Source organism: Pseudomonas putida, from assembly GCF_025905425.1.
Lineage (GTDB): Bacteria > Pseudomonadota > Gammaproteobacteria > Pseudomonadales > Pseudomonadaceae > Aquipseudomonas > Aquipseudomonas putida_AF.
This window is the reverse complement of record NZ_CP109603.1, coordinates 5,462,822-5,924,194: the sequence shown is the minus strand read 5'-3', so window position 1 is coordinate 5,924,194 and position 461,373 is coordinate 5,462,822. Positions and strand designations below refer to the sequence as shown.

At 62.8% G+C, this 461,373-nt stretch carries 399 protein-coding genes, 2 tRNA genes, 1 other RNA gene, 4 pseudogenes and 2 riboswitches (2 of these 408 only partly in view); of the genes and pseudogenes, 173 read left to right on the top strand and 233 right to left on the bottom strand.

Going from position 1 to position 461,373, the window contains the following annotated elements; translation table 11 throughout:
- Positions 1–831: the 3' portion of a DMT family transporter gene (locus OGV19_RS26645; RefSeq protein WP_264311389.1), read on the top strand. It extends 60 nt beyond the left edge of the window; only the last 831 of its 891 coding nucleotides appear in the window; its start codon lies beyond the left edge, outside the window; it ends in the stop codon at positions 829–831.
- Here OGV19_RS26645 and OGV19_RS26640 read toward each other — a convergent pair.
- Positions 812–1,702, bottom strand: coding sequence for an esterase/lipase family protein (locus OGV19_RS26640; protein WP_264311388.1), 891 nt, complete (start codon positions 1,700–1,702; stop codon positions 812–814). The genes OGV19_RS26645 and OGV19_RS26640 overlap by 20 nt on opposite strands.
- Positions 1,703–1,825: 123 nt before the next feature.
- Between OGV19_RS26640 and osmE the strand changes: the two genes are divergently transcribed.
- Together osmE and OGV19_RS26630 are read left to right on the top strand one after the other, a co-directional pair.
- On the top strand, positions 1,826–2,167 hold the full coding sequence (osmE, locus tag OGV19_RS26635; protein ID WP_264311387.1) for an osmotically-inducible lipoprotein OsmE: 342 nt from the start codon (positions 1,826–1,828) through the stop codon (positions 2,165–2,167).
- Between the two features lie 48 nt (positions 2,168–2,215).
- Positions 2,216–2,746, top strand: a complete 531-nt coding sequence (locus tag OGV19_RS26630; RefSeq protein ID WP_027592557.1) for a ferritin-like domain-containing protein — start codon at positions 2,216–2,218, stop codon at positions 2,744–2,746.
- Positions 2,747–2,882: 136 nt separating this feature from the next.
- Here OGV19_RS26630 and OGV19_RS26625 read toward each other — a convergent pair whose 3' ends face one another.
- Positions 2,883–4,949, bottom strand: a complete 2,067-nt coding sequence (locus OGV19_RS26625) for an AsmA family protein (RefSeq protein WP_264311386.1) — start codon at positions 4,947–4,949, stop codon at positions 2,883–2,885.
- A 339-nt stretch (positions 4,950–5,288) separates the two neighbouring features.
- On the opposite strand from OGV19_RS26625, the gene OGV19_RS26620 reads away from it, so the two are divergent.
- From OGV19_RS26620 to OGV19_RS26610, 3 genes are all read left to right on the top strand, one after another.
- Positions 5,289–5,696, top strand: a complete 408-nt coding sequence (locus OGV19_RS26620; protein WP_264311385.1) for a phage infection protein — start codon at positions 5,289–5,291, stop codon at positions 5,694–5,696.
- Between the two features lie 123 nt (positions 5,697–5,819).
- The gene (locus OGV19_RS26615) at positions 5,820–6,452 is read left to right on the top strand and encodes a TetR family transcriptional regulator (RefSeq protein ID WP_264311384.1); all 633 of its coding nucleotides are present in this window, start codon (positions 5,820–5,822) and stop codon (positions 6,450–6,452) included.
- A gap of 178 nt (positions 6,453–6,630) precedes the next feature.
- Positions 6,631–7,728, top strand: a complete 1,098-nt coding sequence (locus OGV19_RS26610) for an AGE family epimerase/isomerase (protein WP_264311383.1) — start codon at positions 6,631–6,633, stop codon at positions 7,726–7,728.
- 153 nt (positions 7,729–7,881) lie between these two features.
- Here OGV19_RS26610 and OGV19_RS26605 read toward each other — a convergent pair whose 3' ends face one another.
- The 6 genes from OGV19_RS26605 to OGV19_RS26580 all read right to left on the bottom strand — a co-directional run bounded on the left by OGV19_RS26605 (position 7,882) and on the right by OGV19_RS26580 (position 14,351).
- Complete coding sequence (locus OGV19_RS26605) at positions 7,882–8,649, bottom strand: SDR family oxidoreductase (protein ID WP_264311382.1); 768 nt, start codon at positions 8,647–8,649, stop codon at positions 7,882–7,884.
- 607 nt (positions 8,650–9,256) lie between these two features.
- The gene (locus OGV19_RS26600; protein ID WP_264311381.1) at positions 9,257–9,973 is read right to left on the bottom strand and encodes an ABC transporter ATP-binding protein; all 717 of its coding nucleotides are present in this window, start codon (positions 9,971–9,973) and stop codon (positions 9,257–9,259) included.
- Positions 9,970–10,845 carry an ABC transporter ATP-binding protein gene (locus OGV19_RS26595; RefSeq protein WP_264311380.1) on the bottom strand — a complete coding sequence of 292 codons (876 nt, stop codon included), beginning with the start codon at positions 10,843–10,845 and terminating at the stop codon, positions 9,970–9,972. Before OGV19_RS26595 ends, OGV19_RS26600 begins: the two co-directional genes overlap by 4 nt.
- Positions 10,842–12,143 (bottom strand): high-affinity branched-chain amino acid ABC transporter permease LivM, encoded by a 1,302-nt coding sequence (gene livM, locus OGV19_RS26590; protein WP_264311379.1) that lies wholly within the window; start codon positions 12,141–12,143, stop codon positions 10,842–10,844. Before livM ends, OGV19_RS26595 begins: the two co-directional genes overlap by 4 nt.
- A 2-nt stretch (positions 12,144–12,145) precedes the next feature.
- A complete protein-coding gene (locus OGV19_RS26585) occupies positions 12,146–13,060 on the bottom strand; it encodes an ABC transporter permease subunit (protein WP_264311378.1) in 915 nt (304 codons plus the stop codon).
- Positions 13,061–13,214: 154 nt separating this feature from the next.
- A complete protein-coding gene (locus OGV19_RS26580; protein ID WP_264311377.1) occupies positions 13,215–14,351 on the bottom strand; it encodes a branched-chain amino acid ABC transporter substrate-binding protein in 1,137 nt (378 codons plus the stop codon).
- A gap of 466 nt (positions 14,352–14,817) precedes the next feature.
- On the opposite strand from OGV19_RS26580, the gene pncB reads away from it, so the two are divergent.
- Positions 14,818–16,023 (top strand): nicotinate phosphoribosyltransferase, encoded by a 1,206-nt coding sequence (gene pncB, locus OGV19_RS26575; RefSeq protein WP_264311376.1) that lies wholly within the window; start codon positions 14,818–14,820, stop codon positions 16,021–16,023.
- A 3-nt stretch (positions 16,024–16,026) separates the two neighbouring features.
- Entirely contained in the window at positions 16,027–16,854 is an 828-nt protein-coding gene (nadE, locus tag OGV19_RS26570) for an NAD(+) synthase (RefSeq protein ID WP_264311375.1), read from the top strand.
- 122 nt (positions 16,855–16,976) lie between these two features.
- Here the strand turns inward: nadE and azu are convergent, their stop codons facing one another.
- The gene (gene azu, locus OGV19_RS26565) at positions 16,977–17,426 is read right to left on the bottom strand and encodes an azurin (protein ID WP_264314012.1); all 450 of its coding nucleotides are present in this window, start codon (positions 17,424–17,426) and stop codon (positions 16,977–16,979) included.
- A gap of 349 nt (positions 17,427–17,775) precedes the next feature.
- Here azu and OGV19_RS26560 point away from each other — a divergent pair, with 349 nt between their 5' ends.
- Positions 17,776–18,363 carry a cytokinin riboside 5'-monophosphate phosphoribohydrolase gene (locus tag OGV19_RS26560; RefSeq protein WP_264311374.1) on the top strand — a complete coding sequence of 196 codons (588 nt, stop codon included), beginning with the start codon at positions 17,776–17,778 and terminating at the stop codon, positions 18,361–18,363.
- A 120-nt stretch (positions 18,364–18,483) separates the two neighbouring features.
- Here the strand turns inward: OGV19_RS26560 and OGV19_RS26555 are convergent, their stop codons facing one another.
- From OGV19_RS26555 to rnr, 8 genes are all read right to left on the bottom strand, one after another.
- Entirely contained in the window at positions 18,484–20,784 is a 2,301-nt protein-coding gene (locus tag OGV19_RS26555; RefSeq protein WP_264311373.1) for a YgiQ family radical SAM protein, read from the bottom strand.
- A gap of 112 nt (positions 20,785–20,896) precedes the next feature.
- Positions 20,897–22,294: a replicative DNA helicase gene (gene dnaB / locus OGV19_RS26550; protein WP_264311372.1), complete on the bottom strand. Its 1,398-nt coding sequence runs from the start codon at positions 22,292–22,294 to the stop codon at positions 20,897–20,899.
- Positions 22,295–22,407: 113 nt separating this feature from the next.
- Positions 22,408–22,854 (bottom strand): 50S ribosomal protein L9, encoded by a 447-nt coding sequence (gene rplI / locus OGV19_RS26545; RefSeq protein WP_012316464.1) that lies wholly within the window; start codon positions 22,852–22,854, stop codon positions 22,408–22,410.
- Positions 22,855–22,874: 20 nt separating this feature from the next.
- On the bottom strand, positions 22,875–23,738 hold the full coding sequence (locus OGV19_RS26540; protein ID WP_264311371.1) for a hypothetical protein: 864 nt from the start codon (positions 23,736–23,738) through the stop codon (positions 22,875–22,877).
- A 33-nt stretch (positions 23,739–23,771) separates the two neighbouring features.
- Positions 23,772–24,002: a 30S ribosomal protein S18 gene (gene rpsR, locus OGV19_RS26535; protein WP_003249563.1), complete on the bottom strand. Its 231-nt coding sequence runs from the start codon at positions 24,000–24,002 to the stop codon at positions 23,772–23,774.
- Between the two features lie 28 nt (positions 24,003–24,030).
- Positions 24,031–24,456, bottom strand: a complete 426-nt coding sequence (gene rpsF / locus OGV19_RS26530) for a 30S ribosomal protein S6 (protein ID WP_033701800.1) — start codon at positions 24,454–24,456, stop codon at positions 24,031–24,033.
- 306 nt (positions 24,457–24,762) lie between these two features.
- A complete protein-coding gene (rlmB, locus tag OGV19_RS26525; protein ID WP_264311370.1) occupies positions 24,763–25,509 on the bottom strand; it encodes a 23S rRNA (guanosine(2251)-2'-O)-methyltransferase RlmB in 747 nt (248 codons plus the stop codon).
- Positions 25,506–28,082 carry a ribonuclease R gene (gene rnr / locus OGV19_RS26520; RefSeq protein WP_264311369.1) on the bottom strand — a complete coding sequence of 859 codons (2,577 nt, stop codon included), beginning with the start codon at positions 28,080–28,082 and terminating at the stop codon, positions 25,506–25,508. Before rnr ends, rlmB begins: the two co-directional genes overlap by 4 nt.
- A gap of 275 nt (positions 28,083–28,357) precedes the next feature.
- Between rnr and OGV19_RS26515 the strand changes: the two genes are divergently transcribed.
- From OGV19_RS26515 to OGV19_RS26500, 4 genes are all read left to right on the top strand, one after another.
- A tRNA-Leu gene (locus OGV19_RS26515) sits at positions 28,358–28,444 on the top strand.
- An 87-nt stretch (positions 28,445–28,531) separates the two neighbouring features.
- Positions 28,532–28,618 (top strand) — tRNA-Leu (locus OGV19_RS26510).
- Positions 28,619–28,815: 197 nt separating this feature from the next.
- Positions 28,816–29,829 carry an extracellular solute-binding protein gene (locus OGV19_RS26505; RefSeq protein ID WP_264311368.1) on the top strand — a complete coding sequence of 338 codons (1,014 nt, stop codon included), beginning with the start codon at positions 28,816–28,818 and terminating at the stop codon, positions 29,827–29,829.
- Positions 29,829–31,394 (top strand): ABC transporter permease, encoded by a 1,566-nt coding sequence (locus tag OGV19_RS26500; RefSeq protein ID WP_264311367.1) that lies wholly within the window; start codon positions 29,829–29,831, stop codon positions 31,392–31,394. Before OGV19_RS26505 ends, OGV19_RS26500 begins: the two co-directional genes overlap by 1 nt.
- Before the next feature lie 7 nt (positions 31,395–31,401).
- On the opposite strand, the gene OGV19_RS26495 is transcribed toward OGV19_RS26500, so the two are convergent.
- The 3 genes and pseudogenes from OGV19_RS26495 to OGV19_RS27940 all read right to left on the bottom strand — a co-directional run.
- Positions 31,402–31,926 (bottom strand): DUF2867 domain-containing protein, encoded by a 525-nt coding sequence (locus OGV19_RS26495; protein ID WP_264311366.1) that lies wholly within the window; start codon positions 31,924–31,926, stop codon positions 31,402–31,404.
- Positions 31,927–32,070: 144 nt separating this feature from the next.
- Positions 32,071–32,775, bottom strand: coding sequence for a methyl-accepting chemotaxis protein (locus OGV19_RS27945; protein WP_413470152.1), 705 nt, complete (start codon positions 32,773–32,775; stop codon positions 32,071–32,073).
- Positions 32,776–32,976: 201 nt separating this feature from the next.
- A pseudogene (locus tag OGV19_RS27940) lies at positions 32,977–33,189 on the bottom strand (methyl-accepting chemotaxis protein); the annotation flags it as partial.
- A 1,057-nt stretch (positions 33,190–34,246) separates the two neighbouring features.
- Between OGV19_RS27940 and OGV19_RS26485 the strand changes: the two are divergent.
- Positions 34,247–35,571 (top strand): IS3 family transposase gene (locus OGV19_RS26485; RefSeq protein WP_264311364.1). Its coding sequence is split into 2 segments (ribosomal slippage): positions 34,247–34,687 and positions 34,690–35,571, totalling 1,323 coding nucleotides; the frame shifts between segments, so codons are not numbered across the junction.
- 133 nt (positions 35,572–35,704) lie between these two features.
- Here the strand turns inward: OGV19_RS26485 and OGV19_RS26480 are convergent.
- The 11 genes from OGV19_RS26480 to OGV19_RS26430 form a co-directional block, all read right to left on the bottom strand.
- Complete coding sequence (locus OGV19_RS26480) at positions 35,705–36,997, bottom strand: adenylosuccinate synthase (protein WP_008095424.1); 1,293 nt, start codon at positions 36,995–36,997, stop codon at positions 35,705–35,707.
- A gap of 56 nt (positions 36,998–37,053) precedes the next feature.
- Positions 37,054–38,241 carry an ATP phosphoribosyltransferase regulatory subunit gene (locus OGV19_RS26475; protein WP_264311363.1) on the bottom strand — a complete coding sequence of 396 codons (1,188 nt, stop codon included), beginning with the start codon at positions 38,239–38,241 and terminating at the stop codon, positions 37,054–37,056.
- A 300-nt stretch (positions 38,242–38,541) separates the two neighbouring features.
- Entirely contained in the window at positions 38,542–39,411 is an 870-nt protein-coding gene (gene hflC / locus OGV19_RS26470; RefSeq protein ID WP_264311362.1) for a protease modulator HflC, read from the bottom strand.
- Complete coding sequence (hflK, locus tag OGV19_RS26465; RefSeq protein ID WP_264311361.1) at positions 39,411–40,592, bottom strand: FtsH protease activity modulator HflK; 1,182 nt, start codon at positions 40,590–40,592, stop codon at positions 39,411–39,413. Before hflK ends, hflC begins: the two co-directional genes overlap by 1 nt.
- Before the next feature lie 96 nt (positions 40,593–40,688).
- Entirely contained in the window at positions 40,689–41,990 is a 1,302-nt protein-coding gene (gene hflX, locus OGV19_RS26460; protein ID WP_264311360.1) for a ribosome rescue GTPase HflX, read from the bottom strand.
- Positions 41,991–42,002: 12 nt separating this feature from the next.
- The gene (hfq, locus tag OGV19_RS26455) at positions 42,003–42,263 is read right to left on the bottom strand and encodes an RNA chaperone Hfq (RefSeq protein ID WP_003258160.1); all 261 of its coding nucleotides are present in this window, start codon (positions 42,261–42,263) and stop codon (positions 42,003–42,005) included.
- A 94-nt stretch (positions 42,264–42,357) separates the two neighbouring features.
- Positions 42,358–43,329: a tRNA (adenosine(37)-N6)-dimethylallyltransferase MiaA gene (gene miaA / locus OGV19_RS26450; RefSeq protein WP_264311359.1), complete on the bottom strand. Its 972-nt coding sequence runs from the start codon at positions 43,327–43,329 to the stop codon at positions 42,358–42,360.
- Position 43,330: 1 nt separating this feature from the next.
- Entirely contained in the window at positions 43,331–45,229 is a 1,899-nt protein-coding gene (gene mutL / locus OGV19_RS26445) for a DNA mismatch repair endonuclease MutL (RefSeq protein ID WP_264311358.1), read from the bottom strand.
- Positions 45,226–46,659, bottom strand: a complete 1,434-nt coding sequence (locus OGV19_RS26440; protein ID WP_264311357.1) for an N-acetylmuramoyl-L-alanine amidase — start codon at positions 46,657–46,659, stop codon at positions 45,226–45,228. The genes mutL and OGV19_RS26440 overlap by 4 nt, the downstream gene beginning before the upstream one ends.
- A gap of 20 nt (positions 46,660–46,679) precedes the next feature.
- On the bottom strand, positions 46,680–47,144 hold the full coding sequence (gene tsaE, locus OGV19_RS26435; protein WP_099430583.1) for a tRNA (adenosine(37)-N6)-threonylcarbamoyltransferase complex ATPase subunit type 1 TsaE: 465 nt from the start codon (positions 47,142–47,144) through the stop codon (positions 46,680–46,682).
- On the bottom strand, positions 47,132–47,992 hold the full coding sequence (locus OGV19_RS26430; RefSeq protein ID WP_264311356.1) for an NAD(P)H-hydrate dehydratase: 861 nt from the start codon (positions 47,990–47,992) through the stop codon (positions 47,132–47,134). The genes tsaE and OGV19_RS26430 overlap by 13 nt, the downstream gene beginning before the upstream one ends.
- Positions 47,993–48,056: 64 nt before the next feature.
- Here OGV19_RS26430 and queG point away from each other — a divergent pair, with 64 nt between their 5' ends.
- Entirely contained in the window at positions 48,057–49,121 is a 1,065-nt protein-coding gene (gene queG / locus OGV19_RS26425; RefSeq protein ID WP_264311355.1) for a tRNA epoxyqueuosine(34) reductase QueG, read from the top strand.
- Positions 49,122–49,375: 254 nt separating this feature from the next.
- On the opposite strand, the gene OGV19_RS26420 is transcribed toward queG, so the two are convergent.
- Positions 49,376–49,987 carry a trimeric intracellular cation channel family protein gene (locus OGV19_RS26420; RefSeq protein WP_027592524.1) on the bottom strand — a complete coding sequence of 204 codons (612 nt, stop codon included), beginning with the start codon at positions 49,985–49,987 and terminating at the stop codon, positions 49,376–49,378.
- A 91-nt stretch (positions 49,988–50,078) separates the two neighbouring features.
- A complete protein-coding gene (orn, locus tag OGV19_RS26415) occupies positions 50,079–50,621 on the bottom strand; it encodes an oligoribonuclease (RefSeq protein ID WP_264311354.1) in 543 nt (180 codons plus the stop codon).
- A gap of 141 nt (positions 50,622–50,762) precedes the next feature.
- Between orn and rsgA the strand changes: the two genes are divergently transcribed.
- Positions 50,763–51,794 carry a small ribosomal subunit biogenesis GTPase RsgA gene (gene rsgA / locus OGV19_RS26410; protein WP_264311353.1) on the top strand — a complete coding sequence of 344 codons (1,032 nt, stop codon included), beginning with the start codon at positions 50,763–50,765 and terminating at the stop codon, positions 51,792–51,794.
- 122 nt (positions 51,795–51,916) lie between these two features.
- Positions 51,917–52,396: a molecular chaperone Tir gene (locus OGV19_RS26405; RefSeq protein WP_264311352.1), complete on the top strand. Its 480-nt coding sequence runs from the start codon at positions 51,917–51,919 to the stop codon at positions 52,394–52,396.
- Positions 52,397–52,427: 31 nt separating this feature from the next.
- On the opposite strand, the gene motB is transcribed toward OGV19_RS26405, so the two are convergent.
- Both motB and motA read right to left on the bottom strand, forming a co-directional pair.
- Positions 52,428–53,453, bottom strand: a complete 1,026-nt coding sequence (gene motB / locus OGV19_RS26400; RefSeq protein ID WP_264311351.1) for a flagellar motor protein MotB — start codon at positions 53,451–53,453, stop codon at positions 52,428–52,430.
- A gap of 3 nt (positions 53,454–53,456) precedes the next feature.
- The gene (gene motA, locus OGV19_RS26395; protein WP_264311350.1) at positions 53,457–54,308 is read right to left on the bottom strand and encodes a flagellar motor stator protein MotA; all 852 of its coding nucleotides are present in this window, start codon (positions 54,306–54,308) and stop codon (positions 53,457–53,459) included.
- A 130-nt stretch (positions 54,309–54,438) separates the two neighbouring features.
- Here motA and OGV19_RS26390 point away from each other — a divergent pair, with 130 nt between their 5' ends.
- Genes OGV19_RS26390 through asd form a run of 3 tightly spaced genes read left to right on the top strand, consistent with a single transcriptional unit; the run spans position 54,439 to position 57,701 of the window.
- Positions 54,439–55,974: an HDOD domain-containing protein gene (locus OGV19_RS26390; protein WP_264311349.1), complete on the top strand. Its 1,536-nt coding sequence runs from the start codon at positions 54,439–54,441 to the stop codon at positions 55,972–55,974.
- A 44-nt stretch (positions 55,975–56,018) separates the two neighbouring features.
- A complete protein-coding gene (locus OGV19_RS26385; RefSeq protein ID WP_264311348.1) occupies positions 56,019–56,828 on the top strand; it encodes a rhodanese-like domain-containing protein in 810 nt (269 codons plus the stop codon).
- Positions 56,829–56,837: 9 nt separating this feature from the next.
- Positions 56,838–57,701 carry an archaetidylserine decarboxylase gene (gene asd / locus OGV19_RS26380; RefSeq protein WP_264311347.1) on the top strand — a complete coding sequence of 288 codons (864 nt, stop codon included), beginning with the start codon at positions 56,838–56,840 and terminating at the stop codon, positions 57,699–57,701.
- A 46-nt stretch (positions 57,702–57,747) separates the two neighbouring features.
- On the opposite strand, the gene serB is transcribed toward asd, so the two are convergent.
- The gene (gene serB / locus OGV19_RS26375; protein ID WP_264311346.1) at positions 57,748–58,962 is read right to left on the bottom strand and encodes a phosphoserine phosphatase SerB; all 1,215 of its coding nucleotides are present in this window, start codon (positions 58,960–58,962) and stop codon (positions 57,748–57,750) included.
- 135 nt (positions 58,963–59,097) lie between these two features.
- Between serB and OGV19_RS26370 the strand changes: the two genes are divergently transcribed.
- On the top strand, positions 59,098–60,567 hold the full coding sequence (locus OGV19_RS26370) for an AhpA/YtjB family protein (protein ID WP_264311345.1): 1,470 nt from the start codon (positions 59,098–59,100) through the stop codon (positions 60,565–60,567).
- Between the two features lie 92 nt (positions 60,568–60,659).
- On the opposite strand, the gene OGV19_RS26365 is transcribed toward OGV19_RS26370, so the two are convergent.
- The 9 genes from OGV19_RS26365 to OGV19_RS26325 all read right to left on the bottom strand — a co-directional run bounded on the left by OGV19_RS26365 (position 60,660) and on the right by OGV19_RS26325 (position 70,071).
- The gene (locus OGV19_RS26365; RefSeq protein ID WP_027592513.1) at positions 60,660–61,370 is read right to left on the bottom strand and encodes a PqiC family protein; all 711 of its coding nucleotides are present in this window, start codon (positions 61,368–61,370) and stop codon (positions 60,660–60,662) included.
- 173 nt (positions 61,371–61,543) lie between these two features.
- On the bottom strand, positions 61,544–63,802 hold the full coding sequence (parC, locus tag OGV19_RS26360; protein ID WP_264311344.1) for a DNA topoisomerase IV subunit A: 2,259 nt from the start codon (positions 63,800–63,802) through the stop codon (positions 61,544–61,546).
- A gap of 10 nt (positions 63,803–63,812) precedes the next feature.
- Positions 63,813–64,331, bottom strand: a complete 519-nt coding sequence (locus OGV19_RS26355) for a retropepsin-like aspartic protease family protein (RefSeq protein WP_264311343.1) — start codon at positions 64,329–64,331, stop codon at positions 63,813–63,815.
- Entirely contained in the window at positions 64,328–65,314 is a 987-nt protein-coding gene (locus OGV19_RS26350; protein ID WP_264311342.1) for an esterase-like activity of phytase family protein, read from the bottom strand. Before OGV19_RS26350 ends, OGV19_RS26355 begins: the two co-directional genes overlap by 4 nt.
- On the bottom strand, positions 65,311–67,215 hold the full coding sequence (gene parE, locus OGV19_RS26345; RefSeq protein ID WP_264311341.1) for a DNA topoisomerase IV subunit B: 1,905 nt from the start codon (positions 67,213–67,215) through the stop codon (positions 65,311–65,313). Before parE ends, OGV19_RS26350 begins: the two co-directional genes overlap by 4 nt.
- A gap of 48 nt (positions 67,216–67,263) precedes the next feature.
- Entirely contained in the window at positions 67,264–67,872 is a 609-nt protein-coding gene (locus tag OGV19_RS26340; protein WP_264311340.1) for a YqiA/YcfP family alpha/beta fold hydrolase, read from the bottom strand.
- A 246-nt stretch (positions 67,873–68,118) separates the two neighbouring features.
- A complete protein-coding gene (cpdA, locus tag OGV19_RS26335; protein ID WP_264311339.1) occupies positions 68,119–68,925 on the bottom strand; it encodes a 3',5'-cyclic-AMP phosphodiesterase in 807 nt (268 codons plus the stop codon).
- Positions 68,926–69,010: 85 nt separating this feature from the next.
- Complete coding sequence (locus OGV19_RS26330) at positions 69,011–69,463, bottom strand: DUF1249 domain-containing protein (protein ID WP_264311338.1); 453 nt, start codon at positions 69,461–69,463, stop codon at positions 69,011–69,013.
- Positions 69,454–70,071: an NUDIX domain-containing protein gene (locus OGV19_RS26325; RefSeq protein ID WP_264311337.1), complete on the bottom strand. Its 618-nt coding sequence runs from the start codon at positions 70,069–70,071 to the stop codon at positions 69,454–69,456. Before OGV19_RS26325 ends, OGV19_RS26330 begins: the two co-directional genes overlap by 10 nt.
- 185 nt (positions 70,072–70,256) lie before the next feature.
- Between OGV19_RS26325 and OGV19_RS26320 the strand changes: the two genes are divergently transcribed.
- A complete protein-coding gene (locus tag OGV19_RS26320) occupies positions 70,257–71,003 on the top strand; it encodes an RsiV family protein (RefSeq protein WP_264311336.1) in 747 nt (248 codons plus the stop codon).
- Here OGV19_RS26320 and cytX read toward each other — a convergent pair.
- Positions 70,972–72,255 (bottom strand): putative hydroxymethylpyrimidine transporter CytX, encoded by a 1,284-nt coding sequence (gene cytX / locus OGV19_RS26315; protein WP_264311335.1) that lies wholly within the window; start codon positions 72,253–72,255, stop codon positions 70,972–70,974. The two genes, OGV19_RS26320 and cytX, sit on opposite strands and share 32 nt — an antisense overlap.
- 149 nt (positions 72,256–72,404) lie before the next feature.
- A complete protein-coding gene (gene thiC / locus OGV19_RS26310; protein WP_264311334.1) occupies positions 72,405–74,285 on the bottom strand; it encodes a phosphomethylpyrimidine synthase ThiC in 1,881 nt (626 codons plus the stop codon).
- Between the two features lie 160 nt (positions 74,286–74,445).
- A riboswitch (TPP riboswitch) is annotated at positions 74,446–74,552 on the bottom strand.
- A 161-nt stretch (positions 74,553–74,713) separates the two neighbouring features.
- Here thiC and OGV19_RS26305 point away from each other — a divergent pair.
- Positions 74,714–76,150, top strand: coding sequence for a TolC family outer membrane protein (locus OGV19_RS26305; protein WP_264311333.1), 1,437 nt, complete (start codon positions 74,714–74,716; stop codon positions 76,148–76,150).
- A 94-nt stretch (positions 76,151–76,244) separates the two neighbouring features.
- Here the strand turns inward: OGV19_RS26305 and waaA are convergent, their stop codons facing one another.
- Both waaA and OGV19_RS26295 read right to left on the bottom strand, forming a co-directional pair.
- The gene (gene waaA / locus OGV19_RS26300) at positions 76,245–77,516 is read right to left on the bottom strand and encodes a lipid IV(A) 3-deoxy-D-manno-octulosonic acid transferase (protein ID WP_264311332.1); all 1,272 of its coding nucleotides are present in this window, start codon (positions 77,514–77,516) and stop codon (positions 76,245–76,247) included.
- A gap of 11 nt (positions 77,517–77,527) precedes the next feature.
- On the bottom strand, positions 77,528–78,418 hold the full coding sequence (locus tag OGV19_RS26295; RefSeq protein ID WP_264311331.1) for a LysR family transcriptional regulator: 891 nt from the start codon (positions 78,416–78,418) through the stop codon (positions 77,528–77,530).
- Positions 78,419–78,503: 85 nt separating this feature from the next.
- On the opposite strand from OGV19_RS26295, the gene OGV19_RS26290 reads away from it, so the two are divergent.
- From OGV19_RS26290 to OGV19_RS26275, 4 genes are read left to right on the top strand one after another with little or no spacing between them, the layout of a single operon-like run.
- Positions 78,504–78,836, top strand: coding sequence for a DMT family transporter (locus OGV19_RS26290; protein WP_008095055.1), 333 nt, complete (start codon positions 78,504–78,506; stop codon positions 78,834–78,836).
- Positions 78,837–78,882: 46 nt separating this feature from the next.
- On the top strand, positions 78,883–80,058 hold the full coding sequence (locus OGV19_RS26285; protein ID WP_264311330.1) for an NAD(P)/FAD-dependent oxidoreductase: 1,176 nt from the start codon (positions 78,883–78,885) through the stop codon (positions 80,056–80,058).
- On the top strand, positions 80,055–80,867 hold the full coding sequence (locus OGV19_RS26280) for an aldo/keto reductase (protein ID WP_264311329.1): 813 nt from the start codon (positions 80,055–80,057) through the stop codon (positions 80,865–80,867). The genes OGV19_RS26285 and OGV19_RS26280 overlap by 4 nt, the downstream gene beginning before the upstream one ends.
- Positions 80,868–80,904: 37 nt before the next feature.
- Positions 80,905–81,873, top strand: a complete 969-nt coding sequence (locus OGV19_RS26275) for a metal ABC transporter ATPase (protein ID WP_264311328.1) — start codon at positions 80,905–80,907, stop codon at positions 81,871–81,873.
- Positions 81,874–81,904: 31 nt separating this feature from the next.
- Here the strand turns inward: OGV19_RS26275 and hldE are convergent, their stop codons facing one another.
- The 3 genes from hldE to OGV19_RS26260 all read right to left on the bottom strand — a co-directional run bounded on the left by hldE (position 81,905) and on the right by OGV19_RS26260 (position 86,456).
- The gene (hldE, locus tag OGV19_RS26270) at positions 81,905–83,326 is read right to left on the bottom strand and encodes a bifunctional D-glycero-beta-D-manno-heptose-7-phosphate kinase/D-glycero-beta-D-manno-heptose 1-phosphate adenylyltransferase HldE (protein ID WP_264311327.1); all 1,422 of its coding nucleotides are present in this window, start codon (positions 83,324–83,326) and stop codon (positions 81,905–81,907) included.
- A gap of 130 nt (positions 83,327–83,456) precedes the next feature.
- Entirely contained in the window at positions 83,457–85,265 is a 1,809-nt protein-coding gene (msbA, locus tag OGV19_RS26265; protein ID WP_264311326.1) for a lipid A export permease/ATP-binding protein MsbA, read from the bottom strand.
- Between the two features lie 15 nt (positions 85,266–85,280).
- The gene (locus tag OGV19_RS26260; RefSeq protein WP_264311325.1) at positions 85,281–86,456 is read right to left on the bottom strand and encodes an O-antigen ligase family protein; all 1,176 of its coding nucleotides are present in this window, start codon (positions 86,454–86,456) and stop codon (positions 85,281–85,283) included.
- 101 nt (positions 86,457–86,557) lie between these two features.
- On the opposite strand from OGV19_RS26260, the gene OGV19_RS26255 reads away from it, so the two are divergent.
- Positions 86,558–87,163 (top strand): toluene tolerance protein, encoded by a 606-nt coding sequence (locus OGV19_RS26255; RefSeq protein ID WP_264311324.1) that lies wholly within the window; start codon positions 86,558–86,560, stop codon positions 87,161–87,163.
- Between the two features lie 3 nt (positions 87,164–87,166).
- On the opposite strand, the gene OGV19_RS26250 is transcribed toward OGV19_RS26255, so the two are convergent.
- The 9 genes from OGV19_RS26250 to putP all read right to left on the bottom strand — a co-directional run bounded on the left by OGV19_RS26250 (position 87,167) and on the right by putP (position 98,027).
- Positions 87,167–88,258, bottom strand: a complete 1,092-nt coding sequence (locus tag OGV19_RS26250) for a glycosyltransferase (RefSeq protein WP_264311323.1) — start codon at positions 88,256–88,258, stop codon at positions 87,167–87,169.
- A 45-nt stretch (positions 88,259–88,303) separates the two neighbouring features.
- The gene (locus OGV19_RS26245) at positions 88,304–89,077 is read right to left on the bottom strand and encodes a glycosyltransferase family 2 protein (RefSeq protein WP_264311322.1); all 774 of its coding nucleotides are present in this window, start codon (positions 89,075–89,077) and stop codon (positions 88,304–88,306) included.
- 65 nt (positions 89,078–89,142) lie between these two features.
- On the bottom strand, positions 89,143–90,099 hold the full coding sequence (locus OGV19_RS26240; RefSeq protein WP_264311321.1) for a glycosyltransferase family protein: 957 nt from the start codon (positions 90,097–90,099) through the stop codon (positions 89,143–89,145).
- 48 nt (positions 90,100–90,147) lie between these two features.
- The gene (locus OGV19_RS26235; protein ID WP_264311320.1) at positions 90,148–91,551 is read right to left on the bottom strand and encodes a PIG-L deacetylase family protein; all 1,404 of its coding nucleotides are present in this window, start codon (positions 91,549–91,551) and stop codon (positions 90,148–90,150) included.
- Positions 91,548–92,444, bottom strand: a complete 897-nt coding sequence (locus OGV19_RS26230; RefSeq protein WP_264311319.1) for an antimicrobial resistance protein Mig-14 — start codon at positions 92,442–92,444, stop codon at positions 91,548–91,550. The genes OGV19_RS26235 and OGV19_RS26230 overlap by 4 nt, the downstream gene beginning before the upstream one ends.
- Positions 92,444–93,574, bottom strand: a complete 1,131-nt coding sequence (locus OGV19_RS26225; protein WP_264311318.1) for a glycosyltransferase — start codon at positions 93,572–93,574, stop codon at positions 92,444–92,446. Before OGV19_RS26225 ends, OGV19_RS26230 begins: the two co-directional genes overlap by 1 nt.
- Positions 93,558–95,315 (bottom strand): carbamoyltransferase family protein, encoded by a 1,758-nt coding sequence (locus OGV19_RS26220; RefSeq protein ID WP_264311317.1) that lies wholly within the window; start codon positions 95,313–95,315, stop codon positions 93,558–93,560. The genes OGV19_RS26225 and OGV19_RS26220 overlap by 17 nt, the downstream gene beginning before the upstream one ends.
- 211 nt (positions 95,316–95,526) lie before the next feature.
- Positions 95,527–96,363, bottom strand: coding sequence for a 23S rRNA (adenine(2030)-N(6))-methyltransferase RlmJ (locus OGV19_RS26215; protein WP_264311316.1), 837 nt, complete (start codon positions 96,361–96,363; stop codon positions 95,527–95,529).
- Between the two features lie 185 nt (positions 96,364–96,548).
- Positions 96,549–98,027 carry a sodium/proline symporter PutP gene (putP, locus tag OGV19_RS26210; RefSeq protein WP_264311315.1) on the bottom strand — a complete coding sequence of 493 codons (1,479 nt, stop codon included), beginning with the start codon at positions 98,025–98,027 and terminating at the stop codon, positions 96,549–96,551.
- Between the two features lie 356 nt (positions 98,028–98,383).
- Here putP and putA point away from each other — a divergent pair, with 356 nt between their 5' ends.
- A complete protein-coding gene (gene putA / locus OGV19_RS26205; protein ID WP_264311314.1) occupies positions 98,384–102,337 on the top strand; it encodes a trifunctional transcriptional regulator/proline dehydrogenase/L-glutamate gamma-semialdehyde dehydrogenase in 3,954 nt (1,317 codons plus the stop codon).
- A 584-nt stretch (positions 102,338–102,921) separates the two neighbouring features.
- On the top strand, positions 102,922–104,724 hold the full coding sequence (locus OGV19_RS26200) for an acyl-CoA dehydrogenase (RefSeq protein WP_264311313.1): 1,803 nt from the start codon (positions 102,922–102,924) through the stop codon (positions 104,722–104,724).
- Positions 104,725–104,789: 65 nt separating this feature from the next.
- Here OGV19_RS26200 and OGV19_RS26195 read toward each other — a convergent pair whose 3' ends face one another.
- From OGV19_RS26195 to OGV19_RS26185, 3 genes are read right to left on the bottom strand one after another with little or no spacing between them, the layout of a single operon-like run.
- Positions 104,790–105,722, bottom strand: a complete 933-nt coding sequence (locus tag OGV19_RS26195) for a DMT family transporter (protein ID WP_264311312.1) — start codon at positions 105,720–105,722, stop codon at positions 104,790–104,792.
- A 2-nt stretch (positions 105,723–105,724) separates the two neighbouring features.
- Complete coding sequence (locus tag OGV19_RS26190; RefSeq protein WP_264311311.1) at positions 105,725–106,687, bottom strand: 2OG-Fe(II) oxygenase family protein; 963 nt, start codon at positions 106,685–106,687, stop codon at positions 105,725–105,727.
- 24 nt (positions 106,688–106,711) lie between these two features.
- Positions 106,712–107,692, bottom strand: a complete 981-nt coding sequence (locus tag OGV19_RS26185; RefSeq protein WP_264311310.1) for a hypothetical protein — start codon at positions 107,690–107,692, stop codon at positions 106,712–106,714.
- A gap of 124 nt (positions 107,693–107,816) precedes the next feature.
- On the opposite strand from OGV19_RS26185, the gene OGV19_RS26180 reads away from it, so the two are divergent.
- The 7 genes from OGV19_RS26180 (at position 107,817) to yccS (ending at position 118,196) form a co-directional block, all read left to right on the top strand.
- Entirely contained in the window at positions 107,817–108,707 is an 891-nt protein-coding gene (locus tag OGV19_RS26180; protein WP_264311309.1) for a LysR family transcriptional regulator, read from the top strand.
- Between the two features lie 142 nt (positions 108,708–108,849).
- Positions 108,850–110,292, top strand: coding sequence for a TldD/PmbA family protein (locus OGV19_RS26175; protein WP_264311308.1), 1,443 nt, complete (start codon positions 108,850–108,852; stop codon positions 110,290–110,292).
- The gene (locus OGV19_RS26170; protein WP_264311307.1) at positions 110,292–111,623 is read left to right on the top strand and encodes a TldD/PmbA family protein; all 1,332 of its coding nucleotides are present in this window, start codon (positions 110,292–110,294) and stop codon (positions 111,621–111,623) included. Before OGV19_RS26175 ends, OGV19_RS26170 begins: the two co-directional genes overlap by 1 nt.
- Before the next feature lie 97 nt (positions 111,624–111,720).
- Positions 111,721–113,148, top strand: coding sequence for a multidrug transporter subunit MdtD (gene mdtD / locus OGV19_RS26165; RefSeq protein WP_264311306.1), 1,428 nt, complete (start codon positions 111,721–111,723; stop codon positions 113,146–113,148).
- 112 nt (positions 113,149–113,260) lie between these two features.
- On the top strand, positions 113,261–114,598 hold the full coding sequence (gene dbpA / locus OGV19_RS26160) for an ATP-dependent RNA helicase DbpA (RefSeq protein ID WP_264314011.1): 1,338 nt from the start codon (positions 113,261–113,263) through the stop codon (positions 114,596–114,598).
- Positions 114,599–114,748: 150 nt separating this feature from the next.
- Positions 114,749–115,930, top strand: a complete 1,182-nt coding sequence (locus tag OGV19_RS26155; RefSeq protein WP_264311305.1) for a BaiN/RdsA family NAD(P)/FAD-dependent oxidoreductase — start codon at positions 114,749–114,751, stop codon at positions 115,928–115,930.
- A gap of 82 nt (positions 115,931–116,012) precedes the next feature.
- On the top strand, positions 116,013–118,196 hold the full coding sequence (gene yccS, locus OGV19_RS26150; protein WP_264311304.1) for a YccS family putative transporter: 2,184 nt from the start codon (positions 116,013–116,015) through the stop codon (positions 118,194–118,196).
- A gap of 30 nt (positions 118,197–118,226) precedes the next feature.
- Here the strand turns inward: yccS and OGV19_RS26145 are convergent, their stop codons facing one another.
- On the bottom strand, positions 118,227–118,964 hold the full coding sequence (locus OGV19_RS26145; RefSeq protein ID WP_264311303.1) for a substrate-binding periplasmic protein: 738 nt from the start codon (positions 118,962–118,964) through the stop codon (positions 118,227–118,229).
- A 220-nt stretch (positions 118,965–119,184) separates the two neighbouring features.
- Between OGV19_RS26145 and OGV19_RS26140 the strand changes: the two genes are divergently transcribed.
- Positions 119,185–119,637 (top strand): GNAT family N-acetyltransferase, encoded by a 453-nt coding sequence (locus OGV19_RS26140; protein WP_264314010.1) that lies wholly within the window; start codon positions 119,185–119,187, stop codon positions 119,635–119,637.
- A gap of 133 nt (positions 119,638–119,770) precedes the next feature.
- On the opposite strand, the gene OGV19_RS26135 is transcribed toward OGV19_RS26140, so the two are convergent.
- The 9 genes from OGV19_RS26135 to tkt form a co-directional block, all read right to left on the bottom strand.
- Positions 119,771–120,067 carry a winged helix-turn-helix domain-containing protein gene (locus tag OGV19_RS26135; protein WP_264311302.1) on the bottom strand — a complete coding sequence of 99 codons (297 nt, stop codon included), beginning with the start codon at positions 120,065–120,067 and terminating at the stop codon, positions 119,771–119,773.
- Between the two features lie 12 nt (positions 120,068–120,079).
- Positions 120,080–120,580 (bottom strand): M48 metallopeptidase family protein, encoded by a 501-nt coding sequence (locus tag OGV19_RS26130; RefSeq protein ID WP_264311301.1) that lies wholly within the window; start codon positions 120,578–120,580, stop codon positions 120,080–120,082.
- A 38-nt stretch (positions 120,581–120,618) separates the two neighbouring features.
- Positions 120,619–122,745: a putative bifunctional diguanylate cyclase/phosphodiesterase gene (locus tag OGV19_RS26125; RefSeq protein WP_264311300.1), complete on the bottom strand. Its 2,127-nt coding sequence runs from the start codon at positions 122,743–122,745 to the stop codon at positions 120,619–120,621.
- Positions 122,746–122,958: 213 nt separating this feature from the next.
- On the bottom strand, positions 122,959–124,023 hold the full coding sequence (fba, locus tag OGV19_RS26120; protein WP_264311299.1) for a class II fructose-bisphosphate aldolase: 1,065 nt from the start codon (positions 124,021–124,023) through the stop codon (positions 122,959–122,961).
- Positions 124,024–124,123: 100 nt separating this feature from the next.
- On the bottom strand, positions 124,124–124,453 hold the full coding sequence (locus tag OGV19_RS26115) for an MliC family protein (protein WP_264311298.1): 330 nt from the start codon (positions 124,451–124,453) through the stop codon (positions 124,124–124,126).
- 74 nt (positions 124,454–124,527) lie between these two features.
- Positions 124,528–124,779 carry a hypothetical protein gene (locus OGV19_RS26110; protein ID WP_264311297.1) on the bottom strand — a complete coding sequence of 84 codons (252 nt, stop codon included), beginning with the start codon at positions 124,777–124,779 and terminating at the stop codon, positions 124,528–124,530.
- Positions 124,779–125,942, bottom strand: a complete 1,164-nt coding sequence (locus OGV19_RS26105) for a phosphoglycerate kinase (protein WP_264311296.1) — start codon at positions 125,940–125,942, stop codon at positions 124,779–124,781. The genes OGV19_RS26110 and OGV19_RS26105 overlap by 1 nt, the downstream gene beginning before the upstream one ends.
- 12 nt (positions 125,943–125,954) lie before the next feature.
- Positions 125,955–127,016 (bottom strand): erythrose-4-phosphate dehydrogenase, encoded by a 1,062-nt coding sequence (gene epd, locus OGV19_RS26100; protein WP_264311295.1) that lies wholly within the window; start codon positions 127,014–127,016, stop codon positions 125,955–125,957.
- A 151-nt stretch (positions 127,017–127,167) separates the two neighbouring features.
- The gene (gene tkt, locus OGV19_RS26095) at positions 127,168–129,165 is read right to left on the bottom strand and encodes a transketolase (RefSeq protein WP_264311294.1); all 1,998 of its coding nucleotides are present in this window, start codon (positions 129,163–129,165) and stop codon (positions 127,168–127,170) included.
- Positions 129,166–129,414: 249 nt separating this feature from the next.
- Between tkt and OGV19_RS26090 the strand changes: the two genes are divergently transcribed.
- The 4 genes from OGV19_RS26090 to OGV19_RS26075 all read left to right on the top strand — a co-directional run bounded on the left by OGV19_RS26090 (position 129,415) and on the right by OGV19_RS26075 (position 133,986).
- Positions 129,415–130,407 carry an ArsR/SmtB family transcription factor gene (locus OGV19_RS26090; protein WP_264311293.1) on the top strand — a complete coding sequence of 331 codons (993 nt, stop codon included), beginning with the start codon at positions 129,415–129,417 and terminating at the stop codon, positions 130,405–130,407.
- Between the two features lie 19 nt (positions 130,408–130,426).
- Positions 130,427–131,617 carry a methionine adenosyltransferase gene (gene metK / locus OGV19_RS26085; protein ID WP_264311292.1) on the top strand — a complete coding sequence of 397 codons (1,191 nt, stop codon included), beginning with the start codon at positions 130,427–130,429 and terminating at the stop codon, positions 131,615–131,617.
- A gap of 144 nt (positions 131,618–131,761) precedes the next feature.
- Positions 131,762–133,462, top strand: a complete 1,701-nt coding sequence (gene ligB / locus OGV19_RS26080) for an NAD-dependent DNA ligase LigB (protein WP_264311291.1) — start codon at positions 131,762–131,764, stop codon at positions 133,460–133,462.
- Between the two features lie 131 nt (positions 133,463–133,593).
- Positions 133,594–133,986: a DUF1090 domain-containing protein gene (locus OGV19_RS26075; protein WP_264311290.1), complete on the top strand. Its 393-nt coding sequence runs from the start codon at positions 133,594–133,596 to the stop codon at positions 133,984–133,986.
- A gap of 71 nt (positions 133,987–134,057) precedes the next feature.
- On the opposite strand, the gene OGV19_RS26070 is transcribed toward OGV19_RS26075, so the two are convergent.
- Complete coding sequence (locus OGV19_RS26070) at positions 134,058–134,504, bottom strand: c-type cytochrome (protein WP_264311289.1); 447 nt, start codon at positions 134,502–134,504, stop codon at positions 134,058–134,060.
- 118 nt (positions 134,505–134,622) lie between these two features.
- Here OGV19_RS26070 and OGV19_RS26065 point away from each other — a divergent pair, with 118 nt between their 5' ends.
- Positions 134,623–135,774 (top strand): murein transglycosylase A, encoded by a 1,152-nt coding sequence (locus OGV19_RS26065; protein WP_264311288.1) that lies wholly within the window; start codon positions 134,623–134,625, stop codon positions 135,772–135,774.
- A 110-nt stretch (positions 135,775–135,884) separates the two neighbouring features.
- On the opposite strand, the gene OGV19_RS26060 is transcribed toward OGV19_RS26065, so the two are convergent.
- Together OGV19_RS26060 and OGV19_RS26055 are read right to left on the bottom strand one after the other, a co-directional pair.
- Complete coding sequence (locus tag OGV19_RS26060) at positions 135,885–136,271, bottom strand: MAPEG family protein (RefSeq protein WP_264311287.1); 387 nt, start codon at positions 136,269–136,271, stop codon at positions 135,885–135,887.
- A 28-nt stretch (positions 136,272–136,299) separates the two neighbouring features.
- Positions 136,300–137,133, bottom strand: a complete 834-nt coding sequence (locus OGV19_RS26055) for an EamA family transporter (protein WP_264311286.1) — start codon at positions 137,131–137,133, stop codon at positions 136,300–136,302.
- A gap of 300 nt (positions 137,134–137,433) precedes the next feature.
- Between OGV19_RS26055 and OGV19_RS26050 the strand changes: the two genes are divergently transcribed.
- The gene (locus OGV19_RS26050) at positions 137,434–138,669 is read left to right on the top strand and encodes a cation:proton antiporter (RefSeq protein ID WP_264311285.1); all 1,236 of its coding nucleotides are present in this window, start codon (positions 137,434–137,436) and stop codon (positions 138,667–138,669) included.
- A gap of 33 nt (positions 138,670–138,702) precedes the next feature.
- Here the strand turns inward: OGV19_RS26050 and OGV19_RS26045 are convergent, their stop codons facing one another.
- Positions 138,703–139,104: an acyl-CoA thioesterase gene (locus OGV19_RS26045; RefSeq protein ID WP_012274534.1), complete on the bottom strand. Its 402-nt coding sequence runs from the start codon at positions 139,102–139,104 to the stop codon at positions 138,703–138,705.
- A gap of 179 nt (positions 139,105–139,283) precedes the next feature.
- Positions 139,284–139,380: riboswitch (S-adenosyl-L-homocysteine riboswitch) on the top strand.
- Between the two features lie 20 nt (positions 139,381–139,400).
- Here OGV19_RS26045 and ahcY point away from each other — a divergent pair.
- The 5 genes from ahcY (at position 139,401) to OGV19_RS26020 (ending at position 145,919) form a co-directional block, all read left to right on the top strand.
- Complete coding sequence (gene ahcY, locus OGV19_RS26040; protein ID WP_264311284.1) at positions 139,401–140,810, top strand: adenosylhomocysteinase; 1,410 nt, start codon at positions 139,401–139,403, stop codon at positions 140,808–140,810.
- A gap of 137 nt (positions 140,811–140,947) precedes the next feature.
- Positions 140,948–141,793, top strand: a complete 846-nt coding sequence (metF, locus tag OGV19_RS26035) for a methylenetetrahydrofolate reductase [NAD(P)H] (protein WP_264311283.1) — start codon at positions 140,948–140,950, stop codon at positions 141,791–141,793.
- A gap of 94 nt (positions 141,794–141,887) precedes the next feature.
- Positions 141,888–142,964 (top strand): hypothetical protein, encoded by a 1,077-nt coding sequence (locus OGV19_RS26030; RefSeq protein ID WP_264311282.1) that lies wholly within the window; start codon positions 141,888–141,890, stop codon positions 142,962–142,964.
- A 52-nt stretch (positions 142,965–143,016) separates the two neighbouring features.
- Positions 143,017–143,805 carry a substrate-binding periplasmic protein gene (locus OGV19_RS26025; RefSeq protein WP_264311281.1) on the top strand — a complete coding sequence of 263 codons (789 nt, stop codon included), beginning with the start codon at positions 143,017–143,019 and terminating at the stop codon, positions 143,803–143,805.
- Between the two features lie 218 nt (positions 143,806–144,023).
- On the top strand, positions 144,024–145,919 hold the full coding sequence (locus tag OGV19_RS26020) for an RNA helicase RhlE2 (RefSeq protein ID WP_264311280.1): 1,896 nt from the start codon (positions 144,024–144,026) through the stop codon (positions 145,917–145,919).
- 63 nt (positions 145,920–145,982) lie between these two features.
- Here OGV19_RS26020 and OGV19_RS26015 read toward each other — a convergent pair whose 3' ends face one another.
- The 3 genes from OGV19_RS26015 to OGV19_RS26005 all read right to left on the bottom strand — a co-directional run bounded on the left by OGV19_RS26015 (position 145,983) and on the right by OGV19_RS26005 (position 149,321).
- The gene (locus tag OGV19_RS26015; protein ID WP_264311279.1) at positions 145,983–146,561 is read right to left on the bottom strand and encodes a YceI family protein; all 579 of its coding nucleotides are present in this window, start codon (positions 146,559–146,561) and stop codon (positions 145,983–145,985) included.
- Between the two features lie 31 nt (positions 146,562–146,592).
- The gene (locus OGV19_RS26010; protein WP_264311278.1) at positions 146,593–147,144 is read right to left on the bottom strand and encodes a cytochrome b; all 552 of its coding nucleotides are present in this window, start codon (positions 147,142–147,144) and stop codon (positions 146,593–146,595) included.
- Positions 147,145–147,440: 296 nt separating this feature from the next.
- Complete coding sequence (locus OGV19_RS26005) at positions 147,441–149,321, bottom strand: flavin monoamine oxidase family protein (RefSeq protein WP_264311277.1); 1,881 nt, start codon at positions 149,319–149,321, stop codon at positions 147,441–147,443.
- A gap of 210 nt (positions 149,322–149,531) precedes the next feature.
- On the opposite strand from OGV19_RS26005, the gene OGV19_RS26000 reads away from it, so the two are divergent.
- From OGV19_RS26000 to OGV19_RS25990, 3 genes are all read left to right on the top strand, one after another.
- Entirely contained in the window at positions 149,532–150,023 is a 492-nt protein-coding gene (locus OGV19_RS26000; RefSeq protein WP_264311276.1) for a hypothetical protein, read from the top strand.
- A 79-nt stretch (positions 150,024–150,102) separates the two neighbouring features.
- Positions 150,103–151,509, top strand: a complete 1,407-nt coding sequence (locus tag OGV19_RS25995; RefSeq protein ID WP_264311275.1) for an adenosylmethionine--8-amino-7-oxononanoate transaminase — start codon at positions 150,103–150,105, stop codon at positions 151,507–151,509.
- A 158-nt stretch (positions 151,510–151,667) separates the two neighbouring features.
- Positions 151,668–152,390 carry a 16S rRNA (uracil(1498)-N(3))-methyltransferase gene (locus tag OGV19_RS25990; RefSeq protein ID WP_264311274.1) on the top strand — a complete coding sequence of 241 codons (723 nt, stop codon included), beginning with the start codon at positions 151,668–151,670 and terminating at the stop codon, positions 152,388–152,390.
- A 3-nt stretch (positions 152,391–152,393) separates the two neighbouring features.
- On the opposite strand, the gene trhA is transcribed toward OGV19_RS25990, so the two are convergent.
- The 7 genes from trhA to OGV19_RS25955 form a co-directional block, all read right to left on the bottom strand.
- Positions 152,394–153,011, bottom strand: a complete 618-nt coding sequence (gene trhA / locus OGV19_RS25985) for a PAQR family membrane homeostasis protein TrhA (RefSeq protein WP_264311273.1) — start codon at positions 153,009–153,011, stop codon at positions 152,394–152,396.
- A 159-nt stretch (positions 153,012–153,170) separates the two neighbouring features.
- Positions 153,171–153,644 carry a chemotaxis protein CheW gene (locus OGV19_RS25980; protein WP_264311272.1) on the bottom strand — a complete coding sequence of 158 codons (474 nt, stop codon included), beginning with the start codon at positions 153,642–153,644 and terminating at the stop codon, positions 153,171–153,173.
- Positions 153,637–158,580 carry a hybrid sensor histidine kinase/response regulator gene (locus OGV19_RS25975; RefSeq protein WP_264311271.1) on the bottom strand — a complete coding sequence of 1,648 codons (4,944 nt, stop codon included), beginning with the start codon at positions 158,578–158,580 and terminating at the stop codon, positions 153,637–153,639. The genes OGV19_RS25980 and OGV19_RS25975 overlap by 8 nt, the downstream gene beginning before the upstream one ends.
- Before the next feature lie 9 nt (positions 158,581–158,589).
- Entirely contained in the window at positions 158,590–160,614 is a 2,025-nt protein-coding gene (locus OGV19_RS25970) for a methyl-accepting chemotaxis protein (protein ID WP_264314009.1), read from the bottom strand.
- Between the two features lie 47 nt (positions 160,615–160,661).
- Positions 160,662–161,216, bottom strand: coding sequence for a chemotaxis protein CheW (locus tag OGV19_RS25965; protein WP_264311270.1), 555 nt, complete (start codon positions 161,214–161,216; stop codon positions 160,662–160,664).
- The gene (gene pilH / locus OGV19_RS25960; RefSeq protein ID WP_264311269.1) at positions 161,213–161,578 is read right to left on the bottom strand and encodes a twitching motility response regulator PilH; all 366 of its coding nucleotides are present in this window, start codon (positions 161,576–161,578) and stop codon (positions 161,213–161,215) included. Before pilH ends, OGV19_RS25965 begins: the two co-directional genes overlap by 4 nt.
- A gap of 46 nt (positions 161,579–161,624) precedes the next feature.
- Complete coding sequence (locus OGV19_RS25955) at positions 161,625–162,026, bottom strand: response regulator (protein ID WP_033701912.1); 402 nt, start codon at positions 162,024–162,026, stop codon at positions 161,625–161,627.
- 229 nt (positions 162,027–162,255) lie between these two features.
- On the opposite strand from OGV19_RS25955, the gene gshB reads away from it, so the two are divergent.
- The 14 genes from gshB (at position 162,256) to OGV19_RS25885 (ending at position 176,195) form a co-directional block, all read left to right on the top strand.
- On the top strand, positions 162,256–163,209 hold the full coding sequence (gene gshB, locus OGV19_RS25950; protein ID WP_264311268.1) for a glutathione synthase: 954 nt from the start codon (positions 162,256–162,258) through the stop codon (positions 163,207–163,209).
- 91 nt (positions 163,210–163,300) lie between these two features.
- Positions 163,301–164,206 (top strand): energy transducer TonB, encoded by a 906-nt coding sequence (locus tag OGV19_RS25945; protein WP_264311267.1) that lies wholly within the window; start codon positions 163,301–163,303, stop codon positions 164,204–164,206.
- Between the two features lie 170 nt (positions 164,207–164,376).
- Complete coding sequence (locus tag OGV19_RS25940; RefSeq protein WP_264311266.1) at positions 164,377–164,946, top strand: YqgE/AlgH family protein; 570 nt, start codon at positions 164,377–164,379, stop codon at positions 164,944–164,946.
- Positions 164,946–165,371: a Holliday junction resolvase RuvX gene (gene ruvX / locus OGV19_RS25935; protein ID WP_027592430.1), complete on the top strand. Its 426-nt coding sequence runs from the start codon at positions 164,946–164,948 to the stop codon at positions 165,369–165,371. The genes OGV19_RS25940 and ruvX overlap by 1 nt, the downstream gene beginning before the upstream one ends.
- Before the next feature lie 46 nt (positions 165,372–165,417).
- Positions 165,418–165,936, top strand: a complete 519-nt coding sequence (gene pyrR, locus OGV19_RS25930) for a bifunctional pyr operon transcriptional regulator/uracil phosphoribosyltransferase PyrR (protein ID WP_027592429.1) — start codon at positions 165,418–165,420, stop codon at positions 165,934–165,936.
- A gap of 12 nt (positions 165,937–165,948) precedes the next feature.
- Complete coding sequence (locus OGV19_RS25925; protein WP_264311265.1) at positions 165,949–166,953, top strand: aspartate carbamoyltransferase catalytic subunit; 1,005 nt, start codon at positions 165,949–165,951, stop codon at positions 166,951–166,953.
- Positions 166,950–168,221, top strand: a complete 1,272-nt coding sequence (locus tag OGV19_RS25920) for a dihydroorotase (RefSeq protein WP_264311264.1) — start codon at positions 166,950–166,952, stop codon at positions 168,219–168,221. Before OGV19_RS25925 ends, OGV19_RS25920 begins: the two co-directional genes overlap by 4 nt.
- Positions 168,222–168,455: 234 nt before the next feature.
- Positions 168,456–168,986 carry an ATP-dependent protease subunit HslV gene (hslV, locus tag OGV19_RS25915; RefSeq protein WP_003249309.1) on the top strand — a complete coding sequence of 177 codons (531 nt, stop codon included), beginning with the start codon at positions 168,456–168,458 and terminating at the stop codon, positions 168,984–168,986.
- A gap of 76 nt (positions 168,987–169,062) precedes the next feature.
- The gene (hslU, locus tag OGV19_RS25910) at positions 169,063–170,406 is read left to right on the top strand and encodes an ATP-dependent protease ATPase subunit HslU (RefSeq protein WP_264311263.1); all 1,344 of its coding nucleotides are present in this window, start codon (positions 169,063–169,065) and stop codon (positions 170,404–170,406) included.
- Positions 170,407–170,499: 93 nt separating this feature from the next.
- Positions 170,500–170,877, top strand: coding sequence for a gamma-butyrobetaine hydroxylase family protein (locus tag OGV19_RS25905; RefSeq protein ID WP_264311262.1), 378 nt, complete (start codon positions 170,500–170,502; stop codon positions 170,875–170,877).
- Between the two features lie 353 nt (positions 170,878–171,230).
- Entirely contained in the window at positions 171,231–172,910 is a 1,680-nt protein-coding gene (gene phaC, locus OGV19_RS25900) for a class II poly(R)-hydroxyalkanoic acid synthase (RefSeq protein WP_264311261.1), read from the top strand.
- A 63-nt stretch (positions 172,911–172,973) separates the two neighbouring features.
- The gene (gene phaZ / locus OGV19_RS25895; RefSeq protein WP_264311260.1) at positions 172,974–173,825 is read left to right on the top strand and encodes a poly(3-hydroxyalkanoate) depolymerase; all 852 of its coding nucleotides are present in this window, start codon (positions 172,974–172,976) and stop codon (positions 173,823–173,825) included.
- Between the two features lie 59 nt (positions 173,826–173,884).
- Positions 173,885–175,567 (top strand): class II poly(R)-hydroxyalkanoic acid synthase, encoded by a 1,683-nt coding sequence (gene phaC, locus OGV19_RS25890; RefSeq protein WP_264311259.1) that lies wholly within the window; start codon positions 173,885–173,887, stop codon positions 175,565–175,567.
- Between the two features lie 13 nt (positions 175,568–175,580).
- Positions 175,581–176,195 carry a TetR/AcrR family transcriptional regulator gene (locus OGV19_RS25885; protein WP_264311258.1) on the top strand — a complete coding sequence of 205 codons (615 nt, stop codon included), beginning with the start codon at positions 175,581–175,583 and terminating at the stop codon, positions 176,193–176,195.
- 242 nt (positions 176,196–176,437) lie between these two features.
- Here OGV19_RS25885 and OGV19_RS25880 read toward each other — a convergent pair whose 3' ends face one another.
- Complete coding sequence (locus tag OGV19_RS25880) at positions 176,438–177,199, bottom strand: phasin family protein (protein ID WP_264311257.1); 762 nt, start codon at positions 177,197–177,199, stop codon at positions 176,438–176,440.
- 10 nt (positions 177,200–177,209) lie between these two features.
- Positions 177,210–177,629 (bottom strand): phasin family protein, encoded by a 420-nt coding sequence (locus tag OGV19_RS25875; protein ID WP_027592419.1) that lies wholly within the window; start codon positions 177,627–177,629, stop codon positions 177,210–177,212.
- 177 nt (positions 177,630–177,806) lie between these two features.
- Between OGV19_RS25875 and OGV19_RS25870 the strand changes: the two genes are divergently transcribed.
- Positions 177,807–182,531, top strand: a complete 4,725-nt coding sequence (locus tag OGV19_RS25870; RefSeq protein ID WP_264311256.1) for a dermonecrotic toxin domain-containing protein — start codon at positions 177,807–177,809, stop codon at positions 182,529–182,531.
- A gap of 43 nt (positions 182,532–182,574) precedes the next feature.
- On the opposite strand, the gene OGV19_RS25865 is transcribed toward OGV19_RS25870, so the two are convergent.
- Positions 182,575–182,850: a polyhydroxyalkanoic acid system family protein gene (locus OGV19_RS25865; protein WP_264311255.1), complete on the bottom strand. Its 276-nt coding sequence runs from the start codon at positions 182,848–182,850 to the stop codon at positions 182,575–182,577.
- A gap of 124 nt (positions 182,851–182,974) precedes the next feature.
- Between OGV19_RS25865 and ubiE the strand changes: the two genes are divergently transcribed.
- The 13 genes and pseudogenes from ubiE (at position 182,975) to OGV19_RS27920 (ending at position 193,111) form a co-directional block, all read left to right on the top strand.
- Positions 182,975–183,745, top strand: a complete 771-nt coding sequence (ubiE, locus tag OGV19_RS25860) for a bifunctional demethylmenaquinone methyltransferase/2-methoxy-6-polyprenyl-1,4-benzoquinol methylase UbiE (RefSeq protein ID WP_264311254.1) — start codon at positions 182,975–182,977, stop codon at positions 183,743–183,745.
- A complete protein-coding gene (locus tag OGV19_RS25855; protein ID WP_264311253.1) occupies positions 183,745–184,368 on the top strand; it encodes a ubiquinone biosynthesis accessory factor UbiJ in 624 nt (207 codons plus the stop codon). The genes ubiE and OGV19_RS25855 overlap by 1 nt, the downstream gene beginning before the upstream one ends.
- Positions 184,365–185,984, top strand: coding sequence for a ubiquinone biosynthesis regulatory protein kinase UbiB (ubiB, locus tag OGV19_RS25850; protein ID WP_264311252.1), 1,620 nt, complete (start codon positions 184,365–184,367; stop codon positions 185,982–185,984). Before OGV19_RS25855 ends, ubiB begins: the two co-directional genes overlap by 4 nt.
- Before the next feature lie 72 nt (positions 185,985–186,056).
- The gene (gene hisI, locus OGV19_RS25845) at positions 186,057–186,449 is read left to right on the top strand and encodes a phosphoribosyl-AMP cyclohydrolase (RefSeq protein WP_264311251.1); all 393 of its coding nucleotides are present in this window, start codon (positions 186,057–186,059) and stop codon (positions 186,447–186,449) included.
- A 1-nt stretch (position 186,450) separates the two neighbouring features.
- Entirely contained in the window at positions 186,451–186,786 is a 336-nt protein-coding gene (locus OGV19_RS25840; protein ID WP_264311250.1) for a phosphoribosyl-ATP diphosphatase, read from the top strand.
- 25 nt (positions 186,787–186,811) lie between these two features.
- The gene (locus tag OGV19_RS25835) at positions 186,812–187,084 is read left to right on the top strand and encodes a twin-arginine translocase TatA/TatE family subunit (RefSeq protein ID WP_099430648.1); all 273 of its coding nucleotides are present in this window, start codon (positions 186,812–186,814) and stop codon (positions 187,082–187,084) included.
- Positions 187,085–187,087: 3 nt separating this feature from the next.
- Positions 187,088–187,465, top strand: coding sequence for a Sec-independent protein translocase protein TatB (gene tatB / locus OGV19_RS25830; RefSeq protein WP_264311249.1), 378 nt, complete (start codon positions 187,088–187,090; stop codon positions 187,463–187,465).
- The gene (gene tatC, locus OGV19_RS25825) at positions 187,462–188,250 is read left to right on the top strand and encodes a twin-arginine translocase subunit TatC (protein ID WP_033701938.1); all 789 of its coding nucleotides are present in this window, start codon (positions 187,462–187,464) and stop codon (positions 188,248–188,250) included. The genes tatB and tatC overlap by 4 nt, the downstream gene beginning before the upstream one ends.
- Positions 188,247–188,954: a 16S rRNA (uracil(1498)-N(3))-methyltransferase gene (locus tag OGV19_RS25820; protein ID WP_264311248.1), complete on the top strand. Its 708-nt coding sequence runs from the start codon at positions 188,247–188,249 to the stop codon at positions 188,952–188,954. Before tatC ends, OGV19_RS25820 begins: the two co-directional genes overlap by 4 nt.
- Before the next feature lie 48 nt (positions 188,955–189,002).
- A pseudogene (locus OGV19_RS27935) lies at positions 189,003–190,118 on the top strand (methyl-accepting chemotaxis protein); the annotation flags it as partial.
- The gene (locus OGV19_RS27930; RefSeq protein WP_413470151.1) at positions 190,101–190,973 is read left to right on the top strand and encodes a methyl-accepting chemotaxis protein; all 873 of its coding nucleotides are present in this window, start codon (positions 190,101–190,103) and stop codon (positions 190,971–190,973) included. The pseudogene OGV19_RS27935 and the gene OGV19_RS27930, both read left to right, overlap by 18 nt.
- Positions 190,974–191,167: 194 nt before the next feature.
- Positions 191,168–192,256, top strand: a pseudogene (locus OGV19_RS27925) (methyl-accepting chemotaxis protein); the annotation flags it as partial.
- A complete protein-coding gene (locus OGV19_RS27920) occupies positions 192,239–193,111 on the top strand; it encodes a methyl-accepting chemotaxis protein (RefSeq protein ID WP_413470150.1) in 873 nt (290 codons plus the stop codon). The pseudogene OGV19_RS27925 and the gene OGV19_RS27920, both read left to right, overlap by 18 nt.
- Positions 193,112–193,257: 146 nt before the next feature.
- On the opposite strand, the gene OGV19_RS25805 is transcribed toward OGV19_RS27920, so the two are convergent.
- The 7 genes from OGV19_RS25805 to pip form a co-directional block, all read right to left on the bottom strand.
- A complete protein-coding gene (locus OGV19_RS25805) occupies positions 193,258–193,992 on the bottom strand; it encodes an amino acid ABC transporter ATP-binding protein (RefSeq protein WP_027592407.1) in 735 nt (244 codons plus the stop codon).
- Positions 193,985–194,947 (bottom strand): amino acid ABC transporter permease, encoded by a 963-nt coding sequence (locus tag OGV19_RS25800; protein WP_264311245.1) that lies wholly within the window; start codon positions 194,945–194,947, stop codon positions 193,985–193,987. Before OGV19_RS25800 ends, OGV19_RS25805 begins: the two co-directional genes overlap by 8 nt.
- A 78-nt stretch (positions 194,948–195,025) precedes the next feature.
- Positions 195,026–195,823, bottom strand: a complete 798-nt coding sequence (locus OGV19_RS25795; RefSeq protein WP_264314008.1) for a transporter substrate-binding domain-containing protein — start codon at positions 195,821–195,823, stop codon at positions 195,026–195,028.
- Between the two features lie 256 nt (positions 195,824–196,079).
- Positions 196,080–198,653: a glucans biosynthesis glucosyltransferase MdoH gene (mdoH, locus tag OGV19_RS25790; protein WP_264311244.1), complete on the bottom strand. Its 2,574-nt coding sequence runs from the start codon at positions 198,651–198,653 to the stop codon at positions 196,080–196,082.
- Entirely contained in the window at positions 198,646–200,370 is a 1,725-nt protein-coding gene (locus tag OGV19_RS25785; protein WP_319026014.1) for a glucan biosynthesis protein G, read from the bottom strand. The genes mdoH and OGV19_RS25785 overlap by 8 nt, the downstream gene beginning before the upstream one ends.
- Before the next feature lie 263 nt (positions 200,371–200,633).
- Positions 200,634–201,071 carry a D-aminoacyl-tRNA deacylase gene (gene dtd / locus OGV19_RS25780; protein ID WP_264311243.1) on the bottom strand — a complete coding sequence of 146 codons (438 nt, stop codon included), beginning with the start codon at positions 201,069–201,071 and terminating at the stop codon, positions 200,634–200,636.
- Positions 201,068–202,039, bottom strand: coding sequence for a prolyl aminopeptidase (pip, locus tag OGV19_RS25775; protein WP_264311242.1), 972 nt, complete (start codon positions 202,037–202,039; stop codon positions 201,068–201,070). The genes dtd and pip overlap by 4 nt, the downstream gene beginning before the upstream one ends.
- A 195-nt stretch (positions 202,040–202,234) precedes the next feature.
- On the opposite strand from pip, the gene OGV19_RS25770 reads away from it, so the two are divergent.
- Positions 202,235–207,817 carry an NEL-type E3 ubiquitin ligase domain-containing protein gene (locus OGV19_RS25770; protein ID WP_264311241.1) on the top strand — a complete coding sequence of 1,861 codons (5,583 nt, stop codon included), beginning with the start codon at positions 202,235–202,237 and terminating at the stop codon, positions 207,815–207,817.
- An 89-nt stretch (positions 207,818–207,906) separates the two neighbouring features.
- Here OGV19_RS25770 and hutG read toward each other — a convergent pair whose 3' ends face one another.
- The 7 genes from hutG to hutC all read right to left on the bottom strand — a co-directional run bounded on the left by hutG (position 207,907) and on the right by hutC (position 216,222).
- Positions 207,907–208,710 carry an N-formylglutamate deformylase gene (hutG, locus tag OGV19_RS25765; protein ID WP_264311240.1) on the bottom strand — a complete coding sequence of 268 codons (804 nt, stop codon included), beginning with the start codon at positions 208,708–208,710 and terminating at the stop codon, positions 207,907–207,909.
- A 10-nt stretch (positions 208,711–208,720) separates the two neighbouring features.
- Complete coding sequence (hutI, locus tag OGV19_RS25760) at positions 208,721–209,926, bottom strand: imidazolonepropionase (RefSeq protein ID WP_264311239.1); 1,206 nt, start codon at positions 209,924–209,926, stop codon at positions 208,721–208,723.
- Between the two features lie 15 nt (positions 209,927–209,941).
- Positions 209,942–211,345 carry an L-histidine transporter HutT gene (locus OGV19_RS25755; RefSeq protein WP_264311238.1) on the bottom strand — a complete coding sequence of 468 codons (1,404 nt, stop codon included), beginning with the start codon at positions 211,343–211,345 and terminating at the stop codon, positions 209,942–209,944.
- Positions 211,346–211,511: 166 nt separating this feature from the next.
- Positions 211,512–213,044, bottom strand: a complete 1,533-nt coding sequence (gene hutH, locus OGV19_RS25750; protein ID WP_264311237.1) for a histidine ammonia-lyase — start codon at positions 213,042–213,044, stop codon at positions 211,512–211,514.
- 69 nt (positions 213,045–213,113) lie between these two features.
- Positions 213,114–214,787: a urocanate hydratase gene (hutU, locus tag OGV19_RS25745; RefSeq protein ID WP_264311236.1), complete on the bottom strand. Its 1,674-nt coding sequence runs from the start codon at positions 214,785–214,787 to the stop codon at positions 213,114–213,116.
- Positions 214,788–214,942: 155 nt separating this feature from the next.
- A complete protein-coding gene (locus OGV19_RS25740; RefSeq protein ID WP_264311235.1) occupies positions 214,943–215,515 on the bottom strand; it encodes a HutD/Ves family protein in 573 nt (190 codons plus the stop codon).
- Positions 215,512–216,222, bottom strand: coding sequence for a histidine utilization transcriptional repressor HutC (gene hutC, locus OGV19_RS25735; protein WP_264314006.1), 711 nt, complete (start codon positions 216,220–216,222; stop codon positions 215,512–215,514). Before hutC ends, OGV19_RS25740 begins: the two co-directional genes overlap by 4 nt.
- Before the next feature lie 143 nt (positions 216,223–216,365).
- Between hutC and OGV19_RS25730 the strand changes: the two genes are divergently transcribed.
- Positions 216,366–217,730 carry a formimidoylglutamate deiminase gene (locus tag OGV19_RS25730; RefSeq protein WP_264311234.1) on the top strand — a complete coding sequence of 455 codons (1,365 nt, stop codon included), beginning with the start codon at positions 216,366–216,368 and terminating at the stop codon, positions 217,728–217,730.
- 49 nt (positions 217,731–217,779) lie between these two features.
- Here the strand turns inward: OGV19_RS25730 and OGV19_RS25725 are convergent, their stop codons facing one another.
- From OGV19_RS25725 to OGV19_RS25705, 5 genes are all read right to left on the bottom strand, one after another.
- Complete coding sequence (locus tag OGV19_RS25725) at positions 217,780–218,352, bottom strand: lipocalin family protein (protein ID WP_264311233.1); 573 nt, start codon at positions 218,350–218,352, stop codon at positions 217,780–217,782.
- On the bottom strand, positions 218,349–218,603 hold the full coding sequence (gene bamE, locus OGV19_RS25720; protein ID WP_008094623.1) for an outer membrane protein assembly factor BamE domain-containing protein: 255 nt from the start codon (positions 218,601–218,603) through the stop codon (positions 218,349–218,351). The genes OGV19_RS25725 and bamE overlap by 4 nt, the downstream gene beginning before the upstream one ends.
- A 198-nt stretch (positions 218,604–218,801) precedes the next feature.
- Positions 218,802–219,398, bottom strand: a complete 597-nt coding sequence (locus OGV19_RS25715) for a DUF924 family protein (protein ID WP_264311232.1) — start codon at positions 219,396–219,398, stop codon at positions 218,802–218,804.
- Between the two features lie 3 nt (positions 219,399–219,401).
- Positions 219,402–220,412, bottom strand: coding sequence for a class 1 fructose-bisphosphatase (locus OGV19_RS25710; protein WP_264311231.1), 1,011 nt, complete (start codon positions 220,410–220,412; stop codon positions 219,402–219,404).
- Between the two features lie 169 nt (positions 220,413–220,581).
- Entirely contained in the window at positions 220,582–223,032 is a 2,451-nt protein-coding gene (locus tag OGV19_RS25705; RefSeq protein WP_264311230.1) for a glycogen/starch/alpha-glucan phosphorylase, read from the bottom strand.
- A gap of 185 nt (positions 223,033–223,217) precedes the next feature.
- On the opposite strand from OGV19_RS25705, the gene OGV19_RS25700 reads away from it, so the two are divergent.
- The gene (locus tag OGV19_RS25700) at positions 223,218–223,622 is read left to right on the top strand and encodes a YkgJ family cysteine cluster protein (protein ID WP_264311229.1); all 405 of its coding nucleotides are present in this window, start codon (positions 223,218–223,220) and stop codon (positions 223,620–223,622) included.
- A gap of 173 nt (positions 223,623–223,795) precedes the next feature.
- Here OGV19_RS25700 and OGV19_RS25695 read toward each other — a convergent pair whose 3' ends face one another.
- The 3 genes from OGV19_RS25695 to thiI form a co-directional block, all read right to left on the bottom strand.
- Positions 223,796–224,104 carry a YjaZ family protein gene (locus OGV19_RS25695; protein WP_264311228.1) on the bottom strand — a complete coding sequence of 103 codons (309 nt, stop codon included), beginning with the start codon at positions 224,102–224,104 and terminating at the stop codon, positions 223,796–223,798.
- Between the two features lie 457 nt (positions 224,105–224,561).
- Entirely contained in the window at positions 224,562–226,385 is a 1,824-nt protein-coding gene (typA, locus tag OGV19_RS25690; protein ID WP_264311227.1) for a translational GTPase TypA, read from the bottom strand.
- Positions 226,386–226,513: 128 nt separating this feature from the next.
- Positions 226,514–227,968 (bottom strand): tRNA uracil 4-sulfurtransferase ThiI, encoded by a 1,455-nt coding sequence (gene thiI, locus OGV19_RS25685; protein ID WP_264311226.1) that lies wholly within the window; start codon positions 227,966–227,968, stop codon positions 226,514–226,516.
- Positions 227,969–228,458: 490 nt separating this feature from the next.
- Between thiI and glnA the strand changes: the two genes are divergently transcribed.
- The 3 genes from glnA (at position 228,459) to ntrC (ending at position 232,727) form a co-directional block, all read left to right on the top strand.
- A complete protein-coding gene (gene glnA / locus OGV19_RS25680; RefSeq protein ID WP_264311225.1) occupies positions 228,459–229,865 on the top strand; it encodes a type I glutamate--ammonia ligase in 1,407 nt (468 codons plus the stop codon).
- Between the two features lie 343 nt (positions 229,866–230,208).
- The gene (glnL, locus tag OGV19_RS25675) at positions 230,209–231,294 is read left to right on the top strand and encodes a nitrogen regulation protein NR(II) (protein ID WP_264311224.1); all 1,086 of its coding nucleotides are present in this window, start codon (positions 230,209–230,211) and stop codon (positions 231,292–231,294) included.
- The gene (ntrC, locus tag OGV19_RS25670; protein WP_264311223.1) at positions 231,291–232,727 is read left to right on the top strand and encodes a nitrogen regulation protein NR(I); all 1,437 of its coding nucleotides are present in this window, start codon (positions 231,291–231,293) and stop codon (positions 232,725–232,727) included. Before glnL ends, ntrC begins: the two co-directional genes overlap by 4 nt.
- A gap of 296 nt (positions 232,728–233,023) precedes the next feature.
- Here ntrC and OGV19_RS25665 read toward each other — a convergent pair whose 3' ends face one another.
- Complete coding sequence (locus OGV19_RS25665; RefSeq protein WP_264311222.1) at positions 233,024–233,461, bottom strand: hypothetical protein; 438 nt, start codon at positions 233,459–233,461, stop codon at positions 233,024–233,026.
- Here OGV19_RS25665 and trmL point away from each other — a divergent pair.
- Positions 233,460–233,921 carry a tRNA (uridine(34)/cytosine(34)/5-carboxymethylaminomethyluridine(34)-2'-O)-methyltransferase TrmL gene (trmL, locus tag OGV19_RS25660; protein ID WP_012274606.1) on the top strand — a complete coding sequence of 154 codons (462 nt, stop codon included), beginning with the start codon at positions 233,460–233,462 and terminating at the stop codon, positions 233,919–233,921. The two genes, OGV19_RS25665 and trmL, sit on opposite strands and share 2 nt — an antisense overlap.
- Positions 233,922–234,092: 171 nt before the next feature.
- Here trmL and OGV19_RS25655 read toward each other — a convergent pair whose 3' ends face one another.
- The 4 genes from OGV19_RS25655 to OGV19_RS25640 form a co-directional block, all read right to left on the bottom strand.
- Positions 234,093–235,028 (bottom strand): IS110 family transposase, encoded by a 936-nt coding sequence (locus OGV19_RS25655; RefSeq protein ID WP_264309399.1) that lies wholly within the window; start codon positions 235,026–235,028, stop codon positions 234,093–234,095.
- A 291-nt stretch (positions 235,029–235,319) separates the two neighbouring features.
- Complete coding sequence (secB, locus tag OGV19_RS25650) at positions 235,320–235,805, bottom strand: protein-export chaperone SecB (protein WP_264311221.1); 486 nt, start codon at positions 235,803–235,805, stop codon at positions 235,320–235,322.
- Positions 235,806–235,844: 39 nt separating this feature from the next.
- Positions 235,845–236,099, bottom strand: coding sequence for a glutaredoxin 3 (grxC, locus tag OGV19_RS25645; RefSeq protein WP_264311220.1), 255 nt, complete (start codon positions 236,097–236,099; stop codon positions 235,845–235,847).
- 1 nt (position 236,100) lies between these two features.
- Positions 236,101–236,514 carry a rhodanese-like domain-containing protein gene (locus tag OGV19_RS25640; protein ID WP_264311219.1) on the bottom strand — a complete coding sequence of 138 codons (414 nt, stop codon included), beginning with the start codon at positions 236,512–236,514 and terminating at the stop codon, positions 236,101–236,103.
- Between the two features lie 206 nt (positions 236,515–236,720).
- Between OGV19_RS25640 and gpmI the strand changes: the two genes are divergently transcribed.
- The 4 genes from gpmI (at position 236,721) to OGV19_RS25620 (ending at position 241,975) form a co-directional block, all read left to right on the top strand.
- Positions 236,721–238,256 carry a 2,3-bisphosphoglycerate-independent phosphoglycerate mutase gene (gene gpmI, locus OGV19_RS25635; RefSeq protein WP_264311218.1) on the top strand — a complete coding sequence of 512 codons (1,536 nt, stop codon included), beginning with the start codon at positions 236,721–236,723 and terminating at the stop codon, positions 238,254–238,256.
- A 230-nt stretch (positions 238,257–238,486) separates the two neighbouring features.
- A complete protein-coding gene (locus tag OGV19_RS25630) occupies positions 238,487–239,791 on the top strand; it encodes a murein hydrolase activator EnvC family protein (RefSeq protein WP_264311217.1) in 1,305 nt (434 codons plus the stop codon).
- Between the two features lie 91 nt (positions 239,792–239,882).
- A complete protein-coding gene (locus OGV19_RS25625; protein WP_264311216.1) occupies positions 239,883–241,199 on the top strand; it encodes a S41 family peptidase in 1,317 nt (438 codons plus the stop codon).
- Positions 241,200–241,207: 8 nt separating this feature from the next.
- On the top strand, positions 241,208–241,975 hold the full coding sequence (locus OGV19_RS25620; RefSeq protein ID WP_264311215.1) for a divergent polysaccharide deacetylase family protein: 768 nt from the start codon (positions 241,208–241,210) through the stop codon (positions 241,973–241,975).
- 5 nt (positions 241,976–241,980) lie between these two features.
- Here OGV19_RS25620 and OGV19_RS25615 read toward each other — a convergent pair whose 3' ends face one another.
- On the bottom strand, positions 241,981–246,654 hold the full coding sequence (locus OGV19_RS25615; protein WP_264311214.1) for a DUF6543 domain-containing protein: 4,674 nt from the start codon (positions 246,652–246,654) through the stop codon (positions 241,981–241,983).
- 177 nt (positions 246,655–246,831) lie between these two features.
- Here OGV19_RS25615 and OGV19_RS25610 point away from each other — a divergent pair, with 177 nt between their 5' ends.
- Complete coding sequence (locus OGV19_RS25610) at positions 246,832–248,253, top strand: trypsin-like serine peptidase (protein WP_264311213.1); 1,422 nt, start codon at positions 246,832–246,834, stop codon at positions 248,251–248,253.
- 81 nt (positions 248,254–248,334) lie between these two features.
- Here OGV19_RS25610 and OGV19_RS25605 read toward each other — a convergent pair whose 3' ends face one another.
- On the bottom strand, positions 248,335–250,281 hold the full coding sequence (locus tag OGV19_RS25605) for a BCCT family transporter (RefSeq protein WP_264314005.1): 1,947 nt from the start codon (positions 250,279–250,281) through the stop codon (positions 248,335–248,337).
- 535 nt (positions 250,282–250,816) lie between these two features.
- On the opposite strand from OGV19_RS25605, the gene betI reads away from it, so the two are divergent.
- The 7 genes from betI (at position 250,817) to trxC (ending at position 262,224) form a co-directional block, all read left to right on the top strand.
- Positions 250,817–251,473, top strand: a complete 657-nt coding sequence (gene betI / locus OGV19_RS25600; protein WP_264311212.1) for a transcriptional regulator BetI — start codon at positions 250,817–250,819, stop codon at positions 251,471–251,473.
- Between the two features lie 38 nt (positions 251,474–251,511).
- Positions 251,512–252,984, top strand: a complete 1,473-nt coding sequence (betB, locus tag OGV19_RS25595; RefSeq protein ID WP_264311211.1) for a betaine-aldehyde dehydrogenase — start codon at positions 251,512–251,514, stop codon at positions 252,982–252,984.
- A gap of 76 nt (positions 252,985–253,060) precedes the next feature.
- Entirely contained in the window at positions 253,061–254,758 is a 1,698-nt protein-coding gene (betA, locus tag OGV19_RS25590; RefSeq protein WP_264311210.1) for a choline dehydrogenase, read from the top strand.
- A 266-nt stretch (positions 254,759–255,024) separates the two neighbouring features.
- The gene (locus OGV19_RS25585) at positions 255,025–256,767 is read left to right on the top strand and encodes a potassium/proton antiporter (protein WP_264311209.1); all 1,743 of its coding nucleotides are present in this window, start codon (positions 255,025–255,027) and stop codon (positions 256,765–256,767) included.
- A 37-nt stretch (positions 256,768–256,804) separates the two neighbouring features.
- Positions 256,805–260,122, top strand: coding sequence for a mechanosensitive channel MscK (mscK, locus tag OGV19_RS25580; protein WP_264311208.1), 3,318 nt, complete (start codon positions 256,805–256,807; stop codon positions 260,120–260,122).
- Between the two features lie 162 nt (positions 260,123–260,284).
- Positions 260,285–261,745 carry a protein adenylyltransferase SelO gene (gene selO, locus OGV19_RS25575; RefSeq protein WP_264311207.1) on the top strand — a complete coding sequence of 487 codons (1,461 nt, stop codon included), beginning with the start codon at positions 260,285–260,287 and terminating at the stop codon, positions 261,743–261,745.
- 44 nt (positions 261,746–261,789) lie between these two features.
- The gene (gene trxC / locus OGV19_RS25570; protein ID WP_264311206.1) at positions 261,790–262,224 is read left to right on the top strand and encodes a thioredoxin TrxC; all 435 of its coding nucleotides are present in this window, start codon (positions 261,790–261,792) and stop codon (positions 262,222–262,224) included.
- On the opposite strand, the gene OGV19_RS25565 is transcribed toward trxC, so the two are convergent.
- Positions 262,221–262,994, bottom strand: coding sequence for a ParA family protein (locus tag OGV19_RS25565; RefSeq protein WP_264311205.1), 774 nt, complete (start codon positions 262,992–262,994; stop codon positions 262,221–262,223). The genes trxC and OGV19_RS25565 overlap by 4 nt on opposite strands.
- Positions 262,995–263,088: 94 nt before the next feature.
- Complete coding sequence (locus tag OGV19_RS25560; RefSeq protein WP_264311204.1) at positions 263,089–263,988, bottom strand: LysR family transcriptional regulator; 900 nt, start codon at positions 263,986–263,988, stop codon at positions 263,089–263,091.
- A gap of 165 nt (positions 263,989–264,153) precedes the next feature.
- Here OGV19_RS25560 and OGV19_RS25555 point away from each other — a divergent pair, with 165 nt between their 5' ends.
- Positions 264,154–265,341 (top strand): MFS transporter, encoded by a 1,188-nt coding sequence (locus OGV19_RS25555; RefSeq protein ID WP_264314004.1) that lies wholly within the window; start codon positions 264,154–264,156, stop codon positions 265,339–265,341.
- 35 nt (positions 265,342–265,376) lie between these two features.
- Here OGV19_RS25555 and OGV19_RS25550 read toward each other — a convergent pair whose 3' ends face one another.
- From OGV19_RS25550 to pilM, 11 genes are all read right to left on the bottom strand, one after another.
- Positions 265,377–265,724 carry a YgiW/YdeI family stress tolerance OB fold protein gene (locus OGV19_RS25550; protein ID WP_264311203.1) on the bottom strand — a complete coding sequence of 116 codons (348 nt, stop codon included), beginning with the start codon at positions 265,722–265,724 and terminating at the stop codon, positions 265,377–265,379.
- Between the two features lie 114 nt (positions 265,725–265,838).
- Positions 265,839–266,903: a uroporphyrinogen decarboxylase gene (hemE, locus tag OGV19_RS25545; RefSeq protein ID WP_264311202.1), complete on the bottom strand. Its 1,065-nt coding sequence runs from the start codon at positions 266,901–266,903 to the stop codon at positions 265,839–265,841.
- A 235-nt stretch (positions 266,904–267,138) separates the two neighbouring features.
- A complete protein-coding gene (locus OGV19_RS25540) occupies positions 267,139–268,557 on the bottom strand; it encodes a glutamate synthase small subunit GltD family protein (protein ID WP_264311201.1) in 1,419 nt (472 codons plus the stop codon).
- A gap of 123 nt (positions 268,558–268,680) precedes the next feature.
- Positions 268,681–273,126 (bottom strand): glutamate synthase large subunit, encoded by a 4,446-nt coding sequence (gene gltB / locus OGV19_RS25535; protein ID WP_264311200.1) that lies wholly within the window; start codon positions 273,124–273,126, stop codon positions 268,681–268,683.
- Between the two features lie 373 nt (positions 273,127–273,499).
- The gene (locus OGV19_RS25530; protein WP_264311199.1) at positions 273,500–275,137 is read right to left on the bottom strand and encodes an SPOR domain-containing protein; all 1,638 of its coding nucleotides are present in this window, start codon (positions 275,135–275,137) and stop codon (positions 273,500–273,502) included.
- A gap of 15 nt (positions 275,138–275,152) precedes the next feature.
- Positions 275,153–276,250, bottom strand: coding sequence for a 3-dehydroquinate synthase (gene aroB / locus OGV19_RS25525; RefSeq protein ID WP_264311198.1), 1,098 nt, complete (start codon positions 276,248–276,250; stop codon positions 275,153–275,155).
- A 96-nt stretch (positions 276,251–276,346) separates the two neighbouring features.
- A complete protein-coding gene (aroK, locus tag OGV19_RS25520) occupies positions 276,347–276,865 on the bottom strand; it encodes a shikimate kinase AroK (RefSeq protein WP_028698445.1) in 519 nt (172 codons plus the stop codon).
- Between the two features lie 4 nt (positions 276,866–276,869).
- Positions 276,870–278,138 carry a type IV pilus secretin PilQ gene (locus tag OGV19_RS25515; RefSeq protein WP_264311197.1) on the bottom strand — a complete coding sequence of 423 codons (1,269 nt, stop codon included), beginning with the start codon at positions 278,136–278,138 and terminating at the stop codon, positions 276,870–276,872.
- Positions 278,062–279,060, bottom strand: a complete 999-nt coding sequence (locus tag OGV19_RS25510) for a pilus assembly protein PilP (RefSeq protein ID WP_264311196.1) — start codon at positions 279,058–279,060, stop codon at positions 278,062–278,064. Before OGV19_RS25510 ends, OGV19_RS25515 begins: the two co-directional genes overlap by 77 nt.
- Positions 279,061–279,074: 14 nt before the next feature.
- On the bottom strand, positions 279,075–279,611 hold the full coding sequence (locus OGV19_RS25505; RefSeq protein ID WP_264311195.1) for a PilN domain-containing protein: 537 nt from the start codon (positions 279,609–279,611) through the stop codon (positions 279,075–279,077).
- Positions 279,608–280,471: a type IV pilus biogenesis protein PilM gene (pilM, locus tag OGV19_RS25500; protein WP_264311194.1), complete on the bottom strand. Its 864-nt coding sequence runs from the start codon at positions 280,469–280,471 to the stop codon at positions 279,608–279,610. Before pilM ends, OGV19_RS25505 begins: the two co-directional genes overlap by 4 nt.
- A 181-nt stretch (positions 280,472–280,652) precedes the next feature.
- Here pilM and OGV19_RS25495 point away from each other — a divergent pair, with 181 nt between their 5' ends.
- Together OGV19_RS25495 and OGV19_RS25490 are read left to right on the top strand one after the other, a co-directional pair.
- On the top strand, positions 280,653–283,103 hold the full coding sequence (locus OGV19_RS25495; RefSeq protein WP_413470149.1) for a penicillin-binding protein 1A: 2,451 nt from the start codon (positions 280,653–280,655) through the stop codon (positions 283,101–283,103).
- A 206-nt stretch (positions 283,104–283,309) separates the two neighbouring features.
- Positions 283,310–284,529 (top strand): IS3 family transposase gene (locus OGV19_RS25490; protein WP_264311055.1). Its coding sequence is split into 2 segments (ribosomal slippage): positions 283,310–283,658 and positions 283,658–284,529, totalling 1,221 coding nucleotides; the frame shifts between segments, so codons are not numbered across the junction.
- Between the two features lie 63 nt (positions 284,530–284,592).
- On the opposite strand, the gene OGV19_RS25485 is transcribed toward OGV19_RS25490, so the two are convergent.
- The 3 genes from OGV19_RS25485 to rpmE all read right to left on the bottom strand — a co-directional run bounded on the left by OGV19_RS25485 (position 284,593) and on the right by rpmE (position 287,079).
- Entirely contained in the window at positions 284,593–285,861 is a 1,269-nt protein-coding gene (locus OGV19_RS25485; RefSeq protein ID WP_264311192.1) for a malic enzyme-like NAD(P)-binding protein, read from the bottom strand.
- 178 nt (positions 285,862–286,039) lie between these two features.
- Positions 286,040–286,861 carry a thermonuclease family protein gene (locus OGV19_RS25480; protein ID WP_264311191.1) on the bottom strand — a complete coding sequence of 274 codons (822 nt, stop codon included), beginning with the start codon at positions 286,859–286,861 and terminating at the stop codon, positions 286,040–286,042.
- 2 nt (positions 286,862–286,863) lie between these two features.
- Positions 286,864–287,079 carry a 50S ribosomal protein L31 gene (rpmE, locus tag OGV19_RS25475; protein WP_264311190.1) on the bottom strand — a complete coding sequence of 72 codons (216 nt, stop codon included), beginning with the start codon at positions 287,077–287,079 and terminating at the stop codon, positions 286,864–286,866.
- A 168-nt stretch (positions 287,080–287,247) separates the two neighbouring features.
- On the opposite strand from rpmE, the gene OGV19_RS25470 reads away from it, so the two are divergent.
- The 3 genes from OGV19_RS25470 to OGV19_RS25460 all read left to right on the top strand — a co-directional run bounded on the left by OGV19_RS25470 (position 287,248) and on the right by OGV19_RS25460 (position 292,026).
- On the top strand, positions 287,248–289,467 hold the full coding sequence (locus tag OGV19_RS25470) for a primosomal protein N' (RefSeq protein ID WP_264311189.1): 2,220 nt from the start codon (positions 287,248–287,250) through the stop codon (positions 289,465–289,467).
- A gap of 113 nt (positions 289,468–289,580) precedes the next feature.
- Positions 289,581–291,317, top strand: a complete 1,737-nt coding sequence (gene argS / locus OGV19_RS25465; protein ID WP_264311188.1) for an arginine--tRNA ligase — start codon at positions 289,581–289,583, stop codon at positions 291,315–291,317.
- 1 nt (position 291,318) lies between these two features.
- Entirely contained in the window at positions 291,319–292,026 is a 708-nt protein-coding gene (locus tag OGV19_RS25460) for an SPOR domain-containing protein (protein ID WP_264311187.1), read from the top strand.
- Between the two features lie 44 nt (positions 292,027–292,070).
- Here the strand turns inward: OGV19_RS25460 and OGV19_RS25455 are convergent, their stop codons facing one another.
- Positions 292,071–292,490, bottom strand: a complete 420-nt coding sequence (locus OGV19_RS25455) for an NINE protein (protein ID WP_264311186.1) — start codon at positions 292,488–292,490, stop codon at positions 292,071–292,073.
- A 167-nt stretch (positions 292,491–292,657) separates the two neighbouring features.
- On the opposite strand from OGV19_RS25455, the gene OGV19_RS25450 reads away from it, so the two are divergent.
- Positions 292,658–293,281, top strand: coding sequence for a C40 family peptidase (locus OGV19_RS25450; protein WP_264311185.1), 624 nt, complete (start codon positions 292,658–292,660; stop codon positions 293,279–293,281).
- 124 nt (positions 293,282–293,405) lie between these two features.
- Here the strand turns inward: OGV19_RS25450 and OGV19_RS25445 are convergent, their stop codons facing one another.
- On the bottom strand, positions 293,406–294,404 hold the full coding sequence (locus OGV19_RS25445) for a type IV pilus twitching motility protein PilT (RefSeq protein WP_264311184.1): 999 nt from the start codon (positions 294,402–294,404) through the stop codon (positions 293,406–293,408).
- A 64-nt stretch (positions 294,405–294,468) separates the two neighbouring features.
- Between OGV19_RS25445 and OGV19_RS25440 the strand changes: the two genes are divergently transcribed.
- The 9 genes from OGV19_RS25440 (at position 294,469) to OGV19_RS25400 (ending at position 301,040) form a co-directional block, all read left to right on the top strand.
- Positions 294,469–295,155, top strand: coding sequence for a YggS family pyridoxal phosphate-dependent enzyme (locus OGV19_RS25440; RefSeq protein ID WP_264311183.1), 687 nt, complete (start codon positions 294,469–294,471; stop codon positions 295,153–295,155).
- 38 nt (positions 295,156–295,193) lie between these two features.
- On the top strand, positions 295,194–296,012 hold the full coding sequence (proC, locus tag OGV19_RS25435; RefSeq protein ID WP_264311182.1) for a pyrroline-5-carboxylate reductase: 819 nt from the start codon (positions 295,194–295,196) through the stop codon (positions 296,010–296,012).
- 10 nt (positions 296,013–296,022) lie between these two features.
- Positions 296,023–296,613 (top strand): YggT family protein, encoded by a 591-nt coding sequence (locus tag OGV19_RS25430; RefSeq protein ID WP_264311181.1) that lies wholly within the window; start codon positions 296,023–296,025, stop codon positions 296,611–296,613.
- A 101-nt stretch (positions 296,614–296,714) separates the two neighbouring features.
- Complete coding sequence (gene metX, locus OGV19_RS25425; protein WP_264311180.1) at positions 296,715–297,854, top strand: homoserine O-succinyltransferase MetX; 1,140 nt, start codon at positions 296,715–296,717, stop codon at positions 297,852–297,854.
- Positions 297,855–297,861: 7 nt separating this feature from the next.
- The gene (gene metW, locus OGV19_RS25420) at positions 297,862–298,482 is read left to right on the top strand and encodes a methionine biosynthesis protein MetW (protein ID WP_008092977.1); all 621 of its coding nucleotides are present in this window, start codon (positions 297,862–297,864) and stop codon (positions 298,480–298,482) included.
- 22 nt (positions 298,483–298,504) lie between these two features.
- Entirely contained in the window at positions 298,505–298,939 is a 435-nt protein-coding gene (locus tag OGV19_RS25415; RefSeq protein ID WP_264311179.1) for a DUF4426 domain-containing protein, read from the top strand.
- Positions 298,936–299,532, top strand: a complete 597-nt coding sequence (rdgB, locus tag OGV19_RS25410; RefSeq protein ID WP_264311178.1) for an RdgB/HAM1 family non-canonical purine NTP pyrophosphatase — start codon at positions 298,936–298,938, stop codon at positions 299,530–299,532. The genes OGV19_RS25415 and rdgB overlap by 4 nt, the downstream gene beginning before the upstream one ends.
- Complete coding sequence (hemW, locus tag OGV19_RS25405; protein WP_264311177.1) at positions 299,529–300,704, top strand: radical SAM family heme chaperone HemW; 1,176 nt, start codon at positions 299,529–299,531, stop codon at positions 300,702–300,704. The genes rdgB and hemW overlap by 4 nt, the downstream gene beginning before the upstream one ends.
- A gap of 9 nt (positions 300,705–300,713) precedes the next feature.
- Positions 300,714–301,040, top strand: a complete 327-nt coding sequence (locus tag OGV19_RS25400) for a DUF3392 family protein (protein ID WP_027592335.1) — start codon at positions 300,714–300,716, stop codon at positions 301,038–301,040.
- A 334-nt stretch (positions 301,041–301,374) separates the two neighbouring features.
- Here OGV19_RS25400 and trmB read toward each other — a convergent pair whose 3' ends face one another.
- The 4 genes from trmB to OGV19_RS25380 all read right to left on the bottom strand — a co-directional run bounded on the left by trmB (position 301,375) and on the right by OGV19_RS25380 (position 303,630).
- On the bottom strand, positions 301,375–302,097 hold the full coding sequence (gene trmB / locus OGV19_RS25395; RefSeq protein WP_264311176.1) for a tRNA (guanosine(46)-N7)-methyltransferase TrmB: 723 nt from the start codon (positions 302,095–302,097) through the stop codon (positions 301,375–301,377).
- A 9-nt stretch (positions 302,098–302,106) separates the two neighbouring features.
- Complete coding sequence (locus OGV19_RS25390) at positions 302,107–302,901, bottom strand: thiazole synthase (RefSeq protein ID WP_264311175.1); 795 nt, start codon at positions 302,899–302,901, stop codon at positions 302,107–302,109.
- 54 nt (positions 302,902–302,955) lie between these two features.
- Positions 302,956–303,156, bottom strand: coding sequence for a sulfur carrier protein ThiS (gene thiS, locus OGV19_RS25385; RefSeq protein ID WP_033692437.1), 201 nt, complete (start codon positions 303,154–303,156; stop codon positions 302,956–302,958).
- A 102-nt stretch (positions 303,157–303,258) separates the two neighbouring features.
- On the bottom strand, positions 303,259–303,630 hold the full coding sequence (locus tag OGV19_RS25380; RefSeq protein ID WP_264311174.1) for a DUF423 domain-containing protein: 372 nt from the start codon (positions 303,628–303,630) through the stop codon (positions 303,259–303,261).
- Positions 303,631–303,694: 64 nt separating this feature from the next.
- Here OGV19_RS25380 and mtgA point away from each other — a divergent pair, with 64 nt between their 5' ends.
- Positions 303,695–304,405, top strand: coding sequence for a monofunctional biosynthetic peptidoglycan transglycosylase (mtgA, locus tag OGV19_RS25375; protein WP_264311173.1), 711 nt, complete (start codon positions 303,695–303,697; stop codon positions 304,403–304,405).
- Between the two features lie 168 nt (positions 304,406–304,573).
- On the opposite strand, the gene rpoH is transcribed toward mtgA, so the two are convergent.
- The 4 genes from rpoH to ftsY form a co-directional block, all read right to left on the bottom strand.
- The gene (gene rpoH, locus OGV19_RS25370; RefSeq protein ID WP_023378197.1) at positions 304,574–305,428 is read right to left on the bottom strand and encodes an RNA polymerase sigma factor RpoH; all 855 of its coding nucleotides are present in this window, start codon (positions 305,426–305,428) and stop codon (positions 304,574–304,576) included.
- A 113-nt stretch (positions 305,429–305,541) separates the two neighbouring features.
- Positions 305,542–306,564, bottom strand: coding sequence for a permease-like cell division protein FtsX (ftsX, locus tag OGV19_RS25365; RefSeq protein WP_264311172.1), 1,023 nt, complete (start codon positions 306,562–306,564; stop codon positions 305,542–305,544).
- On the bottom strand, positions 306,561–307,232 hold the full coding sequence (gene ftsE / locus OGV19_RS25360; protein ID WP_264311171.1) for a cell division ATP-binding protein FtsE: 672 nt from the start codon (positions 307,230–307,232) through the stop codon (positions 306,561–306,563). The genes ftsX and ftsE overlap by 4 nt, the downstream gene beginning before the upstream one ends.
- Positions 307,229–308,782: a signal recognition particle-docking protein FtsY gene (gene ftsY / locus OGV19_RS25355; RefSeq protein WP_264311170.1), complete on the bottom strand. Its 1,554-nt coding sequence runs from the start codon at positions 308,780–308,782 to the stop codon at positions 307,229–307,231. The genes ftsE and ftsY overlap by 4 nt, the downstream gene beginning before the upstream one ends.
- Before the next feature lie 231 nt (positions 308,783–309,013).
- Here ftsY and OGV19_RS25350 point away from each other — a divergent pair, with 231 nt between their 5' ends.
- The 6 genes from OGV19_RS25350 to OGV19_RS25325 all read left to right on the top strand — a co-directional run bounded on the left by OGV19_RS25350 (position 309,014) and on the right by OGV19_RS25325 (position 316,252).
- A complete protein-coding gene (locus tag OGV19_RS25350) occupies positions 309,014–310,369 on the top strand; it encodes a M16 family metallopeptidase (RefSeq protein ID WP_264311169.1) in 1,356 nt (451 codons plus the stop codon).
- On the top strand, positions 310,362–311,852 hold the full coding sequence (locus tag OGV19_RS25345) for a M16 family metallopeptidase (protein WP_264311168.1): 1,491 nt from the start codon (positions 310,362–310,364) through the stop codon (positions 311,850–311,852). The genes OGV19_RS25350 and OGV19_RS25345 overlap by 8 nt, the downstream gene beginning before the upstream one ends.
- Complete coding sequence (gene rsmD / locus OGV19_RS25340; RefSeq protein WP_264311167.1) at positions 311,852–312,454, top strand: 16S rRNA (guanine(966)-N(2))-methyltransferase RsmD; 603 nt, start codon at positions 311,852–311,854, stop codon at positions 312,452–312,454. The genes OGV19_RS25345 and rsmD overlap by 1 nt, the downstream gene beginning before the upstream one ends.
- 107 nt (positions 312,455–312,561) lie before the next feature.
- Positions 312,562–313,845: a M16 family metallopeptidase gene (locus OGV19_RS25335; RefSeq protein WP_264311166.1), complete on the top strand. Its 1,284-nt coding sequence runs from the start codon at positions 312,562–312,564 to the stop codon at positions 313,843–313,845.
- The gene (locus tag OGV19_RS25330; RefSeq protein WP_264311165.1) at positions 313,838–315,199 is read left to right on the top strand and encodes a M16 family metallopeptidase; all 1,362 of its coding nucleotides are present in this window, start codon (positions 313,838–313,840) and stop codon (positions 315,197–315,199) included. Before OGV19_RS25335 ends, OGV19_RS25330 begins: the two co-directional genes overlap by 8 nt.
- A gap of 60 nt (positions 315,200–315,259) precedes the next feature.
- Positions 315,260–316,252: a hydrolase gene (locus tag OGV19_RS25325; RefSeq protein WP_264311164.1), complete on the top strand. Its 993-nt coding sequence runs from the start codon at positions 315,260–315,262 to the stop codon at positions 316,250–316,252.
- A 12-nt stretch (positions 316,253–316,264) separates the two neighbouring features.
- Here OGV19_RS25325 and OGV19_RS25320 read toward each other — a convergent pair whose 3' ends face one another.
- Both OGV19_RS25320 and OGV19_RS25315 read right to left on the bottom strand, forming a co-directional pair.
- The gene (locus tag OGV19_RS25320) at positions 316,265–317,119 is read right to left on the bottom strand and encodes a sulfurtransferase (protein WP_264311163.1); all 855 of its coding nucleotides are present in this window, start codon (positions 317,117–317,119) and stop codon (positions 316,265–316,267) included.
- 35 nt (positions 317,120–317,154) lie between these two features.
- Complete coding sequence (locus tag OGV19_RS25315; protein WP_264311162.1) at positions 317,155–317,820, bottom strand: TetR/AcrR family transcriptional regulator; 666 nt, start codon at positions 317,818–317,820, stop codon at positions 317,155–317,157.
- A 150-nt stretch (positions 317,821–317,970) separates the two neighbouring features.
- Between OGV19_RS25315 and OGV19_RS25310 the strand changes: the two genes are divergently transcribed.
- The 5 genes from OGV19_RS25310 to OGV19_RS25290 all read left to right on the top strand — a co-directional run bounded on the left by OGV19_RS25310 (position 317,971) and on the right by OGV19_RS25290 (position 322,467).
- A complete protein-coding gene (locus OGV19_RS25310; RefSeq protein ID WP_264311161.1) occupies positions 317,971–319,401 on the top strand; it encodes a coniferyl aldehyde dehydrogenase in 1,431 nt (476 codons plus the stop codon).
- A gap of 10 nt (positions 319,402–319,411) precedes the next feature.
- Positions 319,412–319,897, top strand: a complete 486-nt coding sequence (locus OGV19_RS25305; RefSeq protein WP_264311160.1) for a twin-arginine translocation pathway signal protein — start codon at positions 319,412–319,414, stop codon at positions 319,895–319,897.
- Between the two features lie 20 nt (positions 319,898–319,917).
- Positions 319,918–321,516, top strand: coding sequence for a GMC family oxidoreductase (locus OGV19_RS25300; protein WP_264311159.1), 1,599 nt, complete (start codon positions 319,918–319,920; stop codon positions 321,514–321,516).
- A 111-nt stretch (positions 321,517–321,627) separates the two neighbouring features.
- Positions 321,628–322,107: a pantetheine-phosphate adenylyltransferase gene (gene coaD, locus OGV19_RS25295; protein ID WP_016489662.1), complete on the top strand. Its 480-nt coding sequence runs from the start codon at positions 321,628–321,630 to the stop codon at positions 322,105–322,107.
- A gap of 108 nt (positions 322,108–322,215) precedes the next feature.
- A complete protein-coding gene (locus OGV19_RS25290; RefSeq protein ID WP_016502084.1) occupies positions 322,216–322,467 on the top strand; it encodes a YfhL family 4Fe-4S dicluster ferredoxin in 252 nt (83 codons plus the stop codon).
- A gap of 137 nt (positions 322,468–322,604) precedes the next feature.
- Here the strand turns inward: OGV19_RS25290 and mutM are convergent, their stop codons facing one another.
- Positions 322,605–323,417: a bifunctional DNA-formamidopyrimidine glycosylase/DNA-(apurinic or apyrimidinic site) lyase gene (mutM, locus tag OGV19_RS25285; protein WP_264311158.1), complete on the bottom strand. Its 813-nt coding sequence runs from the start codon at positions 323,415–323,417 to the stop codon at positions 322,605–322,607.
- 3 nt (positions 323,418–323,420) lie between these two features.
- Positions 323,421–324,239 carry an HDOD domain-containing protein gene (locus OGV19_RS25280; protein ID WP_264314003.1) on the bottom strand — a complete coding sequence of 273 codons (819 nt, stop codon included), beginning with the start codon at positions 324,237–324,239 and terminating at the stop codon, positions 323,421–323,423.
- A 191-nt stretch (positions 324,240–324,430) separates the two neighbouring features.
- Here OGV19_RS25280 and OGV19_RS25275 point away from each other — a divergent pair, with 191 nt between their 5' ends.
- On the top strand, positions 324,431–325,627 hold the full coding sequence (locus tag OGV19_RS25275) for a class I SAM-dependent rRNA methyltransferase (RefSeq protein WP_264311157.1): 1,197 nt from the start codon (positions 324,431–324,433) through the stop codon (positions 325,625–325,627).
- 121 nt (positions 325,628–325,748) lie between these two features.
- On the opposite strand, the gene mgtE is transcribed toward OGV19_RS25275, so the two are convergent.
- On the bottom strand, positions 325,749–326,804 hold the full coding sequence (mgtE, locus tag OGV19_RS25270) for a magnesium transporter (RefSeq protein ID WP_264311156.1): 1,056 nt from the start codon (positions 326,802–326,804) through the stop codon (positions 325,749–325,751).
- A gap of 479 nt (positions 326,805–327,283) precedes the next feature.
- On the opposite strand from mgtE, the gene ilvD reads away from it, so the two are divergent.
- Positions 327,284–329,125, top strand: a complete 1,842-nt coding sequence (ilvD, locus tag OGV19_RS25265) for a dihydroxy-acid dehydratase (protein ID WP_264311155.1) — start codon at positions 327,284–327,286, stop codon at positions 329,123–329,125.
- A 68-nt stretch (positions 329,126–329,193) separates the two neighbouring features.
- Here the strand turns inward: ilvD and OGV19_RS25260 are convergent, their stop codons facing one another.
- Positions 329,194–330,048 (bottom strand): LysR family transcriptional regulator, encoded by an 855-nt coding sequence (locus OGV19_RS25260; protein ID WP_264311154.1) that lies wholly within the window; start codon positions 330,046–330,048, stop codon positions 329,194–329,196.
- Positions 330,049–330,187: 139 nt separating this feature from the next.
- Between OGV19_RS25260 and OGV19_RS25255 the strand changes: the two genes are divergently transcribed.
- Positions 330,188–330,856 (top strand): FMN-dependent NADH-azoreductase, encoded by a 669-nt coding sequence (locus OGV19_RS25255; protein ID WP_264311153.1) that lies wholly within the window; start codon positions 330,188–330,190, stop codon positions 330,854–330,856.
- A gap of 11 nt (positions 330,857–330,867) precedes the next feature.
- Here OGV19_RS25255 and OGV19_RS25250 read toward each other — a convergent pair whose 3' ends face one another.
- Positions 330,868–331,923 carry a phosphorylcholine phosphatase PcpP gene (locus tag OGV19_RS25250; RefSeq protein WP_264311152.1) on the bottom strand — a complete coding sequence of 352 codons (1,056 nt, stop codon included), beginning with the start codon at positions 331,921–331,923 and terminating at the stop codon, positions 330,868–330,870.
- A gap of 240 nt (positions 331,924–332,163) precedes the next feature.
- On the opposite strand from OGV19_RS25250, the gene OGV19_RS25245 reads away from it, so the two are divergent.
- Positions 332,164–333,555 (top strand): L-cystine transporter, encoded by a 1,392-nt coding sequence (locus tag OGV19_RS25245; protein ID WP_264311151.1) that lies wholly within the window; start codon positions 332,164–332,166, stop codon positions 333,553–333,555.
- A 141-nt stretch (positions 333,556–333,696) separates the two neighbouring features.
- On the opposite strand, the gene OGV19_RS25240 is transcribed toward OGV19_RS25245, so the two are convergent.
- On the bottom strand, positions 333,697–334,215 hold the full coding sequence (locus tag OGV19_RS25240) for a dihydrofolate reductase (RefSeq protein WP_264311150.1): 519 nt from the start codon (positions 334,213–334,215) through the stop codon (positions 333,697–333,699).
- 54 nt (positions 334,216–334,269) lie between these two features.
- Here OGV19_RS25240 and OGV19_RS25235 point away from each other — a divergent pair, with 54 nt between their 5' ends.
- Positions 334,270–335,661: a DUF2868 domain-containing protein gene (locus tag OGV19_RS25235; RefSeq protein ID WP_264311149.1), complete on the top strand. Its 1,392-nt coding sequence runs from the start codon at positions 334,270–334,272 to the stop codon at positions 335,659–335,661.
- Complete coding sequence (locus tag OGV19_RS25230) at positions 335,654–337,018, top strand: GTPase/DUF3482 domain-containing protein (RefSeq protein WP_264311148.1); 1,365 nt, start codon at positions 335,654–335,656, stop codon at positions 337,016–337,018. Before OGV19_RS25235 ends, OGV19_RS25230 begins: the two co-directional genes overlap by 8 nt.
- A 334-nt stretch (positions 337,019–337,352) precedes the next feature.
- Here the strand turns inward: OGV19_RS25230 and OGV19_RS25225 are convergent, their stop codons facing one another.
- The 5 genes from OGV19_RS25225 to OGV19_RS25205 all read right to left on the bottom strand — a co-directional run bounded on the left by OGV19_RS25225 (position 337,353) and on the right by OGV19_RS25205 (position 344,493).
- Positions 337,353–338,378, bottom strand: a complete 1,026-nt coding sequence (locus tag OGV19_RS25225; protein WP_264311147.1) for a putative 2-aminoethylphosphonate ABC transporter substrate-binding protein — start codon at positions 338,376–338,378, stop codon at positions 337,353–337,355.
- 18 nt (positions 338,379–338,396) lie between these two features.
- Positions 338,397–340,121, bottom strand: coding sequence for a putative 2-aminoethylphosphonate ABC transporter permease subunit (locus tag OGV19_RS25220; RefSeq protein ID WP_264311146.1), 1,725 nt, complete (start codon positions 340,119–340,121; stop codon positions 338,397–338,399).
- Position 340,122: 1 nt separating this feature from the next.
- Positions 340,123–341,181, bottom strand: coding sequence for a putative 2-aminoethylphosphonate ABC transporter ATP-binding protein (locus OGV19_RS25215; protein WP_264311145.1), 1,059 nt, complete (start codon positions 341,179–341,181; stop codon positions 340,123–340,125).
- Between the two features lie 219 nt (positions 341,182–341,400).
- A complete protein-coding gene (locus OGV19_RS25210) occupies positions 341,401–342,270 on the bottom strand; it encodes a LysR family transcriptional regulator (protein WP_264311144.1) in 870 nt (289 codons plus the stop codon).
- A gap of 9 nt (positions 342,271–342,279) precedes the next feature.
- The gene (locus tag OGV19_RS25205; protein WP_264311143.1) at positions 342,280–344,493 is read right to left on the bottom strand and encodes a heavy metal translocating P-type ATPase; all 2,214 of its coding nucleotides are present in this window, start codon (positions 344,491–344,493) and stop codon (positions 342,280–342,282) included.
- Between the two features lie 83 nt (positions 344,494–344,576).
- On the opposite strand from OGV19_RS25205, the gene cadR reads away from it, so the two are divergent.
- Positions 344,577–345,020, top strand: coding sequence for a cadmium resistance transcriptional regulator CadR (cadR, locus tag OGV19_RS25200; protein ID WP_264311142.1), 444 nt, complete (start codon positions 344,577–344,579; stop codon positions 345,018–345,020).
- Between the two features lie 108 nt (positions 345,021–345,128).
- On the opposite strand, the gene OGV19_RS25195 is transcribed toward cadR, so the two are convergent.
- Genes OGV19_RS25195 through OGV19_RS25185 form a run of 3 tightly spaced genes read right to left on the bottom strand, consistent with a single transcriptional unit; the run spans position 345,129 to position 347,771 of the window.
- The gene (locus tag OGV19_RS25195; protein ID WP_264311141.1) at positions 345,129–346,100 is read right to left on the bottom strand and encodes a thymidylate synthase; all 972 of its coding nucleotides are present in this window, start codon (positions 346,098–346,100) and stop codon (positions 345,129–345,131) included.
- Between the two features lie 49 nt (positions 346,101–346,149).
- Positions 346,150–346,959: a prolipoprotein diacylglyceryl transferase gene (gene lgt, locus OGV19_RS25190; protein ID WP_264311140.1), complete on the bottom strand. Its 810-nt coding sequence runs from the start codon at positions 346,957–346,959 to the stop codon at positions 346,150–346,152.
- Between the two features lie 29 nt (positions 346,960–346,988).
- Positions 346,989–347,771: a sulfite exporter TauE/SafE family protein gene (locus tag OGV19_RS25185; RefSeq protein ID WP_264311139.1), complete on the bottom strand. Its 783-nt coding sequence runs from the start codon at positions 347,769–347,771 to the stop codon at positions 346,989–346,991.
- Between the two features lie 130 nt (positions 347,772–347,901).
- Between OGV19_RS25185 and OGV19_RS25180 the strand changes: the two genes are divergently transcribed.
- Entirely contained in the window at positions 347,902–348,648 is a 747-nt protein-coding gene (locus tag OGV19_RS25180) for an NRDE family protein (RefSeq protein WP_264311138.1), read from the top strand.
- Positions 348,649–348,758: 110 nt separating this feature from the next.
- On the opposite strand, the gene ptsP is transcribed toward OGV19_RS25180, so the two are convergent.
- Positions 348,759–351,038: a phosphoenolpyruvate--protein phosphotransferase gene (ptsP, locus tag OGV19_RS25175; protein ID WP_264311137.1), complete on the bottom strand. Its 2,280-nt coding sequence runs from the start codon at positions 351,036–351,038 to the stop codon at positions 348,759–348,761.
- A 22-nt stretch (positions 351,039–351,060) separates the two neighbouring features.
- The gene (locus OGV19_RS25170; RefSeq protein ID WP_003249017.1) at positions 351,061–351,540 is read right to left on the bottom strand and encodes an RNA pyrophosphohydrolase; all 480 of its coding nucleotides are present in this window, start codon (positions 351,538–351,540) and stop codon (positions 351,061–351,063) included.
- A gap of 141 nt (positions 351,541–351,681) precedes the next feature.
- Here OGV19_RS25170 and OGV19_RS25165 point away from each other — a divergent pair, with 141 nt between their 5' ends.
- Entirely contained in the window at positions 351,682–352,338 is a 657-nt protein-coding gene (locus OGV19_RS25165; RefSeq protein WP_264311136.1) for a histidinol-phosphatase, read from the top strand.
- Positions 352,339–352,467: 129 nt separating this feature from the next.
- On the opposite strand, the gene OGV19_RS25160 is transcribed toward OGV19_RS25165, so the two are convergent.
- Positions 352,468–352,893: a DUF2269 family protein gene (locus OGV19_RS25160; RefSeq protein WP_264311135.1), complete on the bottom strand. Its 426-nt coding sequence runs from the start codon at positions 352,891–352,893 to the stop codon at positions 352,468–352,470.
- Between the two features lie 38 nt (positions 352,894–352,931).
- A complete protein-coding gene (ilvA, locus tag OGV19_RS25155) occupies positions 352,932–354,446 on the bottom strand; it encodes a threonine ammonia-lyase, biosynthetic (RefSeq protein ID WP_264311134.1) in 1,515 nt (504 codons plus the stop codon).
- Positions 354,447–354,579: 133 nt separating this feature from the next.
- Between ilvA and rpiA the strand changes: the two genes are divergently transcribed.
- Positions 354,580–355,254: a ribose-5-phosphate isomerase RpiA gene (rpiA, locus tag OGV19_RS25150; RefSeq protein ID WP_264311133.1), complete on the top strand. Its 675-nt coding sequence runs from the start codon at positions 354,580–354,582 to the stop codon at positions 355,252–355,254.
- A 105-nt stretch (positions 355,255–355,359) separates the two neighbouring features.
- Here the strand turns inward: rpiA and OGV19_RS25145 are convergent, their stop codons facing one another.
- The 4 genes from OGV19_RS25145 to OGV19_RS25130 form a co-directional block, all read right to left on the bottom strand.
- Positions 355,360–356,262: an SdiA-regulated domain-containing protein gene (locus tag OGV19_RS25145; RefSeq protein ID WP_264311132.1), complete on the bottom strand. Its 903-nt coding sequence runs from the start codon at positions 356,260–356,262 to the stop codon at positions 355,360–355,362.
- A gap of 91 nt (positions 356,263–356,353) precedes the next feature.
- On the bottom strand, positions 356,354–357,274 hold the full coding sequence (locus tag OGV19_RS25140) for an SdiA-regulated domain-containing protein (RefSeq protein ID WP_264311131.1): 921 nt from the start codon (positions 357,272–357,274) through the stop codon (positions 356,354–356,356).
- A 244-nt stretch (positions 357,275–357,518) separates the two neighbouring features.
- Positions 357,519–358,184, bottom strand: a complete 666-nt coding sequence (locus OGV19_RS25135) for a fumarylacetoacetate hydrolase family protein (RefSeq protein ID WP_264311130.1) — start codon at positions 358,182–358,184, stop codon at positions 357,519–357,521.
- A gap of 25 nt (positions 358,185–358,209) precedes the next feature.
- Positions 358,210–359,607, bottom strand: coding sequence for a D-2-hydroxyglutarate dehydrogenase (locus OGV19_RS25130; protein WP_264311129.1), 1,398 nt, complete (start codon positions 359,605–359,607; stop codon positions 358,210–358,212).
- Between the two features lie 171 nt (positions 359,608–359,778).
- On the opposite strand from OGV19_RS25130, the gene serA reads away from it, so the two are divergent.
- Positions 359,779–361,008 carry a phosphoglycerate dehydrogenase gene (serA, locus tag OGV19_RS25125; RefSeq protein WP_027592284.1) on the top strand — a complete coding sequence of 410 codons (1,230 nt, stop codon included), beginning with the start codon at positions 359,779–359,781 and terminating at the stop codon, positions 361,006–361,008.
- Between the two features lie 53 nt (positions 361,009–361,061).
- Here serA and OGV19_RS25120 read toward each other — a convergent pair whose 3' ends face one another.
- Positions 361,062–361,538 carry a DUF4399 domain-containing protein gene (locus OGV19_RS25120; RefSeq protein ID WP_264311128.1) on the bottom strand — a complete coding sequence of 159 codons (477 nt, stop codon included), beginning with the start codon at positions 361,536–361,538 and terminating at the stop codon, positions 361,062–361,064.
- Between the two features lie 198 nt (positions 361,539–361,736).
- Between OGV19_RS25120 and OGV19_RS25115 the strand changes: the two genes are divergently transcribed.
- Complete coding sequence (locus tag OGV19_RS25115) at positions 361,737–362,225, top strand: substrate-binding periplasmic protein (RefSeq protein WP_264311127.1); 489 nt, start codon at positions 361,737–361,739, stop codon at positions 362,223–362,225.
- A gap of 64 nt (positions 362,226–362,289) precedes the next feature.
- Here the strand turns inward: OGV19_RS25115 and OGV19_RS25110 are convergent, their stop codons facing one another.
- Entirely contained in the window at positions 362,290–362,793 is a 504-nt protein-coding gene (locus OGV19_RS25110; protein WP_264311126.1) for a 2-thiouracil desulfurase family protein, read from the bottom strand.
- Positions 362,780–363,412: a 2OG-Fe(II) oxygenase gene (locus OGV19_RS25105; RefSeq protein ID WP_264314002.1), complete on the bottom strand. Its 633-nt coding sequence runs from the start codon at positions 363,410–363,412 to the stop codon at positions 362,780–362,782. The genes OGV19_RS25110 and OGV19_RS25105 overlap by 14 nt, the downstream gene beginning before the upstream one ends.
- 113 nt (positions 363,413–363,525) lie before the next feature.
- Between OGV19_RS25105 and OGV19_RS25100 the strand changes: the two genes are divergently transcribed.
- The gene (locus OGV19_RS25100) at positions 363,526–364,278 is read left to right on the top strand and encodes a DUF2059 domain-containing protein (RefSeq protein ID WP_264311125.1); all 753 of its coding nucleotides are present in this window, start codon (positions 363,526–363,528) and stop codon (positions 364,276–364,278) included.
- On the opposite strand, the gene OGV19_RS25095 is transcribed toward OGV19_RS25100, so the two are convergent.
- Positions 364,279–365,205, bottom strand: coding sequence for a phospholipase BipL (locus tag OGV19_RS25095; RefSeq protein ID WP_264311124.1), 927 nt, complete (start codon positions 365,203–365,205; stop codon positions 364,279–364,281).
- A 235-nt stretch (positions 365,206–365,440) separates the two neighbouring features.
- Here OGV19_RS25095 and OGV19_RS25090 point away from each other — a divergent pair, with 235 nt between their 5' ends.
- Positions 365,441–366,010: a DUF6436 domain-containing protein gene (locus OGV19_RS25090; RefSeq protein WP_264311123.1), complete on the top strand. Its 570-nt coding sequence runs from the start codon at positions 365,441–365,443 to the stop codon at positions 366,008–366,010.
- Here the strand turns inward: OGV19_RS25090 and OGV19_RS25085 are convergent.
- Entirely contained in the window at positions 365,989–366,555 is a 567-nt protein-coding gene (locus tag OGV19_RS25085) for a sugar O-acetyltransferase (protein ID WP_264311122.1), read from the bottom strand. The genes OGV19_RS25090 and OGV19_RS25085 overlap by 22 nt on opposite strands.
- An 86-nt stretch (positions 366,556–366,641) precedes the next feature.
- On the opposite strand from OGV19_RS25085, the gene OGV19_RS25080 reads away from it, so the two are divergent.
- Positions 366,642–369,005, top strand: a complete 2,364-nt coding sequence (locus OGV19_RS25080; protein WP_264311121.1) for a penicillin acylase family protein — start codon at positions 366,642–366,644, stop codon at positions 369,003–369,005.
- Positions 369,006–369,131: 126 nt separating this feature from the next.
- Here the strand turns inward: OGV19_RS25080 and OGV19_RS25075 are convergent, their stop codons facing one another.
- The 18 genes from OGV19_RS25075 to OGV19_RS24990 form a co-directional block, all read right to left on the bottom strand.
- Positions 369,132–370,004 (bottom strand): transporter substrate-binding domain-containing protein, encoded by an 873-nt coding sequence (locus OGV19_RS25075; RefSeq protein WP_264311120.1) that lies wholly within the window; start codon positions 370,002–370,004, stop codon positions 369,132–369,134.
- On the bottom strand, positions 370,001–370,774 hold the full coding sequence (locus OGV19_RS25070) for an amino acid ABC transporter ATP-binding protein (RefSeq protein ID WP_264311119.1): 774 nt from the start codon (positions 370,772–370,774) through the stop codon (positions 370,001–370,003). Before OGV19_RS25070 ends, OGV19_RS25075 begins: the two co-directional genes overlap by 4 nt.
- Positions 370,771–371,430, bottom strand: coding sequence for an amino acid ABC transporter permease (locus OGV19_RS25065; protein WP_264311118.1), 660 nt, complete (start codon positions 371,428–371,430; stop codon positions 370,771–370,773). Before OGV19_RS25065 ends, OGV19_RS25070 begins: the two co-directional genes overlap by 4 nt.
- Complete coding sequence (locus OGV19_RS25060) at positions 371,411–372,076, bottom strand: amino acid ABC transporter permease (RefSeq protein ID WP_264314001.1); 666 nt, start codon at positions 372,074–372,076, stop codon at positions 371,411–371,413. The genes OGV19_RS25065 and OGV19_RS25060 overlap by 20 nt, the downstream gene beginning before the upstream one ends.
- Before the next feature lie 219 nt (positions 372,077–372,295).
- Positions 372,296–373,081 carry a MetQ/NlpA family ABC transporter substrate-binding protein gene (locus OGV19_RS25055; RefSeq protein ID WP_264311117.1) on the bottom strand — a complete coding sequence of 262 codons (786 nt, stop codon included), beginning with the start codon at positions 373,079–373,081 and terminating at the stop codon, positions 372,296–372,298.
- Between the two features lie 176 nt (positions 373,082–373,257).
- Positions 373,258–374,088: a sigma 54-interacting transcriptional regulator gene (locus OGV19_RS25050; protein ID WP_264311116.1), complete on the bottom strand. Its 831-nt coding sequence runs from the start codon at positions 374,086–374,088 to the stop codon at positions 373,258–373,260.
- Positions 374,089–374,152: 64 nt separating this feature from the next.
- Positions 374,153–374,734: an alpha/beta hydrolase gene (locus OGV19_RS25045; RefSeq protein ID WP_264311115.1), complete on the bottom strand. Its 582-nt coding sequence runs from the start codon at positions 374,732–374,734 to the stop codon at positions 374,153–374,155.
- A gap of 224 nt (positions 374,735–374,958) precedes the next feature.
- On the bottom strand, positions 374,959–375,360 hold the full coding sequence (locus OGV19_RS25040; RefSeq protein WP_027592267.1) for an ExbD/TolR family protein: 402 nt from the start codon (positions 375,358–375,360) through the stop codon (positions 374,959–374,961).
- A gap of 1 nt (position 375,361) precedes the next feature.
- Complete coding sequence (locus OGV19_RS25035; protein ID WP_099430730.1) at positions 375,362–376,084, bottom strand: MotA/TolQ/ExbB proton channel family protein; 723 nt, start codon at positions 376,082–376,084, stop codon at positions 375,362–375,364.
- Between the two features lie 40 nt (positions 376,085–376,124).
- Positions 376,125–376,925: an energy transducer TonB gene (locus OGV19_RS25030; RefSeq protein ID WP_264311114.1), complete on the bottom strand. Its 801-nt coding sequence runs from the start codon at positions 376,923–376,925 to the stop codon at positions 376,125–376,127.
- A gap of 345 nt (positions 376,926–377,270) precedes the next feature.
- A complete protein-coding gene (locus OGV19_RS25025; protein ID WP_264311113.1) occupies positions 377,271–378,260 on the bottom strand; it encodes a sulfate/molybdate ABC transporter ATP-binding protein in 990 nt (329 codons plus the stop codon).
- A 3-nt stretch (positions 378,261–378,263) separates the two neighbouring features.
- Positions 378,264–379,136 carry a sulfate ABC transporter permease subunit CysW gene (cysW, locus tag OGV19_RS25020; RefSeq protein ID WP_264311112.1) on the bottom strand — a complete coding sequence of 291 codons (873 nt, stop codon included), beginning with the start codon at positions 379,134–379,136 and terminating at the stop codon, positions 378,264–378,266.
- Positions 379,137–379,148: 12 nt separating this feature from the next.
- On the bottom strand, positions 379,149–379,967 hold the full coding sequence (gene cysT / locus OGV19_RS25015; RefSeq protein WP_186665492.1) for a sulfate ABC transporter permease subunit CysT: 819 nt from the start codon (positions 379,965–379,967) through the stop codon (positions 379,149–379,151).
- 186 nt (positions 379,968–380,153) lie between these two features.
- Complete coding sequence (locus OGV19_RS25010; protein WP_264311111.1) at positions 380,154–381,161, bottom strand: sulfate ABC transporter substrate-binding protein; 1,008 nt, start codon at positions 381,159–381,161, stop codon at positions 380,154–380,156.
- Positions 381,162–381,209: 48 nt separating this feature from the next.
- Positions 381,210–381,392: a sulfur starvation response protein OscA gene (gene oscA, locus OGV19_RS25005; RefSeq protein ID WP_264311110.1), complete on the bottom strand. Its 183-nt coding sequence runs from the start codon at positions 381,390–381,392 to the stop codon at positions 381,210–381,212.
- Between the two features lie 194 nt (positions 381,393–381,586).
- The gene (locus OGV19_RS25000; RefSeq protein ID WP_264311109.1) at positions 381,587–384,649 is read right to left on the bottom strand and encodes an efflux RND transporter permease subunit; all 3,063 of its coding nucleotides are present in this window, start codon (positions 384,647–384,649) and stop codon (positions 381,587–381,589) included.
- Complete coding sequence (locus tag OGV19_RS24995; RefSeq protein WP_264311108.1) at positions 384,646–385,713, bottom strand: efflux RND transporter periplasmic adaptor subunit; 1,068 nt, start codon at positions 385,711–385,713, stop codon at positions 384,646–384,648. Before OGV19_RS24995 ends, OGV19_RS25000 begins: the two co-directional genes overlap by 4 nt.
- Complete coding sequence (locus OGV19_RS24990) at positions 385,710–386,798, bottom strand: efflux RND transporter periplasmic adaptor subunit (RefSeq protein WP_264311107.1); 1,089 nt, start codon at positions 386,796–386,798, stop codon at positions 385,710–385,712. Before OGV19_RS24990 ends, OGV19_RS24995 begins: the two co-directional genes overlap by 4 nt.
- A 109-nt stretch (positions 386,799–386,907) precedes the next feature.
- Between OGV19_RS24990 and OGV19_RS24985 the strand changes: the two genes are divergently transcribed.
- Entirely contained in the window at positions 386,908–388,068 is a 1,161-nt protein-coding gene (locus OGV19_RS24985) for an AAA family ATPase (RefSeq protein ID WP_264311106.1), read from the top strand.
- 128 nt (positions 388,069–388,196) lie between these two features.
- On the opposite strand, the gene OGV19_RS24980 is transcribed toward OGV19_RS24985, so the two are convergent.
- From OGV19_RS24980 to OGV19_RS24950, 7 genes are all read right to left on the bottom strand, one after another.
- Positions 388,197–389,090, bottom strand: a complete 894-nt coding sequence (locus OGV19_RS24980) for an ABC transporter permease subunit (RefSeq protein WP_264311105.1) — start codon at positions 389,088–389,090, stop codon at positions 388,197–388,199.
- Positions 389,087–390,007 carry an ABC transporter permease subunit gene (locus OGV19_RS24975; RefSeq protein ID WP_264311104.1) on the bottom strand — a complete coding sequence of 307 codons (921 nt, stop codon included), beginning with the start codon at positions 390,005–390,007 and terminating at the stop codon, positions 389,087–389,089. Before OGV19_RS24975 ends, OGV19_RS24980 begins: the two co-directional genes overlap by 4 nt.
- Positions 390,004–391,146, bottom strand: coding sequence for a polyamine ABC transporter ATP-binding protein (gene potA, locus OGV19_RS24970; protein ID WP_264311103.1), 1,143 nt, complete (start codon positions 391,144–391,146; stop codon positions 390,004–390,006). Before potA ends, OGV19_RS24975 begins: the two co-directional genes overlap by 4 nt.
- A gap of 72 nt (positions 391,147–391,218) precedes the next feature.
- Positions 391,219–392,313, bottom strand: coding sequence for a polyamine ABC transporter substrate-binding protein (locus OGV19_RS24965; RefSeq protein WP_264311102.1), 1,095 nt, complete (start codon positions 392,311–392,313; stop codon positions 391,219–391,221).
- Between the two features lie 159 nt (positions 392,314–392,472).
- Complete coding sequence (locus tag OGV19_RS24960) at positions 392,473–393,570, bottom strand: polyamine ABC transporter substrate-binding protein (protein ID WP_264311101.1); 1,098 nt, start codon at positions 393,568–393,570, stop codon at positions 392,473–392,475.
- 170 nt (positions 393,571–393,740) lie between these two features.
- Positions 393,741–395,102, bottom strand: a complete 1,362-nt coding sequence (locus OGV19_RS24955) for an aspartate aminotransferase family protein (RefSeq protein ID WP_264311100.1) — start codon at positions 395,100–395,102, stop codon at positions 393,741–393,743.
- Between the two features lie 48 nt (positions 395,103–395,150).
- The gene (locus tag OGV19_RS24950) at positions 395,151–396,509 is read right to left on the bottom strand and encodes a glutamine synthetase family protein (RefSeq protein WP_264311099.1); all 1,359 of its coding nucleotides are present in this window, start codon (positions 396,507–396,509) and stop codon (positions 395,151–395,153) included.
- A 574-nt stretch (positions 396,510–397,083) separates the two neighbouring features.
- Here OGV19_RS24950 and OGV19_RS24945 point away from each other — a divergent pair.
- Entirely contained in the window at positions 397,084–398,460 is a 1,377-nt protein-coding gene (locus OGV19_RS24945) for a glutamine synthetase family protein (RefSeq protein WP_264311098.1), read from the top strand.
- A 151-nt stretch (positions 398,461–398,611) separates the two neighbouring features.
- Here the strand turns inward: OGV19_RS24945 and argA are convergent, their stop codons facing one another.
- A complete protein-coding gene (gene argA / locus OGV19_RS24940; protein WP_264311097.1) occupies positions 398,612–399,910 on the bottom strand; it encodes an amino-acid N-acetyltransferase in 1,299 nt (432 codons plus the stop codon).
- A 124-nt stretch (positions 399,911–400,034) separates the two neighbouring features.
- The gene (argE, locus tag OGV19_RS24935) at positions 400,035–401,177 is read right to left on the bottom strand and encodes an acetylornithine deacetylase (RefSeq protein WP_264311096.1); all 1,143 of its coding nucleotides are present in this window, start codon (positions 401,175–401,177) and stop codon (positions 400,035–400,037) included.
- A 114-nt stretch (positions 401,178–401,291) separates the two neighbouring features.
- Between argE and OGV19_RS24930 the strand changes: the two genes are divergently transcribed.
- The gene (locus tag OGV19_RS24930) at positions 401,292–402,668 is read left to right on the top strand and encodes a CYTH domain-containing protein (protein ID WP_264311095.1); all 1,377 of its coding nucleotides are present in this window, start codon (positions 401,292–401,294) and stop codon (positions 402,666–402,668) included.
- Between the two features lie 69 nt (positions 402,669–402,737).
- On the opposite strand, the gene OGV19_RS24925 is transcribed toward OGV19_RS24930, so the two are convergent.
- Positions 402,738–403,208: an Lrp/AsnC family transcriptional regulator gene (locus OGV19_RS24925; RefSeq protein ID WP_027592247.1), complete on the bottom strand. Its 471-nt coding sequence runs from the start codon at positions 403,206–403,208 to the stop codon at positions 402,738–402,740.
- A gap of 126 nt (positions 403,209–403,334) precedes the next feature.
- Between OGV19_RS24925 and OGV19_RS24920 the strand changes: the two genes are divergently transcribed.
- The 3 genes from OGV19_RS24920 (at position 403,335) to OGV19_RS24910 (ending at position 405,838) form a co-directional block, all read left to right on the top strand.
- On the top strand, positions 403,335–403,640 hold the full coding sequence (locus OGV19_RS24920; protein ID WP_264311094.1) for an ACT-like domain-containing protein: 306 nt from the start codon (positions 403,335–403,337) through the stop codon (positions 403,638–403,640).
- A gap of 108 nt (positions 403,641–403,748) precedes the next feature.
- Complete coding sequence (locus tag OGV19_RS24915; protein WP_264311093.1) at positions 403,749–405,434, top strand: GspE/PulE family protein; 1,686 nt, start codon at positions 403,749–403,751, stop codon at positions 405,432–405,434.
- Between the two features lie 89 nt (positions 405,435–405,523).
- The gene (locus OGV19_RS24910) at positions 405,524–405,838 is read left to right on the top strand and encodes a DUF2388 domain-containing protein (protein WP_264311092.1); all 315 of its coding nucleotides are present in this window, start codon (positions 405,524–405,526) and stop codon (positions 405,836–405,838) included.
- 29 nt (positions 405,839–405,867) lie between these two features.
- Here OGV19_RS24910 and gcvP read toward each other — a convergent pair whose 3' ends face one another.
- From gcvP to OGV19_RS24860, 10 genes are all read right to left on the bottom strand, one after another.
- Entirely contained in the window at positions 405,868–408,741 is a 2,874-nt protein-coding gene (gene gcvP, locus OGV19_RS24905; RefSeq protein ID WP_264311091.1) for an aminomethyl-transferring glycine dehydrogenase, read from the bottom strand.
- A gap of 131 nt (positions 408,742–408,872) precedes the next feature.
- Complete coding sequence (gene gcvH / locus OGV19_RS24900; protein ID WP_264311090.1) at positions 408,873–409,256, bottom strand: glycine cleavage system protein GcvH; 384 nt, start codon at positions 409,254–409,256, stop codon at positions 408,873–408,875.
- Between the two features lie 51 nt (positions 409,257–409,307).
- On the bottom strand, positions 409,308–410,390 hold the full coding sequence (gene gcvT, locus OGV19_RS24895; RefSeq protein ID WP_264311089.1) for a glycine cleavage system aminomethyltransferase GcvT: 1,083 nt from the start codon (positions 410,388–410,390) through the stop codon (positions 409,308–409,310).
- Between the two features lie 129 nt (positions 410,391–410,519).
- Positions 410,520–412,136 (bottom strand): ABC transporter permease, encoded by a 1,617-nt coding sequence (locus OGV19_RS24890; RefSeq protein WP_264311088.1) that lies wholly within the window; start codon positions 412,134–412,136, stop codon positions 410,520–410,522.
- A 152-nt stretch (positions 412,137–412,288) separates the two neighbouring features.
- Complete coding sequence (locus OGV19_RS24885) at positions 412,289–413,290, bottom strand: extracellular solute-binding protein (RefSeq protein WP_264311087.1); 1,002 nt, start codon at positions 413,288–413,290, stop codon at positions 412,289–412,291.
- 115 nt (positions 413,291–413,405) lie between these two features.
- Positions 413,406–414,623, bottom strand: a complete 1,218-nt coding sequence (locus tag OGV19_RS24880) for a 2-octaprenyl-3-methyl-6-methoxy-1,4-benzoquinol hydroxylase (protein WP_264314000.1) — start codon at positions 414,621–414,623, stop codon at positions 413,406–413,408.
- Positions 414,624–414,632: 9 nt separating this feature from the next.
- Positions 414,633–415,115: a DUF4442 domain-containing protein gene (locus tag OGV19_RS24875; RefSeq protein WP_264311086.1), complete on the bottom strand. Its 483-nt coding sequence runs from the start codon at positions 415,113–415,115 to the stop codon at positions 414,633–414,635.
- The gene (gene ubiH, locus OGV19_RS24870) at positions 415,112–416,311 is read right to left on the bottom strand and encodes a 2-octaprenyl-6-methoxyphenyl hydroxylase (RefSeq protein ID WP_264311085.1); all 1,200 of its coding nucleotides are present in this window, start codon (positions 416,309–416,311) and stop codon (positions 415,112–415,114) included. Before ubiH ends, OGV19_RS24875 begins: the two co-directional genes overlap by 4 nt.
- On the bottom strand, positions 416,308–417,642 hold the full coding sequence (gene pepP, locus OGV19_RS24865) for a Xaa-Pro aminopeptidase (protein WP_264311084.1): 1,335 nt from the start codon (positions 417,640–417,642) through the stop codon (positions 416,308–416,310). Before pepP ends, ubiH begins: the two co-directional genes overlap by 4 nt.
- A 21-nt stretch (positions 417,643–417,663) precedes the next feature.
- Positions 417,664–418,218: a YecA/YgfB family protein gene (locus OGV19_RS24860; RefSeq protein ID WP_099430753.1), complete on the bottom strand. Its 555-nt coding sequence runs from the start codon at positions 418,216–418,218 to the stop codon at positions 417,664–417,666.
- A gap of 181 nt (positions 418,219–418,399) precedes the next feature.
- Between OGV19_RS24860 and OGV19_RS24855 the strand changes: the two genes are divergently transcribed.
- The 4 genes from OGV19_RS24855 to OGV19_RS24840 all read left to right on the top strand — a co-directional run bounded on the left by OGV19_RS24855 (position 418,400) and on the right by OGV19_RS24840 (position 419,773).
- Positions 418,400–418,582, top strand: a complete 183-nt coding sequence (locus tag OGV19_RS24855) for a TIGR02449 family protein (protein WP_264313999.1) — start codon at positions 418,400–418,402, stop codon at positions 418,580–418,582.
- Positions 418,579–418,899 (top strand): cell division protein ZapA, encoded by a 321-nt coding sequence (locus OGV19_RS24850; RefSeq protein WP_264311083.1) that lies wholly within the window; start codon positions 418,579–418,581, stop codon positions 418,897–418,899. Before OGV19_RS24855 ends, OGV19_RS24850 begins: the two co-directional genes overlap by 4 nt.
- 17 nt (positions 418,900–418,916) lie before the next feature.
- Positions 418,917–419,096: non-coding RNA, 6S RNA (gene ssrS / locus OGV19_RS24845), on the top strand.
- A 68-nt stretch (positions 419,097–419,164) separates the two neighbouring features.
- Complete coding sequence (locus tag OGV19_RS24840) at positions 419,165–419,773, top strand: 5-formyltetrahydrofolate cyclo-ligase (RefSeq protein ID WP_264311082.1); 609 nt, start codon at positions 419,165–419,167, stop codon at positions 419,771–419,773.
- 19 nt (positions 419,774–419,792) lie between these two features.
- Here the strand turns inward: OGV19_RS24840 and OGV19_RS24835 are convergent, their stop codons facing one another.
- A complete protein-coding gene (locus OGV19_RS24835; protein ID WP_167334468.1) occupies positions 419,793–419,945 on the bottom strand; it encodes a hypothetical protein in 153 nt (50 codons plus the stop codon).
- Between the two features lie 178 nt (positions 419,946–420,123).
- Here OGV19_RS24835 and OGV19_RS24830 point away from each other — a divergent pair, with 178 nt between their 5' ends.
- The 4 genes from OGV19_RS24830 to OGV19_RS24815 all read left to right on the top strand — a co-directional run bounded on the left by OGV19_RS24830 (position 420,124) and on the right by OGV19_RS24815 (position 425,459).
- Positions 420,124–420,573 carry an EVE domain-containing protein gene (locus tag OGV19_RS24830; protein ID WP_264311081.1) on the top strand — a complete coding sequence of 150 codons (450 nt, stop codon included), beginning with the start codon at positions 420,124–420,126 and terminating at the stop codon, positions 420,571–420,573.
- Positions 420,574–420,668: 95 nt separating this feature from the next.
- Positions 420,669–421,628 carry an HlyD family secretion protein gene (locus tag OGV19_RS24825; RefSeq protein ID WP_264311080.1) on the top strand — a complete coding sequence of 320 codons (960 nt, stop codon included), beginning with the start codon at positions 420,669–420,671 and terminating at the stop codon, positions 421,626–421,628.
- A complete protein-coding gene (gene rbbA / locus OGV19_RS24820; RefSeq protein WP_264311079.1) occupies positions 421,625–424,345 on the top strand; it encodes a ribosome-associated ATPase/putative transporter RbbA in 2,721 nt (906 codons plus the stop codon). The genes OGV19_RS24825 and rbbA overlap by 4 nt, the downstream gene beginning before the upstream one ends.
- A gap of 1 nt (position 424,346) precedes the next feature.
- Entirely contained in the window at positions 424,347–425,459 is a 1,113-nt protein-coding gene (locus tag OGV19_RS24815; RefSeq protein ID WP_264311078.1) for an ABC transporter permease, read from the top strand.
- Here OGV19_RS24815 and OGV19_RS24810 read toward each other — a convergent pair whose 3' ends face one another.
- Positions 425,460–425,864, bottom strand: a complete 405-nt coding sequence (locus OGV19_RS24810) for a flagellar basal body-associated protein FliL (RefSeq protein WP_264311077.1) — start codon at positions 425,862–425,864, stop codon at positions 425,460–425,462.
- 157 nt (positions 425,865–426,021) lie between these two features.
- Between OGV19_RS24810 and OGV19_RS24805 the strand changes: the two genes are divergently transcribed.
- Positions 426,022–426,999 carry an NADPH:quinone oxidoreductase family protein gene (locus OGV19_RS24805; RefSeq protein ID WP_264311076.1) on the top strand — a complete coding sequence of 326 codons (978 nt, stop codon included), beginning with the start codon at positions 426,022–426,024 and terminating at the stop codon, positions 426,997–426,999.
- A gap of 141 nt (positions 427,000–427,140) precedes the next feature.
- Here the strand turns inward: OGV19_RS24805 and OGV19_RS24800 are convergent, their stop codons facing one another.
- From OGV19_RS24800 to trxA, 7 genes are all read right to left on the bottom strand, one after another.
- Entirely contained in the window at positions 427,141–427,791 is a 651-nt protein-coding gene (locus OGV19_RS24800) for a gamma-glutamylcyclotransferase (RefSeq protein ID WP_264311075.1), read from the bottom strand.
- A gap of 246 nt (positions 427,792–428,037) precedes the next feature.
- Positions 428,038–429,006 carry a CDP-6-deoxy-delta-3,4-glucoseen reductase gene (locus OGV19_RS24795; protein WP_264311074.1) on the bottom strand — a complete coding sequence of 323 codons (969 nt, stop codon included), beginning with the start codon at positions 429,004–429,006 and terminating at the stop codon, positions 428,038–428,040.
- Positions 429,006–430,472, bottom strand: a complete 1,467-nt coding sequence (gene ubiD / locus OGV19_RS24790) for a 4-hydroxy-3-polyprenylbenzoate decarboxylase (RefSeq protein WP_264311073.1) — start codon at positions 430,470–430,472, stop codon at positions 429,006–429,008. The genes OGV19_RS24795 and ubiD overlap by 1 nt, the downstream gene beginning before the upstream one ends.
- Before the next feature lie 82 nt (positions 430,473–430,554).
- Positions 430,555–430,887 carry an addiction module antidote protein gene (locus tag OGV19_RS24785; RefSeq protein WP_264311072.1) on the bottom strand — a complete coding sequence of 111 codons (333 nt, stop codon included), beginning with the start codon at positions 430,885–430,887 and terminating at the stop codon, positions 430,555–430,557.
- Positions 430,884–431,204, bottom strand: a complete 321-nt coding sequence (locus tag OGV19_RS24780) for a type II toxin-antitoxin system RelE/ParE family toxin (protein ID WP_264311071.1) — start codon at positions 431,202–431,204, stop codon at positions 430,884–430,886. The genes OGV19_RS24785 and OGV19_RS24780 overlap by 4 nt, the downstream gene beginning before the upstream one ends.
- Positions 431,205–431,417: 213 nt before the next feature.
- A complete protein-coding gene (rho, locus tag OGV19_RS24775; protein ID WP_003253661.1) occupies positions 431,418–432,677 on the bottom strand; it encodes a transcription termination factor Rho in 1,260 nt (419 codons plus the stop codon).
- Between the two features lie 228 nt (positions 432,678–432,905).
- Complete coding sequence (gene trxA, locus OGV19_RS24770; protein ID WP_012274768.1) at positions 432,906–433,232, bottom strand: thioredoxin TrxA; 327 nt, start codon at positions 433,230–433,232, stop codon at positions 432,906–432,908.
- 244 nt (positions 433,233–433,476) lie between these two features.
- On the opposite strand from trxA, the gene ppx reads away from it, so the two are divergent.
- Positions 433,477–434,979 carry an exopolyphosphatase gene (gene ppx, locus OGV19_RS24765; protein WP_264311070.1) on the top strand — a complete coding sequence of 501 codons (1,503 nt, stop codon included), beginning with the start codon at positions 433,477–433,479 and terminating at the stop codon, positions 434,977–434,979.
- Here ppx and ppk1 read toward each other — a convergent pair.
- On the bottom strand, positions 434,966–437,227 hold the full coding sequence (gene ppk1, locus OGV19_RS24760) for a polyphosphate kinase 1 (RefSeq protein WP_264311069.1): 2,262 nt from the start codon (positions 437,225–437,227) through the stop codon (positions 434,966–434,968). The two genes, ppx and ppk1, sit on opposite strands and share 14 nt — an antisense overlap.
- Positions 437,228–437,443: 216 nt before the next feature.
- On the opposite strand from ppk1, the gene OGV19_RS24755 reads away from it, so the two are divergent.
- Positions 437,444–438,088 carry a DedA family protein gene (locus OGV19_RS24755; RefSeq protein ID WP_264311068.1) on the top strand — a complete coding sequence of 215 codons (645 nt, stop codon included), beginning with the start codon at positions 437,444–437,446 and terminating at the stop codon, positions 438,086–438,088.
- A 501-nt stretch (positions 438,089–438,589) separates the two neighbouring features.
- Here OGV19_RS24755 and OGV19_RS24750 read toward each other — a convergent pair.
- Positions 438,590–439,216: pseudogene (locus tag OGV19_RS24750) on the bottom strand (sterol desaturase family protein); the annotation flags it as partial.
- 112 nt (positions 439,217–439,328) lie between these two features.
- Here OGV19_RS24750 and elbB point away from each other — a divergent pair.
- Entirely contained in the window at positions 439,329–439,997 is a 669-nt protein-coding gene (elbB, locus tag OGV19_RS24745; RefSeq protein ID WP_264311067.1) for an isoprenoid biosynthesis glyoxalase ElbB, read from the top strand.
- A gap of 65 nt (positions 439,998–440,062) precedes the next feature.
- Here the strand turns inward: elbB and OGV19_RS24740 are convergent, their stop codons facing one another.
- On the bottom strand, positions 440,063–440,518 hold the full coding sequence (locus OGV19_RS24740) for a YaiI/YqxD family protein (protein WP_264311066.1): 456 nt from the start codon (positions 440,516–440,518) through the stop codon (positions 440,063–440,065).
- A 196-nt stretch (positions 440,519–440,714) separates the two neighbouring features.
- Between OGV19_RS24740 and OGV19_RS24735 the strand changes: the two genes are divergently transcribed.
- Entirely contained in the window at positions 440,715–443,573 is a 2,859-nt protein-coding gene (locus tag OGV19_RS24735) for a class I adenylate cyclase (protein WP_264311065.1), read from the top strand.
- A gap of 123 nt (positions 443,574–443,696) precedes the next feature.
- On the opposite strand, the gene rnk is transcribed toward OGV19_RS24735, so the two are convergent.
- The 3 genes from rnk to cyaY form a co-directional block, all read right to left on the bottom strand.
- Positions 443,697–444,107 carry a nucleoside diphosphate kinase regulator gene (gene rnk / locus OGV19_RS24730; RefSeq protein ID WP_264311064.1) on the bottom strand — a complete coding sequence of 137 codons (411 nt, stop codon included), beginning with the start codon at positions 444,105–444,107 and terminating at the stop codon, positions 443,697–443,699.
- A 132-nt stretch (positions 444,108–444,239) separates the two neighbouring features.
- Positions 444,240–444,452: a DUF1289 domain-containing protein gene (locus tag OGV19_RS24725; RefSeq protein WP_264311063.1), complete on the bottom strand. Its 213-nt coding sequence runs from the start codon at positions 444,450–444,452 to the stop codon at positions 444,240–444,242.
- A 1-nt stretch (position 444,453) separates the two neighbouring features.
- A complete protein-coding gene (cyaY, locus tag OGV19_RS24720; RefSeq protein ID WP_264311062.1) occupies positions 444,454–444,786 on the bottom strand; it encodes an iron donor protein CyaY in 333 nt (110 codons plus the stop codon).
- Between the two features lie 191 nt (positions 444,787–444,977).
- Here cyaY and lptM point away from each other — a divergent pair, with 191 nt between their 5' ends.
- From lptM to OGV19_RS24690, 6 genes are read left to right on the top strand one after another with little or no spacing between them, the layout of a single operon-like run.
- Complete coding sequence (gene lptM, locus OGV19_RS24715; protein WP_264311061.1) at positions 444,978–445,193, top strand: LPS translocon maturation chaperone LptM; 216 nt, start codon at positions 444,978–444,980, stop codon at positions 445,191–445,193.
- Positions 445,194–445,202: 9 nt separating this feature from the next.
- Positions 445,203–446,450: a diaminopimelate decarboxylase gene (gene lysA / locus OGV19_RS24710; RefSeq protein WP_264311060.1), complete on the top strand. Its 1,248-nt coding sequence runs from the start codon at positions 445,203–445,205 to the stop codon at positions 446,448–446,450.
- Positions 446,451–446,454: 4 nt separating this feature from the next.
- Positions 446,455–447,285, top strand: coding sequence for a diaminopimelate epimerase (gene dapF, locus OGV19_RS24705; RefSeq protein ID WP_264311059.1), 831 nt, complete (start codon positions 446,455–446,457; stop codon positions 447,283–447,285).
- 13 nt (positions 447,286–447,298) lie between these two features.
- Positions 447,299–448,009 (top strand): DUF484 family protein, encoded by a 711-nt coding sequence (locus OGV19_RS24700; RefSeq protein WP_264311058.1) that lies wholly within the window; start codon positions 447,299–447,301, stop codon positions 448,007–448,009.
- Positions 448,009–448,908: a tyrosine recombinase XerC gene (gene xerC, locus OGV19_RS24695; RefSeq protein WP_264311057.1), complete on the top strand. Its 900-nt coding sequence runs from the start codon at positions 448,009–448,011 to the stop codon at positions 448,906–448,908. The genes OGV19_RS24700 and xerC overlap by 1 nt, the downstream gene beginning before the upstream one ends.
- Positions 448,905–449,600: an HAD family hydrolase gene (locus OGV19_RS24690; protein WP_264311056.1), complete on the top strand. Its 696-nt coding sequence runs from the start codon at positions 448,905–448,907 to the stop codon at positions 449,598–449,600. The genes xerC and OGV19_RS24690 overlap by 4 nt, the downstream gene beginning before the upstream one ends.
- A 163-nt stretch (positions 449,601–449,763) precedes the next feature.
- Here OGV19_RS24690 and OGV19_RS24685 read toward each other — a convergent pair.
- The 4 genes from OGV19_RS24685 to glnK all read right to left on the bottom strand — a co-directional run bounded on the left by OGV19_RS24685 (position 449,764) and on the right by glnK (position 453,564).
- Positions 449,764–450,983, bottom strand: a protein-coding gene (locus OGV19_RS24685; RefSeq protein ID WP_264311055.1) for an IS3 family transposase whose coding sequence is annotated in 2 segments (ribosomal slippage) — positions 449,764–450,635 and positions 450,635–450,983 — 1,221 coding nt in all. Because the reading frame shifts where the segments join, the coding sequence is not laid out codon by codon here.
- A gap of 105 nt (positions 450,984–451,088) precedes the next feature.
- A complete protein-coding gene (sutA, locus tag OGV19_RS24680) occupies positions 451,089–451,415 on the bottom strand; it encodes a dormancy-specific transcriptional regulator SutA (protein WP_264311054.1) in 327 nt (108 codons plus the stop codon).
- Between the two features lie 432 nt (positions 451,416–451,847).
- Positions 451,848–453,179, bottom strand: coding sequence for an ammonium transporter (locus OGV19_RS24675; RefSeq protein WP_264311053.1), 1,332 nt, complete (start codon positions 453,177–453,179; stop codon positions 451,848–451,850).
- Positions 453,180–453,225: 46 nt separating this feature from the next.
- A complete protein-coding gene (glnK, locus tag OGV19_RS24670; protein WP_002555808.1) occupies positions 453,226–453,564 on the bottom strand; it encodes a P-II family nitrogen regulator in 339 nt (112 codons plus the stop codon).
- A 378-nt stretch (positions 453,565–453,942) separates the two neighbouring features.
- Here glnK and OGV19_RS24665 point away from each other — a divergent pair, with 378 nt between their 5' ends.
- Positions 453,943–454,206, top strand: coding sequence for an accessory factor UbiK family protein (locus tag OGV19_RS24665; protein ID WP_264311052.1), 264 nt, complete (start codon positions 453,943–453,945; stop codon positions 454,204–454,206).
- 23 nt (positions 454,207–454,229) lie between these two features.
- Entirely contained in the window at positions 454,230–454,658 is a 429-nt protein-coding gene (locus OGV19_RS24660; protein WP_264311051.1) for a TOBE domain-containing protein, read from the top strand.
- Between the two features lie 25 nt (positions 454,659–454,683).
- On the opposite strand, the gene OGV19_RS24655 is transcribed toward OGV19_RS24660, so the two are convergent.
- Positions 454,684–456,696, bottom strand: a complete 2,013-nt coding sequence (locus tag OGV19_RS24655; protein WP_264311050.1) for a DUF4034 domain-containing protein — start codon at positions 456,694–456,696, stop codon at positions 454,684–454,686.
- Positions 456,697–457,069: 373 nt separating this feature from the next.
- Between OGV19_RS24655 and OGV19_RS24650 the strand changes: the two genes are divergently transcribed.
- The 4 genes from OGV19_RS24650 to OGV19_RS24635 form a co-directional block, all read left to right on the top strand.
- On the top strand, positions 457,070–457,534 hold the full coding sequence (locus OGV19_RS24650; protein ID WP_264311049.1) for a helix-turn-helix domain-containing protein: 465 nt from the start codon (positions 457,070–457,072) through the stop codon (positions 457,532–457,534).
- Positions 457,534–458,109 (top strand): VapC50 family PIN domain-containing toxin, encoded by a 576-nt coding sequence (locus OGV19_RS24645; RefSeq protein WP_264311048.1) that lies wholly within the window; start codon positions 457,534–457,536, stop codon positions 458,107–458,109. The genes OGV19_RS24650 and OGV19_RS24645 overlap by 1 nt, the downstream gene beginning before the upstream one ends.
- 151 nt (positions 458,110–458,260) lie before the next feature.
- A complete protein-coding gene (locus OGV19_RS24640; protein WP_264311047.1) occupies positions 458,261–459,748 on the top strand; it encodes a YifB family Mg chelatase-like AAA ATPase in 1,488 nt (495 codons plus the stop codon).
- 182 nt (positions 459,749–459,930) lie between these two features.
- Positions 459,931–461,373, top strand: the 5' portion of a protein-coding gene (locus OGV19_RS24635; protein WP_264311046.1) for a monovalent cation:proton antiporter-2 (CPA2) family protein. The gene runs 345 nt beyond the window's last position; the window shows 1,443 of its 1,788 coding nt (coding positions 1–1,443); the start codon lies at positions 459,931–459,933; the stop codon falls past the right edge of the window.

Sequence of the window (461,373 nt, the reverse complement as noted above, 5' to 3'; positions counted from 1 at the left end):
AAGCTGTCCGCCGGTGCCATCCACCCCGCCGAGATCGGCTTCTACCGCTGGCTGCTGGCTGGCCTGCTGTTCACCCCGTTTCTGCTGCCCGCCGTGTGGCGCAACCGCACCGCCATCCGCCCGCACCTGGGCAAGGTGTTCGTCCTCGGCGTGCTGGGCATGGCCCTGTACCAGAGCCTGGCGTACTTCGCCGCCAGCATCACCAGCGCCACCAACATGGGCATCATCCTCTCGCTGATGCCGTTGATGTCGCTGGCCCTGTCCATCGCCTGGCTCGGTCAGCGCCTGAGCTACGGTGCTTTGGCCGGCGCGGTGGTGTCGTTCTTCGGCGTGCTGGAAGTGGTCAGTGCGGGCCAACCAGGTGCCTTGCTGGAGCAGGGCCTGAACAGCGGCGACCTGCTGATGCTGGTGGCCACCCTGGCCTACGCGCTGTACAGCTTCCTGCTGAAGAAATGGCAGCTGCGCCTGCCGCCCTTGCAGTTGTTGTACTTGCAGGTGCTGGTGGCCATCGTTGTGTTGCTGCCGCTGTTCCTGCTGTCGCAGAAGACCGGGCTGAACGCTCGCAACATCGGCCTGGTGCTGTACGCTTGCGTGCTGGCCTCGATGATCGCACCGCTGGTATGGATGCAAGCCGTGCATCGCCTGGGGCCAAGCCGCACCACACTGTTCTTCAACCTGCTGCCACTGGCAACCGCCTTGATCGCCGCCGTGGTGCTGGAGGAACAACTGGCCAGCTACCACCTGGTCGGCGGCCTGCTGACCCTGGTCGGGGTGATTCTTGCCGAACGCTGGACCACACCCGTGCGCCGCCTTACAACCCCGCAGCCTTGAGCCGGGCCGCGTGCTCGGTGAACAGCCGCACCGGTTCCGCGCCCTTGCCCACCGCCCCCAGCGACTGGTTGACGATGTCCAGGTGGTCGAGCGGATAGTCATCACCGATCACCTGCCCCAGGTGTGAGCTGAAGCGCCCGACCATGCCATCACAATGGCCCTTTTCCTTGACGAAACTGCGGGCGAACAGGCGGCAAAAGCGGTTGCTGCCGTCAAAACGGTTGCGCCCCTGGTCGGTAAGGCCGGGCTGCAAGGTGCCCGACCAGGAGTAGTAGCGCACGCCATTGACCTCAGCCGGCCCTTCACCGCCCCAGGTGTCGGGCAGGCCCTGTGGATACGCCTGGTTGAACAGCGCCACCCCGGCGCTGGTCAGCGACTGGTGCGAGGCGTGCACATCGATGGGCAAGCGGTCACGCCGCCAACCGGTTTCCAGCCCTACCAGCAGCACTGCCAGGCCATGCAGCACGGCCTTGAGAATACGCCCCTGAGGTGAATCGCCAGGCGCCGTGCGCTCCAGGTGATCGGCCAGTTCAGAGCCATGATTGGGCCCGGCCACCGACGTCACCGAAGCCACCCGGTCGGGCCGTTTCGCGGCCGCATAGCGCGCATCCAGGGCGCCCTGGCTATGGCCGATGAGGTTGACCTTGGGCGCGCCGCTGCGCTGGCAGATGTCTTCGATGATCGCCAGCAACTGCTCGCCGCGTACTTCGCTGGAATGCAACGGCGACACCTGCACGGCATGTACCCGCGCGCCGCCCTTGCGCAAGGCCGGCACAATCCCGAACCAGTAGGGGTAGAGCAGCACCCGAACGAAACCGAGCATGCCCGGCACCAGCACCACAGGGTATCGCGTAGCCAGTTCCTGCCCCATTGCCCTGCCCCTCTCCGTGGACGACGGCCCACACTACAGCGGCTTCGATGACCATCGCAATCGAACTCCTGACGCGCCGCGCGGTTCCAAACCAGAACAAACCCCTGAGCAAGGAGCGGGACCATGTACAAGCAGACCCTGGCAATCCTTCTGGCCAGCGCAACCCTCGCCGCCTGCGGCAGCCGCCCGGAAAACCCGGTGGATTACGTCACTTACCGCGATGAGCCGCTGGTCAAGCAGGTCGAACACGGCATGACCATGCAGAAGGTCATTGCCATCGGTGGTAGCCCCTCCAACGTGATCGACCTGCCGCATGGGGGCACCTGCAACGACTACATCCTCAACCGCGACGGCCAGCAGCAGCCCTACTACGTGCGTTTCGACGCCACCGGGCATGTCGATGCGAAGGGCTTCAAGACCTGCAAGCAACGAGAAGAGGACAGCGACGCCGTCCACGGCGCGTGAGCCTTCGGTACACCTTGCCCCCCCGTCCTGATCCGTTTGGAGATAACCATGAGCAACGTTGAACTGACCGATGTGAAAACCCTGCGCGAACGTGCCCGCCAGCACGTCGAGCAAGGCGCGGTGACCGAGGGTTACCACGCCGACCGTACCGAAATCCTGCGCCTGCTGAACGAGTCGCTGGCTACCGAGCTGGTCTGCGTGCTGCGTTACAAGCGCCACTACTTCATGGCCAGCGGTATCAAGGCCAGCGTTGCGGCCGAGGAGTTTCTCGAACATGCCAACCAGGAAGCCGAGCATGCCGACAAGCTGGCCGAGCGGATCGTGCAGTTGGGTGGCGAGCCGGATTTCAACCCGGATAACCTGACCAAGAATTCCCATGCCCAGTACGTGGCGGGCAGTAATCTGAAAGAAATGGTGCTGGAAGACCTGGTCGCCGAACGCATCGCGATCGACAGCTACCGGGAGATCATTCAGTACATTGGGGATAGCGACCCGACCACGCGGCGTATCTTCGAAGACATCCTGGCGCAGGAAGAAGAGCATGCGGACGATATGTCCGATCTGCTGCAAGGGCTGTAATCGCTGGGGCTGCTTTGCAGCCCTTTCGCGGCACAAGGCCGCTCCCACAAGTGCTCCGCAAAGCCTGAACCTGTGGGAGCGGCCTTGCCGGGGCGCCGGACCGGCCGGAATGGGCCGCAAAGCGGCCCCCCTTCACCTATTTCTTGCCTTTGACCTCAGTCAGCGCCTTGCCCGCCTTCATCTGCTGCAACAACGGCGTGCACTGATTAGGCTCATCGCCACTGCTCGGCGCGATTAATGCCAGCAGCCCCGCCGCCGGCCCCGCGACCACCCCTAATGCCACCATCCCCGCACCACGCAAGGCCAACGGCAGCGCCTGCACACCCGCACTGGGCTTGGCGAATGGCCCCCGTACATACAGCGGCGAACGCAACGAGAACAGCCGCAGGCCTTTGGATTCCGGGGTGATCTTCAGATCAAGCTGCTCACTGGCAAAGTTGGCCGTGCCATTGATGTAGATAATCGCGTTCTCGGTATCGAAGATGAACAGGCGCGTTGTCGCCAGCCCATCCTTGATGCCGACATCGGCCGCCGCGCAGTTGATCTGCACATCCTCGTCGCCGAACAACTTGCCAATCACGTAGTTGCCCACGTTCAACCCGGCGATTTCCATCAGGCTGCGGCTGATCGCGCCATCATTGATCAGCATGCGCAGGTCGCCATTGGCCGTGCCCAGCAGCGCTGCGACCGAGTTACCGCGGCCGGTGATGTCAGCATCGCCGTTGAGTTCGCCAAAGCTGGTCTGCATCGGCGCAAAACTGGGGAACAACTGCTTGAGCTTGAAGCCCCGCGCAGTCAGCTGCGCGCGGCCCTGCAAGGGTACGCTGCGCCCGTCCAGGCGGATCCTGGAGGCCAGGTTGCCGCCAGCCACGCCAAAGCGCAGCGGTTCCAGGCGCAGCAGGCCATCTTCCAAAATCACGTGGGCAGACAGGTCATTGAACGGCAATTGTTCACTGTGGACGATGCGCTTACCGGCAAATTCGACGTCGGCATCCATGGCCCGCCAGCGTTCGGTACGGAACTCCTCCACCGGCAGCACCTTGCCTGCCGGCTGCTTGCTGGCCCCGCCGCGTGCCTTCTGTTCGGCGTTGGAATCGGCCCCGATCAGCGGCGCCAGGTCCTTGAACAACAGCTGGTTCGAGACCAGCTTACCGGACAGCTTGGGCCGTGGCTGGCTGGCGACGAAGGCCAGGTCACCGTGGATATCACTGTCGCCGATCTTGCCGTTGAAGCCTTGGTAATTGAAGGTCGCGCCCTGCGCGGCATGCAGGTTGGCATTGAGGTGGCCGTCGGTGGCATAGGCCGGTGTATCCGGCAAGGTCACGCCGGTCAGCGGGTAGAGGTTGCCCAGGCTTTTGCCGGACAGCCGCAGGCGCAGATCAAGCGCGCCGAGGTTGCGCGGGTCGGTCAGGGTACCGGCAAGCACCACATGGGTATCGGCGATGCGTACGTCGGCCTGCAAGGGGAAGGGTTGGCTGGCGTCCTGCAGTGCCAGCAGGCCACCGATCTTGCCAGTGCCGGACACCGGCTGGCCTTTGTAGCGGCCCTGCGCCTTGAGGCCGAAGGCATAGTCCTGGGCACCGCCGGTTTGCTCGGCATGTGCCTTGCCGACGATGTCGCTGAACGGGATCGGCTTGCCCAGCGGGTCGATCTGCACCTTCATGCTGGTCTTCAGGGTCTGGTCGTCGAGGCTGACATTGCCTTGATCAAAACCAATGGCGCCGATATCCAGCTGCCATTTCGAGGGCTCTGCGTGTTCGTCCTTGGGGCCGAAGTCGAAGGCCCAGTTGGCACGGCCATCGGCCAGGCGGGTAAGGCTGGCGGTCGGTTTGGTCAGGTTGATACGCGGGATGACGATCTGCTGGAACACCAGCGGCAGCGGCGCCAGGCGGAACTCGACACGTTCGAGGCCGACCATGGTCGGCGCCTTGAGCCACTCGGGGTTGCCCAGGGTCAGGTCTTCGGCGATGAAATGCGGCCAAGGCACCCACGCGCGCCAACCGCCTTCTTCAGGTTCGGTACGCCACTGCACTGCAAGGTTGCCATTGATTGCGAAAGGCCTGTGCAGGGCCTCGGAGACCTTCTCGTTGAGCAACGGCTTGACGCGGTTCCAGTCGAAGGTGGCGATTACCACCACCAGTATGGCCAGCAGGGTCAACAGGGTGGCAAGGGTCCAGACGAGGATTCTGGCGGGTCGCGTCATTGCGTGATTCTCCTGACGGCATGGCACGTAGCGGGTGCCGATGGCACTCATTAACTCGGACTGATGAAAACCCGCTGGGTTTTATCTGTGGCGCCATGATAGCGAAGTTTTTCCTGGCTTCTTGCTCAGCATTTGGTCAGGCCAGCGGCGTAGCGTTACTCGCCAAAGATAGAGGCAAACAGCCACTATTCACGTCGAGATAGCCGCTTTAGAGCCTCTGGCGACCTCTATCAATGCTGTCGATTGTTACCATTATCCTTATGAACTTTTCTCTGGCGTTACCGGGCGTAGCATTGGCTCCGTACCCACTTTCCAGCCCCCCAGAGGAGCACCGAAATCATGAAACGCCACCTGCTGACCCTGACCCTGTCCATCCTTGCTGCCAACGCCTTCGCCCTGCCAGCTGCCGATCAGCACCTCTCCGCCGAATCGCGCTCCAGCGCCGCTGAAATCGCCCAGCCGCTGAAAACCGTTGCCGAAGGTGGTTCTGATCGCCTCATCGAACAAAGTGGCCGCGTTGCCGAAGGTGGCTCGGACCGCCTGATCGAACAAAGTGGCCGCGTAGCTGAAGGTGGCTCGGACCGACTGATCGAACAAAGTGGCCGTGTTGCTGAAGGTGGCTCGGACCGCTTGATCGAACAAAGTGGCCGCGTAGCTGAAGGTGGCTCGGACCGCTTGATCGAACAAAGTGGCCGCGTAGCTGAAGGTGGCTCGGATCGCCTGGTTGAACTCAGCCGTGTGAGCTGATCGCCATGGCCGAAAAGAACAACCTGCAGCACAATGCCTGCTCACCTCCAAGCCCGGTCCATTGACCGGGCTTCGTTTTATTATCTAGAGTGCCCTGCCTCGACCGACACAGAATCCTGACCCATGCTGCCGCGTGCCGAACAGAAGCTACAGACCCGCCAGGCCCTGCTCGATGCCGCCTGCCAGCTCATGGAGAGTGGCCGTGGCTTCGGCAGCATCAGCCTGCGCGAAGTGGCGAAAACGGCGGGTATCGTGCCGACCGGTTTCTACCGGCATTTTTCCGACATGGACGCTCTCGGCCTGGCCCTGGTGGCCGAGGTCGATACCACCTTCCGCCAGACTATCCGCCTGGTGCGCCAGAACGAATTCGAGTTTGGCGGCATCACCGACGCCTCGGTGCGTATCTTCCTCGACGTGGTCGCCGCCCACCGGGCCCAGTTCCTGTTCCTGGCCCGTGAGCAATACGGCGGCTCGCAGGCGGTTCGCCAGGCGATTGCACGCCTGCGCCAAGACATCAGTGACGACCTGGCTACTGACCTCGCGCGCATGAAACGTTGGCAGCACCTGGACGGCGCGGCGCTGGCGGTGATGGCCGACCTTGTGGTGAAGACGGTGTTCGCCACCCTGCCCGAGCTGATCGACAACCCCGACGCGGGTTATCCACAGGCCCTGACCGCACAGGAAAAGATCACCCAGCAGTTGCGCTTCATCTTCGTCGGCGCACGGCATTGGCAAGGGCTGAGCAACCCGAGCTGATCTGTGGGCTGTAATCGCCTCTTCGCGGGCAAGCCCGCTCCCACACGAATGGCACCGTTTTCAAGAGCAGTTCAACGACCTGTAGGAGCGGGGCTTGCTCGCGAAGAGGCCCACGTAAACAACCCAAAACCCCAGTTCTGCTACCATGGCGCACTGCCCGATTGTGACGAGCGCTTTCATGTCCGACCCCCGCCCCACCCCGCCCGAACTGGCCCGCTTCAACCAGCACTTCGCCGAGCGTATCGTGCCGTTGTGGCAAGGCCCGGGCTGGAATGTCGAAATGGCCCTGCCCTTTGAGGCCCTGGATGCCCAGCACCGGCCATTGCCGGTTCAGCGCTACCGGGCGATGGCCTGTGCGCGCCAGCTGTACCTGTTCAGCAGCCGCATCGAGCAACCGGGCTCGGCAGAGCGGGCGGCGGCGTTGTTCCGCTCGCTGCAGCGGCATTTTCATGATGCCGAACACGGCGGCTGGTTCTACAGCATCGATGCCGAAGGCAAGCCGCTGGACCGCCGCAAAGACCTCTACACCCACGCGTTCATCGTGTTTGCCTGCGCGCATTACTGGGGCAAGGTCGGCGACAGCCTGGTGGCCTCCGCGCTGAACGCTGCCCTGGAAATCGTCAGTGAGCAGTTCGCCCGCGACGACGGCCTGTACGAGGCCAGCCTCGGTGAAGACTGGGCCGACCTGGGCAGCGGCCCACTGCAGAACCCGCAGATGCACCTGGCCGAAGCTTTCCTGCAGGTGCTTGCCGTGCGTGAAGATCACGGCGTGCAGCAGGCGTTGCTGCAACTGTGCGATGCCCTGCAGGCGCAGTTCATCGAACCGCAGCATGGCCTGATGCTGGAAAAACCACGCGGGGCTGTGGATAACTGGTTCGAACCCGGCCATCAATTCGAGTGGTTCTATCTGCTCGATACCTCGGCACTGCTACGCGAAACCCCACTGCACGCTTCGATTGCCCGCGCGTTCGATTATGCCGAACAGTGCGGAGTGAAGGATTCGGCCGTATTGGCGATGTTGGCAGTGGACGGCAAGGTGATCGATGCCACCCAGCGGATCTGGGCCCAGGCGGAGTACTTGCGGGCGCTGGTATTACGCGCGGGGAGTGAAGCGAAGCTGGCTGCGCAGTTGCGGGCGCTGGAGCAGCGGTTCCTGCATGATGGCGGCTGGTATGAGTGCCGGGACAGTGAGGGTGCCGTCAGCCGGCATGACATGCCTTCGACTACGCCTTATCACTTGGCGACTTGCCTGGAAGGCTTGCAGCGCTTGAGCTAACGCATTCGCGGGGCAAGCCCGCTCCCACAGGTATTTGTGCACGGCGCTTTACCTAATGAAATGGTCCTCCCAGTGAAAGCTTAGGCTTTCACTGGGAGGCTTGGGAGGACCATCGATGTGGGAGCGGGCTTGCCCCGCGAAGAGGCCTTCGGATTAACCTTTGACCGAACGGTCGATCGAGAACCCAGCCCAGTCCTGGCTCACCGGCATCAGCTCCAGGCTGTTGATGTTGATGTGCGCCGGCTGGTTGAGGATCCAGAAAATGGTCTCGGCAATATCCTGCGGCTGGATCGGCTCGGCACCGGCGTAGGTCGCGTCATACTTGGCCTGATCACCCCCAAAGCGCACCAGCGAAAACTCACTCTCGCACAGCCCCGGCTCGATGTTGCTGACACGCACGCCCGTGCCACGCAGGTCGCAACGCAGGCTCAGCGAGAACTGCCCGACAAACGCCTTGGTGCCGCCATACACGTTGCTGCCCGGGTACGGGTAATTGCCCGCCACCGAGCCGACGTTGAGGATCGACGCACCACGCCCGTGGGCGATCAACCGGGGCAGCAGCAGGCGCGTGGTGTACATCAGGCCCTTGATGTTGGTGTCGACCATGGTTTCCCAGTCGTCCAGGCTGCAGTTTTGCGCCGCATCGACGCCCAGCGCGAGGCCTGCATTGTTGACCAGGCCGCGTAGCGTGTCGAAACCAGGCGGCAGCGTGGCGATGGCATGCTCCATGGCCTTCCGGTCGCGCACATCCAGCACCAGCCCGTGTACTTCGGTCTTGGCCGACAGTTCGGCGCACAGGGCGTCCAGGCGTTCCTTGCGGCGGCCCGTGAGGATCAGCTTCCAGCCGGCCTCGGCGAAACGTCGGGCAGTGGCTTCACCGAAACCAGAAGTCGCGCCAGTGATGAATACGGTGGACGTCATGCTGTGTTCCTCGCTGTGGATTAATGTCGGCAGGGGGTTGCAGCATGCCTTCGTACCCCGCAGGCAGCAAGCTATTGAAGCAACTGATCAAATATTGATCACTTTGGTCAAAGCCCCGTTGTAGACGGCCTGGCGCCAGCTATGCGCACGTTATCCACAAGGCTTTCCCCACGGATTGGGGGCAACTCTTGTGCTTGGCGGAACCCTTTCAGCCATCAGCGGTCGGTGGATATCATCTGCAGTGATGGCGCAAAGCTTTCAATCATGCCGCTTGCAGCGGTCTGTCCAACGTTTTTACACAGATTTATCCACAGGCTTTCAGGCTACTTGCGCACAGCAGGGTGTGGGTAAAATCCGCTGGAAAATCATCCACAAGAGCAAAGCGATCAAAAAATGATCAATACCCTGCAGGGCTTGATAACAAAGGGCTCTAGCGAGGTGCACCCATGTTTTCCACAGGCGGCTCCACATTATCCGTGGGTAAAAGACGGCTGTGGAAACAATGGCTTGCGATGAGGTTGTAAGTCGGCTTGAGCACGATGTGCGACAAGTTGTCCACATCTGTGGTTAGAGTGATTGGGGCTGACTTGCAGCCCCGAATTACACCTCAGTGCCCGCCCAGATAAGCGCTGCGCACTTCTTCGTTCACCAACAACTCCTGCCCCGTCCCGGTCATGCGGATCTGCCCGTTGACCATCACATACGCACGGTCCGACAGCTTCAGCGCATGGTTGGCGTTCTGCTCCACCAGGAAAATGGTCATCCCGGTCTTGGCCAGTTCACGCAAGGTCGAGAAGATCTGCTTGACCACGATCGGCGCCAACCCCAGTGACGGCTCATCGAGCAGCAGCAACTTCGGTCGGCTCATCAGCGCACGGGCGATGGCGAGCATCTGCTGCTCACCGCCCGACATGGTCATCGCCCGCTGGGTACGCCGCTCCTTCAGCCGCGGGAACAGCTCGTACATGCGCTCCATGTCCTCCTTGGCATATTTGTCGCCAATCGGGATGGTGCCCATCATCAGGTTTTCCTCGACCGTCATGTCGGGGAACACCCGCCGCCCTTCCGGCGACTGGGCGATACCGTTGGAGGCGATGTAGTGCGAGGACTTGCGGGTGATGTCGGTACCGCGGTACACGATGTGCCCCGACGACGCGCGCGGTTGGCCGAAAATCGACATCAGCAGGGTCGACTTGCCGGCACCGTTGGCGCCGATCAGGCTCACCGTCTCGCCCTCGTTGATGTGCATCGACACCTTCTTCAGGGCCTGGATCGGCCCGTAGAACACATCCAGGTCTTTCAGTTCGAGAATGGGTGCACTCATACCAGTTCCTCTTCGTCTGCACCCAGGTAGGCGGCAATCACCGTCGGGTTGTTGCGGATTTCCTGTGGCGCGCCTTCGGCGATCACGTTGCCATGGTCGAGCACGACGATATGGTCGGAGATGCTCATGACCATGCCCATGTCGTGTTCGATCAGCACCACGGTGATGTCGTGCTCGTCACGCAGCACGCGGATCATGCCACTCAGGGCCTCGGTTTCCTGCGGGTTGAGGCCGGCGGCCGGTTCGTCCAGGCAGATGATCTTAGGCCGCGTGCACATGGCCCGGGCAATCTCCAGGCGACGCTGCTGGCCGTAAGACAACTCACCGGCCAGGCGGTTGGCGCAGTCGACCAGGTCGACCACCTCCAGCCAGTAGAACGCATGGTCCAGCGCATCGCTCTCGGCCTTGCGGTAGGCCTTGGTGTTGAGCACCCCGGCCAGCAGGTTGCGGTTGACCCACATGTGCTGGGCCACCAGCAGGTTCTCCACTACCGACATTTCCTTGAACAGGCGAATGTTCTGGAAGGTTCGGGCAAGCCCCGCGCGGTTGACCAGGTGGGTGCCGCCGAACATCTTGTAGTACAGGCGGTTGGCAAAGCGGGCAGGCGAAACAAAGTCCGCCGGCTGGAAGCGCTCGCCGAGCAACTGGATGACGTTGGTCTGGCTGCCGCGCACGTTCAGCTCAATACGCCCACCGCTGGCCTTGTAGAAACCGGTCAGGCAGTTGAACACCGTGGTCTTGCCAGCACCGTTGGGGCCGATCAGCGCGAAGATCTGGTTGCGCCGGACCTTGAGGCTCACGTCGCTCAGCGCCTTGATGCCGCCAAACTGCATCATCAGGTTGTCGACCGACAGAATGATATCGTCGCTCATGGCGCCACTCCTTTACGCGGGACCACACCGGTACGGCTGATGCGGATCAGCCCACGCGGTCGCCAGATCATCATCAACACCATCAATACGCCAAACAGCAACACCCGGTATTCGGAGAAGCTGCGCAGCAGCTCTGGCGCCACAGTCAGCACGAATGCCGCGATCACCACACCGACGGTCGAGCCCATGCCGCCCAGTACGACAATGGCGAGGATCAACGCCGACTCGAAGAAGGTGAATGAAGACGGGTTGACGAAGCCCTGGTAAGTGGCAAAGAACACACCGGCAAGGCCCGCAGTGGATGCCCCGAGGGTGAACGCCGAGAGCTTGACCAGCACGTGGTTCAGGCCCATCGAGCGGCAGGCGATTTCGTCTTCGCGCAGCGCTTCCCAGGCGCGGCCGACCGGCATGCGCGTCAACCGGTGCTTGATGTACAGCACTGCCAGCACCACCAGGAACAGCACGGCGTAGATGAACACGAACTTCAGGTTGGCGTTGTAATCGAAGCCGAAGAACTCGTGGATCGGCACCCCGCCGTCCTTGGCCCGACGGCCGAACTCCAAGCCGAAAAAGGTTGGCGACGGCGCCGGCATGCCGTTCGGCCCGCCGGTGAACGACAACCAGTTGTTCAATATCAGACGGATGATCTCGCCAAAGCCCAGGGTCACGATCGCCAAGTAGTCACCGTGCATGCGTAACACCGGGAAGCCGAGTATGCACCCCGCCAGCGCTGCGGCGATGGCCGCCAGTGGCAGCACGCTCCAGAAGCCCAGGCCCAGGTACTGGTAGCCCAGCGCCAGGCCGTAGGCACCGATGGCGTAGAACGCCACGTAACCCAGGTCGAGCAGCCCCGCCAGGCCGACCACGATGTTCAGGCCAAGGCCCAGCAATACGTAGATCAGGCCGAGGATGACCACGGTCAGCAGGTACTTGTTGGCAAAGATCGGGAACACGATGGCGATCACGATCAGCGCCGGGATGATGTAGCGCAGGCGCGACTTGTAGTTCGGTGCGTTGACATGCACGCCCGAGCCACCGCTGTCGAAGCCCTGGAGCATGCGGCGCCCGACGCCCGTCTGCAGGTACAAACTGAGCAGGAAGCGCCCGACCATCACGCCGCCGACCAGCCAGGCCACACGGCGGGGTTCGGCATTGAAGGTGTAGCCGTCGAGCACCACGCCGACGACAGGGCCAAAGACAATAAGCGCCAGCAGGCCGGCGACTAAGGTCTCCAGCAGGCTGCGTTTGAGGTCGAAACCGGTGGTTTCGGAAACAGGGGCAGTTTTGGCAGTGGACATGTTCACACCTTAGCCACGAGCGGGCGACCCAACAGGCCTTGGGGACGGAAGATGAGGATCATCACCAGCAGCGAGAAGCTGAACACGTCCTTGTAGTCGGAGTTGATCAGGCCAGAGAACAGCGACTCGGAGATGCCCAGGATGATGCCGCCGAGCATGGCCCCCGGTAGCGAGCCGATGCCGCCCAGTACGGCCGCCGTGAACGCCTTGATGCCGATGATGAAGCCGGCATAGAAGTCGAAGGTGCCGTAGTTCATGGTGATCAGCACGCCGGCCAGGGCGGCCATTACCGCACCGATGACGAACACGTAGGAAATCACCCGGTCGGTGTTGATGCCCAGGATCGAGGCCATCTTGCGGTCCTGCTGCGTGGCGCGGCACATGCGGCCGAGCTTGGTGTACTTGATCACGTAGGTGAGCAGGCCCATGCCGACGAACGCGGCAATCAGGATAAAGATCTTGGTGTAGGTCAGTTGCACGAAGCCTGTGCCCACCTCTACCCGCATGGCGCCTTCAAGCAGGGTCGGCACGCCTTGCTGGCGAGCGCCCTGGCTGATCTGTGCGTAGTTTTGCAGGATCAACGAAATGCCGATGGCACTGATCAGCGGTGCCAGCCGGGTGGAGTTGCGCAGGGGCTTGTAGGCGATGCGTTCGATGGTGAAGCCATAAACGCCCGTGACGACGACGGTGAACAACAGTGTGCCCAGCATCAGTAGCGGGAACGACTCGACGCCGAAATAGGCCAGCAATGCCAGGCTGATTGCCGCGAGGTACGCGGAAATCATATACACCTCGCCGTGCGCGAAGTTGATCATGCCGATAATGCCATAGACCATTGTGTAGCCGATGGCGATCAGGCCATAGACCGACCCGAGGGTCAGGCCGTTGACCAGCTGCTGCAGGAAAATACCATCCATAACGCAATCTCACCTGAGTGAGACTGCACAAGTGCCGACCACGGCAGGTCCCGGATGAAGCGGCCCTCGCAGCGCAGAACTGTGCAGATCTCCGAATAAAGACAGGTACCGCAGGGGCATTGGCCCGGGCGCGTGCCCGGGCTGGCTGCCGTTATTATTTTTGTTTATCCAGCTGGTGGTACTTGCCGTCCTTGTCCCACTGGTAGACCACGTAGTCGGACACGGTCAGGTCGCCCTTGCTGTCCCACTTTTTCTCGCCCATGACGGTCTTGACCGGGTTGGCCTTGAGCCACTTGGCGGCGTCCTCGCCTTTGTTCGACTTGGCGCCGTTGAATGCGGCGGCAAGTGCCTGCAGCGAGGCATAGGCGTACAGGGTGTAGCCTTCAGGCTCGGTACCGTTCTTGCGGAACTCTTCCACGACGGCCTTGCTGTCGGGCAACAGGCGTGGGTCGGCGCCGAAGGTCATGTAGACGCCATCGACGTACTGCGGGCCACCAGCCGTGGAGACCAGCTCATCGGTGACGATGCCGTCATCGGACATGAACTTGACGTCCTTCAGGCCTTGTTCGCGCAGTTGGCGTACCAGCGGGCCGGCTTCGGGGTGCAGGCCACCGAAATAGACCACATCGGCGCCGGTGGAACGGATCTTGGTGACCACAGCGCTGAAGTCTTTCTCGCCGCGGGTCAGGCCCTCGTACAGCACAGGCTTGACGCCGCGCTTCTCCAGCTGCGCCTTGGTGGCATCGGCCAGGCCTTGGCCGTAGGTGTCCTTGTCGTGCAGCACGGCAACCTTCTTGCCCTTGAGCACATCGACGATGTAGTCACCGGCAACGATGCCTTGCTGGTCGTCACGGCCGCACATGCGGAACATGCCGCTGAGCCCGCGCTCGGTCACCTGTGGGTTGGTCGAACCGGGGGTAATGGCGATGATGCCCGCTTCGTCATACACCTCGGACGCCGGGATGGTGTTGGAAGAACAGAAGTGCCCCACCACACCGACGACCTTGTCCTGATCGGCCAGGCGGTTGGCCACGGCCACGGCCTGCTTGGGTTCGCAGGCGTCATCGCCTTTTACCAGGACGATCTTCTCGCCGTTGACCCCGCCTTCGGCGTTAATCTTGTCGGCTGCCGCCTGGGCACCTTTCATGTACTGCTCGCCAAACGCTGCGTTGGCACCGGTCATCGGGCCTGCGACGCCGATCTTGATGTCGGCCTGAACATACGAAGAAACACCCAGTGCTGTAGCTACGGCCAGAGCCAGGAAACCTTTCTTGTAAAACGTCTGCGACATGAGGTGGTGCTCCTAGAGTTTTTTTTGGTTGGCACTACAACTTCTCAACCCTGTGCTCTGAGCAAGGGCCGTGCCATTGGTTTTGTATTCCGGGAAAACACACTGTGAAGGTAGCCGGCAGGCGACCGACGGCCTTTTCTTTATTGAGCGTGCAACCGTCTGCCCTGCGGCAGGCGCCACCACTCGTACAGACAAGGAGCAACCGTTAAGTGCCATCATTGCAACCCTGGCAAGTGTTTACGTGCAACCGCCCTGTAACAGCCGACGTCACCGAAGTGCACACCGCTGGTGCGCGACTGCTACAGGCAGCACCGTTTGAAGGCTAGCTGGTGCACGGAAAAAAACCTGTTTTGGCATTCTCGATGCCCAGCCTGGGAGCGGGCTTGCCCGCGAATGGGCCGCACAGAAACATGAAATTGCAAAAGACTGGCACAATGGCCGCCATTCGCCGCTTTGGAGCCCCCTGATGAGCGAAAGCGCATTCGCCGAGCGCATCGTGCACAACCTGCTCGACACCGACTTCTACAAACTCACCATGATGCAGGGCGTGCTGCACAACTACCCGGACGCCGACGTGGAATGGGAGTTCCGCTGCCGCAACGGCGAAGACCTGCGCCCGTACCTCGGCGAGATTCGCAACCAGCTCGAACTGCTCAGCGAGCTGACCCTGGATGAGGGCCAACTGGCCTTTCTAGAACGCATCAGCTTCCTCAAGCCCGACTTCCTGCGGTTTTTGCGCCTGTTCCGCTTCAACCTGCGCTACGTGCACATCGGTATCGAACACGATCAACTGTTTCTGCGCCTGCGTGGCCCTTGGCTGCACGTGATCCTCTTCGAAGTGCCCTTGCTGGCCATCATCAGCGAAGTGCGCAACCGTCACCTGCACCCGCACATGCGCCTGGCTGAAGCCCGTGACCAGCTGTACCGCAAGTTCGATTGGTTGCGCGCCCATGCCAGTGACGACGAGCTGGCCGACCTGCAGGTGGCCGACTTCGGTACCCGCCGGCGTTTTTCCAGCCGTGTGCAGGAAGAGGTGGTACGGGTACTGCGCGATGACTTCCCGGCCCGTTTCGTTGGCACCAGCAACGTCGACCTGGCATGGAAACTGGATATCAAGCCGCTGGGCACCATGGCCCACGAATGGATCATGGCCCACCAACAGCTCGGCCCGCGGTTGATCGACAGCCAGAGCGCCGCGCTGGACTGCTGGGTACGCGAGTACCGCGGCCTGCTGGGCATCGCCCTGACCGACTGCATCACCATGGACGCCTTCCTCAACGATTTCGACCTGTACTTCGCCAAGCTCTTCGACGGCCTGCGCCACGACTCGGGCGAGCCGGTGGCCTGGGCGGAAAAAGCCATCGTCCATTATCAGAAGCTGGGCATCGACCCGATGACCAAGACCCTGGTGTTTTCCGACGGCCTCAACCTGACCCGCTCGCTGGAAATCTTCCGCGCTCTGCGCGGTCGCATCAACGTCAGTTTCGGCATTGGTACCAACCTGACCTGCGACATACCGGGTGTGGCACCGATGAACATCGTGCTTAAAATGACCGACTGCAACGGCTCGCCGGTGGCGAAGATCTCGGACGAGGCGGCCAAGACCCAATGCCGCGACGAGAATTTCGTTGCCTACATGCGCCACGTTTTCAAAATCCCCAGCAAGGAGTAACCCATGCAAGCCGTTCAGCGAGAGATTGCCCAAGCGCTCAAAGTGCAGCCGCCGTTCGCCGATGCCGCCGCGCTCGACAACGAAGTGGCCCGGCGTGTGGCGTTCATCAAGGGCTGCCTGGCCAATGCCCGGCTCAAGACGCTGGTATTGGGCATCAGCGGCGGCGTCGACTCACTGACCGCTGCCCTGCTTGCCCAGCGCGCGATCAACGAGCTACGCGCTGAAACCGGCGATAAGGCCTACACCTTCATTGCCGTACGCTTGCCCTATCAGGTGCAGCATGACGAGCATGACGCCCAGGCGTGCCTTGAAGTGATCAAGGCCGATGAAGTGCACACTGTGGATATCGCCCCGGCAGTGAGGGCATTGGCAGCTGAAGTGGTGGAGTTGAAGAACGGCTCGCCGACGCTGGTGGATTTCGTTGTCGGCAACGTCAAGGCGCGTACCCGCATGGTCGCCCAATACACCATTGCCGGTGCCCGTGCGGGCCTTGTGATCGGCACTGATCATGCGGCCGAAGCGGTGATGGGTTTCTTTACCAAGTTTGGTGATGGCGCGTGCGACCTGGCACCGCTGAGCGGGCTGGTGAAGAACCAGGTACGGGCGATTGCGCGCCGCTTTGGTGCGCCGGAGTCGCTGGTGGAGAAAGTACCGACTGCGGACCTGGAAGACCTGGAGCCGGGCAAACCGGACGAGGCTTCGCATGGGGTGACCTACCAGCAGATCGATGCGTTCCTGCATGGGCTGCCGGTCGATCAGGTGGCGTTCGACATCATCGTCGCGACCTACCGCAAGACCCAACACAAGCGCGAACTGCCGTTCGCCCCCTAAAAGCTTCGCGGGGCAAGCCCGCTCCCACAGATACCCCGCTAGTCTGAGTTCAGTACGGAACCTGTGTGGGAGCCAGCTTGCCCCGCGAATGGAGGGCAAAGCCCTCCTATTGCCTCAAGTCATTACTTGACGACAACCTTGCCTTTCATCATCGAGATGTGGCCCGGGAAGGTGCAGAAGAAGCTGTAGTCGCCACCGGCTTCCAGCTTGGAGGTGTCGAACTTCACTTCGGTTTCTTTCTCAGGTGCACCGATCATCGCCGTGTGGGCAATGATGTTGGCGTTATCTTCTTTCAGATAGCCCTTCTCGATGCCCTGGCCCATGCCTTCGGTGGCAATACCCTGCATGTCGGCAGTCTTGCTGATCACCAGGTTATGGCCCATGACGTTCTTCGGCAGGTTGCCGGAGTGGGTCAATTTGACGGTGAACTCCTTGCAGCTCTTGTCGACGGTGAATTCCTTGGTGGTATAGGACATCTGGTCCGTCGATTCGACAGTCACCGAGCACTCGGCTGCGAAGACAGAGGCGCTGGCGAGGGTCAGCAGGGATACCGCTACAGCTTTCGCAAACATCATGAATCTCCTTGGCAGGGTTTTATCAATTGCGAGACTGCCTGAAACCGTTCAGCCCCTTGCTGATATGAGTCAAGGGGGTGTCAAGTGGCCAGCCAGTTGAATTGTTCAATGGATTGTATACAACCAATCTAAGGGCACATCATGCCCTTTTATTGGAGGATGGGACAACCTCTCATTTAGGAGCAATACCAAATGCGCATGTCCAGCTTCATCAACAGCCTGCTTGCCGCCTATGCCCAGGGTGCCACTGGCGCCGTCTGCGAATTCTCCCGCCCGGAATGAAAGCGGCCTTGGAACTGCCACGCATGCGCCGTACCCTGTCACCCTGAGTGACTGGAGATGAGCAATGCCTGTACGTTCTGTTTGTGTCTTCTGCGGCGCCAGCATCGGCGCCAACCCTGCCTACCGTGAAGCGGCCATCGCACTTGGCCAGGCCATCGCCCGGCGCGGCCTGACCCTGGTCTATGGTGGCGGCGCTGTCGGCTTGATGGGCGTGGTGGCCGATGCGGCCATGGCAGCCGGTGGTGAAGTGATCGGGATCATCCCGCAAAGCCTGCTGGACGCCGAGGTGGGCCACAAGGGCCTGACCCGCCTGGAAGTAGTCGATGGCATGCACGCGCGCAAAGCGCGCATGGCCGAACTCAGCGATGCGTTCATCGCGCTGCCGGGTGGGCTGGGTACGCTGGAGGAGTTGTTCGAGGTGTGGACCTGGGGGCAGCTGGGCTATCACGCCAAGCCGCTGGGGCTGCTCGATGTGAATGGCTTCTATGAAAAGCTGGGCGGGTTCCTCGACCACATAGTCGAAGAAGGTTTTGTGCGGCCAGCGCATCGGGCCATGTTGCTGCTGGGTCAACAACCGGATGCATTGCTGGACGGGATGAATGAATTTGTCGCGCCGGTGGCGCCGAAGTGGGTCGACAAGCGGCCTGATTGATTTCGAGATTTTGGGACCGCTTTGCGGTCCTTTCGCGACACAAGGCCGCTCCTACAGGGGAATACGCCCTCTGTAGGAGCGGCCTTGTGTCGCGAAAGGGCTGTAAAGCAGCCCCTGAAATCAACGCGGAATAACGGGCTGACGCGGCTTCTTACCCTTACCGCTACCCTTGGCCGCTTCCTTGCGCTCCTTGGCCGCCTGCTGGTTGCGGGCAAATGCTTCGGCCTTGGCCTTCTCACGCTTGTCCCACGGCTTGCTGCCATCGCTGCCACGCGGTGGCAGGCCAGTGTGCTGGGTCAGAATCTTCTGGTCCTTGCCCACCTTGTGGCTGCCGGCCGGGGTCGAGTTCTTGCGCCGGGCACTCTGGTAGGTGTCGGACTGCGGCTGGTGCAGCGGAATCAGCTGGTGCTTGCCCGGCCCGATCAAATCGGCACGGCCCATGCGCTCCAGCGCCTCACGCAGCATCGGCCAGCCTTTTGGGTCGTGATAGCGCAAAAACGCCTTGTGCAGACGACGCTGCTCGTCGCTCTTGACGATCTCGACCCCTTCGCTTTTGTACGTCACCTTGCGCAGCGGGTTCTTGCCCGAGTGGTACATGGCTGTGGCCGACGCCATTGGCGAGGGGTAGAACGCCTGCACCTGGTCGGCGCGGAAGCCGTTGCCCTTGAGCCACAGGGCCAGGTTCATCATGTCTTCGTCGGTGGTGCCCGGGTGCGCGGCGATGAAGTACGGGATCAGGTACTGCTCCTTGCCCGCTTCTTTCGAGAACTTCTCGAACATGCGCTTGAAGCGGTCGTAGGTACCGATGCCCGGCTTCATCATCTTGTCCAGCGGGCCACGCTCGGTGTGCTCCGGGGCAATCTTCAGGTAGCCGCCCACGTGGTGGGTGACCAGCTCCTTGACGTACTCCGGCGATTCCACCGCCAGGTCGTAGCGCAGGCCCGAGGCGATCAGGATCTTCTTCACACCCGGCAAGGCACGCGCCTTGCGGTACAGCTCGATCAGCGAGCTGTGGTCGGTGTTGAGGTTCTCGCAAATACCCGGGAACACGCACGACGGCTTGCGGCAGTGTTTCTCGATCTCGTGGCTTTTGCAGGCGATGCGGTACATGTTGGCGGTCGGGCCGCCAAGGTCGGAGACCACGCCGGTAAAGCCCGGCACCTTGTCACGCATCTCCTCGATCTCGTGCAGGATCGATTCGTGGGAACGGTTCTGGATGATCCGCCCTTCGTGCTCGGTGATCGAGCAGAAGGTGCAGCCACCGAAGCAGCCACGCATGATGTTCACCGAGAAGCGGATCATCTCGTAGGCCGGGATGCGCTCCTTGCCATAGGCCGGGTGCGGGATGCGCGCATAGGGCATGCCGAACACGTAGTCCATCTCTTCGGTGGTCATGGGGATGGGTGGCGGGTTGAACCACACATCCACTTCACCGTGCTTCTGCACCAGGGCGCGGGCGTTGCCTGGGTTGGTTTCCAGGTGCAGCACGCGGTTGGCGTGGGCGTACAGCACCGGGTCGTTGCGCACCTTCTCGAACGACGGCAGGCGGATCACCGACTTGTCCCGGGTCATGCCTGGGCTGTCGAGAATCTGCACCACCTTGGCTTCGTTCGGGTCTTCCACGTCACCTTTGGCCTGCTCGATGGCGCAGGCCTGGGTGTCCTGGGTGTTGACGTAGGGGTTGATGATCTTGTCGACCCGGCCTGGGCGGTCGATACGGGTGGAGTCGATCTCGAACCAGCCCTGAGGCGTATCACGGCGCACGAACGCGGTACCGCGCACGTCGGTGATGTGCTCGATGCTCTCACCCTGGGACAGGCGCTGGGCGACTTCGACAATGGCCCGCTCGGCGTTGCCGTACAGCAGGATGTCGGCGCTGGCGTCGATCAGGATCGAATGGCGGACCTTGTCCTGCCAGTAATCGTAATGGGCAATGCGGCGCAGCGAAGCCTCGATGCCACCGAGCACGATCGGCACGTGCTTGTAGGCTTCCTTGCAGCGCTGGCTGTACACCAGGCTGGCGCGGTCCGGGCGCTTGCCGGCCATGCCGCCAGGGGTGTAGGCATCGTCGGAACGGATCTTTTTGTCCGCGGTGTAGCGGTTGATCATCGAGTCCATGTTGCCGGCCGCGACGCCGAAGAACAGGTTCGGCTCGCCCAGCTTCATGAAGTCGTCTTTGGACTGCCAGTTAGGCTGGGCGATGATGCCCACCCGGAAGCCCTGGGCTTCCAGCAGACGGCCGATGATGGCCATGCCGAACGACGCGTGGTCGACGTAGGCATCCCCGGTCACGATGATGATGTCGCAGGAATCCCAGCCGAGCTGATCCATCTCCTCCCTGCTCATTGGCAGGAACGGTGCTGGCCCGAAGCATTCGGCCCAGTACTTGGGATAGTCGTAGAGTGGTTTGGCTGCTTGCATGTCAGTGACCGGTTCTGGTGTTCAGGGAAATCGCGGGCGCGGAATATAGCACAAATTTTGATCAAATCCGACGACAGAGGTCGGATTCATCTGCAATACGCAAACCCTGCGTTTATTCGTCGTCATCAAAGTTGTACATGCCCGGCGCGAGGTTCTCGAAGCGGGTGTACTTGCCGATGAAGGCCAGGCGGATGAAGCCGATAGGGCCGTTACGCTGTTTGCCGATGATGATTTCGGCAATGCCCTTGTGCTCGGTTTCCGGGTGATACACCTCGTCACGGTAAACGAACATGATCACGTCGGCGTCCTGCTCGATTGCACCGGATTCCCGCAAGTCGGAGTTCACCGGGCGTTTGTTCGGCCGCTGTTCCAGGGAGCGGTTGAGCTGCGACAGGGCGATGACTGGGCAGTTGAACTCTTTGGCCAGGGCCTTGAGCGAGCGGGAGATCTCGGAAATCTCGTTGGTCCGGTTGTCACCGGAAGAGCCCGGGATCTGCATCAGCTGCAGGTAGTCGACCATGATCATGCCGATCTCACCGTGTTCACGGGCCAGGCGACGGGTGCGTGCACGCATTTCCGATGGGCTGATGCCCGCGGTGTCGTCGATGAACAGCTTGCGGTCGTTGAGCAGGTTGACCGCCGAGGTCAGGCGCGGCCAGTCGTCGTCGTCCAACTGGCCGGAACGCACCTTGGTCTGGTCGATGCGGCCCAGGGACGAGAGCATACGCATGATCAGCGATTCACCTGGCATCTCGAGGGAGAACACCAACACCGCCTTGTCGCTGCGCAGCACGGCGTTTTCCACCAGGTTCATGGCGAAGGTGGTCTTACCCATCGACGGACGGCCGGCGACGATGATCAGGTCGGCCGCCTGCAGGCCACTGGTCTTGCCATCGAGGTCGGTGTAGCCGGTGGAAATACCGGTGATGTCGCTGTCGGAGTTGAACAGCGTGTCGATGCGGTCGATGGCCTTGGTCAACAGCTCGTTGACCCCCACCGGGCCGCCGGTCTTCGGCCGCGCCTCGGCGATCTGGAAGATCTGCCGCTCGGCGTCGTCGAGGATCTCTTCGGCATTGCGCCCTTGCGGGTTGAACGCGTTGTCGGCGATGTCGGTGCTGATGCTGATCAGCTGACGCAACGTGGCCCGCTCGCGAATGATCGCGGCATAAGCCTTGATGTTGGCCACCGACGGGGTGTTCTTGGCCAGCTCCGCCAGGTAGGCCAGGCCGCCGACTTGCGACGACACGCCCTCCTTGTCCAACTGCTCGTGCAACGTGACCACATCGAACGGATGGTTCAGGTCGACCAGCTTGTGGATGGCGCGGAAGATCAGGCGATGGTCATGCCGATAGAAATCGCCATCCGACACCTGATCCAGTACCCGCTCCCAGGCGTTGTTGTCCAGCATCAGGCCACCGAGCACAGCCTGTTCGGCCTCGATGGAATGCGGCGGCACCTTAAGGGATGCGGTTTGCAGGTCAAGCTGTTCGGAGGTGGTGATCTCGTTCATGGCCACGAATAAATTCTGGGGGACGAAAAAGACAAAGGGCACGGCCTGTAAAAGACAGGACCGTGCCCGATGTTAACCGGCTGGGCCGCGTGCGGCCAGCCAGTCAGCGCAGCTTAGGCAGCTACGACGACCACACGTACGGTGGCTTCAACGTCGCTGTGCAGGTGCACGGCTACGTCGTATTCGCCAACCTGACGGATGGTGCCGTTCGGCAGACGCACTTCAGCTTTGGCCACTTCAACGCCGGAGGCGGTCAGGGCGTCAGCGATGTCGTGGGTGCCGATCGAACCGAACAGCTTGCCTTCGTCGCCAGCGGTGGCAGTGATGGTCACTTCCAGCTCGGCCAGTTGGGCAGCGCGGCTTTCAGCCGACGATTTACGGTCTGCAGCTGCTTTTTCCAGCTCGGCGCGACGCTCTTCGAACGCAGCCAGGTTGGCGGCGTTGGCAACGGTGGCCTTGCCGAATGGCAGCAGGAAGTTACGGCCGTAACCAGCCTTAACTTTTACTTTGTCGCCCAGGTTGCCCAGGTTAGCGACTTTTTCCAGCAGGATCAGTTCCATTTGGTAAAACCTCTTAACTTTTAACCTTCACCGTTCGCGGAGTCATTCCCCTCAGGGGACTTGCGACCGCGAAAATCAATCAGGCTGTCGACAATGGCCAAAACCACGAGCAACGGATAAATCAGCTGCATGATCAGCGGCAGCGTCACGTACATGCCCACCAGCCAGAAACCGGCCAATCGGCCCTGTGCCACCAGCCCATGCATCAAGGCGATGCCGGCCAGGACGAGCACCAGGCTGGACGCGGAGGCCAGGACGATGAACTGTGGCCCGATGAACGGACCCAGCACCATCACTGCCACCAGAGCCAGCATGGTGACCCGCGGCAACTTCAGGGCGCGAAACTCGCGACCGAAGCCTCCAGGGTTGTACAACGCAGCCTGCCAATAACGCGCCAGCATCAAAGCCAGCACGCTGAACAGCTGCAGCATCACCGCCGTTGAAGCGACCAGCACAGGGCCGATCAGCTCACCGGGGATAACCGGCTTGCCTTCGATTTGCGGCAGCGCTTGTGCAAGCGCCTTGGCCAACACCTCGAAGGTTTCACGCAGTACCGTGTCCAGGATGAGGCTGTAAACCAGCCCCAACACAACACTGGACATCAACACCCGGCTCCAGGAATGCCCGGCACGCAACATGGCGGCCAGCCCCAGGGTCCCTAACAGCACCAACAAGGTGCTTGGGTCGCCAAAGGCCCAGATGGCCACCGCAGGCAAAAGCCCGAACGCGATGACCGTTGAAGCATCCTTGAACCCGCGCCGCAGAAGCACGAGGCTCCCGGCAGCGGCACTCAACCAGAACAACAGCGGTAACACGGCACTGATGACCACCACCAGGGTGGCCTGCACACGACCGCGCATGATGAAATCAGCTAACGCTCGCATGCTTATCCCTTACTGCTTGTCGACGACCCGGTCTCAGCGGCCGTGGCTGTCGGTGTAGGGCAGCAGGGCCAGGAAGCGGGCGCGCTTGATAGCGGTAGCCAGCTGACGCTGATAACGAGCTTTGGTACCGGTGATACGGCTTGGAACGATCTTGCCGGTTTCGGATACGTAAGCTTTCAGGGTGTTGAGATCTTTGAAGTCGATCTCTTTCACGTCTTCAGCAGTGAAGCGGCAGAATTTACGACGACGGAAGAAACGTGCCATGTAATAGGCTCCTCAAAAGGTCCGTGGATTACTCGTCAGCGTTATCGCTGGAGTCGCTGTCATTGCTGTCATCGCCTTCGGCGGAGTCAGAATGCTCAGGACGCTCACGACGCTCACGGCGCTCGCTGCGGTTCTCTTCTGCCTTGAGCATCTCGGACTGACCGGTTACGGCTTCGTCGCGACGGATGACCAGGTTACGGATCACGGCATCGTTGTAGCGGAAGTTGTCTTCCAGCTCGGCCAGGGCCTTGCCGGTGCACTCAACGTTCAGCATCACGTAGTGAGCCTTGTGAACATTGTTGATTGCGTAGGCCAGTTGACGACGGCCCCAGTCTTCCAGGCGGTGGATTTTGCCACCATCTTCTTCGATCAGCTTGGTGTAACGCTCAACCATGCCGCCGACTTGCTCGCTCTGGTCCGGGTGAACCAGAAAGATGATTTCGTAATGACGCATGAATGCTCCTTACGGGTTAGTAGTCTGCCAGAACGCTGGTCAGACAAGGAGTGAATGACACTGTATGTCTTGCCATGGAGGGGAGGCACATGAGCGCCTGCCAGCTCGGCAAGGGGCGCAATTGTAGAGAAGGCAAGACAGACAAGCAAGGTGATTGGCGATTATTTGAACAGCCGGAAACATATTTTGCCTGCACCAACCCTTCGCGGGGCAAGCCCGCTCCCACAGGCCTACTGCAACCTCAGCCATTGCAGTAATCCTGTGGGAGCGGGCTTGCCCCGCGAAGAGGCCAGCACAGACTGAATATCAGCGCTTGGCTTGACGCTGGCGCACTGCCTCAAACAGGCAAACGCCGGTCGCCACCGAAACGTTCAGGCTGCTGACGCTACCGCCCATCGGCAACTTGACCAGAAAATCGCAATGCTCACGGGTCAGGCGGCGCATACCTTTGCCTTCTGCCCCCATGATCATCACCAGAGGCCCGGTCAGGTCCTGCTGGTAGATCTCCTGCTCAGCCTCGCCAGCCGTGCCAACCACCCACAGCCCACGTTGCTGAAGCTTTTCAAGGGTACGCGCCAAATTGGTCACAGCCACCAGCGGGATCGTTTCCGCAGCGCCGCAGGCAACTTTGCGCACAACCGGCGTCAGGGTCGCCGACTTGTCCTTGGGCACCACCACCGCCGTGGCACCGGCAGCATCGGCGGTGCGCAGGCAGGCGCCGAGGTTGTGCGGGTCGGTGACGCCGTCCAGGACCAGGATCAGCGGCGGCGTTTCAGTGCGCTCGAGCAATTCCTCGAGCATCAACTCACCCCACACCTGGCTCGGGCTAACCTCGGCGACCACGCCCTGGTGCACGCCTTCGACCCAGGCATCCAGCTCACGGCGTTCAGCCTGGCCGACCGCTACGCGGTTTTCCGACGCCAGTTCCAGCAGCTTCTGCAGACGCGGCTCGCTGCGCCCTTCCGACAGCCAGATTTGCTTGACCCGCTTGGGGTGGTGCTGCAACAACGCCTGCACGGCGTGTACGCCGTAGATCTTTTCCAGCTGACTCATGACTTGCTCTTGCTCTTGCGGGGCGCACCGGACTTCGGCGGGCCTTTGCGATGTTTGGTCGGCTTGCCGGATGGCTTGCCACCTTTCTCCGACTTGCTGCCGGCACCGCTGCGAGCGTCGGTCATCAACGCCTTCTTCATCTCGCGGCTCTTGCGCACTTCAGCGTTACGCTGCACGGCATCTTTCGGGAAGTAGGCCTCGGACGCCTCGCTCTTGCGGCTGCGCGGCTTGGGCGTGGCTTTCGCTTCAGTGGCCGGTTGCTGCTGCTCGGGCTTGTCGCCCGCTGGCGCGGCGCCACGCTGCTTGCGACCGATCGGGCCACTGAGGGTCTTCTCGGAGACTTCGAAGTCGATCTTGCGCTCGTCCAGGTCGACGCGCATGACCTTGACTTCGATCGTGTCGCCCAGGCGGAAGCTGCGCCCGGTACGCTCGCCGGACAGGCGATGATGAACCGGGTCGAAGTGGTAGTAGTCGCCCGGCAGCGCACTGACGTGCACCAGGCCTTCCACGTAGATGTCCGTCAGCTCAACAAACAACCCGAAACCGGTCACTGCAGTGATCACGCCTGGGAAGGTCTCGCCCACGCGGTCCTTCATGTACTCGCATTTGAGCCAGTTGACCACATCGCGCGTCGCCTCATCGGCGCGACGCTCGGTCATCGAGCACTGCTCGCCAAGCTGCTCGAGGGTGTTCTCGTCGTACGGGTAGATACGCGCCTTGGGAATGCTCATGGCGCCGGCACGTTTGACGTGCGGGGTGTCCACCTTGGAGCGGATGATGCTGCGGATGGCGCGGTGCACCAGCAGATCCGGGTAACGGCGAATCGGCGAGGTGAAGTGGGTGTAAGCCTCGTAATTCAGGCCGAAGTGGCCGTTGTTGTCGGTGCTGTACACCGCCTGGCTCAGCGAACGCAGCATCACGGTCTGGATCAGGTGGAAGTCCGGGCGCTCGGCGATGCTTGCCAGCAAGGCCTGGTAGTCCTTCGGCGACGGGTCCTTGCCCTTGTGCAGCGACAAACCCAGTTCACCGAGGAAAGCGCGCAGTTTCTCCAGGCGCTCCGGCGGCGGGCCATCGTGAACACGGTACAGGGCCGGCACGCCGTGCTTCTGCAGGAACTCGGCGGTGGCCACGTTGGCCGCCAGCATGCATTCCTCGATCAGCTTGTGGGCATCGTTGCGCACGGTCGGGCGGATCTCGGCGATCTTGCGCTGATCACCGAAGATGATGCGGGTTTCCTGGGTCTCGAAGTCGATCGCGCCGCGGGCGTGACGCGCATCCAGCAGCACCTTGTAGAGCGCGTAGAGGCTCTTGAGGTCTGGCAGGACTTCCTTGTACTGCTCGCGCAGCGCCTTCCCTTCACGGGTGCGGGCATGCTCGAGCATGCTGCTGACCTTGTTGTAGGTCAGGCGGGCATGGGAGTGAATCACGCCTTCGTAGAACTGGTAGTCGACCATCTGGCCGGCCTTGTTGATGGTCATCTCGCAGACCATGGCCAGGCGATCAACGTGCGGGTTCAGCGAGCACAGGCCGTTGGACAGCTCTTCGGGGAGCATCGGCACCACGCGCTCGGGGAAGTACACCGAGTTACCACGTTGCTGGGCCTCGACGTCCAGGGCAGAGCCCAGGCGCACGTAGCTTGAAACGTCGGCAATCGCCACGTACAGGCGCCAACCGCCAGAGAACAAGCGCAGCTTGCCCAACGGCTCGCAATAGACTGCGTCGTCGAAGTCGCGGGCATCTTCGCCGTCGATGGTGACGAAAGGCAGGTGGCGCAGGTCGATGCGCTTTTCCTTGTCCTTCTCTTCCACTTCGGAGCGGAACTTGCGCGCTTCCTTGACCACGTCTTCAGGCCAGACGTGCGGAATGTCATAGCTGCGCAGGGCAACGTCGATTTCCATGCCCGGCGCCATGTAGTTGCCGATCACCTCGACCACATCACCTTGCGGCTGGAAACGCGGGGTTGGCCAGTGAGTGATCTTGATCTCGACGAACTGGCCGATCTTGGCGCCGCCATTGCGACCGGCGGTCACCAGCACTTCTTGCTGGATCTTCGGATTGTCCGGCGTCACATAGCCGATACCGCCTTCTTCGTAGTAGCGGCCAACCACGCTTTCGTGGGCGCGGGAGATGACTTCTACCAATACGCCTTCGCGGCGGCCACGGCGGTCGGTACCGGAGACACGCGCCAGGGCGCGGTCGCCATCGAACACCAGGCGCATCTGCGACGGACTGAGGAACAGGTCATCGCTCTTGTCATCGGGGATGAGGAAGCCAAAGCCATCGCGGTGGCCGGACACGCGACCACAGATAAGGTCCAGCTTGTCTACCGGGGCATAGGTGCCGCGCCGGGTATAGATAAGCTGGCCGTCGCGCTCCATGGCACGCAAGCGGCGGCGCAGGGCTTCAATCTGGTCTTCCTCGTACAGACCGAATTCTGCCGCCAGCTCCTCGCGGGCGGCCGGCTCGCCGCGATCGGCAAGGCGCTGGAGGATCAGCTCACGGCTGGGGATAGGGTTGTCGTATTTTTCCGCTTCGCGAGCGGCCTCGGGATCGAGGGATTGCCAATCGGCCATCAGAAGGGGTTCACCTTGGGGTATATAGATAGGAATTCTGGCATAGGCGTATTGAAACCGGAAATGACAGCCTTGGACAGCCCCCCAGCGATGGGTCGAGGAAGGCGTAATAGGGCTGAAGAATCAACAAGTTGAATTTTTTGAAATATTTTTCGATCAGGGGCTTTACAGCCCTCAGGACCGTCCGTATAGTGCGCACCACAACGACGGACAGACGACGTTGTAGTTGAGATGAAACGCGATGTAAAGCATCATGTGACCTCGACGAAATGTGTGCCCAGGTGGCGGAATTGGTAGACGCGCTGGTTTCAGGTATCAGTGACCGCAAGGTCGTGGAAGTTCGAGTCTTCTCCTGGGCACCAAGTATTATCAAGTAATAGATGACCAAGGATCTGTTACTACTGTATGAAGCGAACGATAGTCGCCTTCATCAGACGATGTAAAGCTTTGCCCAGGTGGCGGAATTGGTAGACGCGCTGGTTTCAGGTATCAGTGACCGCAAGGTCGTGGAAGTTCGAGTCTTCTCCTGGGCACCATATAAAAACCCACTAGCTTGCTAGTGGGTTTTTTCTTGCCTGCGTTTTTTATCCCTTCGCTACCGCCCTCCCCTCCGGCCAGAATTCAGCTGCTCGACGATCGTCTGCCCATGAATTTCTTGTCACACGGCCACTTGAGAAACGATTTCGTTTACCATTGTTTCCAAATATGTAGCCGTAAGCGAGGAAGTACCCGCATGACGATCCGTCCGCAACCGCTGATGCGCACCCTGGCCGCCGCTGTACTGAGCCTGGTGATCGGCGCTCCGGCCGCCATGGCAGACGCACCGGTCACACTGACCCTGTACAACGGGCAGCACAAGGAAATCGGCGATGCCATCGCCAAGGCCTACGAGGCCAAGACCGGCATTCACATCAATATCCGCAAGGGCAGCAGCAACCAGCTGGCCAGCCAGATCATCGAAGAAGGCGAGCGCTCGCCGGCCGACATCATCTACACCGAAGAGTCGCCGCCGCTGAACAACCTGGGCGAGCTAGGCCTGCTGGCGAAGATCGACGACGCCACCTTGAACATGCTGCCCAAGGAATACGTGGCTGCCAACGGCACCTGGATGGGCGTCACCGCCCGTACCCGCGTGGTGGTGTTCAACCCCAAGAAAATCGATGAGAAAGACCTGCCGCAATCGGTAATGGACTTCGCCGACCCTGAGTGGGACGGCCGCGTGGGTTTCGTGCCGACCAGCGGTGCCTTCCAGGAACAGGCCGTGGCCATTCTGAAGATGCACGGGCGTGAGGCTGCCGAAGAGTGGCTGACCGGCCTGAAAGCCTTCGGCAAGACCTACACCAACAACATGGTAGCGCTCAAAGCCGTGGAAAAAGGCGAAGTCGCCGCCGTGCTGGTGAACAACTACTACTGGTATGCCCTTGAGCGTGAGCGCGGCAAGCTGGACTCCAAGCTGTACTACCTGGCCGACGGCGATGCCGGTGGCCTGGTGACCATCTCCGGCGCCGCTGCGGTCAAGGCCAGCAAGCATCCCAAGGAAGCCCAGGCCCTGCTCAACTGGATGGCCAGCGAAGAAGGCCAGCGTGTGATCACCCAGACCACCGCCGAATACCCGCTGCACAAGGGCATGATGTCCGACCGTGGCCTGAAGCCGTTCGAAGAGCTGCGCCCGCCGAAGATCTCCCCGGCCGACCTCGGCAATGCCGAAGAAGCCTTGGAACTTGAACGTGAGGTCGGTCTGCTCTGATGACTGCCGCCCTGTCCGAGCCGACGCCGGTACGTTACGTACCGCGCCGCAAGCGCCCCTCGATCTGGGTGGTGCTGCCTGTGCTGTTCCTGGTGGCGATGAGCCTGCTGCCACTGGCGTATGTCGCCCTCAAAGCCTGGGAAGCAGGCTGGCGAGAGGCCCTGCACCTGCTCTGGCGCCCGTTCGTCTGGGGCCTGATGCGCAACACCCTGATGCTCATGTTCGGGGTGACACTGGTGTGCATGGTGGTCGGGCTGGCCCTGGCCTGGCTGCTCGAACGCAGCAACCTGGCGGGCCGCCGACTGTGGGGCGTGGTGCTGTGCTTGCCGTTTGCAGTGCCGTCATTCGTCAGCAGCTTCACCTGGGTATCGCTGAGCTCGGACTTCGAAGGCCTTGGCGGGGCCATCCTGGTCATGGCGCTGTCCAAGTACCCACTGGTGTTCCTGCCGGTGGCGGCCACCCTGCGCAACGTCGATACCTCGCTTGAAGAGTCGGCGCGCACGCTGGGATGCAGCCGCTGGGGCGTGTTCATCAAGGTAACCCTGCCGTTGCTGTGGCCATCGATGCTGGGCGGCGCGTTACTGATCGCCCTGCACATGCTGGTGGAATTTGGTGCACTGTCGATCCTCGGCCTGCAAACCTTCACCACGGCGATCTACCAGCAGTTCGAGCTGGAATTCAGCAACGCCAACGCAGCCATGCTATCGGCCGTGCTGCTGGCGCTGTGCCTGATCATGCTGTGGCTGGAACTGCGTGTGCGCGGCAAGGCCCGTCATGTGCGCATCGGCCAAGGCGTGGCACGCCGCGCGCAACCTGTGCGCCTGCACAGGTGGGCGCCATTGGCGCAGCTGTTCTGCGTGGCCCTGGCGGTGCTGGGCAGCGGTATTCCGCTGGCCATGCTCGGCTACTGGCTGAGTGTCGGCTCGTCGGCGGCCTTCCCGGTCGCAGACATCTCCAAAGCACTGCTCACCTCGCTGTCGGTATCACTGGGTGGCGCGGGCTTCTGCGTACTGCTGGCACTGCCGATCAGCTTCCTGGTGGTGCGCTACAAAGGCCGCCTGGCGATCTGGGCCGAACGCCTGCCCTACCTGCTGCATGCCCTGCCAGGCCTGGTGATCGCGCTGACGCTGGTGTTCTTCGCTTTGCACTACGTGCCGGCGATGTACCAGACCACCGCACTGTTGCTGCTGGCCTACGCGCTGCTGTTCCTGCCGCTGGCCCAGGCTCCGGTGCGCACCGCCTTGAACAAGGCCTCGCCAACGCTCGAAGAAGCCGCCCGCACCCTGGGTGCCAGCAGCTTCACGGCGTTCTGCCGGGTGACCCTGCCGATCATCTTCCCGGCGCTGGCGGCGGCCTTCGCCCTGGTATTTCTCGATGCCATGAAGGAGCTGACCGCTACCCTGCTACTCAGCCCGACCGGCATGACTACCCTGGCCACCGAGGTCTGGGCGCATACCGCCAACGTCGAATTCGCGGCTGCGGCGCCTTACGCGGCCCTGCTGATCGTGGTGTCGGGGTTACCGGTTTATCTGCTGACTACGCGGATGTACCTGAGCAAGCCTTGAAGCAGGCTCAGGCCGCCTTGCGGCCTGAGTTTCGCCGCTCGATATTGCGCAGCATGCGCCGGACGATCGGGCCATGGGCCAGGCCGACCGGCAGCATGTACAGGCGCCCGAACCGGTTGAAGCACTGCACCGAGGTTGTCACGCTCAGCCGCTGCTGGCCTGCCTCCGGCTCAACCAGATCGATGCACACCATGACCGCCAGGTGCGTATCACGAGAGGTCAGCACCAGTTGCTGCTGGCTGATCGCTTCGACGGTGAAAAAGTCCAGGAACTCGCCGACCGCTGGCACTTGGCTGGGGTTGCGCAAGGAGAAACCCTGGATCTCGGTAACGTTGAACCGGCGAGATATGGCATCGCGAAGACGAAAAGCGGTCGCCAGCCAGCCCGGAACGTCCGAGGTCATCGCGCAGTAGGCTTCGAGGGCGGACATCGGGGCGGTTACTGGCACTGAATGGCAGTGAAGAAAATCAAGCTGGGCCGGGCTGGCAAGTAATTGAGCATTCTCGGGGACCCGGGTTAGAGCCGGTGACATGAGCAACTCCCTTTGTCATTTGTCGCCAGCAGCTTAGCAAAGTCAAAGGCCCAGTTAGGAGCGGCCTTGCCGGGGCGCCGGACCGGTCGGAAAGGGCCGCATAGCGGCCCCAGCAATCTCAGCAGCCACGCAAGCCTGAGTTCGTTACGCCCTGAACTGCCCCAGGCTGGCCCGGAGCTGCGCCGCCAGGTCATCCAGCACCTTGCTGCTGGCCGTGGTCTGCATCACCACTTCAGCCGAGCGTTCGGCCTGGGCATGGATAGTCTCCACCCGCCCACGCACCGCTTGCGCACCGTACGCCTGCTGCTCAGCCGCGCGGGTAGCCAGCCCGATCGCCGCATGCACTTGCTCGACCGCCACCTGGACCGACTGCTGGCGGCGCTCGTTTTCGCGCAGCACCAACAACCCTTCGCCGGCCTTGAGCCCCGCCTGGCTGATGGTCGCCACGGCCTCTTTGGCACCTTTTTGCAGGGCGGCGATGTGCGCCTGGATATCCCCCGTCGAACTTTGCGTCTTGCTCGCCAGCGCGCGCACTTCATCGGCCACCACGGCAAAACCGCGCCCCGTCTCACCGGCACGGGCCGCCTCGATGGCCGCATTCAACGCCAGCAAGTTGGTCTGTTCGGCAATGCCGTGGATGACTGTCAGCACCACCTCGATCTGCTCACTTTGCTTGGCCAGCCGTTCGATCACATGGGAGCCGGTCTCCACCTGGCCTGCCAGGCTTTCGATCAAGCCGGCGAGCTGGGTCGAGGTACGGCTGTTCTCATCCGTCGCCTGACGGATATCCACCACCTGTTGCAGTGCAGACTGCATGGCATGGCTCTCGGCCTGGGCCTCATCGGCCATGCTCGACAGATCACGCAGGCTGGCCGCCACTTCATCGCGCTGCAACGCGGCAGCGGCATCGGCACCGGCACTGCGCCGGGCCATGGCGCCAATCTCGACACCGGTACGCTGCGCCACCTCCCCCGCCTCGCGGACGATGGGCTGCAGCTTGTCGACAAAGCGGTTGACCGCCGAGGCCATGTCACCGATCTCGTCGCGGCTGTCGAGGGCGACGCGCTTGGTCAGGTCTCCTTCACCGGCAGCCAGGTCGTTGAGGGCAGCGATCAACAGGCGCAGCTTGCTCAGCACCCTGCGGCCAAGCACCACGGCAACCACCAGCAACACACCCAGGCCCACCAGGACCAGGCCAAGGCCGATGCGCCAGCGCAGTTCGGCGGCGGCCTCGCGCACGGTCTGCGCGGTGTTGGCCTGCATGGCCGTGGCACTGCTCTGCGCCGTCTGCAGCCGTTCGCGCAGGGTCTTGCCACTGTCGGCGGCGGCACCGCCGAGGCTGTCGCCTACCAACTGCTCGCCACTGGCGATCAGGGCGGCGAAGCGCTGGTCGAGGGCCGCAAGCGCCTGATCGACACCGGCGGTCGAAACCCCCATCAATACCTTGCCGATTTCCGCGCCATTGGGGTTGATCGACGCTTCGACAAAATACACCGCCGGGTCGCGGCGAGCCGCATCGATCACCTTGTCCAGCGCCCGCTCGCCCTGCCCCTTGTCCATCAACGCCTGGTTGATCGGGTTTTGCCGGTTGAGGTAGCGGGTCAGGTGCTGGCCCTGGGCGTCGTCGTAAACCACGAACAGCACATTGGGATTGCGCTGGGCGCGGCGTGCGAAGTCGGAGAGCACCGGCACATCGTTGTCCCAGATAGCCCGCGGGGCGACCGAAGCCAGCAGCTCGGCCATGTCGTTGGCAGAATCTTTGAGGTTCTTTTCCAACGTTGTGCGCAGTTGTTGCTGCTCGTCTTGCAGGCGTGCGGACAAACCTGCGCTCAGACGCTGGCGGGTGCTGCTGGACAGGCTGTCGAGCCCGGAGCGCACATCCTGCCCGGCCTGCTCCAGCTCGCTGGCAAGTTTGCGGCTGTCATTGCCCAGCCGCTCGCCCAGGTCGGCCTCCAGAGCGGTGACCGTGCTTCGGGTCAGCGCAACGGCAACCAGCACCTGCACCAAAAGAGCGATACCAAGGGCAACAAACACAGGCCGCAAGAGGCGGCTTCGTAACAGTGAGAGGATGGCAGACACGGTGTAACCCTCGTGTTTTCTGGCGCCACTATTTTGATGGCCACTACAGAAACTTCTTACAGCAAGGGTTGTGCCGGGGGCAGCGGGGATATGTGCCAAGTTTTAGCAAGGTGATTGCCTACACGGGCCTCTTCGCAGGGCAAGCCCGCTCCCACAGTGATCTCCACGGACCTTGCAGCCACTGCAGAGATCCTGGACTGCCCCCAAGAAGTTGGACATCAATCCAACCCTTGGGGGATCTATGGGCAAGTACACCGAGCAGTTCAAGCTCACCGCGATTGCAGCCTACCTTGATGGCAGCAATGGCTTCCGAAAAGTGGCTCGCCACTTTGGCCTTGATTTCAGCCTGCTGCGACGGTGGGTTGCCAGTCATCAGGCCGGCTCCAGCGAAGAGTTCAAGCGCCAGGTGCTGAAGTACATGCATGAACACCGGCTCTCTTTGCGCCAAACTGCGGCACACTTTGATCTCGGACAGTCTTCTCAGATAGGCATTTGGCAGCGGCAGTACTACAGTGGTAGGCCCGCAGCGCCTACTGCCGCCAAACTAAGAAAGCCGAGACCCGTGCCAAAGAAGATTAAGCCAGCCAAGCCCACCGATACCGACGACGCGCAAAAGCCCCGAGAGCAGCTGATGGCTGAGCTCGAGTTTCTGCGTATGGAGAACGCTGTCCTAAAGGAGTTAAAGGCTATGCGGGAGGAGAAGGAGCGAATACAGACGAAAAAGTCCTGATCGTCTGCAAACTCAAGCACAGATTCCCTTTTCCTGACCTTTTGCGGTTGGTCAGATTGGCGCGCAGCACCTTCTACTACCAGGTCAAAAGCCAGCAGCAGCCGGACAAGCATGCTGCGCTCAAAGAGCAGATACAGCGTATCTATTACGAGCAGAAAAAGCGCTACGGCTATCGACGCGTGGCGCTCGCGATCAGAAATAGCGGGACCTTGGTCAACAAGAAGGTCGTTGAGCGACTGATGGCTGAACTCGGTCTGAAATCGGTCGTGCGCCCCAAGAAATACCGCTCCTACCGGGGCGTTGTCGGCAAACTGGCAGCGAACCTCTTGGAGCGCAACTTCGTCGCCCAACGGCCCAACCAAAAATGGGTGACCGACGTAACCGAGTTCAAGGTCGCCGAGCAGAAGCTCTATCTCTCACCCGTGATGGACCTGTACAACGCTGAGATCGTGGCTTACGAAACGGCCAGCCGGCCATGCTACAGCCTGGTTGGGAACATGCTGGACAAGGCGCTTGATGGCCTGGGCGAGAAGCCAAAACTGGTGATCCACTCAGACCAAGGGTGGCACTACCAACAGCCTCAATATCGCCACAAGCTCTACCAGCGCGGCGTAAAGCAGAGCATGTCGCGCAAAGGTAATTGCCTGGACAATGCAGCTATGGAAAGCTTCTTCGGCACACTCAAGTCTGAGTTTTTCCACCTGAAGCGATTTGAAACCGTCGAAGAACTGAAAGCAGGTCTGGATGAGTACATTCACTACTACAACCATGACCGCATCAAGCTAAGACTCAAAGGCCTGAGCCCTGTCGATTACAGGGCCCAGGCGGCTAGCTAAACTGTCCAACTTTCTGGGGGCAGTCCATCCTGTGGGAGCGGGCTTGCCCCGCGAAGAGGCCGGTGCAGGCCTACACATGAAAACGCCGCGATCCCTTTCGGGACCGCGGCGTCAGATCAGCCGTGAAAGCGGATCAGGCGAACGGATGACGCAGCACGATGGTCTCGTTGCGGTCCGGGCCGGTGGAGATGATGTCGATCGGCGCGCCGGTCAGCTCCTCGATGCGCTTGATGTAAGCGCGAGCAGCTTCTGGCAGCTCTTCCAGGGTCTTGGCACCCAGGGTCGACTCGCTCCAGCCTGGCATCTCTTCGTACACCGGCTCCAGGCCGATGTAGCTGTCGGCATCGGAAGGTGCGTCAATGACAGCACCGTTCTCGTTCTTGTAGCCAACGCAGATGTTGATGGTTTCCAGGCCGTCCAGTACGTCCAGCTTGGTCAGGCAGATGCCCGAGATGCTGTTGACGTCGATGGCGCGACGCAGGATGACGGCATCGAACCAGCCGCAACGACGGGCACGGCCGGTGGTCGAACCGAACTCATGGCCGCGCTTGGCCAGGGTGGCGCCAGTCTCGTCGAACAGTTCGGTCGGGAACGGACCGGAGCCGACGCGCGTGGTGTAGGCCTTGGTGATACCGAGGATGTAGTCCAGGTACATCGGGCCAACGCCGGAACCGGTGGAGATACCGCCAGCAGTGGTGTTGGAGCTGGTGACGTACGGGTAGGTACCGTGGTCGATGTCCAGCAACGAGCCCTGGGCACCTTCGAACATGATGTCCTTGCCGGCGCGACGCAGGTTGTGCAGTTCGGCGGTGACGTCGAGCATCATCGGCTTGAGCTGCTCGGCGTAGGCCATGCACTCGTCCAGGGTCTGCTGGAAGTCGATGGCCGGCTCTTTGTAATAGTTCACCAGCTGGAAGTTGTGGTAGTCCAGCAGCTCACCGAGCTTGGCGGCGAAACGCTCACGGTGGAACAGATCGCCAACGCGCAGGCCACGGCGTGCGACCTTGTCTTCGTACGCTGGGCCAATGCCACGGCCGGTGGTGCCGATTTTGGCTTCGCCACGGGCTTTTTCGCGGGCCTGGTCCAGGGCCACGTGGTACGACAGAATCAGCGGAGCAGCAGGGCTGATACGCAGGCGCTCGCGCACCGGTACACCCTTCTCTTCCAGCTTGGTGATTTCACGCATCAGGGCATCTGGAGCAACGACCACGCCGTTGCCGATCAGGCACTGAACGCCTTCACGCAGGATGCCGGACGGAATCAGGTGCAGAACGGTTTTTTCACCGTTGATCACCAGGGTGTGGCCCGCGTTGTGGCCACCCTGGTAGCGCACTACGGCGGCAGCATGTTCGGTCAGCAGATCGACGATCTTGCCTTTGCCCTCATCACCCCATTGGGTGCCCAGGACGACGACATTCTTACCCATTACATTGGTCCTCATTCACGCAAACTTGGTTGCCGGCCTACTGCCGACGCAGAAACTCAATGGGTCAGCGGCAGTACCTGCCAGCGCCCGTCTTGCTGAATCAATTGCCGATCACAATCCGCCTCGAGAGCAGCACTCAACGGCTGGCCAGGCAGAGCCTGAACCACACGCTGGCCCTCGTTGCGCAACTGGCAGACCTGCTGCCAGAGGGCCGCGTCGCCACTGTCGGGCATCCAGATGCCGCCAGTTGGCAATACGACCTCCGCTCGCCCCAGTGTGACCAGGGTCTTCAAATCCGTGGAGAATCCGGTGGCCGGGCGTGCCCGGCCAAAATCGGCGCCGATGTCGTCATAGCGCCCGCCCTGGGCGATCGATTGACCTTCGCCCGGCACGAACACGGCGAACACCACACCGGTGTGGTAGTTGTAACCGCGCAGCTCGCCCAGGTCGAAATACAGCGGCAGGTCCGGGTAGCGCGACGCCAGGCGATCGGCGATCGCCAGCAGGTCGTCCAGCGCCGCCAGTACGCTGGCCGGGGCACGGCCCAGGCGCACGCGGGCTTCGGCCAGCACTTCACGGCCACCGCACAGCTCGACCAGGGCGCGCAGCATGTTGCCCAAGTCCTTCGGCAAGTCGGCGGTCAGTGCCTGCACTTCATCGACCGACTTGCGCTGCAGGGCGTCGAACAGCTGTTGCTCGACCGCGCCCGACAGGCCAGCGGCACGCGCCAGGCCACGGTAGATGCCGACATGGCCGAGGTCCATGTGCACGTCCGCCACGTCGGTCAGTTGCAGCGTGGCGAGCATCAGGCTGATGACTTCGACATCGCTGGTGGGGCTGGCGTCGCCGTACAGCTCGGCACCCAGCTGAATCGGGCTGCGCGAGGTGGACAGGGCACGCGGCTGGGCATGCAGCACGCTGCCGGCATAGCACAGGCGGCTCGGGCCTTCACGGCGCAGGGTGTGGGCGTCGATGCGCGCCACCTGCGGGGTGAAGTCGGCGCGAAAGCCCATCAGGCGACCGGACTGCGGGTCGACCACCTTGAAGGTGCGCTGATCCAGGTCCTGGCCGGCGCCGGTCAACAGCGACTCCAGGTACTCGATATGCGGGGTGACGACCAGTTCGTAGCCCCAACTCTGGAACAGGTCCAACACCTGGCGACGCGCGATCTCGATACGCGCAGCCTCAGGTGGCAGTACTTCCTCGATGCCATCTGGCAGCAGCCAGCGGTCTACCGTTGCCATTACGCCATTTCCCCTCTGGTCCGGGCGGCCTGCCTGTGGCGAGCCGTCAGTAAAGCAGGTATCGCGCACAGCAGCGGGCAGCACTGATCCCAGCGCAGCCACCGTACCCAATACCCTCGAATTGCCTTGCGCACTGACCAAACCGTCAACTGGCGGCTTGCCAATCAACCTTGCAGACGCAAAAAAGCCGGGAAATTTCCCGGCTGCCTCATCATACACCCCTTTTCATTCAGGATGCACCCCGCCTGGTGTTTTAGCTGCCAGGCGGGGCGTTACCCCAACAAAAACGGGCTCAGAGCATCAAGGCTTGCTCTTGTCCAGGTAACGGAAGAACTCGTTCTTCGGGTCCAGGACAAGCACGTCGCTCTTGCTGGAGAAGCTCTCGCGATACGCCTGCAGGCTACGGTGGAACGCATAGAAATCAGCGTCCTGGCTGTAGGCCTTGGCGTAGATGGCAGCCGCCTGGGCGTCACCATCACCGCGGGTTTCTTCAGCTTCGCGATAGGCTTCGGCCAACAGTACACGACGCTGACGATCGGCATCCGCACGGATACCTTCGGCCAGTTCGTTACCCTTGGCGCGATGCTCGCGGGCTTCACGCTCACGCTCGGTGCTCATACGGTCGAACACGCTGCGGTTGACTTCCTTCGGCAGGTCGATGGCCTTGACGCGAACGTCGACAACCTCGATACCCAGCTCCTTGTTGGCCATGCGGTTCAGCGAAGCGGTGATGTCAGCCATCAGCGCGTCACGCTCACCGGATACCACCTCGTGCAAGGTACGTTTACCGAACTGGTCACGCAGGCCGCTTTCCAAACGACGCGACAGACGCTCGTCGGCGATCTGCTTGAGGCCGGAAGTGGCGGTGTAGAAGCGCTCGGCATCCTTGACGCGCCACTTGGCGTAGGCGTCGACCATGACCGCTTTCTTCTCCAGCGTGAGGAACCGCTGGGTCGGAGCATCAAGGGTCATCAGACGGGCGTCGAACTTGCGCACCTGGTTCACATAAGGAACCTTCACATGCAGGCCTGGCTGGACATCCGCCTGGACCACACGACCGAATTGCAGCAGCACGGCACGTTCGGTCTGCGCCACGATGTAGAAGCAGTTCCAGGCCACCACGGCCAGCACCACAGCGGCGATCAGGGCGATCAGCGATCTATTGCTCATCAGCGGCTCTCCCTAGTGCGCAGCGGCTGTTGTTGCTGTTGCAGGTCCTGCGCCGCACGCGCGGCCGCATCGTTGACCGACGCAGACACGCTGCTGGTCGGTGCGGACGTGTTGCGGCTGCCTTCGACCATCTTGTCCAGCGGCAGGTAGAGCAGGTTGTTCTGCCCGTCCTTGGTTGCCACCATGACCTTGCTCGAGTTGCTGTAAACCTCTTGCATGGTTTCCAGGTACAGACGCTGACGGGTGACGTCAGGTGCCTTGTGATACTCGGTAACCAGCTTGGTGAAGCGATCCGCCTCACCCTTGGCGCGGGCAATCACTTCGTCGCGGTAACCGTTGGCGTCCTCGATGATGCGCTGGGCCTGACCACGGGCTTCCGGCACCACGCCATTGGCGTAGGACTCGGCCTGGTTGCGGGCACGTTGCTCATCTTCACGGGCGCGGATCACGTCGTCGAAGGCTTCCTGCACTTCACGCGGGGCTGCCGCGCTCTGTACGTTGACCTGGGTGACGGTGATACCGGTACGGTAGTTGTCGAGGAAACGCTGCAGGCGCTCGCGGATATCCACGGCCATCTGCTCACGGCCTTCGGTCAGCACCTGGTCCATCGAGGTGGAACCCACCACGTGGCGCAGGGCGCTGTCGGTCGCATGCTGCAGGCTCACCTCGGGCTGGTCGACGTTGAGCACGAAGTCCTGCAGGTTGGTGATCTTGTACTGGACGGTCAGCGGCACCTCGACGATGTTCTCGTCTTCGGTCAGCATCTGCCCCTGCTTGGTGTAGGCACGCTCACGCGTGACGTTTTCCAGGTACTTGCGATCAATCGGCGGGAAGTAGATGTTCAGGCCGGGACCTACCGTCTCGTAGTACTTGCCGAAGCGCAGCACCACGGCCTGCTCCTGCTCGTCGACCACGTACACGGCACTGTACAGCCAGATTGCAGCCAGCACCGCCAGGCCAATGCCCAGCAGGCCGTAGCCGCCACCCTTGCCGACACTGCGGTCACCGCCGCCACGTTTCTTGCCGCTGCCGAACATGCCGTTCAGGCTGTCCTGCAGTTTGCGGAAGGCCTCGTCCAGATCCGGCGGACCTTTCTTGTCACCACCGCCGCCACCGCCACCACGGCGGCCGCCCCAGGGATCCTGATTGTTCGAGTTGCCACCCGGCTCGTTCCAAGCCATAGCGCTCTCCATCTGATAAAGCAAAGACGCGCCCACGGCGCGCCGTCCAATGCTACAGAATGCCTGTCACTGCTGCCCGGCGACCTCGACGAGCATTTATTGCAAAGTGTGTTGCTCGACAAACACTTGCGGCTCCATGCCTTCGCGACTGACCAGACGATTCAACTCGACCCTGGGCAGTCGCACGCTCAGCAGGCTGCGCCCTTCTTCATCATGCTCTTCACTCTGCACGGCACCCAAGGCAAAGAATTGCGCGCGCAAGCGGGCAAAACGCTGCTCCAGGCACAGGGTGCCGACAAACAGATCATCCCCCAGCAACTCGGCAATCGCCTGGCCAACCAGCTCCAGGCCACGTCCATCTCGTGCCGATACCCAGACCCGCTCCGGCTTGCCATCGGCATCGCGCTGGATCTGCGGCTCGACATCTTCAAGCAGGTCGAGTTTGTTATAGACCTCGAGGATCGGCAAGCCTTCGGCACCGATCTCGCCCAATACCGCCAGAACCTGTTCGATCTGCTCCATGCGGTCCGGCTCATGCGCATCGATCACATGCAGCAGCAGGTCGGAGTTGCTCGACTCTTCGAGCGTAGCCCGAAAAGCCTCGACCAGCTTGTGCGGCAGGTGGCGAATGAAACCGACGGTGTCGGCCAGCACGATCGGCCCAAGGTCGTCCAGTTCGAGCCGGCGCAGGGTCGGGTCGAGGGTGGCGAAGAGCTGGTCGGCGGCGTAGACATCGGATTGGGTCAGGGCGTTGAACAGGGTGGACTTGCCGGCGTTGGTGTAACCCACCAGCGAAACCGACGGGATATCGGCGCGGCGTCGGCCGCGACGGGCCTGCTCGCGCTGGCTGCGCACCTTCTCCAGGCGTGCCTTGATCTGACGCAGGCGCACCCGCAGCAGACGGCGGTCGGTTTCAAGCTGGGTTTCCCCCGGGCCGCGCAGGCCGATACCGCCTTTTTGCCGCTCAAGGTGGGTCCAGCCGCGTACCAGCCGCGTGCTCATGTGCTCGAGCTGGGCCAGTTCGACCTGCAGCTTGCCTTCATGGGTACGCGCCCGCTGGGCGAAAATATCGAGAATCAGGCCGGTGCGATCAAGCACGCGACACTCGAAGACACGTTCGAGGTTGCGTTCCTGGCTAGGCGTGAGGGTGTGATTGAATATCACCAGGTCTACCTCATCGGCGTTGACCAGGTCGCGCAGTTCTTCGACCTTGCCGCTGCCAATCAGGTATTTGGCCGTAGGCTGATGCCGTGACACGGTCACCAGCGAGACGATGTCCGCCCCGGCCGACAAAGCCAACTCCTGAAACTCCTGCGGGTCTTCGCGCGCCTCAGGGTTCTGACCTTCCAAGTGAACGAGCAGCGCCCGTTCACCACCACCGTGGCGCTCAAAGAACAATGCAGGCTCCTATCAGGCGTTGCCTGGCTCGCTATCACCGTGTTCGGAATCGGACGGGCTTGGCAGGCGAACCGGACGCGCAGGAACCACGGTCGAAATGGCGTGCTTGTACACCATCTGGCTGACGGTGTTCTTCAGCAGCACAACGAACTGGTCAAAGGATTCGATCGAGCCCTGCAGCTTGATCCCGTTAACCAGGTAGATGGAAACCGGAACCTTTTCTTTTCTCAAAGTGTTCAAGTAAGGGTCTTGTAGCGAATGCCCTTTTGACATATGCCGCACTCCTGTAAGGATAAATAATAGAAAATCAAGAAAATCGATAAATTAGGCCGCCCCTTCGCAAGAATAGACGGCAATTAGCAGGGACTCAGCTCAATATGGAGACGCTTCCCAGGTATTTCAAGGTGCGGGACAGATTGTCGCAGGCCAGGCTATCGAGCCAGTGCACGTCGGACCAACCGCGCAACCAGGTGAACTGCCGCTTGGCCAGCTGGCGAGTGGCAATGATACCGCGTTCTTGCATCTCATTCTCACTTAGCTTGCCATCGAGGTAGTCCCAGACTTGCCTGTACCCCACTGCCCGTATAGACGGCAACCCGGCGTGCAAGTCACTTCTGGCTCGCAGCGATCGGACCTCGTCGATGAAGCCCTGTTCCAGCATCTGCGAAAATCGTAACGCAATTCGCTGATGCAAAATGTGACGATCTGTAGGAGCGATCGCCAAACTCGCGACAGTATAGGGCAAATGTCCGTCAGCGCCTGCGTCTGCGCCGCGACTTTCCGCGAATTGACGCTGGCGATGAGCCGTCATGCTTTCACCGCTCACCCGGTAAACCTCAAGCGCGCGGATCACCCGCTGCGGGTCATTCGGATGGATGCGCGCCGCCGACTCCGGGTCCACTTCAGCCAGCTGACGGTGCAGCTCGGCCAGGCCCAGCTCACGTGCCACAGCTTCCAGTTCGGCACGCACGGTGGCGTCTGCCGCCGGCATATCCGCCAGGCCATCGATCAAGGCCCTGTAATAAAGCATGGTTCCGCCGACCAGCAGCGGGATCTTGCCGCGTGCGGTGATTTCAGCCATAGCCTGCAAGGCATCGGTGCAAAAATGCGCCGCGGAGTAGCTTTCGGCCGGGTCGAGAATGTCGATCAGCCGGTGCGGGTGCGCTGCCAACAGTTCTTTGGAAGGCTTGGCGGTACCGATGTCCATGCCACGGTAGACCAGCGCCGAATCGACGCTGATCAGCTCACAGGGCAGGACCTTGGTCAGCTCGATGGCAAGGTCAGTCTTACCGGCCGCCGTCGGGCCCATCAGGAATATTGCTGGGGGCTTGCCGCTCATGTCATCGACCGCGCAGGAAAAGTTTGTCCAGGTCGTCCAGGCCCATCTGGGTCCAGGTCGGTCGGCCATGGTTGCACTGGCCGCTGCGCTCGGTGTTTTCCATATCGCGCAGCAGTGCGTTCATCTCGGGGATGGCCAGGCGCCGGTTGGCGCGCACGGCGCCGTGGCAGGCCATGGTGCCGAGCAGTTCGTTGAGGTGCGCCTGAATGCGGTCGCTGGTGCCGTATTCCATCAGGTCGGCGAGTACATCCTGCACCAGTCGGTTGGCCTCGGCCTGTTTGAGCAACGCCGGGATCTGCCGGATCGCCAGGGTCTCGGGGCCCAGGCGCTGCAGCTCGAAGCCCAGGCGCTGGAACCATTGCGCGTGCTCTTCGGCGCAGTCGGCTTCGCGCTGGCTCAAGGCTAGCGACTCAGGCACCAACAGCGGCTGACCGCTCAGGCCTTCGCTGGCCATGGCCACCTTGAGCCGCTCGTACATAATCCGCTCGTGCGCGGCATGCATGTCCACCAGCACCAGGCCGACAGCATTCTCGGCCAGAATATAGATGCCTTTGAGCTGAGCCAGGGCATAGCCCAGCGGCGGAATGTCACCCTGGCTTTCGGGCAGCGACGAGGGTGCACCGGCACCGTCGTTCAGCGGCTTGTAGAACTCGCGATAGACCGCCTGCGTCTCGGCTGCCAGCAACGGCTGGGACGCACGCGGGCTGTATTGGGACTGATAGCCCGAGCCACTGCCGCCATTGGAAATCGAAAACTGCGGTGCCCGAGGCTGTTCGAGCACCGGCGAGGCCAAGCGCATCTCACCCTGCGGGCCAAACTCACCGGCTTGCTGGCCACTGGGGCGGACGATTTCGGCAGCCGCGGCAGGCGCGGCCAACTGGTCCTCGGGGCGCACGTCGGCGAGGGCACGGTGCAAGGTGCCATAAAGGAAGTCGTGCACCGAACGCCCTTCGCGGAAGCGCACTTCGTGCTTGGTCGGGTGCACGTTGACGTCGACGCCGTTGGGCTCAAGTTCGAGGAACAGCACAAAAGTCGGATGCCGACCGTTGAACAGCACGTCCCGGTAGGCCTGGCGCACGGCGTGGGCGACCAGCTTGTCGCGCACCGCCCGGCCGTTGACGAAGAAGTACTGCAGGTCCGCCTGGCTGCGCGAGAAGGTTGGCAGACCCACCCAGCCCCACAGGCGCAGGCCGTTGCGCTCGACATCGATGGGCAGCGCCTGCTCCATGAAACCCGGGCCGCAGATGGCGCCAACCCGTCGCGCACGCGCGGTTTCATCATGGGCCTCATGCAGGCTGAGGACGCTCTTGCCGTTGTGGCGCAGGTGGAAGGCGACATCGAAGCGGGCCAGGGCCAGGCGACGGATGACTTCCTGCAGGTGATCGAATTCGGTCTTCTCGGCCTTGAGGAACTTGCGCCGAGCCGGGGTGTTGAAGAACAGGTCACGCACTTCGACCGAGGTCCCGACCGGGTGCGCGGCGGGTTGCACGCGCGGGGTCATGTCGCGGCCTTCGGTCTCGACCTGCCAGGCTTCGCTGCCATCGGCCGTGCGCGACGTCAGGGTCAGGCGCGCTACCGAACTGATCGAGGCCAGGGCCTCGCCCCGGAACCCCAAGCTCAGCACGCCTTCGAGGTCTTCCAGTTCGCGGATCTTGCTGGTGGCGTGACGGGCCAGGGCCAGCGGCAGGTCATCGGCGGAAATCCCGCCGCCATCGTCGCGCACCCGCAGCAACTTGACCCCGCCCTGCTCGACGTCGACGTCGATGCGCCGGGCACCGGAGTCGAGGCTGTTTTCCAGCAGCTCCTTGGCCACGGAAGCCGGGCGCTCGACCACCTCACCGGCGGCAATCTGGTTAGCCAGCCGCGGGCTGAGCAGCTGGATGCGCGAACCACCACTCATTGCTGTGAAGCCAGGGTGGTGGCCGGTACATCCAGACGCTGGCCGACTTTCAGCTCATCGGTCTTGAGGCTGTTGGTGCTGCGCAGGCTGGCCACGCTGACCTGATAGCGAACCGCAAGCATGGCCAGGGTTTCACCCGGGCGCACCGTGTGCTCACGTGGGCCGGCAGCGATCTTGCCGGTGTCGCGCAACCAGGCGATATACGTGCCTGGTGGTGGATTTTGCTGGAAGAACTGACGCACGCCGGTATGGATCGAACGAGCCAGGGCCTGCTGATGGCTGCGGGTGGCCAGTTTGGCTGCTTCGTTGGCGTTGGAGATAAACCCGGTTTCAACGAGGATCGACGGAATATCTGGCGACTTGAGCACCATGAAACCTGCTTGCTCCACACGCTGTTTGTGCAGGGAAGTGATGCGCCCCATGTTGCCCAGCACCTTCTGCCCCACATTAAGGCTGGAGCTGAGGGTGGCGGTCATCGACAGGTCGAGCAACACGCCAGCCAGCATGCGGTCCTTGTCGTCGAGGCTGACGTTGCCGGCGCCGCCGATCAGGTCGGAGCGGTTTTCCGTGTCGGCCAGCCAGCGCGCGGTCTCGGACGTCGCACCACGGTCGGACAGGGCAAATACCGAGGCACCAAAGGCGGCCTTGGACGGCGCGGCGTCGGCGTGGATCGAGACGAACAGGTCGGCGCCCTTCTTGCGGGCAATTTCGGTGCGTTTGCGCAACGGGATGAAGTAGTCACCGGTACGGGTCAGCTCGGCGCGAAAGCCCCTCTCGCTGTTGATCTGGCGCTGCAGTTCCTGGGCGATCTGCAACACGATGTCTTTTTCGTGCTGGCCGCGGGAGCCGGAGGCGCCCGGGTCTTCACCGCCGTGACCGGCGTCGATTGCGACCACGATGTCACGTTTGCCGCTAGGCACCGGTGGCAGCTTGATGGCCGGCTGGGCCGGGCTCACCGGCACCGCAGGCGTGGTCACCGGCGTTTGCACTGGGGTCGGGGGCGGAGGCGGCGTAGTGGCAGCGACGGCATCGGCTTCCTGGTCGTACAGGTCGACCACCAGACGGTTGCCGTATTGGGCGTTGGGTGCCAGGGTGAAACTCTTGGGCGTGACCGACTTTTTCAGGTCGACCACCACCCGCAGGTCGGTAGGCGTACGCTGGGCCGACCGTACACTGCTGATCGGCGTATTCGACGTGGCCACGTTCAACGGCGCGGCCAGGGTGGCGCCATTGATGTCGATAACCAGGCGATCCGGTGCGCTGAGGGTGAAGACGCTGTGCTGCACGGGGCCAGACAGGTCGAAGACCAGCCGCGTGTTGTCTGGCGCGCGCCACAGGCGCATGCTCTTGACTTGAGTGACGGCCAGAGCGTCAACGGTCACCGTTGTCAGCAGCAGCCCAACGATGGCGACCAGTGCGCGTATGCGCATACCTACCCCACTTACTGTTTTTAGTGTTTGCCCAGTGCCACGCACCAAGCCTCGCCGCGAGCCCCCTGCGGCGAAAGGTTCAGCGAGCGCCCGCTCGCTTGGGGGCTTATGGTAATGGTCAGGTCAGGCTTTGGCAAAACGCCCGCACCCTTTTGTGGCCACTCGAACAGGCACAGCGCATCGCCCTCGAAGTAGTCACGTATGCCCATGTACTCCAGCTCCTCCGGATCGACCAGGCGGTACAGGTCGAAATGGAAAGCGCGCACCTCACCAATCTCGTACGGTTCGACCACGGTGAAGGTCGGGCTCTTGACTGCACCAGTATGGCCCAAGCCACGGATCAGGCCACGCGAGAGCGTGGTCTTGCCCGCCCCCAGGTCACCTTCGAGAAAAATCACGCCATGACCGCCGGTCACTTCGGCAAGCCGCGCACCAAACGCGACCATGGCCGCTTCATCGGCCAGAAACAGGTTTAAGCCAGACACGCAGAATGCTCCTCCAACAACTCACGAATGACCGGCGCCAGATCACTGGCTGCCAGGCCTCTACCCTTGACGCCCAGGCGCTCGCCCGCACAGGCATGCAACCAGACCCCCAGACCTGCGGCATGCCAGGCTTCCAGCCCTTGAGCCAGCAGCGCCGCCAGCACACCGGTCAGGACGTCGCCAAGGCCCGCACCGGCCATTGCCGGATGACCACGATCACACCGCGCCAGCTGCCCGCTCGGGTCGGCCACCAGGGTACCGGCGCCCTTGAGCACGCAGACGCTGGCATAGCTGCGGGCCAGCTTGCGCGCAGCACCTGGGCGGTCTGCCTGCACGGCCTCGGTGGAAACCCCCAGCAAACGCGCCGCTTCCCCCGGGTGCGGGGTCAGGATGCTGCCACTGGGCAGGGCCAGGGGCGTGCGCGCCAGCAGGTTCAGGGCATCGGCATCCCAAACTTGCGGGCGCTCGGCGTTAGCCACTGCCGACAACAGGCTACGGCCCCACGCCGCCTGCCCCAGCCCTGGGCCGACCACCAGTACCGAGGCGCGCTCCAGCACGCCCATCAACTGATTGGCCGAACTCACGCCCAGGCACATGGTTTCCGGCAGGCGGGCCAGGCTCGCACCGACGTGTTCCGGCCGCGTCGCCACACTGACCAGCCCGGCGCCACAACGCAGCGCTGCTTCGGCGCTGAGCAGCACCGCGCCGCCGGTGCCGAGGTCGCCGCCGACCACCAGCACATGGCCGAAGTCACCTTTATGGGCATGCGCATGCCTTGCCGGCAGCTGCGCGACGGTCACGCTGCTGAGCAGTTGTGGGGCATGGGTGGTGTGTTTGGTCTGGGGCATGGGGTCAAAGGCTCCAATGTCTGGCAGAATTATACGCACCTGAGCCCGTATTGCCTGCCCATCCATGTCTGCTTGCACACTTGACCTCGCCGCCCTGGCCCAATCGATCAAGAATTGGGGCCAAGAACTCGGTTTTGCCCATGTCGGCATCGCCGGTGTGGACCTTGGCGAGCACGAAAAGCACCTGCAGCGCTGGCTCGACGCCGGCTACCAGGGCGAGATGGAATACCTGGCCGCTCACGACGGCAAACGCGCACACCCTGACCAGTTGATCCCCGGCACGGTACGGGTGGTCTCGCTGCGCATGGACTACTTGCCCGGCGACACGCAGATGGCGCAACGCCTGGCCCAGCCGGAAAAAGCCTACGTTTCACGCTATGCCTTGGGCCGCGACTACCACAAGCTGGTGCGCAAACGCGTGCAGCACCTGGCCGATCGCATCCAGGAAGACATTGGCCCATTCGGTTACCGGGCCTTCGTCGACAGCGCCCCGGTGCTGGAAAAGGCGATTGCCGAGCAGGCCGGGCTGGGTTGGATCGGCAAGAATACCCTGCTGCTCAACCGCAAGGCGGGTAGCTACTTTTTCCTTGCCGAGCTGTTCGTCGACCTGCCGTTGCCGGTGGACGAAGCCCATACCAGCGAGCATTGCGGGCGTTGCCAGGCATGCCTGGACATCTGCCCGACCCAAGCCTTTGTCGGGCCCTATGTGCTGGATGCCCGACGCTGCATTTCCTACCTGACCATCGAACTGAAGGGCGCGATTCCCGTCGAGTTGCGCTCGATGATGGGCAACCGGGTGTTTGGATGCGACGACTGCCAGATCGTATGCCCGTGGAACCGTTTTGCCCGGCCCACGCAGGAAAATGACTTCCAGCCGCGGCATGGATTGGAAAATGCCGAGCTGGCCGAGATGTTCTTGTGGGACGAGAAGACTTTCCTGCGCAAGACCGAGGGCGGGCCGTTGCGGCGTGCGGGTTATGAGCGCTGGTTGCGTAACCTGGCGGTGGGGTTGGGCAATGCGCCTTCGACGATTCCGGTGATCGAGGCCCTGAAGTCACGGCGCGAGGACGCCTCGGAGCTGGTGCGCGAGCATGTGGCGTGGGCGCTGGAGCGGCACGGGCAAGCATAGGTAGCGTTGAGTTCGCCGGGCGGTTTTCAGCGCCTGCGAGATCAAGCGCCGCCTGCGCGGCGCTTCGCGGGGCAAGCCCGCTCCCACATTTGTTTCGGGCCAGTTATTCCTGAGGCATTGACGCGCGGCCCCTTGGTGCCCGCCTCAATATCGTGTTGTACAAACCCGAAATAAATGTGGGAGCGGGCTTGCCCCGCGAAGCGCCGCGCAGGCGGCGCTCGATCTCATAGGCGCAAAAAGGCTTGGGCGAACACTCACTGCTGGTCGTTGTAGTGGAACTTGGGCATTTCCCAATGGAACCGAATCGCCAGCAACCGCAGCAGGAACCCACCAAACAAGGTCAGCAACATGGCTTGCTCCGCCGGCAGCTGGAAGTGCACACAGCCCAGATAGAACCATGCCGCCGCGAACGACACGCTGGCATACAGCTCGCGGCGGAACACCAGCGGGATGTCGTTACAGAAGATATCGCGCAAGATCCCACCAAATACACCGGTGATCACTCCGCTGATCGACGCCACCAGCATGCCCTGCCCCATTTCCAGCGCCGTCATGCAACCGATCAAGGTAAACGCCACCAACCCGAGGGCGTCGAGCACCAGGAACATCGAGCGCAGTCGGCGCATCATGGGCGCGATGAAAATCGTCAGCAGTGCCGCGCAACTGGTCAGCACCAGGTACTCCGGGTGTTTCACCCAGGTCAGCGGGTAGTGCCCAAGCAGCACATCGCGCACCGAGCCGCCACCCAGGGCGGTGACGCAGGCAATCAACACCACGCCGAACCAGTCCATGCCGCGCCGGCCAGCAGACAATGCGCCGGTCATGGCTTCAGCGGTGATGGCGATGAGGTAGAGCATCAACAACATGGTGCGAGTCCGTGCGAGAAAGGCGCGCAGTCTAACCAGTTGCCCAGGGCACCAAAAGAGGGCGCAGACACAATATCTGCGCCCTCCCGGTTCACACCTTGATGAAGTGCTCGCGGTAATGGCGCAGCTCGGCGATCGACTCACGGATATCGTCCAGCGCCAGGTGGGTCCCACCCTTCTTGAAACTGTCGCGCACATTCGGCGCCCAGCGTGCAGCCAGCTCCTTGAGGGTCGAGACGTCGAGGTTGCGGTAGTGGAAGTAGTTTTCCAGGTTACGCATGTGGCGATACAGGAAACGGCGGTCCTGGCAGATGCTGTTGCCACAGATGGGCGACTTGCCTTTCGGCACCCACTGTTCGAGGAAGGCAATGGTCTGCGCCTCGGCCTCAGCCATGCTGACCTTGCTCTCGCGCACACGCTGAGTCAGCCCAGAGCCCCCATGGGTACGGGTATTCCATTCGTCCATGCGCGCCAGCACTTCGTCACTGTGGTGAATAGCGATCACCGGGCCTTCGGCCAGGGTGTTCAGATCGCTGTCGGTGACAATCGTGGCCATCTCGATGATGACGTCGCTGTCCGGATCCAGGCCGGTCATTTCCAGGTCGATCCAGATCAGGTTCTGTGGGTTGTGCATGCAGGGGCTCCTCGTATAGGCCGTCATAGTAGCCTAGCGGGGGCGGCTGGCGCATGCGCGGCGCAAAGGTAAGCAGAATGGTCGGCCGCCCGGCATGCTAAACTGCCTGCCGTTTTCAATCTGTCTCAGCACGGAATCTTCATGGCCAAACGCCAGCTCAATCGTCGCCAGAACTGGCGTATCGAAAAAATCCAGAACGAGCGCGCCGCTCGCGCCGCCAAACGCGAGCAGCACACGCTGCAGGAGCTGGAAGGTGGCGACCTGGGGCCAGAGCAACTGGGCCTGGTGATCGCGCACTTTGGCGTGCAGGTCGAGGTCGAGGCCCAGGACGGCGATACAGCTGGGCAGGTCTTCCGCTGCCACCTGCGGGCCAACCTGCCTGCGCTGGTCACTGGCGACCGCGTGGTCTGGCGGGCGGGTAACCAGGGCATCGGCGTAATCGTCGCGCAGATGCCGCGCAGTACCGAGCTCTGCCGGCCCAACAACCACGGCCAGCTCAAGCCGGTGGCGGCCAACGTCGACCTGATCGTGATCGTCTTCGCGCCAGCGCCCGAACCCCATCCAAACCTGATCGACCGCTACCTGGTAGCCGCCGAGCATGCCGGCATCCGCCCGCTGCTGCTGCTGAACAAGGCTGACCTGATCAACGACGAGAACGGCCCGGCCCTGCATGCGCTGCTCGAAGTCTATCGCGACCTCGGCTACCCATTGCTGGAGGTCTCGGCCCACCAGGGTGATGGCATGCAACGCCTGCAGCAGATGCTGGACGGGCACATCAGCGTGTTCGTCGGCCAGTCAGGTGTGGGCAAGTCGTCCCTGGTCAACAGCCTGCTGCCGGCCGCCGACACCCGTGTCGGTGACCTTTCCGAATGGTCCGGCCAGGGCACGCACACCACCACCACCGCACGCCTGTACCACTTCCCCAACGGTGGCGACCTGATCGACTCGCCGGGTATTCGCGAATTCGGCCTGGGCCATGTCAGCCGTGATGACGTGGAAGGTGGTTTCATCGAGTTCCGCGACCTGTTCGGCACCTGCCGCTTCCGCGACTGCAAACATGACCGCGAGCCGGGCTGCGCGCTGCTCAAGGCGCTGGACGATGGCCGCATCAAGCAGCAGCGCATGAACAGCTACCGCTCGATCATCGCCAGCCTGCCGGAAGACAGCTACTAGGCCAGCTGACTTGTAGGAATTATTACCGGGGCACGTAGGATCGCTCCGGTTTTCCAGTCGTCTATTGCCCCTTCTTCTGCTTTCGCTGATGGTCATGGCTTCTATCAGAGAGGCCAACCGCCATGCCGGTTTTTATCAGCTACCGCCACGAAGAGCGGCTCGACGCGTTCATCCTCAATGAGCGCCTGCTGCTCGAAGGCATACCGACCCAACTGGTGCAGTTCGACAGCGATGGGCAGACCCGCGATGACCTCCATGGCAGTTTCTGCCAGCAGATGAGCGACGCGACTCACTGGGTCGGGGTATTGCCCGTCGGCGCCGCCGAAGACTGGTGGACCGCATGGCTGCTGGGGGCTGCGGCAATGGCCTGCCGCCGGGTGAGCTTCTATTGCAAAGGGCCAGAACCCCTACCGGAATGCCTGGGCAGGTGGCCGACCATGCGTGAGCGGGCGCATATCGACCTGTTCGTACGTGCTTATCACGACGAGCGCACGTTCGAACGGGCCATGCCACTGCCGCCTGGGCGAGGGCTGGGTGCCGACCGGGATAACGCCGATTTCTTTCATGCCGATCTCAAGGCCAAGATCCGCCGGGGGTTTTGAATGCAGGGGGCAGCGTTGCCGCCCCCATCAATCACTGCTCTTTGGCTTCGTCCATCTTCAGCGTCCCATCCTCGAAGATGTTCAGCTTCTGGCGCAGCTCTCGCGGCTGCATCGGCGCCTGCTCAGCCTCTGGCACCGCCGGGGCCGAAGCCCCCGGCGCGGTCTCGGCTGGAGGTGCAGGCGCGGCCGGTGGCGTTTCCGGCGCGGCCTGCTCACCCTCGATGTCACGCTGGGCCTTCTTGGTCAGCACGATGATGTCGATGCGCCGGTTGACCGGGTTCAGAGGGTCCTTGCGATCGAACAACGACGACGACGCGTAACCCACCACCCGGGCCACCTGCTCCTCCGGATAGCCACCGGTTACCAGCGCGCGCCGCGCCGCGTTGGCACGGTTGGCCGACAACTCCCAGTTGCCGAACTCACCGGTGCCGGCGAACGGCTTGGCATCGGTGTGGCCGCTGACGCTGATCTTGTTCGGCACCGCCTTGATGGTGTCTGCCATGGCCAGCAGGATGTCTTCGAAATACGGCTGCAGACGCGCGCTGCCGAGGTCGAACATTGGCCGGTTCTCGGCATCCATGATCTGGATACGCAAGCCGTCCTGGGTGATCTCGAACAGGATCTGGTCCTTGAACTTCTGCAACTGCGGGTTTTCTTCGACCTTGTTCTGCAGCTCCTGCAGCAACAGCTCAAGGCGCTCGCGCTCGACCTGCTCGGCCATGGTCTCGACCTGGTCCTTGTTCAGCTGAACCGTCGACTCCTGCGTCGGTTCGGTCCTCACCTCAGGGTTGATGGTCTTATCCGGCGCCATCTCAGGCGAGCCACCCAGGTCGATGACGTAGGGTGTGCCGCTCTCGGAAAACCCGATAGGGTCCTGGAAGTAGCCGGCAATGGCGATTTTCTGCTCAGGGGTGGCTGTGGATAACAGCCACAGCACCAGGAAAAACGCCATCATCGCCGTGGCGAAGTCGGCAAAGGCGATTTTCCAGGCGCCGCCATGGTGGCCGCCGCCGAAGCGCTTGACGCGCTTGATGATTATCGGCTGATTGTTCTCCATGACTCAGCGACCGCGAACCGCTTGTTCCAGCTCGGCAAAACTTGGGCGATGTTTCGGGTAGAGCACCTTGCGCCCGAATTCGACAGCCAGGGATGGCGGCATGCCGGAGGCCGACGCAACCAGCGAGGCTTTGATCGACTCGTACAGGTTGAGCTCTTCTTTGGCATCGTGCTCCAGGCACTTGGCCAAGGGGCCAAAGAAGCCATAGGCCGCCAAGATACCGAAGAAGGTACCGACCAGCGCCGCACCCACGTGCATGCCGATGGCCGCCTGGTCGCCGTCGCCGAGCGACGCCATGGTCACCACAATGCCGAGTACGGCCGCAACGATACCGAAGCCCGGCATGCCGTCGGCAATGCCGGTCACCGCATGGGAGGGGTGTTCGAGCTCTTCCTTCATGCTCAGCAGCTCCATGTCGAACAAGCCTTCGAGCTCGTGCGGTGCCATGTTGCCGGTGGACATGATGCGCAAGTAGTCGCAGACGTACGCGGTCATGCGCTCATCAGCCAGCACGGTGGGGTACTTGGCGAAGATCGGGCTGGCCGCGGCGTCCTCGATATCACTCTCGATGGCCATCATGCCTTCACGACGGCTCTTGTTGAGGATTTCGTACACCAGGCCCAGCACCTCCAGGTAGAAGGCATGGGTAAAGCGCGAGCCGAACATCTTCATCGACTTCTTGATGACGTGCATGGTCATGTGGCCAGGGTTGGCCTGCAGGAATGCACCGAAAGCCGCACCGCCGATGATCAGCACTTCGAACGGCTGGATCAGCGCCGCGATCTTGCCGTGGGAGAGCACGTATCCGCCGAGCACGCTCGCGAATACGACGATGATGCCGATAATTTTAGCCATAGGTTCAAAGCACTTGCTGTCGTGGTCAGGGTGAGAGACGGGAGCTTTAAAACTCTTCTTCTACTTATCGGCAGAACTGCGCCAGACTATAGCCACTCAAAGCGAAAAGCCAGTTCGGACTGATGTCAAAATGCCAATTGAAACCAAGGTGCCCGCTCAGCCGCCACGTACGTTAGAGGCCTGGGTAAAGCTGCTGGAGAGTGTTCGCATACCCGTGCCGAAACAGAGTTACGACCGGGTCCTGGCTGCCATAAATGACAGCCGCCGCTCCCTGCGCGATATCGCCGAACTGATGCAGGATAGCCCGGCACTGGTGCTTTCGGTAATGCGCGAGGCCAATCACCCGGCCAATGCCAGCCAGGCAGAGCCTGCCGAGAGCCTGGAAATCGCCCTTAACCGGCTAGGCCTGACGCGCATCGAACAGTTGCTCAAACGCCTGCCCTCGCTGCCGGCCGACGAGATCCCGCCTGTACTGAGCCAATTCCAACTGATCAGCCAGCACGCCTCGCAGCAAGCCAGCGGCCTGTTCGCCAGCCGACTGGCGCGCTTGTGGCAAGAAATCCACTGGGGCAGCCTGCTGTTCCTCTCCCCGCTCTGGCCGCTGGCCCTGGCCTACCCGAATCTGCTCGATACCTGGGAGTTGCGGGTTATCCACAAGGGTGAGAAGGCCGCTCAGGTGGAACAGGAGTTGTTTGGCGTGCGCATCATGGCGCTGTGCCAGACCATGGCAGAGTACTGGCGCCTGCCCCAGTGGGTGACCCAGGGCTACCGAATGCTGCTGGACGAACGCGACCAATTGGCCCAGGTATTCAACATTGCCCGCGAGCAGGACGTGCTGAGCCAGCAACACCGCCTGGACGAGGAACCCGGCCTGCGTCGCTGGTTCAACCAGCCGGCCAATACCGTGTTACTGGCCAACGGCCTGGCCTTGGCAGCCCAGGTAGGCTGGGACAATCCGCACTTGCTGCGCTGGCAACTGTTGACCGCCCTGTACCTGCAGACGTCGCTGGAAGACGTGCAGCAACAGGTTCACCAACAAGCTGCGGCCAGCGCCCGCCGCCATGCGCGCCAGGCACTGTTCCACCCGGCCGAAGCGCTGATCTGGCCCTGGCAGCAACGCCGCCCGCACCCGGGCATGCTGGCGCCACCACCGCCCAATAGCGAAGAGCTGAGCCGCTGGCGCAAGCTGTGCCAGGACCTGCTGGCGCAACCCAGCCCGTTCACCAATACCGTGCACCTGGCCACCCAGGCACGCGAGGCCCTGCTGGCTTGCGGCATGCAACGCATCATGCTGCTGACCCTGGACAAGGCAACCGACTACCTGCGTGTGCAGCAGACCGCCGGCTTGCCCAAGGAAGCGGCGGCCATGGCCCTGCAGGTAGCGCAGAGCAAGTTGCTGCAAAAACTGATGAGCCAGGCCGGGCAACTGCGCCTTACCCCGGACAACCACAGCCAGTTCTCGGCCCTGCTGCCTGCCCCGCTGCGTGCGTTCTTCCGTAGCGAGCACTTGCTGTTGCGCTCGCTGGCAGTCAACGACCAGGTTCTGATGCTGGCGGTGGCCGACCAAAGCGGCAAACCGCTGGCGGATATCAGCGTGCAAGCCTTTGGTAAAACCGCGCAATGCATCGAACGCGCGCTGTCCGTGTTTGCCAACCGCAAGGGCTGAGCCTTGCGCTACAATCGCCCCTCTTTCCACACTGGAGACCGTGGATGACTGACTTTTCCGGCCTGCCCCTGGTGATCGAAGCCGCAGACCTGCTGCCGCGCCTGGATTCGCCACAGCTGATCCTGGTCGACCTGAGCAGCGCCAACCGCTATGTCAGCGGCCATATCCCCGGCGCACGCTTCGTCGAAGGCAAGCGTACCCAGTTGGGCCAGCCACCCGCCCCCGGTTTGCTGCCGGCCCTGGGCGACCTGGAAAAACTGTTCAGTGAACTCGGCCACCGCAACGATGCCGTGTATGTGGTGTATGACGATGAAGGCGGCGGCTGGGCCGGGCGCTTCATCTGGTTGCTCGACGTGATCGGCCACAAGGCCTACCACTACCTCAATGGCGGTATCCAGGCCTGGCCGGCAGACAAGCTCACCACCGAGGTGCCTGCCAGCGGTAACGCGCCGGCGCACCTGCACATCCACGGCGAACCTACTGCCACCCGCGAGTACCTGCAAAGCCGTCTGGGCGCCGATGACCTGGTAATCTGGGACGCACGCGGCCCGCAGGAATTCAGCGGCGAGAAGGTGCTGGCAGCCAAGGGTGGGCACATTCCCGGCGCGATCAACTTCGAGTGGACTGCCGGCATGGACCTCAACGATCACCTGCGCATCCGCCAGGACATCGCCGACGTCCTCAACAACCTGGGCATCACCCCCGACAAGGAAGTGATCACCCACTGCCAGACCCACCGCCGCTCCGGCTTCACCTACCTGGTGGCAAAATCCCTCGGTTACCCACGCGTCAAGGCCTACGCCGGCTCGTGGAGCGAATGGGGCAACCACCCGGACACGCCTGTAGAAGTTTAAGGAACCTGCATGAAATCCCGTTTGTTCATCATCAGCCAGTACCTGCTGCCGCACCACCTGCTGTCGCGGCTGGCCGGCTGCATTGCCGAGTGCCGTGCACGCTGGTTCAAAAATGCCTTCACCGCCTGGTTCGCCAAGCGCTACCAGGTAAACATGTCCGAGGCCCTGGTCGAGGACTTGAGCGCTTACGAGCACTTCAATGCGTTCTTCACCCGTGCCCTGAAGCCCGGCGCCCGTCCGCTGGATGAAACCCCTGGCGCCATTCTGTGCCCGGCCGACGGTGCTGTCAGCCAGCTTGGCCCGATCGAGCACGGCCGCATCTTCCAGGCCAAGGGCCACGGTTTCAGCGCGCAGGAGCTGCTGGGCGGCGACCCGGCCATGGCTGCACCGTTCATGGGCGGTGAATTTGCCACCATCTACCTGTCGCCAAAGGATTACCACCGCGTGCACATGCCGCTGGCCGGTACTCTGCGCGAAATGGTGTATGTCCCGGGTCGCCTGTTCTCGGTGAACCAGACCACTGCGGAAAACGTCCCCGAGCTGTTTGCCCGTAACGAGCGGGTCGTCTGCCTGTTCGACACTGAGCGCGGGCCGATGGCCGTGGTGCTGGTGGGTGCAATGATCGTTGCCTCGATCGAAACGGTCTGGGCAGGCCTGGTAACGCCGCCCAAGCGTGAGCTGAAGACCTTCCGTTACGACGAAGCCAGCCGTGCGCCGATCCACCTGGAAAAAGGCGCCGAGTTGGGCCGCTTCAAACTGGGTTCGACCGCCATCGTGCTGTTCGGGCCAGAGCAGGTGAAGTGGGCTGAAAGCCTGGGTGCCGGCTCGGCGGTGCGCATGGGCCAGCAACTGGCAGCGCCTGTGCAGGCTTGATTGCCTGATAGATCTTGGGGCTGCAAAGCAGCCCCAAAAGCTCGAATCAACCGCGCGCGTCGCGGTCTCGCAGCCCCAGCAGATACAGCACACCGTCCAGCCCCAAGGTCGAAATCGCCTGTTTGGCCGATTGACGCACCAGCGGCTTGGCACGGAAGGCCACGCCCAGGCCCGCCAGCGACAGCATCGGCAGGTCGTTGGCGCCATCACCCACAGCGATGGTCTGGTCCAGTTGCAGGCCCTCTTCGCTGGCCAGTTGCTGCAGCAGTTCTGCCTTGCGCTGAGCATCGACGATCGGCTCCACGGCCACGCCGGTCACCTTGCCGTCCACCACTTCCAGCTCGTTGGCGAACACGTAGTCGATACCCAGGCGCGCCTGCACCTGGCGGGCGAAGTAAGTGAAGCCACCGGACAGGATCGCAGTCTTGTAACCCAGGCGCTTGAGCTCGGCGAACAGGTTCTCGGCACCTTCGGTCAAGCGCAGCGATGCGCCAATTTCATCCAGCACCCCCACATCCAGGCCCTTGAGCAACGCCATGCGCTCCTTGAAGCTGGCGCGGAAGTCCAGTTCGCCGCGCATCGCCCGCTCGGTGATCGCTGCCACCTGCTCGCCGACGCCCGCGGCCTTGGCCAGTTCGTCGATGACTTCGGCCTCGATCAGGGTCGAGTCCATGTCGAACACCGCCAGGCGGCGATTGCGACGGAACAGGTCGTCCTTCTGGAAGGCGATGTCGACACTTAATTCTTCTGCCAGAGCAAAGAAGTCCGCGCGCAGCGCCTGGCCATCGCTCGGCTCGCCGCGCACAGAGATTTCGATGGCTGCCTTGCCGTTCTCGGTGTCAGCATCCAGGCCCACGCGGGCAGACAAGCGCTCGATGCGCTCGATGGTCAGGCCGTACTGGCTGATGACCGCGCTGACCCGTTGCAATTGCTCTGGGGTGATCTTGCGGCTGAGCAGGGTGACGATATGGCGCGCATCGCCGTGACCATCGGCCCAATGCTGGTAATCCGCCTCGGAAATCGGCGTATAGCGGGCCTGCAGATTCAGCTCATGGGCCTTGCTCTGCACGCTTTGCAACAGGCTGGTGGCCACTTCGTTGTCCGGAATATCGACCAGAATGCCGAACGACAAAGTGCCGTGCATGACCGCCAGGCCGATGTCGAGGATGTTCACACCACCCTGCAGCAGGACGCCGGTGATGGCCGCAGTGAGACCTGGACGGTCTTCACCTGTGATGTTGATCAGGACGATTTCGCGCAAGACCGGACTCCGACTTCGATGAAAAATGCGCATTCTACCGATTTTCCGTGACCATCGGGCGCGAACGATACTTTGCCGACAAAACCGGTGTCGCTATACTGCCCCTCACTTTTATGCCATTAAGAGCCGAGCTCTGTGAACCGGCCCACCCCCGTCAAGCCAGACAACTTCTTCCTGATGATCTATCGTGCCCTGAGTCAACGTCGCGTCCCTCTGGCGCTGCGCATCGCCTTCACCAACATTTTCTTGGTGGCGCTGGCGCTGGTCATCTACGCCTGCGTGATGGGCCTGCAGTTCAAGCAGGCCATGCACGAGCAGGCCGACGCCTTGGGCCAGAGCCTGACCACGCAGACGGCCACGTCGGCAACTGAGCTGTTGGTGTCAAACGACATCCTCAGCCTCAACGTGCTGCTGGGCAATCTGGTGAAAAACCCGCTGGTGGCCCATGCGGCCATCTACAGCGTGGACAACCGCATCCTCGCCGAAGCCGGGCAACGCCCACGCAACAGCCTGCTGGGCGAAGCCGAAGGCCTGTACCAGACCAAAATCACCTTCCAGGATGTCACGGCTGGGCAACTGCGCATCAGCCTGGACATGAGCCAGTTCCAGCAGCCGATGCTCATCAGCCTGCAGAGCATGGGCATCCTCGCCGCCATCCTGCTGGCCTTGGCACTGAGCCTGAGCTTGCGCCAGGCCCGCCACATCACCACGCCGCTGCTGCAGCTGCGGGTCTGGCTGCGCGACCCGCACCCTTACACCCCGGCCACTGACCGCCAGGACGAAATCGGCGATATCGCCCGCCAGCTGCATGCTCGCCTGGCCCCGCCGCCACCGCCTGAGCCTGAGCCAGAGCTGGAAGACGAGGACGAAGAAGACACCTTCGACGACCTGCACGAGGCCGCCCCGGCGCCCAAGGCGGCCCCGCGCGCCAAGGTTGTCGCCCAGGTTGACGAAGAAGACGATGAAGCCTTTGCCGGGCTGCTGGACAACGAGGACAGTGCGCCCAAGGCTGTGCCATTCGAGTCTGACGAGCCGCAGAACACTGCTGTGCTGGCCGTGCAGCTCGGCTCTCAGGAGCAACTGCGCCGCCTGCCGCGCACGCGCCTGACCGAGTTGCTGGAACGCTACCGCGACTGCCTGGAGCACGCCGCCTCACTGTATGACGGTGAAACCCACACGCTCAACGACGGCAGCACCCTGGTGCTGTTCCACAGCCGCGACTGTGGCGAGGACTACCTGACCAATGCGATTTGCTGTGGCGAACTGCTGCGCGCGCTTGGCCATGCCCTGCAGATCGAAGTGGCCGACAGCGGCATTACCCTGCAACTGCAGTTGGGCCTGGCCCTGGGCAACGACCTGCAAGGGCTGGAGCTGGTCGACCTGCTGATGGCCGAAAAGGCCCAGGATGCCCTGGCACTGTCGCAGCACAGCCGCAACCTGCTGTTGGTGGAGCGCCAGATCAGTGATGACGCACTGATTCGTCAGCGCGCACGGATCCGCCCGATTGCCAGCCCGGAAGGCGCGTGTTGCGTGGAGCGGCTGATGGAGCCGTATCCGTCGATGCTGGAGCGCCAGCTGGCGCGGATGCACGAGCGCCGCGCCTGACGTTTGTAGGAGCGGCCTTGCGTCGCGAAAGGGCCGCGCAGCAGATAAAAAAGCCCGCACATGTGCGGGCTTTTTCGTATCTGACGGAACCATCAGAACCGATAGACTTCCATATCGGTACGGATCGGCGAAGCCATCGGGATCTTGGACTTCTCTGGAGCCTTCTTGACCTGTACCGGTGCAGCCGGCTTTTTCGGCGCTTCTTCAGCGATGGCTGGCTGGTTGGCCAACGGTTTGACCGCCGTGCTCAGTTGCTCGGCCAGCTTCTGCAGCAATTGCCCTTGAGCCTGCACCTGCGACGCTTCGCTACCCTCATGCTGCTGTTCGAGGTGAACGATGCGGTTGTCGCGTACATGGCCACGACGGTCGAGCAGGCGCCATTGGGCATCGAGAATCGCCGGTTGGTCCTTGCCGGAGTCCAGGCGGGTAATCGACAGCAAGACTTGCACGTCCGGGCTGAAACCGGCGGTCGCCGGAGCCAGCACCACGCGCTGGCTGTCCAGACGCCAGGCCAGCTGGCGCACCAGCAACTGGTCGATGTCAGACGAGAGGCTGCCGGCCCAACGACCGTCGGTCGCCGAACTCAGGCTGCCATCGGCCTGACGCTGCAGGAAGGTTTCGCGTTGCAGGTAATCGGCAACCGACACCGGGCCGAGCACCACAGCCATGCCTGCGCTTTGCGACGGCTGGCCGGGATCACCGCTGTCGAGCTGGTACAAGGCAACCGGCTGATGCATGCTGCATCCGCCCAGCCCTAAAAGGCCCGTCATCAACAGCGCAAATGGAAGGCGCAGAAGTTTCATCATCCCATCCAGGCGGTCGCCACAGGCAGACCGCAGTGATACTCATGTAGATTCAATCGGGCACACGGCCACGCCGGCACCGCAAGGGCCATATCATCCGCGAAATAGCTGTCCGACTCCAGCATTTCTGCCTGGAACGGCTCTGAAATTGCCGTTCCAGACATTTCAGCGGGTTACGCCGGGCCTTCCACCTGCAACCCATCGACACGCTGGAAGCCGCGTGGCAGCTTGCTGCCGCGCCGGCCCCGTTCGCCCTTGTAGTGCTCCAGATCGTCCGCTTTAAGCGATAGCGTACGCTTGCCAGCTTGCAATACAAGGGTCGCGCCTTCGGCTATTACAGCCAGATCGGTGACAAATTCTTCACGGCTGGCGACCCGATCGCCCGGCACGCCGATGATCTTGTTGCCCTTGCCTTTACCCAGTTGCGGCAAGTCGCTGACCTTGAACACCAGCAGACGGCCCTCGGTGGTGACCGCCGCCAGCCAGTCCTGCTCGCGGTTGGCCACCAGCCGCGGGGTCATGACCTTGGCCCCGTTGGGCAGGCTGAGCAGGCCCTTGCCGGCCTTGTTCTTGGCCTGCAGGTCTTCGCCCTTGACCACAAAACCGTACCCGGCATCCGAAGCCACCACATACAGGGCGTCATCGTCAGGCAACAGCACGCACTCGAATGTCGCCCCAGGCGGCGGCGTCAGGCGGCCGGTCAGCGGCTCGCCCTGCCCCCGCGCAGACGGCAGGGTATGCGCGGCCACCGAGTAGCTGCGGCCGGTGGAGTCGATCAACACGGCAAACTGGTTGGAGCGCCCGGCGGCTGCGGCCTTGAAACCATCGCCGGCCTTGTACGAAAGGCCGGTGGCATCGATGTCGTGGCCCTTGGCGCAGCGCACCCAGCCTTTTTCCGACAACACGACAGTGACCGGCTCGGTCGGCATCAGCTCGTTTTCCGACAGTGCCTTGGCTTCGGCACGTTCGACGATGGGCGAACGGCGGTCGTCGCCATAGGTCTCGGCGTCTTTGATCAGTTCGGTGCGGACCAGCTTGCGCAGCTTGGCGTCGCTGCCGAGCAGGGCCAGCAGCTTGGCCTGCTCCTTGAGCAGTTCGTCCTGTTCGCCGCGAATTTTCATTTCTTCAAGGCGCGCCAGCTGTCGCAGGCGGGTCTCAAGAATGTAGTCGGCCTGGATTTCCGTCAGCTGGAAGCGCTCGATCAGTGCCTGCTTGGGATGCTCCTCGGTGCGGATGATGTGAATCACTTCATCCAGGTTGAGGAAAGCCTTCAGCAAACCTTCAAGCAGGTGCAGGCGCTTCTCGACCTTGTCCAGGCGGTGCTGCAGCCGGCGGCGGACGGTATTGGTGCGAAATTCCAGCCATTCCAGCAACAGTGCCCGCAGATTCTTCAACTGCGGCCGGCCATCCAGGCCAATGATGTTGACGTTGACCCGGTAGCTGCTTTCCAGCTCGGTGGTGGCGAACAGGTGCTGCATCAGTTCGTCGGCATCCACCCGATTGGAACGCGGGATGATGACGATACGGCACGGGTTCTCGTGGTCCGATTCGTCACGCAGGTCGGCCACCATCGGCAGCTTCTTGGCCTGCATCTGAGCGGCGATCTGCTCCAGCACCTTGGCCCCTGAGACCTGGTGCGGCAGCGCGGTGACCACCACATCGCCATCTTCGACGCGATAAACGGCACGCATGCGGATCGAGCCGCGCCCGGTTTCGTAAATCTTCAGGATCTCGGCGCGGGGCGTGATGATTTCGGCTTCAGTCGGGTAGTCCGGGCCCTGGATATGCTCGCACAACTGCTCGACCGTGGCCTTGGGCTCGTCCAGCAGGCGCACGCAGGCACTGGCGACTTCACGCAGGTTGTGCGGCGGCACGTCGGTGGCCATGCCCACGGCAATACCGGTGGTGCCGTTGAGCAGGATGTTGGGCAGCCGCGCCGGCAGTACCGCGGGCTCCTCCAGGGTACCGTCGAAGTTCGGCACCCAGTCCACGGTGCCCTGACCTACTTCGTTGAGCAACACTTCGGCGTAGCGCGACAGGCGCGCCTCGGTGTAACGCATGGCGGCGAACGACTTCGGATCGTCCGGCGCACCCCAGTTGCCCTGGCCATCGACCAGGGTGTAGCGGTAGCTGAACGGCTGCGCCATCAACACCATGGCTTCGTAGCAGGCCGAGTCGCCGTGGGGGTGGAACTTGCCGAGCACGTCGCCGACGGTACGCGCCGACTTCTTGTGCTTGGCATCGGCATCGAGCCCCAACTCGCTCATGGCGTAGACGATGCGTCGCTGCACCGGCTTCAGGCCGTCGCCGATGTGCGGCAGGGCCCGGTCCATGATCACGTACATGGAGTAGTTGAGGTAGGCCTGTTCGGTGAAGTCAGCCAGCGAGCGGCGTTCGACGCCGTCGAGGCTGAGTTCCAGTGGGTCGCTCATGCGGGCCTCGTCATTTCAGGTTCTGGCGCAGCAGCATGGTGCCGCCGCGCTGGGTAAATTCAAGTTGTTTCAGGGCGCTCATGCCGAGCAGCACGGTCTGGCCGTCCAGGCCCGGTACCACGGTTGCGCGCACGTCCTGCAAGCGGATATCGCCCAGTTGCAGGGTGTTCAAGCGGGTACGGTAGCCTTCGGTGCGACCATTTGCGGTGCTGAGCAGCACCGGGCTGCCTCGCGCAAGGTCAAGCTCACCGGCCAGTGCTTCGGGGATGGCCACGTCGGTAGCGCCAGTGTCGAGCATGAAATGCACGGCCTGGCCGTTGATCGCGCCATCCACCACGAAGTGCCCCTGACCATTGCTCAAGAGGCGCACCTCGATGAAGCCTTCGCCACGCGATGACTGCACCTGGGCATTGGGATTGCGCTGGCTATCCTCCCATTGGCCGAAAAAACGTGTGGCAAGGAACAACGCCGCCGCCCAGGCGACGATCATCAATACCTTGCCGGCACGCTTGCCCGGTGCCTGGCTCATGGCTTGGCGCTCCAGCCGCCCTCTGGCGCCTCGAAGCGCCAGACGATCGGGCGCGCCTCGCCATCGGCGCGGCTGCCAAAGTTGTTATCCAGGCCAATCCACGCGCCTTTGGCATCGATCACCAGGGCTTCTGCCAGGCCGAACGGCTGATCGTAACGGCGGTGCTCGACCAGCGCATCGGCGGCGAACGACCAGCAACGCTCGACCTTACCGCTGTCCGCGTCGCGGCGGCAGATGCGATAGGCGTTACGCTCCAGGGTATACAGCTTGCCCTCGAACCAGGCCAGGTCGGCAAAGTCACGCGACAGCGCGCGTGGGTTGGGCATCTGTGGCGGCTGCATCTCGACACCCGCCTCGCTCAGCAGCACGCAACTGCGCCCGCAGGTCCAGACCGATTGCTGGCGCTCGATGGCCACCAGCCCCCGGCGCTCGCGCTCGGCCGCCAGCCAAATGCGGTCGCCTGCCGGGTTGATCGTCAGGCCTTCGAACAAGGCGTTGAAGTTCAGCAGCATGCCGCTGGCCCGGGCTTGTCGCACCATGGCCGGGTCGATTTTCAGCCAGTCCGGCTCGCCTTCGAGGGGGATCTGCAAGACAGCGGCGTGGGCCTCGCTGACCAGGTAAAGATTACCGGCCTGGTCACAGGTGATGCCTTCGAAGTCCAGCTCGCCACCGCGAACATAGGAGGCCGCCCAGTTGCGTGACTTCAGCCCCCACGGCAGGCCACTCTCCGGTACCGGCGGCGGGGTGAAAGTCAGCGGCTGGGCGCGCCACACCGCATTTTGCTGATCGAACCGGTAGATGCGGTCGTCATCACGATCTGAAACGCCCCATAACCCGCCTCGGCACTGCGCCAGGCCGGACAGGTTGCCACCGCGCATGCCCTCGATCGGGTGCTCGGCAGTCATCTTCAACTGCGGCCAGTGGCCCGCCAGGCTCGGCAAGGCAAACAGTGCAAGGCAAGCGGCGAGAAGCAGCCGAATCAAACCATGACCTCGGCAAGGTTGCCTTTGGTTTCCAGCCAGCTCTTGCGATCACCCGCGCGCTTCTTGGCAAGCAGCTTGTCCATCAGCTCGCAGGTAGCCTGCACGTCTTCTAGCGTCAGCTGAACCAGGCGTCGGGTGTTCGGGTCCATGGTGGTTTCGCGCAGCTGTGGCGGGTTCATCTCGCCCAACCCTTTGAATCGCGTGACTTGCGGCTTGCCCCGCTTCTTCTCGGCCACCAGGCGGTCGAGAATCCCATCGCGTTCGGCTTCATCGAGCGCGTAGTAGATTTCCTTGCCCAAATCGATGCGGTAGAGCGGCGGCATGGCCACGTAGACATGACCGGCCTCCACCAATGGGCGGAAATGCTGGACGAACAGCGCGCACAGCAGCGTGGCGATGTGCAAGCCATCCGAGTCGGCGTCGGCGAGGATGCAGATTTTGCCGTAACGCAGTTGCGACAGGTCGGCGGCGCCTGGGTCGACGCCGATGGCCACGGCGATGTTGTGCACCTCCTGGCTGGCCAATACTTCACCACCGTCCACTTCCCAGGTGTTGAGGATCTTGCCGCGCAGCGGCAGGATCGCCTGGAACTCTTTGTCCCGCGCCTGCTTGGCCGAACCACCGGCAGAGTCACCCTCGACCAGGAACAGCTCGGCGCGCATCGGGTCCTGGCCCGCGCAATCCGCCAGTTTGCCCGGCAGCGCCGGCCCCTGGGTGATGCGTTTGCGCTCGACCTTCTTGCTGGCCTTGAGCCGACGGCCGGCGTTGCTGATGGCCAGTTCCGCCAATTGCATGCCCAGCTCGGGGTGGGCGTTGAGCCACAGGCTGAAGGCGTCCTTGACCACACCGGAAACGAAGGCGGCCGCCTCACGGGACGACAGGCGCTCTTTGGTCTGCCCGGAGAACTGCGGCTCCTGCATTTTCATCGAGAGCACGAAAGTAATGCGTTCCCAGACGTCTTCCGGCGCCAGCTTGACCCCACGGGGCAGCAGGTTGCGGAATTCGCAGAACTCGCGCATGGCATCCAGCAGGCCTTGGCGCAGACCGTTGACGTGGGTACCGCCCTGGGCGGTGGGGATCAGGTTGACGTAGCTTTCCTGAACGCTGTCGCCGCCTTCGGGCAGCCACAGCAAGGCCCAGTCTACCGCCTCCTTGTTGCCGGCCAGGCTGCCGCAGAACGGCTCGTCCGGCAGGCGCAGGTACTCGTTGACCGAGTCGACCAGGTAAGAACGCAGGCCGTCCTCGTAATGCCACTCGACCTTCTCGCCGCTGGCCTTGTCCTCGAAGCTGACCAGCAGGCCCGGGCACAGCACGGCCTTGGCCTTGAGCACGTGCTTGAGGCGGCTGATGGAGAATTTTGGCGAATCGAAGTATTTGGGGTCGGGGCTGAAGTACACGCTGGTACCGGTGTTGCGCTTGCCGACCGAGCCGACCACTTCCAGTTCGCTGGCCTTGAAGCCATCGGCGAACGTCATCTGGTACTCGTTGCCGTCACGCTTGACGCGTACGCGCACCTGGGTCGACAGGGCGTTGACCACCGAGATGCCCACCCCGTGCAGGCCACCGGAGAACTGGTAGTTTTTGTTGGAGAACTTGCCGCCAGCGTGCAGCTTGGTGAGGATCAGCTCGACCCCGGACACGCCTTCTTCCGGGTGAATATCCACTGGCATACCACGGCCATCGTCGCTGACTTCCAGCGAGTGGTCGGCGTGGAGGATGACCTGCACCGAACGGGCATGACCGGCCAGGGCTTCGTCGACACTGTTGTCGATGACCTCCTGGGCCAAGTGGTTCGGTCGGCTGGTATCGGTGTACATGCCCGGTCGCTTGCGGACCGGATCAAGGCCCGAGAGGACTTCGATGGCGTCTGCGTTATAGGCGCTAGCGCTGGGATTGGCCATGGGGTCTCGTCGTCAGTCAGGTGAATGCAAGAAGCTCAGAATACAAGGTCAGAGCACAGAAAAGTCGAGCGACGCATACACGCCAGGGGCAATGCCGGCAAAGGCCAGCAGTGCCGGCAGGCGCTCGACGAAGCCCTGGAAGCTATGGTCGCCACCGGCCTGGATACGTAGGGCACACGCACGGTAATAGCGCTCGGCGTGGCGATAGTCCAGGGTTTCATCGGCGGTCTGCAACCACACTTGATAGCGGTTGGCGTCCTCGGGGGCTGGCACTTCCAGCTCGGCCAGGGCCTGCACGTGATCGTGGGTCAGCTCCCAGGCCTCATCGGTGTAGAGGTTGCGCTGGGTGCCGAGGTAGCCATCGAACAAGCGGTGCGGTGCCACTGCCGGGTTGATCAGCAAGGCCTTGAGGCCGTGGCGCTCGGCCAGATAGGTGGCATAGTAGCCGCCGAGCGAACTGCCGACCAGCAAGGGCTCGCCCAGCTCGGCGATGGCGCGCTCCAGTTGGGCGATGGCCTGGCGCGGATGATGGTGCAAGGCCGGCACGCGCAGTTGCTCGGGCAGCCCCAGCTGTTGCATGACCGCTTCGAGCTGACGCGCCTTCTTGGACAGCGGCGAGCTGTTGAAGCCATGGATATAGAGGATGGAACCCGACATGCTGCCCCCGGAATCTGCGGCTTCGCGCCCTTGTTGCGGGCGCAGGGACGCGCAGTGTAGCGCGTTCGCCGGCTTTTGACGCAGTGACGGGGATTTCGCAACACTTTCTGCAAAACCTGGGGGCGCTTCGCCCCCCTTTCGCGGCGCAAGGCCGCTCCCACAGAAGAATGCATTCGCGCTTGCCAACGCTATCCCTGTGGGAGCGGCCTTGCGCCGCGAAAGGGCTGCGCAGCAGCCCCGGGGTCGTCAATACCCCGGGCTGTCGAAATCCAGCTTCACCTCAAAGTCCCGCGCCCGTTCCACGCCGGTCTCCAACCGCCCGTCGGCATGCAAGCGCATCCAGCGATAGCCAGGCTGCTCTTCGCTCACTTTGAAGTCCTCGCTTTGCGCAGCGAACTGAATGCAGGTCGACGGCGTGGCCATCAAGCGCAGCCCATCGCGCATTTCGTCCCAGGTCTGGTGCACATGCCCCCAGAGCAACGCCCGCACCTGTGGATAACGTTCGACGATGGCGAACAGCGCCTGGGCATTGCGCAGCCCGATAGGCGCGATCCAGGCGCAGCCGATATCCACAGGCTGATGATGCAAGCACACCAGGCAATGGCGCTCGCCAGCGGTTTTCAACGCGTGCTCCAGAATGCTCAGCTGAGCCTCCTCAAGCAGGCCATGGGTCGCCCCCAGTACCGCTGAGTCGAGCATCACGATGCGCCAGCCACCTAAATCGGTCACCGCGTGTACCAGGTCTGTGCCCTGCGCGATTTCGGCCATGACCCTGGCTTCGTCATGGTTGCCCGGCAACCAGCGGGTCGCTACGCCAAACGCCCCGGTCAGCTCGCGGAACGCTTCATAGGACGCCACGCTGGCGTCTTGGGAAAGATCCCCGGTGCACAGCAGCAGATCGATGCACGGTTGCTCGCGCCGCACCTGGGCGACCACATGGCGCAGGCTGTCACGGGTGTTCAGGCCAAGCATGGTGCCGGCCGGGTCGGCGAACAGGTGGGCATCGGTGAGTTGCACCACATGCACGGGGCGGGTTGGGTCTAGGTGCGGCAACGGCCGTCTCCTCGATCGGATTCAGCCCGAATTATGGCCGGGCAACGGTTGCGAGCAAACACCCGGAACCGACCCACGTCACATTTCAGCGAACGCTTGCCAATTCGTGACCGCAGGCCAGGCAGTGGCTCAGCCATTCGCCGAGGAACAGATTGAGCTGCGCTTTTTCATCCGGCTGGTGCATACCCGCATTCGGGTACGGGTAGATACTGCGCAGACGCCGGGCATGCTCGGCACTGACCACCTCGGCCATGCGCGCATCGTGGTACACCTGAACCTCCAGGTGCGGCACCGGCAGCCACGGCAAGCTGTGCTCCTGGCGCACGTGCAGCGTGGTGGTGTAAGGGCAGGCCAGCACCACATCGAGCACCAGCACACCGAGCATCTGATCGCCCTGGGCCATGCCGATGCGACGCGAGCTCTGGGTGGTGCGCATGTCAGGCAACAAGCGCATCAAGCGGGCGTAATTGGCCTCGCAGGCTGCTTGCAGCCCGACCAGGTCGACCCGATATCGCTCGCGCAGCAGGTTCACTTCCACATACCTCGAACTTCGTCTCTGTTGAGCGCCAGCCATTGCAGGCCAATGATCGTCGCCGCGTTGCAGATACGGCCGTCACGCACCGCCTGCAAGGCATCTTCGAACGACCAGACGCGTACACGGATGTCCTCGCCCTCTTCTTCCAGACCATGCAGGCCGCCCGCACCCTCGCTGGTGCAACGCCCCAGGAACAGATGGACGTATTCGTCACTGCCGCCGGGCGACGGGAAGTAGCGGGTCATCGGCCACAAGGCGCTGAACTTCAGGCCAGCCTCTTCTTCAGCCTCGCGGTGCGCAACCTCTTCAGGTTGCTCGTCCTTGTCGATCAGCCCGGCGACCATCTCGATGAGCCACGGGTTGCCGACCTTGTCGAGGGCACCGACACGAAACTGCTCGATCAGTACCACTTCATCGCGCAGTGGATCGTAAGGCAACACGCAAACGGCATCGTGACGCACGAACAGCTCGCGACTGATCTCCCGCCCCATGCCCCCGGCGAACAGCTCGTGGCGCAGGTGCACCTTGTCGAGCTTGTAGAAGCCCTGGAAGCAGTTGGCCCGCTTGACGATCTCGACCGCCTTGGGGACTGAATTCAACGTGTCTGACATGGAAATCCTCATTACCTCAAGTACCGCATCGCGCCATCCTACTCTGCACGTTGGCGCGTTTCACCCCTTTCTAGCGACCGTTCGCGCACTCGGGACAGCGCGCCTTCTGTCTGTTAGCTTAGTGGCGAACTGACGGTCGCGCCGACGGTCAAAGGCCGACTTTTCCCTGTTCTGCAAGGATCATCATGACACTTGTCAAACTGACTTCCGTGGCCGTGCTGGCACTGGCCCTGGGTGCCTGCCAGAGCCTGTTCACGCCCAATTATCGAGCACCACTTGAGGTCAAGCGCGACGCTTGGGAGCACGTCAAACCCGGCTGCAGCGAAAGCGACTGCCCCCTGGTTAACATCGACACCATTCACTTCCCGGCCCTGCCCAAGCTCGACGGCATTGTCGAACAGCGCCTGCTGCAACTGACCGAAGACAACCAGCGCGGCGCCGCGCCGACCACCTTGCAGGCCTATGAGCAGCAGTATCTGGCCAGTGCCGACAAGCGCAACAGCAGCTACCTGCAGGCCAAGGTACGCGAGCAGCATGACGGACTGGTGATCATCGAGCTGTCCAGCTACCTGGACAGCGGTGGCGCCCATGGCATGCCGGGGCGCGGTTTCATCAACTATTCGCGCAAGCAGGACAAGGTACTGACCCTGCAGGACATGCTGGTGCCCGGCCAGGAAGAGACCTTCTGGAAAACCGTCGAAGAGTCGCACCGCGCGTGGATGATCAGCGTCGGCATGGACAAGGACGCCGAGTTCGTCAAAACCTGGCCCTTCAAGAAGTCGCCGCACATCGCCCTGACGTACGGCGCGGTGGTGGTCAAGTATGAGGTCTATGCCATCGCGCCCTATTCCATGGGCCACGTCGAGCTGAAAATCCCCTACCCGCGCCTGAACGGCGTGATCAAGCCCGAGCTGTTTCCCGGCCGCGGCTGAAGCTCAGTAGCGCATGCAGCACACCTGCCAGCACCAGTGCCGGCAGGGTCGCGCCCAGGTCCGGTGCTTGCGCGGCAATCAGGTGATAAGCCGCCACACCCACGGCCCAGGCCAGCAACGCCTGCCAGTGCAGGCCATCGATTTGCGACGGCAAGCGGCGGTGACGGATCACGTAGTGGTCCATCAGCACCACGCCGAACAGCGGCGCAAACACCGACCCGATCAGCAGCAGGAAGTTCTCGTACTGGGCCAGCGGCGCGAACAGCGCGATCAACGTGCACAGCACGCCGATGGCCAAGGCCAGGTGCTCAACCTTCAGGCGTACCAGCACGCCCGTGGAGACGGCGGCCGAGTGGATATCGGCAAAGGCTTTTTCCGACTCGTCCAGCAGAATCAACAGTAACGGAATACCCAGCCCGGCACCCGCAAGGGCCAGCAGCAAGGCATTGGCTTCGCCACTGGGGGCAAAGGCCAGGGTGTAGGCGACGCCCAGGCTCATCAGCCAGGTATTGCCGATGAAGTAGCCCAGCACGGTACCGCCGAAGACGCGCTTGCCACTGCGGGCGAACCGCGAGTAGTCGGCGATCAGCGGCAACCACGACAGCGGCATGGCGATGACGATGTCGAAGCCAACGGCCAGTGACATCGAGCCGTCACCGGCGCGGCGCCACAGGTCAGCCAGGTCTGCCTTGGCGAACAGGTTCCAGGTCAACCACAGGCATGCCCCCAGCAGCACCCAGATCCCCCACGCGCGCAACACCTTGCGCACGAACGCCAGCGGCCCGCTGACCGCAAGCAGGGTCGCCAGGGCACCGAAACACAGGGTCCAGAGCATGGGGCTGTTCCACGCGCTGGTTTCACCGAACGTCCGCGCACCGAGCAGGCTGGCAGCGTCGCGCATGACGATGATCTCGAACGAACCCCAGCCCACCAGTTGCAGCAGGTTGAGCAATGCCGGCAGCCGCGCGCCATGGCTGCCCAGGCTGAGCCGCAGGGTGCCCATGGCCGACAGGCCGGTATCGCTGCCGATGACGCCGGCCGCCCCAAGCAACAGCACGCCCACACCGGTGCCGAGCGCGATGGCCAGCACCGCGCCGGCCAGGCCCAGGCCTGGGGCGAGCATGGCGCCGACCTGCAGCACCATCAGGCCGATGCCGAGGGAGAACCACAGTGCAAACAGGTCGCCAAAGCCGAAGATGCGCTGGCTGGTGGGGACCGGGTGGTCAGGGGAGAAATGGCTGGGGGTTGTCATTGTCATGTTCGCCGGAAAGAGGAGGAGTCGCACACCCCCTCAGGTGGGAGCGGGCTTGCCCCGCGAAGGCGTCGGGCCTGCCAATCGCATTGGCCCAGCTGACGCTTTCGCGGGGCAAGCCCGCTGCCACAGGGGGACTGTGGCGAGTTTTATACTTTTTTGTACAGCTGGCTGCCTTCCTGGCGGAACCGCTCGGCCTGCTCGCGCATGCCGTCTTCAACCGTCACATCCACGGCTTCGATCTTGGCGGCGTATTCACGCACTTCCTGGGTGATTTTCATCGAGCAGAACTTCGGCCCGCACATCGAGCAGAAGTGCGCGACCTTGGCCGACTCCTTGGGCAGGGTTTCGTCGTGGTACGCGCGGGCGGTGTCCGGGTCGAGGCCCAGGTTGAACTGGTCTTCCCAGCGGAATTCGAAACGCGCCTTGGACAAGGCGTTGTCACGAATCTGCGCGCCTGGGTGGCCCTTGGCAAGGTCGGCGACATGGGCAGCGATCTTGTAGGTGATGATGCCGGTCTTGACGTCGTCCTTGTTCGGCAGGCCCAGGTGCTCCTTGGGCGTCACGTAGCACAGCATGGCGCAACCGAACCAGCCGATCATCGCCGCACCAATACCCGAGGTGATGTGGTCGTAACCCGGCGCAATGTCGGTGGTCAGCGGGCCAAGGGTGTAGAACGGCGCCTCGTCGCAGCATTCCAGCTGCTTGTCCATGTTCTCCTTGATCAACTGCATCGGTACGTGGCCCGGGCCTTCGATCATGCATTGCACGTCGTGCTTCCAGGCGATTTTGGTCAGCTCGCCGAGGGTTTCCAGCTCACCGAACTGAGCAGCATCGTTGGCGTCGGCAATCGAGCCCGGGCGCAGGCCATCGCCCAGCGAGAAGCTGACGTCGTAGGCCTTCATGATTTCGCAAATTTCGTCGAAGTGGGTGTACAGGAAGTTTTCCTGGTGATGCGCCAGGCACCACTTGGCCATGATCGAGCCACCACGGCTGACGATGCCAGTGACGCGCTTGGCAGTCAGCGGTACATAACGCAGCAGTACACCGGCATGGATGGTGAAGTAGTCCACGCCCTGCTCGGCCTGCTCGATCAGGGTGTCGCGGAACAGCTCCCAGGTCAGGTCCTCGGCCACGCCGCCGACTTTTTCCAGGGCCTGGTAGATCGGCACGGTACCGATCGGCACCGGCGAGTTGCGGATGATCCACTCGCGGGTTTCGTGAATGTGCTTGCCGGTGGACAGGTCCATGACCGTGTCCGAGCCCCAGCGGATGCCCCAGGTCAGCTTGGCCACTTCTTCCTCGATCGAGGAACCCAGGGCGCTGTTGCCGATGTTGCCGTTGATCTTCACCAGGAAGTTGCGGCCGATAATCATCGGCTCCAGCTCGGTGTGGTTGATGTTGGCCGGGATGATCGCGCGGCCGCGGGCGATTTCCTCGCGGACGAACTCGGGGGTGATTTCTTTCGGGATGTTGGCGCCAAAGCTGTGGCCAGGGTGCTGCTGGTCAAGCAGGCCGGCAGCACGGGCTTCCTGCAGCTTCATGTTCTCGCGGATGGCCACGTATTCCATCTCGGCGGTGATGATGCCCTGGCGGGCATAGTGCATCTGCGAGACGTTGACGCCCGCCTTGGCGCGGCGCGGATTGCGCACGTGGTTGAAGCGCAGCTTGGCCAGCTCTTCATCGTTCAGGCGCTGCTGGCCGAAGTTCGAGCTCAGGCCGCCCAGGCGCTCGGTGTCGCCGCGGGCGTCGATCCAGGCCGAACGCACATCGGCCAGGCCCTTGCGCACGTCGATGATGACGTTGGGGTCGGTGTACGGGCCGGAAGTGTCGTAGACCAGCACCGGGGCATTGGTTTCGCCGCCGAAGTCGGTAGGGGTGTCGTGCAGGCTGATTTCGCGCATGGGCACGCGGATGTCCGGGCGGGAGCCCTCGACATAGACCTTGCGCGAACGGGGGAACGGTTGCACGGACTGCTGATCGACTTGTGCCGATTCGCTGAGGTTGATCGTTTTTTCTTGTTTGCTCATCACGGGCTCTCCAGACAGCTTCCTAGCGGATGGAATGTCGGGGAGAACCTGAAAGACGCGGACGCACCCCTTTTTGGGTGTGCAGTGCCGGATACATGGGGGTGCCGTGAGCTGCTTGCAGCTAAGACAATCCCGGACCTGGCACAAGAGGCTCCCCGGGAAGGTGAGCAATCTTGTTCCCTACGCAGGCGCTAACCTGATCAGGTTCAACGGGATCCGCAACTTTGCGATCTCAGCCTTTGCTTCAAGGCACCCCGACAAGAACATGCGCAGTCTAGACTGGAGTGGTCGGCAAAGCCAAGCAGGTAAATGCGGGCGATGATGAAAGGCGTACCGGGCGATTGTTGCCGGGGACGCATGGCACTACACTGGCCCATCGCTCGATACTCAACAGTTCAGTAATTAAATTTCGTACAAGGATTGCCTCTATGCTGCGCAAACTCTCACTGGCGATAGCCGTGTCTTGTGCGTCCAACGGAGTGGTCTGGGCAGCGGATGTGCCCACGACGGTGAAGACCGACCTGGTCAGCGTCTACCAGGAAGCGGTCGATAACAACGCCGATCTTGCTGCGGCCCGCGCCGATTATGGCGCTCGTCGCGAAGTGGTGCCGCAGGCCCGTGCCGGGCTGCTGCCCAACCTGTCGGCGGGTGCCGAAATGATGAATACCCGCACCAAGCTCGACGAGCCCTCGATTACCTCCAACCGCAGTGGCAATTCTTGGAGTGCGACCCTGGCGCAGCCGGTGTTCCGTGCCGACCGCTGGTTCCAGTTGCAGGCCGCCGAGGCCGTCAACGAGCAGGCGGCGCTGGAGCTGTCGGCCACCGAGCAGAACCTCATTCTGCAGACCGCGCAAAGCTACTTCGCCGTGCTGCGGGCCCAGGACAACCTGGCCGCGACCAAGGCTGAAGAGTCCGCCTTCAAGCGCCAGCTCGACCAGTCCAACGAGCGTTTCGACGTGGGCCTGTCCGACAAGACCGACGTCTTGCAGTCCCAGGCCAGCTACGACACGGCCCGGGCCAACCGGATCATCGCCGAGCGCCAGGTACAGGATGCCTTCGAAGCCCTGGTGACATTGACCAACCGCGAGTATTCGTCGATCCAGGGCGTTGTCCACACCCTGCCGATACAGGTACCCGCGCCCAATGACGCCAAATCCTGGGTAGAGACAGCTGCCCGCCAGAACCTCAACCTGCTGGCAACCAACTACGCCGTCAATGCCGCCGAAGAAACCCTGCGCCAGCGCAAGGCCGGCCACGCCCCGACCGTGGATGCGGTAGCCAAATACCAGAAAGGCGATAACGACAGCCTTGGTTTCACCAACTCGCCCGTGCAGCCAAACGTGCGTTACGGCAGTGATGTGGAGCAGACCAGCATCGGCCTGCAGCTGAACATCCCGATTTACAGCGGCGGCCTGACCAGCTCGCAAGTGCGCGAGGCTTACCAGCGCCTGAGCCAGACCGAGCAACAGCGCGAAAGCCTGCGCCGCCAGGTGGTGGAAAACACCCGCAACCTGCACCGGGCGGTGAACACCGATGTGGAACAGGTGCAGGCGCGTAAACAATCGATCATTTCCAACCAGAGCGCACTGGAAGCCACCGAAATCGGCTACCAGGTCGGTACCCGCAACATCGTCGACGTGCTCGATGCTCAGCGCCAGCTGTACACCTCGGTGCGTGATTACAACAACAGCCGCTATGACTACATTCTCGACAACCTGAGCCTGAAGCAGGCCGCCGGGACCTTGAGCCCGCAAGACCTGGTGGATCTTAAGCGGTACCTGAAACCCGACTACAACCCGGACAAGGACTTCCTGCCACCAGACTTGGCGGCAGCGGCAGCAAAGAACTTCGAACGCAGGCCCTGATTCAAGGCAACGCACGGCCCCTGTAGGAGCGCCCTTTCGCGACACAAGGCCGCTCCTACAGGGATCGGGGCGCTGCGGGTCGCAGGGTTAAAATTTAGCCGATGAGTTTGCCTAGACCATCCAGCAGCCGCTGCAAAGCCCCCTGATTGGCCCGCATCACCGCCCTGCCCGCCTCGCCCATGCGCTGACGATCCTGCGGCAATTCGATCAACCGCCGCACCGCCTCGGCCAGCCCTTCGGCATCCTCGATCTGCTGCAACGCCCCGGCTTCTTTCAGCATCGCGCTGATCTCCAGGAAGTTGAACACATGCGGCCCCATGATCACCGGCAATGCCAGCGCCGCAGGTTCCAGCGGATTGTGGCCACCGGTCGCCACCAGGCTGCCGCCGACAAAGGCGATATCGGCCAGGGCATACAGAAACAGCAACTCGCCCATGGTATCGCCGAGCAGCACGCGGGTCTGGCCATCGACCGAGGTGCCGACAGAGCGACGCACGGTAGTGAGCTGTTCGCTGCACAAGGCATGCACCGCATCGAACCGTTCAGGGTGACGCGGCACCAGGATCAGCAGCGCATCGCCATGCACCTGCAGCAGCTTCTGATGAGCCTGCAGGATCAGCGCATCCTCGCCGTCATGGGTACTGGCGGCGATCCACACCGGGCGCTGGCGTGCGCCCCATTGCTCGCGCAGCGCTTCGGCGCGTGGCAGCAGTTGCTCGTCGATCTTCAGATCGAACTTGATCGAACCGGTCACCTGCACGCATTCAGGACGCGCACCCAGGTCGCGAAAGCGCTGGGCCTCGGTCTCCGTCTGTACCGCAATCAGGTTCATCTCGGCGAGCATCGGCCGGGTCAGCTTGGCAAAACGCCCATATCCACGGGCGGAGCGTTCGGACAACCGGGCATTGGCCAGGGCCACCGGGATGCCACGCTTGGCACACTGGTGGATGTGGTTGGGCCACAGCTCGGTTTCCATGATGATGCCCAGCTTCGGCTTCACATGGTCGAGAAAACGCCCTGCCGCCCATGGCAGGTCGTAGGGCAAGTAGCAATGCTGAACACGCGGCTCATCGGCGAACATCGCGCGTATCCGCTCGGACCCGGTCGGGGTCATGCAGGTGAGTGTGATCGGCAGGTCCGGGTAGGCCTTGAGCAAAGCCCGCACCATCGGCGCTGCAGCAATGCTCTCACCCACCGACACCGCATGCACCCAGATGCCGCCCTGGCGCATGGCTGGCAGGTTGAAGGCGAAGCGCTCGCCGATGCGCTGGCCGTAGGCCGGGGCCTTGCGCGCCCGCAGGAACAGGCGCAGCGCAACCAGCGGCAGGCCCAGGTGAAACAGCAAGGTATAGAGTGTTCTGTTCATGGCGGCGAAGTTTACCCGATCGCGCGCAGGTGCACCGCAAAGCGCTCGGCCAGCCATTGCGCGGCCGGGCCCAGTGGCTCGTCACGGCGCCAGGCCAGTTCTACGACCAGTGCCGGCGGCCGCCACTCGCTGGCGAGCTCGACCATTTGCGCCTGGTAAGTGGGGTACTGCACCACGTGCCGGGGCAACCACGCCCAACCCAGGCCACGCATCAGCAGCTCGGCCATGGCGTAGAAGCTGTCAGCGCGCCAGATCTGCGGGCTGATCGCCTCACCGCCGGGGTAGCCACTCTGCTGCGGGGTGATCAAGAGCTGGCGATGGCGTGCCAACTGCTGGCGGTTGACCCTTGCCTGCTGCGCGAGCGGATGGCCGATCGCGCACACCGTGACCATCTCCACACTCCCCAGGGCACGGCGCTCCAGCGAAGCCGGCATGCTCTCATGATGAAAGAACAGGCCAAGGTCGGCACGCCGCTCCACCAGCTTGCGTGCCACATCGCCCTGGGCGCCGCTGGCCAGTTGCACTTCCAGGTACGGGTAGCGGCTGGCCAGTTCATCAAGGCTGTCGATAACCGGCTGATAGGGCATGGCCTCGTCCTGGGCGACCCGCAACAAGGCTTCCTGGCCGCGCATCAGGGCCAAGGCACGACCGTCCAGCCGTTCGCACTGGCGCAGCAACTCGCGGGCGTCCTCCAGCAGCGCGGTGCCGTTTTCGGTCAGTTTCGGCTGGCGGCCACTGCTGCGGTCGAACAGGGTCACGCCCAGGTCCGCCTCAAGCAAGGCAATGGCATTGCTGACCGCCGACTGGGCTTTACGCTGCTCACGGGCAACGGCGGAAAACGAGCGCAGTTCGACAACACGCACGAAGGTCCGCAGTTGCTCCAGGTTCCACTGTTCGGCCATCAACCTATCTCCAGGGGTGATAGGTAATGACTTTACCCCATCCAGGCACCGTCTAGAATGCCCAACCAGTCACCGGAGAATCGCCATGAATGCCTACACCTACCTCGCCATCGCCATCTGCGCCGAAGTCATCGCCACCGCCTCCATGAAAGCGGTGAAGGGCCTGAGCACGCCGCTGCCTTTGCTGTTGATGGTGGTCGGTTATGGCATCGCCTTCTGGATGTTGACCCTGGTGGTGCGCAGCATTCCGGTGGGTATCGCTTATGCCATCTGGTCGGGACTGGGGATCGTGCTGATCAGCGTGGCGGCACTGGTGATTTATGGGCAGAAGCTGGATGTGCCGGCAATGCTGGGCATGGCGATGATCGTGGGCGGGGTGGTTGTGATTCAGCTGTTTTCGAAAACTGCCGGGCATTGATACGGGCTGTATACTTGCCAGCTGTCCCAGTCTTCGAGGTACCGCCATGCCAACCGCCATTTCCACTGACGTGCTGATCGTCGGCGCCGGGGTCGCAGGCCTCTGGCTCAATGCCCGGTTGCGCCGCCAGGGGTATTCGACCGTGCTGGTGGAACGCGCCAGCCTCGGTGGCGAGCAAACCATCAAGTCCCAGGGCATCATCCACGGCGGCACCAAATACGCGCTGCACGGCGCCCTGACCGGCGCGTCGGAAGCCATTGCCGACATGCCGCGCCGCTGGCGCGAAGCCTTGGCTGGCGATGGCGAGCTGCCGCTGGGCAAGACCCGCCTGCTGTCCGATGCGCACTACCTCTGGTCCCCCGGCACTCTGGCCGGCAACCTGACCAGTTTCTTCGCCAGCAAGGCCGTGCGCGGCCGCGTCGATCAGGTCAAGGGTGAGCAACTGCCGCCTGCCCTGCAGGACCGTGCCTTCAAGGGCAAGGTCTATCGCCTGGCCGAGCTGGTCATCGACGTGCCCAGCCTGCTGGCCAACCTGGCTGAGCTGGCCGGCGACAGCCTGCTTGCTGGCGAGCGTATCGAACCCCTGCGTGAAGGCGATGAGCTGGTTGGCCTGCGCGTGGACGACCGTGAAATCCGTGCACAACGTATCGTGCTCAGCGCTGGCGCCGGCACCGAAGACATACTGCAAGCCCTGGGCCTGAACCAGCCGGCTATGCAACGCCGCCCCTTGCACATGGTCATGGCCAAGGGGCCGAACCTCAAGCCTTTGTATGCACACTGCCTGGGCGGTGGGCCCAAGCCGCGCGTCACCATTACCACCCACCCGGCGGCCGACGGCCAGTGGGTCTGGTACCTCGGCGGCGACCTGGCCGAAGCCGATGGCGTGGCCCGCGAGCCAGCCGCGCAGATTGCAGCGGCGCAAAAGGAAATCGCCAACCTGCTGCCTTGGGTCGACCAAGGCCAGGTACGCTGGGCAACCTTGCGTGTCGATCGCGCCGAGCCTGCGCAATCCGGCCTGGTGCGCCCGGATAACGCCTTCATCGCTGACCAGCAACGTCTGCTGGTTGGCTGGCCGACCAAGCTGGCACTGGCCCCGGACTTCAGCGACCGGGTAATCGCCATGCTGGAGCGCGACGGCATCCGCCCAACTGCGCAGGCCGACCTCGCCGGCCTGCCCCGCCCTGCGCTGGGCGTGCCAGCCTGGGAGCAACTGCTGCCATGAGCCTGCCGACCCTGCACGACTTCCATCGCCCCCTGGGCAGCACCGGCCTCACGGTCTCGCCGCTGGGCCTGGGCACGGTCAAACTTGGCCGCGACCAGGGCGTGAAATACCCCACCGGCTTCACCATCCCCGGCGATGATGAGGCCCGCCTGTTGCTGGCCCAGGCCCGCGAGCTGGGTATCAACCTGATCGACACCGCACCCGCCTACGGCCGCAGCGAAGAACGCCTCGGCCCGCTGCTGCGCGGCCAGCGTGATGAGTGGGTGATCGTCAGCAAGGTCGGCGAAGAGTTCGACAACGGCCACTCGCACTTCGACTTCAGCGCCGCCCATACCCGCCGCTCCGTGGAGCGCAGCCTGCGCCTGCTGGAAACCGACCACATCGAGCTGGTGCTGGTGCACTCCGACGGCAATGACCTGGCCATCCTTGAACAGCAGGAGGTCTACCAGACGCTTGCCGCGCTCAAGCAAGAAGGCAAGATCCTTGGCTTTGGGCTGTCCGGCAAGACCGTCGCTGGCGGCCTCAAAGCGCTGGAACAGGGCGACTGCGCCATGGTCACCTACAATCTGAACGAGCAGGCAGAACGCCCGGTGCTGGACTACGCTGCCGAACACGGCAAGGCGATTCTGGTAAAAAAGGCCCTGGCCAGCGGCCACATCTGCCTGGCACCTGGAGTCGACCCGGTGCAGGCCAGCTTCGAGCTGCTGTTCGCCCACCCAGGCGTCAGCAGTGCTATCGTCGGCACCATCAATCCGTTGCACCTGGCCCACAACGTGGCCACCGTCGCCCGTATTCTGGGCCAGCATTGAGCCGCCCTCGCGGGCGTCCGACAGGAGGAGGAACCTCGTGCCGCGTACGCTGATCCGCAAGAACCCGAGCAACTTCAAAACACTGCCGCTGCATGTCGAGGCCAGCGCCGAAGGCCTGGTCTACCAGAGCATCGGCATGCCACTGAACTTCGCCCAGACCCAACAGCGGCGCCGGGCCATCCAGTTGCCCGATGCACATCGTTTCGTCGCAGAACTGGCCAACCTGGGCGTATCGGTACGCCTGACCCTGCACTGGCAAAACCGTGATTACTGGGTATTGGTGCGCCAGCGGCGCCAGGACCGCGGCGACGTAGTGCTGAAGCTGATTTCTGGCTATGTGCCTGCTCAAGAGCTCAACTTGCCGCTGCACACCGCCGTCCAGGAAGTGGCCGAAGAGTGCCTGCTGGAAACTCCGGAGGGTTGGCTGGGTGGGCGTTTCAACGACACCTGGCTACCGGCCCCCTACGCCGCCGCATTGCATTACCGCGAGGCACTGCCCTTTGTGCTAACGCCTGAGTCTGGCGCCGCAAGGCCGGTGCATTGCGGCAACCTGATGCTGCTCGAACGGCCACGCGCCTATGTGCACCTGCCGACCGCCTCGTTGCAGCTGATCTATGACATGCGCCTGCAGGTGCCCAGGGACGCCAAGAAACTCAGCCTGTTCCATGTCGATGAACGTCTGGAAGGTGACCAACTGGTGGCCCGGCTCAATCGCAAACGCCCAGACCTGTACCTGATGCCATTGAAGGACGGTCAACCCTTGGCCGAACTCTATACCTTGAAAAAGGACGAGTTGGTGCCGGCGAGCACACGCGGGCTTTACCTGGCCGAAAGCTTTGCCCAGCAGGAAGGCTGGGTGGTGAAGGATGAGCGGATCCGCTGGCGGGATTGGGTGAAGCAGCAGGGGTTGGTGGAGGTCAAGCCCGGCCGGGCTTCACACCTGCAACGGTTTGGCGACAAGGCTCGGGCGCTGCTGGAGCGAGCGCGGACTTCGCTGCACAAGTAGATGTTGGGGCCGCATTGCGGCCCCAATTACATCAGTGCTTGCGGATTTTCTCGACAATCGCGGTGGTCGAGCTGTTTTCGACCAACCCCAGTACCTTCACGGTACCGCCATAAGCCTTGACGATATCGGCTCCCACCACTTGGTCGATGCCATAGTCACCGCCTTTGACCAACACATCCGGCTTGACCTGGCTTAGCAGGTTTTCCGGCGTACCCTCTGGGAAGCTGATCACCCAATCCACAGCCCCCAGCCCTGCCAGTACAGCCATGCGGCGGTCGACGCTGTTGATCGGGCGACCCGGGCCTTTCAGGCGGCTGACCGACGCATCGTCGTTGACCGCGACAATCAGCCGATCGCCCTGGGCGCGCGCCTGCTCCAGGTAGGTGACATGGCCGGCATGCAGAATGTCGAAGCAACCGTTGGTGAAGACGATCTTCTCGTTGTGAGCGCGTGCGTCATCGATCGCCAGCAGCAATTGCTCAAGGCCCAGCACACCACGCTCGGAACCTTCCTCGCGCTGGATCGCCCGGCGCAGCTCAGGTGCGCTGATCGCGGCGGTACCCAGTTTGCCAACCACGATGCCCGCCGCCAGATTGGCCAGCGCGACCGCGTGCGGCAGGTCCTCACCGGCAGCAATGGCCGCTGCGAGGGTGGAGATCACCGTATCGCCGGCACCGGTAACATCGAACACTTCGCGGGCTCGGGCCGGCAGGTGCAGCGCTGGCTGGCCAGTACGCAGCAGGGTCATGCCATGCTCGCCACGGGTCACCAGCAAGGCGCCCAGGTCCAGGTCCAGCAGCAGTTGCAGGCCTTTGGCGACCAGTTCCGCCTCATCGGCGCAACGGCCAACAATGGCCTCGAACTCGCTGAGGTTAGGGGTGATCAGGCTGGCGCCGCGGTAGATGGAAAAGTCCTTGCCCTTGGGGTCGGCCAGCACCGGAATGGCCTTGGCACGCGCCGCCTGGATCAGGCTCTGGTGGTTTTTCAGTGCGCCTTTGCCGTAGTCGGACAACACCAGCACCTTGACGCCATCGAGCAAGCTGTCGACCTCTGCGCCCAGCGACAACGGGTCGGTGGCGAACGGCTCTTCGAAATCGATACGCAGCAGCTGCTGGTGGCGGCTCATGACCCGCAACTTGACGATGGTCGGCTGGTGCGCGATGCGCTGGAACACCGAGCGCACGCCCGCGGCTTGCAGGCTGTTGGCCAGGCTGTCGGCCGCCTCGTCCTGGCCGGTGACACCGATCAGCGACGCCGGCGCACCCAGGGCGGCGATGTTCAAGGCCACGTTGGCCGCGCCGCCGGGGCGATCCTCGATCTGATCGACCTTGACCACCGGGACTGGCGCTTCAGGCGAGATACGCGAAGTACCGCCATGCCAGTAGCGGTCGAGCATGACATCGCCGACCACCAGTACCGGGGCTTGATCGAAACGCGGCATGGACAACTTCATGGGCAACCCATATGAAAATAATGAACAGGGGCAGGATATTAGCACAGGGCAAGCGACGGCTTTATGGCCAGATCGGGCCCTTGAAAATTCCGGTGACAATCGGGGCCGGCACGGCCCCGATCAAAGAGGTTCAGGTGATATCGGCCTTGGCCGGTTCATCCAGGCCCATGGCATGCAGGCGGGCATAATGGCCATTAGCCTGAAGCAGCTCGGCATGGGTGCCGCGCTCCACGAGGCGGCCCTGGTCCATGACCAAGATCTGGTCGGCCTTCTCGATGGTCGACAGGCGGTGGGCGATCACCAGCGTGGTACGGCCCTCCATCACATGATCCAGTGCAGCCTGGATGTGCCGCTCGGACTCGGTATCCAGTGCCGAGGTCGCCTCGTCAAGAATCAGCAGCGGCGCATCCTTGAGCAACGCCCGTGCAATCGCCAGGCGCTGGCGCTGGCCGCCGGAAAGCAGCACGCCGTTCTCGCCGACCTCGGTGTCGAAGCCCTTCGGCAGCTTGTCGACGAACTCTTTGGCGTAGGCATCGGCAGCCGCCGCCTCGATGTCCTCGCGCGGCGCACCGGCCAGATCACCGTAGGCAATGTTGTTGGCGACCGTGTCGTTGAACAAGGTGACGTGCTGGGTAACCTGGGAAACATGGCGACGCAGATTGCGCAGTCGATAGTTTTCGATCTCCACGCCGTCGAGCAGGATCTGCCCCTTGTCGTGGTGATAGAAGCGCGGAATCAACGCCGCCAGGGTCGACTTGCCACTGCCGGAGCGACCCACCAGGGCGATCATCTGCCCAGGCTCGGCGTTAAAGCTGATGTCGCTCAGCACCTCACGGTCGGTGCCTGGGTAGGTGAAGCTCAGGTTGCGCACTTCCAGACGGCCTTCGACCTGCGCCTTCTCGATGGTGCCAGTGTCCACCTCTGGCTCTTCGTCGAGCTGCTCGAAGATGCTTTCTGCGCCAGCAAGGCCCTTCTGGATAGTCGAGCTGACTTCGGACAACTGGCGGATCGGTTTCGGCAGCAAGCCGGCTGCGGTGATGTAGGCCACCAGGTCACCGGCAGTGGAATCACCACGAAGGTAAAGCACCAGGAACATCAAGGCCGCCATGGCCGAGTAGATCACCAGTTGCAGCATCGGCGTGTACAGCGAGCCGGTCTTGGTCATGCGCAGCTGCTTGTCGGTGTTGCTCTGGCTGGCACGGCCAAAACGCTGCTGTTCGTACGCCTCGCCGCCAAAGCTGCGCACCACGCGATAACCCTGGATGGTCTCGGACGCGACGTGCGTCACGTCGCCCATGGCCACCTGGATCTTCTTGCTCTGCTTGCGGAATTTCTTGCTGGCGACGCTGACCATCACCGCGATCACCGGCAGGATGGCAACCATCACCAGGGTCAGGTGCCAGTTCATCCACAGCAGGTAGGCGAACAGGAAGACAACGGTCAAGCCCTCGCGGATCACCACCTTGATTGCATCGGTCGCAGCCCCAGTGACCATGGTCACGTTGAAGGTGATGCGCGAGATCAGGTGCCCCGAGTTGTGGTTGTCGAAGTAGCGGTTAGGCAGCACCAACAGCTTGTTGAACAACTCGACACGCAGGTCATGCACCAGGCACAGGGAAACCTTGGCCAGGAAATAGTTACCCAGGAACGAGCCCAGACCCTGCCAGGCCGCGATCAGGATGATCAGCAATGGCACCGCCTGCAGCAACTGCAGGTCGCGCAGGTACGGCACGGTAGGGAACAACACCGCTTGCGGATTGCTCAGGCCATCGACGAAGTACTTGAGAATGCCGGCCAGCATCGGCTGGGTCGAGGCGAAGATCACGAAACCGACGATGCTCAGCAGGAAAATGCCGGCATAGGGTTTCACGTAGCTCAGCAGCCGGAAGTAGATCTTCAGGCTGGAGGTGTGCTCCGCGGTTCGCGGTGTTTCGGCCATCATCGAGCTCGCTGTTCAGGTTGAACCGGAAATTTTACCACACGCGTCATTTTCGGCACGCCCCCAGGGCAACAACATGGCCAGGCCGACCGGCAACCAGCTGATGAACCACTCCGCACGCGGCGTGCCAGTGAGGCTGGCGGCATCGAACTGCATGGCCAGGGTCGAGTAGACCCAGAAGCACAAGAGGATCTTGCCGAACAGTGTGCCACTTGCCCGGAGGATTTCACCGAGGGTGTACAACCACACGATCACCCACAGCAGCATGCCCGGCAGGCCCATCTCCACCGCAACGTGGGTGAACATGTTGTGGGTATGGTCGAAGTGCTTGCCGACCGCGCTCACGTCGTAACCCGCGCCCAGGCCCAGGCCGGTCCACGGGTGGGCGGCAATCATGTCCACCACGGCGTTGAAGATCTCCGGCCGATAGGACGAGCCGCGCTTGGCGATCAGGTCGTACATGACAATAAACGCAGCGCCAGTGGCGATGACCGCCAGGATCGAGAACACCCGGCTGTGACGATCACGGAACCACAACGGCGCGATCACCACCGTGATCACCAGGGCCAGGATCGCTCCACGGCTCTGGCTGAGCACCGCAAAGGCGCCCAGGCAGGCCAGCGCCGCCAGCCAAAGCAACTGCATGCCGCGCTTTTGCGGCGGCTCGTACAGCAGGAAGAGCGCGGCGGCACCGACCACATAGGCCCCCAGGATGGGGTGGGAAATTTCACCGATACCCGACAGCCGGGCCAGCAGCGATCTGCCCTGCAACCCGTAGAAGTTGATGATCGAGACCAGTGCGGCGACCGCCAGCAAACCGCTACCCAGCAGCAGCAATTGGCGAACCCGGGCCAGCCCCAGCTGCGCCAGCAACGGGAACGCCATCAAGAACACCAGAATGTAGATCAGACGCTTGATTTCACGCCCCGGCTCTTCGGCAGGCGACCAGGCCAGGCTCAGCCCACTCCAGGCCAACAGCAGCAAAATACTGCCCCACAATGCCGGTTGACGCTGCCAGGCCTGGGCCAGCACCTGCCGGGCAGACCACGCCAGCACGAGTGTCGGCAACCACAAGAACAACACCAGCCCTTGCTGGTAGATCTTGTTGCTGGGCGCCAATGCAATCGCCGCCAGGAACCAGACCAGACCCATTCCCAACCAGGCCCGAGCCCAGTTTTTTTGATACAACATCCTTCTCCCCCGATGAATCAAAGACACCATCCATGGTGCTACCGCATTATTTTCGGCATTATTGCCGGTCATTTTGCTCGCCAGACGACAAGGCTCTATTCATGCAATGCTCCCGGCTCACCCAGGTCGACTTCGATCAGCTGACACTAGGCGCACAGGTGCTAGAGGCAGACAGCCATGGCGCCAAAGTCTACCTGCTCAAGGATGGTAATTTCCTTAAGGTTTTTCGCCGTAAGCGATTGATTTCATCTGCGCTGCTGCGCCCCTACTCCCAGCGCTTCGTCGACAACGCCGCGCGCTTGGCGCAACTGGGCATTCCCACCCTTGAGGTGATCAGCCAGCACAAGCTCGACCTGCCAGGCAGAACCGCGGTGCTGTATCGCCCGCTGCCCGGGCGGACCCTGTTGCAGATGTCGCGCGACGCCGACTTCAGTTGGGACACCTATCTGCCACGGTTGATCGATCTGATCCGCCAACTGCACCGCTCGGGCGTCTACTTCCGCTCGCTGCACCTGGGCAATGTCGTGGTCACCCCCGATCAGCACCTGGGGTTGATCGACGTCGCCGACATGCGTTTCCTGCGCCCGCCGTTGTCTGCACGCATGATTCGACGCAACGTGCAGCACATGGTGCGCTACATCGAGCGGGAGAACCTGGGTGACCAGTTCCCCCTCGCCGACTTCGAGGCAGCCCTGCTGGCCCGCTGAGCGTCAACCGCGCAGCAGGCTTTGCGAACCATTCTGAAATGCCTGCCAGGCCTGCTCCGGTGCCAGCGCCTGGCGCTGCCGGGCGGCCACGGCCGCGCTGTCTGGCACGCTGCAATGCTCTATGGCCTCGGCCCAGGCGCACTCGTCGGCAATCGGCAGGTAGCCCCCGGTGTCCAGCAACTGCTCACGAAACACCAGCAGATCGCTGCAGACCACCGGCACATCGGCCATCACCGCCTCTTGTACCACCAGCCCCAGGCCCTCTGAACGCGAAGGCACCAGCAGCCAGTCAAATGCCCGGTACAGCTGTTGCAGGTCTTCTCGGTGGCCGCACAGGTGAACACGCCCGGCCAGGCCCAGCTCGTCGAGGCGCGCTTGCAACACGGCATGCAGGGGGCCTTCACCGATAATTGCCAGCTGCAGATCGGGCTTGCGGATAACCGCCTTGGCAAACGCCTCGATCAGCATTTCAAACCCTTTGCTCTCCACCAGCCGCCCCACCGCGCCAAGCACTTGCCCGCTACCTGGCAGCAACGCCAGCGCCTGCCTGGCCTGCTCCCGGCTCAACAGCGGTTCGACGAAGGCCCGAGGGTCGAGCGCCATGCGCAAGGTCTGTACCGGTCTGCCGAGATCATGTTCAAGGGTTTCGGCAAGCGTGTGCGAAACCGCGGCGATGCTCAAGCGCTCGGGCGGGAGCGCGCGCAACAGGCGAATATCACTCGCCGTCAGGCGCGTCTTGCCGTGGAACAGCACCTTGGCACGCACCCCGGGAATCTGCTGCAAAAGCGGCAGTACCAGCCTCGCGACGCCGACGCCGTCGAGCAGCACGATCTCGGCCTGGGCCTCGGCCAGCGCCTTGCGCAAACGCATGCGCAGCCAGGGCCGCAGCAGGCGCCACAGGTGACGCCCCTTGAGCGCACGCGGCGGCATGTGCCACTCCCGGGTCGAACCGAGCCCACAGCAAAGCCCGCTGCCCAGCAGCAGCCAGTTGCTGATCCGGGCATCGGGCCCTGCGTGAGACAGCACCTGCCGATGAACCTTGTGGATGGACATGTACGGCGAACCGCCTGCCCACATCATATTGACGATGTTCATGGGGTTAGCGCCCCTCTCCCGCTCAAGTCAGGTGGGACTGCGACTTCATTGAACAAAAATGGTGATACCCATGCCGATCACGGCACCCGCCACCAGCGTCAATGCCAGCTTTATCCGATCACGTTGACGACGCTTGGCCTTGCGCTCCACTTCCACGGGCAATGTCACGTGATTACCAAAACCAGTGTGCAATACTGCGTCACCCTCCAGGGTGACCGCTGTCAGATTTAACTCAGCATAGCGACGGGAAAGCGCCTTTTCTCCAGCATAGGCGGCAAATGGCGCACAGCGCTGATAATCGCTCAAACGACGCAGGCCGGGGTTGAGCGAAAACGCTTGCCACTCTGCCTTATCGGAAAGCAGCGGATAGCAAGGCACACCCGCGATCACCTGACGATCGCCCAGGTGGATGTAAGGGCTGTGCACGGACAGGTCATGGGCATGGCTGCGCAGCCAGACCTGCAGCAGGTTCGGGCTGACCTCAAGGATCGCCCGGGAGTCTTCGACGAAGCCTTGGCGATAGAAATGCCAGTCATCTTCGCAATGGAAGATGTAAGGCGTCTTGACGTGGCTGTAGGCCAGGTCGATAGACGGCAGCTGGCCCAGTTTTGGCCGATTGACGAACACCTTGCAGTGCGGTTTCCAGTGCTCTGGCACAGCCCCATGCACGGCTTCGTCACCTGAATCTTCGGTGATGAAAACTTCGCGAATGGGCGCAGTGTTGTAGCGATCGAAACTCTCAAGGGTGTCTTTGAGCAGCTCGAACCGCCCACAGCTGGTCACGACAAGCGTGACATCACTCTCATTTGAAAAGCGCACCGGACTCCCTCCGCATTGCGACAATCGACTTCCAGCACCCGCTCCGTAGGCACGAAAGTGCTTTATTAAATGCCCAGTTTCAGGCGTAACCGCTGCCAGGCAGACAACGGCGGATGAGGCCTGAGCGCAGGGCGCATGTGGTCGACGATGCTACGTCCAACTTCACCGAAACTGAAACGAGAAACCGCCAGATGGCGGCCGTTTTCAGCAATCCGCTGGGCCAGCGCAGGGTCTGCCCGCAAACTGCGAAGCTTTTCCTGGAGGGTCGGGATGCTGTCGTAGAACACCACGTTGTGCATGTCCTGCAGGCCCAGGGCGCGGTTTTCTTCCTCGCCCTGATCGAACGCCAGCAACACACAGCCACAGGCCATGGCCTCGAAGTTCTTGATCATGTATTCGCCCATGCCGACGTCGGCACTGACGAAGAAACGAATACGGTTGAGCGTGTTGCAGTAGTCCTCGCCCGACTTGGTGCGGGTTACTACCAGGTTCTCGACCCGCCCCAGCTCGTCCAGCAGCGCCTTGCGCCCACTGTAGGCAACGCTGTTGGTGCTGCCCACGAACGCCAGCTCGATATCGCGCTCACGCCCCTGGTCAGTCAGCAGGCGCTCATCGTAGCCCTTGGGCACGAAGACCGCGTCAAAGCCTTCCTGGCGCAGGCGCTCGCTGACCATGTAGCCCGAACTGATCACCCGCGCCCACGGCAGCTTACGGTAATGCGCGCTGAACTTGCCGGTGTACTTGCAGGGGATGTAGTTCTGGTAGGCGTCATGTTCGAGGATGACCAGGTTCGGCACCGTCTGGATGAACGCCACCTGGCGGATCTCCTGCTTGAAGCGCAGGAAGAACACGATGCGGTCATAACGTTCAACCTGCACTTCACGCTTGAAGTAGCGGCGCAGGTTACGCTGGTCTTCACTGGTCAGCCAGCGCAGGTCACATTCGCAGTTGGCCGCGACGCCATCGTACAGGCGGTCGAGGATCGCCCGCTGTTCCTTCTGCACCAGAAATAAGACTTTCATTGCGTTCCTTGGGCGCGCTGCGCCATCGCGGTCAACCATAGGCATTGTTTACAGCTCTCGGCGCCAGAACAGTTCATGTCGGCGCACAGCCTTGCGGAAGAATTCGTTCTCGCCATAGGGCGATGGCCGGCGCCCGGCCAGCCAGCGTTGCAACAACCGGCGCAGGCGGCGCTTGAACGGCGCGGGTGGCTGCAGGTCGTGCATCATGCCCAAGGCCATGGCCTTGTCGTGCTGGGTCGGCAGGTCCAGCACCAGCGCGCACGGCGCCCAGGGCTGCTCGGCGCTCAGTTGCGGCGGCAAGGCCACGCCGTCGCCGCTGTCGCCCATCGGCCAACGGTCGTTGTCATGCAGGTGGTTGGCGTAGCACAGCAGCGTTTGCGGCTGCCAGGCCAGCCCCTGCAAGACTTCCAGTACCGCAGCCTGGGCACAGATATGGTCCGGGTGCGGGTCGAGTTGCGGGTGTGGCATTACCAGCACCTCTGGCCGGGCCATCTCCAGCAACGCACGCAGGTCGGCCAGCAGGTTGTGCCAGGTCGGCGCACCATCACTGTCGGCAGGCAGCGCAAAGGGGTTGAACTGGCGGAACGGGCGGATATCGGCCATGTCGGCTTCGCGTGAAGCGGCCGGCACATCCGGCGCCGCCTGCATGGCGGGCAATTGCAGGCAGAAGTAGCCCAACTGCACGCAACGCGATTCCGGCACGCCGGCCCAACGCGGTACGGCAATGCTGTCCCAGGCGCGCAAACGCCCTTTCAGACGCGCCGCCTCGGCCTTGCCCAGGCCCATCTGTTGATAGTGTTCGGCTTCGATCTCGCCGGCAGTCAGGGTGACCACCCAGGTTTCGTCGGCTTGGCTGTACAGGCCATAAGCTGCCAGTTCGGCATCATCGGCATGCGGCGCAATCACCATCACCCGGCGGCGCTGCAGCTCGACGCTGGGGGTTATCCACAGGCGCGGTTCGCCCTGCAGCCGACAATGGCGGCCACGCACACGCAGCGTACCGGCCTTGAGCGATGCGGCCATGCCGGTCAGGTTGAGGAAGCGAAGCCCATCGACACCGCGCTCGAAAGCCTGCCGATCACTGAATTCACCTGCCAACAGTTCTACCCGAGGGTCAAGGAATCGCCCCAACCAGCTGCTCTTTACCCGCAGCTCCAGGACGAGGGTTTCGTCACCCTTGAGCGCCGCGTCGGCCTTCAGCAGCCCACCCTGCAGGCTGGCCGCCACTGCATGGGTTTGATCACCGAAGTCGTAGGCGTAGTCCTCACCCGGCGCGTAGAACAGGTGGTCAGCGAACCAGGCCTCATGGGCGGCCCAGGCCAGCGGCAGCAACAAAAGCGGTAACCACCACCAGGCCAGCACACCCAACGCGATCAGCGCGGCCAGGCCTGCGAGCAGGCCCAGGCGCTTGTTGCGCCGATGGCGCTTGAGCAACTGCTGTTTGCGGCTCACGCCTGGAACACCGGCACGGGGTTGCACCAACGGTCCTTGTACTCGCGGTCGGCACGACCGAACGAGAACCGCAGCGGCTTGCTACGCGCCCGGGCGTCTTCCCAGGCGGCCTGGGTATTGAGGAAGCTCAGCACGCTACCAGGGCTGAACGCCTTGGTCTCAGGGTCAACGCCGCCATTGACGTACTCGACGCTGATCCACTCGGGCGCTTCGACCCGGTATACCAGCTGAATCGCGATGGGCTTGTCGTCCAGCAGCAGCACCGAGCCGATCAGCAGCTCGCGCAAGCGCTCGAGCACCTCGTCCAGGCGCTCGGCACCGGTGGCCGGGAAGCCCCAGCGGCGCTGGAACAGCTCACGGTACATCGCGGCAATCTGGCCGGCGTCAAAGTCACTGATCGGCCGTACCACCCCGCCCGCCTCCTCCAGCAAACGCAACTCGCGGCGCTGGTTGTAACGGAACTTCTTCGACAGGTCTTCATGGGCGCGGGCCATGGCCAACTGCTCGGTCTGCGCCTTGAGGCCGGTAAAACGACCCTGGTTCAGCTCGGACAGGTAACGCGCGCCATGGCGCAGCGGCGCGCCGGCATCGGCGGCGGCCGGCAGAATGATCTCGGCATTGCCCAGGTCGAACAGGCCTTTCTTGCCCGCGCGTTTGAGCACGTCCTTGGACAGCGCCAAGTGGCGCCCCCAGGTCGGGATTGCCGCCTTCAACTCGCCGCCTTGCAGCCAACCCAGGTAGCGCACGGGAATCTGCGCCAGCTCGGCCAACTGCTCGACCACCTGCGGATGCGTGGCAACGCTGCCACCAAAACGCGCCCAGGCCTCGGCATAGGCCTTGGCGTCGATGACTTGCCAACCGCGCTCGCGGAAGGCTTGAATACGATTAAGCATCACGCCTGCGCCACCACGCTACGCACCTGCGGCAGTTGCCAGAAGGCTTCGCGCACAGCGGAGTCGGAGAAACGCTGGTGCAGGCGTTGCAGCATGTGCTCGGCGCATACCTCGCGCTGCTGCTCGTCCAGCGTGGCCATATGCTTCAGGCCTTGAGCCAGCTGCACAGCATCACCGAGCGGGAACAGCACGCCAACACCCTCGACCACTTCGCGGGCACCACCACAGGCCGTGGCCAGTACCGGTACGCCCGCGACCATGGCTTCGAGCAGGACCATGCCGAACGGCTCGTGATCGGAACTCAGGGCAAAGACATCGAACGCCGTGAAATAGCGCCGGGCATCCGGCACCTGGCCGAGGAAATCCACCTGGCCGGCGATGCCGAGCTCGGCAGCCAGTGCCTTGAGCGTGGCTTCCAGGCGGCCTTTACCCAAAATCGCCAGGCGCGCGCCGGCGGGAAGCCCCGGCAACGCTTCGGCAAAACCACGCAACAGCGTAGCCTGGTCCTTGTCCGGGTGCAGGCGGCCGACGTTGCCGACGATCCACGCCTGAGGGTCCAGGCCAAGGGCCTGGCGCGCCGCGTCACGTGGCACCAAGGCAGCTTGCAGGGCCTCGATGTCGATACGGTTGTACAGGGTCTGGATGCGTTCGGCCGGCCACTGCGGCAGGCAGCGGCGCATGTCGTCACGCACCGCATCGGACACGCCCAGCAGGCTCAAGCGCTTGCTGAACAGGTTGGCAAACAGCCGCCGCCCTTTGCGCTGGTAGTCGCCAAAGGCGTGGTGCACGCCGATCACCGGCAGGCCGGTGCCCAGCAAGGCCACATAGATCGGCTTGAAACGGTGGGCGATGCAGAAACTGAAATTGCGCTCGGCCGCAATCCGCCGCAAGGCACGGATGGCGCCGAGTTTCAGGCCACGCACGGCCTTGGAGCTGAACTCCAGGAACAGCACCTCGTCCGACGCGCAGCCCGCCGCGACCTGCGGGTCGGCGGCGCCGGTGAGAAATACCGTGGTGACCTGATAGCCACGCCCCTGGAACAGGCTGGCGTACTGACGGGCACAGTCCAGGAACGGCCCGTCATAGCCATGGCAGAACTGCAGGATGCGCGGTTCAGAGCGGCTGGTCATACGCGGCCGCGCCGTCCTTCACTACCAGGATGTCTTCCATGATCAGGTACTGCAGGTCCGAGCCGAAGAACATGTTCAGGGCATCGGTCGGCGAGCAGATCATCGGTTCACCACGGCGGTTCAGCGAGGTGTTCAGCGACACGCCGTTGCCGGTCAGGTCTTCCAGCGCCTTCATCATGTCGTAGTAACGCGGGTTGTACTCGCGCTTGAGCACCTGGGCACGCGAAGTGCCGTCTTCGTGGACCACTTCCGGTACACGGGTTTTCCACTCCTCAGCCACTTCGAAGGTGAAGGTCATGAACGGCGCCGGGTGATCGACCTTGATCATCTGCGGGGCGACGGTGTCGAGCATCGACGGGCAGAACGGTCTCCAGCGCTCGCGGAACTTGATTTGGTGGTTGATGCGGTCAGCCACGCCTTCAACGCTCGGGCAGCCGATGATCGAACGACCACCCAAGGCGCGCGGGCCGAACTCCATGCGGCCCTGGAACCAGGCCACCGGGTTGCCGTCGACCATGATCTTGGCGATCTGCTCGGGCATGTTGTCAAGCTTGCGCCACTTCGGCTGGTCCGGGTGGCGGGCGCAGGCAGCGATCACGTCCTCGTTGGAGTACGACGGGCCGAGGTAGACGTGCTCCATCTTCTCGACCGGCACGCCACGGGCGTGGGAAACATAGGCAGCGGCACCCACCGCAGTACCGGCATCACCGGAAGCGGGCTGGACGAACAGCTCCTTAACATCCGGGCGGGCAATGATCTTCTGGTTGAGCTTGACGTTCAGTGCGCAGCCGCCGGCGAAGGCCAGCTTGCCGGTCTGCTTCAAGGTATCGCCCAGGTAGTGGTCGATCATCTGCAAGGCCAGCTTCTCGAACAGCGCTTGCATGCTGGCGGCGTAGTGGATGTATGGCTCGTCGGCGATATCGCCTTCGCGCTTGGGGCCCAGCCACTCGATCAACTTCGGCGAGAAGTAGAAACCCTTGCCCTTCTCTTTATAGCGGCGCAGGCCGATGACGTTGGCGTATTCGGTGTTGATCACCAATTCGCCATTCTCGAAGCTGGCCAGGCGCGAGAAGTCGTATTTGCTGGCATCGCCGTACGGCGCCATGCCCATGACCTTGAACTCGCCGTCGAGCATCTCGAAACCGAGGAACTCGGTGATCGCGCCATACAGGCCGCCCAGGGAGTCCGGGTCGAAGAATTCCTTGATCTTGTGGATCTTGCCGTTTTCGCCGTAGCCGAAGAAGGTGGTGGCGTACTCGCCCTTACCGTCGATGCCGAGGATCGCGGTCTTTTCCTTGAAGCCCGAGCAGTGGTAGGCGCTGGAGGCGTGGGCCAGGTGGTGCTCGACCGGTTCGATCTTGACCTTTTTCGGGTCGAAGCCCAGTTGCTCCAGGCACCAGAGGATCTTCTTGCGGTAGCGCTTGTAGCGACGGTTGCCCATCAGGATCGCGTCGAGGGCGCGGTCCGGGGCGTACCAGTAACGCTTGGCATAGTGCCAGCGAGCCTTGCCGAACAGGCTGATCGGGGCAAACGGAATGGCTACCACGTCGACGTCGGATGGCTTGATGCCGGCCTGCTCCAGGCAGAACTTCGCCGACTCGTAGGGCATGCGGTTCTTCGCATGCTTGTCACGCACGAAGCGCTCTTCTTCGGCGGCGGCAATCAGCTTGCCGTCAATGTACAGGGCCGCGGAAGGGTCATGGCTAAGGGCGCCGGACAGGCCAAGAATCGTCAATGCCAAGGGATTAGCCTCTTCATTCGGTAGAGATGCGCCAACGGCCTCGTGGGCGGATGGCGGCTAAAGGGCGGGATTATAACGCAAAGATCAGCAGAGGCACTGCATTAACCTGTGGGAGCGGGCTTGCCCGCGAAGCAGGCACCGCGGTGCTTGGCACCGGCTTTGCCGGTGTTCGCGGGCAAGCCCGCTCCCACAGGAGATTTGTGGCGCCTGCTTACTCAGCGATCAGCCAGTCCATGCGGAAGCTGCCATCAGTCTGCGCCAGCTCTTTCGCCAGCCACGGCAGCAGCTCCTTGAGTTCGTCTTCCAGCCCCCATGGCGGGTTGGCGATGGCCAGGCCAGAGCCGTTCAAGCCCTGTGGGCTGTCCTGATGGTGCACGTACAACTCGACCCGCAGCAGCTTCGGCGCGCCAGTGCTGGTCAGGTCCTGGTAGAAACGGGTCAGCGAGCGCTGATCCTTGATCGGGTACCAGATGGCCGCGACGGTCTGGCGCATGCGGCCAATCGCCTCTTTCAGCGATTGGGTGCAACGCTTGAGCTCGTCGGCCTGCTCGAATGGCGGGTCGATCAGCATGATCGCGCGCTTTTCCTGCACCGGCAGCAAGGCGCGCGGCACATGCCAGCCTTCGCCCAGGTGGACGAAGACGCGCGGGTCCTTCTTCATGTTCTCTTTGAGCAGCGGCCCGTCTTCGGGGTGCTTCTCGTTGAGCAGGGCGCGGTCCTGCTGACGCATCAGGCGGCGGGCCAGCTCGGGCGAGCCTGGGTAGTAGCGCAGCTCGCCATCGGCATTGAGGCGCTTGATGATGCGCAGGTAATCGCCTGCCATGGCCGGCAGGTCGTCGCGATTCCACAACCGGGCAACGCCTTCGAGGTATTCACCGGTGCGGGTCGCCTGGTCGCCCTGCAGGTCATACAGGCCAAGGCCTGCGTGGGTATCGATATAGGCGAACGGCTGTTCCTTGCGCGACATCAGGGCGATGAGGCGGGTCAGCACGATGTGTTTGAGGACGTCGGCGTGGTTGCCGGCGTGGAAGGCGTGACGATAGTTCATGGCAACTCCTGCGGGGGTGGCAAGTTTACCTTGCCTTGCAGGCGGAGTCAGGCCTGGCTGTCGATCAGCGTCAGGCCCATTCGCGGGCAAGCCCGCTCCCACCGGTACATCACAACCCTCAAGGGGGTGTCGTATCGGTGGGAGCGGGCTTGCCCGCGAAAAGCGCAACACCGAATCAGCAGGTGTTACTTGTCAGCGTGATACGCCGCATCAGCCGTCTCGAAGCGCTGAATCATAGCCTTCGAAGGGCTGCCCAGCTTGCTCACTACGAAGATGGCGATGCTGGCCAACAGGAAGCCCGGGATGATTTCGTACAAACCCCAGGTATCGATCTGCTTCCACAAGATCACGGTCAGCGCGCCGACCACGATCCCGGCCAGTGCGCCGTTGCGGGTCATGCCCTTCCACAGCACCGAGATCAGCACAACCGGACCAAAGGCAGCGCCGAAGCCTGCCCAGGCGTATGCCACCAGGCCCAGCACGCGGTTTTCCGGGTTGGCCGCCATGGCGATGGCGATCAGCGCCACCGCCAGCACCATCAGACGGCCGACCCAGACCAGCTCAAGCTGGGAGGCATTCTTGCGCAGGAAGGCTTTGTAGAAGTCTTCGGTCAAGGCACTGGAACACACCAGCAGCTGGCAGCTCAGGGTACTCATCACCGCCGCCAGGATGGCCGACAGCAGCACGCCAGCGATCCATGGGTTGAACAGGATCTTCGCCAGCTCGATGAACACACGCTCATGGTTCTCGGTGACCGGGCCTGCAAGGTCAGGGTGTGCCGAGAAGTAAGCGATGCCGAAGAAGCCCACGGCGCAAGTGCCGGCCAGGCACAGAATCATCCAGGTCATGGAGATGCGGCGGGCGTTGGCGATCGACTTGACCGAGTCGGCGGCCATGAAACGCGCCAGGATATGCGGCTGGCCGAAGTAACCCAGGCCCCAACCCATCAGCGAGATGATGCCGACGAAGGTTGCACCTTTGAGCATGTCGAAGTTCGCCGGGTTCTGCGCTTCGATGGCTAGGAAGGTGGTGTCGAAGCCGCCCGTGGAGATCAGCACGATGACCGGGGTGAGGATCAGCGCGAAGATCATCAGCGAGGCCTGCACGGTATCGGTCCAGCTCACCGCCAGGAAACCACCGACGAAGGTGTAGGCGATGGTTGCCGCAGCACCGGCCCACAGCGCGGTCTCGTACGGCATGCCAAAGGTGCTTTCGAACAGGCGGGCACCGGCGACGATGCCAGAGGCGCAATAGATGGTGAAGAACACCAGAATGACGATGGCCGAGATGATCCGCAGCAGGCCGCTCTGGTCTTCGAAACGGCTGGAGAAGTAGTCCGGCAGGGTCAGCGCATCGCCGTTGTGCTCGGTCTGCACCCGCAGGCGGCCGGCAACGAACAGCCAGTTCAGGTAGGCACCAACGGTCAGGCCGATGGCGATCCAGGCTTCGGACAGGCCCGAGAAGTAGATGGCGCCCGGCAGGCCCATCAGCAGCCAGCCGCTCATGTCGGAGGCGCCGGCGGACAGCGCGGTAACCACGCTACCCAGGCTGCGACCGCCCAGGATGTAATCGGAAAGGTTGTTGGTGGAGCGATAGGCAGCGAAGCCGATCAGCACCATTGCCGCGATGTAGATCACGAAGGTGATCGTTAGTGGATTGCCCATGCGTGTGCCCTGGCGTTTGTTTTTATCTCTTGCAGCCCGCCACGAGACGGTTGCACCCAGGCGGCGCATCCTATGCAACAACGCAAAGCAGGTGCAACCATTTTTCTTTTACAAGTTGCACCCGCCGACGCATTTTCAGTAAATGCCGCTTTTTTGCTCCCTTTTGGAGCAAAAACCGTAATTTTCAGAAGAAAACGCACCGAATCCGACCCTTTTCAGGGTGTGGAATTGCGCATCAGACGAGTTGCACCTTTTACACAAAAAATTAGGGTTGCACCTGGTTGCACCCGAAATGTCCTACAAGATACTCTTGGCGCCAGCTTAGGCCACAGCCGTGGCAATAACGAGGATAAGAAATGGCGACGACCACCCTTGGGGTCAAACTCGACGACCCAACCCGTGAGCGACTCAAAGCCGCTGCGCAGTCTATCGACCGCACGCCGCATTGGTTGATCAAGCAAGCGATCTTCAACTACCTGGAGAAGCTCGAGGGTGGTGCCACCCTGACCGAACTCAACGGTCACACCAGCAGCCTGGCCGACGATGCCGGCGAAGTACAAGCGGACCACGCCCACCAGTGCTTCCTGGAGTTCGCCGAAAGCATCCTGCCGCAATCGGTCCTGCGCTCGGCCATCACCGCCGCGTATCGCCGCCCCGAGCAGGAAGTCATTCCGATGCTGCTGGAGCAGGCCCGCCTGAGCGCGCCATTGGCAGAAGCCACCAATAAAATGGCGGCCGGCATCGCCGAAAAACTGCGTAACCAGAAGAGCGCTGGCGGCCGTGCTGGCATCGTTCAGGGCCTGCTGCAGGAATTCTCGCTGTCTTCGCAGGAAGGCGTGGCACTGATGTGCCTGGCCGAAGCGCTGCTGCGCATCCCTGATAAAGGCACCCGTGACGCGCTGATCCGCGACAAGATCAGCACCGGCAACTGGCAGCCGCACCTGGGCAACAGCCCATCGCTGTTCGTCAACGCCGCGACCTGGGGCCTGCTGCTGACCGGCAAGCTGGTGTCCACCCATAACGAATCCGGCCTGACCTCCTCGCTCACCCGCATTATTGGCAAAAGCGGCGAGCCGATGATCCGCAAGGGCGTCGACATGGCCATGCGCCTGATGGGCGAACAGTTCGTCACTGGTGAAACCATCGCCGAAGCCCTGGCCAATGCCAGCCGTTTCGAGTCCAAGGGCTTCCGTTATTCCTACGACATGCTCGGCGAAGCCGCACTGACCGAGCACGACGCACAGAAGTACCTGGCGTCCTACGAGCAAGCGATCCATTCGATCGGCAAGGCCTCCCATGGCCGTGGCATCTATGAAGGCCCGGGCATCTCGATCAAGCTGTCGGCGTTGCACCCGCGCTACAGCCGCGCCCAGTACGAACGCGTGATGGAAGAGCTGTACCCGCGCCTGCTGTCGCTGACCCTGCTGGCCAAACAGTACGACATTGGCCTGAACATCGACGCTGAAGAGGCCGACCGCCTGGAGCTGTCGCTCGACCTGCTCGAACGCCTGTGCTTCGAGCCTTCGCTGGCCGGCTGGAACGGCATCGGTTTCGTCATCCAGGCCTACCAGAAGCGCTGCCCATATGTAATCGACTACGTCATCGATCTGGCCAAGCGCAGCCGCCACCGCCTGATGATCCGCCTGGTGAAAGGCGCCTACTGGGACAGCGAAATCAAGCGCGCCCAAGTCGAAGGCCTGGAAGGCTACCCGGTCTACACCCGCAAGGTGTACACCGATGTGTCCTACGTTGCCTGCGCCCGCAAGCTGCTGGCCGTGCCAGAAGCCATCTACCCGCAGTTCGCCACCCACAACGCCCACACCCTGTCGGCCATCTACCACATCGCCGGTCAGAACTATTACCCGGGCCAGTACGAGTTCCAGTGCCTGCACGGCATGGGCGAGCCGCTGTACGAACAGGTTGTCGGCAAGATCTCCGAAGGCAAGTTGAACCGCCCGTGCCGCGTCTATGCGCCGGTCGGCACCCACGAAACCCTGCTGGCCTACCTGGTCCGCCGCCTGCTTGAAAACGGCGCCAACACCTCGTTCGTCAACCGCATCGCCGACCACTCCATTTCCATCCAGGAACTGGTCGCCGACCCGGTCGCCAGCATCGAGCGCATGGGCACCCAGGAAGGCAGCCTCGGCCTGCCGCACCCGCGCATCCCGCTGCCGCGTGACCTGTATGGCACTGAGCGGGCCAACTCGGCCGGCATCGACATGGCCAACGAACACCGCCTGGCGTCGCTGTCCTGCGCCATGCTGGCTACCGCCCACAACGACTGGAAAGCCACCCCGCTGCTGGCCTGCGCCGCCAGCGAGGCCGCTGCCGCGCCGGTGCTGAACCCGGCGGACCACCGCGACGTGGTCGGCCATGTGCAAGAAGCCACTGTTGCCGATGTCGATAACGCCATCCAGTGCGCGCTCAACGCCGCGCCGATCTGGCAGGCCACCCCGCCCGCCGAGCGCGCCGCCATTCTGGAACGCACCGCCGACCTGATGGAGGCCGAGATCCAGCCGCTGATGGGCTTGCTCATCCGTGAGGCGGGCAAGACCTTCGCCAACGCCATCGCCGAAGTGCGCGAGGCCGTGGACTTCCTGCGCTACTACGCGGTGCAGGCACGCAACGACTTCAGCAACGACGCCCACCGCCCACTGGGCCCAGTGGTGTGCATCAGCCCGTGGAACTTCCCGCTGGCGATCTTCAGCGGCCAGGTGGCCGCAGCCCTGGCTGCCGGCAACCCGGTACTGGCCAAGCCAGCCGAGCAGACCCCGCTGATCGCCGCCCAAGCCGTGCGCCTGCTGCTGGAAGCCGGCATCCCCGAAGGCGTGCTGCAGTTGCTGCCAGGCCGTGGCGAAACCGTCGGTGCCGGCCTGGTCGGTGACGAGCGCGTCAAAGGCGTGATGTTCACTGGTTCCACCGAAGTGGCCCGCCTACTGCAGCGCAACGTCGCTGGTCGCCTCGACAACCAGGGTCGCCCGATCCCGCTGATCGCCGAAACCGGCGGCCAGAACGCGATGATCGTCGACTCCTCGGCACTGACCGAGCAGGTGGTGATCGACGTGGTCTCGTCGGCCTTCGACAGCGCTGGCCAGCGTTGCTCGGCACTGCGCGTGCTGTGCCTGCAGGAAGACTCCGCCGACCGCGTAATCGAAATGCTCAAGGGCGCCATGGCTGAAAGCCGCCTGGGCAATCCAGACCGCCTCGCCGTAGACATCGGCCCGGTGATCGACGCCGAAGCCAAGGCGGGTATCGAGAAGCACATCCAGGGCATGCGCGAGAAAGGCCGCTCGGCCTATCAAGTCGCCATCGCCGATGCTGCCGAGGTCAAGCGCGGCACCTTCGTCATGCCGACCCTGATCGAGCTGGACAGCTTCGACGAGCTCAAACGCGAGATCTTCGGCCCAGTGCTGCACGTGGTGCGCTACAACCGCCGCAACCTCGATCAACTGATCGAGCAGATCAACAACTCCGGTTACGGCCTGACCCTGGGTGTGCACACCCGCATCGACGAAACCATTGCAAAGGTGGTGGAGAACGCCAACGCCGGCAACATGTACGTCAACCGCAACATCGTTGGCGCGGTGGTCGGCGTTCAACCGTTCGGTGGTGAAGGCCTGTCCGGCACCGGTCCGAAAGCCGGCGGCCCGCTGTACCTGTACCGCCTGCTGTCGACTCGCCCGGCCGACGCCATTGGCCGCCACTTCCAGCTTCAGGATGGTGAAGGCAAGCCCGACCGTACCCTGCACGAACAGCTGATCAAGCCGCTGCACAGCCTCAAGGCCTGGGCCGAGAGCAACCAGCAGGCCGACCTGGCTGCACTGTGCACCCAGTTTGCCGGCCAGTCGCAAAGCGGCATTGCCCGCCTACTGCCAGGCCCGACCGGCGAGCGCAACAGCTACACCATCCTGCCGCGCGAGCACGTACTGTGCCTGGCGGACAACGAAGCCGACCTGCTGGCGCAGTTTGCCGCAGTCCTGGCCGTTGGCAGCTCGGCGGTATGGGCTGACGGCGAACCGGGCAAAGCCCTGCGCGCCCGCCTGCCACGTGAACTGCAGGCCAAGGTCAAGCTGGTCGCGGACTGGAACAAGGATGAAGTGGCATTCGACGCTGTGATCCACCATGGCGACTCGGACCAGCTGCGTAGCGTGTGCCAGCAGGTGGCCAAGCGTGCCGGTGCGATCGTCGGTGTGCACGGGCTGTCCAGCGGCGATCATCAGATTGCGCTGGAGCGCTTGGTGATCGAGCGGGCGGTGAGTGTGAATACTGCTGCTGCGGGTGGTAACGCCAGCCTGATGACCATCGGCTGATGGCTGCGGGTTGTTGATGAAAAAGGAGAGCCTCGGCTCTCCTTTTTTATGGGGTTTCTATAGGGTTTGAGTGTGTGGTTGGGCTGCCAGGTGCCTGGCTTGGTTTCTTCAGAGGGGCGCAGATCGAGCGCCGCGCGGGCGGCGCTCGATCTCATAGGCGCTGAAAGAAGAATGGCAGGCACCTGTCAGCCTTAACCGAATATTCCGCCGAACACGCAGAATCGAAATCGCTAAGAAATGGCGTGACACCCCGATTTAATCCAGCGACCACGACAAAGCCCACATAAACAGCATCCATACTTCCCCAAAACAAACCAACCCAGCGCTGCGGTTCGATTAGTGACACGCTCTACCTCACTTATCCCCAAGATGAAGCACGATTGCAGCTTCACCGCCCGCCAGACTTCGATAAGTACAAAGACTGCAATACCGTAGAAGATCAGTCAGCCCACGGCCCTACATCCCACTCACAAGCCTTGCAGGCATTCAGGCTCTTTTAAACCCATATCACCCGCATCTATTGACCTGTTCCCAAATCCGCACTCCCACCTAGACTCGGCCAATGCCCGCTCAAGGACCGCCCCATGCCCGAGACCCTGCTCAGCCCCCGCAACCTCGCCTTTGAACTCTATGAAGTCCTCGACGCCGAAGCCCTGGCCCAGCGCCCGCGCTTCGCCGAGCACAGCCGCGAGACCTTCGACGCCGCGCTGGCCACGGCTCGCACCATCGCCGAAAGGTACTTTGCCCCGCACAACCGCAAGGCCGATGAAAACGAGCCGCGTTTTGTGGACGGCTGCGCCGAGCTGATCCCCGAGGTAAAACCCGCCGTCGATGCCTTCCTCGAAGCCGGCTTCCTCAACGCCAACCGCGACTTCGAGGTCGGTGGCATGCAGCTGCCCAGCTTGGTCTCACAAGCCTGCTTCGCCCACTTCCAGGCTGCCAACGCCGGCACCACCGCCTACCCATTCCTGACCATGGGCGCGGCCAATCTGATCGAAAACTTCGGCACCGATGAGCAAAAGCGCCTGTTCCTGCAACCGATGATCGAAGGCCGCTACTTCGGCACCATGGCCCTGACCGAACCGCATGCGGGCTCTTCGCTGGCCGACATCCGCACCCGCGCAGAACCTGCCGGCGATGGCAGCTACCGGCTCAAGGGCAACAAGATCTTCATCTCCGGCGGCGACCACGAACTGTCGGAAAACATCGTGCACATGGTCCTGGCCAAGCTGCCGGACGCCCCAGCTGGCGTGAAGGGCATCTCGCTGTTCATCGTGCCCAAGTATCGGGTCAATCAGGACGGCAGCCGCGGCGAGCGCAACGACGTGCTGCTGGCCGGCCTGTTCCACAAGATGGGCTGGCGCGGCACCACCTCGACCGCGCTCAACTTTGGTGACCATGGCCAATGCGTCGGCTACCTGGTCGGCCAACCGCATCAGGGCTTGGCCTGCATGTTCCAAATGATGAACGAGGCACGCATCGGCGTCGGCATGGGCGCGGTGATGCTGGGTTACGCCGGCTACCTCTACTCCCTGGAATACGCACGCCAACGCCCCCAAGGACGGTTGCCGGACAACAAGGACCCGCACAGCCCCGCAGTCCCTATCATTGAACACAGCGACGTGAAACGCATGCTGCTGGCACAAAAGGCTTACGTTGAAGGTGCCTTCGACCTTGGGCTGTACGCCGCACGCCTGATCGACGACACCCAGACCGCCGACGACGAAAGCACACGGCAACAGGCCCAGACGCTACTCGACTTGCTGACCCCGATCGTCAAGTCCTGGCCGTCGGCGTATTGCCTTAAAGCCAACGAGCTGGCCATACAGATCCTCGGTGGCCACGGCTATACCCGCGAATACCCGGTCGAGCAGTACTACCGCGACAACCGCCTGAACCCAATCCACGAGGGCACTGAAGGTATCCAGTCGCTCGACCTGCTCGGGCGCAAGCTTGCGCAAAATGGTGGCGCCGGGCTTAAGCAACTGATCCGCCTGATCGCCAGCACGGCCGAGCGCGCCAGCCATCATCCAGGCCTCGACACCCTGCGCCAGCCACTGGAACAACTGGTCAATCGCCTGCAAGCCGTTACCCTCGCCCTGCTGGGCGATCTGGCCCAGGGCAAAGTCACTGCCGCACTGGCCAACTCGGCCTTGTACCTCAAGGCCTTCGGCCACTGCGTGATCGGCTGGCGCTGGCTGGAACAGGCCATTCGCGCCGAGCTTGGCGTGCTCAATGGCAACCCCGCCGACCGCGACTTCTACCTTGGCAAGCTACAAGCCGCGCGTTATTTCCTGACCTGGGAAGTACCAGGCTGCCATAGTGAACTGGCCTTGCTCGAGGTGCGCGACGATACCTGCCTAGCCATGCAAGACGAGTGGTTCTAGGCGCCACTGTGTAAACAGAGGCTCGCGCATGTTTGGTTCCAGCGCACTGCTGCACGCGCCAACCTCTATCTGTCACCCGTGTCGCTCAGCGCATTTGCAGGCGTGGGCGACCTGCCGGGATGGCGAGTAATGGCAATGCCTGCCGCGACCACCGCAATGCCTACGTAGGTTGTCCAATGGATCACGTCCCCGAACATCAGTGCCGCCCATAACAACGTCACAGGTGGCTCCAGGTAGACCAGCGCCGAGACGCGGGTCGCCGAGAGCTTTGTGAGCAATATCCACAGGCTCAAGTAGGCAATGAACGTGGAGAACAGGGTCAACCATGCGACAGCCGCCCAGACCTGTGTGCTGGCAGGCACTTCGATCAAACCCAGCGGCAAGCCTGTAGCCGTGAGCAGTAAGAGCGTCGCAGTCGATTGCAGAAACAGCGGCATCAGCAGACCGTCCTTGCTGTGATCGGTCGCCATGATCGATTGCCGGCGCTGATACAGGGTGGCAATGGACAGTGTGATCGCGGCGATGAGCGGCAGGGCGTACAGCCAGAGGCTAAGCTGACTCGCGGACAAGCTGTGCTCTGCGAAAATGATCATGCTGACACCAGCGAACCCCACCCCAAGCCCCAGCCACTCCTGCCGACCACTGCGCTCATGCGGGTTGTTGTTCATCGATGCCGTGATCAAGGGCTGCAGCGCACAAATGATGGCGGCAATCCCCGCCGGTAGCCCGCCTCGGATGGCGATGTAAACACTGACCAAGTAAGCAAACTGTGCCAAAAAGCCGATGACGGCGTTATAGCGTATCTGCGCCCACGTAAGCGCCTGCAGCCGACGTACAACAAAGGGCAGCAGGCAGATGCTGACCAGCAGAAAACGCCAGAACAGCAGGTTTATCGCACCCGCGTCTTCCGTACCAAGCCGGGCGCCAATGAAGCCCGAACTCCAAGAAAGAACAAAGATGACTTGCAGCAATATCAGATATGGCGCACTGCTTGGCATGTTCACGCCCCTGTGTAATGCAATTCCTCGAACGTAATCGGCTCGATGCCTATACGTGAAAACTGTCGGGCAGCCGATCGGTGTAACGCCCAACGCAACCCCAACCATTTGGGGATCGTCGCAGGAATGCCGTCGTCGGAAGCCAAGTGCCAGAAACAGTTGGAATCGTCAGCAAAGTAGGGGCAATGAAAGGACAGCACCAATGACATGCGTCGCCCGCTGATCACCGGGCGCACACCGTGGAACAATCGGCTGCCGTAGATGAACAAGGCATCGCCAGGCGCGTCCAGCCTTGCGCTTTCGAAGGTGCGGTGATCCAGCGCATCAAAGGTATCGACAGTGCCGTTGTGGAACAGGAACTCGCCCCCGCTGTAGTCGGAGCACCCCGACAGCACGATATTCAGCACATAGTTGGTGCCGTCTGTGTGCCACATGCCGAGTTGCTGCTGTTGCTCGACAGGCTTGGGGTAGAAATAGTTGACCTGCGATCGCGCATTGACCATGGGGTAAGGCACCAGCGGCACGCCTGCAATGCGCGATACGGCCAACAGGAATGAACGGCTGCACATCATGTCGTTGATGAACGATGACAAAGCCGTCACCCCTCGCGTACGCCGTGAAATGATCCAGTCGCTGTCGCCCGCCCCCTCCTCCAGACGGCTGCAGATGCCTTGCAAGGCCGAAACGCCCTCGGGCGTGAACAGCCGATGCACAACCGCCACCCCAGTGATGCTGTCCACCGCGATTTTGGCGTGTGGGCTGTGGGCATACCCAAGCTGCCCAAGTGTTCGGGTGTCACTGAGGATGGGCCCGTGCTGGCAAAGCAAATCGTCCGACCAGGGCAACTGCTCACTTAGGCAGATCGGCGATGGCCGCGGCGTGCGCTTCAATGTCGACTTGAGCGCCAGCTTCACGCGCCCTACGCCGCGTTCGAACAGGGGTAAGGTGTCTGAAGAAGGATTCATGATGTGTCTGTCCCCGTAGAGTCACTACTGAAGGTACTTCGCGATCTGATAGCGCACCGAGCCATCACCACTGGCGAACTCGTCCACCACATTGCAGTTGCAATGCCGGGCCCTGATGCGACGGAACTGTTCGGGCGTGTACTTGAGGCAGATGTTGGTCAGTAGATACCCACGTTGCTGCAGGCGCTGCACAGGCTGCAGGGTCACTACGACATGGATCGGTTCATCCTGAATGCGTAGCGGTACGAGCATCGCTTCGTGCTCGCCCGAGGGGATGAAGCCTTGTTGAAGCGCGACCGCTCGGGAGAACTGGAGCATGCAGGGGTTGGCGTAGAACTTGAGGATGGTACTTTCCAGGCCTTCCTCGTAGACCTGCATTTCCGAAAGAATGTAGGTGGTGCTACCTGCAAGGCTACGAATCAGCCGCCCAGTGCTTACTGGCAGCTCGTTACCTTCCTGGAACCCAAGCAAGGTGATCAGGGTGAGCTCCTGATCGTGACGCAAATCATCATGGGTAACAGTGCGGTAATCAGCAGCGATGTAATTGAAACTGCCATCCTCCCGCACGATGGGACCCACGGCATCGCTCATCGCGGCTTCCGAGGTCTGGTTGATATCGATGGCGGTGTAGCGGATGGAGCTGGACGTCTCGACCATTCGCTTCAGCAAGCAGGCGCTCTTGATCGGCTCGGGGCCCAGCTCGACATAGTGCACGCGGCGCCCACTGCTCAGCGCTGCCAACCGCTTGGCAACTTCGTCGATGACGGTCTTGAGCGCCCCCTGCCCCTCTGCGTCAGCACAGAGCCCGCTCTGACCCACGCCTTGCTCATTCAAGGCGCGCATGAGCAGAAATATCTCGTGGTTGAAACGATGGGCGCTTTCAGGTCCCGGCTCAGGCTGGGCCAAGGTCGAGTACTTCTCATGGTTCTCGACAGTCCATAAGCGTGCGTGCTGGTAAGCGGGGTTGCGTACGAGTGCATCTACCACGAAGTCGTTCAGGCTCATCCGTATCATTCCATTGCAATTCAGGGGGCATGCGGGCTTCGACCCCACAGTAAGAGTGGGTATAAAGGCTGTACAGTTGATTAAATCGAAGCGCTGATTCGATCCAACCAAATCAGGTGGTTCCATGGGCAAAGGCCTCGACATCGATGTACTGAGAACCTTCCAGGCAGTGGCCCGGCTAGGCCGTTTCAAGGCGGCGGCCGACTACGTCCACCGCAGCCCATCGGCGGTGACGACGCAAATCCAGAAGCTGGAGGGAAAGATCGGGCAACAATTGTTCACGCGCAGTAACCAGTCCGTAGAGCTAACCCCTGCGGGTCGCCAGTTGTTGGGCGAGGCGACACGTTTCTTGATGGCCCACGACAGGCTGCTGGCTACGCTGTCACCACAGCAGATGACCGGCAAGGTGCGTCTGGGAGTACCCGATGGCTATGCCGCCAACCTGATGAATGACTTTCTGCCAGTGTTCGTCGCCAATAATCCGAAACTGGAGCTGGAGGCTGTAGCGCGATCCAGCGCAGAGCTCATCGACCTGTTTGCGCGACAACGACTGGACTTGGCAGTAGCGGTCAGCAGTGAAGACTGGCAACAAGGCGAGTGGCTTCGCTCGACTCAGCCTCGCTGGGCCGCAGCGCCTGGATTCAGCCATGATCCCAGTCGCCCCTTACCGTTGGCACTGCAGTTGAAAGGTTGCCCATACCGGGAGGCTGCCTTGCAGGCATTGAAAGCCCACGGCATTTCGTACCGTGTTCTGCTGGAAAGCGCCAACTGGCACGCAGTGCTGGCCTGCATGAGAAGTGGCCTGGCCGTCGGCATTGTCGAGGGACTGGATAGCGCCGATACATCGCTCGCGTACGTGGAGGGGCTGAGCTTGCCCGACCTCGAAAAGCACCACGTCTATTTGCTGACGGACACCTCTCACCATGTCGCGTCGCACCTGAATGCTATGTTGAAGGGCGCCATCCAGAAAGAGGGGGTAGCAACGCCGCCCCCTTGCTGGGAGGGCGGCGATTGAACGCCCTCGCGTTATTTCCTGACCAGGGAAGTAGCTGGCTGCCATAATGAGCTCGCATTGCTCGAGGACGGCGATCAAACGTGCCTGAGTATGCGAGTGGAGTGGTTCTAGGGGGAGCCACCACTGACTCGGAGGTTCCCGCATGTTCGATTCCAGCGCCCTGTTGCGCCAGCGCTTTGCGGCGCTGCGCAGTACGGCCGAGTTGTTTTCCCTGCGTCATGTGAAACAGTCGCACCAGTCGCTGTCGGTTCGCCGCAACGTAGCCGAGCCGCCGTTCTTCAGCCAGGACGAGGGCGCCATGCTCACCGTGCGGGTCAATGGCGTGGAGGCTTATGCGGCCACGGCAGACCTGTCCCAGCAAGGCCTGCAACAGGCGCTCGAACGCGCCGAGGCGCTGGCCCGGCAAATCGCCCGGCACAGCCTGCTGGACCTGCGTGAGCAACCGGTGACCAGCGCCCGCCACGACCACGTTTCGCCCCACTTCGATCAGCCCATGCCCAGCCTTGCCGACTGCCTTGGCCTGCTCGCCGCCGAATCGGCCAGCGTGCCCCAGGACAGCCGCCTGGTGGACTGGCAGGCTGGCCTGGGCATGAGCCTGGTCGAGCAGACTTACCTCAACAGCGCCGGCGCCGAGCTGCGCCACGCCCAGCGCTTTTTGTTCCCAGGCTTGAGCGTGACCGCCAGCGATGGCCAGGACAGCCAGAGCCGCAGCCTGGGCCGGGACAACTTCGGCCAGCAGGGTGGCTTTGAAATCATCGAGCGCTGTGGCTTGGTCGGCGCTGCCAACCGGGTCGCCGACGAAGCACTGCAACTGCTGCTCGCTCCCAATACCCCCAGCGGCCAGCGCGAACTGCTGTTGATGCCTGACCAGATGATGCTGCAGATCCATGAGTCCATCGGCCACCCGCTGGAGATGGACCGCATTCTTGGCGACGAACGCAACTACGCCGGCACCAGCTTCGTCAACGCCAGCGATTTCGGCCACCTGCAATACGGCTCGACGCTGCTCAACGTGACCTTCGACCCGACCATCGGTGAAGAGCTGGCCAGCTACAGCTACGACGATGACGGCACCCAGGCCAGCAAGCAGTTCCTGATCCGCGACGGCCTGCTGCTGCGGCCGTTGGGCGGCGCCCTGTCGCAGTTCCGCTCGGGCCTGGACGGCGTGGCCAACAGCCGTGCCTGCGGCTGGAACCGTGCGCCGATCGACCGCATGGCCAACCTCAACATCGAGCCGGGCGACCGGTCGCTGGCGCAACTGGTCCAGGGCATCGAGCATGGCATCCTGATGCGTACCAACCGCTCCTGGTCCATCGACGATGCACGCAACAAGTTCCAGTTCGGCTGCGAGTGGGGCCAACTGATCGAAAACGGCGAGCTCAAGGGCATCGTCAAGAACCCCAACTACCGCGGCATCTCGGCGCAGTTCTGGCGCAACCTGTCGGCAGTCGGCGACCGCAGCACCTTCCAGGTGCTCGGCACACCCAACTGCGGCAAGGGCGAACCCAACCAGGTGGTACGGGTCGGCCATGCGTCGCCGGCCTGTGTGTTCAGCCAGATCGATGTATTTGGAGGCGACGCCTGATGAGCGCCATACCCCAGCAACGTTTCGAAAGCCTGCTTGGCGCCCTGCGCGACGCCCTTCAGCCGGGCGAACAGTTCACCTTCGGCTACAGCGCCGAGCAGTCGCAGTTCGTGCGCTTCAACCACGCCAAGGTGCGCCAGGCCGGTGAGGTCGGCCAGGCCAGTGTGCAGCTGCGCCTGATTCATGATGGCCGCCAGGCCGAGCAGCAGTTCACCCTGGGCGATGATGCCGTGCTGGACCGCGCGCGCCTGGCCGATGCCCTCGGCCAATTGCGCCAGACCCTGCCTCTGTTGGCGGTCGACCCCTACCTGCGCCTGGACGAAACCCCTTGGAACAGCCACAGCCAGCAGGGCCACACGCTGCCGGATCTGGATGAAGTACTGGCCTTGATCGAGCGTGAAGCAGGCGACCTGGACCTGGTCGGCATCTACGCCGCTGGGCCGATCTGTCGCGGCTTCGCCAGCTCGTTCGGGGCCTTTGGCTGGCACCAGGCCAACAGCTTCAACATGGACTGGAGCCTGTTCCACGGCAACGGCCAGGCAGTGAAAGCCAACTATGCCGGGCAAGCCTGGAGCGCTGATGAATTCGTCGCGCGTCTGCGCCAGGCCCGCGAGCAACTGGCGTACCTGGGCCGCCCCGCAATCACCTTGAAACCCGGCAGCTACCGCGCCTACCTGGCACCGGCGGCCATGGACGAGATTGCCGGTATGCTGTGCTGGGGCGGGTTTTCTGCGCAGGCCCTGGCCACCGGCAATAGCGCCCTGCAGCGCCTGTATAACGGCGATGCACGCCTGAGCCCGCTGGTCAGCTTCAACGAACAGGTCAGCGGCTCGTTGAGCCCGGCGTTTTCCGATGAGGGTTCACCCCGCCTTGACGTTGCGTTGATCGCGCAAGGCCAGGCCGTGCAGCGCTTGATCAGCGCACGCAGCGCGGCCGAATTCGACCTGATGGCAAATGGCGCCGACAGCTATGAGTCGCCTTGCGCCTTGAGCCTGGCGGCGGGCAACCTGGCCAGTGAAGCCATCCTCGAACGGCTTGGCACCGGGCTGTATATCAGCAACCTGTGGTACCTCAACTACTCGGACCTACCGGCAGCGCGCATGACCGGCCTGACCCGCTTTGCCACCTTCTGGGTGGAGAATGGCGAGATTCAGGGGCCGGTAAGCACCATGCGCTTCGATGACAGCCTGTACAGTTTGCTGGGTAGCCAGTTGGAGGACCTGACCCGCGAGCGCGAGATGATTCTCTCCACCAGTACCTATGGACAGCGCAGTACCGGGTCGAGTCATTTGCCGGGGGCTCTGGTCAAAGGCCTTACCCTGACATTGTGATTGGACTTGCCGGCGTCTTCGCGGGGCAATCCCGCTCCCAGCCTCGTGGGAGCGGGCTTGCCCCGCGAAGACGCCGGTACTGACAAACGAGGACGTCATGCCCGAACGCACCCCGCTGGACCCCGTCACCGCCCGCTGGATCCCCTGGGTCGTGGCCATCGCCTTCTTCATGCAGTCCCTGGACGGCACCATCCTCAACACCGCGCTGCCGGCCATGGCCCGCTCGCTGGAAGAAGACCCGCTTCGCATGCAAGGCGTGATCATCGCCTACATGCTCACCGTGGCCTTGTTGATCCCCGCCTCCGGCTGGCTCGCCGACCGCTTCGGCACCAAGCACATCTTCTTCAGCGCGATCCTGTTGTTCAGCTTCGGCTCGCTGCTGTGCGCCGCCGCCGACAGCCTCGGTTTTCTGATCCTGGCCCGGGTGGTTCAAGGCCTGGGCGGCGCATTGATGCTGCCGGTCGGCCGGCTGGTGGTACTGCGCGCCTACCCACGCACCGAGCTGGTGCGGATCATGAGTTTCATCACCATCCCCGGCCTGCTCGGCCCCCTGCTTGGCCCAACGGTCGGCGGCTGGCTGGTGGAGATCCTCAGCTGGCACTGGATCTTCCTGCTTAACCTGCCGGTCGGCGCCATCGGCTGTTATGCCGTGTGGAAGTTCATCCCCGACCTGCGCGGCGCTGAGCGCACCAGCTTCGACGGCCCAGGTTTTCTGCTGTTCGGTGCGGCGATGGTGCTGATCACCATCGCCATGGAAGGCCTGGGCGAGTTGCACTTGCCGCATTTGCGGGTGATGTTGCTGCTGTTCGCCGGCATGGCCTGCCTGGCCGCCTACTGGCTGCGCGCAGGGCGCGATCCCGAGCCGCTGTTCTCGCCCAGCCTGTTCCGCGTGCGCACCTTTGCCATCGGCATCCTCGGCAACCTGTTCGCCCGCCTGGGCAGCGGCGCCCTGCCCTTCCTGGTGCCACTGCTGTTGCAGGTAGCCCTGGGCTATTCGCCCGCCCAGGCCGGCATGAGCATGATCCCGCTGGCGGCGGCGGCGATGCTTGCCAAGTCCATCGCCCGGCCGCTGATCGAGCGTTTTGGCTACCGCATCATCCTCACCGGCAATACCCTGCTGCTGGGCCTGCTGCTGGCTAGCCTCGGCCTGATCGACGAGCAGACACCCTACGCCATGCTGCTGATACACCTGGGCCTGCTCGGTGCGGTCAACTCCATGCAGTTCACGGCCATGAACACGGTGACCCTGATCGACCTCGACGATGCCAGCGCCAGCAGCGGCAACAGCCTGCTGTCAGTGGTCGCGCAATTGGCCCTGAGCCTGGGTGTGGCCTGCGCCGGGGCATTGCTGGGTGGCTTCACTACGGCGGGCAGTGCCGAAGGGGTCGAGAGCACATTGGGCGCGTTCCAGCTGACCTTCGTGACCATCGGCATCATGGCCATGCTGGCAGCGGCGATCTTCCTGCAACTGGCGCCGACAGACGGAAGGCGTGCCCGTCGTCCGGAACAACACATGGAGTCGTAGGGCGAATGGCCATGAGGCTGGTAGACTGTGCGGCATTTTTCGCTTCGCTACACAGGCCCGCCTCGTGACCACCGAATCCACCGCCTTTGCCACCCTGCCGCTGTCCGCCGCCATGCTGGCCAACCTGGACGCCCTCGGCTATGCCTCGATGACGCCGATTCAGGCCCAGAGCCTGCCGGTCATCCTCAAGGGCCAGGACCTGATCGCCCAGGCCAAGACCGGCAGCGGCAAGACCGCTGCGTTCGGCATCGGCCTGCTGAACCCAATCAACCCGCGTTACTTCGGTTGCCAGGCCTTGGTCCTGTGCCCGACGCGCGAGCTCGCCGACCAGGTCGCCAAGGAGTTGCGCCGCCTGGCCCGCGCCGAGGACAACATCAAGATCCTGACCCTCTGTGGCGGCGTTTCGCTGGGCCCACAGATTGCTTCGCTGGAGCACGGCGCGCACATCATCGTCGGCACCCCGGGGCGCATCCAGCAGCACCTGGACAAAGGCACGCTGGTGCTCGATGGCCTGAACACCCTGATCCTGGACGAAGCTGACCGCATGCTCGACATGGGCTTCTTCGACGCTATCGCCAGCATCATCGGCAAGACCCCGGCACGCCGCCAGACCCTGCTGTTCTCGGCCACCTACCCGGCCGGCATCAAGCAGCTTGCCGCCGACTTCATGCGCAACCCGCAGCAGGTCAAGGTCGAAAGCCTGCACACCGACAACCAGATCGAACAACGCTTCATCGAAATCGACGCGCAACAACGCCTCGAAGCGGTGACCCGCGTGCTGGGCCACTATCGCCCGCAATCGTGCGTGGCGTTCTGCTTCACCAAGCAGCAGTGTGAAGACGTGGTCGCCCACCTCACGGCCAAGGGCATCGTCGCCCAGGCCCTGCACGGTGACCTCGAACAGCGCGACCGCGATCAGGTGCTGGCCATGTTCGCCAACCGCAGCAGCTCGGTGCTGGTGGCGACCGACGTGGCCGCCCGCGGCCTGGATATCGACGGCCTGGATATGGTGCTCAACGTCGAGCTGGCGCGTGACGCGGAAATCCACGTGCACCGTGTCGGCCGTACCGGCCGTGCCGGTGAGAAAGGTGTGGCGATCAGCCTGGTAGCCCCGGCCGAAGGGCACCGCGCCCAGGCCATCGAAGCGCTGCAGAAAAGCCCGCTGCGCTGGGACCAGTTGGACAGCCTGAAGAACAAGGGCGGCGAGCCGCTGCTGCCGGTGATGAGCACCTTGTGCATCGCTGCCGGGCGTAAGGACAAGCTGCGTCCGGGTGACATCCTCGGTGCGCTGACCGGCGATGCCGGTATCCCGGGCAAGCAGGTGGGCAAGATCGCCATCTTCGACTTCCAGGCCTTCGTGGCGGTGGAACGGGCCCTGGCCAAGCAGGCCATGCAGCGCCTGAACAGCGGCAAGATCAAGGGCCGGGCCCTGAAAGTCCGCATTATCTAAACTTATTCTGGGGCTGCTATGCAGCCCATTCGCGGGGCAAGCCCGCTCCCACAGGACCTCCACAGCCCTTGAGCCTGGCGGAGTACCTGTGGGAGCGGGCTTGCCCCACGAATGGGCTGCACAGCGGCCCCAGCTACCAAGAGGTCTATCGTGCACACCACAGACGTGATCATCCTCGGCGCTGGCGCCGCTGGCCTGATGTGCGCCCAGCTCAGCGCCCGCCGTGGCCGCCGAGTGCTGCTGCTCGACCACGCCAATAAGCCAGGCAAGAAGATCCTGATGTCTGGCGGCGGGCGCTGCAACTTCACCAACATGTACACCGAGCCTGCCAACTTCCTCTCGCACAACGCGCACTTCTGCAAGTCGGCGCTGGCCCGCTATACCCAGTGGGACTTCATCGAGCTGGTGGCCAAGCACGGCGTGCCGTATCACGAGAAAAAACTCGGGCAGCTGTTCTGCGACAACAAGTCCAGCGACATCCTCAACATGCTCCTGGCCGAGTGCGACGAAGCCGGTGCCGAGCTGCGCATGGAAACCAGCATCTCGCACATCGAGAAGACTGAAAACGGCTACCTGCTGCAGACCAGTGCCGGGCAGTTCGCCTGCCAGTCGTTGGTGATCGCCACCGGCGGCCTATCGATCCCGACCCTGGGTGCTACCGGTTTCGGCTACCAGGTGGCCCGTCAGTTTGGCCATACCCTGCTGCCGACACGCGCCGGTCTGGTGCCGTTCACCATCACCGAGCCCCAACTCAAGGCATTGTGCACGGAACTGTCGGGCACTTCGCTGGACTGCACGGCCAGCTGCAACGGCACCAGCTTTCGCGAAAACCTGCTATTCACCCACCGCGGCCTGAGTGGCCCGGCGATCTTGCAGATCTCCTCGTTCTGGGAGGCCGGCGACACGGTAGAGATCAACCTGCTGCCAGACCGCGACGCACTGACCTGGCTGCAACAGCAACAGGCCGAGCGCGCCAATGCAGAACTCAAAACCGTGCTCGGCGAAGTGTTCACCCGCAAGCTGGCCAACCTGCTGGCCGAGCAGTGGTTCGAATCGAAGCCGATGAAGCAGTACACGCCGGCAGAACTGGCACAGATCGCCGAAAAACTGGCGGCCTGGCAAGTGGTACCTGCCGGCACCGAGGGCTATCGCACTGCCGAGGTGACGCTGGGCGGCGTGGATACCCGCGAGGTGTCGTCCAAGACCATGGAGTCGCTCAAGAGCCCGGGGCTGTACTTCATTGGCGAGGTGCTGGATGTAACCGGCCACCTGGGCGGTTTCAATTTCCAGTGGGCCTGGGCATCGGCTAACGCTGCGGCGCAGTTCGTGTAGAGTAGAATCCATTCAGCAGCACGGAACGCTTCTTGCTGGTCCGTGCGGCAATGTATTCATTCGATCACAGCCCAAGGCCATCATGTCATCGAGCTCGTTCCGTCAGTCACTGCGTCGCCTGTGGGGCCAAGACAAGTTCAGCTACAGCATCCGGGTAACGGTCGCCCTTACCGGCAGCATGGCCTTGTGCTGGTACCAGGATGAAATGGCCCTGCTGATCCCGTTGTTCCTGGGCATTATCGCCAGTGCCCTGGCCGAGACCGACGACAGTTGGCAAGGCCGCCTCAGCGCCCTGGCCGTGACCCTGGTGTGCTTTGCCATCGCCGCTCTGGCCGTCGAACTGCTGTTCCCCTACCCATGGGTCTTCGCCGTTGCACTGGCCTTGGCGGCTTTCGGCCTGACCATGCTCGGCGCCCTGGGCGAGCGTTATGGCGCCATCGCCTCGGCGACGCTGATCACGGCGGTATACACCATGATCGGCGTGGACCAGCGCGGCGGCGAGGTCACCGATTTCTGGCACGAGCCGATGCTGCTGGTGGCGGGCGCGGCCTGGTATGGCCTGCTGTCGGTGCTGTGGCAGGCGCTGTTCTCCAATCAGCCGGTGCAGCAAAGCCTGGCCAAGCTGTTTTTCGAGCTGGGCCGCTACCTCAAGCTCAAGGCCAATCTGTTCGAACCTGTGCGCAACCATGACCTGGAGGCCCGGCGGCTGGAGCTGGCCCAGCAAAATGGCAAGGTGGTCGCGGCGCTCAACGCCGCCAAGGAAATCATCCTGCACCGGGTTGGCAACAGCCAGCCAAACTCCAAGGTCAGCCGCTACCTGAAGCTGTACTTCCTGGCCCAGGACATCCACGAACGGGTAAGCGCCTCGCACTACCCCTACAACGCGCTGGCCGAAGCGTTCTTCCACAGCGACGTGATGTTCCGCTGCCAGCGCCTGCTGCGTCATCAAGGCTCGGCCTGCCAGGACCTGGCGCGCTCAATCCGTCTGCGTCAGCCGTTTGTCCTCGACAGCCGGTTTGCCGACACCCTGGAAGACCTCAACGCCTCCCTGGAGCACCTGCGCAACCAGAACAACCCCGCCTGGCGAAGCCTGCTGCGTTCGCTACGGGCACTGGCGGCCAACCTTGCCACCCTGGACCGCCTGTTGGGCGCCGCCAGCAACCCGGACAGCCTGGCCGATGCCAGTGACAGCAGCCTGCTGGACCGTTCGCCACGCTCGCTGAAGGATGTCTGGAGCCGCCTGCGCACCCAGCTGACGCCGACCTCGCTGCTGTTCCGCCACGCCCTGCGCCTGCCCCTGGCGCTGTCGATCGGCTATGGCATGGTGCACCTGATCCACCCCACGCAGGGCTATTGGATCATCCTCACCACGCTGTTCGTCTGCCAACCCAACTACGGCGCGACGCGGCGCAAGCTGGGGCAGCGGATTGTCGGCACGGCCATCGGCCTGACGGTGGGCTGGGCACTGTTTGACCTGTTCCCCAACCCGATCATCCAGTCGATGTTCGCCGTGGTCGCCGGGGTGGTGTTCTTCGTCAACCGCACCACTCGATACACCTTGGCGACCGCAGCGATCACGTTGATGGTGCTGTTCTGCTTCAACCAGATCGGCGACGGCTATGGGCTGTTCCTGCCGCGCCTGTTCGATACCCTGGTGGGCAGCCTGATCGCCATTCTGGCGGTGTTCCTGTTCCTGCCCGACTGGCAAGGCCGGCGCCTGAACAAGGCGCTGGCCAACACCCTGGCCTGCGCCAGCGTGTACCTGCGCCAGATCATGCAGCAGTATGCCCACGGTAAACGCGACGACCTCGCCTACCGCCTGGCCCGCCGCAACGCCCACAACGCCGATGCGGCGCTGTCCACCACGCTGGCGAACATGCTCATGGAGCCGGGGCACTTTCGCAAGGAAGCGGACGTCGGCTTCCGCTTCCTGGTGCTGTCGCACACGCTGCTCAGCTACCTCTCCGGGTTGGGCGCGCACCGTGATACCGCCTTGCCCGCGGAGGTTCAGGAGCAATTGATCGAGGGTGCTGGGCAAAGCCTGGCCAACAGCCTGGACGAGATTGCCAATGGCCTGGCGGCGCGGCTACCGGTGGCGATCCACAGTGATGCCGAAGAAGCGTTGGCCAATGCCCTGGAGCAGATGCCGGAAGAGCTGGATGAACATCAGCGACTGGTGCAAACCCAGCTGGCACTGATCTGCCGGCAGCTGGGGCCGTTACGCACGCTGGCGGCGCACTTGGTCAAGGAAAGCACACCGGCCTAAATGCTGAGTGGCCGGCACAGGCAATAGAGATCAAAAGCCATGCTGGCGCAGCAAGCGCGCATAACTGCCATCGGTTTTCATGGCCGCGATCGCCCGCTCGAAACGTTCGACTATCTGCTGGTGTTCCGGGTGTTTCAGGCTGACCAGAATATGCAGGCTGTTCTGCGCCAGTGGCGGGTCGACCAGCTCCACACCATCACGCACCGCCTGCGGTTCGCGCTGCAGGTTGTAATGGGCCACGTACTCATCCTCAACCGCCAGGTTTACCCTGCCGGCCGCCAGCATGCGCACCGCCGACGAGAAGTTACGCACCGCCACCTTGTGCAAGCGGGTGTCGCCGTCAAAATCGGGCGAATAGGCATAATCGCGCACCACGGCAATGCTGTAGGGGTACAGATCGGATTGGTGCTGGTAACCGAAGGCCTCGCCTTTGCGTTTGAGCAGGCGGACCTTGTTGTTCAGGTAGGCGTTGGAAAAATGCCCGATGCGGGTCCGTGAGTCGTTGTACCAGGCATTGATCAAGATGTCGTAACGCCCTTCGCTGACGCCCATCAAGGCCCGTGCCCACGGCGCCTCCTCGAACGCACTGGCGTAACCGGCCCTGGCCAGTGCGGTAGTGACGATGCTGGTTGCCAGGCCGCCGCCCGGCATACTGGCATCGGTAAACGGTGGCCAGCTATCCGCAACTAGCCGCAGCTTGTCATGACCCAGCACGGGCGTGGCCAGCATGGCTGCCAGCAATCCCAGAACACATAGCAGTGGCCGCATGCTCAAGTCCTTTCGCAATAGAGGGCGCACACTGTGTAGGCGGCCTTCGCCGCAACTGCCGAGGAGATTACACAAAGCTGAGGCTCAGGGCAGCGGACAATAGTGTCATTTTGCCTCTATTTTGGCCGAAGCCTGCATGACACGGTCTGCAGCAATCCGCCACTCGTCGACGGCCTGTGGATTTGCGATGATCGACGTCCCATTCAAGGAGTTCGTGCCAATGTCCATCGACTGGCTCTGCAAGCACCACACCGACCTCGGCAAGGACCAGCTCTACGCCATCCTGCAATTGCGCACCGAAGTGTTCGTGGTCGAGCAACGCTGCGCCTACCAGGAAGTCGATGGCCAGGACCTGAGCGGCGATACCCTGCACCTGATGGCTTGGCAGGACGACAAGCTGGTGGCCTATCTGCGCCTGCTCGACCCGCAATCCCAGGGGGGCGATGTGGTGATCGGGCGCGTGGTGACATCACCTGCAGCGCGTGGGCTCAAGTTGGGGCATCCGTTGCTGCTCAAGGGGCTGGAGGCTGCCGAGCATTGCTGGCCAGGGACGCCGGTGTATCTGTCGGCGCAAGCGCATCTGCAAGGGTTTTATGCACGGCATGGGTTCGAGGTGGTGGGTGAGGAATACCTTGAAGATGACATTCCCCATATTGGCATGCGCAAGGGCTGAGAAAGCCGGGGGCACTGTGGGAGCGGCGATGCGGCGGTCCCACAATGACCATTGTTCCCTGCGCGACAGCGCAACCCCAAGAGGCTGGGCAATCTCCCCAAGAGATCACGCCAGCTTTAGAGAGTGAGGCAGGTCAGGGATAACCCAGCACTTCTCGGATCTGGCGCATATGCCGGGTGATCCACTGCTTGTCGATCGCGCCCCAGTCATGAATGCGGTAGTGCCCGGCATGATTGCGCGCGCCCTCCTGCTGCTCGAACTCACAGACGATATCCAGGTCGGCCAGGGCGGCGATGGTGTCCTGGGCCGTGCGGCGTGGCATGCCGGTGGCCTCCATCAGGGCCGGCACGCTGGTCGCCGTCTGGCTGTCGATCAGCCAGGCTACGTACAGGCGGCGGTAGAAGCTGCTCTTGGTCTTGCTCACTTCCATGCTGCGTGGTCCTTAACAGTTGCCCGGCAGCTCCCGATAGGTCAGGTAGACGCGCAGGTCGAATTCCAGTTGGTGGTAGTCCGGCTCCATGTGCTGACAGAGCTGGTAAAACGCCTTGCTATGATCGCGCTCACGCAGGTGCGCCAGCTCGTGCACCACGATCATGCGCAGAAACTGCGGCGCGGCTTCCTTGAACAAGGAGGCGATGCGGATTTCCTTCTTCGCCTTGAGCTTGCCACCCTGAACGCGCGATACCGCAGTGTTGAGCCCCAGGGCACGGTGGGTCAGATCGAGGCGGTTGTCGAACAGCACCTTGTCCAGGTTGGGCGCGCTGCGCAGGTACTGTTGCCGCAGGTCCTGGGCATAACCGTACAGCGCCTTGTCGCTTTGCACGTCATGGCGGTCGGGGTAGCGACGCTGCAGGTACTCGCCCAGGCGGTCGCTGTCGATCATCTGCCGCACCTGCTCCTGCAGGTGTGGCGGGTAGGCTTGCAAGTAACGTAATACGGTCATGGCACTGCTTCGGCATGGCGAAGGGCGATTCTAGCCAATCATGGCCGGGGCCAGGAGAAAATCGCCGGAAAGCCACTGGCATCGGCCGCAGTCATGGGGTGCGCCACCAAAAAACCCTGCACATAGGCGCAACCGTTTGCCTTGAGCCACGCAGCTTGGGCCTGGGTTTCCACGCCCTCGGCGATCACCGTGATGCGGTAGTCGGCGCACAAGCCGATCACGCTGCGCACCAGCGCGGCATCCACCGTAGAGTCCGGCAGGCGTGCGACCAGGTGCCGGTCAAGCTTGAGGGTGTCGATCGGCAAGTCACGCAGCATGCGCAGCGAACAGTCACCCGCGCCAAAATCATCTAGCGCCACCCGCACGCCCAGTTCGCGCAGGCGGTGTATCTGCTTCACCGCTGCGTCGATGTTGTACATCAACGACATCTCCGCCACCTCGACTTCAAGTTGCGCCGGGTTCAGCTGGTAATCCTGGATCACCCGCTGCAGCTCCTCGACCAGCCCCGGCATGACGAACTGGGCACGGCTCAGGCTGATGCCCAGCACCAGATCCTGGGCGAAACGGTCGCACCAGGCCTGGCGCTGGGCCGCGCCCTGGCGGTAGATCCAGCTGGCCAGGCGGTTGATCAGCCGGGCTTCCTCAAGCAAAGGGATGAACAGCCCAGGCGGCACATCGCCGACACTGGGGTGCTGCCAGCGCAGCAACGCCTCGAAACCGCGCAGGTGGCCGTCGGCAAAACCCACCTGGGGCTGATACACCAGGCTGAAATCCTGCTGTTCGATGGCGGCACGTACGCTGTCTTCGAGCATCAACCGTGAGCGCGCGCGGCCGTTGAGTTCCTGGTCGTAGAAACGGTACTGCTGGCGCCCGGCCTGCTTGGCCGCATACATCGCCGCATCGGCCGCGCGCAGCAGGCCTTCGACGGTGGCGCCGCACTCAGGGTAGGTGGCGATGCCAATGCTGACCCCCAGGCACACATCCAGCCCGTCGATTTGCTGGCTGATCGCGATGCGCTCGAGCAATCGCTCGGCGTAACGCCCGGCCTGCTCGGGGTAGGGCAAGCTGTCGAACAACGCCGTGAACTCATCGCCGCCCATCCGGGCCAGCAAAGCCTCGTTTCCCAGACAGTCCTTGAGCTGTTCGGCAACCCAGCGCAGGACGCGATCGCCCGCTTCATGGCCCAGCGAGTCATTGATCCGCTTGAAGCCATCAAGGTCCATGTACATCAGCGCCTGCGCCTTGTCCGAGCGCTCGTTGCGCAGCAGTACGCCCTCTGCGGACTGATAGAAACCCCGACGGTTGAGCAGGCCGGTCAGTGGGTCGGTCACCGCCTGATACTCAAGCTGCTGGTGCAGGTTGCGCACCACCGACATGTCCAGCACCGTCACCACCATCGCCTGCTGATCGGACGGCAACGGGGCACAGGACAGCGCCACCGGCACCAGTTCGCCGCCCAGGGTGCGCAGCTGGGCATCGTGCACACGAAAAATCTGCCGCCCCAGGTAGGCCCGGTAGAAGTCCGACTCGTTCCACAGATCGGCATTGGCCAACTGCACCAGGTCAAGCAACTGGGCACCCTGCAATTGCTCGACCGGGGCGGCCAGCAACCTTGAGATGGCCGGGTTGGCAAAACTGATGGTGCCTGCGGCATTCACCACAAGAATGCCTTCGGCGGCGTTCTCCAGGATCGAGGCATTGAATGCCCTGGCGGCTTCCAGCTCGCGGCTCAGGCGTTGCAGCATGCGCCGGTTACGCTGCTGGTCGAGCAGCGCCTGGACCTTGGGCTTGAGAATCTGCGGGTCGAACGGCTTGAACATGTAGTCCACCGCGCCACTGGCGTAGCCCTTGAGCACAGCGGCCTCGGACTGCTCGTTGGCGGTGAGGAAAATGATCGGGGTCAGCCGCGTACGCTGGCTGCCACGCATCAGCCGGGCGACTTCAAAGCCGTCCATCTCCGGCATTTGTACATCCAGCAAGACCAGGTCGACGTCGTGTTCGAGCAAGGCACTCAGGGCTTCCATCCCTGAACTTGCAGTCAATACTTGCCAATCCTGCCGGGCCAGCAAGGCCCGCATGCTGATGAGGTTCTCGGGGTAATCGTCTACCACCAGTAGCACCGAGCTGCCATCCAGTGGCTGAGGTTGAAGGTGAGCGCCATCCATGCTGCTTCTCTATTTTGTGACCGACTTCAAATTGCGGTTGGATCCGATAAGTACTCTAGACCCGAGTCTGTAACACGCAATGCAATCAGAACGCTATCAGTGCCTAAACTGTACGGTAGCCGACTAACGGTTGCTCTGCCGCGAATATCTGCCGGCGTTTTCGCAGGCAAAAAAAACCCGCATTTCTGCGGGTTTTTCAGGGCGACCTGGGGATCAGTTGACCTTGGCGGCCAACTCACCTTTCAGGTAACGCTGGTACATGCCTTCCAGGGAGATCGGCTTGATCTTGGAAGCATTGCCGGCGGTGCCGAACGCTTCGTAACGAGCGATGCACACGTCACGCATGGCTTTTACGGTTTCACCGAAGAACTTACGCGGGTCGAACTCGCTTGGGTTCTGCGCCATCAGGCGACGCATGGCACCGGTGGACGCCAGGCGCAGGTCGGTGTCGATGTTGACCTTGCGCACGCCGTGCTTGATGCCTTCGACGATCTCTTCAACCGGTACACCGTAGGTTTCTTTGATGTCGCCGCCGTACTGGTTGATGATCGCCAGCCACTCTTGCGGTACCGAAGACGAACCGTGCATGACCAGGTGGGTGTTGGGGATGCGCTTGTGGATTTCCTTGATGCGGTCGATCGCCAGCACGTCACCGGTAGGTGGCTTGGTGAACTTGTACGCACCGTGGCTGGTGCCGATGGCGATGGCCAGGGCATCGACCTGGGTCTTCTTGACGAAGTCGGCCGCTTCTTCCGGGTCGGTCAGCATCTGGCTGTGATCCAGCACGCCTTCGGCGCCGATACCGTCTTCTTCACCGGCCATGCCAGTTTCCAGCGAACCCAGGCAGCCCAGCTCGCCTTCTACCGAAACGCCACAGGCGTGTGCCATGGCAACGGTCTGCTGGGTAACGCGGACGTTGTAGTCGTAGTCGGTCGGGGTCTTGCCGTCTTCGCCCAGCGAGCCGTCCATCATCACCGAGCTGAAGCCCAGCTGGATCGAACGCTGGCAGACGTCAGGGCTGGTGCCGTGGTCCTGGTGCATGCACACCGGGATGTGCGGGAATTCTTCGATGGCGGCCAGGATCAGGTGGCGCAGGAAGGGCGCGCCGGCGTATTTGCGGGCACCGGCCGAAGCCTGGACGATAACCGGAGAGTCGGTCTTGTCGGCGGCCTCCATGATTGCGCGCATTTGCTCGAGGTTGTTGACGTTGAAAGCTGGTACGCCGTAACCGAACTCGGCGGCGTGGTCCAGCATCTGGCGCATGCTAATGAGTGCCATTGTGTATCTCTCTCCCGACAAGCGTCGTTTGTTTCGTGCAAGCCTGCCGCAGGGGCGGTTGCTGTTCAAGTAGTGTGGGCCACCTTGGCGGCCCGGCCAGTCACGGTGCCTTGCAGCCCCGCCCAATCAGATCGTTGGTTGCCACCCAATACACCAGGCCTTCATCGCCCTTGGTGTGGAAAGCCAGCACGCCATCGCTGTACAAATCGCCTGAGGCGCCCGGCTCGGACTTGAGCCGGTAGACCTGGTCGCCGCCACCGAGGCGCACGTCGACCGCTTCGAATTGTGCATCAGCGAAGCGCCACAGCACTTCGGTCTGGGTGTCACAGACCCAACGGGTCCAAACATCTGCCGGGGCGGGTTGCGCCGGCTGCAGCAGTGAGCATCCTGCCAGTGTCGCCAGGGCCGCTACGGCCATAAGCGCTTTCATTGAATATCCTCTAGATGACCACACAGTCGCCACTTGGTTGCCTGCACCGGGCAAAGCCCGATGAAGGGCCCCGATCAGGGGCAGCCAGGCGCCTTGTGCTGGTGATCTTCGTCATACTTTTCCAGGCCATCCGGGCCCAGGCGCTTGTTGATGACCGGCACGGTCTCGGCCTGCCACTCGGACTGGTAGCAGCCGCCCTTGGGCAAGCGCGACGCGGTTGCGTCCGAAGACGGGCTGCCGGAGCAGGCGCTCAGCAGGCCGACCAGGATCATCACAGGCAATTGCTTGACCATCAGGTCGCTCCCTTTGCCAAGCGCCAACGTCATCAGGCCTTGGCCCGCTCTTCCAGGATTGCCACAGCCGGCAGAACCTTACCCTCGACGAACTCGAGGAAGGCGCCACCACCGGTAGAAATGTAGGAGATATCGGCGCCAACGCCATATTTGTCGATTGCCGCCAGGGTGTCACCGCCACCGGCGATAGAGAACGCAGGGCTTTCGGCGATAGCCTTGGCCAGAACCTGGGTGCCGTTGCCGAACTGGTCGAACTCGAACACGCCAACCGGGCCGTTCCACAGGATGGTCTGTGACGACTTCAGCAACTCGGCGAAGTTGGCTGCGGTTTGTGGGCCGATGTCCAGAATCATGTCGTCGGCGGCGACGTCGGCAATGGCCTTGACGGTCGCTTCGGCGCTTTCGGCGAATTCCTTGGCGACTACCACGTCAACCGGCAGCGGTACATTGACCTTGGCGGCGATGGCCTTGGCGGTGTCGACCAGGTCCGGCTCGTACAGCGACTTGCCGACCGGATGACCGGCAGCTGCCAGGAAGGTGTTGGCGATACCGCCCCCGACGATCAGCAGGTCGCAGACAGCGCTCAGGCTGTTCAGCACGTCGAGCTTGGTCGACACCTTGGAGCCGGCGACGATGGCCGCCATCGGCTTGGCCGGGGCTTTCAGCGCCTTGCCCAGGGCATCCAGCTCGGCAGCCAGCAGTGGGCCTGCAGCAGCCACCTTGGCGAACTTGGCAACGCCATGGGTCGAACCCTCGGCGCGGTGGGCGGTACCGAAAGCGTCCATCACGAACACGTCGCACAGGGCCGCGTATTTGTGCGCCAGCTCGTCGGCGTTCTTTTTCTCGCCCTTGTTGAAGCGCACGTTCTCGAACAGCACCAGGTCACCGGCCTTGACCTCGACACCGTCCAGGTAGTCGGCGATCAGCGGCACGTCACGGCCCAGGGCCTTGCTCAGGTACTCGGCGACCGGCTTGAGGCTGTTCTCGGCCGAGAACTCACCTTCGGTCGGGCGGCCCAGGTGCGAGCAGACCATTACCGCCGCACCCTTCTCCAGGGCCAGCTTGATGGTCGGCAGCGCTGCCAGGATACGCGCGTCGCTGGCTACCACACCGTCCTTTACAGGCACGTTGAGGTCTTCGCGGATCAGTACGCGTTTACCTTGCAGGTCGAGGTCGGTCATCTTCAACACGGTCATGAATGCAGTCCTTTAGGGCTGTTTGTTGCGGGTTGGTTGAACGACGTGCAGATAGTGTTCGGCAACGTCGAGCATACGGTTGGCAAACCCCCATTCGTTGTCGAACCAAGCCAGCAGGTTCACCAGGCGGGGGCCGGAAACACGGGTCTGGCTGGCATCGACGATGGCCGAATGCGGGTCGTGGTTGAAATCACAGCTGGCGTGAGGCAGCTCGGTATAGGCCAGCAATCCTTTGAGCGGGCCCTCCAGGGCTGCCTCGCGCAGCACCCGGTTGACCTCGGCGGCGCTGGTGTCGCGGGCGGTCTGCAGGGTGATGTCCAGGCACGAGACGTTGACGGTCGGCACGCGTACCGCTTTGGCCTGGATTCGCCCGGCAAGTTCCGGCAGCAGCCGCTCAATGCCGCGCGCCAGCCCCGTGGACACCGGGATCACCGACTGGAACGCAGAACGCGTGCGGCGCAGGTCTTCGTGGTGGTAAGCGTCGATCACCGGCTGGTCGTTCATCGCCGAGTGGATGGTGGTGATCTGCACGTATTCGATGCCGAACGCCTGGTCCAGCACACGCAACAGCGGCACGCCGCAGTTGGTGGTGCACGACGCGTTGGACACCAGCCGCTCGCTGCCGGTCAGGCACGCCTGGTTGATGCCGTAGACCACCGTGGCGTCCACGTCCGCCTCGCTGGCCATGGGTTGCGAGAACAGCACCCGTGGCGCACCGGCATCGAGGAAGCGCTGGCCGTCGACACGGGTGTTGTAGGCGCCGGAGCACTCCAGCACCAGGTCGATGTCCAGGGCGGCCCAGTCGATGCCTTCGGGCGTGGCACTGCGCAACACCTTCACGCAGTCGCCATTGATATGCAGACAATCGCCATCGACCCTCACCTCACCGGGGAAACGCCCGTGGGTGGAGTCGAAGCGTGTCAGGTACTCGAGGCTGGCCTGATCGGCCAGGTCGTTCAGCGCGACAATCTCGAAACCGGCCTTTGCCCCCCGCTCGAACAACGCGCGCAGGACACAGCGGCCGATGCGGCCATAACCGTTGAGTGCAACTTTGTAGGGACGCGGGTGGGGCATAGGTAGCTCTTGAACTCCGGCGGTTGAACGGGGCCGCCATGCGGCCCATTCGCGGCACAAGGCCGCTCCCACAGGGTACTGCGACTCTGCAGATCCTGTGGGAGCGGCCTTGTGCCGCGAATGAGGGCCAGCAGCCCTCACTTTGCCTGTATCAGTCTTCCAGCAGCTCTTCGGCAGTACCCAGGATGTTCTCCAGGGTGAAGCCGAACTCTTCGAACAGTGCAGAGGCCGGGGCCGACTCACCATAGGTGGTCATGCCGATGATACGACCTTCCAGGCCGACGTACTTGTACCAGAAGTCGGCATGGGCGGCTTCGATGGCGATGCGCGCACCGACTTGCAGCGGCAGTACGGACTGCTTGTAGCTTGCGTCCTGGGCGTCGAATACGCTGGTGCTCGGCATCGACACAACGCGCACCTTGCGGCCTTGTTCGGTCAGTTTGTCGAACGCCTGAACGGCCAGGCCCACTTCGGAACCGGTGGCGATCAGGATCAGCTCAGGCTCGCCGGCGCAGTCTTTGAGCACGTAACCGCCACGGGCGATGTCGGCGATCTGCTGGGCGTCACGGTCCTGATGCTGCAGGTTCTGACGCGAGAAGATCAGCGCCGATGGGCCGTCCTTGCGCTCCAGGGCGTGCTTCCAGGACACGGCGGATTCCACCGCATCGGCTGGACGCCAGGTGTCCAGGTTCGGCGTGCTGCGCAGGCTGCTCAGCTGCTCGATCGGCTGGTGAGTCGGGCCATCTTCACCCAGGCCGATGGAATCGTGGGTGTAAACGTGGATCACGCGCTGCTTCATCAGTGCAGACATGCGCACGGCGTTGCGGGCGTATTCCATGAACATCAGGAAGGTCGCGCCGTAAGGCACCAGGCCGCCATGCAGGGCGACGCCGTTCATGATCGCGGTCATGCCAAACTCGCGCACGCCGTAGTACATGTAGTTGCCGTTGGCATCTTCATGGCTGACGCCCTTGCAACCTTTCCACAGGGTCAGGTTGGAACCGGCCAGGTCAGCCGAGCCGCCGAGCAACTCTGGCAGCAGTGGGCCGAAGGCGTTCAGGGCGTTCTGGCTGGCTTTGCGGCTGGCGATGGTTTCGCCTTTGGCAGCGACTTCAGCGATGTAGGCAGCGGCTTTTTCCGCGAAGTCGGCCGGCAGTTCGCCGCTCAGACGGCGCTTGAGCTCGCCGGCCAGCTCTGGGAAGGCAGCGGCGTAGGCGTCGAAACGCTTGTTCCACGCGGCTTCGGCCTTGGCACCGGCTTCTTTGGCATCCCACTCGGCGTAGATGTCGGCAGGCACTTCGAACGGACCGTGGTTCCAGTTCAGTTCCTTGCGGGCCAGGGCGATTTCGTCGTTGCCCAGCGGAGCGCCGTGGCAGTCTTCCTTGCCCTGCTTGTTCGGCGAACCGAAACCGATGATGGTCTTGCAGCAGATCAGGGTCGGGCGATCGCTCTTACGGGCAGTCTCGATGGCGGTGCGGATTTCTTCAGCGTCGTGGCCATCGACGTTACGGATCACCAGCCAGTTGTACGACTCGAAACGCTTCGGCGTGTCGTCGGTGAACCAGCCTTCCACTTCACCGTCGATGGAGATGCCGTTGTCGTCATAGAAGGCGACCAGCTTGTTCAGGCCCAGGGTGCCGGCCAGCGAGGCGACTTCGTGGGAGATGCCTTCCATCATGCAGCCGTCGCCGAGGAACACATAAGTGTTGTGGTCGACGATTTTGTGGCCGTCACGGTTGAACTGGGCGCCCAGTACTTTTTCGGCCAGGGCGAAGCCCACGGCGTTGGCCAGGCCTTGGCCCAGCGGGCCGGTGGTGGTCTCGACACCCGGGGTGTAGCCGAACTCCGGGTGGCCCGGGGTACGGCTGTGCAGCTGGCGGAACGACTTGAGGTCGTCGATGGTGACATCGTAGCCAGTCAGGTGCAGCAGCGAGTAGATCAGCATCGAGCCGTGGCCGTTGGACAGCACGAAGCGGTCACGGTCGGCGAAGCTCGGGTTGCTCGGGTTGTGCTTCAGATAGTCGCGCCAAAGCACTTCGGCGATATCCGCCATGCCCATAGGGGCACCTGGGTGGCCGCTGTTGGCCTTTTGCACGGCATCCATGCTGAGGGCACGAATGGCGTTGGCACGTTCACGACGGCTGGGCATCGCTGATCTCCTGGGGGCTTGAATAAGTGGTATTACGAAAAAAGGCGGCCATTTTCGCCCACTGGGGGGGCTGGGGGCAAACATTAAAGCTGCGAGCGGCAAGCTTTAAGCTGCAAGCGAAAGCAGACCCGCACGCGGAACGCTCTATTCTTGCAGCTTGAGCCTTGCGGCTTGCAGCTCATCGCCAATATCAAAACTTTTTGATATTGATCTTGCGGGGTCAGCGATGCCTGTCTAGACTGCCGCCCCATGAACCTCCGTGCGCAATCGATCCCTCAGCGAAGCGACACACTGGCCGCCCTGTGCAAAGCCAGTGGTGACGAGCTGCGTCTGAATGTTTTGCGCGCGCTGGCCAGCGACTCGTTTGGCGTGCTGGAACTGGCGCAGATCTTCGACATCGGCCAGTCCGGCATGAGCCACCACCTCAAGGTGCTGGCCCAGGCCGAGCTAGTGGCTACGCGCCGCGAAGGCAACGCCATTTTCTATCGCCGCGCCCTGCCCGACAGCCTGCGCCTGGGCGGGCGCCTGCACACGGCGCTGCTCGAAGAAGTCGATGACCTGACCTTGCCACCCGAGGTGCAGGCACGTATCGCCCTGGTGCAGCAGCGTCGCGCAGCCACCAGCCAGGACTTTTTCCAGCGAGTGGAAGAAAAATTCCGCGCCCAGCAAGACCTGATCGCCGGCCTGCCGCAGTACCGCGAAAGCCTGCTGGCGTTGCTCGACACACTCAATTTTGGCCCGGCTGCCAGTGCGTTGGAGGTCGGCCCCGGTGACGGCGGCTTCCTCCCGGACCTGGCACGGCGCTTCGGCACGGTCACCGCGCTGGACAACAGCCCGACCATGCTCGAGCTGGCCCGCCAAGTCTGCCAGCGCGAAGGCCTGGACAATGTGAACCTGCAGTTGGCCGATGCACTGGATACAACGGATGTGGCAGCCGACTGCGTAGTGCTGAACATGGTCCTGCACCATTTCAGCGACCCGGCCCTGGCCTTGCGCCTGTTGGCCAAACGGGTGAAAGCGGGCGGCAGCCTGCTGGTCACCGAACTGTGCAGCCATGACCAGGGGTGGGCGCGGGATGCCTGCGGCGACCTCTGGCTAGGCTTCGAGCAGGACGACCTGGCCCGTTGGGCCAATAGTGCCGGGCTGGTCCCCGGGGACAGCCTGTACGTAGGCTTGCGTAACGGTTTCCAGATACAGGTCCGCCATTTCCAGCGGGCGACTGGCGACATACACCATCGGTAAATTTTAGGAACCCTTCGAGATGAGCGAATACTCCCTTTTCACCTCCGAGTCCGTGTCCGAAGGGCATCCGGACAAGATCGCCGACCAGATTTCGGACGCCGTCCTCGATGCCATCATCGCTCAGGACAAATACGCCCGTGTGGCCTGCGAAACCCTGGTCAAGACCGGTGTCGCCATTATCGCCGGCGAAGTGTCCACTTCCGCCTGGGTCGACCTCGAAGAGCTGGTACGTAAAGTCATCATCGACATCGGCTACAACAGCTCCGACGTCGGCTTCGACGGCGCCACCTGCGCCGTGATGAACATCATCGGCAAGCAGTCCGTGGACATCGCCCAGGGCGTCGACCGCTCCAAGCCGGAAGACCAGGGTGCCGGCGACCAGGGCCTGATGTTCGGCTACGCCAGCAACGAAACCGACGTACTGATGCCAGCCCCGATCTGCTTCTCGCACCGTCTGGTCGAGCGCCAGGCCGAAGCGCGCAAGTCGCGCCTGCTGCCGTGGCTGCGCCCGGACGCCAAGTCCCAGGTCACCTGCCGCTACGAAAATGGCAAAGTGGTCGGGATCGACGCGGTGGTCCTGTCGACCCAGCACAACCCGGAAGTCTCGCAAAAAGACCTGCAAGAAGCGGTGATGGAGCTGATCGTCAAGCACACCCTGCCTGCCGAACTGCTGCACAAAGGCACCCAGTACCACATCAACCCGACCGGCAACTTCATCATCGGTGGCCCGGTGGGTGACTGCGGCCTGACCGGCCGCAAAATCATCGTCGACTCCTACGGCGGCATGGCCCGTCACGGTGGCGGCGCGTTCTCCGGCAAGGACCCGTCCAAGGTCGACCGTTCTGCTGCCTACGCCGGTCGCTACGTGGCCAAGAACATCGTCGCCGCAGGCCTGGCCGAGCGCTGTGAGATCCAGGTGTCCTACGCCATCGGCGTGGCCCAGCCGACGTCCATCTCGATCAACACCTTCGGTACCGGCAAGGTCTCCGACGACAAGATCGTACAGCTGGTGCGCGAGTGCTTCGACCTGCGTCCGTACGCCATCACCAAGATGCTCGACCTGCTCCACCCGATGTACCAGGAAACCGCTGCCTACGGCCACTTCGGCCGCACCCCGCAGCAGAAGACGGTCGGCGACGACACCTTCACCACCTTCACCTGGGAGCGTACCGATCGCGCCCAGTCGCTGCGTGACGCTGCCGGCCTGTAAGTTTCCTACAGCGGTAGATGAAAGCCCCTGCCGAGCAATCGGCAGGGGTTTTTTTGTGACATATCGGCTGACAACTGTTCACGGCACCCGGCGCCCCGCCTGCCTAGGCTGAGGGTTCCTACTCGCCATGCAAGGATGCTGGCCATGCCGTTCATGCTGTTGTTCGCACTGCTGCTGTCGCTACAGGCCCCGCTGGCACGGGCCAACCCGTGCCCCGACTGGCCCGTGAAACAGGCTGACGCCGAGGTTGCCCAACTGCGCGACAGAATTGCCCAATGGGATGATCACTACCATCGCCAGGGCATCTCGTTGGTGGCAGATGAGCTCTATGACCAGAGCCGGCAACGCCTGAAGCAATTGCAGCAATGCTTTGGCCTGCTGCAACCCCAGGCGCCACTGGCTACAGCACGTGGCACTGTCCCCCATCCTATCCCTCACACGGGCGTCAACAAGCTCGACGACGAGCACGCCGTCGGGCGCTGGATGGCCGGCAAGACAGGCCTGTGGATCCAGCCCAAGGTCGATGGCGTGGCGGTTTCCCTGTTCTATCGACAGGGGCAGCTGGTGCAGTTGCTGAGCCGGGGTGATGGGGTACAAGGGCAGGACTGGAGCCGCCATATCCCTCAACTAGGGTCGATCACGCGGCAACTGCCTCAGGCGCGAGACCTGTCGTTGCAGGGTGAACTGTACCTGCGCCTGGGCGCACATGTGCAAGCTCAGGCAGGCAGCGTCAACGCACGTGGCACCGTGGCCGGGCTGCTCGCCCGCAATCAGCTTGGCATCGAACAAGGCGCCGGTATCGGCCTGCTCGTCTGGGATTGGCCGCAGGGCCCCGACAGCCAGGCCGAACGCCTCTCGCAGTTAGCGCAATTGGGCTTCCCCGACAGCCAGCGCTATAGCGTCGCGATTGACGACGCCCCCCAGGCCGCGCACTGGCGCCTGCACTGGTACCGCTCACCACTGCCCTTTGCCACAGATGGTGTGATCCTGCGCCAGGACGCCCGGCCACCCGCCGAGCGCTGGCAGGCCAAGGCGCCCTATTGGATCGTCGCCTGGAAGCACCCCTACTCCCAGGCCCTGGCAGAGGTACGCGACGTACGCTTTCGGGTCGGCCGCACAGGCAGGGTCACGCCCGTTCTGCAGCTACAACCCGTCAAGCTGGACGACCGGCTGATTACACAGGTGAGCCTTGGCTCACTGGCGCGTTGGCAGAACCTGGACATTGCCCCCGGCGATCATGTAGCAATCAGCCTGGCGGGGCTGACCATCCCGCGCTTCGAGCAAGTGGTACACCGTGCGGCCTGGCGCCAATCGGTACAGGCGCCGCAGCCAGGTCGCTATCACCCACACAGTTGCTGGCACGCAGGCGAAGGCTGCAACGAACAGTTCATCGCACGGCTCACATGGCTCAGTGGCAAGCAGGGGTTGGCCATGCCGCGCACCGGGCCGGGTACGTGGCGGCGCCTGGTCGATGCGGGGCTGGTCACTTCGATGACCGACTGGTTGCTGCTTGATCCTCTGCGCCTGGGCCAGGTACCCGGCATCAGCGAAGCGACAGCCACACAGCTGCTACACGCCTTCGAAAGCGCCCGTTCACAGCCCTTCTCCCGCTGGATGCGAGCGCTCGGTGCACCCGCCCCCGGTGGCACGCCACTGGACGGCGACTGGGCGCAGCTGTCCTCGCGCACGGCCGCTGACTGGCAAGCTTTGCCTGGCGTCGGCACAGTGCGTTCGCGTCAGCTTGAAGCGTTTTTCATGGCCAAGGAGACTCAAGCCATCGCTGCGCAATTAAACGAGGCCGGTGTCCACGCGTTCCAATTCAGTGATAAACGCCCCGTGCAATGATTTTTTACCAAATCCCATGCAAGGAAAGCCTGAGTTTCAGCCCGAAAAACCCAACAAGGGTTCCTAAATGGGCAAAACCAAGGCAGGATTTCTCCCAACTTTTCTGCCCTGCCCCGTTCAGGAGGCTTTTCATGAAACCTATTTCGACTCTTTTCCTGCTCGCAACGCTTGGTTTGGCTGCCGGCGCCGCGCAAGCCGCCCAGCCGGATGCCGGCCTGACCGGCTGCGCCGCCAAACGCAGCGCTATCGAGAACCAACTGAAAATTGCCCGCGATCATGGCAACAGTGACCAGGTCGCGGGGCTTGAGCAGGCGCTCGAAGGCGCAAAAAACTGCACCGATAGCAGCCTGCGTAAAGAGCGCGAACAAAAAGTACTCGATGCACGTCACGAAGTTGCGCAGCGCGAAAAAGACCTGAAGAAGGCCGAAAAGAAAGGCGATGCAGAAAAGATAAACAAGCGTAAGGACAAACTCGCAGAATCCAGAAAGGAACTGCAGGAAGCCGTGGACGAACTGGACCGCTGACAGGCCCGGATTACGCTGCCTGCATTGGCCCCATCACCGGTTTCTCGGCGATGGGGCCAATGCATTTGCCCTCAATGATTGCGAAACTCGGTATGACAGGCCTTGCACGCTGCCTCGACCTTGTCCATCGACCCTTTCAACCGCGCCGCGTCCGGCGACTGGCCCCGGGTCGCATCGACCAACTCACCGGTCACGCCCTCCAGTTGCCGGGCAAGCTCATGGAACCGGGCCTGGCGCTCCCACACCTCGGCTCGCGCGCTGCTGTCGCCCCCATCACGCGCCTGAGGAAAGTGCTGCCACGGTTGATGCGACAAGCTATCGAGCTTCACTGCCCCTTCGGAGAACTTCACCCCGTCGAACGGCAAACGACCGCGCAGCATGCCGCCCAAGTCCTCGCTGGCCTTGAGCATGTCCTTGAAGATCACCTTTCGCTGGCCCAGCGGCGAGTTTGGGTCAACACGGTCACAGGCACTCAGGGCAAGGGCTGCGAGCAGAACAACGGTCAATCGCTTGAACATCACGGTCTCTACGGCCTACAAAATGGGCGGCCAGTATCGCTGCCCACGGGCCAAAGACCAATAGCCATACAAAAAACAGGGGCGAAGCTTCATGTTCGTCCATGACAGGAATCCACTCATGAAATCTGCCCTGCGCCACCTGGCCTGGACACTCCCGGCGCTAGCCCTGCTGGCCGGCTGCAACGGCGGCGAGAACGCCAAGCCTGAACCCCATGCCATTGCCACCTACGCCAATGCCACCTGGCAGGACCTGCCCAGCGTCAGCGACGCCGACCTGGTAGCCGGCTTCCACGCGTGGCGCAATGGCTGCGAAAAGCTCAAGCGTGATGCGGTCTGGGCCGCTACCTGTGAGGCCGCTGCCAACGTGCCCGACGATGCCCTGCAAATACGCGCTTTCCTGCAGCAAAACCTGCAGGTCTATGGGCTGCGTTCGGCCGAAAACAACGCCAACGGCTTGATCACCGGTTACTACGAGCCGGTCTACCCAGGCAGCCTGAAACCGACTGAAACCAACCACGTCGCGGTGTACGGCGTGCCCGACGACATGATCGTGGTCGACCTCGCCAGCGTGTATCCGGAGCTCAAGGGCAAGCGCCTGCGTGGGCGCCTAGATGGCCGGGTGCTCAAGCCCTACGACACTGCCGAAGTCATCAACCGTGAGGGCGTCAAGGCCCCGGTGCTGGCTTGGCTGACCGACCCGATGGACCTGCAGTTCCTGCAGATCCAGGGTTCGGGCCGGGTCCAACTGGAAGATGGCCGTCAGCTGCGCCTGGGTTATGCCGACCAGAATGGCCACCCCTATCGGCCGATCGGTCGCTGGCTGGTGGAACAGGGCCAATTGAAGAAGGAAGAGGTCAGCATGGGCAGCATTCATGCCTGGGCCCAGGCCAACCCCCAGCGGGTACCGCAACTGCTGGCCAGCAACCCCAGCTACGTGTTTTTCAGCACCCGCCCCGACAGCAACGAAGGCCCGCGCGGCTCACTCAACGTGCCGCTGACCGCAGGGTACAGCGTGGCCATCGACCGCAAGGTGATTCCACTGGGCAGCCTGCTTTGGTTGTCTACCACGCGCCCGGATGGTACGCCGGTGGTGCGGCCTGTTGGGGCTCAGGATACCGGGGGTGCCATTGCCGGCGAGGTGCGCGCAGACCTGTTCTGGGGGACCGGGCCTGAAGCGGGCGAGCTGGCCGGGAACATGAAACAGCAAGGGCAGATCTGGATGCTTTGGCCTAAAGGCAAACCGCTGCCTGAAGTACCGAAAGTGCCTTGATCGAGGCTGGGCTCTTCGCGGGCAAGCCCGCTCCCACAGTAATCGTGCTAACCCTGAAGGATGCACGATCCTTGTGGGAGCGGGCTTGCCCGCGAAGAAGCACCTCGGTGTCAGATGGAAATCACGAAAAACGACACGATCAGCGCCAACCCTGCAAACCACACCACTGATCGCAACGCCGCCCAGTCTGCCAGGTAGCAGATGATGTAGAGCAACCGGCTGGTGATGTACATCACGCCCAGCACGTCCTGCGTCACTTGCTCGGCATTGCCGACGATATCGGCCACCAGCACCGCCGCCGCAAACGCCGGAAACGCTTCATAGCTGTTCTGCTGCGCCGCATGGGCACGGCGTGGCAGGCCCGATAGCGTGTCGAGGAAGGCACGCGGATCGTGGTTGTCCTTGAGGCCGAAGCGGCCACTGCTTACCTTGGCGATCAATGCACAAAGCGGCGGCAGTACCAGCGCGATCAGGATGCACCACAGGGCAACGGTCATGGACAGGATTCCTTGTTCAATAGTCAGGTTAGAGCTTCATTACCAGCATGCCTGCCAGCACCAGCCCGCAAGCTAGGAGTCTTGGCCCGCCAAAAGGTTCTTTGAGGTAGCGCATACCCAGCAGCACCACCAAGATCACGCTCAACTCCCTCAGCGCCGCCGCCTCGGCCACCGAGCCCAGGTGCATGGCCCATAGCACCAGCGCATAACTGAACAACACACAAACCCCCACGGCCAAGCCCAGCCGCCACTGGGTTCGCCAGAACAGCACGAACGGTGCCCGCCGCGCCACACTGGCCAGCAACGGGAATGGCCAGGCACTGAGCAAGGTCAGCCATACCAGGTAGTCCCAAGGCTTGCCCCACAACCGCACCGCCTGGCCGTCGAACCAGGTGTAGCAACCGATGCACAGGCCAATCAGCGCCACCACCGGCAGCATCGACCAGGGCAGACGATCACCACCTCCCCCCTGCCACAGCAGGCACGCCATGCCGCAAGGGATGAGCAGAATGCCGATGATCTGCTGCTGGCTCAGCGATTCCCCGGCAAAGGCAAGGGTCAACCCCAGCACCACCAGCGGCGACAGGCCGCGCATCAGAGGATAGACCAGCCCCAGGTCACCAACGCGGTAAGCCTGGATCAGCAGGTAGCGGTACAGCTGCTCGGCCAGCGCCGAGGCGACCAACCAGGGCCAGATTTCGGCAGGAGGCACCTCGACGAAAGCGACAGCCAGCACGGCAAAGGCCAGTGCAACCGTGTCCATACTGGCGATCACTAACAGGCGCTCGCCACTGAATTTGATCAGGGTGTTCCAGGTCGCATGCAAGAGGGCGGCGACCAATACCAGGGAAGTTGCCAACACGCCTTCAGGTCCTTGTGACGTTATTGATGCATGAATATATCGCCTTCAGAAGGGAGCAGTCTGGTATGTGCAGGTCGAAAGATCTTCAGCGCTTATGAGATCGAGCGCCGCGCGGGCGGCGCTCGATGTAAAAACCAACGCACAACTCAAGCCCAGCACATGGCAGCCCAGATACATCCTTACTCGGAATGATTCCAACAATTCCGGTCAAAGGTGTGTCCCGAAGCCCTCGCCAGGTCATCAAAGAACTGCCCGAGCCATTCGGGTTACGACTTGGAAGCCATTTTTACAGGATTCGGGATGCTTGAATTAGTTGCCGCGTTTATCTGCCTCACCACCCTCCTCACCTACGTCAACTACCGCTTCATCGGCCTGCCGCCCGCCATTGGCGTGATGGTCACGGCACTGCTGTTCTCGCTGATGCTGCAAGGCCTGAGCCTGATTGGCTTCCCTGGCCTGGAAGAGCGCGTCGAAGGCCTGATGAACCAGATCGACTTCAACGACTTGCTGATGCACTGGATGCTGGCCTTCCTGCTGTTCGCCGGTGCCTTGCATGTCAACCTCTCGGACCTGCGCAGCTACCGCTGGCCGATCGGCCTGCTGGCCACCATTGGCGTACTGATCGCCACCGTGGTTATCGGCTACCTGTCGCACTGGGTGTTCGCGATGTTCGGCTGGCAGGTGCCGCTGATCTACTGCCTGCTGTTCGGCGCGCTGATCTCGCCCACCGACCCGATTGCCGTACTCGGCGCGTTGCGGACCGCCAATGCATCCAAGCCACTGAAGACCACCATTGTTGGCGAGTCGCTGTTCAACGATGGCACTGCGGTGGTGGTGTTCACCGTGCTGCTGGGCATCATCCAGCTCGGCGAAACCCCCAGTGTTTATGACACGGCCATCCTGTTCGCCCGCGAGGCCATTGGCGGCGTGGTGTTCGGCGGCCTGATCGGCTACGCCACCTACCGCATGATCAAAAGTATCGAGCAGTACCAGGTCGAGGTCATGCTGACCCTGGCGCTGGTCATCGGTGGCTCGGCGATGTGCTATGAACTGCACGTTTCAGCACCGATCGCCATGGTGGTGGCCGGCCTGATCATCGGCAACATGGGGCGCAACCTGGCGATGAACGACATGACCCGTCGCTACATGGACGGCTTCTGGGAGTTGATCGATGACATGCTCAACGCCCTGCTGTTTGCGCTGATCGGCCTCGAACTGCTGCTGCTGCCGTTCAACTGGATGCACCTGGCGGCAGGTGGCGTGCTGGCGTTGGCGGTATTGCTGTCACGGCTGTTGACCGTAGCGCCGGCGATCGTGCTGCTGCGGCGCTGGCGCCCGGTGCCCAAAGGGACTGTGCGGGTGCTGACCTGGGGCGGCCTGCGCGGTGGCGTGTCGGTAGCGCTGGCACTGTCGCTGCCACTGGGCGAAGAGCGTGACCTGCTGCTGTCGATCACCTACATCGTGGTGCTGTCGTCGATCCTGGTGCAGGGGCTGAGCATCGGCCGGGTGGTGCGCAAGGTCAGCGCCCAACCTTGAGATTGCCGGGGCCGCTTTGCGGCCCCGAAATGTCTACTCGACTGCCGAGTCCGGGAACTGGTCCTGCACGTACTTGATCTCGGTACGCCCATGCGCCGCCGGCAGGCCATCTTCGCCGAGGTTGACGAAGACCATCTTATCGACAGTCAGGATGCTCTTGCGGGTGATCTTGTTACGCACTTCGCACTTGAGGGTGATCGAGGTACGGCCAAATTCGGTGGCGGTGATGCCCAACTCGATGATGTCGCCCTGGCGCGAAGCACTGACGAAGTTGATCTCCGACATGTACTTGGTCACCACGCGCTGGTTGCCCAGCTGGACGATGGCGTAGATGGCCGCCTCTTCGTCGATCCAGCGCAACAGGCTGCCACCGAACAGGGTGCCATTGGGGTTGAGGTCTTCGGGTTTTACCCATTTGCGGGTGTGAAAGTTCATCTGTACTCCTGACCTGCTTGGCTAACGTGCACTCATGATGGCAGAGCCGCCGCTACCGCTCCATTGAACATCGACTATCGTCTCGATTAATCGACAGAAAACCTTGGGTGAAGCTCCCGGTCGCGGCTATAATCTGTGCCGTTTTACATGGTCACCCCCAGCGGGGCCATGCCCGCCACCTGTCCGAGGGGCGCTGCAGCAGGCTAGACCTGTCAGGCTCGGATGGGGCGTTGTCCGCTCCTGCGGACGCTCAACGCACAACGGCGCCCATTCGCACACTACGAATGGAGGCTCTCATGAGCGCTGTAAACACGCCTGCTGGTTTTACCGATTTCAAAGTCGCTGACATCTCCCTGGCCGCCTGGGGCCGTCGCGAAACCATCATCGCCGAATCGGAAATGCCTGCACTGATGGGCCTGCGTCGCAAGTACCTCACTGAGCAACCGCTCAAGGGTGCGAAGATTCTGGGCTGCATCCACATGACCATTCAGACTGCCGTGCTGATCGAAACCCTGGTTGCCCTGGGTGCCGAAGTGCGCTGGTCGTCCTGCAACATCTTCTCCACCCAGGACCAGGCCGCTGCCTCCATTGCCGCCGCCGGCATCCCAGTGTTCGCCTGGAAAGGCGAAACCGAAGAAGAGTACGAGTGGTGCCTGGAGCAGACCATCCTCAAGGATGGCCAGCCATGGGACGCCAACATGATCCTCGACGACGGCGGCGACCTGACCGAACTGCTACACAAGAAATACCCGGCCGTGCTGGACCGCGTCCACGGCGTCACCGAAGAGACCACCACCGGCGTGCACCGCCTGCTGGACATGCTGGCCAAGGGCGAGCTGAAAGTCCCGGCGATCAACGTCAACGACTCGGTCACCAAGAGCAAGAACGACAACAAGTACGGCTGCCGTCACAGCCTGAACGACGCCATCAAGCGCGGTACCGACCACCTGCTGTCGGGCAAACAAGCCCTGGTGATCGGCTACGGTGACGTGGGCAAGGGTTCGGCCCAGTCGCTGCGTCAGGAAGGCATGATCGTCAAGGTCACCGAAGTTGACCCGATCTGCGCCATGCAAGCCTGCATGGACGGTTTCGAGCTGGTCTCGCCGTTCATCGACGGTATCAACGACGGCACCGAAGCCAGCATCGACAAGGCCCTGCTGGGCAAGATCGACCTGATCGTGACCACCACCGGTAACGTCAACGTCTGCGACGCCAACATGCTCAAGGCCCTGAAGAAGCGTGCCGTGGTCTGCAACATCGGCCACTTCGACAACGAAATCGACACCGCCTTCATGCGCAAGAACTGGGCGTGGGAAGAGGTCAAGCCGCAGGTGCACAAGATCCACCGTACCGGCGCTGGCGACTTCGACCCGCAGAACGACGACTACCTGATCCTGCTGGCCGAAGGCCGCCTGGTCAACCTGGGCAACGCCACTGGCCACCCAAGCCGCATCATGGACGGCTCGTTCGCCAACCAGGTGCTGGCACAGATCTTCCTGTTCGAGCAGAAGTACGCCGACCTGTCGGCCGAGAAGAAAGCCGAACGCCTGACCGTTGAAGTGCTGCCCAAGAAGCTCGACGAAGAAGTGGCCCTGGAAATGGTCCGTGGTTTCGGCGGCGTCGTCACCCAGCTGACCAAGCAGCAAGCCGACTACATCGGTGTGACTGTCGAAGGCCCGTTCAAGCCGCACGCTTACCGCTACTAAGCGACAAGCGCCAGGCGGCCTGCCGCCTGGCGCTTGTAGTCGTTGAATCTTGATCGATGCCCGAGCCAGGCCGGCCCCCACCGCCCTGGCTTTTACTTGCAGCTCGCGGCTCATGGCTTGCAGCTGAGGAAACAGAGATGTCACAAGAACGCCGCTACAGTTTCGAATTCTTCCCGACCAAGACCGATGCCGGTCACGAAAAGCTGATGGGCGTTGCCCGCCAGTTGGCCGCCTACAACCCGGACTTTTTCTCCTGCACCTACGGTGCCGGTGGCTCTACCCGCGACCGCACGCTCAATACCGTGCTGCAGCTGGAGAGCGAAGTGAAGGTGCCTGCCGCACCGCACCTGTCGTGCGTCGGCGACACCAAGCAAGAGCTGCGCGCCCTGCTTGCCGAATACAAGGCAGCGGGCATCAAACGCATCGTCGCCCTGCGCGGCGACTTGCCCTCCGGCATGGGCATGGCCAGCGGCGAGCTGCGCTACGCCAGTGACCTGGTCGAGTTCATCCGCCAGGAAACCGGTGATCACTTCCACCTGGAAGTGGCCGCCTACCCGGAGATGCATCCGCAGGCCCGCAATTTCGAGATCGACCTTGCCAACTTCGTGCACAAGGTCAAGGCCGGTGCCGACAGCGCCATCACCCAGTATTTCTTCAACGCCGACAGCTATTTCTACTTTGTCGAGCGCGCGCAGAAACTGGGCGTCGAGGTCCCGGTGGTGCCCGGCATCATGCCGATCACCAACTACAGCAAGCTGGCACGCTTCTCCGACGCCTGTGGCGCCGAGATTCCACGTTGGATCCGCAAGCAGCTCGAAGCCTATGCCGACGACACCGCCAGCATTCAGGCATTCGGCGAAGAAGTGATCACCCGCATGTGCGAGCAACTGCTGCAAGGCGGCGCACCGGGCCTGCACTTCTATACGCTGAACCAAGCCGAAGCGAGCCTCGCGATCTGGAACAACCTGAAGCTGCCTCGCTGAAACTTCTTGGCAATATTCTGTTTAAGAAATAGTTAAGGCTTTGGTCATAGACTAAGGCCTTATTTATTTTCCGGTTAAACAGGTCTTGCCTGACATGCAGCATTCCCAGCCATCGCGCCCTCAGCTCGTCTACCTGGCTTTCGGCCCGGCCACCTATCATCAGGAAGCCTGCTTCAGTATCGTCAGTGCCCTTGCCCACCTGGACCGGTCGGCAGGCGAGACCCTCGACATCCAGGTCTACACCGACAACCCGCAGCCCTATGCCAAGCTTCCGGTCACGCTGCACCTGCTCGACGAAGCCACGCGCAAGGCGTGGAACGCGCCCCACGGCTACCACTTTCGCAGCAAGCATGTGCTGCTCCAGCAGGTGCTCAAGCATCATTCGCTGGCCGTGCTGATCGACACCGACACGTTCTTCAGGCAATCACCGATGCGGCTGTTCGAGCGGGTCAAACCTGGGCATCTGCTGTGCAACGCCATCGGCGCGCGCTACGGCGCGAACCAAAAGTGCCTGCTGTACAAGAACCTGCTGACCCTCCTCCAGGCTCGGGGCCTGGCCGACTGCCAGATGCCGCTGATCAACTCAGGTGTGATCGGCCTCACCGCCGAAGACGCGCTGACGCTGGAGCACTCCATCGCCATGATGGACGAGTTCTACCCGCTGGCCCGCGAGGCCTATACCCTCGAAGAGTTCTGCCTGGCAGTGGCGGCCTACCGCAAACTGGAACTGGCCGAATGCACCGACGTCATTCACCACTACTGGAGCCGCAAGGCCCAGTTCCGCGCCAAGATCCAGGCCTGGCTGCGCAAGCACGGTGACGCGCCGCTGTGCGAGGCTGCGCTGGCCGATGTTGCGCGGGTCAACGATCAACTGCCACGGCCCCCGACCCTGCACCGGCTGGGCTTCAAGGCGCTGAGCCTGACCCTGCCCAGCCAAGCGCGGCAATTTGCCCGCGAACTGCTCTATGGCAGCTACCCCTACCCCAATGAGTTCGACCGCGCCTGCGCATCGGCCTGGTGGGACAAAGCCCTGGAGAACTTCAATGCGCGCCATGGCCGCATCGAACCCGAGCAACTGCGCCAGTGCCTGCGTCACCCTGGCCTGCGTCTTTCGCTCGGGGAACGGCGCAAGGATATCGAAGCGCATCTGCTCGGGTCGACGCAGGCCTGAACAGGCCGCTCTTCACTGGCCTTGAGCAGGCCGAGCGCGTAATCTGCGGGCCATGTCCGTCATCACCCGCCTGTTCTGGATCCTGCTGCTCGCCTGCCTGAGCCCGTTGGCCCTGGCGGAACGCCTGCGCCTGGTGTCCGACGACTGGGCGCCGTATGTCTACTTGCAGGACGGCCAGCCCCGAGGCATCGACTACGAAGTCACCACCCAGGTGTTCAGGCGCCTGGGCGTAGAAGTGGAATGGCAATTCCTACCGTGGAAGCGCTGCCTGGCGATGATCGAGCAAGGGCTGGCCGACGGTATTGTGGATATCTTTCAGATCGACACACGCAAGCCTTTTCTGATCTACCCAACGGAGCCCATGTCGGATGTCGAGTTCGTGCTGTTTCAGGCGCGCGCCCGCCGCCATGCCGTCAACGGGCTGGACGACCTCGCGGGGCTGGCCGTAGGTACATCGCCCGGCTACACATACGGCGCGCTTTTTAACGACTCGCCCCGTTTTCGCCGCGAAGCGGCCCCTACCCATGAAGCCAACTTCGGCAAGCTGATGCTTGGCCGAATCGATTTACTGATTACCGACCGCAGGGTTGGCCGCTACCTGATGCAGCAGTTGGGCCTGGAAAAGCAGGTCGAAGAGCTGCCACTGGTGGTAAGCCGACAGGCGCAATACCTGGGGCTGACCCGTAAACCCGGACGAGAGGCGTTGGCCCAGGCGTTCGCCGAAGAGTTACAGCGCTTCAAGCAGGAACCCGCCTACGCAGCCATCAACAACCGCTACACAGGCGACATTGGAAACATTCTCAACGCCGTTGAGCAGCAGGAAAGCAGCACGTCGCGATAGCTCTGTTATACTCGGGCCTTCCCGCCAGGCTTACGCCCGGACGCTCGGCCTAGCAACAGGCATCCCGATCGGCAACGACGCCTTACCGCGTCAGCCCTCCGTTTCCTGGATGTGCAGTGAAAGCCAAGCTGGACCGGACGCGATCGCATCTCACCGATGCCCGTCGCGCCAGGCAGAACATCCCTACGGGCCCAGCCCACACGAGAACAGGATTGCCCATGTCCTTTGCTTCCCTCGGTCTCTCCGAGGCTCTTGTCCGCGCTATCGAGGCTGCGGGCTATACCCAGCCGACTCCGGTGCAACAGCGGGCTGTTCCCGCCGTGTTGCAAGGCCGCGATCTGATGGTCGCTGCGCAGACAGGTACTGGTAAAACCGGCGGTTTCGCCTTGCCGATCCTGGAGCGCCTGTTCCCGGGTGGCCACCCCGACAAGTCGCAGCGCCATGGCCCACGCCAGCCCCGCGTACTGGTCCTGACTCCGACCCGCGAACTGGCTGCCCAGGTGCATGACAGCTTCAAGGTTTATGCCCGTGACCTGCCGCTGGTCAGCGCCTGCGTCTTCGGCGGTGTCGGCATGAACCCACAGATCCAGGCCATCGCCAAAGGCGTCGATGTCCTCGTGGCGTGCCCTGGCCGCCTGCTCGACCTGGCCGGGCAAGGCAAGGTAGACCTGTCCCATGTGGAAATCCTGGTCCTCGACGAAGCCGACCGCATGCTCGACATGGGCTTCATCCACGACGTCAAGAAGGTCCTTGCCCGCCTCCCGGCCAAGCGCCAGAACCTGCTGTTCTCGGCAACCTTCTCCAAAGACATCACCGACCTGGCCGACAAGCTCCTGCACAACCCGGAGCGCATCGAGGTCACCCCGCCGAACACCACGGTCGAACGCATCGAGCAGCGCGTCTATCGCCTGCCTGCCAGCCACAAGCGTGCGCTGCTGGCCCACCTGATCACCCTGGGTGCGTGGGAGCAGGTACTGGTCTTCACCCGTACCAAGCACGGCGCCAACCGCCTGGCCGAGTACCTGGAAAAGCACGGCCTGACCGCCGCCGCCATCCACGGCAACAAGAGCCAGAACGCTCGCACCAAAGCCCTGGCCGACTTCAAGGCCAACGCTGTACGGGTACTGGTTGCCACCGACATCGCCGCCCGCGGCCTGGACATCGATCAGTTGCCCCATGTGGTCAACTTCGAGCTGCCCAATGTCGAAGAAGACTACGTCCACCGTATCGGCCGTACTGGTCGTGCGGGCCGTTCAGGTGAGGCCATTTCCCTGGTCGCGCCAGATGAAGAGAAGCTGCTCAAGAGCATCGAGCGCGTCACCAAGCAGAAGATTGCCGACGGTGATCTGATGGGCTTTGACGCAAGCCAGGTAGAGGCCGAGAAGCCGGAAGTTCGCGAACGCCCGCAGAACACCGGCCGTGGCGGTCGCAACCAGCCACGCGGCGAAGGCGGCAAAGACGCCAACGGTGGCCGCAAGGACAAAGGCAAGGATAAAGGCAAGGCCAAGCCGCACGCTGCCGACAAGCCGGCCGACAAGGAAAAGTCTGGCGACAAGCCGCAGCAGCAGCGCAAGCCGCGTGACAACAAGCCACGCCAGCAGCAAGCCAGCCAGAACGGCGCGCCAAAAACGCAGGCCGACCGTGCTCCGGATGAGTTCCTGGACGATGACGTCGACAACTTCGGCAACCGCGCCGACTACGTCAGCCCGTACCAAGGCAAAAACCAGGGGCGTAACCGTCGTCCTGGCAGCGGCACTGGCACTGGCGCAGGTCAAAGCCAGAGCCAAGGTGCTGGCACGCGCAGCAACAGCGGTGGCCAGGGTCGCAGCAATAATGGTGGCGCTCAACCACGCAACGCCAACGGCGAGAAACGCCCACCGCGTAACGCCAATGGCGGCGGCGCACGCCGTGATGGCGGTGGCCGCGGCCGCCCTTCGCGCGATGATGCTGCGCGTCAAGAACCGGCAGTGCGTAGCTCGCGTGAGCCACAGAGCCAGCCGGTCATCATCCGCAAGGAGTCCAAGCTCGATCGTTACCCAACGCCTGAGCAACTGGACGACCTGCCAAGCCGCCCACGCAGTGAGCGCCCAGCGCTGCTGACCCGTAAGAGCTGATACCAGCCCATACAACAAAACGCCGCCCAATAGGGCGGCGTTTTTTTTTGCAGGTAGTGCGAATTACTTCTGCTTCACGCCTTCAACGCTGATATCCAGGTCCAGGGTCTGCGAAGTCGCGCCTGGGCCCTTGATGCCGAAGTCGTTCAGGTTCAGCGTGGTGGTGGCGTTGAAGCCAGCGCGCTCGCCACCCCATGGGTCCTTGCCTTCACCGTTGAAGGTGGCCTTGAAGGTGACCGGCTTGGTCACACCGTGCAAGGTCAGGTCGCCGGTCACGTCGGCGGTCTTGTCGCCGGTCGATTTGACGGCGGTGGATACGAACTTGGCTTCTGGATACTTCTTCACGTCCAGGAAGTCTTTGCTGGCAATGTGCTTGTCACGCTCGGCGTGGTTCGACCACAGGCTGGCAGTTTTCAGATCGACACTGATCTTGCTCGCTTCAGGCTTGGCGCTGTCCCAGCTGAAGTTGCCGTCAAAGTCCTTGAACGTACCGTGGATGAAGCTGTAGCCCAGGTGGCTGATCTTCCAGTCAACGAACGCGTGCTGGCCTTCTTTGTCGATCTTGTACTCGGCGGCCATGGCCTGGCCTGCGGAGAACAAAGCGGTACCGAGCGCCAGAGCGGCAAAAGTCTTTTTCAACATCCTTTCTATTCCTTGCAATTGAGGTTGAGAGTCAAGCTTTGCGGCCCAGCATGCGGATCAGGGTCGCGTCACGGTCAATGAAGTGGTGTTTCAATGCTGCCAGGGCATGGAGGACGGCGAAAATCACCAGGCCCCAGGCCAGCCAAAGATGGATCACCCCAGCCAGGTCCGCCTGATCGGGCAGGTCGCTGACCAGAGCCGGTACTTCGAACAAGCCGAACACCGGAATACCGACGCCGTCGGCGGTGGAGATCAGGTAACCGGCGATCATCACCGCGAACAGCCCCACGTACAGGGCCAGATGGCCCAGCTTGGCGGCCATGCGGGTGAGTGCCCCATGGTTGGCCGGCGCGGGCGGTGGCGGGCTGATGAAACGCCAGAGTACACGTAGCAGCATCACTGCCAGCAACACCAAGCCGATGCTCTTGTGCAGATCTGGGCCAGATTTGCGCCACGGGTCGTAGTAGTCCAGACCGACCATCCACAGCCCCAGGCCGAACAGGCCGAAGACGGCCAGCGCGACACCCCAATGCAGGATGATGCTGACCACGCCGTAGCGAGAAGATGAATTGCGCAGTTGCATGTTGGCGTGTTTCCCCGTGAAAGCTGTGCACAGACTAACGCGTAACGTATCGAATAAAAGCGGAAAAAATTGCTTCGGATTATCGAAAAATACGATGGATATTGTGGAAGCTTCCTATTAAGGAAACATTAACGATAGTAGGGGACACTCAAGTTGCCAGTACCGGCGCCTTCGCGGGCAAGCCCGCTCCCACAAAAGCGGCGTGACTCTGTGGGAGCAGCTGTCTTGCTCAATTTTCTAAAGCCGCACGATCCCTGCGGGAGCGGGCTTGCCCGCGAAGGGGCCGGTACAGTCAATCAACCCGCCTTGGCCTGAGTATTGGCCACAGGCTTCTTCGCGGGTTCCGATTTGACCGTGGCTTTTTTCGCCTCGACAGGCTTATGCGCCTGTTTTGCCGCCGGCTTGTGTACCGGAGCATGCTTGGCAGGGGCTGCCTTGGTAGCGGCAGGTTTGGCAGCAGCAGGCTTGGCTGCTGCTTCCTTGGCCACAGGCGCCGGCGCAACCGGGGCTGGAGCGGCCTGCGGAGCCGGTGCAGGGGCCACTTCATCAGCCTTGGCAATCGGCTGGGCTTTCACTTCAGGCTTGTCAGCCCCACCAAACAGGCGCGAGAAGAAACCTGGTTTGTCCTGCTTGGCCTCTTCCTTCACCGGCTCGGCCTTGGCCGGGGCTTTTTCCGCCTTGTTGCTCTTGTCGGAAGAACCACCGAACAGGTTGGAGAAGAACCCACCCTTATCCTTGGCCGCCGCGGCGCCCGCCGCTGCTGCTGCCGCAACCGGCACAGCCTTGGCCGGGTCGAACGACTTGCCGGCAAGCAGGTCTTGAACCTGGCCGGCAGCGCGCTGACCGCTGCGCAGGGCGCCTTCCAGGGTGCCTGGGTAGAGGGCGTCGGTATGCTCACCGGCAAAGCTGATGCGCTGCACCGGGCGCTCCCACAGGCGCCAGTACTTGCTGATCTGCCCTGGGCCATAAGCCAGGTAGGCGCCACCGGTGCCGGCGTCAGTGCTGTAGCGCTTGACCTCGTACCCGGTGAACGCACCACGGGCCTGTGGATAAAACGCATGCAGGCGGATGAGCACCTGGTCGACCATCTGCTTGTCACCGAACGCCTGCAACAGGCGGGCGTTATCGCCGGACAGGTTGATCACCACGTTGGCGCCACCCTTGAGTGCCGGTTCAATCCACAACATGCCCAGGCCCGCGTTACTGAAGATCTCGCCAGACATGCGCGCCCGGCTTTCCCACACCGGCTTCTTGAACTTGAGCATCAGCTGGTCACGCCAGCCATAGTTGGTGCCCTTGAGCGCCGCCAGGTGCTGGTTGTCCAGGCCCGGGGTCATCTGAATCTTGGCCAGGGCGCGTAGCGGCACGGCCATGACCAGGTAATCGGCCTGGTAGCCCACACTGCCAACCTTGACCGTGACGCCGTCCTTGTCCTGGACGATGGCGGTGACCGGCGAGCTGGTCTTGATGGTCTTCAGCTGTTTGACGAACGCTTGGGCCAATACCGGGCTGCCGCCCGGCAGGCGGGCGGCACGCAGGTCACGGTCACTGACACCCCGGTACACCCGAGTCTGCTGGGCGAAATACAGCAGCGACAGGCGCGACGGCTCATCGTAACGGGTACGGATCTGCTGGTTGATCAGCTGACGCGCGGTGGTCGGCAATTGCAGCTTGTCCAGCCAGGTGGACACGTTGATCTGATCGAGGGCGAACAGCGTGCTGGTCGCCTGAGGGTTCAGCGGGTCATCGATCGAGCGGGCCAGGTCGTCGAGGGTTTTCTCATAGCGCTTGAGCGCCTCGGCAGTGGCAGGCTGCTTGGTGGCGAGGTCCGTCGCATTGAAATACTCACCGTCGATCAGGTAGCCCGGCGTACGCACGAATTCCGGCGCGGGCAGTGTTTCAAGCTTGAAACGGTCTAGGTACTGGTTGAGCACCGGCTGGGCCTTGGCGTTGCCGATCCACTCACTGGTTGCAAGGCCAGACCGGCCGCCCATGCCTGACTTGGCCTCCAGCAGCGTCACCTGCCAACCTTTGTTCTGCAGCTCGTAGGCTGCGGTCAGGCCCGCGAGGCCACCACCGACCACAATGGCCGTGGGCGTTTTGTCCTTTGCCAGCGCGGCGCCGCTGGACACACCAATCAATACCAACGCGCACAGGCGCACCCAAGCAGCAGCCATGTCGGCGAACTCCGAGTCAGACGTTACAGAAAAAAAGGGAGGCAGAAATGCCCCGAGCGAGATGCGTTAAGAATACGTCAGGTGTGCCAACCCTGCCAGCACAGCGACATCAAGTCCTTTTGGCAACTGACATTTTTGTCAGTAGCCCTGTCACAGGGTTGCGGGCGATGCTGACGACAATGGCCAAGAGCCCGCCCGGAGGACCTGCGCATGATCTTCGAGGAGCGTTTCACGCACGTCACACGGCAGTTTCTGTGGCACAGGCAAACATTGCGCACGGCATCGGGCCTGAGCATTCGTTCCAATAGCACGTCGTGGACAGGCTTTCACGAAGCGTTCAAGGGCGAAGACGGCACAGAGCTGGTCATTGGCGAACACAGCGACGTGGAAATCACCTTCTCCCAGGAGGTGCAGTGTTTGCGGCTGGAATACTACGTGGTCAGCGACTTCCTTTGTGACGACCTGCACATGCTGTTCGATGCCGAAAACCACGACCACGACCTGTTGGCACCGGCTCCGCGCAACTTCTACTGGCTCACCATAGAAGGCAGCGGCTTCACCGACCTGATGCCCGGCCCCATCTCCACGCATCCCTATCACCAGGTCATCGACGGGCCCTTCCGGCGCCTGACCATTTCCACCTCGCAGGCCGGCACCGTGCATATTCGCCGGCTCGAATGGACCGGCACTCAACGTCATTGACCCGCAGCGGTTGTCCTGCCCTGCAGCTTTGCTTAGGCTTACGCGGTCCAAGCCAGCAGCGCAGCCAGGAGAAGTACCCATGGGCCTCAACGATCAGTGGATGCAACGTGACCTCAAGGTCCTGTGGCACCCCTGCACCCAGATGAAAGACCACGAGCAGTTGCCGCTGATCCCGATCAAGCGCGGTGAAGGCGTGTGGCTGGAAGACTTCGAAGGCAAACGCTACCTGGACGCCGTGAGCAGTTGGTGGGTAAACGTGTTTGGCCACGCCAACCCGCGCATCAACCAGCGCATCAAGGACCAGGTCGACCAGTTGGAACACGTGATCCTGGCCGGCTTCAGCCACCAACCGGTGATCGAGCTGTCCGAACGCCTGGTGGCCATGACCCCGGCCAGGCTGGACCGGGTGTTCTACGCTGACAATGGCTCTTCGTGCATCGAAGTTGCGCTGAAGATGAGCTTCCACTACTGGCTGAACATCGGCAAACCGTCAAAAAAACGCTTCGTCACGCTGACCAACAGCTACCACGGCGAAACCATTGCCGCGATGTCGGTAGGGGACGTGCCGCTGTTCACCGAAACCTACAAGGCGCTACTGCTCGATACCATCAAGGTGCCGAGCCCGGACTGTTACCTGCGCCCCGAAGGCATGGGCTGGGAAGAACATTCGCGCAACATGTTCCAGGCCATGGAGCAGACCCTGGCCGAGCATCACGAAACCATCGCTGCGGTGATCATTGAGCCATTGATCCAGGGTGCCGGCGGCATGCGCATGTACCACCCGGTCTACCTCCAGCTGCTGCGCGAGGCCTGCGACCGCTATGGCGTGCACCTGATCCACGATGAAATCGCCGTAGGCTTCGGCCGCACCGGCACAATGTTCGCCTGTGAGCAGGCCGGCATCCGCCCGGACTTCCTCTGCCTGTCCAAGGCGCTGACCGGCGGTTACCTGCCGCTGGCCGCCTGCCTGACCACCGACACGGTGTACCAGGCGTTCTACGACGACTACCCGACCCTGCGCGCGTTCCTCCACTCGCACAGCTACACCGGCAACCCGCTGGCCTGTGCGGCGGCCCTGGCGACCCTCGACATCTTCGAGCAAGACAACGTGATCGAGGCCAACAAGGCGTTATCTGCGCGCATGGCCAGCGCCACCGCGCACCTGGCCGACCATGCCCATGTCGCAGAAATCCGCCAGACCGGCATGGCCCTGGCGATCGAGATGGTCCAGGACAAAGCCGGCAAGGTTGCCTACCCGTGGCAAGAGCGCCGTGGCCTGAAAGTGTTCGAGCACGCCCTGACCCGCGGCGCCCTGCTGCGCCCGCTGGGCAGTGTGGTGTACTTCCTGCCGCCCTACGTGATTACCCCGGAACAGATCGACTTCCTCGCCGAAGTGGCCACGGAAGGCATTGATATCGCGACTCGAGAAAGCATCAGCGTCGCCGTGCCGGCCAATTTCCACCCCGATTTCCGCGACCCGGGCTGACATCGCTGCGAGGGCTTTGCCCTCGATCGCGGCACAAGGCCGCTCCCACAATGGCACAGCGCACGCCGTTTAATTGTGGGAGCGGCCTGGTGTCGCGAAAGGGCTGCAAAGCAGCCCCCTAGTCCACCGGAAGCACCCCATCAATTAGAGCCTTACCCATGAGACTGTCCCGCTTCTTCATCGACGCCCCCCTGAGCATCGGCGAGCACGACCTGCCCGAAGCCCAAGCCCACTACATCGGCCGCGTATTGCGCATGGCCCCCGGTGACGCCGTGCAGCTGTTCGACGGCAGCGGCCAGGAATACCTCGGCCAGTTGCTCGAAGTGGGCAAGAAAACCGTGCGCGTCAGCCTCGATCAGGCCCTGGCCGGTCAAGCCGAATCGCCCTTGCACATCCACCTGGGCCAAGGCCTTTCGCGCGGCGAGCGCATGGACTGGGCGATCCAGAAGGCCACCGAACTGGGCGCCAACGAGATTACCCCGATCGTCAGCGAGCGCTGCGAAGTGCGCTTGAAGGATGAGCGCGCCGACAAACGTTTGGCGCACTGGCGCCAGGTGGCGATCAGCGCCTGCGAACAGTGCGGCCGCTCCAGCTTGCCGGTGATCCACCCGCCAGTCACCCTGGCCGACTGGATCAAAGGCAGCGATGCCGACCTCAAGCTGGTGCTACACCCAGTCGCCGAGCCGCTGACCAGCCATGACAAGCCGGCCCGCCTAGCCTTCCTCATCGGCCCCGAAGGCGGCCTGAGCGATGCTGAGGTCGAGCAGGCCAAAGCTGCCGACTTCCACGCCGCCCGCCTTGGCCCGCGCGTGCTGCGCACCGAGACAGCGCCAGTCGTTGCGCTTTCGGTGGCACAGCAGCTGTGGGGCGATTTCTCGTAAAAACTAACGCACGTACAGCGACACCGCCACGAAGTGCATCAGGCTGCCGGCAATCACGAACAGGTGCCAGATGCCATGCCAGTGGCGGAAACGGCTGTCGAAAGCGAAGAAGATGATGCCCACGGTGTAGAACACCCCGCCGGCCGCCAACCAGGCGAAGCCGGCGGTGCCCAGGCTGTGCAGCAGCGGCTTGACCGCCACCAGGACGAACCAGCCCATCACCGCATAGATGATGATCGACAGGATCCGCGCCTCGGAGCGCGGCTTGATCTCCTGCAGCATGCCGATCACCGCCAGCCCCCAGACCACCCCGAACAGGCTCCAGCCCCAGGGCCCGCGCAGGCTGACCAGGCAGAATGGGGTGTAGCTGCCGGCAATCAGCAAGTAGATCGACAGGTGATCGAGCTTGCGCATGATCACCTTCGCCCGCCCGCGTGTGCTGTGGTAGAGGGTCGAGATACTGTAGAGCAGCAGCAGCGTGCCGCCATAGATGGAGAAACTCACGATCTTCCAGGGGTCGCCCTGCAAGCCCGCGACGACGATCAGCCAGATGGCACCGATGCAGGCCAGAATGGCACCGACCAGGTGGGTCCAGGCGTTGAAGCGTTCACCGTAATACATGCAAACACAGACCTCCTGCTATGGGCTGGGTTCCTGAGACAGTCAGTTCGGGCCTCTTCGCGGGGCAAGCCCGCTCCCACAGGTACAGCTTCTGCCCCACATTATTCGGTCCCTGTGGGAGCGGGCTTGCCCCGCGAAGAGGCCACAGCAAACACCCTATTATCCAGAATCAGGTTGCAGATCCGCGTCACGCACCAGCCGTTCCAATGCCACCAGGTCCGGCACCCGCGCCACCTGCTCGCCCACTTGCACCGCCGCAAGTTCCAGGCTGCCCAGCGCCACATCCACATAATTGAGCTGGCTGTCGAGCTTGCATGAACGCGGAATGTCCTGCAGCAGCACCGCCAGGTAACGCAGCCCGGTGTCGCCTAGCGCGTTCAGCACCACGATACGCGCCCGTTCGCCACACGGCGTCTCACCTCCACAGGCAGCCTCGAAACCGATCAGCGGCAAATGCTGCTTACGCCAGTCGATCCAGCCCAGGTGCCAGGCTGGCTCGCCAGGCTGACACACCAGGTTGCGCTGGCCAATAAGCTCAGCCACGGCGACATTGGGCAGCACCAGGGTGCGGTCACCCATCGGCAGTAGCAAGCCAGTCAGGCTGCTGCGTTGGCCTGCGATCAGTTCAAGCATGGGCCTGGCTCCAGTGGGCGATGCTCTGCAGCAGGACGGACTCCTGATAAGGCTTGCCCAGGTACTCGTTGACACCGATGGCCATCGCACGATCACGGTGCTTCTGCCCGGTGCGGGAGGTAATCATGATGATCGGCAGGCCCTTCAGGCGCTCGTCACGGCGTATGCGCGTGGCCACCTCGAAACCGTCCATGCGTGGCATCTCGATGTCCAGCAGCAATACATCGGGGCGATGTTCTTCCAGCTGCGCCATGGCATCGACCCCGTCCTTGGCCGTCAGCACGCTCATGCCGTGTCGCTCCAGTAGCCGGGTGGTGACCTTGCGCACGGTCACCGAGTCATCCACCACCATGACCAGCAGTGACCGTCGCGGCGACGGGCCGAACAGCTGGCGCTGCGCGTCGCCCCCTCCCGGCAGGCGCGCCAGGCGCCTTTGCTGGCCTCGCAACTGGCCAAGCAGGTCGAGAATCAGCACCACCCGGCCATCACCCAGCAAGGTCGCCCCAGACAGCCCGGCGACGGCGGCAAATTGTGGCCCCAGGCTCTTCACCACGATCTCGCGGCTGGGCGACAGGCTATCGGCCTGAATGGCGAACGACTGCTCCTGGGAATGCACCAGCAGCACCGGCAGCGGTACGCTCTGACCCAGCAGGCTGGGCCGTGGCAGGCCTTGCAGCAGTTCACCCAGGTAGCGCAAGTCGTACACGTGGCCCGCGTAGACATAACGAGGTGCATCCAGTTGGTAGCAGGCGGCCAGTTCTGCAGGCGGCACGCGGACAATGCCTTCGATGGTATTGAGCGGGATCGCGTATTGATCCTCGCCCATGTGCACCATCAACGCGCGGTTGATCGACACGGTGAACGGCAGGCGGATCAAAAAGCGCGCACCTTTGCCCTGGGCCGACTCGATGGTCATCGAGCCGCCCAACTGCTTGACCTCTTCGTGCACCACGTCCATGCCCAGGCCTCGCCCGGAGATCTGAGTGATTTTCTCGGCGGTGGAGAAACCGGGGCGCAAAATGAACTGCAAGACCTCGTGATCGCTCAACTGCGCTTGCGGGTCCAGCAGGCCGCGCTTGATCGCCTTGCGCCGCACCGCCTCCAGCGGCACGCCGGCACCATCGTCAGTCATCTCGATGACAATGTCGGCGCCCTCGTGCAGCAGGTTCAGGTGAATCGTGCCGTGTTCGGGCTTGCCCGCAGCCAGGCGCGCTTCGCGGCTTTCCAGGCCATGGTCGACGGCGTTGCGCAGCATGTGCTCCAGTGGCGCCACCATGCGTTCGAGCACGCTGCGGTCCAGCTCACCTTCGGCGTTGCCAACCACCAGCTCGACCTGCTTGCCCAGCTCGCTGGCAACCTGTCGCACCACCCGTTGCAAGCGCGGTACCAGCCGTTCGAACGGCACCATCAGGGTCGCGGTCAGGCCCTCCTGCAACTGGCTGTTCACCCGCGCTTGCTGCTGCAACAGGCTATAGGCCTCCTGCGCCCGCTGAGCCAGGGTCTCCTTCAGGTCGAGCAGGTCGGATGCCGACTCGAACAGCGCCCGCGACAACTGCTGCAACTGCGAGTGGCGGTCCATTTCCAGCGGGTCGAAATCGTCGTATGCGTCACCCTCGAATGCCTGCCGGCTGGAGATCCGCCCCTGGGTCTCGACATCCAGGCGCAGCAGCTGGTCGCGCATGCGCTCCAGGGTGGTTTCCATTTCGTTGAGGGTGAACTGGGCATCGTTGACCTGCTGCTCGATGCGACCACGGATGACCGAGTGCTCACCGGCCAGGTTGCCCAGGTCGTCGAGCAGCTCGGCATCGACCTTGACCATGTCGCCCGGCACCCGCTCCGGAGCCGCAGTAGGCGCCTCAAGCGCCGCTGCCTCCAGCGGCCCCTGGCCCGCCGCACTGTCGGTCAGTGCAGCACTGCTGAAGTTACGGATGTAGTCGATCAGTGCCGTGGCAGCATGCAGGGGCTGCCCCAGGCGCACGGCATCGAGCATATGCGCCAGGCGGTCGTGGCAATTCTGCAACAGCGCAAACAGCGGCGGGCTCGGCGGCAGGCGGCCTGCGGCGAGCAGTTCGTATAGAAATTCCAGTTCGTGGGCCAGATCGCCAATGGCGGCAATCTCGACCATGCGCGCGCCCCCTTTTAGGGTGTGCAGGTCGCGCAGCAGGTTTTCCACCTCGACGCTGTTGCGCGGGTCAGCCTGCCAGCGTGCCAGGGCGGCGGCGGCGCTCTCGACAATGTCCGAGCTTTCTTCCAGGAAGACTTCCAGCAGTTCCTTGTCCCCTGGGCTCTCAGGTTCCTCGGCCGGCAACTCGCCCGCAGGTGGCAGCAACAGATTGCGCGACAGCCCCAGGCCAAGGTCCATGTCCGGATGCAGCGGCGTGACCGTATCGATGCCCACAAGGCCCGTGGCATCGGGTGCCAAGGCCTGTGCCAGCAGGTTGCGCAAACTGTCGATCAGCGCAGGTCTGGGCGAAATTTCCTGGCCTGCGGCTACCTCGTCGAGCATGTCGAGCAGCGCTTCATGGCCTGCCTGCGCCGTGGCGAAAAAGCGTGGGTCGGCCGCCAGGCTACCCTCTTCCACGGCGCCATAGACGTCGAGCAGGGCCTCGCAGACGTCGTCCATCTGCCACAGGTCGGCCAGATGCGCAGCATGGCCGAGGCTGGTCAGTTCATCGAGCAGGGTCTCCAGCGCCTGGCGTTGGCCCGGCTGCTCCTGCCAGCGCGATAGCAATGACTCGGCGTCGAGCAGAATGTCCATGGCCTGGGCCAGGAAACTGGCGGTCAGTTGCGGGTCGCGCTTGCTGCGGTGTGCATGATGGGGGTCGTCATGCAGGTTGGCCAGGCGCACATCCACCGCCTGGCCGACCTGCTCGATCAACTCGGCGGCACCCGGGATGGCCGCCAGTGGTGTGCTGTCCAGTTGCGCAAGGCCTAGGTGGAACAGTGAACGCCCGGCCTCCAGCCATTCGATTTCGGCCACTTGCAGGGGCAACTGATGGCCCTTGTACTCACGCGCCAGGCGGTCGAAGGCAGTGGCAAGCTCGGCGACCGGCATTACGCCGGCCATGGCAGCGCTGCCCTTGAGCGTGTGCAGGGCGCGTTGCAGGCTATCGCTGACGGGCGTGTCGGGGCCGTCGGCGCTCTGCAGAAATGCCTCGAGGCTGGCCAGGTGGCCGTGTGCCTCGCTGCGGAAGATGTCCAGCAATTGCGGGTCGAGGCCATCGATGTCAGCGGCGGGCGGCGCATCGTTTTCGGCCAGGGCATGCAGATGCCCGGACAGTTGCTCGATTTCGGTCAGTTGCGGCAGCTGCCCGGCGGCGAAGTCAGCCAACAGGTCAGGCAGGTGCACAAACACTTGCTGCAAGGCCACCACGCCTTCCGGGGTGAGCACGATACGGCCTTCGAGCATCCGGTTGAGCAGGTGCTCGGCGCCCCAGGCCAGTTCGGCCACCGCCTCGGCATGAACCATCCGGCCACTGCCCTTGAGCGTATGCAGCGCGCGGCGTACCTCGAGCAAGGCATCACGCTGCTGGTTGTCGGCGCGCCAGCGCAACCAGTGGCGTTCGATTTCCGGCAGCAGCTCACCGGCCTCGTCGAGGAACACTTCGCGCAGCTCGTCGTCGATGCCATCGCCATTGCCTTCCAGGCCAAAGCCGGTTTCGCTGACCACGCACGCCACGCCCAGCGCCGCCAGGCTGGTACGCGCCATGTGGATGAAGGGCTGGCCATCGGCCAGCGGGTCGGCCACCCGCCATTGCAGGTAGCACTCGGCGGCGCTCAGGGCGTCGGCCAGGTGTGCCAGCTCATCGGCCGGTGGCTCGACATCCAGGTGCTGCAACCAGCGCTGCACGTAGCTCGCGCACCCGGCAAACACATCGGCAGGGCCCGCCAGCATCAACATCGCCAACGCCCCGCGCACTTGCTGCAGCAGCCCCGGCAACGGTTGCAGGCGTTGCCGGGGCCAGTCGGATTCCAGGCAATCACCGATCAAGTCCTTGGCCTGCTGCAAGACCGCCAGCGACTCGCTCAGCACCAACTGGCGGATCTCGGCCAGGTCCGAGCCGGGCAGGCCGCCCTGCCCGTTTTCTTCCAACGGGCCGACCATGCCATTGAGGGTCGCCTCCACGTACAACAGCGCGCCCGCCACATCCATCAACACCGCGTCATCCACCGAGCCTGCGCCGGGGGCCAAGGCCTGCAGCGCCAGCACTTGATCGATGATCACCCGCCGAGGCTGCTGGAAGCCGAGTACCGCCAGGGTATCGGCGACATGGCGCAAGGGTGCGAGCAAGGCTTCCGACTGTTCACTGTGCTGGCGATCGCCGCGCACGAACTGGTCCAGGCGTTCCTTGATGCGCATCAGGTCGTCGCACAGCGCGCTCACCACCGACCGCAAGGCGTCACGGCCGGGCCCGGCCTGCATCTGCTCCCGCCAGTTGCCCAGCGACAGGTCAAGGTTGGCCAGGTCATCGGCGCCGGCAAAGCGCTGGGCAGTGCCACTGATGAGGCTGGCCTGGGCCAAGGGTTCCACGCCTCGGCAGGCGCGAAGCTGGTTGAGCAACGGCAGCATCACCAACGGCAGGTCGTGGCGCGCGCCGCGCAGCCGCTCCAGGTAGGAGGGCAGTTGCTCCAGGCCCCGGAACAGCGCCCCCAAGCAGTCACCCCGGGGGCTGACCTGGCCCTCGGCCAAGGCCCTGGCGAACAGCTCCAGTTCTTCCGCCAGGTGCGTCGCCCCGCGCAATTCGAGCATGCGCAGGCAACCGTGCACCTGGTGCAGGTTGTCGACCACGAACGCCAGCATGGAGAGCTCGCCCGGTTCGCCAGCAAAGCGCTCCAGGGCCTGTCGCGCCTGGCCCAGGCAATCGAGGATGGCGGCCTTGGTCCAGGCCAGCGCCACCGTTTCGTGGCGTTCGGGACTTACAGCGGCAACAGCCATGGGCACTCCTCAGCGCGGCTCGGCGGGTGCCGGCAGGGTGAAACCAGAAACAGACCGGCGCATCTCGCTGGCCATGCGTGCCAAGTGGTGGATACTGTCGGCGGTGGCGCCGGAGCCGGCAGACGTCTGCGCGGTGATCTGCTGGATGACCGCCATGGTGTGGGAAATCTGCCCGGCAGAAGAGGTCTGCAGCTGGGCCGCGTCAGAAATACTGTGGATCAGCTCGGCCAAGGTCTGCGACACCCCTTCGATTTCCGCCAGCGCCACCCCGGCATCCTGGGCCAGGCGCGCGCCGCGCACCACTTCGGCGGTGGTCTGCTCCATGGAAATCACCGCCTCGTTGGTATCGGCCTGAATGGTCCGTACCAGCGCCTCGATCTGCCGCGTGGCCGACGACGAACGTTCGGCCAGGCGCTGCACCTCGTCGGCCACTACCGCAAAACCACGCCCGGCTTCACCGGCCAGCGAGGCCTGGATCGCCGCGTTCAGGGCGAGGATGTTGGTCTGGTCGGCAATGTCGTCGATCAAACTGACGATGTCGCCGATCTCCTGGGAAGACTCGCCCAGGCGCTTGATCCGCTTGGCGGTGTCCTGGATCTGCTCGCGAATGTTGTCCATGCCGTTGATGGTGTTGTGCACCACCTCGTTGCCCTTGTTGGCAATCGCCACCGAGCGCTCGGCCACCTTGGCCGACTCATACGCATGCGCCGAAACCCGGTCGATCGATTCGACCATGTCGCCCACCGCCTCGGACGCCTCGCTGATCTGCGCGGCCTGGTGCTCGGACGCCTTGGCCAACTGGCGGGCAGTGTTCTGCGTGTCCTGTACGGCAGCCGCCACCTGCACGGCGCTGTGGTTGATGGTGCCAACCAGATCGCGCAGTTGATCGACGGAATAGTTGATCGAGTCGGCGATGGCACCAGTGAAGTCCTCGGTGACCGACACGGTCACGGTCAGGTCGCCATCGGCCAGCTCTTCGATTTCGTCGAGCAGGCGCATGATCGCCTGCTGGTTGCGTTCGTTCTTTTCCGCGGTCTCGCGCAGTTGCCGGTTGGTGGTGCGCACCATGACCAGGCCGATGAGAATGATCGACGCCAGCGCCAGCAGGCCCAGGGCATAGCCGCCGACGGTATCGAGGGTGCGCCCGCCGGCCAGGTTCTCAAACCCGTTGGCCAGGTGCGAGGCCTCGTCGAGCAGGGTCTGCGACAGGCTGAAGATGTTGCCCGCCGCTTCCCGTACGCGGAACAGTTCAGGTGAGGTTTCGAGGATTTCGTCCACCGAGCCTGCCACGAACTGGAACAGCTCGGCGATTTCGGCCAGCCGCGCCCGGGCATCGGCGTCCTCGACACGGGTGACCTGGATCGTCGGATTGCCGTCGAGCATGCCCTCGAGCACCTGGCCAAAACGCCCGGCATCGCGGCCAAAGGCATCGGCCGCCTGGGCGGCGGTGTCGTCACCGGCCAGCACCGTATTGACCGAACCGAGGATACGTTCGGCCAACAACAGCTGACGCTGGGCCACCACCACCTGGTTGGCCGGGGCGCCGCTCTGCAGCAGGATCTCGACCACTTTTTCGTATTCGACCTGCAGTTGCGGCACGGTCTCGGCCAGGGTCGCGGCCACCTGATGCAGGGACAGCACCGTCTGTTCGCTGGCAAGAATGGTATCGGTGTTCTTGCGCAGGTTCTCCCAGTCTTGGCGGACCGCTTCCATTTCATCGCGCATCGTGGCCGGCGCCGCGGGCAGGCCGGTGGATTTGTCACCTTCGCGCAGGTAGCTCCAGCGCCGTTCGAAATCGTTGCGCGCATCCGACAGCAACTTGAACGCCAAGGCCTTGCCTGCCGCGGCCTCGGTGGCGTTCTTGGCGATGCGCTGGGACAGCACGCGAAGCTCGCCAGCATGGCCGATGTACTGTTTGTCGTAGTTGGACTGGGTGCTCAGGTAGGCGAAATTGGCGAACAGCAAAATGATCGACAGAATCAGCACCAGAAACAGCACAGTGATCTGCGCGATGCTGCGCGTGCGCGGAGCCATGGGCGTTGCGGTAGCACTGGTGGCGGGGTTGTTCACGTTCGCAGGTCCTATAACGCCACATCGAGAAAGCCCGGCGCCTGGGCCAGGGCGAAGGGGCTGAAAATCGCCCAATTGCGTTCACGCGGGAAATGCCCCTGCACGAAGCGTGCAGCAGCGCGGATCAGGGGCTGCGGCGGTGACAGTTCCAGGCTGCTCAGGGCAAAGTGCTGCAGCCCCAGTACCTCGTCCACCAGCAGGCCGACGAACAGGTCCTCATGGTCCAGCACCAGCACCCGTCGCTGCTTGCCGGGGGCTGCCGGGCCGAGCCCGAAGAAGCTGCTCAGGTCCATCACCGGCAGCAACCGCCCGCGCAGGTTGGCGACCCCACAGACCCAGGGCTGCACCCCTGGAACACGGCTGCTGCGGGGTTCGCGCAGCACTTCGGCGACTTCGCCCATGGGCGCGACGAACCATTGCCCGGCGATGCGAAAACCGATCCCGCTCCACTGTTGCAGGCGGGTGTCCTGCAGCGGCTGGTCCGCCACCAGCAGGCGGCAGCGCCGGTCGATGTCCAGCAGCAACTCAAAGGCGGTCAAAGACGCGCCCTGGGGGCGGGTGGTCAAGCCCCCAGCACTTCTTTGAGCTTGGCGATCAGCGCGTCTTCTTCGACCGGCTTGGTCAGGAAGTCGCGGGCGCCCTGGCGCGTGGCCCAGACACGGTCGGTTTCCTGGTCCTTGGTGGTGACCACGATCACCGGTATGGCACTGGTTTCTTTGTCCTTGCTTAGTTGACGGGTGGCCTGGAAGCCATTCATGCCGGGCATGACGATGTCCATCAGCACCGCGTCGGGTTTTTCCTGACGGGCCAGCGCCACGCCATCGCCACCGTTGTTGGCCTTGAGCACTTGGTAACCGTGCTTTTCCAGCCATTCGGTCAATCTGTACATCTCTGTCGGCGAGTCGTCGACAATCAGAACTCGGGCCATGCTGTTTCCCCATCAGGAAAGAAAGACCGCGCCATGGCGGACGCGGTCAGGGTGCGTGTTGTTGGTGTTCGGCAAAACCGGGCACATGGGCCCTGATCGCATCGAGCAGTTCTTCCTTGCTGAACGGCTTGGTGAGGAACTGGTCGGAGCCCACCACCCGCCCGCGGGCCTTGTCGAACAGGCCGTCGCGCGAGGACAGGAGTATGACCGGTATGTCCTTGAAAGCGCTGTTGTGCTTGATCACGGCGCACGTCTGGTAGCCGTCCAGGCGCGGCATCAGCACATCGACGAAGATGATCTGGGGCTGGTGGTCGACGATCTTGGACAGGGCATCGAAGCCATCGCTGGCGGTAATCACCTCGCAACCCGCTTCGCCGAGCAACATCTGCGCGGTACGGCGGATCGTGCGTGAGTCGTCGATCACCATCACCTTCAGGGGTTGTTCCATCACTTGGGCTACCGTCGCTGCTCAGGCCAGAATTGCTGGGGCCGCGTTGCGACCCTTTCGCGACACAAGGCCGCTACAGGTTTGCGCAGCATTGTGCCTCGCATTTTTAGCACACTCCGGGTGGCCATTCCATCTGCTGCGCCCCTTGACCATCGGCGCTCCCGGCGCCACCCTGAGCCACTTTTCTTTCGATCCATCGCGGCTGCGCGCCGCCAAGAGGAACCACCCCATGAGCGTTCGCCTCGGCATTGTCATGGACCCCATCGCGTCCATCTCCTACAAGAAGGACAGTTCGCTGGCCATGCTGCTGGCCGCCCAGGCCCGCGGCTGGAGCCTGTTCTACATGGAACAGCGCGACCTGTACCAAGGCGAAGGCAAGGCGCGTGCGCGGATGCGCCCGCTGAAAGTATTCGCCGACCCGGCACGCTGGTTCGAGCTGGGCGACGAGCAGGACAGCCCCCTGGCCGAGCTGGACGTGATCCTGATGCGCAAGGACCCGCCGTTCGACATGGAGTTCGTCTACAGCACCTACCTGCTGGAGCAGGCCGAGGCCGAGGGCGTGCTGGTGGTCAACCGCCCGCAAAGCCTGCGCGACTGCAACGAAAAACTGTTCGCCACGCTGTTCCCGCAGTGCACGCCGCCGACCCTGGTCAGCCGCCGCCCAGACATCATTCGCGAGTTCGCCGCCCAGCATGGCGACGTGATCCTCAAGCCGCTGGACGGCATGGGCGGCACCTCGATCTTCCGCCACCGGGTCGGCGACCCCAACCTGTCGGTGATCCTCGAAACCCTGACCGCGCTGGGTGCTCAACAGATCATGGCGCAGGCCTACCTGCCGGCAATCAAGGACGGCGACAAGCGCATCCTGATGATCGACGGCGAGCCGGTGCCTTACTGCCTGGCGCGCATCCCGGCCAGTGGCGAAACCCGCGGCAACCTGGCCGCCGGTGGCCGTGGCGAAGCCCGCCCGCTGACCGAGCGTGACCGCTGGATCGCGGCCCAAGTCGGCCCGACCCTGCGCGCAAAAGGCCTGCTGTTCGTGGGCTTGGACGTGATTGGCGAGCACCTCACCGAAATCAACGTCACCAGCCCGACCTGCATCCGCGAGATCGACAACGCGTTCAACACCAACATCGGTGGGCAATTGATGGACGCCATTGATCGCCAGCTGAAGGCCCGCTGACCGGCAACGCGCGGCATAATCGCAGAGTGGGGTATGATGCAGGTCCTTTTTACTTGGCCTGCTGCCCCGCCCCGCGGTTGCTGGATACCTGATGACGCTGCCCGCTGACATCCCCTCCGACCTGCTGCCACCCCGCGTTCGCCCGGTGGATCGGCTCGGCTTTACCCTGTTTCTGGCTGCCCTGGTGCACCTGGCGCTGATCCTTGGCGTTGGTTTTACCGTGGCCAAGCCTGCTGAAATCCGCCACACCATGGACATCACCCTGGCCACCTTCAAAAGCGAGAAAGCGCCCGAGAAGGCCGATTTCCAGGCTCAGGACAACCAGCAAGGCAGCGGCACCCTGGAAAAAAAGGCGGTGCCCAAGACCACCGAGGTCGCCCCCTTCCAGGACAGCAAGATCAACAAGGTCACACCGCCACCTGCGGCCAGGCCCGACGTCGCGCCGCCGCCCACCCCCGAGAAGTCGGCGGTGGTGACCAAGGCCGCCAAACCACAAAAAGTCGAACCCAAACCCAAGGAAAGCAAGGCGCAGCCCAAGCCGGCAACACCGACGCCTGACTTCGACAGCTCGCAACTGTCCAGCCAGATCGCCAGCCTTGAGGCCGAGCTGTCCAACGAACAGCAGCTGTATGCCAAGCGCCCACGCATCCACCGCCTCAACGCGGCCTCGACCATGCGCGACAAGGGCGCCTGGTACAAGGAGGAGTGGCGCAAGAAGGTCGAGCGGGTGGGTAACCTCAATTACCCAGACGAAGCGCGGCGCCAGCAAATCTACGGCAACCTGCGCATGATGGTGTCGATCAACCGCGATGGTTCGCTGTACGAGGTACTGGTGCTGGAGTCGTCCGGGCAAGCGGTGCTGGACCAGGCGGCGCAACGCATCGTCAGGCTGGCGGCGCCGTTTGCGCCGTTTACCGGCGACCTGGCGGAATTCGACCGGTTGGAGATCATCCGCACTTGGCGATTTGCCCGTGGGGACCGGTTGTCGAGTAACTGATTAGCTGGCGGTACTGGCCTCTTCGCGGGCAAGCCCGCTCCCACAGGTCCTTCACAGTTTTCAGACTTGTGGTGATCCTTGTGGGAGCGGGCTCGCCCCGCGAAAGGGCCGGCACAGGCGACACACAAACCACCTTGTCAGCCTCGTCACCTGGCGCCACACTATCCCCCATGAAAACCCTCGCCCCGAGCTACCTCAAGCATCAGTTCCTGATCGCCATGCCGCACATGGCCGATCCGAACTTTGCCCAGACCCTCACGTACATCGTCGAGCACAATGCCAATGGCGCCATGGGCCTGGTGGTCAACCGACCGCAGGAGCTCAGCCTGGCCGATATCCTCGAACAGTTGCGCCCGGACGATGAACCCCCGGCCAGCACCTTGCACGTGCCGATCTACCAGGGTGGCCCGGTGCAGACCGATCGCGGTTTCGTGCTGCACTCCAGCGAGTGCACCTACCAGGCCACCATCGAGCTGCAGGGCCTGTCGCTATCCACCTCGCAGGACGTGCTGTTTGCCATCGCCGAAGGCGTCGGGCCGCAAAACAGCCTGATCACCCTGGGCTACGCCGGTTGGGAAGCTGGCCAGCTGGAAGCGGAGCTGGCCGATAACGCCTGGCTCAACTGCCCGTTCGATCCCGAGATCATCTTCGGCCTTGCCAGCGACCAGCGCCTGAACGCTGCGGCCGCCAGCCTGGGCATCAACCTCAGCCTGCTGACCAGCCAGGCGGGCCACGCCTGATGGCCGAACTACGCTTGCTGCTGGGCTTCGACTACGGCACTAAACAGATCGGCGTGGCGGTTGGCCAGGTCATTACTGGCCAGGCTCGCGAGCTGTGCACCCTGAAAGCGCAAAACGGCGTGCCGGACTGGGCCCAGGTGGAAAAACTGGTCGCCGAATGGAAGCCCGACGCCATCGTCGTCGGCCTGCCGTTGAACATGGACGGCACGCCCAGCGAAATGAGCGCCCGCGCCGAGAAGTTCGCCCGGCGCCTGAACGGCCGCTTCAACCTGCCCGTGCACACCCACGACGAACGCCTGACCACCTTCGAGGCCAAGGGCGAACGCCTGACCCGGGGTGGCCAGCGCGGCAGCTACCGCGACAACCCGGTCGACGCCATTGCCGCCGCCCTGCTGCTGCAAGGCTGGCTGGAGGCCAATACCTGATCATCTTTGCCGCCGGGCAATGCCGGCGGCCCCCGAGGAGCACGCAATGAGCCTACCCAATCCCGCCGATCTGATCCGGCAGATGGCTGTCGACCTTCGCGCCCACCTGGCCCGCCGTGCTATCACCGAGCCGCGCTTCATCGGCATCCGCACGGGCGGCGTCTGGGTCGCCCAGGCGCTGCAGGAAGAAATGGGCGATACCAGCCCCATGGGCACCCTGGACGTGTCGTTCTACCGCGATGACTTCAGCCAGAACGGCCTGCACCCGCAGGTGCGCCCGTCCGAGCTACCCTTCGAAATCGAAGGCCAGCACCTGGTGCTGATCGACGACGTCCTGATGAGCGGCCGCACCATTCGCGCCGCGCTCAACGAACTGTTCGATTATGGCCGCCCGGCCAGTGTCACCTTGGTCTGCCTGCTCGACCTGGATGCCGGCGAACTGCCGATTCGTCCCAATGTGCTCGGTGCCACCCTGTCGCTGGCAGCCCATGAACGGGTAAAATTGACCGGACCCGCACCGCTCGCCCTCGAGCGCCAGGACCTCGCCTCCGCTTCCGCCCTTTAAGAGTCCCCCGCGATGACGCCAATCGACGCCAAGCGCCCGCTGCAGCTCAATGATCAGGGCCAGCTGCGCCACTTTCTCTCGCTCGACGGTTTGCCCCGCGAACTGCTGACCGAGATCCTCGACACCGCCGACTCCTTCCTGGAAGTCGGTGCCCGGGCCGTTAAAAAAGTCCCGTTGCTGCGCGGCAAGACCGTGTGCAACGTGTTCTTCGAGAACTCCACCCGTACCCGCACCACCTTCGAACTGGCCGCGCAGCGCCTGTCTGCCGACGTGATTAGCCTCAACGTGTCGACCTCCTCGACCAGCAAAGGCGAAACCCTGTTCGACACCTTGCGCAACCTGGAAGCCATGGCTGCCGACATGTTCGTCGTGCGCCACTCCGATTCGGGCGCCGCGCACTTCATCGCCGAGCACGTGTGCCCCGATGTGGCCGTGATCAACGGTGGCGATGGCCGCCATGCGCACCCGACCCAGGGCATGCTCGACATGCTGACCATCCGTCGGCACAAAGGCAGCTTCGAAAACCTGTCTGTGGCCATCGTCGGCGATATCCTGCATTCGCGCGTGGCCCGCTCCGACATGCTCGCGCTCAAGGCGCTGGGCTGCCCGGACATCCGCGTGGTCGGCCCGAAAACCCTGATCCCGATCGGTATCGAGCAATACGGCGTGAAGGTCTACACCGACCTCGCCGAAGGCCTGAAAGATGTCGACGTGGTGATCATGCTGCGCCTGCAGCGTGAACGCATGGCCGGCGGCCTGCTGCCCAGCGAGGGCGAGTTCTACCGCCTGTTCGGCCTGACCACCGCGCGCCTGGCCGGTGCCAAGCCCGATGCCATTGTCATGCACCCTGGCCCGATCAACCGCGGCGTGGAGATCGAATCGGCAGTGGCCGACGGCAAGCACTCGGTGATTCTCAACCAGGTGACGTACGGCATTGCCGTGCGCATGGCCGTGCTGTCCATGGCCATGAGCGGGCAAAACGCGCAACGCCAACTCGACCAGGAGAACGCCCTGTGAGCATCAGTATTCTTGGCGCCCGGGTCATCGACCCCAAGAGCGGCCTGGACCAGATCACCGACCTGCACCTGGACGGCGGCCGCATCGCTGCGATCGGCGCGGCACCGGCCGGCTTCAGCGCCAACCGCACGATCCAGGCCGACGGCCTGATCGCAGCGCCTGGCCTGGTCGACCTCGACGTGGCCCTGCGCGAGCCGGGCTACAGCCGCAAAGGCAACATCGCCAGCGAAACCCGCGCCGCCGTGGCCGGTGGTGTGACCAGCCTGTGCTGCCCGCCGCAGACCAAACCGGTACTGGATACCTCGGCGGTGGCCGAGCTGATTCTCGACCGCGCCCGCGAAGCCGGCAACAGCAAGGTCTACCCGATCGGCGCCCTGACCAAGGGCCTGGAAGGTGAGCAACTGGCCGAGCTGGTAGCCCTGCGCGACACCGGTTGCGTGGCCTTCGGCAATGGCCTCAAGCAAATCCCCAACAACCGCACCCTGGCCCGCGCCCTGGAGTACGCCGCCACCTTCGACCTGACCGTGGTGTTCCACTCCCAGGACCGCGACCTGGCCCAGGGTGGCCTGGCCCATGAAGGCGCCATGGCCAGCTTCCTCGGCCTGCCGGGCATCCCCGAAACCGCCGAGACCGTGGCCCTGGCGCGCAATCTGCTGCTGGTCGAACAGTCTGGCGTGCGCGCGCACTTCACCCAGATCACCAGCGCCCGCGGCGCGCGGCTGATCGCCCAAGCCCAGGAACTGGGCCTGCCGGTGACCGCCGACGTGGCGCTGTATCAGCTGATTCTCACCGACGAGTCGCTGCGCGAGTTTTCCAGCCTGTACCACGTGCAGCCGCCGCTGCGTACCGCCGCCGACCGCGACGGCCTGCGCGCGGCAGTCAAGTCGGGTGTGATCCAGGCGATTTCTAGCCACCACCAGCCGCATGAGCGCGATGCCAAGTTGGCCCCGTTCGGTGCCACCGAGCCTGGCATTAGCAGCGTCGAAGTGCTGCTGCCACTGGCCATGACCCTGGTCGAGGACGGCCTGGTCGATCTGCCGACCTTGCTGGCGCGCCTGACCAGCGGCCCGGCTGCCGCCATGCGCCTGCCGGCGGGTGAGCTGAAGGTCGGTGGCGCGGCGGACCTGGTGCTGTTCGACCCGAAAGCCTCGACCGTCGCCGGCGAGCAGTGGCTTTCCCGTGGCGAAAACTGCCCGTTCATCGGCCACTGCCTGCCTGGCGCCGTGCGTTATACCTTGGTCGATGGGCACGTCTGCCACGAGGCCTGAGTAACCCCAGGGGCCGCTCTGCGGCCCATTCGCGGGGCAAGCCCGCCCCCACAGGTTCTCCGCTTACCCTGATGATTGCGCAGAACCTGTGGGAGCGGGCTTGCCCCGCGAATGGGCCAGCTCAAATGTGCCTGCCAAGCTCAACCACTCATCCCCCAAGGTTGAAATCCTTCCCCCCACCCCCATATGAGTCTGCATCAGGCACTTTCGCCCCGCTGCGTGGAGACTCTCCCCTTGACCACCATCGTTTCTGTCCGCCGTAACGGCAAAGTCGTCATGGGCGGCGACGGCCAGGTTTCCCTCGGCAACACCGTGATGAAAGGCAACGCCAAGAAGGTTCGTCGCCTGTACCACGGCCAGGTTATCGCCGGTTTCGCCGGTGCCACCGCCGATGCTTTCACCCTGTTCGAGCGCTTTGAAGGGCAACTGGAGAAACACCAGGGCCACCTGGTCCGTGCTGCCGTCGAGCTGGCCAAAGAATGGCGCACCGACCGCTCCCTGAGCCGCCTGGAAGCCATGCTGGCCGTGGCCAACAAGGATGCCTCGCTGATCATCACCGGCAACGGCGACGTGGTCGAACCCGAAGACGGCTTGATCGCCATGGGTTCCGGTGGCGCCTACGCCCAGGCCGCAGCCCGTGCCCTGCTGAACAAGACCGACCTCTCGGCCCGCGAAATCGCCGAGACCGCCCTGAACATCGCCGGTGACATCTGCGTGTTCACCAACCATAACCTGACCATCGAGGAGCAGGACCTGGCCGACTGATCAGCTGTTCTGGCGCCCCATCCCAGTGGTGGGGCTTTTCCACGCTGACTCATTCTGCTTGAGGACCATTTTCATCATGTCCATGACCCCCCGCGAAATCGTTCACGAACTCAACCGCCACATCATCGGCCAGGACGACGCCAAGCGCGCCGTGGCCATCGCCCTGCGCAACCGCTGGCGGCGCATGCAGCTGCCTGCCGAGCTGCGTGCCGAGGTGACACCGAAGAACATCCTGATGATCGGCCCGACCGGTGTCGGCAAGACCGAAATCGCCCGTCGCCTGGCCAAGCTGGCCAACGCGCCGTTCATCAAGGTCGAAGCGACCAAGTTCACCGAAGTCGGCTACGTGGGCCGTGATGTCGAGTCGATCATCCGCGACCTGGCCGATGCCGCGCTTAAGATGCTCCGCGAGCAGGAGATCATCCGCGTGCGCCACCGCGCCGAAGACGCCGCCGAAGACCGCATCCTCGACGCCCTGCTGCCGCAGGCGCGGGTCACCAGCTTCAGCGAAGAAGCCGCGCAGACCAGCAGCGATTCCAACACCCGCCAGCTGTTCCGCAAGCGCCTGCGCGAAGGCCAGCTGGACGACAAGGAAATCGAAATCGAAGTGGCTGATGCCGTGGGCGTCGAAATCGCCGCGCCGCCCGGCATGGAAGAGATGACCAACCAGCTGCAGAGCCTGTTCGCCAACATGGGCAAGGGCAAGCGCAAGGCGCGCAAGCTCAAGGTCAAAGAAGCACTGAAAATGGTCCGCGAGGAAGAAGCGGGCCGCCTGGTCAACGAAGAAGAACTCAAGGCCAAGGCCCTGGAAGCCGTCGAACAGCATGGCATCGTGTTCATCGACGAAATCGACAAAGTGGCCAAGCGCGGCAACGTCGGCGGCGCCGATGTATCCCGCGAGGGCGTTCAGCGCGACCTGCTGCCGTTGATCGAAGGCTGCACCGTCAACACCAAGCTGGGCATGGTCAAGACCGACCACATTCTGTTCATCGCCTCGGGCGCGTTCCACCTGAGCAAGCCGAGCGACCTGGTACCTGAGCTGCAAGGCCGTCTGCCGATCCGTGTCGAACTCAAGGCGCTGACCCCGCAAGACTTCGAGCGCATCCTGCAGGAGCCGCACGCTTCGCTGACCGAACAGTACCAGGCCCTGCTCAAGACCGAAGGCCTGAACATCGAGTTCCTCACCGACGGTATCAAGCGCCTGGCCGAGATCGCCTACCAGGTCAACGAAAAGACCGAAAACATTGGTGCCCGCCGCCTGCACACCCTGCTCGAGCGCCTGCTCGAAGAGGTGTCGTTCAGTGCCGGCGACCTGGCCAGCACTCACGACGAAACGTCGATCCAGATCGACGCCGGGTATGTGAACAGCCACCTGGGTGAGCTGGCGCAGAACGAAGACCTGTCGCGCTACATCCTGTAAGACCGTATGGGGCCGCTTTGCGGCCCCAATCAAACTTGAATCTCTTGCACCGAAGCTGGAAGCTTGCACCATCAGCTCCCGAGAGATTCAGCCATGGCCCGTCTACCCACCGCCATCAATCTGCACAAAGCCTCCAAGACCCTCAGCCTTACCTACGGCCCCAACGAGGTCTACCACCTGCCCGCCGAATTCCTGCGCGTGCACTCCCCCTCCGCCGAGGTCCAGGGCCACGGCAACCCTATCCTGCAAGTGGGCAAGATCAACGTCGGCCTCGTCGGCCTCGAACCCGCTGGCCAATATGCACTGAAATTGACCTTCGACGATGGCCATGACAGCGGCCTGTTCACCTGGGAATACCTTGAGCAGTTAAGCCTGCGCCAGGATCAGCTCTGGGCCGAGTACCTCGACGAGTTGCATAAGGCCGGAAAGTCCCGCGATCCGGCCGAATCGGTGGTGAAACTCATGCTCTAGCGCAAGCCATCCAATGTTTAGAGCGCATTTTCTAATCTCATCTGCTTGAATGCCCTACAGACAGCCCAGTGACGGGCTGTCTTGCGCATTACATGAAAGTCGGGTAACCAATGGAGCTGGCAAGTTCCCTGCATCGCCTTGAAGGCAATCAGGACCAAGCCGGTATGTAGAGGTCGCGAGCGAAAGCAGGCTGTCTTCACACGCAGAATTCCCCGCAGCTCATCACCCCATGCATCCGGCCAGCAGCACCGCTGTTCCTTATCACTGGTCACCCGAGTAGCAGTACCGGGCTCTGGACTGTGCACCCCGCCACAGGCAACCGGTACTCGTCTCTGGACAACGGAGCGTCGTAGATGAGTAACAAGAACAACGATGAGTTGCAGCGGCAAGCCTCGGAGAACACCTTGGGGTTGAACCCGGTCATCGGCATCCGCCGCAAGGACCTGCTGAGCTCGGCACGTACCGTGCTGCGCCAGGCAGTGCGCCAACCCTTGCACAGCGCCAAGCACGTGGCGCACTTTGGCCTGGAGCTGAAGAACGTGCTGCTGGGCAAATCCAGCCTGGCCCCCGAGAGCGACGACCGCCGCTTCAACGACCCCGCCTGGAGCAACAACCCCCTTTACCGCCGCTACCTGCAAACCTACCTGGCCTGGCGCAATGAGCTGCAGGAGTGGATCGGCAGCAGCGACCTGTCGCCCCAGGACATCAGCCGCGGGCAGTTCGTCATCAACCTGATGACCGAGGCCATGGCGCCGACCAACACCTTGTCCAACCCGGCAGCGGTCAAACGCTTCTTCGAAACCGGTGGCAAAAGCCTGCTCGATGGCCTGTCCAACCTGGCCAAAGACGTGGTCAACAACGGCGGCATGCCCAGCCAGGTGAACATGGACGCCTTCGAAGTGGGCAAGAACCTGGGCACCAGCGACGGCGCCGTGGTGTTCCGCAACGACGTGCTGGAGCTGATCCAGTACAGCCCCATCACCGAACAAGTACATGCGCGGCCGCTACTGGTGGTGCCGCCGCAGATCAACAAGTTCTACGTGTTCGATCTCAGCCCGGAAAAAAGCCTGGCGCGCTTCTGCCTGCGCGCCCAGCAGCAGACCTTCATCATCAGCTGGCGCAACCCGACCAAGGCCCAGCGTGAATGGGGCCTGTCGACCTACATCGATGCACTCAAGGAAGCGGTCGATGCGGTGCTGGCAATTACCGGCAGCAAAGACCTGAACATGCTCGGCGCCTGCTCCGGCGGCATCACCTGCACCGCGCTGGTGGGCCATTACGCCGCCCTTGGCGAGAAGAAGGTCAATGCCCTGACCCTGCTGGTCAGCGTGCTGGACACCACCATGGACACCCAGGTCGCGCTGTTCGTCGACGAACAGACCCTCGAAGCCGCCAAGCGCCACTCCTACCAGGCCGGCGTGCTCGAAGGCAGCGAGATGGCCAAGGTGTTCGCCTGGATGCGCCCCAACGACCTGATCTGGAACTACTGGGTCAACAACTACCTGCTGGGCAACGAGCCACCGGTGTTCGACATCCTGTTCTGGAACAACGACACCACGCGCCTGCCGGCCGCCTTCCATGGCGACCTGATCGAGATGTTCAAAAGCAACCCGCTGATCCGTCCCGACGCACTGGAAGTGTGCGGCACGCCGATCGACCTGAAGCAGGTCACCTGCGACATCTACAGCCTGGCAGGCACCAACGACCACATCACCCCGTGGCCGTCCTGCTACCGCTCGGCGCACCTGTTTGGCGGCAAGATCGAGTTCGTGCTGTCCAACAGCGGCCACATCCAGAGCATCCTCAACCCGCCGGGCAACCCCAAGGCGCGCTTCATGACCGGCGCCGATCGCCCAGGCGACCCCGTGGCCTGGCAGGAGAACGCGACCAAGCATGCCGATTCCTGGTGGCTGCATTGGCAGACGTGGCTGGGCGAACGTGCCGGCGACCTGAAAAAAGCGCCGACCCGCCTGGGCAACCGCGCCTATGCCGCTGGCGAGGCATCTCCGGGCACCTACGTTCACGAACGTTGAGTTGCAGCGCCGTGGCTACCTGCGGGTGGGCCACGGTGTTCACTACACCACAGAGCCACGCGCATGCCGCAACCCTATATCTTCAGGACCGTCGAACTGGACAATCAGTCCATCCGCACTGCCGTGCGCCCAGGCAAGCCGCACTTGACGCCGCTGCTGATCTTCAACGGCATCGGCGCCAACCTGGAGCTGGTGTTCCCGTTCATCGAAGCACTGGACCCGGACCTTGAAGTCATCGCCTTCGACGTGCCGGGCGTTGGCGGCTCGTCCACGCCGCGCCAGCCCTATCGCTTCCCTGGGCTGGCCAAGCTGACGGCACGCATGCTCGACTACCTCGATTACGGCCAGGTCAATGTGATTGGCGTGTCCTGGGGCGGCGCCCTGGCCCAGCAGTTCGCCCACGACTACCCCGAGCGCTGCAAGAAGCTGGTACTGGCCGCTACCGCTGCGGGTGCAGTGATGGTGCCGGGCAAGCCCAAGGTGCTGTGGATGATGGCCAGCCCACGGCGCTACATTCAGCCTTCTCATGTGATCCGCATCGCCCCGTTGATCTACGGCGGTGGCTTTCGCCGCGACCCGGACCTTGCCATGCAACACGCATCCAAGGTGCGTTCCGGCGGCAAGCTGGGCTACTACTGGCAACTGTTCGCAGGGTTTGGCTGGACCAGCATTCACTGGCTGCACAAGATCCAGCAGCCCACCCTGGTGCTGGCCGGCGATGACGACCCGCTGATCCCGCTGATCAACATGCGCCTGCTGGCCTGGCGGATTCCCAATGCCCAGCTACACATTATCGACGACGGCCATCTGTTTCTGATCACCCGGGCCGAGGCCGTCGCCCCGATCATCATGAAGTTCCTTCAGCAAGAGCGTCAGCGCGCAGTCATGCACCCTCGCCCGGCTTCGGGCGTGTAGGCGCAGGCTTGGCCGCGATGAGGCCACCGGGCGGAAGGGTAAGACGAGGGAGTGTTGCCATGAAAGACAAACCGGCCAAAGGAACGCCAACGCTTCCCGCCACCAGCATGAACGTGCAGAACGCCGTCCTCGGCCTGCGCGGTCGCGATTTGATTTCCACGCTGCGCAGTGTCGGCCGCCATGGCTTGCGCAATCCGCTGCACACCGCCCGCCACCTGCTGGCCCTGAGCGGCCAGCTGGGCCGGGTGATGCTCGGCGACACACCCTATCAGCCAAGCCCGCGAGACACGCGCTTCAGCGACCCGACGTGGAGCCAGAACCCGTTTTACCGGCGTGGCCTGCAAGCCTACCTGGCCTGGCAGAAGCAGACCCGCCTGTGGATCGAGGAAAGCCACCTGAACGACGATGACCGGGCCCGTGCGCATTTCCTGTTCAGCCTGATCAACGACGCCCTCGCACCCAGCAACTCGCTGCTCAACCCACTGGCAGTGAAGGAGCTGCTCAACACCGGTGGCCAGAGCCTGGTGCGTGGTGTGGCGCACCTGCTCGACGATTTGCGCCACAACGATGGCTTGCCTCGCCAGGTGGACGAGCGCGCCTTCGAGGTGGGCGGCAACGTGGCGGCAACTCCAGGCGCCGTGGTGTTTCGCAACGAGTTGCTGGAGCTGATCCAGTACCAGCCGATGAGCGAAAAGCAGCACGCCCGGCCGCTGCTGGTCGTGCCGCCGCAGATCAACAAGTTCTACATCTTCGACCTGAGCGCGACCAACAGCTTTGTCCAGTACATGCTCAAGAACGGCCTGCAGGTGTTCATGGTCAGCTGGCGCAACCCTGACCCACGCCACCGCGAATGGGGCCTGTCCAGCTATGTTCAGGCCCTGGAAGAAGCGCTCAATGCCTGCCGCAGCATCAGCGGCAACCGCGACCCCAACCTGATGGGCGCCTGCGCTGGCGGCCTGACCCTGGCAGCACTGCAAGGGCACCTGCAAGCCAAGCATCAGTTGCGCCGGGTACGCAGCGCCACGTACCTGGTCAGCCTGCTCGACAGCAAGTTCGAAAGCCCCGCCAGCCTGTTCGCCGACGAGCAGACCATCGAGGCGGCCAAGCGCCGTTCGTACCAGCGCGGCGTGCTGGACGGCGCCGAAGTGGCGCGCATCTTCGCCTGGATGCGGCCCAACGACCTGATCTGGAACTACTGGGTCAACAACTACCTGCTCGGCAAGACCCCGCCCGCCTTCGACATTCTGTACTGGAATGCCGACAGCACGCGCCTGCCTGCGGCGCTGCATGGCGACCTGCTGGACTTCTTCAAGCTCAACCCGCTGACCCACCCGGCCGGCCTTGAGGTCTGCGGCACGCCCATTGACCTCAAGCAGGTCGACCTCGACAGTTTTACCGTGGCCGGCAGCAACGACCACATCACCCCCTGGGACGCCGTGTACCGCTCGGCCCTGTTGCTCGGCGGCGACCGGCGCTTCGTGCTGGCCAACAGCGGGCACATCCAGAGCATCATCAACCCACCCGGCAACCCCAAGGCCTACTACCTGGCCAACCCGAAGCTTTCGAGCGACCCACGTGCCTGGTTCCATGATGCCCAGCGCAGCGAGGGCAGCTGGTGGCCGCTGTGGCTGGAGTGGGTCACACCACGCTCAGGCCCGCTCAAAGCACCGCGTACGGCGCTTGGCAATGCAACCTATCCACCGCTGGGCCCTGCGCCAGGCACCTATGTCCTGACCCGATGAGCACACCGCCTGGATGAAAACCCGCGACCGTATCCTCGAATGCGCCCTGCATCTGTTCAACCAGCAAGGCGAACCGAACGTCTCGACTTTGGAGATCGCCAATGAGCTAGGCATCAGCCCTGGCAACCTGTATTACCACTTCCATGGCAAGGAGCCCGTGGTGCTGGGCCTGTTCGAGCGCTTCGAAGAAGCGCTGATGCCGCTGCTCGACCCACCGCTGGAGGTGCGCCTGGATGCCGAGGACTACTGGCTGTTCCTGCACCTGATCGTCGAGCGCATGGCCCAGTACCGCTTCCTGTTCCAGGACCTGTCCAACCTGACCGGGCGCTTGCCCAAGCTGGCCCGCGGCATGCGCAGCCTGATCAACGCGCTCAAGCGAACCCTTGCCGCGCTGCTGGCCAGCCTCAAGGGCCAGGGGCAGGTGACGAGTGAGACCCAGGCGCTGGGACAACTGGTGGAGCAGATCACCCTGACGCTGATGTTCTCGCTGGATTACCAGCGGGTGCTGGGGCGTGAGGGGGATGTGGGGATTGTGGTGTACCAGGTGATGATGCTGGTGGCGCCGCATCTGCAGACGCAGGCACGGGCGGCGGCGGAGCAGTTGGCGGTGCGGTATCTGGAGGGGTAGTGCCGCATCGGCGGTGCCCTCTTCGCGGGGCAAGCCCGCTCCCACAGAGCCCCAGCACAGGGTTTGCAAGCTGAGCTGAATCTGTGGGAGCAGTTGGCGGTGCGGTATCTGGAGGGGTAGTGCCGCATCGGCGGTGTGCTCTTCGCGGGGCAAGCCCGCTCCCACAGAGACCCAGCACAGGGTTTGCAAGCTGAGCTGAATCTGTGGGAGCGGGCTTGCCCCGCGAAGAAGCCGACGCGGGACTAGATCAGGGTCCCGGTGCCGGTCGGAGCCGACGGGGTGCTGCTGACCGGTGCCGCGCTTGGCGCTGGCGCCGCAGTAGCCGCCGGAGCAGGCGCCGCGCTGGCGGCAGGCGCTGCCGGTTTGGCGGCGGCCGGTTTGGCCGGAGCCTTCTTCACTGCAGGCTTCTTAGCCGCCGCAGGCTTGGCCGCAACAGGCTTGGTAGCCGGTTTAGCCGCTGGCTTGGCAGCAGCGGTTTTGGCTGCAGGCTTAGCCGCAGCAGCCTTGGCCGCTGGCTTGGCCGCCGCAGTTTTCACAGCCGGCTTGGCAGGCGCCTTAGCAGCGGACTTGCTCGCGGCCGCCTTGGAGATCGGCGTGACCGAAGCACCGGTCAGTTTCTCGATCTGCTTGGTCAGGCTGTCCACCTGCTGGTGCAGGGCCTTGATCTCGTTGCGGCTCGGCACGCCCAGGCGCGAGATGGCGCTGTTCAGGCGCTTGTCGAAGGCTTCTTCGAGCTCGCTCCATTTACCCAGCGCACGGTCCTTCACACCCGAAACGCGCGAGGTGGTCGAAGCTTTGGCGCTGTCGGCCACGTCTTCGGCGGTCTTCTTCGCCTGCTTCTCGGCTTTCTCGCCGTCCTTCACCAGCGTGTCGAACAGCTTCGGGCCGTCCTGGTCGATCTTCGAATAGATCCCCAGCCCCGCCAGCCAGATCTTGCGGGAATACTTCTCGATCCCGCCGACCCAGGAGCTGCTTTCTTTGTCGGAATTCTTCTTGCCAGCCATCCTGCTCTCCTTATGGTTTGTGCGCGACGCGCTCAAGCAGTTCGTGCAGTTGCTCAAGCTTGATGGACAACGCCTCAACGTCATGTTTAGACGGAATGCCAAGGCGATTCAAGGCGCGACCAACCCGTGCGTCGAAAGCTTTTTCGATCTTGTCGAGTTGAACTTCGACCTTGCCGCGTACGCGGCTGACTTCCTGGGTCGCTTCATCCAGCTGGTTGTTGGCCGCATCGAGCTCTTTGTCGATGCGCTTCTTGCCTCGTTTTTCAACGCCTTCGCCGGCTTTTACCAACTCGTTGAAGTACTCGGAACCTTCCTGGCCGACGCGGGCATAGGCGCCGATACCTGCCAGCCAGATCTTGCGCGCGTAGCCGCGCACCTCGCCCAGGGTGCCTGGGGCGTCGTCCTTTTTCTTCACATTCACTTTGGCCATGCTCTAGTACCTCATGCTCATGAGTGGAGAGGAACCGCCCATGGAGGTTGGGCTTGAGCATAAGGTAGGGAGGGAAATTAGAATTCGCACCCTAAACAGATCTATGCAACACCGACCGCAGGCCAGGCAGCGCTAGCGTCACGTTTCCCAACGACCGCCAAGCGGAGCCTCCCGACCATGCCCCAGCGCAACACGTTTCGACAACTCATCGCGAATCATTTCGCCAGTCGCCCAACCTTACGCCAGGTTATCGCCACCGACGGTTTCGCAGTTCTGCTAGATCGCTACCCCTGGATCGCAACCCATAACCCGAGCCTCGAATCCCTCGAAGCCTTTACCTTGCTCGGCGCAGAGGCTGCCAACACTGGGTTGGTCGACAGGCTGCTACAACACCTTCTGACAGGCGAGCGCGTGTCGCTGGAAAAACTGGGCCCTTTGAGCATCGCGCCGCCCGCAGTCTTTCGCGCTCAAGAGCAAGGGCTCGATGCCACTGCGCAACCGCAGATCGACCTTGACATGAGCAAGCTCAATAGCGCCTTCGACACCTTGCTCGCGGGAATTAGGGAAAACCTGCAACAGGCGCAAATCAGCTACTGGAACGGCTTCGGCGAATCGGATGTGACGCGCTTACGCTGGCTGCAGCAGATGATCAAGGCCTCGCTGCTTGCCAACATCCAGCAGCCAGGCCTGAACGAAGGTGAAAAGCACGCGCTCTACACGATGCTCGTGGGCAGTGGCGAAGGGCTGACGGTCAGCGCCCTGCAAGTTTCCCTCAGCGACAACGGAACATCCTACCTGCACGCCATACCGGACCTGGTCCTCACGGGAACACACGGCAGCCGTACATCAGTGCTGCGTTGCAGGCCATCGGGGCACATCAGCAGCCATGCCGACTTTGCGACGCTGGCTGCGGCGCTGCAGAATGAGCTGGCCGAGAGCTATCGCTTTGAAAGCATGTCATGGACGCAGCGTGCATTGAGCGAAGACGTCTTCGCCTGGCAGGCAACCCAGGTGCTCAACAGCATTCTTGATCGCATCAGCCACCTACGCCTGGGCAACCTGACCGAAGCCGATCAACTGGAAACGGTGTTCAGCAACATCACCGACCCCTCCGGATTTTTTTCCGAGCTTGGCTACCTGAACCCTGATTTACCCGATATCGAACTTCCCCAATGGCTTGCCGATGCCTCTGATACTGATCGCTTCAATTATCACGCGGCAATGCTTGAACTTGCAGCCAGTCAAGGGCAATCGAAAGGGCTGACATCCCTTGGCGACATAGACGGCCTGCACCGTTTTGCCAACCGCCGACTGCGCGAGCAGCTGCTAAGCGACCACCCTGACAAGACAGCCCTCGACCCGGACAAAGTGTTCATCAGTATCGACAAAGCCATGCCCTCCGGGCCTGCAGGCGGAGGGCAATCGCTGTTCAGTAGACGCGTCTCCCTGACCGATCTTGCCATTTCCCGCCTGCAAGCCGGCCAGCTGGAGGCAATAACGGGCATCACCGACGCCAGTCATGCTGGCATCAGCGACTGGTTGACCATCGAAGAGGTGGAAAGCCTGGTACTCAAGGTCGACATTGGCGGCCACTATTCGCCCTACGTACACAGCAAGATCGACGGGCCACCCGGGAAAGCAACTCGAACTGCCCGGTTCGCCAAAGAATGGCGGAGCAACCTGATGCTCAATGCCCTGCAGACCACGATCAACAAGAAGCTCAGTGAAAGTGCCTGTCAGGCACTGGTCGAATTTAGCCAGGCGGCTAAACAATCGCAGGCGACAAGCATGGCCCCATTGGCCTTCTTGTGCGCGCCTGGCGCCTCGTCTAGCGATACGGTGCAGGGTATGTACCTGATCAGTCTGCCAACCACAACCAACCGCTGGGTCCTGTATCGTCCCCTTTACCCAGAAGACACGATTCTGCAATTCGCCAGCCTGGATGCGTTGATGAACAGCGTCCGCGAAGGTGGCGACCTGCAACAGAGCATGCTCGACTGGCTGGATAAAGACGCCCGACAGCTCTACGAAAACGGTGGGTTTCTCCGCCCACATCTGCACCCTCGCCTTTCCCAGTTGGCCCATTTGGTCAACCCACAAAGCGCAGTGGTGGACACCGTCCTGGCCACGCTTGCACTTCCCGTGGACGCAACGTTCGAGGCCTGGGCAGGCGATCTTGACGCGCACATGTTCAAGAGCCGGGTAGATGCCATGCTCTTCATGGCAACACGTAACAGCGTTTCCAATGCACAAGCGAAATGGGCCTTGGTCAAACAGATTGCCTGGGCACTTTTCAACACCGGCTCCATGCTGTTAAGCGGACCTGCAGCAAGCGCAGTGTGGCTACTGCAAACAGTCGCCACCTTGAAGGACGATATTCCTGCACTGCTGCATGGCTCGGAGCAGGAAAGAGCCATCGCAATCACCGATTTGTTGACCAACCTGGCGATGTTGCTAGCGCATCGCCAAATCCCGGAGCCGCATACCGGCACACCTGCGCCCCCAGCGCCAGCAGCGCGTTTCACCGCACCGGTTTCGGCAGGCCTGACGCCGTCGATAGTCGCAGAAGCGCCCCGGGAGCTACCTTGGGAACCCGCCAAGGATGAACAGGCATTTCCTTCCCCGAGGGTCAGCCACTGGAACGACAGCCAACGTCTGACCAACCTGCCGCAGGAACGACGCATCGCGCTGGCCAAGCTGCAAGCCAAGCGTTCCCTGCAAGGGCATGCCCCGATCGCTACAGGCCGCCTGCGCGGCCTCTACGAAGTCGAAGGGCACCATTACGTCAAGCTGCACGACACGCCTTATGAAGTGCAGGAATGCTGGAGCGGTGTACAGATCATCGGCCCTGACCAGAGCCAGAGCGAATGGGAATCCAAATGGGGCGGTGAAGCCGACGGTTATCACATCGTAGGCCGAGCGCGCGAAAGGGGCCCCTGGATCAGCCGGTGGAATGGTGAATGGGCACTTCAACTGAGGATGGCCGGCGGCATGCCTGTGAAAAACACGCCCAAGGTGGATTTCCAGAGGATGAGCAACGCCGTCATCGAGCGGGTCGAGGCACTTGAAGTCTACGACGAAACGATTCCTGCGAATCTGCTGACCCTGCAACCGCTCGATGAACAGGTGAAAAACTACGCAGACACCTATAAGGCGCCCGAGCAGGGCGACACTGTGGCAACGCCGTCCCAGCAGCAACTGGACGATCTGCAAGCGTTGAGAGCGCTGCGGGTTGAGCTCGGGGACGCCGTGAGAGCAGCCTCGACCCTGATGGAAGAACGCGCCGCCGTCCTCACCGCGACCATAAACGACACGTCCGAACTGTGCGAGCCGGTGTATCAGCAGTTCGGCAACAAACGCTACACAGACAACCTTGGCAACCTTTACCACTTGTCAATTGACAACGACGTCAGCCTGCTCAATCGCTTGTTGCTGGAGACTGACTACATCCACCTCGACAGCGTGGCCAGGCAACTTCCCCGCCTGCCCCGAACACCTGAAGAAATACACTCAATTACAGAATACAGAGCAGCTCGCAACGTCGCCCTCGACATCAGCAAGCGTTTGCTCAAAGCCAGCGAACGCCTCGATCGCAATCTGACAAAAGCATCAAGTGACGCCAGCATCGCATTTGCAAACAAAGAGACAGAACTGGCGAATGCCACGCAACATCGACCTTATTCCACGGTCATGCTGTGTGCCCAAACATGCGTGGACCTGGCCTCGCTGGCTTTTAAAAGGGAAAACCTGACGCCTGAAAGTATCGAGCACATCGACAGCCAGCCTCAACGCCTTTGTGGGCCCGAGCTTCGTAAGGCCGTGCTGAACCATGACGGCTTGCTGGCCAGTGAACAATCGCTTGACGATCAGATAGAAGTACTCAGCAGTGTGCGCCAGGCGTACACCGGCGCCCTCAATACCGCCGAGGACCTGCTGGCGCTGAACGATCCGGCGATTGATACGCAGCCCTTGCAGGGCTTCGTCGAACAGGTCACCAAGTTGCGTAACCTTGCCGAGCGCGCCCTGGACGCCGCCTACACCGAAAGATTCGAGCTGGCGGGGGCGGCACAGGCGCCTGTTACACCCGGCCCTGCGCACGGGCAAGCGAAAATCCGTACGCAGCCGTTAAGGAAGCTGAAAAGCATCCGTACCGCCCGGCACAAGAAAACCCTGGTTGAAGAGACGCTGAGGGACGGTCGCGCAATCCAGTACGACCCCGTGAGCAAAACGGCAGCCTGCGAACTCGAACAGCACGGCGATGTATGGCTGGAAGCGCCAAAGGTTTCACAACCAGGCAAGAGTCAAAAGAAGTTACGCAGTGAAGGTACGCGCCTTGTAGCCCAGACCGAGGCAGAGATCCGCAGCGCCGAGCGCTACATGGAGCAACCACAAACACTGGCTGACCGACTCGATCAGCACATGGACAAACTCACAGGTGTCCACAATGAACTGAATGCCGAAGCCAGTCCTGTGCTGAAGGACAAACTCTTTAAAGCCATCAAGCGCACCCGCGATGCAAAGTACCAGGCGCTGACAACGATCTATTTCAACACCCAGTATCCGGAGAGCTGGGTGGTGCGCGCCCTGAAGGAGCTTGGCGCAGTCACCGTCAGGCGGGTGGACAAGCGCACCCGCACCGCAGACGGGCACTTTCTGGATATCTACCGGATAGACAAGGTACGCGCGGCTGGCAGCGAACTGCTCTGGGAGGCACACTTTCACTACCCCAGCGCGAACGCGCCCGCCCATGCCTTTACCCAGGGCCACCTGAAACTGCCGAAGGCCAAGTCCCGCAGCGAGCAACTCATGCGCGCCGCCAACAGGTATGAACGGCTCAGGGTCTATGGTGGCGACCTGTTGTATGAGCGTGACAAGGACATCATTCCGTTCCCGGAGCCTTGAGCACGACAGATAGCTGCGGGGCTCGTCGGCCCCGCAGGCTGCATCACGCCAGGGCCTTGTCCAGTGCCCGCTCGATCTCGCCCTTGATGGTGCCGCTCATCATCGACAGCATCATGCCCAGCTTCAGTTCGACGCGGATGCTGTCCTCGCCAATGTGCACGCTGCCGTTGGCGCCGCTGCGGGCCACATCGACCCGGTCACCGTTCCAGGTGGCCTTGAGGTCGTATTCACGGCTCAGCTTGTCCACCAGCGCTTCGGCCTTGGCACGGGCGCCCTCGCGGCCGAGGGAGTGTTTGCGTTCAACGCTGATCTGGGTCATGCGGGTGTTCCTGGGTATGTAGACATAATTGGCATTATGCCCGCCCCTGCCGCATGGCACACCCCGCCAAGACAAATCCGCCCATTCGCCCTAGAATGGCGGTAATTTTTTCCGGTGAAGCGATATGAACGACCAGCGCAAAGGCGAACACGCCGAACCCACCACCCATTTTGGCTACACAGACGTACCGGAGAGCCAGAAGGCGAAGAAAGTCGCCGAGGTGTTCCACTCCGTAGCCGCCAAATACGACCTGATGAACGACGTGCTTTCCGGCGGCATGCACCGCCTGTGGAAGCGCTTCACTATCGAGCTGTCGGGCGTGCGCACTGGCAACCGCGTGCTGGACATTGCCGGTGGTACCGGTGACCTGGCCGCCAAGTTCTCGCGTCTTGTGGGCCCGACCGGGCAAGTGGTGCTCGCCGACATCAACGATTCGATGCTCAAGGTCGGCCGTGACCGCCTGCTCGACCGTGGTGTGGCCGGCAACATCGAGTTCGTCCAGGCCGACGCCGAGAAGCTGCCGTTCCCGGACAACCACTTCGACTGCGTGACCATCGCCTTCGGCCTGCGCAACGTCACCCACAAGGACGAAGCCATCCGCTCGATGCTGCGCGTGCTCAAGCCCGGTGGCCGCCTGTTGATCCTGGAGTTCTCCAAACCGACCAACAAGCTGATGTCCAAGGCCTATGACGCCTACTCGTTCGCCTTCATGCCGCTGGCCGGCAAGCTGATCACCAACGACTCGGAAAGCTACCGCTACCTGGCCGAATCGATCCGCATGCACCCCGACCAGGAAACCCTCAAGGCCATGATGGTCGACGCCGGCTTCGACCGCGTCACCTACCACAACATGACCAGCGGTATCGTTGCCGTGCACCGGGGAATCAAGCCCTGATGCTGCTGGCCGGGCTGCTCGCCAGCGTCGAACATGGCCTGAACCGCGTCCTGCGCATGGACAGCACGGCGCTGCCGCGGCTGGCCGCGCTGGAAGGCAAGGTCATCGAGATCGATTGCCGTCAGCCGGCCCTGCAGGTGTTCATCCTGCCCGATGAAGACGGCCTGATGCTGGCCGCGCACTGGGAGGGCGAAGTCGACTGCAGCCTGTGCGCCCCTGCCGGCAGCCTGGCGCAACTGGCGCTGGCCAAGGACAAAACCGCCGTGCTGCACAGCCCGCAGGTCGAACTGCATGGCGATAGCGCTGTGTTGCTCGACCTGTTCGGCGTGTTGCAAGACCTCGAACTGGACTGGGAGCACGAACTGCAGCGCTGGCTCGGCCCGGTGGCCACTGCGCTGCTCGCCGGCCACATCCGCCTGCGCGCGCGCTGGACCCGCCAGGGCCTGACGCGCTTCAGCCAGAACCTCTCCGAGTACCTGGCCGAAGAGTCCCGCACCCTGGTCGGCAAGCGCGAAGCCGAAGCCGCTTTCAGCGAGCTCGATGCCCTGAAAATCGACACAGAACGCCTCGAGGCGCGCCTGCTGCGCCTCTCCCGATCCCTTGATACCAGCGATAACGCATGAAGCTGCTCGCCGTCCGCCGTCTCTTTCGCATCCAGCGTGTGGTGATCCGCTACCGTCTCGATGACCTGTTGTTCGACCTGCCCCTGCCCTGGTGGCTGATGAGCCTGCGCCTGCTGATGCCTTGGCGCTGGCTGCCGCGCAAGCCCTCAACGCTCAGCCGTGGGGCGCGCCTGCGCCTGGCGCTGCAAGACCTGGGGCCGATCTTCATCAAGTTCGGCCAACTGCTGTCCACCCGCCGCGACCTGTTGCCCACCGACATCGCCGACGAACTGATGATGCTGCAGGATCGCGTGCCGCCGTTCGACCCGAAAAAGGCCGTGGCCTTGATCGAAGAGCAGCTCGGCGCCAAGGTCGGCGAGGTGTTCAGCCGCTTCGACGTCGAGCCGCTGGCGTCAGCCTCGGTGGCCCAGGTGCACGCCGCCCGCCTTAAAAGCGGCGAGGAAGTTGTGGTCAAGGTGGTACGCCCGGGCCTCAAACCGGTGATTGCCCAAGACCTGGCCTGGCTGTTCCTGATCGCCAAGGGCGCCGAGCGGGTGTCCGCCGACGCCCGCCGCCTGCACCCGGTGGAAGTGGTCAACGACTACGAAAAGACCATCTACGACGAACTCGACCTGCTCCGCGAGGCGGCCAACGCCAGCCAGCTGCGGCGCAACTTCGAGGGGTCCGAGCTGATGTACGTACCCCAGGTCTACTGGGACCTGTGCCGGCCCAAGGTGCTGGTGATGGAGCGTATCTACGGCGTGCCGGTCACCGACATGGCGACCCTGGCCGACCAGCGCACCGACATGAAACTGCTGGCCGAACGCGGTGTGGAGGTGTTCTTCACCCAGGTGTTCCGTGACAGCTTCTTCCACGCCGACATGCACCCCGGCAACATCTTCGTCAGCACGGTAAAACCGTGGAGCCCGCAGTACATCGCCATCGACTGCGGCATCGTCGGCAGCCTCACGTCGGAAGACCAGGACTACCTGGCGCGCAACCTGATCGCCTTCTTCAAACGCGATTACCGCCGCGTCGCGCAACTGCACATCGACTCGGGCTGGGTGCCGGCGCACACCAAGGTCAATGAGTTCGAAGCGGCGATTCGTACCGTGTGCGAGCCGATCTTCGAAAAACCGTTGAAAGATATTTCCTTCGGCCAGGTGCTGATGCGCCTGTTCCAGACCGCCCGGCGCTTCAACATGGAAGTCCAGCCACAGTTGGTGTTGCTGCAAAAGACCCTGCTCAACATCGAGGGCCTTGGCCGTCAGCTGTACCCCGACCTGGACCTGTGGAGCACCGCCAAGCCGTTCCTGGAACGCTGGATGCGCGAGCGCTACAGCCCCAAGGCCATGTTCGGCAACCTGTACAGCCAAGCCGAGCAACTGCCGCACCTGGCCGGCATGACCCGCGACCTGCTCGAACGCCTGTCGCAACCGCACCTGCACGACCCCCAGTTGCCAGAGCGGCGTCGCCTGGGCGACCGCTGGGCGCTGCGTTTGCTTGGCGCAGGCTTGCTCGGTGGTGGTGCGGTACTGGCCGCAGGTGCCGCCGAGGCTGCCAGCCTGGCCGCCCCGGCCGCCTGGCCAGCCTGGCTGATGCTGGCCGCTGGCCTTTACCTGATCGTGCGCCAATAGCCAGCCGCGCCTCTGGCTGGCACACTAGCGCAAAGGGCCCGGCACAGTTGCGGGCCCGTTTTGGAGTCGACGATGAAAGACTGGCTGGACGAGATCAAGTGGAACAGCGATGGCCTGGTACCGGCCATTGCCCAAGACCACAAGACCGGACGTGTGCTGATGATGGCCTGGATGAACCGCGAGTCGCTGGCGCTGACCGCTACCGAACAACGCGCCATCTACTGGTCGCGCTCGCGTGGCAAGCTGTGGCGCAAGGGCGAAGAATCTGGCCATGTGCAAAAACTGCACGAAATGCGCCTGGACTGTGATGCCGACGTGATCATCCTGATGGTCGAACAACTGGGCCATATCGCCTGCCATACTGGCCGCGAAAGCTGCTTCTACCGCGTCTTCGAAGACGGCCAGTGGAACACCGTCGACCCGGTCCTGAAGGACCCGGACGCCATTTATAGCGCAGGACACTGACATGAGCGACACCCTCAACCGCCTGGCCGAAGTGCTTGAACAACGCAAGCACGCGGCCCCCGACAGCTCCTATGTGGCAAGCCTGCATCACAAGGGCCTGAACAAGATCCTCGAAAAGCTGGGCGAAGAGTCCGTCGAGACGATCATTGCCGCCAAGGACGCCGCTGTCAGCAAGGATTACAGCGATGTCATCTATGAAACCGCCGACTTGTGGTTCCATAGCATGGTGATGCTCAGCGCGTTGGGGCAACACCCACAGGCCGTGCTCGATGAACTGGAGCGCCGCTTTGGGCTGTCCGGGCATGATGAGAAAGCTGCGCGTCAACCTTCGGCCTGACCGAATAGAATTCTAGGAGAGCAACATGGGTATCTTTGACTGGAAACACTGGATCGTCCTGCTGGTCGTGGTGGTCTTGGTGTTCGGCACCAAAAAACTGAAAAACCTGGGCAGCGACCTTGGCGAGTCGATCAAAGGCTTCCGCAAGGCCATGAACGACGAAGAGAACAAGCCGGCCGAACAGACCCCGCCGCCTGCGCAGCCCGTGCCACCGGTGCAGAACACCGCACAGCAACCCCAGGGCCACACCATCGAGGGCCAGGCTCAACCGGTCCAAGAGCCGCAGCGGAAAGACTGACCCATGTTCGGCATCAGTTTCAGTGAGCTGCTGCTCGTAGGCCTGGTCGCCTTGCTGGTGCTCGGCCCCGAGCGCCTGCCCGGCGCCGCGCGCACCGCAGGGCTGTGGATCGGCCGCCTCAAGCGCAGCTTCAACAGCATCAAGATGGAAGTCGAGCGCGAAATCGGCGCCGACGATATCCGTCGCCAACTGCATAACGAGCACATCCTGCAGATGGAAGAGGAAGCCCGGCGCATCCTCAACCCCCAGACGCCGCCGGTGCAGCCAGCTGTCACCACGGCCACGGTACAGCCTCCCGCAGGGCTCGAAGCCACGCCAGACGCCACGCCGGCAGCCCCGGCCGCACCTTCTGAACCGCCACAACCGCCGCGAGCCCCATGAGCGAAAATCCGGAACACGACCAGCCGATGCCGCTGGTCTCGCACCTGACCGAACTGCGCACCCGCCTGTTGCGCTGTGTCGCCGTCATTTTCCTGATCTTTGCCGGGTTGTTCTCCTTCGCCCAGCAGATCTACACCTTGGTTTCCGCGCCGCTGCGCGATCACCTGCCGGCCAATGCAACGATGATCGCCACCGACGTGGCCTCGCCGTTCCTCACGCCGTTCAAGCTGACCATGATCGTTTCGCTGTTCCTGGCGATCCCGTTCATTCTTCAGCAGATCTGGGGCTTCATCGCACCTGGGCTGTATCGCCACGAAAAACGCATCGCCATTCCGCTGCTGGTGTCGAGCATCTTCCTGTTTTACGCCGGCATGGCCTTCGCCTATTTCCTGGTGTTCCCGCTGATTTTCGGCTTCTTCGCCAGTGCCACGCCGGAAGGCGTGTCGATGATGACCGACATCGCCAGCTACCTCGACTTCGTCATGACCCTGTTCTTCGCCTTTGGCGTTGCCTTCGAGATCCCAGTCGCGGTGGTACTGCTGGTGTGGATCGGCGTGGTCGATGTGAAGTACCTGAAGAAGGTTCGCCCCTATGTGATCATCGGCTGCTTCGTGGTCGGCATGGTCTTGACCCCACCGGACATCTTCTCCCAGACCCTGCTGGCGGTGCCCATGTGGCTGTTGTTCGAGGTCGGCGTGCTGTGCGGCAGCCTGATCCGCAAGCGCAGCGAGCATGATGAAGCGGCGAACGATCACAACGACCAACCGCCAGCGACGCAACCGTGAACCTGCTGTTACTCGAAGAAGCCGACTACATCGCGGCTGACCGCGTAGTCCTGGCCGACCGGCGGTTCACCCACATGCAGCAGATTCACAAGGTCGCGGTGGGCGATAGCCTGCGCGTCGGGCAGATCAACGGCTTGATGGGCAGCGCCACCGTGGTGCGCCTGGAAGGCCATGAGGCAGAACTGCACGTCGGCTTTGACCAACCACCGCCCGCCAAACTGCCGCTGACCCTGGTGTTGGCCGTGCCTCGGCCGAAAATGCTGCGCCGGCTGTTCCAGACCGTCGCCACCTTGGGTGTTCCGCGCCTGATCCTGGTGAACAGCTACAAGGTCGAGAAGAGTTTCTGGCAAACGCCGTTTCTCAACCCCGAAAGCATTCGCGAAAACCTCATCCTGGGCCTGGAGCAGGCCCGCGATACGGTGCTGCCCGAGGTCATCATCGAGAAGCGCTTCAAGCCGTTTGTCGAAGACCGCCTGCCGGCCATTGCCGAAGGCACGCTTGGCCTGGTGGGCCACCCAGGCCCCTACCCTGCCTGCCCGCGTGCCGTCGAACAAGCCGTGACCCTGGCCATCGGCCCAGAGGGTGGCTGGATCCCCTATGAAGTCGAACTGCTGGGCAAGGCGGGGCTTGCACCCGTGCAACTGGGCGAGCGCATCCTGCGCGTGGAGACTGCCGTGACGGCGCTGCTGTCGCGAATCTTCTGACTGATTAGTCAGACCTTTCCACCCATCAAGTTTCCCTCTCCCAGGCCGATGCCTTGGCAACACAATAATTACCCGTGCTGCCAAGTTACCGGAGAGTCGAACATGTACCGATGGTTAGCCCACTCGCTGGGGAACGTAAGCGTCAATCGCAAGCTAGGGCTGGGCTTTGGCCTGGTACTGCTCCTGACCCTGGCCATCACCCTGACAGGCTGGCACGGCCTGGACAGCGTCATCGACCGCGGCGACAAGCTGGGTAATATTTCGGTAATCCAGGAGTACACCCAGGAACTGCGCATTGCACGCCAGCATTACCAACGCAGCCGCGATGAGGCATCGGTGGCAGAGCTGGAAAAGGCCCTGGCCAATCTTGATCGCCAGGTACAGCGCATGCTGGGCCAGATCGAACACCCCGCCGACCGCCAGCGCCTCGAACAGCAACGCGAGGCCGTGCGCATTTACCAGCAAGCGTTCAACGACTTGAAGCAGGCCGGCCAGCGCCGCGAAGCCAGCCGTGGCGTGCTCGGCGACAGCGCCGACAAGGCCGTCGAGCTGGTCGGCCGGGTCCAGCGCGGCCTGCTGCAGGGGGGTGATATCACGCAATACCAGCATGCAGTGGACGTAAACGCACTGCTGCAACAAGCGCGCTTCCAGGTCCGTGGCTACACCTATAGCGGCAACGCCGAATTCCAACAGACCGCACTGAAAGCCATCGACCAAGCCCTGGCCGAACTCAAGGCGCTGCCGACCAAGGTGCCTGCCGAGCATGCCGCCAGCCTCGACGATGCCGCCACCGCGATGGCCGGCTACCGCGACGCGGTTAACCAGTTCGGCAACGCGCAAACTGCCAGCGAACAAGCCCTGCAGCACATGGCCGACCAAGGCACGGTGCTGCTGCAGACCAGCCAGGCGATGACCGCCTCGCAGACCGCCGTCCGCAACGCTGGCGCCAGCCAAGCCAAGGCCCTGCTCGCCGCCGCCACCGCCCTGGCTCTGGCGCTGGGCCTCTTGGCAGCCTGGGCCATCACCCGGCAGATCATCATCCCGTTGCGCCAAACCCTGAGCGCTGCCGAGCGCGTGGCCAATGGCGACCTGAGCCATGACTTGCAGGTGCAACGCCGCGACGAGCTGGGCCAGTTGCAAGCCAGCATGCAGCGCATGACCCAAGGCCTGCGGGAGTTGATCGGCGGCATCGGCGACGGTGTCACGCAGATCGCCAGCGCCGCCGAGGAACTGTCGGCGGTGACCGAACAGACCAGTGCCGGGGTCAACAACCAGAAGGTCGAGACCGACCAGGTAGCAACGGCCATGAACCAGATGACCGCCACCGTGCACGAGGTTGCGCGCAACGCCGAACAGGCCTCGGAAGCCGCGCTGATGGCCGACCAGCAAGCCCGCGAGGGGGATCGGGTGGTAGGTGAGGCGGTGGCGCAGATCGAGCGCCTGGCCTGCGAGGTGGCCAACTCCAGCGAAGCGATGAACCAGCTCAAGGCCGAGAGTGACAAGATCGGCAGCGTGCTCGATGTAATCAAGTCGGTGGCCCAGCAGACCAACCTGCTGGCCCTCAACGCGGCGATCGAGGCAGCACGGGCCGGCGAGGCCGGGCGTGGCTTTGCCGTGGTCGCCGACGAAGTGCGCAGCTTGGCCCAGCGCACTCAACAGTCGACCGAAGAAATCGAAGAGCTGATTGCCGGCCTGCAAAACGGCACCCAACGCGTGGCCAGTGTGATGGACAACAGCCGCCAACTGACCGACAGCAGTGTCGAACTCACCCGCCGCGCTGGTGGCTCGCTTGCGACCATCACCCGGACTGTGTCGTCGATCCAGGCCATGAACCAGCAGATCGCCACTGCGGCGGAGGAACAGACGGCCGTGGCCGAAGAGATCAACCGCAGTGTGATGAATGTGCGGGATATTTCTGACCAGACGTCGTCGGCCAGTGAAGAAACGGCCAGTTCCAGTGTCGAGCTGGCGCGGCTGGGTACTCACCTGCAAGGGCTGGTGGGCCGCTTCAGGCTCTGACCGGCTCTTGTAGGAGCGGCCTTGCTGGGGCGCTCCTACAAGGGTGGCGCCCTGCCTGGGAAGGTTCATACAGGTATAAGTGAAATTTCCTACCTGATTATCAGGTCAAGTCCTACACCTCCGCTGCCGATGGGCAGGAGTGCCATGCCGGCATTGTGCCGGCATGGTCTCTCTCAAATGGACGGAGACTCACCATGCTCGGTTACCTCAACCGCAGGCTCGGCAACATCGGTGTCGGCGCCAAGCTTGCCCTCGGCTTTGCCGTGGTCTTGCTGCTTACCCTGGCCACCACCATCAGCGGCTGGCGCGCGCTGGATGGCGCCATCATCCGCTCAGAGCAACTCAGTGAAATCGGCCTGATCAACGACTTGGTCAAGGACCTGCGTGCAGAGCGCATCACCTATCGCGTGCTCAGCGACGACGCCAGCAAGCTACGTATCGGACGCATCCTCGAACAGCTCGAAAGCATGCTGAGCACCCTGCAGCAGCGCAGTAGCGTCGATGACTCCCGCCAGATGCTCACCCAGAAGCTGCAATTGTTGCAGCGTATGCGCGACGACTTCGCTGAACTGCAGCGCACGGTCAACCAGCGGCACGCCCTGCGCGAGGCCATGCAGGCACAGGAGCAGAAGCTCAACGACGTCATCGATGAACTGCAGACCCAGGCCTTGTTGAAGATGCCTGCCGATAGCCAGCAAAGCGGCACACTGGGCCTGATGGACACCCTCAGCCGTCACGTTGACGGTGCCAACCAGCAGAGCCTGGTACCGGCGTACACCTTCTCGCCCGTCGAGGATTTCGCCAAGGTCGGCGATGCCGCACTGGACGCCGCCGACAGCGCCCTTGGCCAGTTGCTCAAAGGCCTGGCGACCTTGGGGCTGCCGCGCACGCTTACCGAACAACCTGGCGTCGAGTTGGCGCGTTATCGCGCCAGCCTGGACCAGTACCGTCACGCCGCCGTGCGGGTCGAGCAGCTGCAAGGCAACATGGAAAAAATGGGCGATGAGTTAAGCGCCGTGAGCGTGGAGCTGGGCGAGCGCAAAGTCGAGCAACGCGACAGCGAGGCCCTGGCAGCCCGCTCGTTACTGACCAGCGTGGCCGTACTGGCGCTGGTGGTGGGCGTGCTCGCCGGTTGGCTGATCACCCTGCAGATCACCCAGCCGCTGCGCCAGACGCTGACCCTGGCCGCGCGTATCGCCAAGGGCGACCTGAGCCAGGTCGAGCCGGTCCTGCGCCGTGACGAGATGGGCCAGTTGCAGTCCAGCATGCGCGACATGACCTTGAGTCTGCGCGAGCTGATCGGTGGCATCGACCAGGGTGTCGGCCACCTGACACAGGCGGCCACGCAGTTGGCGGCCAGCAGCGAAGACACCAAGCTGCGCATCAGCCAGCAACGCGAAGAAACCGACCAGGTGGCCACCGCCATGAACCAGATGAGCGCGACGGTGCAGGAGGTCGCGCAGAATGCCGAGCAAGCCTCAGCGGCCGCGACCAACGCCGACCAGCAGGCGCAGGTGGGTGATCAGGTGGTGGCCGAAGCCATCGGCCGGATCGAGCAGTTGGCTGGTCAGATGGACCATTGCCTGACGGCCATGCAGCACCTGGCGGGCGAGAGCCAACGGATTGGCAGCATCCTTGATGTGATCAAGTCGGTGTCCGAACAAACCAACCTGCTTGCTTTGAACGCGGCGATCGAAGCAGCACGGGCCGGCGAAGCCGGGCGTGGCTTTGCCGTGGTGGCCGATGAGGTGCGTGGCTTGGCCCAGCGTACCTCTACGGCAACCGAGGAGATTGGACAGCTGATCGACAGCCTGCACAACGGTACTGACGAAGTGAACCGCTTACTGGACAGCAGCAAGAGCCTGACCGAACAGAGCGTGGAGCTGAGCCGCAAGGCCGGGCATGCGCTGGGCCAGATCACCGACACGGTGTCGAGCATTCAGGGCATGAACCAGCAGATCGCCACGGCCAGTGAAGAGCAGAGCGTGGTGGCCGAACAGATCAACCGCAGCGTGCTGAATGTGCGCGATGTGTCGGACCAGACCAGTGCGGCCAGCGAACAGACGGCGGCGTCGAGCGGGGAGCTGGAGCAGTTGGGGCGGCAGTTGCGGGGGATGGTGGGGCGGTTCAGCCTTTGAAAATGCCGGGGCCGCTTTGCGGCCCATTCGCGGGACAAGCCCGCTCCCACAGGTGCCCTAATGCCCCAAAGGCAAGGTGCCCTACTGCCCCAAGGGCAAGTGATATCCTGTGGGAGCGGGCTTGCCCTGCGAATGGGCCTACGCGGTTACAGCACCTGACGCAGGAACGCCTGCGCGCGCGGGTCCTTTGGTGCATCGAAGAACTGCGCCGGCGAGGCATCTTCCAGCAATTTGCCGTGATCGAAGAACAGCACTCGGTCCGCCACTTCACGGGCAAAGCCCATTTCGTGGGTGACGCAAACCATGGTCATGCCTTCCTGGGCCAGGGTCTTCATCACGTCCAGCACTTCGCCGACCATTTCCGGGTCGAGCGCCGAGGTCGGCTCGTCGAACAGCATTACCTTCGGCTCCATCGCCAGGGCGCGGGCAATCGCCACCCGCTGCTGCTGGCCGCCAGAGAGGCGCGACGGGTACTCGTTGGCTTTCTGCGAAATACCCACTTTCTCCAGCAGCGCCCGGGCCTTCGCCTCGCGCTCAGCCTTGCCGCGCTTGCGCACGACTTTTTGCGCCAGGCACAGGTTTTCCAGCACGGTCATGTGCGGGAACAGGTTGAAATGCTGGAACACCATGCCGACTTCGCGGCGGTAGGCGTTGATGTCGGTCTTCGGGTCGGCCAGTTGCAAGCCGTCGATGGCAACAACGCCTTCGTCGAAATGCTCCAGGCCGTTGAGGCAGCGCAGGAAGGTCGACTTACCCGACCCCGACGGGCCCAGCACCACCACCACTTCGGCCTTGGCCACACGCGTGGTGACATTGTCCACCGCACGCACCACGTGGCCGCGGGTGTCGAAGACTTTTACCAGGTCACGGACTTCAATCACTTTGCGCAAGCCTCCGCTCGAGCCGGCTGGCCAGGTGCGACAGCGGCAGGTTGATCAGCAGGTACAAGCCTGCCACGCAGAACCAGATCTCGAAGGTCGAGAACGAGGTGGTGATGGCCTCGCGGCCGCTCTTGGTCAGCTCGGTGATGGCGATCACCGAGACCAGCGAGGTGTCCTTGACCAGGCTGATGAACTGGCCAGCCAAGGGCGGCAGCACGCGTTTGAACGCCTGGGGCAGGATCACGTGGCGCATCGACTGGCCAGCATTAAGGCCCAGCGAGCGGGCCGCTTCGTTCTGGCCCTTGGCGATGGACTGCACACCGGCGCGGACGATCTCGGCCACATAAGCCCCGGTGAACAGCGCCAGCGCGGCAACCCCAGCGAATTCGCGGGACAGGTTGAGCACGGTGCCGATGAAGAAGTAGAAGATGAAGATCTGTACCAGCAGCGGTGTACCGCGCACAAGCTCGACATAAACGGTCGACAAGTCACGCAGGGTCGGGTTGTTCGACAGCCGGCACAGGCCCGCGAACAGACCGATCACCAGGCCCAGCGCGCCCGACACCACCGACAGCCACAGCGTGGTCCACAGGCCCCACGCCAACGGGCCTGCCGCCCAATGGCGGGTCACACCGATCTGGTCGCCTTCAGAAACATCATCGCCTCGGCTCAGCAACAGGCTGTTGCGGTCGACGTCGAGCACCTGCTCGGCGCCCCCCTCTTCCTTCAGCGTTACACGGGCGGTGTCACCGGTAATGACGATGTCCTGCACGGTGCCATAGCCGGCGGCACGCTGAGCTTCTTCGGCCTGGTAGGCAAAGTACTGCGGGACACGGTTCCAGCGCCACTCATAGGACATCATCGAGGTGGCCAGGTACAAACTGACCGCCAGGCCCACCAGGACCAGCGCGGTCAGCGCGTGCCAGGGCCACTGGGCTTTCTTGTGTTTGATCACGTGGGGTACTTCCGTAAATGCGAACGCGCAGGGTTTGCCTGCGCGTCGGGGTCAAAGCCTGGGCTTGTGGCCTGGGCCTTATTCCATTTCCTTCAGCCAGTCCTTGTTCTTGAACCACTTGTCGTGGATACGATCGTAGGTCCCGTCATGCTTGATCTGGTGCAGGAAGTTGTTGATGAAGTTGATGCTGTCGTAGTCGCCTTTCTTCAGGCCGAATGCCAGCGGCTCGTAGGTGAAGGGTTCTTCGAGGAACAGCAGCTTGCCAGCGCCGGCCTTCTCCACCGCCACCACGTTGTAGGGTGCATCGTAGACGAAGGCGTCGGCCTTGCCGTTGACCACGTCCATCACCGCTTCCTGCTCGTTGTCGTAGCCGTGGTACTTGGCTTTGCCGATCAGTTTCTTGGAGACCATCTCGCCGGTGGTGCCGAGCTTGGAGGTGATGCTGTACTTCTCGTTGTTCAGGTCTTTGTACGACTTGATCTCGCCTGCCAGCTCCTTGCGGATCAGCAGGGTCTGGCCGACCACGATGAAGGGTTCGCTGAAGTTCAGGCGCAGGTTGCGTTCCTGGGTCAGGGTCATGCCGCTGCCGATCATGTCGAACTTGTTGGTCAGCAGGGCCGGGATGATGCCGTCATAGGCGGTGGAGACAGTCTCCAGCTTGACGCCCATGGACTTGGCCATGGCCTTGAGGATATCGACTTCGAAGCCGATGATCTCGCCGCGCTTGTTGGTCATCTGGAACGGCATGTAGGTCGGGTCCATGCCCACTTTCAGGGTGCCGCGCTTGACCGCGTCTTCGATAGCGCCAGCCTGGGCCGCCGTGACGGCGACCAGGGCGGTAACACCGACCAGCAGTCGCGAAAGGTATTTCTTGATCATCACCAAGTCCCCTAGCAAGAAAAGTAGCAAATCTTATTGTTGGCACGGCCGTGCTGGCCGAAGCGTTCTATCGGGGAGGGATGCTAACGCATGGCGGCCCGGGGACCTAGAGCTGGGGGGGACTTTGTTGGCCAAAATCGAGTAGAGGGGGATATTGCTGGCGAGGGCTGCGCCCTCGTTTCGCGACACAAGGCCGCTCCTACACGGTTACGCAATACCTGTAGGAGCGGGCTTGCCCCGCGAATGCTATGGATCAGGCGCCGACGAGTGCCGGTTGGCCTTCATTCTCCGGATGCAGCGGCAACAACGGCGAATGCGGGTCGTTGTCGATCGAGGCACGCCAGACATCGATCCAGGCCACATTGTGCTCTGCCCAGACTCGATCATGCAGGCGCGCCAAGGCAACTGGGTCGCTCAGCAAGGCCAGGCGGGTGTTCAGGTCCAGCCCTTTGGGCCCTACTTCCAGTGCCTTGGCCACACGTTCGGCACGCAGTGCTTCGATCGCTGCTGCCTGGCCGTGGCGAGCGGTCGCCATGGCGCACGCCAGGGCGTTCTGCCGCGGGTCGACCACCGCCCGCACGAAACCGTCATGCAGGGCATGCCAGCGGTTCTCGTGGGTGTACTGGTCGGTTGCCAGCAGCTCTTGCGGCGTGGCGTATTCCTCAGGGATCAGGAACAGCTTCTCGTCCTTGGCCGCCAGGCCCAGGCGGGTTCGGCTGGAGATCACCGAAACCGGGATCGACAGCACCAGCGAACCCACGATAGGCGCCAGCCACCACAAGAAGCTCGGGTTCAGCCAAGCCACCAGCGCAGCCCAGGCAAAGCCCAGCAAGGTTTGCGGGCCATGGCGGCGCAGGGCCTCGCTCCACGGGGTAGAGTCGTCGTCACGCTGCGGCGAGTTCCAGGTCGCGGCCCAACCGAGGAACGCGGCCAGCACGAAGCGGGTGTGGAAGATCATCCGTACCGGTGCCAGCAACATAGAGAACAGCATCTCCATCAGCATCGACAGGGTGACCTTGATGCGCCCGCCAAACTCGACCGCGCCCTTGGCCCAGATCAGGATGATGCTCAGCAGCTTGGGCAGGAACAGCAGCACGATGGTGGTGGAGAACAGCGCAACGGCCTTCTCCGGGTGCCACTGCGGCCACAGCGGGTAGAGCTGGTACGGCTCGATGAAGTACTGCGGCTCCATCAGCGTGTTGGTCGCCAGCAGTGCGGTCGACAGCACCAGGAAGAAGAACCACAACGGCGCCGACAGGTACGACATCACCCCGGTGAGGAACACCGCACGGTGCACCGGGTGCATGCCCTTGACCAGGAACAGGCGGAAGTTCATCAGGTTGCCGTGGCACCAGCGGCGGTCACGCTTGAGCTCGTCGAGCAGGTTCGGCGGCAGCTCTTCGTAGCTGCCCGGCAGGTCGTAGGCGATCCACACGCCCCAGCCGGCACGGCGCATCAGCGCAGCTTCGACAAAGTCGTGGGAGAGGATCGCACCGGCGAACGCGCCTTTACCCGGCAGCGGCGCCAGGGCGCAGTGCTCGATGAACGGCTTCATGCGGATGATCGCGTTGTGGCCCCAGTAGTGCGACTCGCCCAACTGCCAGAAGTGCAGGCCGGCGGTGAACAGCGGGCCATACACGCGGGTGGCGAACTGCTGCATGCGCGCATACAGGGTGTCCATGCCCGACGCCTTGGGCGCGGTCTGGATGATGCCGGCATCCGGGTTGGCCTCCATCAGGCGCACCAGGCTGCTCAGGCACTCGCCGCTCATGACGCTGTCAGCGTCGAGCACGACCATGTACTTGTACTCGCCACCCCAGCGACGGCAGAAGTCGTCGAGGTTGCCGCTCTTGCGCTTCACCCGGCGCCGACGGCGGCGGTAGAAGATGCGGCCAAAGCCCTTGGTTTCACGGCACACGTCCAGCCAGGCCTGTTGCTCGGCCACGGCAATGTCGGTGTCGTTGGTGTCGCTGAGCACGAAGAAGTCGAAACGGTCGAGGTTGCCGCTGGCGGCCACCGACTCGAATGTAGCCCGAAGGCCCGCGAACACGCGCGGCACATCTTCGTTGCAAATCGGCATGACCAGCGCGGTACGTGCCTCGGGCGCAATCGGCTCACTGCCGGCACTGCTGCCGGAAATGCGGTACTTGTCGCGCCCGGTGAGCAGTTCGAGGAAGCCCATCAACGCCGTCCAGAAGCCCGCCGACACCCAGCAGAACAGGATGCCGAACAGAATCAGGATGGAGGTCTGCAGCGCATACGGCCAGACCTGCACGACCGTTTCCCACAGCGACTGATTGAGGATCTCGTCGAGGTCGACGAACGACCAGCCCTGGTACGGCAGGATGCCCTTCATGTACCAGCCGGCCACGATGGTCTGGCCGATCATCAGGGTCAGCAGGATATAGCGGCGGATCGAGCCGACCGTACGCCAGCGGGCCTTGGGCAGCTCGCGCTGAGCTGGCTGCGGCGCGTTGGTGCGCCCGGTCATGCGGCGCCACATGCGTATCAGCACATTGGTGCGCCACGGCTCGGGCACCACACGGGTGCGCTTGATCGGCGGCGCGATTTTCAGGCACAACCGGCCGCTGCCGTCGACACCGAGCATTTCGGCATCTTCGAGCTCGGCAGCGCTGCCCACGGTCAGCCGCGGGCCCACCGAAGCCTGCACGGCCTCGGCGGAATTGGCGGCCGGGTTGGCCGCCAGGCGTTGGTGCAGCTCACCGAACGAGGTGCAGTTGGCGAGTTCCGCGCGCTGCTCATCGCTCAGTGGAAGGTGGGCCAGGTATTCGCCAAGCGATTCCGGCCTTGCGCTTGAGTTACTCATCGGCAGGCAACTGATAGGTCCAGGTCTCGGTCAGCACTTTCTCGGTGGTGGCCGGGGTCCCGTTGGTGGACGCCGCATCGGCGGCAGGTTGTTCGGCCTTGGCGTTTTTCTCGGCCTTGGCATGCTTGGCAGCGGCCTTGTCCTGCTTGGCGTCCTTGGTCGCAGGCTTGGCGGGCTCGACAGGTACGTCGCGAACCAGCGCAGCGCGCATTTCCGTCGATTTGTTGGCTTCCTTGACCTTCAGCCGCAGGGTCAGGCGCCAGCCCTTGCTCTCTGGGTTATAGCGCAGGTTGTTCTCGACCACCTCGGCATTGTCACCGACGCTGACCTGGCTACGTACAGCGGTGTCTGGCGCCAGGGCGGCCAGGTTGGGGCCTGCGAAATCGACGATGAACGCCACGCTGCCGTCAGCCTGACGAATCAGGTTGGACTGTTTGACGTCGCCGGTGGAGCGCAGGGTCTGGGTAACCGACGCCACATCCTGGGCCTGGAACTGGGCCTCGTCGATGGTCCAGTGCAGGCGGTAGTCGTATTCGAACGGCTTGCCTGGCTCTGGCAGGGTCTCGGGGCTCCAGAATGCCACGATGTTGTCGTTGGTTTCGTCGGCGGTCGGGATCTCGACCAGGTCGACGGTGCCTTTGCCCCAGTCACCTTTCGGCTCGATCCAGGCGCTCGGACGCTTCTGGTAGTTGTCGTCGAGGTCTTCATAGTCCTTGAAGTCGCGATGACGCTGCATCAGGCCGAAACCACGCGGGTTCTCGACGCTGAAGTTGCTGACCGCCAGGTGTTTCGGGTTGTTCAGCGGGCGCCACAGCCACTCGCCGTTGCCGGCATGGATCGACAAGCCTTCGGAGTCGTGCAGGGCTGGGCGGTAGTTCATGACCTTGGAAGGCTGGTTAGGGCCGAACAGGTACATGCTGGTGAGCGGCGCGATGCCCAGGCGGCTGACGTGATCCCGCAGGTAGACCCGCGACTTGACGTCAACCACGGTATCGCTGCCCGGACGCAGGGTCAGTTTATAGGCGCCGGTGGAACGCGGCGAGTCCAGCAGCGCATAGATCACCAGGTGCTTGTCGGCAGGCTTGGGCTTTTCGACCCAGAACTCGGTGAAACGCGGGAACTCTTCACCCGACGGCAGTGCGGTGTCGATGGCCAGGCCACGGGCCGACAGGCCATACACATGGCCCTTGCCGACCACGCGGAAGTAGCTGGCGCCAAGCAGGGTCATGATCTCGTCCTGCTTGTCGGCCTTGTTGATCGGGTAAAGCACGCGGAAACCGGCATAGCCCAGGTTCTTGGTGGTTTCCGGGTCGTGCGGCACGTCACCGAACTCGAAGCGGCTCGGGTCGTACTTGATTTCCTCGACCTTGGAGGCGGTGACTTCGTTGATTTTCACCGGGGTGTCGAAATGCATGCCCTGGTGATAGAAGGACAGTTTGAAGGGGGTCTTGTCCTTGGCCCACTCGGCCTTTTCCTGCAGGAAGTGAATCTTCTGGTAGTCGGCGAACTTCATGTCGCGGAATGCCGCAGGCAGATTGCTCTTCGGTGCTTCGTACTTCTGGCCGGCCAGATCCTTTGCCTTGGCTGCAACATCGTCAAGATTGAATGCCCACAGCTGGCCCGCGCTCATCAGGCCGACCAGTGCCACGCTGGCCATCAGGGCCTTGCGTAGCGGAATGCCGGGGATTCTTGATGCTTTATGGGGACTAACAATCACGAGCAACCCTCGCCGAAAACAGATCATGAAACCAACGGCCAGCGACAAATGCCGGGTTGGCGAGCACTGTTCGGACCCCGTGAGGGCGTAATGATTCCCCAAACGGATCCAGACAAAGCTCGAGTCAGAGTGAAACGAACCTACGAACGCAGGTCCATGCAGCGCGCGATTATCCAGCAGGTCGCGTAACAACGCATCAGGCTGGACGAACTATTTATCGTACAAAACCCCTTGTTTTCGTACAAACAAGGGGTTTTTTGACCTCACATTTGTAACATAAATGTTACGGGGCCATCATTGACCAAATGCACCTGCATGTCCGCTCCGAATCGCCCACTCGCCACATCGGCGTGCTGGCCCTTCGCTTGCTCTAAAAGATAGTCGAACAGTTCGGCGCCAAGGGCAGGCGGTGCCGCCGTCGAGAAGCTCGGGCGCATGCCATTGCGGGTATCCGCCGCCAGTGTGAACTGGGACACCAGCAACAAGCCGCCCCCGACATCCTTGAGCGACAGGTTCATCTTGCCCTGCTCATCGCTGAATACACGATAATTCAGCAGCTTGTGCAACAGCTTATCGGCCTGCTCGCGAGAATCTTCAGGCTCCACCGCTACCAGCACCAGCAAGCCATGGTCGATGGCACCGACAATCTCCCCCGCCACCTCTACCCGTGCGCCTCGCACACGCTGCAACAGCCCCCTCATGCTTCTTCCAGGGGCAGGTCGAGCAGGCGGCGCGCCATCTGGTCGGCAGCGCGCACCAGGGCATCGGTAATGCCAGGCTCAGAGGCCGCGTGGCCGGCGTCGCGGATGACTTTCAGCTCGCTGTTGGGCCAGGCCTGGTGTAAGGCCCAGGCGTTGTCCAGCGGGCAGATCACGTCGTAACGGCCATGCACGATTACCGCCGGTAGGTGGGCAATCTTCGGCATGTCGCGGATCAACTGGTCCGGCTTAAGGAAGGCGTTGTTGATGAAATAGTGGCATTCGATGCGGGCAATCGACAGCGCCCGCTGCGGCTCGGAGAAGCGGTCGACCACCAACGGGTTGGGGCGCAGCGTGGCAGTACGGCCCTCCCAGGTGGACCAGGCCTTGGCGGCGTGCATCTGGGCGATCTGGTCGTTGCCGGTCAGCCGCTTGTGGAAGGCCTTGACCAGGTCACCCCGCTCTTCCGGCGGGATCGGCGCGATGTAGTCCTGCCAGTAGTCGGGGAACAGGCGGCTGGCGCCCTCCTGGTAGAACCATTCGATTTCCTGCGGCCGGCACAGGAAAATGCCACGCAGGATCAGGCCGTGCACACGCTCAGGGTGGGTCTGTGCATAGGCCAGGGCCAGGGTCGAGCCCCACGAGCCGCCAAACAGCACCCACTTGTCGATGCCCAGGTGCTTGCGGATGCGTTCCAGGTCTTCGACCAGGTGCCAGGTGGTGTTGTTCTCCAGGCTCGCATGGGGCGTGGAGCGGCCACAGCCGCGCTGGTCGAAGGTGATGATGCGGTACAGGTTAGGGTCGAAGTAGCAACGGCTCTGGGCGTCGCAACCCGCCCCAGGCCCCCCGTGGATGAACACCACCGGCAGACCTTCAGGCGAGCCGCTTTCGTCGACATACAGCACATGCGGCGCTTCCACGGCCAGATCGTGCCGGGCGTAGGGTTTGATCTGCGGGTAGAGGGTCTGCATTGCGCACTCCGTGTGAGGATTAAGTCTGCCGTTGGGCATCATAAACCTGAATTGCGCTTTGAGCATGTGTCTGTGTGAAGTCGCCAGCCGCAGAGGGGAGTGCTGAAGGGCAATGGTCAGGGCATAGATCATTGTATGGATTGCCATGGGCGAACAGCCTCTAGCATCGAAGGCCCGACAAACGAGATCACCCTCATGACAGCCTTATCCCCCGCGACGGCCCACGGCACTGCCGCGCCCCCTGTACCGGCTCAGCAGCAACTTGTCATCGGCAAACTGCCCACCTGGGTAGCGACTGCCGAGCGGGCGACTCATCAACGCTTGCGCGCCGCCATCAAGTCCCTCCCCGCCTGGTTTGAGCAGGCCTACCCGCAAAGCCCCGAGGTCGCTCGTGCACTCGCCCAGGACTACGCCTTGCACCGGGAGTACGAAGCCAAGGTGGCGGCATTGCTCGCACCCTTGCCAGAGCTGGAAACGTTCGCCAATGAAAAACTCGCGCCAGCATTCAAGCAGCGTTTCGGCCTGGACCTGAACCTGTCCCGAACCTACCTGTTCAACACCAGCAAAGCCGCTGAATACAAGCTGCACCTTGAGGGGGACGTCATTGTTGCGGGCCAGCGTGCGCTGAAACTGGCCACCCAATCACTGCTGCGCAGCGCCATGCAGAACTTCGAGGCTTCGGAAGCGCAACCCGGGGGGCTGGACGCCAAGGGCCTGCAGGCGGTCATCCTCGACAGCAATGAATTCATATTCGTTACCGCGACCGGTAACCCAGTGCCGATCGTGCCCGACCAATTCGCAGCGCTTTCTCGTGAACTGGACATCGGTGGCCAATATCAGGCACTGATCGATGCGACCTACACGTCCAGTGCACAGGGCATGCTGAAAAATGCCGAACAATCTGCGTTCCGCGTTCATACCCATCTGGCTTTCCTGCAAAAAGCCATCAGCAAAGGCATGTACGACGCACTCTTGACCCTGTCGGTGAGCAGCAAGGCCGACTACCAGGGCAGTCCTTTGCACTGCAACTTCATGACCCTTTGGAAACGCCAGCTTAGCGGGGCCTTGATCATTGGCGTACCGCCCTACAGGGGGGCGGTGGTGAGCTATCTGCCTGGGTCGCCGACTCCCATGAAGGAATATGCATCGGTCAAGTCGCTGCTGGCAGACCTGCCACGACAACTGTTGAAGCTCGATGCATGGCAGTTACGGCGCCTGGTGCCGGCCCGCCATCAGGACGAAGTGTTGGAGAAACTGCGCGAGCATTTGCGTCCGCAGAAGTGGAACCCGACAAAGGGTCGGTTTGAGTCGCTGGAGAACCCAACGGCAGAGATCCCAACAGGCGTGTTCTATTTCAAACAGCCATTTCTCGATGAACTGGTCGCGCAGAAGATGTCACGCCTCAAGGATGATGCGCTGTTTCATGCCGTCTCCACCGCAGAGGAAGATCAGAAAACCGCTAAAAAGCGCAAAGCCTACTTCACCCAGAAGGCCTTCGAGGCGCTCAATGTCGCTGCGTTTTTCGTACCGGGCCTGGGTGAGATCATGATGGGGGTGACCGTCGCCCAACTTGGCTTCGAGATTTTCGATGGCCTGGAAAGCTGGGCCAACGATGACCGTGAGCAAGCCCTGGGTTATCTGCTGGACGTGGCAGAGAACGTAGCGCTGATCACCGCGCTGGGGGCGGCGGGTATCGAAACCGGTACACCGGCAGTGGAACGAATCCCCGTGGAAACACCGTCGTTCATCGAGGAGCTCAAAGCGGTCGAGATGCCCAACGGCGAGCGGCGCCTGTGGCGCCCCGACCTCGCCCCCTTTGCCCACGATGTCGTGCTGCCATCCGGGTTGCAGCCTGACGAGTTCGGGCTCTATCACTATCAGGGCAAAACCTGGCTGGCCCTCGAAGACAAGGTGTACGCCGTCAAGCCGTCGGTGCAAAATGGCGAGTACAGGCTCGAACACCCCACCCACAGCGACCGCTACCCGCCCATCGTGCGTCACAACGGTGCCGGCACCTGGCAACATGAACTGGACCAGCCGCTGGAATGGCAAGGGCACACCCTGATCCAGCGCCTGGGCGAACGCAGCGCCACGCTCAGCGCAAGCACCGCGCAACGCATCCTGCTGGTCAGCGGTACACCCGAAGCCGTCCTGCGGCGCATGTTCAGCGACAACCTTCGCCCCCCGGCACTGCTTGAAGATACCTTGCAGCGCTTCACGCTCGACCAGCAAGTGACTGCCGAACTACCCTCGGCGGATGCCGCCATGCGTGCCAAGGTATTCGAAACCCGCTATCAGGCACTTTCCTCCCCTGCACAGGGCTCCACCCAGGCAATCCAACAGGCGTATCCGAAAATCCCGGCCACGGTAGCCGAAGAGGTGGCCGGCCAGGCCACTGCCGACGAACTGCTGCAACTCAAGACAGGCAAAGTGCCCTTGCGTGTGGCGGAAGAAATTCGCATTTATCAGCAACAGGTCCGCCTGCAACGGGCATACGAAGGCCTGTACCTGGAGTCGGTGCGCAACCCCGATAGCGACATGCTGATCCTGCATAGCCTTGAGCGCCTGCCCGGCTGGTCGGTCGACGTGCGTATCGAGGTTCGCGACAACCGATTCGGCGGGGTGCAGCTGGACGCTATCGGCCCTGAAGACGCACCGATTCGCAAGGTACTGACCCGCCACGGCGATGGCTATGAGGTTTTCGATCACGACGGGCAGAGCCTGCATGGGCGCGACAACCTCTACGCAGCGGTTCTGCATGCATTGTCCGACACCTACCGTGCGCAGCTTGGCTTCCCCGGCACCTGGGACGGGCCGAAACTCAAGTCCAGGCTCCAGGAAGGCCCGCTACTGCCGCGGGCGGCCCTGCGCCAGCTGCTGAAAATGCAGCCCGCCAAGGCCGGTCGCCATTCACCCATGCGCCTGGCCAACGGCCGCATCGGCTACCCCTTGAGCGGCAGGGGTGCGACCAGCGGGTACATCCTCAGGGAGACCTTGCTCGACATGATTCGCTGGCTCGAACTGCCCCGCGAAGCGGAGTCGGCCGAACAGATACTCGACGCACTGGAAGCGAGCGGGCTTACCCGACAACAGATTCACACCCGCCTTGGCGAACTGCTGGCGGAGCGCACGGCGCTGGATGCGGGCCTCACCCGTTGGGGCCAGGCGTCCAGCGTGCTTCCCGACCTGGAAAGACGTGCGGCCAGCCGCAGCCGGATTCAGGATGCACTCTGGCATCACTGGCTCGCCAACAGCCTGCCGGAGATCGGTCGTACCGCCGCACCACTGCGCCTTGAGCAGGTGCTGCTGATCGATTTCCCCGCGCAGTTGCCCGACGTTTTTCTGCAACGTGTGGAGCGGCTTGAGCTGATCGACGTCCAGATCAGCGGCCATCCTGACAGCTTCCCCCAGCAGTTGGCCGACGCGCAGAACATGGAAAGGTTCTATCGACACTTCCCTCGAATCACAGCGCTTGAAATAAGTCGCACAGCGGCGAATACAGCTGCGCCCGGCTTGCACGTAGTCAGCCTTTATCGGCTCGCTGCATACTTTCCAAGGCTTCGTGAACTGAGGCTGCTGAACCACAACCTTGCAATCACATCACTGGAAATGGACTCGCTACGCCAGTTTCCCGCGCTGGAGTACCTCGACCTGAGCGGTAACCGCATGGGCTTCCTGAGCGGGCGAAACTTGCTCCAAGGCATGTCCCTGCGCTTTCTGGGGCTTGACCGGGTGGGCCTGGATGCATGGCCCGAATGGCTGGACGACGAAACCGTCGCTGCCCTGCAGCACCTGTCACTGCGGGGTAACCACCTTTCAGGCGCACCCGACACGCTCTTGAACGATACCCGGATGGCTCCACCCCATACCTTGGTTTCCCTGCAGGGCAATTTCATGTCTTTCCGGACCATCATGCAAACCCAGCTGCGCGACAACCGGGTGGGCGGGCGCTTCAGCTTCGAGATCGATGTAACGCCGTCCATTCAAAACATCCTCGACAATCACGTGCGCCAGTACAACGAACTGCGCGAGGCCCTCGACAACTGGGCACACGTGTCCAGTTCGACAGCCCCACTGAGCGAGCCTACCAGCCGTGCCAGGTCGCTGATCGGTGACAGGCTGCTGGCGCATCTGCGCACCCTGCAAATGGGCGAGTCCTTCGCGCCGCTGATGCTCGACGGGGTTGACCTGGTTGATTTCCCTCCTCACCTGCCGGGCAGCTACTTCACCCAGATCCACAACCTGCACCTGGCACGCGTGACCTGTACGGCGCAGCAACTGGAGCGGTTCCTCAGCCAGTTTCGGATACTGGGCGGGCTGACCTTGGAAGCGTTAACCCCACCGCTGGAACGTATACCCGAGGCGTTGACGGCGCTACCCGGCCTGCAGCGATTAAGCCTGTATGACCAGGGCATGCGCGTGGACCAACAGGTAATGAATGTCTTTGCCCGCATGCGCAGCCTCAGCGCATTGCACTTGGACGGTAACCGCATTGGCGAGATCGACGACGTGGCAGCGCTCTCTGCCCATTTGCGCTCGCTATCGCTGGCCAATACGGGCTTGCAGGCCTGGCCTGAATGGGTAGAGGGGCTGTTCCCGCTCAACCTGCTGGACCTCGATAACAACCAGATTACCGAGCTGCCGGACAACATCCTCTACAACCCACGCAACGACCATGGGCACACGGAAATTTCCCTGTTTGGCAACCCGTTGAGCGAAGACACCCAGTACCGCGCCCACACCTCCGAGCGGCACGGGCGCGCCTATTCATTCAATATGGACCTGCCGGATTCGATCGCAAACGACCAGTGGCGCGAGCGGCACAGCTCGGACTCGTCGTCCGAGCAGGGTTCCGATAGCGACAGCGAAGGCTTTGACGGTACCGAATCCGACAGCGACGGACATGTCCACAGCCCTCCCCAGCCCTTCCCTCAGGGTGCTCCGGACGTTGAGCAATGGCTGCTGGGTAGCGTCGAAGAAAACGAAGCTCATCGCAGCACGTGGCATGCACTGGTGGAGGCCGATGATGCTCAAGACCTGCTGGCGCTGACCGGACGCCTGACGGAGTCTGCCCCTTATCGAACCAGCCGCACACGTGCCGACTTCGCGGCCAGGGTCTGGCATGTACTGGAAATCGCCGCCGCCAGCGCTGAACAGCGCCTGCTGTTCAATGTGATCGCTCAAGAGGCTGTGCAGACGTGTGCAGATGGTGCGTGGCTGCTGTTCAACCAGATGGAGATTCGTGTTTTTACCGAACAGGCATTGCGTGACATACCCGCGCAATCCCGTGGCTCGGCGCTTTACCGCCTGACCCTGCGACTCTATCGCCTGCAGGCGCTGGACGACATTGCCCGCACACAGGCCGGCTCACGCGACGAGGCGGAGGTCCGGCTGGCCTACCGCCTGCGCTTGACGCGTGAACTGGATTTACCACTGCCGCCCAGCAGCATGCTGTTCCAGGGCGTGGCTGGCCTGCGCAGGGGCGAGCTGGACCAGGCCTTGGCCCAGGTTCAGCAGGGTGAGCATGGCGAACCCCTCATGCGCTATGCCGCCGAACGGGATTTTTGGGTCGATTACTTGAAAGAGGCTCACGCCGAGCGTTTCGCGGCGCTTGAGCAGGACTACCAGAACCGCGTCCTGGCTGTCACCGACCAACACCCTGGGCAAACAATCGAGCAGTTGCAGCCAGTGTACGACCGTCTTGAACAAGAGCACCGGCAAAACGTCGCTCGCCTGGTACGCGAGCTGACACTTGCAGCCAGTCACGACTATGCGTGAGAGGCCGAGCGCGCCGCCTGAGTAAGCGAGAAGTCGGCCCCACCTGCGCGGTGTTCACTTGGATTACCGCGCAGGCGCTGGGATGCAGCCTAACGACCGTAGCGTTCCCTGCCCCATGCCAGCACCTGCGCCAGCAACTGGCTCAACACGGCTTGGGTCGGCTGTGCATAGTCATCACGGTAAGCGAAGGGCTCCGTTTCGTCCATGTACGTGCTCTGCGCCAGCTCCAACTGCACGGCGTGGATGTGATTGGCCGGATCACCGTAATGACGGGTGATATGGCCACCTTTGAAGCGGCCGTTCAGCACATGGCTGTAACCCTGCGCCTGCGCACAAACGCCACGCAGCCGCTCGGCCAGCTCGGCATCGCAACTGGCGCCGTTGAAGGTGCCCAGGTTGAAGTCCGGCAGTTTGCCCTCGAACAGGTGCGGGATCTGCGAGCGGATCGAGTGGGCATCCCACAGCAAGGCGTAACCGAATTCTTCGCGCAGGCGCGCCAGCTCACGCTGGATCGTTTGGTGATACGGCCGCCAGATCTGTTCCAAGTAGTGCTTGCGCTCATCGGCGGACGGCGCCTTGCCTGGCTTGAACAGCGGCTCACCCTCGAACAGGGTGGCTGGATAGAGCCCCGTGGTGGCGCCTGCATAAAGCGGCTTGTCGTCATCCGGGCGGTTCAGGTCGATGACGAACCGTGAATACTCCGCTGCCACCACGCTGGCGCCCAGCTCACGGGCGAAATCGTACAGACGCGGGATGTGCCAGTCGGTGTCGGGCAGGCTCTGCGCCTGGTCTACCAGGCCCTCACGCACAGCCTGGGTCAGACCGAGCCCGGCGTGGGGCATGCTGATCAGCAGGGGCAAGCGGCCTTGGTGAAAACTCAGTACCTTGTCCATTACGCCTCGCTCAATTGGAAATTTCATGGCCCTTGCGCACCACGCGCTTGGGCAGGTCGCCGCCCAGCCAGTAGGCCAAGTCGGCGGGGCGTTCGATTTGCCAGGCGACGAAGTCGGCCACCTTGCCGGCTGCCAGCGAGCCGTGGCTGTCGCCCAGGCCAAGCGCCGTGGCGGCATGGGTGGTAACCCCAGCCAACGCTTCTTCGGGAGTCATGCGGAACAATGTGCAACCCATGTTCAGCATCAGGCGCAGCGACAGCCCTGGCGAGGTGCCGGGGTTGAGGTCACTGGCCAGAGCAATTTTCACCCCGTGGCGGCGCAAGGCCTCCATCGGCGGCAACTGGGTCTCGCGCAGGAAGTAGAAAGCGCCCGGCAGCAGTACCGCGACAGTACCTGCCGCGGCCATGGCAATGGCGTCTTCCTCGGTCATGAATTCCAGGTGGTCGGCCGACAGCGCCTGGTAGCGCGCCGCCAGGCTGGAGCCGTGCAACGACGACAGCTGTTCGGCATGCAGTTTTACCGGCAGGCCCAGCTCATGCGCCTTGATGAACACCCGCTCGACCTGGGCCGGGGAGAACGCCAGGTGTTCGCAGAACGCATCCACCGCATCCACCAGGCCCTCTGCGGCCAGGGCAGGCAGCATCTCATCGCAGATATGCGCGATGTAGTCGTCGGCCCGGCCGGCGTACTCCGGCGGCAGGGCGTGGGCGGCCAGGCAAGTGGCACGCACGGCAACGGGCAACTCATCGGCCAGGCGCCGGGCCACGCGCAGCATCTTGCGCTCATTGGCCAGGTCCAGGCCGTAGCCGGACTTGACCTCGAGCGTGGTCACGCCGTCGCGCATCAGCGCCTGGACCCGCTGGCGGGCACTGGCGAACAGCTCATCCTCGCTGGCCGCGCGGGTCGCCCGCACGGTGCTGGCGATGCCCCCGCCTTGCGCGGCGATTTCGGCATAGCTCACGCCTTGCAGGCGCTGCTCGAACTCACCGCTGCGGTTGCCACCAAACACGGCGTGGGTGTGGCAGTCAATCAGGCCGGGGGTGACCCAGGCGTTGCCTAGGTCCACCGTACGATCAGCCTCGACCGACCGCAGCTCGCTGCGTGGGCCGATCCATTCGATCAGCCCGCCACGGGTGACGATCGCTGCGTCCTCGATGATCGAGTAGCGGCCGTCAACCATGGTTGCCACATGGCAGTGCTGCCAGAGGGTTCTCATATGCAATCTCCTGTACTAGCGATGCAGCTCGGCCTGTGCCTGCGCCGCCTTGCCCTGACCTGCCCGCGGCTTGCACCACAGCAGGTAGGACGCGACCAGGAACACAACCCAGACCACACCGACCAGCAAGGCGGCCTGGGTGTCAGGGAAGTAACCGAGCACGCCAAAGATGAACACCATGAACGCGATGGCCATGGCCGGGCCATAGGGCCAGAACGGTACCGGGAACTGCAGCTGGGCGGCTTCTTCGCGGCTCATGCTGCGGCGCATGGCAACCTGGGTGACCAGAATCATCAGCCATACCCACACGGTGGCGAAGGTGGCGATCGAGGCGATCAGCAGGAACACGTTTTCCGGGATCAGGTAATTGAGCAGCACGCCGATCAGCAACGCCGCGCCCATGACCACCACGGTCATCCATGGCACGCCGTGCCGGGACAGCTTGCTGAAACCGCGCGGGGCGTGGCCTTGCTGAGCCAGGCCATACATCATGCGGCCTGCGCCGAAGATGTCGCTGTTGATGGCCGAAATCGCAGCGGAAATCACCACCACGTTGAGCACTGCCGCCGCCGAGCCGATCCCCAGGTTGCTGAATATCTGTACGAACGGGCTGCCCTCGCTGCCGATTTGCGGCCACGGATACAGGCACATCAGCACGAACAGGGTCAGCACGTAGAACAGCAGGATACGCAGCGGCACCGCGTTGATCGCTTTAGGGATGACGCGCTGCGGGTCCTTGGCCTCACCGGCGGTCACACCGATGATTTCGATACCGCCAAAGGCGAACATGACCACCGCGAAGGAGGCGATCAGGCCGCTGACACCGTTAGGCATGAAGCCGCCGTGCTCGACCAGGTTGCTCAACCCGACAGCATGCCCGGTACCCACCTGGCTGAAGCCGAAGGCCATGATGCCGAGGCCGGCGAGGATCATCGCGACGATGGCGCCAACTTTGAGCAGTGACAGCCAGAACTCCATTTCGCCGAACACTTTGACGTTGCACAGGTTCAGGCCGCCGATCAGGAAGACGATGCCCAGCACCCAGATCCAGCGGGCCACTTCGGGGAACCAGAAGCCCATGTAGATCCCGAAGGCGGTCACGTCGGCGATGGCGACGATGACCATTTCGAAGGCGTAGGTCCAGCCGAGGATGAAGCCGGCCATGGGGCCGAGGTAGGTCGTGGCGTAGTGGCCGAACGAGCCGGCGACCGGGTTGTGCACGGCCATCTCGCCGAGGGCGCGCATGACCATGAACACGGCGGCGCCGCCAATCAGGTAGGCCAACAGCACGGCCGGGCCGGCCATCTGGATGGCCGAGGCGGAACCGTAGAAAAGCCCGGTACCGATAGCGGAGCCGAGCGCCATGAAACGGATGTGCCGGGCCGATAGCCCGCGCTTGAGACCTTGAGCTTGTTGCATGTCACGTCCTAATTTTGTTTTTGTGGTCGTGAGATCGAGGGGGCTGCTGTGCAGCCCACTCGCGGGGCAAGCCCGCGCCCACAGGAACGACACAGGTCTGAAATCTGTGGGGCTGCTGTGGGAGCGGGCTCGTCCCGCGAATGGGCCGCAAAGCGGCCCCAAGGCATTACAGGCTAGGCAGAACCCCAGCCGGCAGCAGCCCGGTCAGGCTACCCTTGGCCAGTAGCTCGACGGCCTTCTCGATATCCGGCGCAAAGAACCGGTCGCGGTCATAGTGCGGCACTTCGCTGCGCAGCGCCTGACGCGCCTGCTCCAGCTTGGCCGAGGTCTTCAGCCCTTTGCGCAGGTCCAGGCCCTGGCAGGCACCCAGCCATTCGATGGCCAGCACGCCACGGGTGTTCTCGGCCATTTCCCACAAGCGCTTGCCGGCGGCCGGGGCCATCGACACGTGGTCTTCCTGGTTGGCCGAGGTGGGCAGGCTGTCGACGCTGTGGGGGTGCGACAGGGCCTTGTTCTCGCTGGCCAGCGCGGCAGCGGTCACCTGGGCGATCATGAAGCCGGAGTTGACCCCACCGTTTTCCACCAGGAACGGCGGCAGTTGGGACATGTGCTTGTCCATCATCAACGAAATGCGGCGCTCGCTCAGCGAGCCGATTTCGGCGATGGCCAAGGCCAGGTTGTCAGCAGCCATGGCCACAGGTTCGGCGTGGAAGTTGCCCCCCGAGATCACATCGCCTTCGGCAGCGAACACCAGCGGGTTGTCCGACACGGCGTTGGCTTCGATGCCCAGCACTTCGGCGGCCTGGCGCAGTTGGGTCAGGCAGGCGCCCATGACCTGCGGCTGGCAGCGCAGCGAGTACGGGTCCTGGACCTTGTCGCAGTTTTTGTGCGATTGCGAGACTTCGCTGGTTTCACCCAGCAGGTCGCGGAAGCACGCGGCGGTGTCGATCTGGCCACGCTGGCCACGCACGGCATGCACCCGTGCATCGAACGGCGAACGCGAGCCCAGCGCCGCTTCCACGGTCAGGCCACCGCAAGCAATGGCGGCGGCGTACAGGTCTTCGGCGTAGAACAGACCGCGCAAGGCGTAGGCCGAAGACGCCTGGGTGCCGTTGAGCAGCGCCAGGCCCTCTTTGGCGGCCAGGGTCAGCGGCTCTAGGCCAGCAATGGCCAGGGCTTCGGTGGCCGACAGCCACTGGCCCTTGTAACGCGCCTTGCCTTCGCCGAGCAGTACCAGCGACATGTGCGCCAGCGGTGCCAGGTCGCCGGAAGCGCCGACCGAGCCTTTGAGCGGAATGTGTGGGTAGACTTCGGCGTTGACCAGGGCGATCAGCGCGTCGATCACCTTGCGGCGGATGCCGGAGAAACCACGGCTGAGGCTGTTGATCTTGAGCACCATGATCAAGCGCACCAGGTCGTCGTCCAGCGGCGCACCGATACCGGCGGCGTGGGACAGCACCAGCGAGCGCTGCAGGTTTTCAAGGTCGTGGCTGGCAATGCGGGTCGAGGCCAGCAGGCCGAAACCGGTGTTGATGCCGTAGGCGGTACGGTCTTCGGCAAGAATCTGTTCGACGCAGGCAACGCTGTCGTTGATCGGCTGGTCGGCGCTGGCATCCAGGCGCAGGCGCACGGGTGCAGCGTGGATCGCGCGCAGCTGGGCCAGGGTCAGGGTGCCAGGCTTGAGGGTCAGTTCAGTCACTTCGCTACTCCATTCTGTCGGGGCCCGCGGGCCCCTTCTTGTTGTTCAGTATCTCTCAAAGTGCAGCGATCAGCCCGTGATCATTGGCAGGTCGAGGCCTTGCTCTTTGGCGCAATCGACGGCGATGTCGTAACCGGCGTCGGCGTGGCGCATGACGCCAGTGCCTGGGTCGTTGGTCAGCACGCGGGCGATGCGCTCGGCGGCTTCATCGGTACCGTCGCAGACGATGACCATGCCCGAGTGCTGCGAGAAGCCCATGCCGACGCCGCCGCCGTGGTGCAGCGAAACCCAGGTGGCGCCGCTGGCGGTGTTGAGCAGGGCGTTGAGCAGCGGCCAGTCGGAGACGGCGTCGGAGCCGTCACGCATGGCTTCGGTTTCGCGGTTGGGGCTCGATACCGAACCGGAGTCCAGGTGGTCGCGGCCGATCACGATCGGCGCCGACAGCTCGCCGCTACGGACCATTTCGTTGAACGCCAGGCCCAGCTTGGCGCGAAGGCCCAGGCCAACCCAGCAGATACGCGCCGGCAGGCCCTGGAAGCTGATGCGCTCGCGGGCCATGTCCAGCCAGCGGTGCAGGTGGGCGTCGTCGGGGATCAGCTCTTTGACCTTGGCGTCGGTCTTGTAGATGTCATCGGCTTCGCCAGACAGCGCAGCCCAGCGGAACGGGCCTACGCCACGGCAGAACAGCGGGCGAATGTAGGCCGGTACGAAGCCTGGGAAGTCGAAGGCGTTGGCCACGCCCTCTTCCTTGGCCATCTGGCGAATGTTATTGCCGTAGTCGAAGGTCGGGATGCCCTGCTTCTGGAAGTCGAGCATGGCCTGCACGTGCACGGCCATGGACTGCTTGGCGGCCTTGACCACTGCAGCCGGCTCGGTCTGCGCGCGGTCGCGGTACTGCTCCCAGGTCCAGCCGGCTGGCAGGTAGCCGTTGAGCGGGTCGTGGGCGCTGGTCTGGTCGGTGACCATGTCCGGGCGCACGCCACGCTTGACCAGCTCCGGCAGGATTTCAGCGGCGTTGCCGTGCAGGGCGATGGAGATAGCCTTGCCTTCGGCGGTGTACTTGGCAATGCGCACCAGCGCATCGTCGAGGTCGGTGGCCTGCTCGTCGACGTAGCGGGTTTCGAGGCGGAAATCGATGCGGCTCTGCTGGCATTCGATGTTCAGCGAGCAGGCGCCGGCCAGGGTTGCGGCCAGTGGCTGAGCGCCGCCCATGCCGCCGAGGCCTGCGGTCAGTACCCACTTGCCTTTGAGGCTGCCACCGTAGTGCTGGCGGCCGGCCTCGACGAAGGTTTCATAGGTGCCCTGGACGATGCCCTGGCTGCCGATGTAGATCCAGCTGCCGGCGGTCATCTGGCCGTACATGGCCAGGCCCTTGGCATCCAGTTCGTTGAAGTGTTCCCAGTTGGCCCAGTGCGGCACCAGGTTGGAGTTGGCGATCAGTACGCGGGGGGCGTTGCTGTGGGTCTTGAACACGCCGACCGGCTTGCCCGACTGCACCAGCAGGGTTTCGTCGTCTTCCAGGCGGGTCAGGGTTTCGACGATCTTGTCGTAGCAGGCCCAGTTGCGGGCGGCACGGCCGATACCACCGTAGACCACCAGCTCTTTCGGGTTTTCCGCGACCTGCGGATCGAGGTTGTTCATCAGCATGCGCAGCGGCGCTTCGGTCAGCCAGCTTTTGGCGGTCAGCTTGTTGCCACGTGGGGCACGGATTTCAACGTCACGGTATTTGTTGTTGTCGGTCACGGGAAGGGTCCTCTGCGGTCGTCCGCGGGCAGGTGTGTCGTGGCCAATATACAAACACACCTTTACTTGTATGTACAAGCATGGACAACCAAAATATTTTCCTTCCTCAAATGCAAAGGGGCCGCTATGCGGCCCCCTGTTTCACAACAATGAGATTAGTGCGCAGTCAGCTCGATCAGGCAGAACCGCCCCTGAATATCCAACCCCAACAGCGCCTCGTTACCTTCCAGCCGCAGGCAGTCATACAACCCCAATCGCTGAGTCTCACGCCCCGCCATAGCCACCTCGACCTGGCTGCTGGCCGCGAAAATCAACACCGTCGACGCCGAACTGAACAGCCGGCTGGTGCCATCGAACCACTGCAACCGTGCCCGATAGCGCTGCGGCGAATAGATCAGGTTGAAATCACGAATCGCCCCGCCCAGCAGGTTGCAACTGACCTGGCTCTCGCCGGCAAACGCGAAAGCATCGAACGGCAACAGCGGCCGACTGGCCTGGCCATCGACCAGCAGGCGCATGCCATCGCCCTGCAGCACCGTGATGATCCGCTGGTAGCCGGCGAACAACGAGAAACCGCCTGATTCTTCGATGTCGGCAATCGACAGACGCCAGCCGAACCCCTCCAGCCCCTCGCCACTGTCACGGGTGATTTCCTCGGTGAAGCCGCCACCGTTCTTCCACGGCATGCGCGGGTAGTCCTGCGCACGCAACAACTTCAACTGGCTCATTTGCTGAAACGTCCTTCCAGGCGATGACGGGAACCGGGGTGGATCAACCGCGCGGCAGTCACCGGCTGGCGACCGGACCAGGTGCGGCGGCGAATCAGCAGGCAGGGCTCGCCCCGCTCGATTTGCAGCAGCTGGCACTCGTGCGGCTCGGCCAGAATCGCCTCGACCACGTGTTCACCCTCGGTCAATGGCGCAACCTGGGACAAGTAGGCGTAAGGCGTCTGCCGGGTGAAGTCCTGCTTGAGGTAATCGGGTGCGATCGCCGCGTTGACATAGCGGTCCTCGATTTGCACCGGGATGCCATTTTCGTAATGCACGATCAGCGAATGGAACACCCGCTGCCCTTCGCGCATGTCCAGCGCCAGCGCACGCTCGGAGCCGGCCGCTTCCTCGGCGAGGGTGACTACCTGGCAGCTATGCTGGTGGCCACGGCCGGCGATCTCGTCGGCGATGTTGTTGACTTCGAACAGCGCCGAGCGGCTCTTGGGTTCGGCGACGAACGTGCCGACCCCTTGCATGCGCACCAGCAAACCTTCGGCGGTGAGCTCACGCAGGGCGCGGTTGATGGTCATGCGGCTGAAGCCCAGCTGGCTGACCAGTTCGCTCTCCGAGGGCACCCGGTGATGGGGCGGCCAGCTGCCGTTGTCGATGTGCTGGATGATCATCTGTTTGACCCGCGCGTACAGCGGCGCCGGGCCCTCGCCCATCTGGGCAACCAGCGCGGAGACAGGAGGTGTCGGCACGGCGTTGGATCCTTGTGCGATTGAATGAGCGGTAGCTTGCCGCAGTTTACCCGGCAGGCAAACGCCTGTATATGTATATACAAGTTAACAATAACAGGATTTCACCGATGTCCGCCTACTTCGCCGAACGCGCCCTGCTGCCCAATGGCTGGGCCTGCAATGTCCGAATCGAGGTCGCCAGCGACGGCAACGTGACCCGCATCGAGCCCGATGCTTCGGCCGAAGGCGCCGAGCGGTTGGCCGGGCCGCTGCTGCCCGGCATGCCCAACCTGCACTCGCATGCCTTCCAGCGCGCAATGGCGGGGCTGGCGGAAGTGGCGGGCAACCCCAACGACAGTTTCTGGACCTGGCGTGACCTGATGTATCGCCTGGTGGGCCAGATCACACCCGAGCAACTGCAGGTCATCGCCCGCCAGCTGTACATCGAGATGCTCAAGGCCGGCTATACCTCGGTCGCCGAATTCCACTATGTGCACCACGACCAGGCAGGCAAGGCCTACGCCGACCCCGCCGAGCTGTCCCGGCGCATCAGCGCGGCGGCCGCCAGCAGCGGCATTCGCCTGACCCTGCTGCCCGTGCTGTACAGCCATGCCGGGTTTGGCGGCCAGGCACCGAACGACGGGCAACGGCGGTTCATCAACTCCACCGAGCAGTACCTGCGCCTGCAGGAACAACTCGCGCCGCTGCTGGCCGCGCAGCCGGCACAGCAATTGGGCCTGTGCTTCCACTCGTTGCGCGCGGTCACCCCAGGGCAGATCGCCCGTGTGCTGGAGGCCGGCAACCCGCACAGCCCGATCCACATCCACATTGCCGAACAACAGAAGGAAGTTGACGACTGCCTGGCCTGGAGCGGCCGACGCCCGCTGCAGTGGCTGTACGAGCATGTCGCGGTGGACGCGCGCTGGTGCCTGGTACACGCCACCCACGCCGCCCCCGATGAAGTCACCTCCATGGCCCGCAGTGGCGCGGTGGCTGGGTTGTGCCTGACCACCGAGGCCAACCTGGGCGACGGCATTTTCCCGGCGGTGGATTACCTGGCTCAGGGTGGGCGCATGGGCATTGGCTCGGACAGCCATGTGTCGCTCAGCGTGGTGGAAGAGCTGCGTTGGCTGGAGTATGGCCAGCGGCTACGCGATCAGCGCCGCAACCGGCTGTACCGCGGCGACCAACCGATGGTCGGGCGCACGCTGTATGACGCGGCCTTGAGCGGCGGTGCCCAGGCGCTCGGGCAAGCCGTCGGCGAGCTGGCGGTGGGCAAGCGGGCCGACTGGCTGGTACTCGATGGGCAGGACCCGTACATCGCAATGGCAGACGGCGATGCCATTCTCAACCGCTGGTTGTTCGCTGGCGGGGACCGCCAGGTGCGCGATGTGATGGTCAACGGGCAGTGGGTCGTGCGCCAAGGGCGGCATGCGCAGGAAGCGGAAAGCGCGCGGGCGTTCGTCGAAGTACTGCGCCAATTGCTGAGTTGAGGGTAGGAGCAGCCTTGTGCTGCTCCTTACACCGACAGCGTGAACGCCATCAATGAGACTTGACGATCTGCTGGTCAGACGTGCGCCAGATCAGCCGATTGGTGTCGTAGCCCTGCTGCCGCGCCTTGGACAGCAAGTTCTCGCGCTGCCAGGCCGGCAGGCTGGGTGTGCGTGACAGGATCCACAGGTACTTGCGGTCCGGGCTGCCGACGATCGCGGTGTGATAGCGCTCGTCCACGTACAGAATCCAGTATTCGCCCTTGGCCACGCCCGGCACCAGTCGGGTGAACCAGTTGTCGAACTCGACCCATAGCTTGTCGGTATGCCCCGGCTCTTGGATGCCGGCATGCCCTTCTGCGCGCAACCATTCGTCACCGATCGTGCGGCAGCGATTGAGCACGCCGAGCGTACCGTCTGGTTTGAGGTTGTAGTGCGCCTCGGATTGCTCGCAGCCTTGCTGGTAACGCATCGGCAGGCGCGCCAACTCGTACCATTTGCCCTGGTAGCGCTTGAGGTCGACATTGCCGGCGGTTTTCGGCGTCAGCGGATCATGGGCGGAGCTGGCGCAGCCGCCCAGCAACATGACCAGGCATAACCCCAACAGCAGGTGCAGACGCCTCATTTGAGGCCCTGCCCTGAATACATCAGCACCTTGTCAGCCGCGTATTGCACGCTGATAAAGCTCTTTTCATCCCCCCAGGTACAGCTGCTCATGCCCAGCGCGCCGGAGCACTCGGCAGGCGTGCCGAGCAGTTGCTCGACCTCAGCCTTGTTCATGCCGGCCTTGAGCTTGGAATAGTTTTCCTGGTTGATCTTGCTGCACGCGGTCAGAACGACGCACAAGGACAACAGGGCGAGGGAACGCAACGACATGAAGGACACTCCTGGACAGGGGATACAGGCGAGTGGCCTGCAGTGACCTTCGACGGGAAAATCCCTCCCTGGTTCCCTGCCCTACCCCCTTTCCACCTACACCATTGGTCGGGTGGCCAAAGGCGGCAAAAAAAAAACCGCCCCTGCTGCAGGGGCGGTTTTTTGTCATGACAGGATTGCGTGGAAAACCTGTGAATCTCAGAACCTGGACCCAGGCTCCAGCAAAAAGTCCATCTCTTCACTGGTGCTCGGCCGCTCCAGCATCAGATTGCGGTGCGGGAAGCGCCCGAACCGGGCAATCACCCGCTGATGTTGCTCGGCATAGTCGAGGAACCCCTCGAACAAGCGCCGATGGGCCTCGGGCTGCTCGTCCAGCAGATCCTGGTAACGCTCGACGCACAGGTTCTGCCAGTCCAGCACCTCGGCATGCTCCAGCACCAGCAGCACGAACACCCGCTGGATCGGCAGCAACTGGTAATCCCAGTCCTTCTGCAGCCCCTGCATGGCCACCACCTGGGCACGCCGGTCACCCTCGAAGGCGCGCGGCGTGTCGCGGTAGATCATGCGCGGCAGCTGGTCCAGCAAAAGCAGCAGGCCGAGCCAGCCTTGCGGGCTCTGTTGCCAGTCCTCGAGCCCGCCCGCCAGGGCATGCTCGACCAGGTCGCCAAACAGCGCCTGGGCCTCGGCATCGTGATGCTTGCCGAACCACAGCGCGCTCTTGTCGTCGGCCACAGCCTGGGGGCTTGTGCCCCAACCGAACCACCACTCCAGCAACGGCTGCCAAGGTGCGAGCATGACTTACTCCTTGTGATAGGCGGTGACGCGCTCGACCTCTTCCTTCGAGCCCAGGATGACCGACACGCGCTCGTGCAGGCTCTGTGGCTTGATGTCGAGGATGCGATCGTAACCGTTGGTGGAGGCGCCGCCAGCCTGTTCGATGATGAACGACATCGGGTTGGCTTCGTACATCAGGCGCAGCTTGCCCGGTTTGCTCGGGTCGCGAGCGTCGCGCGGGTACATGAACAGGCCGCCACGGGTCAGGATGCGGTGCACGTCGGCCACCATCGAGGCGATCCAGCGCATGTTGTAGTTCTTTTTCAGCGGACCGGTTTCACCGGCCAGCAGCTCGTCGACGTAGCGCTGCACCGGGGCTTCCCAGTGGCGCTGGTTGGACATGTTGATGGCGAACTCGGCGGTGGTTGCCGGAACCTGGATGTTTTCGTGGGTCAGGACGAAGCTGCCCAGCTCACGGTCCAGGGTGAAGCCCTTGACGCCATTGCCCAGGGTCAGGATCAGCATGGTCTGCGGGCCGTAGATGGCATAACCGGCGGCGACCTGCTCGGTGCCTGGCTGCAGGAAGGCTTCTTCGTTGAGGCTTTCGTTCTGGCTCAGGTACTGGTTAGGGCAACGCAGCACCGAGAAGATGGTGCCGACCGAGACGTTGACGTCGATGTTCGACGAACCGTCCAGCGGGTCGAAGACCAGCAGGTACGCGCCTTTAGGGTACTTGCCCGGGATCTGGTAGGCGTTGTCCATTTCTTCGGACGCCATGCCTGCCAGGTGGCCGCCCCACTCGTTGGCCTCCAGCAGGATATCGTTGGAAATCACGTCCAGCTTCTTCTGGACTTCGCCCTGCACGTTTTCAGTGCCCATGCTGCCCAGCACACCACCGAGGGCGCCTTTGGACACGTGATGGCTGATTTCCTTGCACGCACGCGCCACCACTTCGATCAGGAAGCGCAGATCGGCAGGGGTATTGTTGCTGCGGGTCTGCTCAATCAGATAGCGACTCAGGGTAACGCGGGACATGTATGGCTCCGAACGGATTGGGGGAATGAAAAACCCCCGCAGTTTACAGGGAGAGTGGCGGGCTAGCGAGTAATGAGACTCGCCACGGGTCTCAGACGGCACAATAGGTCGGTAGTTCAGCCTTTGCCAGGCCGACTGTCGACTGGGGCCGCTGTGCGGCCCCGGCACATCAATCCAGTGCCTTCCAGATCTCGCCCGCATACTCCCGAATGGTCCGGTCCGACGAGAACCAGCCCATCCGCGCGGTGTTCAGCACCGCCATCCGCCACCATTCCTGCGGCGAGTGCCACAGCTCCTCGACGCGCCGCTGGGCATCCCAGTAGGCGTCGAAATCGGCGCACACCAGGAAGCGGTCATAAGCCACCAGCCCATCGATCAACCCGGCATAGCGCGAAGGATCATCGGGCGAGAACACCCCACTGCGAATCGACTGAAGCACGTCACTCAAACGGCTCGACTCGGCAATCGCCGCACTGGCGCCAAAGTCCCCGGCTCGCCGCCGCGCCTCGACCTGCTGCGCCGTCAGGCCAAAGATGAACATGTTGTCGGCTCCGACGTGTTCGCACATCTCCACGTTGGCGCCGTCCAGCGTGCCGATGGTCAGTGCACCGTTGAGGCCGAACTTCATGTTGCTGGTGCCCGAAGCCTCGTAACCGGCCGTGGAGATCTGCTCGGACAGGTCCGCCGCCGGGATGATGCTTTCCGCCAGGCTGACGTTGTAGTTGGGCAGGAACACCACCTTGAGCAGGCCGCGCACGGTCGGGTCGTTGTTCACCACACGGGCGATGTCGTTGGCCAGCTTGATGATCAGCTTGGCCTGGTGGTAACTGGCAGCGGCCTTGCCGGCGAAGATCTTCACCCGCGGTACCCAGTTGGTGCCTGGGTCGTTGCGCATGGCCTGATACAGGGCCACGGTATGCAGCAGGTTGAGCAGTTGACGCTTGTATTCGTGAATGCGCTTGACCTGCACATCGAACAGCGCCTCGGGGTTCACGGTAACGCCGATACGGTCCTGGATGATGCTGGCCAGGGCGCGCTTGCTGTGCAGGCGCTGGGCGGCGAACTGCTTGCGGAAACTGCTCTTGTCGGCAAATGGCACGAGGTTGGCCAGCAGCCCTTCAGGGTCATCCTTGAGCTCCGGCCCAAGCGCCTCGACCAGCATTTCGGTCAACTGCGGATTGGACTGGAACAGCCACCGCCGGAAGGTGATGCCGTTGGTCTTGTTGTTGATGCGCTGCGGGTAGAGCTTGTGCAGCTCGGCGAACACCGTGCTTTTCATCAACTGGCTGTGCAGCGCCGACACACCGTTGACGCTGTGCGAGCCCAGAAACGCCAGGTTGCCCATGCGCACCCGACGGCCATTGTCTTCTTCGATCAGCGACACCGCCCGCAGTACGTCGAAGTCGTGCAGCCCTTTCGCACGCAGGGCGTCGATATGGTGGGCGTTGATCAGGTAGATGATCTGCATGTGCCGCGGCAGCATGCGCTCCATCAGCGCCACGGGCCAGGTCTCCAGCGCCTCCGGCAACAAGGTGTGGTTGGTGTAGGCCAGGGTGCCGACGGTCAGCTCCCACGCGGTGTCCCACGGGACTTCATGCTGGTCGACCAGCAACCGCATCAATTCTGCGACGGCGATCGAGGGGTGGGTATCGTTGAGCTGGATGGCGGCGGCATCAGGCAGATTGAGCAGGTTGTCATGCATGTTCAGGTGGCGGCGCAGCAAATCTTGCAGCGAGGCCGACACAAAGAAGTACTCCTGGCGCAGACGCAGCTCTTGCCCGGCCTCGGTGCTGTCGGCCGGGTACAGCACGCGCGAGATACTCTCGGCGCGCGCCACCTCAGCGACCGCACCGAGGTGGTCGCCGGCATTGAAGCGCTCCAGGTGCAGCTCTTCAAGGGCCCGGGCACGCCACAGGCGCAAGGTGTTGACGCTGGCGCCACGCCAGCCGACCACCGGCGTGTCATAGGCCACCGCCCGTACCGTCTCGCCGGGCCACCAGACCTGCCGCTGCTGGCCATGGGTGTCCTGCACTGTTTCGACGCTGCCACCAAAACTGATCGGGTAGATCACCTCGGCCCGCTCGAACTCCCAGGGGTTGCCAAAATCCAGCCAGTTCTCGGTCTGTTCCTGTTGCCAGCCATCGACCACCGCCTGGCGAAACAGGCCGTGTTCATAGCGAATGCCGTAGCCGTGGGCGGCAATACCGAGGGTTGACATGCTTTCCATGAAGCACGCTGCCAGCCGCCCCAGGCCGCCGTTGCCCAGCGCCGCATCCGGCTCCAGCAGGCGAATACGTTCCAGGTCGACATCCAGCCCATCGAGAGCCTCGCGGGCGATGTCCAGCAAGCCGAGGTTGCTCAGGCTGTCGTACAGCAACCGCCCGATGAGAAATTCCAGGGAAAGGTAATACACCCGCTTCTGACTGCGCCGGTAGGCCTGACGGGTGTGGTCCATCCAGTGATCAACCATGTGATCACGCGCCGCCAGGGCAATGGCTTCGAACCAGTCATGGTCGAAGGCATGCTCGGGGTCCTTGCCGACCGCGTAGGTCAGCTTATCCAGCACAGCGGCGCGAAAATCGGCCACCTCGGCGTCACGTGCTTTGGGTTCCTGGGACATGCTGCATCCTCGGGCAAGTTGACGAATACGGAGGGAGAGTGATGAGACTAGACCCTTCGACAGGGACTGACCGTTCCTGTTCGCAGTTTTCATGCCTGAAGAAGGAATCAGGCAAAAGGTTGTTCACAAATTGAACAACTCCGGTATGATCGCGCGCCCCAAGACCGTGATTCACCCCCATAACGATGAAAACGACCCTGATCGCCGCCGCCGAAGTCGACCGCCTGGAGACTTGGCAGCGTTATGCCAGCCACATGTGCGGTGGCTGCCACTCGACCTGTTGCACACTGCCGGTGGAGGTGAAGATCAAGGATCTGATCCGCATCGGCGTGGTAGATGAGTTCGAAAAAGACGAACCGCCCAAAAACGTCGCCAAACGCCTGCAGAAGGAAGGCATCATCGAGCGCTTCAACCAGAAGTCGGGGATCTTCACCCTGACCCGGATGAGCAACGATGACTGCATGTACCTGGATCGTAAGAGCCGGCTGTGCACCATTTATGACAAACGCCCGGACACCTGCCGCAATCACCCCAAGGTCGGGCCGCGGCCGGGGTATTGTGCTTACAAGCCGAAAGCAACCGTCCGTTGACGATCTATCGAAGACCCAATAGACTTTTAACCGTCTCGATGTACACGGAGCTTCCTTCGGGAAGTGTCTAGACGCCGCCACCTGGTTCCGGCCGTGCCGGTTGATGGGTTAAGTCCCTAAGGGCATCCGCGATACGACCCCCTTAATTGGGGGTTTCGTATTTCTGTAGCCAGCTAACGCTGCACTGGCCGTCGAATCGGCTCATTTCTCAGTTTCTTCAGTATCAACAGCCAGCCCTTTATCTTTTCATGCCGTTTCAGGCGAAGCGGACGATGAGAAGGATGATCAACGTCTCGCACGTAGGCACTTTCAACATACACCTTCAGGCTTCGGGCTGACTCACGACGCAGGCTGAAATAGACCTCATAGCGGCTCCCTTCTGGATATCCAAATTGATGCCCTTCCATGGTCAGCCAGTTGCTATGCCCCGTGAACAGACATTGCCGATCCGCCAATGATGCCATGATGGTCGGCAGCTGCACGGACAGCCTGTATCGCCCAGCGCAAAACGCCCGGCAGATGCCTCTGTGATCTATCAGTAAGTGCTCGAAGCCTATAGCCTCGAAGTCTAGTTCAGCGCCTTGCTTTGGCCCGTAACTGACACAGTGGCTTGAGTACTCTATTGCCAGTGACACTTCCTGCGAGCCCAGGGAGGGGTGCTCTGGAATGACTATTTGATGCGAGCCAGAACGCAAGTGAAGCAAGCTCCAGGAAACTCCAGCAACATCAATCTGCCCACGCGCCAAATGCTCCTTCCACCCCCTGCCCTTCATCCTCGGCCCCCTGATTTTTTCAAACAGGCAGCGTACTGGCACTGGGGGCCATTGCCAAAAACTGCTTAGTTAGCAATTACTTCCGTCGCAACATGGGGCAATAAAGGGCCAAAAAAAACGCCCCCGACCTTTCGACCGGGGGCGTTTTCATTCAGCCAGAGCTAACTCAGCTGTTCTTGGCTTTCTTGGCAGCGCGGGTACGCTCGCTTTCGTCCAGGATCTTCTTGCGAAGACGGATGGACTTCGGCGTTACTTCGCACAGCTCGTCTTCCTGGATGTATTCCAGAGCCTGTTCCAGGGTGAAGCGAACAGGCGGAACCAGGGCGATGACTTCGTCTTTACCCGAAGCACGCATGTTGTCGAGCTTCTTGCCCTTGGTAGGGTTGACGCCCAGGTCGTTGTCGCGGCTGTTCTGGCCGACGATCTGACCGTTGTAGATCTCCTGACCGTGCTCGACAAACAGCTTGCCACGCGCCTGCAGGGTTTCCAGCGAGTAGGTCAGCGCCTTGCCGGTTTCGACCGAAACCAGTACGCCGTTCTGACGGCCGGACATGTGGCCCGACTTCACGGTGTCGTAGCGATCGAAGATCGAAGTCAGGATGCCTGCACCGTTGGTCAGGGTCAGGAACTGGTTACGGAACCCGATCAGACCACGCGCCGGGATGTTGTATTCAAGGCGTACACGGCCCTTGCCATCCGGAACCATGTTGGTCAGGTCGCCTTTACGCAGACCCATTTCTTCCATGACCTTGCCCTGGGATTCTTCAGGGATGTCGATGGTGACGTTTTCGAACGGTTCCTGCTTCACGCCGTCCACTTCACGGATGATCACTTCCGGACGGCCCAGGGCCAGTTCGAAGCCTTCGCGACGCATGGTTTCGATCAGTACCGAGAGGTGCAGCTCGCCACGGCCCGAGACCTTGAACTTGTCTGGGGAGTCGGTTTCCTCAACGCGCAGGGCAACGTTGTACAGCAGCTCTTTGTCCAGACGGTCCTTGATGTTACGGCTGGTGACGAACTTGCCTTCCTTGCCGCAGAACGGCGAGTCGTTGACCTGGAAGGTCATCGAAACGGTAGGCTCGTCAACGGTCAGCGGCTTCATCGCCTCAACGGCAGTCGGGTCGCACAGGGTGTCGGAGATGAACAGCTCGTCGAAACCGCTTATGCAGACGATATCGCCCGCTTGGGCTTCTTCGACGTCAACGCGGTGCAGACCGTGGTGGCCCATCAGCTTGAGGATACGGCCGTTACGCTTCTTGCCGTCGGCGTCGATGGCAACAACCGGGGTGTTCGGCTTGACGCGACCACGGGCAATACGGCCAACACCGATCACACCCAGGAAGCTGTTGTAGTCCAGTGCGGAGATCTGCATCTGGAACGGGCCGTCACGGTCTACAGCTGGCGCTGGAACGTGGTCGATGACAGCCTGGTACAGGGCAGTCATGTCTTCGCCCATTTCGGCGTGGTCCAGACCGGCAATGCCGTTCAGGGCCGAGGCGTAGACCACTTTGAAGTCCAGCTGCTCGTCGGTAGCACCGAGGTTGTCGAACAGGTCGAAGATCTGGTCCAGAACCCAGTCAGGACGCGCGCCCGGACGGTCAACCTTGTTGATCACAACGATTGGCTTCAGGCCAGCTTCGAAGGCCTTTTTGGTCACGAAGCGGGTTTGCGGCATCGGGCCGTCTTGGGCGTCGACCAGCAGCAGCACCGAGTCAACCATCGACATTACACGCTCAACCTCGCCACCGAAGTCGGCGTGGCCGGGGGTGTCGACGATGTTGATGTGGTAGCCGTTCCAGTTGATGGCGGTGTTTTTCGCCAGAATGGTAATACCGCGCTCTTTTTCCTGGTCGTTGGAGTCCATGACGCGCTCGTCGTTGAGCTCGTTACGCTCCAGAGTGCCGGACTGACGCAGGAGTTTGTCGACCAGGGTGGTTTTACCATGGTCAACGTGGGCGATGATGGCGATGTTACGCAGATTTTCGATCACAAGTGTATCTCGATCAGAGGATTCGGTTGCCGCCTAGTCTAGGCGACCAATATGTAAGGTATAAGGCTCAGCAGGCCCGGCGGTCGGGAGGGCGATGGCGGATGCTGCCGCCATACAGCCCTGGCGTCTTATGCCGGACGATAAACACGCACATTGGCATGTCCCTCACTGAGCAGGTGGTGTGCGTGCAGACGGCTCATCACACCCTTGTCGCAATACAGCAGGTACTGGCGGGTTTCATCCAGCTGCTTGAAGCGACTATTAATTGCATAAAACGGCATCACCTGAACTTCGACGCCCTCGATCACCAACGGTTCGTCTTCCTGGGCATCGGGGTGACGAATGTCGATGACGATCTGGCCAGGCAGCGCCTCGCGTACTTCTTCTACCTCGATGTCCTTACCCAGTTCGTCGATCACGTGGTCGATCGAAATGAACTTGGCGCGTTCGAGGGCGCGCTCCAGCACGGCCATGTCGAATTGCTTTTCTTCATGCTCCATGCGGTGACGCTTGGCGTGGGTGGTCGGGTTTACCGAGATCACGCCGCAGTATTCAGGCATGTGCTTGGCGAAGTCGGCGGTGCCGATTTCGGTGGCCTGGTCGATGATGTCCTGCTTGTGGCTGGCCAGCAGCGGGCGCAGGACCAGCTTGTCGGTCGCCGAGTCGATGATCGACAGGTTCGGCAGCGTCTGGCTGGAGACCTGGGAAATCGCCTCGCCGGTGACCAGCGCCTCGATCTGCAGGCGGTCGGCCATATGGGCAGCGCCGCGCAGCATCATGCGCTTGAGGGTCACGCCCATGTAGCTGTTGTCGACCTTGTTGAGGATCTCGCCGACCACTTCTTCGAACGGCACGCTGATGAACAGCACGCGCTGGCTGCTGCCGTATTTCTTCCACAGGTAGTGGGCGACTTCCATCACCCCCAGCTCGTGGGCACGGCCGCCGAGGTTGAAGAAGCAGAAGTGGGTCATCAGGCCACGGCGCATCATCTGGTAGGCCGCCACGGTGGAGTCGAAGCCACCGGACATCAGTACCAGGGTCTGCTCCAGGGCGCCCAGCGGGTAGCCGCCAATGCCCTGGTGCTGGTTATGGATCACGTACAGGCGCTGGTTGCGGATTTCGATGCGCACCAAGACTTCCGGCTTCTTCAGCTCGATGCCGGCGGCGCCGCACTGCTGGCGCAGCTGGCTGCCGACGTAGCGGTCGACGTCCATCGACGTGAAGTCGTGGTGGCCGCCGCGCTTGCAGCGCACCGCAAAGTGCTTGCCCGCCAGCAGATGCCCGAAGTGCTGTTTGCACTTCTCGACGATGTCATCGAAGTCGCCGAGCGGGTATTCCTCGACCTGCAGGAAGTGGGTGATACCCGGGGTGCAGGTGAGGCGCTCGATCATCTCGCGCTGGACCTTTTCGTCCTCGACGCGGGTGACCACTTCGAGATTGTCCCAGACACCATCGACCGCGAGCTCAGGATCGAGGTCCTTGAGCACGTTGCGGATGTTCTTGCCGAGCTGGCGGATGAAGCGCTTGCGCACTGGCCGGCTCTTGATGGTGATCTCTGGGAAGACTTTGACGATAAGTTTCATTGGTTTAACAGCGCGCGCAAGGCCTGCCGAAAATGAGGGGCGCGAATTATATCGGAAATTGCTCAGGATTTGACCAACTTTTGGTCAGAAGCTTTCAGATAAATGCATGAGGTGGGTTTTGTAGGGCCTGCTCCGGCCCTTTCGCGGTCAGGGCCGCCCCCATAAAGGCCCACAGATTGCGCAGGCGGTGCTAACCCTGTGGGAGCGGGCTTGCCCGCGAAGGCTCCCTCGAAGCTGGCACACCACCCACGCAACGCACCTTATTGGTGCATCAACAGAAAAAATCGCATCTAAAGGGTGCACTTTTCCCCGCCAACCCAGCACCAACTGCCCGCAAACGCCCCCTTTTATCCCGCCCTCGCCATTTTCGGGCACTGGCATGCAATTTGCTCCCTTGTGAGGCAGGTAAGCTTGGCCGACTATCCGCGCCCGGCAACACCCTTTTTCCAGGGCAGCGGCCCACCGCGCTCTAGACCCTCCGGAGGACAACATGTCGAAGTCGGTTCAACTCATCAAAGATCATGACGTCAAGTGGATTGATCTGCGTTTCACGGACACCAAAGGCATTCAGCACCACGTGACCATGCCGGCGCGTGATGCTCTGGACGAAGACTTCTTCGAAGTCGGCAAGATGTTCGACGGTTCCTCCATCGCTGGCTGGAAAGGCATCGAAGCCTCCGACATGATCCTGATGCCGGTCGATGACACCGCCGTGCTGGATCCGTTCACCGAAGAGCCGACCCTGATCATCACCTGCGACATCGTCGACCCGTCGAGCATGCAGGGCTACGACCGCGACCCACGCGGCATCGCCAAGCGCGCCGAAGAGTACCTGAAGAGCACCGGCATCGGTGACACCGTGTTCGCAGGCCCAGAGCCTGAGTTCTTCATCTTCGACGAAGTGAAGTTCCAGTCGGACATCTCCGGCTCGATGTTCAAGATCTTCTCCGAGCAAGGCTCGTGGATGACTGGCGCTGACGTGGAAGGCGGCAACAAAGGCCACCGTCCTGGCGTCAAAGGCGGCTACTTCCCGGTTCCGCCGTTCGACCACGACCACGAAATCCGTACTGCCATGTGCAACGCACTGGAAGAAATGGGCCAGATCGTTGAAGTTCACCACCACGAAGTGGCGACTGCCGGCCAGAACGAAATCGGCGTCAAGTTCAACACCCTGGTGAAGAAAGCTGACGAAGTACAGGCCCTGAAATACGTCGTGCACAACGTTGCCGACGCTTACGGCCGTACCGCTACCTTCATGCCGAAGCCACTGTACGGCGACAACGGCTCGGGCATGCACGTGCACATGTCGATCTGGAAAGACGGCAAGAACACCTTCTCGGGTGAAGGCTATGCCGGCCTGTCCGACACCGCCCTGTACTTCATCGGCGGCATCATCAAGCACGGTAAGGCCCTGAACGGCTTCACCAACCCGTCGACCAACTCGTACAAGCGTCTGGTCCCAGGCTTCGAAGCCCCGGTAATGCTGGCCTACTCGGCTCGCAACCGTTCCGCCTCGATCCGTATTCCTTACGTCGGCAGCCCGAAAGCCCGCCGTATCGAAGCACGCTTCCCGGACCCATCGGCCAACCCATACCTGGCCTTCGCGGCCCTGCTGATGGCTGGCCTGGACGGCATCCAGAACAAGATCCACCCAGGCGATGCTGCCGACAAGAACCTGTACGACCTGCCGCCTGAAGAGGCCAAAGACATCCCGCAAGTCTGCGGCAGCCTGAAAGAAGCCCTGGAAGAGCTGGATAAAGGCCGTGCGTTCCTGACCAAGGGCGGCGTGTTCTCCGACGACTTCATCGATGCCTTCATCGAGCTGAAGAGCGAAGAAGAGATCAAGGTCCGTACCTTCGTGCACCCGCTGGAATACGAGCTGTACTACAGCTGCTGATCTGATCGGCGCCTGGCGCCGATAACGTGATCAAGACGGCCTCCTTCGGGAGGCCGTTTTTGTTTCTGCCCACGCGGAACCCTCGCCACTCCCGCTATGCTCTATCTTGGTGCATAACTTCGCGCCGTGCCCCTAATTGCTCCCCAATCTGGGTCAAGTGAAACGTTTCATCCAGAGTTTCTGATCCGAAACTGCGCAGATACAGGCCTTTATCGGCAAATCTCGCTTCTTTTCGGAGCTTTGGTTTGTTTCTTGCATTTTGCTTGCATCAGCGGATCCACAGCGCGCCCGGCTCTGGCCACCTCAGTGCCAGGCAAGCGCCAAAAGAGGTCAACGACGCCTTATGACCATCAGCGATGCACAGCACCGTCTGCTTCTGGACAACCTGACCACTGCCACACTCCTGCTCAATGCCGAACTGCGCCTGGAGTACATGAACCCGGCTGCAGAAATGCTGCTGGCCATTAGTGGCCAGCGCAGCCATGGGCAGTTCATCAGCGAGCTGTTCACTGAATCGACCGAAGCGCTCAGCTCGCTGCGCCAAGCGGTCGAGCAGGCGCACCCGTTCACCAAGCGCGAGGCGCAACTGACCTCGCTGACCGGGCAGACCATCACCGTCGATTACGCGGTCACGCCGATTCTGCACCAGGGGCAAACCCTGCTGCTGCTTGAGGTCCACCCCCGCGACCGACTGCTGCGCATCACCAAGGAAGAAGCCCAGCTGAGCAAGCAGGAAACCACCAAGATGCTGGTGCGTGGCCTCGCACACGAAATCAAGAACCCGCTTGGCGGCATCCGCGGCGCGGCGCAGCTGCTGGCCCGCGAGCTACCTGAGGACGGCCTGCGCGACTACACCAACGTGATCATCGAAGAGGCCGACCGCCTGCGCAATCTGGTCGACCGCATGCTGGGTTCGAACAAACTGCCCTCGCTGGCCATGACCAATATTCACGAAGTGCTGGAGCGGGTCTGCAGCCTGGTGGAGGCCGAAAGCCAGGGCTGCATCACATTGGTGCGCGACTACGACCCGAGCCTGCCGGATGTCCTGATCGACCGCGAACAGATGATCCAGGCGGTGCTCAACATCGTGCGCAACGCCATGCAGGCGATCAGCTCGCAGAACGAGTTGCGCCTGGGCCGCATTACCCTGCGCAGCCGCGCCCTGCGCCAGTTCACCATCGGCCATGTACGGCATCGCCTGGTGGCACGGGTCGAGATCATCGACAACGGCCCGGGCATCCCGCCTGAACTGCAAGACACCCTTTTCTATCCCATGGTCAGTGGGCGCCCGGACGGTACCGGGCTGGGCCTGGCCATCACCCAGAACATCATCAGCCAGCACCAGGGCCTGATCGAGTGCGAAAGCCATGCAGGCCATACCGCCTTCTCGATCTACCTGCCTCTGGAACAAGGAGCCACCGCCTCATGAGCCGAAGTGAAACCGTATGGATCGTCGACGATGATCGTTCCATCCGCTGGGTCCTGGAAAAAGCCCTGCAACAAGAAGGCATGACCACCCAGAGCTTCGACAGCGCCGATGGCGTCATGGGCCGCCTGGCCCGCCAGCAACCGGATGTGATTATCTCCGACATCCGCATGCCAGGTACCAGTGGCCTCGACCTGCTGGCGCAGATCCGCGAACAGCACCCGCGCCTGCCGGTCATCATCATGACCGCGCACTCCGACCTCGACAGCGCCGTGGCGTCCTACCAGGGCGGTGCCTTCGAGTACCTGCCCAAGCCGTTCGACGTGGACGAGGCGGTGTCGCTGGTCAAACGCGCCAATCAGCATGCCCAGGAGCAGCAAGGCCTCGATGTGCCACAGGCACTGGCCCGCACGCCTGAGATCATCGGCGAAGCCCCGGCGATGCAGGAGGTGTTCCGCGCCATCGGTCGCCTGAGCCACTCCAACATCACGGTACTGATCAACGGTGAGTCCGGCACCGGCAAGGAGCTGGTGGCGCATGCGCTGCACCGTCACAGCCCGCGGGCGACGTCACCGTTCATTGCCCTGAACATGGCAGCCATCCCCAAGGACCTGATGGAGTCCGAGCTGTTCGGCCACGAGAAAGGCGCCTTTACCGGCGCGGCCAACCTGCGCCGGGGGCGCTTCGAGCAGGCCGATGGCGGCACGCTGTTTCTCGACGAGATCGGCGACATGCCCGCCGACACCCAGACCCGCCTGCTGCGGGTACTGGCCGATGGCGAATTCTACCGCGTGGGCGGCCACGTGCCGGTCAAGGTCGATGTGCGCATCATTGCCGCCACCCACCAGAACCTGGAGTCGCTGGTGCAGGCTGGCAAGTTTCGTGAGGACTTGTTCCACCGCCTCAACGTGATCCGCATCCATATTCCGCGCCTGGCCGACCGCCGCGAAGACATCCCCGCCCTCGCCCGCCACTTCCTCGCCCGCGCCGCGCAGGAACTGGCGGTGGAGCCAAAACTGCTGAAGCCGGAAACTGAAGAATTCATCCGCAACCTGCCATGGCCTGGCAACGTGCGGCAGATGGAAAACACCTGCCGCTGGATCACCGTGATGGCTTCCAGCCGTGAAGTGCTGATCGGTGACTTGCCACCCGAGCTGCTGAACCTGCCGCAGGACGCCGCCCCCGTGACCAACTGGGAACAGGCCCTGCGCCAGTGGGCGGACCAGGCGCTGGCCCGTGGCCAATCGAACCTGCTCGACAGCGCGGTGCCGAGTTTTGAACGGATCATGATCGAGACCGCGCTCAAGCACACGGCCGGGCGGCGTCGGGATGCGGCGTTGCTGCTGGGTTGGGGGCGCAACACCTTGACGCGCAAGATCAAGGAGCTGGGGATGAATGTCGCTGGCGGGGATGAAGACGACAGCGAAGACCATTGAGTCATACGCAGGTCATTGAATACGGGGCCGCTTTGCGGCCCCAACCATTTCAGCTGCGATGCACCGATCCTGTGCCCTCTGCACCGCGCGAAGGCACAAAAACCCTCAAAACCTGGCTAAAAAGCCCTGAAAGCCAATGTTTTCGGGTTTTGCAAAACTGGCACGCCCCCTGCAATAAGTCCTGTATCTCCAGTTTCGGGGTCCTCGGTACAGGCAGGCCGGGAAAACCCCTCTTTTATTTGCAGTAGCGCAAGTTTTGGGGACCCTGGTACAGGCAGGCCGGGACATCCCCTCTTTTATTCGTGCAGCCTCACCTGCACCCGCCAACGCCCAGCGTCCTCTGCACCGGCCCATTCGCCGTGCAGAGGGCGCGCGGCCACCACCGTCAGCAGCAACCCTTCCTCGCTTTTTTGTACCCGCCAGCCCACCGGCCTACCCTGCAAGCTCAATTGCCCACGCTGGGCCTTACCCTGGGCCTCAAACAGCAGGGCGACCGTCCCCTCGACGTTCTCGCCATGCAACTTGGGTTCTTCGTTGAACCACAGGTCGAGCCCGCCCTGTACCACCTCGACCTGCTCCAGCACCCGCTCATCGGGGGTGGTCAGGCGGCCGATCATCAAGCCCACCATCAGGCCGACAATGGCCAACGAAAGCATTACCCGTGGGAAGGCCTTCGAACGCAGGTCCGGTTCAGGGGTAGAATGCTCGTCATCTTCACGCCTGGAGCCGTGCATGTTTCACGTCATCCTTTTTCAACCAGAAATTCCGCCGAATACCGGCAACATCATTCGCCTCTGCGCCAACAGCGGTTGCCACCTGCACCTGATCGAGCCCATCAGCTTCGAACTGGATGACAAGCGCCTGCGCAGGGCGGGGCTGGACTACCATGAGTATGCCACGCTCAAGCGCCACGAGAGCCTGGCCGGATGCCTGGAAAGCCTGGGTAACCCACGGCTGTTCGCGTTCACCACCAAGGGCTCGCACCCCTTCCATGAAGTGGCTTACCAGCCGGGCGATGCCTTCCTGTTCGGGCCAGAGAGCCGCGGATTGCCAGCCGAGGTGCTGGACAGCCTGCCGGCCGAGCAGCGCTTGCGCCTGCCGATGCGGCCGGGATGCCGCAGCCTGAACCTGTCCAACACCGTGGCGGTGACGGTGTATGAGGCGTGGCGGCAGAATGGGTTTGCCGGAAGTTGATCTAACGCCTTTTGCCGGCCTCTTCGCGGGCAAGCCCGCTCCCACAATGGTTTGGCGTACACATTTTCAATGTGGGAGCAACTGTCTTCTTGTGGAAGCTGGCCTTGCCGGCGATGGGGCGCGTAGCGCCCCAGGCCCGGCTGTGCCGGGCATCGCCAGCAAGGCTTGCTCCTACGAATGAGCTATTTGCTCCTTCCAGGGCGTTCCGGTCTTGAGCATCGCATTTAGCCTCACTATCAATACTCGCATACACGCCACCACCGATACTTTCGCGCACTTCCCCTGGGCTCGCAGTGCTTTGTAGCGCTCGCAGAAGTCCTTGTTGTGCCGTATCACCACCCAGCAGGCCATATAGAGCGCCCGCCTGACTTGTGAGCGTCCCCCCCAGATTGAACGCTTGCCCGACTGCTTGCCGCTGTCCTGATTGAACGGCGCAACACCGACCAAGGCGGCAATTTCCTTCTTATCCACCTGGCCCAGCTCTGGCAGCAAGGCCATCAGCTTTCCGGCAGTAATCAGACCAATTCCTTTGACTTGAGTGAGCTGTTTAACCCGATCATCAGGCAAAGCTGCTGCCTGCTGTGCGATCTCTTGTTCCAGCGCTCGAATTTCACCCTTCAGATAGGCGATGTGTTGTTCCAACCGCAAACAAACACTGGGAGCCCGCGCCTGCTTCAGGCGCCGCTTGTCATCGTCGCGCTGTTGGACGAAGCGATCCCGCTGCATAAGCAGTTCGCGCAGCAAGGCCCGCTCGGGTGTCATCACCTGGCAAGGCCGTGGGGGCATAACTTCAGCCAGGTGAGCCAAAACAGCTGCGTCAATGGGATCGGTCTTGGCGCGTTTACCCATCGACTTGGCAAAGTCCCGGGCACGACTGGGATTGATCCGGCAAACCGGAAAATCGGCATCCTGCAGCGCTTTGAGGACATTGCACTCGTAGCCACCGGTAGCTTCGAGCAAGACCATTGAAACTGCATACCCGCCAAGCTTTTCGACGAGCAGTTGGAATCCCTTCAAGTCATTGGAAACACTGAAGTTCACCCCCTCAGGGCGGATGTGAACAGCAAGTGTGGCACTGGAAACATCGATGCCGACAGAGGAAGACATGGCCAAACCCTCTTAAACTCAAGGAGTGAGAGCGCTTTGGCTTGGCCCACGCTTGTGATTCGAGATTACGCCCCTCATCCAACTGTTCGGGCTCTCGCCAAAGTGGAACGGTGAATGGCAGCTTTTGCTCCCACACGTGCTCTGGGCACCTCGGGCTATCAGCTTGCCATTCACCGCTCTCACTTCAGATTCTATTCCCTCTCCAAGACACAAGCGGGCTTGCCCCGCGAAAAGGCCAGAACAGGTAATAAAAAAGCGCCCCGAGAGGCGCTTTTCTGAAACCGGCAGCTATTACTGCACAGTCGGCGTTTCGCCCGCTTCCTGCATACGCTGCAGCTCTTGCGCGTACAGGGCGTCGAAGTTGACCGGCGACAGCATCAGTGCCGGGAACGAACCACGGGTCACCAGGCTGTCCAGGGTCTCACGGGCGTACGGGAACAGGATGTTCGGGCAGAAGGCGCCGAGGGTGTGGCTCATCGAGGAAGCGTCGAGGTTGGCAATCAGGAAGATGCCGGCCTGCTGCACTTCTGCGATGAAGGCCACTTCGTCACCGTTCTTAACGGTAACCGACAGAGTCAGCACCACTTCATGGAAGTCGCCTTCCAGGGCTTTCTGCTTGGTGTTCAGGTCCAGAGCAACGCTCGGCTCCCACTGCTGGCGGAAGATCTGCGGGCTTTTCGGGGCCTCGAACGACAGGTCACGCACATAGATGCGCTGCAGGGAGAACTGAGGGCTGGTGTCTTCGGCAGCTGCGCCGTTGGTCTGTTGGTCGGTCATGGCAGATCCTTATCCTAATGTTTTTGAATGCAGTGCAAATCAGGCCGCCAGCAGCGCGTCGAGCTTGCCCGCGCGCTCCAGGGCATAGAGGTCATCGCATCCACCGACATGGGTACTGCCGATCCAGATCTGCGGCACCGACGTACGGCCGGCCTTCTGGCTCATTTCGGCGCGAACCTGCGGTTTGCCATCGACCTTGATTTCCTCGAAGGCAATGCCCTTGCTCTCGAGCAGGTACTTGGCGCGCATGCAGTAGGGGCAGTAGTCGCTGGAATAAACGATGACGGGATTCATATCACTTCACCAGGGGCAGGTTATCGGCTTTCCAGCTGGAAACGCCACCGCTCAGCTTGGCGGCGTTGTAACCAGCTTTTAGCAGTTCGCGGCACAGGGTGCCGGACTGCTGGCCCATTGCATCGACGATGATCAGGGTCTTTTCTTTGTGTTTTTCCAGCTCGGCCATGCGGCTGATCAGCTTGTCCTGCGGGATGTTCACCGCACCGACGATGTGGCCTGCGGCATATTCCTTGGAGGTGCGGATGTCGATGACCAAGGCCTTGTCGGCGTTGACCAGGGCGGTCAACTGGCCATTGCTCAAGCTCTGGCCGCCACGGCGGACTTCATTGATGAGCAGCAGGATTAGCAGAACAACGAAGATCGCAACCAGGATGTAGTGATCTGTCGCGAATTGAATCAGGTGAGCAACCATCAGCGGTGTTCCAGGCGATTGAAAATGCCGGCCAGTATACACAGCCCCCCATGACCACCAAAGCCCGACCGGCCGGCCGGGAAAGCACCTTTACCCTGGCACCTTGACCGCGCCGGTCGGGGGATGGGACGAATATTCGCCCTTGATGGCGGATTTGCCCTAAAATGCGTGTCTTTATCATCTTTGAACAACCGTGAGTTTGATTGATGACGAGTACGCCCAAACCCCTGGTCCTGATCATCCTGGATGGATTCGGCCACAGCGAAAGCCCCGAATACAACGCCATCTATGCCGCCAACACACCGGTCTATGACCGCCTGCGCGCCACTGCGCCGCATGGCCTTATTTCCGGTTCAGGCATGGATGTGGGCCTGCCAGACGGGCAGATGGGCAACTCCGAAGTCGGCCACATGAACCTCGGTGCCGGGCGCGTCGTTTACCAGGACTTCACCCGCGTGACCAAGGCCATTCGTGATGGCGAGTTCTTCAGCAACCCTGTGCTCACTGGCGCAGTGGACAAGGCTGCCGGTGCCGGCAAGGCCGTGCACATCCTCGGCCTGCTGTCCGACGGTGGCGTGCACAGCCACCAGGATCACCTGGTGGCCATGGCCGAACTGGCTGCGCAGCGCGGTGCAGAAAAGATCTACCTGCACGCCTTCCTCGACGGTCGTGACACACCGCCCCGTAGCGCGCAGTCGTCCATCGAGCTGCTCGACAACACCTTTGCCAAGCTGGGCAAGGGCCGTATCGCCAGCCTCATTGGCCGCTACTTCGCCATGGACCGCGACAACCGTTGGGACCGCGTCGCCGCAGCCTACAACCTGATTGTCGACAGCGTTGCCGACTACACCGCAGAAACCGCCCTCGCCGGCCTTGAAGCCGCCTACGCCCGTGAAGAAAGCGACGAGTTCGTCAAAGCCACGCGCATTGGCGAGGCCGTCAAGGTCGAAGACGGCGACGCCGTAATCTTCATGAACTTCCGCGCCGACCGCGCCCGCGAACTGTCGCGTGCCTTCGTCGAACCGGACTTCAACGAATTCCAGCGTGCGCGCCTGCCGAAGATGGCAGCCTACATCGGCCTGACCCAGTACTCGGCGAAAATCCCGGCACCGGCAGCCTTTGCCCCGTCCAGCCTGGACAACGTGCTGGGCGAATACCTGGCCAAGAACGGCAAGACCCAGTTGCGCATCGCCGAAACCGAGAAGTATGCACACGTCACATTCTTCTTCTCCGGTGGCCGTGAAGAGCCGTTCGAAGGCGAAGAGCGCATCCTGATCCCGTCGCCAAAGGTCGCCACTTATGACCTGCAACCGGAAATGAACGCACCGGAAGTCACCGACCGCATCGTCGAAGCCATCGAGCACCAGCGTTTTGACGTGATCATCGTCAACTACGCCAACGGCGACATGGTCGGCCACACCGGCGTGTTCGAGGCAGCGGTCAAGGCCGTCGAAGCGCTGGATACCTGCGTCGGGCGTATCGTCGAGGCACTGGATAAAGTAGACGGTGAAGCGCTGATTACCGCCGACCACGGCAACGTCGAGCAGATGGAAGATGCCTGCACCGGCCAGGCGCACACCGCGCACACCACCGAACCGGTGCCGTTCATCTATGTCGGCAAGCGCAAGGTCAAGGTCCGCGAAGGCGGCGTGCTGGCCGACGTGGCGCCGACCATGCTGAAACTGCTGGGGCTGGAAAAGCCTGTGGAAATGACCGGCACGTCGATCCTGATCGACGCCTGATCGGTGTAGGGGGCCGCTTTGCGGCCCATTCGCGGGGCAAGCCCGCTCCCACACAGTTGAACAGTACTACTTACCTGTGGGAGCGGGCTTGCCCCGCGAATGGCTGCAAAGCAGCCCCTTTACTGATGAATTCCAGACAAACGCCTCGCCGCATCTGCCGCGAGGCGTTTTTTTTGCAGGCTCGCGCGGGCATACTAGGCCAGTCTCCATCCCTGGTACGCCCAAACCCCATGCTCCGCGCCCTGATCCTACTCGCCCTGTCTTGCCTGCTCAGCCCGGCGTTCGCCGATGAGCGCGCACAGACCCAGCAACAACTGGACGCCACCCGCCAGGACATCGCCGAGCTCAAGAAGATGCTGGGCAAGCTCCAGGATGAGAAGTCGGGCGTGCAGAAAGACCTCAAGTCCACCGAGACCGACATCGGCGATCTCGAAAAGCAGGTGGAGGCGCTGCAACAAGAACTAAAAAAGACCGAGGGCGAGCTGGAGCGCCTTGATACCGAGAAAAAAAAACTCCAGAGCGCCCGCGTTGAACAACAGCGACTGATCGCCATCCAGGCCCGTTCTGCCTACCAGAACGGCCGCGAGGAATACCTCAAGCTGCTGCTCAACCAGCAGAACCCCGAGAAATTCGCCCGCGCCCTCACCTATTACGATTACCTGAGCAAGGCGCGCCTGGAGCAACTGCGCACCTTCAACGAGACCCTGCGCCAGCTGGCCAATGTCGAACAGGACATCGCTCGCCAGCAGGAGCAACTGCTGGCCCAGCGCGCCGACCTCGACAGCCGCCGTCAGTCGCTCGAAACCGAGCGCAGCAAGCGTCAGCAAGTACTGGCCAAGCTCAACAGCGACATGAAAGACCGCGACCAGAAACTTCAGGCCCGCGAGCAGGACCAGGCAGACCTTGGCAAAGTCCTCAAGACCATCGAGGAAACCCTGGCACGCCAGGCCCGTGAAGCTGAAGAAGCGCGCAAGAAAGCCTTGCTGGCCCAGCAGGAAGCGGAAAAACGTCGCCAACAGGAAGCCCTGGCCGCCGCCGCTGCGCGTGAAGACGCCCGCGAGGCCGCCGAGCCGCCGAAAAAGGCCCGCACCACCCTTGGCCCGATGGTTTCCAGCGATGGCGCGAACTATGGCGGCGCATTTTCTGCCGCACGGGGCAAACTTCCTTGGCCCGTTAATGGTCGATTGCTGGCACGCTTCGGCGAAGCACGCGGCAGTGACGCCCGGGCCAAATGGGACGGGGTGATGATCAGCGCCAACCCAGGCACTCAAGTACGCGCCGTACATGGCGGCCGCGTGGTGTTTGCCGACTGGTTGCGCGGCGCTGGACTTCTGGTCATTCTCGATCATGGCAATGGTTATTTGAGCCTGTACGGCCACAACCAGAGCCTGCTCAAGAGCGCCGGCGACATCGTCAAGGCCGGCGAAGCCATCTCCACCGTAGGTGACAGCGGTGGCCAGGACAGCGCAGGCTTGTACTTCGCCATCCGCCAGCAGGGCCGGCCTACCGACCCCTCGCAGTGGTGCAGAGGTTAGGGTTGCAACCCATTCACCTTTTTACGGCGTAGCCTGAGTGCTGCGCCGATGCTCCTCACGGAGCGCCTACAGGATCAGGAGTTCGTTCGACATGCTGCACTCGCCTCGTCTCACCCAGCTGGCCCTGTCCATCGCCCTGGCGGTCGGCGCGCCCCTGGCCATTGCCGCAGAGCCGGCCAAGCCAGCAGCGGTGCCGGCCACCGAGGTGACGGCCAAGGCGCCGCTGCCGTTGGAAGAGCTGCGCACCTTCGCCGAGGTCATGGACCGCATCAAGGCCGCTTACGTAGAGCCCGTGGACGACAAGACCCTGCTGGAAAACGCCATCAAGGGCATGCTCAGCAACCTTGACCCGCACTCGGCCTACCTCGGCCCCGAGGACTTCCAGGAGCTGCAAGAGAGCACCAGCGGCGAATTCGGCGGCCTGGGCATCGAAGTTGGCCAGGAGGACGGCTTCATCAAGGTGGTTTCGCCCATCGATGACACCCCCGCTTCCCGGGCCGGTGTGCAGGCCGGCGACCTGATCGTCAAGATCAACGGCGCCCCGACCCGCGGCCAGACCATGACCGAAGCCGTCGACAAGATGCGCGGCAAGGTTGGCGAGAAAATCACCCTGACCCTGGTCCGCGATGGCGGCAACCCGTTCGACGTGACCCTTGCCCGCGCGGTAATCCAGGTCAAGAGCGTGAAGAGCCAGCTGCTGGAAAACGACTACGGCTACATCCGCATCACCCAGTTCCAGGTCAAGACCGGCGATGAAGTGGGCAAGGCCCTGGCCAAGCTGCGCAAGGAAAACGGCAAGAAACTGCGCGGGGTCGTGCTCGACCTGCGCAACAACCCCGGCGGCGTGCTGCAGTCGGCGGTGGAAGTGGCCGACCACTTCCTGACCAAGGGCTTGATCGTCTACACCAAGGGCCGCATCGCCAACTCCGAGCTGCGCTTCTCTGCCGACCCGGCCGACGCCAGCGAAGGCGTACCATTGGTGGTGCTGATCAACGGCGGCAGTGCTTCGGCGTCAGAAATCGTCGCCGGCGCCTTGCAGGACCAGAAACGCGCCGTGCTGATGGGCACCGACAGCTTCGGCAAAGGTTCGGTGCAAACCGTCTTGCCGCTGGCCAACGACCGCGCCCTCAAGCTCACCACGGCGCTGTACTACACCCCCAACGGCCGTTCGATCCAGGCCCAGGGCATCGTCCCGGACATCGAGGTGCGCCCGGCCAAGCTCACCGCCGAAGTCGATACCGACAACTTCAAGGAAGCCGACCTGCAGGGCCACCTGGGCAACGGCAATGGCGGCGCCGACCGCCCGACCGGCAGCAGCAAGCGCAAGGAACGCCCGCAGGATGATGACTTCCAACTGAGCCAGGCCCTGAGCCTGCTCAAGGGGCTGAACATCACCTCGGGCAAATGATCCCCCCTATGCGCGCTGTGCTGTGTCTGCTGTTCTGCCTGTTAGCCGGTGCCGCCCACGCGGCGCCGGCCAACAAGGCCTACATGAGCATCATCATCGACGACCTGGGCCAGAGCAGCGAGCGCGACAGCCGCACGCTTGCCCTGCCCGGGCCCGTGACCATGGCGATCATGCCCGACACCCCACACGCCACCGACTTCGCCCGCCAGGCGCACAAGGCCGGCAAAACGGTGATCCTGCACATGCCCATGGACCCGGCCACCGGCCCTTACGCCTGGCACCCCGGCTTGGCGCTACCGGAACTGGCCAGCCGCCTGGAAGCGGCCCTGGCCAAAGTGCCCTACGCCGCCGGCATCAACAACCACATGGGCAGCCGCATGACCGCCCAGCGTGAGCCCATGACCTGGTTGATGGGCGAGCTGCAACGGCGTCATCTGTTCTTCGTCGATAGCCGCACCAGTGCAGCCACCGTGGCAGCGGCCCAGGCGCAGGACGTTGGCCTGGCACATGTTTCCCGTGACGTCTTCCTCGACGACGAGCGCACGGTCGAGGCAATCGGCCGCCAGTTGCGCCTGGGGGTGGAGCTTGCGCGCCGGCAGGGCTCAGCCGTCCTGATCGGCCACCCCTACCCGCAAACGCTGCAGGTGCTGGAGCGCGAGCTGCCCCGATTGAAGGCAGAAGGTATCGTGCTGATCGGCCTTCATCAGATGATCGCCGAACGTGGCAACCAAGCCATGCCTGCCCACGGCAAGCATGGCCGTTACAGCAACCGCTGACGCTATCAGTCGAACGGGATAATGCCGCTCGCCTGCTCCAGGGTCAGTTTCCCGCGGTGCACACGAACGCTCGCGGCAGCCTCCTCGCGACCACTCATGCGGCGCTGGCTCCAGGTTTTCAGATGGCCCTGGGTAAAGTCCCGCGCCAACGCATCAGCCGAGCGCATATGGAAATGCGCAACCCACAACGGCCGCCCCGACGTCGCGCCAGGCTGCGCCAGGCGCATGATCTTGTACTCGTCGAAGGTACTGCCATTGCCCATGACTTGCCTGGGGCCGACATATTCCACCTTGAGTAGCTTCTGATCATGCAGGAACCGCAGTGCTTCGGCGCTCGGGTAGTGCGTGTTGGTATAGAGCGTCGTCAGTTTGAGGTTCATTTCCGAGCGCAGCTGGTCTGAGGCGGCTTCCAGGCGTCTGATCAAGGCAGGGTTGGCGCCCTCGTCACCCAGCGTCGTCGCCTCGCGGCCAAGCTTGTTTATCTGGCGCTCGAACAGCCGTGCCAGCCGGGGGCCATTGAGGTCGTTATCAATGTACGCTTGCGCCTTGAGGACGAGCTCGTCGTTCTCCTCCAGCAAAGTCTGCACGCGCATGGCCGTATCGGTTGATTGACTCGGCGATTCGATCGAAACCGGCTCAGTCGCACGCTCGCGCCACTGGCCCCCTTCCCAGACGAAGTCAGCCAGTACGGTGCGGGTGAATGATTCACGCACTTCAAGCACCCGTTTCCCATCCACCTCGCGCTCGGTGCCGATGAGTGTCTGCCCTTCGGCGTTGCGTACCGCACGTTGTGATTCGCTTGAAACGCTGTAAGGGGAGTGCTTTGGGGGAACGCTTGCGCCCTCTTGCTCCTTGATCGCTTCAACCAGGCGAAGGCCGGCATCGCGTTTGAGTTTTTCCAGCTGGTCACGGTAACGGTCGATCATCGTGACTTCGACCAGCGCCCCACCTTCTTTGCTGATCCGTACGCTGTTGACCAGCGCCTCGGCGTATTCATCCCAGGCCTCCTGGAGGATGGCCACCCGGTCCTCAGCCGGGAGGTTGGAGAAGTCCAGTTCACCATGGGCGCCCGCCGCATTGCGCAGTACGAGCCCCGAGAGCTCTTCCCTGTACACGGCAACTTTGCGCTGTTCGGTCTTGGCGTCCAGGTGCAGCGCCAGGTCGGCAAGGTTCAACGCCTGATGGAAACGAAACTGTACCGTGCTGAAGGTGCGCTTTGAAATGAGCTCGTCAACGGTGGGAGGGGGCGCCTCGACGGGACCGCTAATTACCAGATTACCTGGCGCATCAGCCAGTAGCGCGTCAAGACGCTCGTAGGCAATCAGCATGCGATCTTGAAGTGCCACTAGGGTTTCTAGCTTGCGACGGAACTGCCCATAGAGTTCAAGCACCTGCTGCACCGGCTGGCCATCGAGTTTCACTTGCACTTCAACCAGCCCTGGGTAATCCGCCAGTGCCCATAATTCGTTGAGGATAAAATCGTTGTTGCGAATCTGATTGATCTGAACGGTGCGCTTCTGCGTTGACATGACCTCTTCCCATTCCTGCCGAGCGCTGGCGTACTTGGGTTCGAACAGGGTCTCGAGCATGCTCAGTATTTCTTTGTCCTTCTGAACAGCGCTCTCAAGGTGGCTGACCGCCTCTTCACGCTTGCTGGCGATTTTTGCCTCCCACTCGGCGATGCGTGCGTCGTACTGCTCAATGAGGCCTCGGGAGACATCCGGCTGAACGTCGGTGGCACCCGAGTCCAGCTTGGTCTGTTCCCTTGCGCGCAAGGCCTTGAGCTGGGTGACGTTGCCTACCAGTTTCGTGACTTCAGCCCCAACCGCTGAAAACTGAGCCGTTGCCGTATTGACCTGCTGATTAAGGGTGTCGGCAGAAATGCGCAGGGTATCGAAGCGACGGGCCAGCTTTGCCCGCGTGCCACCTCGCCGCATTCCGCCAGCCAGGCGAAGCGTCATGTCCACTCGCCAGATCCCTAGCGTCGAGGTCAACCAGGGCCCGTACCCACCTTTGCCGTCGATGACTCGAACACCCTGCGCGACCACTTCGACCGGGTAAACATCACCGTTCATGTTCGCGTACAGACGCCCGTCAACCCGGTGCAGGCCTGCCGCATCGCCTGTAGCCTGCAGATTCGACGCGTCCAGCGAAACATCCACGCGCATGGCCCGCAACGCCTTGCGCTGCGCAGGCGGCAGCCAGTTGAACCCATGGTTGCCGCGCCAGGCGAAGTCCAGCTGACGCGCTGGCAACGTTGCCAGCGCACCAACCGCCGCCGTCCCTTGGTTGGCGGGCGTCACCGAGACTTCGGCAAATGCGCCGCGCTGTGCTGCAGGGCCTTCGAATGCAGCAGCGTCGGGAAGCTGGCCGACCATGCCAGGCTCGATACTCGGTTGGCGCGCATGCAGCAATGCCATCCCCAGGTTCAGTAACAGGTCTGCGGTAGCGGCGGACCGGTCAAACGCTTCACCCTGTTCAAGTGCCAGCAGATCGTTTTCCAACGATGTCAGCAGTTGCACCAGCCACGCGACGCTGGCCACCGGACCGCGCAACACCAGGGTAACGACATCGAACAGCAACCAGGCGCCTTGGCACAGGACCTCCCAACGCCGTTCGGCATTGGAAGTGGATTGCAGGTCCGCCAGATCTACCAGCAGGTCGCGGTTGGCGTTGTAAAGCTTGTCGTCCAGGTCGCCCGACCAGAGCTGCGCAGCGATGACCGGGGGCTGAGGTCGCTCAGGCAGGTTGAAGGGGTCGATACCGATACTGGCGAGATGCGGTTCGCTGAATCCGCCATGGTCGTAGACATGGCGAACCTGAGGGTCCAGCCAATCCAGAATGCTCGCCTGCAACAGGGGAGACTGCTGAATATGCTCCAGCAACGCGCCCAGGCTTGCATACTCGCGCAGGGTGTCCTGCCGGTACAACGGGCGATACAACAGCACTGACGGCGGCTCGGCGCAAAACAGCACATACATGCCGCGCACCCGGTCATGTTCTTGAGCGTTCGGCCGGCGCTTGAACGCCAGCGGCATCAAGGACACCCGCGGGGTTTCCGGGTCAAGATGGCCTGCGCAGAAATCAACGACACATTGCAGCCCCGCTTCAGTGATTTTGTCATCGAGTTTGCTGGTTAGCGCACTGAACCGCAGGGCGCTGCGCCATTCCCGTCCGAATCGCCTCACGCGTTGAACACGCTGCAGCGGGTCGTCCAACTGGCTGGCGACGTAAGCCGGATAGTTACCCCCCACATCAATCTGGCTCACCAAACGCTTGGCTGCGTCGGCATCCAGCCACGTGGGTGCGTCTTCCCCGTTCGCGCGGCGAATGCGCCTGATCGAGGCGCCCTTGAGCGTGCCGAGGTTGCCTATCGCGAACTCGGTGAGGGTCTTCTTGCCTTCAAGGACCAACGCTTCGCCCCCTCCCGCCCCTGCAGCAGCGCCTCCGGGCACGCCGTAGGCGACGAAGAACTCCAGCATCAGTTCGTCCGGGGAGGTGTCATCGCCATGGGCCACACGCATCTGCTCGCTCAGCCGTTGGCGGGTGTAGTCGGTCAACCCCTGGATGCCGTCCAGCGCGGCAACACTTTCGGCGTCAAGCTGGTCCACCGCAAGCTGTAGCAAGGCGGCATGGTAAGCGACACCGTTGCCGCTGGCGCCGCGCCGCAGGCCCGGAGGTGGGCTTACAGCCGGGGCATCGTCGGGGTAGCTTTCAAACCAATGCGCCGGGTTGCTCAATTGAGCGAAAAGCCCCTCAAGCGCCGCGACATCGGCCAAGCGCCCGTAGCGCACGCGGTCCACCTTGACGAACAGGGTGTCGAGCAGCAGTGCAACCTGCTGAGCGAATACATTGCCCTCCACCGGAAAACGCTGCCAGGACATGCCGTCGAAGCTGTAACGCTGTGCCAGGTCATCACGCAGGGCCAGGGCAAACGCCGCCAACGAGGCAAAGCCGCGCACCTTGCCAGACGGCGCACACCACAACACCACCTGGCGCTCATCCCACTCCCCAGTCACCAGCAAGTGGCACTGCATTTCATCCCACTGCCTAGTGCCCGCCTTCAGTTGGGTTCGCACAAAGCTCACCGCTGGTTGGTCATGCCCACCACGAATCAGGCCGCGGATGCAGGCCTGCTCCTGAGCATCCAGCCCCTGCAGGGGCAGGCCACGCAAGAGGGCTGTCTTCAATAGCAGTTGCAGCCACTCATCGCGGCTTGCTCCGGTGCTGCCCAAGCTGCGCCAGTAGTCGAGCTGAGCCTGGCAAAAGTGCTGCGGCAGCTGTTCGATCAGCTCAGTGAGCGGGCCCGTCAGACCCGTCAGTTGCCGGGTATCAAACTTGCTGCTGGAGCCGGCGAATCGGTAAGGGTCGACCAAGCCCAGGTTGTGGTGACGCCCGTTTAGCGGCTCCAGGTCGATTGCGTGCGTTTCGAGCAGGGCTTGCAAAACCCGATCGACCAGCGGCTGAGTCGTCCAATAAGGCGTCGAAGGGTCCGGGCTATCCAGCGTCAGCGCGTCGGCAGACGCCAGGGCAGGTTTGGTAGCTGCCAACCACGGTAGTTCAATCAGCAACAGCTTGAGCAACTGATCACTGACGACCTGGCGCAAGGTGGGACGGTCGCCGAACTGCAGAGCAGCGGCGCGCTTGAAGTCGAATGTCGACGTGTCGGAACGGGTCATGCTTGACGCCTCCTGATAAATGAACCGGAAGCCTTGCGCGAACCCTTGCAGCGCCGGTGCTACATAATGCAGGCACAGACAGGTGTCACTCGCTCACTGCGCCCGCAGTACCCGAGTACAGCCAGGTTGCCCGGCAGCGCACCGATCCTACGGCCTCCACACCTGAGGACGCAGGACATGCAAGCACGATCTTTATACTCAACCCTTTACCTTGTGCTGTTCAGCACGCTGGCACATGCCAGTAGCAGCGACACTGCGGGCACATTATCCCTTCCCTCACTGCCGCAGGCCTTGTACAACGGCCAGGGTGAGAGCGCCCAATGGACCGGCGTCGGTCGGCTCTCGTGGCAGAACAGGCTGTGCATTGGCACCCTGCTCGACACCCGCGATACGCCCGCCAACGCCAGCGGTCCCGCCTACATGCTGACCGCCGGCCATTGCACAGGCGGCGACAACGGGAAAATCCTCGCAGACCAGCCAGCCAGCGGCAGCGTTGCCTTCAACTACTTCACCGACACAACGCAGCAACGTCATACAGTCGCCTTGAAACGCACGATCTGGAACAGCCTGCAAGGCACTGACCTGGCGTTACTTGAACTGGACACGACGCTGGCAGATCTGTTGGCTAAAGGCATCACACCGCTCAAACTTGGCGCTTCTCCGGCATCCGGCCGCGAGGTACAGGTCGTGGGTGAGCCCTCTTCGGTTGGCAAAGGCCTGCGTCTCTCGCAGTGCACGGAGCACTACCAAGCGATGGACACGGTGGACAACCGGGTAATGCGCCACGTCAGGCGCAACGATTGCAAAGGGATCGACGAAGGCGCCTCGGGCAGCCCGGTTGTTGACCCCGCCACCGGGCGGCTGGTCAGTGTGGTCACCCGCCTGCATGACACTGCCGTCGGCGCGGTGCCTGTGCAGCGGGTACAAGGTTGCTTCACGGGAGGCAAGGCTGACCTCGACGCGGAGGACTGCCAATTGTCCCCAGGCTTTCAGCTGGTGCAACGGCAAGACAGCGCCTTCAAAACCCTTACCAAGGCGCGAACACTGGCTGACGGCTCACTTGAGCAGCCGACCTGGGGTTTCGGCTTTCTGATCGACACGCCACGTTACCGCTACAAACTCACCCGTGATGCCCTGGCCTGTGAAGACCCTGCAGGCTATAGCGGCACCATTCCTTCGAGCGAGGCTGTTATCGAAGACCCTATCGGCCCCGAACCCGGTACGCATTACTTGTGTATCGTCGGCGTGCAGTCCCCAGAGCAACTGTCGTCACCCGCACTCATGGCCAACAGCCTCACCCTGATGACCGAGCTACTGCCACCCGGTAGGCCGCAAGTACAGGTGACCACAGCGCCACTTGCCGACGGCAGCATCCGGGTCACCTGGTTGAAAGCACCCGACGTTGTTTTCTACCGGGTCAAACGCGGTGCACCAGAGCTAACCGACTGTGATGATCACGTCGGCTATCGCCTGCTGCCGGGCACCCAGCGAGTGATACCAGCATCACAGCTACCGTTGAAGATCTGCAGCGTTGCCATCGACCTGCTGATGCAAAGTTCGGCGTTCCAGACCGACCTGTTACAGGTATCCACTCCCTGAGCCACAGCCGTGCAGGTGGCTACCTGCAAAAAAAAGGGCCCGACTCATTCGAGACAGGCCCTTTTCACACGCTCACCGAAATCAGCTGTACACGCGCCCCAGTAACTGGCGGTGGCTTTCGAACTGATCCAGCACATCACGCACGATCTGCTCCGGCGCGAAGCCCATCAGGTCGTACTCCTGGCTGCCGTCGTGCAGGTACACCTCGGCACGGTAGAAGCGCTGTTGCACTTCCGGCGCGCCCTCCACCGGCGCCTCGCTTGGCGCGGCCAGGTAGCCGTCCAGGCTAACCTCATAGACGAAGGGGTTGCCCTCTTCCATCATCACCCGCAGGCCCATCATGTTGCGCGACTGGCCCACACGGGTTTCAACCTCGAAGCCCAGAGTACGCAACTGCTCGGCCGCTTCTTTCAAGGCCGGGCTAACGTGCTTGTCCATGAAGCGCTGCACCACGGCCTGGGTCGGCTGCAGGTCAAGCTGGCTCAGGCGCTCGCTGAAACCTCGGCGGCCACGGGCGGCCAACTCGGCGCGCTCTTGTTCCACCGCAACGTCCTGCTTCATGGCTTTGTACAAGCCGAACATGAACAGCACCAGCACCACCGAGAACGGCAGGCCCGCCAGCACCACCATGGTCTGCATGGCTTCGAAGTTGCCGGCAAACAGCAGGCCGATGGTGACCAGGGTGATGATCACCGACCAGAACACCACCATCCAGTGCGGGGCGTCTTCGTCTACCTTGCCGCCTTTGCACGACAGGTTGGCCATCATCACCGCGCCGGAGTCGGCTGGGGTGAGGAACAGCACGAAGCCGACGAACACCGCCACACCGATCACGATCTTGGCGGCCGGGAAGTATTCCAGCAGCTGGTAGATCGACATCGACGGCTGTTCAAGGGCCGTCTTGCCCAGCTCTACGGCGCCCTGGTTGATCACCAAGTCCAACGCGGTGTTGCCGAAGATCGACAGCCAGGCCAGGGTGAAGCCCAGCGGGATCAACAACACGCCCATGACCAGCTGGCGCACGGTGCGGCCCTTGGAGATACGGGCAATGAACATGCCGACGAACGGGCCCCAGGAAATCCACCAGGCCCAGTAGAACACGGTCCACAGGCCCAACCAGCGCTCGGACTTGCCGGCCTCGCCTTCGTAGACGTACAGGTCGAAGGTCTTGAGCACGATGCCGTTGAGGTAGTCGCCGACGTTCTGCACCAGGCCGTTGAGCAAGTGCAGGGTCTCGCCGCCCAGCAGCACGAAGATCAGCAGGCCGCTGAACAGCATGATGTTCAGGTTGGACAGACGGCGGATGCCGTTTTCCACGCCCGACACCGCCGCCACGGTGGCAACCCCGGCCATGACCAGAATGACCACCAGCAGGTTGGTCTTGCTGTGGTCCATGCCGAACAGGTATTCCAGGCCCGAGGACACCTGCATCGAGCCGATGCCCAGGTTGGTCACCAGGCCCAGCAGGGTGACGAACATGCCGAAGATGTCCACGGCATTGCCGGCAGCGCCCTTGACCCAACGCTCACCCACCAGCGGGTACAGCGCCGAGCGCAGTGCCAGCGGCTGGTTGTGGCGATAGGCGAAGTAACCCACGGCCAGGCCGACCAGGGCGTAGATCGCCCAGCCGTGCAGGCCCCAGTGCAGGAAGGTCAGCTGCAGGCCCTGGCGCGCGGCCTCGAGGCTGGCAGGCGTGCCTTCCGGCGGGTTGAAATAGTGGTCCAACGGCTCGGAGGCACCGAAGTACAGCAGCGAAATACCGATACCGGAGGAGAACAGCATGCCGGCCCAGGCGCCGTAGCTGAAGTCGGGCTGGTCGTCCTTGCCGCCAAGCTTGAGCTTGCCGAAGTCGGAGAACGCCATGTAGACGACGAACAGCAGGTAACTGCAGATCACCAGCATGTAGTACCAGCCGAAGGTACGCGTCAGCCACTTCTGGGCCACGCCCAACACTTGGCCGGCGGTATCGGGTACAGCGATCAACAAGGCAGTCAGAACAAGGATCATCAGCGCGGAGGTGAAGAACACCACGCGATTGACCCGTACCCTCTCGGCGGGGGGTTTGGTTAGGGAGGCAGAACTCATTGCACGAATGCTCCGGGCAGTACGGCTTATGGAGGCTAATCAATCTTTCCCGAGCAATTGGTGGAATACCCCCACTGCGTCAGGTGTTATAAAAGCACCCTGGAAACCGTGATCCCGAATCGATACGTTGCAAAAAAACAGACAGGTGGTCTGCAAACAATGCCGCGCCCAACACCGGGGTGCGCGCATTCGTCACAGAGCACCCCGCCCGCTCCAAGGGCCCGCCGCAGGTCGATGACCGTTCGGCAGAATCTGCATTTCGCATCGCACATGCCCGTAAACGCCTTGTATTCCGGGGGTTACGCGATTTCCTGGGGTGTCAATCCGTGCGCTCGAAACAGCCTGAAAAACTGTCAATGGCACAAATTGTCGCAGAGCTTATTCTTTATTGATTGAACGTTCAATCAAAACAAAATAGACTGGCCTTCGCCGAGTCAGCCGCTTGTCGTCTGCTTGTCAGGCCTGAGGAGAATGCAAGATGCCCAAGGTCGGTATGCAACCCATCCGCCGCCAGCAATTGATCGAAGCCACCCTGCTAGCGGTCGATCAGGTGGGGCTGGGAGATGCCAGCATTGCGCTCATTGCCCGTTTGGCCGGCGTGTCGAACGGCATCATCAGTCACTACTTTCGGGACAAGAACGGCCTGATCGCAGCGACGATGGGTTACATCATGAACATGCTCAACGAAGGCGTTAGAGCACGGCGTCAGGCACTGACGGACGACAGCCCGCGTGCCCACCTGAAAGTGATCATCGAGGGCAACTTCGATGCCAGCCAGGTGAACGGCCCGGCAATGAAAACCTGGCTGGCCTTTTGGGCTTCCAGCATGCACCAGCCCGACTTGCACAGGTTGCAGCGGATCAACGATCACCGCTTGTACTCCAACCTATGCTGTCAGTTCCGCCGTGTTTTGCCGCTTTACCATGCGCGCAAGGCAGCCCGCGGGCTGGCGGCCCTGATCGACGGTCTGTGGCTGCGTGGCGCGCTGTCGGGAGATGCTTTCGACACCGATCAAGCGATACGCATCGCTTACGAATACATGGATCTACAACTGGCTAAACAGCAGACCCTGGGCACTACCAACCAGGCCTCTGAACAACCGCGCACGGCGATTGCCAAACAGGCAGGCGCGTGACGCGATAGCCAACCACACACTGCACTTGCGAGGACACTATGGCCCGTTTCGGAACGCAAAAACTCTACATTGATGGCGGTTATGTCGACGCTGGCTCCGACGCCACCTTCGAAGCCATCAACCCGGCTACCGGCGAAGTCCTCGCCCATGTGCAGCGCGCCACTCAGGCCGACGTCGAAAAAGCCGTCGAAAGCGCCGAGCGTGGCCAGAAAGTCTGGGCCGCAATGACCGCCATGCAGCGTTCGCGGATCCTGCGTCGCGCCGTCGACATCCTGCGCGAGCGCAACGATGAGCTGGCCCAGCTGGAAACCCTGGACACCGGCAAGTCGTATTCCGAAACCCGCTACGTCGACATCGTCACCGGCGCCGACGTGCTGGAATACTACGCAGGCCTGATCCCGGCCATCGAAGGCGAGCAGATCCCGCTGCGTGAAAGCTCCTTTGTCTACACCCGTCGCGAACCACTGGGTGTGACCGTGGGTATCGGCGCCTGGAACTACCCGGTGCAGATCGCCCTGTGGAAGTCCGCCCCGGCCCTGGCCGCTGGCAACGCGATGATCTTCAAGCCTTCGGAAGTCACCTCGCTGACCACCCTGAAGCTGGCCGAGATCTACACCGAAGCCGGCCTGCCAGACGGCGTGTTCAACGTCCTGACCGGCAGCGGCCGCGAAGTCGGCACCTGGCTGACCGAGCACCCGCGCATCGAAAAAGTCTCCTTCACCGGCGGCACCACCACCGGCAAGAAAGTCATGGCCAGCGCCTCGAGCTCCTCGCTCAAGGAAGTCACCATGGAACTGGGCGGCAAGTCGCCACTGATCATCTGCGCCGACGCCGACCTGGACAAGGCGGCCGACATCGCCATGATGGCCAACTTCTACAGCTCCGGTCAGGTTTGCACCAACGGCACCCGCGTGTTCATCCCTGCCGAGATGAAAGCCGCCTTCGAAGCCAAGATCGCCGAACGCGTTGCCCGCATCCGTGTCGGCAACCCGGAAGACGAAAACACCAACTTCGGCCCGCTGGTCAGCTTCCAGCACATGGAAAGCGTGCTGGGCTACATCGCCAAGGGTAAAGAAGAAGGTGCCCGCGTACTGTGCGGCGGCGAGCGTCTGACCGAGGGTGACTTCGCCAAGGGCGCCTTCGTGGCCCCGACCGTGTTCACCGATTGCACCGACGACATGACCATCGTCAAAGAAGAAATCTTCGGCCCTGTAATGAGCATCCTCAGCTACGAGACCGAGGAAGAAGTCATCCGCCGCGCCAACGACACCGAGTACGGCCTGGCTGCGGGCGTGTGCACCAACGACATCACCCGTGCCCACCGCATCATCCACAAGCTCGAAGCCGGCATCTGCTGGATCAATGCCTGGGGCGAATCGCCGGCCGAAATGCCGGTCGGTGGCTACAAGCAGTCGGGCGTTGGCCGTGAAAACGGCGTCAGCTCGCTGGCTCAATACACGCGCATCAAGTCGGTCCAGGTCGAGCTGGGCGGCTACACCTCGGTTTTCTAAACCGCGTGTAGTCACGCCCGTGCCAGCGCGCACGGGCGTTCCCGCTCCCTGATCACCGCCAAACGAGGGTACTTAAATGTCCCAAGAATTCGATTACATCATCGTCGGCGCAGGTTCCGCCGGTAACACCCTGGCCACCCGCCTGACCGAAGATGCCAGCGTCACCGTGCTGCTGCTCGAAGCCGGTGGCCCCGACTACCGCTTCGACTTCCGCACCCAGATGCCAGCCGCCCTGGCCTTCCCGCTGCAAGGCCGCCGCTACAACTGGGCCTACGAGACCGACCCGGAGCCGCATATGGACGGCCGCCGCATGGAGTGTGGCCGCGGCAAGGGCCTGGGTGGCTCGTCGCTGATCAACGGCATGTGCTACATCCGCGGTAACGCCATGGACTTCGACGGCTGGGCAGAACTGCCAGGCCTTGAAGACTGGACCTACCTGGACTGCCTGCCGTACTTCCGCAAGGCAGAAACCCGCGACATCGGCCCTAACGACTACCACGGCGGCGAAGGCCCAGTCAGCGTCGCCACGCCCAAGGCTGGCAACAACCCGCTGTTCCACGCCATGGTCGAGGCTGGCGTGCAGGCCGGTTACCCGCGCACCGAAGACCTCAACGGCTACCAGCAGGAAGGCTTCGGCCCGATGGACCGTTCGGTGACCAAGAAAGGTCGCCGCTCCAGCACCGCGCGCGGCTACCTGGACCAGGCCAAAAAGCGCCCTAACCTGACCATCGTCACCCACGCCCTGAGCGACCGTGTGCTGTTCGACGGTAAGCGTGCCGTTGGCGTGACCTACCTGGTCGGCGACAGCGAAGAGCGCGTCGAAGCCCGTGCCCGCAAGGAAGTCATCGTCAGCTCCGGCGCCATTGCTTCGCCGCAGTTGCTGCAGCGTTCCGGCGTCGGCCCGCGTGCCCTGCTGGAAAGCCTCGACATCCCGGTCGTGCACGACCTGCCAGGCGTCGGCGAGAACCTGCAGGACCACCTTGAGCTGTACCTGCAATACGCCTGCACCCAGCCGGTGTCGCTGTACCCGTCGCTGTTGTGGTGGAACCAGCCGGCCATCGGTGCCGAGTGGCTGTTCAACGGCACCGGCATCGGCGCCAGCAACCAGTTCGAGGCCGGTGGTTTCATCCGCACCCGCCCTGAGTTCGAGTGGCCGAACATCCAGTACCACTTCCTGCCCGTCGCGATTAACTACAACGGCTCCAATGGCGTGAAGGAACACGGCTTCCAGGCGCACATGGGTTCGATGCGTTCGCCAAGCCGTGGGCGCATCCAGGCCAAGTCGAAAGACCCACGCCAGCACCCAAGCATCCTGTTCAACTACATGGCCACCGAGCAGGATTGGCAAGAGTTCCGCGACGGCATCCGCCTGACCCGCGAGATCATGGCCCAGCCGGCGCTGGACCCATACCGTGGTCGTGAGATCAGCCCAGGCGCCGACGTGCAAACCGACGAGCAACTGGACAAGTTCATCCGCGAGCACGCCGAAACCGCCTTCCACCCGTCCTGCTCGTGCAAGATGGGCACCGACGACATGGCGGTGGTCGATGGCGAAGGCCGCGTACATGGCATGCAGGGCCTGCGTGTGGTCGATGCGTCGATCATGCCGATCATCATCACCGGCAACCTCAACGCCACCACGATCATGATCGCCGAGAAAATCTCGGACAAGATCCGCAACCGCAAGCCGCTGGCGCGCAGCACTGCCAAGTACTACGTGGCCAACGGTGCGCCGGTCAAAGGCAAGCCGATGCGTGAAGTGAAGCAGGCCTGACCTGCACCGGCCCTTTCGCGGGCAAGCCCGCTCCCACAGGGATACCACAGCATTCGATGCTACGTGGTTCCTGTGGGAGCGGGCTTGCCCCGCGAAGAGGCCCACCCTGGCAATATAGAAAAGGCACCCACCGCGGTGCCTTTTCTACATCTGCAGAAACGCTTTACAGGCTGCCAATTCATCAGGTTAGAATCAATTGGCACGCGACCTGCTAGTTCATCAACGCTACCACGTCCTCTTCCCCCGCGTTTCCCGGAGTACTGCCTTTGGATGCCAGCACCATCAACAGCCTGTTTCTGATCGGCGCATTGCTGGTGGGTGCAAGTATCCTGGTCAGTTCTCTGTCTTCACGCCTGGGCATCCCAATTCTGGTCATCATCCTCGCCGTCGGCATGGTCGCAGGCGTGGACGGTGGCGGCATCATCTTCAACAACTACCCAACCGCCTACCTGGTGGGCAACCTGGCACTGGCGGTGATCCTTCTCGACGGCGGCCTGCGCACCCGCGTGGCCAGTTTCCGCGTGGCGTTGTGGCCGGCCTTGTCGCTGGCCACCGTTGGCGTGATGATCACCACCGCCCTCACCGGCCTGGTCGCTGCCTGGTTGTTCAACCTGAGCCTGATCCAGGGCCTGCTGATCGGCGCCATCGTCGGCTCCACCGACGCCGCGGCGGTGTTCTCGCTGCTCGGCGGCAAAGGCCTGAACGAGCGGGTCACAGCCACGCTGGAGATCGAGTCGGGCAGCAACGACCCGATGGCGGTGTTCCTCACCGTCACCCTGATCGACATGATCGCCAGCGGCCAGACCGGCCTGCACTGGAGCCTGCTGACCCACCTGCTGCGCGAGTTTGGTATCGGTGGCCTGCTGGGGCTGGGTGGCGGCTGGCTGATGCTGCAACTGGTCAACCGCATCAACCTGGCCGGCGGCCTGTACCCGATCCTGGTGGTGGCGGGCGGCCTGGTGGTGTTCTCGTTGACCAACGCCCTGCATGGCAGTGGCTTCCTGGCCGTGTACTTGTGCGGCCTGGTACTGGGCAACAAGCCGATCCGCAGCCGCCACGGCATCCTGCACATGCTCGACGGCATGGCCTGGCTGGCGCAGATCGGCATGTTCCTGGTGCTGGGCCTGCTGGTCACGCCGCATGACCTGCTGCCGATCGCCCTGCCGGCCCTGGGCCTGGCGCTGTGGATGATCCTGGTCGCACGGCCGCTGTCGGTGGTTGCCGCACTGTTGCCGTTCAAGGCCTTCCACGGGCGCGAAAAGGGCTTTATTTCCTGGGTTGGCCTGCGCGGGGCGGTACCGATCATTCTGGCGGTGTTCCCGCTGATGGCCGGGCTGCCGGATGCGCAGCTGTTCTTCAACCTGGCGTTCTTCATCGTGCTGGTATCGCTGCTGGTGCAAGGCACCAGCCTGCCGTGGATGGCCAAGCTGCTGAAGGTCACAGTACCGCCAGACCCGGCGCCGATCTCGCGCTCCGCGCTGGAAGTACACATCACCAGTGAATGGGAGCTGTTCGTTTACCGCCTGGGTGCCGAAAAATGGTGCATCGGCGCCGCCTTGCGCGAGCTGAAGATGCCCGAAGGCACGCGGATTGCCGCGCTGTTCCGGGGTGAGCAGCTGTTGCACCCATCGGGCAGTACCGTGCTGGAAGTCGGCGACATGCTGTGCGTGATCGGCCACGAACATAACCTGCCCGCGCTGGGCAAGCTGTTCAGCCAGGCACCGCAGCGCGGCCTGGACCTGCGCTTCTTCGGCGACTTCGTGCTCGAAGGCGACGCCGAGCTGGGCGCCGTGGCTGCGCTTTACGGCCTGAAACTCGATGGCCTGGACGCGAAAATGCCGCTGGCGCAGTTCATCCGACAGAAGGTCGGAGGCGCTCCAGTAGTAGGTGACCAGGTCGAATGGCATGGCACGATCTGGACCGTGGCGACCATGGACGGGAACAATGTCCAGAAAGTGGGCGTCAGATTCCCCGAAGGAACGCGACCCGGACCAGGATTGTTCCTCTAAACTCCGATTCTGCCCCGATCCACAATGTAGTCTGCCTATGTCCCTGCGTGTGCACCTTCGCACAGCCCTGTTCGGGCTGTGCCTGTCCCTCTCGTTCGCCACTGCTGCGAATGCCGCGGCCGAAGCGCCGACCACTGCCAGCATTCAGCACAGCCTCGACAAGATTGCCGAGCGCAAACTGCCCGAGGCCGATCAGAAGGCCTTGCAGCAGGTGCTGGAGCAGACCCTGAGCCTGCTTGCCAACAAGGAAGACAGCGAGAAGAAGCTGGCCGCGCTCAAGCAGCAACTGGCCAGCGCACCAAAGGAGACCAGCGACAGCCAGAAAGAACTGGCCAGGCTCAAGGACAGCAAGCCGCAACCAGTCGCCCAGCGCTACGCCAACCTCACGGTGCCACAGCTGGAGCAGCTGCTCAGCGAACGCAGCACCCTGCAAGGTGAACTGCAAAAGGCGCTGTCTGAAGCCAACAGCCTGATCATCAACTCCCAGACCCGCCCGGAGCGCGCTCAGGCCGAAATCAGCAACAGCCAGGCCCGCACCCAGCAGATCAACAACAGCCTCAAGTCGGGCAAGGACAACGGCAAGGCGCTCAACGCCGACCAACGCAACCAGCTCAACGCCGAGCTGGCCTCGCTCAACGCATTGACCCTGCTACGCCGTCAGGAGCTGGCCGGCAACAGCCTGCTGCAAGACCTTGGCAATGCCCGTCACGACTTGCTGATCGAACGTGCCGCACGCCTGGAACAAGAAATCCAGGACCTGCAGACACTGATCAACGACAAGCGCCTGGCCCAGTCCCAGGAGGCCGTCACCCAGCAGTCGATCGAAGCCCAAAAGGTAGGCGGCAGCAGCCTGTTGGCCACGGAGAGCACGATCAACCTCAAGCTCTCCGACTACCTGCTCAAAAGCACCGACCGCCTCAACGAGCTGACCCAGCAGAACCTGCGCACCAAGCAACAGCTCGACAGCCTGACCCAGGCCGACCAGGCGCTGGACGAGCAGATCAACGTGCTCAAGGGCAGCCTGCTGCTGTCCAAGATCCTCTACAAACAGAAGCAGACCCTGCCGCACTTGAAGGTCGACCGCGACCTGGCCGACCAGATCGCCGACACCCGCCTGTACCAGTTCGAGATCAACCAGCAGCGCGAGCAGATGAGCAGCCCGGTCACCTACGTCGACAAGCTGCTGGCCAATCAACCACCGGAAGACGTTACCCCGCAGCTGCGCAAGGCCCTGCTGGAAGTGGCGATCACCCGCACCGACCTGCTGGAGCGCCTGAACCGCGAACTCTCGGCACTGCTCAACGAATCGATCACCCTGCAGCTCAACCAGAAGCAGCTGCTGGGTACGGCCCAGGGCCTGCGCACCACCCTCGACGAGCAGATGTTCTGGATCCCCAGCAACAAGCCGCTGGACTGGGACTGGCTGCGCTACGTACCTGAGCGATTTGCCGACCAAGTCGCCAGCCTGCCCTGGGGCTCGGGCCTCAAGGAACTGGCCGACGGCCTCAGCCAGCGGCCGTTGCTGTTCCTGCCGCTGCTGCTGGTGATCGGCGGCCTGCTGTGGCGCCGCAAGTACCTGTATCAACGACTTGGCAAAGTGCACCAGGACATCGGCCACTTCCGCCGTGACAGCCAGTGGCATACGCCCCAGGCAATCCTGATCAACATCCTCCTGGCGATGCCGGTAAGCCTGGGCCTGGCCCTGTGCAGCTACGCCCTGCAGATTGACGCCCGCGGGCAGAATGCCAACCTTGGCGCGGCGCTCTGGCAACTGGCCCAGGCCTGGCTGGTGTTCTACACCGCCTACCGCATTCTGGCACCCGGTGGCGTGGCGGAAATCCACTTCCGCTGGCACAAGCCCCAGGTCGAGTTCCTGCGCGGCTGGGTGCGCAGGCTTGGCACCGTGGTGCTGGCGCTGGTCGGCGTGGTGGCCGTGGCCGAGCATCAACCCTCGGCCCTGGCCGATGACGTACTCGGCATCGGCGTGGTGCTGACCTGCTACGCACTGATGGCCTGGCTGCTCAGCCGCTTGCTGCTAAGCAGCCCGGCGCATCGCGACACCTCGCTGTTCCGCCGGGCGGTAGGCGTGGCGTTCACCGCCCTGCCGATCGCGTTGTTCGTGGCGGTGTGCTTCGGCTATTACTACACCGCACTCAAGCTCACCGACCGGCTGATCTACACGCTGTACTTGCTGATGTTCTGGCTGGTGATCGAGGCGGCCTTCGTGCGTGGCCTGTCTGTGGCCGCGCGGCGCCTGGCCTACCAACGTGCCCTCAGCAAACGCGCAGCAGCCAAGGAAGGGTTGGATGGCGAGGTCATCACCGAAGAGCCGACGCTGGACATCGAGCAGGTCAACCAGCAGTCGCTGCGCCTGATCCGCCTGGCCTTGCTGGGCGGCTTCATTGCCGGCCTGTACTGGGTATGGTCTGACCTGATCTCGGTGTTCGCCTACCTCAACAACTTCACCCTGTACGAATACACCAGTGGCACCGGCGCTGCCGCCAGCATGGTGCCGATCAGCCTCGGCGATTTGCTCGGCGCGCTGGTGATCGTCGGCATCACCTTCGCCCTGGCCGGCAACTTGCCGGGCTTGCTGGAGGTGCTGGTGCTGTCGCGCTTGAACCTGGCCCAGGGCAGCGCCTACGCCACCACCACGCTGCTGTCGTACACCATCGTCGGTGTCGGCATCGTCAGTACCCTGTCTACCCTCGGGGTGAGCTGGGACAAGCTGCAGTGGCTGGTGGCGGCGCTTTCGGTCGGCCTGGGCTTCGGCATGCAGGAGATCTTCGCCAACTTCATCTCCGGCATCATGATCCTGTTCGAGCGCCCGGTGCGCATTGGTGACACCATCACCATCGGCAACCTGTCCGGCACGGTGAGCAAGATCCGCATCCGCGCCACCACCATCACCGACTTCGACCGCAAGGACATCATCGTCCCTAACAAGACCTTCATCACCGGCCAGTTGATCAACTGGTCGCTGACCGACACGGTCACCCGGGTGACCCTGAAGCTGGGCATCGACTATGGCTCCGACCTGGACCTGGTGCGTGATCTGCTGCTCAAGGGCGCCCACGAAAACCCACGGGTGCTCAAAGACCCGGAACCTATCGTGTACTTCCTCAACTTCGGCGAAAGCTCGCTGGACCACGAATTGCGCATGCACGTGCGTGACCTGGGCGACCGCAACCCGACCCTGGACGAGATCAACCGCTACATCAACCGCGAGTTCAAGGCGCACAACATCAAGATCTCGGTGCGCCAGGTCGAGGTGTTCCTGATGGACGCGAAGGGCGGCAAGCAGCAGTTGATTGCCCAGGAACAGCCGAAATCGGATGGCACTCAAGCGGTGTAAATGGGCTCGAATACCGTATTCTGTCCAGAATCCTTGCGAGGGCTGTGCCCTCGTTCGCGGGCAAGCCCGCTCCCACAGCGTTCACCGCTGTAACCGTGGGAGCTGGCTTGCCTGCGATGGGCCGCAAAGCGGCCCCCTTGGCACCGTCCCCAGGAGCAAACCGTGAAAGCCCTCGACCAACTCAGCTTCGACAACCGCTTCGCCCGCCTGGGCGATGCGTTCTCCACCCAGGTCCTGCCCGAACCCATCGCAGACCCACGCCTGGTGGTGGCAAGCGAGTCGGCCATGGCCTTGCTCAACCTCGACCCCGCGCAGGCCGAACTGCCGGTTTTCGCCGAGTTGTTCAGCGGCCACAAACTGTGGGAAGAGGCCGACCCACGGGCGATGGTCTATTCCGGCCATCAGTTCGGCTCGTACAACCCGCGCCTGGGCGATGGCCGCGGCCTGCTGCTAGCCGAAGTGCTGAACGATGCCGGCGAACACTGGGACCTGCACCTCAAGGGCGCCGGCCAGACGCCCTATTCGCGCATGGGCGACGGCCGCGCGGTATTGCGTTCGTCGATCCGCGAGTTCCTCGCCTCCGAAGCCCTGCACGCCCTGGGCATCCCGACCAGCCGGGCGCTGTGCGTGATTGGCTCAAGTACCCCGGTATGGCGCGAAAGTCGCGAAAGCGCCGCCATGCTCACGCGCCTGGCACAGAGCCATATACGCTTCGGCCATTTCGAGTACTTCTACTACACCCGCCAGCCCGAGCAACAACGCGTGCTGATCGACCACGTGCTGGAGCAGCACTACCCCGAATGCCACGAGGCCGAGCAGCCCTACCTGGCCATGTTCCGCACGATCGTCGAGCGCAACGCCGAACTGATTGCCCGCTGGCAAGCCTATGGCTTCTGCCACGGGGTGATGAACACCGACAACATGTCGATCCTCGGCATCACCTTCGATTTCGGCCCCTTTGCCTTCCTTGACGACTTCGACGCCAATTTCATCTGCAACCACTCCGACGACCGTGGCCGCTACAGCTACAGCAACCAGGTGCCTATCGCCCACTGGAACCTCAGTGCGCTGGCCCAGGCGCTGACCACGGTGGTCGAGGTAGAGCCGCTCAAAGAGGCGCTGGGGCTGTTCCTGCCGCTGTACCAGGCGCATTACCTGGACCTGATGCGTCGGCGCCTGGGCCTGACGGCCGCCGAGGATGAAGACCTCGCCCTGGTCGAGCGCCTGCTGCAATGCATGCAAAAGGGCGGCGTGGACTACAACCTGTTCTTCCGTAAGCTGGGTGAGCAGCCGGTGGCCGAGGCGCTGAATGTGGTGCGTGACGATTTCATCGACCTGGCGGGCTTCGATGCTTGGGGCGCGGACTACCTTGCCCGCTGCGAGCGCGAAGCGGGTAATGAAAAAGGGCGGCGTGAACGCATGCAGGCGGTGAACCCGCTGTACGTGCTGCGCAACTACCTGGCGCAAAAGGCCATCGAAGCGGCCGAGGCCGGGGACTACAGTGAAGTGCGACGGTTGCATCAGGTGCTGAGCCGGCCGTTCGAGGAGCAGGCCGGGATGCAGGCTTATGCCCAGCGCCCGCCGGAGTGGGGCAAGCACCTGGAAATCAGCTGTTCATCATGATCCTGGGGCTGCTTTGCAGCCCCGAGAATGCTAAGGAAAAAACAATGTCCGACCCGCTGCTGATCCCCTGCCCACACTGCAACGGCCTCAACCGCCTGCCCACCGAGCGCCTGGGCGACGCCCCCAAATGCGGCCGCTGCAAACAGGACGTGCTGCTGAGCAAACCCTTCGAGCTCACCGAAGCCAGCTACGCCAGCCAGATCAAGGGCGACCTGCCGCTGCTGATTGACGTCTGGGCCGACTGGTGTGGGCCGTGCAAGTCGTTCGCCCCCACTTTCGAGCAGGCCGCCCGGCAACTTAGCGGCCGCTGCCGCCTGGCCAAGCTCGACAGCGAAGCCAACCGAAACCTGGCCGGGCAATTGGGCATCCGCTCCATCCCCAGCCTGCTGCTGTTCAAGGACGGCCGTGAAGTCAGCCGCCAGGCGGGGGCGTTTCCACTCCAGTCGTTGCTGGAGTGGTTGCGCAGCCAAGGGGTCTAGGCGTTTTCTTCCAACAGCGAATGCAACTCGACAAACTGCTGGGTCAGCTTGTGCCGTGGCTCCAGGTGAATCAGCGGCAAGCTGGCATGGTGCGACTCACGCATCTTCACCGAGCTGCTCAGGTACACCGGTAGCACCGGCAGGCCTTCGGCCAGCAGTTCATCGAGCATTTGCTGGGGCAGGCTGGCGCGGGACTGGAACTGGTTGACCACGATGCCTTCGACCTGCAGGTCTTCGTTGTGGTCTTCCTTGAGCTCTTCGATTTCCGCCAGCAGGCCGTACAGGGCCTGGCGCGAGAAGCTGTCGCAGTCAAAGGGGATCAGCACACGATCAGCTGCGATCAACGCAGAAACCGCATAAAAATTGAGCGCAGGCGGCGTATCGATGTAGATCCGCTCGTAATCCTCGTCCAGCTCGTCAAGCAACTTACGCAGCTTGTTGATCTTGTGCTTGGCCTCAAGCTTGGGCTGCAGGTCGGCCAGTTCCGCAGTGGCGGTCACCACATGCAGGTTGTCGAACGGCGTTTCGTAGATATCGACCTTGTTCTTCTTGCTGAACGGCCCGCTGGACAGGCTTTGCTTGAAGAAATCAGCGATCCCCATGGGGATATCTTCACCCGTCAAGCCGGTGAGGTACTGGGTCGAATTTGCCTGGGCATCCAGGTCGATCAACAGGGTCCGGTAACCTTCGCTGGCGCTGACCGCCGCCAGGTTACAAGCGATGCTCGACTTGCCCACGCCACCTTTCTGATTGAACACCACGCGACGCATGATTGACCTCCGTGTTCCAACGAATGCCCGAGTATGTGGCGGCTCGGCAGCTAAGGCCAGCGGCAATTGTCGGGGGATGATGGCAATCCCGGCGCTATGAAGGCCTCACCACTTGCCCGGTCAACAACTCGGCAAACGCCTTGGCCATGGCCGAGCCCCCACGTTCACGTTCCACCAGCCACACCGCCGTCATCGCGCCCTCGTCCAGCAGCGTGCGATACACCACACCCTCGATTCGCATGCGCTGGAACGACGCCGGCAGCACCGAAACCCCAAGGCCCGCCGACACCAGCCCGATAATGGTCATCGCCTCCCCCGCCTCCTGGGCAAAATGCGGGCTGAACCCCGCTTGCCGGGCCAAGCTGAGCAACTGGGCATGCAGCCCACTGCCATAGCTACGCGGGAAAAACACAAACGGTTCGTTCGCCAGAGAAGCCATGTGTACCCCCGCCTCCGTGCCTGTGGCCAATGGATGCGAGGCATTGATCACCGCCACCAACGGCTCGCGAAACAACTCGGTCGCCACCAGGCCCTCCGGCAATGGCATCGGCCGCATCAGCCCCACCTCGATGGACTCGTCAAAGACCGCCTCGGCCACATCGCGGCTGCTCATTTCCTTGAGGTTCAGGTGCACCGCTGGAAAACGCTGGCGAAAGGCATGAATGGCCTTGGGGATTTTTGATGTGAACGGCGCCGAAGACGTGAAACCGATCTTCATCTCGCCCAATTCACCCAACTGCGCACGCCGGGCTACATCGGCCGCCTTCTCGACCTGCGCCAGCACCTGGCGCGCTTCCTCCAGAAACAACCGCCCTGCCTCGCTCAATTCGACCCGACGGTTGGTACGGTCGAACAGACGAGCGCCCAACTCCTGCTCCAGCGCCTGGATCTGCTGGCTCAAGGGCGGCTGCGAAATGCCCAACTGCTGGGCTGCACGGCCAAAGTGCAGTTCCTCGGCCACGGCAATGAAGTAACGCAGATGGCGCAGTTCCATAGTCGGCTCCAAACAAGTCGTAGAACATCTTAAATAGGTCGAACAATATATTGGATCTAATCATTAGCCAGCTATATGCTTTTTTCATTGCGCCAGAGGTACCCGCCCGTGAAAACTGCTGTAGCTCCCCTTCCCGCCGACCCAGAACCTGCCCCGCTGAACGAAATGTGGATCGAAAAAGGCACCCCCGCCTTCATGAAGACCGTGCTGGCCCTGTTCAGCGGCGGCTTCGCCACGTTCGCCCTGCTGTACTGCGTGCAGCCAATGATGCCGCTGCTGTCCCAGGAGTTTTCCATCAATGCAGCGCAGAGCAGCCTAGTGCTGTCGGTCTCGACCGCCATGCTGGCGTTCGGACTGTTGATCACCGGGCCGATCTCCGACCGCATCGGGCGCAAGCCGGTGATGGTCTTTGCGCTGGTCTGCGCCGCCCTGTCGACCTTGGCCAGCGCGGTGATGCCGACCTGGGAAGCGGTGCTGGCGACCCGAGCCTTGGTCGGCCTGTCGCTGAGCGGCCTGGCGGCGGTGGCCATGACCTACCTGAGCGAAGAGATTCACCCGCAGCACATCGGCCTGGCCATGGGGTTGTACATTGGCGGCAACGCGATTGGTGGCATGAGTGGGCGGCTGATCACCGGGGTGCTGATCGACTTCGTCAGCTGGCACACGGCGATGCTGACCATCGGTGGCCTGGCCCTGGTCGCGGCGCTGGTGTTCTGGAAGGTCCTGCCCGAATCACGCAACTTCCGCCCGCAGGCCGTGAACCCGCGCAGCCTGCTGGATGGCTTTGTCATGCACTTCAAGGACGCCGGGCTGCCTTGGCTGTTCCTAGAGGCGTTCCTGCTAATGGGCGCCTTCGTCACGCTGTTCAACTACATCGGCTACCGCCTGCTGGCAGGGCCTTACCATATGAACCAGGCGCTGGTCGGTTTGCTGTCGGTGGTGTACCTGTCGGGGATCTACAGCTCTGCGCAGGTGGGCGCGCTGGCTGACAAGCTGGGGCGACGCAAGGTGTTCTGGGTCAGCATCGTGGTGATGGCAGGCGGCCTGCTGATGACCTTGGCCAACCCGCTGGTGATGGTGATCCTCGGCATGCTGGTGTTCACCTTCGGCTTCTTCGGTGCGCATTCGGTGGCCAGCAGCTGGATCGGGCGCCGGGCGTTGAAGGCCAAGGGGCAAGCGTCGTCGCTGTACCTGTTCTGCTACTACGCAGGGTCGAGTGTCGCGGGCACTGCGGGTGGGGTGTTCTGGCATCAATGGGGCTGGAATGGGATCGGGTTGTTCATTGGTGGCTTGCTGGCGGTGGCGTTGCTGGTGGCTCTGCACTTGAGCAAGTTGCCGCCTAAGGCCAGCTGAACAACGGGGCTGCAAAGCAGCCTCACACGCTCAGATCAATTGATGATCTCGACAATATCCACATCCACTTCCCGGCTCATCAGGTGCTTCTCCACCTCACCGGTCAGCTTGACCTTGGTCTTGTCATTGAACGGCGTCGGCGGCAGGTCTTCGTCGTCAATTTCGACGGTGATGGTGCCGGTGTTGTCTTTGAACTCGTACTTGTCGTCGTTGTTCAGCTTCTTGGTGACGTAGCCCTGCAACACAACCGGCGTGTCATCAGCGGCGTCGTTCGCAGCCGCCACGGTGGTCACCGACTGGGCACCCGGGCCGGTGTAGCCGGCCGCCAGGGCAGCAGTGCTGAACAAAGGGGCAAGGATCAGGGCGAGGTAGCGGGTTTTCATGAGGATCAGGTCCTGTTTCGGTTTCGATGGGACCAGACTAGCGACAATCGCTGAATTGAAACTTAATACAAAAAAACCCGGCATCGAGCCGGGTTTTTTATGCAGGGCATCAAATCACTGGTGATATTGCGCCGACAACTCGTGCACGGCGTTGATGAACACACCAGCGTGCTCTGGGTCGACTTCCGGGGTAATGCCGTGGCCCAGGTTGAAGACATGGCCGGTGCCCTTGCCATAGCTGGCCAAAATGCGCGCCACTTCCTGGCGGATGGCCTCGGGCTTGGCGTACAGCACGGTCGGGTCCATGTTGCCTTGCAGCGCAACCTTGTCGCCGACACGGCGGCGGGCATCGCCGATTTCGCAGGTCCAGTCCAGGCCCAATGCATCGGCACCGGCCTCAGCGATGCTTTCTAGCCACATGCCACCGTTCTTGGTGAACAGGATCACCGGTACCTTGCGCCCGTCGTGCTCGCGGATCAGGCCGCTGACGATCTTGCGCATGTAGGCCAGGGAGAACTCCTGGTACGCCGCTGCCGACAGGTTGCCGCCCCAGGTGTCGAAGATCTGCACAGCCTGCGCGCCTGCCAGGATCTGGCCGTTGAGGTAACTGGTGACCGACTGGGCCAGCTTGTCCAGCAACAGGTGCAGGGCTTGCGGGTTGTCGTAGGCCATGGCCTTGGTCTTGCGGAAGTCCTTGGACGAACCGCCTTCAACCATGTAGGTAGCCAGGGTCCATGGGCTGCCCGAGAAGCCGATCAGCGGTACGCGGCCGTTGAGCTCGCGACGGATGGTGCTGACGGCGTCCATCACGTAGCCCAGGTCTTTCTGCGGATCGGGGATCGGCAGCGCCTCGATGTCGGCCGGGGTGCTGATCACTTTCTTGAAGCGCGGACCTTCGCCGGTTTCAAAGTACAGGCCCAGGCCCATGGCGTCGGGGATGGTGAGGATGTCCGAGAAGAGGATCGCTGCGTCCAGCGGGTAGCGGTCCAGCGGCTGCAGGGTGACCTCGCAGGCGAACTGCGGGTTCATGCACAGGCTCATGAAGTCACCGGCCTTGGCACGGCTGGCGCGGTATTCCGGCAGGTAACGGCCAGCCTGGCGCATCATCCAGACCGGGGTGACGTCTACGGGTTGCTTGAGCAGTGCACGCAGGAAACGATCGTTCTTCAGGGCAGTCATGTCGGCATCCGGCAAAAAAGTGCGGGCATTTTCTCAGACGCCAGCACAAAAGGCACGGCCAAGGCCATGCGTTTTGTCTATTGGATGCCATGGATCAAGCAATTTTGTATACAAAACGCCAAAGGGGCTGCTTTGCAGCCCATCGCGGCACAAGGCCGCTCCCACAGGGAAATGCATTCCTCCTGTGGGAGCGGCCTTGTGCCGCGATGGGCCGCAAAGCGGCCCCAGCATTCAATCAGACTTCCAGGTAATCCAGGATACCCTCGGCAGCCGTGCGGCCTTCGAAAATAGCCGTTACCACCAAATCCGAACCGCGCACCATATCGCCACCGGCAAACACTTTCGGGTTGCTGGTCTGGTGCTTGAACTTGCCCTTCTCTGGCGCAACCACCCGGCCCTGGCTGTCCATCTGGATGCCAAACTGCTCGAACCACGGCGCCGGGCTCGGGCGGAAGCCGAAGGCGATCACCACGGCATCGGCCGGCAGGATCTCTTCAGAACCCGGAATCGGCTCGGGGCTGCGGCGGCCACGGGCGTCCGGTTCACCAAGACGGGTCTCGACCACCTTCACGCCTTCGACCTTGTCTTCGCCGACAATCGCGATTGGCTGGCGGTTGTAGAGGAACTTCACGCCCTCTTCCTTGGCGTTTTTCACCTCTTTGCGCGAACCCGGCATGTTGGCCTCGTCACGACGGTAGGCGCAGGTTACCGACTTGGCGCCCTGACGAATCGAGGTGCGGTTGCAGTCCATCGCGGTGTCACCACCACCCAGCACCACGACCTTCTTGCCCTGCATGTCGACGAAATCTTCCGGCGACTTCTCGAAGCCCAGGTTGCGGTTGACGTTGGCGATCAGGAAGTCCAGCGCGTCATGCACGCCCGGCAGGTCCTCGCCCGGGAAGCCACCCTTCATGTAGGTGTAGGTACCCATGCCCATGAACACCGCGTCGTACTCGGCGAGCAGCTGTTCCAGGGTGATGTCCTTGCCTACCTCGGTGTTCAGGCGGAACTCGATGCCCATGCCGGTGAAGACTTCGCGGCGATTGCTCAGCACGGTCTTTTCCAGCTTGAACTCAGGGATGCCGAAGGTCAGCAGGCCACCGATTTCCGGGTTGCGGTCGAACACCACCGGGGTCACGCCGGCACGCACCAGCACGTCGGCGCAGCCCAGGCCTGCCGGGCCGGCGCCGATGATGGCGACACGCTTGCCGGTTGGCTTGACCTTGGACATGTCCGGGCGCCAGCCCATGGCGAACGCGGTGTCGGTGATGTACTTCTCCACCGAGCCGATGGTCACCGCGCCAAAACCGTCGTTCAGGGTGCAGGCGCCCTCGCACAGGCGGTCCTGAGGGCATACGCGGCCGCAGACTTCCGGCAGGGTATTGGTCTGGTGCGACAGCTCCGCCGCCGCCAGGATGTTGCCTTCGGACACCAGCTTCAACCAGTTAGGGATGAAGTTGTGCACCGGGCACTTCCATTCGCAATACGGGTTGCCGCAGCCCAGGCAACGGTGCGCCTGCTCCACGGACTGCTGGGGCTTGAACGGTTCGTAGATCTCGACGAACTCTTTCTTGCGCTGGCGCAGCAGCTTTTTCTTCGGGTCCTTGCGGCCCACTTCGATGAACTGGAAGTCGTTACTCAGACGTTCAGCCATTTTTCAAAACCTCTTAACAGCAGCTGCAAGCTACAAGCTGCAAGCCGCAAGACGATCACTTAAGCCGGGCAAACCTCGCACTGCGTTTACTTGCAGCTTGAGGCTTGCCACTTGCAGCTGTTTTTACTGCGGGTTGGCACGGGTGCTGGACAGCAGTTGCTTGAGGGTGGCCGCCTTCGGCTTGACCAACCAGAAGCGTCGCACGTAGTCGTCCAGGTTCTCCGAGAGCTCACGCCCCCACTCGCTGCCGGTTTCGTCCACGTATTCGGCAAGGACCCGCGCCAGGTGGCTGCGGTACGCCTCCATCGCTTCACCACTGATGCGCTGGATTTCCACCAGTTCATGGTTGAGCTTGTCGACGAAGCTGTTGTCCATGTCGAGCACGTAGGCGAAGCCGCCCGTCATGCCAGAACCGAAGTTGTAACCGGTCTTGCCCAGAACGCAGACAAAGCCGCCGGTCATGTATTCACAGCAGTGATCGCCAGTGCCCTCGACAACAGCGTGGGCGCCAGAGTTACGCACAGCGAAGCGCTCGCCCGCGGTACCGGCGGCAAACAGCTTGCCGCCAGTGGCACCATACAGGCACGTGTTGCCGACGATGGCGCTGTGCTGGGTTTCGAACGGGCTGCCGGCAGGTGGCACGATGGTGACCTTGCCACCGGTCATGCCCTTGCCGACGTAGTCGTTGGCGTCGCCTTCCAGGTACAGGTTCAGGCCACCGGCGTTCCACACGCCGAAGCTCTGGCCCGCAGTACCCTTGAAGCGGAAGGTGATCGGCGCAGCGGCCATGCCCTGGTTGCCGTGCAGGCGGGCGATCTCACCGGAGATACGCGCGCCGATGGAACGGTCGCAGTTGCAGATATCGAGGCTGAACTCGCCACCGGCCTGGTCGCGGATGGCCGGCATGGCCATGTCGACCATCTTCTCGGCCAGCTCGCCCTTGTCGAACGGCGGGTTCTTGTCGACTTCGCAGAACTGCGGCTTGTCCGCCGGAATGTGCGAGCTGCCCAGCAGTGGCGTCAGGTCCAGGTACTGCTGGCGCTCGGTGTCGCCTGGCAGCACGTCGAGCAGGTCGGTACGGCCGATCAGCTCACCCAGGCTGCGTACGCCCAGTTTGGCCAGCCACTCGCGGGTTTCTTCAGCGACGAAGGTGAAGAAGTTGATCACCATGTCGACGGTGCCGATGTAGTGGTCCTTGCGCAGCTTGTCGTTCTGGGTGGCCACGCCGGTGGCGCAGTTGTTCAGGTGGCAGATGCGCAGGTATTTGCAGCCCAGGGCGATCATCGGCGCAGTGCCGAAGCCGAAGCTCTCAGCGCCGAGGATGGCCGCCTTGATCACGTCGAGGCCGGTTTTCAGGCCACCATCGGTCTGCACCCGCACCTTACCGCGCAGGTCGTTGCCGCGCAGGGTCTGGTGGGTTTCGGCAAGGCCGAGCTCCCATGGCGCGCCGGCGTACTTGATGGAGGTCAGTGGCGAAGCACCGGTACCGCCGTCGTAGCCAGAGATGGTGATCAGGTCGGCATAGGCCTTGGCCACGCCTGCGGCGATGGTGCCAACGCCCGCCTCGGCCACCAGCTTGACCGAAACCAGTGCCTGCGGGTTGACCTGCTTGAGGTCGTAGATCAGCTGGGCCAGGTCTTCGATCGAGTAGATGTCGTGGTGCGGCGGTGGCGAGATCAGGGTCACGCCTGGTACCGCATAGCGCAGCTTGGCGATCAGGCCGTTGACCTTGCCGCCTGGCAGTTGCCCGCCTTCGCCGGGCTTGGCGCCCTGGGCCACCTTGATCTGCAGCACTTCGGCGTTGACCAGGTATTCCGGGGTGACGCCAAAGCGGCCGGTGGCCACCTGCTTGATCTTGGAACTGCGCACGGTGCCGTAGCGCGACGGGTCTTCACCGCCCTCGCCGGAGTTGGAGCGTGCGCCCAGGCGGTTCATGGCCTCGGCCAACGCCTCGTGGGCTTCTGGCGACAGTGCACCCAGCGAGATACCGGCAGAGTCGAAGCGCTTGAGGATGGCCTCCAGCGGTTCAATCTGCTCGATCGCCAGCGGCTGGTCGGCCACTTTGACTTTGAGCAGGTCGCGGATCATCGACACCGGGCGCTGGTCGACCAGCGTGGTGTATTCCTTGAACTTGGCGTAGTCGCCCTGCTGCACAGCGGCCTGCAGGGTGTTGACCACGTCCGGGTTGTAGGCGTGGTATTCACCCCCGTGGACGAACTTGAGCAGGCCGCCTTGCTGGATCGGCTTGCGCGCGCTCCAGGCTTCGGCCGCGAGCAGCTTCTGGTCGCTCTCCAGGTCTTCGAAACGCGCACCCTTGATGCGGCTCGATACGCCCTTGAAGCTCAGGCCGACCACTTCTTCGGCCAGACCAATGGCTTCGAACAGCTGCGCACCCCGGTACGAAGCGATGGTGGAGATACCCATCTTCGACAGGATCTTCAGCAGGCCCTTGGAAATGCCCTTGCGGTAGTACTTGAACACCTCGTCCAGATCGCCCAGCACTTCACCGGTGCGGATCAGGTCGGCCAGCACTTCGTAGGCCAGGTACGGGTAGACGGCCGAGGCACCGAAGCCCAGCAGCACGGCGAAGTGGTGCGGGTCACGGGCAGTGGCGGTTTCGACCAGGATGTTGCTGTCGCAACGCAGGCCCTGCTCGGTCAGGCGGTGGTGCACCGCGCCCACGGCGAGCGACGCGTGCACTGGTAGCTTGCCTGGGGCGATGTAACGGTCGCTCAGCACCAGCTGAGTCTTGCCGCTACGCACGGCCTCTTCAGCCTGGTCGGCAATGTTGCGGATGGCCGCTTCCAGACCGATGCCTTGCTCGTAGTTAAGGTCGATCAGCTGGCGGTCAAAACCTTCGCGCTCCAGGTTCATCAGCGAGCGCCACTTGGCAGGCGAGATGACCGGCGAGCTGAGGATTACCCGCGAAGCGTGCTCCGGGGACTCCTGGAAGATGTTGCGCTCGGCACCCAGGCAGATTTCCAGCGACATGACGATCGCTTCGCGCAGCGGGTCGATCGGCGGGTTGGTGACCTGGGCGAACTGCTGACGGAAGAAGTCATACGGCGAACGCACGCGCTGCGACAAAACGGCCATCGGCGTGTCGTCACCCATCGAACCGACCGCTTCCTGGCCTTGCTCACCCAGCGGGCGCAGCACCTGGTCACGCTCCTCGAAGGTGACCTGGAACATCTTCATGTATTGCTTGAGCTGGTCAGCATCGTAACTGGCCGCGCCCTGGTCATCGGTCAAGGTCGCCTGAATACGCGTGGCGTGCTGACGCAGCCAGCGCTTGTACGGGTGGCGCGACTTCAGACGGTTGTCGATGGCATCGGTGTCGAGGATCTGGCCGGTTTCGGTGTCCACGGCGAAGATCTGGCCTGGGCCGACACGGCCCTTGGCGATGACGTCTTCAGGCTTGTAATCCCATACGCCGATTTCCGACGCGATGGTGATGTAACCATTGGTGGTGGTCACCCAGCGCGCCGGGCGCAGGCCGTTACGGTCGAGCAGGCACACCGCGTGGCGGCCTTCGGTCATGACGATACCGGCCGGGCCATCCCACGGCTCCATGTGCATGGAGTTGTATTCGTAGAAGGCGCGCAGGTCGGCGTCCATGGTCTCGACGTTCTGCCACGCTGGCGGTACCAGCATGCGCACGCCGCGGAACAGGTCGATGCCACCGGTGACCATCAGCTCCAGCATGTTGTCCATGCTCGACGAGTCGGAACCCACGCGGTTGACCAGCGGGCCGAGTTCTTCGAGGTCTGGAATCTGGTCATTGGCGAACTTGGTGCGACGGGCCATGGCCCAGTTGCGGTTGCCAGTGATGGTGTTGATCTCGCCGTTGTGGGCGAGGAAGCGGAACGGCTGCGCCAGCGGCCATTTCGGCAGGGTATTGGTGGAGAAACGCTGGTGGAACACGCAGATTGCGGTCTGCAGGCGCTCGTCGCCCAGGTCTGGATAGAACGCCGCGAGATCGCGCGGCATCATCAGGCCTTTGTAGATGATGGTCTTGTGCGAGAAGCTGCAGATGTAGTGGTCGGTGTCGTGGGCGTTGGCCACGGACGAACGACGACGGGCACTGAACAGCTTGATGGCGAATTCTTGATCGCTCAGGCCTTCACCGCCGATGAACACCTGCTCGATCTGCGGCAGGCGCTCCAAGGCCAGGCGGCCGAGCACGCTAGTGTCGATCGGCACTTTGCGCCAGCCAACCAGCGTGAGGCCGGCTGCGAGGATCTCGCGGTCCATGTTGGCGCGGGCGGCTTCGGCTTTGACCGGGTCCTGGTTGAAGAACACCATGCCGACGGCGTACTGCTTGGGCAGCTCGACGGCAAACTGTTCCTGGGCCACGGCACGCAGAAATTGATCGGGCTTCTGCATGAGCAGACCGCAACCGTCACCGGTCTTGCCGTCGGCGTTGATGCCGCCGCGGTGGGTCATGCACGTCAGTGCCTGCATGGCGGTTTGCAGAAGGTGGTGACTTGGCTCGCCCGTCATATGGGCGATCAGGCCAAAACCACAGTTGTCCTTGAATTCTTCGGGATGGTACAGACCTGTTTTCATAGACACTTTCTCACCAGGTTCACCTCTCAACCGGAGGCAAATCTCTTTTTTAACAACCACTTACCATCCACGCCGATCAAACGCCAGCTTTTTTGCGGTGGTCATGGAAAACCATTGTTGCACAGCGACAGCGATGCCCACAAATTTTCATGTCTCACCATTGAAAATTTATGTCGCAATTTTGAATGTTTTGCGCCATGCGCCGTGATAGCGGCTCGGCTTGAGTCTGAAGCGTTTCAGCCATGACTGCAAGAGAGGCTTGTGGCCGGCAGTCTGGGACAGAAAAGCCTGCCGCGCTCAGGCGCAGCAGGCTAGACGAAAAGTCAGGATTCGCTCAGCAACTGGGCGGCGGGGTGATGCCGCCCGGCAGGTATCAGCGGGCCGAGGCCAGCTCTTGTTGGACGCTGGCGACGGTACGTGGCCAAGGTTTACCAGCCTGGACCTTCGCTGGCAAGTTCTTGATTGCCGCTACCGCTGCGTCGCGGTTGGCGAAGCTGCCGTAGGTCACAACATACAGTGGCTTGCCCTGCAGGTTTTTCTTGAAGTAGCGATAGTCGCCACCCTGAGCCTTGACGAACGCCTGGGCCGACGCTTCGGAGCTGGTGCCGAGGATCTGCACCACGTAATTGCTCGGCTTCTGGCCTGCATACCAGCCACCACCGCTGCTGCCGCTGGCCGCTGGCTTCTCGACAGGCTTGGCCGCTGGCTTGGGGGCTGGCTTGGCGGTAGCGACCTGGGTCGGCGCAGGCGCAGGCTTGGCAGGCGCAACCGGTTTTACAGGCTGGGTTGCGACAGGTTTTGGCGCAGGCGCAACCGCTTGAACCGGCGCACTGGCGATTGGCTGCGCAGGCGCAGGTGCAGGCCCCGCCGGTACACCTTGTGGCGGTGCGATGGTGGTCACGGTCGGCGGGTTGCCAGGCTGCAGTGCGGTATTGCCTGCCGGGCTGCCTTCTTCGCCATCACCCATGCCAGCGGCCTGGGCCAGCGGCTCACGCATCACCGGCTGCGACTGCCCAACCAGCGGCAGTGGCATCGGCTGGGACGAGCCGGAGAACTCGATGGCCGGGTTGCCGTTATTGGCCTGGGCAGCGCCCGGCTGGCCTTCACCTGATGGCAACTGAGCCTGGGTAGCCGGCACCTCGGCAGGTGCCTTGTCGCCTTTTTTGGGCATGAGAACCGCGGCAGCAACGGCGACCACGACCACAGCGGACAGCGCGAGCACGTGTTTCTTAGGCATTTTCAACCCCATGGATGGTCGCTTGGCCGTCGAACGGCTGGCGATCATGGCTTCGATCAAAGTGTCACGGGCAACCTGGTTGATATTGCCAGGCCAACCGTCGGAGTGCTCATGGATATCGACGATCTGTTCACGGGTGAACACCTCGATGCCCTGACCGGCGCCATCCAGACGCTGCTCCAGGTACTCGCGGGTCTCTTCTTCGCTGTAGGGGGCGAGCTCGATGACGTGGAATCGTTCTTCCTCGATACTCAGCTCATCCAACCCAGCAATCAGCGACGATTCGCCGAACAGGAACACGTGCGGGCGCCCTTCCGGAACACCCGCCGCCAGCTCCAGCAACGCTTGGAGTGCCGACTCGTCGAGTTGTTCCGCATCATCCACCAGCAAATACACTTCTTGCCCGGTCAGCGCCAGTTGCACCACCTTGGACAGGATGGCCTGGACCTCGGGCTGAGCCACTTCCAGCGACTGCGCGACCTGGCCGAGCACGCTGGCCGCATCGCTGGCGCCACGGGCGGAAACCACCACGCTCTGCACCGATTGCTTGTTGGTACTGGCCACCAGGGCCTGGCGCAGCAAGGTCTTGCCGCTGCCCAGGGGGCCGGTGACAACCAGCATCAGCTGGCTGTAGCGGGCCAGGTGATGCAGCTGGCCCAGCACAGGCTTGCGCTGGGCCGGGAAAAACTTGAATCCGGGCACGCGGGGCGCGAACGGATCGTGGCTCAACTGGTAATGGTCGAGAAAGGCCTCATCGGCATGCAAACTGGTCATTGCGCTGTCACAACCTCAAAGCTGGGCCACGATCGCGCGGTAATCCGCCGACAGCGTGGCCTGAAGAATCTCTTTCGGATAGTCGTCGGTTACCACGGCCTCGCCCATCTGGCGCAACAGCACCAGACGCAGACGACCGTCGAGCACCTTCTTGTCGACCGCCATATGCTCCATGAAATGCGCCGGGGTCATTTCCTGTGGTGGCACCACCGGCAAACCTGCGTCCTGCAACAGGCGGATTGCGCGATCGCGCTCGGTCTGGTCGATCCAGCCCAGGCGCATGGACATTTCCAGGGCCATCACCGTGCCCGCCGACACGGCTTCGCCGTGCAGCCAGACGCCGTAACCCATATGGGTTTCGATGGCATGCCCGAAGGTATGTCCAAGGTTCAGAGTCGCCCGCACGCCCGATTCGCGCTCGTCTGCGCCGACCACGGCAGCCTTGGCCGCGCAGGAGCGGCGAATGGCTTCGGTCAGCGCCGCGCTATCCAGGGCACGCAGGGCATTCATATTGTCCTCAAGCCAACCGAGGAAAGGTTTGTCGCAGATCAGACCGTACTTGATCACTTCGGCCAGGCCCGCGGACAACTCACGCGCGGGCAAGGTCTTGAGGCTGGTGGTGTCGATCAGCACTGCGTTGGGCTGATAGAAAGCACCGACCATGTTCTTGCCCAGCGGGTGGTTGATGCCGGTCTTGCCACCGACCGAGGAATCGACCTGGGACAGCAGGGTGGTTGGCACCTGGATGAAATCGACGCCGCGCTGGTAACAGGCGGCGGCAAAACCGGCCATGTCGCCGATCACGCCGCCGCCGAGGGCCACCACGGTGGTGCGACGGTCGTGGCGGGCGGTGAGCAGGCCATCGAAGATCAACTGCAGCGTTTCCCAGTTCTTGTAGGCTTCGCCATCAGGCAACACCACGGGCAACACTGAATACGCACCAAGGGTCTTGGCCAGGCGTTCGAGGTACAGTGGCGCGACGGTTTCGTTGGAAACGATGGCGACCTGCCGCCCGGCAATATGCGGCGCCAGCAGCTCAGGCTGGTCCAGCAGGCCTTCGCCAATGTAGATCGGGTAGCTACGCTCGCCCAGGTCGACCTTTAGTGTCTGCATGTATCCCCACAATGTACTTGGGCGCGGCGCCGCTTGAGCGACGCACGCGGTAAGTTGAACCTCGCCTCGGCGCTGGTGGCCGAGAATAGTCCCGGCTTATCGGGGCGGCAACTGCTGCAAGCGTTCGAGAATATCGATCACCACCATGCGCGGTGGCCGCTCGTCGGTTTCAACGACCAGGTCGGCGATCTCGCGGTACAGCGGATCGCGGGCTTCGAGCAAGGCACGCAGAGTCGCTTCCGGATTGGCGGTGCGCAACAGAGGGCGATTGCGATCGCGAGCGGTACGCCCGACCTGCTGCTCCACCGAGGCATGCAGGTAGATCACCCGGCCGCCCTGGTGCAGCGCCTGGCGATTGGCTTCGCGCATGACCGCGCCGCCACCGGTCGCCAGAACCACGCCATCGAGCGCGCAGAGCTCGGCGATCATCGCCTGCTCACGGTCACGGAAACCCGGCTCGCCTTCTTTGTCGAAGATCCACGGGATGTTGGCGCCGCATCGCAGTTCGATTTCCTTGTCGGAATCCTTGAACAGCAGGCGCAGCTCTTTGGCCAATAGGCGTCCGATGGTGCTTTTACCAGCGCCCATGGGCCCCACAAGTATCAAATTTCGCACAGAATCAACGACTCACAGCAATCGCCTGGTCACTCATGATACGCGGAGTCAGGAAGACCAGCAGCTCGGATTTTTTCTCTTGTAGTACATCGCGTCGAAACAGCCGCCCAACATACGGCAGATCGCCGAAAAATGGCACCTTGTCGACCACATTGTTTTGCGTGGTCGAGTAGACGCCACCGATCACGATCGTCTCGCCGTCAGCCACGCGAACCTTGGCGTTTACCTCGTTCTTGCGGATTGGCGGCACATTGTTCAAGGCATTGACGTAATCCGGTTCGTCCTTGGTCACCCTGACGGTCATGATGACCTTGTTGTCCGGGGTGATTTGCGGGGTGACCTCCAGCGACAGCGACGCTTCGCGAAACGACACGGAGGTGGCGCCACTCTTGCTGGTTTCCTGGTAGGGCACCTCGGTGCCTTTGAGGATTCTGGCGGTTTCCTTGTCGGCCGTGACGACCTTGGGCTGCGAGATGATTTCACCATTGCCGCTCTTTTCCATGGCACTGAGCTCAAGGTCGAGCAAGATGTCTCCCCGCAGCAGGCCCAGGCCCACACTGGCGACGGCCCGTTCCACCCCAAGGTCGACGAACAGCTCTTTGCCTGGCCGCACATTCTCGGCGTACAAGGGCTTGCCCCAACGCACGCCAAGGCTCTTTTCGTAATCGACATTGGCTTCGACGATGCGCGCCTCGATCGCCACCTGGCGCACTGGCACATCCAGTTGCGCCACCAGTTGGCGCAGCTCGGCAAGGCGATCAGCGGGTTGATACGCCACCAGGGTATTGGTGCGCGCATCGACGCTCAAACTGCCTCGCCCGGTCAGGATGCCGTCGTCCGCCAGGGTTGCCAGCAACAGCTCTGCGAGCTCTGAGGCCTTGGCGTGATGGATCGGCATCAGCTCGCGCCGCAAGGGCTGCAACTGCGCATCCAACACCTGGCCCACCCGGGCGTCAAGCGATTGCCCGGCGAGTTCGGCCGCAGGCGCCACAAGCAGCACATTGCCCTCCTCGTGGCGTGCCAGGCCCTTGCTGCGCAGCACCAGATCCAGCGCCTGGTCCCACGGCACGTCCTGCAGGCGCAAGGTGATGCTGCCCTGCACCGAGTCGCTGGCGACCAGGTTCACACCGGCGTAATCAGCCAGCACCTGCAACACGGCGCGCACCTGCACATCCTGAAAGTTCAGCGACAGCGGCTCACCCCGGTAGGACGTTGCTGACGCTATCGGGATTGACAGCGCGAACGCCGCCACCCATTTCCATAGCCTCTTCATCGTTGTCCAGGACCTCCTTGTCCAAGGGTTTTCTGAGCGTGAGTATTGCTGTGCGCTCTTGCCATGCACTGGCCACGAACCATCGCTCGCGCACTTCGACCTGCTGCGCATCGACGCGCACCACAACGCCTTCATCGCGGCCCAAGCGATCGCCTGGGCGCACACGAAACAGCTGGCCCGCAGACAGCAGCAGCGCTTCATGCATGCCGCCGCGCGCCAAGCTGCCAACCATTTCCAACTGCACCAAGGGCACCCCGCCCAGCCCGTCAGGCGGCATCCGCACTGCTGAAGAGGAGAAGGGGTCAAGCGAAGGCGGCATGGCCGCTGCCCGCGCGGGCACATGCGCCAGCGCTACAGGAGCCGGAGGTGTTGCATTGGCATGATAGGCATCAACCTTCAGGCGCAAACGCAACAAACCAGGCCGCCCATCGGCTTGGCTCATGTTCATGTCACCGACACGCAGCAACCGGGTCTGGCCAAGCCACTCGTCCAGCCAGACACGCAATGCTGCATAGCGCCCCACCACATGCACATCCAGCGGGGTTGTCCGGTAATCGGGTTGACTCACTTCGTCATGGACGTCGAGCCGCTCGAACAACAGGCCATGTTCATGCCCCGAGGCGGCTAGGAAATCGAGCAGGTCACTCATGCGCTCCCCCGCCGAAAGGTGCCATCGGGTAGCCTCAAGTGCCTGCTGTGCGGCGGCCAGCGAATCCTCCAGGTGCGTCAGCTCCAGTACTTGAGCCGCCTTGGCCGAGTGTTCCTCGTTCAATTGCTCATGCTGTGCATCTATCTGCCCTTGGGAGTGCCGTAACTCCGGCAAGCGGATGCCACATCCCAACGCCAGCAACAGCACACCAAGACTGACCGAAGCACTCCACCTGAAGCGGCTGGAACGCTCGACCATTCGTTGCCAGCCCATCCTCCATACTGCACTCACGACCAGAACACCGACACGTGCGCGGTCAGGACGAACTGATCGCCCGTGGGCATGCCCTTCACGTGCTTGAGCTCCAGGCCTTGCAGCACAGCGGATCGTTCCAGGTCGCGCATGAACTGGGCGACCACGGCGCCGGACACGGCCAGGCCTGTCACTTGCAAGCGGCCGTCCGCAAGTTTCAGCTCTGTGAGCTGCAGGCCTGCGGGCAACGCGGCTTCCAGATCTTCGAACAAGGCAGGAAGTACCCCTTGATCGGCACGCAGGCGGGCCAACACCACAGCCTGTTGCTGCGCGGCATCGTGGGCCGCACGCACACCGGCGTGCTGCTCCAATCGCTGGTCGAACAGCGCAAGGTCGGACTGGCGGCTGACATTACTCAAGGCTTGCTGCTGCGCGCGCTGGCGCGCCAGTTGGTCGATCAACATCACGCAACAAAGCGCCAGCACTGCACTGCCCAACAACATCCATTGGAAGCGCCGAAGCATCGACCGGCGCTGCCGCTCACGCCACGGCAATAGGTTCAGGCGCATCATGGACGCAGGCCTCCGAGCGACAAGGCGCATGCCAGGAGCATCCCACCTTCACCAGGCTCCAGCCCAGCCACAACAGGCAGCCGCCGACAGGGCAGTTGCATCTGTGCGCTCAACCCTTCAAGCCAACCCGGCTCGATCACCGAGCTGCTGGCGACCAGCAAGCAATCAAGCTGAGTTTCGTCGGACAAAAGTGTTTGCAGTTGGCCAGGCATTTGCTCGAAGTGCAGCTCGCGGCGCTGCACGGGCACGCCCTGTCGCCAGCAATGCAGCGTCGCGCCTTGCGCCTCCAGGCGCAGCAATGCCCGAACCGCAGGGTTGCTCTGCGGCAACATGCGCTGCAAGGCGATACTGTCGACCTCCATCGCCTCCAGGTGCAGCCCGGCGGCAGCAATCAGGGCTTCGACGGGCTCCAGTGAACGCTCGCGACAGGCCGCCACCATGACCTCCAGGCAGCCGGCCTGAGCCTCGGAAGGGCCAAGCACCTGAAAGTCCAAGGCCAAGTCCTCAAGCGGAAAAGGAAACAGCCGATCGGCCTCGGCCAACAGCTGCGCCTCCATGTCGGCTTCACGCTGGCCTGCCGGTAATTGGCATGACTTGCAGATCACTTGATTCGCCGGCAGCGCTACCGCGACACGCCGCTGCCGGCTGCCACTGCGCCTGTAGGCACGCCGCAAGGCAGCCACCACGCGCGCCGGGTCACTTGCCCAGTCGCTGCCCGTGTACGGTTCATACGGCTCGTGCACCCATGCCGCCACCTTGCAGCGCCCATTGCGTCGTTGCAGCTGCACAATCCGAACCGAGTCAGGGGCGATTTCCACCCCCATCAATGAACCGGCATCCATGCCCAAACGTCCAAGCATCGCTGTTCCCTTGCTGTATGCCGCAAACCCGCGTCAACCCTAGGTCTCAGCGGCCGAACGGATCGACGGGCCACCTGGCCGGTCACCCGGCAAGGCGAAAAAATGCTTATAATGCCCAGCGTTTTTGGTCCGCCGGACCCGTACGCAATTCACTTATCAACCTGGACGCCCAAAAGCCTTGATACGTCTGCTGAAGTTCTTCTGGTGGTCTTCCGTCGCAGTCATTAGCGCGCTCGTACTCGGTGTGAGCGGTGCGTTTCTGTATCTTAGCCCTAGCCTGCCCTCGGTCGAGTCCCTCAGAAGCATCCAGTTGCAGATCCCCCTCAGGGTGTACAGCAGCGACGGCAAGCTGATTGCCGAGTTCGGCGAGATGCGCCGCTCGCCGATCCGCTTCGCGGAAATTCCCCCACAATTTATCCAGGCGCTTCTGTCAGCCGAGGACGACAATTTCCTCAATCACTACGGCGTCGACCCGAGCAGCCTGATGCGCGCCGCGACCCAGTTGGTGAAAACCGGCCATATCCAGACGGGCGGCAGCACCATCACCATGCAGGTGGCGAAGAACTTCTTCCTCACCAGCGAACGCAGCTTCTCGCGCAAGACCAACGAGATTCTCCTGGCCCTGCAGATCGAACGTGAGCTGACCAAGGACGAAATCCTCGAGCTGTACGTGAACAAGATCTACCTGGGCAACCGGGCGTACGGCATCGATGCTGCCGCACAGGTCTACTACGGCAAGTCGATCCGCGATGTGAGCCTGGCACAGATGGCGATGATCGCCGGCCTGCCCAAGGCCCCCTCGCGCTTCAACCCGCTGGCCAACCCGGTGCGCGCAAAAGAGCGCCGCGACTGGATTCTTGGCCGCATGTACAAGCTCGGCAAGATTGACCAGGCCAGCTACCAGACCGCCCTGGCCGAGCCACTCAACGCCAGCTACCACGTGCCGACACCCGAGGTGAACGCCCCGTATGTCGCCGAGATGGCCCGTGCCGAGATGGTCGGCCGATATGGCAGCGACGCCTACACCGAAGGTTTCCGCGTCACCACTACCGTACCGAGCGACATGCAGGAAATGGCCAACAAGGCCATTCTCACCGGCCTCTCCGACTACGATGAGCGCCACGGCTACCGCGGCCCCGAGTCGCGCTTCCCGGGCAAGACCGACGCCGCCTGGCTGCTGGAGCTGGGCAAGCAGCGCACCCTGGGCGGCCTTGAGCCGGCCATCGTTACCCAGGTCGACAAGAGCGGGCTCAGGGTGCTGACCCGTGGCGGCCAGGAAGAAACCGTCGCCTGGGACACCATGAAGTGGGCGCGCCCGTTCCTTAATAGCAACTCCCAGGGCCGCGCACCGCAAAGCCCGGCAGATGTTGCGCAAGTCGGCGACCTGGTACGCCTGCAACGCCTGGAGGACGGCAAGCTCAAGTTCAGCCAGGTGCCGGGGGCACAGAGCGCGCTGGTCACCCTTGACCCGTACAACGGCGCTATCCGCGCCCTGGTCGGCGGCTTCTCGTTCGAACAAAGCAACTACAACCGCGCCATGCAGGCCAAGCGTCAACCGGGGTCGAGCTTCAAGCCTTTCATCTATAGCGCGGCACTGGACAGCGGCTACACCGCCGCCAGCCTGGTCAACGATGCGCCGATCGTGTTCGTCGACGAGTACCTGGACAAGGTCTGGCGACCGAAGAACGACACCAACACCTTCCTCGGCCCGATCCGCATGCGCGAGGCGCTGTACAAGTCGCGCAACCTGGTATCGATCCGCCTGCTGCAGGCAATGGGCGTGGACCGCACCATCGACTACATCGCCAAGTTCGGCTTCAACAAGCAGGACCTGCCGCGCAACCTGTCGCTGGCACTGGGCACCGCGACCCTGACCCCGATGGAGATTGCCACCGGCTGGAGTACCTTCGCCAACGGCGGCTACAAGATCAGCCCGTACCTGATCGATCGCATCGACAGCCGCAACGGCGATACGCTGTTCACCGCCAACCCGGCCCGCGTGCCTCAAGTCGCCGAAGACCAGGCCGGCCTTGCCGCGCCTGAACAGCCGATCAGCATCGCCGCGATGCCAGGCGAGGCGCCGGCCGCCTTTGGCCAGATCACGCCGGCACCACAAGTGCCGGTTGTTGCTGAACAGATCATTGACGGGCGCACCTCCTACATCCTCACCAGCATGCTGCAGGACGTGATCAAACGGGGCACCGGCCGCCGTGCACTGGCCCTGGGCCGCACCGATCTGGCAGGCAAGACGGGTACCACCAACGAGTCCAAGGACGCCTGGTTCTCTGGCTACAACGCCGATTACGTGACCACGGTATGGGTCGGTTTCGACCAACCCGAAACCCTGGGCCGTCGCGAATACGGTGGCACAGCGGCACTGCCGATCTGGATGAGTTTCATGGGCGCCGCCCTCAAGGACAAACCTAACCACGTGCCCGCAGAACCGGAGGGCATCCTCAGCCTGCGGGTCGACCCGGTCAGCGGCCGTGCAGCCTCGCCGAGCACGCCCAACGCCTACTTCGAGCTGTTCAAGGCCGAAGACTCGCCACCGTCGGTGGATGAACTGGGCAACGGTGCGGCACCGGGGAGCCCGCTGCCAGCAGACGAAGCAGCGCCGATGGATCTGTTCTGACCGCAGGCCTCTTCGCGGGCAAGCCCGCTCCCACAGGGCCTGCACCAACCTGTGGGAGCGGGCTTGCCCGCGAAGAGGCTCTACATAGGCACAAAAAACACCGATAAACAAAAAGCCCCGACTCTCGCGAGCCGGGGCTTTTTTATACCGCTTGTCCCGTCCTGAATAAGGTTTACACCTCCCATCCCGAATTTCCGGAGAGTCAGATGGAGCAAGGTGTAAAGCGCACACAGCGGGATTACTCACTGTCTTTTAAATTGGCGGTGGTTGATCAGATTGAAAAAGGCGAACTGACCTACAAGCAGGCCCAGGTGCGGTATGGCATCCAGGGTCGGTCGACGGTTCTGGTATGGTTGCGTAAGCACGGTCGGCAGGATTGGAGCCAGGGGGCCTCGATCCGCGACGAGAGGAGCTGCGCGATGTCTGACCCCAAAACGCTTACTCCAGAGCAGCGGATCAAAGAGCTTGAGCAACAGCTTGAGCTGATGAGCCAGAAGGCCCAGTTTTTTGAAACGGTCGTTGATGTTCTGAAAAATGACTATGGTGTCTCGGTCGTAAAAAAGCGATCCGGCAAGTCCTCTCGCAAGGTCAAGTCGCAGGACTGAGCATTGCCAGGGCTTGTCAGTTTCTAGGCATCAGTCGACAGGCTTACTACAAGCGCAACCGAGCTGCTGATGGCAAAGAGCGCCAGGCAGATCGGGTGGTTGAGTTTGTTCAGCAAGTCCGGATGCGCCAGCCTCGTCTGGGTACACGCAAGCTGCACTATCTGCTGCATTGCCAACCGGACAAACGATTCCAAGTCGGCCGAGATAGGCTGTTCCAGGTCTTGGGAGAGCGCCGTCTGCTAGTGCTGCCTAAGCGGGCTTACCACAAGACAACACAAAGCTTTCATCGCTTCTACCGCCATCCCAACTTACTCAAGCCGGGCCCAAGCCAAGTCGTTCCGACAAGACCGGAGCACGTCTGGGTTGCCGATATTACTTACCTGCCCGCACGTAACGGCCCGCTATACCTGAGCCTGGTAACGGATGCGTACTCCAGGAAAATTGTTGGCCACCACGTCCATGAAAGCCTGCATGCCGAGTCAGTGGCGCAAGCCTTCAAGCAGGCATTACGAAAGCGACGTCGTCGCCAGCCATTAGTCCACCATTCGGATCGAGGCATCCAATATTGCTCGGCGCTGTACCAGTCACTGCACCAACGGCACGATGTTCAGTGCTCCATGACTGATGGGTATGACTGCTACCAGAACGCGCTGGCCGAGCGAATCAACGGAATCCTCAAGATGGAGCTGCTGTTGAGCAGCCCTGAAGATCTTGAGCAAGCGAGGCAGATGGTTGACGAGGCAGTGCAGATCTACAACACAGAACGGCCCCATATGGCCCTGAAAAATAAAACGCCCGATGCAGTGCATCGGGCGTTTTGAGGCCTGTCGGCCTACCTGAACAGGTGTAAACCTATTTCAGGACTAGACAGCTTACGACCAGAATCAGCCGTTGAACACTTCATCCACGCTGTTCAGCGGGTAGTGCTTCGGATACGGCAGGGTCGCTACGCCGGACTCGATGGCAGCCTTGGCGACGGCATCGGAAACGACGGTGATCAGGCGGGCATCCAGAGGCTTCGGAATGATGTACTCACGGCCGAATTCCAGACCCTCGACGCCGTAGGCTTCGCAGACTTCCTTAGGCACAGGCAGCTTGGCCAGGTCTTTCAGGGCGTTGGCGGCGGCGATCTTCATTTCTTCGTTGATGCGCTTGGCACGTACGTCCAGGGCACCACGGAAGATGAACGGGAAGCCCAGTACGTTGTTGACCTGGTTCGGGTAGTCGGAACGACCGGTGGCCATGATCACGTCGTTGCGGGTGGCGTGAGCCAGCTCTGGGGCGATTTCCGGATCGGGGTTCGAGCAGGCGAACACGATCGGGTTGGCCGCCATCGACTTCAGGCCTTCTGCGCTCAGCAGGTTCGGGCCGGACAGGCCAACGAACACGTCGGCACCGTTCAGGGCGTCAGCCAGGGTACGCTTGTCGGTCGCGTGGGCGAACTGCGCCTTGTACTGGTTCAGGTCGTCGCGGCCAGCGTGGATCACGCCGGTGCGGTCGATCATGTAGATGTTCTCGATCTTGGCACCCATGCTGACCAGCAGCTTCATGCACGAGATGGCGGCAGCGCCGGCACCCAGGCAGACGATCTTGGCGTCTTCCAGCTTCTTGCCGGCGATTTCCAGGGCGTTGATCATGCCGGCGGCGGTGACGATCGCGGTGCCGTGCTGGTCATCGTGGAAGACCGGGATGTCGCACTGCTCGATCAGGGTGCGCTCGATCTCGAAGCACTCTGGCGCCTTGATGTCTTCGAGGTTGATGCCACCGAAGGTGATCGAAATGCGGCGAACGGTGTCGATGAAGGCCTGTGGGCTTTCCGACTCGACTTCGATGTCGAACACGTCGATACCGGCAAAACGCTTGAACAGAACACCCTTGCCTTCCATCACCGGCTTCGAGGCCAGTGGGCCGAGGTCACCCAGACCGAGGATGGCGGTACCATCGGAGATCACCGCAACCAGGTTGCCTTTGCCGGTGTACTTGTAGGCCAGCTCTGGATCACGGCCAATTTCGCGCACGGGTTCGGCAACACCTGGGCTGTAAGCCAGGGCGAGGTCGCGGGCGGTGGCGGTGGGCTTGGAGAGCTCGACGCTCAGTTTCCCCGGACGAGGTTGAGCGTGGTATTCGAGAGCGGCGGTTTTCAGGTCTGACATGGTGGGCATTCCGCTATTTACTGTTCTGACGGACCGCCGAGGATACGCAAAGAGCCGGGGAGTCACAAGACTGGTCGGTCACTTGTGTCAAGGCCTTTAGCCTACGACTTTACGCTATAACCCACGGGGCATACGACTGACAGTGTGTACAATCTAATAGCGAAATGTCTACATCTTTTCAGCCTGAAATGCGCTCCAACATGCTCGGATCGGTCAATGGCAACACCCAGCGTCGCTGCCCAGGCTTCAGGCCACCCTTGCGGGAACGATCCAGCACCCAGCCACGCGCCTCGACCTGGCGTCCTTTGAGGTTATCGAAGAAGCTGGGCGGGAAGTTGCGTTGCAGACGAGCGGGAACCTGCAGCACGACAGTGGAATCCAGGGTCAGCCAGACGCCGCCGCGATTACGCTCGACACCCTGGATTCTGCCACCGATGACGGCAAACCCGGACTGCCTGACATCCTTCGCGCGCACCACTGGCGAACTGCGCCACAGGCCGGCACCCGCCTTGCGCGCCGCTTGCTCGGCCAATTGCTGGCAACTCGCCAGGCGCACATTGGGGGCAACGGCAACGCGGTAGCCAAGCCCCTCGCTGAGCAGCTGCGCTTCAAGATTGTTGCCATTGCGCCCGTAGATATGCGCCAGCGTACGGCCGTACTTGTCTTTGGCCTCAGCCCCCGTCACCAGCCCGACACGCCCGTCGCTGGCTTTGACCAATGCCTGCAAGCGGCGCTTGGCAGCTTCGGCATAGGGCTCGCTGGTGCGCCCCTTGCGCCCGATCTCCGGTGCATTGATGCCTATCATGCGCACACTGCGACCATCGGTCAGGCGCAGGGTATCGCCATCCACCACCTGCCGCACCGCCACCGCCTGCGGGTTGGCCGGCAACGGGCAAAACGCCAGGGCCGGGAAATGCCAGATCGCGCCCACAAAAAAAGCGCCCACAAGGGGCGCTTTTTTGTGCAACAGCGCGAAACCCGAAGGATTCGCCATGCGCATTATTACTTCTTGGCACCGAACATGCCGAAGCGATCGGCAAACTTCTGTACGCGACCACCGGTGTCCAGGACTTTTTGCTTACCGGTGTAGAACGGGTGGCACAGGTTGCAAACGTCGATCGACAGGGTGTTACCCAGGGTCGAACGGCTTTCAAACTTGTTGCCGCAGCTGCAGGTGACTGCAACTACTTCGTAGTTCGGATGAATATTTGCTTTCATGGTCACTTCCTCGAGCTGCGTGCCGCCACCCAACACCAATTGTTGAATACCGCACGTAATTAGGCGGCGAATAATACCAGAGCTCAGCCTCAGCGCAAGTTGTCGCTTGCACCGACTGTCGTCTGCTAGGCTCGCCAGTCTTTGAAACGCCCTTGCGAGACCTTCCGCGTGTCCGACGTCATCCTGCGCCTTGCCCTGCCCTCCCCGCTGCGTCGCCTGTTCGACTACAGGGCGCCGGCGAGCATGGCGCGCCAGCCCCTCACACCCGGCATGCGCATTCGCGTGCCCTTTGGGCGCCGCGAGATGATCGGGGTGCTGGTGGAGGTGTGCGACCAGAGCGAAGTGCCCGCCGACAAGCTCAAGCCGGCCACTGCGCTGCTGGACCCGGTGTCGCCACTGCCACCTGCACTGTTCAAGTTGTGCCTGTGGACCGCCCAGTACTACCAACACAGCCTGGGCGACACCCTGAACTGGGCGTTGCCGACCTTGCTGCGCCAGGGCGAACCGGCAGAGATGCGCCAGGAACGGTTCTGGCACGTGGCCGCCGATGCCCGCCACGACGACCCACGCATCGCCCGGGCCCCGCGTCAGCGCGAGGCCCTGAAGACCCTGGCGCAGCACCCACATGGCGTGGCACACAGCCTGCTGGGCAAGCTCAACCTGAACAAGGACAGCCTCGACCTGCTATTGGCCAAGGAACTGGTCACCGTCGAAGTGCGCCGCCACTTGCCGACGCAGCGCCACGAGCACTGGCTGGCGCAGCCAGAATTGCCCCTCAATGACGAGCAGCGCAACGCCTTCGATGCCGTCTGCGCGGGCTTCGGCAGTTTCAACGCGTACCTCCTGGCCGGGGTTACCGGCAGCGGCAAGACCGAGGTCTACCTGCAACTGATCCGCGAAACCCTGGAAGCCGGCAAGCAGGCACTGGTGCTGATCCCGGAAATCAACCTCGGCCCGCAGACCCTGGCGCGCTTCGAGCAGCGCTTCAACGCCCGGATCGCCTTGCTGCACTCAGCGGTTGGCGACCGTGAGCGGCTGGACGCCTGGCTGGCAGCCCGCGATGGCGAGGCCGACATCATCATCGGCACCCGCTCGGCGCTGTTCACACCGATGAAAAACCCCGGCCTGATCATCATCGACGAAGAGCACGACGGGTCTTATAAACAGCAGGAAGGCCTGCGTTACCACGCCCGCGACCTGGCCCTGGTCCGCGCCCACCAGGAGAACATCCCGATCCTGCTCGGCTCGGCCACGCCTTCGCTGGAGACCCTGCACAACGCCCAAACTGGCCGTTACAAGCTGCTGCGCATGAATCAGCGCGCCGGCGGCGCCCGCCCGCCGCGCATGCTGCGCCTGGATGTGAAAAGCCTGCCGCTGGACAGTGGCATCAGCGGCCCGCTGCAACAGGCCATCCGCCAGACCCTTGAAGCAGGCCAGCAAGTGCTGGTGTTCCTCAATCGCCGCGGCTTTGCCCCGACCTTGCTGTGCCACGATTGCGGCTGGTTGTCCGAATGCCCTCGCTGCGATGCGCGCATGACCGTGCACCAGCGTTCCGGCGTGCTGCGTTGCCACCACTGCGGCTATGACGAACGCCTGCCGCACCAGTGCCCGCAATGCAACCATGTCGACCTGCGCCCGGTGGGCGCAGGCACCGAGCGTGCCGAAGAGCGCCTGAAAGTGCTGTTTCCGGACTACCCGATTCTGCGCGTGGACCGCGACAGTACCGCGCGCAAAGACGCCATGCACAACCTGTTCGGCACCATCCAGCGTGGCCAGCCGAGCATCCTGGTGGGCACCCAGATGCTCGCCAAGGGGCACCACTTCCCACGCGTGACCCTGGTGGCCATCCTCGACGCCGACGGTGGGCTGTTCTCTGGTGATTTCCGCGCCAGCGAGCGCATGGCGCAATTGATCGTGCAAGTTGCCGGGCGCGCCGGACGCGCGGAAGAGCCCGGCAAGGTCATCATCCAGACCCATCTGGCCGACCATCCGTTGCTGGTCCAGCTGACTGAACAGGGCTATTTCGCCTTCGCCGAGCAAGCCCTGGACGAGCGCCGCGCGGCGGGCTTGCCGCCTTTTTCGCACCTGGCCCTGCTGCGCGCCGAAGCGCACAAACCGGGCCAGGCCGAGGGTTTCCTCGACGAAGCCTGCAGCGCGGCGGAGCGCCTGGTGGCCGAACAACGCCTGCCAGGCATTGAACTGCTGGGCCCCGTGCCAGCGCCCATGGAGCGCCGCGCGGGCCGCTTCCGCGCCCAGTTATTGATACAGGCCAACACCCGGGCACCTCTGCATCGACTGATCAGCGCCTGGTTGCTAGTGTTGGAGCAGATGCCGAGCGGCCGACAGGTTCGCTGGTCGCTGGATGTGGACCCGGTGGACCTTTACTGACATGCCGAACCTTGGCAAAGGTTGGCAACCTGCTCCCGGCAACGGATAATGCCCAGTTTTTCCACCTGCGCATCGAAGCGCTCCACCGCGCTTGCGGTCGAAAAGAGAACCCCATGAAAGACACCATTCGCCAGCTGATCCAGCAAGCCCTCACCCAACTCGTCACCGACGGTGTGCTGCCTGAAGGGCTGTCGCCGGCGATCCAGGTGGAAAACGCCCGGGACAAGACCTACGGCGATTTCGCCAGCAACATTGCGATGATGCTGGCCAAGCCGGCCGGCATGAAGCCACGCGACCTGGCAGAAAAGCTGATCGCCGCGCTGCCGGCCAGCGCCGACATCAGCAAGGTCGAGATCGCCGGCCCAGGCTTCCTCAACTTCTTCCAGAACACCAGCGCCCTGGCCAACCGCCTGGACGCCGCCCTGGCCGACGGCCACCTGGGTGTGCGCAAGGCGGGCGCCACCGAAAAGGTGGTGATCGACATGTCGGCACCGAACCTTGCCAAAGAGATGCACGTCGGCCACCTGCGCTCGACCATCATCGGTGACAGCGTTGCCCGTGTGCTGGAGTTCCTCGGTGACAACGTCATCCGCCAGAACCACGTAGGCGACTGGGGCACCCAGTTCGGCATGCTGATGGCCTACCTGCAGGAAAACCCGATCACCAGCGATGAGCTGTCGGACCTGGAGAACTTCTACCGGGCAGCGAAGAAACGCTTCGACGAGTCCGAAGAATTCGCCACCCGCGCCCGTGGCCTGGTGGTCAAACTGCAGGCTGGCGACCCTGAATGCCTGGCCCTGTGGACACGCTTCAAGGACATTTCCCTGTCCCACTGCCAAAAAACCTACGAGCTGCTCAACGTCAAACTGACCATGGCCGACGTCATGGGCGAAAGCGCCTACAACGACGACCTGGCCAAAGTGGTCGCCGACCTCAAGGCCAAGGGCCTGTTGGTCGAGGACCAAGGTGCGCAGTGCGTGTTCCTTGAAGAATTCAAGAACAGCGAAGGCGAACCGCTGCCGGTGATCGTGCAGAAGGCCGACGGTGGCTACCTGTACGCCACCACCGACCTGGCCGCAGTGCGCTACCGCAGCAATGTGCTCAAGGCCGACCGCGCCCTGTACTTTGTCGACCAGCGCCAGGCTCTGCACTTCAACCAGGTGTTCGAAGTGGCCCGCCGCGCCGGCTTCGTCGGCCACCCGATGCAGATGGAGCACATGGGCTTCGGCACCATGAACGGCGCCGATGGCCGCCCGTTCAAGACCCGTGACGGCGGCACCGTGAAGCTGATCGACCTGCTTACCGAGGCCAAGGAGCGTGCCTACGCCCTGGTCAAGGAAAAGAACCCGAGCTTGTCCGAAGACGAACTGCGCCACATCGGCGAAGTGGTCGGCATCGGCGCCGTGAAGTACGCCGACCTGTCCAAGCACCGTACCAGCGACTACAGCTTCAACTTCGAACTGATGCTCAACTTCGAAGGCAACACCGCCCCGTACCTGCTGTATGCCTACACCCGCGTAGCGGGCGTGTTCCGCAAGCTGGGCAAGGGCTTCGACGAAGTCGATGGCCAGATCGTGCTGCAGGCCGAGAAGGAACAGGACCTCGCTGCGCGCCTGGCGCAATTTGGCGAAGTGCTCAACAACGTGGCCGACAAGGGTACCCCGCACGTGCTGTGCAGCTACCTGTACGACCTGGCTGGGCTGTTCTCGAGCTTCTACGAGAACTGCCCGATCCTCGCCGCCGATACCCCGGAGCAGCAACAGAGCCGCCTGCGCCTGGCTGCACTGACCGGTCGCACCCTCAAGCAAGGTCTGGAACTGCTCGGCCTGGAAACCCTGGAGCGCATGTAAGTTGGCTGCCAAGAAAAAACCTGCTCCAAAACGCGGCGCAAGCCGCCAACAGGCGCCGGCCAAACAGCCGATTCCAGGCTGGGTATGGCTGGCGGTCGGGCTGACCGTGGGCGCCTTCATCGTCTTCTTGATGAAGCTGGAACCGGGTGGCGGCGACATCACGCGCACCAAGCCTGAGCAGCAGAAGCCGGAAAAGGTCGCCGAAGCCAGCAAGACCACCCCAACCACCCCGACCACCCCGCAGCAGCCGGTGAAGCCGAAGTACGACTTCTACACCCTGCTGCCGGAGTCCGAGGTCATCGTGCCGCCGGAAGCCGTGCCAGAGAAAACGCCGCCGGTCCCGGCCCAGCCGGTGACCCCGGTCACCCCGGCGGAAGCGGCGAAAATTGACACCGCGCGCGCCCAGGCCGCCTTGCTGGGCCAGACGCCACCACCGGCCCCGCCCGTGATCAAGCCCGCGGCGACCACCCAGTTCTTCCTGCAGGCTGGCTCGTTCCGCAAGCAGGCTGATGCCGACAAGGTCCGTGCGCAGATCATCCTGCTCGGCCAGTCGGTGAAGGTGGAGTCGGGGACGGTCAAGGACGAGACCTGGTACCGCGTACTGGTTGGCCCGTTCAGCAATCGCGAACAACTGACCGGGGCGCAGAAGCAGCTCGCCGGCGCTGGCTTCAGCAACCTGTTGCTGCAACAGCGCCAGACGCGCCAGTAAAGAAAAAGGCCTTGCCGCAATCTTGCGCCAAGGCCTTTTTTCACTCAGCGCCGATCGCTGTTGGCTTCGGAAATCTGGCTGTTCAGCGTCCAGAAGTCATACAGCACGCCGACCAGGAACAGGCCACCGGTGAAAAAGTAGATGATCGCGGTGATCCACTTGCCCTGGTACAGACGGTGCATGCCGAAGATGCCCAGGAACGTCAGCAGAATCCAGGCGATGTTGTAGTCGATTCGCCCGGCCCGGAAGCGCAGGTCCGCCTCGCGATCCATCGACGGAATCAGGAACAGGTCGATCAGCCAACCGATACCCAGCAGGCCCAGGGTGAAGAACCAGATTGTCCCGGTGATAGGCTTGCCGTAGTAGAAACGGTGCGAGCCGGTGAAGCCGAAAATCCACAACAGGTAACCGATGACCTTGCTGTGGGTGTCGTGGAGCGGCTCACCCTGTTGATAACTGTTCATTCATAGCCCTCGTGGGTTATCCGAAAATTTTCTAAGAAAAAATGTGACTTTCTCGTTGCTGGCCGACGTATGGCACCCTGCCAATCGACAAACGGATCAGAATTTGATCAAAAAGCTGTTATAAAGTTGCGCGCCCACCACATAACTATTCATAAAGAGCTTCATCTATGCCGCCTTTACTCAAGACATGGCTGACCCTCTGTCTATTATTGCCCCTGGCCGCCCACGCCACCAATCGTGAGCAACGTCTTCCCAACGGTTTCACCGGCTATACCACCAATGCCTCGGTGAAACACGCGCCTGCCAAGCACACCACGCTGCGCGCACGCCCAAGCAATACCGCCAGCAGCCGCGTCCTGCCCGTCGCCGCGATGTCGCCGAAGCAGAGCAGCGATGTGCTCAGCCGTGCGGTCAATGTACTCGGCACGCCTTATGTCTGGGGCGGCAGCAGCCCGAAAAAGGGCTTCGACTGCAGTGGGCTGGTCAAATACGCGTTCAACGATGTGGCCGATGTCGACCTACCGCGCACCTCCAATGCCATGGCCCAGGGCCACGGCGTGAAGGTAGCCAAGGGTGACCTCAAGCCGGGTGACCTGATCTTCTTCAACATCAAGAGCCGACGGGTCAACCACGTTGCCATCTACCTGGGCAACGACCGCTTCATCCATGCCCCGCGTCGCGGCAAGCGGGTGAGCATCGATACCCTGAGCAAGCCTTACTGGCAGAAGCATTATGTCGTGGCCAAGCGGGTGTTGCCGAAGGAACAGCAGCTGGCACTGGCCAAGCGCTGATAATTGCGCGCCACTCTGTTCTGGCCTCTTCGCGGGCAAGCCCGCTCCCACAGACAGCGCTAATTCTGAGGATTACGCGATACCTGTGGGAGCGGGCTTGCCCGCGAAGAGGCCGGAACAAACGCTACAACGCGTCGATCAATCCCTTATCCCTCAAACCCCGCATAGCCCCCTCCATCGTCCGCATCCCCTCCGACGCGCCCGTCTGCATCACTGAACTCAGCTGCGCCATCCGCCCTTCGCGAATCAAATTACGCACTGCCGTGTTGGCCACCAGCACTTCGCGCGCCGCCACTCGCCCGCCGCCCACGCGCTTGACCAGTACCTGCGCCACCACCACCCGCAGCGACTCCGCCAGCATCGCCCGCACCAGCGGCTTCTCCTCGGCGGCAAACACCTCCACCAACCGGTCGATGCTGCCTGCAGCCGAGCGCGTATGCACTGTCGCCAGCACCAGGTGCCCCGTTTCCGCCGCCCGCAACGCCAGGCGAATCGTCTCCAGATCCCGTAATTCACCCATCATGATCACGTCCGGATCCTGGCGCAGCGCACTGCGCAGCCCCTGGGCAAACCCGCTGCAATCGCGCCCCATCTCGCGCTGATTGACCAGGCCGCGCTGGCTGTTGTGGATAACTTCAACAGGGTCTTCAAGGGTGATGATGTGCACCGCCCGTTCGCGGTTGAGCTGATCGAGCAACGCCGCCAGGGTGCAGGATTTGCCACTGCCGGTTGGCCCGCCGACCAGAACCAGGCCATCAGCGCATTGTGAAATAGCCTGAAACACTTCCCCGAGGTCGAGTTCATCGAGTGTCGCAATACGTTTCGGGATCAAGCGAAAGGTTGCCGCTGGGCCATTCAACTGACGAAACAGGTTCAGGCGAAAGCGGCCTAGCTCAGGCAACTGCAAGGCGATATCCAGCGCGTCTCCCTGCGCCCATTGCCGGCGCTGGTCATCACTCAATAAGGGCGCCATCGCATCATTCAGGGCTGCCGACATCAGTGGCGGCAGGCCCATGCGTTGCAGCTCGCCATCAAGGCGCAGCATCGGTATCTGGCCCGCCGCCAGGTGCAGGTCCGAAGCCCCCGCATCCATCGCACGGGCCAACAGGTCGGTCACATCCATGAGACTCCCCAAAGGCGATCAAGCAGGTAGAATGCCGCAGACCTTTCGCCGCCGGCATCGATCCATGTCCACCATAGCAGACAACCTATCCGCCCTCGCCGCCCGCATCGCCAGCGCCGCCCAGGCTGCCGGGCGGGATCCGGCCAGCATCCAGTTGCTGGCGGTGAGCAAGACCAAGCCCGCCAGCGCCATCCGTGAAATCCACGCCGCTGGCGTGCGCGATGTCGGCGAGAACTACCTGCAGGAAGCACTGACCAAGCAGGACGCGTTGCGCGACCTGCCCTTGATCTGGCACTTCATCGGCCCCATTCAGTCGAACAAGACCAAAGCCATTGCCGAGCATTTCGACTGGGTACATTCCGTGGACCGCCTGAAGATCGCCCAACGCCTGTCGGAGCAGCGCCCTGCCTCATTGGCGCCGCTGAACATCTGCCTGCAGGTGAATGTCAGTGGCGAAGACAGCAAGTCCGGCTGCGCACCCGCCGACCTCCCGGCGCTGGCCAAGGCGGTCGCCAGCCTGCCCAACCTGCGCCTGCGCGGGCTGATGGCGATCCCTGAGCCCACCGATGACCGCGCCGCACAGGAAGCCGCGTTCGCCAGCCTGCGCGACTTGCAACAGGGCCTGGGCCTTGGCCTGGACACCTTGTCCATGGGCATGAGCCACGACCTGGAGGCGGCGATTGCCCAGGGAGCGACCTGGGTGCGTATCGGCACCGCCTTGTTCGGCGCGCGTGATTACGGGCCCGTCTGATTCCATGCTTTACTCACTCTTTCCCACAAGGACCTGACATGAGCAAGACACGTATTGCCTTTATCGGCGCCGGCAACATGGCCGCCAGCCTGATCGGCGGCCTGCGTGCCCAGGGCCTGGAGGCATCGCAGATCCGCGCCAGCGACCCGGGCGCCGAGACCCGCACCCGCATCCAGGCCGAGCACGGCATCGAAACCTTCGAAGACAATGCCCAGGCAATCGCCGGCGCCGACGTGATCGTGCTGGCGGTCAAACCACAGGTCATGAAAGCCGTTTGCCAGGCCCTGCAGGCCCACCTGCAAGACGGCCAGCTGATCGTTTCGATCGCCGCCGGCATTACCTGCGCCAGCCTGCAGAGCTGGGTTGGCGCCCGCCCGGTAGTGCGCTGCATGCCCAATACACCCGCGCTGCTGCGCCAAGGCGTCAGCGGCCTGTATGCCACCGAGGAAGTCAGCGCAGATCAGCGTCAACAGGCCGAACAGCTGCTGTCCGCCGTAGGCACCGCCCTGTGGCTGGAGCAGGAGCAACAACTGGATGCGGTGACTGCCGTATCCGGCAGCGGGCCGGCGTACTTCTTCCTGCTGATCGAGGCCATGACCGCCGCCGGTGAAAAACTTGGCCTGCCCCGCGAAACCGCCTCCCAGCTGACCCTGCAAACTGCACTGGGCGCTGCGCGCATGGCCGTTGCCAGCGATGTCGACGCCGCCGAGCTGCGCCGCCGCGTCACCTCGCCAGCCGGCACCACCGAAGCTGCGATCAAGTCGTTCCAGGCCAACGGCTTCGAAGCCATCGTCGAGCAAGCGCTGCAAGCCGCAGCGACACGCTCCGCCGAACTGGCCGAACAACTGGGCAAATAAGGAGCTCTAGATGAATGCACTGTCAGGCGCCGCGATTTTCGTGGTGCAAACCCTGGTCAGCCTGTACCTGGTGATCGTCCTGCTGCGCTTCGTGCTGCAGCTGGTCAAGGCCAACTTCTACAACCCGCTGTGCCAGTTCGCAGTACGCGCCACCCAGCCGCTGCTCAAGCCGATCCGCCGTATCATCCCCAGCATCGGTGGCCTGGACACCTCGTCCCTGCTGCTCGCGGTGCTCATCCAGGCGCTGCTGATGGCCTTTGTGCTGATGGTTACCTACGGCACCTTTGGCGATGTCCTGCACCTGCTGATGTGGGCCATCATCGGCATCACCTCGCTGTTCCTGAAGATCTTCTGGGTCGCGATGATCGTCATGGTGATCGTCTCCTGGGTCGCGCCAAACAGCCACAACCCGGCCGCAGAGCTTGCTTACCAGATCAGCGAACCGGTGCTGGCGCCGTTCCGTCGCCTCGTGCCCAACCTGGGCGGCATGGACATCTCGCCGATCTTCGCGTTCCTGGCGATCCAGGTGATCCAGTCGTTCGTCATGCCGCCACTGGCTGCCTATGCCGGCATGCCACAAGAACTGTGGCGGATGATCTGATTCAACGCCCGTGAGCATCGACGCCCCTGCGGCAAGCCTTTGCTTGCCGCAGGGGGTAGCGCTCTTTAGACTTACGCCTCCGTCAAGCGTGAGCAGGGTCGATGTCCACTGTCCTTCCCGAAGATTCCGTCGGTCTGGTTACACCGCAAACAGCCCGGTTCGAAGAGCCGCTGGCACTGGCCTGTGGCCGTTCCCTGATCAGCTACGAGCTGGTCTATGAGACCTATGGCACCCTGAACGCCAGCGCAAGCAATGCCGTGCTGATCTGCCATGCCTTGTCCGGCCATCACCATGCTGCTGGCTACCATGCCGCCACCGACCGCAAGCCGGGCTGGTGGGACAGCTGCATCGGCCCCGGCAAGCCGATCGACACCAACCGTTTCTTCGTGGTCAGCCTGAACAACCTCGGCGGCTGCAATGGCAGTACCGGCCCGAGCAGCCTCAACCCCGCCACCGGCAAGCCTTATGGCGCCGACTTCCCGGTGCTGACCGTGGAAGACTGGGTGCACAGCCAGGTTCGCCTGGCCGACCGCCTGGGCATTGGCCAATGGGCCGCAGTCGTCGGCGGCAGCCTTGGCGGCATGCAGGCGCTGCAATGGACCATCACCTACCCTGATCGCGTGCGCCACTGCGTCGATATCGCCTCGGCGCCCAAGTTGTCGGCGCAGAACATCGCCTTCAACGAAGTAGCACGCCAGGCCATCCTCACCGACCCGGAATTCCACGGTGGTTCATTCCAGGACCAGGGCGTGATCCCCAAGCGCGGGTTGATGCTGGCGCGCATGGTGGGCCACATCACCTACCTGTCCGATGACTCGATGGGTGAAAAATTCGGCCGTGAGCTCAAGAGCGACAAGCTCAACTACGACTTCCACAGCGTCGAGTTCCAGGTCGAAAGCTACCTGCGCTATCAGGGCGAAGAGTTTTCTGGCCGTTTCGACGCCAACACCTACCTGCTGATGACCAAGGCTCTGGATTATTTCGACCCGGCCGCGGCCCACGGCGGCGACCTTGCCGCCACCCTGGCCCCTGTCACGGCAGACTACTGCATCATGTCGTTCACCACCGACTGGCGCTTCTCGCCAGCCCGTTCGCGCGAGATCGTCGATGCACTGATGGCCGCGCGCAAGAACGTCTGTTACCTGGAGATCGACTCGCCCTACGGGCACGATGCCTTCCTGATCCCCACACCTCGCTACATGCAGGGTTTCTCGAACTACATGAACCGCATCGCCATCTGAGGACAGCATGAGAGCCGATCTGGAAATCATCCACGACTGGATTCCCGCCGGCAGCCGGGTACTCGACCTGGGCTGCGGCAGTGGCGAACTGCTGGCCTCGCTGCGTGACCGCAAGCAGGTCACCGGTTACGGCCTGGAGATCGACGCCGACAATATCGCCGCGTGCGTGGCCAAGGGCGTCAACGTCATCGAACAGGACCTGGACAAAGGCCTGGGCAACTTCGCCAGCAACAGTTTCGATGTGGTGATCATGACCCAGGCCTTGCAGGCCGTGGAGTACCCCGACCGCATCCTCGACGAGATGCTGCGTGTGGGCCGTCAGTGCATCATCACCTTCCCCAATTTCGGACACTGGCGCTGCCGCTGGTACCTGGCGACCAAAGGCCGCATGCCGGTGTCGGACTTCATGCCGTATACCTGGTACAACACGCCGAACATCCACTTCTGCACCTTCGCCGACTTTGAAGAGCTGTGCCACGAACGCCATGCCAAGGTACTCGACCGCCTGGCCGTCGACCATTTGCACCGTAATGGGTGGGGCGGCCGGCTATGGCCTAATCTTCTAGGTGAGATCGGCATCTATCGCGTCAGCAGCCCGGGCCTGCAGGAGCACCAGCTCGCGGTCTGACGCCTACCGGAGGAATCGCCCCATGCGTCGCCTAGCCCTGTTCTTGATCAGCCTGTGCCTGGCCCTGCCCGTACTGGCTGCCGATGCCGCCCGTCCCGAGCGCAAGGAAGTGTTTGGCGACGTGACGGTACACTACAGCGCTTTCACGTCGAGCATGCTGACACCGGAGGTGGCCGCGGCCACCGGTCTGGTGCGCAGCAAGAATCAAGGCGTGCTCAACATTGCCGTGCTCAAGGCCAACAAGCCGGCCATGGCGGTCGTCAGCGGCACGGTAAAGGACCTGACCGGGCGCAGCAGCCCGCTGTCTTTCAAGCAGATCACTGAACAGGGCGCGGTGTACTACATCGCCCAGTTCAAGATCGAACAGCCAGAAACCGTGACCTTCGACCTGAATATCGAAACCGGTGGCATCAGTAACTCTCTCAGCTTCAACCAGGAAGTGTTCCCAGGCGAATGATGAATTTCCAGCAACTCGTATTGGCCAGCCACAATGCCGGCAAACTCAAGGAACTCCAAGCCATGCTTGGCGCCTCCGTACAGCTGCGCTCGATCGGCGAATTCAGCCAGGTCGAGCCAGAGGAAACCGGCCTGTCGTTCGTCGAGAACGCTATTCTCAAAGCACGCAATGCCGCGCGCATTTCCGGCCTGCCGGCGCTGGCCGACGACTCGGGCCTGGCGGTGGATTACCTCGGCGGCGCGCCGGGCATCTACTCGGCTCGCTATGCCGAGGGCAAGGGTGATGCGGCAAACAACGCCAAGCTGCTCGACGCCTTGAAAGACGTGCCTGAAGCCGAGCGTGGTGCGCAGTTCGTCTGCGTGCTGGCGCTGGTGCGTCACGCTGACGATCCGCTGCCGATCCTGTGCGAAGGCCTGTGGCACGGGCGCATCATGTTCGAGGCCAGCGGCGAGCACGGCTTTGGCTACGACCCACTGTTCTGGGTGCCAGAGCGCAACTGCTCAAGCGCCGACCTCACCCCTGTCGACAAGAACCAGCTCAGCCACCGCGCCCGCGCCATGGTCCTGCTGCGTCAACGCCTGGGCCTGGCATGATCGAAACGTTGTCCACCCCCGGCGCGGCGAGCTTTACCAGCCTGCCGCCGCTGGCGCTGTACATCCACATCCCGTGGTGCGTACGCAAATGCCCTTACTGCGACTTCAACTCCCACGCCGCCGGGCCTGATCTACCGGAAGACGCCTACGTCGCAGCCCTACTGGACGACCTCGACCAGGAGCTGGCCGCCGTACAAGGCCGCCCGATCAGCTCGATCTTCTTTGGTGGTGGCACGCCTAGCTTGTTCAGCGCCAACGCCCTTGGCCGACTGCTGCGTGGCGTTGAACAACGCATCCCGTTCGCGCCGGACATCGAAATCACCCTGGAGGCCAACCCAGGCACGTTCGAGCAGGAAAAGTTCAAGGCGTACCGGCAAACAGGCATCAATCGCCTGTCCATCGGCGTACAGAGCTTCCAGCCTGCCAAGCTTGAGGCACTTGGGCGTATCCATAATGGCGACGAAGCGATCCGCGCTGCCGACATGGCGCGCGCCGCAGGGTTCGACAACTTCAACATGGACTTGATGCACGGCCTGCCCGACCAGTCGCTGGACGACGCGCTGGGTGACTTGCGCCAGGCCATCGCGCTGGGGCCGACCCACTTGTCCTGGTACCAGCTGACCGTGGAGCCCAACACGGTGTTCTGGAACCAGCCGCCCGAGCTGCCCGAAGACGACATCCTCTGGGACATTCAGGAGGCTGGCCAGACCCTGATGGCCGAGCACGGCTACCGCCAGTACGAAGTGTCGGCCTATGCCCAGCCAGGCCGTGCTGCCAAGCACAACCTCAATTACTGGCGCTTTGGGGATTTCATCGGTATCGGTGCCGGCGCCCACGGCAAGCTGACCTTCGCCGACGGACGCATCCTGCGTACCTGGAAAACCCGCCTGCCCAAGGACTACCTCAATCTGGCCAAACCGTTCAAGGCCGGTGAGAAGCTGCTGCCACCCGACGAGCTACCTTTTGAGTTCCTGATGAACGCGTTGCGCCTGACCGATGGCGTGGAAGCTGAACTGTTTACCCAGCGCACCGGCCTGCCGCTGGCGCAACTGGTCGAGGCACGCCGCGCCGCCGAACAAAAGGGCCTTTTGCGGGTCGAACCGGATCGATTGGCGGCCACACCACGCGGCCAGTTGTTCCTCAATGACCTGCTGCAGTATTTCTTGACCTAAGGATGACCCATGGATCTGGTACTTGATCTGCTTGCAACGGCTTCTCGCTGGAGCCGCAGTAACCTGTCGGAGATTTCACTGGCCTTGGTAGGCTGCCTGCTGGTGCTGTTCGGCACCGATATCAAAGCCACGGTGGAACAACGCCTGGGCAGCCTGGCTGGCGCCCTGCGGGTGCCGTTCATGGCCCTGCTGGTGATGATCGGCAGCGGTGCAGCGCTGATCTATGCCACGCCGTGGGTGGTGAAGGGGCTGGGCCAGTTCAATAACTATGCGTTGGCACCGGTGCTGCTGGTGGTGCTGGTGTTGATCGGCGTCGTGGCTGATCGGCGGGGGTAACGCACGTCTACAGCACTGCACTACTTCTGTGGGAGCGGGTTCACCCGCGAACACGGGCGCAGCCCGTGCCAGGCACCGCGTCGCATTCTTCGCGAGTAAAGTCGCTCCCACAGAAATCCCTTAACGACGCCGACACACGTGATGCCACATCTTTCGGAACATTGACGCATCGCCAGGGGCTACCTATGATCTCTGCATCGTACGGGGTCTTTCAGTGAAAGCCCGAAGCGATGGATCCTCAGTCCGATCGCTTCAATAAAAAAACCGCCCTTCTCAAGGCGGTTTTTTCGTCTGTCATTTCGGCAGGCTCGGCTCGAAAGGCTCAAGCGACCAATCAATCCACCTTCTCGAACTTCAAATCCCAAACCCCATGCCCCAAGCGCTCACCACGGCGCTCGAACTTGGTGATCGGACGCTCTAGCGGACGCGGCACATACGCACCATCCGCCGCCTGGTTACGGTAACCCGGCGCCGCGCTCATCACTTCCAGCATGTACTCGGCATACGGTTCCCAGTCGGTCGCCATGTGGAACACACCACCCGGCTTGAGCTTGCGGCGTACCAGCTCTGCGAACTCCAGCTGCACGATGCGGCGCTTGTGATGGCGCGCCTTGTGCCAAGGGTCCGGGAAGAACAGCATCAAACGGTCGAGGCTGTTGTCGGCCACGCAGCGGTTGAGCACTTCGATGGCATCGCAGTCATACACCCGCAGGTTCTTCAGCCCTTGGGTCAGCACGCCGTTGAGCAGCGCGCCAACGCCCGGACGGTGCACTTCGACACCGATAAAGTCCTGCTCTGGCGCGGCAGCGGCCATCTCCAGCAGGGAGTGGCCCATGCCGAAACCGATCTCCAACGTGCGCGGTGCCGAGCGGTCGAACACCTGGTCGTAATCCACCGGGCTGTCGGCCAGCGGCAGGATGAACAGTGGCCCACCCTGGTCCAGGCCGCGTTGCTGGCCTTCGGTCATGCGCCCGGCGCGCATCACGAAGCTTTTGATACGGCGGTGTGGGCGCTCTTCGCCTTCGGCGGTGATCGGCGTTTCTTGCGATTCAGTCATCAGGAGCTCTTACTTGATCAGACCATCCAGCGGCGAAGAGGCGCTGGCATAGAGTTTCTTCGGCATGCGGCCGGCCAGGTAGGCCATGCGACCTGCCACAATGGCGTGCTTCATGGCTTCGGCCATCAGCACCGGTTGCTGGGCATGGGCGATGGCCGAGTTCATCAGCACTGCCTCGCAGCCCATTTCCATGGCGATGGTGGCGTCGGAGGCGGTACCCACACCGGCATCGACCAGCACCGGCACCTTGGATTCTTCCAGGATGATCTGCAGGTTGTAGGGGTTGCAGATGCCCAGCCCGGTGCCGATCAAGCCTGCCAGCGGCATGACCGCGATGCAGCCTACTTCGGCCAGTTGACGGGCGATGATCGGGTCGTCGCTGGTGTAGACCATCACGTCGAAACCGTCCTTGACCAAGACCTCGGCGGCCTTGAGGGTCTCGATTACGTTCGGGAACAGCGTCTTCTGGTCGGCCAGAACTTCCAGCTTGACCAGATTGTGACCATCCAGCAGCTCGCGGGCCAGGCGGCAGGTACGCACGGCTTCGACTGCGTCGTAGCAGCCCGCAGTGTTCGGCAGGATGGTGTAGCGGTCGGGTGGCAGCACGTCGAGCAGGTTCGGCTCGCCCGGGTTCTGACCGATGTTGGTACGACGCACGGCGACGGTGACGATCTCGGCACCCGAGGCCTCGATGGCCAGGCGGGTTTCGTCCATGTCACGGTATTTGCCGGTGCCGACCAGCAGGCGCGATTGGAAAGTGCGCCCGGCCAGGGTAAAGGGCTTGTCGCTACGAACGTTGCTCATCGTTGTTCCTCGGGAAAAGGTTACTGGGCTTTCATGTGAACCGCCGAGCCGCTATCAGCCGCCGCCGATGGCGTGGACCACCTCGACCTGGTCACCGTCGTTCAACAGCGTGCTGTCGTGCTGGCTACGCGGCACGATATCCAGGTTGAGTTCCACCGCCACCCGGCGCCCGGTCAGTTCCAGACGGGTCAGCAGGGCCGCGACGCTTTCGCCAGCGGGCAGTTCGTAAGGTTCACCGTTCAGTTGAATGCGCATGCGCACGGCCACCATTGTTCTTTGGGGCCCGCATTCTAGCGCCGAACAACCCTTTAACCCAAGGGCGGTGCACGCCATTAGTCGTGATTGTGGACCGCTCGGTCAGCCCAACCGCCAGGCTGCCAGACCCAAGCACAGCCAACCGGCGAGAAAGCACAATCCGCCGATGGGCGTGATGATGCCAAGCTTACCCACGCCCGTCAGGGTCAGCAGGTACAGGCTACCGGAGAACAATACGATGCCCAGTGTGAACAGACCACCGGCCCAACCGAGCAGACGCCCCGGCAAATGCGCCGCCAGCACGGCAACACCGAAAATCGCCAGGGCATGCACCAACTGATAGGTCACACCGGTATGGAAGATGGCCAGGTAGTCTGCCGTAAGACGGTTCTTCAGCCCATGGGCGGCGAATGCGCCAAGGGCCACACCGGTAAAGCCGAAAAAGGCGGCAAGCATCAGGAAGCTGCGAAGCATGGGACGACTCCTTGTATCGGGTCTGTATAATGGCCCCTTCCACCGGTCCGGCCAAGCCATCGACATGCTGCCATCCCTTATCCGCCGCCTCGCCCGCGCCCTGCTCTGGTTCGCTGCCGGCAGCATCGTAGTGGTGCTAGTGTTTCGCTGGGTGCCACCACCTGGTACGGCATTGATGGTCGAGCGCAAGGTTCAGTCCTGGGTGAGTGGCGAGCCGATCGACCTGCAGCGCGACTGGGAGCCGTGGGAGAACATCTCCGATGATCTGAAGGTCGCGGTCATTGCGGGTGAGGATCAGAAGTTCGCCAACCACTGGGGCTTCGATATACCGGCCATTCAGGCGGCACTGGCCTATAACGAACGCGGTGGCAACATTCGCGGCGCCAGCACCTTGACCCAACAAGTGGCCAAGAACCTGTTCCTGTGGTCGGGGCGCAGCTGGTTCCGCAAGGGCCTGGAGGCCTGGTTCACGGCGCTGATCGAGCTGTTCTGGTCGAAGGAGCGGATCCTTGAGGTCTACCTGAACAGCGCCGAATGGGGCAATGGCGTGTTCGGCGCCCAGGCGGCGGCGCGCTACCACTTCGGCGTCGATGCCAGCCGACTCAATCGGCAACAGGCCGCGCAACTGGCCGCGGTGTTGCCCAGCCCGATCAAGTGGAGCGCCAGCCGGCCCAGCGCCTATGTGGCCAGTCGGGCCGGGTGGATTCGGCGGCAGATGAGCCAGCTGGGTGGGCCGAGCTACCTGATGCAGCTGGATGCTTCGCGCAGGCTTTAAGCCTTTCGTTAGCTGAACTGGCCTCTTCGCGGGTAAACCCGCTCCCACAGGGGCCTCGATATCCTGTGGGAGCGGGTTTACCCGCGAAAGAGCCCGTAAAGCCAACTCAAACAAAAAAGCCGCCAACCCTCTTCGGGCCAGCGGCTTTTCAATGCAACTAAGGCTCGATCACACTGTGATCAGCGCCTTCACCTTGTTCATCGCATTCTTTTCCAACTGACGAATACGCTCAGCCGAAACGCTGTACTTGTCCGCCAGCTCATGCAACGTCGCCTTCTCTTCCGCCAACCAGCGCTGGTAGAGAATGTCACGGCTGCGCTCGTCCAGACCTTGCAGCGCTTCATGCAGGTTGCTGGTGGAGTTGTCGCTCCAGTCGGCATCCTCAAGCTGTACCGCCGGGTCGTAGCGGTGGTCTTCCAGGTAATGCGCAGGCGACTGGAACGCGCTGTCGTCGTCGGCTTCCGCCGCTGGGTCGAAGGCCATGTCCTGGCCACTCAGGCGGCTTTCCATCTCGCGCACTTCACGCGGCTCAACGCCCAGGCTCTCGGCCACACGATGAACTTCATCGTTGTTCAGCCAGGCCAGACGCTTCTTCTGGCTGCGCAGATTGAAGAACAATTTGCGCTGGGCCTTGGTGGTCGCCACCTTGACGATGCGCCAGTTGCGCAGGATGAATTCGTGGATTTCAGCCTTGATCCAGTGCACGGCAAAGGACACCAGGCGCACACCCATCTCAGGGTTGAAGCGTTTGACGGCCTTCATCAGGCCGACGTTGCCTTCCTGGATCAGGTCGGCCTGGGCCAGACCATAACCTGCATAGCTACGAGCGATATGTACAACGAAACGCAGGTGGGCCATCACCATTTGCCGAGCGGCCTCAAGATCCTGCTCATAATAGAGACGCTCGGCCAGATCACGCTCCTGCTCGACCGTCAGCAGCGGGATGCTGTTGACCGTGTGCACATAGGCTTCCAGGTTTGCACCGGGTACCAAGGCATAGGCAGGTTGCAACGATGTGGTCATTCAAGAACCTCCGACTTACTAGACTCGTGCCTTGTGGGCACTGCCAACATTGACCGGAAACCGGTAAACAAGTTCCCAAAACGGTAATAAAGTCAATGCTGGCACGGGAAAAACTATCGAGGCGCCAGCTCATTCAAATGGCGAGCGACCGCGATCCATGCACCGATATACCCCAACAGCACCGCTCCGATCAAGAGCGACAGACCATCGGACGCCGGCACCCCACCCAGGGCGAAGTTGCTGCCATACAACCCGGAAAGCCCGACAACCGCCTGGTTCAGCCAGTTCAGGCCGAACGCCAGGATACCCCAGGCCAACAGCCCTGCGCCCAGGCCATACAGGGCGCCCATGTACAGGAAAGGCCTGCGCACGTAGCTGTCGGTGCCGCCTACCAGCTTGATCACTTCAATCTCGGTACGACGGTTTTCAATATGTAGACGAATTGTGTTACCGATTACTAACAGCAGCGCAGAAATCAGCATGACAGCCAGACCGAAGACAAAGCGGTCGCCCAGCTTGAGGATCGCCGCCAGGCGCTCGACCCATACCAGATCCAGCTGCGCCACTTCGACCTTTGGCAGTTCCGACAGGCGCTGACGCAGGGCCTCCAGCGCGGGCTTGTCGACCTCGGTCGGGGTCACCACCACCACACCAGGCAGCGGGTTTTCGGGGAGCTCGCGCAATGCCTCGCCCAGGCCGGACTGCTGCTGGAATTCTTCCAGTGCCTGGTCGCGGCTGACATACAACGCATCAGCCACCCCAGGCATGCCCTTGATCTCGTCGCGCAGGGCCTCGCCTTCCTTGCTGCCCGCGTCAAGCTTCAGATACAGCGAGATCTGCGCGGCGCGCTGCCAGGAGCCGCCGAGTTTCTCGACGTTCTTCAACAGCAATGACAGGCCCATGGGCATGCTCAACGCCACAGCCATGACCAGGCAGGTGAAGAAGCTGCCGATCGGCTGCTTACCGAGGCGACGCAAACTGTCGGCCATGCTCGCCCGGTGGCTTTCCAGCCATGCGTGCAGCAATGTCCGGAAGTCCGGGCCATCATCGTCGTCGCGTTTTTTCTTCTCAGGCGTCGGATCGGCGGGTTTCGGCGCAACCCGCTCGGAAACCTTCGGCGTACGTGTAGTGCTCATTGCCCGGCCTCCCCATCGCCGATCAGACGACCGCGCTGCAGCGTCAGCATGCGATGGCGCATGCGCGCGATCAGTGCCAAGTCGTGGCTGGCGATCAATACGGTTGTGCCCAGGCGGTTGATGTCCTCGAACACCCCCATGATCTCTGCGGCCAGGCGCGGGTCCAGGTTGCCGGTGGGTTCGTCGGCCAGCAATAAGGCTGGCTGGTGGACGATGGCACGCGCAATACCAACCCGTTGCTGCTGCCCCGTGGACAGGTCCGCCGGGAACAGTTCGCCCTTGTCGACCAGGGACACACGCTCCAGCGCCGAATCCACGCGCTTGCTGATCTCGGCCTTGGACAGGCCGAGGATCTGCAGCGGCAAGGCGATGTTGTTGAACACCGTGCGGTCGAACAGTAACTGGTGGTTCTGGAACACCACACCGATCTGCCGACGCAAGAACGGGATCTGCGCATTGCTGATCTGGCCCAGGTCCTGCCCTGCCAGCATCAACTTACCGCTGGTCGGACGCTCCATGGCCAGCAGCAAACGCAGCAAGGTGCTCTTACCGGCACCTGAGTGCCCGGTGACGAACAGGAATTCGCCCCGGCGCGCCCGAAAACTAAGCTCATGCAAGCCTACATGGCCATTGGGATAGCGCTTGGCAACCTGTTCGAATCGGATCATGGATGCTCTCGCTCGGCGAACAGAGCCTTGACGAACGGCTCGGCTTCGAAGGTGCGCAGGTCGTCGATACCCTCACCGACACCGATGAAACGGATCGGGATGCTGAACTGCTTGGCCAGGGCGAAAATCACCCCGCCCTTGGCGGTGCCGTCCAGCTTGGTCAGGGCCAGGCCGGTCAGCTCGACGCTTTGGTTAAAGTACTTGGCCTGGCTGATGGCGTTCTGGCCGGTACCGGCGTCGAGCACCAGCAGCACCTCATGAGGCGCATCGGCGTCGAGCTTGCCGATGACCCGGCGAACCTTCTTCAGCTCTTCCATCAGGTTGTCCTTGGTGTGCAGACGACCCGCAGTATCGGCGATCAGCACATCCACGCCGCGGGCCTTGGCGGCCTGCACGGCATCGAAGATCACCGAGGCCGAGTCGGCACCGGTGTGCTGGGCGATGACCGGGATCTGGTTACGCTCACCCCAGACCTGCAACTGTTCCACCGCTGCGGCACGGAAGGTGTCGCCGGCGGCCAGCATGACCTTCTTGCCTTCCAGTTGCAGCTTCTTGGCCAGCTTGCCGATGGTGGTGGTCTTGCCGGCGCCGTTCACGCCGACCACCAGGATCACGTAGGGTTTGTTCTGTGCCTGGACTTTCAGCGGCTGCTCGACCGGGCGCAACAGTGCGGCCAGTTCTTCCTGCAGCGATTTGTACAGTGCATCGGCATCGGCCAGCTGCTTGCGGGCGACCTTCTGGGTCAGGTTCTGGACGATGGTCGAGGTCGCTTCCACACCGACGTCGGCGGTCAGCAGGCGGGTCTCGATCTCGTCGAGCAGGTCATCGTCGATGACCTTCTTGCCCAGGAACAGGCTGGCCATGCCTTCGCCGATGCTGGCACTGGTCTTGGACAGGCCCTGTTTGAGGCGGGCGAAGAAGCCGGCCTTGGGTTGTTCGGTGACGACCGGCGCGGCAACGGGTTCGGGTTCGACCGGAGCCGGAGCCGGAGCAGCGACCGGGGCAGGCTCGGCAACCACTGGCGCGGGCAGAGGTGCGACTGCCACGGGCGCTGGGGGCTCGACCGCTGGTCGCTCAGGAATCGCTGGCGGGGCCGTGGGCTCAAGGTCCGGCACCAGGGCTACGGGTTCCTCGGCAACCGGCAGCACCAAATTGCTGACAGGCGGCTCTACGGCGTGAATGACCGAAGCTTGCGTGGCTAGCCCCACCGGTGCTGGGCTTTCGACCTGCGGTGCGGCGGCTTGCGCGTTCGCAGGCAAGCCCTCGCCCGCAGGGGACTGGGCAGGCTGAGCGGGCGCATGATCAGCCACGGCTGGCACCGGCTCAGGCGGCTCATAAGCAACAGGGGCTTGTACGGCCACCGGCTCGACCGGCGCAGCGACAGGCTGCTCGACAGCAGGCTGCGCCGCTAGCGGCTCTTCAGCCTGTGGCTCGGGCGTTTGCGGCTGTTCGGCGACAGGTTGCTGCGGCTTCTTGCGAAACCAGCTGAACAGGCCTTTCTTTTCGCCAGACTCGGCCGGCGCTTTTTTGTCGTCGTTGGAACCAAACATGGAGGACGGCTATCTCAGGGTAGCGATGCGCCAGCAATGGCGCATCGGGAATTCTCTATACGCAGAACAGACTATCTTGAAGCCGGCTGGTTCATGCGCAACGTTTTGTCTTAGTGTCCTGTGGGCCAGAACGGCGACAGGCATGGTCGCCAGGCAACCGGATCAGTATCCTAGCACCTCCTGGCCCGCCGACGCTAAACCCTGCGGGCCGCCGAACAGGTTAAACACCGTATGAATGCTCTAGCCCGCCGCGCCGCTGGCCTGTTGCTCGGCACGCTCTGCCTGCCGCTCGTGGCCTTCGCCGCCGATGTGCAACCGACTCACGAATTCATCCTCGACAACGGCCTCAAAGTGGTCGTGCGCGAAGACCACCGCGCACCGGTGGTGGTCTCGCAGATCTGGTACAAGGTGGGCTCCAGCTACGAGACCCCGGGGCAGACCGGTTTGTCCCACGCCCTTGAACACATGATGTTCAAAGGTAGCGCCAAAATCGGCCCCGGCGAGGCCTCGCGCATCCTGCGGGACCTGGGCGCCGAAGAAAACGCCTTCACCAGCGACGACTACACGGCCTATTACCAGGTGCTGGCCCGCGACCGCCTGCCGGTGGCCCTGGAACTGGAGGCCGACCGCCTCGCCAGCCTGCGCCTGCCCGCCGACGAATTCAGCCGCGAAATCGAGGTTATCAAGGAAGAGCGCCGCCTGCGCACCGACGATCAGCCCAACGCCAAGGCGTTCGAGCTGTTCCGCGCCATGGCCTACCCTGCCAGCGGCTACCACACCCCGACCATCGGCTGGATGGCCGACCTTGACCGCATGAAGGTCGAGGAACTGCGCCATTGGTATGAATCCTGGTATGCACCCAACAACGCCACCTTGGTGGTCGTCGGCGATGTCACCGTCGATGAGGTAAAGGGCCTGGCGCAAAAGTACTTCGCCGGCATTCCCAAGCGTGCGGTCCCGCCCGCCAAGTTACCGCTGGAACTGGCCGAGCCAGGCCAACGCCAGTTGACCCTGCACGTGCGCACCCAGTTGCCGAGCTTGATCTACGGCTTCAACGTGCCCGGCCTGGCAACTGCCAAGGAGCCAAGCACGGTACACGCCCTGCGCCTGATCTCGGCCCTGCTTGACGGTGGCTACAGTGCGCGCATGCCGGCACGCCTGGAGCGCGGTCAGGAACTGGTGGCCGGTGCATCGTCCAGCTACAACGCCTTCACCCGTGGCGACAGCCTGTTCCTGATCTCGGCCACGCCGAATGTGCAGAAGCAAAAGACCCTGGCAGACGTGGAAAAGGGCATCTGGCAACTGCTGGAAGAGCTCAAGACCACGCCACCCAGCGCCGAAGAGCTCGAACGCGTACGCGCTCAGGTGATCGCCGGCCTGGTCTACGACCGCGACTCCATCAGCAGCCAGGCCACCACCATCGGCCAATTGGAGACCGTGGGCCTGTCCTGGAAGCTGATCGACAGCGAGCTGGACGAGCTCAAGCGCGTGACCCCGCAAGACATCCAGAACGCTGCGCGCACCTATTTCACCCGCGAACGCCTGAGCGTTGCCCATGTACTGCCCGAGGAGTCCGCTCATGAGTGATCGCAGCGCACCACGCCACACCCTGCTGGCTACGGGCATCCGCGCCCTGGCGCTGGCGACGGTGCTGGCGGCCCCGGCCCTCGCCGACAACGCGGTCAAAGCCGACAGCAATGCAGCCCGCCCGGCCAATACCCTGCAGTCCCTGGCTGAGCTGGATGGCAAGGCGCCCAGCCGGCGCCAACTGAACATCCAGAACTGGACCACCGCCGAAGGCGCCCGGGTGCTGTTCGTCGAAGCCCGTGAGCTGCCGATGTTCGACCTGCGCGTCACCTTCGCCGCCGGTAGCAGCCAGGACAGCGGCACGCCAGGCCTGGCCGCCCTGACCAACGCCATGCTCAACGAGGGCGTGGCCGGCAAGGACGTAACCGCCATTGCCGAAGGCTTCGAAGGCCTGGGCGCGGACTTCGGCAACGGTTCCTACCGCGACATGGCCGTGGCGTCGCTGCGTAGCCTGAGCACCAAGGACAAGCGCGAACCGGCGCTCAAGCTGTTCGCCGAGGTAGCAGGCAAGCCGACCTTCCCCGAAGACGCCCTCAAACGCATCAAGAACCAGATGCTGGCCGGCTTCGAATACGACAAGCAGAACCCCGGCAAGATCGCTGGCAAGGCCCTGTTCGGCAAGCTCTACGGCGACCACCCCTACGCCCACCCGAGCGACGGCACCGCCGAAAGCATCAACGGCATCACCCTGGCACAGCTGCGCGCCTTCCACGCCAAGGCATACACAGCCGGCAACGCGGTCATCGCCCTGGTCGGCGACCTCAGCCGCGCCGAAGCCGAAGCCATTGCGGCCCAGGTATCCGCCGGCCTGCCAAAGGGCCCGGCGCTGGCGGTACCGGCCCAGCCCGCTGAACCCAAGGCGGGCCTGACCCACATCGACTTCCCGTCCAAGCAGACCCACCTGATGCTGGCCGAGCTGGGTATCGACCGTCAGGATCCGGACTGGCCGGCCCTGTCGCTGGGTAACCAGATCCTCGGCGGCGGCGCCTTCGGCACCCGCCTGATGAGCGAAGTGCGTGAAAAGCGCGGCCTCACCTACGGCGTCTACTCGGTGTTCAGCCCGATGCAGGTGCGTGGCCCGTTCATGATCAACCTGCAGACCCGCGCCGAACTCAGCGAGGGTACCCTCAAACTGGTCCAGGGCATCCTTGCCGACTACCTCAAGACCGGCCCCACCCAGCAAGAACTGGACGACGCCAAGCGCGAACTGGCCGGCAGCTTCCCGCTGTCCAATGCCAGCAACGCCAGCATCGTCGGCCAACTGGGCGCCATTGGCTTCTACAACCTGCCGCTGACCTGGCTTGAGGACTTCATGCAACAGTCCCAGGCCCTCACCGTCGAACAGGTCAAAGCCGCCATGAACAAACACCTGTCAGCCGATAAACTGGTCATCGTCACCGCTGGCCCGAACGTGCCGCAAAAGCCGCTGCCAGCCCCCACTGACAAGCCCGCCGAGCAACCGCTCGGCGTACCGGAGCACTAATGCCAAGATCCACCCCTCCCGCCCGCCCTCAAACGGGCCAAAGCAAGGGCCAGGGCCACCTGCGCATCATCGCTGGCGAGTGGCGCAGCCGTCGCCTGGCGGTGCCTGAAGGCGACGGCCTGCGGCCAACGCCTGATCGCGTGCGCGAAACCCTGTTCAACTGGCTCGCGCCCTACATCGAAGGCGCCCGAGTGCTGGACGCCTTCACCGGCAGCGGCGCCCTGGTGCTCGAAGCCTTGTCGCGCGGCGCCGAAGACGCCGTGGCACTGGACAGCAACCCCGCCGCCATCAGCAACCTCAAGGACAACCTTGAGCTGCTGCGCTGCCCGCGCGGGCAGATCCTGCAGACCGACGCCCTGCGTTACCTGCAAAACCCGGCCAAGCAGCAGTTCGATGTCGTGTTCCTCGACCCACCCTTCCATCAGGACCTGCTGGCCAACACCTGCAACCTGCTGGAACAAAACCAATGGCTGCGCGAGCAGGCGTGGGTCTACACCGAAAGCGAGACCGCGCCATCGGCCATGCAAATGCCGGGGAACTGGCGCCTGCACCGGGAGAAAAAGACTGGGCAGGTGTATTACGCACTTTGGCAACGAGGCTGACCGCCTGGCGTCAGGCCAGCGTAAAGCGTTGGCCTATTTAGTTACCGCACACGCACCTGGCCTCTGACTGAAGCTGCTCCTTCGTTTTTTGCAGGAGCACTTCAGCCATGACCGAGCACCCACCTTCGGTACAGTTCTTCTCCCTCGCCAATGGCCTGCGCGTCTACCTGCGCGAAGACCACCGAGCCCCTCTGGTAAGCGTGCAATTGTGGTATCACGTGGGTTCGAGCTACGAACCTGACGGCCACACAGGCCTTTCCCATGCCCTGGAGCATCTGCTGTTCGAAGGCAGCAGCAAACTCGCCAGCGGGCAATATTCGACCCTGATGACCCGCCTCGGCGGTGACCCGAATGCATTCACCCAAGAAGATGCCACGGTCTTTCCACTGACCTTGCCAGCCAGCCGGCTGGAGATCGCCCTGGAAGCCATGGCTGACACCATGGCCACTGCAACCCTGAGCGATGCGCCGTTCGCCCGCGAGTTGGCGGTGGTCATGGCCGAGCGCCGCGCGGATGTCGACAACAACGCCTGGGCGCTGGCGCTGGAAAAGCACCAGTTACTGGCCCATGGCAGCAGCCGCTATGCCACGCCGGTTATCGGCCACAAAAGCGATCTCCAGCACATGACGCCAGCGGCGGCCCGCACCTGGTACCAGACCTGGTATCACCCCAATAACGCCACCCTTTCAGTCGCCGGCGATATCGATCTGCAACGGCTGCAGGAACTGATGACGCGACATTTCACTGCCATCCCCGCCCATCGCCTGCCGCCCCGGCAAACGCCCATCGAAGACCCCAAGCTGGAGCGGCGCACGCAAATATTGCGCCTGCCGGGCCTCAGGCCTGGTGTGATCCTCAGCTTCAACCTGCCCAGCCAACGCACCGCCACCTCCACTACCCAGGCCCACGCATTGCGGCTGCTGCCCGACCTGCTTACCGAAGGCCAGGCCGCCAAGCTGCAACGCCGGCTGCTGATAGATGAGCAGGTACTGCAAGCCCTGAAGTCAACCTACGAGCCGCATCGGCGTGGCGACAGCCTGCTGACCGTCTATGCCTACTGCAGCGCGCTTGTCGCGCCCGAGGCCGCAGCCAACAGGTTAATGTCAGAGATAGAAGCCTTTAGCCAGACATTACCCAGCAACGACGAGTTGCAGCGCGCCAAGGCACGCCTGCTGGCCAGGCAATTGTTTGCACAGGACGACATCGCGGAACAGGCCAATGCCATCGGCAGGCAGGCCGTCTGCGGCCTGGACCCCATCGTGCTGGATGATGACCGAGAAGCCATCGTAGCCGTGGCCAGCGAGGACATTCGCCGAGCCGCACGTGACTACCTGACAGCATCCCGCGTGGCGATCACCTTCATGCACAACCAGGAGCGCGAACATGACTGATAACGTATTGGCCCCTCTGGCGGCTAACAGCATTTACGGCGGCCTGGTATCTGCCCAAGGTCTGGAGCTTGACCATTTCGAAGCCATCAAGACGCCGGTGCACGCCTGGAGAACCGACGCTGGCTCAGGCGTTAAGTTCGTCGAAGCTCGCGGCCTGCCTATCGTCGATGTGAAGCTGCGCTTCAAGGCAGGCACCGCCCTAAGTGACCCGCCCAGCCTGGCCGCCCTCACGCTGTACATGCTCGACGAGGGCAGCCAGCGTATTGATGCGATCGAGCATGCCGAGCGTCTGGAGCGGCTAGGTACGGTGGTCGAAAGGCAAATACGCCGTGAGCACACGACCCTGAGCCTGCGCAGCCTGAGCGCCCAGGCATTGCTCGACCCTGCCATCGATCTATTTACCGAGCTCGTCGCAAAGCCGGCCTTTCACAACGCCATGCTGGAGAAGATCAAACGCCAGCTAGTGCTGCATGAGGCATCCCGCGCCAGCCTGTCGGTACTCAGGGCGCGCAGCGAGGCCTATCATCACCTGTTCAGCGGTCATCCCTATGGCCACCCACAGGGCAGCACAGAGCAGGCACTCGATGCAGTCACGACCGACGACCTGAAAGCGTTTCATCAACGCGCCTACTCCGCCAACAACCTGGAAATGGTCATTGTCGGCGACCTGTCGCGCAGAGAGGCGCAGGGCATTGCCCAGCGTATCAGCCAGGCACTGCCTCAAGGCTGGGCCGCCGCTGACTTGCCGGCCGCGCCTGAAACAACGGGTACGACGATCAACGTCGAGCAGGCCGGGGCGAGCAACACGATCCTTCTGGCGCTGCCAATGAATGTACCGGCCAACAACCCCGAGTTCCTTGCCCTGGTACTGGCCAGTGAAGTGCTGGGCTCGGGGTTGGACTCCCGCTTGATGAAAGAGCTGCGTCAACGCCGAGGGCTTACCTACGGCGTCCATACTCAATTGGTGCCCTTGAGTGCAGGTGGGCTGTTCGCCATCGAATGGGAGATCGCCCCGCAGCACGTAACCGGCTCCCAGGACCTGGTAGCGAAAGTGCTTGGCGACTTCATCCACCAGGGGCCGACAGAAGCCGAGCTGCAACTGGCCCGCCAACAGCTGGCAGGCCAGCTGCTGCGCGATGTTGCCCAAAACAACAGCCTGGCCACGCTGCTCACCCAAAACACCCATCAGCGTCAACCGGATGATCATCTGAACACCTACATCGATCGCCTGACCACGCTGACCCCAGAGGCGGTCCGCGAAGTCATGCAACGCAGGGTCGACCTCACACGCAAGGTGCTTGTCAGTGTCGGCCCACGTGTCGATCAGCAGCCGCTGCCAGCCATCGACCAATAGCGCAGGTACAGCGGCAGCGTTTCATGGCACTCTAGGCAGGCACATCACGAGTCGCCCAGCATGCCCAGTCTCACTGCCACTTTCCGCCCGGCCGTCGGCCTGTCCAACCCCCATCTTCAAACCTTGTGGGGCCCACTCTGGCGCAAGTTGCCTGAACTGCAGCGCGACCGCGAGCGGCTATGGCTGGCCGATGGCGATTTCATCGACCTCGACTGGCACGGCCCGCACCAACCGGATGCACCGCTGGTGCTGGTACTGCATGGGCTGACCGGTTCCTCCCACTCGCCCTACGTCAAAGGCCTGCAGCAAGCCTTGCAAGGACGCGGCTGGGCCAGTGTGGCGGTGAATTGGCGCGGTTGTTCGGGCGAGCCGAACCTGCTGCCGCGCAGCTACCACTCCGGTGCCAGCGAGGACCTGGCCGAAATCGTCGCGCACCTGCGCGCCCAGCGCCCATTGGCGCCGCTTTACGCAGTGGGTTATTCGCTGGGTGGCAATGTGTTGCTCAAGTACCTGGGCGAAAGCGGCTCGGCCAGCCAGCTGGAAGCTGCGGTCGCGGTGTCGGTGCCGTTCCGCCTGGACCAGTGTGCCGACCGTATCGGCCAGGGGTTTTCGAAGGTCTACCAGGCGCATTTCATGCGCGAGATGCTGGCCTATGTGCAGCTCAAGCAGCGTCACTTCCATGACAAGGGTGAGCATGAGCGGCTGGCGGCACTCGAACGGCTGGGGCCGCTGACCAGGCTGCGCACCTTCTGGGACTTCGACGGCAAGGTCACCGCGCCGCTCAACGGTTTCAACGATGCGCACGATTACTACCGCCGCTCATCAAGCCGCTACTTCCTGGGCGAAAACCGCACGCCGACATTAATCATCCATGCCAGCGATGACCCCTTCGTCTCCAGCCACAGCGTGCCCTTGGCCAGTGAACTGGCAGCGCAGACGCAGTTTGAATTGCACAACCGCGGTGGCCATGTGGGCTTTGTCGATGGCAGCCTGCGCAATCCGGGGTATTACCTGGAACGGCGGATTCCGCAGTGGCTGCTAGAAGGCCTTTAGCAGCGGCCCGGATCAATCCCCGGTAGCCACCCCATGCGCTGGGTTATTGATCCACTCGCTCCACGACCCGGCATACAAACGCCCCAGCGGATAGCCCGCCAGTGCCAGGGCAAACAGATTGTGGCAAGCGGTCACGCCCGACCCACAATAGGCCACCAACTGCTCCGGCGAGCGCCCGGCCAGCTTTTCGGCGAACCGTTGCTTGAGTGCGTCGGCCGGCAGAAAACGCCCGTCGGCACCCAGGTTATCGGTGAACGCCGCGCACTGTGCGCCAGGAATATGCCCGGCGACCGGGTCGATCGGCTCGACTTCGCCACGAAAACGCGGCAAGGCCCGGGCATCGATCAACGTCAGTTCAGCATCGCCCAGGTGCTTGGCCAGGTGTTCGGCATCAATCAGTAGCTTAGCGTCCGGCTCACCGCTGAAAGTGCCCTCGCGGCGGGGCGGCGGGTCCAGGCTCAGCGGCAGGTGCGCTGCATGCCATGCCTTGAGCCCGCCATCGAGAATCGATACGCCACTGCGCTTGCCCAGCCAGGCCAGCAACCACCAGGCACGGGCAGCAAAGGCGCCAGGGCCATCGTCGTAAAGCACCACGTCGCTGTCATTGTCCAGGCCCCACTCACGCAGGCGCTCGACCAGCCGCCCCGCATCGGGCAAAGGGTGGCGCCCGGTACGTCCCTTGCTGACCGGGCCACTGAGGTCGCGCTCCAGGTCAGCGAAGTGCGCCCCGGCAATATGCCCATCGGCATAGCTGCGCTGGCCATAATCCACATCCTCAAGGGCAAAGCGGCAGTCGAGAATCACCAGGTCGGGCGAGTCCAGACGCTCGGCCAGCTGTTGCGGGGTGATCAATTGCGCAAGGGGCATGACAATCTCCTGATCGATAGCACTCGTACCCTGGTTTACAGTTCCAGGGCCTGATTGAACGGTACATGAAATTCCTGACACAGCGCGTCCACGGCACTGCGCGCGCCTGCGGTGACGAAGCCGAGCTCCAGCACCAGTACCTGATAGACGCCGCGCTTGAAGGCTTCTTCACCCAGGTGCGCGGAATGCTCACGCGTGGTGCTGAGAAAACGCACCCATGACGTCAGCACGATCCAGGCGTTGATGGTCAGCGATTCGATCTGCGCCGGCGCCATGGCCAGGATCCCAGCGTCGACGAAGCCACGGTAAATCGCCTGGCCCTGACGCAGGCAGCGCTCGGAAAACCGCCGGTAACGGGCGGCCAGCTCGGGGTCGCTGTCCAGCAGGTGCTCCAGGTCGCGGTGCAGAAAGCGGTAGTTCCACATCGCCGCGAGCAGGGCCTTGAGGTAAAAACGTTTGTCTTCCACGGTTGCGCAGCGCCCTTGAGGCGGGCGCAAGAAGCTGTCCACCAGTTCTTCGTACTGGCTGAACAACAGGGCGATGATCGCCTGCTTGTTGGGGAAGTGGTAATACAGGTTGCCGGGCGAGATTTCCATGTGCGCGGCAATGTGGTTGGTACTGACGCTACGCTCGCCCTGCTGGTTGAACAGCTCCAGGCTGTTCTGCACGATGCGCTCTCGGGTCTTCATGCGCGGGGCCATGCTCAGCTCCCAGTTTGCGGGCCTTGGTCAAAGGGTCATCTTACGGCGTATCTGGTGTGGAATGCACCGCTCGACGCCACGGAAAAATTCGCACGATCGTTCGGATTAGAGTATAGGCTCTAGGGATTCCCTGCCCGGATTCGAGCCGATATGACCTCGCCCGTTGACGTGTCTCCTGTGCATTGCGACCTCGACCTGACGGCGAGGTTCGCCGCCCAACGCCTGGCATTTGCTGGCAATCCCGCGCCCCCGGCCGCCCAGCGCAGACAGTGGCTGAAGAGCCTGCGCGAGGCATTGCTGGCGGACCAGGCGCGGCTCATAGAAGCCATCGACCAGGACTTTGACGGGCGCAGCGCCGATGAGACCCTGCTGGCGGAACTGCTGCCCTCCGTTCAGGGCCTGCGCCACGCCGAAAAGCACGTGCAACGCTGGATGCGCGCCAGCCGGCGCCGCGTCGGCCTGGCCTTCCAGCCCGCCAGCGCGCAGGTGCGCTATCAGCCATTGGGCGTGGTCGGCATCATCGTGCCGTGGAACTACCCGCTGTTGCTCGCCATCGGCCCGCTAACCTGTGCCCTGGCGGCAGGCAACCGGGTCATGCTCAAGCTCAGCGAAGCAACGCCCGCCAGCGCCCAGGTGCTCAAACAGTTGCTGGAGCGGGTGTTCCCTGAGGACCTGGTCAGCGTGGTGCTGGGTGAGGTCGAGGTTGGCCAGGCCTTTGCCCGCCTGCCGTTCGACCATCTGCTGTTCACCGGGGCAACCAGCGTGGGCCGCCAGGTCATGCTGGCCGCAGCGCACAACCTGACCCCGGTCACCCTGGAGCTGGGCGGCAAATCCCCGGCCATCGTCTCGGCCAGTGTGCCTCTGCACAGCGCAGCCGAACGTATCGCCTTCGGCAAGACCCTGAACGCCGGCCAGACCTGCGTTGCCCCCGACTACGTACTGGTGCCGCGCGAGCGGCTGGGGGCCTTCAGTGACGCTTACCAGTCCGCCGTTCACCGCATGTTCCCGCGTATCGCCGACAACCCCGACTACACCGCCATCATCAACCCGCGGCAGTTGCAGCGCCTGCAGCACCTGCTGGACGACGCCCGCGACCGAGGCGCCCAGGTGCTCGACCTGTACCCAGGCGAGCCACGCCAAGGCCGACGCCTGCCCCCTCACCTGCTGCTGGACGTGAACGACCAGATGCAGGTGATGCAGGACGAAATCTTCGGCCCGCTGCTGCCGCTGGTGCCCTACGACAGCCTCGACCAGGCATTGGCCTACATCAACCAGCGCCCTCGCCCACTGGCCCTTTACTACTTCGGCTACGACCGCGCAGAGCAGGAACACGTGCTGCGTCACAGCCATTGCGGCGGTGTGTGCCTGAACGACACCCTGCTGCATGTCGCACAGGACGACCTGCCCTTTGGCGGCATCGGGCCTTCCGGCATGGGCCACTACCACGGCCACGAGGGTTTTCTGACCTTCAGCAAAGCCAAGGCCGTGCTGGCCAAACAGCGCCTGAACGCCGCACGCCTGATCTACCCACCGTACGGCAAGGCCTTGCAGCGCCTGGTCTACAAGCTGTTCATCCGCTGAGCCCAGGCCCATGCAGCGCCGCGACTTGCTCCGCTTCAGCCTGGGCGCCAGCGCCTTCCTCGCCACCACCAGCCTCGTCGGCTGCACGGCACAGTCGGCCGCGCCCGGCTACCAGGCGTTGCGCAATGACGACCTGCCACTGTTGAGTGCGCTGATCCCAGTGGTGCTTGCCGGCACCCAGGCCGTCGATGCGCTGGTGCTGCACAGCCTCGATCACAAGCTGGCGGCGTTGTCGCCAGAAATGCTCAAACTCACCCGGCAACTGTTCGACGTGCTCAGCCTGCCACTGACTCGGGGCCCGCTGACCGGCATCTGGGGCGCCTGGCAGCAGGCCAGCAGCGAGCAGATCAGCGCGTTTCTGCAGCGCTGGCAGGACAGTTCGATGAACCTGCTGCGCATGGGGCACGCCTCGTTGCTGCAACTGCTGCAGATGGCCTGGTATGAACGCCCGGAAGCCTGGGCCGCCTGCGGCTACCCAGGGCCACCGAAGATCTGACGACAACAAGAGCATCGCCAATGCCTGTAATCGACCCATTTCGCCAAGGCCTCGAACGCGGCTGGATCACCCACGATGGCTCGCGCCTGGCGCAAGACCTGACCCTGCAGGCCGATATCGCCGTGATCGGCAGCGGTGCCGGCGGCGCCACCAGTGCCCAGTTGCTCAGCGCCGCCGGGTTCAAAGTACTGCTGATCGAAGAAGGCCCCCTGAAGACCAGCAGCGACTTCCACCTGCTGGAAAGCGAGGCCTACGCCAGCCTCTACCAGGAGGGCCTGGGGCGGATGAGCAAGGATGGCGCCATCACCATCCTGCAGGGCCGCGCCGTGGGCGGTACCACGCTGGTCAACTGGACCTCGAGCTTTCGCACGCCGCCACAGACCCTGGCCCATTGGGCCAAGGAGCACCGGGTCACCGGCTTGGACACCGATGCGCTACGCCCTTGGTTCGAGCGCATCGAACAGCAGCTGGGCATCAGCCCTTGGGCCTTGCCGCCCAACGCCAACAACGAGGTGCTGCGCCGTGGCTGCGAACAGCTCGGCTATCGTTGGGCGGTGATACCGCGCAACGTGCGCGATTGTCGGAACCTTGGTTATTGCGGCATGGGCTGCCCTGTCAACGCCAAGCAATCGATGCTGGTGACCAGCATTCCGGCCACCCTCGACCAGGGCGGCGAGCTGCTCTACCTGGCGCGTGCGATGCGCTTCGAGCACAACGGCGAGCGGATCGCCCAGTTGCAGTGCACGGCCCTGGACGCCCAAGGCATACACCCCACCGGCAGGCAGATCAGCGTGCGCGCCCGCCACTACATTCTCGCCGGGGGCGGTATCAACAGCCCTGCCCTGTTGCTGCGTTCCAACGCCCCCGACCCGCACGCTCGCCTGGGCAAACGCACCTTCCTGCACCTGGTCAACTTCAGCGCGGCACGTTTCAACACGCGCATCGACCCCTACTACGGTGCCCCGCAGTCCATCTACAGCGACCACTTCCAATGGCTCGGCGGTACCGACGGCCCAATCGGTTACAAGCTTGAAGTGCCGCCCCTGCACCCCGCCCTGGCCAGCACCCTGTTGGGTGGCTACGGCAACGAGAATGCCCAGCACATGGCCGAGCTGCCGCATACCCACGTGATGCTGGCGTTGCTGCGCGATGGCTTCCACCCTGAAAGCCAGGGTGGCGCGGTCGAGCTGCGGGGCGATGGCTCACCCGTGCTGGATTACCCGGTCAATGACTACCTGCGCGACGGTTTGCGCCGCGCCTACCGCAGCATGGCGCAGATCCAGTTCGCCGCCGGGGCCGAGCGGGTCTTGCCGGTGCATGGCGATGCCCGCTACGCCAACAACCTGAGCGAAGCCCTGACGATGATCGACGAGCTGCCCCTGGCGCTATTCCGCACGCGCCTGGGCAGCGCCCACGTGATGGGGGGCTGCGCCCTGGGCGAAGACCCACGACAGGCGGTGTGCAACAGCCTGGGCCAGCATCACCAGCTGGCAAACCTGTCGATTCACGACGGCTCGCTGTTCCCCACCAGCATCGGCGCCAACCCGCAATTGTCGGTGTACGCCATCAGCGCCAAGCTCACCGATGCCCTGATTGCCCGCCTGGCACACAACGCATGACAACGAATGCACCCACTGTCTATAGTGCCATCAGCCGGCCGCACGACTTGGCCGGGCGCTATCGCTGCGCTACCATCCGACTCCCCAACGCACTCCAGCCAGGATGACGCGATGAACCGAGTGTTGTACCCGGGTACTTTCGACCCCATTACCAAAGGCCATGGCGACTTGGTCGAGCGCGCCTCGCGGCTGTTCGACCATGTGATTATCGCAGTGGCGGCCAGCCCCAAGAAAAACCCCCTGTTCCCGCTGGAACAACGGGTGGCGCTGGCGCGTGAGGTCACCAAGCACCTGCCCAATGTCGAAGTCATCGGCTTCTCTTCCCTTTTGGCGCACTTTGCCAAGGAACAGGGCGCCAACGTCTTCCTGCGTGGCCTGCGCGCGGTCTCCGACTTCGAGTACGAGTTCCAGCTGGCGAACATGAACCGGCAACTGGCCCCCGATGTCGAGAGCCTGTTCCTGACGCCGTCGGAGCGCTATTCGTTCATTTCCTCGACGTTGGTCCGGGAAATCGCCGCCTTGGGCGGCGATATCAGCAAATTCGTCCACCCCGTGGTGGCAGAGGCGCTGACCGAACGGTTCAAGAAGTAAGCCTGCACGCCTGATTATCGCGCCCGCGTGCACTGCGGGCGCGAATGCGGCACAATTGTGCCCACAGCGTTGAACATGCCCGGGCGGTGAGCCCCGGCCGGAGTCCCCATGTCCCTGATCATCACCGACGATTGCATCAACTGCGACGTCTGCGAACCCGAGTGCCCGAACGAGGCCATCTCCCAAGGCGAAGAGATCTACGTGATCGACCCTAACCTGTGCACCCAGTGCGTGGGCCACTACGACGAGCCGCAGTGCCAGCAGGTCTGCCCGGTCGACTGCATCCCACTGGATGAAGCGCACCCGGAAAGCGAAGAACAGCTGATGGCCAAATACCGTCGGATTACTGGCAAGGACTGAATAATTGCAAGGGCTGCGCCCTTGTTCGCGGGGCAAGCCCGCTCCCACAGATTGGGCCGCTTGTAAGCTGTCTAGAGCCTGCTAGATCCTGTGGGAGCGGGCTTGCCCCGCGAATGGGCCGCCAAACGGCCCCAGATTCAGCGCTGGCAGCGCGGGCAGAACACGCTTGCCCGCTGGCCAAGCTTCACCTCGCGCAAGGGCGTGCCACACAGCTTGCACGGCATCCCACCCCGCCCGTAGACGAACAACTCCTGCTGGAAGTACCCCGGCTGCCCATCCCCGCCAATGAAGTCGCGCAAGGTCGTGCCGCCCTGCTCGATGGCCGCCGCCAGCACCCGTTTGATCTCGATGGCCAGCTTCAGGTACCGCGCCCGCGAAATACCGCCCGCCTCCCGGCGTGGGTCAATCCCGGCAGCAAACAATGCTTCGGTGGCGTAGATGTTACCCACCCCCACCACTATCGCGTTATCCATGATGAACGGTTTGACCGCCATCGAGCGCCCGCGCGACAGCTGAAACAGGCGGTCGCCATCAAACAGGTCGGTCAACGGTTCTGGCCCCAGACGCAGCAATAACTCGTGGTTGAGCGGGTCGAGGCTCCAGAGCATGGCGCCGAAACGGCGCGGGTCGGTGTAGCGCAGCATCAGCCCCGATTCCAGCTCGATATCGACGTGCTCGTGCTTGGCCGCCGGCAGGCCCAATTCGACCAGGCGCAAGTTACCCGACATGCCCAGGTGGCTGATCAAGGTGCCGACCTCGGCATTGATCAACAGGTACTTGGCGCGCCGCTCGACGCTAACGATACGCTGCCCCGACAACCGCACATCCAGGTCTTCGGGGATTGGCCAGCGCAGGCGCCGGTCACGCACCACCACGCGGCTGACCCGCTGGCCTACCAGATGGGGTGCGATACCCCGCCGGGTGGTTTCTACTTCGGGTAGTTCCGGCATGTGTCAGTGCCCGCCCAGCTCTCGGATGTTCTGTTTGAGGTTTTCGAAGTCGTAGTCCGACAAGCCAATGTAGTCGAGCACCAGTGGCCCCACCACTTCCCATTCGTGGTCGACACTCTGGCTGCCCAACACACGGTAGGACGCGCAGATGTGCTCGGCCATCTTCAGCACCGCCAGCAGGTTCTTCAACTGGCTCTGGGTATTGCGTGAAGACTCGTCGCGGAACACGGCCAAGGCGTTGTGGTGGTTGGCGATGGCCCCCGTCAGGTGCTCGGGCAGGCGCCAGGACTTGGCGGTGAAATAGCCCACCACCGAGTGGTTGGTATTGAACGCACGGTTTTCCGTATCAACCACCCGCGTTTCGCCGTCGGCCTTGGCATAAGCTTCTTCCAGCACGTCCATGTAGTTGGGGAAGCGCTTGAGCATCAGCGGCACGCCACAATCATGGAACAAGCCAAGGGTGTACGCCTCGTCGGCCAACTGCATCCCGGTACGCTTGGCCAGGGTCAGGCAGGTCATTGCCACGTCCTGCGCGGTGTCCCAGAAGCGGTTCAGGGTGACGATGGTTTCGTCGCTCATTTCGCCTTTGATCGACTGGGCGTTGATCAGGTTGATGATCGAACGGCTGCCCAACAGGTTCACCGCGCGCTGGATCGAGCCGATCTTGTTGGAAAGGCCAAAATGCGGGGAGTTGACCAGTTTGAGCAACGCGCCGGACAAGCCTGGGTCCTGGGAAATCAGCTTGGCGATGGTTTCCAGGTCCGGGTCAGGCATGTACTGCTCGAACTGCAGGTCGACCATGATCTGCGGTTGCGGCGGGATGGTGATGCCTTGCAAGGCTTGCTGGATCTGTTCGGCGCTGAGTTCTTGGGACATGCGTACACACTCGTTGAGGACAGCGAATTCTAACACCGGATCGTCTAGCTTTAGGCCTGGCCAGCACTTTGTCGCGCCTGACCCCGAACACAGGGCCAACACGGTATACTCCCGCTCTTTTTTCCCGGAGCGACGTCATGTCCCTGCCCAGCCTTCGCCTCAAAGCCAATGCCGACCGCCGCCTGCGCGCCGGCCACCTGTGGGTCTACAGCAATGAAGTCGACGTCGCCACGACCCCGCTGCAAGGCTTTCAGGCCGGCCAGCAGGCGATTCTCGAAGCCGCCAACGGCAAGCCGCTGGGTATCGTGGCACTGAGCCCGAACAACCTGATCTGCGCCCGCCTGCTGTCGCGCGACATCAAGCTGCCGCTGGACAAATCGCTGCTGGTACACCGCCTCAACGTCGCCCTGTCGCTGCGTGAGCGCCTGTTCGACAAGCCGTGCTACCGCCTGGTCTACGGCGACTCCGACCTGCTGCCAGGCCTGGTGGTCGATCGCTTCTTCGACATCCTCGTGGTTCAGCTGGCCTCGGCGACCATGGAGCTGCACAAGGACGACGTGATCGCCGCCCTGGTCCAGGTGCTCAAGCCAAGCGGCATCTTGTTCAAGAACGATTCCGCCGCGCGTGATGCCGAAGGCCTGCAGCGCTACGTCGAAACCGTCTACGGCGAAGTGCCGGACTGGGTCCCGCTGGAAGAAAACGGCGTCAAGTTTGAAGCCCCGGTACGCGAAGGCCAGAAGACTGGCTGGTTCTATGACCACCGCATGAACCGTGCGCGCCTGGCCCCCTACGTCAAAGGCAAGCGCGTGCTCGACCTGTTCAGCTACATCGGTGGCTGGGGTGTGCAGGCCGGCGCATTTGGCGCCAGCGAAGTGTTCTGTGTCGATGCGTCGGGCTTCGCCCTGGACGGCGTTGAGCGCAATGCCGCGCTCAACGGTATCAGCGAGAAACTGACCTGCATCGAAGGCGACGTATTTGAAGCGCTGCGTGAGCTGAAGGCCGCCGAAGAGCGCTTTGACGTGATCATTGCCGACCCACCCGCGTTCATCAAGCGCAAGAAAGACCTGAAAAACGGCGAAGCGGCCTACCGTCGCCTCAACGAACAGGCCATGCGCATGCTCAACAAGGACGGCATTCTGGTCAGCGCCTCGTGCTCCATGCACCTGCCCGAGGATGACCTGAACAACATCCTGCTGACCAGCGCCCGCCACCTGGACCGCAACCTGCAGCTGCTCGAGCGCGGCGGCCAGGGCCCGGACCACCCGGTGCACCCGGCCATCGCCGAAACCCGCTACATCAAGAGCATTACCTGCCGGTTGCTGCCTAACAGCTGATTAAGAATGCCGGGGCTGCTGCGCAGCCCATCGCGACACAAGGCCGCTCCTACACAGGTACCCGACCCCTGTAGGAGCGGGCTTGCCCGCGATGGGCTGCAAAGCAGCCCCAAACGGCACCTCAGATATCCAGCACATACGAAGCAATCCCGAAATACACCAGCACCCCCGCCGCATCGGCGATCGAGGTCACCAGCGGGCCACTGGCCGTCGCCGGGTCGAGCTTGAGCTTGGTGAACATGAACGGCAGGCTCATGCCGATCAGGCTGCCCAGCAACACGATCACCAGCATGCTGCTTGCCACGATCAGGGCAATGTCCATCCCACCCCGCAGTGCCCCCAGCGATGCCACCGCCACCGCCATGGTCGCCCCCAGCGCCAGCGCAACCCCGCACTCACGCCCCAGCATCCGCAGCCAGTCACGCATGGCCACCTCGCCCGTCGCCAGGCCTCGCACCATCAAGGTCGCCGACTGCGCCCCGGCATTGCCACCGCTGTCCACCAACAGCGGCAGGAAGAACACCAGCACGATATGCGCGGCAATGGTCTCTTCGAACGCCGCGATGCCAGCCCCCGAGAACAGGTTGCCGAACACCAGCAGCACCAGCCACAGCACCCGTTTGCGGTACAGCAGGCTGACGGTGGCATCCCTAAGGTTGCCCACGTGGTTGGTGATGGAGGCGCCCTTGTGGAAGTCCTCGGTGGCCTCATCGACCACCACATCCAGTGCATCGTCGCACGTCACCAGGCCCACCAATCGCCCAACCTCGTCCAGCACCGGCACGGCCAGCAGGTCGTGCTCGCGGATCAGGCGGGCCACTTCTTCCTGGCGGGTCGTGGTGCAAACGCAGATGACCTTGTGCACCATGATCTGCTCGATCGGCGCCTCGGGGGCGGCCAGGATCAGCTCACGCAGGGACAACGTACCGCGCAGGTTGCGCTGCTCGTCGAGTACATAAGACTGATAGATGGTTTCGGCATCGGCAGCCTCGCGGCGCAGCATGTCGATGGCCTGGCTTGCGCTGAGGCCGGCATCCAGGCACGAGTATTCGCTGGTCATCAGGTAACCGGCCGTGCCTTCGCGGTAGCCTTGCGGGTGAAGCAGGTCGTCACGACGGGCCTGGGCAGCCTGGCGCAGGTCGAGAGGTGAAACGAGGGTATCGGAAGTGTGCTGCATGAGGTTCTCCAGGCGCCGACGCAGGCACCCGCACACCTCAGCCACGCGGGCTCAAGCCTTCGGAAGCCCTGGCGACGACGCGCTCAGTGCCAATTTGCGAGTTCGGTTTGAACTGAAACTGGGAAGGTCCATTGAGGGTGTATCTCGTGAAGCCGCACATGCGGCGGGCGGATCATAGTTAGCTTGGGCTGGCAGGTCAGCCCCTGAAACGACGTTTCGGAAGCGTCCTACAAACTACCGGCCATTAGGCCAACGCCACCGCCCAGACACATCGCCATTCCCTCGCCGCGCCAGCGGTGTAGAATCGGGCTATTCATCGCCAGTCATCCCCGGCGGGTTTATGAGCTCTGGTCGAGCACGCGGCGATCCCGTGGTGTCTTCGGCCCCATCCGTGCCAGTGGCAACCGGCCTAAGGCGCATAGGACCAAGAGAAGCTCACTCCCCTTTTTGTGACCTGATTAAGCCGCCAGGAGTGCTTCATGCCTGATTATCGTTCCAAGACTTCCACCCAAGGCCGCAACATGGCGGGCGCTCGTGCCCTGTGGCGCGCCACCGGGATGAAGGACGAAGATTTCAAGAAACCAATCATCGCCATCGCCAACTCGTTCACCCAGTTCGTCCCGGGCCACGTGCACCTGAAGGACCTGGGCCAACTGGTTGCCCGTGAGATCGAGCGCGCCGGTGGCGTGGCCAAGGAATTCAACACCATCGCGGTCGATGACGGCATCGCCATGGGCCACGACGGCATGCTGTACTCGCTGCCGAGCCGCGAGATCATCGCCGACGCCGTGGAATACATGGTCAACGCCCACTGCGCCGACGCCATCGTCTGTATCTCCAACTGCGACAAGATCACCCCCGGCATGTTGATGGCCGCCCTGCGCCTGAACATCCCGGTGATCTTCGTCTCCGGCGGCCCGATGGAAGCCGGCAAGACCAAGCTGGCCAGCCACGGCCTGGACCTGGTCGATGCGATGGTCATCGCCGCCGACTCCTCGGCCTCCGACGAGAAAGTCGCCGAGTACGAGCGCAGCGCCTGCCCAACCTGCGGTTCGTGCTCTGGCATGTTCACCGCCAACTCGATGAACTGCCTGACCGAAGCACTTGGCCTGGCCCTGCCGGGCAACGGCTCGACCCTGGCCACCCACTCTGACCGCGAGCAGCTGTTCCTCACGGCTGGCCGCACCATTGTCGAACTGTGCAAGCGCTACTACGGCGAGAACGATGAGTCGGTCCTGCCGCGCAGCATCGCCAACTTCAAGGCGTTCGAAAACGCCATGATGCTCGACATCGCCATGGGCGGCTCGACCAACACCATCCTGCACCTGCTGGCTGCGGCCCAGGAAGGCGAGGTGGCGTTCGACCTGCGTGATATCGATCGCCTGTCGCGCACGGTGCCGCAGCTGTGCAAGGTGGCGCCGAACATCCAGAAGTACCACATGGAAGACGTCCACCGCGCCGGCGGCATCTTCAGCATCCTCGGCTCGCTGGCCCGTGGCGGCCTGCTGCACACCGACCTGCCGACCGTGCACAGCCGCAGCATGGAAGAAGCCATCGCCAAGTGGGACATCACCCAGACCGACGACGAAGCCGTGCACACCTTCTTCAAGGCCGGCCCGGCAGGTATCCCGACCCAGACCGCGTTCAGCCAGTCGACCCGTTGGGAAACCCTCGACGACGACCGTGAACACGGCTGCATCCGCAGCTTCGAGCACGCCTACTCGCAAGAGGGCGGCCTGGCCGTGCTGTACGGCAACATCGCCCTCGACGGCTGCGTGGTGAAAACCGCCGGTGTCGATGAGTCGATCCACGTGTTCGAAGGCAGCGCGAAGATCTTCGAGAGCCAGGACAGCGCCGTGCGCGGCATCCTCGCCGACGAAGTGAAGGCCGGTGATATCGTCATCATCCGTTACGAAGGCCCGAAGGGCGGCCCAGGCATGCAAGAGATGCTCTACCCGACCTCGTACCTCAAGTCCAAGGGCCTGGGCAAGGCCTGCGCCCTGCTCACCGACGGCCGCTTCTCGGGCGGTACTTCGGGCCTGTCGATCGGCCACGCTTCGCCGGAAGCCGCTGCTGGCGGCGCCATTGGCCTGGTGCGCGACGGCGACAAGGTATTGATCGACATCCCCAACCGGTCGATCAACCTGCTGGTCAGCGACGAAGAGCTGGCCGAGCGCCGCATCGAGCAGGACAAAAAAGGCTGGAAGCCGGTCGAAGTGCGCCCGCGCAAAGTGACCACCGCGCTCAAGGCCTACGCCCTGCTGGCGACCAGTGCCGACAAAGGTGCGGTACGCAACAAGGCAATGCTTGAAGGGCTGTAAGGCTTTCTAGCGTTTGCAAAACCGGCGCCCTGTGCGCCGGTTTTTTATGCCTGTGGATAAAAGCCGGATCAAAGCTCACCCCTCGAAGCCGATTGGCGCAATTGCGCCAGCAGCAGAGCAGCCGAGCGCTTCGGTTTCGCCGTCGAGGACAGCACGAATTGCGCGTGAGGCAGGGCTGGCAACGCCGTCACTTCCTGCAGGCCCGCAGCCAGGGCAGATGAGCGGGTAACAGGCGTCACCCCAAGCCCACCGCTGACGGCGGTCATCAGCCCCCCGGCACTTGGGCTCTGGCAAACGATGCGCCACTGTCGCCCAGCACGCGCCAGCGCTTCGATGGCAGCAGCACGGTACGGGCATTGATCGGAAAACACCGCCAAGGGTACGGCTGAGGTCGCATCATCGCTGGCCAGCGCAAGCGGCCCTTTCGCCCAGATCAACGGCTCGGACCACAGGACCTCGCCATGTTCATCACCGCCGCAGCGGCTGCCCAGCACAATATCCAGCGCACCCGCTTGCATGAGTGCGAGCAGCTCCCCGGTCAGGCCGACGTTCAGGACAACCTCTGCATCAGGGTGCGCCACCGAGAATCGACGCAGGCAATCGATGATCGGCGCTTTGACCATCTCCTCGCTCAACCCCACGGACACCATGCCAGAAACCCGCCGGCCCACGCCCAAGCTGGCGCGGGCATCGTCATGCAGCGCCAGGATGCTGCGGGCATAGCCTGCCAAGCGGGCGCCTGCTGGCGTCAGGCTCACCGAGCGGGTCGTTCGCTCCAGCAATTTGTGCCCGGCTTCGCGCTCAAGCCGACGAATGTGAGCGCTGATCGCCGATTGAGTAAGGTGCAGCCGCTCGGCGGCACGCGTGAAACCACCGCTGTCGGCAACGGCAAGCAAACTGCGCAGAAGGACTGTATCGAACACTGATTGATCACCTATCGCACTCAATACAGCGAGCATACGTCATTTCTATAACAGAGCATCCTGAATCAGACTTTGCGCTGCCCTCCTGAGCACTCAAGCGCCAGGGGACGTGCCCTCAATGCTGCCAAGGAGAAGCCCCGTGGTTGAACGTGTCTTGTATGTTTGCGCCTCACCGAGAGGCGAGCGCTCGGTTTCCGCTCAGATTGCCGAAGTGTTCCTGGCGGCGCTGGCTGAGCGCAAAGCCGTGGAGGTTGACCGCCTGGACCCTTGGGAATGCGAGCTTCCCGAAGTGGATGGCGACCTGCTCGCGGCCAAGTACGCAGGGCTTGTCGATGCCCCGCTTTCGCCCGCGCAAAACGCTGCATGGGCGCAGATCAGCACGCTCGCCAAACGGTTCCACCGGGCCGACACGGTATTGTTCAGCGTACCGCTGTGGAATTTCGGCATCCCCTACAAACTCAAGCACCTGATCGACGCCATTTCGCACAAAGGGGTTTTGTTCACCTTCGACGAGCAGGGGTTGAACGGCATGCTGGGTGGGCGCCGGGCAGTCGCCATCTACACCCGCGGGCTAGGTTATGGCCCCGACTCACAAACCCCCGACCAGGCATTTGGCCTGGAAAAACCCTTCCTCGATGCGTGGTTCCGCTTCGTCGGTATCAACCAGGTACACAGCATCGTGGCCGAACAGACGCTTGGCCCTGCAGGCGCCAGCATCCGTGCGAGCGCCCTTGAAGCCGTGACCTTGCTGGCGCAGAACATCGACCAGCAAGAGGCCCGGACCTTGATTGTCGGCCGCACCGGCTGACATGCGCGCTGTTACTGGATCTGCTCCGGCGTGACGATCACCCAGTTTTTGTCCGCAGTCACCGGCAGCCCTTCCTTGGCCTGTGCTGCGGCGTGCTTGGCGATCATGCCGTTGAGCTGGTCCATGTATTTGGCCTTGCGGTTTATCCACAGGTGGATGCCCCCCTTGCCCACATCCACCCCGTGGAACTGCATGTAGCCATCACTGGTCGGCGTATCGCCGCCCACCAGCACCGGTCTTTTCCACTCGTCGATGTAGGTGAGGATCGCCGCCTGCTTGCCTGCCATCCAGGTCGCTGGGGTCCACAGGTACGGCGTCAGCTCCAGGCCTTCGTTGGCCTTGGGGTCATAGGTGCCGGCGCTGATCTGCTTGCGCGCCGTGGTCAGTTGGCCGTTGGCGCGGTCCTTGAGCAGCAGGCTGACGCCAATGACGTTCTGCGGTTTGACGTTGTAGCCGTACTTGGGGTCGGACGCGACCATGCGCACCAGCTCTTCGGACGCGGCAGAAATGACATACACCTCGATGCCGTTTTCCATCAGCTTGTTGAACAGCTCGGCCTGCCCGGCAAACACCTTGGGCGGCTGCACCTCGATGGCCTTGACCTGGTCACCCTCAAAATAAGTGCTGGGCACGGGCTTGCCGGAGGCCATCAAGGCATCGACCTGGGCTTTCAGCTCTTTCAGGGTAAAGCCCGAGAACACCTGTGCCACCCACGGGTAGCAGACCATGTCGTCGATTTCGCACAGGCGGTAGTAGTAACTGAACAAGCTTTCCTTGTGCTCGGCTGTGTCCTTGAACGGAATCAGCTTCAACGAAGGGTCGAGCTTGTCGCGGGTCAGCAGCCCCTTGTTTTCCATGAACGGCAGCAAGGCCTCTTCAAGGTCGTAGCGGTAACTGGTGTTGTCCATGTCGAACACCGCGTAGTTACCTTTGTTGGCATTGGCGGTGATCATGCTGTCGAGCTGTTTGGCCGCCTCGGCGGGCCAATGCTTGAGTTCGGTGGCCCAGGTTTGGGCACCGAACAACAGGGACAGGCCGAGGGCGAGCGCTTTCGGAGCGAACTTCATGTGCGAATCTCCTGAAATGACCGGGAAACGCTAGTCCAACATTGCGCGCCGGCAAGCCCTGACAACGACGTTAAGGCAGCTTGAAACGCCGTGTTCATTGCTATTTGCGACACGTCGTTATTCCATAAACGACTAAGCACATTCCATTTGGGTATAAATTCGTTTGTTTTCAGGCTGTTAGCATTTCCGTTCGTAATCGCTCACAGAGGCGATGCCTCTTCTGTTTTTGTTGGAGCTTCAATGAACCTGCCGCTGTCTCTTAACCTGCTGGCATTCCTGGCCCTGCTGCTGGGCCTGGCACAAACCCGCCGCACCGACTGGAGCCTGGCCAAGAAGGTCTTGCTGGGCTTGGTGCTGGGCGTGGTGTTCGGCCTGGTGCTGCACACGCTCTATGGCGCTGGCCACCCGGTCCTGAAGGCCACCATCGCCTGGCTCGACCTGGTCGGCAACGGCTACGTCGGCCTGCTGCAGATGATCGTCATGCCACTGATCTTCGCCTCGATCCTCAGCGCCGTGGCCCGCTTGCACAATGCCTCCTCGCTCGGCCGCATCAGCGTGCTCAGCATTGGCACCCTGCTGCTGACCACCGCCATCGCCGCGTTGATCGGCATCGTCCTGACCAACCTGTTCGGCCTGACTGCGGACGGCCTGGTGGCCGGCGTGCAGGAAAGCGCGCGGCTGCAAGCGATCCACAGCGACTACGCGGGCAAGGTCGCCGACCTCAACATCCCGCAACTGCTGTTGTCGTTCATCCCCAGCAACCCGGTGGGCGACCTGGCGCGGGCCAAGCCGACCTCGATCATCAGCGTGGTGATCTTCGCCGTGTTCGTCGGCCTGGCCGCCCTGCAACTGATCAAGGACGATGCCGAGAAGGGCGAGCGCGCCCTGTCGGCCATCGACACCCTGCAAGCCTGGGTCATGCGCCTGGTACGCGTGGTGATGAAGCTCACCCCCTATGGCGTGCTGGCCTTGATGACCAAAGTGGTGGCCAGCTCCAACCTGGACGACATCCTCAAACTGGGTAGCTTCGTGGTGGTGTCGTACATCGGCCTGGGGCTGATGTTCGTGGTGCATGCCGCCATCCTGGCGGCGACCGGCGTGAGCCCGCTGCGCTTCTTCCGCAAGGTGTGGCCGGTGCTGACTTTCGCCTTCACCAGCCGCTCCAGCGCCGCCAGCATCCCGCTGAATATCGAAGCGCAGACCCGCCGCCTGGGTGTGCCGCAGTCGATTGCCAGCTTCAGCGCCTCGTTCGGCACCACCATTGGCCAGAACGGTTGCGCGGGCCTGTACCCGGCGATGCTGGCGGTGATGGTTGCGCCTGCGGTGGGGATCGACACCTTCGACCCGCTGTGGATCGCGACCCTGGTCGCCATCGTCACCCTGAGCTCGGCCGGGGTTGCCGGGGTGGGCGGTGGTGCGACCTTCGCCGCGCTGATCGTGCTGCCGGCCATGGGCTTGCCGGTTGAACTGGTGGCGCTGCTGATTTCGGTGGAGCCGTTGATCGACATGGGCCGTACGGCGTTGAACGTGAATGGCTCGATGACGGCCGGGGTCGTGACCAGCCAGCTGTTGAAAGAGACTGACAAGTACGTGTTAGCGGGTGACCAGCATGCAGAGCTGAGTCATAGCTGAGATCGCTGGGGGCGCTTTGCGCCCCTTTCGCGGCGCAAGGCCGCTCCCACAGGCCAGCGCCGAATCTGAACAATGGGCGCTCCCACAATGACCAATGTTATCTGTGCGTCGCGATAGGGGCGCAAAGCGCCCCCAAAAATCTCAAACCTTGTCCCAAACATCGAAGTGATACACCGGCCCCGCCCCTTCAGGCGCTTGCGGCTGACTGCTCACCCGCTGCCACTGCCCCTCGTCAAACGCAGGGAACCATGCATCCCCCTCCGGCGACAACTCGACCCGGGTCAGGTACATGCGGCTCACCAGCCCCTTCTCCAGCGCCTGCCCATACAGCTGCGCCCCGCCAATCAGCATCAGCTCATCGACCCCCTGCTCACGCGCCCACTGATCGGCCCGCACCAGCGCCGCCTCCAGCGAGGGGAACACCTCGGCACCGACAAGCGTCAGCCCCGGCTGGCGGCTGACCACGATATTCAGCCGCCCCGGCAAAGGCCGGCCCAGCGAGTCCCAGGTCTTGCGCCCCATGATGATCGGCTTGCCCAGGGTCGTGGCCTTGAAGTACTTGAAATCCCCCGGCAGGTGCCAGGGCATGGAGTTGTCGATGCCAATCACGCGGTTCTCGGCGAGGGCCGCGATCAGGCTGAGGGGGAGTGTGCTAGTCATGCCAGCGAGGATAGCAAACCCGCCGTGGGTTATGCTTCTGCCCTGACCTGTGCAATGGAAGACCTTGTGACTGGACCAACGCCACTGGACAAACGCTGGCTCACCGAAGCGGTACGCCTGCGCGAGGAACATGCCGGCCCCCTGGAAGACCAGGAGGCCAACCGCCACGCCCGACAGGCCGGCGGCGACCTGGCGGCCCGTATCGAAACGCGCGCGCTGTTTCTGGCCGACCGCGACGGCATGACTGCGGCCCTGCGCCACTGGAAACAGGGCGCGCGCCTGGCGCTGCTGGCCCTGTTGATCATGGCCGCCTTCAGCGGCGCGGGCCTGGCATTGGCGGCGCTGGGGGACGGCCAACGCCCGGTGAACGTGTTCTGGGCGCTGGGCAGCCTGTTGGGGTTGAACCTGTTGATGCTGCTGGGTTGGGCGATAGGCTTCGGCCTCAGCGGCGAGCAGGGTGCGGGCCTTGGCCGGCTGTGGCTGTGGCTGAGCGAACGCTTTGCCCGCGATGCCAAGGCCGCGCACCTTGCGCCCGCGCTGCTGGTGCTGCTGCAGCGCCAGCGCCTGAATCGCTGGTTGCTCGGCGTGCTGGTGCACGGGCTGTGGCTGCTGGCGATGATGACCGCGTTGGCGATGCTCCTGGCGTTGCTGGCCACCCGGCGTTATGGCTTTGTCTGGGAAACCACCCTGCTCGCCGCCGAGCCGTTCATCCACATGACCCAGGCGATCGGCGCCCTGCCTTCACTGCTGGGCTTTGCCGTGCCAGACGAACACATGATCCGCGCCAGCGGCGACACACTGCCGGCCCTGGACCTGGCCCGCCAGGCCTGGGCCAGCTGGTTGCTCGGCGTGGTGCTGGTCTATGGCCTGCTGCCCCGCCTGCTATTGGCCGCGTTGTGCCTGTGGCGTTGGCGCCAGGGCCGCGCACGCCTGGCGCTGGACCTCAGCCTGCCGGGCTACGCGGCCTTGCGCGAAAGCCTTATGCCACGCAGCGAGCGCATCGGTGTGCAGGACGCCGCGCCCGACACCTTGCCCCACTTCGCAGCCGGCCAGTTGGAGAGCGGCAGCAGCGGTGCGCTGCTGGTCGGCCTGGAGCTGGACGATCAGCGCCCCTGGCCGCCTGCCCTGCCCAACAGCGTGACCGATGCCGGTGTGCTCGATAGCCGTGAATCGCGCAACCGGCTGCTCGAACAACTGAGCCGCTTCCCCCCGGCGCGTCTGGCCATCGCCTGCGACCCACGCCGCTCGCCCGACCGCGGCAGCCTGGCGCTGCTGGCCGAGCTGGCACGCAATGCGGGCGCCACCCGTATCTGGCTGCTGCAGGCGGCGCCAGGCGAGGCCCTGGATGCCGAACGCCTGGGCGACTGGCACGAAGCGTTGGACCGCCTCGGCCTGCCCCACGCCGACACCTCGCCCCTGACCTGGCTGGAGCATGGCCATGACTGAGCCACTGAAGCTGGCCGTGGTCGGCCATACCAATGTCGGCAAGACCTCGCTGCTGCGCACCTTGACCCGCGACGTGAGCTTTGGCGAGGTGTCCCATCGCCCCAGCACCACGCGCCATGTGGAAGGCGCACGCCTGTCGGTGGACGGCGAGCCGCTGCTGGAGCTGTACGACACCCCCGGCCTGGAAGATGCCATTGCCCTGCTCGACTATCTCGAACGGCTCGAACGCCCAGGCGAGCGCCTGGATGGCCCTGCCCGGTTGGCACGCTTCCTCCAGGGCAGCGAGGCACGCCAGCGCTTCGAGCAGGAAGCCAAAGTGCTGCGCCAGTTGCTGGCCAGCAATGCCGGCCTTTACGTCATCGACGCCCGCGAGCCGGTGCTGGCCAAATACCGCGACGAGCTCGAAGTGCTGGCCAGCTGTGGCAAGCCTCTGCTGCCGGTGCTCAATTTCGTCGCCAGCAGCCAGCACCGCGAGCCTGAATGGCGTGAAGCCCTTGCCCGCCTTGGCCTTCACGCTTTGGTACGGTTTGACAGCGTGGCCCCGCCTGAAGACGGCGAACGCCGCCTGTACGAAAGCCTGGCCCTGCTGCTGGAAGACGCCCGCCCTGCCCTGCAACGGCTGATCGACGACCAGCAGGCGCAACGCCAGGCTCGCCATCAAAGCGGTAAACGCCTGATCGCCGAACTGCTGCTCGATTGCGCCGCCTGCCGGCGCAGCGTCGTGGCCGAACCCGCCGCAGAAGCCAAGGCCATCGAAGCGTTGCGCCAGGATGTGCGGCAACGCGAACAGCGCTGTGTGGAGGCGTTGCTCAAGCTGTATGCCTTCCGCCGCGAAGACGCCCATGCCAGTGACCTGCCGTTGCTGGATGGTCGCTGGGGCGATGACCTGTTCAACCCCGAGACCTTGAAGCTGCTGGGCGTGCGCCTGGGCAGCGGCGTGGCGGCGGGTGCAGCAGCGGGGGCAGGGGTCGATCTGCTGGTCGGTGGCCTGACCCTTGGCGCGGCGGCCTTGGCTGGCGCAATCGCGGGCGGCGCGCTGCAGACGGCACGCAATTACGGGTCGAGGTTGATGGGCAAGCTCAAAGGTCAGCGTGAGCTGACTGTGGACGATACGGTGTTGCGGCTCTTGGCGCTGCGTCAGCAGCAGCTGATGGTGGCCCTGGATAACCGCGGGCATGCCGCGCAAGACAGCATTCGCCTGGGCGAGCTGGACGAAAAAGCCTGGCGCGAGGGCAAGTTGCCAGACGCGCTGGTCAAGGCCCGGGCGCATCCGCAGTGGTCGACGCTAAACCCGGGGGCGCGGGTGAACCAGGCGGAGCGGCAAGAGCAGTTGGAGGCGTTGGTGTTGCAGATTTGAGTTTGTGTAGGGGCTGGTAGGTGTATGCCTTTAGGGTTTCGGCGCCTGGGAGATCGAGCGCCGCCCGCGCGGCGCATCGCGACGCAAGGCCGCTCCCACATTTGTTTCGGGCCAGTGAGGCCTGTGATATTTGCGCGCGACCGCCTTGTTTGTCCGACTCGATATCAAGGTGGGCACCCAGGGGCCGCGCGCCCATGTCACAGGAGTAATTGGCCCGAAACAAATGTGGGAGCGGCCTTGCGTCGCGATGCGCCGCGCGGGCGGCGCTCGATCTCCCAGGCGCCACACCCCTCAAGGCATGCACCTCTCAACCCCAACCCCAACCCCTACCCCTTCACTGCTGCGCCACCTTCTCCGACTTGCCGTCATACCGCTTGCGCCACTCGGCCAAAATCTCATCACGGTGCTTCGAAGCCCAGGCAAAGTCGTTCTTGATCAACCGCTGCTCATAATCAGCCGGCAATTCGGTCTGCGGCTTGGCGATACCCGGCGCGGCAAGCACCGCGAAGTTCTCCTTGTACAGCTCCATCGCCGCAGGGCTGGCCGAAAAATCTGCCAGGCGCTTGGCCGCATCGGCCTTTGGCGTGCCCTTGATCACCGCCGTTGCCTCGATTTCCCAACCCAACCCCTCTTTAGGCAGCACGATGTCCAGCGGTGCCCCCTGGCGCTTGAGCTGCACGGCGGGGTACTCGAACGAGATGCCGATCGGGAACTCACCCGCCGCCGCCAGCTTGCACGGCTTGGAGCCGGAATGAACGTACTGGCCGATGTTCTGATGCAGGGCGTCCATGTAGGCCCAGCCCTGAGGCTCGCCAAAGGTCTGCAGCCAGGCGCTGACATCCAGGAAACCCGTGCCGGACGAGGCCGGGTTGGGCATGACGATCTTGCCCTTGTACTCGGGCTTGGCCAAATCCTGCCAGCTTACCGGCTTGCTCAGGCCCTGCTTCTCGGCCTCGATGGTGTTGAAGCAAATGGTCGCGGCCCAGACATCCATGCCCACCCACGCCGGTGGGTTGGCCGCGTCGCGGTAGTTCGCCGAAATCTTGCCCAGGTCCTTGGGCGCATACGCTTCAAGCATGCCGTTCTGGTCGAGAATGGCCAGGCTGGACGCTGCCAACCCCCATACCGCATCGGCCTGCGGGCGCTCTTTCTCGGCCAGCAGCTTGGCGGTGATGATGCCCGTGGAGTCGCGTACCCACTTGATCTCGATGTCCGGGTTGGCCTTTTCGAAGGCCTGCTTGTAGGTCTTGAGCTGCTCGGCTTCCAGCGCGGTGTAGACCGTCAGCTGGGTCCCGGCGGCCGAAGCCTGCAGGCTGAACACGGCAGAAACGGCAGCGGCAAGTGCAAGGTGCTTGAACATGGTGGGGTTCCTTACAGGTCAGGCAGTCGCGGCGCGTTGGCGCCAGGCTTGGGAGCGGCGCAACAGGCCGCGTGAGGCTGCGGCCAGCAGCAGTGAGGCGCTGGCGCTGGTCAGCAGAATCAGGGTGGACATGGCGGCGGCACCGCCGACGTTGCCCGCGTCGTCCATGTTCAGCACGGCAACGGCAGCGAGGATGGTGTCGGGGCTGTACAGGAAGATTGCCGCCGACACGGTGGTCATCGCCGAGACGAACAGGTAGCGGATGATGTCCAGAAGCGCCGGCAGGCAAATCGGCACGGTCACCCGCAGGAAGTGCCGGTACAAGGGCGCCTTGAGCGACAAGGCGGCGGCCTCGAACTCACCGTCGAGCTGGCGCAGGGCGGTGGTCGCGGTCATCTGCGCGGTGGTCAGGTAATGGGCGATGGTACAAATGACCAGCAAGCCCATGCTGCCGTACAGCACATGCAGCGGGTTGCCGCTGAGGTTGAAGAAGAACACGTAGCCCAGGCCCAGGACCAGGCCCGGCACCGCCATGGGGATGAAGCTGAGCAGGCGCAGCGACTGGTTGAGCAGGCGTTGACCCTGGGTCTTCTCCATCAGGTAGGCACCGCAGAAAATCATCATGCTGCCGATCAGCGCGGTGCCGATCGCCATGGTCACGCTGTTGCGGTAGGCCAGCCAGCCACCGCCGGCGGTGTCCTCGAACATGTAGTGCTTGAGCGACAGCGACAGGTTGTAGGGCCAGAACGTGACCAGCGATGAATACACGGCCATGCCGATCACCAACAGCAGCACCGCGCAGACCACCAGCACGATGGCCAGGAAGCAGGCATCACGGCGGCGCGAGGGTTTGGGCTCGAACACCTGCGCACGCCCACTCATGGCCTCGCCCTGGCGGCGGCGCAACCAGGCATCGACGGCGAAACTCAGCAGTGCCGGCAGCAGCAAGACCATGCCAATCAGTGCACCACGGCCGAATTGCTGTTGGCCAACGACAGCCTTGTAAGCCTCCAGGGCCAGCACCTGATAATCACCCCCGACCACGACCGGGACACCGAAGTCGGTGATAGTCAGGGTGAACACCAGGCAGAAGGCGGCGAACACGGCCTGGCGCGTGGCTGGCCAGGTGATGCTGGAGAACGCACGCCAAGGCCCGGCGCCCATGCTGGCGGCGGCGTCGAACAGGCGTGCATCGGCCAGCGACAAGGCCGACAGCAGAATCATCAATGCATGCGGGAAGGTGTAGATGGCCTCGCCCAGCACGATGCCCCAAAAGCCATAGATGTTGTCGCTCAGCAGCCCGCGCAGCAGGCCCTGGTTGCCGAACAGGTAGACCAGCGCAATAGCCGGCAGCATCGACGGCGCCAGCAACGGCAGCAACGAGACACCCCGCCACAGGCCCTTGGCCGGGATCAGGGTGCGTTGCAAGGCATAGGCGAACAGGTAAGCCAGTGGGATGACGATGGCCGCGACGGTGAACGCCACCGACAGGCTGTTACCGAGCAGCCAGTGGAAACTCTCGCTGGCGAACAGCTCACGGGCGGCCACCAGGCCGCCACCCTGGCCGGCCTCTGCGCTGAAGCCGCGCCAGAAAATCGCCAGCAGTGGCATCAGCACAGCCAGCACCAGCAGCATCAACAGCAACCACTTGCCGCCGACGACGAACAGCCGGTCCCCCAGGGCAACCCCCTGGCGAGACGTGGCATTGGCCGGGTTCAGCGGCAGAGACATTGGCGCGGCCATCTCAGGCGAACACCTGCAGGCTCTGCGGTGGCAGCGCCACCCAGATGTCCTGCGAGCCCAGGCGCGGCATGGCCTCGGGGGCCAGTTCGGCCAGCAATGCATGGCCTGGCAGGGCTTTGAGTTCAAAGCTCATGCGGCAGCGGTTACCGAGGAAGGTGATCTCGCGGACCATGGCCGGAAACAGATTTTCTTCGTGCACTGGCGGGTTGACCGTGATCGCCTCAGGGCGGCAGAACAGGCGGCCGCTGCTGGCCCGCGCCGACCCCGGCGACAGGCGCATGCTCATGCCGCCGACCTGGGCCTGGCTGTCACCGCTGCGCTGGAACGGCAGCCAGTTACCCTGGCCAACGAACTCAGCAACGAAAGGCGTGGCCGGCTGGTCGTAGATGGCCTGCGGCGTGGCGTACTGCTCGACCTGGCCGTTGTTCATCACGGCGATGCGGTCGGCCATCAGCATGGCCTCGTCCTGGTTGTGGGTGACCATCAAGGTGGTGATACCCAGTTGGCGTTGCAGTTGGCGCAGTTCGGTGCACAGGTGCTCGCGAACCCGCGCGTCCAGTGCCGACATCGGCTCGTCGAGCAACAGCAGCGAAGGCGCCGGCGCCAGGGCACGGGCCAGGGCCACACGCTGCTGCTGGCCGCCAGAAAGCTGCCCTGGGTACTTCTTTTCGCTACCAGACAGGCCGACCAGCTGGAGCATTTCAACCACCCGCTGCCGCGCCTGCTCACGGCCACTGCCCATCAGGCCATAGGCAATGTTGGCTTCGACGGTAAGGTTGGGGAACAGCGCGTAAGACTGGAACAGAATGCCGTAGTCGCGGGCCTGGGGTGGCAACTCGGAGATGTCGCGCTCGCCGATGTACAGCTCACCGCGGTCCTGGCGTTCGAGGCCGGCGATGCAGCGCAACAGCGTGGTCTTGCCGCAACCGGATGGGCCGAGCAGGCACACCAGCTCACCGGCGGCGATGTCCAGGGAGACATCGTTGAGCGCGGTGAAGGCGCCGAAGCGCTTGTGAATGTTGCGCACTTTCATCTGTGCGCCAGGCGTGGCGTTGTTCATGGCAAGGCCTCATCAAAGAGATGGGGCCATGCTAGGAAGGCTGTGCGACGGTTCTGTGGCGTTCAGGCAAAAGCTGGCGATAGTGGTATAGGCAGATTTTGTAGTGGCCTGTGCGGGCCTCTTCGCGGGCAAGCCCGCTCCCACAGCGACCGCACAGTGCCTGAAGGCAGCGGGATACCTGTGGGAGCGGGCTTGCCCCGCGAAGAAGCCACCACAGACCTAGAACTGTGAACCGGCCACTTCCTGCGCAACCCCTAGGAACGCCGCAGGCAAACGCGCCTGGCGCCGCTCCTTCAGGCAATACAGGTACTCATGCATCACCGGTGCATCCTCCAACGCCAGCACCCGTAATTCGGGGTTGTGCGGCACCTCATGCCGGGCAATCACACTGATGCCGATGTTGCGCAGCACGGCCTCACGGATCGATTCGCGGCTACCGATTTCCAGCAACGTCCCGGCTTTCACACCGGCCTCCTGCATCATCTGTTCGGTCAGCTTGCGCGTGGTCGAGCCCGGCTCGCGCATCAACAGGCAATGCCCGCTCACCACGTCGATGGACACCACCTGGCGATGCGCCAAGGGATGGTTGCGGTGTACCGCCACCACCAACGGGTCGGTGCCCAAAACCCGGCGCACCAGGCGAGCATCCTCCAGCAGTTGCGACGAGGCGGCGATATCGACCCGGTAATCTTCGAGCATTTCCAGCACCTGCTGCGAGTTGCCGATCTCCACCGCCACGTCTACTTGGGGCAGGCGCTCACGGAAGATCTTCACCAGATCGAGAATGTAGTAAGGCGCAGTGGCCGCGATGCGCAGGCTGCCCTGGGCCTGGCCACTGTTGCGCAGTTCGAACTCGATGTCGGCCTCCTGCTGCAGCAATGCCTTGACCATCGGCAGCAGGCGCACACCCTCCTCGCTCAACACCAGGCGCCGGCCGCCACGGTAGAACAGCTCCACCGCATACTGGCTTTCCAGGTTGCGGATCTGCGTGGTCACGGTGGGCTGGCTGAGCCCGAGCTTCTTCGCCGCCAGGGTGATGCTGCCCAGGCGGGCCACCATGTAGAAGGCTTTGAGCTCCGAACTCAGCATGCACGTCCTCTATTTGCGCAACAGGCGCAAGCCGTTGAACACCACCAGCAGGCTCACGCCCATGTCGGCGAACACCGCCATCCACATGGTCGCCATGCCGGCAAAGGTGATCGCCAGGAATATCGCCTTGATGCCCAGGGCCAGAACGATGTTCTGCCTGAGAATCGCCGCACTTTGGCGCGACAGCCTGACGAAGGCCGGGATTTTGCGCAAGTCGTCGTCCATCAACGCCACATCGGCCGTCTCGATGGCAGTGTCGGTGCCCGCCGCCGCCATGGCAAAGCCGATTTCGGCACGGGCAAGGGCCGGCGCATCGTTGATACCGTCGCCGACCATCCCCACCCGATGGCCTTGGGCATACAGGTCTTCGATGGTCTTGAGCTTGTCGGCCGGCAGCAGGTTGCCTTCGGCGCGGTCGATGCCGACCTGGGCGGCGATGGCTTCGGCGGTATGGGGATTGTCGCCGGTGAGCATGACCGTCTTGATACCGAGCTCATGCAGCTCGGCAATCGCCTGGCGGCTGCTCTGCTTGACCGTGTCGGCCACCGCGAACAACGCCAGCGGGCCACTGCGGTCGAGCAGCAACACCACGGTCTTGCCCTGACGCTCCAGCGTATCCAGCTGCGCCTCCAGCGCCGGCGAGCACAGGCCCAGTTCCTCCACCAGGCGGTGGTTACCCAGGTGGTAAAGCTCACCCTCGATCACCCCACGCACACCGCGACCGGCCAGGGCTGCGAAGTCGTCGACCTCTTTCAGTGCCAGGCTTTGTGCCTTGCCGAATTGGGCGATGGCATGTGACACCGGGTGGTCCGAGCGCTCGCCCAGGCTGGCAGCCAAAGCTTGCGCGCGGCCTTCGAACAGCGGGTCCAGCACCTTGGCGTCGGTCTGCACCGGCTTGCCGTGGGTAATGGTGCCGGTCTTGTCGAGGGCCAGGAAGTCCAGCTTGCGCCCGCCTTCCAGATAAACGCCGCCCTTGATCAAGATGCCCTTGCGCGCTGCCGCAGCCAAGCCACTGACGATGGTCACCGGGGTAGAAATGACCAAGGCGCACGGGCACGCCACCACCAGCAGCACCAACGCACGGTAAATCCAGTCGAACCAGGCGCCTGCCAGGAACAGCGGCGGGATCACCGCCACCGCCAGGGCCACGGCGAACACCACGGGGGTGTAGATGCGCGAGAAGCGGTCGACGAAGCGCTGGGTCGGCGCCCGGGCGCCCTGGGCCTCCTCGACGGCCTTGATGATGCGCGCCAAGGTCGATTGCCCGGCACCAGCAGTGACACGGAACTCCAGCGCACCCGCCTGGTTGATGGTGCCAGCGAACAGTTTGTCGCCCACGGCTTTTCCCACCGGCAGGCTTTCACCGGTGATGGGCGCCTGATCGACGCTGGATTGGCCACTGGTCACTTCGCCATCCAAGCCGATGCGCTCGCCTGGCCGTACCCGCACCAAAGCGCCGATAGCCACCTCGCGCACGTCCACCTCACGCCACTGGCCATCGGCTTGCCGCACGGTCGCCATGTCGGGGGTGAGCTGCATCAGGCCGCTGATGGCATTGCGTGCCCGGTCCAGGGAGCGTGCCTCGATCAGCTCGGCGACCGTGAACAGCACCATCACCATGGCCGCCTCCGGCCACTGGCCGATCAGCACAGCACCGGTCACGGCAATGCTCATCAACGCGTTGATGTTGAGGTTGCGGTTTTTCAGGGCGATCCAGCCCTTCTTGTAAGTGCCCAGGCCGCAACCCAGGATCGCCGCCAAGGCCAGGGCGGCCACCAGCCATTCAGGTGCAAGCCCGGTGAAATGCACGATTTCTGCGGCGATAGCCGCGACACCGGACAACGCCAGCGGCCACCAGCGGGTTTTGCTTGGCGAGGGTGCAGTCGCGGTGGCGGCGCCCCCTTCGGTGAGAGGCTCGGCCTTCATGCCCAGGCTGTCGATGGCCCGCTCGATCTCGGCAGTACCGCCCAGCGTGTGCCGCACGCCAAGCACACGGTTGATCAGGTTGAACTCCAACTGCTCGATACCCGCCAGCTTGCCCAGCTTGTCCTGGATAAGCGTTTGCTCGGTGGGGCAGTCCATGGCCTCGATGCGGAAGCGGCTAAGCTGTGCGTCGCCGCTGGCTTTTTCGCTCAACTGCACCAACGCCGGGGCGCCAGCGCTGGCGCAGCAGCTGTGGGCGTGGTGGTCGTGCTTGTGGTGGGGGCTGACAGGCTGGTTCATTGGGTCATCCTTAAAGTGAGCCTGTTGCCAAGTGAACACCCTGTAGCCACTATAGGGTCAAGCCATCTGCTGGAGATTTCGCGATGAAGATTGGAGAACTGGCAAAAGCCACCGATTGCGCCGTAGAGACCATCCGCTATTACGAGCGTGAGCAGTTGTTGCCGGAGCCAGCGCGCACCGACGGCAATTACCGGCTCTACACCCAGGCCCACGTCGAGCGGCTGACCTTCATCCGCAACTGCCGGACCCTGGACATGACCCTGGACGAAATCCGCAGCCTGTTGCGCCTGCGCGACAGCCCAGAAGGCTCGTGCGGCAGCGTCAATGCGTTGATTGATGAGCATATCGCCCATGTGCAGGCGAGGATCGATGGCTTGGTGGCGCTGCAAGAGCAACTGGTGGAGCTGCGCCAGCGGTGCAGTGCGCAAGGCGCAGAATGCGCGATCTTGCAGCAACTGGAGGTGAACGGGGCGGTATCGGTACCGGAAGGTGAGCATTCGCATGTAGGCCGAAGCCACGGGCATTGAGATTGCCGGGGGCAGTCAGTTACGGCGCAGTCTCGAGGGTTTGCGCGGCACCTGTGGGAGCGGCCTTGCGTCGCGAAAGGGCTGCAAAGCAGCCCCAGCGATTTAGGGTCACACCGCCATCGGCGCCGTCATTGGCGCGTGATGCTCATACCCTTCCAGGCTGAAATCACTCGGCTCGATCTTCTCCAGCCACTCCGGCTCATACTTGCCGGTTTCGGCAAACGCCGGCACGCGATCACTGATCACCAACTTCGGCGCTTCCAGCGGCTCGCGCTTGAGCTGCTCGTTGAGCATGTCCAAGTGGTTTTCGTACACATGGGCATCGCCGATGAAGTAGGTGAACCAGCGCGGGGTATAACCGGTCAGCCGGCCGAACAGCGACAACAAGGCCGCGCCTTCGGTGAGGTTGAACGGCGTGCCCAAGCCCAGGTCGTTGGAGCGAATGTAGAGGGTCAGGGAAATTTCCCGGGTCTCGGCATTCGGGTGGAACTGGTACAGCAGGTGGCAAGGCGGCAGGGCCATTTCATCCAGCTGGGCGCAGTTCCAGCCGTGGAACAGGATGCGGCGGCTGCCCGGGTCGTTGGCGATGGTGTCCAGGCACTGGCGCACCTGGTCGATGGCCTTGTACAGGATGACAAAGGCCTGGCCGTCTTCCTCGTCCTGGGCAATTTTGCGGAAGCCCTGTTTTTCAGCCATCTCGATGGCCGCCGGGTTGCTCAGCGGCACACGCTTGTAGCCCGGCCATTGGCGCCACTGAACACCGTAGATCTCGCCCAGGTCGTCATGCCCCTGGCGAAACGGGTTGGCCAGCCACTGGGCATTTTCGTTGGCGTTCTGGTCCCAGACCTTGCAGCCCAGCTCACGGAATTCACCGGCGTTCTTCACGCCACGCAAAAAACCGACCATCTCGCCGATGGCCGACTTGAACGCCAGCTTGCGCGTGGTGATGGCCGGGAAGCCCTTCTGCAGGTCGAAACGCAGCATGGCGCCCGGCAGGCTGATGGTGCGGATGCCGGTGCGGTTCTCCTGAAGGGTGCCGTTTTCGATGACGTCACGGACCAGGTCCAGATACTGTTTCATGGCTTACCTGTAGCAAGAACGGCAGGGGGATCACCCCTGCCGTTGGAAATCAGATGGCGGGTTTCGCCGTGGGTTTGCGATTATAAGCCCACCAGATCAATCCGAGGCCGGCCAGAATCATCGGGATGCAGAGTATCTGACCCATGGTCAGCCAGCCCCAGGCAATGTAGCCCAGCTGGGCATCCGGCACCCGGACGAATTCGACGATGAAGCGGAAGATCCCGTAGAACAGCGCGAACATGCCCGATACCGCCATGGTCGGCCGCGGCTTGCGCGAATACAGCCAGAGGATCAGGAACAGTGCCACGCCTTCCAGGGCGAACTGATACAGCTGCGAAGGATGGCGCGGCAGCTGGGCGGGGTCGCTGAATGGCGGGAACACCATCGCCCACGGCACGTCGGTCGCCTTGCCCCAGAGCTCGGCATTGATGAAGTTGCCGATACGCCCAGCGCCCAGGCCAATCGGCACCATCGGTGCGACAAAGTCCATCAGCTCGAAGAACGATTTGTTGTTGCGCTTGCCGAACCACAGCGCTGCCAACATCACACCAATGAAGCCGCCATGGAACGACATGCCCCCCTTCCACACCTCGAAGATCAGCGTCGGGTTGGCCAGGTAGGCGTGCAAGTCATAGAACAGCACGTAGCCCAGGCGACCACCGACGATCACCCCCATCGACAACCAGAACACCAGGTCGGACAGCTTCTCACGGGACCAGGTGGGGTCGAAGCGGTTCAGCCGACGCGAGGCGAGCAGCCAGGCGCCGCCGATACCGACCAGGTACATCAGGCCGTACCAGTGGATTTTCAGCGGCCCGAGGGCCACGGCCACGGGGTCTATCTGCGGGTAAGGCAGCATGGATATTCCTCTAGTTTCAAATCAGCGAGCTAAATCAAAAAGCTGAGGCCGACGCAGAACAGCAGCGCGGCGAACAGACGCTTGAGCAGGCGTGGCGACAGCTTGTGCGCCAGGCGCGCGCCGAAGCGGGCGAAAAACATGCTGGTCAGGGCAATGCCGACCAGCGCGGGCAGGTACACGTAGCCCAGGCTGTGGGCCGGCAGGTGTTCTTCGTGCCAGCCCAGCCACATAAAGCTCAGGGCACTGGCCACCGCAATCGGCAGGCCACAGGCCGAGGACGTTGCCACTGCCTGCTGCATGGGCAGGCTGCGCCAGGTCAGGAATGGCACGGTCAACGAGCCACCACCGATACCGAAGATCGCCGAGGCCCAGCCGATCACCCCGCCCGCTGCGGTCAGCGCGGGTTTGCCGGGGATGCCGCGGCTGGCCTTGGGCTTGAGGTCCAGGGCCATTTGCGCGGCGATGATCAGGGCGAACACACCGATGATCTTCTGCAGCAGCGGGCCCTGGATCAAGGACGCGGTCTTGGCGCCGATACCGGCGCCGATCAGGATGCCCAGGGTCATCCAGGCGAAGATCGGCCACTGCACCGCACCCCGGCGATGGTGTTCGAGCACCGCGTTGATCGAGGTGAAAATGATGGTTGCCAGCGAAGTGCCGACCGCCAGGTGGGTCAATACCGAAGGATCGAAGCCCTGCAAGGTGAAGCTGAACACCAGCACCGGCACGATGATGATGCCACCGCCCACGCCGAACAGCCCGGCCAGCACGCCAGCGCATGCGCCTAACAGCAGATAGAGTACGAACTCCATTCGTTGCCCCTGAGCAAATCAATCCGGCATGGTAACGGAAGCCGGCCCCGAGGCTCTAGTGAACTTCGTGACAGGATGGATCAGTACCGCTGCAGTGGGTAGAGTGGCAAAAAACACAGAGGCCCAACCGATGTGCCTGATCGTATTCGCCTGGCGGCCGGGGCATGCCCTGCCGCTGATCGTGGCGGCCAACCGCGACGAGTTCTATGCCCGGCCCACGCAGGCCCTGGCGGCCTGGGAGGATGCGCCTGGGGTGTATGCCGGGCGTGACCTGGAGGCTGGCGGCACCTGGCTGGGCGTGGGGCCGCAGGGGCGCTTCGCGGCGCTGACCAACATCCGCGACCCAGGGCAGGCCCTGGGCGCACGTTCCCGAGGGGAGTTGGTGGCGGCGTTTCTGCAGGGTGAGCTTGATGTGGAAGCTTATCTGGACCAGGTGGCCAGCCGCAGTCGCCAGTATTCGGGGTTCAACCTGCTGGTGGGCGATGGGGCGCAGTTAGGGTTTTTGCACGCCCGAGACGCCACGCCGCGCTTACTGGGGCCTGGGGTCTATGGGCTGTCCAATGCCGGGTTGAATACGCCGTGGCCGAAGCTGGTGAAGGCGCGCAGGGGGCTGGAGGGGTTGCTTGAGTCAGCAGGCCCACAGCGTTTGCTGGCGTTGCTGGCCGATGGTGATCCGGCCCCCGAGAGCGAATTGCCGGAAACGGGAGTGGGGTTGGCGACCGAGAAGCTGCTGTCGAGTGTGTTTATTGCCAGCCAGAACTATGGGACGCGGGCAAGCACGGTGCTGATTGTGGATGATAAGGGTAGAAGGCGGCTGATTGAGCGCAGTTTCGGGCCGTTTGGTGGCCATTTGGGGGAAGTTGAGCTCGAAGCCTGATACAACAGCGTTTGCTGTACCGGCCTCGGGGCAAGCCCACTCCCACAGGGTTCTGAGCTGCGCCCTTTCTGTGGGAGCGGGCTTGCCCCGCGAAGAGGCCGGTACAGGTCTCAGAGGCTCTTGTTCGCCCCTGGCCCGATCATCCGCGCCAACCCAAGGTTCTTCAGCGCCAACTGCAGCGAGCTGTGGATAACCTGCGGGTTGTCATGGCTCATGGCCTCGGTGAGCAGCTCCTTGGCCTTGCTCATGTTGATCTGGCGCAGCATCCACTTCACCTTGGGCAGGTTGGTGGCGTTCATCGACAGGCTATCGAAGCCCATGGCCATCAACAGCACCGCCGCCGCTGGGTCACCGGCCATTTCGCCGCAGATGCTCACCGGCTTGCCTTCGCCATGGGCATCGCGCACCACGGTGTTCAGTGCCTGCAGCACCGCAGGGTGCAGATAGTCATACAGGTCAGCGACTCGTGGGTTGTTGCGGTCGACCGCCAGCAGGTACTGGGTCAGGTCGTTGGAACCGACCGACAGGAAGTCCACCTGCCGCGCCAGCTCCTTGGTCTGGTACACCGCTGCCGGGATCTCGACCATCACGCCAACCGGTGGCATCGGCACATCGGTGCCTTCGTCACGTACCTCGCCCCAGGCGCGGTGGATCAGGTGCAGCGCCTCTTCCAGCTCATGAATGCCAGAAATCATCGGCAGCAGGATGCGCAGGTTGTTCAGGCCTTCACTGGCCTTGAGCATGGCGCGGGTCTGGACCAGGAAGATTTCCGGGTGGTCGAGGGTGACGCGGATGCCGCGCCAACCCAAAAACGGGTTTTCTTCCTTGATCGGGAAGTACGACAGCGCCTTGTCCCCGCCAATATCCAGGGTACGCATGGTCACCGGCAGCGGATGGAAGGCCGCCAACTGCTCGCGGTAGATCGCTAGCTGCTCTTTCTCGCTGGGGAAGCGCTGGTTGATCATGAACGGCACTTCGGTGCGGTACAGCCCTACCCCTTCGGCGCCGCGCTGCTGAGCACGGGCGACGTCGGCCAGCAGGCCGGTGTTGACCCACAGCGGCATGCGGTGGCCATCAGGGGTGATGCAAGGCAGCTCACGTAGCGCATCCAGGCCCTGCGCCAGCTGACGCTCCTCCTCGACCACTTCGCTGTACTGCTTGCGCAGCACGTCGCTGGGGTTGGTGAATACCTCGCCCTTGTAGCCGTCGACGATCAACTCGATACCATCGACCTTGGAATACGGTAGATCGACCAGGCCCATCACCGTCGGAATACCCATGGCACGGGCCAGGATGGCGACGTGGGAGTTGCCCGAGCCGAGTACCGACACCAGGCCGACCAGCTTGCCCTCAGGCACCTCGCCGAGCATCGCCGGTGTCAGTTCTTCGCTGACCAGGATGGTATTGTCGGCGTACACCAGCGATTGCGAACGGGCCTCCTGCAGGTAAGCCAGCAGCCGGCGGCCAAGGTCCTTGACGTCCGAGGCACGCTCACGCAGGTAGTCATCGTCCATCAGTTCGAAGCGGTTGACGTGTTCGCCGACCACTTGGCGCAAAGCGCCCTGGGCCCACTGGCCGGTCTTGATGACCTCGGTCACCTCGCCACCCAGGGCGGCGTCTTCGAGCATCATCAGGTACACGTCGAACAACGCGCGCTCTTCGGGACGCAGCTGGGTGGCCAGCTTGGCCGACAGCTTGCGCATGTCGTCGCGCACGCCTTCAAGGGCGTTTTGGAACAGGTTGAGTTCAGCGTCGATGTCTTCGACGGCCTTGTCCGGCACCACTTCGAGGTCTGCCGGTGGCAGCATCACCACCGCACGCCCCACGGCGGCGCCTGGCGAGCCCGGCACACCGACAAAGCGTGCCTCCTGGATACCCTTGCCCTGGCGACCAAGGCCACGGATGGAGCCAGTGGCCTCGGCGTGGGCGATAACCCCGGCGAGCTGGGCACTCATGGTGACCAGGAAGGCTTCTTCACCTTCGTCGAACTGGCGGCGCTCCTTCTGCTGGATGACCAGTACCCCGACCACCCGACGGTGGTGAATGATCGGCGCACCCAGGAAGGAGGCAAATTTTTCTTCACCGGTTTCGGCAAAGTAGCGATAACGCGGGTGATCGGCGGCGTTTTCCAGGTTCAGCGGCTCTTCCCGGGTACCGACCAGGCCGACCAGGCCCTCGTTGGGGGCCATGCTGACCTTGCCGATCGAACGCTTGTTCAGGCCTTCGGAAGCCATCAGCACAAAGCGGTTGGTTTCCGGGTCGAGCAGGTAGACCGAGCAGACCTGGCTACCCATGGCCTCCTTGACGCGCAAGACAATGATCCCCAACGCCGTCTTGAGATCTTTGGCGGAGTTCACTTCCTGGACGATCTTGCGCAGCGTATTGAGCATGGCTCGGGGTCGAACTCCGTCGTCAGTCGCGCGTCAGTAGACGCGGTGCTAGCTCTTTCAGGGCGCGTCGGTAGACCTCGCGCTTGAATGTCACAACCTGGCCCAGCGGGTACCAATAGCTGACCCAGCGCCAGCCGTCGAATTCCGGCTTGCCCGTCAGGTCCATCCGCACCCTTTGTTCATTGCTTACCAGACGCAGCAAAAACCACTTCTGTTTCTGGCCGATGCACAGCGGCTGGCTGTGCGTACGCACCAGACGCTGGGGTAAACGATAACGCAACCAGCCGCGGGTGCAGGCAAGAATTTCCACATCATCGCGTTCAAGGCCAACTTCTTCGTTCAGCTCGCGGTACAGGGCATCTTCCGGCGTCTCGTCAGGGTTGATGCCACCCTGGGGAAATTGCCAGGCATCCTGGTTGATCCGTCGAGCCCATAGCACCTGCCCGGCATCATTCGTAAGAATGATCCCGACATTGGGGCGAAAACCATCCGGGTCGATCACGGCAGCAACCTCGCAAACGCATGTCACCGCATTGTTCCACAAAGCCTGCGAGCGCAGCAACGCGCCCGCCAAGCTTATGTGCAGCGAGGTGAAAACTCCGTATTCTGCGGGCCTACCTTGTGGCTGATGCGAGTGAACGCGATGCGCCTGGCTTTATTCGACCTGGACAATACCCTCCTCGGTGGCGACAGCGACCATGCCTGGGGTGACTATCTGTGCGAGCGCGGCATTCTCGACCCGGTCGCCTACAAACAACGCAACGATGCCTTCTACCAGGATTACCTGAACGGCACCCTGGACCTGCAGGCCTACCTGGCCTTTTCCATGGAGGTTCTGGCGGCAACGCCTGCGGCCCAGCTCGACGAATGGCACCGCGATTTCATGCGTGACTGCATCGAGCCGATCATCCTGCCCAAGGCCCTGGCGTTGCTGCAGCAGCACCGCGAGGCGGGCGACAAACTGGTGATCATCACCGCCACCAACCGGTTCGTAACCGCGCCAATCGCCCGCCGCCTGGGCGTGCGGGTGTTGCTGGCTACCGAATGCGAAACCGACGATGGCCGCTATACCGGGCGTAGTACCGATATACCGTGTTTCCGTGAAGGGAAGGTGACGAGGTTGCAGCGCTGGATGCTGGAAAACGGCCATGACCTTGAGGACAGCTATTTCTACAGCGATTCGATGAATGACCTGCCCTTGCTGCAGCAGGTGACGCATGCGGTGGCGGTGGACCCGGACCCCAACCTGCGGGCGGAAGCCGAGCAGCGTGGGTGGCCGGTGATTTCGCTGAGGGATTGAGTATTCCTATTCCGGCCTCTTCGCGGGGCAAGCCCGTTCTCACAGAATCATCACATCCCTCAGGCTTGTGGTGGTCCTGTGGGAGCGGGCTTGCCCCGCGAAGAGGCCGGCATGGACAGCACAAGGCCGTCAGACTGGCTTGGCACCCATCAGGCCGGCAATGGACAGGAAGCAAACCCCGCTGAACACCGCCAAGGCCAAAGTAAACCGCAATCCCACCACCTCAGCCTTGCGCAGCCGATTCAACCGCACCAGCAGCCACCACACGGCAAACGCACCCAGCGTATAGATGACGCTGGACGCCAGCACCCAGGTCTGCCCCAGCGGCCAGCCGACCAGGTGCACCAGCCACCAGCCGGTGACCGGCATGCTCACCAGGCACACGCCCATGACCAGCCAGACGAACACCAGCGGCCGGCGCAGCAGTTTGCCGTAGGCCTCGGCATCGCCCAGCCGGCGGGCGCGAACTGTCCAGATCACCAAGCCCAGCGCCCCCAGAAGCAGCAGCGCAGTGGCGGTGATGTGCAAGGCTTTGAGCGTCGTCAGGTGTTCCATGTCTTCATATCCTTGCGTGATGAGCCAAGCTTAGTCGCTCAACCCAAAAACAGCCGGTAAGCCGGGTTGTCGGTCTCGTCCCAATACGGATAGCCGATCTTGGCCAGTGCCGCCGGCACCAGGTGGCGTTCGTCTTCCGGTACCTGCAAGCCCGCTACCACGCGTCCGTCGGCAGCGCCATGGTTGCGATAGTGGAACATCGAGATATTCCAGCGCCCGCCCAGTTTGTTGAGGAAGTTGAACAATGCACCCGGCCGCTCGGGGAACTCGAAGCGCAGCACGATCTCATCACTGGCCCCGGCAGAGTGGCCACCCACCATGTGGCGGATGTGCAGCTTGGCCAGTTCGTTATCGGTCAGGTCGGTGACCGGGAAGCCCTGCTCGCTCAACTGCTGTACCAGTGCCGCGCGCGGGTCGTTATCTGGGTGGGTCTGCACGCCCACGAAGATATGCGCCTCGTCTGAGGTGTGCTTGCGGTAGTTGAATTCGGTGATCTGGCGTTTGCCGATGGCTTCGCAGAAGGCCTTGAAGCTGCCTGGGCGCTCGGGGATGGTGACAGCGATGATCGCTTCGCGCTTCTCGCCCAGTTCGGCGCGCTCGGCCACGTGGCGCAGGCGGTCGAAGTTGACATTGGCACCCGAATCGATGGCAACCAGGGTTTGCCCGGTGACGCCATACAACTCGACGTACTTCTTGATGCCGGCAACACCCAGCGCACCAGCAGGCTCGGTGATCGAGCGGGTATCGTCGTAGATATCCTTGATAGCTGCACAGATCTCGTCAGTGCTGACAGTGATCACCTCGTCCACGTGCAGGCGGCAGATATCGAAGGTGTGCTGGCCGATCTGCGCCACCGCCACGCCGTCGGCAAACAAACCGACCTGCGGCAGCACCACGCGCTCGCCTGCGGCCATGGCAGCCTGCAAGCAGTTGGAGTCGTCCGGCTCGACGCCGATCACCTTGATTTCCGGGCGCAGGTATTTCACGTAGGCGGCGATACCGGCGATCAGGCCACCGCCGCCGACCGGCACGAAGATCGCGTCCAGCTGGCCAGGGCGCTGACGCAGAATTTCCATGGCCACCGTGCCTTGCCCGGCGATGGTGTGCGGGTCGTCGTAGGGGTGGACGTAGACGTAACCCTTCTCATCGACCAGTTTGAGCGAATAGGCCAGCGCCTCGGGGAAGGAGTCGCCATGCAACACTACCTTGCCGCCCCGCGAACGCACGCCTTCGATTTTGATCTCCGGGGTGGTCTTGGGCATCACGATGGTCGCCTTGATCCCCAGCTCACGCGCCGCCAGGGCCAAGCCCTGGGCGTGGTTGCCGGCCGAGGCGGTGACCACGCCACGGGCCAGCTCTTCAGGGCTCAGCTGTGCCAGCTTGTTGTAGGCCCCGCGAATCTTGAACGAGAACACCGGCTGCAGGTCTTCGCGCTTGAGCAGGACGTGGTTGCCCAGGCGCTTGCTCAGTTGCCCGGCGCTCTGCAACGGCGTTTCGACGGCGACGTCGTAGACGCGCGAGGTGAGGATCTTCTTGACGTACTGTTCGAGCATCGGGAAAGCATCACTGGCCGCGGGACAAGGGCTGCGAGTCTACCCCAGCGCTACGTCGGGCGACCACAGCAAAGCCGCGCAAGCCGTTATACTAAGCCCCTTTGAAAACCTCCCCGCCCCTCTCGGAGCCCGCATGACCCAGGACCAACTCAAACAGGCCGTCGCCCAGGCCGCTGTCGACTTCATTCTGCCCAAGCTGGATGAAAAGAGCGTTGTCGGCGTCGGTACCGGTTCGACCGCCAACTTCTTCATCGACGCCCTGGCTCAACACAAGACCGTCTTTGATGGCGCGGTCGCCAGCTCCGAGGCCACCGCCCAGCGTCTGAAGGGTCACGGCATCCCGGTTTACGAGCTGAACAGCGTGAGCGAGCTGGAGTTCTATGTGGACGGTGCCGACGAGAGCGACGCGCACCTGAACCTGATCAAGGGCGGTGGCGCGGCCCTGACCCGCGAAAAAATCGTCGCGGCCGTGGCCAAGACCTTCATCTGCATCGCCGATGCCAGCAAGCTGGTACCGGTGCTGGGCGCCTTCCCGCTGCCGGTCGAGGTGATCCCAATGGCCCGCAGCCACGTGGCGCGCCAGCTGGTCAAGCTGGGGGGTGACCCGGTGTACCGCGAAGGCGTGCTGACCGACAACGGCAACGTGATCCTGGATGTGTATAACCTGCAGATCACCAACCCGGTCGAGCTGGAAGCGCAGATCAATGCGATCGTCGGCGTAGTGACCAACGGCCTGTTCGCGGCACGCCCGGCAGACCTGCTGCTGCTCGGTACCTCGGAAGGTGTGAAAACCCTCAAGGCCGAGTGATGCTATTCGCGGGGCAAGCCCGCGCCCACAGATGCCCACCTGTTTCAAATTCAGTGGGCGCCTTGTGGGTGCGGGCTTGCCCCGCGAAGAGGCCCTCACACCCAGTCAATCTACCGGCTGCTTGAACACATAAAACAGGTTCGGCTCACTGACCAGGTAAATGGTCCCCGCCTCATCCATCGCAATCCCTTCCGCCTGCGGCACCGTCTGCTTGAGCCCCTGATACCCCTTGCGCAGCGACAGCGTGCTCAACGGCCTGCCCTTCACATCCAGCTCCAGCACCAGCCGCGACTCGTCCGAAAGCGCCAGCAGATGCCCGCTGCGCTCATCGAACTGCAAGCTCGACAGATCCCGTACGAACAAGCGCGAGTCACGCTTGCGGTCCTGCACCACATTCACGGCGTAAGGCTGCTCGGGGTTGTCATGGGGAAAACCATGCACCTCGTAGATCAGCATCGGGTCACGCTCCTTGGCCACGAACAGGCGCTTGCCGGCCGAATCGTAAGCCAACCCCTCGAAGCCCTTGTTGCCGTTCAGGCCGATGCTCAGGGTCAACTGCTCGGCATCGCCGGCATCGAGGAACATCGTGTCGTCGTCAAGGCGCACGCGTATCAACCGCTGCTGACGCTCGTCGGTGATCACGTAGCTGTTGGGCCCGACGTACTCCACCGCCTCTGGGTCGCCAAAACCGGTCAGCGGAATTCGGCGCAGGATGCGGCCTTCCAGCGACAGCTCGATCAGCTCCGAACGTGCATTGGTAACGGTGAACAGGGTCTTGCGGTCGGGGTCGTAGGTCAGCGCCGAAATGTCATCATCCAGCCCCTCGACCGGCTGCGCCTCGACCACCACCCGATAACGGTCCAGGCCAATACCCTGTTCGGCTGGCTGCCACCAGGTCTTGAGGTTGAACCAGCCGCGCTCGAACAGGCGAAACTCTTGCCCGGCCAAACCAAGCAAGAGCAGGCCAATGAAGAGCGGAATCAGTGACAGGCGAAGGTAACGACGCATTTGAGGCAGACTCGACGTAAGGGTGACGAATCTAACCATGAACAACTGAATCAAAGCTTAATGCCAGCATCCGAAAAATCGGATGTTGGTGTCAGTTCTTCTTGAAACGATAGAACAGGGCCGGCTCGCTGACCATGTAGAGATTGCCCTGGTCGTCCATGGCCACCCCCTCGGCACGCGGGATGGTGTGCTCAAGGCCGTTGAAACCGCCCAGCAAGGTCATGAAGCTGACCTGCTGGCCCTGCTCATCGAGCTCCAGCAGCATGTTGGAGTCCGCCGACAGCACCAGCAGGTGCCCAGTGCGCGGGTCTACGCCAAGGGCCGACAGGTTGCGCAGGTCGAGTTCATCGTTGGGTAGCAGCTGCTTGTCGCCCTTGAGTGGGCTACGGCCATCGGTGCCCCAGGTGTAAAGCGTGGGCGGGCGCTCTTCGCCGATCACCAGGCGCTGACGCAGAGGGTCCCAGGCCACGGCCTCAAAGCCCTTGTTACTCTTCGCCGACTTGCCCAGGTCGTAGCTCGGGAAGTCGTCGTGCTTGAGCGAGGTGGTGTGCGCATCCACCTTGACCACCGTCAGGTCGTGCAGCCGTTCGTCAACGATCGCCAGGTGCCCGTCTTCCATCACCGCCACCCCTTCGGGGTTGTTCCAGCCCTCTAGCGGGATCTGGCGCAGCACATTGCCGTCCAGGCTGAGCTCGACCAGGAACGGGTTTTTGCCCATTACGGCGAAGAGGGTGCGGGTTTTCGGGTTGAAGGCCACGTCGGAGGCTTCGTCATCGTCCATGCCCGGCAGGGGTTTGGCGTCGATATCGACCTGATAGGCCGGCAACCAGACGCTTTCGCTCTGCTCGGCCGTGCTTTCGAAGCTTTCCTTGACCCACAGTGCCCCGCGGTCATCCCAGTGCATGGCCACAGATACGCCATAGCCGATCACCGCTGCAACCGCCAGGCCGAAAGGCCAGCGCAGGTAAAAGCGACGCTTGGGGATTGCCGGGGCGCTGGAGCGAGATGGCATACGTGGATCCTGGGAAAATGGGCGTAGGTCCGCGCATTATCCAGATAGCGTGTGAAAAATCGGTAAACAGTGGCGGCCTCTTCGCGGGCAAGCCCGCTCCCACAGACATTTCACAATGTTCAGGCCGTGCGCAGCACCTCTGGGAGCTGGCTTGCCAGCTACTACAGACATTTCACAATGTTCAGGCCGCGCGCGGCACCTGTGGGAGCGGGCTTGCCCGCGAAGAAGGCAACGCGGTTCCGGTTCAGAGCACCCGGCTTTCGAAGCGGCTCACACCCGGCAGCTCCAGCACCAGTTCATCACCAACATTGAACGGCCCTACGCCCGCCGGCGTACCGGTCAGAATCACATCCCCCGCCTGCAACGAGAAATGCGCGGCCATGTACTGGATCATCGGCACGATCGGGTTGAGCATCAACGCGCTGTTGCCGTCCTGCACCACTTCGCCATTGAGGGTCAGGCGTATCGGGATGTCGGTCACGTCCTCGAAGCTGGCCGCCGAAACGAACGGCGGCAGCACACAGGCACCGTCAAAACACTTGCTCAGTTCCCACGGCAGGCCCTTTTCCTTGAGCCTGGCCTGCACGTCGCGCAGGGTCAGGTCCAGCGCCGGGGCGTAACCGGAGATGGCGTCGAGCACCTCTTCTTCGGTTGGCTTGGTGGACAACGGCTTGCCCAGCAGCACGGCGATCTCGGCCTCGTAATGCACAACGCCACGGTCGGTCGGGATCTTGAACCCACCTTCCAGCGGCACCACGCAGCTACCTGGCTTGATGAACAGCAACGGCTCGCTGGGGATCGGGTTGTCCAGTTCCTTGGCATGCTCGGCATAGTTACGGCCGATGCACACCACCTTGCCCAGCGGGAAATGGATGCGCGTGCCGTCTACGTACTGGTGCTGGTAACTCATGGCCGACTCCTCTGGATACTGCTTTTTATTCAGGTGCGAAGATCTTACCCGGATTCATGATGCCGTTAGGGTCGAAGACGGCCTTAATTGCCTTCATGCAGGCGATTTCTTCGGGCGAACGGCTGTAGCCCAGGTAGTCGCGCTTGGTCATACCCACCCCATGCTCGGCCGAGATCGAGCCGTTGTAGCGCTGGACGATCTCGAACACCCACTTGTTGACCTTGGCGCACGAGGCAAAGAAGTCGTCCTTGCTCATGGTGTCGGGCTTGAGGATGTTCAGGTGCAGGTTGCCGTCACCGATGTGGCCGTACCAGACCACTTCGTAGTCCGGGTAATGCTCGCCGACAATGGCATCGATATCGCGCAAAAACGCTGGCACCTTGGAAACGGTGACAGAAATATCGTTCTTGTACGGTGTCCAGTGCGAGATGGTTTCGGACAGGTACTCACGCAGCTTCCACAGGTTCTTCAACTGGGTTTCGCTCTGGCTCATCACCCCATCCAGCACCCAGCCTTGCTCGACGCAGTGCTCGAAGGTGGCCAAGGCTTCGTTGGCGACCTCCTCGGTGCTGGCCTCGAACTCCAGCAGCGCATAGAACGGGCAATCGGTCTCGAAAGGCGCCGGCACATCGCCACGGCCCATGATCTTGGCCAGGCCCTTGTCGGAGAAGAACTCGAAGGCTGTCAGGTCGAGCTTGCCCTGGAAGGCATGCAGCACCGGCATGATCGAGTCGAAGTCCGGCGTGCCCAGTACCATGGCGGTGAGGTTACGCGGGGCGCGGTCCAGGCGCATGGTCGCCTCGACCACAAAGCCCAGCGTGCCCTCGGCACCGATGAACAGCTGGCGCAGATCGTAGCCGGTAGCGTTCTTGATCAGGTCCTTGTTCAGTTCGAGCAGTTCGCCCTTGCCGGTGACCACTTTCAGCCCGGCAACCCAATTGCGGGTCATGCCGTAGCGAATGACCTTGATGCCACCGGCATTGGTACCGATATTACCGCCGATCTGGCTGGAACCACTTGAGGCGAAGTCCACCGGGTAATACAGGCCCTGTTCCTCGGCATAGGCCTGCAACTGCCGGGTAATCACCCCCGGCTGGCAGACCACGGTGCGGTCGAACGCATTGAAATCGAGAATCTGGTTCATGTAGTCGAACGCGACCACAACTTCGCCATTGGCTGCCACGGCACCGGCCGAAAGCCCAGTGCGCCCGCCAGAAGGCACCAGTGCCACTCTGTGGCCATTGGCCCAGCGGACAATCGCCTGCACCTGCTCGACCGTCTTGGGGAAGACGATGGCCGTGGGCGCGGGCGGGTAATGCTTGGTCCAGTCCTTGCCATAGGCTTCGAGGGAAGCCGGGTCAGTCAGGACCTTGCCAGGGTCGACAAGGGTCATCAGTTCTTCAATAACAGCGGGGTGGGTCATCGCTGGAACTCTCGACTTATTCATAGTCACCCTGAGCACTCTTCACCTGTCGGGATAAGCTCAGATTGTGTCGCGTATGCTAGCATAGCCCTCCCGCTGTTCATGCTAAGGCCGACGCCGCGCCTAGCATCACCCCTCGCCATTTTTTCTCCGGGATACAGGTTTACGCAGATGAGCAAGACTTCTCTCGACAAGAGCAAGATCCGGTTCCTTCTTCTTGAAGGTGTGCACCAGAACGCGGTCGATACCCTCAAGGCTGCCGGCTACACCAACATCGAATACCTCACTGGTTCGTTGCCGGAAGCCGAGCTGAAGGAAAAGATCGCCGATGCCCACTTCATCGGCATTCGTTCGCGCACGCAACTGACCGAAGAGATCTTCGACTGTGCGAAGAAGCTGGTCGCGGTTGGCTGCTTCTGCATCGGTACCAACCAGGTCGACCTGGAAGCGGCCCGCGAGCGCGGTATCGCCGTGTTCAACGCCCCGTATTCCAACACCCGTTCGGTGGCCGAGCTGGTGCTGGCCGAAGCCATCCTGCTGCTGCGCGGCATCCCTGAGAAGAACGCTTCGTGCCACCGTGGTGGCTGGATCAAGAGCGCAGCCAACTCCTTCGAGATCCGTGGCAAAAAGCTGGGTATCGTCGGCTACGGCTCGATCGGCACCCAACTGTCGGTCCTGGCCGAGAACCTGGGCATGCAGGTCTACTTCTTCGACCCGCTGACCAAGCTGCCGCTGGGCAACGCCGTACAGGTCGCCAGCCTGCACGAGCTGCTGGGCCTGGCCGACATCGTCTCGCTGCATGTGCCTGAGCTGCCATCCACCCAGTGGATGATCGGCGAGAAGGAAATCCGCGCGATGAAGAAGGGTTCGATCCTGATCAACGCCGCTCGCGGCACTGTGGTCGAGCTGGATCACCTGGCCGCCGCGATCAAGGACAAGCACCTTATCGGCGCCGCCATCGACGTGTTCCCGGTCGAGCCGCGCTCCAACGACGAAGAGTTCGAAAGCCCGCTGCGCGGCCTGGACAACGTGATCCTGACCCCGCACATCGGTGGTTCCACCGCCGAGGCCCAGGCCAACATCGGCCTGGAAGTTGCCGAGAAGCTGGTCAAGTACAGCGACAACGGTACTTCGGTTTCCTCGGTCAACTTCCCGGAAGTTGCCCTGCCGGCGCACCCAGGCAAACACCGCCTGCTGCACATCCACGAAAACATCCCGGGCGTGCTCAGCGAGATCAACAAAGTCTTCGCCGAGAACGGCATCAACATCTCCGGTCAGTTCCTGCAGACCAACGAGAAAGTGGGTTACGTGGTGATCGACGTCGACGCCGAGTACTCGGACCTGGCGCAAGAGAAACTGCAGCACGTGAAGGGCACTATCCGCTCCCGCGTACTGTTCTAAGTTTCACTGCGGCATAAAAAAGGGAGGCCCAGGTGGCCTCCCTTTTTCATTGCTTACTTCACCTCGACGGTGATCTTCTTCGACTCGACACTCGGCTTGAACGGCACGTGATACTGGTCGCCCAATACCAACTGCAAGGTGTGCTTGCCCGGCGTCAGGGTAATGGTCGCCTCGGTCTGTGCCTTGCCGAAATGCAGCACTTGCGGGCCGGCCGGCAGCGGTGCGTTGTTCTCGGGCATCAGGCTGGTTGGCAGGGGCATGTCGGCTACCGGCTCTTTGTCGACGTCCACCAGCAGGTGGTGATGCCCGGTGTGCGGGGTCTGGTCACCCGCAGGCTTGAGCCCCATACCCTCGATGCCGAACTTGACGGTAAAGGTCTTGTCGACCGTTGCGCCGTCGGCGGGGGAAACGATGAAGACCTTGGCATCCTTGGGCGGCTCCTGGCTCTTCAGGGCATCCGCGGCACTGGCGAACACCGAGGCCCCCATCAGCAGACCGGCAACGGCAGCACGCGAAAATAGGCTATTCATTCACTTCTCCTGTGATTCACTTAAAGACCACCACCTGCAAACGAATGGCGGCGGTAGTTCACCATAGCCCACAAAGAGAAATATTTCAGTTAGGGTTAAACCTCGCCAAGGCTTCAAGGTCATAGGCTGCGCTCGACCACGGCGAGGAAGAAAGCCGTGGCGAAAGATATTCATTTGCCAAAGAAAAAGGGGCACTTAATGCGTTCGACCATAGGCGTACTGCTGGCAGTACTGATCACGCCGTTAGCTCAAGCCGAGCTGATAGACGAAATAGCCGACCGGGGCGAACTGCGCATTGCCGTGCAGGCCGACAACTCGCCATATGCCTTCAAGGAAAACGACCACCTGACCGGTTTCGAGATCGAGTTCGGGCAGGAACTGGCCAAGCAACTGGACCTGCGTGTCACGTTCATCGAGACCCCTGCCGCTGAGGCACTGCCTGGGGTGCAAAGCGGTACCTACGACATCACCCTGACCCCGGCGGACAGCGCGCCCACGGCCGATACCCCCTTCGATGTCAGCCAACCGTTCGGCGAGAAGAAACTGGTTATCCCGTTCCAGAAGGGTAACCCGGCGTTCGAGAGCGCGGTGAACAACGCCCTGCAGCGGCTTAAGGACAGCGGGCGCACGGCTGAGCTTGAGCAGAAGTGGTTCAAGGGTGTGCAGGAGACTGCTGCAGGGCAGTAGGTGATTTATTGCTTGTACTGGCCACTTCGCGGTCCGACTTGCCCGCGAAGAGGCCAGGGCAGAACTAAGCTGAAAGCCCAGCCAACGCTTGTTCCGCCTCATCCAGCTCAAGCTCGCTGAACACCAACACCCCCTCGCGCCGCAGCAAGGCGGTGGTCACGCCCTCCCCTGGCACCTTCACCCCACTGAAGGTGCCATCGTAAGTCAGGCGATTACCACACGAAGGGCTGCCGGACTTGAGTACCGCGACGCGAATCCCATGCCGGCGCACCAGCACCAACGCCAGCTGAGCGCCGGCTAGAAACGCGTCGCTAACGTCCTCACCCGTCATCGTCAGCACTTGTGCCTGGCCATCGAGCACCTCCCCGCCCTGCCCGCCGGGGATCTCCGCAGGCGGTCGCGGTGTGGGCAAGCCGCCAGCCACTTCCGGGCACAAAGGCACTACCCGCCCTTCGCCCTGCCAGCGTTGCAACAGGTCCGGATGGCCACTGGCCCGGCCGTCATAGCGCACCGGCTGCCCCAGCAGGCACGCGCTGACCAGTACCTTGGGCAACTCAGAACAGGTCATTGCCACGCCGCCGGAACCAGCCAGTCAACGACAGGCGCTCACGCCCGGCCGGCAACACTTCATGGGGCACATCACCCGACAGGAACACCACCAGGCATCCGGCCACAGGCTGCACGTCGTGCTCGATGTCGTTGGCCAGGAACATGCGCAACTGGCCGCCATCCTGCGGCTGCCAGCCTTCGTTCAGATAAAGCACTGCCGAGACCATGCGCCGGTCATCGTCGCGAAAGCGGTCCAGGTGGCGACGATAGAACGCCCCTGGCGGGTACAACGCGAAATGGCATTCGAAATCTTCAAGGCCCAGGAACAGCCCTTGGTTGATGGCCAGGCGCAGCTGGTCCATGGCTTCCAGGTACTGATCGCAGGCAGCGGCCTGGCCGGGGTCGATCCACTGAATCTGGTCGCCGCGGATGGCCTCGCGGATCTCCTGTGAAGCCCCGCGCCCAACCCCTGCAGGGTTGAGCTCGCCTTCGGCGTCACGGCGCCGGCACTCGGCTGCTAGCGCGCGCACCAGATCGGCCGGCAAAAAGAGTGCCTGCTGGGACCAGCCATGGGTGGCCAGATCGTCGACGACGGCCGCAAGCATCGGGTGTTCAGGGGAGGTATGCATGGCGCGCATCATATCCATTAGCCCTGCACTCGCACAGCGCCACTTGGCCGAGAAGTGCGCGGATATCTCGACAAACCGACGCCATGCCACGGACAATAGCCGCCTGCCGACAGGAGTCCTGAATGCGCCGTCTGTTTTCCCTGATTCTGCTGATGATCTGCACCATGCCTGTCTGGGCAGACAACCTGGATCAACTGTACAAGGCCGCCGGCTGGCCTGACCAGCGCGCCCACTTCAACGATGCCCTGAGCGCCGCCCAGGAACGCTATCGCAACAGTCTGCCGCCTGCCGTCTACCAAGCGCTGGTCAATAACAGCAATCAGCGCTTCCAGGCCCAGGCCGTGGACCGTCGTGCCCAGGCGCAACTGCGCGCAACCCTGAACAACCCGGCGCCAGCGCTGGCCTTCTTCAAGTCGCCGCTGGGCCGCAAGGTAGTGGCGGCCGAACTGCAGGCCACGCGCAAGGACCAACTGGCCAAGCATGCCAAAGGCCTGCCGAAGATCCAGGCCAGCGACGACCGCCTGCTGGTCATCGGCCACCTGGCTCAGGCGTTGCCCGCCCGTGAGGCCGGTGCCGAAGTCAGCCTGGCAATTGCCGGCGTCGCCGCTGACAGCCTCAGCTCGATGATCCCCGGCCTGTTCGGTGGCGGCCAGGCCCAAGGCCTGCTCGATGGCCAGCGCCAGCGCCTGATGAACCAGATCGGCGAGGACCTCAACAACACCCTGCTGTACGTCTACCGCGACTTGTCCGACGCCGAGCTGGAAGAATTCGCCACCTTCGCCGAATCACCTGAAGGCAAGGCGTATTACCAGGCGGCACTGGCTGCGGTGCGTGCCGGGCTTGCGGTCGGCCAGAGCGCTGCCGACCTCAAGTGATCAGCCCAGGCGCTGGTCGATGAAGGCAAAGTAACGCTGGCGGATGCCTGGCAGCTCATTGGCCAAGTGGTGCCGCGCCTCGGGCAGCATCAGTATCTGCGGTTCGGCAAACTTGGCCTTGAGCACTTCGAGGTTGTAGGGCCAGTCCACCGTACCGTCCGCCTCACCTTGCACGATCAAGGGCCGCCGCGTGCTGCGTGGCGCCCCTTCTATGCGTTTGACCCAGGCGATCAGCGCGCCGACCCAGGCGGTTGGTAAGCGGCGCGGTTGCAGGGGGTCGGCTTGCAGAAACGTCAGGAAGGCCGGGTCGTTGGTGTTCTCGCTGAAACGCCGTTCGATGCCGTTGACGAAGTGGCGCAGCACACAATAGCTGAGCTTCGACCAACGCCAGGAGCAGGGCCGTACCAGAGGTGCGAGCAGAATCACCTGCCCGTCGGCCGGGCTTTGCTCGCCCCGGTGCAACAGGTGGTCGACCACGATGGCGCCCCCCGTGCTCTGCCCGCACAAGTGCCAAGGCCGCGGCAGGTCCAGCCTGCGCGCTTGCTCGAAGAGTGCATCGAGCACCTGTTGATACAGCGAAAAGTCGCTGATGCTGGCCCGCTCACCACTGGACAGGCCATGCCCTGGCAGGTCACAGCTGATCACGGCATAGCCCTGGCCCAGTGCCCACTCGATCACATGCCGGTAAAGCCCCATGTGGTCGTAATAGCCATGCAGCAGGAACACGGTGGCCACGGGTTGTGGCGGTAGCCAGACTTGCCCGACCAATTCGAACCCCGCCGCCTGGAAGCCACCCAGCCAACTGTGCACGGGCAGATCCAGGCCATAGAAATGCTGGTAGTCCCGCCCCTGCACCGACAACGGCTGGCGATCGGTCAAGGGCGCGAGACTGGCACGCAGAAGGTCGGGGAGCAAAGCGGCGGGCATCGGGTACATCCAGAGCGAAGCGAGTATTGATCTGTGATATTCAGCTCTAGCTGGCGTCGTGGCAAGCTTGCTCACCCCCGAACAACCAGCACCTATCAGATTGTGGGAGCGGCCTTGTGTCGCGAAAGGGCCGCAAAGCGGCCCCCGGTTTCAGCGCTATCGCAGAAATTGCCGGGACCGCTGCGCGGTCCTTTCGCGACACAAGGCCGCTCCCACAAAGGGCCAATGACTCCTCATGAATAGCCGAATCATCAAATCATCGTGCACGGCAATCGTCCTACTGGTTGGCGTTGCCATTCTCTGGCAGGCCTACACCACCTTCCAGTCCCGCTACCTGCGCCCGTTCGACAACCAGGCCACCCTGTTCGACGGCAGCCAACTGCGCCTGCCCTTCGAGCTCGCCGGCCCCGGCCCGATCCGTGTGGTGCACTTCTGGGACCCGGCCTGCCCGTGCAATGTCGGCAATCAGCAGCACCTGGCGGACCTTGTCAGCCACTTCGCAGGCGACGGCGTCAGCTTCCATGTGCTGCAAAAACCCGGCAGCCACGGCCAGCTGCCCGCAAACCTCACCGCCCTCAAGCCGCTTACCAGCCTGCCCGGTAGCGAACAACTGCCCGCCTCCCCGGCCGTGGCCATCTGGGACCGACAAGGCAACCTCGCGTACTTTGGGCCCTACAGCGAAGGGGCGGTGTGCAACGCAAGCAACAGCTTCATCGAACCGATCCTCAAGGCGTTGCTCGACAACCGTCAGGTGACCGCCTCCAACACCTTGGCGGTGGGTTGCTACTGCCCCTGGGATGGCTGACGCACCCGCGCCGGGTTACCCACCACCACCGTACCTGCCGGCACATCGCGGGTGACCACGCTGCCCGCGCCGACCACAGCGTTGTCGCCAAGGGTCACGCCCGGCAGGATGATCGCCCCGCCACCAATCCACACGTTGTTGCCGATGGTCACGGGTCGGCCACTCTCCAACCCCGTGCGGCGCACCTCAGGGTCCAGTGGATGGTCGGCGGTGTAGATCTGCACCGCCGGGCCGATCTGGCAATCGTCGCCGATGTGCACCGGCAGCACATCGAGGATCACACAGTTGAAGTTCATGAACGTGTTGCGGCCAACGCTGATGTTGTAGCCATAGTCGCAATAGAACGGAGGGCGGATCACCGCACCTTCGCCAACCTGGCCAAAGTGCTCGACCAGCAAGCCGTGACGTGCGTCGTTGAGCAGCTCGAAACTGCTGTTGTAGCGTTGCATCCAGTGCTTGTTGGCAACCTGCTCGGCTTGCAGCTCGGGGCAGCCGGCGTGATAGAGCTGGCCTGTGAGCATTTTCTGTTTTTCGCTGAGGGACATGGAAACTCCTTTCGAGGGCTATGCTCTGTTCGCGAATCCGTCGATGATCGGACCACAGTTTTCGCTCGAATGCACAAGGAGTCTCGATGAAGCGCAGCCTGACCCTGTTGGCCGTGGTAACCGCCGTGGCCGCTGGCGCCGGTTACTGGTACGTGCACGGCAAGCTGCCGCAACGTGAGGGCGAGGTGGCGATCGCCGGCCTGCAGGCGCCGGTCAGCGTGCGCTATGACGGCCGCGGCGTACCGCACCTGCAGGCACAGAACGAACAGGACCTGTACCGCGCCCTGGGTTACGTGCACGCCCAGGACCGGTTGTTCCAGATGGAGATCATGCGCCGCCTGGCGCGCGGTGAGCTGGCCGAGGTGCTGGGCGAAAAACTCTTGCCTACCGACACCCTCTTCCGCAGCCTGCGTATCCGCGATCAAGCGGCGCTGATGGTGCAGCGGCTGGACCGCCAATCACCCGCCTGGCAGGCCCTGCAAGCCTACCTGGAGGGCATCAACAGCTGGCAGGCCAGCCACCCAAAACCGATCGAGTTCGACCTGCTGGGCATCGCCCCCCGCCCGTTCACCGCCGAGGACACCCTGAGCATCGCCGGCTACCTGGCCTACAGCTTCGCCGCCGCGTTTCGCACCGAGCCCGCGCTCACCTACATCCGCGACCAGCTCGGCCCGCAGTATCTGAAAATCTTCGACCTCGATTGGCAACCCAACGGCGCCGTGGCAACCCCCTTGGCAACCGCCGACTGGCGCAGCCTGGAGGCACTTGCCCGGCTTAGCCACGACGCCTTGGGCGATGCGGGCATCCCGCAGTTCGAAGGCAGCAATGCCTGGGCCGTCGCCGGCAGCCGCACCCGCAGCGGCAAGCCCCTGCTGGCCGGTGACCCGCACATCAGTTTTGCGGTACCGGCGGTGTGGTACGAGGCCGAGCTGTCGGCGCCCGGGTTCAACCTGTATGGCTACTTTCAGGCGCTGAACCCCTTCGCGCTGCTCGGGCACAACCGCGACTTCGGCTGGAGCCTGACGATGTTCCAGAACGATGACGTCGACCTGATCGCCGAACGGACCAACCCCGAAAACACCGACCAGGTGATGATCAATGGCACCTGGCAAACCTTGGAACAGACCGAGCAGACCATCGCCGTCAAAGGCGAGGCGCCCGTCACCCTCAGCCTGCGCCGCTCGCCCCACGGCCCGATCGTCAACGAGGTATTGGGCGCTACCGCAGGGACCACGCCGGTGGCCATGTGGTGGGCGTTTCTGGAAACCGAAAACCCGATCCTCGACGGTTTCTACCAGCTCAACCGCGCCGACACCCTGGGCAAGATGCGCGAGGCTGCCGCCAAGGTCCAGGCGCCTGGGTTGAACTTCGTCTGGGCCAACGCCCGTGGCGACATCGGCTGGTGGGCCGCCGCACAGCTGCCGATCCGCCCGGCGGGCGTCAACCCGACGTTCATCCTCGATGGCGCCAGCCCGCAGGCAGACAAACTCGGCTTCTACCCCTTCAGTGCCAACCCGCAGCAAGAAAACCCGGCACGCGGTTACATCGTTTCGGCCAACTATCAGCCACCTTCGGCCGTGCCTGTGCCGGGCTACTACAACCTGCCGGACCGTGGCCGTCAGCTCGACCGCCACCTGGCCAGCCCTGACGTGAAGTGGGATACCGAAAATAGCCAAGCCTTGCAGTTGGACACCGCCACTGACCATGGCCCGCGCACCCTTGCACCGCTGCTGGCGACGCTGCGCTCGGTGGCCGAGGGTGACGAGGAGAAAGAGCTGGTCGAGCAACTGGCAGCCTGGGGCGGCGACTACCCGCTGGACTCGATTAGCGCCACGCTGTTCAACCAGTTTCTGTATGAACTGGCGTTCGCGGCCCTGCATGACGAATTGGGCGACACCTGGTTCCCGGTGCTGATCAGCACCCGCGCCATCGACGCCGCCCTACCCCGCCTGGCTGCCGATGCCGAGTCACCGTGGTGGGGCACCCGTGGGGCGAACGAACGCACCGACCGTACCGCGGTCGTGCGCATCGCCTGGCAAAAAAGCGTGAAGCACCTGCGAGACACTCTGGGCAGCGACCCGGCGAGCTGGCAATGGGGCAAGGCCCATACCCTGACCCACAATCACCCGCTCGGGGTGAAAAAGCCGCTGAACCTGCTGTTCAACGTCGGCCCGTTCGCCGCACCGGGCACGCATGAGGTGCCCAACAATCTGTCGGCGAAGATCGGGCCGGCGCCGTGGCCGGTCACGTATGGGCCCTCGACGCGCAGGCTGATCGACTTTGCCGATGCCGGGCAGGCCTTGACCAGCAATCCGGTCGGGCAAAGTGGGGTGCCGTTTGATAAGCACTATTCGGATCAAGCTGCGGGGTATATCGAGGGGCAGTACCAACGGGCGCAGCTGGGGGTGATTCCGGCGCAGAGTACCTTGCGCTTGGTGCCGGCTGAGTAAGGGGCTGCTGCGCAGCCCATTCGCGGGGCAAGCCCGCTCCCACAGGGATGATCCCACAGTTGGCGACGCGCCTGTGGGAGCCGGCTTGCCCCGCGAATGGGCCGCAAAGCGGCCCCCGTTACACGATCAACCCTGCCACTTGCCGCCTTCGACAATCACGCTCTCAGGCTTGGTGTCGTCGCTCAGTTCCTTGCGTACATACTGGTCATACAGCTTGAGCAGGAACTTCTCTTCACCCAGCTTGGCCAGCTCGGCATTTACCCAGTCGCGCAACTCGGTGTTGCCCTTCTTCACCGCTGGCGCAATCGGTGCCTCGTCGCCCAGCAGCTCAGGCAACACGCGGTAGCCTGGGTTCTGCTTGGCCCAGCTGAACAGAATCAGGTTGTCCTGGGCATAGGCATCGCCACGGCCAGTGGCCAGGGCTTGCAGCGACTCGCTGTTTTTCTCGAACTTGAGCAGCTTCCAGTCCGGGTGGTTTTTGGTCAGCCAGATATCGGCCGTGGTGCCGGTGGTAACGATGATGGTCTTGTCGGCCAGGTCGTCGAGCGTCTGTACCGCGCTGCCGTCGGCGACGATGGCCTGCACGGCCACGCGCAGGTTGGGGTTGGTGAAGTCCACCGCTTCCTTGCGCTCCGGGGTGACGGTCATGTTGGCCAGGATAAGGTCGACCTTGTCACTCTGCAGGAACGGAATACGGCTGGCCGGCTCCACGGCGACGAACTCGACTTTGTTTTCATCGCCCAGCAGGTCCTTGGCCAGGCGACGACCGATGTCGGTATCGAAGCCAACGTAGCGCCCCTTTTCATCGACGAAACCGAACGGCGGTTTGTCGGTGAACACACCGACGATCAGTTTGTCGCGGGCCTTGATGGTTTCCAGGTAGCTGGTTGCCGGCGAGGCCGCCGCGGGTTTTGGGGGTTCTTCGGCCTTGTTGCAGCCGGCCAGCAAGGCCAGGCCGAACAGCGGCGCCAGCAGTTTGGTGAGGTTGGCAGTTTTCATGACAGTTCCTTGTGCAGTGTCTTCGGCAGGCTTTCTACAAAGGAGAATTTCTCCAGGAACTGCTGCGCGCGTGCGGTCTGCGGTCGGGTGAAGAAGCTCTCGGGGGCGCTCTGTTCAAGGACCCTGCCGGCCTCCATGAACACGATGCGGTCGGCCACCGCGCGGGCGAAGGCCATTTCGTGGGTGACGATGAGCAGGGTCATGCCGTCGCGGGCCAGGCCCTGGATCACCTGCAGCACCTCCTTGACCATTTCTGGGTCGAGGGCCGCCGTGACTTCATCGAACAGCATCACTTCGGGGTTCATGCACAGCGACCGGACGATCGCGATGCGTTGCTGCTGGCCGCCGGACAACTGCCGGGGGTAGGCATCGCGCTTGTCCAGCAGGCCCACCCGCGCCAGCAGCGCTTCGGCCTGGGCCTGGGCTTCGGCACGCTCGCGCTTTTGCACCTTGAGCGGGCCGAGCAGCAGGTTGTCGATCACGCTCATGTGGCCGAACAGGTGATAACTCTGAAACACCATGCCCACCCGCTGGCGCACCTGGCGCCAGTCGGTGCGGGGGTCGAGCAGCTCCTGGCCGCCCAGGCGCAGATGGCCACCGTGGGCTTCTTCAAGGCCATTCAAGCAGCGCAGCAAAGTACTCTTGCCGCAACCGCTCGGCCCCAGCACCACCACCACCTCGCCGGCTTGCACCTTGAGGTCGACGTCCTTGAGCACCTGGTGCTCGCCAAAGAACTTGTTGAAACCCTGGAATTCGATCAATGCGCTCATGAATGTGCCCAACGGCGTTCCAGCACGCGCGAAGCGGCGGACAGCGGATAACAGATGATGAAGAAGAACAAGAACAGCGCGCCGTAGATCAGCACCGATTCGTAGGTGCGCTCGATGATCTGCTGGCCGGCTTTGATCACCTCGACCACGCCGATGAGCACGGCCAACGAGCTGGTCTTGATGATCCGCGTGTAGATGTTGATGGTCGGCGGGGTCATGCGCTTGAGTGCCTGGGGCAGCAGCACGTAGCCATACAGCTGCCAACCGGACAGGCCAATCGACAACCCGGCTTCACGCTGGCCACGCGGCAGCGAACGCAGCGCGCCGCGTACCACTTCACCGACTTCGCTGGCGCCCCACAGGCCCAGCACCAGCACCGCGCACCAGAAACTGGGAATGCTCAGGGCGAAGAAGATCGGCAGGCCAAAGAACACCAGGTACAGCCAGACCAACACGGGGATGGCGCGGAACAGCTCCTGGTAGATCTGCAGCACGATGTTCAGGCCCCGGTTGCCGAGGGTAGCCAGCACGCCATACAGCACACCGCCCAAGGTCGCAAAGAGAATGCCCAACGCCGAGATTGCCAAGGTCTGCGCCGCGCCGCCGGCCAGTTGCGGCAGCGACACCAGCAACAGTTCAGGAGCCGAATTGGCCATGCTGCAGCCTCCTTTCCAGGTACCGCAGCAGCAACGACAACGGCAGGAACAACAGCACGCAGAGCAGGGTCAGCACGGCGAGCATTTCGTAGGTTTTGTAATACAGCGCGATGTAATTCTTGGTGGTGTAGAGGATCTCAGGTACGGCCACAGCCGAAACGACGGTGGTTTCCTTGAGCAGGAAAATGAAGTTGGCGAACAACGCGGGCAGGCTGAGGATGCTGGCCTGGGGCAGGATCACATGGCGCAGCAACTGGCCCTCGGACAGGCCAATGGAGCGCCCGGACTCCAGCTGAGCGCGCGGCACTGCCTCGACACCAGCACGCAACACCTCGGTCAGGTAAGCCCCCCCCATGAACGTCATGGTGATGATGGCTGCAGTGAAACCGGAAATCTTCAGGCCCAGGCTGGGCAAGGCGAAGTACACGAAGAACAGCTGGATCAACAGCGGGGTATTACGCGCCAGCTCGACGTAGCCTTTGACCAGGCGCGACAGGTAAGGGGTGCGCAGCACCAGGATGGTGGCGTTGAGCAGGGCGACCAGCAGCGAGGTGGCGATGGCGATCAGGCCTACCTGCAAGGTCACGCCCACGGCCTTGAAAAACGCAGGCAGGGTGCTGAGGATGAAGGGGATGTCGAAGGTCATGGGTAGAACAGTCATGCGGTGTGCAAGGAGCACGATACCTAGACTGTAATGATATAAAAAACTTTCAATAAATATCTTTATGGGATATCAATATTACGGACTAACACCGCCCTTGTAGGCGCGGCCTTGCGTCGCGTCTACAAGGGATCGCATCACGGGCACAAACAAAAACGCCGACGCAATGGCGTCGGCGTTTTCAGGCTCGGGGCTGCGACCGGATCAGAAGGCCGGCAGCACAGCACCGCTGTATTTCTTAGCGATAAATGCTTTCACTTCCGGGCTGGTCAGGGCCTTGGCCAGCTTCTGGATGGCATCGCTGTCCTTGTTGTCCGGACGGGCAACCAGGAAGTTCACGTACGGCGAGTCGGCGCCTTCGATCACCAGCGCGTCCTTGGCTGGGTTCAGGCCAGCTTCCAGGGCATAGTTGGTGTTGATCATGTCCAGGTCAACCTGGTCCAGCACACGCGGCAGCATGGCCGATTCAAGCTCGCGGAACTTCAGTTTTTTCGGGTTCTCGGCGATGTCTTTCGGTGTGGCCAGGGCGTTTTTCGGGTCTTTCAGGGTGATCAGGCCAGCCTTCTGCAGCAGCAGCAAGGCGCGGCCGCTGTTGCTGCCTTCGTTAGGGATGGCAACGGTGGCGCCTTCTTTAAGCTCGCTCAGGCTCTTGACCTTCTTCGAGTAGCCACCGAACGGTTCGACGTGTACGCCAACCACGGTTTCCAGGTGGGTGCCTTTGCCTTCATTGAAGTTCTGCAGGTACGGCAGGGTCTGGAAGTAGTTGGCGTCCAGACGCTTCTGGTCGACCTGCACGTTCGGCTGCACGTAGTCGGTGAAGACCTTGATCTGCAGGTCCACGCCTTCCTTGGCCAGGGTCGGCTTGATCAGCTCAAGGATCTCGGCATGGGGAACCGGCGTGGCGGCAACCACCAGTTTTTCAGCGGCATTGGCCAGGCCGGCGAGCGACAGGGCAGCGGCCAGGGCGGTGGTCAGCAGGGTCTTCTTCATGGTGGTCCTTATTCTGAATCTGGGCCATCGGCGATGGCGAAGTCGGGTGCCCTGCCCCATGTCGGGTGGGCGTGAGACGGACAATACCGAGATTTCTTATGCCGCAACAATATCTTTTAATTCGCTGCTTATTCCAAAAACAAACTGCCATTACCGCCTTTGCTTATGAGTGCTGTCTAGCGCGTAGGGTTGCCCAGATCGAGGTCCTCCGGCTGGATCTCCTCGCTGTCATTCACCAGCAGGGCGAAGTGGATGACGTTCTCCAGCTCGCGGGTGTTGCCGGGCCAGGCATGGGCTTCCAGCACCTGCTGGGCCGCGTCGCTGATCAGCGGCACCGAGCGCTGCAGGCGGGCGGTGTAGATACCCACAAAGTACTCGGCCAACGGCAGGATATCGCCCCGACGCTCGCGCAACGGGGGCAGTTCCAGCGCGCCCTCGCGCAAGTACTGGTACAAGCGCTCATTGAACCTGCCAGCCTTCACCACCCGCGCCAGGTCGATGCTGGTCGCAGCCACCAGGCGCACATCCACAGGCTGAGGCTGCTGCGCGCCAACGCGCGTCACTTCGCGGTTTTCCAGTGCGGCCAGCAGCTTGCCCTGGATCTCCAGCGGCAAGTCGGCAATCTCGTCCAGGTACAGCGTGCCGCCGTTGGCCGAACCGAACCAGCCGGCGCGGCTGCTGGCGGTACCGCCGTGGGTACCAGCGCTGTAGCCGAACAACTCGGCATCGGCGTAGGTAGGGCTGATGGCCGCGCAGTTGACCGACACAAACAGCCCACTGCGATCACTGGCGCGGTGAATCTGGCGCGCCAGCAACTCCTTGCCGGTGCCGGTCTCGCCACGGATCAGCACCGGCAGTGGCTGCGGCGCCAGGCGTTCGAGGTCTGCACGTAGCTGCTGCGAACGCGGGTCGATGAACACCAGGGCCTTGGCACGAATGCTCAGCGGGCTCTTGTCCAGCTCGGGAAAGGTCAGCAGCGGCTGGCCAAACGGGTTTTGAAAAGTCATGACAAACTCCCGCCCCAGGCCTTCGGAGGCCGGGCGTCAGGCTAACGGAATCAGTAGGGGGCGATCAGGCGCGGCGCAGTGCGCGCTGTTCGACCCGGCTCTGCAAGCGATACAGATAGGCGAAGCCTTGCTCCCAGCGCTCGTGCCCGGACTTGACGTTGATGTGCCCGGCGTTGGTCAGCAAGCCCGCTTCAGCACCCCAGGCCTGGGCCAGGTGCAATGCGCGCGGCACGCTCACAGCCGGGTCGTTGTCAGAGCTGACCACCTGGCTTGGGAACGGCAGCGCCTGCATCGGGATCGGCGCAAAGTTGCGAAGCGCCGGCGCGCAGGTTGGCCGCTCGACATCCGCAGGCGCCACCAGCAACGCGCCACGCACCTGGCGCAGCATCGCCGGGCTGGCCTCGGCGGCCCAGTGGGCGACGGTGACGCAGCCCAGGCTGTGAGCGATGAGAATCACCGGCGAGGGTTCGGCGGCAATCGCCTGCTCCAGGGCCTGCACCCAATCGCGCCGTTGCGGGGTCAGCCAGTCGTGCTGCTCGACCCGGGCGCTGTTGGGCAAGGTACGCTGCCAGTGACTCTGCCAATGGTTGTCTGGCGATCCTTGCCAGCCCGGCACAATCAGGTAACGAATCGACTCATTGCGCATGGGGACGCCTCCAGTAAGTTTGCGTGCTTGGAGACCAGTATAAGGAGGGAGTTATATTCGTAAAGGAATAAGAAGCTATTTATTAATAACCAAAAGCGTTCACCGCTTGCCGACGGTAGGCATCGTGCAGGCAAAAAAAAGGGCCAACCCCTGCCAAGAGATGTGGCCCATAAGCTCTCAAAGAGAGTCACTTGCCTGAAGAGGTTTGAAAAGCTCTTGCCGAGTCAGCGCGCGGTAATCACCGCCAGCTTACTGATACCCGCGCGTTCGATGGCCGCCATGGCCCGCGCCACTTCGCCGTAGTTCACGCCATCATCGGCCTGCAGCTGCACACGGACTTCCGCGTCCTTGGCCTTGGCCGCCTTGAGGTTGGTCTCCAGCAGGTCCGGCTGGATCTCGTCCTTGTTGATGAACAACTTGCCGGCACCGTCGATGCTCACCACCAGCGGGTCTTTCTGCTCCACCGGTGCCACCGCCTCGGTCTTGGGCAGGTTGATGGGGATGGCATTGGTCAGCAGTGGCGCGGTGACGATGAACACCACCAGCAGCACCAGCATGACGTCCACCAACGGCGTGACGTTGATTTCACTGAGGACTTCGTCGCTGTCCTGGGTCGAAAAGGCCATATCAGGACGCCTCCTTCACTGGCTGGGTGAAACCGGCCTGGGCTTTGTGCACAGCGGGGTGCACCAGTACCCGGAAGGCACTCTTCTGCGCCAGGCTGTAGAAGTCATGGGCGAAGTCGTCCAGGTCAGCTGCGGTCAGCTTGAGGCGACGCAGGAAGTAGTTGTAGACCAGCACCGCAGGCACTGCGACGGCAATACCCACACCCGTGGCCACCAGCGCCGCGCCGATAGGCCCGGCCACGGTTTCGAGGCTGGCGGACCCTGCCGCACTGATGCCCTTGAGCGCTTCCATGATGCCCCACACGGTGCCGAACAAACCGATGAAGGGCGAGGTGCTGCCGATACTGGCAACCACGGCCAGGCCGGTTTCCAGCGAACGTCGCTCGCGCACGATCTGCTGGCGCAGGGCACGTTCGAGGCGGTCCTGGTGATTGATGGCGTGGCTCAGGTCGTTGGCCTGGGTGGTATCGCCGACGGCAATGGCGGCATAGCCGGACTGCGCGACGCGGGCCGCTGGGCCAGGCAGTTCATGGCTGATCTCGGCGGCCGAGTCCAGGCTGGAGGCTGCCCAGAACTGCTGGTGGAAGCGCTTGTCCTGGTTCTTCAGCCGCACGAACTGCACGACCTTGACCAGGGCCAGGCCCCAGGTGACAACGGAGAAACCGACCAGCAGCCAGATGACTGCGCTTTCAACGGATTCGAGGGGGGATGCCAACAGGCTCATGATGATGTCTTCCTATGTTCTGCTGATTCTGTGAAATGCGTTAGCGAAGCTTGAAGTCGATCGGCACGCTGACCCAGCCGGTCTGGGCCACGTCGCCTTGCTTGGCAGGGACGAAGCTCCAGCGCTTGACCGCGGCCAGCGCGGCGGCGTCCAGGGCATCGCGGCCGCTGCTTTTCTGGATCTGGATCTGGCCCGGCTTACCGCTGGGCAGTACCTCGACGCGCAGCAGCACGGTGCCTTCCCAGCCGCGCCGCTGAGCCATCTGCGGATACTCCGGCGCCGGGTTCTTGAGATACGCGGCGTTGGCTGAAGCTGGCGTCACCGGTGCCGGCGCGGGTGGCGCAGGGGCTGGTGGCGCCGGGGCTGCCACCGGGGCCGGTGGTGGCGCCTCGACCGGTTTTGGCTGCGGTTTGGGCGGCTGCTTGACCACAGGTTTAGGGACCGGTTTAGGCTTGGGCTTGGGCTTGGCGGCCAGTTCGTCGACGACCGGTGGCGGCGGCGGTGGCTCGACCACCGGCGGCGCGGGTGCGGGCGGTGGCGGCTCGACCACGGGCGGCGCAGGGGCAGCGAACTCGATGGTCATGGGTGGCACTTGCGGCGGCACCACGGGCAGCTCGGGCGTCGGCGCCTGGCTGACCCAGTAGGCGGCGGCGCCGTGCAGCGCCAGTACCAGCAACGCCAACGCCAGCTTGTCGCGGCGCTTCAGGCCGCTGGCAGGCGTGCGTTGCAGGCGCTGCTGGCCAAGCGGAAGACGAAGCGTGCGTCCAAGCTCGACCAGGTCGCCGGGGGCCGGGCGCCATGGCTGGTCGTAGGCTCTGACGGCCGTCTGGACATTACCCATTGATCAAACTCCTGGGGTCTCGATTCAGGTGTGTGGCTGAATCATCGGGGCCAGAGGCTTATCTCTTAAAGTAATGTTTAAAATTATGGTTAGAACTTAATTGAATATTATTTTTGAGCGGTCTCGTGAAAGCCACGGATTTCGCGGGCTGTGGGCAGCACGGCGATTAGCGATGCTTTATGGGCATGCAAAATATTCGCGTAAGGCATGAGATTGCTGCGAGGGCTGCGCCCTCGATGCGCAGCACAAGGCTGCTCCTACAGGGAATCTCGGTGCAGCCCCGGCAATCCACCAGGCAATAAAAAACCCGGGACAGGGCCCGGGCTCTTCATCTTCAAAGGCAGATTAGATATCCGCCACCTTCTGCCAAACCTTCGGCCGGAAGAACAATGTCTCGCCCCGCGCCAGGCCAGTCAGGCTGTCGTGGTCCTTGACCACCTCGGCCTCGATCAGCTCGCTCTGCCCTTCCACCTTCAAGGTCACACGGGTCGTCGCGCCCAGCGGGCGAATGTCGCGCACCTCGGCGGCATGGTGGCCCTCGGTCTCATGGCGCGACAGCGACACTTCGTGCGGGCGGAACAGCACGTGGTGCCCTTCGCTCAAAGCCAGGCGGTTGGAGTCGCCCAGGAAGTGGTAGACAAAATCATTGGCCGGCTGCTCGTACACCTCACCCGGCGAGCCGATCTGCTCGATCACGCCTTTGTTCATCACCACGATACGGTCAGCGACTTCCATGGCCTCTTCCTGGTCATGGGTCACGAACACCGAGGTCAGGTTGATATCTTCGTGCAGGCGCGCCAGCCAGCGACGCAGCTCTTTACGCACCTTGGCATCCAGGGCACCGAACGGCTCGTCGAGCAGCAGCACCTTGGGCTCCACCGCCAGGGCGCGAGCCAGGGCGATACGCTGGCGCTGACCACCGGAGAGCTGTTCAGGGTAGCGGTCGGAGAGCCAGTCGAGCTGCACCATGTTCAGCAACTCATGCACTTTTTCGGCAATCTTGCTCTCGCTCGGGCGCTCGCCCTTGGGCTTCATGCGCAGGCCGAAGGCGACGTTGTCGAACACGCTCATGTGGCGGAACAGCGCGTAGTGTTGGAACACGAAGCCGACGTTGCGATCACGCACGTCGTGGCCGGACACGTCCTCGCCATGGAACACGATAGTGCCGTCATCCGGCGTTTCCAGGCCGGCAATGATGCGCAGCAGGGTGGTCTTGCCGCAGCCGGACGGGCCGAGCAACGCCACCAGCTCACCGCTGTGGATATCCAGGTTGATGTTGTCCAGGGCCTGGAAGCTGTTGAAGCGCTTGCTGACGTTACGAACTTCGATCGACATGAATTATTCCTCCGCAGCGCTTTGGCGCAGGCGGTTAATACGGTTCTCGCTCCACTGCTTGAGCAGCAGGATGAAGAGCGCCAGGATCAGCAACAGGCTGGCCACGCTGAAGGCCGCGACGTGGTTGTACTCGTTGTAGAGGATCTCCACGTGCAGCGGCAAGGTGTTGGTGACGCCGCGAATATGCCCGGACACCACCGACACCGCGCCGAACTCACCCATCGCCCGCGCCGTACACAGCACCACGCCGTAGATCAGGCCCCATTTGATGTTGGGCAGGGTCACATGCCAAAACATCTGCCAGCCATTGGCGCCCAGCAGGCGCGCGGCCTCTTCTTCCTGGGTGCCCTGCTCCTGCATCAGCGGGATCAGTTCACGGGCCACGAACGGCACGGTGACGAAGATGGTCGCCAGGACAATGCCGGGCAGCGCGAATACAATCTGGATGTCATGGTCCTGCAGCCAGGGGCCGAACAGGCCTTGCGCGCCGAACATCAGCACGTAGACCAGGCCCGCGATCACCGGCGAGACCGAAAACGGCAGGTCGATCAGGGTGACCAGGATGCTCTTGCCACGGAACGTGTACTTGCTCACGCACCACGCCGCGCTGACGCCAAATACCAGGTTCAGCGGCACCGAAATCGCCACGGCAAACAGGGTGAGCTTGAGCGCCGACAAGGCGTCGGGCTCGAAGATCGCCTCGAAGAAGGTACCAAAACCGTTTTTCAGGGCCTGCGATACCACGATCACCAGCGGCAACAGCAGGAACAACGCGAACACCAGCCAGCCAAGGCCGATCAGGATGCGCCGCGACGTGGCGCTGCCACGGCGGGCTGCATTGGCGGCGGCGGTAGCGCTCAGGGATGAACTAGACATAGCCGGCCTCCTTCAAGGGGTTTCGATGCGGCGCTGCAGCAGGTTGATCAGCAGCAGCAGGATGAAGGAAACCACCAGCATCAGCACGCCGATGGCGGTCGCGCCGGTGTAGTCGTACTGGTCGAGCTTGACCATGATCAGCAGCGGCAGGATTTCGGTCTTCATCGGCATGTTGCCAGCAATGAAGATCACCGAACCATATTCACCCACCCCACGGGCGAAGGCCAGGGCAAAGCCGGTCAGCCAGGCGGGCAGCAGCGCGGGCGCCAGCACGTGGCGGAACACCTGCAGCGGTTTCGCGCCCAGGCAGGCGGCGGCCTCTTCGACTTCACGCGGGATGTCGGCCAATACCGGCTGCACCGTGCGCACCACGAACGGCAGCGTGACGAAGGTCAGCGCCAAGGTGATGCCCAGCGGTGTGTAGGCGATCTTGAAGCCCAGGTCGGTAGCAAACTGGCCAACCCAACCCGCCGGGGCGTACAGGGCGGTCAGGGCGATACCGGCAACGGCGGTAGGCAAGGCGAATGGCAGGTCGATCATCGCGTCGATGATCTTGCGGCCGGGGAAGGTGTAGCGCACCAGCACCCAGGCCAACAGCGTGCCGATCACGCCATTGATGATGGCGGCGAACAGGGCAGTGCCGAAACTCAGCTTGAGCGCGGCGATCACCCGCGGCGCACTGATGATGTTCCAGAACTGCTCCCAGGTCAGCTGCGAGGCATGGATGAACATGGCCGCCAGCGGTATCAGCACAATCAGGCTGAGGTACACCAAGGTGTAGCCCAGCGTCAGCCCGAAGCCGGGTATGACGGGGGAAATGCGACGTGACATAAATATCCCTGGTTGAACGCACGAAGCCCGGGATCAATCCCAGGCCGGTGCAGGCTTCTGAATCTTGGGGCTGCTTTGCAGCCCATTCGCGGCACAAGGCCGCTCCCACAGGGGAGCCCGGTTCCTTGTGGGAGCGGCCTTGTGCCGCGAATGGGCCGCACAGCGGCCCCGCTTTTCCATAACCGCTTACTGTGCCTGATAGATCTGGTCGAACACACCACCATCATTGAAGAACTTAGGTTGTGCAGTCTTCCAGCCACCGAAGTCCTTGTCGATGGTTACCAGGTCCAGTTTCGGGAATTGCTTGCCAAATTCGGCAGCGACTTTCTCGTCACGTGGCCGGTAGAAGTTCTCGGCGGCGATTTTCTGGCCAGCCGGGCTGTACAGGTACTTGAGGTATTCGGTGGCAATCGCGGTATTGCCCTTCTTCTCGGCGTTCTTGTCGACCACGGCCACCGGTGGCTCGGCCAGGATCGACAGCGACGGCACGACGATGTCGAACTTGTCTGCGCCACCGTCTTCCTTCAGCGCCAGGAAGGCTTCGTTTTCCCAGGCCAGCAGGACATCGCCCTGGCCGTTGTTGACGAAGGTGATGGTTGAGCCACGGGCGCCGGTATCGAGCACCGGTACGTGCTTGAACAGCTCCTGCACGTAGGCCTTGGCCTTGTCTTCGCTACCGCCGGTCTTCAGGCCGTAGGCCCAGGCGGCGAGGAAGTTCCAGCGCGCACCGCCTGAGGTTTTCGGGTTCGGGGTAATGACCGAGACGTCTTTCTTGATCAGGTCGCCCCAGTCCTTGATGCCTTTCGGGTTGCCCTTGCGCACCAGGAACACGATGGTCGAGGTGTACGGGGTGCTAGCGTCCGGCAGGCGGGTCTGCCAGTTGTCCGGCAGGGTCTTGCCGAGCTTGGCGATTTCGTCGATGTCGCCGGCCAGGGCCAGGGTCACCACGTCGGCGCGCAGGCCATCGATCACCGCGCGGCCCTGTTTGCCCGAGCCACCGTGGGATTGCTGGATCTTCACCTTGTCGTCCGGGTGGGACTGCTGCCAGTGCTTGATGAATTCGGCGTTGTACTGTTGATACAACTCACGAGTCGGGTCGTAGGACACGTTCAGCAGTTCGTAGTCCTTGGCGATTGCGGAACCGGCAAAAACAGCACTGGCCAGAGCGGCAAGCGCATAACGGCGGATGGACATGGTGAAGCTCCCGATTGGCATTTTTCTAGTTTTAAAAGTGTGGCGCGATCAGCCGGGCTTGTGGCCGGGCTGTTGCAGGCGGAACTTCTCCTTGCGCTCGATCTGTACGACCTGAGCGTTGTGCACGGTAATCTCCACCGCACCGAAACGCAGATCGCGCAGGGCGCTCTGGATCTCACGCAGAATGGTGGCTTCGTCCTGACCGTCGATGCTACGCAGAGATGCACTCATGCTCGTTCTCCTTGGAGTGAGGGTGCCGGGCAGAGGTTTGAAGGGGATTTGCGCCTGGCTTGAGGGCAATAGTAGTGAGGCGCGGATATTCTTAAAAATACTGTTTAAGAATGTTTATATAACCAAAATCAAACCAGGATTGTGTAGGCGACAAAAGGCCTCTGTGGGAGCGGGCAAGCCCGCTCCCACAGGGTTCAGTGTTGGGTTTTGCTACTGTGTTCAGGCTCGCGGATTTTGTACCAGGCCACATACAAGGCCGGCAGGAACAGCAGCGTCAGCAAGGTGGCCACGATGATCCCGCCAATCATGGCGTAGGCCATCGGCCCCCAGAACACCTCTCGGGCAATCGGGATCATGCCCAGGCTGGCTGCCGCCGCCGTCAGCAAGATCGGCCGCCGCCGGTGGTTGGTGGCCTCCACCACCGCATCCCACGGCGACAGCCCCTGGGCTTCGAACTCGTCGATCTGGGTCACCAGAATCACCGAGTTGCGAATGATGATACCGGCCAGGGCCAGAATCCCGAGAATCGCCACAAAGCCCATCGGCGTGCCCGTTGGTACCAGTGCCAGTACCACACCGATCAACCCCAACGGCGCCACGCTGACCACCAGGAACAGCTTCTGCACGCTGTGCAGCTGGATCATCAGGAAAGTCGCCATAAGGAACAGCATCAGCGGGATAACCTTGCGGATCGGCCCCTGGGCCTTGGCGCTCTCCTCCACCGTACCGCCGGTCGCCACCTCGAAACCGACCGGCAGTTTGCTGGCAAATTCGTCGATCTTGGGCTTGAGCTGGGCCACCAGGTCGGTGGGCTGGATGTCGCCATTGACCGACGCCTTGATGGTGATGGTCGGCTTGCGATCACGCCGCCAGACCAGCGGCTGCTCCAGCTCGTAACGCACCGTGGCGAACGCCAACAGCGGTATCGAGGTGCCATTGGGGCTGACGATCTGCAGGTTCTGCAAGGTGTCGGGCGAACCCCGCTCGCTGTCCTCGGCGCGGGCGACCACGTTGACCAGGTAGATGTTGTCGTTGACCTGGGTAATGGGTACGCCGGTGACGATGCTGTTCATCACGTTGGCCACATCTTCGGACGACAACCCCAGCTGGCGCGCCTTGTCCTGGGCAATCTCGATACGCAGCACCTTACCCGGCTCGTTCCAGTCGTAGATCATCTCGCCGATGTGCTCGTTGGCGTCGAGCAACGTGGCCAGCTCGATGGCGTGCTTGCGCACCTGGTCGATGTCCTGGCCGCTGACCCGGTACTGGATCGGCCGCCCCACGGGCGGGCCCATCTCCAGCGATTGCACGTTGGTGCCGATGCCGACGAACTCTTCACGCAGCAGTTTCTGCAAGCGATCCATCATGCCCTGACGTTCTTCGAAGCCTTTGCTGACGATCACCAGCTGGGCGTAGTACGGGTTCTGCAACTGCTGGTCGAGGGGCAGGTAGAAGCGGATCGCGCCCTGGCCGATGTATGTACTCCAGCGCACCAGGTCGGGGTCGTCTTTGATCCTGGCCTCCAGCCGGTCAACCACCTTGCGCGTCTCCTCGATGGAGGCGTTCTGCGGCAGGTTGAGGTCGACGAGAATTTCTGGCCGGTCGGATGAAGGGAAGAACTGGTTCTGCACGAACCGCTCGCAGAAAATCGCCAGCGCGAACAGCAACACCGTGCCGATGATGGTCAGCCAGCGATTGCGCATGCACCACAGCAGGCCGCCCTCGAATGCCTTGCCGATTCGCCCTGGCTCGGCCTCGTGCGGTTTGACCTTGCTGCTGAGAATATGCACGCCCAGCACCGGGGCGAAGAACACCGCCACCACCCACGACACGATCAACGCCACGGCGATCACCGCAAACAGGGTGTAGGTGTACTCGCCTGCCGAGCTGGCGTTGAGCCCGATCGGCACGAAGCCGGCCACCGTCACCAGGGTACCGGTCAGCATCGGGAATGCCGTCGAGGTGTAGGCGAAGGTCGCGGCCTGCTCCTTGCTCTCGCCCATTTCCAGGCGCGTGACCATCACCTCCACGGTGATCATCGCATCGTCCACCAACAGGCCCAGGGCGATGATCAAGGCGCCCAGCGAAATCCGCTGCATGGTGATGCCGCTGTACTCCATGAACACGAAGACCATGGCCAGTACCAGCGGGATCGAGCAGGCCACCACCAGCCCGGCACGCACGCCGAGGCTGACGAAGCTCACCGCCAGCACGATCACCACCGCCTCGAACAGCGCACTGGTAAAGCCGCCCACGGCTTGTTTGACCACCACAGCCTGATCGGACACGGTGTGCACACCCACCCCCACCGGCAGGTCGGTGATCACGCTGTCCATTTTCTTCTTCAGCGCAGCGCCGAACACCTGGATGTTACCGCCCGCCTTCATGCCGATGGCAAGGCCAATGGCGGTCTGGCCGTTGTAGCGGAACATCGGTGACGGCGGGTCGACGTAGCCGCGCTCGATATCGGCAATGTCGGCAAGGCGGAAGAAGCGGTCGTTGATCCTCAGGTTGACGGTTTCCAGGTCCTTTTCCGACGCGAACTGCCCGGTGGTGCGTACCGAAATACGCTCAGGTCCCGCTTCGATCACCCCTGCCGGCGTTACCGCGTTCTGCGATTGCAACGCCTGCATGACCTGACGCTGGTCAATGCCCAGGGCCGCCAGTTTGCGGGTGGAGAAGTTCAGGTACAGCACTTCATCTTGGGTGCCGACCAACTCGATCTTGCCGATGTTGGGCACTTCGCGCACTTCAGCACGGGCCTGTTCCACGTAGTCACGCAGTTGCCGCAAGGTCAGGCCATCGGAGGTAAAGGCGTAGATCGAACCGAATACATCACCGAATTCGTCGTTGAACGCCGGGCCTTGGATGCCCTCGGGGAACTGGCCGCGGATGTCCTGGATCTTCTTGCGCACCTGGTACCAGATGTCCGGGATGTCCTTGGCCTTGGTGGTGTCGCGCAAATAGACGTAGACAGTGGACTCGCCAGGGCGGGTGTAGCTTTTGGTGTAGTCGAGCGAGTCCAGCTCTTCGAGCTTCTTCTCGATGCGGTCGGTGACCTGGTACAGCGTCTCGTCCTGGGTTGCACCGGGCCAGCGGGTCTGGATGACCATGGTCTTGATGGTGAATGACGGGTCTTCTTCACGGCCAAGGTTGAAGTACGAGAAGATCCCCATCAGCAAGCCGACGAACATCAGGTACCAGACGAACGATTGATGCTTGAGTGCCCATTCGGACAGGTTGAAGCTTCCTTTCATTGCGCATCCTCGTCGAAGGTGACCTTCTGGCCAGGCTTGAGGCTGTTAACGCCGGCAGTCACCACGCGCTCGCCTGGCTGTACCCCGGAGGCGAGGACGATGTGCTCGCTGGTGCGGTCGATCAAGGCCACATCCCGGGTCGCCACGGTTTTCTGCTGTGTGTCGATCACCCACACCTGGGTCTTGCCGTTGCGTTCGAGCAAGGCGCTCAGCGGCAGTTCACTGCGCGGCGTGACCGCCGAGCTCAGGCTCACACTGATCGCCGTGCCAAGGTGGAAGGCCGCTGGCGTGCTGGCCAGGGTCAGGCGTGCGCGCCGGGTGCGCGTGGTGGCGTCAGCTTGGGGCTCCAGCTCACGCAACGAGGCCGTGGTGTTGATGCTTGGGTCGAGCTGCGAGGCCACGGTGAAGGTGAGGCCCTTGTCGAGTTGCTCGGCCAGGCCGATCGGCAGGTCGATAACAGCTTCCTTGACGTCTGGCCGGGCCAGGGTGACGACCGCCTGGCCCGCCGTTACCGTTTGCCCGGCTTCGGCCTGCCAGGCAGTGATCACTGCCGCGTGGTCGGTGCGCAGGGTGCTGTAGTCGAGTTGGTCACGCGCTTGGCTAAGCGCCGAGCGTGCCTGCTCCAGCGCCGCACCGGTGGTTTTCAGGTTGGTCTGGGCAATGTCCAACTGGGCCTGGGCGCCGACACCGCGGTCGTACAGCTGCTGCTGGCGGCGCGCGTCGGCCTGGGCGTTTATCCATTGCGCCTGAACCTTGGCCAGATCGCCTTCAGCGGCGCGCAATTGGTTCTGCTGGTCGGTGGGGTCGAGGGTGGCCAACGTGTCGCCTGGCTTTACCTGGGCGCCCACATCGAGCCAGCGCCGCGCGATACGCCCGGACACGCGAAAGCCCAAGGTGCTCTCGAAGCGCGCCTGAATGCTGCCGGCAAAGCGCCCGAGTTGCGCTTGCACCTGCGGCTCGACCTTCATCGAAAGCACCGGCCGTACAGGCTCTACGACCTTCTCTTCACTGCTGCAGGCAACAAGCAGCAGCCCGACCGGGAGCATCAGCAGCAAACGCTTCATGGCGCATCCCCCCCGGCCTTCTGATCGATTTTTTCCACCTGCATGCCCGGGTGCAGCAACTGCCCGCCATTGACGACGACGATTTCGCCGCCTTTGATGCCGCTGGCGACCACGACCTTGCCGGTGAGGTAGCGCGCGACGTCAACCTTGCGCAGTTCGACCTTGTCACCCTCACCCACGACCCATACGGCAGGCTCATGCAGCGCCTTGGTCAAGGCCGACCAGGGCAGCTCGATGCTGGAGCGCCCTTGGGTATTGGCAGTGGCCGTTACTGGCGAGCCCAGCTGCATGCCGGGCGGCACGTCACGCAGGCCGACCTTGACCTGCACCGTGCCACTTTGGGCCGAAACAGTCGGCGTCACTTCGCGAACAAACCCTTGCGCCTGCACCTTGGGGTCATCGAGCAGCTTCACGATCACCCCGGCATCGCTTGGCGGCGCCACCAGCAACGATTCATAGACGTTGAACACCGCATCGCGGTCGCCATCGGCGGCCAAGCCGAAGATCGGCATGGTCGCCTGCACCACTTGCCCGACTTCGGCCTGGCGCTCGGTGATCACGCCAGCGGCCTCGGACACCAGCGCGGTGTAGCTCAACTGTTCATTGGCGTTGGCCAACTGCGCCTGCGCGGCTTTGAGCGCGCTCTGGTTGCTGCGCAGCGCGGCTTCGGCGGAGTCGTACTCGCTCTGGCTGGTGTAGCCCTTGGGTAAGAGTTTTTGCTGACGCACGAAGGCCGCAGCCGTCTGCGTCACGCGCGCCTGGGCGGCGAACACTTCTGCCTTGGCCGAATCGACGTTGTTCTGCAGGTCTTTCGGGTCCAGCCGTGCCAGCACCTGGTTGGCCTTGACGTGATCGCCCACATCGACGCTGCGCGAGATGATCTTGCCGCCCACACGGAACGACAAATCGGTTTGCACCCGCGCCTGCACGTCGCCGGTCAGAGTGACCCTGGCCGCGAAATCGGTGGGTTGTACTTGCAACACGCCAACCCTGGGCAGTTCCGGGCTCGAGACTTCCTTCTCGCACCCCGACAACATAAACAGCAACCCTAGGCAAACGGCCGACTGAAGACGCCTCAACGTCATGCGGGCTCCTTGCTTGCGCGCAAAATGGTTCGAGGAATGCGACTGTTAGCGTAGTTCAGGGTTTAGCAAACGGCGATACTGCCTGTTCGCCCGCACACGGAAGCGCCCCATGCTCACGACCCTGGCCATCGCCAACTACCGTTCGATCAACCAGCTGGTCTTGCCGCTGGGCCGGCTCAACGTGATTACCGGTGCCAATGGCAGCGGCAAGTCCAACCTGTACAAGGCCCTGCGCTTGCTCGCCGAGACGGCGCGCGGTGGGGTGGTCAATGCCTTGGCCGCCGAGGGTGGGTTGGAGTCGACGTTCCATGCCGGGCCTGAAAAAATCAGCCGCCGCATGCTCAAGGGCGAGGTACCGGTGCAAGGCGGGCCGCGCCAGCAGGTGAGGCGCCTGAAAATGGGCTTTACCGACGAAGACTTTGGTTATGCCATTGGCCTGGGGCTACCTGAGCCGAGCCGGTCGATGTTTTCCCTGGACCCACAGATCAAGCATGAAGCGATCTGGGCCGGCCCCGTATGCCGCCCTGCCAGCCTGCTGGTGGAGCGCAGCGCGGCCATGGTGCGCGCCCGGGAGGGGCGCCAGTGGCAGGTCATGAGCCAGCACTTGACCGAGTTCGACAGCCTGTTTGACCAGGTTGGTAGCGTGCAAGGCTCACCTGAAGTGCTGCACCTGCGCGAGCAGATCCGCAGCTGGCGCTTCTATGATCATTTCCGTACCGACCCCGAAGCGCCGGCACGCCATTCGCGCCTCGGCACCCGCACGCCGGTGCTGCACCACGACGGCCGTGACCTGGCGGCGGCGTTGCAGACCATCCAGGAGATCGGCGATTTCGAAGCGCTGCAGGCAGCGATCAGCGACGCCTTTCCCGGCTCGCAAGTGGGCATCGATGCGACACCCGGTGGCCTGTTCAGCCTGCGTTTTCAGCAAGCGGGGCTGTTGCGGCCGTTGACTGCCGCAGAACTGTCCGATGGCACCTTGCGCTACCTGCTACTGGTCGCGGCACTGCTGACGCCCAGGCCGCCGAGCATGATGGTGCTCAACGAACCGGAGACCAGTTTGCATCCAGATTTGCTGCCAGCGCTGGCGCGGCTGATTCGGCGGGCTTCGCAGCAGTGCCAGGTGTGGGTGGTATCGCATGCGCCACGGTTGGTGGCGGCGTTGGAAGAGGATGAGGGGTGCAATGCGATTCGGCTGGAGAAAGTGCTGGGCCAGACGATGATCGTTGGGCAGGGGATGCTGGATGAACCGGCTTGGCATTGGCCCGATTGAGGGAGGATTTACTGGCCTCTTCGCGGGCAAGCCCGCTCCCACAGGGATATCCACAAGCCTGAGGCCTGTGGTGTACCTGTGGGAGCGGGCTTGCCCCGCGAAGGGCCGCAAAGCGGCCCCAGGCTGGGTCAGGCCGACGCAGCAGCTGCCGTCGGGCGCTTGACCTGCGGCTGCGACACATTCGCCGCGGCCCCTTCTTCGATGGCCTGCTGGATCGCCTTGCGACGGTGCTCTTCAGCGCGGCGGCTGAAGTACCAGACCATGAAGGTCACCAACGACACCGACAGTAGGATCAGGCTGGCCACGGCGTTGATCTCAGGCTTCACACCCAGGCGCACCGCCGAGAACACTTCCATCGGCAAGGTGGTCGAGCCTGGCCCTGACACGAAGCTGGCCAGTACCAGGTCATCCAGCGACAGGGCAAACGACATCATGCCGCCCGCCGCCAGCGATGGCGCGATCATCGGGATGGTGATCAGGAAGAACACCTTCCACGGCTTGGCACCCAGGTCCATCGCCGCTTCCTCGATCGACAGGTCCAGCTCACGCAAGCGCGCCGACACCACCACCGCCACGTACGCCGCACAGAACGTGGTGTGGGCGATCCAGATGGTGACGATGCCACGCTCCTGCGGCCAGCCGATCATCTGTGCCATGGCCACGAACAGCAGCAACAGCGACAGACCGGTGATCACTTCGGGCATCACCAGCGGGGCGGTGACCAGGCCACCGAACAGCGTGCGGCCCTTGAAGCGGGTGACCCGGGTCAGCACGAAGGCCGCCAGGGTACCCAGCGCCACCGCGGCCACCGCCGTGTAGCAGGCGATTTCCAGCGAGCGCATCACCGACCCCATCAACTGGGTGTTATCGAGTAGGCCGACGTACCACTTGACTGACCAGCCACCCCACACCGTCACCAGCTTGGAGGCGTTGAACGAGTAGATCACCAGGATCAGCATCGGCAGGTAGATGAACAGCAAGCCGAGCACCAGCATCAGCTTGGAAAAACTGAAGCGCTTCATGCCCTGCCCTCCATTTCTTTGGCCTGGCTGCGGTTGAACAGCAGGATCGGCACGATCAGGATCGCCAGCATCACCACCGCCAGCGCGGACGCCACCGGCCAGTCACGGTTGTTGAAGAACTCTTGCCACAGCACCTTACCGATCATTAGCGTTTCCGGGCCGCCCAGCAGTTCTGGGATCACGAACTCACCCACCACCGGGATGAACACCAGCATGCAGCCGGCGATGATGCCGTTTTTCGACAGCGGCACGGTGATCTTCCAGAAGCTGTTGAAGGTGCTCGAACCCAGGTCCGATGCGGCTTCCAACAGGCTCGGGTCGTGCTTCACCAGGTTGGCATAGAGCGGCAGGATCATGAACGGCAGGTACGAATAGACCACGCCGATGTACACCGCCAGGTTGGTATTGAGGATCTGCAATGGCTGGTCGATCAGCCCCAGCCACATCAGGAAGCTGTTAAGCAGCCCGTTGTTGCTGAGGATGCCCATCCAGGCGTAGACGCGGATCAGGATCGCCGTCCAGGTCGGCATCATGATCAGCAGCAGCAGAACGGTCTGCGACTCTTTGCGGGCGTTGGCGATGGAATAGGCCATCGGGTAGCCGATCAACAGGCACAACAAGGTGCTGAAGAAGGCCATCTTCAACGAGCCCAGGTAGGCCGAGATGTACAGCTCGTCTTCGGTCAACAGGCCGTAGTTGGCCAGGTTGAGCACCAGCTGGATCTTGTCTTCGACGTAGCTGTAGATCTCGGTATACGGCGGGATCGCCACGTCGGCTTCGGCGAAGCTGATCTTCAACACGATGAAGAACGGCAGCATGAAGAACAGGAACAGCCAGATGAACGGCACGCCGATCACCAGGTGCCGCCCCTCCGGGGTCAAGCGCTGGAAGGCTCGCTTGAGCTTGCGCAGTTTCATGACCGCAGTACCACGCCGCTGTCGTCTTCCCACCACACGTACACTTCATCGCCCCAGGTCGGACGGGTGCCCTGGCGCTCGGCGTTGGCGACGAACGACTGCACTACCTTGCCGCTCGGCAGCTCGACGTAGAACACCGAGTGGCCACCCAGGTAGGCAATGTCGTGGACCTTGCCGCGCGACCAGTTGTGCTCGCAGGTCGGCTGTTGGGTGGTGACCAGCATTTTCTCCGGGCGCAGCGCGTAGGTGATGTGCTTGTCTTCGACCGAGGTGGTGATGCCGTGGCCGACGTAGATCTTGCGCTCAAGTTCTGGGCTGGCAATGATCGCGTGGCCTTCGGCGTCGTCGACCACTTCACCCTCGAACAGGTTGACGTTGCCGATGAACTCGCACACCAGGCGGCTGGTCGGGGTCTCGTAGATATCCACCGGCGAGCCGATCTGGGCGATCCAACCCAGGTGCATGATGGCGATGCGCTGGGCCATGGTCATGGCCTCTTCCTGGTCGTGGGTCACCATCACGCAGGTCACACCCACGCGCTCAATGATTTCCACCAGTTCAAGCTGCATTTGCGAACGCAGCTTTTTGTCCAGAGCGCCCATTGGCTCATCAAGCAACAGCAGTTTCGGGCGTTTGGCCAGCGAGCGGGCCAGGGCCACACGCTGACGCTGGCCACCCGAAAGCTGGTGCGGCTTGCGCTTGGCGTACTGGGTCATGTGCACCAGCTTGAGCATCTCGGCCACACGGGCGTCGATGTCGGCCTTGGGCAGCTTGTCCTGCTGCAGGCCGAAGGCGATGTTCTGCGCCACGGTCATGTGCGGGAACAGCGCGTAGGACTGGAACATCATGTTGATCGGCCGCTCATAGGGCGGCATGTCGGTGATGTCGACGCCATCGAGCATGATCCGCCCTTCGGTCGGACGCTCGAAACCGGCCAGCATACGCAGCAAGGTCGATTTGCCGGAGCCGGAGCCACCCAGCAGGGCGAAGATCTCGCCCTTGCGGATTTCCAGGGACACATCGTCCACCGCTACCGTTTCGTCGAACTTTTTCGTGACCCGGTCGATCTTGACCAGCACCTGCTTGGGTTGCTGGCCACCCTCGAGGGCTTTCTTATAGGCACCGGAGGCAACTGCCATGAGTGAAACTCCCAACAAGATTTGTGTACCCGCGCAACCTGTTCTGCAGGGGGCCGCGGCGGGCCTGGATGGTTACTTGCCCGACTTGACCTTGGTCCAGCTACGGGTCATCAAACGTTGCACCTTGGGCGGCAACTCACTGTTGACGAACATCTTGTCCAGCACTTCCTGCGGTGGGTACACCGCGGCGTCAGTCCTCACGGCCTGGTCCATCAGGTCGCCAGCCTTGGGGTTCGGGTTGGCGTAACCGACGTAATCACTGACCTGGGCGATAACCTCAGGTTTCAGCAAATAGTTGATGAAGGCATGGGCCTCTTTGACGTTCTTGGCGTCCTTGGGGATCGCCAGCACGTCGAACCAGAGGTTGCCGCCTTCCTTGGGAATCGCATACGCCAGGTTCACGCCCTTCTTGGCTTCTTCCGCACGGGCCTTGGCCTGGAAGATATCGCCAGAGAAGCCCGCCGCGACGCAGATGTCGCCGTTGGCAAGGTCGGTGATGTACTTGGACGAGTGGAAGTAGGTCACGTACGGGCGTACCGCCAGCAACTTCTGCTCGGCAGCCTGATAGTCCTTGGGGTTGCTGCTGTTGGGGTCCAGCCCCATGTAGTTGAGCACTGCGGGGAGCATTTCGTCCGCCGAGTCGAGGAAGGCCACGCCGCACTTGGAGAGCTTCTTCATGTTCTCGGGTTCGAACAGCACGGCCCAGGAGTCGATGGTGTCGACGCCCAGCGCGGCCTTGACCTTTTCAACGTTGTAACCAATGCCGTTGGTGCCCCACAGGTAAGGCACGGCGTACTGGTTGCCCGGATCGTTCTTTTCCAGGCGCTTCATCAGGGCCGGATCCAGGTTGGAATAATTGGGCAGCAGGCCCTTGTCGAGCTTCTGGAACGCGCCCGCCTTGATCTGCTTGCCCAGGAAATGGTTGGACGGCACCACCACGTCATAGCCGGTGTTGCCGGCCAGCAGCTTGCCTTCCAGGGTTTCGTTGGAATCGAAAACATCCTGCACGGGCTTGATACCCGTTGCCTTCTCGAAGTCCGCGAGTGTGGTCGGGCCGATATAGTCGGACCAGTTGTAGAAATGCACCGTAGGCGCCGCTTGGACGCTGCATGCCAGCGTCAGGCCCGCTCCAGCCATCAAGGCCTTGCGTAATACAGAAATAGACAAGTGGGTGGTCCTCACAATCAGTGCATGGGTAGCGGCAATAGGGCCGCACACGCAAAACCGGCGCGCAACTTACCTTCGCAGCTTCGATGCCGCAATCATCAATTGCCTTTCACCGCCTCTGGGCCGGGCAACCCCGGCCCAGAGGGCCTCGCATCAGGCTTACTTGCCCGACTTGATCTTGGTCCAGCTGCGGGTAATCACACGCTGCACAGAAGCGTCAGGCGCAGCAATCGCGTACAGCTGCTTCTTCACTTCGGCAGGCGGGTAGATGCTCGGGTCGCTGGTGATGTCCTTGTCCACGAACGGGGTGGCAGCAGCGTTGCCGTTCGGGAAGCGCACGGCGTTGGTGATTTCAGCCATGATTTCTGGCTGCATCAGGAAGTCCATGAACTGGTAGGCAGCGTCTTTATGCTCGGCATCTTTCGGGATGGCGACCATGTCGTAGAAGGTACCGGCACCTTCTTTGGGAATGACGTAGTCCACTTTGACCTTGTCGCCGGCTTCGTGGGCGCGGGCCTTGGACTGCTCCAGGTCACCCGAGTAACCGACGGCCACGCAGATGTCGCCGTTGGCCATGTCGCCGATGTACTTGGACGAGTGGAAGTAGGTGATCGAAGGACGGATTTTGAGGAACAGGTCCTCAGCGGCCTTCAGGTCTTCCTTCTTGGTGCTATTGCTTGGCAGGCCGAGGTAGTGCAGCGCGGCCGGCAGCATTTCGGTCGGGGCGTCGAGGAAGCTTACGCCGCAGCTCTTGAGCTTGGCGATGTTCTCAGGCTTGAACACCACGTCCCACGAATCGATCTTGTCCACGCCCAGCGCGGCCTTGACTTTCTCTGGGTTGTAGCCAATGCCGATGGAGCCCCACATGTACGGGAAGGCGTGCTTGTTGTCCTTGTCGCTGGCATCGCCAACGGCCTTGAGCAGGTCGGGGTCGAGGTTCTTCCAGTTCGGCAGTTTGGAACGGTCCAGTTCCTCGTACACGCCAGCCTTGATCTGCTTGGCCAGGAAGTTGTTGGACGGCACGACGATGTCATAGCCCGACTTGCCCGCCAGCAGTTTGGCTTCGAGGGTTTCGTTGCTGTCGAATACGTCGTACTTGACCTTGATGCCAGACTGCTTCTCGAACTTGGCGATGGTGTCCGGAGCGATGTAATCCGACCAGTTGTAGACGTTCAATACCTTGTCTTCAGCCTGAACAGCGGTCGCCATGGCACCCATCAGGGCGGCGGCCAGCAACGTCTTGCCCATTTTCTTCATGCGTCATGCTCCAGATTTTTTTTGATTAGCCATCCGTTCAGCTGCCAGGTCCCGTAGTACACGCGTCGGGCGACTGAAACAGCCGCTAGTCTGGCAAGTTACAAGGCGCTGTTTCAAGGAAAGCAGCCCCTTGTAACCAACTAATGTCACAACGCTAGCCTAGCAGGTGCTCATCTGATCGCTTCGAGGGTCAGGTCGAGGCACTTACGCGCCTTTTCCACCAGCTCGTCGATCTCTGCATGGCTGATCACCAGTGGCGGCGCGATGATCATGGTGTCACCCACCGCACGCATGATCAGGCCGTTCTCGAAGCAGAAGTTGCGGCAGATCATGCCCACGCCTTTGCCTTCGTAACGGCTGCGGGTCGCTTTGTCCTTGACCAGCTCGATTGCGCCGAGCAGGCCCAGGCCGCGTACCTCACCCACCAGCGGGTGGTCTTGCAGCTCACGCAAACGCTTTTGCAAATACGGTGCCGCTTCCGTGCGCGCCTGCTCGACGATGTGCTCGTCGCGCAGAATGCGCAGGTTTTCCAGGCCCACCGCGGCCGCGACCGGGTGCCCGGAATAGGTGAAGCCGTGGTTGAAGTCGCCGCCTTCGCTGATCACCTTGGCCACGGTGTCACGCACGATCACACCGCCCATGGGGATGTAACCGGAGGTCAGGCCCTTGGCGATGGTCATCAGGTCTGGCTTGAGGTCGTAGTAGTCGGAGCCGAACCACTCGCCGGTGCGGCCGAAACCGCAGATGACTTCGTCGGCCACGAACAGGATGTCGTACTTGGCGAGGATCTCTTTGATCTTCGGCCAGTAGGTTTCTGGCGGAATGATCACCCCGCCGGCGCCCTGGATCGGCTCGGCGATGAAGGCGGCGACATTGTCTTCGCCGACTTCGAGGATTTTCTTCTCCAGTTGCTCGGCAGCCCACACACCGAATTCGTCTGGGCTCATGTCGCCGCCCTCGCCGAACCAGTACGGCTGCGGGATGTGCACGATGCCCGGGATCGGCAGGCCGCCCTGCTCGTGCATGCCACTCATGCCACCCAGGCACGCACCGGCGAAGGTGGAGCCGTGGTAGCCGTTGATGCGGCCGATGATGGTCTGCTTATGCGGTTTACCCTTGAGCGCCCAGTAGTGACGGACCATGCGCAGCACGGTGTCGTTACCTTCGGAGCCGGAGCCGGTGAAGAACACATGGGTCATGCCGTCGGGCGCGACGTCGGTGATCGCCTTGGCCAGCTCCAGTGCTGGCGGGTGAGCGGTCTGGAAGAACAGGTTGTAGTACGGCAGCTCGCGCATCTGCTTTTCGGCAGCCTGCACCAGCTCTTCACGACCGTAACCGACGGCCACGCACCACAGGCCGGCCATGCCGTCGAGGATCTTGTTCCCCTCGCTGTCCCACAAATGCACGCCCTGGGCCTTGGTGATGATGCGCGGCCCCTTCGCCTTCAGCTGTTTGTAGTCGCTGAAGGGTGCGAGGTGGTGCTCGCCGCTCAGGGTTTGCCATTCACGGGTTTGCGGGTTTTTGACGCTCATGTGCTTCTCCGTTATCCGACAGCCGCGCTCCTGCGGCACCAGGGTTGATCAGACAGCAAACAGCAGGAACTCACGCTCCCAGGAACTGATGACGCGTTTGAAGTTTTCGTGCTCGGCGCGTTTGGTGGCGACGTAGCCGGTGATGAACTTCTTGCCCAGGTACTGGACCAGCGCGCGGCTGATTTCCATGCGTTCCAGGGCGTCTTCAATGGTCAGCGGCAGGCGCAGGTTGCGGCGCTCATAACCGCGGCCCTGCACCGGTGCGCTGGCCTCGATGCCTTCGACCATGCCGATGTAGCCGCACAGCAGGCTGGCGGCGATGGCCAGGTAAGGGTTGGCATCGGCGCCCGGCAGGCGGTTCTCGACCCGGCGGTTTTGTGGGCCGGCATCCGGCACGCGCAGGCCGACGGTGCGGTTCTCCTCGCCCCATTCGACGTTTACTGGCGCCGAGGTGTCGGGCAGGAAGCGGCGGAACGAGTTGACGTTGGGGGCGAACAGCGGCAGCGCCTCAGGGATGAACTTCTGCAGGCCACCGATGTGGTGCAGGAACAGCTCGCTCATGCTGCCGTCTTCGTTGCTGAAGATGTTCTTGCCGGTGGCCACGTCGATCACGCTCTGGTGCAGGTGCATGGCACTGCCCGGCTCGCCGGTCATGGGCTTGGCCATGAATGTCGCGGCCACGTTGTGCTTGAGCGCGGCCTCGCGCATGGTGCGCTTGAACACCAAAATCTGGTCGGCCAGGTGCAGCGCGTTGCCGTGACGGAAGTTGATCTCCATCTGCGCCGTGCCGTCTTCGTGGATCAGCGTGTCGAGGTCCAGCTGTTGCAGTTCGCACCAGTCATAGACGTCCTCGAACAGCGGGTCGAATTCGTTGGCGGCCTCGATCGAGAACGACTGCCGCCCAGTTTCCGGGCGGCCCGAGCGGCCTACCGGCGGCTGCAGCGGGAAGTCCGGGTCTTCGCTACGCTTGGTCAGGTAGAACTCCATCTCTGGCGCGACGATCGGCTGCCAGCCTTTGTCGGTGTAGAGCTTGAGCACTTTCTTCAACACGTTGCGCGGCGACAGTTCGACCGGGTTGCCCTTCTTGTCGTAGGTGTCGTGGATCACCTGCGCCGTCGGCTCGATGGCCCAGGGCACCAGGAACACGGCGTCTTCGTCGGGGCGGCAGATCATGTCGATGTCGGCCGGGTCGAGCAGTTCGTAATAGATGTCGTCGTCGACGTAGTCGCCCGTGACGGTCTGCAGCAGCACGCTCTCGGGCAGGCGCATGCCTTTTTCGGCGATGAACTTGTTGGTCGGCGAGATCTTGCCCCGCGTGATGCCGGTCAGGTCACTGATCATGCATTCGACTTCGGTGATCTTGTGCTCTTTCAACCAATCGGTGAGCTGGTCGAGGTTGTTACTCATAAATACCTCAGGAGGTAAGGTGGTCCGCGCATTGATTCTGGATGGAGAAGATTGCTAAAGCAAAAACCCCCACGCAGGAGCACAGTGGATACACTGAAAACAAGCGTGTCCGTAATGAGTTTGAAGGGCAGGAAGACGAATCGAAGGGCGTAAAGCCGCTACGGGGGAGGGTCCGGGTGCGCCAAACGTCAATTATTGCGGCCAGGGCGGCCACACCGTTGACGATGCGTGCATGAACGACAGGGATACCCGACTGCACTGCGCAGGCAGCGCTTTCAGGTCGCGACAAGCGGACCATATGACCCTCGTATTATTGTGTTTTGGGTTGTGACCGAGCTTAGCCTTGTTCATTTTTTTACACAACACCTCCGTAAAAAATAAAACACGGCAAGCTTGAGATAGCCCTTCACGCGGTAAATAGCGGATAATGGCACGCCCCGATATGCAGCAAATCTGCCGTAGATGTGCCATTTCAGGGCATCATGGGGTTGGCTTGACATCAGTATGGGTTTTCGATTGACTGGTCCTGCAAGCCCCCCTTGATTGATATTTTTAACAACAAAGGTGTTGCATCATGTCGGTACCCCCGCGTGCCGTTCAGCTTAACGAAGCGAACGCGTTCCTTAAGGAACATCCTGAGGTTCTCTACGTTGACCTTCTGATTGCAGATATGAATGGTGTGGTGCGCGGCAAGCGCATAGAGCGCACCAGCCTCCACAAGGTTTACGAGAAAGGCATCAACCTGCCGGCCTCCCTTTTCGCCCTGGATATCAACGGTTCCACCGTCGAAAGCACCGGCCTTGGCCTGGACATCGGCGACGCCGACCGCATTTGCTATCCGATCCCCGACACGCTGTGCAACGAGCCGTGGCAAAAACGCCCCACTGCACAGCTGCTCATGACCATGCACGAGATCGAAGGCGAGCCTTTCTTCGCCGACCCCCGTGAAGTGTTGCGTCAGGTTGTCAGCAAGTTCGACGACCTGGGCCTGACCATCTGCGCTGCGTTCGAGCTGGAGTTCTACCTGATCGACCAGGAGAACGTGAATGGCCGCCCACAACCGCCCCGCTCGCCGATCTCGGGCAAGCGCCCACAGTCGACCCAGGTGTACCTGATCGACGACCTCGACGAATACGCCGACTGCCTGCAGGACATCCTCGAAGGTGCCAAAGAGCAGGGCATTCCAGCTGACGCCATCGTCAAGGAAAGCGCCCCGGCGCAGTTCGAAGTCAACCTGCACCACGTCGCCGACCCGCTCAAGGCCTGTGACTACGCGGTGCTGCTCAAGCGCTTGATCAAGAACATCGCCTACGACCATGAAATGGACACCACCTTCATGGCCAAGCCCTACCCGGGCCAGGCAGGCAACGGCCTGCACGTTCACATTTCCGTGCTGGACAAAGAAGGTAACAACATCTTCACCAGCGAGGATCCCGAGCAGAACGCCGCGTTACGTCACGCTGTCGGCGGTGTGCTCGAGACCCTGCCCGCGTCCATGGCGTTCCTCTGCCCGAACGTCAACTCGTACCGTCGCTTTGGCGCGCAGTTCTATGTGCCGAATGCGCCGAGCTGGGGCCTGGACAACCGCACCGTGGCGCTGCGTGTGCCCACCGGCTCTGCCGATGCCGTGCGCCTCGAGCACCGGGTTGCCGGTGCCGATGCCAACCCGTACCTGATGATGGCGGCCGTGCTGGCCGGCGTGCACCACGGCCTGACCAACAAGGTCGAGCCAGGCGCGCCGATCGAAGGCAACTCGTACGAGCAGCTGGAGCAGAGCCTGCCGAACAACCTGCGCGATGCCCTGCGCGAGCTGGACGACAGCGAGATCCTCAACAAGTACATCGATCCGAAGTACATCGACATCTTTGTCGCGTGCAAGGAGAGCGAGCTGGAGGAGTTCGAGCATTCGATCTCCGACCTTGAGTACAACTGGTATCTGCACACGGTGTAAATGAAAACGCCGCCCATCAGGGCGGCGTTTTTCATTGAGGTCCGTGCTGCCTTCTTCGCGGGGCAAGCCCGCTCCCACAAGATGCCGTAGACCGCTGGTTCAGCACCTTATCTGTGGGAGCGGGCTTGCCCGCGAAGAGGCCGCTACAGGTTTACAGCGATTTCTCGAAAATCTTCGAATTACGCTGGTAGTTGTACAGCGATGCCCGCGCCGCCGGCATCCGCTCCACGCCACTGGGCGCAAAGCCACGCTCGCGGAACCAGTGCGCGGTGCGCGTAGTCAGCACGAACAGCGTATTCAACCCCATCTGCCGCGCGCGGCTCTCGATGCGCTCGAGCAACTCATCACCCCGCCCGCCATGCCGGTACTCCGGGTTCACCGCCAGGCACGCCAGCTCGCCCGCCTCGGAATCGGCAATCGGGTACAACGCCGCACACGCGATGATCATGCCCTCGCGCTCGACCACACTGAACTGCTCGATCTCCCGCTCCAGCACCTCACGCGAACGGCGCACCAGGATGCCCTGCTCTTCCAACGGGCTGATCAGCTCCAACAGGCCACCAACGTCTTCAATGGTCGCCTCACGCACCACTTCGAACTGCTCCTGGGACACCAGCGTGCCGCCACCACCACGGGTGAACAGCTCGGTCAGCAGCGCGCCGTCTTCGGCATAACTGACAATATGGCTACGCGCCACACCCCCCTTGCAGGCCTCGGCGGCGGCATCCAACAATTCGCCCTGGTAGTCACTGCCCAGGCGCAGCAGATGCGGGGCAACCTGCTGCGGGCGTAGCTCACGCACCAGCTTGCCCTGTTCATCCAGCAGGCCCGGCTCGGCGCCGAACAGCAGCAGCTTGTCGGCACCCAGCTCGATGGCCGCGCGGGTGGCGACGTCTTCGCAGGCCAGGTTGAAGATTTCACCGGTGGGCGAGTAACCCAGCGGCGACAGCAACACGATGGAGCGTTCGTCGAGCAAGCGGCTGATGCCTTTGCGATCGACCCGGCGCACTTCGCCGGTGTGGTGGTAGTCCACGCCTTCGAGCACACCGATCGGCCGGGCAGTGACCAGGTTGCCGGACGCCACGCGCAGGCGCGAGCCCTGCATCGGCGAGGCGGCGATGTCCATCGACAGGCGTGCTTCGATGGCCAGGCGCAGGGCGCCCACGGCGTCGATCACACAATCCAGGGTCGCCGCATCAGTGATGCGCATGCCACGGTGGTAATGCGGGGTCAGGCCACGCTCGGCCAGACGGCTTTCGATCTGTGGGCGCGAGCCATGCACCAGCACCAGCCGCACGCCAAGGCTGTGCAGCAGCACCAGGTCGTGGACGATGTTGCCGAAATTAGGGTGTTCCACCCCATCACCGGGGAGCATGACCACAAACGTGCAGTCGCGATGGGCATTGATGTACGGGGAGGCATGACGCAGCCAGTTGACGTAGTCGGGCATGACAGGGCCTGTGGATAAGTGGACGGAGAACGGCGATACAGGGGGCGTTCAAGATCATCGTCGGAACAGGCTTGCGGTCACGCGCGGTCTCCTCTAGGCAGTAACGAATAAGCTCAATGGACGTTTAGTGCAGGCAATAGTGCCGGATCAGGTCACGTAATAGACGCACGGTAGGCTCGATTCGTGACATTTCAAGGTACTCGCCAGGCTGATGGGCACAGGCGATGTCGCCAGGGCCCAGCACGATGGTCTGGCAGCCCAGCTGCTGAAGATAAGGCGCTTCGGTGCCAAACGCTACCGCTTCGGCGCGGTGACCGGTCAGGCGCTCGGCCACTTGTACCAGCTCGGCGTCCGCGGCCTGCTCGAACGGGGGCACTTCAGGGAACAGCGGCGCATAGTCGATGCGCACCTCGAAGCGCTCCGCCACGGGCACCAGCTTCTGGCGGATCGCTGCCCGCAGTTGCTCGACATCCATCCCCGGCAACGGCCGCAGGTCGAACTCCAGCGCGCACTGGCCGCAGATGCGGTTGGGGTTGTCACCGCCATGGATGCAGCCGAAGTTCATCGTCGGTGTAGGCACCGTGAACTGTGGGTTGCGGTAGGTCTGCTGCCATTGGCCGCGCAGTTGCATCAGCTCGCCCATCACCGCGTGCATGGCTTCCAGGGCGCTGCGCCCCAGGGTCGGGTCCGATGAATGGCCGCTGCGCCCGAGGATGTCGATGCGGTCCATGAGGATGCCCTTGTGCATGCGGATTGGCCGCAGGCCGGTGGGCTCGCCGATGACTGCGGCACGGCCCAGCGGCTGGCCGGCCTCGGCCAGAGCACGGGCGCCGGACATGGAGCTTTCTTCGTCGCAGGTGGCGAGAATCAGCAGCGGCTGTTTGAAGTCATGCTCCAGCAACGGCAGCACGGCCTCGATGACCAGGGCGAAGAAGCCCTTCATGTCGCAACTGCCCAGGCCTACCCAGCGGCCATCGATTTCGGTCAGCTTCAGCGGGTCGCTCGACCACAGTTGCTCGTCGTAGGGCACGGTGTCGCTGTGCCCCGCCAGCACCAGGCCACCCGGGCCGGTGCCACGGCTGGCCAGCAGGTTGAACTTGCCGGGGCTGACCTGCTGGATGTCGCACGTGAAACCCAGGTCACCCAACCAGCCGGCCAGCAGGTCGATGACCTGGCGATTGGACTGATCCAGCGCAGGCTGGGTACAACTGACCGAAGGCGCGGCAATCAAAGCGGCGAACTGGTCTTTCAGCGTCGGCAACGGCATGCCCGTACTCCTCGGAAGCGTTGCCCATCATAGGACCATCTGCCGTCTGGAATAAACCGTTGGCGGCCGACTCCTGTAGACTCTCTGCCAACGAGCCCCTCCTTCGAGCCTGCGATGCACAAAGAAACCGAACTCAAGCTCCGCGCCAGCCGCGAGACCCTTGCCGCCCTGCGCGAGCACCCCTTGCTGAAAAAGCGCAACAAGTCCGGTTGGCAGACCCGTGAACTGCTCAACCAGTACTTCGACACCCCGGAACGCGAGCTTTCCGCCGCCCGTGTCGCCCTGCGCCTGCGCCGCGATGGTGATGCAATCATCCAGACCTTGAAGTGCCGCGGGCAAAGCGTGGCCGGCCTGTCCGAACGCAACGAGTACGAGTGGCACCTGGACAAGGTCAAGCTCGACCTGAAAAAACTCGACGCCACCTGCTGGCCCGAGCAACTGGCAGCGCTCGACAAAAAAACCATCAAACCGCTGTTCACCACCGACTTCAGCCGTGAATACGCCGAAATCGCCTGGGGCCGTGGCAAGAGCAAGGTCGTGATCGAGGCCGCGCTGGACCAGGGCTTCGTGATCGCCGGCAAGCGCAAGGAAGAAATCTGCGAGTTGGAGCTCGAACTGCGCGAAGGTGCGCCCGAAGCCCTGCTGGAGTTAGCTGCGGAGCTTGCCGCTAGCCTGCCACTGATGCCCTGCGACATCAGCAAGGCCGAGCGGGGCTACCGCCTGCTGGAGCCCGAAAGCTACGAACTGGGCCTGCCCCAGACCGAGCTGGACGCCGAAATGGCCCTGGACGATGCCTTCGCCGCCCTCGCCTGGCAGTTGCTCGGCAGCAGCCAGCGCCTGGCCGAGCAATACCGCCACAATGGCCACTGGCGCCTGCTGCAGGACTGGGTGCAGTCCCTGGCCGAACTGCGCGCACTGGTCGCCAGCCTGGGCCAGGCCGCACCGCGCGCCACCACCCGCGAGCTGCGCGCCAGCCTTGACGCGCTGCTCGAAGACTGGCGCCCACTGGTGCAGGCCGGTAACGATGACGAAGACATCCGCCGCGCCGCACCGGAGCAATTCGCCGAAGAGCTGGAAGACGTACGCTGGGGCCAGTTCTCCCTGGAAACCTCGCGCTGGCTGCTGGCCCGCGGCTGGACCGTCGAGCGCAAAGGCCGTGGCGAACGCCAGGGCAAGGCGCAGCTGGCCAGCTGGATGGCGCATTTGCTCGGCGAAGAAGGCCGCGCGTTGAAACTGCCGCTGTACACCCAGCGCCCCGAAGACCTGGCCGAACAGCTGCCGCGTATTGAGCAGTTGCTCACCTGGCTGCACCATGCCCGCCAGGTGCTCGAAGCACCGCAGATGGACCGCCTGTATGGCGACCTGAAAAAGCTGCACGAGCTGGCTGAACTGCCGCTGTCCGAAACGCCCGACGAGCTGCTTGAAGCCCGTATCGAGCAGGCCCGTGCGGTTGATCAGAGCCGCGGCTGGAAGTACCTGCTCAAGGCTTGATCGGCGTCGCCTGCTTCGCGGGCAAGCCCGCTCCCACAGGTTTAGTGCAATGGGCTGCACAGCAGCCCATTACCTCGACAATGGCAGGCTGGTCGTGGACTTGATCTCTGAAAGCGCCACGATCGAGTTCACTTCCTGAATCCCCGGCACATTCGACAGTTTTTCGAAGAAGAACCGTTCGTACGCTTCAATGTCCGAGGTGACGATGCGCAAGAGAAAGTCCACCGAGCCCATCAGCACGTAGCACTCCAGCACCTCTGGGAAACCCCGGATCGCCTCGGTGAACTCGGTGAAATTGGAGCGACCGTGCGCGTTGAGCTTCACCTCTGCAAAAATCTGCGTGTTCAGGCCGATCTTCTTGCGGTCGAGCAAGGTCACCTGCCCGCGTATCACCCCCTCCTCCTTCAGCCGCTGAATGCGCCGCCAGCAAGGCGATTGCGAAAGCCCCACACGCTCGGCGATCTGTGCGCTGGACAGCGAAGCGTCCTCCTGCAGCAATTCGAGGATGCGCCGATCATAGGCATCCAGCTCGCTGTGCATAAATGATTCTCCAAATCACGATAATCCGAATAGCACAATCTGCCATACCGGCCAATTGATCGAATCATAGCGAAAAAATACCCGCCTCGACGTGCAAGAATTTCTCCCACATTCGCGGAGACCAGCATGAACGCACTGCCACGTACCGACGCCTGGGCCGCCAGCAACGCCCACAGCACCGTGCATTACCGCCTGCAGGCCGAAGCCGAGCCCGACAGCCTGTGCCGGGTGCTCAACCTGTTTGCCTTGCAGTTTTTGACCCCGCACCACGTGCAGGTCAGCCAACAGGATGACTGGCTCGCTATCGAGATCGGTATTGGCGGCCTTAGCTGGCACCGCGCCGAGGTGATTGCGCAAAAATTGCGCAACCTGGTGTGCGTGGCTGAGGTGAGCCTGGTGAACCTGGCGCGCGTGGAGCTGGCGGTGGTCTGAACCCACCCTGTTACCGGCATCGCAAGATCCCGAAACCCTTTGCCTGCAGTAAGCCCACTGCACCCGGCTAGCCTTTGTCAGGACTCCCCTCCTGGCAAGGATGCCGCCATGCACACCCCCGACAATCAAGCACTCGACCTCAACCGCCTGCTCCAGGCCCTGCTCACTGACCAGCACCTGGACGCCAGCGACACCCTACGGGTCCTCGAACAGGCCGCCTCACGCCCGACCTGCCACCCCCTGGAGCTCATCGCCGCGCCTGGCCTCGAAGACCGCAAGCACCCTGGCCAGCCTCTGGACCTTGACCGCCTCTGCCAATGGTTGGCCGATAAAGTCGGCCAACCCTTTTTGCGCATCGACCCGATGCAGCTCGACATGGCCCAGGTCAGCGGGCTGATCTCCCGGGCGTTCGCCCAGCGCCACGGCATCCTCGTGGTAGCCGCCGACACCACCGGGGTTACGGTGGCCAGCGCACAGCCGTATCAGAATGATTGGCAGGCAGACCTGGCCCGCAGCCTGGGCAGGCCGATCCGGCGCGCGCTGGCCAGCCCGCTGCAGATTCGTCAGCTGGGGCAATCGTTTTTCCGCCTGGCCCAGTCGGTACAGGGCGCGCAACACCAGCAGTCGGCCAGCCTGGGGGAGCTCGAACACCTGCTGGAACTGGGCAAACGCCAGGCCGAGGCCAACGCCGATGATGCGCATATCGTGCACATCGTCGACTGGCTGCTGCAGTACGCCATCGAACAACGCGCCAGCGATATCCACCTGGAACCCCGCCGCGAACAGGGGCAGCTGCGTTACCGCATCGATGGCCTGCTGCACACCGTCTACGCGTTCCCCGCAGGCGTGACACTGGCGCTGGTCAGCCGCCTCAAACACTTGGGCCGCATGGATGTAGCGGAGAAACGCCGGCCACAGGACGGTCGGCTGCAAAGCCGCCTGCCAAGCGGCGGCGAGGTGGAGCTGCGCCTGTCGACCCTGCCGACGCCGTTTGGCGAAAAACTGGTATTGCGCCTGTTCGACCCGCAACAACTCCACGAAGACTTCGACCGCCTCGGCCTTGAAGAACAGCAACGCGAGCAATGGCAGGGGCTGCTGCGTCATCGCCAAGGCATCATCCTGGTGACCGGCCCCACCGGCTCCGGCAAAACCAGCACGCTCTACGCCAGCCTCAAGCTGCTGGCCACCCCACAAATCAACCTGTGCACCATCGAAGACCCCATCGAACGGCTGGAGCCAGCCTTCAACCAGTTGCAAGTCCAGCCAACCCTGGGCCTGTGCTTCGCCAACGGCGTGCGGGCGATGCTGCGCCAGGACCCGGACATCATCATGATCGGTGAGATCCGCGACCGGGAAACCGCCCTGGTGGCCGTGCAAGCAGCCCTCACCGGGCACCTGGTACTCTCGACCCTGCACACCAACGATGCCTGCGGCGCGATCACCCGCCTGCAGGAGCTGGGCGTTGCCGACTACCTGATCAAGGCGACGCTGATCGGGGTCATGGCGCAACGGCTGATACGTACCCTTTGCAACGATTGCCAGGGCTGCGCCTCGGCCCGCAGTGGCCAGCCCTGCCGCACCTGTCGCGGTACCGGGTTTCAAGGCCGCACGGGCCTTTACGAGTTGTTGATACCCAGCGAAAGCCTGCGCGCGCAGATTGGCCCACACACCGACCTTGCGCAGCTACGATGCCAGGCACTGACAGAAGGCCTGCTAGACCTACGCCGCTGCGGGGAGGCGAAAGTGGCCCGCGGGTTGACCCGCACAGAGGAAGTGCTCAGGGCCTGTTCCTGAGCAAAATTCCCTTGTATTCAAGGAACTTGCACCCCCTCAGCACGATCAAATCGCGCATCTTCAACCCTCACCCTTAGAGGTGTTTCAACATGCGTCTCAAAACCGCCATCGCGACCGCTGCCTTGCTTTCGCTGCCGATCGGCTCCGCCATGGCCGATACCTTCTGGCGTAACGTGATTTCTTCGGGTGCAACTACCGCATCGACCTACCTGACGTCGAGGGATCACAAGCTGGTGCTGGCCGCGCAGGATGACGCTGGCAGCTTCGTAGCCAGTGAAGGCGCAATTCGTGGCCCGTTCCTTGAGTCAGCAATGCGCCAGGTGCGCGCTGAAAACCCAGGGATGCAGGCCAGCGACATGGAACTGGCCAATGCCATTCTGGCCAAGAACGCAGTAGCCGAGTGATTGTTATGGGGGGCCAAGGCCCCCCATAATCAGCGGTAAGCCTCCACCGGCACACACGCACAGAACAGATTCCTGTCCCCATACACATTGTCGACCCGGTTCACCGCTGGCCAATACTTGTGCTGGCGTACGTGAGCGCTGGGCGCGATCCCCTGCTCCAGGCTGTACGGCCTGTTCCACGGTGCCAACACGTCGGCCAGGGTATGCGGTGCATGCTTGAGCGGGTTGTCTTCAGCCGGCCAGTTGCCCTCCTGCACCTGGGCGATTTCCGCACGGATCGCCAGCATCGCCTCGACGAAGCGATCCAGCTCGGCTTTGGACTCACTCTCGGTCGGCTCGACCATCAACGTACCCGGTACCGGGAATGACATGGTCGGGGCGTGGAAGCCGTAGTCCATCAAGCGCTTGGCCACATCCTCCTCACTGATGCCGGTCTGTGCCTTGAGTGGCCGCAGGTCGAGGATGCATTCGTGGGCCACGCGCTGGTTGCGCCCGCGATAAAGCACCGGGAAGGCACCACCCAGCTGGCTGGCCAGGTAGTTGGCCGAGAGGATCGCCACCTCGCTGGCATCGGCCAGTTGCGGCCCCATCATGGCGATGTACATCCAGCTGATCGGCAAAATGCTCGCGCTGCCCCAGGGTGCGGCACTGACCGCGCTGTTGTTCGGGTCCAGGCCCGGCACCGGCACCACCGGGTGGCTGGCGACAAAGGGCTTGAGATGGGCGCGGATACCGATCGGCCCCATGCCGGGGCCGCCGCCCCCATGGGGGATGCAGAAGGTCTTGTGCAGGTTCATGTGCGAGACGTCGGCGCCGATGTCCGCTGGGCGCGCCAGGCCAACCTGGGCGTTGAGGTTGGCGCCGTCCATGTACACCTGGCCACCGTGCTGGTGCACCACGTCGCAGATTTCGCGAATACCCTCTTCATACACCCCGTGGGTCGAGGGGTAAGTGACCATCAGGCACGACAGCCGATCCCCGGCCGCTTGCGCCTTGGCCTTGAGGTCAGCGAGATCGATGTTGCCGTCTTCATCGCATTCGACAATCACCACCTCCATGCCGGCCATTTGCGCCGAGGCCGGGTTGGTGCCGTGGGCCGAGGACGGTATCAGGCACAAGGTGCGCTGCGGCTGGTGGCGGCTGCGGTGATAGCGGGTAATGGCCATGAGGCCGGCGTATTCGCCCTGGGCGCCGGAGTTGGGCTGCATGCAGATGGCGTCAAAACCCGTGATGGCGCATAACCAGCTTTCCAGTTCGTCGATCATCGCCTTGTAGCCCGCCGCCTGAGCAACCGGCGCGAAGGGGTGAAGCTGGGCGAAGGCAGGCCAGGTGATGGGGATCATCTCGCTGGTGGCGTTGAGTTTCATGGTGCAGGAGCCCAGCGGGATCATCGATTGGTTCAGCGCCAGGTCCTTGTTTTCCAGCTGCTTGAGGTAGCGCAGCATCTCGGTTTCGCTGTGGTGCAGGTTGAAGACCGGATGCGCAAGGAACGGCGTGCGCCGTACCAGCCCTGCGGGAATGCCTTCGGGCAGCGCCAACTGGTCGAGGGTGGCGATGTCCAGGCCGTGGTCGACGCCCAGGAAAATGTCCAACAGGCGCAACACGGTCTGTTCGCTGCACGTTTCGTCCAGGCTCACGCCCAGGTGCCCGCGCCCGAGGATGCGCAGGTTGATATGCGCGTGCTCGGCACTTTCAATGATCGCCGCCTGCGCGCCGCCCACGTCCAGTGTCAGGGTGTCGAAAAAATGCTGATTGAGCCGCTTGATGCCCTTGGCTTCAAGGCCTGCAGCCAGAATGAACGTCAGCCGATGCACGCGCTGGGCGATGCGCTGCAAGCCCTCAGGGCCATGGTAGACGGCATAGAAGCCGGCAATGTTGGCCAGCAGTACCTGGGCCGTGCAGATGTTGGAGTTGGCCTTTTCGCGGCGGATGTGTTGCTCGCGGGTCTGCAGGGCCATGCGCAGCGCAGTATTGCCCCTGGCATCGCGCGACACACCGATGATGCGCCCCGGCATGGCCCGTTTGAAGTCGTCACGGCAGGCGAAATAGGCCGCGTGTGGGCCGCCGTAGCCCATCGGTACGCCAAAGCGCTGGGTCGAGCCCAAGACCACATCGGCGCCCAGCTCACCGGGTGGCGCCAGCACCACCAGGCTGAGCAGGTCGGCGGCAACACAGGCCAAGGCGTGCTGACTGTGCAACTGATCGATCAACGGGCGCAGGTCGCGCACTTCGCCATGGGTGTCCGGGTACTGCAACAAAGCACCGAAGACCGCGTGCTTGGCCAGGTTATCCACAGAATCGACGATCAGTTCAAAGCCAAAACCCTCGGCGCGGGTTTTCAGTACAGAGAGGGTTTGCGGGTGGCAGTGCTCGTCAGCGAAAAAGGCATTGCTCTTGTTGCGCGCCACGCGCTTGGCTAAGGCCATGGCTTCGGCGGCGGCGGTGGCCTCGTCGAGCAGCGAAGCATTGGCCAGGGCCAGGCCAGTCAGGTCGATGACCATCTGCTGGAAATTCAACAACGCCTCCAGCCGCCCTTGGGCAATTTCCGGTTGGTAAGGCGTATAGGCGGTGTACCAGCCGGGGTTTTCCAGGACGTTGCGCAGGATGACGGTCGGGGTGATGGTGCCGTGGTAGCCCATGCCGATGAGGCTGGTCCAGACCTGGTTCTGTTCGGCGTAACCGGCAAGCTTGGCCAGTGCGGCCTGTTCGTCCAGCGCCGGCGGCAGGTCGAGGGGGCGATTGAGGCGAATCCCCGGCGGGACCGTCTGCTCGATCAGCTCGCTGCGGCTGGCAACACCCAACGCGCTGAGCATGGCCTGCTGCTCCGAGGCATCGGGGCCAAGGTGGCGACGCAGGAAAGGGTTGAGCTCTTGCAGTTGATGCAGGGACGGCGACTGGGACATGACGACGCTCTCTTCCTAAACCAGGCCTCGTGGAGACTTATAAGTCTAGGAAGGATTGCCGATTCTGCGGGGAAACTTGCGTGCAGGCCCGGCCTCTTCGCGGGTAACCCCGCGAAGAAGGCGACGCGGTATTACTCGCCGATGGCAGCCTGATAACCCGCAGCATCCAGCAGCTTGTCCAGCTCAGCCTTGTCGCTTGGCTTGAGCTTGAAGATCCAGGCACCGTAAGGCTCTTCGTTGAGCAGCTCCGGGGTGTCGGCCAACGCTTCGTTGACCGCGATCACTTCACCACCGATCGGGGCGTAGATGTCGGAAGCGGCCTTGACCGACTCGACCACGCCAGCGGCGTCGCCCTGGGCGAATACCTTGCCGACTTCCGCCAGTTCGACGAACACGACGTCACCCAGGGCTTCTTGTGCGTGGTCGCTGATGCCAACGGTCACTGTGCCGTCGCTTTCCAGGCGCGCCCACTCGTGGCTTTCGGCAAAACGCAGTTCGGCGGGGATATTGCTCATGTCTTGAATTCCTCGATTGGCTCAGCGGTCGGCCCGCCGGTTAAAAATGGTTCAAATCAGGATTTTGCCGTGGCGCACGAAGGTCGGCTTGACCACCCGCACCGGGTACCACTTGCCGCGAATCTCGACCTCGGCGCGGTCGCCGGTGGCCATGGGTAAACGCGCCAGGGCAATGGATTTGCTCAGCGTAGGAGAGAAACTACCACTGGTGATCTCTCCTTCGCCAATACCAGCAACGCGAACCACTTGATGGGCACGCAAAACGCCGCGCTCTTCCAGCACCAGGCCAACCAGTTTTTCCTTCACACCCTGTTCGATTTCCTCCAACAGTTTTTTGCGGCCGATGAATTCGCGCGCGGCCGGCTCCCAGGCGATGCTCCAGCCCAGGTTAGACGTCAGTGGGGTGTGGCGTTCGTCGATGTCCTGCCCGTAAAGGTTCATGCCGGCTTCCAGACGCAGGGTATCGCGGGCGCCCAGGCCACTGGGGGCAATGCCGGCGCCGACCAGGTCGTTGTAGAAAGTAACGGCCTCGTGGCCTGGCAGGATGATTTCCAGGCCGTCTTCACCGGTATAACCGGTGCGGGCAATGAACCAGTCACCGTCGGCAATACCTTCGAACGGGCGCAACTCGCGAATCAGCGCGGCGCGCGAGGGGCTGAGCAGGGCTGCGACCCTGCCACGGGCCTGCGGGCCTTGGATGGCGAGAATGGCCAGGTCCAAGCGCACCGCGAAATCGACCGAGAACCCGCTTTCCTGGGCCTTGAGCCAAGCGAGTACCTTGGCGCGGGTAGCGGCGTTGGTGACCAGGCGGTAGCCGGCTTCGGTGCGATAGGCGATCAGGTCATCGATGACCCCGCCCTCTTCGTTGAGCAGCGGGCTGTACAGCGCCTTGCCGACAGCGTCGAGGCGGGCGACATCGTTGGCCAGCAAATGCTGCAACCAAGCGGTGGCATCACGGCCACTGACGTCGATGACGGTCATATGGGAAACATCGAAAACCCCGCAGTCACTGCGTACCTGATGGTGCTCCTCGACTTGCGAGCCATAGTGCAGGGGCATGTCCCAGCCGCCAAAATCGACCGTCTTGGCGCCAAGCGCCAGGTGCAGGTCATACAGAAGCGTGCGCTGTCCCATGGGTTTCTCCTTCCGGGCGTGGCGAAGCGGCGGCGGTCGATAACGTTTAGTCGTCAGCTCTTCTTGTAGGACCCGCCGCGCGAATGCCGCGCATTGTAGCCGCATGGGCGCGGGCTGGCACCCTTACTGTCAGTGACCAGGGCGCCGAGCTGAACGGCGAATCAGCCCGATGACCGGCAGCAGGCCCACCAGCACCAGGGTCAAAGCAGGCAGCGAGGCACGGGCCCACTCGCCCTCGCTGGTCATCTCGAACACGCGTACCGCTAGGGTGTCCCAGCCGAAGGGGCGCATCAGCAAGGTGGCCGGCATTTCCTTCAGCACATCGACAAACACCAGCAAGGCAGCACTCAGTGCACCGGGCACCAGCAACGGCAGATACACCTTGAAAAACAATGCCACGCCGCCGACGCCCAAGCTGCGCGACGCTTCCGGCAACGAGGGCCGGATACGCTCCAGGCTGCTTTCCAGCGGCCCGTAGGCCACGGCGATGAAGCGCACCAGATAGGCCAGCAGCAAAGCCGCGAGGCTGCCCAGCAGCAAGGGTTTGCCTGCACCGCCCAGCCACGTGGAGACGGGCACCACCAGCTGGTTATCGAGGTAACTGAAGGCGAGCATGATCGACACTGCCAGCACCGAGCCGGGCAAGGCATAACCGAGGTTGGCCAGGCCGACCCCGGCGCGGATGCCGCCTGTCGGCGCCTGGCGTCGGGCAAAGGCCAGCAGCAGTGCCACGCTGACCGTGATCAACGCGGCCATGCCGCCCAGGTACAAGGTGTGCAGCACCAGGCCAACATAACGGTCATCCAGGTCATGCCGCCCGCGCTGCCAGAACCACACCAGCAGTTGCAGCAGCGGTATGACGAAGGCACAGGCGAACACCAGCAGGCACCAGCCGCTGGCCAGCAGGGCCTTGGCCCCGCGCAGGTGATAAAGCGCCTGCCCGCGCGGTCGCTCATTACCCGTGCGGCTCGCGCCGCGGGCACGGCGCTCGCCATAGAGCACCAGCATCACCGCCAACAGCAGCAAACTGGCCAACTGCGCCGCGCTAGAGAGGCTGAAGAAGCCGTACCAGGTCTTGTAGATGGCCGTGGTGAAGGTATCGAAATTGAATACCGCCACCGCACCGAAATCGGCCAGGGTTTCCATCAATGCCAGGGCGATACCGGCGCCGATGGCCGGCCGCGCCATGGGCAACGCGACGCGCCAAAACGCCTGCAGCGGCGACAGCCCCAGTACCCTGGCCGCCTCCATCAGGCCCCTGCCCTGCGCCAGAAAGGCCGTGCGCGCGAGCAGGTAGACGTAAGGGTAGAACACCAGCACCAGCACGATGATCACCCCGCCTGTGGAGCGCACGCGTGGCAGGCGCATCGGCCCGAACACTTCACGCAGGGCGCTTTGCACGGGGCCGGCAAAATCCAGCAGGCCGACGAAGACGAATGCCAGCACGTAGGCGGGGATGGCGAACGGCAGCATCAACGCCCAGTCCAGCCAGCTCCGCCCGGGGAATTCGCAGAGGCTGGTAAGCCAGGCCAGGCTGACCCCCAGTACGGTGACGCCGATGCCTACGCCCAGCACCAAGGTCAGGGTGTTGCCGAGCAGGCGGCTCATCTGGGTGTCGAGCAGGTGTGACCAGATTTGCAGGTCGATCGACTGCCATGACAGCAGCAGGACGCTCAGGGGCAACAGCACCAGGGCGGCGATCAGGGAGACCGGGAGGTACCAGCGACGTTGGGGGGTGTGGGGCAAGGTCAGACTCTCGATTGCGATTGCGACCGCTGCGCGGTCGTTCGCGGGCAAGCCCGCTCCCACAGGGTTCTGCACAGCCTTAGAAGGCTTTCAGAAACCTATGGGAGCGGGCTTGCCCGCGAAAGGGCCCTTGCAGGCCCCGGAAGGATAACTTAGTTCCAGCCAGCCCGATCCATCAAGCGAATCGCTTCTGCCTGGCGCTTGCCAGCGATCTCGACCGGAATGCTGTCAGCCTTGAAGCTGCCCCAGGCTGCAACCTCTTCCGACGGCTTGACCTTCGGGTTGGCCGGGAACTCCTGGTTGATGTCGGCGAACAGCTTCTGCGCATCCTCGCCGGTCATCCATTCCACCAGCTTTTTCGCAGCCTCTGGGTGCGGTGCATGTTTGGTCAGGCCAATACCCGACAGATTCACGTGCACGCCACGGTCGCCCTGGTTGGGCCAGAAGATCTTGATCGGCAGGTTGGGGTTCTGCTTGTGCAGGCGCCCGTAGTAGTAGGTGTTGACCACACCCACATCGCACTGGCCAGCTTCGATGGCCTGGATCACGGCGTTGTCATCGGAGAACACATCGGTGGACAGGTTATTGACCCAACCTTTGACGATCGCTTCGGTCTTCGCCTCACCGTGGGTCTCGATCAGTGTGGCGGTCAGCGACTGGTTGTAGACCTTCTTCGCGGTGCGCAGGCACAGACGGCCTTCCCACTGCTTGTCGGCCAGGGCTTCGTAGGTGCTCAGCTCTTCGGGTTTGACCCGGTCGGTGGCATAGATGATGGTACGGGCACGCAGGCTCAGGCCGGTCCAGTCATGGGACGAGGCACGGTATTGCGATGGGATGTTCTGGTCGATGATGTCGGACTTGATCGGCTGCAGGATGCCCATCTGCTCGGCCTGCCAGAGGTTGCCGGCATCGACGGTCAGCAGCAGGTCGGCCACACCGTTCTCGCCCTCGGCCTTGATGCGTTGCATCAGGGGGGCTTCCTTGTCGGTAATGAACTTGATCTTGACCCCGGTCTTGGCGGTGTAGGCGTCGAACACTGGCTTGATCAGCTCGTCGATGCGCGAGGAGTACACCACCACCTCTTCCGCCGCCTGGGCAGTGCCGCCGAACAGGGTCAGGGCCAGGGCGGCCAGTAGGGGCTTGCGTGGCAACATGGAAAGCACTCCTCGGATCGTATGAGAGGCGCAAATGGTAGTGAATCCCATTTTGTCACTCACCCTTCGAGCCGTTACCGGATGTTGCAGGGGCTGCTTCGCGGCCCCGGCACACTCAGGGTTTGGCCAATTCCGGCAGGTCCCCGCTCAACCCCAATGCCTGGCGCACGAACAATGCCTTGGCCTCCGGCATCTGCTCCACCAGCTTCAAACCACTGTTGCGCAGCCAGCGCAACGGCAGTGGATTGGCCTGGAACAGCCGCTCGAAACCTTCCATGGCCGCCATCAGCCCCAGGTTGTGCGGCATGCGCCGACGCTCATAGCGGCTCAGCACCTTCACATCCGCCAGCCGTTCGCCGCGCTCACAGGCATTCACCAACACCTCGGCCAGCACGGCGGCATCGAGGAACCCCAGGTTGACGCCTTGGCCGGCCAACGGGTGAATGGTGTGCGCGGCATCGCCAATCAACGCCAGGCCCTCATCCACATAGCGCTTGGCATGGCGCTGGCGCAGTGGCACGCACACCCGTGGGTCCGCCTGCAGTACCTCGCCCAAGCGCCCCTCGAAGGCGCGCTCCAGGGCCTTGAGGAAGGCCGGCTCGTCCAGCGCCATCAATTGCTCGGCGTGCTCTGGCGTAGTCGACCAGACAATCGAGCACCAGTCCTGCTGGCCATCGCGCGTCAGCGGCAGGAACGCCAGCGGGCCCTCGTCGGTGAAGCGCTGCCAGGCCGTGGACTGGTGCCCCGCGTTGCAGCGCACGCTGGTGACGATGGCGTGGTGCAGGTAATCCCACTCACGGGTCTCGCAACCGGTCAGGCGGCGTACCGCCGAGTTGGCGCCATCCGCCGCCACCACCAACGGCGCCCGCAGCTGGCGGCCGTCAGCCAGGGTCAGCAGCCACTCGTCACCAGAGCGGCGCATTTGCTCCAGCCGCGCGTTGGGCAGCAGGCCGATGTCGCTGTCATGCAGACGCTCCAGCAAGCCGTCCTGCACCACCCGGTTTTCGACGATGTGGCCGAGCACCTGGGCATGCACGCTGGCCGCCGAGAAGTGGATCTGGCCCGTACCGCTGCCATCCCAGACGTGCATGTCGGTATACGGCGTGGCCCGCCGCCGGGCGATGCCGTCCCAGGCACCCAGGCGCTCCAGAATGCGCTGGCTGGCCGCCGACAGGGCACTGACACGCGGCTCGAACGGTGCCTCGGTATCGAAGGGTTTTACCGACAGCGGGCTGCCGTCGAGCAGGAGAATGTCCAGGCCACTGTGGCGCAATGCCAGGGCCAGGGCGCTGCCGACCATACCGGCACCGACAATCAACAGATCTGCGCGCATTTCCATGCCTTACGCCTGCCTCGCTTGCGGCTTGAGCCGCACGTATAGGGTTTTATCGACCCGCGCCACCAGCTCGCCGGCGCCGTCGCGGATATCCACCTGCAAACGCGGCAGGCACTTCTTGCCCGTGGCCGTTTGCTGGCGGATCTCGTCAAGCAAGGCATCGTCGAGGTGGAATTCGGCGTACACAGGGCCTTTGCCCGGCGAGATGAAATCGATGCTCGCCGCCTTGTCCCAGACGATGTACTCACGCCCCAGCTGCTCGATCAGCAGCAGCATGTAGAACGGATCGACCATCGAGTAAAGGCTGCCGCCGAACTGGGTACCGACGTAATTGCGGTTCCAGCGGGTGAGTTTCATGCATACCTTGACGCTGCGCATGTCCGGGCTGATGTGCTGCACACGGATGCCGGCGCCCAGGTACGGTGGGTAGAGGTTCAGCAACCAGCGCAACATGCGGGCCCGGCGCGCCATTCTGCGCGGATTGCTCATGCCTGGCCCCGCGGGTCGGGGCGCGTACCCAGGCCCATGGCCTGGCGGGCAAACCAGCTTTTAGCCGGGGGCAACAGGTCGAGCCCGAGCAGGCCGATGTTGCGCCCTGCGGCCAGCAACGGCTGGTTGCTGCCGAACAGGCGCGTGACCTGGTCGGAAAAGCCGATGGTCAGCGCCTGGTCCAGGCGCTGACGCTGGTGATAAACCTGCAAGGTGCCCAGGTCACCGGGGTGTTGCGGCCCCGCCAGCAGCGCTTGCGCAAGCACCTGGACATCCCGCAGCGACAGGTTGAAGCCCTGCCCGGCAATGGGGTGCAGGCTGTGCGCGGCGTTGCCCAGCACTACGAGATGCGGGCGTACCTGCTCTTGGGCCTCGACCAATGCCAGCGGGTAGAGATGCCTTGCGCCCACCTGGCGCAACGCGCCGAGGCGATAGCCAAAGGCGTCCTGCAGCTCACGCAGGAAGCTGCGTTCGTCGATTTCGGCCAGGCGCTGAGCGTCCATGCCCTGACGGGTCCAGACCAGCGCGCAGCGGTTTTCCGGCAGCGGCAGCAGGGCCATCGGGCCGGCTTCGGTGAAGCGCTCGAATGCCTGGCCGCGGTGCGCTTCGCCCGGTGTGATATTGGCGATCAGTGCGCTTTGTTCGTAGGGCGTGCGGCGCACATGGATGCCCAACTGCTCACGCAAGCCCGAACGGCCGCCATCGGCCAGCACCGCCAGGTCGCATTCCAGGCTGGTATCGTCATCCAGTTGCAGGCGATAACCGCCCGCGATGGCCTGCATCGCCCTCACCTCGGCGGGGCAGCGCCAGCTCACCACATCAGGGTCCAGCCCCTGCCACAGGCACTGGCCAAGCCAGGCGTTTTCCACCACGTAACCGAGCGCGGGCACGCCTTCCTCGATGGCATCGAGGCGCGTGGCGCCGAACCGGCCACGGTCGGAGACCTGAATCTGCAGGATTGGCTCGGCGCGCTGGCTGATGGCCTGCCACAGCCCCAACTGCTGGTAGATTTGCTGTGTGCCAAACGACAGCGCCGAGGAGCGCGCATCGTAGCTGGGCTGGAATGTGTGCCCAGGCGCAAACGGCTCGATCAGCAGGATCTTCCAGCCCCGCGCCTTGGCCCCGGCCTGCAAGGCCAAGGCCAGGCTCGCGCCGACCAGGCCACCGCCGATGATCGCCAAGTTGACCCGATTCATGCCGCGTCCTTGCGCGCAGCCTGCATCAGCGCCTCGATTTCGGCCACCGTGCGGGGCACGCCCGAGGTCAGAATTTCACAGCCTTGCCTGGTCACTACCACGTCGTCCTCAATCCTTACGCCGATGCCGCGCCACTTCTTCGCCACCGCCTGGTTGTCGGCGGCGATGTAGATGCCCGGTTCGACGGTCAGCGCCATGCCGGGCTCCAGCACGCGCCACTGGCCGCCCACTTTGTATTCGCCCACATCGTGCACATCCATGCCCAGCCAGTGCCCAGCGCGGTGCATGTAGAACGCGCGGTAGGCTTCGCTTTCGATCAGCCCCTGCACATCGCCCTTGAGCAGCCCCAGTTCCACCAGGCCCTCGGTGATGACCTGCACGGTCGCCTCGTGGGCGTGGTTCCAGTGCTTGCCGGGGGCGATTTCGGCGAAAGCCGCAGCCTGGGCCTTGAGCACCAGCTCGTAGATGGCCTTCTGCTCAGGCGAAAACCGCCCGCTGACTGGGAACGTGCGGGTGATGTCGCTGGCATAGCAGTCGATCTCGCAACCCGCATCGATCAACACCAGGTCGCCGTCCTTGAGGAGGGCGTCATTCTGCTGATAGTGCAGGATGCAGCCATTGCGCCCAGCGGCGACGATCGAGCCGTAGGCGGGCATTTTCGCGCCGCCCTTACGGAATTCGTAATCCAGCTCGGCTTCCAGGCTGTACTCATGCAGCCCGGCCCGGCATGCCTGCATGGCGCGCACGTGGGCGCGAGCGGAAATCTCTGCGGCAGCGCGCATCACCTTCACTTCCGCCGCCGATTTATACAGGCGCATGTCGTGCAGCAGGTGATCCAGCGCAACGAACTCGTTCGGCGGCTGGGCGCCAAGGCGTGCCTTGGAGCGGATCACATTGATCCAGTCCATCAGCCGGCGGTCGAACTCGGGGTTGCTGCCCATGGCGCTGTACACCCGCTCCCGGCCTTCGATCAGACCCGGCAGGATCTCGTCGATGTCGGTGATCGGGAAGGCGTCGTCGGCGCCGAAATCACGCACCGCACCTTCCTGGCCTGCGCGCAGCCCTTCCCACTGCTCGCGCTCAGGGTTGCGCTCGCGGCAGAACAACACGTACTCGCCATGCTCACGGCCCGGGATCAGCGCAATCACCGCCTCAGGCTCGGGGAAGCCGCTGAGGTACTGGAAATCGCTGTCCTGGCGGTACACGTGCTCGACGTCACGGTTGCGTATGGCAACCGCGGCGGCGGGCAGGATGGCGATGCTGTTGGGGACCATCTGCGCCATCAGCGCCTTGCGCCGACGGGCATACTCGGCCTTGGGAATGTGGCTCATGGGCAGACTACCCCCGGTTGATCAGTGCAACGATGGCTTGGACGCGGGTGCGGCCGGCTTGGCCAGCTCGGAGAACAGCAGCAGCGGCGCGACGCGCAGGTACTCCATGACTTCCATGTAGTCGCTCTCGCCATCTTCGGACTCTTCGAGGGCTTCTTGTACCTGGGAGATTGCAACCAGGTCCTGCAGCACGTCCTTGGCCTCGGTGGAAAGGTCCTTGCCACCGGCGTTCAGGCCAAAACCGGTGATGAAGCCTTGGCACCACTGGCCCAGCGCCGCAGCACGGTCGGCCAGCGCAGCGTCATCGGTTGGCAGCAGCAGGACGATGGCCATGTCATCGCTGGTCAGCTCGCCCTTGACCATCTCCTGCAAGCCGATCAGGGCATTGCGGACAGTATCACCGGGTTCGTTTTCCAGCAGTTGGGCGGCGTCGGCCAGCCAGGCGTCGGCATCGAAGCCGGCACCGGCGCAGCTGCGCCCGACCAGCAAGCCATGCAGCTCGGCAGGAGTGACAGGGTGGCCATTGCTGGCAAGCAGCATGGCGAATGCAATGTAGGGCGATTGGGTATTGGGCATGGGCAACTAGGCGCCAGACGGCGCAATGACTAGAATGGAGACCTTGTATCCTAGCACCGGCAGGCGCGCCAAGACCATCGGCACTGGCCGTCGCGGCCTGGGGAGAGGCATCATCGCCAGGTGACTCAACGACGGAGCGATTCGAGTGCAACCCACGCAAGAGAACGACCTGCAAGCGCTGATGAGCCGATTCGAGTTGCTGATCGAACGTGTCGAGCAACTAAAACGGCAAAATGCACTCTTAGTAGCTCAGGAAAAGTCCTGGCGCGAAGAGCGCGCCCACCTCATCGACAAGAACGAGATCGCCAAGCGCAAAGTCGAGTCGATGATTTTGCGCCTCAAGGCTCTGGAGCAAGACTCATGAGTTCAAGCAATAGCGTCACCGTGCAGATCCTCGACAAGGAATACTCGATCATCTGCCCGCCGGAAGAGCGCAACAACCTGGTCAGCGCGGCGCGCTACCTGGACGGCAAAATGCGCGAGATCCGCAGCAGCGGCAAGGTGATTGGCGCCGACCGCATCGCGGTCATGGCGGCGTTGAACATTACCCACGAGATGCTGCATCGCCAGGAAGATCGTAGCGCGGCCCCGGCCGCTGGCACCAACCGCGAACAGGTGCGCGACCTGCTCGATCGGGTCGATAAGGCTTTGTCCGACGACACGGATACCAAAATCGGCTGAGATTGGTATACTGGCGCCACTCCCTGGGGGATGCGCCAGTCGGTTATGTCCCTGAGCCGATACGCACAACCACGGGGGTTGCACGCTGGGGCCGGTGTGCATGTCCGCCCGACGGAAAGCCTTAACGCCCCCTGCAATCTCCACCTTGAACTTTCGGGTTCAAGGGCTACACCGATAGCGGTCCTATCGGGGAGCCTTATTTTTTTGCTCGCCCTTGCCGCGGGCAAATTCCACACCAGTCGCGACAACTGGGAACGCCTGTGCCATGACCGACACCGCGCCGCTCACCCGCCCCCAGCTCCGTCGCCTGCTCCGCAATGCCCGCCGCGCACTGACACCTGCCCAGCAACGCCAGGCCACCCTTGGCCTGTATCGCCAGCTGGCGCAACACCCGCTGTTCCGCCGCGCCCGGCACATTGCCTTGTACTTGCCCAACGACGGCGAAATCGACCCCTGCCTGTTACTGCGCGAAGCCCAGCGACGGGGCAAACGCACCTACCTGCCGGTACTGCACGCCTGGCCGCGCACGCGCATGGTGTTTCAGCGTTTCGAGCAGGGTGAAAAACTCAAGCGCAACCGCTTCCGTATTCCAGAACCCCTGACCGACCGCAAACGTCAGCGCCCGATCTGGTCCCTGGACCTGATCCTGCTGCCGCTGGTGGGCTTCGATGAAGTGGGTGGGCGCCTTGGCATGGGCGGTGGCTTCTATGACCGCAGCCTGGCCTATCAGGCACGCCGCAAGACCTGGAAGAAACCTTTGCTATTGGGGCTGGCGCATGAATGCCAGAAGGTCGAACGGCTGGCGCAGGCCAGTTGGGATGTACCCTTGCAGGGGACGGTCTCGGACTGCGGCTGGTACCTGGCGCCGAATTGAGCGGCGCCAGCGAAGGGCATCAACGTGGCGGCTGGCTGGCGTCGACTGGCATCTGATAGGCGGTGTCCAGCTTGCGCTCCCAGAAACCCTGCGCATAACCAGTGGTGACCACACCCAGGCCAAAAATGAACACCAGGATCCACAGAAGATCCGGCTTTTTGCGTTGATTCATCGAAGATTGCCCCCCAGGCAAACTGTTGCGGCTTGGCGATTTTCTGGGTATCGCCAGAGCATCTCGCTTTAAACGGGGCGCATTTTCCGACAACCTGCGTCGACACGCAAACATTGGCGCCAACCGGCTGTCGGTTTCGTGCAACAGGTTATTTCAAACCTTTTCAGGAGCAGCATGCATGGCCTATTGGCTGATGAAATCCGAGCCCGACGAGCTCTCGATCGAAGCCCTTGGCCGCCTGGGCGAAGCACGCTGGGACGGCGTGCGTAACTATCAGGCGCGCAATTTCCTGCGGGCCATGAGCGTGGGCGATGAGTTCTTCTTCTACCACTCCAGCTGCCCGCAACCGGGCATTGCCGGCATCGCCAGAATCACTGCGGCGGCCTACCCGGACCCCACCGCGCTGGACCCAGAAAGCCATTATTACGACCCCAAGGCCACGGCCGAGAAAAACCCGTGGAGTGCGGTGGACGTGGCGTATGTGAAAACCCTTCCCAAGGTGCTTGACCTTGGCAGGCTCAAACAACAGGCCGCCCTTGCCGAACTGCCACTGGTGCAAAAAGGCAGCCGCCTGTCGGTGATGCCGGTTACCCCCGAGCAATGGGCGGCAATTGTCGCACTGAGGTAAAGATGCGCTAGGATCAAGAGGTTTGACCGATATCAACACGCCATGGATAGCCACACGCCACGATAGGGGCGTGCATTGAGCAGGGATGCTGACTGATGAATCGATATGCCCCCAGGATCTTCGCTACCGCGCTGATCGCCTTACTGGCGACCGCAGCCGGGCTGGGTTACTGGAAGTCGCTCCACGACCAATTGCCGGAAGGCTTGAGCATGGGCAACGGCCGCCTCGAAGCGACCGAAGTGCAGATTGCCACCAAGGTCCCTGGGCGCTTGGCCGAAGTCCGGGTCGACGAAGGCGACAAGGTTACCCGCGGCCAGCTCCTGGCCCGTATCGATACCCGCACCATGGAAGCCCAGCGCAACCAGGCCGAAGCCGAAGTGCTGCGCGCCCGGGAAAACTACGCCGCAGCCCAGGCCAGTGTGCAACTGCGCCAGAGTGAGCTATTGCTGGCCGGCCAGGAACTCAAGCGCGTGCGCGAGATCTTCAAGCGCAACTTTGCCAGCCAACAGTTGCTCGACCAGCAGCAGGCCCGCTTCGACACGGCCAATGCGGCAGTGGTCGCCGCGCGCGCCCAACTGGCAGCAGTGAAAGCCGCCATCGGCGCCGCCCAGGCCCAGGTGGCCCAATTGACCAGCGAGATCGACGACAGCAGCCTGCGCGCGCCCATCGACGGCATCATCCAGCTGCGCCTGGCCGAACCGGGTGAGGTCCTGGGTGCTGGCGGTCGAGTACTGATGCTGATCGACCCGAGCGACCAGTACATGAACCTTTACCTGCCGGCGTCCACCAGCGGCCGGCTGACCGTTGGCGATCAGGCACGCATCGTCCTCGACGCCCTGCCCGAGCAGGCCCTGCCGGCGAAGGTGGCCTTTGTCGCGGCCAAAGCACAGTTCACCCCGAAACAGGTCGAAACCCGCGACGAGCGGCAGAAACTGGTATTTCGCGTCAAACTGCGCCTGAGCGATCCAAGCGCCGTGCCGCAAGCCAAGCCGGGCATGCCGGGTGCTGGCTATGTGCGCACAGCTGACGTGGACTGGCCGGCCAACCTGCAATGAACGCGCCGGCATTGCTGGCCGAGGGCATCAGCCACCGTTATGGCGACCTGATCGCCCTGCAGACGCTGGGCTTCAGCCTGCCCAGCGGAACCCGCTGCGCACTCATCGGCCCTGATGGGGCCGGCAAATCGACCCTGCTCGGGCTGATCGCTGGCGTGAAACGCCTGCAGCAAGGAGAGTTGCAGGTCCTGGGCGGTTCGATCCGCCAGCGCCGCCATCGTGCCGCGCTGTACCCCAAGGTGGCCTTCATGCCCCAGGGGCTGGGCAACAACCTTTACCCCGAGCTGTCGATCAGCGAGAACATTCGCTTTTTCGCCACGCTGTTTGGCCTGGGCCGGCGCGAATGCGAGCAACGCATGGCCAACCTGCTGCATGCCACCGACCTGCAACGTTTCGCCGAGCGCCCGGCGGGCAAGCTGTCGGGTGGCATGAAGCAGAAACTGGGCCTGTGCTGCGCGTTGATCCACGAGCCTGACCTGCTGATCCTCGACGAACCCACGACCGGGGTCGACCCCCTGTCGCGGCGGCGCTTCTGGGAACTGGTCGAGCAGGTGCGTGCGCAACGCCCGCAATTGACGCTGCTGGTGGCCACCGCCTACATGGAAGAGGCCGAGCAGTTCGAGCATTGCCTGATGCTCGATGGCGGCAAACTGATTGCCGCAGGCCTCAGCCAAACCCTGGCGGCGGTCACGCCCAGCGGCAAACTGGACGATGCCTTTACCCACTTCCAGGGCGCTGGCAAAACGCAACACGCGCCGCTGAGCATCCCGCCGCGCCCGGCAAATGACGGCCCGGTGGCCATCGAAGCGCACGACCTGACCCTGCGCTTTGGTGATTTTACGGCAGTGAACAAGGTCACTTTCGCCATTGGCCGGGGCGAGATTTTCGGTTTTCTCGGTTCCAACGGCTGCGGCAAGACCAGCACCATGAAAGTGCTCACCGGCCTGATGCCTGCCAGCGAGGGTAGCGCCAGCCTGCTCGGACGCCCGGTGGACGCCAGCGACCTGGCCACGCGCAAGCGGGTTGGGTTCATGTCGCAAAGCTTCTCGCTGTACGGCGAGCTCAGCACCCGCCAGAACCTGACGCTGCATGCCCGCCTGTTCGACCTGCCGAAGGCCGAAAGCGCCCAGCGAATCGATGAACTGATCGAACGCTTCGACCTCGGCAGCATCGCCGACCAGCCGTCAGGCGCCCTGCCCCTGGGCCTGCGCCAGCGCCTGTCGCTGGCGGTCGCGGTGCTGCACCGCCCTGAAGTGCTGATCCTCGACGAGCCGACTTCCGGCGTCGACCCTGCCGCCCGCGATGACTTCTGGCGGCTGCTGGTGGAATTGTCCCGCGAGCAAGGCGTGACCATTTTCCTGTCCACCCACTTCATGAACGAAGCCCAGCGCTGCGACCGCATTTCGCTGATGCATGCAGGCCGCGTGCTGGCCTGCGACACGCCAGATGCCCTGCAGCGCCAGTACACCGGCAAAACCCTGGAAGACGCCTTCGTCCGCTGCCTGGAACAAGCCCAGGAGCCCGCGCCCCAGGCCCCGGACAGCACCGTATTGGAGCAGGCAGCCACGGCCACCCCGCCATTGCGCCAAGGCTTCAGCCTGCGCCGCCTGTGGGCGGTCGCCAGCCGAGAGGGCAAAGAACTGCTGCGCGACAAGGTGCGCCTGGCCTTTGCCCTGCTCGGCGCCGTGTTCATGATGGTGATCTTTGGCTATGGCATCTCGCTGGATGTAGAGAACCTCGCCTTCGCCGTTCATGATCAGGACCAGAGCCCACAAAGCCGCGCCTACCTCGAAGCATTCCGTGGTTCACGCTATTTTGCCGAACAGGCGCCGATCCGTGATACCCGCGAGATGCACCAGCGCCTGCAACGCTCCGAAATCAAACTGGCCCTAGAGATCCCCCCCGGCTTTGGCCGTGATCTGCACGCCGGTCGCCAACCGGTGGTGGCGGCCTGGCTGGACGGTGGCATGCCGTTTCGTGCGGAGACCAGCCGCAACTACGTCGAGGCGGTGCACCAGGCGAACCTCGAACAGCTTGCCGCGTCCGGCCCGCAACCGGTGCAGCGCCAGGACCCGGTGCGGCTGGAAACGCGTTTTCGCTACAACCAGGATGTGGTCAGCGTGAATGCCATCGGGCCAGGCGTGATGGCGCTGATCCTGGCCTTCATCCCGGCCATGCTCACGGCCTTGGGCATCGTCCGGGAAAAGGAGCTGGGCTCGATCACCAACTTCTACGCCACCCCGCTCACCCGCCTGGAGTTCCTGCTTGGCAAGCAGCTGCCCTACCTGGCCGTCAGCCTGGTCAACCTGGCGTTGCTGGTGGCGATGAACCGCTGGCTGTTTGCCGTGCCACTCAAGGGCAGCGTGCTGGCCCTGGCCTGCGGCGGGGTCGCCTACCTGCTGGCAACCACCAGCCTGGGCTTGTTGATTTCGGCTTTCACCCGCACCCAGATCGCGGCCATCCTGGGCACCATGATCATCACCAGCCTGCCGACCATCCAGTTTTCCGGGCTGATCGTGCCGCGCTCGTCGCTGGACGGCGCGGCGGCGGTGATGGGCCAGCTGTTCCCGGCGGGCTACTTCCTCGACATTGCAGTCGGCACCTTCACCAAAGCGCTGGGCCTGCGCGAGCTGTGGCCGCAATGCCTGATCCTGCTGAGCTTCTTTGCCGTGTTCACCGGCCTGAGCCTGGCCATGCTCAAGAAGCAGGAGGCCTGACATGTCGCGCCTTAACCACACTTTGCGCCTGGGCCTGAAGGAACTGACCAGCCTGCGCCATGACAGCGTGCTGCTGTTGTTTTTGCTGTATGCCTTCAGCGTGGCGATCTACATGCCTGCAGCGGGTTCGGTGATCGGCGTGCACAACGCCAGTGTCGCGGTGGTGGACGAAGACCACAGCCTGCTTTCGCGCAAGCTCACCGAGGCACTGCAACCGCCCGAGTTCCAGCCTGCCGTCCCCCTGCCCCCGGACCGCCTGGACCAGGCCATGGACAGCGGCCAGTACACCTTCGTGATCAATGTGCCGGTGAATTTCCAGAGCGACCTGCTGGCCGGGCGCTCACCCGAACTGCAGATCAACGTCGACGCCACGGCCATGAGCCAGGCGTTCATGGGCGCCGGCTACATCGGCCGGATCTTCGAGCGCGAGTTGCTCGATTATGCCCAGCGCACGACAACGCAGAGCCCCGTGCTGATCAACCCCAAGGCACTGTTCAACCCCAATCTGGAGGGTGGCTGGTTTCTGGCTGTGATCCAGATCGTCAACAACATCACGATCCTGGCCATCATCCTCACCGGCACCGCGTTGCTGCGCGAGCGCGAACACGGCACGCTCGATCACTTGCTGGTGCTACCGCTGACCGCACTGGAAATCATGCTGGCGAAGATCGCCAGCAACGCGCTGGTGGTGGTGATCTGTACCTGGATTTCGCTCATCGTGGTGGTCAAGGGCGCCCTGGGCGTGCCGCTGTCCGGCTCCATGGGGCTGTTCCTGGCCGTGACCGCGCTGTACCTGTTCGCCAGTACCGCGTTGGGGATCTTCCTGGCCACCTTGGCGCGCTCGACGCCTCAATTCGGCCTGCTGGCGATCCCGGTCATCATCCCGATGCTGTTGCTGTCAGGCGGCAGCACCCCGCTGGACAGCATGCCGCAGTGGCTGCAATGGGTCATGCAGGGTTCGCCATCGACGCATTTCGTCAGCCTCGGCGCCGCGATTCTGTTCCGCGACGCCGGGTTGGCCGTGGTGTGGCCAGACATCCTGGCTCTGGCGGTGATCGGCCTGGTGTTCTTCAGCGTGGCGCTGGCGCGCTTTCGGCGGACCCTCGCCTCCTGATCACTGCACGATCAGGTTGTTGAACAGCAGGTCTTCGACAATCGGCTTGCCCTCTTCCGCTTCCATCACCTGCTGCACCTGCTTCAGGGCTTCCTGGCGCAGTTGCTCCTTGGCGTCGACGTTGCTCATGCTGTCCACCGTCTGCTGGGTGAACAGCGCCACCAGCTGGTTACGAATCAACGGCTCGTGGTGTTTCACGGCTTTGGCGGCTTCATCACCGGTCACACGCAGGGCCACGTCGGCCTTGTAGATGCGCAGCTTGGGGCCACCGTCGAGGGCGTAATTACCGACAAAGGGGGGGCTCAGGGTGATGTAGGCGACCTTGGGCGCCCCTTCCTTGGCTTCTTCGGCCACGGCCGCAACTGGCAGCATCAGGGCCAGCACCATCAAGATCCACGCTTTCACGAATTCGCTCCTCAATACAATTGGCGCCAGCTTACCCAGCACACCGCTCAAACCCAAGCCCAGGCTTATGCCGGCCCATCAGGGTAGGCCATGCTCGTTGACCCGGCTGGTGGCCCTCCTACACTTATCGGCCACTACCCGCAAAGGAATAGCCCCGATGAAAGCTGTGTTGTGCAAAACCCTGGGCCCGGCGCGTGACCTGGTACTGGAAGACGTCGCCAGCCCCGTGCCGAAAAAGAACGAGATCCTGCTTGATGTGCAGGCTGCGGGCGTCAACTTCCCAGACACCCTGATCATCGAAGGTAAATACCAGTTTCAACCGCCGCTGCCGTTCTCCCCAGGTGGCGAAGCCGCTGGCGTGGTTGCGGCGGTTGGCGATAGGGCCGGTGCGTTCAAGGTTGGCGACCGGGTCATGGCGCTCACTGGCTGGGGCGCGTTCGCCGAACAGGTGGCGGTGCCCTTCTACAACGCGATGCCCATCCCCAAAAGCATGGACTTCACCACCGCCGCAGCCTTTGGCATGACCTATGGCACCTCGATGCATGCACTCAAGCAGCGTGGCCAACTGCAGCCCGGGGAAACCCTGCTGGTGCTGGGGGCATCTGGTGGGGTGGGCCTGGCGGCGGTGGAAATAGGCAAGGCCATGGGCGCACGGGTAATCGCCGCTGCCAGCAGCGCCGAAAAGCTGGCCGTAGCCAAGGCTGCCGGGGCCGACGAGCTGATCGACTACAGCCAGGCCAGCCTCAAGGACGAGATAAAACGACTGACCGGTGGCCAGGGGGTGGACGTGATCTACGACCCGGTGGGCGGTGAGCTGTTCGACCAGGCGGTAAGGGGCCTGGCCTGGAATGGCCGGCTGCTGGTAGTCGGGTTTGCCAGCGGGGCTATCCCACAGATGGCGGCGAACCTGGTGCTACTCAAGGGCGCGGCGGTGGTGGGGGTGTTCTGGGGCGCGTTTGCCCAGCGTCAGCCACAGGACAATGCGGCTAACTTCCAGCAGCTGTTTGCCTGGCATGCTGAAGGCAAGCTGAAGCCGCTGGTGTCGAAGACTTATCCACTGGGTGAGGCTGGGGCGGCGATCGAGCTGCTGGGGCAGCGCAAGGCTGTGGGTAAGTTGGTGGTGCTGACAAGTTAACGTCTGGCTGCTTGGTTGCCTGCTCGGGCCTCTTCGCGGGGCAAGCCCGCTCCCACAAGTTATCCACTGCCTTCAAGTCGGCTCGGGTGCCTGTGGGAGCGGGCTTGCCCCGCGAAGAGGCCGGTACTGCCAGTCAATAAATCAGACTTCGCGCAGGTTATGGCAGCGCCTGAACCGCGCCTCCAGGTTGCGATCCGGCATCTGGTGATTGCGCAATGCGTTCAACGTCTGCTCCACATACTCGCGCGTGGTGCCATAACGCCCCTTGGCACTGGCAAGAATCTGGCTGAGCAATGTGTCAGGTAAGTTCCCCGCATAACACGGCAAGTGGCGCTCCAGCACAAAACCCAAGGCCTGCACCTTGCTGCCATCCCCTAACCGGCAGCTGAGCCAATGCGGCCGGTAGGCCGGGTACGGCATCTCGCGTTGCCACAGGGCCATCAGCGAATCATCCAGGTTGCTTTCATCCAGCCGATAGGCAAAACCACTGCACGAACCACCCCGGTCCAGGCCGAACACCAGGCCTGGGGTTTCCGGCGTACCACGGTGCTCGTGCGACCACAGGTACAAGCCACGGTGATAACCGTGCACCCGTGCACGTTGACGCTCTACCGAACTGCACTCCGGGCGCCAGATCAACGAGCCATAAGCGAACAGCCACACAGGCCCACCTTCATGGCGAGACATGGTCGTTTGCATGGAGTTGATCAATTGCTCGCGGGTCAATTGCTGGCCGAAGTCGAGCGCCGGAGGGTAAGCACTTGTCCAGGACAAACTTTCAATTGCCGACATAAGCTGCCGCCATTATTCCCTGTGAACTACAGATGGAGCGAGAATCGCTGCGTGTCAGGGCTGACGCCCCGCACCTAAGGTGTCTGTATTAACCTTAGGATAGAAATACGCCAACACTCAAGCCCGACAGCCAAAGTTTCACGCAAACTTCCGACGGTTGGAGAGTCGAGTTTCGAGTCGAGTAAAAGTTATTAGCCAAGGCGGTAACAATTACCGCCTTATACCCACTCTTTTGAACTTGGGTTATTAGCCGCGCGGCGCGTAGGCAAACACGTCCGCACGCATGCGGTGCGCATCCATGCCGGCCTCGACCAGGGCATCAAGGGTGGCATAGACCATGTTTGGCGAGCCGCTGGCATAGACATGCACAGTATTGAGGTCCTGGATGTCTTCGCAAACGGCCTCGTGCAGCATGCCGCAACGTCCTTCCCACCCACACAGGTCACTGACGACCTTGTGCAGGAACAGGTTGGGCAGGCGCTGCCATTCGTCCCAGTGCTCAATCTGGTAGAAGTCCTCGGGCCGACGCACACCCCAGTAAAGGTGTACCGGATGCTTGAAGCCCTGGGCGCGGCAATGTTCGACCAGGCTGTGCATCTGGCCCATTCCCGTACCGGCTGCAATCAACACCAGCGGGCCATCTGGCAGCTCGGCCAGGTGCGTATCGCCAAAGGGCATTTCGATGCGCGCCAGGCGATCACGTTGCAGTTGCTCGATCAACTGCAGCGCGCTGGGCTCACGCGCCAGTACGTGCAGTTCCAGCTCACGCCCACCATGGGGCGCAGACGCCAGGGAGAACGCCGCCTGCTTGCCACCCTCTCGCTCGATCATCAGGTACTGCCCGGCGTGATACCGCAGCGGCTTGCCGGCAGGCGCACGCAGGCGTACGCGCCAGACGTCGCCACCGACATCAACGCACTCGCTCACGCTACACGCCAGCTTGCGCACTGGCAGCTCGCCCAGGGCGAGCACACCGTCCCAGAGCAACACACAGTCCTCCAGCGGTTCGGCAATGCAGGTAAACAGCTCGCCATGGTCGCGTACTTCGCCGTTCTGGCGGACGCTCCCCTCCACCAGCAAGGCGGCGCAGACATGGCAATTGCCATTGCGGCAGCTGTTGGGGCAGTCATAGCCCAGCCGCCGCGCTCCATCCAGGATCCGTTCCCCGGGTTCGAGCGCCAGCACTGCCCCGGACGGCTGCAACGTTACCTGCATCAATCTATTCCCAACTGATCCCACAGCTCATCGATACGGCGGGTGACGGCTTCGTCCTTGACGATGACCCGTCCCCATTCGCGTGTAGTCTCGCCCGGCCACTTGTGGGTGGCGTCCAGGCCCATCTTCGACCCCAGCCCCGACACCGGCGACGCGAAGTCCAGGTAGTCGATCGGGGTGTTGTCGATCATCACCGTATCACGCTTGGGGTCCATGCGTGTGGTGATGGCCCAGATCACATCGTTCCAGTCGCGGGCGTTGATGTCGTCGTCGGTAACGATAACAAACTTGGTGTACATGAACTGTCGCAGGAACGACCACACCCCCAGCATCACGCGCTTGGCGTGGCCTGGGTACTGCTTCTTCATGGTCACCACCGCCATGCGGTACGAGCAGCCTTCCGGTGGCAGGTAGAAGTCGACGATCTCCGGGAACTGCTTCTGCAGGATCGGCACGAACACTTCGTTCAGCGCCACCCCGAGAATGGCCGGCTCATCCGGCGGCCGGCCGGTGTAGGTGCTGTGGTAGATCGGTTTCTGCCGGTGCGTGATGCGCTCGACCGTGAACACCGGGAAGCTGTCCACTTCGTTGTAGTAGCCGGTGTGGTCGCCGTAGGGGCCTTCCGGCGCCATTTCGCCCGGGTGGATCACGCCTTCAAGGATGATCTCGGCGGTGGCGGGCACCTGCAGGTTGCTACCACGGCATTTGACCAGCTCGGTGCGGTTGCCACGCAGCAGGCCAGCGAACGCGTATTCGGACAGGGTATCGGGTACCGGCGTCACGGCGCCAAGAATGGTCGCAGGGTCTGCGCCCAGCGCAACGGCAACCGGGAACGACTGGCCTGGGTGCTTCTCGCACCATTCGCGGTAATCCAGCGCGCCACCACGGTGGCTCAGCCAGCGCATGATGACCTTGTTGCGGCCGATGACCTGCTGGCGGTAGATCCCCAGGTTCTGGCGGTCCTTGTTGGGGCCGCGGGTCACGGTCAGGCCCCAGGTGATCAGCGGTGCCACATCGCCTGGCCAGCAATGCTGGATCGGCAACTGGCCAAGGTCGACATCGTCACCTTCGACCACGACTTCCTGACACACCGCATCCTTGACCACTTTCGGCGCCATCGACACGACCTTCTTGAAGATCGGCAGTTTCGACCAGGCATCCTTGAGGCCCTTCGGCGGCTCTGGTTCTTTGAGGAACGCCAGCAGCTTGCCGATTTCGCGCAGTTCTTCGACCGACTCGGCGCCCATGCCCATGGCCACCCGCTCAGGCGTGCCGAACAGGTTCCCCAGTACCGGGATGTCGTACCCCGTGGGCTTCTCGAACAGCAACGCCGGGCCTTTGGCACGCAGTGTGCGGTCGCAAACCTCGGTCATTTCCAGGACGGGAGAGATCGGAACCTGGATGCGCTTGAGTTCACCGCGCTGTTCCAGGCCACGGATGAAGTCGCGCAAGTCGCGATACTGCATGCAGGAGCCTCGTGTTGGCCGTATCGGTCGGGGTGCAGAGTGTAGCGCCTAAGGGGGCAAAATGGCCAAAGGAGTCTGGGGATCAGCCGCTGCGGTGCTGTTCACTATTGTGCGAAACCACCTTTGACAGCCCGATGCCGAGTGCTTGCAGTACCTTCAACACAGTCGACAGCCGAGGATCACCGTCCGCAGCCAAGGCGCGATAGAGATTAGGGCGAGCAAGCCCCGTGGCCTGCGAAAGATTGCCCATACCACCTCGCGCTTCAGCCACGCGACGGACCGCCGTCAGAAAGCCCGCAGCACCACCAGGCTCATCGATTTCCTCAAGTGCCACGGCGAGATAATCGATGGCGAAGGTTTCGTCATTGCGAAGCATCTCAAGAACACTTTCTTCATGCGAACGCGTGCTGGTCATAGCGCTACCTTGTGCCTGTGCCAAAGCGACTTGGCTTGGTCGATATCAGCCTGCTGGCGGTCTTTCGAGCCGCCGCCGAGCAGGAAAATAATGCTCCGCCCATGGGTAGCGTAATAGATGCGGTAGCCTGGCCCAAAATCCAGTTTCATCTCGAACACACCGTCACCCACTGGCTCGGTCACACCGAAATGGCCCTGCTCTGCTCGGTCGACGCGTGTGGTAATTCGTGCTTTCAACCTTGTGTCGCGAATGGTGTCCAACCAGGCTTGGTAGAGATCTACACCGTTGACGGAAAGAACATGATGAACTGTGTACATCCATATTGTACCTTATAAGAGACAATCCATGTGTCGACTTATCCACCGCCCCCGGGGCTAGGCTCAATGACGTCGGGAGGCTGATGCTTGCAGGGGCTTGATCGGAAACCGCAGGCAGCATGGTGGCCTGCGTTAGGGCTACTGGCGAACGAACTTTTGTGACAAACAGCAAAAAGCCGGGTTTCCCCGGCTTTTTGCGTGATGCAGCGAAGCTTACTTACGCTTCATCGACAAGAAGAACTCGTCGTTGGTCTTGGTCTGCTTGAGCTTGTCGACCAGGAACTCGATGGCAGCGATCTCGTCCATCGGGTGCAGCAGCTTGCGCAGGATCCACATGCGCTGCAGTTCGTCGTCGGCGGTCAGCAACTCTTCGCGGCGGGTGCCGGAGCGGTTGATGTTGATGGCCGGGAACACACGCTTCTCGGCGATGCGGCGGTCCAGGGGCAGTTCCATGTTGCCGGTACCCTTGAACTCTTCGTAGATCACTTCGTCCATCTTCGAGCCGGTTTCGACCAGCGCGGTGGCGATGATGGTCAGCGAACCGCCTTCCTCGATGTTACGCGCGGCACCGAAGAAGCGCTTCGGCTTCTCCAGGGCGTGGGCGTCGACACCACCGGTGAGGACCTTGCCGGAGCTCGGGATCACGGTGTTGTAGGCACGCGCCAGACGGGTGATGGAGTCAAGCAGGATGACCACATCTTTCTTGTGCTCGACCAGGCGTTTGGCCTTCTCGATCACCATTTCGGCAACCTGCACGTGGCGGGTCGGCGGCTCGTCGAAGGTCGAGGCAACCACTTCGCCGCGCACGGTGCGCTGCATTTCGGTCACTTCTTCCGGACGCTCGTCGATCAGCAGGACGATCAGGTGGCACTCGGGGTTGTTACGGGTGATGTTGGCCGCGATGTTCTGCAGCATGATCGTTTTACCCGCTTTCGGCGGGGCGACGATCAGGCCACGCTGGCCTTTACCGATGGGTGCGCACAGGTCGATGACACGGCCGGTGAGGTCCTCGGTGGAGCCGTTGCCGGCTTCCATCTTCAGACGCTTGTTGGGGAACAGCGGCGTCAGGTTCTCGAACAGGATTTTGTTCTTCGCGTTTTCCGGGCGATCGAAGTTGATCGTGTCGACCTTCAGCAGGGCGAAGTAACGCTCCCCTTCCTTCGGCGGGCGGATCTTGCCGACGATGGTGTCGCCGGTTCGCAGGTTGAAACGGCGGATCTGGCTAGGCGAGACGTAGATGTCGTCAGGGCCGGCCAGGTAGGACGCATCAGCCGAACGCAGGAAACCGAAACCATCCTGGAGAATCTCCAGCACGCCGTCACCCGAGATCTCTTCGCCGCTTTTCGCGTGCTTCTTCAGCAGGGCGAAAATCACGTCCTGTTTGCGCGAACGGGCCATGTTTTCGATGCCCATCTGTTCGGCCATTTCCAGCAGATCGGTAATCGGCTTTTGCTTGAGTTCAGTCAGGTTCATAAGGGGAGTGACGTAATCATGTATGAAGGGAGGATTAAGCTTCTGGCTTAATGAAGCCGCGCCGCTAGAAGGCGATAGGATCGCGCACAGATTCTAATTAGGAGTGCGTCGGCGACGGCGTGCAGGGGGCACTGGAAAAGCAGTGCAAGGCCGAATGTAACACTTGCTTTTTTAGACGTCTAGTGGGTTGAAAAAGAAAAGCCCCGGTATTTCCGGGGCTTTTTCACATCACAGGTGGGCGTCGAGGAACGCGGCCAGCTGCGATTTCGACAATGCGCCGACCTTGGTGGCCTCGACGTTGCCGTTCTTGAACAGCATCAGCGTCGGGATGCCACGCACGCCATGCTTGGCGGGGGTTTCCTGGTTCTCGTCAATGTTCAGCTTGGCGACGGTCAGTTTGCCCTCATAGGTGGCAGCGATGTCGTCCAGCACCGGAGCGATCATCTTGCATGGGCCGCACCATTCAGCCCAGTAGTCAACCAGCACCGGGCCTTGAGCCTGCAGTACGTCGGCTTCGAAGCTGGCGTCGGTGACGTGTTTGATTTTGTCGCTCATGGAAATCTCCAAGGTCGTAAGCTAAAAAACGTTGCCCATCATAGCCGCACCCACGCCCTACAGGAAGTCGCGGGCGATTGAGTGTAACTATAGTTGTGCAAGACGCCGCGAATCGAAACTGTCATATGCGTGTCATAACATCGAATGGCACATTGCCTTGCATCAAGCCTTGGCGTGCCACGCGTTGGCGACAGCCCCGTATCGTGGCACGATTGCCAGGTTAACGACCGAGAACATCCAGATCATGCCGCATACCAACGCGAAGAACCTGTCTCTGATCGCCGCCATCGACCTTGGCTCCAACAGTTTTCACATGGTCGTGGCCAAGGCCCACCACACCGAGATCCGCATTCTCGAACGGCTGGGGGAAAAGGTTCAGCTGGCCGCCGGCATCGACGAAGAGCGCAAGCTCAGCGAAGAAGCCATGCAACGGGGCCTCGACTGCCTCAAGCGCTTCGCCCAGCTGATCAACGGCCTGCCTGCAGGGGCCGTGCGCATCGTGGGCACCAACGCCCTGCGCGAAGCGCGCAACCGCAACGAATTCATCCAGCGCGCCGAGGCCATTCTCGGCCATCCGGTGGAGGTGATCTCCGGCCGCGAGGAAGCCCGCCTGATCTACCTGGGCGTCTCGCACACCCTGGCCGACAACCCCGGCAAGCGCCTGGTCGCCGACATCGGCGGCGGCAGTACCGAGTTCATCATCGGCCAGCGCTTCGAGCCACTGCTGCGCGAGAGCCTGCAGATGGGCTGCGTCAGCTTCACCCAGCGCTACTTCCGCGACGGCAAAATCACCCCGGCGCGTTATGCCCAGGCCTACACTGCCGCGCGCCTGGAGCTGATGAGCATCGAAAACGCCCTGCACCGCCTGACCTGGGACGAAGCCATCGGCTCGTCCGGGACCATCCGGGCCATCGGCGCGGCCATCAAGGCCAGCGGCCTGGGCAATGGCGAGGTCAACGCCGAGGGGCTGGCGTGGGTTAAGCGCAAGCTGTTCAAGCTGGGGGAGGTCGACAAGATCGACTTCGAAGGCATAAAGCCGGACCGTCGCACCATCTTCCCGGCTGGCCTGGCGATTCTCGAAGCCATCTTCGACGCCCTCGAACTGCAACGCATGGATCACTGCGACGGCGCCCTGCGCGAAGGGGTGCTGTTCGACCTGCTGGGCCGCCATCACCACGAAGACGTGCGCGAGCGCACCCTCAACTCATTGATGGAGCGCTACCACGTCGATCAGGGCCAGGCCGCGCGCGTCGAACGCAAGGCGCTGCATGCGTTCGACCAGGTCGCGAAGGCCTGGAGCCTGGAAGACGGCAATTGGCGCGATCTTCTGGGCTGGGCTGCGAAAGTGCACGAAGTAGGGCTGGATATCGCCCACTACCACTACCACAAGCACGGCGCCTACCTGATCGAACATTCCGACCTGTCGGGCTTCTCCCGTGAGGACCAGCAGATGATGGCCTTGCTGGTACGCGGCCATCGCCGCAACATCCCCAAGGACAAGTTCGCCGAGTTCGGTGATGAAGGGGTGCAGCTGATTCGCCTGTGCGTGCTGCTGCGCTTCGCCATCCTGTTCCACCACATCCGTGGTACTCAGCAGATGCCCAAGGTGCAGCTGCAAGCTGGTGACAACAGCCTCGACGTAGTCTTCCCGCAAGACTGGCTGGAACAGAACCAGCTGACCCAGGCCGACTTCGCCAACGAGGCGGAGTGGCTGGCCCGGGTCGGCTTCGTCCTCAGCGTACGTTGAGGACCGGGTTGCTCAGGCGCTCCAGCAGGGTCGCCTGGGCACTGCGCGGGTTCTGGTTGCCGGTCGGGGTGCTGCGCACGTAGCGCCCATCCGACTGCAGCGTCCAGGCATGGGTGTTGTCGGTCAGGTAGCTTTCCAGCTCTTTCTTCACCCGCAGCAACAACTTCTTGCCTTCGACCGGGAAGCAGGTCTCGACGCGCTTGTCGAGGTTGCGCTCCATCCAGTCGGCACTGGACAGGTAGATCTGCTCCTCGCCGCCATTGAGGAAGTAGAACACCCGGGTGTGCTCCAGGAAGCGGCCGATGATCGAGCGCACGTGAATGTTGTGCGACACCCCCGGAATGCCTGGCCGCAGGCAGCACATGCCGCGCACGACCAGGTCGATGCGCACACCAGACTGGCTGGCCTTGTACAGCGCCTTGATAACCTTGGCATCGGTCAGCGAGTTGAACTTGGCGATGATGTGCGCGGGCTTGCCTTCGAGCGCGAACTGGGTCTCGCGGGCAATCATGTCGAGCATGCCCTTCTTCAGGGTGAAGGGTGCGTGCAGCAGCTTCTTCATGCGCAGGGTCTTGCCCATGCCGATCAGCTGGCTGAACAGCTTGCCGACGTCTTCGGTGAGGGCGTCGTCGGAAGTCAGCAGGCTGTAGTCGGTGTACAGACGGGCGTTGCCGGCGTGGTAGTTACCGGTACCCAGGTGCGCGTAGCGGACGATTTCACCCTGCTCGCGCCGCAAGATCAGCATCATCTTGGCGTGGGTCTTAAAACCGACCACACCATAGATCACCACCGCACCCGCGGCTTGCAGGCGGCTGGCCATCTGCAAGTTGGACTCTTCGTCGAAGCGCGCACGCAACTCGATTACCGCAGTGACCTCCTTGCCGTTACGGGCGGCGTCCACCAGGGCGTCGACGATCTCCGAGTTGGCGCCGGAGCGGTACAAGGTCTGGCGCACGGCGAGCACATGCGGGTCCTTGGCGGCCTGACGCAGCAGGTCGACCACCGGCGTGAACGACTCGAACGGGTGCATCAGCAGGATGTCCTGCTTGCTGATCACGCTGAAGATGTTGTCGGCATTTACCAGCAGCTTGGGGATCGCCGGGGTGAACGGCGTGTATTGCAGTTCCGGGTGGCTGTCGAGGCCGGTGATGCTGAACAGGCGGGTCAGGTTGACCGGACCGTTGACCTGGTACAGCTCACTCTCGCTCAGGCTGAACTGCTTGAGCAGGTAATCCGAGAGGTGTTTCGGGCAGGTATCGGCCACCTCAAGGCGCACGGCATCACCGTAACGGCGCGAGAACAGCTCGCCGCGCAGGGCGCGGGCCAGGTCGTCGACTTCTTCGGAGTCCAGCGCCAGGTCGGCGTTGCGGGTCAGGCGGAACTGATAGCAGCCCTTGACCTTCATGCCCTGGAACAGGTCGTCGGCGTGGGCGTGGATCATCGACGACAGGAATACGTAGTTGGCACCCGGGCCACCGACCTCTTCAGGTACTCGGATGACCCGCGGCAACAGGCGCGGCGCCGGGATGATCGCCAAGCCCGAATCGCGGCCGAAGGCATCGACGCCTTCAAGCTCGACGATAAAGTTGAGGCTCTTATTCACCAGCAATGGGAACGGGTGCGTCGGGTCAAGGCCGATCGGGGTGATGATCGGGGCGATCTCGTCGCGGAAGAAACGCCGCACCCAGGTCTTGAGCTTGGGCGTCCAGTAACGGCGGCGGATGAAGCGGATATGGTGCTTTTCCAGCTCCGGCAACAGCACGTCGTTGAGGATGGCGTACTGACGATCCACCTCGGTGTGCACCAGCTCGCTGATGCGCGCCAGGGCCTGGTGCGGCTGCAAACCGTCGGCACCGGCCTGTTCGCGGGCGAAGTTGATCTGCTTCTTCAGGCCGGCGACGCGGATCTCGAAGAATTCATCGAGGTTGCTGGAGAAGATCAGCAGGAATTTCAGGCGTTCGAGCAGCGGGTAGCTCTCGTCCAGCGCCTGCTCCAGCACCCGAATGTTGAACTGCAGCTGCGACAGCTCGCGATGAATGTACAGGCTGCTGTCGTCCAGGCCGGGGACGGCGATCGCCGGTGCCGGCGCGGGGGCCGGTGCCGATGCAGGGGCCGCAGCCTCGACCACCGGCTCTGGCTCCAACTCTGGCTCTGGCGCCGGAGGCAGGTCTGGCGGCGTCTGCACCATCTCTTCGGGGACTGCCTGGGCGTCCTTGATCACGACAGGGGTGAGCACTTCATTATTCATCTGGACGTTCCTGGAGGACGTTAACGCCCTATCATCAATTGAGCGGGACGATAAGCGGCCATTATGACGCCTGTGTTACACCCACTGGCAAGCCTGCGACTTGTGGCCGAAGCCATTGTCCTTGTAGGAATTGTTCACGTCGAGACACATTTGGACACTTTCATCCACGCGCGCGAAGGGGTAGGCTGCGCGTTCATTTCGCCAGCACCTCAGAAAATGCTTCAACAATTCCTGCAGGATTTCGGCTACTTTGCCCTTTTTCTAGGCACCTTCTTTGAAGGCGAGACCATCCTGGTGCTTGCGGGTTTTCTCGCGTTCCGCGGATACATGGACATCAAGCTGGTGTGCCTGGTGGCCTTTTTGGGCAGCTATGCCGGCGATCAGCTGTGGTACTTCATGGGCCGTCGCCATGGGCGCAAGATCCTGGCACGCAAGCCGCGCTGGCAGGCCATGGGTGATCGGGCACTGGACCACATCCGCCGCCACCCCGACATCTGGGTGCTGAGTTTTCGCTTCGTCTATGGCCTGCGCACGGTCATGCCGGTGGCCATTGGCCTGTCGGGCTATCCGCCGCGCCGCTACCTGCTGCTCAACGGCATCGGCGCTGCCATCTGGGCACTGGCACTGGGGGCTGCGGCCTATCACTTCGGCGCCATCCTCGAAGGCCTGCTGGGCAATGTGAAGCGGTACGAGCTATGGGTGCTCGGCGGCTTGCTGTTGCTAGGCGCCCTGCTCTGGCTGCGCCGGCGCTTCCGCACCCTGCGCGCGGAGCGCAAGGCGGCGGCACTTGGCCAGGCCCCAGACGCTGAGCAGGCTGTAAGCCAGGAGCAGGAACCACCCCAGCGGCGTGATCACCGCTAAGCCCAGTGCGCCAGCCAGGTACAGCGCTGGCGCATTCGACAGCAGCCGCGCCAACTCCAGGCGCACGGCCCAAGGCCGGTTCTCAAGCAGCGCCCCGAGCACGAACAGGCCCAAGGCCATCACCGACCAGCCCAGTATCAGGGCGGCGGTCGGCACCCGCTGCGCCACCTCCATCAAGTAGCTGCCCAAGGCCACGTAGACGACGAACTGCGCCGCCACGTAGGCCTGCTGCGCCCGGCCCAGGGCAATCTCGAACTTGCGAAACAGCGCCAGGTCCGGCTTGGCCTGCGGGTAACGGGCCGTGACATCGGCCGGGCGCCAACCCGTGGGCATGAACCAGATCCGCAGTTTGTCCCATACGCTGCGCGTGTGCCGGGCATCGCGCCACAGGTGGGCATAGAACTGCAGGTTGGCCCACAACGGGTTCCAGCTGGCCAGTGGCGTGGTTACGCCGAACACCACGGGCTCGGCCGGGTCCTCCTCCTTGATTGTTCCAAACAGACGGTCCCAGAGAATGAACACGCCGCCGTAATTGCGATCCAAGTAAACAGGATTTTGCGCATGGTGGACGCGATGGTTGGATGGCGTGATCAGTATCCATTCGAGCCAGCCGAGCTTGGGAATGTGCCGGGTATGCACCCAGAACTGGTACAGCAGGTTCAGCGACGCCACGGTGACGAACACCAGCGGCGGCACACCGATCAGCGCCAAGGGCAGGTAGAAGATCCACGAAAAGATGAAGCCGCTGCTGGTCTGGCGCAGCGCGGTGGTGAGGTTGTACTCCTCGCTCTGGTGATGCACCGAATGGGCCGCCCACAGCACATTGCGTTCGTGCCCCAGACGGTGCAGCCAGTAGTAGCAGAAGTCGTACAGGACGAAGGCCAGCACCCACACCCACCACGCTTGCTGCGGCAAGCGCAGCAACGCCAGGTGCTCCCAGACCAGGGCATAGGTCACCAGCCCAACGCCTTTGGTCAACAGGCCGGTACTGGTCGACAACGCACCGGTACTCAGGCTGTTGATCGAGTCGGCCAGCGTGAAATTGCGCTGGCCACGCACGCGGTCGGCCACCAGTTCGACGGCGATCAATACGAAGAAGAACGGCACGGCCAGCAGTATCAGGTCCATGGTGACGACCTCAGGCGTTGTCCACAAAGATTAGGCCGCGACCGCAGGAATCCCTATGGCTACATCTGCCAAACTAGAGGACATTTAGCGCCTCGACACTGGAGTAATGAGCATGACAAAAAAAGTAGCGGTGATTCTTTCCGGCTGTGGCGTGTATGACGGCGCCGAAATCCACGAAAGCGTGATCACCCTGCTGCGCCTCGACCAGCGCGGGGCGCAGGTGCAGTGCTTTGCGCCGAACATCGCGCAAATGCACGTGATCGACCACCTGACCGGCGAGCCGATGCCTGAGTCGCGCAACGTGCTGGTGGAGTCGGCGCGCATTGCCCGCGGTGAGGTCAAGGACATCCGCGAAGCCAATGCCGAGGACTTCGATGCGCTGATCGTGCCCGGTGGTTTTGGCGCGGCGAAAAACCTCTCCAACTTTGCCGTCGAAGGCGCCAACTGCAGCGTCAACCCAGACGTGCTGGCCCTGGCCGAGGCCTTTGCCGACGCCTGCAAACCGGTTGGGCTGATCTGCATCTCGCCAGCGCTGGCGGCGAAGATCTACGGCCCTGGCGTGGTCTGCACCATCGGTAACGATGCCGGCACCGCTGCAGCGGTGGAAAAGATGGGCGGCAAGCATGAAGAATGCGATGTGCACGACATCGTTGAAGACACCCAGCGCAAACTGGTGACTACCCCGGCCTATATGGTTGCCAAGTCGATCAGCGAAGCCGCCGGTGGGATCTACAAGCTGGTGGACCGGGTGCTGGAATTGACCCACGAAGGCGACCAGTAAACCCTGGACTGTGCTGCCTTTGTAGGAGCGGCCTTGCCGGGGCGCTCCTACAAAAGCCGTGCACGTCAGGTGGGTTTGGACAACCGCGCGATAATCCGGTCCAGCGCATTGGCGAATGCCTGTTTCTCGCGCTCGCCATAAGGCGCCTGCCCTCCCCCCACCTGCCCCTGCTCGCGCAACTCGGTGAACAGGTTGCGCGCCGCCAGCCGATCGCCCATGTTGCGCTCGTCAAACTCACGCCCGCGCGGGTCCAGCGCCGCCACGCCTTTCTTGACCAGCCGATCGGCCAGCGGCACGTCGCTGCAGATCACCAGTTCGCCAGGCTCGGCATTGTCGACCAGATAATCATCGGCCGCATCCATGCCACTGGGCACCACGATCAGCCGCACACAGGCAAAGGCCGGCTTGCTCTGCGCCTGGCCAGCCACCATCACCACCTCGAGCTTGCGCTTGAGGGCGAACTTGACGATTAAATCCTTTGCCGCCTTGGGGCAGGCGTCGGCATCGATCCATACACGCATCAGGAAACACCTCGAAATCGGGAAACCACGCTCATGCTTCACATCATGCCTTAAGCCTGACGATAGCTGGAGCCGCCGGGCCTGACGAACGCATACAGCCGCTGGAAAAATGGCGTCAATAACCCATTTAGCGCTTATCCGACTGCTTCGCTCAGGCTAAACTCGCCGCAGCCCACTGGCCTGCCCCGAGCGTGCAATGAACCACCCCCACGAAATCCGCCCCGACCTGGACGAAGGCATCGACCGCAAGGTACTGGCGACGTTGCGTGCGCGTTTTCTGCAGCTTAACCAAGGGCGGCTGCAGCGTGCGATGGAGGGCCTGTCGACACGCCAGCAACAAGTACTGACGCTGTTGCCGCTGCTGTTTCACGTGAACCACCCGCTGCTGCCGGGCTATGTATCGGGCAGCACCCCTGCAGGGGTGGCCGGTTTCGAGCCAGGCGCCGAGCTGGTCGCCGAAGCACAGCGGCTGGCACGTTCGTTCGCTTACAAGGCCCGCCACGGGCACGCGCCGTGCCCGATCCACGGGGTGTTTCTGATGGGCAGCCTGGGCTCTCTGGCTCAGGCCGAACAGAGCGATATGGACCTGTGGGTCTGCCATGCGCCTGACCTGGGCGATGACCAGTTGGGCGAGCTGCGCCGCAAGTGCCAGTTGCTGGAAACCTGGGCCGCAAGCCTGGGCGCCGAGGCGCACTTCTTTTTGATCGACCCGCAAGGTTTTACCCAAGGCGAGCGGGATGGCCAGCTCGGCTCCGACGACTGTGGCACCACCCAGCATTACCTGCTGTTGGACGAGTTCTACCGCACCGCCATCTGGCTGGCCGGGCGCACGCCCCTGTGGTGGCTGGTGCCGGTGTATGAAGAACACAACTACAGCGCCTATACCCAAACCTTGCTCAGCAAGCGCTTCATCCGCAGCCAGGATGTCCTCGACCTCGGCAACCTGGCGCATATCCCGCCCGGCGAGTTCGTCGGTGCCGGGCTATGGCAACTGTTCAAAGGCATCGACTCGCCCTACAAATCGCTGCTCAAGCTGCTGCTGACCGAAGCCTACGCCAGTGAGCACCCCGCTGTGCGCTGCCTGAGCCTGGACTTCAAGCACGCAGTCTTTGCCAACCAGCTCGACCTCGACGCGCTGGACCCCTATGTGATGGTCTACCGGCGGATCGAGCACTACCTGCGTCAACGCGGCGAAGTTGCACGCCTTGAGCTGGTACGCCGCAGCCTGTACCTGAAGGTCAATAAGAAACTCAGCGGCCAGGTGCGTGCCAACGGCTGGCAACGCCAGTTGCTGCAACGCTTGGCTGACGAATGGGGCTGGGACGAGCGCCAACTGGCCCTGCTCGATAGCCGTAGCCAGTGGAAGGTGCGCCAGGTCGCCGTCGAACGCCGCGAACTGGTGGCCGAGCTGAACCACAGCTACCGCTTCCTTAGCCAGTTCGCCCAGACCCGCAACGCCAGCAGCCGCGCCGACCAGCGTGACCTCAATGTGCTGGGACGACGCCTGTACGCAGCCTTCGAGCGTCGCGCCGGCAAGACCGAGGTGATCAACCCTGGGATTGCCCCGGACCTGGCCGAAGGCACCCTCACCCTGGTCCAGGCTCCCAATCGCAAGGAGCCTGGCAGCCACCACTGGGAGCTTTACGCCGGCAACCTGAGCACCCACGAGGTGGAGCACTTCAGCCCGATAAAACGCTGCCGCGAACTGCTCGAACTGCTCACCTGGGCCCATCGCAACGGCGTGATCGACAGCAGCACACGCTTTGCCCTGCACCCTGGCGCCAGCGACCTGAAGGAGCTCGAGCTGTTCAATCTGCTGGGCAGCTTGCAACAGACCATCGACCTACCGCTGCCCACGGTCAGCGAAGTCCGCCTGCTGCAGCCCAGTGTGGCCGACCAAATCCTGCTGCTGATCAACGTCGGCGTCGACCCGCTGCGTCACCAGCGCGACCTGAACATCCTGATGACCACCGAGCGCACCGACTCGCTGAGCTACGCCGGCGTGCGCGAAAACCTGGTACTAACGCTCGACCAAGTCACGCTCAACAGCTGGAACGAGGTGCTGGTGCAGCGCTACGACGGCGATCACGCGTTGCTGCGTTGCCTGCGTGATTTCCTCAACAGCCTCGGTCAGCGCGGGCATCGCCCACAGCTACGGGTGCGCTGCTTCTGCCACAACCGTGCCCAGGCCATCGAGCAGCGGGTCGAGGATATTTTCGCCACGGTGCAGCGGCTGCTCGACCAGGGTGCGAACCACCGCTATGTGCTGCAGGTGGCTCAGCACACGCATGTGCTGGCGCTTTTGCCCGGCCAGGTCAGCCTGGCGACCCTGGCCGACCACGAGGCAGTGCTGGGCTACCTGAGCGAAGAGCGCAGCGCCTACAGCCCGCTGCACCTGGACGCCAACGCGCTGCAGGACTACGACCTGCCACTGGTACTGGAGCAAGGCCGGCCCGCTTGCATCCAGGTGTTCTATCGCCTGCAGGGTGACTGGGCTGATCTGTACGTGCTGGATGAGTACAACGCGCTGTGGCAGCAGCACCTGCCACTGCAGGATGAAGCACATTTGTTGCTGCCGCTGCAGCGCTTTCTGCGCTCAGTGCTGATGCGCCGTGATGCCCAACTGCCGCTCGACAGCCTGCAGCCCGCAGCGCTGGATATCCAGTACGGGCAGTTGCTGCCTTCAGGCGCTGGCAAGGCACGCAGCATCGAGCTGCGGTCTGCGCCGGTGGAAGGTAGCGGCCAGCCTTATTACGAGGTTCAGGCCATCATCCAGGCCGGTACAGCAGGCGCCGTGCATGTCACCTTGTACTGTGACCAACAGGAGTTTTCCGAGCTGGAGCATGGCGACCAGCTCTATGCGGTAGTCGCCCGGCAGATCATCGGGCAACGCCGCAGTGCCGGCAATTACCGCTGCTACATTACCGATCTGGATTTGTCCGAGCTGCTGGGTGATGAGTTGGGCGCGACGGTCTTGTATCTGCGTTACAAGCGGGAGCTGGAGCAGGCGCTGAATGAAGGGCTGGAGCAGTTGCAGGCAGCGGTCGGGAGATGATGTGGGAGCGGGCTTGCCCGCGAACACCGGCAAAGCCGGTGCCATGCACCGCGTGCTTCCATTCGCGGGCAAGCCCGCTCCCACAGGAGACTTGGCGATGGGGCGTGCAGCGGCCCTAAAGACTCAGAGGTCGAAATCGCCCGCCGCTTCGGGCTGGTATTCGACTTCCAACAGCTTCAGCTTGAGGGTCTTGCCACCTGGCGCCGGCCAGTCGATCTGCTCACCCACCGAAAGGCCCAGCAATGCACAGCCAATCGGCGCCAGGATCGATACCTTGCCTTCTGGCCCTGCATCCTTCGGGTACACCAGGGTCAGGTGGTAGTCCTTACCGCTGGCCTCTTCACGGCAATGCACGCGCGAGTTCATGGTCACCACCCCGGCCGGGACGTCCTCGTGACCGACCACCTGCTCGGCGCGGTCCAGCTCGTCCTGCAGGGCGAGCACACCCGGCGTACTTTCGTCGAGGCTCTCGATCAGGCGCTCGAGACGTTGTACGTCCAATCGGGTGAGGATGAGGGAAGGCTTGGTGCTCATGATCCAGTCAGACTCCTTTGAACATGCGATTTTCGTCGGGCAAATAAAGCAAAACCCCGCCCAAGGGCGGGGTTTATGATGACTTTGGCGTCACCGACGCAGAACCTGACACTACCACAGCCGGGTAAATACTCAAGCCCGCGCGCGCAAGGCCTCGGCTTCGCGGCAGATCTGTCGGCGCCGCTCGTCGTCTGCAGAGCGCCATTCGCGGATATGCTCCACAGGGCGGTGGCAGCCGGTACAGACACGCTGTTCGTCCAGCCGGCAAACGCTGATGCACGGCGACTTCACTGCGGGGCTGACATTGCTGTAAAGCGGCTTGGGCGGCCGCGGCTGCTCACTCATCTCAGATCTCGTCGAAGTCCAGCTTCTCGCCGGCCCGCTCCCAGACGATGCGCTCAAGCATCTCGCCGAGCAGCTCATCGCTCTTCTCGCAGACCCACTTCTTGCTCTCTTCGTCGTAGTCGAAGTGGAAACCACCGGACTTGTCCGCCAGCCACAACTGGCGCAGCGGCTCCTGGCGGCTGAAGATCAGCTGGCTGCCGTTTTCGAACTTGATGGTCAGGACCCCGGCGGAGTTCTCCATGTCCAGGTCCATGCCGCTCTCGTCGAACAGGTCTTCCAGCGCCTGTTGGGTCGCGTCGACCAGATCATGGAAACGCGCTTCGCTCAAACTCATTGCAGGAACCTCGAAATTGGCTGCGTTACAGGCAAGGCGGGCAAGATACGGGCGCTTGGCGCCGAATGCAAAGATTAGCCATTGAAGGCGGTAAGAATAGCCCGCCCGGCGGGCCGGCCCTTGCATAGGCAATCCGCCGGTCGCTCGGTATACTCGGGCGCAATACTGCATATTTCAAAGGATTTCACCCAATGAAGCGCCTGATTTCCTCCCTCGCGGCGCTGGTCGCTGTTGCCTGCCTCGTTTCTGCCTGCGGCCAGAAAGGCCCTCTGTACCTGCCAGAAGACGGCAAGGACGGCAAGGACACCCGCAAAACGCACCAGCACCAGCCCAAAGCCAAGCCGGCTCAGACGCAAGAACAGCAGCCTGAGCTGCAATCCGAGCCCGAGCAGTCGCCAGCGCAGTAAGGAAATCAGATGAACGCTTTCAACTACCGCGACGGTGAACTGTTCGCGGAAGGCGTGGCCCTGACGGCCATCGCCGAACGTTTCGGCACCCCCACCTACGTGTACTCGCGCGCCCACATCGAGGCCCAGTACCGCAGCTACGCCGACGCCCTCGAAGGTATTTCCAGCCTGGTCTGCTTTGCCGTCAAGGCCAACTCCAACCTGGGCGTGCTGAACGTCCTGGCGCGCCTTGGCGCAGGCTTCGACATCGTCTCCGGCGGTGAGCTGGAGCGCGTGCTGGCCGCTGGCGGGCGCGCTGATCGCGTGGTGTTCTCGGGTGTCGGCAAGACCCGCGAAGACATGCGCCGTGCCCTGGAAGTGGGCGTGCATTGCTTCAACGTCGAGTCCACCGACGAGCTTGAGCGCCTGCAAGTGGTGGCCGCCGAGATGGGCAAGGTTGCCCCGGTCTCGCTGCGGGTCAACCCGGACGTTGATGCCGGTACCCACCCGTACATCTCCACCGGCCTCAAAGAAAACAAGTTCGGCATCGCCATCGCCGACGCCGAGGCCATCTACGTGCGCGCCGCGCAGTTGCCGAACCTGGACGTGGTTGGTGTCGACTGCCACATCGGCTCGCAGCTGACCACCGTCGAGCCGTTCCTCGATGCCCTCGACCGCCTGCTGGACCTGGTCGACCGCCTGGCCGACTGCGGCATCCACCTGCGTCACCTGGACCTGGGTGGCGGCGTTGGCGTGCGCTACCGCGATGAAGAGCCGCCCCTGGTGGCCGACTACATCAAGGCCATCCGCGAGCGCGTCGGCGACCGCGACCTGGCCCTGGTGTTCGAGCCGGGTCGCTACATCGTGGCCAACGCCGGTGTCCTGCTGACCCGCGTCGAATACCTCAAGCACACCGAACACAAGGACTTCGCCATCATCGATGCGGCGATGAACGACCTGATCCGCCCAGCCCTGTACCAGGCCTGGATGGGCGTCAGCGCGGTCACCCCACGCGAAGGCCAAGGCCGTGCCTATGACCTGGTCGGGCCGATCTGCGAAACCGGCGACTTCATCGCCAAGGAGCGCGAACTGAACCTGGCCGAAGGCGATCTGCTGGCCGTGCAGTCTGCCGGCGCCTATGGTTTTGTCATGAGCTCGAACTACAACACCCGTGGCCGCTGCGCCGAAATCCTGGTCGATGGTGATCAGGCATTCGAAGTGCGCCGCCGCGAGACCATCGCCGAACTGTATGCCGGCGAAAGCCTGCTGCCGGAGTGAGCCCATGCTGCTGCGTTTCACCAAGATGCATGGGCTGGGCAATGACTTCATGGTCCTCGACCTGGTCAGCCAGCACGCACATATCCAGCCCAAGCATGCCAAGCAATGGGGCGACCGCCACACCGGCATCGGCTTCGACCAGCTACTGATCGTCGAGGCGCCGAATAATCCGGAAGTGGACTTCCGCTACCGGATCTTCAACGCCGACGGCTCCGAAGTCGAACAGTGCGGCAACGGTGCGCGCTGCTTTGCCCGCTTTGTGCTGGACAAGCGCCTGACCGCGAAAAAGCGCATCCGCGTCGAAACCAAAAGCGGCATCATCGAGCTGGACGTGCAGAACGACGGCCAGGTGAGTGTCGACATGGGCCCGCCGCGCCTGGTCCCGGCCGAAATCCCCTTCGTCGCCGACGAGCAGGCACTGAGTTACCCACTGGAAGTCGACGGTGAAGTTCACGCGATCGCCGCCGTGTCCATGGGCAACCCACATGCCGTGTTGCGTGTCGATGACGTGCATACCGCACCCGTGCATGCGCTGGGCCCGAAGATCGAAAACCATCCGCGCTTCCCGCAGCGGGTCAACGCCGGCTTCATCCAGGTCATCGACCGTCACCGTGCCAACCTGCGGGTGTGGGAACGCGGTGCGGGCGAGACCCAGGCCTGCGGCACCGGCGCCTGCGCCGCGGCCGTGGCGGCTATCAGCCAGGGCTGGATGGACTCACCGGTGAGCCTCGACCTGCCGGGTGGCCGCCTGCACATCGAATGGGCCGGCCCCGGCAAGCCCGTGTTGATGACCGGCCCGGCCGTACGCGTCTACGAAGGACAGGTTCGTCTCTAAACGAGTAACCGCCATGACCGATCAGCCCAAGGTTGTACCCCAGCAGTCCACTGACCTCGATGCCGAGGCGGTGGTCGCGTACCTGCGCGCCCACCCCACCTTCTTCGCCGAGCACGACGAGCTGCTGCTCGAACAGCGCATCCCCCACCAGCGTGGCGACAGCGTGTCGCTGGTGGAGCGCCAGCTCAAGCTGCTGCGCGACCGCAACATCGAGATGCGCCATCGCCTGTCGCAACTGATGGACGTGGCGCGCGACAACGACCGGCTGTTCGACAAGACCCGCCGGCTGATCCTCGACCTGCTCGATGCCGGCAGCCTGGAAGAAGTGGTGATGGCGGTCGAAGACAGCCTGCGCCAGGAATTCCAGGTGCCCTTCGTCAGCCTGATCCTGTTCGGCGATAACGTCGCGCCGGTGGGCCGTTGGGTCAGCAACGCCGAGGCGAACCAGGCCATCGGCGGCCTGCTGGGGGGCGGCAAGACGGTCAGCGGCAACCTGCGCGACCATGAGCTGGCGTTCCTGTTCGGTGAAGATCAGCGTCTGGAAGTCGGCTCCAGCGCCGTTGCAGCTCTCGAATACCAAGGGCTGCACGGCGTTCTGGCGATTGGCAGCCGCGACCCGCAACACTACAAGAGCAGCGTCGGCACCCTGTTCCTCGGCTACATTGCCGAGGTGCTGGGCCGTGTCGTGCCGCGCGTTACCCAGACCCTGCGTCCGGTGCGCTGATGGAACGCCAGCTGGAAGCTTATTGCGCACACCTGCGCAATGAGCGCCAGGTATCCGAGCACACCCTGCTGGCCTATCGCCGCGACCTCGACAAGGTCATCGCCTACTGCAACGATCAGGGTATTGCCGGCTGGCCAGCGCTGCAAATCCAGCAGCTGCGCCAGTTGATCGCCCGCCAGCACCATCAGGGCCAGTCCTCGCGCAGCCTGGCGCGCTTGCTTTCAGCCGTGCGCGGCCTGTACCGCTACCTGAACCGTGAAGGGCTGTGCCAGCACGACCCGGCCAGCGGCCTTTCAGCGCCCAAGGGCGAGCGTCGCCTGCCCAAGACGCTGGACACCGACCGCGCCCTGCAACTGCTCGATGGCGGTGTCGACGACGACTTCATTGCCCGACGTGACCAAGCCATCCTCGAACTGTTCTATTCGTCAGGCCTGCGCCTGTCCGAGTTGACGGGTCTGGACCTTGAATACCTCGACCTTGCCGGCGGGCTGGTGCAGGTGCTCGGCAAAGGTGGCAAGGCTCGCGTACTGCCTGTGGGCCGCAAGGCCCGCGAAGCGCTGCAGGCATGGTTGCGCCTGCGCGGCATCGGCGGCCCACGCGACAGCGCCGTGTTCATCACCCGCCAGGGAAACCGCCTGAGCCCGCGGGCTATCCAGATGCGCGTAAAGGCCGCCGGCGAGCGCGAGCTGGGCCAGCACCTGCACCCGCACATGCTTCGCCATTCCTTCGCCAGCCATGTGCTGGAATCGTCCCAGGACCTGCGTGCGGTGCAGGAGATGCTCGGCCATGCCGACATCAGCACCACGCAGATCTACACCCACCTGGACTTCCAGCACCTGGCCGCGGTGTACGACAGCGCCCACCCTCGGGCCAAACGCAGCAAAGGCACTGACTCATGAGCATCAAGCTGATCACCTTCGACCTCGATGACACCCTGTGGGACACCGCGCCGGTGATTGCCAGCGCTGAAGTCGTCCTGCGCGACTGGCTCGAAGCCAATGCACCGATCCTCGGCGGCGTACCGGTCGAACACCTGTTCGCCATCCGCGAGCGCCTGGTGCAGGCCGAACCCGGCCTCAAGCACCGTATCAGCGCCTTGCGTCGGCGGGTGCTGTGCCATGCGCTGGAAGAAGTCGGCTACAGCGAGAAGCACGCACAGGCGTTGGCCAACGAAGGCTTTGAAGTGTTCCTGCATGCACGGCACCAGGTGGAGATCTTCCCTGAGGTGCAGCCGGTGCTGGAAATTCTGCGCCACCAATACACCCTGGGGGTGGTCACCAACGGCAACGCCGATGTGAGCAGGCTGGGCTTGGCGGACTACTTCCGCTTCGCCTTGTGCGCCGAAGATCTGGGGATCGGCAAGCCGGACCCAGCACCCTTCCTGGAGGCGTTGAAACGTGGCGAGGTGGAAGCCAGTGCGGCGGTGCATGTTGGCGACCATCCTGGCGATGACATCGCCGGTGCCCAGCGGGCCGGGTTGCGCGCCGTGTGGTTCAACCCGCAAGGCAAGGTCTGGGCCGGAGAGCGGGCGCCAGATGCCCAAATTCAGCGGCTTTCGCAGTTGCCTGAGGTGATCGCGCGCTGGCGCTGACAGGGGCCGCTTTGCGGCCCATTCGCGGGGCAAGCCCGCTCCCACAGACGTGTTGCTACCGGTGGGAGCGGGCTTGCCCGCGAATGGGCCAGCACAGGCAGCGATAAGCCCCAGTGTCTAGTCCTGAAATAGGTTTACACCTGTTCAGGTAGGCCGACAGGCCTCAAAACGCCCGATGCACTGCATCGGGCGTTTTATTTTTCAGGGCCATATGGGGCCGTTCTGTGTTGTAGATCTGCACTGCCTCGTCAACCATCTGCCTCGCTTGCTCAAGATCTTCAGGGCTGCTCAACAGCAGCTCCATCTTGAGGATTCCGTTGATTCGCTCGGCCAGCGCGTTCTGGTAGCAGTCATACCCATCAGTCATGGAGCACTGAACATCGTGCCGTTGGTGCAGTGACTGGTACAGCGCCGAGCAATATTGGATGCCTCGATCCGAATGGTGGACTAATGGCTGGCGACGACGTCGCTTTCGTAATGCCTGCTTGAAGGCTTGCGCCACTGACTCGGCATGCAGGCTTTCATGGACGTGGTGGCCAACAATTTTCCTGGAGTACGCATCCGTTACCAGGCTCAGGTATAGCGGGCCGTTACGTGCGGGCAGGTAAGTAATATCGGCAACCCAGACGTGCTCCGGTCTTGTCGGAACGACTTGGCTTGGGCCCGGCTTGAGTAAGTTGGGATGGCGGTAGAAGCGATGAAAGCTTTGTGTTGTCTTGTGGTAAGCCCGCTTAGGCAGCACTAGCAGACGGCGCTCTCCCAAGACCTGGAACAGCCTATCTCGGCCGACTTGGAATCGTTTGTCCGGTTGGCAATGCAGCAGATAGTGCAGCTTGCGTGTACCCAGACGAGGCTGGCGCATCCGGACTTGCTGAACAAACTCAACCACCCGATCTGCCTGGCGCTCTTTGCCATCAGCAGCTCGGTTGCGCTTGTAGTAAGCCTGTCGACTGATGCCTAGAAACTGACAAGCCCTGGCAATGCTCAGTCCTGCGACTTGACCTTGCGAGAGGACTTGCCGGATCGCTTTTTTACGACCGAGACACCATAGTCATTTTTCAGAACATCAACGACCGTTTCAAAAAACTGGGCCTTCTGGCTCATCAGCTCAAGCTGTTGCTCAAGCTCTTTGATCCGCTGCTCTGGAGTAAGCGTTTTGGGGTCAGACATCGCGCAGCTCCTCTCGTCGCGGATCGAGGCCCCCTGGCTCCAATCCTGCCGACCGTGCTTACGCAACCATACCAGAACCGTCGACCGACCCTGGATGCCATACCGCACCTGGGCCTGCTTGTAGGTCAGTTCGCCTTTTTCAATCTGATCAACCACCGCCAATTTAAAAGACAGTGAGTAATCCCGCTGTGTGCGCTTTACACCTTGCTCCATCTGACTCTCCGGAAATTCGGGATGGGAGGTGTAAACCTTATTCAGGACGGGACACAGCCCACAAAAAAGCCCGCAGCGACGGCGGGCTCTTTTGTGTGCAACCACTCAGATAGGGCGGCTACCGTATTTGTTGTCCGGCTTCTTGGGCGGGTCGGCGACCACGTTGGCCTCCACTTCCTGCACCTTGCCACCGCGCGAAAGGAACTCTTCCATCGCCTTGGCCAGGGCATCGCGCTCCTTCTGCTTGGCTTCCATGCTCGGCATCTCGTCTACCGAGACAGCGGCCTTGGACTTGCCTTTGGCAGTGGGCGCGGGGCTATCGTCTTCGCCGGAGTCTTCCGCAACGTCATCAGCCGCTGCTTCTAGACCTTCATCAGCCTCATCATCGTCGCCTACTTCGAGGTCGTCGTTTTCCAGATCATCGTCGCTCATGTTCTACCTCATGACTTGCGAAAAGCAGGTTAGTTATAGACCAGTGCAGCCGTAGACCGGCAGCCACCAGTGAAAATTCAACTGGCCGTGGGTTGGCCACTGCCCTGGGCATCCACCTCCTGATGGGAGGGTTTGTACCCTGCAGGCCCTGCTCCTGGCAGGGCCTGACGAAATTCTTGAGCCACTTGCCGGCCACGCACTCATGGCAAGCCTAGCAAAGGCTGGGGAAGCATGCGGACTGCTTGTCCAACACCCTTCGGCGCGCATTCTAGCGCGCCCGTGGAAAAAGCAAAGCTCCATAAACACCCGTCATCTTGTAAGTTTTCCGCCTACGTCGCGAACGTGAGGGATAAACCGTTTGCCGTGCGGGAAATGGCAAAAATCAGACGAAAAAATGCCCGGCGAACCGGGCAAGTTTTTCCTGCGTCGCGGTTACAGGTTGTAGCCGCGTTCGTTGTGCTGAGCCAGGTCGAGGCCGACCGACTCTTCTTCTTCGTTGACCCGCAGCCCCATCACCACATCCAGTACCTTGAGGATCACGTAGGTAACGATGGCGGTGTAGACCACGGTGAATATCACGCCCTTGGCCTGGATCCAGACCTGCATGCCGATATCGGTGACAGCGCCGAACCCGCCCAGGGCCGGTGCCGCGAACACACCGGTCAGAATGGCGCCGACGATACCGCCGATGCCGTGCACACCGAAGGCGTCCAGCGAGTCGTCATAGCCCAGCTTGCGCTTGAGGCTGGTGGCGCAGAAGTAGCAGATCACACCCGAGGACAGGCCGATCACCAGGGCCCCCATCGGGCCCACGGTGCCTGCGGCAGGCGTGATGGCGACCAGGCCGGCGACCACACCCGAGGCGATGCCCAGTGCGCTCGGTTTACCGTGGCCAAGCCATTCGGCGAACATCCAACCCAGGGCAGCAGCAGCGGTAGCGATCTGGGTCACCAGCATGGCCATCCCGGCGGTGCCGTTGGCGGCAGCGGCGGAACCTGCGTTGAAGCCAAACCAGCCGATCCACAGCATGGCCGCGCCCATCAGGGTGTAGCCCAGGTTGTGCGGGGCCATCGGCGTGGTCGGGTAGCCCTTGCGCTTACCCAGTACCAGGCAGCACACAAGGCCTGCGATACCTGCGTTGATGTGCACCACGGTGCCGCCAGCGAAGTCCAGTACGCCCCAGTCCCACATCAGCGCGCCATCGCCGCTCCACACCATGTGTGCGATCGGTGCATACACCAGGGTGAACCAGATGCCCATGAACACCAGCATCGCGGAAAACTTCATACGTTCGGCGAAGGCACCGACGATCAGCGCCGGGGTGATGATGGCGAAGGTCATCTGGAAGGTGATGAACACCGCCTCAGGGAACAACGCGGCGGCCGAGGTCAGGCTGTCGGGCGTGACGCCACTGAGAAAGGCCTTGGAGAAGCCACCGACGAAGGAATTGAAGTTGAGCACGCCCTTTTCCATACCGGTGGTATCGAAGGCCATGCTGTAGCCGTAGACGACCCAGAGAATGCTCATCAGACCGGTGATCGCGAAGCACTGCATCATCACCGAAAGCACGTTCTTGGAACGCACCATGCCGCCATAGAACAGGGCCAGGCCCGGGATGGTCATGAACAGCACCAGCGCCGTAGCGGTCAACATCCAGGCGGTGTCGCCGGAGTTCAGCGCTGGGGCAGCTTCCTCTGCCAGGGCAAGCCCGGGCATTACGAGGGACAATAGGGCTCCTAGCCCTGCGATCTTACGCAGAGTCATGTTGTTTTCTCCTGGGGCGTTGGGTTTGGTGAGGCTTTTTTGTTACTTAGATCGCGTCGGTATCGGTTTCGCCGGTACGGATGCGGATCGCCTGCTCCAGATTCACCACGAAGATCTTGCCGTCACCGATCTTGCCGGTGTTGGCTGCCTTGGTGATGGCTTCGATCACCCGATCAAGGTCCTTGTCGTCGATGGCGACGTCGATCTTCACCTTGGGCAGGAAGTCGACCACGTATTCAGCACCGCGATACAGCTCGGTGTGGCCCTTCTGCCGACCGAAGCCTTTGACTTCAGTGACGGTGATGCCCTGCACGCCGATTTCCGACAGCGACTCGCGTACGTCGTCCAGCTTGAACGGCTTGATGATGGCTGTGACTAGCTTCATGAAACTCTCTCCCGATTTGGTGGACTTGCCCCAGGAAAACAAACCCGTCTCAAGTCTAAGCGCAGCGGTTAGCTTTGTAACGCGTCGTCGGCATCCGGCTCCGCGTGCGCACTGCCTGGTCACAAGGAACTGCATCAGTGCATGGCTCGTACAGGTCATTGCAGAAACCTTGCCAGTTCCACTAAAGCCTCAAAAAACAGCGAGTTGCCTGAAACAGCCGCGGTTGGCCAGTCGCCAGCATCAAAAAGATGCACAACTTCGGTGCATCACGGCCAGGCGGCTTGCTCGAAAAATGTGCAGCGCACAACCCCTGCAAAAGCGGGTTTTGGTGCGTGCTACACTGCAGGTCATTTTTTCAGTTTCAGTGGACAGCCGAACATGCTCGCGCCCAAAGCCCTCCTCGATGCCCTGAGCGACCAGGCCTCGCGCCTTTTCAGCAGCGATACCGCCCAGCCCCGCGCCGAACTCGAAAGCCAGTTCAAGGTGCTGATGCAGGGTGCCTTCAGTAAGCTGGACCTGGTCAGCCGCGAAGAATTCGACAGCCAGATGGTCGTCCTGGCCCGTACCCGTGCTCGCCTGGAAGCGCTGGAAAAGCAGGTCGCCGAGCTGGAAGCGCGGATGGCGCCACCCACCCAGGAATAACAATCGACACGGAGTGCTTCAGCATGAAAGTCAGTGCCCGCAATGTCTTCGAAGGTACCGTCAGTGCGGTTCAGCCCGGTGCGGTCAATGCCGAGGTCGAACTGACCCTGGCCGGCGGCGAAAAACTGGTGGCCGTGGTCACCATGACCAGCTTGCATAACCTTGGCATCAACGTCGGCAAACAAGCCGTAGCGTTGGTGAAGGCGCCATGGGTCGTGCTGATGACCGATGCCGACGGCTACCGCCTCTCGGCGCGCAATGCCCTGGAAGGTGAAGTGGTGCGAGTCGGCGACGGCGCGGTCAACGCAGAAGTCGTGCTGAAGCTGGCGGGGGGGACCGAGGTTTTTGCCATCGTCACCCGCGAAGCCGTTCAAGAGCTTGGCCTTGCCCCCGGTGTAAGCGCCACTGCGCTGATCAAGGCCTCGCACATCATCCTCGGCGCAAGGCCCTGACCCATTGACTGCCACAGGCCTGGATTCATGCCCAGGCCTGAGCGCTCGCTCGCTTCGGTGGTAACTCGCTGGGGTGCAATGTGCCGCGGAACAGCGTCGCACCGCACAAAGTGAACAGCGTTTTTACCCGGTTGTGCGAGTTGAGTATTTCGGCCTGGATATGCTCGATGTCGTTGTCAGCCGGCTGCAACGCAACCGCGCGGTTGATCCACTCGATGGCCGCGAAGCGGCTTTGCTTGCGCGTGCCCTGCCCTTGCATCCAGGCCAGCCCCAGCTCCGCGCTGGCGCGGGCGGCAATCCAGTCGTCCGGGTGCTCGACCAGGCCAAGCAAGTATTCGACGGCTTCGGCCTGCTCCTGCGGCTCACCGAACTGACGCAGCAGAATACCCAGCTGTAGACGCGCACTGGCAGCGGTCTGCACGTTGCCCAACGCATCGCTCAGCAAGCGCCTGACTGCCAGCATGGCACTGCGCTCATTCAAGGCTTCTGCGCTTTGCATGCGTCGGCATGCCAGGGCGTATTTGGCCTGCTTGCAACCGGTCTCTACCGCGCGCAGCAACCAATACTCGGCGGCACGGGTATCCAGGTACTGCTCTGGGGTGTTGGTCAGCGCACCACGGTGCAGGTCATGGAGGCTGAGGGCAGCCTCTGGCAGGCTCAGCTCGGCACACCGTTCATAAAGGTAGAAGGCGGCCTCGTGCAGGTTGGCAGCCCAGAGCAGGCGTGCCACTTCCAGCACGTCCAAACCCGGCCCTTGACGGCCACATTGGCGTTTAACCGCAGCCTGCGACCAAACACGTGCCTGCTCGTTCGAACACTGAAAACCCCACAGACCAAACCAATGCCCCACCGCCCGCAGCGCGCAAGCGGCGGGGTGCGAGTGGCTCTCGCAAAGGTGCTCGATGGCGATACGAAATGCCTGCTGGTCATCCTTCACACCATGGAACAGCATGAGGCAGACAAAACTACGGAAGGGCTGGCCGATGGCCGGGACGAACCCCAGGTCAGGGTAAAGATTCACACAGACGACAAAATCGCGCAGGCCGCCCGCGTAGTCGTGCTGAGCACCACAACGCAAAGCGCCACGCCATGCCAACAAGGTAGCGCGCTCCCTGGGCCTGAGCGGACGAAGCGACCACGCCATGAAGACCTGCTGCCAGGCCGCAATCGACTGCGATTGGCCGGCATGCGGCAGTTCGAGCTGGTCCTCGATAGCCAGCCAGCGCAGCGCATTGCGCTGCTCTTCGCTCCAGCGTTCGCACAGCGGGCCACTGGCCAATTGCTCAATCGCCGCGTAACTGCCTCCCCAACGGGGTAACAGGTAGGCAGCACGGGCCTGGAGCGCTTCAAAACAGCCGGGGAATGCGCCAAGGGCATGGCGCAGCCAATAATGCTGGGCATCTTCTCGCCCTTGCTCGGCACGTTCGCCCAGGCACGCTGGCAAGGCTTGTGGCAGCTCGGCCAGTGGCAGCAGGCCGTATTTCACCAGAAGCGGCGCGGCAGCCTCCTGCACCTCCACATCGGCATGAGCACTCGGGCTGAAGCGCGCCGGCTGGCCGTTGAACAGTTCAAGCAACCAGCCGGGCTCGGCAAAGTGCGCGCTGATCCGCAGCATGCCAATAGTCGCCGCCACCGGCTGCGCCGAACGGCCCATGGCACGCAACAAGTGGGCGGCGCCTAGTTCGCAAACCTGATCGGCCGCCAGCCTGGACTCGGCGCTAATGGCGTCTGCCGCGGCCTTAATGCGGATATGACAGGCCCGGCTGAAACAGTGGAAACCCATCACCACCTGAGGGTGATAGGCCTTGGGGCAGGCATCGATCCAGGCCTTGAGAATCTGCGTCAGGGCCTTGTCGCCCTGGCTGTCCCAATCGACCAGCATGTGCCCTTCGACCGCCTCCAGATAGGCAGGAAACTCACCGGGGAGCGACTGCCGCCAGCGCACTTCAAGGATGTCGAAGAAGCGGTTGAGTTCAACGAATGCACTGGCCTGCACCAGTTCACGAATGGTCTGGCGAGTACGAGTGAGCGTTTGCACGGGGCAATACCTCAAGTCCATTTGAAGGAAGTCGCGTTGCCATCCCATGGCAATCGCAGTAGCACTTCAACACTAAGCCATACCCTGGACCTGCGCAAAGCCAATTGGATCCATTTTTGTCAAATAGTGTGAAAGCCCAGGGAAAACCCCTGACCTGAAAAACCAGGACGCACACTTCTTGCGCTGTTCGTGGCTGACGCCGTTAAGCTTGCCCAAGCCGCGCACAGGCACCGACGGCCAACTGCAGCGCAACTCCAGCGCCATCTCTTGTTTCGTTTATTTCGACTATTGCTTGTTTCGTTTGTTTCGAATAAAAATTAGCTACCTGTCGTACCAGGCGTCAGGAATTCCAATTAGCTGCTGGAGAACACCCATGACCACCGCCGACCTCGCTCAAACCATCCTCCCCGATGAAAAAGCGATCGCTGCGGCTATTGAGTCAAGCCGCCAGATTGCCGCTTTCCTCTCGACGAAGCTGGATACTCAGCGCATTGAGCTCGTTGATGAAGCCCAGCAACGTCAGACCGTTGAACTGCCAACGTTCGCGCTCAGACTGCTCGGCGACATACTTAACGAACTGGCCTTGGGCAACACCGTAAAGGTGGTGCCTATTCATGCAGAACTGACCACTCAAGAAGGCGCAGACATGCTCAACGTCTCGCGCCCTCACCTGGTCAAGCTTCTAGACGAGGGGCTAATCCCACATACCAAAACCGGCAGCCACCGCCGCATAAAGTTCACCGACCTGATGGCTTACAAGGCTGAGCGTGATAAAGCGAGCCAGGCCGCCATGGAAGCACTGGCTGCACAAGCCCAAGAACTCAATATGGGGTATTGATGAGGCAGTCACCCTTTACTGTTGTCTATGATGCCTGCGTGCTGTATCCCGCGCCCTTGCGTGATCTACTGATGCATCTGGCTCTGACAGGCGTGTATCGCGCGCGCTGGTCCGAGCAAATTCACGATGAATGGACGCGAAACGTGTTGAAAAACCGCCCTGACATAGCGGCTGCACAACTTGCTCGCACAGTCGCATTCATGAATCAGGCTGTTGCTGACTCCTTGGTGAGCGACTACGAGCCGTTGATACAAGGGCTAGACCTTCCTGACGAAGACGATAGACACGTCTTGGCGGCAGCCATCAAATGTGGCGCCACAGTGATCGTCACATACAACCTCAAAGATTTCCCGCCCACGATCTTGAAACGTTTTGAGATCGAAGCATTGCATCCCGACGTGTTCCTTTCCGACATTTGGGACCTTGACCAAGCAGCCGTGCTCGAGGCCGTCAAGAAGCAGCGCGTGGCGCTGAAGAACCCTGTTTATACACCCCGCGAGCTACTCGATACGCTCCTCAAGCAGCGACTCCCAGAGATCGTCAAGCAACTCTCGAATTACGAACTGTTGATCTGAGCATCCTGCCGTCTGAATCGCAGCAACGTGTCAGCTTCATAGTTCAGGCCTGAAAAACCCGGACGCACACTTCTTGCGCTGTTCGTGGCTGACGCCGCTAAGCTTGCCCAAGCCGCAGGAAGCGGCCCCATTCCGCGACAATGGAGCGTCCATGTCACTTGCCCTCGTCCACAGCCGCGCCCAGGTTGGCGTGCAGGCACCGGCGGTCAGCGTCGAAACACATCTGGCCAACGGGCTCCCCCACCTGACCCTGGTCGGCCTGCCCGAAACCACGGTCAAGGAAAGCAAAGACCGGGTACGCAGCGCCATCGTCAATTCCAGCCTGGATTACCCCGCCAGGCGCATCACGCAGAACCTGGCACCTGCCGACCTGCCCAAGGATGGCGGGCGCTATGACCTGGCCATTGCCCTGGGCATTCTCGCCGCCAGTGGGCAGGTCCCGGTGGCTACCCTTTGTGACATCGAGTGCCTGGGCGAACTGGCGCTGTCCGGCCAACTGCGCCCCGTGCAGGGTGTGCTGCCGGCGGCTCTGGCGGCAAGAGAAGCGGGCCGCGCCCTGGTAGTACCACGGGAAAACGCCGAGGAAGCAAGCCTTGCAGGCGGGCTTGTGGTGTATGCCGTCGGGCACCTGCTGGAACTGGTCGCCCACCTGAACGGCCAAGTGCCTCTGCCGCCCTATGCCGCCAATGGCCTGGTCTTGAACAGCCGGCCCTACCCCGACCTCAGCGAGGTACAGGGCCAGGTGGCGGCCAAGCGCGCCTTGCTGCTGGCCGCAGCCGGGGCCCATAACCTGCTGTTTACCGGCCCACCCGGTACCGGCAAGACACTGCTTGCCAGCCGCCTGCCAGGGCTTCTGCCGCCGCTGGATGAGCGCGAAGCACTGGAGGTGGCGGCCATTCAGTCGGTCAGCGGCCATGCGCCGCTAAACAGCTGGCCGCAACGCCCCTTCCGCCACCCGCACCACTCCGCCTCTGGCCCTGCACTGGTAGGCGGCAGCAGTCGGCCACAGCCCGGCGAGATCACCTTGGCGCACCATGGTGTGCTGTTTCTCGATGAATTGCCCGAATTTGAGCGGCGCGTGCTGGAGGTATTGCGCGAACCGCTCGAATCCGGCGAGATCGTGATCGCAAGAGCCCGGGACAAGGTGCGTTTCCCCGCGCGTTTTCAGCTGGTGGCGGCAATGAACCCCTGCCCTTGCGGCTACCTGGGCGACCCCACCGGCCGCTGCCGCTGCAGCACCGAGCAGATCCAGCGTTATCGCAATAAGCTGTCGGGGCCGCTGCTGGACCGCATCGACCTGCACCTGACCGTAGCGCGTGAAACCACCACCCTGAACAACCAACCCAGCGGCGAGACCAGCGCCGCAGTCGCCGAGCGGGTGGCCGAAGCGCGTGAACTGCAGCAACGCCGGCAAGGGTGCGCAAATGCCTTTCTCGACCTCAACGGCTTGCGCCGCCATTGCCTGCTACAGGCAGCGGACCAGGCGTGGTTGGAAACTGCCTGCGAGCGCCTGAGCCTGTCGCTACGCGCTGCCCATCGGTTGCTGAAAGTGGCGCGCACGCTGGCGGATCTGGAGGGTGTGGCATCGATTGCCAGGGCTCACCTGGCCGAGGCGCTGCAGTATCGGCCTGGGAGTTGATTCGGCCATTGCTTGAGCAACACCCACACAATCAGCGGTGGTTTCCGGCGCGCCCTGCTGTTTGTCTCGCTGCGCGGGACAATGTTTCTCCTCAAAGCCGGATTGTCTGACAGACCCGCAGTGCCCAAAATTGTCCTCCACACAGTTAAACGCTGCCCCGGCAGTTCATGGAGTACGAGCCAATGCCACACGAAGGCAGCCTTCTACAAACCGCGGTGATCTTCCTGCTCGCCGCGGTCGTTGCCGTCCCCCTGGCCAAGCGCCTGCAACTGGGCGCGGTGATCGGCTACCTGCTGGCCGGCGTGGCCATCGGCCCGCAGGCGCTGGGGCTGATCCGCGACACCGAAAGCGTTGCGCACATTTCTGAGCTTGGCGTTGTCCTGCTGCTGTTCATCATCGGCCTGGAGCTGTCACCCAAGCGTCTGTGGCTGATGCGCAAATCGGTATTCGGCGTGGGCGCGGCGCAGGTATTGCTGACCGGCGCGGTGATCGGCGCCATCGCCCTGTTCGGCTTTGCCCAGTCGTTGCCTGCAGCCTTGGTGCTGGGGCTCGGCCTGGCGCTGTCATCCACCGCCCTCGGCCTGCAGAGCCTGGCCGAAAGCAAGCAGCTCAACGCACCGCACGGTCGCCTGGCGTTCGCCATTCTGTTGTTCCAGGACATCGCCGCCATTCCGCTGATTGCCCTGGTTCCCCTGCTGGCCGCCAGCGGCCCCGATACCAGCCACGGTGACAGCCTCGAACACGCCCTGAAGGTGTTCGCCAGCATCGCCGTGGTCATCGTCGGCGGCCGCTACCTGCTGCGCCCGGTATTTCGCATCGTCGCCCGCACCGGCCTGCCAGAGGTGTCCACCGCTACCGCACTGCTGGTGGTGATCGGCACTGCCTGGCTGATGGAAGAGGCCGGCATCTCCATGGCCTTGGGGGCATTCCTGGCCGGCCTGTTGCTGGCCGACTCGGAGTACCGCCACGAGCTGGAATCGCAGATCGAACCGTTCAAAGGGCTGCTGCTGGGGCTGTTCTTCATCAGTGTCGGCATGGGCGCCAACCTGAGCCTGCTGCTGGAAATGCCGCTGGTGTTGTTGGGCCTGACCCTGCTGCTGATCGCGGTCAAGCTGACCTTGCTGATCGTGGTCGGCCGATTGGCCGGTGGCCTCAACAGCGCCAGCGCCCTGCGCCTGGGGATGGTGCTGGCAGCGGGCGGCGAATTCGCCTTCGTGGTGTTCAAGCTGGGCAAGGACCAGGGCCTGTTCGATACCCGGACCTACGACCTGCTGATGATGACCATTACCCTGTCGATGGCCCTTACGCCCCTGCTGATGCTCGGCTGTGCCCGCGCCCTCAAGCGCCCGCAACCGCAGCGTGAAGTGCCTGAGCAATACAAACAGATCCAGACCGATGCACCGCGCGTGGTAATCGTTGGCATGGGCCGCATGGGGCAGATCGTGTCGCGCATCCTGCGTGCCCAGAAGATCCCCTTCATCGCCCTGGAAACCTCGGTGGACGCCATCGAGATGACCCGCATGTTCGAGCAGGCCCCGGTGTTCTACGGCGACCCGCTGCGCCCTGAAGTGCTGCATGCGGCCAAGGTGGGCGAAGCGGAGTATTTCGTGATCACCACCGACGAC

Excerpts from the sequence above, each read along its gene's own strand:
- OGV19_RS26640 (WP_264311388.1), bottom strand. The coding sequence starts at position 1,702 with ATGGGGCAGGAACTGGCTACGCGATACCCTGTGGTGCTGGTGCCGGGC.
- osmE (WP_264311387.1), top strand. The coding sequence starts at position 1,826 with ATGTACAAGCAGACCCTGGCAATCCTTCTGGCCAGCGCAACCCTCGCC.
- OGV19_RS26630 (WP_027592557.1), top strand. The coding sequence starts at position 2,216 with ATGAGCAACGTTGAACTGACCGATGTGAAAACCCTGCGCGAACGTGCC.
- OGV19_RS26625 (WP_264311386.1), bottom strand. The coding sequence starts at position 4,949 with ATGACGCGACCCGCCAGAATCCTCGTCTGGACCCTTGCCACCCTGTTG.
- OGV19_RS26620 (WP_264311385.1), top strand. The coding sequence starts at position 5,289 with ATGAAACGCCACCTGCTGACCCTGACCCTGTCCATCCTTGCTGCCAAC.
- OGV19_RS26615 (WP_264311384.1), top strand. The coding sequence starts at position 5,820 with ATGCTGCCGCGTGCCGAACAGAAGCTACAGACCCGCCAGGCCCTGCTC.
- OGV19_RS26610 (WP_264311383.1), top strand. The coding sequence starts at position 6,631 with ATGTCCGACCCCCGCCCCACCCCGCCCGAACTGGCCCGCTTCAACCAG.
- OGV19_RS26605 (WP_264311382.1), bottom strand. The coding sequence starts at position 8,649 with ATGACGTCCACCGTATTCATCACTGGCGCGACTTCTGGTTTCGGTGAA.
- OGV19_RS26600 (WP_264311381.1), bottom strand. The coding sequence starts at position 9,973 with ATGAGTGCACCCATTCTCGAACTGAAAGACCTGGATGTGTTCTACGGG.
- OGV19_RS26595 (WP_264311380.1), bottom strand. The coding sequence starts at position 10,845 with ATGAGCGACGATATCATTCTGTCGGTCGACAACCTGATGATGCAGTTT.
- livM (WP_264311379.1), bottom strand. The coding sequence starts at position 12,143 with ATGTCCACTGCCAAAACTGCCCCTGTTTCCGAAACCACCGGTTTCGAC.
- OGV19_RS26585 (WP_264311378.1), bottom strand. The coding sequence starts at position 13,060 with ATGGATGGTATTTTCCTGCAGCAGCTGGTCAACGGCCTGACCCTCGGG.
- OGV19_RS26580 (WP_264311377.1), bottom strand. The coding sequence starts at position 14,351 with ATGTCGCAGACGTTTTACAAGAAAGGTTTCCTGGCTCTGGCCGTAGCT.
- pncB (WP_264311376.1), top strand. The coding sequence starts at position 14,818 with ATGAGCGAAAGCGCATTCGCCGAGCGCATCGTGCACAACCTGCTCGAC.
- nadE (WP_264311375.1), top strand. The coding sequence starts at position 16,027 with ATGCAAGCCGTTCAGCGAGAGATTGCCCAAGCGCTCAAAGTGCAGCCG.
- azu (WP_264314012.1), bottom strand. The coding sequence starts at position 17,426 with ATGTTTGCGAAAGCTGTAGCGGTATCCCTGCTGACCCTCGCCAGCGCC.
- OGV19_RS26560 (WP_264311374.1), top strand. The coding sequence starts at position 17,776 with ATGCCTGTACGTTCTGTTTGTGTCTTCTGCGGCGCCAGCATCGGCGCC.
- OGV19_RS26555 (WP_264311373.1), bottom strand. The coding sequence starts at position 20,784 with ATGCAAGCAGCCAAACCACTCTACGACTATCCCAAGTACTGGGCCGAA.
- dnaB (WP_264311372.1), bottom strand. The coding sequence starts at position 22,294 with ATGAACGAGATCACCACCTCCGAACAGCTTGACCTGCAAACCGCATCC.
- rplI (WP_012316464.1), bottom strand. The coding sequence starts at position 22,854 with ATGGAACTGATCCTGCTGGAAAAAGTCGCTAACCTGGGCAACCTGGGC.
- OGV19_RS26540 (WP_264311371.1), bottom strand. The coding sequence starts at position 23,738 with ATGCGAGCGTTAGCTGATTTCATCATGCGCGGTCGTGTGCAGGCCACC.
- rpsR (WP_003249563.1), bottom strand. The coding sequence starts at position 24,002 with ATGGCACGTTTCTTCCGTCGTCGTAAATTCTGCCGCTTCACTGCTGAA.
- rpsF (WP_033701800.1), bottom strand. The coding sequence starts at position 24,456 with ATGCGTCATTACGAAATCATCTTTCTGGTTCACCCGGACCAGAGCGAG.
- rlmB (WP_264311370.1), bottom strand. The coding sequence starts at position 25,509 with ATGAGTCAGCTGGAAAAGATCTACGGCGTACACGCCGTGCAGGCGTTG.
- rnr (WP_264311369.1), bottom strand. The coding sequence starts at position 28,082 with ATGGCCGATTGGCAATCCCTCGATCCCGAGGCCGCTCGCGAAGCGGAA.
- OGV19_RS26505 (WP_264311368.1), top strand. The coding sequence starts at position 28,816 with ATGACGATCCGTCCGCAACCGCTGATGCGCACCCTGGCCGCCGCTGTA.
- OGV19_RS26500 (WP_264311367.1), top strand. The coding sequence starts at position 29,829 with ATGACTGCCGCCCTGTCCGAGCCGACGCCGGTACGTTACGTACCGCGC.
- OGV19_RS26495 (WP_264311366.1), bottom strand. The coding sequence starts at position 31,926 with ATGTCACCGGCTCTAACCCGGGTCCCCGAGAATGCTCAATTACTTGCC.
- OGV19_RS27945 (WP_413470152.1), bottom strand. The coding sequence starts at position 32,775 with ATGGCCGATGAGGCCCAGGCCGAGAGCCATGCCATGCAGTCTGCACTG.
- OGV19_RS26480 (WP_008095424.1), bottom strand. The coding sequence starts at position 36,997 with ATGGGTAAGAATGTCGTCGTCCTGGGCACCCAATGGGGTGATGAGGGC.
- OGV19_RS26475 (WP_264311363.1), bottom strand. The coding sequence starts at position 38,241 with ATGGCAACGGTAGACCGCTGGCTGCTGCCAGATGGCATCGAGGAAGTA.
- hflC (WP_264311362.1), bottom strand. The coding sequence starts at position 39,411 with ATGAGCAATAGATCGCTGATCGCCCTGATCGCCGCTGTGGTGCTGGCC.
- hflK (WP_264311361.1), bottom strand. The coding sequence starts at position 40,592 with ATGGCTTGGAACGAGCCGGGTGGCAACTCGAACAATCAGGATCCCTGG.
- hfq (WP_003258160.1), bottom strand. The coding sequence starts at position 42,263 with ATGTCAAAAGGGCATTCGCTACAAGACCCTTACTTGAACACTTTGAGA.
- miaA (WP_264311359.1), bottom strand. The coding sequence starts at position 43,329 with ATGAGCGGCAAGCCCCCAGCAATATTCCTGATGGGCCCGACGGCGGCC.
- mutL (WP_264311358.1), bottom strand. The coding sequence starts at position 45,229 with ATGAGTGGTGGTTCGCGCATCCAGCTGCTCAGCCCGCGGCTGGCTAAC.
- OGV19_RS26440 (WP_264311357.1), bottom strand. The coding sequence starts at position 46,659 with ATGCGCATACGCGCACTGGTCGCCATCGTTGGGCTGCTGCTGACAACG.
- OGV19_RS26430 (WP_264311356.1), bottom strand. The coding sequence starts at position 47,992 with ATGCCCCAGACCAAACACACCACCCATGCCCCACAACTGCTCAGCAGC.
- queG (WP_264311355.1), top strand. The coding sequence starts at position 48,057 with ATGTCTGCTTGCACACTTGACCTCGCCGCCCTGGCCCAATCGATCAAG.
- OGV19_RS26420 (WP_027592524.1), bottom strand. The coding sequence starts at position 49,987 with ATGTTGTTGATGCTCTACCTCATCGCCATCACCGCTGAAGCCATGACC.
- orn (WP_264311354.1), bottom strand. The coding sequence starts at position 50,621 with ATGCACAACCCACAGAACCTGATCTGGATCGACCTGGAAATGACCGGC.
- rsgA (WP_264311353.1), top strand. The coding sequence starts at position 50,763 with ATGGCCAAACGCCAGCTCAATCGTCGCCAGAACTGGCGTATCGAAAAA.
- OGV19_RS26405 (WP_264311352.1), top strand. The coding sequence starts at position 51,917 with ATGCCGGTTTTTATCAGCTACCGCCACGAAGAGCGGCTCGACGCGTTC.
- motB (WP_264311351.1), bottom strand. The coding sequence starts at position 53,453 with ATGGAGAACAATCAGCCGATAATCATCAAGCGCGTCAAGCGCTTCGGC.
- motA (WP_264311350.1), bottom strand. The coding sequence starts at position 54,308 with ATGGCTAAAATTATCGGCATCATCGTCGTATTCGCGAGCGTGCTCGGC.
- OGV19_RS26390 (WP_264311349.1), top strand. The coding sequence starts at position 54,439 with ATGCCAATTGAAACCAAGGTGCCCGCTCAGCCGCCACGTACGTTAGAG.
- OGV19_RS26385 (WP_264311348.1), top strand. The coding sequence starts at position 56,019 with ATGACTGACTTTTCCGGCCTGCCCCTGGTGATCGAAGCCGCAGACCTG.
- asd (WP_264311347.1), top strand. The coding sequence starts at position 56,838 with ATGAAATCCCGTTTGTTCATCATCAGCCAGTACCTGCTGCCGCACCAC.
- OGV19_RS26365 (WP_027592513.1), bottom strand. The coding sequence starts at position 61,370 with ATGAAACTTCTGCGCCTTCCATTTGCGCTGTTGATGACGGGCCTTTTA.
- parC (WP_264311344.1), bottom strand. The coding sequence starts at position 63,802 with ATGAGCGACCCACTGGAACTCAGCCTCGACGGCGTCGAACGCCGCTCG.
- OGV19_RS26355 (WP_264311343.1), bottom strand. The coding sequence starts at position 64,331 with ATGAGCCAGGCACCGGGCAAGCGTGCCGGCAAGGTATTGATGATCGTC.
- parE (WP_264311341.1), bottom strand. The coding sequence starts at position 67,215 with ATGGCCAATCCCAGCGCTAGCGCCTATAACGCAGACGCCATCGAAGTC.
- OGV19_RS26340 (WP_264311340.1), bottom strand. The coding sequence starts at position 67,872 with ATGTCGGGTTCCATCCTCTATATCCATGGCTTCAACAGCTCGCCGCTG.
- OGV19_RS26325 (WP_264311337.1), bottom strand. The coding sequence starts at position 70,071 with ATGTCAGACACGTTGAATTCAGTCCCCAAGGCGGTCGAGATCGTCAAG.
- OGV19_RS26320 (WP_264311336.1), top strand. The coding sequence starts at position 70,257 with ATGACACTTGTCAAACTGACTTCCGTGGCCGTGCTGGCACTGGCCCTG.
- cytX (WP_264311335.1), bottom strand. The coding sequence starts at position 72,255 with ATGACAACCCCCAGCCATTTCTCCCCTGACCACCCGGTCCCCACCAGC.
- thiC (WP_264311334.1), bottom strand. The coding sequence starts at position 74,285 with ATGAGCAAACAAGAAAAAACGATCAACCTCAGCGAATCGGCACAAGTC.
- OGV19_RS26305 (WP_264311333.1), top strand. The coding sequence starts at position 74,714 with ATGCTGCGCAAACTCTCACTGGCGATAGCCGTGTCTTGTGCGTCCAAC.
- waaA (WP_264311332.1), bottom strand. The coding sequence starts at position 77,516 with ATGAACAGAACACTCTATACCTTGCTGTTTCACCTGGGCCTGCCGCTG.
- OGV19_RS26295 (WP_264311331.1), bottom strand. The coding sequence starts at position 78,418 with ATGGCCGAACAGTGGAACCTGGAGCAACTGCGGACCTTCGTGCGTGTT.
- OGV19_RS26290 (WP_008095055.1), top strand. The coding sequence starts at position 78,504 with ATGAATGCCTACACCTACCTCGCCATCGCCATCTGCGCCGAAGTCATC.
- OGV19_RS26285 (WP_264311330.1), top strand. The coding sequence starts at position 78,883 with ATGCCAACCGCCATTTCCACTGACGTGCTGATCGTCGGCGCCGGGGTC.
- OGV19_RS26280 (WP_264311329.1), top strand. The coding sequence starts at position 80,055 with ATGAGCCTGCCGACCCTGCACGACTTCCATCGCCCCCTGGGCAGCACC.
- hldE (WP_264311327.1), bottom strand. The coding sequence starts at position 83,326 with ATGAAGTTGTCCATGCCGCGTTTCGATCAAGCCCCGGTACTGGTGGTC.
- msbA (WP_264311326.1), bottom strand. The coding sequence starts at position 85,265 with ATGGCCGAAACACCGCGAACCGCGGAGCACACCTCCAGCCTGAAGATC.
- OGV19_RS26260 (WP_264311325.1), bottom strand. The coding sequence starts at position 86,456 with ATGTTGTATCAAAAAAACTGGGCTCGGGCCTGGTTGGGAATGGGTCTG.
- OGV19_RS26255 (WP_264311324.1), top strand. The coding sequence starts at position 86,558 with ATGCAATGCTCCCGGCTCACCCAGGTCGACTTCGATCAGCTGACACTA.
- OGV19_RS26250 (WP_264311323.1), bottom strand. The coding sequence starts at position 88,258 with ATGAACATCGTCAATATGATGTGGGCAGGCGGTTCGCCGTACATGTCC.
- OGV19_RS26240 (WP_264311321.1), bottom strand. The coding sequence starts at position 90,099 with ATGAAAGTCTTATTTCTGGTGCAGAAGGAACAGCGGGCGATCCTCGAC.
- OGV19_RS26230 (WP_264311319.1), bottom strand. The coding sequence starts at position 92,444 with ATGCTTAATCGTATTCAAGCCTTCCGCGAGCGCGGTTGGCAAGTCATC.
- OGV19_RS26225 (WP_264311318.1), bottom strand. The coding sequence starts at position 93,574 with ATGACCAGCCGCTCTGAACCGCGCATCCTGCAGTTCTGCCATGGCTAT.
- OGV19_RS26215 (WP_264311316.1), bottom strand. The coding sequence starts at position 96,363 with ATGAACTATCGTCACGCCTTCCACGCCGGCAACCACGCCGACGTCCTC.
- putP (WP_264311315.1), bottom strand. The coding sequence starts at position 98,027 with ATGGGCAATCCACTAACGATCACCTTCGTGATCTACATCGCGGCAATG.
- putA (WP_264311314.1), top strand. The coding sequence starts at position 98,384 with ATGGCGACGACCACCCTTGGGGTCAAACTCGACGACCCAACCCGTGAG.
- OGV19_RS26200 (WP_264311313.1), top strand. The coding sequence starts at position 102,922 with ATGCCCGAGACCCTGCTCAGCCCCCGCAACCTCGCCTTTGAACTCTAT.
- OGV19_RS26195 (WP_264311312.1), bottom strand. The coding sequence starts at position 105,722 with ATGCCAAGCAGTGCGCCATATCTGATATTGCTGCAAGTCATCTTTGTT.
- OGV19_RS26190 (WP_264311311.1), bottom strand. The coding sequence starts at position 106,687 with ATGAATCCTTCTTCAGACACCTTACCCCTGTTCGAACGCGGCGTAGGG.
- OGV19_RS26185 (WP_264311310.1), bottom strand. The coding sequence starts at position 107,692 with ATGAGCCTGAACGACTTCGTGGTAGATGCACTCGTACGCAACCCCGCT.
- OGV19_RS26180 (WP_264311309.1), top strand. The coding sequence starts at position 107,817 with ATGGGCAAAGGCCTCGACATCGATGTACTGAGAACCTTCCAGGCAGTG.
- OGV19_RS26175 (WP_264311308.1), top strand. The coding sequence starts at position 108,850 with ATGTTCGATTCCAGCGCCCTGTTGCGCCAGCGCTTTGCGGCGCTGCGC.
- OGV19_RS26170 (WP_264311307.1), top strand. The coding sequence starts at position 110,292 with ATGAGCGCCATACCCCAGCAACGTTTCGAAAGCCTGCTTGGCGCCCTG.
- mdtD (WP_264311306.1), top strand. The coding sequence starts at position 111,721 with ATGCCCGAACGCACCCCGCTGGACCCCGTCACCGCCCGCTGGATCCCC.
- dbpA (WP_264314011.1), top strand. The coding sequence starts at position 113,261 with ATGCTGGCCAACCTGGACGCCCTCGGCTATGCCTCGATGACGCCGATT.
- yccS (WP_264311304.1), top strand. The coding sequence starts at position 116,013 with ATGTCATCGAGCTCGTTCCGTCAGTCACTGCGTCGCCTGTGGGGCCAA.
- OGV19_RS26145 (WP_264311303.1), bottom strand. The coding sequence starts at position 118,964 with ATGCGGCCACTGCTATGTGTTCTGGGATTGCTGGCAGCCATGCTGGCC.
- OGV19_RS26140 (WP_264314010.1), top strand. The coding sequence starts at position 119,185 with ATGTCCATCGACTGGCTCTGCAAGCACCACACCGACCTCGGCAAGGAC.
- OGV19_RS26135 (WP_264311302.1), bottom strand. The coding sequence starts at position 120,067 with ATGGAAGTGAGCAAGACCAAGAGCAGCTTCTACCGCCGCCTGTACGTA.
- OGV19_RS26130 (WP_264311301.1), bottom strand. The coding sequence starts at position 120,580 with ATGACCGTATTACGTTACTTGCAAGCCTACCCGCCACACCTGCAGGAG.
- OGV19_RS26125 (WP_264311300.1), bottom strand. The coding sequence starts at position 122,745 with ATGGATGGCGCTCACCTTCAACCTCAGCCACTGGATGGCAGCTCGGTG.
- fba (WP_264311299.1), bottom strand. The coding sequence starts at position 124,023 with ATGGCACTCATTAGCATGCGCCAGATGCTGGACCACGCCGCCGAGTTC.
- OGV19_RS26115 (WP_264311298.1), bottom strand. The coding sequence starts at position 124,453 with ATGAAAGCGCTTATGGCCGTAGCGGCCCTGGCGACACTGGCAGGATGC.
- OGV19_RS26110 (WP_264311297.1), bottom strand. The coding sequence starts at position 124,779 with ATGACGTTGGCGCTTGGCAAAGGGAGCGACCTGATGGTCAAGCAATTG.
- OGV19_RS26105 (WP_264311296.1), bottom strand. The coding sequence starts at position 125,942 with ATGACCGTGTTGAAGATGACCGACCTCGACCTGCAAGGTAAACGCGTA.
- epd (WP_264311295.1), bottom strand. The coding sequence starts at position 127,016 with ATGCCCCACCCGCGTCCCTACAAAGTTGCACTCAACGGTTATGGCCGC.
- tkt (WP_264311294.1), bottom strand. The coding sequence starts at position 129,165 with ATGCCCAGCCGTCGTGAACGTGCCAACGCCATTCGTGCCCTCAGCATG.
- OGV19_RS26090 (WP_264311293.1), top strand. The coding sequence starts at position 129,415 with ATGAACCTCCGTGCGCAATCGATCCCTCAGCGAAGCGACACACTGGCC.
- metK (WP_264311292.1), top strand. The coding sequence starts at position 130,427 with ATGAGCGAATACTCCCTTTTCACCTCCGAGTCCGTGTCCGAAGGGCAT.
- ligB (WP_264311291.1), top strand. The coding sequence starts at position 131,762 with ATGCCGTTCATGCTGTTGTTCGCACTGCTGCTGTCGCTACAGGCCCCG.
- OGV19_RS26075 (WP_264311290.1), top strand. The coding sequence starts at position 133,594 with ATGAAACCTATTTCGACTCTTTTCCTGCTCGCAACGCTTGGTTTGGCT.
- OGV19_RS26070 (WP_264311289.1), bottom strand. The coding sequence starts at position 134,504 with ATGTTCAAGCGATTGACCGTTGTTCTGCTCGCAGCCCTTGCCCTGAGT.
- OGV19_RS26065 (WP_264311288.1), top strand. The coding sequence starts at position 134,623 with ATGAAATCTGCCCTGCGCCACCTGGCCTGGACACTCCCGGCGCTAGCC.
- OGV19_RS26060 (WP_264311287.1), bottom strand. The coding sequence starts at position 136,271 with ATGACCGTTGCCCTGTGGTGCATCCTGATCGCGCTGGTACTGCCGCCG.
- OGV19_RS26050 (WP_264311285.1), top strand. The coding sequence starts at position 137,434 with ATGCTTGAATTAGTTGCCGCGTTTATCTGCCTCACCACCCTCCTCACC.
- OGV19_RS26045 (WP_012274534.1), bottom strand. The coding sequence starts at position 139,104 with ATGAACTTTCACACCCGCAAATGGGTAAAACCCGAAGACCTCAACCCC.
- ahcY (WP_264311284.1), top strand. The coding sequence starts at position 139,401 with ATGAGCGCTGTAAACACGCCTGCTGGTTTTACCGATTTCAAAGTCGCT.
- metF (WP_264311283.1), top strand. The coding sequence starts at position 140,948 with ATGTCACAAGAACGCCGCTACAGTTTCGAATTCTTCCCGACCAAGACC.
- OGV19_RS26030 (WP_264311282.1), top strand. The coding sequence starts at position 141,888 with ATGCAGCATTCCCAGCCATCGCGCCCTCAGCTCGTCTACCTGGCTTTC.
- OGV19_RS26025 (WP_264311281.1), top strand. The coding sequence starts at position 143,017 with ATGTCCGTCATCACCCGCCTGTTCTGGATCCTGCTGCTCGCCTGCCTG.
- OGV19_RS26020 (WP_264311280.1), top strand. The coding sequence starts at position 144,024 with ATGTCCTTTGCTTCCCTCGGTCTCTCCGAGGCTCTTGTCCGCGCTATC.
- OGV19_RS26015 (WP_264311279.1), bottom strand. The coding sequence starts at position 146,561 with ATGTTGAAAAAGACTTTTGCCGCTCTGGCGCTCGGTACCGCTTTGTTC.
- OGV19_RS26010 (WP_264311278.1), bottom strand. The coding sequence starts at position 147,144 with ATGCAACTGCGCAATTCATCTTCTCGCTACGGCGTGGTCAGCATCATC.
- OGV19_RS26005 (WP_264311277.1), bottom strand. The coding sequence starts at position 149,321 with ATGGCTGCTGCTTGGGTGCGCCTGTGCGCGTTGGTATTGATTGGTGTG.
- OGV19_RS26000 (WP_264311276.1), top strand. The coding sequence starts at position 149,532 with ATGATCTTCGAGGAGCGTTTCACGCACGTCACACGGCAGTTTCTGTGG.
- OGV19_RS25995 (WP_264311275.1), top strand. The coding sequence starts at position 150,103 with ATGGGCCTCAACGATCAGTGGATGCAACGTGACCTCAAGGTCCTGTGG.
- OGV19_RS25990 (WP_264311274.1), top strand. The coding sequence starts at position 151,668 with ATGAGACTGTCCCGCTTCTTCATCGACGCCCCCCTGAGCATCGGCGAG.
- trhA (WP_264311273.1), bottom strand. The coding sequence starts at position 153,011 with ATGTATTACGGTGAACGCTTCAACGCCTGGACCCACCTGGTCGGTGCC.
- OGV19_RS25980 (WP_264311272.1), bottom strand. The coding sequence starts at position 153,644 with ATGCTTGAACTGATCGCAGGCCAACGCAGCAGCCTGACTGGCTTGCTA.
- OGV19_RS25975 (WP_264311271.1), bottom strand. The coding sequence starts at position 158,580 with ATGGCTGTTGCCGCTGTAAGTCCCGAACGCCACGAAACGGTGGCGCTG.
- OGV19_RS25970 (WP_264314009.1), bottom strand. The coding sequence starts at position 160,614 with ATGGCTCCGCGCACGCGCAGCATCGCGCAGATCACTGTGCTGTTTCTG.
- pilH (WP_264311269.1), bottom strand. The coding sequence starts at position 161,578 with ATGGCCCGAGTTCTGATTGTCGACGACTCGCCGACAGAGATGTACAGA.
- OGV19_RS25955 (WP_033701912.1), bottom strand. The coding sequence starts at position 162,026 with ATGGAACAACCCCTGAAGGTGATGGTGATCGACGACTCACGCACGATC.
- gshB (WP_264311268.1), top strand. The coding sequence starts at position 162,256 with ATGAGCGTTCGCCTCGGCATTGTCATGGACCCCATCGCGTCCATCTCC.
- OGV19_RS25945 (WP_264311267.1), top strand. The coding sequence starts at position 163,301 with ATGACGCTGCCCGCTGACATCCCCTCCGACCTGCTGCCACCCCGCGTT.
- OGV19_RS25940 (WP_264311266.1), top strand. The coding sequence starts at position 164,377 with ATGAAAACCCTCGCCCCGAGCTACCTCAAGCATCAGTTCCTGATCGCC.
- ruvX (WP_027592430.1), top strand. The coding sequence starts at position 164,946 with ATGGCCGAACTACGCTTGCTGCTGGGCTTCGACTACGGCACTAAACAG.
- pyrR (WP_027592429.1), top strand. The coding sequence starts at position 165,418 with ATGAGCCTACCCAATCCCGCCGATCTGATCCGGCAGATGGCTGTCGAC.
- OGV19_RS25925 (WP_264311265.1), top strand. The coding sequence starts at position 165,949 with ATGACGCCAATCGACGCCAAGCGCCCGCTGCAGCTCAATGATCAGGGC.
- hslU (WP_264311263.1), top strand. The coding sequence starts at position 169,063 with ATGTCCATGACCCCCCGCGAAATCGTTCACGAACTCAACCGCCACATC.
- OGV19_RS25905 (WP_264311262.1), top strand. The coding sequence starts at position 170,500 with ATGGCCCGTCTACCCACCGCCATCAATCTGCACAAAGCCTCCAAGACC.
- phaC (WP_264311261.1), top strand. The coding sequence starts at position 171,231 with ATGAGTAACAAGAACAACGATGAGTTGCAGCGGCAAGCCTCGGAGAAC.
- phaZ (WP_264311260.1), top strand. The coding sequence starts at position 172,974 with ATGCCGCAACCCTATATCTTCAGGACCGTCGAACTGGACAATCAGTCC.
- phaC (WP_264311259.1), top strand. The coding sequence starts at position 173,885 with ATGAAAGACAAACCGGCCAAAGGAACGCCAACGCTTCCCGCCACCAGC.
- OGV19_RS25885 (WP_264311258.1), top strand. The coding sequence starts at position 175,581 with ATGAAAACCCGCGACCGTATCCTCGAATGCGCCCTGCATCTGTTCAAC.
- OGV19_RS25880 (WP_264311257.1), bottom strand. The coding sequence starts at position 177,199 with ATGGCTGGCAAGAAGAATTCCGACAAAGAAAGCAGCTCCTGGGTCGGC.
- OGV19_RS25875 (WP_027592419.1), bottom strand. The coding sequence starts at position 177,629 with ATGGCCAAAGTGAATGTGAAGAAAAAGGACGACGCCCCAGGCACCCTG.
- OGV19_RS25870 (WP_264311256.1), top strand. The coding sequence starts at position 177,807 with ATGCCCCAGCGCAACACGTTTCGACAACTCATCGCGAATCATTTCGCC.
- OGV19_RS25865 (WP_264311255.1), bottom strand. The coding sequence starts at position 182,850 with ATGACCCAGATCAGCGTTGAACGCAAACACTCCCTCGGCCGCGAGGGC.
- ubiE (WP_264311254.1), top strand. The coding sequence starts at position 182,975 with ATGAACGACCAGCGCAAAGGCGAACACGCCGAACCCACCACCCATTTT.
- OGV19_RS25855 (WP_264311253.1), top strand. The coding sequence starts at position 183,745 with ATGCTGCTGGCCGGGCTGCTCGCCAGCGTCGAACATGGCCTGAACCGC.
- ubiB (WP_264311252.1), top strand. The coding sequence starts at position 184,365 with ATGAAGCTGCTCGCCGTCCGCCGTCTCTTTCGCATCCAGCGTGTGGTG.
- hisI (WP_264311251.1), top strand. The coding sequence starts at position 186,057 with ATGAAAGACTGGCTGGACGAGATCAAGTGGAACAGCGATGGCCTGGTA.
- OGV19_RS25840 (WP_264311250.1), top strand. The coding sequence starts at position 186,451 with ATGAGCGACACCCTCAACCGCCTGGCCGAAGTGCTTGAACAACGCAAG.
- OGV19_RS25835 (WP_099430648.1), top strand. The coding sequence starts at position 186,812 with ATGGGTATCTTTGACTGGAAACACTGGATCGTCCTGCTGGTCGTGGTG.
- tatB (WP_264311249.1), top strand. The coding sequence starts at position 187,088 with ATGTTCGGCATCAGTTTCAGTGAGCTGCTGCTCGTAGGCCTGGTCGCC.
- tatC (WP_033701938.1), top strand. The coding sequence starts at position 187,462 with ATGAGCGAAAATCCGGAACACGACCAGCCGATGCCGCTGGTCTCGCAC.
- OGV19_RS27930 (WP_413470151.1), top strand. The coding sequence starts at position 190,101 with ATGCAGCGCATGACCCAAGGCCTGCGGGAGTTGATCGGCGGCATCGGC.
- OGV19_RS27920 (WP_413470150.1), top strand. The coding sequence starts at position 192,239 with ATGCGCGACATGACCTTGAGTCTGCGCGAGCTGATCGGTGGCATCGAC.
- mdoH (WP_264311244.1), bottom strand. The coding sequence starts at position 198,653 with ATGAGTAACTCAAGCGCAAGGCCGGAATCGCTTGGCGAATACCTGGCC.
- dtd (WP_264311243.1), bottom strand. The coding sequence starts at position 201,071 with ATGAGGGGGCTGTTGCAGCGTGTGCGAGGCGCACGGGTAGAGGTGGCG.
- pip (WP_264311242.1), bottom strand. The coding sequence starts at position 202,039 with ATGCAGACCCTCTACCCGCAGATCAAACCCTACGCCCGGCACGATCTG.
- OGV19_RS25770 (WP_264311241.1), top strand. The coding sequence starts at position 202,235 with ATGACAGCCTTATCCCCCGCGACGGCCCACGGCACTGCCGCGCCCCCT.
- hutG (WP_264311240.1), bottom strand. The coding sequence starts at position 208,710 with ATGGACAAGGTACTGAGTTTTCACCAAGGCCGCTTGCCCCTGCTGATC.
- hutI (WP_264311239.1), bottom strand. The coding sequence starts at position 209,926 with ATGAGAACCCTCTGGCAGCACTGCCATGTGGCAACCATGGTTGACGGC.
- OGV19_RS25755 (WP_264311238.1), bottom strand. The coding sequence starts at position 211,345 with ATGCAACAAGCTCAAGGTCTCAAGCGCGGGCTATCGGCCCGGCACATC.
- OGV19_RS25740 (WP_264311235.1), bottom strand. The coding sequence starts at position 215,515 with ATGAGCCAGTTGAAGTTGTTGCGTGCGCAGGACTACCCGCGCATGCCG.
- hutC (WP_264314006.1), bottom strand. The coding sequence starts at position 216,222 with ATGGGCGAGGGCCCGGCGCCGCTGTACGCGCGGGTCAAACAGATGATC.
- OGV19_RS25730 (WP_264311234.1), top strand. The coding sequence starts at position 216,366 with ATGTCCGCCTACTTCGCCGAACGCGCCCTGCTGCCCAATGGCTGGGCC.
- OGV19_RS25725 (WP_264311233.1), bottom strand. The coding sequence starts at position 218,352 with ATGAGGCGTCTGCACCTGCTGTTGGGGTTATGCCTGGTCATGTTGCTG.
- bamE (WP_008094623.1), bottom strand. The coding sequence starts at position 218,603 with ATGTCGTTGCGTTCCCTCGCCCTGTTGTCCTTGTGCGTCGTTCTGACC.
- OGV19_RS25715 (WP_264311232.1), bottom strand. The coding sequence starts at position 219,398 with ATGCTCGCACCTTGGCAGCCGTTGCTGGAGTGGTGGTTCGGTTGGGGC.
- OGV19_RS25710 (WP_264311231.1), bottom strand. The coding sequence starts at position 220,412 with ATGTCCCGCGTTACCCTGAGTCGCTATCTGATTGAGCAGACCCGCAGC.
- OGV19_RS25705 (WP_264311230.1), bottom strand. The coding sequence starts at position 223,032 with ATGTCCCAGGAACCCAAAGCACGTGACGCCGAGGTGGCCGATTTTCGC.
- OGV19_RS25700 (WP_264311229.1), top strand. The coding sequence starts at position 223,218 with ATGAAAACGACCCTGATCGCCGCCGCCGAAGTCGACCGCCTGGAGACT.
- thiI (WP_264311226.1), bottom strand. The coding sequence starts at position 227,968 with ATGAAACTTATCGTCAAAGTCTTCCCAGAGATCACCATCAAGAGCCGG.
- glnA (WP_264311225.1), top strand. The coding sequence starts at position 228,459 with ATGTCGAAGTCGGTTCAACTCATCAAAGATCATGACGTCAAGTGGATT.
- glnL (WP_264311224.1), top strand. The coding sequence starts at position 230,209 with ATGACCATCAGCGATGCACAGCACCGTCTGCTTCTGGACAACCTGACC.
- ntrC (WP_264311223.1), top strand. The coding sequence starts at position 231,291 with ATGAGCCGAAGTGAAACCGTATGGATCGTCGACGATGATCGTTCCATC.
- trmL (WP_012274606.1), top strand. The coding sequence starts at position 233,460 with ATGTTTCACGTCATCCTTTTTCAACCAGAAATTCCGCCGAATACCGGC.
- OGV19_RS25665 (WP_264311222.1), bottom strand. The coding sequence starts at position 233,461 with ATGCACGGCTCCAGGCGTGAAGATGACGAGCATTCTACCCCTGAACCG.
- OGV19_RS25655 (WP_264309399.1), bottom strand. The coding sequence starts at position 235,028 with ATGTCTTCCTCTGTCGGCATCGATGTTTCCAGTGCCACACTTGCTGTT.
- secB (WP_264311221.1), bottom strand. The coding sequence starts at position 235,805 with ATGACCGACCAACAGACCAACGGCGCAGCTGCCGAAGACACCAGCCCT.
- grxC (WP_264311220.1), bottom strand. The coding sequence starts at position 236,099 with ATGAATCCCGTCATCGTTTATTCCAGCGACTACTGCCCCTACTGCATG.
- OGV19_RS25640 (WP_264311219.1), bottom strand. The coding sequence starts at position 236,514 with ATGGTTGCTCACCTGATTCAATTCGCGACAGATCACTACATCCTGGTT.
- gpmI (WP_264311218.1), top strand. The coding sequence starts at position 236,721 with ATGACGAGTACGCCCAAACCCCTGGTCCTGATCATCCTGGATGGATTC.
- OGV19_RS25630 (WP_264311217.1), top strand. The coding sequence starts at position 238,487 with ATGCTCCGCGCCCTGATCCTACTCGCCCTGTCTTGCCTGCTCAGCCCG.
- OGV19_RS25625 (WP_264311216.1), top strand. The coding sequence starts at position 239,883 with ATGCTGCACTCGCCTCGTCTCACCCAGCTGGCCCTGTCCATCGCCCTG.
- OGV19_RS25620 (WP_264311215.1), top strand. The coding sequence starts at position 241,208 with ATGCGCGCTGTGCTGTGTCTGCTGTTCTGCCTGTTAGCCGGTGCCGCC.
- OGV19_RS25615 (WP_264311214.1), bottom strand. The coding sequence starts at position 246,654 with ATGACCCGTTCCGACACGTCGACATTCGACTTCAAGCGCGCCGCTGCT.
- OGV19_RS25610 (WP_264311213.1), top strand. The coding sequence starts at position 246,832 with ATGCAAGCACGATCTTTATACTCAACCCTTTACCTTGTGCTGTTCAGC.
- betI (WP_264311212.1), top strand. The coding sequence starts at position 250,817 with ATGCCCAAGGTCGGTATGCAACCCATCCGCCGCCAGCAATTGATCGAA.
- betB (WP_264311211.1), top strand. The coding sequence starts at position 251,512 with ATGGCCCGTTTCGGAACGCAAAAACTCTACATTGATGGCGGTTATGTC.
- betA (WP_264311210.1), top strand. The coding sequence starts at position 253,061 with ATGTCCCAAGAATTCGATTACATCATCGTCGGCGCAGGTTCCGCCGGT.
- mscK (WP_264311208.1), top strand. The coding sequence starts at position 256,805 with ATGTCCCTGCGTGTGCACCTTCGCACAGCCCTGTTCGGGCTGTGCCTG.
- trxC (WP_264311206.1), top strand. The coding sequence starts at position 261,790 with ATGTCCGACCCGCTGCTGATCCCCTGCCCACACTGCAACGGCCTCAAC.
- OGV19_RS25565 (WP_264311205.1), bottom strand. The coding sequence starts at position 262,994 with ATGCGTCGCGTGGTGTTCAATCAGAAAGGTGGCGTGGGCAAGTCGAGC.
- OGV19_RS25560 (WP_264311204.1), bottom strand. The coding sequence starts at position 263,988 with ATGGAACTGCGCCATCTGCGTTACTTCATTGCCGTGGCCGAGGAACTG.
- OGV19_RS25555 (WP_264314004.1), top strand. The coding sequence starts at position 264,154 with ATGTGGATCGAAAAAGGCACCCCCGCCTTCATGAAGACCGTGCTGGCC.
- OGV19_RS25550 (WP_264311203.1), bottom strand. The coding sequence starts at position 265,724 with ATGAAAACCCGCTACCTCGCCCTGATCCTTGCCCCTTTGTTCAGCACT.
- hemE (WP_264311202.1), bottom strand. The coding sequence starts at position 266,903 with ATGACTGCCCTGAAGAACGATCGTTTCCTGCGTGCACTGCTCAAGCAA.
- OGV19_RS25540 (WP_264311201.1), bottom strand. The coding sequence starts at position 268,557 with ATGGCTGAACGTCTGAGTAACGACTTCCAGTTCATCGAAGTGGGCCGC.
- gltB (WP_264311200.1), bottom strand. The coding sequence starts at position 273,126 with ATGAAAACAGGTCTGTACCATCCCGAAGAATTCAAGGACAACTGTGGT.
- OGV19_RS25530 (WP_264311199.1), bottom strand. The coding sequence starts at position 275,137 with ATGACCAGTTTGCATGCCGATGAGGCCTTTCTCGACCATTACCAGTTG.
- aroB (WP_264311198.1), bottom strand. The coding sequence starts at position 276,250 with ATGCAGACACTAAAGGTCGACCTGGGCGAGCGTAGCTACCCGATCTAC.
- OGV19_RS25515 (WP_264311197.1), bottom strand. The coding sequence starts at position 278,138 with ATGAAGAGGCTATGGAAATGGGTGGCGGCGTTCGCGCTGTCAATCCCG.
- OGV19_RS25510 (WP_264311196.1), bottom strand. The coding sequence starts at position 279,060 with ATGGGCTGGCAACGAATGGTCGAGCGTTCCAGCCGCTTCAGGTGGAGT.
- OGV19_RS25505 (WP_264311195.1), bottom strand. The coding sequence starts at position 279,611 with ATGATGCGCCTGAACCTATTGCCGTGGCGTGAGCGGCAGCGCCGGTCG.
- pilM (WP_264311194.1), bottom strand. The coding sequence starts at position 280,471 with ATGCTTGGACGTTTGGGCATGGATGCCGGTTCATTGATGGGGGTGGAA.
- OGV19_RS25485 (WP_264311192.1), bottom strand. The coding sequence starts at position 285,861 with ATGTCAGACCTGAAAACCGCCGCTCTCGAATACCACGCTCAACCTCGT.
- OGV19_RS25480 (WP_264311191.1), bottom strand. The coding sequence starts at position 286,861 with ATGCGCATGGCGAATCCTTCGGGTTTCGCGCTGTTGCACAAAAAAGCG.
- rpmE (WP_264311190.1), bottom strand. The coding sequence starts at position 287,079 with ATGAAAGCAAATATTCATCCGAACTACGAAGTAGTTGCAGTCACCTGC.
- argS (WP_264311188.1), top strand. The coding sequence starts at position 289,581 with ATGAAAGACACCATTCGCCAGCTGATCCAGCAAGCCCTCACCCAACTC.
- OGV19_RS25455 (WP_264311186.1), bottom strand. The coding sequence starts at position 292,490 with ATGAACAGTTATCAACAGGGTGAGCCGCTCCACGACACCCACAGCAAG.
- OGV19_RS25450 (WP_264311185.1), top strand. The coding sequence starts at position 292,658 with ATGCCGCCTTTACTCAAGACATGGCTGACCCTCTGTCTATTATTGCCC.
- OGV19_RS25445 (WP_264311184.1), bottom strand. The coding sequence starts at position 294,404 with ATGGATGTGACCGACCTGTTGGCCCGTGCGATGGATGCGGGGGCTTCG.
- OGV19_RS25440 (WP_264311183.1), top strand. The coding sequence starts at position 294,469 with ATGTCCACCATAGCAGACAACCTATCCGCCCTCGCCGCCCGCATCGCC.
- proC (WP_264311182.1), top strand. The coding sequence starts at position 295,194 with ATGAGCAAGACACGTATTGCCTTTATCGGCGCCGGCAACATGGCCGCC.
- OGV19_RS25430 (WP_264311181.1), top strand. The coding sequence starts at position 296,023 with ATGAATGCACTGTCAGGCGCCGCGATTTTCGTGGTGCAAACCCTGGTC.
- metX (WP_264311180.1), top strand. The coding sequence starts at position 296,715 with ATGTCCACTGTCCTTCCCGAAGATTCCGTCGGTCTGGTTACACCGCAA.
- metW (WP_008092977.1), top strand. The coding sequence starts at position 297,862 with ATGAGAGCCGATCTGGAAATCATCCACGACTGGATTCCCGCCGGCAGC.
- OGV19_RS25415 (WP_264311179.1), top strand. The coding sequence starts at position 298,505 with ATGCGTCGCCTAGCCCTGTTCTTGATCAGCCTGTGCCTGGCCCTGCCC.
- rdgB (WP_264311178.1), top strand. The coding sequence starts at position 298,936 with ATGATGAATTTCCAGCAACTCGTATTGGCCAGCCACAATGCCGGCAAA.
- hemW (WP_264311177.1), top strand. The coding sequence starts at position 299,529 with ATGATCGAAACGTTGTCCACCCCCGGCGCGGCGAGCTTTACCAGCCTG.
- OGV19_RS25400 (WP_027592335.1), top strand. The coding sequence starts at position 300,714 with ATGGATCTGGTACTTGATCTGCTTGCAACGGCTTCTCGCTGGAGCCGC.
- trmB (WP_264311176.1), bottom strand. The coding sequence starts at position 302,097 with ATGACTGAATCGCAAGAAACGCCGATCACCGCCGAAGGCGAAGAGCGC.
- OGV19_RS25390 (WP_264311175.1), bottom strand. The coding sequence starts at position 302,901 with ATGAGCAACGTTCGTAGCGACAAGCCCTTTACCCTGGCCGGGCGCACT.
- thiS (WP_033692437.1), bottom strand. The coding sequence starts at position 303,156 with ATGCGCATTCAACTGAACGGTGAACCTTACGAACTGCCCGCTGGCGAA.
- OGV19_RS25380 (WP_264311174.1), bottom strand. The coding sequence starts at position 303,630 with ATGCTTCGCAGCTTCCTGATGCTTGCCGCCTTTTTCGGCTTTACCGGT.
- mtgA (WP_264311173.1), top strand. The coding sequence starts at position 303,695 with ATGCTGCCATCCCTTATCCGCCGCCTCGCCCGCGCCCTGCTCTGGTTC.
- rpoH (WP_023378197.1), bottom strand. The coding sequence starts at position 305,428 with ATGACCACATCGTTGCAACCTGCCTATGCCTTGGTACCCGGTGCAAAC.
- ftsX (WP_264311172.1), bottom strand. The coding sequence starts at position 306,564 with ATGAGCACTACACGTACGCCGAAGGTTTCCGAGCGGGTTGCGCCGAAA.
- ftsE (WP_264311171.1), bottom strand. The coding sequence starts at position 307,232 with ATGATCCGATTCGAACAGGTTGCCAAGCGCTATCCCAATGGCCATGTA.
- ftsY (WP_264311170.1), bottom strand. The coding sequence starts at position 308,782 with ATGTTTGGTTCCAACGACGACAAAAAAGCGCCGGCCGAGTCTGGCGAA.
- OGV19_RS25350 (WP_264311169.1), top strand. The coding sequence starts at position 309,014 with ATGAATGCTCTAGCCCGCCGCGCCGCTGGCCTGTTGCTCGGCACGCTC.
- OGV19_RS25345 (WP_264311168.1), top strand. The coding sequence starts at position 310,362 with ATGAGTGATCGCAGCGCACCACGCCACACCCTGCTGGCTACGGGCATC.
- rsmD (WP_264311167.1), top strand. The coding sequence starts at position 311,852 with ATGCCAAGATCCACCCCTCCCGCCCGCCCTCAAACGGGCCAAAGCAAG.
- OGV19_RS25335 (WP_264311166.1), top strand. The coding sequence starts at position 312,562 with ATGACCGAGCACCCACCTTCGGTACAGTTCTTCTCCCTCGCCAATGGC.
- OGV19_RS25330 (WP_264311165.1), top strand. The coding sequence starts at position 313,838 with ATGACTGATAACGTATTGGCCCCTCTGGCGGCTAACAGCATTTACGGC.
- OGV19_RS25325 (WP_264311164.1), top strand. The coding sequence starts at position 315,260 with ATGCCCAGTCTCACTGCCACTTTCCGCCCGGCCGTCGGCCTGTCCAAC.
- OGV19_RS25320 (WP_264311163.1), bottom strand. The coding sequence starts at position 317,119 with ATGCCCCTTGCGCAATTGATCACCCCGCAACAGCTGGCCGAGCGTCTG.
- OGV19_RS25315 (WP_264311162.1), bottom strand. The coding sequence starts at position 317,820 with ATGGCCCCGCGCATGAAGACCCGAGAGCGCATCGTGCAGAACAGCCTG.
- OGV19_RS25310 (WP_264311161.1), top strand. The coding sequence starts at position 317,971 with ATGACCTCGCCCGTTGACGTGTCTCCTGTGCATTGCGACCTCGACCTG.
- OGV19_RS25305 (WP_264311160.1), top strand. The coding sequence starts at position 319,412 with ATGCAGCGCCGCGACTTGCTCCGCTTCAGCCTGGGCGCCAGCGCCTTC.
- OGV19_RS25300 (WP_264311159.1), top strand. The coding sequence starts at position 319,918 with ATGCCTGTAATCGACCCATTTCGCCAAGGCCTCGAACGCGGCTGGATC.
- coaD (WP_016489662.1), top strand. The coding sequence starts at position 321,628 with ATGAACCGAGTGTTGTACCCGGGTACTTTCGACCCCATTACCAAAGGC.
- OGV19_RS25290 (WP_016502084.1), top strand. The coding sequence starts at position 322,216 with ATGTCCCTGATCATCACCGACGATTGCATCAACTGCGACGTCTGCGAA.
- mutM (WP_264311158.1), bottom strand. The coding sequence starts at position 323,417 with ATGCCGGAACTACCCGAAGTAGAAACCACCCGGCGGGGTATCGCACCC.
- OGV19_RS25275 (WP_264311157.1), top strand. The coding sequence starts at position 324,431 with ATGTCCCTGCCCAGCCTTCGCCTCAAAGCCAATGCCGACCGCCGCCTG.
- mgtE (WP_264311156.1), bottom strand. The coding sequence starts at position 326,804 with ATGCAGCACACTTCCGATACCCTCGTTTCACCTCTCGACCTGCGCCAG.
- ilvD (WP_264311155.1), top strand. The coding sequence starts at position 327,284 with ATGCCTGATTATCGTTCCAAGACTTCCACCCAAGGCCGCAACATGGCG.
- OGV19_RS25250 (WP_264311152.1), bottom strand. The coding sequence starts at position 331,923 with ATGAAGTTCGCTCCGAAAGCGCTCGCCCTCGGCCTGTCCCTGTTGTTC.
- OGV19_RS25245 (WP_264311151.1), top strand. The coding sequence starts at position 332,164 with ATGAACCTGCCGCTGTCTCTTAACCTGCTGGCATTCCTGGCCCTGCTG.
- OGV19_RS25240 (WP_264311150.1), bottom strand. The coding sequence starts at position 334,215 with ATGACTAGCACACTCCCCCTCAGCCTGATCGCGGCCCTCGCCGAGAAC.
- OGV19_RS25235 (WP_264311149.1), top strand. The coding sequence starts at position 334,270 with ATGGAAGACCTTGTGACTGGACCAACGCCACTGGACAAACGCTGGCTC.
- OGV19_RS25230 (WP_264311148.1), top strand. The coding sequence starts at position 335,654 with ATGACTGAGCCACTGAAGCTGGCCGTGGTCGGCCATACCAATGTCGGC.
- OGV19_RS25225 (WP_264311147.1), bottom strand. The coding sequence starts at position 338,378 with ATGTTCAAGCACCTTGCACTTGCCGCTGCCGTTTCTGCCGTGTTCAGC.
- OGV19_RS25220 (WP_264311146.1), bottom strand. The coding sequence starts at position 340,121 with ATGGCCGCGCCAATGTCTCTGCCGCTGAACCCGGCCAATGCCACGTCT.
- OGV19_RS25215 (WP_264311145.1), bottom strand. The coding sequence starts at position 341,181 with ATGAACAACGCCACGCCTGGCGCACAGATGAAAGTGCGCAACATTCAC.
- OGV19_RS25210 (WP_264311144.1), bottom strand. The coding sequence starts at position 342,270 with ATGCTGAGTTCGGAGCTCAAAGCCTTCTACATGGTGGCCCGCCTGGGC.
- OGV19_RS25205 (WP_264311143.1), bottom strand. The coding sequence starts at position 344,493 with ATGAACCAGCCTGTCAGCCCCCACCACAAGCACGACCACCACGCCCAC.
- cadR (WP_264311142.1), top strand. The coding sequence starts at position 344,577 with ATGAAGATTGGAGAACTGGCAAAAGCCACCGATTGCGCCGTAGAGACC.
- OGV19_RS25195 (WP_264311141.1), bottom strand. The coding sequence starts at position 346,100 with ATGAAACAGTATCTGGACCTGGTCCGTGACGTCATCGAAAACGGCACC.
- lgt (WP_264311140.1), bottom strand. The coding sequence starts at position 346,959 with ATGCTGCCTTACCCGCAGATAGACCCCGTGGCCGTGGCCCTCGGGCCG.
- OGV19_RS25185 (WP_264311139.1), bottom strand. The coding sequence starts at position 347,771 with ATGGAGTTCGTACTCTATCTGCTGTTAGGCGCATGCGCTGGCGTGCTG.
- OGV19_RS25180 (WP_264311138.1), top strand. The coding sequence starts at position 347,902 with ATGTGCCTGATCGTATTCGCCTGGCGGCCGGGGCATGCCCTGCCGCTG.
- ptsP (WP_264311137.1), bottom strand. The coding sequence starts at position 351,038 with ATGCTCAATACGCTGCGCAAGATCGTCCAGGAAGTGAACTCCGCCAAA.
- OGV19_RS25165 (WP_264311136.1), top strand. The coding sequence starts at position 351,682 with ATGCGCCTGGCTTTATTCGACCTGGACAATACCCTCCTCGGTGGCGAC.
- OGV19_RS25160 (WP_264311135.1), bottom strand. The coding sequence starts at position 352,893 with ATGGAACACCTGACGACGCTCAAAGCCTTGCACATCACCGCCACTGCG.
- ilvA (WP_264311134.1), bottom strand. The coding sequence starts at position 354,446 with ATGCTCGAACAGTACGTCAAGAAGATCCTCACCTCGCGCGTCTACGAC.
- rpiA (WP_264311133.1), top strand. The coding sequence starts at position 354,580 with ATGACCCAGGACCAACTCAAACAGGCCGTCGCCCAGGCCGCTGTCGAC.
- OGV19_RS25145 (WP_264311132.1), bottom strand. The coding sequence starts at position 356,262 with ATGCGTCGTTACCTTCGCCTGTCACTGATTCCGCTCTTCATTGGCCTG.
- OGV19_RS25140 (WP_264311131.1), bottom strand. The coding sequence starts at position 357,274 with ATGCCATCTCGCTCCAGCGCCCCGGCAATCCCCAAGCGTCGCTTTTAC.
- OGV19_RS25135 (WP_264311130.1), bottom strand. The coding sequence starts at position 358,184 with ATGAGTTACCAGCACCAGTACGTAGACGGCACGCGCATCCATTTCCCG.
- OGV19_RS25130 (WP_264311129.1), bottom strand. The coding sequence starts at position 359,607 with ATGACCCACCCCGCTGTTATTGAAGAACTGATGACCCTTGTCGACCCT.
- serA (WP_027592284.1), top strand. The coding sequence starts at position 359,779 with ATGAGCAAGACTTCTCTCGACAAGAGCAAGATCCGGTTCCTTCTTCTT.
- OGV19_RS25120 (WP_264311128.1), bottom strand. The coding sequence starts at position 361,538 with ATGAATAGCCTATTTTCGCGTGCTGCCGTTGCCGGTCTGCTGATGGGG.
- OGV19_RS25115 (WP_264311127.1), top strand. The coding sequence starts at position 361,737 with ATGCGTTCGACCATAGGCGTACTGCTGGCAGTACTGATCACGCCGTTA.
- OGV19_RS25110 (WP_264311126.1), bottom strand. The coding sequence starts at position 362,793 with ATGACCTGTTCTGAGTTGCCCAAGGTACTGGTCAGCGCGTGCCTGCTG.
- OGV19_RS25105 (WP_264314002.1), bottom strand. The coding sequence starts at position 363,412 with ATGCGCGCCATGCATACCTCCCCTGAACACCCGATGCTTGCGGCCGTC.
- OGV19_RS25100 (WP_264311125.1), top strand. The coding sequence starts at position 363,526 with ATGCGCCGTCTGTTTTCCCTGATTCTGCTGATGATCTGCACCATGCCT.
- OGV19_RS25095 (WP_264311124.1), bottom strand. The coding sequence starts at position 365,205 with ATGCCCGCCGCTTTGCTCCCCGACCTTCTGCGTGCCAGTCTCGCGCCC.
- OGV19_RS25090 (WP_264311123.1), top strand. The coding sequence starts at position 365,441 with ATGAATAGCCGAATCATCAAATCATCGTGCACGGCAATCGTCCTACTG.
- OGV19_RS25085 (WP_264311122.1), bottom strand. The coding sequence starts at position 366,555 with ATGTCCCTCAGCGAAAAACAGAAAATGCTCACAGGCCAGCTCTATCAC.
- OGV19_RS25080 (WP_264311121.1), top strand. The coding sequence starts at position 366,642 with ATGAAGCGCAGCCTGACCCTGTTGGCCGTGGTAACCGCCGTGGCCGCT.
- OGV19_RS25075 (WP_264311120.1), bottom strand. The coding sequence starts at position 370,004 with ATGAAAACTGCCAACCTCACCAAACTGCTGGCGCCGCTGTTCGGCCTG.
- OGV19_RS25070 (WP_264311119.1), bottom strand. The coding sequence starts at position 370,774 with ATGAGCGCATTGATCGAATTCCAGGGTTTCAACAAGTTCTTTGGCGAG.
- OGV19_RS25065 (WP_264311118.1), bottom strand. The coding sequence starts at position 371,430 with ATGGCCAATTCGGCTCCTGAACTGTTGCTGGTGTCGCTGCCGCAACTG.
- OGV19_RS25060 (WP_264314001.1), bottom strand. The coding sequence starts at position 372,076 with ATGACCTTCGACATCCCCTTCATCCTCAGCACCCTGCCTGCGTTTTTC.
- OGV19_RS25055 (WP_264311117.1), bottom strand. The coding sequence starts at position 373,081 with ATGAAGAAGACCCTGCTGACCACCGCCCTGGCCGCTGCCCTGTCGCTC.
- OGV19_RS25050 (WP_264311116.1), bottom strand. The coding sequence starts at position 374,088 with ATGACTTTTCAAAACCCGTTTGGCCAGCCGCTGCTGACCTTTCCCGAG.
- OGV19_RS25045 (WP_264311115.1), bottom strand. The coding sequence starts at position 374,734 with ATGCGCAATGAGTCGATTCGTTACCTGATTGTGCCGGGCTGGCAAGGA.
- OGV19_RS25040 (WP_027592267.1), bottom strand. The coding sequence starts at position 375,360 with ATGGCCTTTTCGACCCAGGACAGCGACGAAGTCCTCAGTGAAATCAAC.
- OGV19_RS25035 (WP_099430730.1), bottom strand. The coding sequence starts at position 376,084 with ATGAGCCTGTTGGCATCCCCCCTCGAATCCGTTGAAAGCGCAGTCATC.
- OGV19_RS25030 (WP_264311114.1), bottom strand. The coding sequence starts at position 376,925 with ATGGGTAATGTCCAGACGGCCGTCAGAGCCTACGACCAGCCATGGCGC.
- OGV19_RS25025 (WP_264311113.1), bottom strand. The coding sequence starts at position 378,260 with ATGTCGATCGAAGTTCGTAACGTCAGCAAGCGCTTCAACAGCTTCCAG.
- cysW (WP_264311112.1), bottom strand. The coding sequence starts at position 379,136 with ATGTCTAGTTCATCCCTGAGCGCTACCGCCGCCGCCAATGCAGCCCGC.
- cysT (WP_186665492.1), bottom strand. The coding sequence starts at position 379,967 with ATGTCACGTCGCATTTCCCCCGTCATACCCGGCTTCGGGCTGACGCTG.
- OGV19_RS25010 (WP_264311111.1), bottom strand. The coding sequence starts at position 381,161 with ATGTCCATCCGCCGTTATGCGCTTGCCGCTCTGGCCAGTGCTGTTTTT.
- oscA (WP_264311110.1), bottom strand. The coding sequence starts at position 381,392 with ATGAGTGCATCTCTGCGTAGCATCGACGGTCAGGACGAAGCCACCATT.
- OGV19_RS25000 (WP_264311109.1), bottom strand. The coding sequence starts at position 384,649 with ATGAAAGGAAGCTTCAACCTGTCCGAATGGGCACTCAAGCATCAATCG.
- OGV19_RS24995 (WP_264311108.1), bottom strand. The coding sequence starts at position 385,713 with ATGAAGCGTTTGCTGCTGATGCTCCCGGTCGGGCTGCTGCTTGTTGCC.
- OGV19_RS24990 (WP_264311107.1), bottom strand. The coding sequence starts at position 386,798 with ATGACGTTGAGGCGTCTTCAGTCGGCCGTTTGCCTAGGGTTGCTGTTT.
- OGV19_RS24985 (WP_264311106.1), top strand. The coding sequence starts at position 386,908 with ATGCTCACGACCCTGGCCATCGCCAACTACCGTTCGATCAACCAGCTG.
- OGV19_RS24980 (WP_264311105.1), bottom strand. The coding sequence starts at position 389,090 with ATGAAGCGCTTCAGTTTTTCCAAGCTGATGCTGGTGCTCGGCTTGCTG.
- OGV19_RS24975 (WP_264311104.1), bottom strand. The coding sequence starts at position 390,007 with ATGAAACTGCGCAAGCTCAAGCGAGCCTTCCAGCGCTTGACCCCGGAG.
- potA (WP_264311103.1), bottom strand. The coding sequence starts at position 391,146 with ATGGCAGTTGCCTCCGGTGCCTATAAGAAAGCCCTCGAGGGTGGCCAG.
- OGV19_RS24960 (WP_264311101.1), bottom strand. The coding sequence starts at position 393,570 with ATGAAGAAAATGGGCAAGACGTTGCTGGCCGCCGCCCTGATGGGTGCC.
- OGV19_RS24955 (WP_264311100.1), bottom strand. The coding sequence starts at position 395,102 with ATGAGCGTCAAAAACCCGCAAACCCGTGAATGGCAAACCCTGAGCGGC.
- OGV19_RS24950 (WP_264311099.1), bottom strand. The coding sequence starts at position 396,509 with ATGAGTAACAACCTCGACCAGCTCACCGATTGGTTGAAAGAGCACAAG.
- OGV19_RS24945 (WP_264311098.1), top strand. The coding sequence starts at position 397,084 with ATGTCGGTACCCCCGCGTGCCGTTCAGCTTAACGAAGCGAACGCGTTC.
- argA (WP_264311097.1), bottom strand. The coding sequence starts at position 399,910 with ATGCCCGACTACGTCAACTGGCTGCGTCATGCCTCCCCGTACATCAAT.
- argE (WP_264311096.1), bottom strand. The coding sequence starts at position 401,177 with ATGCCGTTGCCGACGCTGAAAGACCAGTTCGCCGCTTTGATTGCCGCG.
- OGV19_RS24930 (WP_264311095.1), top strand. The coding sequence starts at position 401,292 with ATGCACAAAGAAACCGAACTCAAGCTCCGCGCCAGCCGCGAGACCCTT.
- OGV19_RS24925 (WP_027592247.1), bottom strand. The coding sequence starts at position 403,208 with ATGCACAGCGAGCTGGATGCCTATGATCGGCGCATCCTCGAATTGCTG.
- OGV19_RS24920 (WP_264311094.1), top strand. The coding sequence starts at position 403,335 with ATGAACGCACTGCCACGTACCGACGCCTGGGCCGCCAGCAACGCCCAC.
- OGV19_RS24915 (WP_264311093.1), top strand. The coding sequence starts at position 403,749 with ATGCACACCCCCGACAATCAAGCACTCGACCTCAACCGCCTGCTCCAG.
- OGV19_RS24910 (WP_264311092.1), top strand. The coding sequence starts at position 405,524 with ATGCGTCTCAAAACCGCCATCGCGACCGCTGCCTTGCTTTCGCTGCCG.
- gcvP (WP_264311091.1), bottom strand. The coding sequence starts at position 408,741 with ATGTCCCAGTCGCCGTCCCTGCATCAACTGCAAGAGCTCAACCCTTTC.
- gcvH (WP_264311090.1), bottom strand. The coding sequence starts at position 409,256 with ATGAGCAATATCCCCGCCGAACTGCGTTTTGCCGAAAGCCACGAGTGG.
- gcvT (WP_264311089.1), bottom strand. The coding sequence starts at position 410,390 with ATGGGACAGCGCACGCTTCTGTATGACCTGCACCTGGCGCTTGGCGCC.
- OGV19_RS24885 (WP_264311087.1), bottom strand. The coding sequence starts at position 413,290 with ATGTTGCCACGCAAGCCCCTACTGGCCGCCCTGGCCCTGACCCTGTTC.
- OGV19_RS24880 (WP_264314000.1), bottom strand. The coding sequence starts at position 414,623 with ATGCGCGCAGATCTGTTGATTGTCGGTGCCGGTATGGTCGGCAGCGCC.
- OGV19_RS24875 (WP_264311086.1), bottom strand. The coding sequence starts at position 415,115 with ATGAGCAATCCGCGCAGAATGGCGCGCCGGGCCCGCATGTTGCGCTGG.
- ubiH (WP_264311085.1), bottom strand. The coding sequence starts at position 416,311 with ATGAATCGGGTCAACTTGGCGATCATCGGCGGTGGCCTGGTCGGCGCG.
- pepP (WP_264311084.1), bottom strand. The coding sequence starts at position 417,642 with ATGAGCCACATTCCCAAGGCCGAGTATGCCCGTCGGCGCAAGGCGCTG.
- OGV19_RS24860 (WP_099430753.1), bottom strand. The coding sequence starts at position 418,218 with ATGCCCAATACCCAATCGCCCTACATTGCATTCGCCATGCTGCTTGCC.
- OGV19_RS24855 (WP_264313999.1), top strand. The coding sequence starts at position 418,400 with ATGAGCCGATTCGAGTTGCTGATCGAACGTGTCGAGCAACTAAAACGG.
- OGV19_RS24850 (WP_264311083.1), top strand. The coding sequence starts at position 418,579 with ATGAGTTCAAGCAATAGCGTCACCGTGCAGATCCTCGACAAGGAATAC.
- OGV19_RS24840 (WP_264311082.1), top strand. The coding sequence starts at position 419,165 with ATGACCGACACCGCGCCGCTCACCCGCCCCCAGCTCCGTCGCCTGCTC.
- OGV19_RS24835 (WP_167334468.1), bottom strand. The coding sequence starts at position 419,945 with ATGAATCAACGCAAAAAGCCGGATCTTCTGTGGATCCTGGTGTTCATT.
- OGV19_RS24830 (WP_264311081.1), top strand. The coding sequence starts at position 420,124 with ATGGCCTATTGGCTGATGAAATCCGAGCCCGACGAGCTCTCGATCGAA.
- OGV19_RS24825 (WP_264311080.1), top strand. The coding sequence starts at position 420,669 with ATGAATCGATATGCCCCCAGGATCTTCGCTACCGCGCTGATCGCCTTA.
- rbbA (WP_264311079.1), top strand. The coding sequence starts at position 421,625 with ATGAACGCGCCGGCATTGCTGGCCGAGGGCATCAGCCACCGTTATGGC.
- OGV19_RS24815 (WP_264311078.1), top strand. The coding sequence starts at position 424,347 with ATGTCGCGCCTTAACCACACTTTGCGCCTGGGCCTGAAGGAACTGACC.
- OGV19_RS24805 (WP_264311076.1), top strand. The coding sequence starts at position 426,022 with ATGAAAGCTGTGTTGTGCAAAACCCTGGGCCCGGCGCGTGACCTGGTA.
- OGV19_RS24800 (WP_264311075.1), bottom strand. The coding sequence starts at position 427,791 with ATGTCGGCAATTGAAAGTTTGTCCTGGACAAGTGCTTACCCTCCGGCG.
- OGV19_RS24795 (WP_264311074.1), bottom strand. The coding sequence starts at position 429,006 with ATGCAGGTAACGTTGCAGCCGTCCGGGGCAGTGCTGGCGCTCGAACCC.
- ubiD (WP_264311073.1), bottom strand. The coding sequence starts at position 430,472 with ATGCAGTATCGCGACTTGCGCGACTTCATCCGTGGCCTGGAACAGCGC.
- OGV19_RS24785 (WP_264311072.1), bottom strand. The coding sequence starts at position 430,887 with ATGACCAGCACGCGTTCGCATGAAGAAAGTGTTCTTGAGATGCTTCGC.
- OGV19_RS24780 (WP_264311071.1), bottom strand. The coding sequence starts at position 431,204 with ATGTACACAGTTCATCATGTTCTTTCCGTCAACGGTGTAGATCTCTAC.
- rho (WP_003253661.1), bottom strand. The coding sequence starts at position 432,677 with ATGAACCTGACTGAACTCAAGCAAAAGCCGATTACCGATCTGCTGGAA.
- trxA (WP_012274768.1), bottom strand. The coding sequence starts at position 433,232 with ATGAGCGACAAAATCAAACACGTCACCGACGCCAGCTTCGAAGCCGAC.
- ppx (WP_264311070.1), top strand. The coding sequence starts at position 433,477 with ATGCCGCATACCAACGCGAAGAACCTGTCTCTGATCGCCGCCATCGAC.
- ppk1 (WP_264311069.1), bottom strand. The coding sequence starts at position 437,227 with ATGAATAATGAAGTGCTCACCCCTGTCGTGATCAAGGACGCCCAGGCA.
- OGV19_RS24755 (WP_264311068.1), top strand. The coding sequence starts at position 437,444 with ATGCTTCAACAATTCCTGCAGGATTTCGGCTACTTTGCCCTTTTTCTA.
- elbB (WP_264311067.1), top strand. The coding sequence starts at position 439,329 with ATGACAAAAAAAGTAGCGGTGATTCTTTCCGGCTGTGGCGTGTATGAC.
- OGV19_RS24740 (WP_264311066.1), bottom strand. The coding sequence starts at position 440,518 with ATGCGTGTATGGATCGATGCCGACGCCTGCCCCAAGGCGGCAAAGGAT.
- OGV19_RS24735 (WP_264311065.1), top strand. The coding sequence starts at position 440,715 with ATGAACCACCCCCACGAAATCCGCCCCGACCTGGACGAAGGCATCGAC.
- rnk (WP_264311064.1), bottom strand. The coding sequence starts at position 444,107 with ATGAGCACCAAGCCTTCCCTCATCCTCACCCGATTGGACGTACAACGT.
- OGV19_RS24725 (WP_264311063.1), bottom strand. The coding sequence starts at position 444,452 with ATGAGTGAGCAGCCGCGGCCGCCCAAGCCGCTTTACAGCAATGTCAGC.
- cyaY (WP_264311062.1), bottom strand. The coding sequence starts at position 444,786 with ATGAGTTTGAGCGAAGCGCGTTTCCATGATCTGGTCGACGCGACCCAA.
- lptM (WP_264311061.1), top strand. The coding sequence starts at position 444,978 with ATGAAGCGCCTGATTTCCTCCCTCGCGGCGCTGGTCGCTGTTGCCTGC.
- lysA (WP_264311060.1), top strand. The coding sequence starts at position 445,203 with ATGAACGCTTTCAACTACCGCGACGGTGAACTGTTCGCGGAAGGCGTG.
- dapF (WP_264311059.1), top strand. The coding sequence starts at position 446,455 with ATGCTGCTGCGTTTCACCAAGATGCATGGGCTGGGCAATGACTTCATG.
- OGV19_RS24700 (WP_264311058.1), top strand. The coding sequence starts at position 447,299 with ATGACCGATCAGCCCAAGGTTGTACCCCAGCAGTCCACTGACCTCGAT.
- xerC (WP_264311057.1), top strand. The coding sequence starts at position 448,009 with ATGGAACGCCAGCTGGAAGCTTATTGCGCACACCTGCGCAATGAGCGC.
- OGV19_RS24690 (WP_264311056.1), top strand. The coding sequence starts at position 448,905 with ATGAGCATCAAGCTGATCACCTTCGACCTCGATGACACCCTGTGGGAC.
- sutA (WP_264311054.1), bottom strand. The coding sequence starts at position 451,415 with ATGAGCGACGATGATCTGGAAAACGACGACCTCGAAGTAGGCGACGAT.
- OGV19_RS24675 (WP_264311053.1), bottom strand. The coding sequence starts at position 453,179 with ATGACTCTGCGTAAGATCGCAGGGCTAGGAGCCCTATTGTCCCTCGTA.
- glnK (WP_002555808.1), bottom strand. The coding sequence starts at position 453,564 with ATGAAGCTAGTCACAGCCATCATCAAGCCGTTCAAGCTGGACGACGTA.
- OGV19_RS24665 (WP_264311052.1), top strand. The coding sequence starts at position 453,943 with ATGCTCGCGCCCAAAGCCCTCCTCGATGCCCTGAGCGACCAGGCCTCG.
- OGV19_RS24660 (WP_264311051.1), top strand. The coding sequence starts at position 454,230 with ATGAAAGTCAGTGCCCGCAATGTCTTCGAAGGTACCGTCAGTGCGGTT.
- OGV19_RS24650 (WP_264311049.1), top strand. The coding sequence starts at position 457,070 with ATGACCACCGCCGACCTCGCTCAAACCATCCTCCCCGATGAAAAAGCG.
- OGV19_RS24645 (WP_264311048.1), top strand. The coding sequence starts at position 457,534 with ATGAGGCAGTCACCCTTTACTGTTGTCTATGATGCCTGCGTGCTGTAT.
- OGV19_RS24640 (WP_264311047.1), top strand. The coding sequence starts at position 458,261 with ATGTCACTTGCCCTCGTCCACAGCCGCGCCCAGGTTGGCGTGCAGGCA.